Origin of the sequence: Thermoactinospora rubra (genome assembly GCF_002093975.1) — a bacterium.
GTDB classification, from domain to species: Bacteria; Actinomycetota; Actinomycetes; order Streptosporangiales; family Streptosporangiaceae; genus Nonomuraea; species Nonomuraea rubra_A.
This window is the reverse complement of sequence record NZ_KZ084324.1, coordinates 1-440,624: the sequence shown is the minus strand read 5'-3', so window position 1 is coordinate 440,624 and position 440,624 is coordinate 1. Positions and strand designations below refer to the sequence as shown.

Sequence of the window (440,624 nt, the reverse complement as noted above, 5' to 3'; positions counted from 1 at the left end):
CCGGCGCTGCCGCACCAGCGTGGGCGGCGGCTCGTGCTCCAGCTCGCGGCCGAGGTCGCGCAGCATCGTCATCTCGTCCATGTCACGCCTCCTCGCGCATCGGATCGGCGCCGCCCAGCTCGGCGCGCAGCTTCCGGCGGGCGCGGTTGAGCCGGGACCGCACGGTGCCCAGCGGGATGTCCAGGGCCCGGGCGACCTCCTCGTAGGTCAGGCCGCTCCAGGCGTACAGCAGCAGAGCGTCACGGTCGCGCTTGGACAGCGCGGCCAGCGCCTCGGCCAGCGCCTTCCTGGCCGCCTGCGCCGTCACCCCCGCCGCCACGGCGTCCGCGGGGAACTCGACGTGCTCTTCCACGGGACTGCGTTGCAGGGCCCGGTACCGCGCCGCCTCGCTCCTGTGGTGGCGCGACAGCAGCTTGGTCGCGATGCCGAACAGCCAGGGACGGGCGTCGGGATAGTTCAGGTCGTAGTGGCGACGCCGGGAGAAGGCCACCATGAACGTCTCGCCCACCAGGTCCTCGGCGTGCTCGGGCCCCACCCGCCGGGAGACGTAGCGGTAGATCATCCCGGAGTAGCGGTCGAACAGCGTGGCGAACGCCTCGGGCTCGGTCAACGATCGGCGCACGATGTCGCTGTCTTCGACCCGGGTTATCGGGGGTGCGGTCATACGCGGGTGTCTTCCGTCGGGGGAACCGGTCAAGCATGTCTCGCCACTCGGGGGTCATGCGGTTCACGGCGAGTCCAACGGCGTGGGCCTTCGCGGATCTCGGCAGACGCGCGCCTAAGCCCCGGCCAGGACGTAGAGCAGGGCGGCCATGCTGGTGCCGTTGACGATCTCCCGCTTCTCGATCAGGCGGCGGACGCCGGCGAGCGGCACCCACTCGACGCGGTCGGCCTCCCAGGCGTCGACGGCCGGGCCGATGTGCGTGGCCTCGCCCATCCCCTGCTCGTCGTGGCGGCAGCTAGCAGTATCAGAAGGCTGTCAGAAGAAGGGCGGGAAGGCGTGTCCCCGGCGCAGGCGCAGCTCGTTGAGCATCTGCTGGATCGTCTCCCGCACCTGGTCGGTGAGGTTGAACACCACGATGGGGTCGTCGGCGTCGGCCGGGTCGTGGTCGTCGGTCCTGATGGGCTCGCCGAACTCGATCATCCACTTCGACGGCAGCGGGATCAGCCCCAATGGCCCCAGCCAGGGGAAGAACGGCGTTATCGGGATGTACGGCACGCCGAGCAGCCGGGCCAGCGTCTTCAGGTCGCCGATCTTCGGGTAGATCTCCTCGGCCCCCACGATGGCCGTCGGGACGATGGGCACCCCCGCCCTGATCGCCGAGGCGACGAAGCCGCCCCTGCCGAAGCGCTGCAGCTTGTACCGCTCCGAGAACGGCTTGCCGACCCCCTTGAACCCCTCGGGGAAGACCCCCACGAGCTCGCCCTTCCGCAGCAGGCGGTCCGCGTCCTCGCGGCACGCGAGCGTGTGCCCCGACTTCCGCGAAAGGTGCGACAGGAACGGCAGCTGGTAGACCAGGTCCGCGCCGAGCATGCGGCAGGGCCGTCCGGCCTCGTCGTGCAGCGCCACGTGCAGCATCAGCGCGTCGACGGGGAGCGTCCCCGAGTGGTTGGCGACGACGAGCGCTCCCCCCTCGCCGGGCACGTTGTCCAGGCCCAGGGCGTCGACGCGGAACCAGTGCCGGTACAGCGGCCGGACCAGCTCCAGCAGCACGGTGTCGGTCAGCTCGGGGTCGAAGCCGAACTCGTCGACCTCGTAGTCGCCCGTGATCCGCCTGCGCAGGAACGCCAGCAGCCCGGCCAGGCGCTCCTCGCAGGAGGCGGCGGCCCCCCGGTGGGACGGGGCGTCGGTGATGGGGATCACCCTAGCCGGTTCTGCCGTCACCGTCTGCACCTCAGGAAGTCGTCGAAGGCGGCCGCGGTGGTGAACTTGGGCCGCCAGCCGAGCTCGGCCGCCAGCTTGGCGGTGTCGACCACGCGGCCGTGGCTCATCAGCTTGAGCTGCTCGGGGGAGAAGTCGACCAGGCCCATGCGGCGCGCGGCGTCGCCCAGCAGGCCGAAGGCGGGCGACGGGAGCGGCAGGGGGATGCGTCCGGCCCGCCGTACGCACTGGGACAGCAGCAGCACGCCGGCCCCGGCCACGTTGAACGTGCCGGGGTGGTCCTCCAGGGCCATCCGGCACAGCACCTCGACCGCGTCGTCCTCGTGGACGAACTGCAGCCGCGGGTCGAAGCCGAGCACGGTCGGCACCAGAGGCTGGGAGAAGTAGCGGGTGAGCGGCGAGTCGACGCCGGGCCCCATGAAGTTGGCGAAGCGCAGCATGGAGACGGTCACGTCGGGCCGGCGGCGGGAGAAGCCGCGCACGTAGCCCTCGACCTCCGCCGCGTCCTTCGCGTAGCCGTGCGAAGGGCCGTCGTGCGGCTCCAGGTCCTCGGTGAAGACCGCCGGGTCCCTGGGAGAGGAGCCGTAGACGGCCGTGGTGGAGCGGACCACCACGCGACGCACCGTCTCGGAACGCTGGCACGCGCCGAGCAACTGCATGGTGCCGATGACGTTGTGCTCTTTCATCACCGCCCGGCCCGCGCCGCGCGTGGGAGCGCTGACCAGGCTCATGTGGACGACCGTGTCGATGTCGGCGGTCGCGATCACCTTGGCGATGTCGGGGCTGCGCAGATCCACCCGGACGAACTCCATCCGCCCGAGGCTCATGCCGCCGTCCCGCGCGAGCGAGGGTGGCGGCACGGTGTCCACGCCGATGACACGGGAGATCCCCGGATCGGCCGCGAGCACGCTCGCCACCCGAGCGCCGATGTGGCGCGAGACCCCGGTGACGAGCACGGTGTGGGTCATCGGCGCCTCACAGCCGCTAGCCGCTACTTCTTGTTGCGCCGCTGGATGCGAGTCTTCTTGAGCAGCTTGCGGTGCTTCTTCTTCGCCATCCGCTTGCGGCGCTTCTTGATGACAGAGCCCATGAGACCCCCAGGAGTCGAGCGAGGTGATCCGGTGCGCGAGCGCACACCGCGTCACAGACTACCGGCGATCCGTGGTAGATCGCCCCCTGGGGGTGGCGCCCGGCCTCGCCCGCCGGCTCTCGCCCTCGCCTGTTGGCGCGTGCCAAAGCTCGGCCGGGCCGCCATCCTCGTCTGCATTCACACCGGGTCGCCCGGTGCTACCTCATCCCGCCTCGATGTAGGCCTCCCGAAGATAGTCGTGTACCGCCTGCTCCGGGACCCTGAACGACCGGCCCACTCGGATGGCCGGCAGCTCGCCCGAGTGCACGAGTCGGTACACCGTCATCTTGGACACCCGCATGACCGTGGCCACCTCGGCCACCGTCAGGAACTTCACCTCGCTGAGAGGTCTTTCGCCTGCACCCATCGAACGCCTCTTCCGCACGTGTTTCCGGGTTATCCCCACTGGTGCCATTGCTCACGCACGTCTACTGCCGTCAGCGTAAGTCGGGACTCCGGGTGCGCAAACCCCCTATTTTCTCAGTCTCCGGAGCCCCCTGTCAGCCAAACGCGCAAACACGCTGGCCAGCAGCCGGGCCGAGCCCCTCGCCTCAAGGTCGAGTCTGGACAACTTCGTACACATAAGAGTCGCCCCACCCCTCCCAAGAGTTGGCAAAGGGACGACAAGCCTCCCCAAATGCAGGCGCGAAAAGACGGTATAGGGAGGGCCGAATCGGACTCAGCTGGCTCGTGAGACTCCTGTGACGAGCCACTCTGTCAACGGAGAGTAATATCTTGGCAGCACATTGTCATCGAGCGGGACGACCACGTCGATCTTGCCCTCGGCCTCGCCGAGGAACAGGGCGGGGTCGTTGCTGTCCGCGAAGCCCACGGTCGGGATGCCCGCCTCCGCCGCGGCGCCCGCCCAGCCGTGGTCGGCGACCACCAGGTCGGGCCGCTCGCCGCCCATCGCGGCGATCATCGCCTCCATCGGCGCGGCGTCGTGGGTGTGCACGAATCCGCCGCGGTCGTCGAGCATCGCCACGTCGCCGAGGTAGCGGATCACCCGGCGGCGGCCGAACCCCGAGCCGTAGTAGGCCCAGCCCTCGGCCGGGGACAGCAGCGTGGCGCCGCGTTCCCTGGCGAGGCGGGCCAGCTCCAGGTGGATGGCCAGCAGGCCGGTGGGATGGCCGGTCGCGAACAGTAGCTTCGGGCTGTCCTTCCGCAGCGCCGCGGCGATGCGGTCGGCCATGGCGTCCAGGGCGTCGATGGTGCGGTCGGGGTCGATGGTGTCCTGGCCGGCGTGGTGGGCGGGGTCGGGGCTGACGCCCACGGACTTGGCCATGAGGGCGAGGATGTCGCGGAAGGACCACTCCTGCTCGAAGCTCAGGCCGAAGGTGTAGCTCGGGTCGCGGTTGGCCAGGGAGGCGTAGTGGTCGAGGTTGTTCTCGCGAGAGGTCGCGACGTCGCCCGCGATGCGGGTCCTGATCAGGTGCTCGCGGAGTTCGTCGCGGCTGAGCACTGAGGCCTCCCTTTCTCGTGGCACCCTTCGGGAGCTTACGCGCCCCGCCGTCCGCGGCCCCGTCAGGGCATGGGATCCAGCCCGTGGAGCGGGAAGACCGCGTTGCGCGTCGCCATGATGGCCCGGTCGATGGGGTCTGACGGGTCATAACCGCCGGAAATATCGTGGAATTCCGCCGTCCGCCCGTCCGTCATCGTCAGCGGCGGCGTCTCCCGGGTGCGCTCGCGCACCAGCGCCCGCCAGGCCTCGCCCGTGGGCGTCGACGGGTCCAGAGGGTGCCCGGAGGCCTCCGCGATCAGGTGCGTCCACACCCGCGGCACGACCTGGACCAGCTCGTACCCCCCGCCCCCGGTGGCGATCCACCGCCCGCCGGCCGTCTCGTGCGCCAGCCGGTGCAGCGCCTGGTAGGCCGCCCGCTGCCCGTCCACGCTGAGCATGAGGTGCGCCAGCGGGTCCAGCGCGTGGCTGTCGCACCCGTGCTGGGTGACCAGCACCTCCGGCGCGAACTCGCGCAGCAGCGGGGGCACGACCGCGTGGAAGGCCCGCAGCCATCCCGCGTCGCCGCACCCGGCCGGGAGGGCGACGTTGACCGCCGTGCCCTCGGCGCCGGTCTCCTCCGGCCACCCCGTCCCCGGGAACAGCGTGCGGGGGCTCTCGTGCAGGCTGATGGTCAGCACCCGCGGATCGTCGTAGAACAACGCCTGCACGCCGTCCCCGTGGTGGACGTCCACGTCCACGTAGGCGATCCTTGACACGCCCCGCGACAGCAGCCACGCGATCGCCACCGCCGGATCGTTGTAGACGCAGAACCCGCTGGCCAGTCCGGCCATCGCGTGGTGCAGCCCGCCCGCCACGTTGACCGCGTGCTCCGCCGTACCCTCGTAGACCGCCCGGGCGGCGGCCAGCGACGCGCCCGCGATCAGCGCGGAGGCCTCGTGCACGCCCGCGAAGGCCGGGTTGTCCGGCGTCCCCAGCCCCACGGTGAGGTCCGGCCTGCCGTCCGCCGAGACCCGCTTGACCGCCTCGATGTAGTCGCGTTTGTGGACCAGCGCCAGCTCGTCGTCGCTCGCCGGGGCGCAGCCCGCCAGGTCGGCCTTGTCCAGCACGCCGAGCTCGCGCGACAGCGCCATGGTCAGCTCGACCCTGATGGGCGCGAGGGGATGCCCGGGACCGAAGTTGTAGGAGGTGAGGGCGTCGTCCCAGATCACCCGCGCCCGTCCAGCCATCACAGTCCTCCTCGTTCTCGTGGCGACGTTACCGCAGCCGTCACGGCCGGTGGTCACCCGCCTGCGAGCATGGTGCGCCGAGCTTCACCGGGATGAAAGATCCTCGTTTGTTCCGCTTGCGGGCGCGTTAGGGTGCGGTGCGTGCGGCTGATCGCCTTCCTCCGCAGCCCCAGGGTGCAGGACACCGCGCTGGTCGCCGTGTTCGCCCTGGTCTCGGGGCTGGGCGCGGTCTCCGGCTTCCTGCGGGGAGCCGGCCACGACGCCTGGGGCGCCGTGGTGTTCGGCGTCGCGACCCTGCCCTTGCTGGTACGGCGCAGCCGTCCCGTCGCGGCCACGGCGGCGGTCGCCCTGGTCAATCTGGCCGCACAGACCGGCGGCCTGACGGAGTCCGGCAACGTGCCGCTGGTGATCGCCCTCTACAGCCTGGGCCGCTACACCGCGGGCCGTACCACGGCGATCACCGCGGGCGCGGTCACGCTGGCCTACATGGGCATGGCGGTGTACGGGTTCTACGAGCCCGGCAGACCGCAGTCCGCGGTCGGCCCGATGCTCTCCGTCGTGATCGGCATCGCGTTGCCGACCATCGTGGGCCAGCTGGTACGGCTGCGCGCGGAGCTGGTCGAACGCGGGCAGCAGGAGCGTGCCGAGGCGGCGGTGCGCGCCGAGCGGCGGCGCATCGCCCGCGAGCTGCACGACGTGGTCGCCCACCATCTGAGCGTGATCAACGCGCTGGTCGGCGGGGCCCGCGCCGTCCTGCCGCCGGAGCCGGCCGCCGCCCGCGAGGCGCTCGCGTCGGCCGAGCAGACCGCCCGCCAGGCCCTCGCCGAGATGCGCCAGTTACTCCACGTGCTCAGGGCCGACGACGGCGACGGACCGGACGCGGCCACGGGCGTCGGCGTCGAGCGCCTGCCCGCCCTCGTCGAGCAGTCCAGGAACGCCTCCCTCCAGGTCACCGGGACCCCGCGCCCGCTCCCCGCGTCGGTCGACCACGCGGTCTACCGGGTCGTCCAGGAGGCCCTCACCAACAGCAGGAAGCACGCCCCCGGAGCGCGGGCCGGCGTCCGCCTCGCCTACCTCGCCGACGCGGTCGAGGTGGAGGTGCTCGACGACGGCCCGGGCGCGAAGGGCGGCTCCTCCGGGTACGGCCTGAGCGGCATGGCCGAGCGGGTGGCGCTGTGCGGCGGCCGCCTGGAGACCGGATCCCGCCGGCATGGCGGCTTCCGCGTGTACGCCTACCTTCCGCTGGAGCAGCAGTGATCACGGTTCTGCTGGCCGACGACGAGGCGCTGGCCCGCACCGGCTTCCGCCTCATGCTCGACGCCCAGCCCGGCATCCGCGTGGTCGGCGAGGCCGCCGAGGGCGAGCAGGCGGTACGGCTCAGCCGCGACCTGCGGCCGGACGTGGTGCTGATGGACCTGCACATGCCCGGCATGGACGGCATCGCCGCCACCGAGCTGATCACCGCCGAGCTGCCGTCGACCAGGGTCCTCGTGCTGAGCACCTTCGACCTGGACGAGAACGTCGTGGCGGCGCTCAGGGCGGGCGCACACGGCTTCCTGCCCAAGGACGTGTCTCCCGAGGAGCTGGTGGAAGGGGTCCGCGTGGTGCACCGGGGCGAGGCGGCGGTCGCTCCCCGGCTGCTGATCCGCCTGATCGGGACGTTCGTCCGCGCCGGCCGGGCGCCCCGGCGATCCCGCACGCCCCTGCCCGAACTCACCGATCGCGAGCGCGACGTGCTGACCCTGATCGCCAGGGGCCGGTCGAACACCGAGATCTCCGGCGATCTGGGCGTCTCGCCGTCCACCGTGAAGAACCACGTGACGAGCCTGTTCGCCAAGCTCGGCGTCAAGGACCGGGCGCAGGCCGTCATCGCCGCCTACGAGGCGGGACTGGTCACCCCCGGGGAGTAGGACCCGGCTCCCAGAGGCCGCCGCGCCGAACGGTTCCGCGGCAGGAGGTTTTCGCCGCGCGCGCCGCGGACCCTGGAGGCATGACCCCGATCAAGGCGACGAACCTGACCAAACGCTACGGCAGGACCACGGCCGTGAGCGACCTGTCGTTCGAGGTGGCGGCCGGACGGGTGACGGGCTTCCTCGGCCCGAACGGCGCGGGCAAGTCCACGACGATGCGCATGATCCTCGGACTCGACCGGCCCACCTCCGGCTCGGTCCTCGTCGGCGGCGTGCCGTACGGGAAGCTGAGGCATCCCCTGCGCAAGGTGGGCGCGGTGCTCGACGCGCGTGCGGTGCACGGCGGGCGCAGCGCGCACAACCACCTGCTGGCCATCGCCCAGAGCAACGGCCTGCCGCGCGAGCGCGTGGGCCAGGTGCTGGAGCTCGTGGGCCTGGAGAAGGTCGCCGGGCGCCGGATCGGCGGGTTCTCGCTCGGCATGGCGCAGCGGCTCGGCATCGCGGCCGCGCTGCTGGGCGACCCGGAGATCCTGCTGTTCGACGAGCCGGTCAACGGCCTGGATCCCGACGGGATCCTCTGGATACGCACGCTGATGCGCAAGCTGGCGGCCGAGGGCAGGGCCGTCTTCGTCTCCAGCCACCTGATGAGCGAGATGGCGCAGACGGCCGACCACCTCGTCGTCATCGGCAAGGGCCGCCTGATCGCCGACACGAGCGTGGCGGAGTTCATCGCCCGCAGCTCGCAGGGATACGTGCGGGTGCGCTCGCCGCACCTGGCCGAGGTGTACGCGCTGCTGGGCGCCGGCGACCTCCACCACGACCACCTGCGGGTCACGGGGATGACGCCGCTGGAGATCGGCACGCTCACCGCACGCGCCGGCCTGGAGCTGGAGGAGCTCACGTCCGTGCAACCCACGCTCGAGGCGGCCTACATGGAGCTCACCAAGGACAGTCTGGAGTACTCCGCATGATCGACATCTTCCGGTCCGAATGGACCAAGCTCCGCTCGGTGCGGTCCACGGTCTGGACGCTCGCCGTGACCGGCGTGATCCTGGTCGGCATCGCGGTGCTCAGGAGCATCACGGTCGTCAACCAGGGCGCCCCCGGCGGGCTGAACGGTCTCGACGTGGCTCTCGCCGGGATGCCGTTCGCCCTGCTCGTGCTCGCGTCGACCGGCGTGCTGGTGATCTCGGGCGAGTACCGGACCGGCATGATCCACACCTCGCTGCAGGCCGTGCCGCAACGGCTCAGGCTCCTGTCCGGCAAGGCGGTGGTGTTCACCGCCGTGTCCCTGGCGTACACGCTGCTGATCGCCTTCGCGGCGTTCTTCCTGACCCAGGTGCTGCTGCGCGACACCCCTGTGGCCGTCTCCCTGGGCGATCCCGGTGTGCTGCGTGCCCTGGTCGGCGCGGCGCTGCTCCTCACCGCCAGCGGGCTGTTCGGGCTCGCCCTGGGCGCGCTGATCAGGCACACGGCCGGGGCCGTCGTGGCGGTCATCGCCATGACCATGGTGGCGCCGCAGCTGTCCACGCTGCTGCCCGGCCGTGCCTCCGATTTCGTCACGCTCAACGCCGGGCGGCGGGTGATGGACCTGGTGCACACGCCGGGGACGCTGGGCCCGTGGCAGGGCTACGCGGTCTACCTGGGCTGGATCGCGGTCACCATGGCCGTCGCCGCCGTCCTGCTCCAGCGCAGGGACGCCTGACTCACTCCGCCCGCAGCGCGACGACGGGGTCGAGCCGTCCGGCCCTGCGGGCGGGGGCCACACCGAAGAACACGCCCACGGCCGCCGACACGCAGAACGCCAGCGCGATCGACCACCACGTGATCGAGGTCGGCACCGGCGTGAACGCCCCGATCGCGAGCGAGCCGCCGACGCCCAGCAGGATGCCGATGATCCCGCCGATGGTCGTCAGCAGCACGGCCTCGATGAGGAACTGGGTGAGGACGTCCCGCTGGCGGGCGCCCAGCGCCTTGCGCAGGCCGATCTCGCGGGTCCGCTCGCGCACGCTGACGAGCATGATGTTGGACACCCCGACGCCGCCGACGAGCAGCGCGATGCCCGCGATGGCGGCCAGCACGCCGGTGAGCATGTCGATGACCGTGCCGATGGTGCCGAGCAGCTGCGTCTGGGTGACGGCCGAGAACGGCTCGCCGGGGTGGCGCTGCTCCAGCGCGCTCACGATGCGCCGCTGGAGCGGCTCGACCTCGTCGGGCCCCGAGGCGCCCACGGCGATGCCGTTCAGCCGCGGCAGCCCGAACAGCCGCTGCGCGGTCGTGACCGGGACGTGCACCTCCTGGTCCCTGGCCACGCCGAAGGTCGCGCCGACGGTGGCGTAGACGCCCACGACGCGGAAGCGCGCCCCGGCGATGGAGACCTGGCGGCCGATCGGGTCCACGTCGCCGAAGAGCCGGTCGGCCACCTCCGCGCCGAGGATCGCCACCCGGCGGCGGGTGTCGACGTCGGTCTCGCTGAGGTGGCGGCCCTTGTCCAGCGGCCGGTCGAAGACGTTGGGCAGGTTGTGGTCGGTGCCGACGACGGTGGCGAACTGCTCGGCCTGCCCCACGCGGACCGTCTCGCCCGACTGCAGGGAGACCGTCACCCGGGACGGGTCGCCGACGACGCGGCCCACGTAGGCGGCGTCCTCCAGGGTCAGCCGGCCCTGGGTGGGGGCCGCGGCGACGTTCAGCCGCCCGGCAACGACCAGGATGATGTTGCTGCCCAGGCCGGAGATCTCCCGCTCGATGGTGTCCTTGGCCCCGGTGCCGACCGACACGAGGATCACCACCGACAGCACGCCGATGATGACCCCCAGCATGGTCAGGCCGCTGCGCATGCGGTTGACCCGCAACGCCTCCAGCGCGATCAGGAACGCCTCGCGCCGCCTCATGACCGGGTGTCCGCTTCGATCAGGCCGTCGCGCACGTGGATCTGCCTGCGGGCGTGCGCGGCGATCTCCGGCTCGTGGGTGACCAGCACGACGGCCACGCCCCGCTCCTCGTTGAGTGAGGTGAGGATCCTCATCACCTCCGACCCGTTGCGGGTGTCCAGGTTGCCGGTGGGCTCGTCGGCCAGCAGCACCTCCGGCTCGCCGACCAGCGCCCTGGCGATGGCCACCCGCTGCTGCTCGCCGCCCGACATCTGCGAGGGGCGGTGGTCCAGCCGGTGGCCGAGCCCCACCGACTCCAGGGCGGCGCGGGCGCGGGCGAGCCGCTCGGCGCGCGGCACGCCCCGGTAGACGAGCGGCAGGGCCACGTTCTCCAGCGCCGAGGTGCGCGCCAGCAGGTGGAAGGACTGGAAGACGAACCCGATCGTGCGGTTGCGCAGCTCGGCCAGCTCGGCGTCGGACAGCCCGGCGACCTCCACGCCGCCCACGCGCAACACGCCCGACGTGGGCCGGTCCAGGCAGCCCAGCAGGTGCATGAGCGTGGACTTGCCCGAGCCGGACGGGCCCAGGATGGCCGCGAACTCCCCCGGCTCGACGGTCAGCGTGACGCCGCGCAGCGCGTCCACCGAGACCCCGTCGAGCCGGTAGGTCCTGACCAGGTCGACGGCCTCCAGCGCGCTCATGTCAGCTGCTGGCCTTGCCGTACCGAGTCGGCGCCCCTGACGACGATGCGCTCGCCGACGGACAGGCCGCTGACGACCTCCACCAGCGTCTCGCCCTGGGCGCCGAGCTTGACGACGCGGCGTTCGGCCCTGCCGTCGCGCACCACCCAGACCACGCTGTCCCGGCCGCTCGTCACGATCGCGGAGGTGGGGGCGGACACGGCGTCGGGGGCCTCGCGGACGGTCAGCCGGGCCACCGCGCTCATCCCGGGCTTGGGGGTGGGCGCCTTGCTGCCGTCGTCGAAGACGCCCTTGCCGAGGCTGAGCCGTACCGGGTAACTGACCCCGCCGGTGGAGGCCTCCATCGGGGTGACGCCCACGCCGGTGACCTCGGCGGTGTAGCTCGCGCCGGGGACGGCGTCGAGCTCGACGGTCGCCTCCGTGCCCTCCTTGACGAGCAGCACGTCGGTCTCGTCGATGTCCGCCGACAGCGTCAGCTCCGACACGTCGGTCACGGTGACGATCGCGTCGCCCGCGGCCACCGGCACGCCCGCCGCGACCGGGGTCCCGCCCGGCGCGCCCGCGGTGGAGGGAAGCTGCTGCGCGGCTCCGGGGACCTGGCTGAGCAGGCCGCTCAGCGAGCTCGGCGCGCCGCTCCCGCCCGAGGCCCGGCCCAGCGTGACGATCCCCGAGAAGGGCGCCTTGATCGTCAGCCCCTTGACGGTGTCCTCGGCGAGCCTCACCGCGGCCTTGGACTGGGCGGCCGTGGCGGCGCGCAGCGAGTTCATGGACGCCGCGAAGCCGCTGGTGGCCTGCGACAGCATGCCGCCGATGGACCGGCTGAGGTCCGCCATGACCTTGTCGAGGGTACGGCTCTGCGCCCGGTGCTGCGCCTCGGCCAGCTTGATGGCCGACAGGAGCTGCTGCCGGACTCTCGGGTCCTCGACCTTGGCCGCGTGGGCGCGCGCCTTGGCGAAGTGCTGGGCCGCCTGGCGCTTGAGCGCGTCGAAGGAGGCCAGCCGCACCGCGGGCACGCCGAACGACGGCGCGGCGGGTGTCCTCGCGGCCTTGCGCGCCTGTTTGAGCTGGTCCTCGGCCTGCGGAGAGCGGATCTTGGCGAGGATCTGGCCCTTCTCGACCCGATCCCCGTCACGCACGTAGAGCTTGGCGATGGTCCCCTGCGCGGGTGAACGCAGCGTGGCCGTGGCCCGTGCCCCGATGGTGGCGGGGGCCTCGACCACCTCGGTCACCGAGGCGCGCTTGACCTCGCCGAACTGGACCTGGGGCGCCTCATCGGAGGAGCATCCGGCCAGGGCGAGCAAGACGACGAGCGAGGGGATTCCGCGACGAACCGTCACCTCACCCATCGTAGGAGGAGCATTCGGCGGTCTTGCGGCCGAGCCTCCTGATCTGGGGTACGGCCAGCAGCGCGAGACTCCCGGCGAGTGACACGGCGGCGGAGACGGCCAGCACGTCGGTCTCGCTCGTGACGCTCGCGACCGGCCCGGCCAGCGCCTGCCCGACGGGGATCGCCATCACCGAGCCGCCGATCTCGTAGGCGCTGACGCGGTTGAGCGCGTGCTGCGGCACATGGGTCTGCACGCTGGTGGCCCACATCACCGACCAGAAGGCCCACCCGGCGCCGCCCAGCACGTGCCCGGCCATGATGACGCCCAGCGGGGCCTGGGCCGAGAGGGTCAGCGGCTCCAGCGCGAACAGGAACATGGCCAGCCCGCCCGCCGCGAGGGGACGCACCGGGCGGATCCGCAGGGCGACGAGCCCGCCGATGATCGTGCCGGCCCCGGACGCCGACATCACCAGCCCGTAGGCGGCCTGGCCGTACGCGCTCGTGACGAGCACGGAGCCGAGCGGGATCAGCGGGCCGAACAGGGTGACACCGAAGATCACCCAGATGAGGATGACGCTCCACATCCAGGTCCGCGAGCTGAACTCGCGCCAGCCCGCGCGCAGCCGCACCAGCATCGGCTCCTCGGCGGCGGCGGGCACCCGGGTGCGCATGAGCAGCAGGCTCGCCGCGCTGACGGCGAACCCGGCCGCGTCGGCGAAGAAGACCACCCACACGCCCGCCGGCGCGACCAGGAGGCCGGCCAGGCCGGGGCCCACGAGCTGCATGATCGCCTCGGAGACGCGCAGGGCGGCGTTGGCGCGCTGCACGTCGGACGTGATCCTGGGGATCGTGCCCGCGACGCCCGGGTGATACATGGCCGCCGCCGCGCCGGAGACCGCCGTCAGGACCAGGACCTGCCACAGCTCGGGGCGGCCCGCCAGGAACAGGCCGCCGATCGCCGCCTGCGTGAGCGTGCGCGCCACATCGGCGCCGACCATCATCCTGCGCGGCGTGAAACGGTCCATGAAGACCCCGCCGAACAGGATCAGCCCCGCCATCGGCGCCATCCAGGCGGCCAGCGCCAGGCCGACCCCGGTCGCGCCGTAGCCGGCGCCGTGCATGCCGAGCGCGGTGGCCACGGGCGTCATGGCCGCGCCCAGCATGGAGACGGTCCGTGCGGTGAAGAAGAGGCGGAAGTCCCTGGTCCACATGGACCGAGACAGTAAGGCTTGTTAAGTATGAGGTGTCCACCGGTTTTCGGCCCGTGGACGCCTCGCGGATGTCGGGGGCCGTCAGCCGCCGGAGGCGAGCTCGCGGCCGCGGTCGCGGGCCGCCTCGATGGCCGCCAGGAACGCCGCGCGCACGCTGTGGCGCTCCAGCTCGGCGATGGCCGCGATCGTCGTGCCGCCCGGCGAGGTGACCGCCTCGCGCAGGATCACCGGATGCTCGCCCGAGTCGCGCAGCATGACGGCCGCGCCGACGATGGACTGGATGACCATGTCGAGCGCCGCGGCCCGCGGCATGCCCAGCAGGATGCCGGCGTCGACCATGGCCTCGACGAGGTAGAAGAAGTACGCGGGGCCGCTGCCCGACAGCGCCGTGGCCGCGTCCTGCTGCGACTCGGGGATGCGCAGCACCTTGCCGACCGGCCTGAGCAGGTCCTCGGTCCGCCTCAGGTGCTCCTCGCCCGCGTGGGCGCCCGCCGAGATGACGCTCATGGCCTCGTCGAACCGGATCGGCGTGTTCGACATCACCCTGACCACCGGCACGTCCACGCCCAGCCGCTGCTCCACGAACGCCGTCGTGATGCCCGCGGCGGCGGTGATGACCAGCCGGTCCGCCGGGACGTAGGGCGCGATCTCGGCCAGCAGGCCCGCCATGTCCTGCGGCTTGACCGCCAGGATCAGCGTGTCGGCGCTCTTGGCCGCCTCGGTGTTGGAGACCACCTGCACGCCGTAGGTCTCGCGCAGCGCCGCCGCGCGGTCCGGCCGCCGCACGGTGGCCATGATCTGCCCGGGCTTGAACCCGGCGCGCAGCAGGCCGGACAACAGGGCCTCACCCATCTTGCCGGTGCCCAGAATCGCAATCATGCAGGCAGCTTACTAACGCCGGGCTCGCTATCGCCTGGACAGCAGCGACCTGAGGAGGAAGCGCAGGTTCGCCGGGCGCTCGGCCAGGCGGCGCATGAGATAGGCGTACCAATCGGAGCCGTAGGGCACGTACACGCGCACCCGCTGTCCCAGGCGGGCCAGGCGTTCCTGCTCGTCGGGGCGCACGCCGTACAGCATCTGGTACTCGAAGCCCGAGGCGTCGCGGCCGTGCAGGACGGCGAGCGTCGAGGCGATCTCGATGAGCCGCGGGTCGTGGGTGGCGATCATGGGGTAGGCGTCGCCGGCCATCAGGATGCGCATGCACCGCACGAAGGACCGGTCGATCTGCCGGGGGCCGGCAAGGCCGGTGGGCGCTTCGTAGGCGCCCTTGCAGAGCCGTACCCTCGCGCCGTCCAGCCGCCGGCAGCGCTCGGCGGCCTCCGGCAGGTAGGCCTGCACGACAACGCCCACGTCGGGGTGCTCCTTGCGCAGGGTCGAGTGGATCGACATCAGGGCGTCGATCGTGTCGTGCTCCTCGGCGTCGAGCGTGACCGTGACGCCATGCCGCGCCGCGGCCTCGCAGACGGTGGCCGCGTTGTCGAGGGCCAGCCGTTCCGACAGGCGCAGGCCCAGCGCGGTGAGCTTGATCGACACGTCGGCGCCGGGGAAGAGCCGGCCGAGAAGCGCGAGGTAGGCCCGCACGGTGCCCTCGGCCTGGGCGGGGTCGGCGACCTCCTCGCCCAGGTGGTCGACCGTGACGAGCAGCCCCTTGCGGGTGAGCTCGTCGACGACCGCGCCCACGTCGTCGGCCACGTACCGCCGGACCACGCCCCTGGTCAGCGGCGAGGAGGTGACCAGCCGCTCGGCGCGCTCGCTGCGCGAGACCGCCAGCAGGACCTGGCGGAGCGGGTGCGCGGCCGGACGCGGGAACAGCGGGAACACAGGATCACCATAACCGTCGGCTCTGACTCTTGAACCCGGCCCCTTCGTGATCCGTCATGGGGGTATGCGCACAGCAACGCTCATAACCGGATGCCTGATGCTGACGGTGGCCTGTGGAGCCACGCAGTCCGCCGCTCCCGCCCCCGACAAGCCGGTGAGCGTCTCACCGGCGGCCAGCGCCCAGACCCCCGCCCCGACCCCCAAGCCGGTCAAGCCCGTCGGCGACGCCGTCGACACGCGCAAGGTCCCCTTCACCAGCGCCAAGCCGGTCTCCCGCGGCAAGGCGGTCAAGCTCGTGTGGTGGTCGGGCGTCGAGCCGTGCACGGTGCTCGACCGCGTGAAGGTCAAGGAGACCGCCAAGCGCGTGACGATCACCCTCTACGAGGGCACCGCGCCGAAGGCGCGCGACATGTCCTGCATCATGCTGGCCATCGAGAAGACCTACACCGTCAAGCTGAAGAAGCCGCTGGGCAAGCGGAAGATCGTGGACGGCGCCAAGTCCTGACCCCACGCCTGCGCCGCGCCAAGGGGCCCCGCTCGGGGCCCCTTTTCTGTGCGCTCGTCCGTTTTGGTGAACGGGAATCCACGCGCACTCACAGAGGTTGAGTGAAGTAGGCTCAAGTCGTTTGACAACGACCGCAACCATCCATAGGTTGAGTCTAACCAACTCAACTTTGACTACAAGGACGAACTCATGGCACGTGCGGTAGGTATCGACCTGGGGACGACGAACTCCGTCGTCGCGATTCTCGAGGGCGGCGAGCCCACTGTCATCGCCAACGCGCAGGGCTCGCGGACCACGCCGTCCGTCGTCGCCTTCGCCAAGAACGGCGAGGTCCTGGTCGGCGAGGTCGCCAAGCGGCAGGCCGTCACCAACGTGGACCGCACCATCCGGTCGGTCAAGCGCGAGATGGGCACCAACTGGTCGAAGGAGATCGACGGCAAGAAGTTCACGCCGCAGCAGATCAGCGCCTTCGTCCTCCAGAAGCTCAAGCAGGACGCCGAGGCCTACCTGGGCGAGAAGATCACCGACGCGGTCATCACCGTCCCGGCGTACTTCAACGACGCCCAGCGCCAGGCCACCAAGGAGGCCGGCCAGATCGCGGGCCTGAACGTCCTGCGCATCATCAACGAGCCGACCGCGGCCGCGCTGGCCTACGGCCTGGACAAGGAGAAGGACCACACCATCCTGGTCTTCGACCTGGGCGGCGGCACCTTCGACGTCTCGCTGCTCGACGTCGGCTCCGAGGACGGCCACGGCTTCGTCGAGGTCAGGGCCACCTCGGGCGACAACCACCTGGGCGGCGACGACTGGGACCAGCGCATCGTCGACGAGCTGGTCAAGCGGTTCCAGAACGCGCACGGCGTCGACCTGTCCAAGGACAGGATGGCCCTCCAGCGGCTGCGCGAGGCGGCCGAGAAGGCCAAGATCGAGCTGTCGGCGCAGTCGGAGACCTCGATCAACCTGCCCTACATCACCGCCTCCTCCGAGGGCCCGCTGCACCTGGACGAGAAGCTGACCCGCGCCGAGTTCCAGCGGCTCACCGCCGACCTGCTCGAGCGCTGCAAGGGCCCCTTCCACCAGGTGATCAAGGACGCCGGCATCAAGGTGTCCGACATCGACCACGTCGTGCTCGTGGGCGGCTCGACCCGCATGCCCGCCGTCACCGACCTGGTGCGCGAGCTGACCGGCGGCAAGGAGCCGAACAAGGGCGTCAACCCCGACGAGGTCGTCGCCATCGGCGCCGCGCTGCAGGCGGGCGTGCTCAGGGGCGAGGTGAAGGACGTCCTGCTGCTCGACGTGACCCCGCTGTCGCTGGGCATCGAGACCAAGGGCGGCATCTTCACCAAGATCATCGAGCGCAACACCACGATCCCGACCAAGCGCTCGGAGGTCTTCACCACGGCCGAGGACAACCAGCCGTCGGTGCAGATCCAGGTGTACCAGGGCGAGCGTGAGATCGCGGCCTACAACAAGAAGCTGGCCACGTTCGAGCTGACCGGCATCGCCCCGGCGCCGCGCGGCATCCCGCAGATCGAGGTCACCTTCGACATCGACGCCAACGGCATCGTCAACGTCTCCGCCAAGGACCTCGGCACAGGCAAGGAGCAGACGATGACCATCACCGGCGGCTCCGCCCTGCCGAAGGACGAGATCGACCGGATGCAGCGCGAGGCCGAGCAGTACGCCGAGGAGGACCGCCGGCGCCGCGAGGAGGCCGAGACCCGCAACAACGCCGACGGCCTGGTCTACCAGACGGAGAAGTTCGTCAGGGAGAACGACGACAAGATCCCGGCCGACGTCAAGACCGAGGTCAACGACGCGATCGCCGAGGTGAAGAAGGCCCTGGAGGGCACCGACGTCGACGCGATCCGCAACGCGGCGGAGAAGCTCGCCACCGTCAGCCAGAAGATGGGGTCGGCGATCTACGCCCAGTCGCAGGCCGCCTCCTCCGGCGCCCAGGACACCGGCGCCACCGCCGGCCAGGCCAAGGCCGAGGAGGACGTGGTCGAGGCCGAGATCGTCGACGACGAGCCCAAGAAGGACCAGTGACGTGAGTGGGAACGGAGCTGAGGAAGCGCCGGTGATCCGCGACAACAGGAAGATCGACCCGGAGACGGGGCAGGCCAGGCACAGGGAGGAGCCGGCCGCCGAGGCGGCCGGCGAGCCCGAGGCCGGGACCGCTCAGGCGGAGGCCCAGGCCGGAGCCCAGCCTGAGGCCCAGGCCGACGCGCAGGCCAAGCAGGCCGGGGAGGCCGAGCAGGCCAAGGGCGAGGCGTCCGGCAAGGGCAGCCAGATCCTGGCCGGCGCGGAGGCGGACCTGCTCGCCGAGCGGACCGCGGACCTGCAGCGCCTGCAGGCGGAGTACATCAACTACCGCAAGCGGGTGGAGCGGGACCGGGCCGTGGTGCGCGAGCAGGCCGTGGCCGGGGCGCTGACCGAGCTGCTGCCGGTCCTGGACGACATCGGCAGGGCCCGCGACCACGGCGAGCTGACCGGCGGCTTCGCGAAGGTGGCCGAGTCGCTGGAGTCCGCGCTGACCAAGCTGGGGCTGGTCGCGTTCGGGCAGAAGGGCGAGCCCTTCGACCCGACCGTCCACGAGGCGCTGATGCACAGCTACTCGCCGGACGTCACGGAGCCCACCTGCATCGAGGTGCTCCAGCCCGGCTACCGGATCGGCGACAGGATCCTGCGCCCGGCCAGGGTCGCCGTGGCGGAGCCGGGAGAGGAACCCGGATCCGCGGCTGAGGAATAGGACTTGTCATCTAACAAGCGGCTTGGAGACCGTCGATGAGCACCAAGGACTACTTGGAGAAGGACTACTACGCGGTCCTTGGTGTGCCCAAGACCGCCTCGGCCGAGGAGATCAAGAAGGCCTACCGGAAGCTGGCCAGGCAGTACCACCCCGACGCCAACCACGGCAATCCGGAGAAGGAGACCAAGTTCAAGGAGGTCTCCGAGGCCTACGACGTGCTGTCCGACCCCAAGCGGCGCAAGGAGTACGACGAGGCCCGCACGCTGTTCGGCTCCGGCGTGGGCGGCGTCAGGGTCGGCGGCGGCGGGGGCGGCTTCCCGTTCGACTTCGGTGACCTGTTCGGCGGCTCGCAGCAGGGCGGCAGCCCGACCGACCGGCTCGGCGACCTGTTCGGCGGGCTGTTCAACCGCGGCGGCGCGGGCCGTACGACCACCGGCACCAGGCCGCGCCGGGGGCAGGACATCGAGTCGGAGGTGACGCTGTCCTTCACCGAGGCGGTGCTGGGCACCACCGTCTCGCTCCGCCTGACCAGCTCCGCGGCGTGCGCCGCGTGCTCGGGCACGGGAGCCAGGGCGGGCACCACCCCGAGGGTGTGCCCGACCTGCGAGGGCACCGGTGCGGCCAGCCGCAACCTGGGGTCCTTCGCCTTCTCCGAGCCCTGCCGCGACTGCAAGGGCCGCGGGCTGATCGTGGACAACCCCTGCCCGGTGTGCGAGGGCAGCGGGCGCGCCAAGAGCACCCGCACCATCCAGGCCCGCATCCCCGCGGGCGTCGACGACGGCAAGCGGGTCAAGCTCAAGGGGAAGGGCGCGCCGGGCGAGAACGGCGGGCCGCCCGGGGACCTGTACATCCTCACCCACGTCAAGCCGCACGCGGTGTTCGGCCGGTCGGGCGACAACCTGACGATCACCGTGCCGGTCACGTTCGCGGAGGCGGCGCTGGGCGCGGAGATCAAGGTCCCCACGCTGAAGGGCATGCCGGTGACCGTGCGCATCCCGCCGGGGACGCGCAACGGCCAGGTCCAGCGGGTGCGTGGACGAGGGGTGGCGCGCAAGGACGGCACCAAGGGGGACCTGCTGGTCACCTTCGAGGTGGTCGTGCCCAAGCACCTCGACGACAAGGCTCGCGAGCTCCTGACCGAGTTCCGCGACGCCACGGCGGGCGAGGACCCGCGCGCAGGACTCCTGGAGAAGGCCAGAAGCGAGTGAGCTCATGGACGCCAACTACTTCGACCTTTCCGACGACACACCCGTCTACGTGATCTCGGTGGCGGCCCAGCTCTCCGGTCTGCACCCGCAGACCCTGCGGCAGTACGACCGCCTGGGGCTGGTCTGCCCCGGGCGGACCGCCGGGCGGGGCCGGCTCTACTCCATGCGCGACATCCTGCAGTTGCGCGAGGTGCAGCGCCTGTCCCAGGAGGAGGGGATCAACCTCGCGGGCATCAAGCGGATCCTCGAGCTGGAGAACGAGGCGCTGCGCCTGCGCGAGGAGGTGCACCGCCTGCGTGCCGAGATCAGCATGATCAGGGCACTGATCAGATACGAACTCCCACCGGGGGCATGAGATAAGCGCCGGGCGCCCTCAAGGCGTCCGGCGCAGCCGAGCAGAGCGAGGCAAAGGAACATGGATTACAAGCTGACCGCGAAGAGCCAGGAGGCGCTGGCGGGGGCCATGCGCCGGGCGGCGGCTGAGGGGAATCCCGAGATCTCCCCCGCCCACCTGCTCAGCACCCTGCTGACCCAGACGGGCGGTACGGCGGTGCCACTGCTCGAGGCCGTCGGCGCCGACTGGAAGGCCATCCGCGCGAAGAACGAGCAGCTGCTGGCCGCCCTCCCCAAGGCGCAGGGAGCCACGGTCAGCGCGCCCTCCAGCTCGCGCCAGCTGCTGACGGTGCTCAACACCGCGGCGCACCAGGCCAAGCGGCTGGAGGACGAGTACGTCTCCACCGAGCACCTGCTGGTCGGCCTGGCGACCGACGGGGGGCAGGCGGCCGACCTGCTCAAGCAGTACGGCGCGACCCCGCAGGCCCTTCTCGAGGCGTTCGAGAAGGTCCGCGGCCACGCGCGGGTCACCAGCGAGACTCCCGAGGACACCTACAAGGCGCTGGAGAAGTACGGCGTCGACCTGACCGAGCGGGCCCGCGAGGGCAAGCTCGACCCGGTCATCGGCCGCGACGCCGAGATCCGCCGCGTGGTGCAGGTGCTCTCCAGGCGCACCAAGAACAACCCCGTGCTCATCGGCGAACCGGGCGTCGGCAAGACCGCCGTGGTCGAGGGCCTGGCCCAGCGCATCGTGGCGGGCGACGTGCCGGAGTCGCTGAAGAACAAGCGCCTGGTCGCGCTCGACCTGGGCGCGATGGTCGCGGGCGCCAAGTACCGCGGCGAGTTCGAGGAGCGCCTCAAGGCCGTGCTGAACGAGATCAAGGAAAGCGACGGCCAGATCGTCACGTTCATCGACGAGCTGCACACCGTCGTGGGCGCGGGCGCGGCCGAGGGCGCCATGGACGCGGGCAACATGCTCAAGCCGATGCTGGCCCGCGGCGAGCTGCGCATGATCGGCGCGACCACGCTGGACGAGTACCGCGAGCGGATCGAGAAGGACCCCGCCCTGGAGCGCCGCTTCCAGCAGGTGTACGTGGGCGAGCCGAGCGTCGAGGACACCATCGCGATCCTGCGCGGGCTCAAGGGCCGTTACGAGGCGCACCACCAGGTGCAGATCGCCGACAGCGCCCTGGTGGCCGCGGCGGCGCTGTCCGACCGCTACATCACCAGCCGCTTCCTCCCCGACAAGGCCATCGACCTGGTCGACGAGGCCGCCTCGCGGCTGCGCATGGAGATCGACTCCCGTCCCGTGGAGATCGACCAGCTCCAGCGCGACGTCGACCGGATGAAGATGGAGGAGCTGGCGCTGGCCAAGGAGACCGACGAGGCCTCCAAGCAGCGGCTGGAGCGGCTGCGCCAGGAGCTGGCCGACCGGCGGGAGGAGCTCAACGCCCTCGTGGCCCGCTGGGAGCGGGAGAAGGCCGGGCTCAACCGCGTCGGCGACCTGAAGAAGCAGCTGGACGCGGCGCGCAGCGAGGCCGAGCGCTACCAGCGCGAGGGCAACTACGCCGAGGCCTCGCGGGTGCTGTACGACGTGATCCCGCGGCTGGAGAAGGACCTGGAGGCGGCCACGGCCGCGGCCCAGGAGGCCGAGTCCGCGCCCATGGTCAAGGAGGAGGTCGGCGCCGACGACATCGCCGAGGTCGTCTCCTCCTGGACCGGCATCCCCACCGGGCGGCTGATGGAGGCGGAGACCGCCAAGCTGCTGCGGATGGAGGAGGAGCTGGGCAGGCGGCTGGTGGGCCAGCAGCGGGCGGTCCGCGCGGTCTCCGACGCCGTACGGCGCAGCCGCGCCGGCATCGCCGACCCCGACCGGCCCACCGGGTCGTTCCTGTTCCTGGGCCCCACCGGCGTGGGCAAGACCGAGCTGGCCAAGGCGCTGGCGGAGTTCCTGTTCGACGACGAGCGGGCGATGACCCGCATCGACATGAGCGAGTACTCCGAGAAGCACAGCGTGGCCCGGCTCGTGGGCGCCCCGCCCGGCTACGTCGGCTACGAGGAGGGCGGCCAGCTCACCGAGGCCGTGCGGCGCCGGCCGTACACCGTGGTGCTGCTGGACGAGGTCGAGAAGGCCCACCCGGAGGTCTTCGACATCCTCCTGCAGGTGCTCGACGACGGCCGCCTGACCGACGGCCAGGGCCGTACCGTCGACTTCAGGAACACGATCCTGATCCTGACCTCCAACCTGGGCTCGCAGTACCTCGTCGACCCCTCGCTGGAGGCCGAGGCCAAGCGCGAGGCGGTCATGGCGGCCGTGCGCAAGGCGTTCAAGCCCGAGTTCCTCAACCGGCTCGACGACGTCATCCTGTTCGACGCGCTCGGCACCGAGGAGCTGGGCAAGATCGTCGACCTGCAGGTCGAGCGGCTGGCCAGGCGGCTGGCCGACCGCAGGCTGTCGCTGGAGGTCACGCCCGCCGCCCGCGACTGGCTGGTGCTCACCGGCTACGACCCGCTGTACGGCGCGCGCCCGCTGCGCCGGCTGGTGCAGTCGGCCATCGGCGACCAGCTGGCCAGGGCGGTGCTGGCCGGCGAGATCGTCGACGGCGACAAGGTCCTGGTCGACCTGGGCGACGACGAGCTGATCGTCAAGCGGGCCTGACGCCGGAGCGGGTGGGGCGGTGGTTCAACACTTCCCCACTCTTCCGGCAAGGGCCCGCTACGGCCCCCCGATCGTCACTAGCTTCAGCGTTCGTCGGATCGCAACACGATCAGGGGGACGTGAAGTGTCATCACGGAAAATCCGTAGCATCCTCGCCGTTGCCACGCTCACGGCGGGGGTGACCTGGATGGCCGCCGGGACCGCCCTGGCGGCGACCCAGTGCCAGTCCGATTCGCCCGTCGAACTGCTCGAAGCCCCGTCCACCGTGGCCACGGTGTGCGACGAAAACGCCGACACCAGGGCGTCGGCCAACTACTGGGGCAAGACTCCCGCCCCCGCCGACAGCCACGCGCTGCGGTCGGCCGAGACGCTCGCCAAGCGGGTGGGGCTGCCGGGCATGGCCAAGACGTCGGCCGTGCTGAGCGTCGCCGACATGGGCGGGGTGGCCGCCGGCGCGGGCGCGCCCGCTGTACCCGGGAAGGTGACGGCGCCGGCGCGGCCGGTGGCGCGGATGGCCGACTACCCGGACGTGCCCGGCCTGCCGAACGCGCCGACCCAGGCCGTGCCGAACAGCGTCAGGCAGCTGCCGCAGCTGCCTCGCATGGGCAGCACCGTGGAGCGGGTGCAGGTGTCCAAGCCGAGGATCAAGGGCGGGCCCAAGGCCAAGAGGATCAAGAGGCAGGTGACGGGCGAGCTGCCGTCTCTGCGCAACCTCACCGGCCCGGTCGGGCTGCCGTCGCTCGCCGGGGTCAGCATCGGGTGAGCCCGGGGTAACGCCCGCTCAAGGCCCGAGGGGGGCCGCCGTCACGGCGGCCCCTTCGCCGTGTCACGACACCAGGGCGTCGAGCTCGTCCTCCGGCAGGCCCAGGTCGACCCGGATGCGGTAGCGGGTGCGCAGCATGGCCAGGTGCTCGGGATCGTCGGGGGCGCAGGCCAGCACGGCCTGCGTCGCCCACTCGTGCGCGCCGGCCAGGTCGCCGTAGGCGGCCAGGGTCTCGGCGATGCTGTGGGCGGTCAGCGCCCGCACCCCGCCCTCGCTCCTGATGTCCTCGATGACCTCCCTGGCCTCCTCGGGCCGCTCCAGCTCGAACAGCGTGTCGGCGATGCCCGCGCGGGGGTCGACGCTGGACTCGCCGCCGTCGTCCAGCGCGCGCTGGTAGCAGTCGAGCGCGCGGCCCGGTTGTCCCGCGGCCCGCCACTCCTCGGCGGCCAGGACGAGGATCGCCGCCCTGGAGACGTCGCCGGTGGTATAGGTCATCGCGAGATCGTCGAGCCGCCCCGCCAGCGAGGCGTGGTCGTCGACCAGAAGGGCCAGCTCAAGCAGGCGATCAAGGTGCTCACGGGTCACATGCGCCACACCGCGAGACTACCGATCGGTCTTCGGTTTCGCCTCGGCATTGCGCACAGCGGATGCCGGAGGCTGAGCGGTTGAGCGGAGTTGGCACAGGTTCGGCAACGTTTCGTGCAACGGTGCCTACTTTCCGCGTGTCGCTTCCGGACAAAGGGCATATAACTCGTGCGACGCGAGGGAGGGAGGGTGCGATGGGGAGGCAGCTGACCTTCACTCTCGCTTGTATCGCCGTCCTGTCCGCCGTCATCCCGGGCGCGGCGGGTTACTTCACGGGGCGGATGGAGGCCATCGCCGCGGCCGAGCAGCGCCTGCACGCGCTGGAGCTGCGGCTGCAGCGCGGCCAGAGCCTGCTGACCAGGACGGCCGGCTACGCCCAGGCCTGCGAGCTGGCCCCGCCCCTGCCCACCGTGCCGCCGGTGGCCGCGGCCCTGGTGCCCGCGCCGGAGCCGAAGCCGCACAAGAAGCGGGCACCTTAGGACGCCTCCGCCTCCGCCTCCCTAACCGCTCCCCGGCGCCAGGTTGAGCTGGCGGGGCAGGAACTCCCTGATCAGCAGCTTGGCGGCGGAGATGATCTCGGGGTCGCCGTCGGGATGACGGCGGAAGGCCAGTTTGAGCACGGCGTCTCCGGCCTCCACCGCCACCAGCATGGCCACGTCGAGCTCGTGGCTGTCGGCCAGCCCGAACTCCTTGAGCAGCAGCCCGCGCAGGCGTCCGGCGATGACGGTGTTGTTCTCGGAGTCGCTGTCGAGGAGGTTCAGGTCGACCACGTCGCCGAAGTGCAGGCTCTTGAAGCCCGGCACCGTGCGGTGCATGTCGACGTACTCCTCGATGATGGCGTCCACGGCCTCCCACCAGTCGCGGTAGTCCTCCTCCAGGAACCTGGCGCCCACGCGCGAGACGAACTGCTCGACGTTGCGCCTGGTCACCTCCTGGGTGATGGCCCGCTTGTCGGGGAAGAACTGGTAGACCGAGCCGATCGCCACCTTGGCGCGTTCGGCGATGCGCGTGGTCGAGAGCGCCTCGTAACCGATCTCGTCCAGGAGGTCGGCGCAGGCGTCGAGCATGCGCTCGACGCGGCGGGCGCTACGGCGCTGAGTTGGCCGGCGACGCAGCGGAGTCGGCTCCCGGCAGTCGTCACCGTCGATCCGGGGGGTTGGCACGAGTTCCATCTTCCTCCCAACATGGTCGTCCCTACCGCCCAATCGACGGTTTTCCCGGGAAGCTCGGAGCCTTGGAGCGCCGGAGCTCGGGACTGGGCGGGCCGCCGTCGACATGGGTGACGAACTCGGCGACCATCCGCGCCACCACGCCGGGGTGGCTGCGCTGCACCCAGTGCCCGGCGGCCACCTCGCGGCGCCAGCAGGCCGGCGCCCACCGCGCGAGCGTGGCGAGCAGCCGCGGGGAGACGAAGGGATCGCGGGTGGTCTCGATGAGCTGGACCGGCACCGGCACGCGCGGGTCCCCGGCCCGGCGCAGCCGGCCCCGCATGGCGGTCCGGTAGAGGCCCAGCCCGTTCGCGGCGTCCCTGGCGAGGGTCTGAGCCGGATGTCCCGGCCGTGGTCGCACCCCTTCCTTTCTGAGCGTACGGCCGAGCAGCCGCGGGCCCAGCGTGCGCCAGACCAGCTCCGGCAGCAGGGGCGCCTGGAAGCAGCCGATGTACCACGACCTGGCCAGCTGGCCCAGCACCGCGCGGCGCTCGCCGTACCGGAAGAAGTGGGCCGCCTGGTCCAGCCCGGGCCCGCCGATGGAGGTGAAGGAGGCGGCCGTCTGGGAGATGGCGGGGCGCGAGAGGGCCTCCCACAGCTGGATGGAGCCCCAGTCGTGGCCCACCAGGTGCACCCTGGGGGCGCCGACGGCCTCCAGCACGGCGGCCAGGTCGGCGGCCAGGTGGTCGAAGGTGTAGTGACGCCGGTCGCGCGGCGCCGACGACCGGCCGGCTCCGCGCACGTCGTAGCGGACGACGCGGAAGCGGTCACGCAGCAGCGCGGCGACCTCGTCCCACACCCGGCTGGTGTCGGGATAGCCGTGAAGGAGCAGGATCGCCGGCCGGGCGGCGTCGCCCTCCTCGTGGAGCGCCAGCCGTACGTCGCCCGAGCTTATTAGACGCACAGTCCAAAACTAGCCGGTTCACGGCTTGGCGGCCAGCCCCGCACAGCCGCGCAGCGCCTTCCAGTCGGCGACGGCCTGGCGGGCGGCCTGCCCCTGGAGCGGGATCGGCAGGCCGGGGCTCTGGATCACGGCGGGCGTCCAGACGTCCTTGAGCACCTTGCGCCCCTTGATCGTCAGCGTCAGCACGCCGGTGCGGCCGGTGACGGGGCCGAAGTTGTAGAAGACGAAGTTGCCCAGGCCGTAGTTGACGTAGGCGCCCTTCAGGTAGCCGCTGCCGAGTAACTGGTGGGCGTGGCCGCCGACCACGACGTCCGCGCCCGCCTTGATCAGCTTGGGGGCGAGCGAGAGCTGGGCGGGGTTGGGGCAGCCCTGCCGTTCCGTGCCCCAGTGGAGGTAGACGATCACCGTGTCTGAGGTCTTGCGCGCCTGCCGTACCGCCTGCAGGAGGCGGGGCTCGTCCTTGGCCGAGGCGAGGCCGGGCTTGTCCGGGCCCGCGCTCCAGGACTGGATGAACTCGGCGTCCAGCACCTGGGTGGCGCCGATGATCGCGACCTTGTTGCCGTTGACGGTCTTGCGGAAGGGCTTGTAGGCCTCGTCGTCGTCCTTGCCGACGCCGATCACCGGGAACCGGCTCTTCCTGATGGCCGCCAGGGAGTCGGCCAGGCCGGTCTCCATGTAGTCCATGCCGTGGTTGTTGGCCATGGAGGCGACGTCGACGCCGGCGGCCTTGAGCGCGGTCAGCGCCGAGGCGGGGGCGCGGAAGGTGAACTGCTTGCCGGGCGCGGGCGTGCCGCCCGTGGTGATCGCCGTCTCCAGGTTGACGACCGCCAGGTCGGCCCGGCCGAGCACCTTGGCGATCGGCCCGAGCGCCGTCCGCGGCTCGCTCAGCCGGGCCCGCAACGCGCCCTCGAAGTGCACGTCCCCGCCGAAGGCGATGGTGTACGGCCTGGCCTCCTGCTCCGCCTTGTCCTGCTCGATCGGGGGGATCGAGCTCTGGCCGAGCGCCTTGGCCTGCGGCTGCGACTCGGCGGGCGAGCAGGCGGACAGGACGGCGAGGGCTACGACCGCGAGGGGACGGCGAAGTCTCATAGGCAATGAGCATGCCATGCCCGGGTCAAACAGGGGACAAAGGATACGATCGCGGCGGTTTCGGAAGCCGCCGCGATCGGCTGGACACTACGCGGCCGCAGGCCCGTCCACCGGGCTCGGGCCGAAGGCGGATGGCCGCTTACCCGGCCGAAGGCTGCAGCACGGGGAGATCGAACTCGCCGTCACGGACACCTGCCGTGAACGCCTCCCACTCCTCCGGAGTGAAGACCAGGACCGGTCCGTCCTGCTGCTTGCTGTCCCTGATCGCGACGTTGCCGTCGGCGAGCTGCGCGAATTCCACGCACGCGGAGCTGCCGTTGCAACGACGGCTCTTCCGCCAGTCGATTCCGTTTTCCATCTGACTGTTTTCCTTATAGTGAAAAGCGGGCCGACAGCCCCATTGGTGCCGGTCACCGCTTCGTGGCAGCTAGCGCCACTGCATGAGGCGACGCTGGATGAGGATGCGAGACTCGTCCTCCGACAGCGCCGCCGAGCGGAGTTGCTCGAACGCGAGCTCGTAGTCCGCCACCAGCTCGAGATCTTCGACGATGCGCCCGCCATAGAGGGACTCCAGGTAGAGCGCGTCGTCGAGGTCTGCGAAGCTCAGGTGGATGAAACCCCCGGTGTTGATCGGATGCTCTCCGTCCAGGGGGAGGACCTGGATGCTCACGTGGGGCAGCACGGACACCTCGAGCAGATGTCCAAGCTGCTCGCGCATCACGGCAGGGTCCCCGATCCGCCGCAATAAGACCGACTCGTCCATCACCACGATCATCTCCGGTGGCTCCGGACGGTGCAGCACATACTGCTGGCGATCAAGACGGGCTTCCACCCTCTTGCGGACACCCGTCTGGGTGATGCGCGAGATCGCCCGGGAGGCCTCGATGACCCCGCGGGCGTAATCGTCTGTCTGGAGAAGTCCCGACACCACCTGGGGTTCCCAGCTCCGGTGCGCGATCGCCTCCGCCTCCAGGCCGAAGAGCGTTATGGTCTCCTCCGGCAAGGAGCCTTCATAGTCCTCCCACCACCCCCGCTGGTCCGCGTCGCGGAGCAACGACAGCAGCTCCTCGAGCTTGTCGTCGTCGGCGGAGAACACGCGGGCCAGCGCCTCGATGTCCGCGGCGCTGGGCATGGTCTTGGAGGACTCGATCCTGCTGACCTTGCTGGGCGACCAGCCCAGCCGTCTGGCCACCATCGTCCCCGTGAGGTTGTTACGCTCCCGGAGCAGGCGCAACTCCTGTCCCAGCTTGAGCCGACGGACAGTCGGACTGGCCGGTTTACGTGCCACCCGCTCCCCTCCTCACAGGGAATGAAGGTGTAGCCGCAGAGGATCGTTTGGGCCCGCCGATTCGGGCCACGCGGCTCATATTACACTGCAACTTGCATGAGCATAGTTGCCGGACCCTCATGCAATCGTCGCGTTACAGCAGCGTAACCCCAGGAAACGCCCATGTCGTGCAAGTTGCACGACAATCGGCATCGCAACGTGCGAAGAAATTCAAATTTTCTCTTGCTCTGAGACTTGCAGCAAGAAGAACTCCGGGGGACCATCAGGCCAGGAGGCCAAGGTCACCTGCGAACCGGTCCCGAGTTCCCCGGCCTCCCGCCCTCCCGGCAACGGCGCCGTCGAACCCATACGCACCGCCCCGCAGGGAGGAGGTTTCGCCGCACAGACCCGCGAAAAAGCCGAGCCGCCGACTGGTCGCCCGGCGTCGTCCAAGGGCTGCCACCCACGACGTCCGAGCCATCAGCCAGCGACCCGGCTTGAGAAGCCCACCTTAAGTAATGCCGCGAAAGGGGTCTTCTATGTACCCACAAGGTACCAAGGGGCTCAGCCGATTCAAGTCCTGGATCCGGGAACTCATCGCGTGGGCCGATCGGGAGATCTGCATGGAACCCGACGAGTTCGCCCACCGGCGCGGCTGGACCGTAACGAAAACCGGATTTGGGTCACGCCGTTACCGGGACCCGCGCTTCGACCAGCGCAAGGCCCGCGTGCCGGAGGAGGTGATCTGAGATGGCGTCGCCACGCAACCCGCGCAACCAGATCTACCCGCCCTACGAGCCGCCGCGGGGCGGCTCCGGGCCGCTGACGCGCCTGTGGCGGATGCGGACCGAGCTGCTGCTGCTCGCCGCCCTCGCCCTGGTCACGGTCGCGGTGCTGACCGTCGTCGACCAGCGCTCGTGGGGCTCCCTGCTCGCGCTGGCCGGGATGGTGGCGGTGCCCGCCGCCACGCGGTTCGGGCGCAACTGGTTCACGGCCCGAGCCTGGTGCGTGATCTCCCGGCACCGCATCCAGCGCACCTGCCTGGAGACGACGATGCACACCAGCACCGGCCGGATCCCGCTGGTCCTGTGGATCACGCCGAGCCGGGCCGGGGAGAAGGCGCTCATCCTCACCAGGGCCGGGATCTCGGCCGAGGAGTTCGAGGCCTACGCGCCGGAGCTCGCGGCGGCCTGCTTCGCCAGGGCCGCGCGGGTCTACCGGCACCGCAAGTGGTCCAACGTGCTGCTGCTGGAGATCGTGCGCCGCGACGAGACGCCGGGCGTGTTCGCCCCCGGCCTCGAGCGGCTGTACGGCGGGAGCTGGGTGCCCGTGACCGCCGCGTCCGCCGAGGAGCCGCCTGATCGCACGAGGATCCTCAGCTCTCTGTGATCCCTGTGAGAGCGAGCCCCGGAGGCCGCAGAGGCCCCGGGGCTTCCCCCAGCCCGCCATCCACGCCAAGATGAGTTCATCTTGCGAACCCAGGAGGGGCGATGACGACGACCGTGCACCGGACCTGCCCGCTCTGTGAGGCCGTCTGCGGCCTGACGCTGACGCTGGACGACGACGGCCGGGTCACCTCGGTCAGGGGCGACAAGGACGATCCGTTCAGCAGGGGATTCATCTGCCCCAAGGGCGCGAGCCTCGGCAGGCTGGACGAGGACCCCGACCGGCTGACCACGCCGCTCATCCGAGAGGGCGACACCTGGCGGGAGGCCGGCTGGGAGGAGGCCTTCCAGGTCGTCGAGCGGGCCTTCGCCCAGGTGACCGACCGGCAGCAGATCGCCGTCTACCTCGGCAACCCCAACGCCCACACCATGGCCGGAGCCCTGTACGCCGGACCGCTCATCAAGGCGATCGGCACCCGCAACGTCTACTCCGCCAGCACGGCCGACCAGATGCCCAAGCACGTGGCCAGCGGCCTGATGTTCGGCGACCCCCTCACGATCGCCGTGCCCGACCTGGACCGCACCGACTACCTGCTCATGCTCGGCGCGAACCCCATGGAGTCCAACGGCTCGCTGTGCACCGCACCGGACTTCCCCGGCCGCATCAAGGCGCTCAGGAGCCGCGGCGGCAGGCTCGTGGTCGTCGACCCGCGCCGCACCCGCACCGCCGAACGGGCCGACGAGCATCACTTCATCCGCCCCGGCACCGACGCCTACCTGCTGTTCGGCCTGGTCCACGTGGTGTTCGCCGAGGGCCTGACCAAGGTGGACCTCGACGTCAACGGCCTGGAGGAGGTCCGCGAGAAGGCCAAGCACTTCCCGCCCGACCTGGTGGCCCGCCGCACGGGCGTGCCCGCCGAGGTGATCGTACGGCTCGCCCGCGAGCTGGCCGCCGCGGAGCGGGCCGCCGTCTACGCCAGGATCGGCACCTGCACCCAGGAGTACGGCACGCTCGCCCAATGGCTGGTGGACGTGCTCAACGTGCTGACCGGCAACCTCGACCGGCCCGGCGGGGCGATGTTCCCGATGGCGGCCACCGAGTTCCGGCCGCGGCGCAAGCCGTACCGGACGGGCCGGTGGGCCAGCCGCGTCCGGGGCCTGCCGGAGGCCAACGGCGAGCTGCCCGTGGCGACCCTGGCCGACGAGATCGAGACGCCCGGCGAGGGCCAGGTCAGGATGCTCATCACGATCGCCGGCAACCCGGTGCTGTCGGCGCCGAACGGGACGCGGCTGGACCGGGCACTGCGGCGGCTGGACTTCATGGTGTCCGTCGACCCCTACCTCAACGAGACGACCAGGCACGCCCACGTCATCCTGCCGCCGCCGCGCGTGCTGCAGAGCGGCCACTTCGACTTCGCGCTGCTCGGCTTCGCCGTGCGGAACTACGCGCGCTACTCGCGGCCCGCGCTGCCGCTGGGCGACCGGCCGTCGGAGGCGGACATCCTGGTACGGCTGGCCAAGATCGCCTCGGGGCTCGACGGCGACCTGGACGAGTTCATCATCAGCCAGACGCCCGGGGCGGCCGGCCTGGAGCTGGAGGGCGAGACGGGCGCCGAGCGCCGGCTGGACATGATGCTCAAGCTCGGCCCGTACGGCCTGTCGCTGCGCGAGTTGCTGGACCACCCGCACGGCGTCGACCTGGGGCCGCTCCAGCCGCGGCTGCCCGGCATCCTCAAGACCGAGTCGGGCAAGGTGGAGCTGGCGCCGCCGCAGCTGCTCGCGGACGTCGATCGGCTGCTGGCCGGGCTGGAAGAGGAGCCGCCGGACATGGTCCTCATCGGGCGGCGGCACCTGCGCTCCAACAACAGCTGGATGCACAACGTGCCCACGCTGGTCGGCGGCAGCAACACCTGCACGCTGCAGATCAACCCGGCGGACGTGGCCAGGCTCGGGCTCGACGGCAGGGCCACGGTCACCTCGGCGACCGGGGAGCTGACCGTGGAGCTGGAGCCGACCGACGCGATCATGCCCGGCGTCGTCAGCCTGCCGCACGGCTGGGGCCACGCGGGCGGCCAGCGGGTGGCCGCCGCCCACGCGGGCGTCAACGCCAACGCGCTGACCGACGAGTCCATGATCGACGTATTGTCCGGCAACGCCGTGTTCAACGGGGTTCCCGTGAGGGTGCGCGCCACGTCCTGATCATCCTGCGGCTAAGGTGGCGCGCGTGAGAATCGCGCCGGAACAGGACCGCCTGCACGCCCAGATCGCCTTCGCCGTCGAGATCGACAAGCTGAAGCGGGTCATCCGCCGCAACAACCTCATGGACGACTCGCGGCGCGAGAACGACGCGGAGCATTCCTGGCACGTCGCGCTCCTGGCCATGGCGCTGGCCGAGCACGCCCCGCCCGGCACCGACATCCCGCGCGTCGTCGCCATGCTGCTGGTCCACGACCTGGTCGAGATCGACGCCGGGGACACCTTCATCTACGACCCGCTCGCGGTGGCGGCGCAGGCGGACGCCGAGCGCGCCGCCGCCGACCGGATCTTCGCCCTGCTCCCCGAGCCGCAGGGCTCGCAGCTGCGCGGGCTGTGGGAGGAGTTCGAGGACCGCGTCACGCCGGAGGCCCGCTTCGCCAAGGCTCTCGACCGGCTCGCCCCGATCCTGGCCAATCACCTCAACGACGGCGGGACCTGGCGGCTCCACTCGGTGAAGGCCCACCAGGTGCTGGAAAAGGTTGAGATCATTGAGCAGGGTTCGCCGTCACTTGGGGCCTATGCCAGGGAGTTGGTGCGGTTGTCCGTTATGCGGGGGCATCTTGCCGAGTGACGATGGGTAGGGTCATGGCGTGGAGGAGACAGTAAAGGCACCGCGACGGCACTTGCGGCGGCTCGTCGGACCGGTCGACCTCGCCGATCGGATCGAGCGGACCAAGGCGTTCGACGGGCCCGTCCGGGTGCTGGCGAAAGCCGTACGAGACAGGATCCGGCCGGGCCGGCTGCGCAACCTGCTGCACGGCGTGCCCACGGGCCACCCCTTGCATCCGGCGATGGCCTTCGTCCCCCTCGGCTGCTGGGCGTCGGCCACGCTGCTGGACTTCACCGACGTCGACCCGCGCGCCGCGCGTATCCTGCTGGCCGCGGGCGTGGGCAGCGCCGTCCCGACCGCGGCGGCCGGCCTCACCGACTGGTCCTCGCTCCACCGCGAGCAGCAGCGCGTCGGCTTCGTCCACATGCTGACGAACGTGACGGCGCTGGGGCTGTTCACGGCCTCGCTCCTGACCCGGGTGCGCGGCGGCAACGGCCGGCTGACCGCCCTGGCGGGGCTGGGCCTGGCGTCGATCGGCGGGTACCTCGGCGGGCACATGGCCTACCGGCAGGCGGCCGGGGCCAACCACGCCGAGCAGGTCGCGCACCTGGTGCCCCTCGGCTGGCACGACCTGTGCCCGCTGCGCGACCTGCCGGAGGGACGGCCGGTCGCCAGGCGGCTGGGCTACATCCAGCTGTTCGTGCTGCGCCAGGGCGACAGCGTGAGCGTGCTGGCCGACCGGTGCTCGCACCTGGCCGGGCCGCTGCACCAGGGCCGTGTGTCGGTCGTCGACGGCGAGGCGTGCGTCACCTGCCCGTGGCACGGCAGCACGTTCCGCCTGAGGGACGGCAAGGTCAAGCACGGGCCGGCGACCGCGCCCCAGCCGTGCTTCCAGACGCGGGTCCGCGGCGACGGCGTCATCCAGGTGCGCCCGGGAGTTGACCTCAACAAAGCTTGAGGTTCTAGCGTCGGTCGCATGATTCTCATCACCGGAGCGACCGGCAACGTCGGCAGGCACACCGTGACCTCGCTCGCCGAGGCGGGCATCCCCGTACGCGCCCTGGTGCGCGACCCGGCCAGGGCGGACTTCCCCGCCGGCGTCGAGGTGGTCACCGGGGACCTGACCGATCCCCCGAGCCTGGCACCGGCCCTCGACGGGGTCGAGGAGGTGTTCCTCATCTGGCCCGGGTTCGCGGCCTCGACGGCGGCGCAGGTCGTGGACCTGATCGCCCGGCACGCGCGCCGGATCGTCTACCTGTCGGCCAACCTGCGGCCCGGCTCGACGATGTTCCACGTGGAGGTGGAGCGGCTGATCCGGGGCGCGGGGCCGGCGTGGACGTTCCTGCGGCCCGGAGGGTTCGCGACCAACACGCTGGGATGGGCCCGGGAGATCCTGGACACCGGGACCGTGCGCTGGGTGTACGGCCAGGCGGCGCGGTCGCTGATCCACGAGGCGGACATCGCGGCCGTGGCGGCGCACGTGCTCACCTCGGCGGGGCACAACCATCAGGTGTACGTGCTGAGCGGGCCGGAGGCGCTGACCCAGGTGGAGCAGGTGCGCATCCTCGGTGAGGTGCTGGGGCGGCCGGCCCGCTGGGAGGAGATCGCGCCGGATGCGGTCGTCGAGCGGCTCACCGCCGCCTGGGGCGACGCCGAGCTGGCCAAGTCGTCGCTGGAGACGTGGGAGTCGTTCATCCACACGCCGGAGGAGGTCACCGACACGGTCGAGCGGCTGATCGGGCGGCGGGCCAGGACCTACCGGCAGTGGGCGATCGACCGCTTCGGCGGCTTCGGCGGCTTCGGCGGCTTCGGCGGCTTCGGCGGCCTCGGCGGCCTCGGCGGCTGAGATCCCGTCAGTCCCCCGTGCCGTCGGCGGGGTGCTCGACCAGGGCCAGGATGCGGTTGGACATGAACCGGGCCGTGCGGACCGGGCTGCCGTTGCGCGTGACCTCACTGACCTCGATGAGGTTGCGCCGGGTGGTCACCTCGACGCGACGGCCCGCCTTGGTCGCGCTGACCTCGTACGTGCGGGGGCTGCCCTCTCCCGCGTCAATGACGATCTCGACCCGGTCGCCCTTCATACCAAGATTTCTACCCGTACATCAGTTTGATAATCGCCACAATTCCGACACAAACGATGATCCCTCGCAGCAGCGGGGCCGGGATGCGCCGCCCCACCCTGGCCCCAAAGTACCCGCCGATCGTCGAGCCGACCGCCACGGCCGCCACCGCCCACCAGTTCACGCTCGCGATCACGAGGAACAGCACCGCGGCCGTGAAGTTCACCACCAGCGACAGCACGTTCTTGGCCGCGTTGATCCGCTGGATCCCCTCGTCCAGGAAGCTGCCGAGGATGCCGATGAGCAGCACCCCCTGCGCGGCCCCGAAGTATCCCCCGTAGACCCCCGCACCGAAGACGCCCAGCCACAGCCACGGCCCGCCATGCGGGTGCGCGTGCTCCCGCCGGGCCGCCATCCACCGGCTCAGCCACGGCTGGATGACCACCAGCACGCACGCCAGCCCGATGAGCACCGGCACGACGACGCGGAACACCCCCGGGTCGAGGACGATCAGCAGCCAGCCGCCCAGCAGCGATCCCAGCGCCGATCCCGCGGCCAGCCTGACCAGGCGCTCGCGCTGTCCCTCCAGCTCGCGGCGGTAGCCGTACGCGCCGCTGAAGGACCCCGGCACCAGCCCGATGTTGTTGGACACGTTCGCGACCACGGGCGGCAGCCCGATCGCCACCAGCGTCGGGAACGTGATGAGCGAGCCGGAGCCGACCACCGCGTTGATCGCGCCCGCGGCCACTCCCGCCGCGACCGCCAGCAGCGCGTCCCACACCTCGAGCATGGGCCCGAGCCTAGAGGGGACGTCTCCCCGGACCGGTGACGGGGTCGGCCGATGAGTTTCCGGGCCGCGCCGAGTCCGTATCCGTGACGGCCCGCACAGAAGGAGACCGATCATGCAGAAGATCAAGACTCATCTCTGGTTCGACAACCAGGCCGAGGAGGCCGCGCGGTTCTACACCTCCGTCTTCAAGAACTCCCGCATCGTCGAGGTCCAGCGCTTCGAGACCCCGGAAGGGCCCGTCCCCTCGTTCAAGATCGTCACCTTCGAGCTGGACGGGCAGGAGTTCATCGCGCTGGACGGCGGCCCGGAGTTCAAGTTCAACGAGGCGATCTCGCTGTACGTCGACTGCGAGGACCAGGCGGAGGTCGACGAGCTGTGGGCGAAGCTGACCGAGGGCGGCGGCGAGCCCGGGCCGTGCGGCTGGCTCAAGGACCGCTACGGCCTGTCCTGGCAGATCGTCCCGCGCCGGCTCGAGGAGCTGATCAGGGACCCCGACCCGGGCAGGGCCCAGCGCGCCATGAAGGCCATGCTGGCCATGAAGAAGATCGAGGTCGCGGAGCTCGAAGCCGCCGCCAACGGCTGACGGCCCGGCCGCCGGGCGGTGCGGGGGGCACGCCCGGCGGTCACTCCCGCTCGGTGAACAGGCCGAGGTTCTCCAGCGCCTTGCCCATCTCCGAGGGCACGATCCACACCTTGTTGGCCTCGCCCTTGGCGATCTCCGGCAGCGTCCGCAGGTACTGGTAGGCCAGCAGCCGCTGGTCGGGGTTGGCCTCCTGGACGGCGCGGAACACCAGCCCGATCGCGTCGGCCTGGCCCTTGGCGCGCATGGCCTCCGCCCGCGCCTCGGCCTGGGCGCGCACCACGACCGCCTCGGCCTCGCCCTCCGCCCGCAGGACCGCCGCCTTCTTCTCCCCCTCCGCGGCCAGGATCGCGGCCTGCCGCTCGCCCTGCGCGGCGGCGATGGCGGCCTGCTTGTCGCGCTCGGCCCGCATCTGCTTCTCCATCGCCTCCTGGATGGCCGCGGGCGGATCGACAGCCTTCAGCTCCACCCGCCTGATCCTGATGCCCCATCGCTGGGTGGTGTCGGCCAGCGCGGTGCGCAGCCGGGCGGCGATGTCCTCCCGGGAGCGCAGCGCGGTGTCGAGGTCCATCTCGCCGATCACGTTGCGCAGCGTCGTGGCGATGAGCTGCTCCATCGCCGCGACGTAGTTGGCGACCTCGTAGGTGGCCGCCCTGGCGTCGGTCACCTGGTAGAAGACGAGCGTGTCGACCGACACCAGCAGGTTGTCCGCCGTGGTGACCGGCTGGGGCGGGAACGGCTGGAGCATCTCCCGCATGTCCACGACGTCCCTGACCCGGTCGATGAACGGCACGACCAGGTTCATGCCGGGGGTCAGCGTGCGGTGGTAGGCGCCGAGCCGCTCCACCACGGCGGCGCTGCCGTGCCTGATGACGCGCAGGGAGCGGACCACGACGACGCCGATGGCGCCTGCCACGACCACGACTACGGCCAGCAGTTCGACGCCCATGGCCACGCTCCGGGGGGACAGAGGAGTCCGACCCCGGAAATGATATTCGGTCTTACCGCGAAGCGGCTGCCAACCGGGCGAACACGAGCTACTGCGCCGCCCTCTACTGGGCCCTGGCGTACCACCGGCCGTCGAGGCTGCGCTCCAGCCTGAGCGGCAGGCCGAAGGTGCGGGAGAGGTTGTCGGCGTTCATCACGTGCTCCAGCGGCCCCTGGGCGACGACCGAGCCGTGGCGCAGCAGCAGGCCGTGGGTGAAGCCGGCGGGGATCTCCTCCACGTGGTGGGTGACCAGCACCAGGGTGGGCGAGCGGTGGTCGGTGGCCAGCAGCGACAGCCGGCGCACCAGGTCCTCGCGCCCGCCGAGGTCCAGCCCGGCCGCGGGCTCGTCGAGGAGGAGCAGCTCGGGGTCGGGCATCAGCGCGCGGGCGATCTGCACGCGCTTGCGCTCGCCCTCCGACAGGGTGCCGAACCGGCGCCTGATCAGGTGCGCGGCGCCCATCATGTCGATCAGCTCGACGGCCCGGGTGACGTCGTCGGAGTCGTACTCCTCCGAATACCGGCCGAGGATCGCGTAGGAGGCGGTCAGCACCAGGTCGATGACCTTCTCCTCCGGCGGGATCCGCTCGGCCAGCGCGGCGCTCGACAGGCCGATGCGGGGCCGCAGGTCGAACACGTCCGCCTGGCCCAGCCGTTCGCCGAGCACCTCCACCACGCCCTCGCTGGGATACAGCAACGTGGCCGCCACCTGCAGCAGCGTGGTCTTGCCCGCGCCGTTGGGCCCGATCACCACCCAGCGCTCGTCCTCGTTGACCGTCCAGTCGACGCCGCGCAGCAGGGCCGCTCCGTCGCGCCTCACGGCCACGTCCTCGAGGCGCAGCACCTGACCACCCATCCCCGATTCCTCCCTGGCTCAAGCGTCTGGGACAAACCTATCGCCGCATATCGTGGATGCGTGCACCCCGAAACGCCCGTATCAGCCGTGCTCGTCGCCTGGGGGAACGCCTGGCTGGCCGGACACGTCGGCCTGGACGAGGCGGCCGACCGGATCGAGCAGGTCGCGGGGCCCGTCGTGGTCGACGGCGTGCCGTTGCGGTCGAGCCTGGCCGACATGCGCCTGAAGGGGCTGGGCGAGCTACGGCTGGCGCTGCCCGCGCCGGGGGATCCGCTAGGGCTGTCGGGGCCGCCGCCGTTCAACGCGGCCGCCATCGACGCCGGGGAGGCGGCGATAGCCGTCCTGCCGCAGGGGAACCTGGGGCTGGTGCCGTTCCCGGACGTGCGGGGGTCGTCCTACAGCGGGGTGGGGTTCGCGGTCCACCAGGCCGGGCCCGCGCGGGCGGACCTGCCCAGCGTCCGCGAGGCCGAGCGGGAGCTGGCGGCCGTCATGCGGGCGGCGACCGAGGCGCTCGACGGGGTGGGCGGGCCGGGCGGGGCCTGGCCGTCGCGGCTGCCGGACGGGGAGCTGGCGCCCGGGTACCCGGCCAGGGCGCACCGGCTGCAGGCGCTGGCGGCGCGGCTCGCGGCGGCCCTGCGGCTGGCCGGCCGGCGCGGGCTCACGGCGGGCGAGCTCGCCGCCCGCGACGTGGCCCTGCGTGAGCTCGACCGGGCCGTACGGCGTGCCCAGGTGGCCTGCCATCACGGGATCCTGGAGGAACGCTAGGAGCCGGCTTCGTCCTGGCGGAACGCTAGGAACCGGCTGCCGATCGCGGGCGCAGGTCCCAGAACTTGATCTGCTTGTCCCCGCCCGCCGACACCACGACGGGCTCGCCCTCCACGCTCGCCACCGTCACCGCGTAGACCGCCGACTTGGGCGCGCGCAGGGGCGGGCCCATCGGCTCGCGGTCGCGGACGTCCCACAGCCGGACGGTGCCGTCGGTCCCGCCCGACACCAGCATCGGCACGTCGTCCACGGTGGTGAAGGCGAGCGAGTAGACGATCTTCTTGTGGCCCTTGAGCGGCTCGCCGATCGCCTTGCCGGTCTTGGCGTCCCACAGCCGGACCGTGCTGTCCTTGCCGCCCGAGGCGATCACCGCCCGGCCGTCGACCTCGCCGACCGCGACCGCGTAGACGCCCTTCTTGTGGCCCTTGAACGTCTTGCCGTACGGCCGGCGCTTGGCCAGATCCCACGCCCGCAGGGTCTTGTCCTCGCCGGCCGACACCACGATCGTCTTGTCGCCCACCTCGCCGACGGCGAGCCAGTTCAGCTCGCCGCGGTGCACCCGGATGCCGGAGCCGAGCTGCTTGCGCTTCTTCAGGTCCCAGAACCGCAGGTAGCCGTTGGCGTCGCCGCTGACCCCGATCCACTTGCCGCCCGCCTTGCCGGCGGCGACGGCGAACACCGAGTCGCCGTGGTAGCCCAGCACCTTGCCCTTGCGGCTCTTGAGGTCCCATAGCCGGACGGTGCCGTCCCGGCCGCCCGACAGCGCCGCCGGCGAGTCGCCCATGGTGAAGGCCGCCACCGCGTACACCTCGCGCCGGTGGCCCGTGAGCTTGGCCACCTGGGAGCGCTTGGCCATGTCCCAGACGCGCAGCGTGCCGTCCTGGCTGCCGGAGACCAGCAGCGGCTTGCCGCCGGCCGTCGCGCCGGAGATCGACTGGACCGCCTTGCCGTGTCCCTTGAGCGGCTTGCCGTCCTGGTCGCCTAGTTCCAGGTCCATGGCGGGCTCCTGGACCGGCGCGATCTGCGGCGTCACGGTCACCGTGGACGACGGTGTGGGCGTGGGGCTCGGCGTGGAGGTGGCCGAGCTGGTGGCGCTCGCCGCGGACACCTCGCCGCCGCGGGCGAACATCCTCGGCGCCAGCACCAGCACCGTGGCGGCCAGCAGCAGGGCCACGGTCAGCGCGCCGCCGACCAGCAGGGCCCGGCGCCTGCGCGCCGCCGCGTCCTCGCCCTTCGTCTCGTGGGAGGACGCCTCGCGGAAGAAGGCGTCGTTGTCGCTCCCGCCGGGCTGCCCCGCCGGAGCGGGGGGCGTGCCGTACGGCGCGGCGGGCGAGGGCGAGGCGGGCGGCGGCGCGTACGGCCCGGCGGGCGGTCGCGGCACGGCCGGGTACTCACCGGAGGGGCTGGCCCAGCCGGTCGGCGCGGGCTGGGCGGGAGGCATGGGCTGGACGGCGGGCACGGGCTGGGCGGGGGACGCCTCCTCGGCGGCGAGCCGGCGGCCGGTGGTCATCGCCACGTCTGAGTCCACCGAGTCCACCGGCGCCGCGCCCTGGTTCTCCAGCAGCGCGAACAGCGTGTCGGCGGCCGAGGGCCGCTCTTCGGCCCGCTTGCTGAGGCAGGCTCCCACGATGGGCCGCAGGTTGTCGGGGAGCGCCGACAGGTCGGGCTCCTCGTTCATCACCCGGTAGATGACCGCCGGGATGCTGTCCTGGCCGAAGGCGGGCCGGCCGGTGGCCGCGAAGATCATGGTCAGCGCCCAGGCGAACATGTCGCTGGCCGGGCCGACCCGCTCGCCGGAGATCTGCTCGGGCGACATGTAGGCGGGCGTGCCGACCACGCCGCTGCTGATGGTCCTGGCGGAGTCCAGCGCCCTGGCGATGCCGAAGTCGATGACCCGGGGGCCGTCCGAGCCGAGCAGGACGTTGCTGGGCTTGAAGTCGCGGTGGACGATGCCGGCCCGGTGGATGGCGGCCAGCGCGGTGACGGTGCCGACCGCCAGGCGGTACAGCGCGCCGCCCTGGCGCGGGCCCTCGGTCTGCACGACCCGCTGGAGCGAGACGCCCTCGACCAGCTCGCTCACGATGTAGGGCAGGTCGCCTTCCATGTTGGCGTCGAGCACCTGCGCGGTGCAGAACTGCGCGACCCGCCGCGCCGCGGCCACCTCGCGCATGAACCGTTCCACGTCGATGCCGGGCCCGTCGAGCCTCGCGGTGAGCAGCTTGATCGCTACAAGCTCGCCGTCGGGCCCCTCCGCCTTGAAGACGATGCCCTGCGCTCCCTTGCCGAGCCTGCCCAGCAGCCGGTACGGGCCGAGGGCGGCTGGATCTCCCGGTTGCAAGGGATGCGTCTCCGGCACCTAAGTTCCCCCTCCCCGGTGAACGCCCCTCGAAAAGCGTGGCGGCTGCGCGCATCGGTGTGCAAGCGACACCGCATCACGATCATTTATCGCTTTTTGCGAAACCTTTGCTCAAGGGGATCGGCGCCCCCAGAATCGGGGATCGCCAGCACGCTCCACGGGGAGTTTGATCACTTATGCGCAAGACCATCGGCGCGCTCGTCGGCGCGGCTCTCGCCGCCGCCCCGGTCGCCCTCGCCGCCCCGGCGGCGGCGACCCCCCAGACCACGCAGACGGCGGCGGTCGTGGCCAAGCCGTTCTCGAACTTCAAGATCTCGGTCAAGGCCACCAAGGCCACCAAGCGCGGCGGCAAGATCACCTACCGCATCCGCGCCACGAACAAGGGTCCCTACGAGGCCGACTACTACTGGATCGGCGGCATCCTGCCGACCGGCGTCAAGAACCGCCTCTACTGGTGGGGGCCGAAGGGCACGAAGTGCGAGTGGGAGCGCCGGCAGTTCTGGTGCTGGGGCCCCTACGCCCTGGAGGTCGGCAAGACCGACTGGCTCGACATCCAGGTGACGCTGGAGAAGGGCACCAAGGGCACGGCCACGGCGAAGCTCGGCGTGATCGCCTACGACATGCCCACCGGCGCCGACCAGCTCAGCATGGACGAGCTGGAGCGCATCGGCATCGACGGCTGGCAGTGGCTCAAGACCGCCAAGACCAAGATCGTCTGGCCGAAGCCCAACCGCCCGTACGTGCCGCCGCCCGTCGACACCTACGTGCCGCCGAAGCAGCCGCCCAAGCAGCAGACCAACAGCAAGAAGGACACCTGACGGATCACGCCAGGCCGTTGCGCACCGCGTACAGCGCGGCCTGGGTGCGGTCCTGCACGCCCAGCTTCATCAGCACGTTCGACACGTGCGTCTTGACGGTCTTCTCCGCCACGGCCAGCGAGCGGGCGATCTCGCGGTTGGACCGCCCGGCGGCGATCAGCCTGAGCACCTCGCGCTCCCTCTCGGTGAGGGGCGCGGGGCTCGGCGGCGCCGCCGGGCCGTTGCCCAGCATCGCCTCGGCCGCCTCCGGCGCGAGCAGCACCTGCCCCCCGTGGACGGCCCGTACGGCCTGCACCAGCGCCGCCGGGTCGATGTCCTTGTAGAGGAAGCCGGCCGCGCCCGCCCGCATGGCGGGCCCCACGTCGGCCGGATCGCTCACCGAGGTCAGCACGACGACCCGCACCGGCGAGCCGGCGAGCCTGGCCAGCGCGCCCAGCCCGTCGAGCCTCGGCATCTTCAGGTCCAGCAGCAGCACGTCGGGCCGCAGCCGTCCGGCCAGCTCGACGGCCTCCTCGCCGTCGCCCGCCTCGCCGACGACGGCGATGTCGTCCTGGAGGTCGAGGAAGGTCCGCAGGCCCTGGCGGACGACGGGATGGTCGTCGGCGATCAGCACCTTGATCATGCCGCTGTGGCCATCGGTCCGCCCGGTAAGCTCGTTCATGGCACCTCCATGCGAACCGTCGTCCCGCCGCCGGACGTCACGGTCAGCGTCCCGCCCACCGATTCCGCCCGCTCCCGCATCGACACCAGGCCGAGCCCCCGCGTCTGCGTCTCGTTCAGGCCGCTTCCGTCGTCTCGCACCACGAGGACCAGCCTGCCGTCCTCGCGCGCCAGCCGTACCCGGACCAGGCTCGCGCCCGAGTGGCGCAGGGCGTTGTGCAGCGCCTCCTGGGCCACCCGCAGCACCGCCACCTCCACCGCGGAGTCCAGCTCGGGCAGCTCGTCGCCCTCGAACTCCACGCGGGCGGGATGCAGCCGGTCCAGCAGCTTGACGTGCTTGCGCAGCGTCTCGCCGAGCCCGTGGCGGTCCAGCTCGGCCGGGCGCAGCTCCACGATGACCGCGCGCAGCTCGGCCAGCGCCTCGCCGGCCAGCCGTTGCACGCGCTCCAGCTCGGCGGCGGCCTTCTCCGGGGCGCTGGGCAGCAGCGTGGCCGCCGCCTGCGCGGTGAGCCGCAGCGAGAACAGCTTCTGGGTGACCGCGTCGTGCAGCTCGCGCGCCACCCGGTTGCGCTCCTCCAGCATCGCCAGCTCGCGTCCCCGCTCGTAGAGGCGGGCATTGGTGATCGCGATGGCCGCGTGGGCGGCGAACAGCGTCAGCAGGTCCTGGTCGGCCTCGGTGAAGCCGCCGGGGGTGCGCTTGTTGGACAGGAAGATGATGCCGATCACGTGGTCGGCGTCCTTGATGGGGACGCCGAGGAAGTCCTTGATGACCGGGTGGGCCTTGGGCCACCACTCGAAGCGGGGGTCCTTGCGCAGGTCCGGCAGGCGCACCGGGACCCCCTCGCGCAGCATCACGCCGAGCATGCCGTGCTGGCGCGGCAGCGGCCCGATCGCCTCCCACTGCTTGTCGGTGAGCCCCTCGGCGACGAACTCGGCGAAGGACCCGTCGTCGTCGGGCACGCCCAGCGCGGCGTAGCGGGCGTCGAGCAGGCGTTGCGCGGAGCGGACGATGACCTGCAGCACCTCGCGCACCGACAGGTGGCGGGTGACGGCCAGCACGGCCGAGCTGACGGCGTGCAGGATCGCCTCGCGGTCTTCCACGACCACACCCTAAAAGACCGCGCCCTGGAAGACCGCACCCCAAGACCTAGGTCCAAGGGCTGGACGCGGGCGGGACCCGGGCCCGATGTGCGGCGGGCGCGGCGTTCCTAGCGTCGAAGGCATGACGAATCCCGCACAGAACGCCCCACAGAACACCGTACAGAACACCGCACTGATCACCGGAGCCTCCCGCGGACTCGGCCTGGCCCTGGCCAGATCGCTGGCGGGCGCGGGATGGCGGCTGGTCCTCAACGCGCGCGGGCCCGACGACCTGCGCAGGGCGGCCGACGAGCTCGGCGCGGAGGCGATCGCCGGGGACGTCGCCGACCCGGCCGTCCGCGACCGGCTGGCGCGTGCCGTACCCGAGCTGGACCTGCTGGTCAACAACGCCGGCGGGCTCGGCGCGACGCCGTTGCCGCGCCTGGCCGATTACCCGCTGGAGACCTTCCGCGCGCTGCTGGAGACCAACGTGACCGCGCCGCTGGCGCTCATCCAGGCCACCCTGCCCGCGTTGCGGGCGCGGCGGGGGGCGATCGTCAACGTCACCTCCGACGCGGCGACCGGCGCCTACGAGGGCTGGGGCGGCTACGGCGCCACCAAGGCCGCGCTGGAGCAGCTGTCCAACGTGCTGGCCGCCGAGGAGCCCGACGTGGCCGTCTGGTGGGTGGATCCCGGCGAGATGAACACCCGCATGCTGGCCGAGGCGGTGGGCGCCGAGGAGGCCGCGGGCGCGGCCGACCCGGCGAAGGTCGCCGCCACGCTGCACGACCTGGTGACGAGCCGCCCCGCGAGCGGGCGGGTGAGCCTGCAATGACCGCCCCCGCGATGACCGCCCTCGCCGACTTCGCGCTGCCGGACGCGCTGTCGGCGCACGAGCCGCCCGAGGCCAGGGGGCTGCGGCGGGACGGGGTCCGCCTGCTCGTCTCGCGCGGCACCTCGGTCGCCCACCACCGTTTCTCCGACCTGCCGCGCCTGCTGGAGCCGGGCGACCTGCTCGTGGTGAACAACTCGGCGACCCTGCCCGCGGCGATCCGGCTCGACCGGATGGCCGTCCACTTCTCCACCGCGCAGGACGACGGCTCGTGGCTGGTGGAGCTGCGCCGCCGTACCCCCAGGGGCAGCGAGCCGTACGGCGGGGCCGCGCCGGGCGAGTGGCTGCCGCTGCCGGGCCGGGCCACGCTGCGCCTGGTCGAGCGGGTCACGCCCCGGCTGTGGCGCGCGGTGCTGGACCGGGAGGTGGAGCCCTACCTGCGGCGGTACGGCGTGCCGATCCGCTACTCCTACGTGGAGCGCGACTGGCCGCTGGAGGCCTACCAGACGGTCTTCGCCACCGTGCCGGGCAGCGCCGAGATGCCCAGCGCGGGCCGGCCGTTCACTCCCGAGCTGGTCGCCGCGCTCGTCTCAGCCGGGGTGGCCATCGCCCCCATCACCCTGCACACGGGGGTGGCCTCGCCCGAGAAGGACGAGCCGCCCTACGCCGAGCGGTTCTCCGTCCCGGAGACGACGGCGAGGCTGGTGCGCCTCACCCGCGAGGCGGGCGGCCGGGTCGTCGCGGTGGGGACGACGGTGGTGCGGGCGCTGGAGACCGGAAAGCCGTCGGGATGGACCACGCACGTCGTCACGCCGGAGACGGGAGTGCGGTTCGTGGACGGACTGATCACCGGTCTGCACGAGCCGCGGTCCAGCCACCTGCAGATGCTCGCGGCGATAGCGGGCGAGGAAGCGCTTGTCCGGGCGTATGGGGAGGCGCTGCGCGAGGGCTACCTGTGGCACGAGTTCGGCGACTCCCATCTGATCCTCCGAAAGTAGGTTTACTTCCTTTTGACCTTCGTGATAGGAAAAGCCGACATTTACGGGGGCTCATCAGGATGTCCTCGCTCTCCCCTTCCTCACGGAGACGTTGTATGCGCAACACACTCACCAAGATCGGGGCGCTGGTGCTCGGCGGCGTCCTGCTCTTCTCCGCGGCTCCCGCGCAGGCGACCACGGCCGACGACCCGTACTCCGTCATGGACGTCGTCATCAAGGCGCCCAAGAAGGTCAAGGCCGGCGGCAAGATCCACTACGAGATCTCCGCCGTGAACACCGGCCCGCACGTGGCCGACTACTACTTCCTGGGCGGCAAGCTGCCCAAGGGCATCGTGGACCGGCTCTACTGGGACGGGCCCAAGGGCACGAAGTGCGAGTGGGACGACAGCGGCTTCTGGTGCTGGGGCGACTGGGTGCTGAAGAAGGGCCACGAGGACTGGCTGGAGATCGACGTCCGGCTGAAGAAGTCCACCAAGGGCACGGCCGTCGCGCAGCTCGGCGCGCTCGTCTACGACATCCCCACCGGGATGGAGAACCTCAGCAAGGAGGAGGTCGACCGGCTCGGCGGCTTCGACGTGTGGTTCTACGGCAAGAAGGTGAAGACCAAGATCGTCCGCTAGGCGGTCAGGCGGCCGGGGCGCCCGCCGTACGGCGGGGCAGCGGGGGTTCCGGCCGGCCGCCGATGGACAGGACCCCGGTGATGGACAAGATGGCGGCCTCGGCCACCCGGGTCAGCCGCCTCCTGTCCCCCGCGGTGACCGGCGGCAGCACGGTCACCTCCACCACCAGCCCGCGCACCGCGACGATGCGCAGCACCGAGGCGGCCAGCGAGTCGTCGCCCACGTAGGCCGGTGCCGTCGAGCCGGCCTTGCCGTTCTCGCGGTAGCACAGCGCCACCGGACGCACCGGCGTCTCGGCGTCCAGCGCCGCCTGGAAGACCGCCGGGCGGAAGCGGCCCGCTCCCCTGCCGCACCACGTGGTCCCCTCCGGGAAGGCCGCGACGCTCCGCCCCGACCGCAGCGCGTCCGCGATCTCGGCCACCGCGCCCGGCAGCGCGCGCAGCGAACCCCGGTCGATGAGGATCGCCCCGGCCGCCCTGACCAGCGTCCCCACCAGCGGCCAGCGCGCGACCTCGCGCTTGGCGAGCGGCGTGGCCGGCAGCGCCGCGGCGACCACGAGCGGATCGAGCCAGGACACGTGGTTGGCGACGACCAGCGCCGCCCCGGCCGCGGGGACCGCGCGTGGCGAGCCCGCCCCGCCGTACACCGCGAAGCCCCGCCGTACCTCCATCCGCACGCCCAGGGCGCGCAGCAGCGCCCGGCACCACCACCGCGCGACCCCGGCCCTCCCTCGCGCGAAGGGGACGGCCGCCAGGCCGGCCAGCACCACGGCGGCCAGGGCCAGCAGCCGCAGCGCCCGCAGCCACCACGGCGCCGCCGCGGCCGGCGGCGCCACGCACGCCGACGGCGTGCAGGGGGAGACGGGAAACCACGGGCTCACCGGTCCCCCAGGAAGTGGCGCAGGTAGCGGTGGTTCACCCGCGACATCGACAGCAGCACGAGGAAGTCGGCGGTGTCGAAGGCCGGGTCGTAGGCGGGCGGCCCGCACACCCACGCGCCCAGCCGCAGGTAGCCGCGCAGCAGCGGGGGCAGCACGAAGTCGCGGCGGCGCGGCAGGCCGAGGTCCGGCCAGGGCAACAGCGGCTTGACGCGGTACTGCTCCGGCCCCAGCGGCACCCGGTCGACCACGTCGCCCGCGTCGGCGACCGGCACCGAGCAGCAGCCCACCAGCCAGGCGTGGCCGCCCTCCACCATGTACCGGGCGATCTCCGCCCACATCAGCCCGATCACCGTGCCGTTGCGGTGCTCCGGATGGACGCAGGACCGGCCCGCCTCCACCAGCCGGCCCCTGATCCCGGCCAGAGGGGCGAGGTCGAACTCGGTCTCGGAGTACAGCCGGTCGCAGCGGCCGGGCGGTAGCAGCCGGTAGGTGCCCACCACCTGGTCGCCGTCGCGGACGAGCAGGTGGTCGCAGTAGGCGTCGAAGCGGTCGGCGTCGAGCCCGCTCACGGCCGAGTCCAGCCGGGCGCCGAGCTCGCCGGCGAAGACCTGGTAGCGGAGACGTCGGGCGGCCTGGAGATCGGCTGCGCCGGTGGCCAGGCCGACGGTGTAGCGCGACATGCTCCCATGAACGCAGGCGCCGGTATCCGCAACCCTGCGCTCATGCGTCCGAATGATGAACCTCGTGCGCGACCACGCCGCCCAGCCCAGTAGCGTGACACGATGTGGACCAGCGAACGCTCCTGATCACGCTCACCGGCCCCGACCGGCCGGGTGTCACCTCGCGGCTCTTCGCCGTCCTGTCCGCCTTCCCCGTGACCGTCGCCGACATCGAGCAGGTCGTCATCCGCGGCCGGCTCACGCTCGGCGTGCTGGTGGCCTACGCCGGCGGCCCGCCGACCGGCACGGGCAGCACGCTCGGAGCCCTGTGGACCGCCGTCGAGCAGGTGGCCGAGGACCTGGGCCTGGAGGTGGAGCTGTCCACGAGCTCGCAGACCAAGGAGAAGCGCCGCCGCGGCCGCCTGTCGGTGAGCGTGCTGGGCCAGACCCTGCACCCGGCCGCCATCGCCGGGATCGCCGGGCGCATCGCCGCCGCGGGCGCCAACATCGACCGCATCGAGCGCCTCGCGCAGTGGCCGGTGACCTGCATCGAGCTGTCGGTCTCCGGCGCCGACCCCGACGCGCTGCGGGTGGAACTGGCCGAGGAGGCCGCCGCGCTGCAGGTCGACGTGGCCGTCCAGCGCACCGGCCTGTCACGCCGGGCCAAGCGCCTCATCGTCATGGACGTCGACTCCACGCTCATCCAGGGCGAGGTCATCGAGCTGCTCGCGGCCCACGCCGGCTGCCTGGACGAGGTCGCCCGGGTCACCGAGGCGGCCATGCGCGGCGAGCTCGACTTCGCCGAGTCGCTGCGCCGCCGGGTCGCGCTGCTGGAGGGCCTGTCGGCCGAGGTGTTCGACAAGGTGCGCCGCGAGGTCGCGCTCACCCCGGGCGCCCGCACGCTGGTGCGGACGCTCAAGCGGCTGGACTACAAGTTCGCGATCGTCAGCGGCGGCTTCACCCAGATCACCGACGGCCTGGTCGAGGAGCTGGGCATCGACTACTCCGCGGCCAACGTGCTGGAGGTCGTCGACGGCCGGCTGACGGGCAGGGTCGTCGGCGAGATCGTCGACCGGCCCGGCAAGGCCAGGGCCCTGGAGCGCTTCGCCCGCGAAGCCGGCATCCCCATCAGCCAGACGGTGGCCATCGGCGACGGCGCCAACGACCTCGACATGATCGCCGCCGCCGGGCTGGGCATCGCCTTCAACGCCAAGCCCGTGGTGCGGCAGGCCGCCGACACCGCGGTCAACACGCCCTATCTCGACTCGATCCTCTACCTGCTGGGCATCTCCCGCGACGAGATCGAGGCGGCCGACGCCGAGGACGACCTGGCCACCTGACCGGTCAGCCCCAGCCGGGCGCGTCCTCCTTGGGATCCCACCGGGCCACCAGCCTGGCGTCCTCCGGCCACAGCTGCGCCCACGTCGAGCCGACCTCGAACACCGCGAACGCCCCCGGCCGCATGTGGTCGCCGCCCGCCAGCTGCTCGATCGCGGGGTTGTGCCCGCACAGCACGAGCGTCGACACCTCCTCGCCGGTCCGGCGCACGACGTCGAGCAGGTCCTCGGGGTCGGCCTCGTAGATCTCGCGCTCGAAGCCGATCTCGGCGCCGGGGAAGGCCAGCTCCGCCGTACGGCGGGTGCGGACGCTCGGCGAGCTGAGTACCAGGTCGGGATTCAGCCCCCGCGCGCGCAACTCCTCGCCCGCCCGCCGCGCGTCGCGCTCGCCCCGGCCGGTCAGCGGGCGTTCGCGGTCGGCCAGCCCCAGCACGTGCGCGGCCTTGGCGTGCCGCAGCAGGATCAGCCTGCGCACCTCACCCTCCATTGGACGCCCAGATGGCCAACGCCGCGATCACGGCCAGGATCGCCAGCATCGTCAGGAGGATGAGGGCCAGCGTCTTCCCGCCGGACGGCCGCTGCTCGTTCATCNCGGGGGCGGGGGGCCGTACGGGTCAGCCTGCCGTGAGTCGTCAGGAGGCGACGGGCGCCTTCTCCCTGTCGTCGCTCGGCAGGATCGAGACGTGCCGCCGCTTGGAGGCGATGATCGCGGCCACGACCACGGCCACCGCCACGACCGGGACGCCGACGCGGAGCAGCATGTTGTCGGCGGCCAGCACCACCGCGGGGGCGACCAGCAGGGCGACCAGGTTCATCACCTTGATCAGCGGGTTGATGGCCGGACCGGCGGTGTCCTTGAACGGGTCGCCGACGGTGTCGCCGATGACGGTCGCGGCGTGGGCCTCGGAACCCTTGCCGCCGTGGTGGCCGTCCTCGACCAGCTTCTTGGCGTTGTCCCAGGCGCCGCCGGAGTTGGCCAGGAAGACCGCCATCAGCGTGCCCGCGGCGATCGCGCCGCCCAGGAAGGCGCCCAGCGGCGCGTACCCCAGGGCGAAGCCGACCGCGATCGGCGTCATGACCGCCAGCAGGCCGGGCGTGGCCAGCTCGCGCAGCGAGTCGCGGGTGCAGATGTCCACGACCCTGCCGTACTCGGGCTTGTCGGTGCCCTCCATGATGCCGGGCTTGCTGCGGAACTGGTCGCGCACCTCGAAGACCACGCGCATGGCGGCGCGGCCCACGGCCATGATCGCCAGGCCGGAGAACAGGAACACCACCGCGGCGCCGATGACGAGGCCGACGAGCACGTTCGGCTGGTCGATGCCGAGCGTGAAGGTGCTGAACGCGCCCAGAGCCTCCTTGACCGACGCGCTGGCCGCCGCGAGCTCCAGCTCCACGGCGGTGCGGAACGCGCCGAACAGCGCCGTGGCCGCGAGCACCGCGGTCGCGATCGCGATGCCCTTGGTGATCGCCTTGGTGGTGTTGCCGACCGCGTCCAGGCTGGTGAGCACCTGGGCGCCCTCGCCCTCGACGTCGCCGGACATCTCGGCGATGCCCTGGGCGTTGTCGGAGACCGGGCCGAAGGTGTCCATGGACACGATGACGCCGACCGTGGTCAGCAGGCCGGTGCCGGCGAGCGCCACGGCGAACAGCGCGATCGTCACGTTGCCGAAGCCCAGCAGGAACGCGCCGTAGACGGCGGCGCCGATGACCAGCGCCGAGTACACCGCCGACTCCAGGCCGACGCTGATGCCGGACAGGATCACGGTCGCCGGACCGGTCAGCGAGCTCTCGCCGATCTCCTTCACGGGACGGCGGGTGGTCTCGGTGAAGTAGCCGGTGAGCAGCTGGATCGCGCTGGCCAGCACCAGGCCGATCAGCACCGCGCCGATCGCGATGATCCGCGGGTCGGCGGTGGACTGCACGGCCGAGCCGGTCAGGCCGGAGAAGCTGCTCGGCAGGTAGGCGAACGCGGCGATCGTGACGAGCACCGCGGAGATCGCGGCCGAGATGAAGAAGCTCCGGTTGATGGCGGCCATGCCGTTGCGGTCGCGGTCGCGCATGCCGGTGATGAAGATGCCGATGATGGCGGTCAGCACGCCGATCATCGGGACGATCAGCGGGAAGATCAGGCCCTGCTCGCCGAAGGCGACCTTGCCCAGGATCAGGCTGGCGACCAGCATGACCGCGTAGGACTCGAACAGGTCGGCCGCCATACCGGCGCAGTCGCCGACGTTGTCGCCCACGTTGTCGGCAATCGTCGCCGGGTTGCGCGGGTCGTCCTCGGGGATGCCCTGCTCGACCTTGCCGACCAGGTCGGCGCCGACGTCGGCGGCCTTGGTGAAGATGCCGCCGCCGACACGCATGAACATGGCCAGCAGCGCCGCGCCGAAGCCGAAGCCCTCCAGCACGCCCGGCGCGTCACCCCGGTACAGCAGCACGACGACCGCGGCGCCCAGCAGGCCCAGGCCCACGGTGAACATGCCCGCCACGCCGCCGGTGCGGAAGGCGATGCGCATGGCCCGCTTCTCGCCGCTGGTCCGGGCCGCCGCCGCCACGCGCAGGTTCCCGCGTACGGCCAGCCACATGCCCATGAAGCCGGTCAGGGCGGAGAACAGCGCGCCGACCACGAAGAAGATCGACCGGCCGATGCGCACGTCCCACTCGCCCGGCAGCAGGAGCAGCAGGAACGGGATGACGACGACGAAGATCGCGAGTGTCTTGAACTGCCGGCTGAGGTACGCCGCCGCGCCCTCCTGCACAGCGCGTGCGATGTTCTGCATCCGCTCGGTGCCCTGGTCCGCCTTCAGCACCTCGCGCACCAGACCGCCCGCGACGGCGAGTGCGATGAGCGCCACGGCGGCGACCACGACCACGATCGTGAGATTGCTACCGCTCAGATTGAGCGTTGAAACTGGCTCGGCGGCCAGATACTGCCTAGACATCGTCCTCCTCGGCAAGACGGGTACGTCCTGCCCGGATGGCGACGCGATAATCGGCGGGCTCTGCGGCAGCCATCCGGGTTATGGGCAGCCGCTTCCGGTTGAGTCCGCAGCATGGCGTCGGATCACCTTGGCCGGTGCCGGGAGTCTACGCAGCAGTTCAACGGATATGAAGGCTCTTTCGACGGCCAATTGTGCGCGTGTCCAGTAACCCCCAGGGAGTGGGCTGGTTTGGGTTGATTACTCTCTGATTAAGGTCATGACTCAAAGCTGTAAGGTCCCGACCGAAACTCCGGAGCAATGACCGCCAGAACTGAGGGCGACAAACCCCAGAACCTCAGACAACGATCCCCGGAGCCCGGGGCAATGACCCCCGGGACTCCGGGTGACGCCCGCCGGGGCACGCCGCCGTGATCGCTTGGGCCGCGCCTCGGAGCGGCAATCGGGGAGCGCCCTTGGCGCCTCGCCGACGTACTGACGGGAGCCCATGGGCGTCTCTGACGTACTGCCCAGGAAGGCCCTTGGCCCGTGGTCTGGGGCAGAGCCCGGTAGCGCCCCTGGGAGAGCGCCTCGGGGCGGCGCCCCGAGCGCGCCACCGGGAGGCCGGACGGCTCAGCCTGGGCAGCGTAGGCCGACGGCTGAGCCTGGACAGCTTGGAGCGGACGGCGGAGGGCGCGGAGGGCTCAGGCCGGCGCCTGCCCGTTCGCGGACGCGGGCCAGCTCATCCGGATCCGCATCCCCTTCGGGCTCGGCACCACCTCGACGTCGTCGGCCAGGCCCGCGATGACCGCGATGCCGAAGCCCTGCGTGAAGGAGTCCGACAGCGTCCCGAGGTCGACGGGATGGTCCTGCTCGTGCTCGTCACTGGGGGCGAGGTCGCTGACGGTGACCTCGAAACGACCTGAGTCGTCGCGCAGCTCGATGCGGATGGGCTCTCCCGGGCAGTGGACGCGGTGCGCCTCGACGGCCCGGGAGCAGGCCTCTCCGACGGCGAGCCTGACCTCGTCCAGCAGCGACTCCTCGACACCGGTGCGGCGGGCGATGGCCGTCGCGACCAGACGTGCGGTCCGCACGTGCGCCGGAAGCGCGCTGAACGTGAGCTCGACGGTTGCCATGACTACTTGTCTCGGCCGTGAGCTTCCTTGGCCTCGTCGACGGAAGCGTAGATCCCGAAGACCTTCGTCAGACCGGTGATCCGGAAGATCTTGAGGATGCGCTCCTGCGTGCAGACAAGCTCGAGGGAGCCGTCGTGAGCGCGGACTCGCTTGAGCCCGCCGACCAGGACGCCGAGGCCGGTGGAGTCGAGGAAGTCGACCTTCTCCATGTTGACCAGGAGGTGGAAGTTGCCCTTGTTGACCAGGTCGATCAGCAGCTCACGCAACCTCGGCGCGGTGTAGACATCGATCTCACCCTCGACTTCCACGATGGTGAGTCGATCGTCCTGGTGGTGATCCAACTTCAGATCCACAGATCCTCCAGCGCCTCGCCTGCGAAGTACTCTCTTGAGGCCGGGCAGTCCTGCCTGCCCGACCCCGACGCGCGGCATTCAACCACGGGTCTTGCTTACGTCTATACGAAATCACGATTCCCGGCGACTTTGCCCATGGATGCCAGACTGGAAACCAGTGACTTCCTCGACTTCCTCCCCACGGCGAGCCGGTCCACTCCTCGAGCACCTGCTCGCGGTCCCCGCACGTCATGAGCGCGTCACCCATGTGGAGCATGTTCCCGCACGTCGAGCCGGTCAAGTGGGGTGGCCGGACTGGACCCCGGAACTGCTGGTTACGCGCTTGGCGAACCACGGCGTCACCGGTTTGTGGCCACACCAGTATGAGGCGGCGGACCTCGCACACCGTGGCCGAAACGTGATCATCTCCACAGGGACCGCCTCCGGCAAGTCCCTGGCGTATCTCACACCGGCGGTCGCCGCGATCATGGGCGGCGGGACGATCCTTTACCTCACGCCCACCAAAGCCTTGGCCGCCGACCAGCTGCGCGCCGTACGGGAGCTGCGGATCGCGCAGGTACGGCCGGCGACCTTCGACGGCGACACACCGTTCGAGGAGCGCGCGTGGGTGCGGCAGCACGCCAACTACGTCCTGACGAATCCGGACATGCTGCATCGCGGCATCCTTCCGCGCCACTCGCAATGGTCGTCCTTCTTCCGCCGCCTCCGCATGGTGATCGTCGACGAGTGCCACGGGTACCGCGGCGTCTTCGGCTCCCACGTCGCCCAGATCCTGCGCCGCCTGCGGCGCGTCTGCGCCCGCTACGGCGCCTCCCCGGTCTTCTTCCTCGCCTCGGCCACCGCGAGCGACCCAGGCGTCGCTGGAGCGCGTCTGACGGGGCTCGAGATGGACGAGGTGACCTCCGACGCTTCGCCCAGGGGCGCGACCACCTTCGCGCTCTGGGAGCCGCCGCTGACGGACCTGCGGGGCGAGGGCGGGGCCCCGGTCCGCCGCACCGCCACCGCCGAGGCCGCCGACCTCCTGGCCGACCTGGTGCTGGCGAACGTCCGCACGCTGGCGTTCGTCCGCTCCCGGCGGGGCGCCGAGATCGTCGCCCTGTCCGCCCGCTCCAAGCTCGCCGACGTCGCCCTCTCCCTGGCGGGTACGGCCGAGCCGCACCGCGATCCGGACACGGCTTCGCCGTACGCCGTCTTCGGTACGGCCCAGCCGTACCCTCGCGAAGGCGACGAGGAGGCGGCGGACGGGGAGCACTACGCGGACCTGCCGAACAGGGACGGAGAGGACTACGCGGACCTGCCCAACAGGGACGGAGAGCACTACGCGGACCTGCCGAACAAGGTCGCCGCCTACCGCGCGGGATACCTCGCCGAGGACCGCCGCCTGCTGGAGAAGGCCCTGCGCGAGGGATCGATCATGGGCTTGGCCACCACCAACGCCCTGGAGCTGGGCGTGGACGTCTCCGGCCTGGACGCCGTGCTCATCGCGGGCTGGCCGGGCACCCGCGCGTCCCTGTGGCAGCAGGCGGGACGGGCGGGACGGGAAGGGCAGGACGCGCTCGCCGTCCTCATCGCCAGGGACGACCCGCTGGACACCTACCTCGTGCACCATCCCGAAGCGCTCTTCGGCCGGCCGGTCGAGGCGATCGTGCTGGACCCGGACAACCCCTACGTCCTGGGACCGCACCTGTGCGCCGCCGCGGCGGAGATCCCGCTCACCGAGGCCGACCTGCCGATCTTCGGGGAGACCACCGCAGACGTCCTGGACGAGCTCGTCGCGCGTGGGCTGCTGCGCAGGCGGCCCGCGGGCTGGTACTGGACGCAGCGGGAGCGCGCGACCGACCTCGCCGACATCCGGGGCTCGGGAAGCGCGCCGGTGCAGGTCGTGGAGGCCGGGACCGGCCGCCTGCTCGGCACGGTCGACGAGCCGTCGGCGCACACGACCGTGCACGAGGGAGCCGTCTACCTGCACCAGGGCGAGACGTTCCTGGTGGAGGAGCTGGACCTGGACGCCGGGGTGGCGCTGGTGAGCGCCGCCACGCCGGACTACTCCACGTTCGCCCGCGACATCACCGACATCTGCATCATCTCCACCCTGCGATCCCACGACCTCGGCGCCGCGCGCCTGCACTTCGGGGAGGTCGAGGTGACGCGGCAGGTCGTCTCCTACCTCAAGCGCCGCACGCAGACCGGCGAGATGCTGGGCGACGAGCCGCTGGACCTGCCGCCGCGCACATTGCGGACGCGGGCCGTGTGGTGGACGGTTCCGGCGCCGGAGGTGGCCGCGCTGGCCGAGGCGGGCTTCGACCTCGGCGGATCCGCGCACGCCGCCGAACACGCCTCGATCGGCCTGCTGCCGCTGTTCGCGACGTGCGACAGGTGGGACATCGGCGGCGTGTCCACCGAGCTCCACCCGGACACGGGGCTGCTCACCGTGTTCGTCTACGACGGGCACGAGGGCGGCGCGGGGTTCGCCGAGCGCGGGTACGCCAGGGCGAGGGACTGGCTCACGGCCACCCGGGAGGCGATCGCGTCGTGCGAGTGCGAACGGGGATGCCCGTCGTGCATCCAGTCGCCCAAGTGCGGCAACGGCAACGAGCCGCTGGACAAGGCGGGCGCGATCCGGCTGCTGGACACGGTGCTGTCAGGGACGTAGACCGGCTTCGCACTGCCCGGCCCTCCCACCCGTCACACCCTCACCCGAACACCCTCCTCGAGACATCCCGCCAGCAGAACCTCCCCGCCTGGGACGCCCACCAGCAGAACCTCCCGTCTGGGACACCCCACAGGGCCGCCCCATCAGGACACCCCAGGCACCCCCACGAGGACACCTCAACGGAACCCGGCACAACCCAACCGGCACAATCCAACAGGGACATCCCAACAGGGACATCCCAACCGGGACCCCAGGGGACATATCAACGGGGCACTCCCACGGGGACACACCCAACCTGGATGGCCTCGCCGAGACGCTTCGTGAGGTGCTATCCGGGCACCTGAGCGCAGCGTGTCAACTGTCGGCCGCGTCCGCCCGGTGTCGGCTGTGGAGGGCGGGCTCGTCGTCGGGGTCATCGGCCCAGAAGTCGGCGGCACCTGGCTGCGGGCGTTCCCAGAAGCCGCTGTCCTCCATCGACCGCGGGCTGGGCGGCAGGTAGTCGTCCCACCTGGCCTCGATGTCGAGCGCCGCGCGAACCGGTTCGGCGCGATCGCTCCTGGACTTGTGGGGGACGACCGTCACAGCCGAACTCGGCAGCGCAAGCCGTACCGGCTCCTGCCTGGCCTGCTCGGCGGCGCGCAGGGCATCCGCCTCGCGCTGCCTGGCACGCAGGTCGTCGGCGTTGAGGTACAGCGGCAGAGAGGGCGAAGAGGACGATGCGGGCGGCACCTCCTGGCGCACCTGTCCCGGCACGGCCGACTGAGGCGCTGAGGCCGGCTGGCCTGTGGATGGCTCACTCGGCGCGTTGTGGCTTCGGGCATCGTGAGCCGACCCGTTGTGAGGCGACCCATTGTGGGGCGACCCATTGTGGGGCGACCCATTGTGGGACGACCCATTGTGGGGCGACCCATTGTGATCCACCCCGTTGCGACTCGGCGCGTCATAAGCCGACCCGTTGCGACTCGGCGCGTCGTGAGCCAGCCCGTCGCGGCTTGGTCCGTTGTGAGCCAATGCGCTGCGACTGGAGTCGCTAGGACTCGGTCCAGTGAGACCCGAGACGCCATGGCTGCCTGAGACGCCGTGACTTGAGCCGAGGGGGCTTGCGACGTCATGGCCTTGGGCGCCGGGATTCTGGGCGGCCTGGCGGGTCTTGGCGACCGCGAGGACGACGGCGGGGCGGCGCGGAGTGCTGGACGGTGTGCCGGAGGATGACACGCCTACGGGGGATGTGCCGGAGGACGGTGTGCCGGAGGTGGGCGGGACGCCGTCCCCCCGCAGCGGGCCCTCACTCCCCGCGCGCGGTACCGCAGCGGCTCCCGCTCCACCAGCCGCGGCGACCAGGGCACGGCGGCGGGCCCAGGCACCGAAGTGCGCGGCGAGCACCAGAAGGATGACCCCGCCCGCGATGTAGATGCCGTACTGCCCCATGGCGGCGATCGGCGACTCCGACGACTGCGCCTTCACCCCGGTTTCCACCGTGGAGTCGCCGTCATCCTGCTTCGCGTCGGCGTCGTCCCCCGCCTCCGTACCCGTGGAGTCGGGAAGCAGCGCGTCGTCCTTGGCCTTCGTCGCATCCGCGGTCGGGAGAGGGAAGTTGCCGTTCTCGTCCGTGTCGGGCACTTCGGGCAGCTTGGTCTTGGGGTTCGTCACCGACTGCTGCGGCCTGTTCGTGGTGACCGGCTTGCCCTGATCCTTGGCGGGCAGCGTGGGCAGCGCCTCGACCTGCTTCTTGCCGGACGACGTGTTCGTCCCGTTCTTGGGCTGCGCCGAGGGCTTGGGGTTCTGCTTCTGCTGCGCGGCGGGCGGCGCAGGAATGTTGACGATCGCCGGGGCGGAGAAGCCCGAGCCGATGCTGCCGCCTTCGCCGTCGCCGCGGAACGCCTTGACCGTGAACCCCACGGCCTGGCCCACCGCCTTCGCCGGAACGCCGAGGACCGCCTTGCACGACGACCCGCCGCACGCCTGACCGACGGGCAGCTTGCCGACGACGCCCGACTGGGTGGTCGCCACCTCGTACGCCTGCAGGTCCGGCTCCGCGCCCTTGCTCCACGTCACGACGATCTTGTCCACGCCCTGCATGCCGGCCGTCACCCCCTGGGGCGTGGCCGGAGGGATCGCCTGCTTGATCGTGGAAGACGTCTCGTCCCACCTGGCGCCCAGCAGCTTGCCCTTCTGGACCAGCTTGATCGAGTAGCTGCCGTTCTGCCGCTCGGAGGGGTTCCAGGTGTAGCTGACGCGCTGCTCTCCTCTGGCCACCTCCGTGCCGTCGATGTAGAGGATCGCGTCGAACAGGGGATCGACCGTTCCGGTGATGGTCACCGGGGAGTCGCCGGTGATCTGCGCGGGAGCGTCGAGTACGGCTCTCGCCTGCGCGGGCACCGCCATGCTCAGGACCATCCCGGAAGCCACCAACGGCGTCATCACCGCCACAGTCGCCACTCTGCGAACCACCGTCACGATGCTTCCCTCCAACGAAAGCCTCGCGCCGCTGCCCGCCCGCCCCCGACGAGCGCTCACCGGCATCCGGAAGTGCCTCGTACGCCCGGCCGATGCGTCCACCGGCCCCACCCCTGGGGTAAGCGAGACCTTATGTGAGCCACCCCACTTTTGGACATCACGTCCAAGAAGTCGTGATTCTTTTGCGACCTTTCCGCACGTCTGTGTTCCGTGTTTCGTCGCGATGGATGGTGTTTCGACCTGACGGACCTGATGGACGCGATGGACGCGGCAGGTATATGGCTTCATTCGCCTCCCTAAGGAGTGACGTCGTCCGCCTCCATGTGGAGACGCTTGCCTGACTGACAGTGATGAGGCAGGTTAAGCGCCCCACCGGGCCTGATCCACTGGCTGACCTTGAGTCCTCAACGCAATCTGTCAGCCTGGCCGGGAGACGCTCATGTGCACTCACCGGACGTGGCAGGGCGACCTCATAGGAGCATCGGGTTCGGCTGCATATGAGCTCGGGTTCGGCTGTCCGGCTGCCCGGCTGACGGGTGCTGCGTCGCGTCCAGCCAGCGGCTATGGCAGCCATGGTGGCCATCCTGTCCAATCCAACTCTGCTCACCGTGGACCAACCCCATGCTCAACGAGGGCCGATCTGGGCCGGTCCTGCCCGGGCGTGGCCGAGAACGGCACGCGACCCGATGACGGGAAGCGTCACTTGCACCGACACATCCACGTCGACGACGTACTGGTCGACCGCGCAGCGGGCCAAACGTCCGCCGTTCGCGACAGCGATCCGTGAGGCGGCCTGGCAGGCATCGTCTGGCTGTGCGATGGCGAGCCGTGCTGCCGCCAAGGCACTGAGGTCGGCCCCGGCTTGAGCGCGGTGCCGTGCCACGCGAGCAGCACCTACCGTCGCAAAGGCGGTCGCCACCGCGATCAGGAGGCTCATGACGGCTGCCGTCCACACGGTTCCGGATCCACGGTCTCGGCTGCGGTGACCACAAGCAGAGCGGTGACCACGAGCGCAGCCGTGACCGTGAACGGAACGGCGACCATGAGCGCAGCCGTGACCGTGAACGGAACGGCGACCATGAGCGCAGCCGTGACCGTGAACGGAACGGCGACCATGAGCGCAGCCGTGACCGTGAACGGAACGGCGACCATGAGCGCAGCCGTGACCATGAGCGGAATCGAGGCTGACGAGATCGAGCAGCTCAATCCGCGTGAGTGGAGTGATCGGCAGCCCTTTGTCGAGGGCCAACGGCACACGCCGGGCCGGCACCGCCCAGTGGACCGTCCTGAAGCCACGGGCCCGCCTGAGGCCGGGAACCAGCCCGACGCCACAGGCCAGCCTGAAGCCACAAACCCACGTGAAGCCGCGGACCAGCCTGACGCCATGAGCCCACTTGAGGCCACGAGCCAACCCAAGGCCAGGAGCGAACCCGACACCACGAGCCAGCTTGAAGGCACGGGCCGCGCCCGCACGGCTGCGGGTGACCGGCCGATCAGTGCCTGTCTCTGGCTCGAGAGCGACCGCTTCGTCGGCTCGCGTCAGCCCCCCGGATGGAATCACGCGGCCTCCTCATGGTCTTCACTTCTGTGATCAAGGTTCGGTGGCCGTCACAGCGGACGAGTCCACGGTGACCGGCGGGAGCGGTACGCCCCAGGCGGGCCGTACCTGGAAGGAGATGCGCACGCGGGTGGACCCCGAGACACGCTCCACGTCGACGCGGGCGTCGGGGCGCGTGGCCGAGAGCGCGATCCGGCGGACTTCCTCCAGCGATTCGCCGCGTGCGGCGGCCCGCGCGGCGGCGCGCGTGGCGTCGACGCACTCCAGCTGCGCGCTCACCACTTGGATCATCCAGAGTGCGGCGGCGAGGACGATCATCAGGGCGGGGAGCGCGGCGGCTGTCTCGGCGGTTGTGGAGCCGCGCGAAAGGCCACCGGGAACGAAGCCACAGGGTGCAAGGCACCGGTTGGCCGACCAGGGACGAGCGGGAGCCGGTTGGCCATGTGACAGTGGTGATGTGGGCGGGGTGGAGCGCGCCTCGCCGCCGATGCGGAGGCGCGGCTCCACCGCGAGGGATCTCATCCGGCTGTGTTCAGCGCGCGATCGACGAGGCTGGAGAGCATCTCCTGGACTTCGGGGCTGCTCACCACCTTGAAGAGCAGGGCGGCGAAGGCGCAGGCCGCGATGGTGCCCACGGCGTACTCCGCGGTGGACATGCCACGGTCGCGCCTCGTGGCGACGCGCCCGGACAGCAGCCCGGAACGCAGTCTGGCGATCCAGCCGTTCGGGTCCGGCCGGGTGGGCGCGTGGGCGGCGGCGCCTTCCGTGCGGGTGAACGAGTCGGACATCGTGCCTCCTCATCGTGGGCCGGATCTTGCCTCCGGCGCGGGGTTTCAGCGTGCTGCAAAGTGGGGTCGGCCGATTGTGGCGAGCGGCGTTCTGTGGACAACTCGGCGAGGCGCGGACGTGCTGTGGATGACTGGACGTGCCGTGAGTGATCGACGTGCCGTGGGTGACCGATGTGCTGTGGTGACTCGGTAAGCCCCTTGCTGATCCGGGTGCTCGCCGCAGGGCAGCGTCAGCATGGTCATGGTCAGTGCGGAGCTCCTGTATGGCCGTGTGGGACCCCGCCGATGGCATGGTTGCCGCAGACGATCACGGCGGCCCTGCATGGCCGTATGGGGCTCAAGGGATGACGACGCTCTCCGCCAGACCGGCGATCACGGGGATGATGCCCAGCAGGACGAACGCGGGCAGGAAGCACAGTCCGAGCGGGGCGACGGCCATCACGCCGACGCGGCGCGCCTTGGCCGTGGAGGCGGCGCGAGCGGAGGCGCGGGCGTCGTCGGCGACCCGGATCAGGGCGTCGGCGACCGGAGCGCCGCTGCGCGCGGCGCGGATCATGGCGGCAGACAGCTGCCTGACGGCGGGATCGCGGCCGAGATGGCTCCAGGTGGGTTCCGTGTCGGCTCCGAGTCGGAGTTGCGTGCTGACCCACGTCAGACGCCGCCCCAGCGGGCCGCCTATGGCGGAGGCCGTGATCGCCGTCGCGGCCGTGACCGGCTGGCCGGCCTGGAGGCAGGCGACCATGAGGTCGACCGCGAAGGGCAGGTCGGCCACGATGGCGGCGCGCTCGCGTTCGGCCTCAGGCGGTTGTCTTCGCCGGAGCATGGTCCAGGCGACCGCGGCAGTGATCACACCTGCGACGATTCCGGCGAGTCCGCCGATGGCCAGACCTGCGAGGACGCCTGCCGCAAGCGGCCATGCCACGGTACGGCGGCCCGCCTTCCGCAGGGCATGGCGGTCCAGCTCCAGCCCGGGGCGGCCATCCGGCTTCCGGGCGCCTTGGCAGTCCGGCTCCCCCGTGGAGCGGCCGCGACGCTTCTGGACTCCTCGACGGCCCGACTCCTCCGCAGGACGGCCGTCCAGCCCCCGGACGCCTTGGTGGTCAAGCTGCCCGATGGTATGACGGTCCGGGCTTCCCAGGTCCGAGCCTGGCGAGTCCGAAGCGGAGTGAACCGCTGGAGAACCGCCACTCGGGCCCGGCTGGTTCGTGGCCGGGCGCGAGATGGCGGCCCGTAGGCGCGCCTCGGGCGTACGAGGGTCGATCCACAGCCACACGGCCAGGCAGACGGCCCCGATCGCGACGATCTCCAACACCGCGGATCACCCCGACTCGGCTCGTACGGCCATGCGATGCGTCCACCACAACCCGCACACGTCCAGCGCGACACCGACGGCGAGACACCCGATCCCGGGCACGCTGCCGAAGAGGAAGCCCAGCGGGTTCATGCCGAGCGCCGCCGCCATGCCGATGCCGAGCAGGGGCAGGACGGCCAGCATGCGCGCGGTCGCCCGAGGGCCGGCCAGCTGGGCGGCGAGGTCCTGGCGATGCGCCCGGGCCGCCCGGAGGGCAGCGACGACGCGCTCGACCAGAGGCGACAGCCCGGCGCCCACCGACGTGCTGACATCCCAGCACGCCGCCAGCTGCCGGAAACCCTCGCCGCCCTGGGCGGGAGCCGCTTCCACGAGTGTCCTGGCGACGTCTCCGCCGTCCCGCGCGGCGGCCGTCAGCAGGCGCGGCAGGTCGTCGTCCGGGAAGTCGACGGCCTCGACCGCCCGGGCCAGCGCCTCGCCGGGAGGCAGGCCGGCGGCGAGTTCGGCGCACAGCCCCTGGCAAAGGTCCAGGGACGCGGTGCGCCACGCCTCGGCGCGTTTGGAGGGGCGCGGGCGGATGACGTTCCCGAGACGCCGGCGGACGCCTGGCGTGGAACCGGGCGCGGCGGCGAGCCGTGCCAGGCGCGTGGTCGCGAGATCAGGCCCCGTCCACAGCCACACGGCCAAAGCGGCGGCCACCGCTGTACTCACGATCAACATGGATCTCCAGCCGTCGTCCACGTCGCGGCGCCGGCCCTCTCCTTCAGCGCCTGGAAGCCGGGACCGACACGGCACCCTCCGTCGGGCTCGAAGAACAGCGCGGGCCGGGCCTCGACAAATCCGGAGCCGCCACGCTCCAGGAGGCACACCTCCGACACCCGGCGGCGGCCGTCGATCCGGGCGCGCGTCAGGTGGATCACCACGTCGAGCGCCGCGGCCAGCTGGCTGTGGACGGCCTCCCGGCTCAGCCCGGCCGCGCAGGCCAGCGCCTCGAGCCGGGCCGGGACGTCGGCTGCGGCGTTCGCGTGGAGGGTGCCGCAGCCGCCCTCGTGACCCGTGTTGAGGGCGCTCAGGAGATCCACGACCTCGTTTCCCCGCACCTCCCCGACGACCAGCCGGTCAGGTCGCATGCGCAACGCCTGCCGTACCAGATCTCGCAGGCCGACGCCGCCCACGCCCTCGAGGTTCGGCGGGCGGGTCTCGAGGCGGACCACGTGGGGGTGGAGGGGACGCAGCTCGGCCGAGTCTTCGACGAGGAGGACGCGCTCGCCGTGGTCGGCCAGCGAGAGCAGGGCGCTGAGGAGCGTGGTCTTGCCCGTGCCGGTGCCTCCCGTCACCAGGAAGGCGAGGCGGGACCGGACGATCGCGGTCAGCACGCCTACGGCGTCGCGGGGGATCGTGCCCGCGGAGACGAGGTCGGGGAGGGTGAAGGTACGGCGGGGCGGGAGGCGCAGGGACAGGCACGTGCCCTCGGAGGCGACGGGCGGGAGGACGGCGTGGAGGCGGACGCCGCCGGCGAGTCTCGCGTCGACGTACGGCGAGGCGTCGTCGAGCCGCCGGCCCGCGGAGGCGGCGAGGCGCTGGGCCAGGCGGCGGACGGCGGCCTCGTCGGAGAACGTCACGGTCGTGCGGCGCAGACCGCGTCCGTCGTCGACCCACACGTCGCCGGGGCCGTTGACCAGCACGTCGGTGACCTCCGGGGTGGCCAGGAGCGGTTCGAGGGGGCCCGCGCCGATGAGGTCGGCGCACAGCGCGCGGGCCACCTCGAGGATCTCGGCGTCGCCGAAGACGGCCTTCTCGGCGCGCAGCGCGACCGCGACCTGGGCGGCGCTCGGCTCGACGCCGGATCTCGCCAGCCGTACCCGCACGGCCTCCACCAGGTCGCGGGGAACGCCCGCGGGGTCGCGAGCCAGGCTCGCCCGGTCGCGGGGCGAGCCGGATCGGTCCCGCTGGAGGCCGGTCGTGCCGCTCATGGCGACACCAGCGAGCGCAGCAGTTCGTCGCAGACCCGGCCGAGTGTGGTGCGCGGGCCGAGGGTGGGCAGTTCGCCGCGGTTGAGGGTGGTGTCCAGGCGCGGGTGGTCGGGCAGGTGGGCGGCGAGGGGGACGCCGAGCGAGGAGACGACCATCTCGTCGTCGACGATTCCCGGCCGCACGACCAGGCTGGTGTGGGCGGTGTGGCGCCTGACCTCGGCGAGGACCTGCGCGGCCGCCAGGACGCCGCGGACGTCGGCGGAGACGACCAGCAGCGTCTCGGTGGCGCGCGTCAGGGCCTCGACGGCGGCGGCGTCGAGGTGTCGCGGCAGATCGACGACCACGAGGTCGAAGCCGCGCCTGCCCGCCTCCAGGACCGAACGCATGGCCTCCGGCGGGATGGGCCCGGCTTCGCCGCGGTGGAACGCGAGCAGGGTGAGCTCGCCGAAGGCAGGCAGGGCCTCGCGGAGGGCGGTGGGGCTGATCCGGCCCTCGCGGGAGACCAGGTCGGTCCAGCGGGCGCCGCCGGACTCCTCCTGGCCGAGGAGCGCGTCGATGCCGCCGCCGAGCGGGTCGGCGTCGAGGAGGAGGGTGCGCAGCCGCTCGCCGGAGGCGTGGAGGGCCAGGCAGGCGGACAGGACGCTCGCGCCGACGCCGCCACGGCCGCCGACGACGCAGACGATCACGCCGGCCCGGGTCGAGGGCTCGATCACGTCGGCGAACTCCTCGACGAGCACGCGCTCGGAGGCGGGGAGGTCGATGACGCCGCGGGCGCCCACCGCGACGCACTTGCGCCAGGTGTCGGGCTCCTCGGCGGTGCGGGTCACGAGGAGCACGCGGTCGCGGGGTGGCGGTGCCGTGGTCGCCACGGCGTCGGCGACGTCGCTGCCGACCACGACGAGAGGGGCGTGGTTCCAGTACGGCCTGGCGTGGGCGGGGGTGTGGGCGACGTCGAGTTGGGCTCCGGCCGCGGCGGCTATGCGGACGAGGTCGTCGAGCAGCTCGCGGTCCTCGGTGATGACCAGTGGGCGAATCATGCGGACGACTGTGCGGGACGGGCGCGTGATCGCGGACGGCCGAGCGGGGTTCTGTGGATGAAGCCCGGCGGTGGAGGAAGGGCTGTGGATAAGGCCAGACGGCCGATGCAGGGCTGTGGACGAGCCGGACGGTGGGGGCAAGGCTGCGGATCAGCCGGACGGCGCAGGCGGGACTGTGGACGAGGTCCTGCGGGCCAGGAGGACGCCCCGTGAAGGAACCGGTGGCGCCGGGACAGCCCGGAAGCGGCGAAAAGGGGCGACCCCCGCCGGGGGGGATAGCGGGGGTCGCCTGACCGGTCCGGCTCCGGGGGGGTAGAGCCGGTCCCGTTTCAGAAGAAAGCTTTCAACACTTAACCAGAGTGTGGCAAGGGAGTTGCAAAACTGGCCCGTGCACAGTCACTCCAGTTTCTGGAGATACCACCGTATGCTGCCCGATCGAGTCGAGTTTCGTCGAGGAGCAAACTCGTATTTCCGCTAAGTTTTTTCGAGCGAGTCATCGAGTGATCACCCACCGTGACCGGCGTTGCGGGCCGAGCCTCGTTAAAGGTCTTGCCGCCAGGGCTTCCCATCTGGGCGGATCCGTCGTACAAAGGTGGCACGGACCAAGTGTCCGGGTGCGTTAGCCAGGCACCCACGCGCGACCAGCCGCGGGAGGCGCGTCGAGACGGGCTTGACCCGCTCCGACGAATACAGGTGCACGCTTGGTAACCTGGCGCGACGCACCAGCAGACGGCGTCTCAACCTTGAGACGCCGTCCGCTGCGTTCCGGGGACGTTCTCAGGGGACGCCGAGGACCACGACGGGACACTTCCCGGATCGGCCCTGGTCAGCCCCGCTGAAGCGCCTCACAGATGGCCGTGGTCTCCCGCACTCCCACGATCACCGCCCCGGCGCACCGCCGTACCCAGGAAGCCACCCCGTCCCGCGTCCCGGTCAGATACGCGCGCAGCCCCGCCGCGTACCCCTCCTCCAGATGCCCCAGCTCGACGGGCACGAGCGACTTCGGATCGAGCCCGAACTCCACCAGCGTGAGCCGCTCCGCCGCCCGCGCGACGACGCCGTCCGCGGTGCCGAACACGCGCAGCACGGCCAGCTCGGCGTGCACGATGGCGCCCAGCACCAGGGCCGGGGCCTTGGACGGCGCCGAGACGAGCGCGACCAGCGCCTCGAGGCGGGCCGCCGTCTCCTTCGCGCCGGGAGCCGGTCCGAGTCCCAGCGGGTCGGGCGCCGAGTCGGCGACGCGCGGACGGCCCAGCGACTCCTCCTCCGCCAGGTCACGGGCCGCGAGCGTGTGCAGCCGGGCGAGCACCTGGCGGGGCGCGCTCCGCCAGGTGGGTCCCAGCCGGCCCAGCTCGGCCGAGGCGCGCAGCGCTCCCTGGACCACCGGATCGGTCACCTCGCCGCGGCGCAGCTGCTCCAGCGGCACGTCGACGCCTTCGATCGCGGCGGAAGCGCGGGCCCCGCGCAGGGAGGACTCGATCGAGACCTCGGGGCTGCGGCGACGCAGCACGCGGTGGCGATACAGCCGGTCGACGGCCTGCCGCGCCTCGTCCACGGCCTCCGGCACGCCGGGCAGCTCCGCGATGACAGCCAAGGGGTCACTCACGGTCCCCGACCCTACCGGCCGCCTCACCTGCGCGCCTTCGCGACCCGTCCCGCCGAGAGGTACGGCCCGGCGCCCGGCCACCCTGCCCCCGAGGTGACACCTCCCTTCCCCAATCCCCTGATTCGAGCCGCCTCGCCGTACCCGCAATAACCTCGGGCCCGCTCCCCCGAATACCTCCGTCTATATTTCTCTGATGTCAATATGACAACGGATTAATTACAACCATTACCGCCATTGTCCATCCCTCCCGCTCGGCCGCCGGACACGGTACGTACCTGTCTAGACCTCTTGTCTTCACACCTCACGAGCTGGTGAAGTGGGACACGACCCATGCCATAGAAGGAGTGCGAAGTGGCCGAGACACCCCGAGAGCCCCAGGAGACGCTGTCGAACCTTCTGCAGGAGAACCGCCGGTTCGCACCACCGGACGACCTGGCGGCGGCCGCGAACGTCACCGCGGCCGCCTACGAGGAGGCCGCCGCGGACCGTCTGGGCTTCTGGGAGCGGGCCGCCGACAGGTTGGCCTGGGCCAAGAAGTGGGACACCACGCTGGAGTGGAACCCGCCGTTCGCCAAGTGGTTCGTGGGCGGGCAGCTGAACGTGGCCTACAACTGCGTCGACCGCCATGTCGAGGCGGGGCGCGGCGACAAGGTCGCCTACTACTGGGAGGGCGAGCCGGAGGACGACACCCGCGTCCTGACCTACCGCGACCTGCAGGTGCAGGTCAACAAGGCCGCCAACGCCCTGGCCGAGCTGGGCGTGGGTAAGGGCGACCGGGTCGCGATCTACATGCCGATGATCCCTGAGCTGCCGATCGCGATGCTGGCCTGCGCCCGCGTCGGCGCCGTCCACTCGGTGGTCTTCGGCGGCTTCTCGGCGAGCGCGCTGCAGAGCCGCATCGAGGACGCCGACGCCAAGCTCGTGATCACCGCCGACGGCGGCTTCCGCCGCGGCAAGCCGTCGGCGCTGAAGCCCACGGTGGACGAGGCCGTCGCCAACACGCCGGGCGTCGAGAAGGTCCTCGTCGTCCGCCGGACAAATCAGGAAATTTCCTGGAACGGCGACCGCGACGTCTGGTGGCACGACCTCGTCGACCGCCAGAGCGACCAGCACGAGGCCCAGCCGCACGACGCCGAGCACCCGTTGTACATCCTCTACACCAGCGGCACGACCGGGAAGCCCAAGGGCATCCTCCACACCACCGGCGGCTACCTCACCCAGACGGCCTGGACCCACCACGCCGTCTTCGACCTCAAGCCCGACACCGACATCTACTGGTGCACCGCCGACATCGGCTGGGTGACCGGGCACTCCTACATCGTGTACGGCCCGCTCGCCAACGGCGCCACCAGCGTCATCTACGAGGGCACCCCCGACACCCCGCACCGCGGCCGGTTCTGGGAGATCGTGCAGAAGTACAAGGTCACGATCCTCTACACCGCGCCCACCGCGATCCGGACGTTCATGAAGTGGGGCGACGACATCCCCGCGAAGTTCGACATGTCCAGCCTGCGCGTCCTGGGAAGCGTCGGCGAGCCGATCAACCCCGAGGCGTACGTCTGGTACCGCGAGCACATCGGCGGCGGACGCTGCCCGGTCGTCGACACCTGGTGGCAGACCGAGACCGGCGCCATCATGATCAGCCCGCTCCCGGGCGTGACCCACGCCAAGCCGGGCGCGGCCATGCGCCCCCTGCCCGGCATCGTCGCCGACGTGGTCGACGACCAGGGCAACAGCGTCCCGAACGGCGGGGGCGGCTTCCTGGTGGTCAAGGAGCCGTGGCCGTCGATGCTCCGCACGATCTGGGGCGACGACAAGCGCTACGTCGACACCTACTGGTCGCGGTTCGAGGGGGTGTACTTCCCCGGCGACGGCGCGAAGAAGGACGAGGACGGCGACATCTGGCTGCTGGGCCGCGTGGACGACGTCATGCTCGTCTCCGGCCACAATATCTCCACCACCGAGGTCGAGAGCGCCCTGGTCTCCCACCCGAAGGTCGCCGAGGCGGCCGTGGTGGGCGCGACCGACCCGGTCACCGGCCAGGCGATCGTGTCGTTCGTGATCCTGCGCGGCGGCGCCGAGGAGAGCGAGGACATCGCCAAGGAGCTGCGCGACCACGTGGCCAAGACGCTCGGCCCGATCGCCAAGCCGCGGCAAATCCTGGTCGTCCCCGAGCTGCCGAAGACCCGCTCCGGCAAGATCATGCGGCGGCTCCTGCGCGACGTGGCCGAGAACCGCTCCCTGGGCGACGTCACCACGCTGACCGACAGCTCGGTGATGAACCTGATCGCCGAGAAGCTGCCGTCGGCCAAGTCCGAGGACTGAAGCCGCGCGGGCGGGGTACGGCGCCCGCCGTACCCCGTCCGGCACGCCGATCGCCGGGCTCGTCGCGACACTCGTGCACCTCCGCATGCGTAAGGGCCGCCTCGCCCTGGAAGATGTTTGACACGACCACTGCGGCCCGATAGGAGACGTTCATGTCCCACAGCGCGACGCCCCCCACCGGAGTCCCGAGCGAGCAACCCTCGCTCGGCGAGCTGGTCGCCGAGGCGAGCAACCAGATCTCCACGCTCGTCCGGTCGGAGATCGAGCTGGCCAAGGCCGAGCTCCGGTTCGACGCCAAGCGGGTGGGCATGGCCACCGGGCTGTTCGCCGCCGCCGCCTTCATGGCGCACCTGTGCCTGATCCTGCTGTCCTTCACCCTCGCCCACGTGCTGGACCAGTGGCTGTGGACGTGGGCTTCGTTCGCCGTCGTCACCGCCTTCTATCTCGTCACGGCCGGGATCCTGGTCCTCGTGGGCGTCCGCAGGCTCAAGGGGCTGGCGGGCATGAAGCGCACGACGCGCTCCCTCAAGGGACTGAAAGAGCTGGCATCCGATGAGTGACGAGTCGGTCGTCTTCATCGACGGGCCCTGGACGCACCGGTCGGTCCACGCCGGCGGGACCCGCTTCCACGTCGTGGAGGCCGGCGAGGGCCCGCTCGTGCTGCTGCTGCACGGCTTCCCCCAGTTCTGGTGGACCTGGCGCCACCAGCTGCGCAGCCTCGCCGCCCACGGTTACCGGGCCGTCGCGATCGACCTGCGCGGCTACGGCGGCAGCGACAAGCCGCCACGCGGCTACGACCTGCCCACGCTGGCGGGCGACGCCACCGGCCTGATCCGCGCGCTGGGCGAGACGGGCGCGATCGTGGTCGGCCACGGCTGGGGCGGGCTGATGGCCTGGACGATGGCCGCGCTGGAGCCGAAGGCCGTGCACCGGCTCGTGGCGGTCGGCTCGCCGCACCCGCTGCGGCTGCGCGGCGCCCTGCTGGCCGACCCGTTCGGCCAGCTGCGCGCCAGCGGCCGCACCCTCGGCTTCCAGGTGCCCTTCCTGCCCGAACTGCGGCTGACCGCCCGCGGGGCTTCCCTGGTGGGCAGACTGCTGGAGCAGTGGTCCGGCCCCGGCTGGCCCGACCCGGAGACCGCCCGCACCTACCGGGAGGCCTTCCGGATCCCGGCCGTCGCCCACTCGGCGCTGGAGTACCACCGCTGGTTCGCCCGCTCGCAGCTGCGCCCCGACGGCCTGCGGTACGCCCGCGCGATGCGCGCCGAGGTGGAGGCGCCGACCCTGCAGCTGCACGGCGCGCTCGACACGTGCGTCCTGCCGCGCACCGCGCAGGGGTCCGGCCGCTACGTGGCCGCGCCGTACCGCTGGCGGCTCGTCGAGGGCGCCGGGCACTTCCCCCACGAGGAGAGGCCGGAGGTGTTCGACACCGAGCTCCTCGGCTGGCTGTCCGATCCCGAACCCGACCGATGACCATGACCACCAGAGACCGTGACGAGCAGGGCAGGCCGCGCAACGCCAGGCCTCGCGACGAGTACGGCAGGCCGCTGCCGTACGGCTCGGCAGGAGTGCCGCGCGTCCCCGACGACTACGCCCCCAGCACCGAGCAGGCGCTCGCGGACGCCAGGGAGCAGCTGGCCGCCGGCCGCCCGTTCCACGCGCACGAGGTCCTCGAGGGCCGCTGGAAGTGCGCGCCGGAGCACGAACGGGACCTGTGGCAGGGCCTGGCGCAGATCTGCGTGGGCCTGACGCACCTGCAGCGCGGCAACGCGCGCGGCGCCGTGACGCTGCTGGCGCGCGGGGCCGCGAAGGTCCAGGCGTACGGCATGCCGTACGAGCCGGTCGGCCGGGTGGCCACGGAGCTGCGGCAGGACAGCGACCCCGAGGAGGCGATCGCCTCGGTGCTGGCCGCCCTGGAGAAGATCTGGCCCGGGGACATCTAGTCGCAGGTCTGGGTGCCGGCCGGGGTGGTGTCGCGCGCGCCCTGCACGGCGTCGGGCCGCACCTCGTCGCTCGTGAGCGCGTAGGCGGTGTCGGGCTGGGTGGTCACCGCGGCGAAGATGACGCCGTAGACCTTGCCGTCGACGCTCAGCAGCGGCCCGCCGGAGTTGCCCGGCAGCACCTTGCCGCGGATCTGGTAGACCTCGCGCTTGACGTTCTGGCTGCGGTAGATGTCGGGGCTGTCGGCCACCTGCTTGACGCGGATGCGGGCGGGCTCGGGGGTGAAGCCCCTGCCCTTGGGGTACCCGGCGATGATCGCGTTGTCGCCCTTCTCCGCCCCGTTGTCGAACTCCAGGACCGGCAGCCGCAGGCCGGGGACGTGCAGGACCGCGATGTCGCGCTTGGGGTTGTAGCGGACCACGGTCGCGGGCAGCACGTTGTTGTCGTAGTCGGTGATGCGCAGGTCGCGGTTGACGCCCGCGACGACGTGCGCGTTGGTCATCACGTGCTCGCGGGCGAAGACGAACCCGGTGCCCTCGATCCGCTTGCCGCAGCTCTCCGCGGTGCCCTGCACCTTGACGACGGCGTTGCGGGCCCGCCGCAGCTTCTCGCCCTGAAGCACGCCCGCGTCGGGCGGCGGCACGTCCACCCACTGCCCGCCGCCGATCGCGTCGAAGACGGGCGGGAACTCCGAGCGGTCGATGAACTCCTTGAACGGCCTCTGCCAGTCGCGGGCCGCCTCCGGGACCGCGTCGTCCACGGTCTCCAGCAGCAGCGAGTTGCGTATCTGCTCGACGATCGGCGCGAAGGAGCTGGAGACCAGCAGGCTGCCGATCATCCACGCGATCACCAGGACCGACAGCGCGCTGGCGAAGGTGCCGCCGAGGGCGTCGACGACCTTGGCCGGCTCCCAGGTGACGTGGCTGCGCACCACCGCGCCGATCGTGGAGGAGGCGAACTGCCCGATGGTGGCGGTGAGGAACACGATCACGATCGCGAGCAGCGCCTGCTCCACGTCGCCGTCGACGACCGCCCTGGCGATGGGCGGGGCGATGTACACCCCGAGGAAGACGCCCCCGACGAAGCCCACGAAGCTCATCGCTCCGATGATGAACCCCTGGCGGTAGCCCGAGATGCCGAAGGCGATCACGAGGCCGATCAAAATAAGGTCAAGCAGATCGCCACGCACGCTTCAAAGGTATCCAGACAGCGGGTGAATTGTGCGTGACTCTCGGCACGTCGGCCTGACCAGGGGAAATACCGTAACGGTATGGAGGCCTTCATCCGTGCCCGCCGGATGTGCGCGGGCGAGACGCCGGCCGAGCGGCTGCGCGGCGTGGAGCTGATGCGGACGGTGCCCGAGGACTGCCGCGGGCGCGCGGTCCTGGTGCTGAGGTACCTGGCGGCCAGCGAGACCGACCCGGCGCTGCTGCGGGCGATCGATCGGGCGCTAGCCGCGTGCGGCGAGGTTGAGCACGTCGGGCGGTAGGTCCTCGACCCGCTCGTGGTCCCACGGCCGCTCGAAGCCGGACCAGCGCAGCACGTTGTCGAGGATGCCGGCGGTGAACCCCCACACCAGCAGCCCCCGCACGCGGAAGGCCGGGCCGCAGTAGCCGCTCGGGTGGCGCAGCTTGAGCCGGTTGGCCGGGTCGGCCAGCTCGGCGATCGGCACGCGCTCGACCGCCTCGACCTCGTCGGGGGCGGCCGCGTGGACGGCGCAGGGGGTGTGCCACCAGGCGATCACGGGGGTGACCCGGTTGTCGCTGCGCCAGACGTACAGCTCGGGCATGGTGCCGACGACCTCGACGCCGGACGGGTCGAGGCCGGTCTCCTCCTGTGCCTCCCGCAGCGCGGCCGCGACGGGCCCGCCGTCCTCGGGGTCGACGCCGCCGCCGGGGAAGGCGGGCTGGCCCGCGTGCCGCCTGCCGCGCGAGCTGCGCTGGATCAGCAGGACGTCGGGGCCGTCCGGGCCGTCGCCGAACAGCAGCAGCACCGCCGCGGGCCGGCCGGCGCCGCTCGCGGGCGGGCGCATGACCGGCGGCACGGGGGTCTGGGCGGCGTGCGTGACGAGGGTGCTCAGCCAGTCGGGGACCATGCGATCTCCAACGCCGTCACGGCCGTTTTTCCTTCCCGGAACTCACGAGAACGGTCCGGGGCGGACGAGCTTGGTGGCCGTCTTCTCGTCGGTGGGGCCGGTGCCGTACGACGGGCACAGGGTGGCCAGCGGGCAGACGCCGCAGGCGGGGCGGCGGGCGTGGCAGATGCGGCGGCCGTGCCAGATGACGCGGTGGGAGAAGATCGTCCACTCGCGTTTGGGGATCAGCTCGCCGACCACCTGCTCGATCTTGACCGGGTCGGTCTCCTCGGTCCACCCGAAGCGCCGGACCAGCCGCTGGAAGTGCGTGTCGACCGTGAGCCCCGGCACGCCGAAGGCGTTGCCCAGCACGACGTTGGCCGTCTTGCGGCCGACGCCCGGCAGGGTGACCAGGTCCTTGAGCTTCTTGGGGACCTCGCCGCCATAGCGCTCGCAGACGGCCTGGGCCATGCCGATGATGCTGCCCGCCTTGGCGCGGTAGAAGCCGGTCGACTTGATGATCTCCTCGAGTTCGGTCCGGTCGGCAGCGGCGTAGTCCTCCACTGTCGGATATTTCGCGAACAGGGTGGGGGTAACCATGTTGACCCGCTTGTCCGTACACTGCGCCGAGAGGATGGTGGCCACGAGCAGCTCTAACGGGTTGGTGAAGTCCAGCTCGCAGTGGGCGTCCGGATAGGTCTCGGCGAGGATCCGGTTCATGCGCCGGGCGCGCCGGACGAGGGCCAGTCGGGTCTCGGTGGGCACCCTCTCAGGGTAAGGGTGTCGTGCGTCACAATGGGAACAGAGGAGGCAGAGTGAACACCGACGACGTGCTGGGCAAGGCCCCCCTGTTCGCCGCTCTCGACCGCGAGAGCGCCGCGGCGTTGCGCACGAGCATCACCGAAGTGCAGCTGCCCAAGGGACAGACGCTCTTCAACGAGGGCGAGACCGGCGACCGGCTCTATGTCGTGCTCGAAGGCAAGATCAAGCTTTCCCGCACGTCGTCCGACGGCCGGGAGAACCTGCTGAGCGTGCTCGGGCCGGGCGAGATGTTCGGGGAGCTGTCGCTGTTCGACCCGCGCCCGCGTACGGCCACCGCCACGGCGCTGACCGAGGCGCGGCTGGCCGGGCTGGGCCACGACGACCTGCGGCCCTGGCTCACCGGCCGTCCGGAGGTGGCTCTGCACCTGCTGCGCGCGCTGGCCCAGCGGCTGCGCCGGACCAACGACGTGCTGGCCGACCTGGTCTTCACCGACGTCCCCGGGCGCGTGGCCAAGCAGTTGCTCGACCTGGCCGAGCGGTTCGGCACCAAGACCGACGACGGCATCCGCGTCCACCACGACCTCACCCAGGAGGAGCTGGCCCAGCTGGTCGGCGCCTCCCGCGAGACCGTCAACAAGGCCCTGGCCGACTTCGCCCAGCGCGGCTGGCTGCGCATCGAGGCCAAGGCGGTCACGATCCTCGACTGGGACCGCCTCTACAACCGCTCCAGGTAGTCCAGCTGGGCGCGCACCGACATCTCGGCCGCCGGCCACAGCGACCGGTCGACGTCGGCGTAGACGATCTCCACGATCTCGCGCGGCGTCCTGGCGCCCCGCGCCTGGGCCGCCTTGATCTGGTCGAGGCGCTCGCGCCGGTGGGCGATGTAGCCGTCGAGCACCCGCAGCGGGTCGGGCAACACCGGCCCGTGGCCGGGCAGGAGCGCCTCCGCCTCCAGGCTCTCCGCCGTCGCCCTGAGGCGGTCCAGGCTGCGCAGGTAGTCGGCCAGGTTCCCGTCGGGGGCGATCACCGTCGTGCCGCGCCCCAGGACCGTGTCGCCGGTGAGCATGGCCCGGTCGGCCTCGATCCAGAAGCACAGCGAGTCGAACGAGTGGCCCGGCGTGCCGTACACCCTGACCTCCAGGCCGCCGGCGCTGACCACGTCGCCGTCGGTCAGGCCCTCCTCGCCCAGCCGGTGGCGGGGGTCCAGGGCTCTGACCGGGGCGCCGATCAGCTCGGCGAGGCGGCGCGCTCCCCCGCTGTGGTCGTGGTGGCCGTGGGTGAGCAGGATTTGGGCGACTCTTCGGCCTTCCAGGTGATTTTTCAGCCTTTGTAGGTGTTTTTCATCATCCGGCCCGGGATCCACCACGACGACCTCGTCACCGCCGATCACCCAGGTGTTCGTGCCGTCGAGCGTCATCGGGCCCGGGTTGGGGGCCAGGATGTTCTCGGCGTGGGCCGTACGCGAGCCGTCGGGGGTCTCGACCGGGATGTGCAGGCCACTCACAGGACCAGCCTCGCCTCGCCGTCGACCTCGACCACCCGGGGCTGGATGGTGGTGATGCGGCGTTCGGCCTGGAGGATGTCCGCCGTCGACGGATATTTCGCCATCTCCGTGAGGGTGGCATAGGTCGGCGGCATCAGGAAGATCTCCCCCTTGTGCGCGAGCCCGATCGCCTCCTCCGGCCGCTTCCATGCCACCTCGTCCGCCTCCCCGCCGACGTCGCGGGTCCTTTGCCCGTACGGCAGTGCCGCCACGAAGAAGCGGGTGTCGAAGCGCCTGACCTCGACGTCGGGCGTAATCCAGTGCGCCCAGGGCTTGAGCAGGTCGGAGCGCAGCACGAGGCGGCGCCGGTCCAGGAAGTCGGCGAAGGCCAGCGTCCTGTCGATCAGCGCCAGGCGGTCGGCCTCCCAGTCCTCGCCCGTGGTGTCCTCGACCACCCCGCCGGGATCCGGTCCCGCGAGGAGCACGCCGGACTCCTCGAACGTCTCGCGCACGGCCGCGCACACCAGGCCCCTGGCGGTCTTCTCGTCCGCCTTGAGGATCTCGGCCCACTCGGCGGGAGCGGGCCCGGCCCAGGCGACGGCGTGGTCGGCGTCCCGGGGATCGACGGAGCCGCCGGGGAAGACGTAGGCGCCGGCGGCGAAGGCCATGGTGGACTTGCGCCGCAGCAGGTAGACCTCCGGGCCCCGGGCGCCGTCGCGCAGGAGGACCACGGTGGCGGCATCCTTGGCGGGAACCGGCTCGACGCGCCCGGCCGCGATGTCCCTGGCTCGCTGCACCAGATCCGCCGGAACCGACATATCCGTCACTCGACCTCCACTAGAACATCACTCGGTCATAGTGACACATAGTGGGTGGTGCCCGCCGTACCACCACCCTCTCCCCTGGTCCTGCACCGAGGTCGGCGGGAAGGCGGGGACGGCGGGCCACCCGTCGCCTGGCGGAGCCTCCCTGCGGACAGTCAGGTCAGCGGACCTCGGCGATCAGCTCGACCTCCACCGGCGCGTCCAGCGGCAGCACCGCGACACCCACGGCGCTGCGCGCGTGGACCCCGGCGTCGCCGAAGACCTCGCGCAGCAGCTCGCTCGCCCCGTTGCCCACCTGGGGCTGGCCCGTGAAGTCCGGCGCGCTGGCCACGAAGACGACGACCTTGACGATCCGCACCACGTCGGACAGCGACTCCACCTGCGTGCGCAGCGCGGCGATCGCGTTCAGCGCGCACGTGCGGGCCAGCGCCGCGCCCTGCTCGGGCGTGATCTCGGCGCCGACCTTGCCCGCCGCCTGGAGCCTGCCCTCCACCATGGGCACCTGCCCCGACGTGTAGACGTACGACCCGGTGCGCACCGCCGGCACGTACGCCGCCAGCGGCGGCACGACCTCGGGAAGGGTCAGCCCGAGCTTCTCCAGCCGCTCCTCGGGCGTGCTCACTGCTTCTCCCGCTTGAAGTAGGCCACCAGGTTCTCGGGCGTCGGCCCCGGGACGACCTGGACGAGCTCCCACCCGTCGGCGCCGAAGTTGTCCAGGATCATCTTGGTGTTGTGGACCAAGAGCGGTGCCGTGAGGTACTCCCATTTCTTCATAGGCAGCAGCGTAGTGTGAGCTAGTTCAAAGACCTGGGCTTGGTTTCAGCAAATGACCGTTCGGTAGCCTTCCAATCGTGGACCGGGACACGGATTGGGACGGCGTACGGCTGCACGTGGTGACAGGCAAGGGCGGCACGGGCAAGACGACCGTGGCCGCCGCCCTGGCGCTGGCGCTGGCCTCCGGCGGGCGCAAGGTGCTGCTGGTGGAGGTCGAGGGACGGCAGGGCATCGCCCAGGTCTTCGACCTGCCGCCGCTGCCGTACGAGGAGCGCAGGATCGCCGTGGCCCCGGGCGGCGGCGACGTCTACGCCCTCGCCGTCGATCCCGAAGAGGCGATGCTCGAGTACATGGAGATGTTCTACGGCATGCGCCGCGCCGGGCGCGCGCTGACCCGGATGGGCATCGTCGACTTCGCCACCACGGTCGCGCCAGGCTTCCGCGACGTGCTGGTCACCGGCAAGACCACCGAGGCGGTGCGCAGGAAGGACCGCTCGGGCAGGCGCGTCTACGACGCGGTGGTGCTGGACGCCCCGCCCACCGGGCGGATCACCCGCTTCCTCAACGTCACCCAGGAGGTCGCCGGGCTCGCCAAGGTGGGGCCGATCAAGAACCACTCCGAGCTGGTCGCCGGAGTCCTGAAAAGTCCGGAAACGGCCGTGCACTTCGTGACGCTGCTGGAGGAAATGCCCGTCCAGGAGACGCTGGACGGGATCACCGAATTGCGCTCGGCCGGGCTGCCGTCCGGCGGCGTTTTCATCAACATGGTGCGCGAATCGCTGCTTCCGCAGGCCGCTCTTGACTCGGCTGTCAAGGGCACCTTCGACGTGGCCGAGCTCGCTCTCGGCCTCAAGGCCGCCGGGCTGGCCGACGGCCCGGACGACGCCACGGAGATCGCCGAGGCGCTGCTCGAAGAGGTCGTCGAGCACGCCCGCCGTACCGAACTCGAACACCGGGAACGAGCCACGCTGGCCGAGGCCGGAGCGCCGCGCTACGAGCTGCCCCTGCTGGCGGACGGGGTGGACCTGGCCGGACTGTACGAACTCGCCGAGACCATGCGCATCCAGGGGGCAGCGTGACCAAGGCAGCGCCCGTGCTCGACATCGACGCCATCCTCGACGACCGGGCCACCCGCATCATCGTGTGCTGCGGCTCCGGCGGCGTCGGCAAGACCACCACCGCGGCGGCGCTGGGGCTGCGCGCCGCCGAGCGCGGCAGGTGCGCCGTGGTGCTCACCGTCGACCCCGCGCGGCGGCTGGCCCAGTCGATGGGCCTCACCGAGCTGGACAACACCCCGCGCCTGGTGGCCAGGACCGAGGCGGGCGGCCAGCTCTACGCGATGATGCTCGACATGAAGCGGACCTTCGACGAGATCATCGAAGCGCACGCGGATCCCGAGCGGGCCAGGCAGATCCTGTCCAACCCCTTCTACCAGTCGCTGTCGTCCAGCTTCTCCGGCACGCAGGAGTACATGGCGATGGAGAAGCTCGGCCAGCTCAGGCGCTCGGACGAGTGGGACCTGATCGTCGTCGACACCCCGCCCTCGCGCTCGGCGCTGGACTTCCTGGACGCCCCGGAACGGCTGGGCCGCTTCCTCGACGGCCGCTTCATCCGCCTGCTGACCGCCCCCGCCAAGGCCGGGGGGCGCAGCGCGTTCCGGCTGCTCAACGCCGGGTTGGGGCTGGTCGCCGGGGCCATGACCAAGCTGCTGGGCGCCCAGGTGATCAAGGATCTGCAGACGTTCGTCTCGGCGCTGGACGCCGTCTTCGGCGGCTTCCGCCAGCGCGCCGAGATGACCTACCGGCTGCTCCAGGCCCACGGCACGGCCTTCCTCGTGGTCGCCGCGCCGGAACGCGACGCCATGCGGGAGGCGGCCTACTTCGTCGAGCGGCTGGCCGAGGAGCGCATGCCGCTGGCCGGGCTGGTGGTCAACCGCGTGCACGTCTCGCCGCTCACCCGGCTGTCGGCCGCGCGCAGTACGGCCGCCGCCGAAGACCTGGAGGCCAAGGGCGAGCACGAGCTGACGGCGGCGGTGCTGCGCCTGCACGCCGCACGGATGCAGCTGGCCGCCCGCGAGGGCCGCGAGCGCGACCACTTCGTCTCGGCCCACCCCACCGTGCCGGTGGTGCAGGTGCCGGCCATGTGGCACGACGTGCACGACCTGGACGGCCTGCGGGAGATCGGAACGCTGCTCGCGAAGACCGCGTGACGGCCTCGGCGGTCATGGGCGCGTCGACGGTCATGGGGGCGTGACGGTACGGCAGGCGGGGAGACCGCCTGCCGTACCGCGTGCAGGCTTCACCCCGCGATCAGCTCGTTGGTCCGCTCGTACTCTTCCTTCGCGGCCTCGAGCAGCTCTCGCCACGAGACCACGTCGGGACGCCGCCGGAGCAGCGCGCGACGTTCGCGTTCAGTCATACCGCCCCACACCCCGAACTCGATGCGGTTGTCCAGCGCATCGGCGAGGCATTCGGTACGGACCGGGCATCCTCTGCAGATTAGCTTCGCCCTGTTCTGGGCAGCTCCCTGGACGAACAGAGCGTCCGGGTCCGCACCCCGACAGGCGGCTCGGGAGGTCCAATCCGTGATCCACATTTGTTCGACCCCACTCCCCTTAGGTGGTCAGTCGTCAGTTGGGGCCGACGGGCGCGGGCGCCGAGCCTCCGTATTCAGTTGCCGCAGGGAGAACGTACGCAAGGAGACGTTGGGGCCGACAGACCCCAGAGGACCAATTTCTCGACGGAGTGTTGACCGGGAATGACTAGTCACCCCCCGCAGTCAAGGCGAAATGGGGTTCAGTTACCGATAAGGACACGCTTTCGACGTAACCTAGGGAGCGTGCAAGCTCAGGGCAAAGATCGTGCGAACCCCATCGTCAGCGTGGCACGGCTGGTCGGAGCCGGCGCCGTCGCCGGCGTGCTGGCCGCGGCCATCGCGCTCCCGGCCGTGGGCGGTGCGGGCCTGACGGTCAAGTCCAGCACCGAGGCCCTCAACCTCAAGCCGGAGGACCTCGAAGAGCCGCCGTTGAAGATGCTCACCATCCTCAACGACGTCAACGGCAAGCAGATCGGGCAGTTCTACAACCAGTACCGCATCCCGGTCAGGCTCGACCAGGTCGCGCCCGTGATGAGGGACGCGATCATCGCGATCGAGGACTACCGGTTCTACGAGCACGGCCCGATCGACATCGAGGGAACCATCCGGGCCCTGCTCAAGAACGTCAGCGGCGGCGGCGTCGTGCAGGGCGGCTCCTCCATCACCCAGCAGTACGTCAAGCAGGTCCTGGTCAACAAGGCCAAGACCGAGGAGGAGCGGCGGGCCGCCATCGCGCCCACGCTCTCGCGCAAGCTCAACGAGCTGCGCTACGCGATGGCGATCGAGCAGAAGTACACCAAGGACCAGATCCTGGAGAAGTACCTCAACATCTCCTACTTCGGCGCGAGCGCCCACGGCATCGAGGCGGCCGCCTGGCGCTTCTTCAAGAAGCGCGCCAGCGAGCTGAACCTGGTGGAGTCGGCCACGCTCGCGGCGGCCGTCCAGAAGCCCGTGGCCACCGACCCCACGCTCGGCTCCGACGCCAGGGGCCGCCTGCTGGAGCGGCGCAACCTCGTGCTCGACACGATGGTCCTGCGCGGGAAGATCAACAAGCAGCAGGCCGACGAGGCCAAGAAGCAGCCGCTCGGCTTCAAGAACGGCAGGATCCCCGGCGGCTGCGAGGAGAGCAAGTACCCGTACTTCTGCTTCTACGTCAAGAACGAGATCCTCGACAACGACGACTTCGGCAAGACCGAGAAGGAGCGGCTGGACTTCCTCAACGCCGGCGGCATCACGATCACCAGCACGCTCGACCCGAAGATGCAGAAGGCCGCCGAGAAGGCGATCAAGAACTGGGTGTCGAGCAAGGACAAGCCGGTCGCCTCCCAGGCCATGATCGTCCCCGGCACGGGCGAGATCCGCGCCATGGCCGCCAGCCGCAAGTACGGCAGGAGCAGCAAGCGCAACGAGATCAGCTACAACGTCGTCGCCGACAAGGCGCACGGCGGCGGACGCGGCTTCCAGCAGGGCTCCACAGCCAAGGTGTACACGCTGGCGGCGGCGCTGGAGTCGGGCATGAAGTTCGGCGACGGCAACTCCACGGGCAGCGCCTACTACGTCCAGCCGTACCCCAACCACGACTTCGAGACGTGCGAGGGCAAGCCGACCGGCGGCTCGGCGCCGCACCCGGTGCGCAACTCCAGCGAGGGCGGCGGCGGCTTCAAGAGCCTCCAGACCGGCACGTGGGGCTCGGTGAACACGTTCTTCATGAAGCTGGAGGAGCAGGTCGGGCTCTGCAAGGTCGTCGAGATGGCCAAGAAGCTCGGCGTCAAGCGGTCCGACGGCGGCAAGCTGGAGCAGGTGCCGACCTTCACGCTGGGCGTCAACGAGATGGACCCGGTGACGGTGGCCAACTCCTACGCCGTCTTCGCCGCGCGCGGCGAGTACTGCCGGCCGATGGCGATCCTCGAGATCAAGGACCGCGACGGCAAGGTCACCAAGTTCAAGCCCAAGTGCAAGCAGGTCCTGGACGAGGAGGTCGCCGACGCGGTCAACCACATCCTGTCCGGGGTGTTCACCAAGGGCACGATGAGGGGGGTCGGCGGCATCGGGCGCGACGCGGCGGGCAAGACCGGCACGACCGACAACTACACGGCCGCCTGGTTCGCGGGATACACGCCGGACCTGGCCTCGGCGGTGAGCATCGGCGACCCGCGCGGCGCCTTCGAGCACGACCTGACCGGCGTGACGATCGGCGGCAGGTACTACAGCTACGTCTACGGCGCGTCCATCTCGGGCCCCATCTGGAAGGAGTCCATGATGGACGCTCTGGAGGACATCGAGCCGAGCTCGTTCGTCGCGCCGAACATGGAGCGCTTCGGCGGCTGCAGCACGCAGTGCGCGCCCAAGCCGCCCAAGAAGGACAAGGGCGACGGCGACCGGGACGGCGGCGACCGGGGCCGCAACCCGTTCGACAACATCTTCGAGCCGCCGGGCGACGAGGAGACCACGCCGGGCGACTGACGTCCCGGCCCTGACGCCGGAGGCCTCCGTGGATCGCGCGGAGGCCTCTGGTTTTCGTACGGCTGGGCGGAAGGGCCGGGCCGGCAGGGATCGGCTCGCTGAGATGGGCGGGTGGTTGTGACGGCCGGGTGGTTGTGACGGCCGGGTGGTTGTGACGGCCGGGTCGGCTCAGCTGGAGGAGGCCGCGAGCCGGGAGCGCACCGCCTGCGCGACCCTGCCGCCCTCGGCGCGACCCGCGACCCTGGGGTTGACCACCTTCATGACCTGGCCCATCGCCTGCGGCCCCGCGGCGCCCGTCTCGGCGATCGCCTCGTCGACCAGCCGGTACAGCTCCTCGTCCGACAGCTGGGCCGGCAGGTACTCCTCCAGCACCGCGTGCTCGTCGAGCTCCGCCTGCGCCCGGTCCTGCCGGCCCGCGTTGGAGAACGCCTCGGCGGCCTCCCTGCGCTTCTTGGCCTCCTTGGTCAGGACCTTGACGACTTCCTCGTCCGACAGCTCCCTGGCGGCCTTCCCGGCGACCTCCTCGACGTTGATCGCGGCCAGCGCCATCCGGATGGTCCTGGTCCGCACCTCGTCACGGCTCTTCATCGCAGCCGACAGGTCCGCCTGCAGCTTGTCTTTCAATGCGCTCATGCGCACCATCTTGCCGTCTCGTCATCGGGCATGATGAATGGGTGAGGAAAGCCGTAGCGGTACCCCTGTCCCTGCTCGGTCTCGGCGTGGCCGGACTGGGCTACGCCTCGGTCGTCGAACGCAACTGGTTCCGGCTGCGGCGGTTCGACGTGCCCGTGCTGGAGCGCGGGCAGCGCCCTGTGCGCATCCTCCACCTGTCCGACCTTCACCTGACGCCCCGCCGTACGATGCTGATCAACTGGGTCCGCTCGCTCGGCGACCTGGAGCCGGACCTCGTCGTCAACACCGGCGACTCGATCGCCCATCCCGACGCGGTCCCGTCCCTGCTCCACGCCCTGGAGCCGCTGCTGCGCCGTCCCGGGCTGTTCGTGTACGGCTCCAACGACCTCTACGCGCCGCGCTTCAAGAACCCGGCGCGCTACCTGTGGCGCACCTCGCGCGGCGACCACCGCCAGACGGTCCCCACGCTGCCGTGGACCGAGCTCGGCGCCGGCCTGACCGCCGAGGGCTGGCTCGACATGAACAACACCACGGCCCGCATCAAGGCCGGCGACCTCGACGTCGCGGTGGCCGGCATCCACGACTCGCACATCGACCGCGACCGCTACGACCTGGTCGCCGGCCCGGCGCCCGCCGACGCCGACCTGCGCCTCGGCGTCATGCACTCGCCGGAGCCGCGCAACCTGTCCCGCTTCGCCGCCGACGGCTACCAGCTGCTGCTCGCCGGCCACACCCACGGCGGCCAGCTCTGCATCCCCTTCTACGGGGCGCTGGTGACGAACTGCGGCATCGACCGCGCGCGGGTGAAGGGCCTCAGCCGCCACGACGGCGCCTGGCTCCACGTCTCCGCCGGCCTGGGCACCTCCCCTTGCGCCCCGGCGCGCTTCGCGTGCTTCCCCGAGGCCTCGCTCCTCACCCTGGTACCCCGCCGCTGAGCGGTCACAAGCACTCGGGAAGTCCGCTAGACTTTCCGGAGCACGGGCGATGAGCCCGGGCGGCGGGGTGTAGCGCAGCTTGGCAGCGCGCTTCGTTCGGGACGAAGAGGCCGGAGGTTCAAATCCTCTCACCCCGACCAGAAAACACCTGATGGAGGGCCGGATTCTCAAGATTGAGAATCCGGCCCTCGATCGTTTGCCCGCCCGCCAGCCGGTCTGGCAGGCCGACTACCGCCGCCGGCTACCAGGCGTACGCCTCCGGAGCAGGACCGCCGGGACCCGGGAAGATCTCGTCCAGCAGAGCCAGCTGGTCGGCGTCCAGCTCGACCTCGAGCGCACGCTGAGCCAGGGACAGCTGGTCGAGTGTGCGAGCGCCCACGATGGGGGCGGTGACGCCGGGCTGGTGCAGCAGCCAGGCCAGGGCGACGACCGCGGGGTGCTCGCCGAAAGCGTCGCAGGCCTGCTCGTAGCGCTCGACCCGGTCGCGGCCGGCGGCCAGGCCCGCGGCGGCCCGGCCCGTCTTGCCGCGTTCCGCCTGCTCCTTACGCAGAATGCCGCCGAGCAGGCCGCCGTGCAGCGGGCTGTACGGCAGGAAGCCGAGCCCGAGATCCTGGCAGGCGGGCAGCACCTCCAGTTCCACCGAGCGCTGCATGAGGTTGTAGATGCTCTGCTCGGCCACGAAGCCGAAGGCGCCCAGGCGCTCGGCGACGCACTGCCCACGCACGATGTGCCAGGCGGCGTGGTTGCTGGTGCCGAAGTACAGCACCTTGCCCTGCTGCCGCAACAGTGACAGGGCCTCCCAGATCTCCTCCCACGGCGTGGTGCGGTCCACGTGGTGCAGCAGGTAGAGGTCGAGGTGGTCGGTGCGCAGCCGGCGCAGCGACTCCTCGCAGGCGCGGCGGATGCGGCGGGCGGACAGCCGGATGTCGTTGACGCCGGGACCCATGGCGCCGTACGCCTTGGTGGCCAGGACGATCTGGTCCCGCCGGGCGGGGGTCTTGGCCAGCCAGGTGCCGATGATCTCCTCGGTCCTGCCCTTGTCTGGCTCCAGCCCGTAGACCTGCCTGTTGGCGTCGGCGCCGTACACGTCGGCGGTGTCGACGAGGTTGATGCCGCCGTCCACGGCCGCGTCGAGGATGCGGTGGGAGGTGGCCTCGTCGGTGAGCGGGCCGAAGTTCATCGTGCCGAGCGCGAGCCTGCTGACCTGGAGCCCGGAACGCCCGAGCCGGATGTAGCGCATGGTCACCTTTCACCGGAGAAGCCGGAGGAGCTGGAGGAGCCGGAGGAGTTGGAGAAGCGGTCGGGGGAGAAGGCCGTGATGTCGAACTCGGTCTGCCCGTCCAGCGCCAGCTGGGCGCAGATGAGCCCGACCGCCGGGGAGTGTTTGAAGCCGTGGCCGGAGAAGCCGCCGGCGAAGACCACGCGGTCGCTCCCGCCGACGGGCCCGATGATGAAGTCGCCGTCGGGGGTCTTGGAGTTCATGCAGGCCCGGGCGTGGGCCGCGCGCGGGGTCAGGCCGGGGAACGCCCGGCGGCAGAAGTCCTCGATGGGCGCGAGGTCCTCGGCGGTGGGGTCGTGCCAGTTGTCCTCCGGCCGGTCCAGCCAGCGCTTGCTGGCCGTGCCGCCGACGCCGACCTTGACGCCCTGGCCGTCGACGTCGGGGATGCCCCATCCGTCCAGCGGGCCGCTCTCCCTGATGAACGTGGGAACCGTGCCGGGCCGTACTCGGCGGGGTCCGTGGCGGCGCGGAACCAGGACAGGCAGGAGCGCTGGGTACGCAGGGGCAGTGAGAAGCCGGGAAGCAGGTCCAGCCCCCAAGCGCCGGTGGCGAGCACCGCCCTGGCGGCCCTGATGGTCTCCCCGCCGGTGACGACCTCGACGTGCCCGTCGGCGACGCGCAGCTCCTCGACCGGGGAGCCGGTGCGGATCTCGGCGCCGGCCCGCTCGGCGGCGGCCACCGCCGCGGCGATGCAGGCTTCGGGCCGCAGCACGCCCGCGCCCGGCTCGTAGACGGCCACGTCGTCGTCGAAGGCCGCGTGTTGCGGGTAGCGCCGCCGCAGCTCGCCGGGCTCCAGCCATTCGTACTCCACCTCGCCGGCCGCGGCGCTGGCCAGCGTGTCGCGGATGAGCGGCCCGTCGGCGGTGCCGATGACCAGGCCGCCCGAGCGGGTGAACAGCGGCCGGCCGCTGCGCCGTTCCAGATCCATGACCAGGTCCAGTGAGCGGCGGGCGAGCGGCACGTACTCCTTGCCCTCGAACAGGATCTGCCGGTAGATGCGGGACCCGCCGTGCGAGGAGCCCCGAGAGTGGCCGACGGTGAACTGCTCGACGCCGGCGACCGAGGCGCCGGCCGCGGCCGCCTGCCACGCGGTCATCGACCCCATGGCGCCGAGCCCGATCACGATGACGTCTTTCATGTGGGTGAGCTCCCGTGAGTCATAGCACTTTGGACAGGAAAGCCTGGGTCCGCTGGTGTCGCGGCCGGGCCAGGACCTCCCGCGGGTCGCCCGACTCGACGATCACGCCGTCGTCCATGAAGACCAGGGTGTCGCCGACCTCGCGGGCGAAGCCCATCTCGTGCGTGACGACGATCATGGTCATTCCGTCGCGGGCGAGCTGCCGCATGACGTCGAGGACCTCGCCGACCAGCTCGGGGTCCAGCGCGGAGGTCGGCTCGTCGAACAGCATCAGCTTCGGCCGCATGGCCAGCGCCCGCGCGATGGCCACCCTCTGCTGCTGGCCGCCCGACAGCCGGGTGGGGTAGCTGTGCAGCTTGTCGCCCAGGCCGACCCGGCGCAGCAGCTCCTCGGCGTGCGCGACGGCCTGGGCGCGCGGCTCCTTGTTGACCAGGCAGGGGCCGAGGACGACGTTCTCCAGGGCCGTGTAGTGCGGGAAGAGGTTGAAGCTCTGGAACACCATGCCGATGCGGGCCCGCTGCCGGCACACCTCCTTGTCGGGCAGCTCGTAGAGCAGGTCGCCGCTCTGCCGGTAGCCGATCAGCTCGCCGTCGACCCACAGCCGGCCCCTGTTGATGGTCTCCAGGTGGTTGACGCAGCGCAGCAGCGTGCTCTTGCCCGATCCGGAGGGGCCCACCAGGCACAGCACCTGCCCCTCCTCCACGGTCAGGTCGATGCCCTTGAGCACCTCGTGCCTGCCGTAGCTCTTGTGCACGCCTTCCGCGCGGACCAGCGCCATCAGCGGGCCTCCTTGTGGCGTCGGGACAGCAGGTTGCGGCGCAGGCGCGCGCCGAAGGACAGGCCGGGGTCCCGGTCGGGCGAGAAGTACCGCTCGATCCTGGTCTGCACGGCCGTCAGGATGGAGGTGGCCAGCAGGTACCAGATGCTGGCGACGAGGAGCAGCGGGATGGTCTGGAAGTTGCGCCCGTAGATGATCTGCACGCTGTAGAGCAGCTCGGGGATCGCCAGCACGCTGACCAGCGAGCTGGTCTTCAGCATCGCGATGGCGTTGTTGCCGGTCGGCGGGATGATCACGCGCATGGCCTGGGGCAGGATGATCTTGCGCATGGTCATCGCCTTGGACATGCCCAGGGAGCTGGCGGCTTCGAGCTGGCCACGCGGGATGGACATGATGCCGGCCCTGACGATCTCCGCCATGTAGGCGCCCTCGTTCAGCGCCAGCCCCAGGATTCCCGCGATGAACGGCGTGATCAGTGTGTTGGCGTCGAGGCTGAGGAAGGTCGGCCCGAACGGCACGCCGATGTCGATCCTGGGGTACAGCGCGCTGAGGTTGAACCAGAAGATGAGCTGCACCAGCAGCGGCGTGCCGCGGAAGAACCAGATGTAGCCCGCGGCCGTCCACGACAGCACCGGGTTGGCCGAGCCGCGCATGACGGCGAAGACCACGCCCAGGACGATGCCGATCGCCATGGCGATGGCGGTGAACTCCAGGGTCAGCAGCAGCCCGTGCAGGACGGTGCCGTCGAACAGGTACCGGGCGACGATCTCCCACCGGTAGCGCGGGTTGGTGACCATCGACAGCAGGAGCAGGCCCAGCAGCACCAGCACGATCCCCGTGGCGACCCACCGCCACGGCCGCCGGACGGGGATCGCCTTGATGTCGGCCGTCACCACGGCGCCTCTGGTGTCGGTCGCCATCCCGTCAGGCACACCCTTCCTTGATCGGCTGCGGGAAGATCTCGTCGCCGTCCTGGACCTGGCCGGGCTCGGTGAAGATCTCCGACTTCTCGATCGCGCCGTCGACCACGCCCCACTTGTCGGCCAGCCGCTTGTAGTGGCCCTCCTGGATCAGCTTGGTCATCGCCGCCTGGATGACGGTGTTGAGCGCGGCGTTGCGCTTGGGGATGGCGATGCCCGACAGGCTGTGCGGGGTGCGGTAGGTGCCGGTGACGCACAGCGCGCCCTCCGACTGCTTGGCGGCCCACTCCACGGCCGGCTTGTCGGCCGTCACCACGTCGGCCCGGCCGCTGGAGAGGGTCAGCACGGCCTGGTTCTGGTCGGGGATGCGGATGATCTGGACGGGCTCCTTGCCGGCCCCGCGGCAGTAGGCGTCGGCCTTCTCCAGCCGCTCGACCTGGGTGGTGCCGCTCTGCACGGCCACGCGCAGGCCGCAGACGGTGTCCTTGAAGTCGTTGACCTTGACGCCGCTGCCCTTCTTGACCAGGAAGCCGCCGCCGCTGAGGTAGTTGGAGACGAAGCTGACGACCTCCAGCCGGTCCTTCTCGATGCCGAACCCGGCGATGCCGATGTCGTACCGGCCCGCCTCCAGCCCCGGGATGATGTTGTCGAAGGAGGTGTTCTGCCACTCGACCTTCAGGCCGAGGATCTGCCCAAGCGCGTCGCCGGTGTCGATCTCGAAGCCCACGAGGGTCTTGTTGTCCTCGGCGAAGAACTCCAGCGGCGCGTAGGGGGCGTTGGTGCCGATGACGAGCTTGCCGCGCGTGCGGATCTCGGCGGGCACCTGCGCGGCCAGCTTGTCGTCCCTGGCGAGCGCGGCGGACGCGGCGGGCGAGGCCGCTCCGGCGACGGGCGGGGCGGCGTCCTGGGCGGTGCCGCAGGCGGTCAGGGTCAGCAGGGCGGCGACGGGGACGAGGTGCTTGCGGTTGTTCATGTGTCCACCAGCTTGCTGTGCGAGGTTCCGGGTGGCCGCCGGATGGCCGCCACGCCGTCGGGAAGGGCCGGTGCGCTCGCCGTACGACAGTGAAGGTCGCCCCCGACCAGGGTCAGCTCCGCGGCGCGGATGACCGACGCCTGGCTGGAGGTCGGCACCTCCTCGCCGAAGCTGTCCCGTCCGGTTTGCGCGTAATAGACGATGTATGCACTTGTATGAGATATGGGGTGAATATACGGCTGACGGGCCTTTTCTCCGGGGACGGCAAGGCCGCCCCGGGGCTCCCACCGCCGCAGGTCATCGGATCGGTACAGGGCCAGGCCGGTCCTGCTCTCGGCCAGGAGCCAGCCGTACCCGCCCAGGACGAAGACGGCCGGTCCCTCGTGCCAGTCGGCCAGCGCGAGGTCGGCGGCCTTCCACTCATGAAGGTCGGAGCTGACGGCCCGCCGGATGCCGCCGCCGCGCGCCTCGTCCTTGAACCACAGGCCCCAGCCGCCCTCGGGCAGCGGGTGCACGTACGGGTCGACCGCGTGGTCCGTGCCGAGGTCCAGGCGCGAGACGTGGGTCCAGGTCCACAGGTCCCGGCTGGTCAGGTGGTGGATCCGCCGGTGCCAGGGGCTCGGCCTGCCGTGCGTGTCCCACGCCGGGTCGTCGGGGACGCCGCGGATGAACGTGACGAACATGTGGTAGACGCCCTCATGATGGACGACGTCCGGGCCCCAGAACGTGTTGAGCCCCGGCTCCACGGGCAGGTCGAGCGTCCCCCGGTACAGCCAGCTGCGGCCGCCGTCGGCGGAACTCGCCACCCCGACCTGGGTGCCGTGACAGCGGCCGATCCGGGCCGGGCCGCTGATCTTCGTGTTCGCCCTGCGGTGGACGAACAGGCACCACCAGGCGGCCTCCGCGTGGTTCCACACCAGCACCGGGTCGGTGGCGCCGTCGTGGACGGGATCGACGACGAGTGCGGTGCTCACGGACGGGCCTCCAGCCGGGTGACGGCGTAGGTGTGGCCGTTGGCGACGGCGGCCTCGACGGCCTGCTGCAACGAGCCGCGGAGGTTGGCGCGGACCGCCTCCTCGTTCCAGGTCAGCCCGTCGACGCACCGCGTGGCGAACAGGTCGGACACCCGGTCCAGGCGTTCCAGGCCGCGCAGCAGCTCCGCCGTCACCACCGGCGCCATCGGCGTGACCTCCAGTTCCCCGGCCGCGCAGGCCAGGTGGACGATGTGCGCGCCGCCTTCGAGCTGGAAGGAGACCTGCATCACCAGCTCGGGCATGACCGGGTTGACCTTGCCCGGCATGATCGACGAGCCCGCCTGGACCGGCGGCAGCCGTACCTCGCCGAAGCCGCCGACGGGGCCGGAGGCCAGCAGCCTGAGGTCGGCGGCCACGCGGGCGATGGTCCGCCCGGCCCGCGCCATGGCGTCGCCCACCCATGCCAGGCTCTCCAGCGAGGCGACGCCCTCCGAGAGGTTGCCCGCCTGCCGCAGCTCCAGCCCGGTCTCCTCGGCCAGGAACCGGATGGCCAGCTCGGCGTAGCCGTCCGGGGCGCCCAGGCCGGTGCCGATCGCGGTCGCGCCGAGCGGCACCGCGAGCAGCGCGTCCGCCGCGTCCTCCAGCGCCCGCGCCGCCGCCCGCACCGAGCTGGCCTGGCCCTCGTGCACGAGTCCGGCCGGCACCGGCACCGCGTCCTGCAGGCAGGTACGGCCCAGCCGCTCCAGCGAGGCGTACTGGCCGGCCTTCGCGCTCAGCGAGTGGGCCAGCAGCCGCAGGGACCGTACGGCGGAGCGCGCGGTCACCAGCACCGCGATGTTCACCGCGGTCGGCATCACGTCGTTGGTCGACTGGGAGCGGTTCACGTGGTCGTGCGGGTCCACCCGGCCGCCGAGCAGCATCGACGCGCGGTTGGCCAGCACCTCGTTCATGTTCATGTTGGTGGAGGTGCCGCCGCCGCCCTGCACCACGTCGAGCGGGAAGTGCTCGTGCAGGCCGCCCGCGACGACCTCGGCCGCCGCGGCCCTGATCGCCCGGCCGACCTCCTCGGGGAGGACGCCCAGCTTCACGTTGGCCCTGGCCGCGGCGCTCTTCACCTGGGCGAGGGCGGCCAGCAGCGCGGGGAACCGGTTCAGGGACTCCCCGCCGAGGCGGAAGTTCTCGCTGGCCCGAGCGGTGTGGATGCCGTACAGCAGGCTCGTGGGCAGCGTGATCTCGCCCAGGAGGTCGTGCTCCACGCGGGTCGGGGACGGCTCCCGCTCGTCCATAGCATCACCCTCACTTGAAAGGTTGCCTGGTAGGTTGCCAGCCAGACTTCATCGCCAGCCAAGCCCTGTCAAGAGGGAAATTTCACGAAATAGCTGCCCTTGACGACGCGAGCACGGTGATGCATCCTGCCAGGCAACCTTACCTTTTGCCTGAGGAGCGTCCGTGCCCTTCCAGACGTTCGAGCTCGAGAACTGGCAGTCCGACTACGAGCGGACCGTCCGCTTCAACCTGGCCGACTCGACCGTGGACCCGGTCACCGTCGCGGACCTCCTCGGCGAAGCCGACGGCCTGGAGCGGATCCTGTCCATCCCGCTCTACTACCCCGAGGTCAACGGCGAGCGGTCCCTGCGCCGCCGCATCGCCGGCCTCTACGACGGCGTAGGGCCGGACGACGTGCTGGTCACCGTCGGCGCCTCCGAGGCCAACGCGGCCATCGTGGACGCGCTGTGCGAGCCGGGCGACCGGGTGGTGGTCATGGAGCCCGGCTACCGCCAGGTATGGGGCCTGGCCAGGACCAAGGGCTGCGACGTCAGGGGCTTCCGGCTGGACCCCGGACGCGGCTGGGCACCCGACCTGGACCAGCTCCGCGAGGCCGCCGCCGGCGGCGCCAAACTGATCTACGTCTGCAACCCGAGCAACCCCACCGGCTCCATCCTCACCCCCGGCGAGATGGACGAGATCGTGCGCGCCGCCGAGGACAGCGGCGCCTGGCTGATCGCCGACGAGGTCTACCGCGGCAGCGAACGGCTCGCGCCCGAGGAGACCCCCTCCTTCGTCGGCAGGAGCGAGCGGGTGATCGGCGTCGGCAGCCTGTCGAAGTCCTACGGCCTGTCCGGGCTGCGCATCGGCTGGGCGGTCTCCGCCACGCCGCGCATCGCCGACCTGTGGCGGCGGCACGAGTACTTCACCATCGCCACAGGCCGCCTGGACAACCACCTGGCCGAGCTGGCGCTCAGCGGACCCGTGCGCGACCGGCTGCTGCACCGCAACCGCGAGTGCGTACGACGGGGCTACGAGCTGTTCTCCGCCTGGGTCGAGCAGCAGGACGGCAGGCTGTTCTTCCACGCGCCCATGGCCTCGGCGCTGGCGTTCGTGCGCTATGACAGCCCGCTGTCCTCCGTCGAGGTGGGGCGGCTGTTCATGGAGCGGGCCGGCGTGCTCGTCGCGCCAGGCGCCTTCTTCGGGTGCGAGGGGTGGTTCCGCATCAACATCGGGATGGACGCGGCGTACGTGGCCGAGGCTCTGGAGGCGCTGACCCCGGTCGTGCGCGACCTGCCCAGGAGCGCATGATGGTCAAGGTGGAGCTGGAGCCGCTGACCGGCTCGTTCTCGGTGTGCCGCCTGCCCGCGGGCGCCGAGCCGCCTGCCGTACCCCTGGAGGCGTCTCTTTTCGCACTGGTTGTGACGAGTGACGAGGTGTCGGTCGTGTGCCCGAGCGGGAGCGAGCCCGCCGCGGCCAAGGTGGAAGGCGGCTGGAGCGCGTTCCGGGTGGCGGGCACGCTAGATTTCGGGCTGGTCGGCATCCTGTCCGCCCTCACCGCCCCGCTTGCCCAGGCTGGGATCTCGGTCTTCGCCGTCTCGACATACGACACCGACTACCTGCTGGTGAAGACGTCGCAGGTGGCCGCCGCCCGCGACGCGCTCGTGGCGGCGGGACACCGTATCGGCGTGGCCTCCTGGTGACCGCTCCTTGTCGTTGGACCGTGCAGGCCACTCGCGGGAGCGACGTGCCAGGTTGCCTAGCCGCTTGTTACCATGGTCGCGAGTCGGCACGAGGAGTCCAGGCACATGGCAGGTGGTCCCAGGTTCGCGATGACGCCGGTGGTCAAGAAGAGCGCCGCCGTCCAGGTCGCGGACCAGATCGTGGCGGCGATCCGCGACGAGCAACTCAAACCGGGCGACAAGCTGCCCTCCGAGCGGGAGCTGGCGCAGAACTTCGACGTGAGCCGGCCCACCATCAGGGAGGCGCTGGCGGCGCTGGAGCTGGCGGGGCTGGCCAAGTCCTACAAGGGCAGGGGCACGGTCGTGACCGGGTCGGCGGCGGCGGTGGCGACCTGGGGCGTCGAGGTGCTCCCCCCGCAGGTCTTCGAGGCGCGGCTGGCCATCGAGCCCAGCCTGGCGGCCCTGGCCGCCGAGAAGCGCTACCCCGAAGACCTCCGGATGCTGGAGAGCACGCTCGCCAAGCTGGAGGCGGAGTTCGCCGAGACGGGCGCGTACTCCAGCGACCTGCCGCTCCACCGGGCCATCGCGAAGGCCGCCCGCAATCCCATCCTGGAGCAGGCACTTGAGGAGGCGCTGCGGCACGTGGACGGCCCGCTCTGGACCGAGCTGCGGCGGCGGGCGCTCGCCGAGCCGAGCGTCAGGAGCGGCCACATCGAGGAGGCCCGCATGGTGATCAAGCACATCAAGGCGGGGAAGACGGCGGAGGCGGCCGAGGTCTGGCGGCAGCACCTGCTCACCTACCGCAGCGAGATCCTGGGCGGCGCCTCGCAGCAGTGACGGCGGCCGCACAGAGCTCGTCGAGGTCAGCCACCCGGACAGTCACTGTCGCCACCGCTGCGCTCCTGGCAGCCGATGTGCTGATGAGACGGGACGGGTGACGTCGTTTCGACGGGTTTAAGCGTTTCCGGGGAAATCGTGCCGGTCGCGAGTGCCGCGACCACAGTGACACCCAACGTCACGACGAACAGCACGGCCATGACGTGACGACGGAGAGCAAGACAGGCCGCCAGACCGACGAGGGGAATCCCGAAGCCACAGATCAAGGCGGCGCGCATCAGACGGGATGCCGTCGCGCTTTCCTCGGCGGTGGGCTGGTCGCCGTAGAACGGCGTCGCCGTGATCACGGCGCCCCACCACAGGTGCGGCGTCGCGAGCAGCCACACGAGCCAGAGCAGCACCAGAGCGAGGACCTCGAAGTGGCCGCCCGGCTTGGTCGACTCCGAGGGCATGACACGAGCATCGTCCACAGGGACCAGGACGGAAAGACACCTTGCGCTCAGTCCGAGGGACCGATGTCTGAGGGCCGAGGGGGAACCACTCCACAGGTGCCGTGATCCTCCAGTACGGTGCCGGCCATGAGCGATCTTGCCCCGGGGCTCTACGAGCGACTCGTCACCGAGGGGCTGGCGCGTGAGCTGATCGCCCACGGCGATCTGGCCCAGCGACGCCCGCTCGACCAGGTCGAGGCCGCGGACGTGCTGACCGCCCACCTGGCCGCGCTCACGCGCAGGGCGCTGCGCTCGCTGCGAGGCACCGACGCCGAACGGCTGGCCCGCCAGGTCGAGCTGGCCAACCGGCTCGTCGCGGTCCTGGGCGAGGTGGCGCAGGACGATCTGGTGGCGAGCTCGCGCGAGCTGCTGTTGGCCGTGACGCGCCGCCGTACCCCCGCCGGCGAGCCGGTCTTCCCCCAGCGCCCGCAGACGCCGCTCGCGGCCAGCGCGTTGCTGGTCAACGGGCACGGGCAGCCGAGCGTGGGCCACGAGCTGAAGCGGGAGCTGGCCTCGGCGGACCGGGTCGACCTGCTGTGCGCGTTCGTCCGCTGGTACGGCGTGCGGATCCTCGAGGACGAGCTGTCCGAGTTCGTACGGCGAGGCGGGCGGCTGAGGGTCATCACGACCACCTACCGGGGCGCGACGGAGCGCCGCGCGCTGGACCGGCTGGCCGAGCTGGGCGCCCACATCAAGGTTTCGTATGAGACCAAGACCACCCGGCTGCACGCCAAGGCGTGGCTGTTCCACAGGGAGACCGGCTTCTCCACCGCCTACGTCGGCTCCTCGAACCTGTCCAAGTCCGCCCTGATCGACGGGCTGGAGTGGAACGTCCGCCTGTCGGGCGTGGAGCAGCCGCATCTACTCGACACCTTTGCTGCCACCTTCGAGGAGTACTGGGGCGATCCGGCCTTCGAGGACTACGACCCCGCTTCGGCGCAGGCCCGCGCCCGCCTGGACGAGGCGCTGGAGCTGGAGGGCGCCGGGCCGCGCGAGCTGCCGCTCGCGATCGCGTCGCTGGACGTGCGCCCCTACGGCTACCAGAGCGAGGTGCTGGCCGAGCTCGCCGCCGAGCGGCAGATCCACAACCGCCGGCGCAACCTGGTGGTGATGGCCACCGGGACCGGCAAGACGGTGGTGTCCGCGCTGGACTACCGAGGGCTGCGCGAGGCGGGCGAGGTCGACTCGCTGCTCTTCGTGGCCCACCGGGAGGAGATCCTCATCCAGAGCCTGGCCACCTTCCGCCAGGTGTTGCGCGACGGCGCCTTCGGCGAGCTGTACGTCGGCGGGCGGAGACCCGAGCAGTGGCGGCACGTGTTCGCCTCCATCCAGTCGTTGCACCGCATCGCCATCGAGGATCCGGCCGCGTTCGACATGGTGATCGTGGACGAGTTCCACCACGCGGAGGCGGCCACCTACACCCGCCTGCTCAACCATCTCAAGCCGCGCGTCCTGCTCGGCCTCACCGCTACTCCGGAACGGGCCGACGGCCAGGACGTCAAGCACTGGTTCGGCGGCCGGATCGCGGTCGAGCTGCGCCTGTGGGAGGCCATCGAACGGCAGCTGCTGGCGCCGTTCCAGTACTTCGGCGTGCACGACGGCGTGGATCTCTCCGAGGTGCCATGGAAGCGCGGGCAGGGCTACGACCTGGCACGGCTCAGCGACGTCTTCACCGGCAACGACGCCCGCGTCCGCCTGGTGCTGCAGACGTTGCGCCGCAAGGTCGGCGATGTCGGGCGGATGCGGGCGCTGGGCTTCTGCGTCAGCGTCGAGCACGCCGAGTACATGGCCCGGCGCTTCACCGAGGCGGGCATCCCTGCCCTGGCCATCACCTCGCGCACCCCGCGCGCCGACCGGGAGGCGGGGCTTCGGAAGCTCCGGTCGCGTGAGATCAACGCCGTCTTCGCCGTCGACCTGTTCAACGAGGGCGTCGACATCCCGAGCATCGACACTGTGCTGTTCCTGCGCCCGACCGACAGCGCCACCGTCTTCCTGCAGCAGCTCGGGCGCGGGCTGCGCCTGGACGACGGCAAGGCCTGCCTGACCGTGCTGGACTTCATCGGCAACCAGCACCGCCGGTTCCGCTTCGACCGCCGCTATCGCGCGCTGACCGGCGCCAGCCGTACCGGAGTCGCCCGCGAGGTCGAGGCGGGCTTTCCCACCCTGCCGCCCGGCTGCCACATCGACCTGGACCGCGAGGTCTCGCGGCTGGTGCTGGACAACATCCGCCAGACGTTGAACCTGCGCTGGCCCGACCTGGCCGCCGAGCTCGCCTCGCTGCCCGAGCGGACCACCCTGGCCGCCTTCCTCGAAGAGACGGGGCTGGAGCTGGAGGACCTGTACCGCCGTCGCCCCGGCTGGGCGGCGTTGCGGCGAGCCGCCGGCAGGGGAGCTACGGCAGGGCCGCAGGACGAGAGGATCGGCAGGGCGCTCGGCCGCATGCTCCACATCGACGACCCGGATCGGCTGGCCTTCCTGCGCCGCCCGCGTGGCGGGGAGTCGCTTCGCGAGCAGCGGCTGCTCGCGATGCTCGACGCGGCGCTCTGGGGTGGCGCCGAGCCCGCCTCCACGGCCGAGACGCGGCTGGCCGAGTTGCTGGCCCACCCGGACCGGGTGAGCGAGCTGCGGGAGCTGGCCGGCGTGCTCGCCGAGCGCCGCCACCGCGTGACGCACCCGCTGCCCGGGGACATCCCCCTGCACGTCCACGCCACCTACAGCAAGAACGAGGCCCTTGCCGCCTTCGGCGTGGACAGGCCCGCCCACATGCGTGAAGGCGTCAAGTGGGTGCCCGAGGCGAACGCCGACCTGTTCTTCGTCACCATCGACCAGTACGAAGAAGCGCTCCGCCATGCCGCATGGTCATCCGGCAGCGCGGAAGCGTTCGTACCGTTCTTCGATCAGCTCTGGCTTGGGCCGGTCTGCCCTGCGGCGCGGCACCACCAGTCGCAGGCCGTGCATCTCCTGCAAGCCGTGCTTGAGCATCGGCCCGTCGATCTCTTCGAGGATATCGGACCGTACCTCGATCACCAGGTCGGGACGAATCCCGAGGATGTGCTGGTCATAGGCGGCATGGTGGATCTTGCACAGCGCCAGCCCGTTGGACACCGCGGGGACGCCGCGTTCCTCCCGGTCAGGGATGATGTGGGCGGCATCAAGCAGCGACAGATGCCTGAGGTGGCACATCGCGCAGCTCGTCTCGTACGCCTGGATCACCCGCTGCCGGAAGACCGGCTGGTGGAGCCGCCGCCTGGTCATGCTGACGGAGTAGCGGCGCTCGATCTCGCTCACCGGCCCATCCACCCGGACGTGCCGCTGCGCCTCCTCCAGCGCCACGGCTACCTGCAGTCGGTCGAGCTCCACGGCGACGATCCACACCGGGAAGAACGGCAGATACAGGCCCTGCTTCACGCCGAAGAACCAGATGAGGGGCAGTCCAAGCTCATAGGCGCGGCGGAGCCCGAGATTTGTGTAGAGGTCCGGGTTGTCGCCCTGGAATTTGTAGCGCAGCAGGCCATCCGTTCCCACTTCGTCCTCATAGGGCGCACGCTCGCCGTCGGAAGTGTAGGTGGTCAGGATGGAGAGGGCGGCGCTCAGTTCCTTCGGCTTGCGGATGCCCAGCTGGCGATCGATGAGACCGAATGTCCGGCCTTCAAACTGGAAGTTGAGCAGCTCGTCGCGTGTGACTACCGGATTGTCCGGAGTACATCGCCGTTGCAACCAGGCCATCGCTGCAATCCGGACTCGGCTGTCCAGGTCGTCACCCAAGGACATGATCACAAACTGTGTTCTATACCTCTAACCCACCCATCCGCTAGTGACAACTCAGGACAGGTCGATATGTCCCACGTCGCTGCGCTACCAGTCGGGGCGGTCCAGCGTCCGCCTGTTCATCAGGATTGCCGTACCTGTATGCCGGGCCTATGGTCTACGAGCACTGCGAGGGCGATCGGCCGTGCGGTTCCGCTGACACCAAGGTCACGGCGGGCTGACACGGGATGGCTTGCCGGAAAAATCCGGTGAAGGCTAGGCGCGTCCCGACCCCGTCTCGGCGCTCACCCACGCCAGGTACTCCGCGCTGCCGCCGACGATCGGAGTCGCCACGATCTCGGGCACGTCGTAGCTGTGGTTGGCCTTGATGTGCGATTCGAGCGCGGGGAGAGCGTCGGCGGTCGTCTTCATCACGAGCTGCCACTCCTGCTCGTCCTGGACCTCGCCGTCCCACCAGTAGACGGACCGGATGGGCCCGAGGATCTGCACGCAGGCGGCGAGCCGCGCCTCCGTGACGGCGCGAGCGAGCCGAGCGGCCTCGTCCGAACTGCTCGCCGTGGTCGTCACCTGCAAGTAGTCGCCCATGCCGGCGTCACCTCAACCCGCTGAAGGTTCAACAGCCGTATGCATCATATGAAGGCATATGAAGGGGCCGAAGGGCGGAACGCCCGCCGGCTTCGACCCCCGGGCGCCCGCCTAGGCCGGGAGCGGATCGCCGGTCTCGAGCAGGGTCTTGAGGCTGGAGAGGACCTGCGGCCAGCCGCCGCTGACCAGCTTCGCCACCGTGCTGCCGGGGTCGAACCCGTCGTGGATGACGGTCAGCTTGACCATGTCGCCGGCCGGTTCGATGTCGAAGGTCACCTTCGAGCGCCGCTCGCCGGCCACCTGGCCGAGGAACTCCTCGTCCCAGCCGAACAGCTTGCCGAGCTCCGGCGTGAAGGTGTGCCAGGTGTAGGACAGGCGGCGGTACGGCTCGGCTTCGAGGACGACCTGTTCGGGGTCGCCGATCAGCACGCCGCGGTGCTCCCAGGTCATCGTGGACCCCGGCGTCCAGTCCGTCGTGAACGTCGTCTCCCAGTAGCGCCGGGTGAACGCGGGGTCGGTGAGCGCCTGCCACAGCCGTTCGGGCGTGGTGCCGATGTAGGTCGTGTAGACGAACTCTGGCTTGTCCATCGGAGTGTCCTCCAGTGCCTTCTTCAGGTCGGCCAAGGCGTTGACCCGGGCCTGGTCGTAGCGGCTGATCCAGCGCTCGGCGATGTCGCTGATGGGCGCGGCGTTGAGGTAGTGCAGCTTCTCGCGGCCCCGCCGTACCGTGGTGACCAGGTTGGCCGCCTCCAGCACCGCCAGGTGCTTGCTCACCGACTGCCTGGCCATGTCCAGCCCGGCGCACAGCTCCCGCAGGGTCTGCCCGTTGCGGGCGTGCAGGCTGTCCAGCAGCCGGCGGCGGCTGGCGTCGGCCAGCGCCTTGAACACCTCGTCCATCCCGTCGTCCCGCCATTCCTGAAATGCAGCCATCCGGCTGCATTTCAGGTTAGGCAGCCAGACGGCTGCATGTCAACGGCCAGCGACGGCCTCACGGACCGCCGGGACGATCTCCTGCGCCCAGCGGCCGAGCGTCACGTCCGCGGGCGTGCCGTCGGCGCCGAAGTGGACGAACCCGGAGGCGCCGTGCTCCAGCACCGCGCCCGTGAGCTCCTCCACCCACTGCTCCACCGAGCCCCCGATCCAGCGCCCGTCGCCGTCGCGCGTCCTGCTCAAGGGCGCGGAGGTGATGATCCCCGGCAGGTTGTAGACCGTGGCGACGTCGCGGGGATCACGGCCGGCCGCGACGGCGGCCTCGTCGATGACCGGCCGCGACGTGCGGTACCGCTCGCTGAGCCAGTCCGCGGCGTGCCCCGGGATCCAGCCGTCGGCCACCCGCCCGGTCGCGGCGAGCGAGCGGGGGCCGACCGAGCCGGTCCAGACGGGCGGCGCCGCCACCGGTGCCGGCTCCAGCTCGGTGACCTGGTAGAACTCCCCGTCGAAGGTCACCGGGCGCCCACCACCCGACAGGGCGCGCACCAAGGTGATGGCCTCCTCCATCGCCCGCACCGCGTTTCCCGGCGCGAGGCGCGGGACGCCCAGCCTGGTGATGTGGTCCCAGGAGCCGCCCGCGCCCATGCCCAGCACGACGCGGCCGCCGGACAGGGCCGACAGCGAGGTGACGGTGCGCGCCAGCATCGGGGCGGGGCGGGAGGGCAGGTTGGTCACGTTGACCAGCCCGGCGACGGAGGACGTGCGGCCGAGGGCGGCGCCCACGATGGCGTAGGCGTCCAAGCGCCCGCCGAAGTAGGGATGGTCGGACACCGTGAACAGGTCGAGGCCCCGCTCGTCGGCCTGGGCGGCGAGCCGCAGGGTCCGTGCCGCGTCGCGGACCGCGGTGCTGAGCCCGATGCCGAAAAGCGGCCGTGTCCCACCCGGCCTTTCTCGTTCCGCCATGACCACTCATCTCTCTTCCGTCATAAAATAGTTCGGGTTCCGAATCACAAGGAGGTCGGCGCATGGCCAAGGCACCCGGCGAGCCGATGAGCGTCGTCACCGCGCTCGTCCGCGCCTCCTTCCTGGTCAACGCGGCCTACGCCGAGTCCGCCAAGGAGTACGGCCTGACGCCCCAGCAAGGGCAGCTGCTCTGCGTGCTCATGGCCCAGCCGTACGGCATGAGCGAACTGGGCGCGGTGCTGCGGCTGGCCAAGTCGAGCCTCACCGAGCTGGTGGACCGCACCGCCCAGCGCGGTCTCGTACGGCGCGAGCCCGACCCGTGCGACAGGCGGGCGGTCCGCGTCACGCTCACCGAGCAGGGCGGCGAGCTGGCCGAGGCCTTCTACGCGGAGACGTGCCGGCGGATCGACCTGCTCCCCGCCGGCCTGTCCGCCGAGGAGCGGGCCACGCTGGCCGCCCTGCTCGGGCGCGTAGTGCTCGACAACAACGTCCCCGTGGTGTTCAAGGACACCGAGGAGAACGGCGAGGCCGTCCCGGCACGCTGAGCCACCCAGCCCAGGAACGTCACGCGGCCGACGCCCGCTCGCCGACGCCGAACAGCTCGGCGAACCGGCCGGTGAACAGGTCGGCGCCCTTGTACTCCGACACCGCCCGCGCCTCCAGGACGACCGGGCCGTCCGGGGAGGGCAGCTGGCCGACGCCGCCGTGAGGGCCGAGCGGGAGGAGCACGAACGGCACGGCGGAGGGCCGGTAGACCTCGGCGGGCGGCCCGCCCCCGATCTGGGCGGCGATGTTCCCGGCCACGACCTCGGCGTGCCGCATCGCGTTGCCGGCCATCTTGGCCTCCGCCAGGTCGGTGATGTCGCCGACGGCGTAGACGTGGGCGTGCCCCTCGACGTTGAGGTGCTCGGTCACCCGCACGGTCCCCTGCGGGGTGCGTGCCGCGGCGAGGGCGCCGTCGAGGTAGTCGGCGGCGACGCGCACGCCGTAGGCGCGGAACCAGATGTCGGCGGAGACGGCGCCCGCGGTCGACTCGACGGTGAACGGCTCGCGGCGGCCCTGTTCGGCGGGCGGGGGCGCGGCCAGGCGGGTGCCGAGCCGTACCTCCACGCCCAGGGCGTCGAGCTGGCGGCGCAGGTCGCGGCGCAGGTCGGGGTGGAAGCCCGGCAGCAGGTCCGGCACCGGGTCGACGACGGTCACGTGCTTGTGCGGCCAGACCGCCTTGATCTCTCCGGCCAGTTCCAGGCCGACGGGTCCGGCCCCGGCCACCAGCACGCGGCCGGACCGGGCGAGGTCCCGGTGGACGGCGAGCAGCCGCTCGCGGGCGTCGGCGGTGCTGTCGGTGCCGGTCTTGAAGGGGAAGGGATAGGCGGATCCCGTGGCCAGGACCAGGTAGTCGGCCTCGACACGCGCGCCGGAGGCCAGGGTGACGCCTCCAGGGTCGACCGCCACCGCACGGTCCCGGACCACGCGGCCGCGGCGGAGCAAACGGTCATACGGGAAGAACATGTTCTCGGCCCATTCCGGCCTCGCCAGGGCACGGAGGGCGACGGCGTTCTGGACGAAGGCGTCCCTGGGCTCAACCAGGACGACGTCGGCGTCCTCGTCCAGAGCCTTGGCGACGGACGCGCCGCCGTAACCCCCTCCGACGACCACCACGGTACGGCTCACGGCTTCCTCCTCAGGAAAAGGTTCGTGGCACGAACCATATTAGTTCGTGCCACGAACTGCAAGCCGCGTTACGATCGTCGACCGTGACGCTCACCCCCACGCCCCGCCTGGACGTCCACCGGCACCTGCGGGAGCTGCCCGTCCCCCTCGCCTACGACGGCCCGTGCCCCGGCGGTCAGGTGGGCGCCGCGTACGTCCGCTGGCCGGACGGACGGCGGTCGGTGCTCACCCGCGGCCCGGACGTGAGCGAGCTGCTGGAGATCGCGCGGACGGCCGGCATCCCGGCGCCGCGGTACGAGCTGGTGCATCCGCCGGTCGTGGTCCAGGAACTGCTGCCCGGCGTCACGCCGCGCGAGCCCGCCGCGGCGACCGTCCGGTCGATGCTGGAGGTCAACCGGCGGTGCCGCGGCCTGCTGGCCGGCCGCCGCGACCTGCCGCCGCTGCGGCTCCACCTGCGCGCCGACGGCCCGGGCTTCTGCCTGCACGGCTCGTTGCGCGCCTACGACAGCCGCACCCGGCGGCTGCTGGACCAGGTGGAGGAGGTCGGCCGGGCCTTTCCCGACGAGCTGGAGGGCGACGACCTCGTCCACACCGACTTCCACCTGGGGAACGTGCTGGTCGACGCCTCGGGAGCGGTCCGCGGCGTGATCGACTGGGACGGCGCCGGGCGCGGCGACGCCGGCTTCGACCTGGTCACGCTCCGCTTCGACCTGGCCCGCCGGGGCCAGGAGCTCCATGCGGAGGTGGAGGGCGACGTCGCCCTGGTCTGCTGGGCGCACATGAGCCTGCGCCAGGTGGACTGGAGCATCCGCCACCTGGGTGCCCGCGAGGTCACCGCCTGGCTGGAGGTCGCCGAGCGGCTCAGGCCCGATGCGTGGTGATCAGCCAGGTCGCCGAGGGGTAGAGCACCCCGTCGGGCGTCGCGTGGGCCTCCAGGGTGCCGCGCAGGTCGTCCAGCGCGCGGTCCCTGGCCGCCGTGTCCAGCCCGTCGAGCATCCACCCGAGCAGGCCCGTCACGAACCGGAACGCCCCCGGAGCGTCGGCCCCGAAGTGCATCGGCGCGCGCAGGTCCTCGAACCGTGGCTCCGCGAACCCCGCCGCGGCCAGCACCTCGCGCACCCTGCCCCGCTCCGCCAGGCCGAACGGCCCCGGCCCGCCGACCGGCGGCATGGGCAGGTCCCGGCCCGCGGCGAGCGCGGCGCGCAGCTCCAGCAGCCACGGGTTCTCCGACGGCGCCTGCCAGACGAGCTGCACCAGCCGGCCGCCGGGCCGCAGCGCCCGGCGGATGTTGCGGAAGGCGGCCACGGGGTCGGCGAAGAACATCGTCCCGGTACGGCTGACCGCGACATCGAAGGACCCCTCGGGGAACGGGTGCACCTGCGCGTCGGCCTGCTCGAAGCGCACGTTGCCCAGCCCCTCCCGCTCGGCGGCCCGCCGGGCGACGCGGAGCATCTCCGCCGACAGGTCGACGCCGAGCACCGCCCCCTCGCCCGCCCGGCGTGCGGCGTCGCGGGTCGTCTGGCCCGTGCCGCAGCCGATGTCCAGCACGTGGTCGGCCGGGCCGATGGCCGCCGCCTCCAGGAGGCGGCCGTGGTATCCGCTCATGGCCAGGTCGAACTGCTCGGCGTACTCGGCCCAGAAGGCCCCCTCCTCCCCGTCCCAGGCCCGCGCCTGGTCGGCGTTGGCGGGGTCGATCCTCAGCGTCTTCTCGTCCATGGGGCACCCCCTGCTCTATACTCCCAAAGGGAGTATTCGATTCCTGCCTACGCCCGGGGGCGATCCATGTCAAGGGTTCCGGCGCTGACCACGACCTCCTACGCGGTCCTCGGGCTGCTGGCCGTACGCCCGTGGAGCACCTACGAGCTGGCCCGGCAGATGGACCGCAGCCTGGGCCGCATCTGGCCGCGCGCCCAGAGCAAGATCTACGAGGAACCCAAGAAGCTCGTGCGCCACGGCCTGGCCACGGCCGCCGAGGAGTCCGTCGGGAGGCGGAGGCGGACCGTCTACACGATCACGCCGGAGGGCAGGCGGGCGCTCGCGGCCTGGCTGCGCGAGCCGGGCGAGGGGCCGGCCCTGGAGTGGGAGCAGCTGCTGAAGGTGTTCTTCGCCGACTCCGGGACCACGGCGGACACGCTGGCGGCGCTCCAGGCGGCGCGGGCCTGGGCCGTCGAGCGCAACACCGAGAACCTGGCCGCCGCACGCGCCTACCTCGCCGGCCAGGGGCCGTTTCCCGAACGGGCCGCCCAGAACATGCTGGCCGGCCGCTTCCTCACCGACTTCTACGCGCTCGTCGCCACCTGGGCGGAATGGGCGATCGGGATCGTCGAGCAGTGGCCGGAGGACCCCCGGGAGGCGGTGGCGGACCGCGAGGAGATGGCGGAAATCGTCCGTCGCGCCGAGCGGACCGGGACAAAGGTTTCCGATTCCGGGTGATTGCTACGCACTGACGCCTTTCAACTACTCTATGTATGGAAACGGTGCAGAAAGCGACACCCCTCACACTCTTGATCATTTACGGTGAAGGTGCTCCGAACTGCGACATCACGTTCCTGGCCGACGGGGCGCGGCTGCGCGGCCACACCCCGCTCGTCGTGCCCTGGACCGAGCTCGGCGTCGCTCTCGACGACACCGGCCCATACCTGTGCGTGGGCGGCGAACCGCTGCACGTGGACGCGATCGTCCACCAGATGTCCACCGACGCCGTCGGCGGCCTGGCCCTCCTGTCCGCGGTGGAGGACCGCGTCCCGCACCTGAACTCCACCGGCCCGGTGCTGCGCTCGGCCGACAAGTTCGCCACCCACGTACGGCTGGCCGCCCACGGCGTGCCCACGCCCGTCACCGCCCTGTGCCCGAACGACCGCGAGCTGCGGGCCTTCGCCGACGCCTACGGCTACCCGGTGGTGCTCAAGCAGCCCGACGGGGCGCGGGGCTCGGAGGTCACCCTGGCCCGCCATCCGGCCGAGTTGCTGGAGCGGGCCGAGTCCATCCGGCGGCGCGGCCGTACCCTGCTGGTGCAGCAGTTCTTCGCCGAGGCGGCCGGGTGCAACCACCGCGTGGTCGCCGTCGGCGGCAAAGTCGTCGCCGCGGTCGAGCAGCGCGGCCGCCCGGGCGACTTCCGCTCCAACGGCCCCGGCGACGTGTGCCGCCCGGTGGAGCTGACCGCCGAGGAGATCGAGGTGGTCGAGCGTACGGCTCGCGCCGCCGAGCTGGACCTGATGAGCGCCGACATGCTGCGCACGATCGACGGCCCGGTGATCCTGGAGACGAACTCCTTCCCGAACTTCGGCGGTTTCGACGGCGTCGACCTGCGCCGGCCGATCCTCGACCTGATCGAAGCCAAATACGCCGAACACGCCAAACACATCGAGGCCGCCCGCGCCCGTCCGGCGGAAAGGATCCTCACCGGGCAGCCGTGATCTCGCTTCTAGCGTCACCGCCACGAACCTGGAACACCAAGCGCCGAATCTTTGCCGATATCTGAGGCAACCCTGATATTCGTCGCCTAAGAGTCGGCAAAAGCGAGGGCTAACGTCGCAGGCATGATGTCGCCGAAGGTCCTGGCTGTCGTACTAGCAGGTGGAGAGGGTAAGCGGCTGATGCCCCTCACGGCCGAGAGAGCCAAGCCTGCGGTGCCGTTCGGCGGAATATACCGCCTGATCGACTTCGTGCTGTCCAACCTGGTCAACGGCGGCTATCGCAAGGTGCTGGTGCTGACGCAGTACAAAAGCCACAGCCTGGACCGGCACATCCTGCGGACCTGGCGGCTGCCGGCGATGCTCGACGACTACGTGCTGCCGGTCCCGGCACAGCAAAGGCTCGGCGCCCGGTGGTTCTCCGGCACGGCCGACGCCCTCTTCCAGAACCTCCACGTGATCTGCGGGGAGATGCCCGACCACGTCATGGTCTTCGGCGCCGACCACGTCTACCGCATGGACCCCCGGGAGATGGTGGCCCAGCACATCGAGTCGGGCGCCGACGTGACGGTGGCGGCGGTGCGGCAGCCGCTCGCGCTGGCCCACCAGTTCGGCGTCATCCAGACCGACCCCGGAGGGCGGCGGATCGCCGCGTTCACCGAGAAGCCGAACAACCCCGTCGGCCTGCCCGACAGCCCCGAGGAGGTCTACGCCTCGATGGGCAACTACGTCTTCAGGACGCAGGCCATGGTCGACGCCGTCCGCCAGGACGCCCTGGACCCGGCCAGCGGGCACGACATCGGCGCGAACATCATCCCGATGCTGGTACGGCTGGGCCGGGCGGAGGTCTACGACTTCGCTCGCAACGCCGTCCCCGGCATGGCCGACTCCGAGCGCGGCTACTGGCGCGACGTCGGCACCCTCGACGCCTACCACCAGGCCCACATGGACCTGCTGTCGACGCCTCCGGCGTTCAGCCTCCACAACAGCCGCTGGCCGCTGTTCACCGACTGCGACCGGCTGCCGCCCGCGACGTTCCTGCGCTGCCTGGGTGGCCGGTACGGGCTGGTCACCGAGTCGCTGGTGTCCCCCGGTGCGGTGGTCTCCGGCGGTACGGCCCAGCGGTCGGTGCTGGCGCCCAACGTCGTGCTGCACTCCTCGGCCCGGGTCGTGGAGTCGGTCCTGCTCGACAACGTGCGGGTGGGCCGGGGTGCGATCGTCCGCCGCGCGATCGTCGACAAGGACGTCGTCATCCCCGACGGCGCCCGCATCGGCGTCGACCTCGACCACGACCGTTCCCGCTTCACGGTGACCGCCGGCGGCGTCGTGGTCATCGGGCGCGAGCAGGTCATCGAGGACGACGGCGACGCGGTGGTCTCCGATCTCGTCGCGGCCGGGATCGAAGGCCGCCATGAATGGCACGGCGCCAATTCGACCCGTTGAGCCGGCCGCGAAACAATGCCGCGTCCCATCGTTTCTCCTTCCAACATCAGTGTTCTCTCAAAACCGTCGCCAATTTCCCGGAGATCCAACCGCCGCCACCGCGGGGCTGGGTATGGATGCCGATGGCAACAAGCCGGATGGAAAACCACGCGAGAGGACACAATGATCACTCTAGGAAAACCAGACAAGGACGGCCGGGTTGAGCTCGTGTTCACGCTCAACGGCGAGGTCACCGGTCCGGTCTCGGTCGTCGGGGATTTCAACGGCTGGGACCCTTACGCCCACCCCATGAAGCGTCAGGAGGACGGCAGGTACAGCGTGTCCGTCTCGGTCCCCGAGGGCGAGACCTTCGCCTTCCGGTACCTCGGCGAGGGCGGCCGCTGGTTCGACGACCCGCACGCCGCCGAGTTCGACGAGCGTGGCGCGATCGTGCGTGTTCCCCTCAGCAAGCGCCGCAAGCCCGTCGCCGCTACCACCACCCGGCGCACCGCCGTCCGGGAGTCTCAGCCCGCGTGACACCGCGAGGGGGGCCGTCGCCAGCTCGGTCATGGACCCATCAGATGACCCATCGTGACTGTCTCAGCCCGCGTGACACCGCGAGGGGGGCCGTCGCCCTCCGCCCCGCCGACAGGGGCCCCGGCGACGGCCCGGACCGGCGCCCCTTCCCGCCCCCATCCCCGCTGACCTCCGCCCTTCCGACGCTCCAGACGACGCTCCGGCGACGGTGAGAAAAGGAAAGGAAGGGCAAGCTTTCCGAAGAAATACGGCATGGCGACCATACCATTGTCATGTCATGAGTTTGCCATGGCCGTAAGCGACACATATCCCCTCTGTATGGCAATCATCGCGAAATGCCGGAATCAGAGCGGGAAGACACCATGAGCGCGGACGCCATTGCATATCTGAGCGAACTGGGCAGCGAACTGGAACGACGCGGTTTCATCGTCGGCCTGAACACCTCCCAGGGGCATCCGCCCCTGCTGGAGGTGGTCAACGCCGTCGCCCCCGTCATGCGTGACGCGATCCTGACCGGCGCCGACGACGAGGGGCGGCTGTGCTTCTGGTTCCCGTGGCGGGCGCCCATCGGCCCGGTCACCGACATCGGCGCGGCGGCCGACCGGGTGGAGCGGGTGCTCGCCGAGGCGGGGCGGCGCACCGGCTCGCCCACCGCGAGCGTCGCCCGAGGCGGGGCGGCCTTCCGGCCGATCCCGTAGGCCGGTCCTTAGGCCGGTCCTTAGGCGACAAGGCGGCATGCCGTGCCCACGCCCACGCCCACGCCCGCCGCATGGCGGCCCCGGCCGCCGGTCACGGCGAAACGCCGCCGCAATGGCGGAAAACGCCGGGCGCACGGCGGCAATTTTTATGCCACCATGACCCGATCCATGCGATGGCCCTCGATTTCCGCCTCGAAGTGGGCATATATCAATCGACCAGATCGTCCAGCCAACCGGGGTTTTCTCCCCATGGAGCCGTAACCCGCCGAAGCACCCCGAAGGAGGACGGATGATGACTCAGCCCCTAGTCGTCCGCTACGACGAGTGCCCGGTCATCTTCTTGATCAGGGATGCCGAGGGCGTGACCCTCATGCCGCCGGACGGCTTCCGCGACTGGGTCCGCGCGCAGTTCAGCCACACGGGGGCATGCGCCAGGAATTCCCACATCTGGGTTTACGACTCCAAGTCCACGTACGCCGCCGGGCAGCCTGTCGTCTTCTACATCACGATGAAAAACGACGGCAAAATGATCGTCCACGTGCGCACCCATCATGGCCCCGTCCTGGTGGAGAAGGACCCCTTCCAGGTGGACATCCGCATCTGACCACCGGTCCGGCGACCGCCCGCAAAGGGGCGAATCATCCGCGAACCCGCGGCCTCCGCAACGAAAGGAAGCCGCGGGTTTGAATTTCCCTGAACTCTCCCTAGGCACGCCCGCGATATTCTCCCGAGGCGTCCACGATATTGCCAAGTCCGCGACAATTCACCGCCACGTCCGGCTGGGAAATCTTTGCCACCAGATCACCCGCGACGCCCGGTTTTCCACCGCTGATCGCCCGCATTCTCCAAGTACTATTCGGAGGGATCATGGGTGGCGCCCGCGTCTGCGTATTCCGCTTCCTCGCGGAACCGGCGCCGCCCTGACACCGGCCGCGCCGGAAACACGCGGCGCCCGGAAACCAAGCGATGCCGGAAACAGGCGGTGCCGGAAGAGGCAGTGCCACCCCCACATCGCTCGTCTCAGCCCGCCGTGAGCATCCCAGCTGAATGGACCGCAGTGACCTTGGAGGCACGAACCAATGGCCACAACCGCTAGCGAGAGCGAACTCACCGGCGGCACACCGATACGGAACACGGGTTCGCCGCCGGGCGGCCGCCCCCCGTGGGGGGCACTGGCCGCCCGACCGGCGCAGGAGGCGGCCTGCCTGCTCGGCGCCGCCGCGGTCATGGGCTGGTCGTGGCCCGACGTCCTCCTCGCGACGGCGCTGGCCCTCCTGGTGAACGCCACGCTCGGGCTCTACGACCGGGCCGGGACCTGGTCGCACGCGCCGCGGTACCTGTGCTCCGGCCTGATCGTCGTCGCCATGGTCTCCGCTCCGGTCCTCCCCGGACTCACCGCCTGGCTCGCGGCGGCCGCCGCGTACGCGGCGCTGACGACCGCCTGTCACCTGGCCCGCCACCTTCCCCCAGCGCGACGCCGTGCCCGGCGCGCGGTGGTCGTCGGCGCCGGCCACGGCGGGCGGATCGTGGCCGAACTGCTCGCCCACCCGGAGGGCGGCATCGTGCCGATCGGCCTGATCGACGACGAGCCGGTCCGCGAGCACGTGCCGTGGTTCGGGACGCGGGCCGACTGCGTCGAGCTCGTGCGTGCCGTACGCCCGGACATCGTGATCATCACCGGCCCGCCGCTGGCGCGGGCGGCGCTTCACGAGATCGCCGGCCTCGGCTGCCGTGTCCTCCTCGCGCCGCCCCCGGACAGCCCGCTGCTGGACTTCATCTCTCCGGGCGACCACATCCGCGGCTTCCCGCTGCTGCCGATGGTCCCGCCCGCGCAGCGCCGGCCCGGCTGGGCGGTGAAGCGGGCGCTCGACGTGGTGATCGCGGCGCTCGGCCTGCTGGCCGTCTCCCCGCTGCTGGCGCTGTGCGCGCTCGCCGTGCGGCTGGAGGGCGGTCCCGGTGTGCTGTTCCGCCAGCAGCGGGTGGGCGCCGGCGGCCGGTGCTTCGAGCTGCTGAAGTTCCGCACGCTCGCGCCGGCCGACCCCCTGGAGTCGGCCACGCGCTGGACCATCGCCGACGACCGGCGCATCGGGCCGGTGGGCCGGTTCCTGCGCAAGAGCTCCCTCGACGAGCTGCCCCAGCTGTGGAACGTCCTGCGCGGCGACATGAGCCTGGTCGGGCCGCGGCCGGAACGGCCCTTCTTCGTCGACCGGTTCTCCAGCTCGCTGGCGCACTACGGCAGCCGCCACCGCGTGCCCGTGGGGATCACCGGCTGGGCGCAGGTCCACGGCCTGCGCGGCGACACCTCGATCGACGCCCGCGCCCGCTACGACAACCACTACATCGACAGCTGGACTCTGGGCCTGGACGTGCAGATCATGCTGCGGACCTTCGTCTGCGTGCTGCGCCTGGGCGGATAGGGCGGCGCATGACAGTCACGGCAAGCCGGGTCATCGGCACCGAGGTCGCGCCGCCCGGTCACCTCCTCCGCCCGGGCGTCTTCGCCGCCCTGACGGTGGCTCTGGCGTGCGTGCCCCAGGGCCACAAGGACGGCGCGTTCAGCGTGGCGGTCGCGGACGTCGCCGCCGTCGGGCTGGTCGCCGCCGCGGCGGTCACCGCCCGCGCGTCGCTTCGCCCGCTCTCCAGGCGCGTGTGGATCCTCGCCCCTCCCGTGCTCGCCGTCACCGCCGCCACGCTGGCCTCCCCCGACGCCGTCACCAGCCTGACGGGGTTCGTGCGGTTCCTGGAGGTCTTCGCGATCATCCCGCTCGCCGTCGTCCTCGTGATCCGCGACCGCGCCGGCCGCCGCCTCCTCATGGGGACCGTGCTCGCGGTGGCGCTGGTCCAGGCACTGGTGGGCCTGTGGCAGACCGCGACGGGCTCCGGCGCCTCCTACGCGGGCGAGCCGATCAGAGCGGTCGGCACCTTCGGAGCCGTCGACGTCATGGGGATGGCCACCCTCGTCAGCTACGGCCTGGTCGTCGCCCTCGCCGTGGCGCTGACCTGCCGCGGCCGGCGGCGCGGCCTGGCGATCCTCGCCCTGTGCGTGCTGGTCCCCGCGCTGACCGCCTCGCTGAGCCGGGGCGCCTGGGTGGCGTGCCTGGTGGCCGCGGCGGCCATGACCGTGCTGTCCGGGTGGCGTACGGCGGTGCGGGTCGCCCTCGTCGGCGCGGCGGCGGGCGTCCTGGCGACCGTGATCGGGATGGGCTCCCCCACCCTGGCCGAGCGCATGACATCCCTGATGTCCTCGACGTCCCAGCCCGACCAGTCCGTCACCGACCGCTACGGGCTGTGGGAGGCGGCCGTCGGGATGTGGCGGCACCACTCGCTGCTCGGCGTGGGCCCGCGCGGATTCGCCGAGCAGCGTGACGGCTACGCGCCCGTCCACGTGTCGGCGGGCAGCGACACCGCCGACCCGGTCAACGGCTTCCAGCGGCAGCCGCTGCTGTCGCCCCACAACATGTACCTGCTCGTCCTGAGCGAGCAGGGGCTGGTCGGGCTCACCGCCTTCTGCGCGCTGGGCGGCGGGCTGGCGGTGTGGGCCTGCCTGGCGGTACGGCGCCGCCGTACCGCCGCGAGCCTGACGGCCGCCGGGTTCGTCGCCTGGCAGCTCACCGACTTCGTCTACGCCGACCCGGGCGGACCGCCCACGGTGGTGACGGCGGTGATGATCGGCCTGGCGCTGTCGACGATCTGCGACGAGGTCCGCCCATGACCATGCTCGAAGACGAGGAGCGCGTCACCCGCTCGCGGCTGGTCCGCGCCACGGGCCTGACCGCCGTGCTGACGGCCCTGGGGTCGGCCCTCGGGTTCGTCCGCGACCTGCTCATCGCCGGCGTCTTCGGCGCCACCGCGCAGACCGACGCCTTCCTGGTGGCCTGGACGGTTCCGGAGACCGCCGCGTCGCTCCTGCTGGAGGGGGCGATGATGTGCCTGCTGGTGCCCATGTTCAGCCGCGCGCTGGTGGAAGGCAGGGACATCAGGGAGGTCGTGGGCGCCACGCTGCCCGTCGCCGCGGCCGGGTTCCTGGCCGTGACGGTCGCCGTCATGCTCGGCGCGCCCTGGATCGTCCCCGGCCTGGCGCCGGGGATGGACGAGCAGGAGCTGGCCACCGCCTGCACCCGCGTCACCTCGATCACCGTCGTCGCCTTCGCGCTGGCCGGTTACGCGAGCGCCGCGCTGCGCTCCAAGCACGTCTTCGGCCCCCCGGCCGCGATCTACGTCGCCTACAACGTGGGGATCATCGCCCTCATCGTCGCCGCGGAGCACGACCTGGGCGTGCTGGCCGCCGCCTGGGGCGTGGCCGCCGGCAGCCTGCTCATGGTGGCCGTCCAGCTGCCCGCCTTCCTGAGGAAGGTGGGGCTGCCGCGGCGCATCGTGACCCGCGCGGCCTTCTCGCTCGGCGGCTTCGTGCCCATCGCCACCTTCACGCTCGTCCGCCAGGGCCAGGTGTTCGTGGAGCGGCTGGTCGGCTCCACCCTGCCGGCGGGCTCGATCTCCCACCTCAACTTCGCGCAGAAGATCGCCCAGGTGCCGATGATCATCTCGCTGATCGTCGCCACTGTGACGTTCCCCGCCCTGGCCCGCAGCATCTCGGCCGGGGACGAGGCGGGCGCGCGGCGCCGGGTGACCGACGACCTGCTGGTGGCCGGGGCCATCGTGCTGTGCTCGACCTCGTTCCTCGTGGTGTTCGCCCCGGAGATCGTCCGGCTCCTGCTGGAGCGCGGCGCCTTCACCGCCGCCGACACCGCCCACACGGCCTGGAGCATGCGGCTGTACTCCCTCGGACTGCTCGGCCAGACGGTCGTGGGCGTGGTCTACCGCGTGTACTTCTCCGCCGAGCGGCCCTCCTGGGTGCCGGCCGCCACCATGGGCGCCGGCCTGGCCTGCACGGCCGTGGGCGCTTTGGTGCTCGCGGGCCCCCTCGGCGCCGGCGGCATCGCGCTCTCCAACGCCGCGGGCATCACCCTGACCGCCGTCCTGCTGCTGGCCGGCTGGCGCACGCCCGTGCGGCTGCCCAGGGCGGCCGTCGCCCTGACGACGGCCCGGCTCGTGGCCGCCGCCGTGGCCGCGGGCCTGGCCGGCCACCTGCTGCGCCCCCTGCTCCAGCCCCTCCCCCTGCCACTGGCCCTGGGCGCGGGGGGCGTCACCGTGACGGCCGTCTTCGCGCTCGCCGCCGTCCTCACCGGACTCAAGGAGGAGTTCGCGACCATGCGCACCGCAGAGAAAGACCGACCACGATGAGAGCAAGCGCCGCGGCGCCGTACGTGCTGATGTACCACTCCGTCGACCACTACGAGGCGGACCCGTACCACATCACCGTCACCCCGGAGCGGTTCGCCGCCCAGATGGCGTGGCTGGCGGGCCGCGGGCTGCGCGGGGTGTCCGTGCGGGAGCTGCTGCTGGCCCAGTACACCAGGCGGGCGCGCCGCCTCGTCGGCCTCACCTTCGACGACGGGTACGCCGACTTCGTCACCCAGGCCGTGCCGATCATGCGGCGGCACGGGTTCACCGCCACGGTCTTCGTCGTGGCCGGGAAGATCGGCGGCGTCAACGACTGGGATCCCGACGGGCCGCGCAAGCCGCTGATGACGGCCGAGGACCTGCGGTGGGCGGTCGCCGAGGGCATGGAGGTCGGCTCCCACACCGTCACGCACGCGGTCCTGGCCTCGGCGGACCCCTACGACGTCGAGCGGGAACTGAAGACCAGCCGGGTGCTGCTGGAGGAGATCGTCCAACGCCAGGTCGAGGGCCTGGCCTACCCGTACGGCGCGATCGACGAGAACGCGGTCGACGCCGCCCGGGCCGCCGGGTACTCCTACGCCTGCGCCATCAAGCCGCCGGCCGCCGACCAGCACACGCTGCCGCGCACCTACATCGGCCAGCGCGACGGCCTGCTCCGGCTGTACGCCAAGCGCGCCCGGCACCGCTGGAAGTGGAGGCGCGGGCGATGAAGGTACTGCACGTCATCACCGGCCTGGCGGCGGGCGGGGCGGAGCGGCAACTGCTCGACCTGGTCTCCCACCACACCCTCCGATCGGAGGTGGCGGTGCTGACCAACCCGGGCGTGATGGCCGGCGCCATCCGCGACAGCGGCGTCCCGGTGCACCACCTGGGCATGACCGGCAACCGCGACCTGCGCGTGCTGCCGCGGCTGGCCAGGCTCATGCGGGCCGGGCGCTACGACGTGGTCCACACCCACCTCTACCGCGCCGGGCTGTACGGCCGGCTCGCCGCCCGGATGGCGGGCGTGACCGCGATCGTGGCGACCGAGCACTCCATCGGCGAGGAACGCATCGAGGGCCGGCGGATCACCTGGCCGGTCCGCATGCTCGCCAGGGGCGGCGAGCGGCTCGGGCACGCGACGATCGCCGTGTCCATGGCCACGGCCCGGCGGCTGCTGGCGTGGGGCGTGCCGCGATCACGCATCGAGGTGATACCCAACGGCATCGACAGCCGGGTCTACGCCTTCGATCCCACCCTGCGCAAGGTGACCAGGAGCCGGCTGGAGATCCGCCCGGGCACGGTCGTCGTCGGCGGTGTGGGACGCCTGGACCACGGCAAGCGGTTCGACGTGGCGATCAGGGCGGTCGCCGACGTTCCCGACGTCGTCCTGCTGCTGGTGGGCGACGGGCCGGCGCGCCTGGACCTGCTGGCCCTCGCCCGCCGCCTGAACGTGGCCCACCGCGTGCTGTTCGCCGGCGAGTCGGCGCAGGTGCCCGCCCTGCTGTCGGCCATGGACCTCTTCGTCGCGCCCTCGCCCGAGGAGACCTTCGGGCTGGCGGTCGTCGAGGCGCTCGCCGCCGGCCTGCCCGTGCTCTACAACGCCTGTCCGGCGCTGGAGGAGCTGCCGCCCGGCGCCGCTCCCGGCGCGCGCCGGGTGGCCTGCGACCCGGACGCGATCGGTGACGCGATCCGGGCCCTCATCGCCGGCGGGCTCACCCGCCATCCCTGCCCGGCCGCCGTCGCGCACTACGACATACGGCATCACGTGGCCCGCGTGGAGGGCCTCTACCAGCGGATCCTCGAGCAGGCGGCCAAGGCCGGGACCGCTGGACCGACCCTGGAGGAATATCAATGATGAGTTCGAAAGCGGTGGCCTTGCTCCGGTGGTGGCCGCAGGCCGCCGCCGTGCTCGCGGGGCTGGCGGCGGGGCTGGGGTTCTCCCTGCTGAGGGAGCCCGTCTACACCTCGGAGGCCTACGTCGTCGTGGTCGCCAAGGACCGGGGCGACGTCGAGCAGGCCACCCGCTTCGCGCAGGCCTTCGCCAAGATCGTCACCCAGCCGGCCGTGCTGGGCTCGGTGATGCTGCTCAACGTGCCCAGACAGTCCGTCGACGACCTGCAGCGGGTGGTGCGCGTGTCGGCCTCCCCCGACGCGCCGGTGATCAGCCTGAACGCCTCCGCCACCACCTCCGAGCGGGCCGCCCACCAGGCCAACGCGGTCGCCCAGGCGCTCATCGCCTACGCCAACAGCCACTCGGCCGACACGGGCGTGCGCATGGCCAGCCTGTCGGCGGCCCACCCGCCCACGCGGCCCTCCTCGCCCAACCTGGCGGTCAACCTGGCCGTGGGGGGCGCGGCGGGGGCGCTGCTGGGCTCGCTGGCGTATCTGGTGCGCCCCGCGCCGGGGTCGCGGCTGCGCCGTACCGGAACCGGGCCCCAGGAGGTGGCGTTGCCGCAGGTCGTCGGCAAGCCCGGCAAGGAGCGGGTGAAAGAGCGGGTGCCCGGCAAGGAGAAAGAGAAGGTGGAGGCATGACGGCGCGCACCGGGCTGCGGGAGTGGGCGCTCCACCCCGTGACCGATCCCGGCGAGTGGGGAAGCCTGAAGGAGGAGTGGGACGACCTTTACGACCGCTGCTCGACGGCCACGCCGTTCCAGACGCATGCGTGGCTCGACTCCTGGTGGCGCGAGTACGGCAGGCCGGAGCACCTGCGGATCTTCCTGCTGCGCCGCCACGAGCGGCTGGTCGGGGCCCTCCCCCTCATGGCCGGGCGCCGCCTGGGCTGCCGCGTCCTGAGTCCCGTCGGCGCAGGGCAGTCCGACTTCACCGACATCCTGCTCGACGACGAGCACCGGGAGGAGGCGGCCAGGGCCATGGCCGAGGCCGTCCTGGGCCAGCCGGGCTGGGACGTGGTCGACTTCCCGGAGATCCGCCCGGGCTCGGCGCTCGACCGGGTGCGTGCCGGCTGGCCGGGGTCCCACTGGCGGCTCCCGGCCTCGCCGTGCCTGCAGATCCCGGCCGCGACCATGGACGCCCACCTCGCCGGCATGGACACGCGCACGGCCGGCAAGCTACGCCGTACCCTGCGCAGGATCGACAACCTGAACGTGTCGGTGACCGCGGTCCCCGCCGAGCAGGCGGCGCGGGGCATCGCGGACCTGCTGCGGCTGCACGCCCTGCAGTGGGCCGGGCGGGGGATCAACCCGGAGCACCTCAGCCCGCGGTTCTCGGGCCACCTGACGCGCGCCGTCCGGTCGCTCATCGCCCAGCGGCGGGCGGCGCTGACGGAGTTCCGGGTGGACGGGCGGCTGGTGGTCTCCGACCTGTGCCTCATCGGCAAGGACTTCACCGGCGGCTACCTGTACGGCGCGCACCCGGACCTGCGCACGAAGATCGACATCTTCGCGCTGCTGCTGCGCCACAACCTCCAGGCCACGTACGCGCGTGGCATCCCGACGCTGAGCCTGCTGCGCGGCACCGAACCCCACAAGATCAAGTGGGGCGCCCAGCCGGTCGACAACCACCGGCTGATCCTTGGCCGCGGCGGGCAGGCGGCCTGGTACGCGGCCCACGCCCGGACCGAGCGGGCCGCCAGGACCTTCGCCAAGCAGCGGTGGCCCTGGCTGGCGCGCTTCGCGCCCGCACCGCAGGAGGGCGAGCGCTGATGCCCTCCGTCCTCCATGTCAGCCAGCCCGCGGACGGCGGCGTGGCCCGCTATGTCGCCGCCGCCGCGTCCGACCAGGTGACCCGGGGCTGGCCGGTCACCGTGGCCGCGCCCGCCGCCTTCGACGCGCCGGGGATCGAGCATGTGCCGTGGGAGGCCGGACGCTCGCCCGGGCCCGGCTGCCTGCCGGAGCTGCGCCGCCTGCGCGAGATCGTCGACCGCGTCGACCCCGACGTCGTCCACCTCCACTCCGCCAAGGCGGGCCTGGTGGGACGCCTGGCCGTCCGCGGCCGGCGGCCGACGATCTTCCAGCCGCACGGCTGGTCCTGGCTGGCGTGCCGGGGGCCGATGGTGCGGGCCGCGGCGGCGTGGGAACGCGCGGCGGCCCGGTGGTGCGACGCCGTGGTGTGCGTGGGCGAGGGCGAGGCCGAGCTCGGCCGGGAGAAAGGCATTACCGGCGAGCTGGTCGTCGTGCGCAACGGCGTGGACCTCGACTGGTTCCATCCGGCGGACGAGGAGGCCAGGGAGCGCGCCCGCCGCGGGTTCGGCCTGCCCGGCAACGCGCCCCTGGCGGTGTGCGTCGGCCGCGTGACCCGGCAGAAAGGCCAGGACGTGCTGCTCCGGGCCTGGCAGCAGGTCAGGCGGGAGTGTCCCGCCGCCCTCCTCGCGATCGTGGGCGACGGGGACATGCGACACGACCTCGAACGGCTCGCGGTCCCGGGAGCCGGCTTCTACCCGCCGGTCGGCGACGTGCGGCCCTGGTACGCCGCGGCCGACGTGGTCGTCCTGCCCTCCCGCTGGGAGGGGCTGCCGCTGACCGTCCTGGAGGCGCTGGCGAGCGGGCGCCCGGTGGTGGCCACCGCCGTGCCCGGGCTGGCCGAGGTGGTCACGCCCGACGTGGGCGCGCTGGTCCCCGCCGAGGCGGTCGAGGCGCTGGCCGCCGAGCTCGCCGTACGGCTGGCCCAGCCCCAGATCGCCTGGGCGGAGGGGCAGGCGGCGGCCATCCGGGCGAAGGAGTTCCACGCCGGGACGGCCTTCGACCGCCTGGCGGCTCTGACGGCCCGAGTGGCGGAACTTTCTCCCCGAATCACCCATCGGGGATATTGACCTCCAATTCCGCGGAGCCGCCAAAAGAGCCTGAGACTATTTTATCCCGTAATTCTGGATGCCGAATCGGTGTTTGCGGCTTCTTTGCGCACAATTCAAAATAGCGCACGTTCGACGGTAATCACCCTCGGGTAGACCGTAGCTGCCTGACCGGCAGAGAAATTACCCTGTAAAAGAAACGGGAGAATCATGGCCTTCAAGGCAATCAGACACGGCGTTCGCATTCTCGCCATTTCCACCGTTGGGGCAGGCGCTTTCCTGCTGCCTTCGGTGGGCGTGAGCGCTCAGGCGACCGCCGTCCCCGTCTCGGGCGTCAAGGCCAGCCGGCCTCTTGATCCGAAGCCCACCACCCGCGACCAGGACCGCTGGTCTCGTGATCTGAAGCCCACCATCCGCGACATCCGCAACCAGGGCGGCTGGCCTCGTGACCTGAAGCCCACCGTCCGCGACGACCGCGACCAGGGCGGCTGGCCTCGTACCCTGAAGCCCACCGTCCGCGGCAACAACGACCAGGGCGGCTACTCCTGGTCGCGCAAGTCCAACGGGCACCAGCGGGACCACGTGCACAACCACAAGCGTGGCCCGCGCGGCCCGCAGGGTCCGCGTGGTCTCCAGGGCCCGCCCGGACCGGCGGGCTCCTCCGTCGGCATCGACACGGCCCCCCACGGCGGCAACAAGTTCATCGGCGTCGTCCGGAGCGGCGGCCAGACCTGGATCCGCGACCCTCGCGGAAGCGGGCCGTACTGGTACAACCTCTCCGGCCTGTCCGGCTACCCGCGCAGCGTCGTGGACGTGACGCTCGCCACCCTGGGCGACTCGATCGCCGTCACGGTGCTGACCTCGACCGGCGGGGTCTACCAGACGCGGTGCGCGGTCACCCACTCAGACAAGCCGGACTCCTGGCCGAAGAACTGCACGGCCTTCATCAACCACACACCGCCCAACATGTAGGACGGCCGAGGTCCTTGATGCCGTGCTCCACGAGGGGCACGGCATCTTCTCGTGCTCGCCCGGACGCTAGGACCGAGAGGTGCCGGAGGGCCGCGGCGTGACGATCGGCATCGTGGTGGGGCTGGGCACCGGCTTGCCCGGCGCGGGCATGACCTGGGGCGCCGGCGCCGGCACAGGCGAGAGCGCGGTCGCCGGCACGGGCGGGAACGCGGTCGCCGGCGCCGTGACCGCCGGGAGCGGCCGCGACGGCGCGGCCGCGGTGGGCCAGGGCGCCGGGGACCACAAGCCGGAGGAGACGGCGGACGGCCACGGGCTCGCCGGCTGGGCCGCGGTCGGCTGTGAGGCCGGCTGCGTGGCCGGCAGGGTGGGTGGCAGGATGGGTGGCGGTGTGCCTGGCGGTGTGCCAGGCTGCGTGGGCGGCTGGGAGGTCGCCTGAGTCGGCTGAGTCGTCGACGTCGGCGTGGGACTCGGGTTCGGCTGAGCTCTCAGCAGCCTGCGGTAGACGTCGGCGGACCGCGAGTTGGCCGGGCACTGCCAGACCCCGTGCGGGCAGTAATCCGAGATGGAGTGGTAGGCGACGTTATGGGTGGCGATCCAGTCCAGCATCTCGCGGACGTACTCGGGGCGGTCGCCGTACCGGAACAGCCCCCATTCGGGGAACGACATCGGCTTGCCGTGGGCAGCGGCGAACTCGGCGTGGTGCCGCAGGCCGTACGGCTGGTTGACGTAGTCGGAGAAGCTGCGTCCCGGCGCCTGGTCGTAGACGTCCATGCCGATGATGTCCACCACGTCGTCGCCCGGGTAGCAGGCGGTCCACGCGATGGCGTCACTCCCCCGGTTGGGCGTGAAGTCGAAGCGGAAGCTCTGCCCGGGGACCGACCGCATGCTCGTGACGATGCGCCGCCAGTACTCCTTCCACGCCGGGGGATTGGGGGCGCAGCGGCTGGAGTAGGTCGTGCCGTTCATCTCCCAGCCGATGACGATGACGGAGTCCCCGGCCCCGGCGGCCACCAGCTTGGTGGCGAGGTCCTGGAAGATCAGGTCGAAGGCCCCCGCCGCACCCGCCCTCAGCAGCACCGAGACCTCGAAGTCGGACATGCCGCTCTCGTTGGGCGCGATCATGGGCACGTTGATGGCGAGGACACGGCCCGGCTTGGCGGACTTCCACCGCGTCCAGGGGTCGAGGATGAAGCCCGGGCCCCGCAGCGACTCCCACGTCTCGCCCGGCAGGTAGGTGCGGCCGACCGTCACCTCCCTGCCCAGCCACGCCTCGAAGCCCGGCACGCGGGCCACGCCTCGGAAGTCGGACCCCAGGAACACGCCGAGCGCGGCCTTGCCCGCCCCGTTGGGAAGCTCGGAGCGCATCGCCTGCTGGGCACCGGCGACGGCGACGGACAGGACCGCGACCCCGAGCACACCGAGCGCCAGCGTTGGTGGAACGCGGCCCCATCTCACGTTTCGTCGCCTCTCGATGCGTCGACGACCGGCTGACATCATGTGAAACTTCTATTCCCTCTCGCGGCAACCCGAGAACATTTGACGCGATCGGCGGTTCGTGGCGAATAACGCGATTCGCCGATCGAAACGAGCCAATGTCAGAAAAGCGTCAAACGCCGCTAAAGAAAAACCGCTCGAACATGGCGCAAGCGCGCGTCGCGGCGCATCCGTGATAGGACTACCGCCATGGTCATGGATTCGCCGGAACACGGCGCGAGGGCCGTGGGCGTCCCCTTGTCGGTTGACGTGGGGACTCCGGCGGTCGTCATACGGATGAACCGAAATCCCTTTCACCACGGCACGCTGGCGGCCATTCGCACGCTCGGCCGGCTGGGGATCGAGGTTCACGCGGTCCTGGAGGCCGCGCACGGGCCGGTGGCGCACTCGAGATACCTGACCGCCCTCCACACCTGGCAGGGCGGCGACCGCTTCGAGGCGACCCTGCTCGCGCTCGCGGCGCGCATCGGCAGGCGCGCCGTGCTGTTCGCGATGGACGACCTGACGGCCATCAAAACGGTCGAGCACGCCGCCGACCTGGCGGAGGGCTTCCTGCTGCCGCGGCAGGAGGCCTCGCCGGTACGGCTGGCCGACAAGGCGAGCCTGGCCGACGTCTGCCGCGACCTGGGCGTGCCGCACCCGGAGACGCTGGTGGTCGACGACCCCGGCCAGCTGGCCACCGCCGTGGCGAAGCTCGGCTACCCGCTGGTGGCCAAGTGGGCCAGGCCGTGGCTGCCGCGGACGGGCGGCGGCCCCGGCACGACCGTGGTCATCCGCGGCAGCCGCCAGGCGGCGATGCTGCCGGGCCTGGACATCGGGCCGGACAACGCGCTGCTGCTCCAGCGGTACATCCCGCACCGCCCGGGAAGCGACTGGTTCTTCCACGGCTACTTCTCGGGCGACTCGACGTGCCTGTTCGGCGGCGCCGGGCGCAAGGACCACGCCTATCCCCCGGCGGCCGGCCTCACCACGCTGGGCCGCTGGCTCCCGAACCCCCGGCTGGAGGAGACCGCCCGCGGCCTCGCGGCCGCCCTGCGCTACACCGGCATCCTCGACCTGGACTTCCGCTACGACGCCGAGCACGACCGCTACTGCCTGGTCGACTTCAACCCCCGCGTCGGCGCGCAGTTCCGGCTCTTCAGCGACACCAACGGCATGGACGTCGTCAGGGCCGCCTTCGTGGACCTCACCGGCGGCGCGCTGCCCGCGGTCCGTCCGGTGTACGGCAGGACGTACCTGGTCGAGAACTACGACCTGGTCCAGCGGATGATCCCGCGGCGCGGCGCCCCCGGCAGGCGGACGGTGAGCTGGCTGCGCTGCCTGGTGGAGGCCGACGAGCTGGCCTGGTACGCCGCCGACGACAGGAAACCGTTCGCCGGGATGGTCGGGTACACGCTCCGCCGTACGCTCACCCGCTGGCTCCCCGCCCGCTGAACCGCCACACACCGCCACTCATCACCATCAAGCTCAGAGCAGGGGTAAAACACATGATCGACGTCGCCATTGTGGGCGCCGGCCCCTACGGCCTGTCCGTCGCCGCTCACGCGCTGGCGCATGGCCTGGAGGTCCAGGTCTTCGGCCGGCCGATGGAATCGTGGGACCGGAACATGCCGGTGGGCATGTTGCTGAAATCCGAGCCGGCGGCGTCCAACCTCGCCGATCCCGGCCGTCACTTCACCTTCGAGGACTACTGCGCGCGCAACAGCCTGCCGTGCGGGTACGGCCAGCCCATCCCGGTGGATCGGTTCGTCGACTACGGGCGCTGGTTCCAGAAGAACGCGGTGCATGACTGCGTCGTCCCCGTCGACGTGACGCGGGTGGCCAAGGACGAGGACGAGTTCGTGGTCACGCTGTCGACCGAGGAGGTCGTGCGGGCCAGGACCGTGGTGCTGGCGCTGGGCTTCCTGCCCTTCGCGCACCGCCCCGCCGTACTGGAAGGGCTGCCGGGGGAGCTGTCCCTGCACAGCTGCCAGGTGCACGACCCGGCACGCTTCGCGGGCAAGGACGTCGCGCTCATCGGGGCGGGGCAGTCGGCGCTCGAGACGGCCTGCCTGCTGCGCGAGGCCGGCGCCCGGCCGCTCGTCGTGGTGCGCACGGCGGCCCTGGAGTGGAACACCGTGCCCGTGGTCAACCGCAGCCCGCTGGCCCGCGCGCTGGCGCCCATGTCGGGCCTGGGCACCGGGTGGAAGTCCTGGGTGTGGTCGGAGCTGCCCGGCGTGGTGCCCTCCCTTCCGGCCTCGGTACGGCGGCGCATCGTCCGCAACACGCTCGGCCCGGCCGGATCGTGGTGGCTGAGGGAGCGCTTCGCCGGCATCCCGGTGCTGCTGTCGACGCAGCTCAGGGAGGCGCGTGCGGGCGACGACGTCACCCTCACCCTCCAGGGCGCCGACGGGGAGGTCACGACCGTCCGCACCGACCACGTCATCGCGGCCACCGGCTACGTGGTGGACGTCGCCCGCATCACCGTGCTCGACCGCCAGGTCCGGCGCGCGGTGCGGCACCTGAGGTCGGCGCCCCGGCTGTCGAGGCACTTCGAGACGAGCGTGCCCGGCCTCTTCATCGTCGGCCTCGCCGCCGCCCCGACCTTCGGGCCGGTGATGCGATTCGTCCACGGGACGCGGTTCGCGGCCCGCACGGTGACGTCCGGCCTGGTGCGATCCGTGCGGAAGTGAGGCTCTTCTGGCGAGGGTGCCGGGCGGTCGGCGCTGGGCTGATGTGGTCCTCGTGCCGGTCACCGGCACGAGGCCAGCGGCGTGCTCGTCCGGCGCGCGTCCCTTTTCGCACGGGTCAACCTATCTGGACCAATCTCGGCCTACGGCTCCGCAAGGCTCCTGAAAACAGGTGAATTAAGTCTGGAATACGGATTCGCCGCCAGAAAAACGGGATGATCAGAGATTAAGCCTTCTTTGCTGCTATTCGCTTGCTCACACCGTTAAACAGGGGTCTACTGGATCATGGCGGCCTCCACGCGGTAAGGCCGAGCATCAGATCGAGATCAACGAGGAGTAAAATGCTTAAGCAGTTTCTCGTCGGCGGCGCCGTGATCGCGGGGCTCGCCGGCTTCGCCTCTCCGGCCCTGGCCGACGGCGATCCACGGCCACACCAGGGCATCAAGCACAACACCGGCACGGCATCCGACAACATCATCATCTGCGGCAACCAGGGAATCGGCGACGTCGCTCTCATCCTTCTCAACCTCGTGCCGGTCAACCTCGCGCACAACCAGCCGGTGGACTGCAGCATCACGGTCAAGCAGGAGTAGGACGAAGACGGACAACGTCACCAACGGTCCGTCCTGCACGTGTTCGGCAGGTTTGGCCGCACAACCTCCGAACCCGTGCCGGGGCTCCCGAAATCTCCTTTCTTGAGGATTTAGCCCCCTCTGGGCATATAGCCGAAATCGCGGGCGTCGTGGTCTTAGCCACGACGCCCGCTTTTTGCCGTTGATGACCCGGCTGAAAGCGGGTTGGGGGATCTGCCGCGATTCACCACCATGCGCTTTCCCCCTGAGGCGCCGTCCCGGCAAGGCTTGAAGATTCTTTACGGCGGCGGCTGCGTTCGTGGCTTGCGCCTCGTCGGACGGGCCGGTCTACTCTCTAGCGGCTCATTCGCCGTGGCGTGAGCTGACGCCAGGCCGAGAGCGATTCCTCAGGCCGAGACCGATCGGGAGTCCCCATGCTCAAGAGGCTCGCATCGGGCGGTGCCGCCCTCGCGACATTCGCCGGCATGCTGCTCGTCACCCCGGCCCACGCCGAGACGCCTCGTCCGGACGACTTCGACACGCCCATGCCGTACGGAAACGTGATCGTGTGCGGCAATTCCGGAATTGAGTCACTTCTCATCATCCTTGCCCCCATCGCCCCGACGGCCCTCGCCGAGCAGCGGCACGTCGACTGCGGCATTCATGTCCACTCGACCCGCCCGGACCACGGCGAGGGCTGAGAAGGGCACACCCGCGGGGACGGCGCCGAAGAGGCCCGCCGCCACGGCGGCGGACCACCGGTCCGCAGTCCGGCGCGACGGCTGGCGCGGCGGTGGCCCGGTGGTGGTGGCCCGGTGGTGGTGGCCCGGTGGTGGCGCGGTGGTGGCGCGACGGCGATCGGCCTTCCGCCGGACGTGACCGGCCCCGGCCGGGCCCGCCCGGTGCACAGGGCGACGCGCGTCATATTTGTTTCGCTGATTTCAACGGCCGCCGGTCCGGCGGCCATTCTCTTTGCAGACCTTTCGGCTCGACGTGAATGCGTCACGCCATCGCCTTCCGGCTAAAGAAAGTCCTGGCATGTTTGGCGATTCTTTACGGCGGAGGCGGCACTCTTAGCTTGCTTCTCATCCGGCAGGCCGGTCTACTTGCTTACCGGCTCATCCCATTGGGAAACGAGCTGAATCCTCACACCGAGATTGATCGGGAGATCAGATGCTCAAGAAGCTCGCGTTCAGCGGTGCCGTGATCGCTGCGTTCGCCGGTGCGGCCCTCGCCACTCCGGCCCTGGCCGACACGTGGCCGAACGAGCTCGAAAAGAACGTCTCCGAGGCGTCCGGCAACATCGCCGTGTGCGGCAACCGTGGCCTCGGCGACATCCTCATCCCTCTCGTTCCGCTCACTCCGGTTACCATCGCCGACGACGAGTCGGTGGAGTGCAGCGTCAAGGTCGTCCAGGACTAGGACGAGGCGCAGAATATCCAGATCAGCGAAGTCTGATCGACCATAGGGGGCCGGCCATGAAATTGGCCGGCCCCCTGTTTTTTCGTCCTGAGAAGCTTTTTTCATCCCGAGAAGCGAAAGCGCCGCATCTTTCGTGAACCGTCCGGTCCGGTGGCCAATTGTCATTTCCGCCGGATCTTGCCGGAATTCGGCGACATCGAGGCTGTCCGGCGGGGCATCGCGTGCGCGGGATGCCCGTTCAGGCCATCGGCTCACCGCGCGGCCCTGTGAGCGCCTGAGGCGCCGCCGGCCGTCGACCGGGTGTGGCGGCACTGGACCTCCTTCGGCCGCGCCGTGACGATCCGAGCGGCCTCGGCGAAGCCGAGGCTAGGGGAGAAGCAGGTGGTGGGCCGCCCGGTCGTGGCCGGGGGCACTGGGAGGTTGGGTGCTGGTGCGCCGCCCCCAACCGGCGGCGCGCCAGGCCGGAAGGCAGCGCACCAGGCCGGAAGGCAGCGCACCAGGCCGGAAGGCGATTGCCGCGGCCATGACGACCCGCCTGACCCCGCCTCCATTCCCTCAGCGATTTGGCCGACCCTTTGACCGGCCATCGCCCACGGAGCCGGCCAGATCGTCGGCCCGCCTCCGATCCCGCGGCATTTTGACCGGCCGCCCGGCTCATCCTGTCCTGGCGCGGGCCGTACCGGCGCCTGAACCGACCAGCCGTGCCGCGCGGCAGGCGTGTCCGCACCGTCAGTGTCCACGCCCTCGATGTCCACGCCCTCGATGTCCACGCCCTCGATGTCCACGCCCTCGATGTCCACGCCCTCGATGGGCGTCGCCGAGGTGGAAGAGCCTGCCGGTCAGCCTTGCGGCTTTGGTCAGGCTCGCCAGACATGCCGGACATTGCATATTCAACCTGCATAACGGCCGCTTGCCCTTCGCAGGGCCGTTCACGCCGAGCTTCAATCCTGCCCGTTTCATAGCAAGATGCCTATCTTGCACCACCCTTTCCTGACAGCTACGGACTTCCATCGGCAAACGGCGGCGGGCTTATGTCCATCAACCACCACATCACCGCTTCGCCTCCCGTTCCGCCGGGCACACAAAAAAGACCCTTATGTCCCGGACACCGGATTTGCCGCCAGAAAAACGTGTTGAGGAGAGATTAAGAGTTCTTTGCCGCTATTCGCTTGCTCACGGCTTTAAATGCCGGTCTACTAGCTCATGGTCAGCCTTGAAGCGGCAAGGCTGAGCTATCAGGTCGAAATCAACCAAGGAGTAACATGCTCAAGCAGCTTCTCGTCGGCAGCGCAGCGATCGCGGCCCTGGGCCTCGCCACTCCTGCGTTCGCGGGCGACGACCCCTGGAAGAAGGACGTCAAGATCAACACCGCCACCGCGGACGACAATGTTGCCGTCTGCGGCAACCAGGGAATCGGCGACGTCTTCATTGGCGTCCTTCCGATCGCATCGCCGATTAACACCGTCTCCAAGGACCCGGTGAGCTGCTCCGTCGGCATCAGCCAGAAGTAGCGGGCGCGGAGTACCCCATGAAGGGCGTCGGGTCCTGTCCGCACATGGACTTGAACAGCCAGGCGCCTATCCAGAGGTTCCAGGGCCGAAGCGTTCTCACGTCATGAGACCGAGGAGCTGAAGACCCCAGGGCCTGAGCGTTCTCGGCTGGTGAGACAGAGTGAGTCGGACGAGGGCGGGATAGGGATCCAACGCCCGGACAGCAAACGCGGCCCCGGTGATCGTCGGTTGTCGAAGCCAGCCGATCGAGAACAGGGGTCGCGTTCGCACATCGTCTCCCCCTGCCGGTGCTCATCGCCTGTGGAGCGCACGTCACCTCCACCGACCTCCTCACCGGCCCGGACCACCTCCCTGGCGCCGATCACCCGGTTCGTCCGCGGATACGGCCCCGGCGTGCTCGCCTGTGCCGCCCGCCCGGCACCGCCGACCATGGGGCGGCTACGGCAGCGCCGTCCGCCCGCTCGCCGACACCCGCCACGCCACCCGGACCATCCTGGCCCAGCGGCGGACCGGGCCACAGGCAACGCGATCCCGCCTCACGGCGCTGCCGGCCGGCCTCGACCTGACCAACGTGGCGGCTTCCTCCGGCATCTTGCACGCCAGTACGGCCATGCCCGCCGGCTGCCGCCGGCTGCTGCTCGTCAAGGGCGGCCCACGCCGCACTGCCGCCTCAAGGCGTTGCCCTGACGCCAGGGTGTCCTCAACAACGGCGGCGACGAGCAGGCCCACGGCCGCCCGCGAGGTCCGCCGTCTGAAGGCCGCCCTGGTCCGGCACGGTCCGCCTTCCCATACCGCTCAAGCCCGCAGGTCGAGCGCCGCCGCACCGACCGCGGACCGGCGAGGCCACGATCGTCATCGTCTACGCCACCGCCCCGGGATCCGGCATCCGGGTCGGCGTGCATGATCGGCTGGACCGGCATCGCCGCTGCCGACAACCGCTGCCGCAGCCATCCCTCAGGCGGTCTTCGGCGCCCCGGCCTCACAATGTGAGGACCTTCGACCCGTATCGGACATTGCACACTCAACCTGCGTAACGACGGCTCGCCCTTCACGAGGCGTTCGCGCCGGGCTTCAACCCTGCCCATTTCATAGCTAAATGCCCATCTTGCACCATCTTTTCCCGGCAGCTACGGACTTCTATCGACAAACGGCGGCAGGCTGATGGACATCAACCGCCAGATCACCGCTTCGCCTCCCGTTCCACCGGACGCGCAAAAAGGCATCCTATGTCCTGGATATCGGATTTGCCGCCAGAAAAACGTGTTGGGGAGAGCTTAAGAGTTCTTTGCTGCTATTCGCTTGCTCGCGCCGTTAAACGGGGGTCTACTAGCTCATGCCAGCCTTGAAGCGGCAAGGCTGAGCTATCAGGTCGAAATCAACCAAGGAGTAACATGCTTAAGCAGATTCTCGTCGGCGGCGCGGCGATCGCGAGCCTGGCTGTCGCCGCTCCTGCATTCGCGGACGGCGACCCCGGGAAGGACATCAAGATCAACACCGCCAGCGCGAGCGGCAATGCCGCTGTCTGCGGCAACCGCGGCGCCGGCAACGTCACCGTGCCCATCATTACGCTCCTGGCGCCGATTGGGACCATCTCCCAGGACTCGGTGACCTGCTCCGTCGGCATCAGCCAGGAGTAGCGGGCGCGGAGTACCTCATGAAGGGCATCGGCCCTGTCCGCACATGGACTTGAGCAGCTAGCGACACCGGCGGTCCGGCACGCATCCAAGGTGCCGTGGGGCAGGTAGGACGAGCAGGCAGCCGGGCCCATGAGCAGGACTTCCGCCGATCTCCTTCATGAGGGAGCATTCTCGACGTACACCCGAATTCGCGGGCGTCGTGGCAAGTGCCGCGACGCCCGCTTTTTGCCGCCGATACTCCACCTCAACCGCTCATTTGTGTATACCATCAGATTCGCACCGCCCCCGATCCGGCGCGCATTTTTGCTTGCAGGGCCGTTCGTTAAGGCTTGAATATTCTTTACGGCGAGAGCGGTGTTATCCGCTTGCTTCTCATCTGGCAGGCCGGTCTACTACTGGCCTACCGGCTCATCCCTCCGGGAAACGAGCTGAATCCTCAGACCGAGACCGATCGGGAGATCAGATGCTCAAGAAGCTCGCGTTCAGCGGTGCCGTGATCGCTGCGTTCGCCGGTGCGGCCCTCGCCACTCCGGCTCAGGCCGACACGTGGCCGAACGCGCTCGAAAAGAACGTCTCCGAGGCGTCCGGCAACATCGCCGTGTGCGGCAACCGCAGCATCGGCGACATCATCATCGTCCTCGTTCCTGTCTCGCCGGTCACCGTCGCCGACAAGGAGCCGGTGGACTGCAGCGTCAAGGTCGTCCAGGACTAAGGCGAAGCACAAAAGATTCGGGACAGTGAAAGCCTGATCGACCGTAGGGGGTCGGCCAATTTCTTGGCCGGCCCCCTGGGTATTTCGCCGTATGACCCGCTCGGGTCCCGGCGTCTCGAGAAGGCTAGGTCCTCGGCTCGTCCTCGGCGTACAGCAGGAGATTGGGGGAGCCGGCGCCGACGTCGCTGAGCGCCCCGCCCGTGGCCTGGCCGATGAGCATCTGGGCGACCTGCGCCGGGGTGGCGGATGGGTGGATGGCCAGCAGCAGCGCCGCGGCGCCCGCGACGTGCGGGGCGGCCATCGAGGTGCCGCTCAGCGTGGAGGAGGCCCCGTCGCCGGTGTTCCAGGCGGAGGTGATGAGGGCGCCGGGGGCGAACAGGTCGACGCAGCGGCCCCAGTTGGAGAAGGGGGCCCGGGTGTCGGAGGCCGTGGTGGCCCCGACCGTGAGGGCCGCTCCCACGCGGGCGGGGGAGCTGCCGCAGGCGTCCTCGTCGCTGTTGCCCGCGGCGACGACGTAGGTGATGCCCTCGGCGATGGAGTTGGCGACGGCCGTGTCCAGGATGTCGCCGGGGCTGCCCAGGATGCTCACGTTGGCGACCGCGGGGAGCCGGGCGTTCCGCGTCACCCAGTCGATGCCGGCGACGACGTCGGCCGTGGTGCCTCTCCCCTCGCAGTCGAGCACTCGCACGGCCACCACGGCGGCGTCCCTGGCCACGCCGTACCTGCGGCCGGCCAGCGTGCCGGCGACGTGCGTGCCGTGGCCCGAGCAGTCGTCGGCGACCGGGTCGCGGTCCACGGCGTCGTAGCCGTGCCTCGCCCGGCCTCCGAAGTCTCTGTGGGTCACGCGCACGCCCGAGTCGATGACGTAGGCGGTCACCCCCGACGCGCTGGGGCCGTGGACCCGGCGGCCGTCGAGCGGCAGGCTCCGCTGGTTGACGCGGTCCAGCCCCCAGGAGGGGGCCGCCCCGGCACGCAGTGGGCGGTTCGGTTCGATCACGGCCACACGGCTGTCCATGGCCAAGGCCATCGCGTCCGCGCTCCGCATCCGCAGCGAGAAGCCCTGGATCGCGGAGGTGTAGACGTGTTGGAGCACCCCGTTGTGGCGGACGGCCAGGTCGGCGGCGACCGCGCGCGTCTGCGCCTCGGCTCCCGTGCCGGAAACGGGCCTCAGTGCCACCACATAGCCTTCGGCGACGTCGTCTCGCTCAGCCGCGCGGGCGCCGGTCCCGGTGCCGGCAAGAATGAGCAGAAGGACACTTGTCCCCGTTATGAGCCGTTTGACGGCAATGAGGGACATATACCTTTTGTTGGCAGCAACAGGGCCCGTCATGGCGAGTTCCGTACCCCTGGTGACCAGGGGATACGGCGCGTGAGCGGTAAGGGCGCGGCAAATTGTCGTAGCGCGCCATTTTTCGCGAAACTGCACAAAAGCGCGTCGCCGCGACCGGTGTGGAAACCGGTCGCGGCGACGGAGAGCGCCCGCTGTTCCGCGGTGGCTATTTCTTGTCGGTGACCTCGGCGACCGCCCGGCAGGCCGCCGGGCTGCAGATGGACTCCCGGTGCGGGATCACGCGCGAGGCCAGCTGCTTGTCCCCCAGGTCCTGCTGCTTGACCTTGGCGTCGATCCTGATGACCTTCTGGCCGCCGGGCGGGATCGTGCCGCTCCAGACGAGCGTCGAGGAGTCCAGCGGCCGCACGTCCTTGGGGGTGTCCTGCAGGACGGCGTCGTCCACGACGTCGCGCATGTCGAGGGCGATGGTGGCCCGCTGCGGCTCGTCGGTGGTGTTCCTGACGACGGTCACGAACGTCGCCTTCTCGCCCTTGCCCACGGCGGTCCGCTGCGCCTGGTGCTCGATCGTGATCTTCTCCGCCGCCTCGATCGTGAACGGGTGGTCCTCCACCTCGCCGCTCGCGGCCCAGCCGGTGGGCGCGGCGACCTGGGTGGCGCTGTCGGCCAGCCGCAGGCGCAGCCAGGTGGACCCGGAGCGGACGTCGGCCGGCACGGTCCAGGTCAGGGTGGCGTCGTTCACGCCGGTGGCGGTCGTGGTCCTGGCGACCTCCCCGGACTCGAACGTGCCGTCGCGGTCGAAGTCGAGCCAGCCGCTCAGAGCCGCCCTGGACGGCGTCGTGGCCGGAACCGTCAGCGACACCTGCCGGCCCGGGCGCAGGTCGGTCATGCGGGCGGAGCCGAGCGAGCCCAGGGTGTCGTCGTCGTCCTGCGCGCTCAGCCTCCGGGGCTCGAAGCTGAGCGTCCCGAGCTGGTCGGCGGTCACGTTCTTGCCCAGGTAGGTCCTGGTGACCACGTGGGAGGCGGCGCCGTAGGAGGCGGGCGCGTCGGAGTCGTCCTCCTCCAGCGAGATCCGGAAGACGCCCCACAGGAAGGGCTCGCCCGCCGCGGCCTTCTCGCGCACGTTCCGCGCCAGCAGCTCGACGGTGAACTCCGTCATCGTGCCGTTGACCTGCGCGGAACCGCACATGTACACGATGCCGCAGGTCAGCTCGCCCGGGGCCGAGACGTTCCTGGGCATGATGGCGGTGTCGTCCACCACGAAGCCGGGGAAGCCGGCCGCCCGGCTGAAGAACTGCTCGCCGGCTCCGACGAGCCGCAGTGCCGGCCAGTACCGCTCGTCGTTGCCCTTGCCGTCGGCGGTCGCCCCGCCGGTGCCGGCGACGTGCAGCCGCGGGTTGCGCACGGGCTCGGAGAACTTGAACGTCAGGCGCGCGACCCCGGTCCACCCGTTGGGCCGCACCCTGAACTCCTCGTACAGGTCGCTGATGCCGGGCGCCGCCTTGGCGTTGACGGGTTCGAGGAACTCGTCGGCCGGGGCCGTGCGGTCGGCAGGGAGCGCCTCGGCCTTCCTGACGACGGCGCCGTCCAGCATCGTCTTGGTGACGGTGACCGTGACGCCGGACGGCGTGACGGTCTGCGCCTCGCGGGGCGAGTTGACGATGGTCCAGGTGTTCTCGCTGCTGTCGCCCCGCCTGCCTTCTGCGGTCGCCGGGGCGGGGGACCAGGGTCCGAGGACCGGTCCCAGAACCGCCAGGGCGACCGTCACGACGCCGACGCCGACGCGGCGGGATCCGTGTGACGCTCTCACCTTGTATGGAAACCTTTCGGATTATGGAGGCCGTGCGCCTTGGAAGAGTTCTCGCGTTTTTCGGAACGCATTCACGCCGGCGCCGGATAGTCATGCGTCGCCGAATGAGCGTGTGCGAGGAAAGCCTGTATGCCGCCCGCCGTCCTGACAAGGAGATCTTGGCATGGGGTAATGCAAAGTATTGCCAAGCCCTGCACGGTGTCCGCGCACAAAGCACGCCGGATCTTTTGCCGGATCGCGCGCAGGGACGCAAACCTGTTGTGCGTGGGCGCGGCAGGCCAGTTCAATGTCCAGATATGTCGGTAAGGGAGATCGCCTGCGACGAGTCGGGCGCCGAGGGCGAGCGGCTCATCGGCGGCAACACCGACGTGTTCGCCCACGCGAGCGTGTCGCTGAGCCCGGCCGCCGCGGCGGAGTGCATGCGGGAGATCCGCCGGCGCGCGCCCTCTCCCACGGTCGAGTACAAGGCCGGCATCCTGCTGCGCGACAAGCACCGGGCGGCTCTGGCCTGGCTGCTCGGCCCCGGCAGTCCTCTGCCGGGCAACGCCCACGTCGTGCTCGTCGACAAGACCTTCTTCGCCGTCGGCAAGGTGGTCCAGCTGCTTCTGGGAGAGGTACGGCAGGCGGAGGCGATCGCCCTCCACCGCGAGGGGCCGGCCAGGTTCGGCGGCGCGCGATGGGCGGCCTTCCTCGACGCCTTCAACACGCTCATGCGCGCCAGGACCGACGCCGAGGCGAGCGCCGAGTCCTACGCGAGCGCCGTCCGGGCCCTCCCACGTGAAGATTTGGACGGCGAGGCCGGCGAGGTCGTGGCGCTGCTGCGCCGTACCGGCGCCGACGCCGCCGGGCTGCGCGCGCGGCTGCTCGGCGGCCAGGCGGTCGCCGTTCCGCCCCTCGACCCGCTGATCCCGGCCCTGGTGCGGACGATCGAGCACTGGAGCCGGGACGGCGAGCCCGTCACCGTCGTCCACGACCGGCAGACGACCCTCACCGAGGAGCGCGTCGCGCTGCTCGCCGAGATGCTGCCCCGGCCGCAGCGGCTGGCCGGCCTGCGCCTGGTCCACTCGCTGTCGGACGCCCGCGTCCAGGTCGCCGACGTGCTCGCCGGCGCGGCCAGGAAGATCGCCTCCGACGACCTCAACGGGCGCGGCGACCGCGAGCTCGTCGCGCTGCTGCGCCCCTACGTGGATCCGGCGTCCGTGTGGGGCGACGAGCGGTGGCTCAGGCGCCCTTGAGCGCTTCCAGGATCTCCAGGTAGTGCGGGTTGTACATGATCCCCAGGATGTTCCCGAAGGGGTCCACCACCGAGGCCGTGGCGAAGCCCGCGTCGCCCCACCTGGTCGGGGGCTGGTACTCCCTGGCGCCCATGGCGAGCAGCCGCTCGAAGGTCCCGGTCAGGTCGTCGACGTGCCAGTGGACGATCGCGCCGCCCGTCGGGCCCGGGCCGGTTGAAGTACGGCTCGACGTCCAGCAGCTCGGTTGACACCGAAGACGCTACGGGACATCGAGGAAAGGGTCTTTCCTCAACGATGGCCGGAGAGCACGGCGTGGTGGTCGGTCCCGTCCGGTCCCAGCGGGTCGGCGTGGACGGTCGCGGCGCGCAGCCGGGGCAGCTCGTGGATGAGCCGGTGCTCGGCCCGCACCGCGACGGCGTGCGCGTCCACGAGCGGCATGTCGTGCTTGACGAGGATCTCCACCTCGGCGCGGAGCGAGTGGCCGATCCAGCGCAGCCGTACCGACCCGACCCGTTCGACCCCTTCGGTGCCCTCCAGGACCTGCTCCGCCCGGTCCACCAGCTCGGGGTCGACCGCGTCCATGAGCCGGTGGTAGATCTCGCGCGTCGCGTCCCGCAGCACGAAGAGGATGGCCACGGTGATCAGCAGGCCGACGACCGGGTCGGCCCAGGGCAGGCCCAGCGCGACCCCGCCGGCGCCGAGCAGCACGGCCAGGGAGGTGAAGCCGTCGGTCCTGGCGTGCAGCCCGTCCGCGACCAGCGCCGCCGAGCCGATCTCCCGGCCGACCGCGATCCGGTAGCGCGCCACCCACTCGTTGCCGAGGAAACCGACCAGGCCCGCCGCGGCTACCCACCACAGCCCGCGCAGGTCCTGCGGGTCGATCAGGCGCTTGACGGCCTCGTAGCCCGCCAGGGCCGCCGAGGCGGCGATGAGCAGCACGATCACGATCCCGGCCAGGTCCTCGGCCCTGCCGTACCCGTAGGTGTAACGCCGGGTGGCCGCGCGGCGGCCGACCGCGAAGGCGATGGCCAGCGGCACGGCCGTCAGCGCGTCGGCGAAGTTGTGCAGCGTGTCGCCGAGCAGCGCCACCGAGCCGGAGAACGCCACGATCACCGCCTGGATCAGGGCGGTGCCCGTCAGCACGGCGAAGGAGACGGCCAGGACACGCATGCCCTTGCTGCTGGCCTCCAGCGCGGTGTCGGTCTTGCCGGCGCTGTCGTGGCTGTGGGGGGTCAGCGCGTGCCAGACCCTCGCGGCCCAGTGGCCGTGTCCGTGACCAGACATGTCCCTCTCGTTCCCCTCGAACCCGCGGGGATTCCCGGGCCCGCCGCGGGGTAGCCGTTGGTGCGTGCGAAAGATCGCGGTCATTTCCCATCGGAAGAAGACCCTCGGCGGAGGGCTGGACGAGCTGCGCGTGCGCATCACCGACCGGAAGGTCGGCGAGCTGCTGTGGTACGAGGTGCCCAAGAGCAGGAAGGCGCCGAAGAAGGCCAGGAAGGCGCTGAAGGAGGGCGCCGACCTCATCTTCGTGTGGGGCGGCGACGGCATGGTGCAGCGCTGCGTCGACGCGCTGGCCGGGTCGCAGGCGGTGGTCGCCGTGGTGCCCGCGGGAACGGCCAACCTGCTGGCGCGCAACCTGGGCGTCCCCGAGGACCTGGAGGAGGCCGTGCGCATCGGCTTCGAGGGCCGGCGCAGGAAGCTGGACCTGGGCCGGCTGAACGGCGAGCACTTCGCGGTCATGGCGGGCGTCGGCTTCGACGCCGAGATGATCGCCGACGCCGACCGGGGCCTGAAGGAACGGCTGGGCCGGCTGGCCTACGTCTGGACCGGCTTACGGCACGCCGGAGGCACGACCACGCCGACCAGGATCAAGATCGACGGAACCGACTGGTTCGAGGGCGACGCGAGCTGCGTGCTGCTGGGCAACGTCGGCACGATCACCGGCGGCATCGAGGCCTTCGACGACGCCAGGCCCGACGACGGCTGGCTGGAGGTGGGCGTGGCCACGGCCGGCAGCAGGCTGGAGTGGGGACGGCTGCTGGGCCGGATGGCCGCCGGGCGGTCGGAGGAGTCGCCGTTCATCCGCATCACGCGGGCCAGGAAGGTGTCCGTCAAGCTGGCCGTGCCCCGGACGTACGAGCTCGACGGCGGCGCACGCGGAACGGCCAAGACCCTCAAAGCCGGCATCCTGCCCGGCGGCATCACGATCTGCGTCCCTTAACGACCCTTCTGGCCGGCTAGCAAGAGGCTGTCAAGCGGACTGCAGGCGCGCGGGCGCACTGTTGCGGCATGAGCACCACCGTCCACAACCCGACCGTCAGCGTCGTGGTCCCGGCCATGAACGAGGCCGCCAACCTTCCTCACGTCTTCGCCACGCTGCCCACCTGGATCGACGAGGTCATCCTGGTGGACGGCCGGTCCGTCGACGACACCGTGGCCGTCGCCCGGCGGCTGCGCCCCGACCTGCGCGTGGTCGTCCAGTCCGGCAAGGGCAAGGGCAACGCGCTGATCGAGGGCTTCGCCGCGGCCCGCGGCGACATCATCGTGATGATCGACGCCGACGGCTCCACCGACGGCAAGGAGATCGCCGCCTTCGTCCGGGCCCTGGTCGAGGGCGCGGACTTCGCCAAGGGCTCGCGCTACCTGCCCGGCGGCGGCTCCGACGACATCAGCCCCGTGCGCTCGATGGGCAACCGGGTGCTGACCGGCCTGACCAACCTGCTGTACGGCACGCGCTACAGCGACCTGTGCTACGGCTACAACGCCTTCTGGGCCCGTCACCTGGGCGTGCTGCAGCTCGACTGCGACGGCTTCGAGATCGAGACGCTGATGAACATCCGCGCCGCCCAGGCCGGGCTGCTCATCCAGGAGGTCGCCAGCCACGAGCACAGCCGCCTGCACGGCGAGAGCAACCTGCACGCCGTCCGCGACGGCTGGCGGGTGCTCAAGACGATCATGCGGGAGCGGTTCAGGCCCGTGGCTGCCCCCGCCGCCGCCCCCGAGGTCGTGCTGGCCAAGTAGCCGCCGGAGGAGGGCGTGGCGATGCCCGTTAGATTCGGCGCATGCGTTATGTCATCATCGGCGCCGGCGCGGTCGGCGGCACCATCGGCGGCGAGCTGTTCCGGTCCGGGCAGGAGGTCCTGCTGGTGGCACGCGGCGCCCACCACGCCGCGCTGCGCGAGGGCGGCCTGCGCCTGCTTACCCCGGAGTCCGTCGAGGTCCTCCAGGTGCCCTGCGCGGACAGCCCGGTGGAGACGAGGGACGACGACGTGCTCATCGTCGCCACCAAGTCGCAGGACACCATCGCCGCGCTGGAACCGTGGCCGCGGCACCTGCCGGTGGTGTGCGCGCAGAACGGCGTCGCCAACGAGGCGATGGCGCTGCGCAGGTTCGAGCGGGTGTACGGCGTGTGCGTCTGGCTTCCCGCCGCGCATCTGGAGCCCGGCGTGGTCGCCGCGTACGGCTGGCCGTACGCGGGCATGCTGCAGGTCGGGCGCTATCCCCAGGGTGTGGACGACCTGGCGGAGCGCCTGGCGGCTGACCTTGCCAAGAGCCGGTTCGCGGCGGAGGCCGTGCCGGACGTCATGAGGTGGAAGTACGGCAAGCTGCTGGGCAACCTCGGCAACGCGGTGGAGGCCCTGTGCGGCCACGCGGACGGGACGGCGGAGCTGGCGGAGCGGGCCAGGGCCGAGGGGCGGACGGTGCTCTCGGCGGCCGGCCTCGCCCACACCTCTCCGCAGGAGGAACGCGACAAGCGGGGCGACCAGGTGGACCTGCGGCCGATCGGCGGCGCCCCGCGCGGGGGCGGCTCCTCGTGGCAGAGCCTGGCCAGGGGGACCGGCTCGATCGAGGCGGACTACCTCAACGGCGAGATCGTGCTGCTGGGCCGCCTCCACGGGGTGCCCGCCCCGGTGAACGAGGTGCTGCAGCGGGAGGCCGTGCGCGCCGCGCGGGAGAAGCTGCCGCCCGGCTCCCTGCCGGTGGACCGGCTGCGCGAGCTCATCGACGAGCGTTGCGCAGCCGTATCCCGCTGAACCAGTGCGGCACTTGTCCAGGCGCTGGTTTCACGAACCATCCGGAGGGCAGAGGGGAACTCGCTCTGACAACAGGGAGTGAGTTCACCATGGTAGTGCTGGGTCTGTTACTGGTTCTAGCCGCCGCGGGCGCCATCGCGTTCGTCTCGGTCAACGCGAGCACCACGTCGGACGCGACTTTCAGCGCCTTCGGATACAGCGTGGCGGCCAACCACCTGGAGATGTTCCTCGCCGGCGCCGCCGTGGCGGCCGTCCTGCTGGTGGGCATCGCGATGCTCAACTCGGGCACCCGCCGGGCCGCCGAACGCCGCCGCAGGCTGCGTGCGGTCCGGCACGAGGCCAGGGACAAGGTCGCCCAGCTCGAGGCGGAGAAGCGCGAGCTGGAGCGCAAGCTGGAGGAGGAACACACCGCCCATGCCGACACCCGGGCCGACGTGCCGGCGCAGCGGACGGCCGTCCAGCCGACGGACCGTCTCGTCCACCGCGACACCCGGGAAGACAGCAGAACGTGACAGTAGAGCGTGACAGCGTGGGCCGCCTGCTCGGCTCCCGGGAGCAGGCGGCCCCTACCGCTCTCCCGGGAGCAGGCGGCCCTCCCGCCACAGCGCCAGGCCCGTCAGCAGCGCGCCGGCCCCCTCCCACAGGCCCACGCCGAGGAACTCGCGCGGGGCCGCGCCCGAGACCACCAGGCCGATGAACACCGCGCACGTCAGCAGGCGGAAGGGCACCGTCCAGCGGAAGAAGGGCGTCCAGTCGGAGGCCGCCGCGAGCATGTAGTACACGCCCATGTTGACCGCGGCCATCGAGGAAGCGGCCATGTAGACCAGCGTGTAGTCGCCGGGCTGCCGTACCGGTAACACCTCGAAACCCAGCAGGGCCAGCAGGGACTCCGGCCGGATGAGGCCGAACAGGCCCAGGGCGAAGGCCAGCAGGCCGAAGACGGCGATGGTCCATCCGGACAACGAACGTGGAAGACGCACGGAAATCCCCTCAAAGCTGGGTGTAATCTGCGAGGCGATCTCATCATGCACCCGGAGGTCGCATGCCCCCCAAGCGTGGTCGCCCGATCGGGCTCAAGCTCCTCGTCCTGCTGCTCGTGCCGCTGCTGTCGCTGGCCGCGCTCTGGGGCTTCGCCGCCGTGCTGACCGGCGGCGACGGGCTGCGCCTGCTGGAGATCAACACCATGGTCGGCAAGCTGGCCGACCCCTCCGAGAAGGTCAACATCCGTCTCCAGCAGGAACGGCTGGCGACGATGGAGTTCATGACCGGCCGGCGCGCCGCTCATGACCTGGCCGCGCAGCGCACCGCCACCGACCGCGCGGTGGCGACGTTCCTTCGCTCCACCGGCGAGCTGGAGGGCGTGCCCGACGACCTGGGGATCCAGCTGACCGTGGTGAAGATCGAGCTGGGCCGGCTCAAGGAGGTCCGTGGCCAGGTGGACCGGCGCACCGCCGCGCCGCTGACCGTGCTGGGCGTCTACAACCGCATGGTCGACGCCGCGTTCCGCATGTACGACAAGATGATCCTGGTCCCCGACATGGCACTGTACCGCCAGGCCAGGGCGGTCACGGCGCTCGGCGAGGCCAAGGAGCTGCTGTCCAGGGAACGCGCGCTGATCGTCGTCGTGCTGGCCGCCGGGAAGATGAGCCTGGAGGAGCAGACGGCCGTCCGCGAGACGATCGCCACCCGGCGGCTGGTGTTCGGCCAGGCGCTGTCCCACCTCGACGCCGGGCTGCGCGGCCCCCACGAGCGGCTCGCCGCCTCGCCGGTCTACCGCCGGTTCCTGGAGATCGAGGAGACCCTGCGCGGGCAGGCCGCCGGCGCGCCGCTGCCGCCGTCGTCCGCCTCCTGGGCCGCCGACGGCGAGCGGCTGTGGGCCGCGGTCGAGCGCAACCAGGCGCAGGCCGTCCAGGGCCTGGTCCGGCGGGTCACGCCCACCGCCGTCGCCATCCTCGTCAAGATCGGCGTGGCGGCCGGCGTCGGCCTGCTGGCCGTGGTGGCCTCCCTGCTGGTGTCGCTGCGCTTCCGCCGCCGGCTCGTGCGCGAGCTGGCCGAGCTGCGCGACGCGGCGACCGAGCTGGCCCAGCGCCGGCTGGGCGGCCTGGTGCGGCGGCTGCGCGAGGACCCGCGAGCCCCCGCCGAGACCACGCCCCTGCGGATCCAGGCCCGCACGGCGGAGGTCGCCGACATCGCCGCGGCCTTCAACTCGGTGCAGTCCACCGCCGTCGACGCCGCCGTGGGCCAGGCCAGGCTGCGGCACGGCATCAGCCGGGTGTTCGTCAACCTGGCCAGGCGCAACCAGTCGCTGCTGCACCGCCAGCTCCTCCAGCTGGACGTGATGGAGAAGCAGACCAGCGACCCCGAGACGCTGGAGGAGCTGTTCAAGCTCGACCACCTCACCACCCGCATGCGCCGCCACGCCGAGAGCCTCATCATCCTGTCCGGCGAGGCGCCCGGCCGCAGCTGGCGGCGCTCGGTGCCGCTGGTGGACGTGCTGCGGGCGGCGGCGGCCGAGGTGGAGGAGTACGCCAGGGTGGAGGTGGCGCTGCCGCCCAAGCTGGAGCTCAAGGGGGCCGCGGTCACCGACGTCGTCCACCTGCTGGCCGAGCTGATCGAGAACGCCACGCTGTTCTCCCCGCCGACCACGCGCGTGGACGTGCGCGCCATGCACACGCCCGACGGGCTGGTCGTCGAGATCGAGGACCGGGGGCTGGGCCTGCAGCAGTCCGACCTCGACGAGCTCAACGCCCGGCTGGCCACCAGCCCCGAGTTCGACCTCGCGCAGAGCGACCGCCTCGGGCTGTTCGTGGTCGCGCGGCTGGCGGCCCGGCGCGGCGTCAAGGTCTCCCTCGGGCCCTCGCCGTACGGCGGGCTGACCGCGACGGTGCTGCTGCCCGAAGAGCTGTTCGCGGAGCAGCCGGCGCTCAGCTCGTGAGCGGGAGCCGCGGGCAGGCGGTCCTCAGAGCTGGACGAACGGCTCGGGGAAGTGCGCGGTCGCGAGCAGGCGGCGCTCGGCCCGCAGGCGCGCGACCAGGTCCAGGCGGGTCTTGGCCGCCAGGTCGGAGTCGTCGTCGTAGACGTACCGGATCGTGGGGTCGGCCAGCTGCACCGGGTGGTGCAGGACGTCGCCGGCCATCGTGAAGCCGCCGGTCTCGACGATCTGGTGGCCGGGGGTGTGCCCGGGCGTGTGCCGTACCCAGACGCCCGGCGCGACCTCGGCGTCGCCCTCGACGAGGTGCAGCAGGTCGCGGAGCTGCTCGGCGAGCGGGTTGGGCTCGGCCCGCTGGATGACGTGGCGGGCGTTGGCGAACACCGGCTCGCCGTCCACGACCGTGCCGCTGTAGTGGTCGCTGTGCATGTGGGTGAAGATCACCGTGTCGACGTCCGCCGGCCGTACCCCGAGGGCGGCGAGTTCCTCCCGCAGCCGGCCCGGCACGGGCGCCCAGCTCGACGCGGGCGAGCCGACGGGCCCCACCCCGGTGTCGACGAGCGTCACGTGGTCGCGGGAGTCACGCAGCAGGTAGCAGTGGAAGTGAAGCACCCACTCGCCCTCGTCGGACGGGGCACCGAGGAACGTCTCCAGGAACGGCCGGCGCAGCGAGGGGCCCATCGGTCCCACCGCATCGCACAGCGGCGTTATCTCGACATTTCCGACAATTCGCGATTTGTACGGCACGCCGCCATTGTCGCAGGAGCCCTTGCGTGGGCTCGGGCAGCAGGGGCTCAGACAGCAGGGTTTCAGACAGCCACGGCGACCCGGTGGGGAACGTACTCGTTCTCCAGGTCGGCGGCGTACACCGCCCTGTGGCACCGCGCGCAGCGGTACAGGATGGGCCCCTCGTCCAGCTCGGTCCGGCACCTCGGACACAGGGTCTTGGCCTTCATCGCGATCCCCCTAAGAGTGCTACTTCCTCAGCAAAACGCCGCCGGGTTGCGAGCGCCCTGCAGCGCACTTGACACGACGCATCCACACTGCCCCCGCGCCGCTGAGCGCTCCATGGCCAAGTGCACACCGCATCGCGGTACTTTGACGGGCACTTTCCCGACAACCACCCGGGAATAGCCCGAACGGGCCAGGCGTTCACCGGTCAGCACGTGTGATACGTTGCGATCGGCGTCGAGCTCCGCTCCGCCTTCCCAGGCCCCATCTTCGCCGAGGGCCCGGCCTTTGTTCCATCACCGCCGCTCCGGCGTGCCCTTCCCGCCCTCAAGGAGGGTGATCCATGTCTGTCCAGACCATCCCTCGCCAGGCCGCTCCCGTCAGGGAGGTCTCCGGCCTGCTCGACGTCCGCGACCGCGCCGCCTTCCTGCGCGCCTCCTACCTCCCCGGCCCCCACGACGTACGGCTGAGCGCCGACCGCGTCAAACAGCTGGGCCTGCGCCCCGGCGACCACGTCGCCGGCCTCGCCTCCGGCGCCAGGCTCGTCGAGGTGACCTCGGTCAACGGCACGGCCGGCCGGCCCGACCGGCCGCACTTCGCCGACCTCACCCCGATCCACCCCGCCGAACGGCTCGCCATCGAGACCGAGTCGCTGACCACCCGCGTCGTCGACCTGTTCGCCCCCATCGGCAAGGGGCAGCGCGGCCTCATCGTGGCCCCGCCCAAGGCCGGCAAGACCATGGTCCTGCAGGCGCTGGCCGCCGCCGTCGCCCGCAACCATCCCGAGGCCCACCTCATGGTGGTGCTCATCGGCGAGCGCCCCGAGGAGGTGACGGAGATGCGCGAGACCGTCGCCGGCGAGGTCGCCTCCTCCACCTTCGACCGCCCCGACCGCGACCACGCCGTCGTCGCCGAGCTCGCCGTCGAGCGCGCCAAGCGCCTCGTCGAGGCCGGGCGGGACGTCGTCGTCCTGCTCGACTCGCTCACCCGGCTGGGACGGGCCTACAACAACCTCGCCCCCGGCGGGGACCGCGTGCTGACCGGCGGCATCGCCGCGGGCGCCGTCCAGCCGCCCAAGCGCCTCCTCGGCGCCGCACGCAACCTGCGCGAGGGCGGCTCCCTCACCATCCTGGCCACCGCGCTCGTGGAGACCGGCTCCCGCATGGACGACAACCTCTTCGAGGAGTTCAAGGGCACCGGCAACATGGAGCTGCGGCTCAGCCGCGCCCTCGCCGACAAGCGGCTGTTCCCGGCCGTCGACCTGGACGCCTCCGGCACCCGCCGCGAGGAGATCCTGCTGGCCCCCGGCGAGCGGGACCTGGTGTGGCGGCTGCGCCGCATGCTCGGCGCGCTGGACCGGCAGCAGGCCATGCAGCTGCTGATCGACAAGCTGCGCGAGACGCCCTCCAACGCCGCCTTCCTGGCCGAGGCCGCGGCCCGCTGAGCCGGGCGGGAGGCCGGGCGGGACAATGAACGCATGCTCGCCGACATCGCCGGACACCTGCGCTGCCCCGTCTGCCGCGGTCCGGTACGGCTCGGCGAAGGCGCCCTGCGGTGCGAGCGGGGCCACTCCTTCGACGTGGCCAGGCAGGGATACGTGAGCCTGCTGGCCGGCTCCCGGCCGCCGGGCACGGCCGACACGCCCGCCATGGTCGCCGCGCGCGCCGCCTTCCTGGCCGCCGGGCACTACGCGCCCCTGGCCCGGGCGCTCGCCGGCGCCGTCGCCGGCCTGCTGCGTGACGCCCCGCCGTACCCGCTGGTCGTGGACGCGGGGACGGGCACCGGGTACTACCTCGGCGCGGTGCTCGACGCCGCCCCCCAGGCGATCGGCATGGCGTTCGACATCTCCAAGCACGCGGTCAGGCGTGCGGCCAGGGCGCACGAGCGGGCCGGAGCGTTCGTGGCGGACGTCTGGCGGCCGCTGCCGGTCGCCGACGCGGTGGCCGACGTGATCCTCAACGTGTTCGCGCCGCGCAACGGGCCCGAGTTCCGTCGCATCCTGCGGCCGGGCGGCGCGCTGATGGTGGTGACGCCCGCCCCCGGGCACCTCAGCCCGCTGGTGGAGGAGCTGGGGCTGCTGTCGGTCGACCCCGACAAGGACCGGCGGCTGGCGGCCGGGCTGGAGGGGTTCACGCTGGAGTCGAGGCGGGAAGTGGGCTTCGACCTGCTGCTCACGCGCGAGGATGCCCTCCTGGTGACAGGGATGGGACCTAGCGCATGGCATGCTGATATGTCACAACTTAAGGAGCGCCTGGCCCAATATCCGGATCAGCTCAAGACAAGGGCAAATTTCTATCTTTCTAGCTTCAAGGCAGGGTCATGATCAAGGGCGTTCCTTGACGGGCTGGTGTGGTAGATGTTACTGATGAGTGATTTGTGCTGAAATTAGCTCATATTCCAGCACAATCTGCTCATCTTCTCCCGCCTCAGGCGTAATACTGGACCGCAACCGACGCCCGGGGCCGAAGGAGGGAACGCGGCGGATGAAGGCCGAGGAACGCTGGCAAGCCAGGTTCCGGGCGCCACGCATGACGTTGCCCGTCTGGGCGCGCCAGGCCCCGAACCGCGCCATCTACCGGAGCAACGCCACCGGCACATGGCAGGTGCATGCCTGGGACCGCGGCACCGGCACCACCCGGCAGGTCACCGACCAGCCCGTCGGCACGGCCAAGGCCGCCATCGACCCCACCGGCCAGTGGATCTACTGGTTCCGCTGCACCGAAGGCGACGACTTCGGCGTGTGGATGCGCCAGCCGTTCCGCGGCGGCCCCGACGAGGTCGTGGCCCCCGGGGTCGAGCCGGGGCAGCCGGGCTGCACCATCTTCCTGTCCGCGACGGGCGCGGCGGTCTTCAGCATGGCCTACCCGGGCGCCTTCACCACCTACCTCGTACGGCCCGGCGAGGAGCCCCGCGTCCTCTCCCAGAGCGCCGGTCCCTCCTGGGTGACCGGCATCTCCATGGACGGCTCGTTCATCGCCGTCAACCACACCGAGTCCGGCGACATGCACCACCCCGCCCTGAAGGTGGTACGGCAGTGCGGCGAGGTGGTCGGCGAGCTGTTCGACGGCCCCGGCAAGGGCACGACCGGCCTGGGCTTCGCCCCCGTGCCCGGCGACCGCCGCCTGCTGGTCCTGCACGAGCGCCGCAACCGCCGCGAGCCCCTCGTCTGGGACCCCGTCACCGACGAGCAGCGCGAGATCTGGCTCAAGGACACCGGCGAGCTGGAGGCCGAGTGGTACCCCGACGGCCGCGCCCTGCTCCTCGTCCGGCACGACCGCGGCCGCACCCACCTGCACCGCTACGACCTGGCGGGCGGCGGGCTGACCTCCATCGACACCCCGCACGGCGTCATCGAGGCGGCCTGCCCCCGGCCCGGCGGCCACGTCGAGTACTCCTGGTCCTCCTCCTCCCGCCCGCCCGTGATCCGCTCCACCAGCGGCCAGGCCGTCATGCAGAGCGGGCCGTCGGCCCCGGCCAGCGTCCCCGTCGAGGACATCGACGTCGAGGGCGAGGGCGGCAGGATCCACGCCATGGTCTCCCTCCCCGAGAATGGCGCCCCGCCGTACCCCGCGATCTTCCTGCTGAACAGGACCCTCTGGTCGCATGACTCCGACTCCTTCTCCCCCGAGACGGCGGCCTGGATCGACAACGGCTACGCGGTCGTGCGGGTCAACTACCGCGGCTCCACGGGGTACGGCTCGGCCTGGCGGGACGCGGTCCACGAGAGCATCGGCCACACCCAGCTGGCCGACCTGGCCGCCGTGCGGGCCCATCTGGTCGCCAGGGACATGATCGACCCGCGCAGGACGGCGCTCGTCGGGCAGGCGTGGGGCGGCTACCTGACCCTGCTCGGCATGGGCGTGCAGCCCGAGCTGTGGGCGGCGGGGATCGCCACGATGCCCCTCGCCTGCCTCCTGACCGCCTACGAGGACATGCCGGAGGGCCGCAGGGCCCACTACCGCGCGTTGTTCGGCGGCCCGCCCAGCGAGCACCCGGAACGCTACGAGGCCAGCTCGCCCCTCACCTACGTCGAGCAGGTGCAGCACCCGGTGATGATCCTGGCCGCCCGGGCGGAGGCCGGCCTGTCCAGCAGGCAGCTGGAGAAGTACCTGGCCAAGCTCGACGAGCACGGCCGCGAGTACCGCCTGCACACCTACGAGGCCGGACGGGCGTCGCTGGTCGTCGGCGAGCGGATCGCCCAGATGGCCGCCCGGCTGGAGTTCGCCAGGAAGCACGTCTGACAGGTCGTCACCAGCCGGTTCTCCCGGCGGCATGCTGTACTGGACGGATCACGTCACGGAGAGTGATCAGCCGGCACGGCGGGGGGACCATGTCAGTCGAGGAAGCCGTCCGGAGCGTGTGGACGCCCGGCGACCAGGTGGTGGAGAGCGAATCCGGCCTGGGGCGGGAGCCGAGGACCTCGACCTACACCGCTCCCGCCAAGGACCTCCTGCGGCACCGCCTGCTCCTGGCCGCCCTCACCCTGGCCAGCCTGGCCGTCGGGCCGCTCGCGCACGCCTTCGGCACCGGATGGGTGCCGCCCGTCCTGCTCACGCCGATCGTCCTCACCAGCGGCCTGCTGCTGCGCGTGCCCGCCGTCGTCGTGGTGCTCATCACCTGCTCGATCTCCGCGGTGGCGACGCTGAGCGTCCGCCCGGAGCCGGCCCAGCTGGCGATCGTGGCCGTCACGGCGGCGCTGGCGCTGCGGCTGGCCCGCAACCGCGACAGCGTCGGGCTGCACGGGATGCGGGGCGACCAGACGCTGCTCGACCTGAAGGCCCGGCTCAAGGCCACCAACCAGCTCCCGGCGCTGCCGCTGGGGTGGGGGCGCAAGGTCGGCGTCCAGGCCGCGGCGGGCGCGTTGTTCGGCGGGGACTTCCTCGTGGCCCATCACGAGGCGGAGCGGCTGCGGGTCGCGCTGGTCGACGTGTCGGGCAAGGGCGACGACGCGGCCGCGCACGCGCTCATGCTGTCGGGCGGCTTCGGCGGGCTGCTCGCCTCGCTGCCCGCCGACGAGTTCCTGCCCGCCTGCAACGCCTACCTGACGCGCGGCCGCGAAGGACGGCTGGTCACGGCGATCCACCTCGACCTCGACCTGTTCACCGGGCGGTATGAGATCACGTGCGCCGGCCATCCGCCCGCCGTCCACTACTGCAGCGGAAGCGGCAGCTGGCAGCCGTCCCCCGCCCGCGGGATCGCGCTGGGCGTCGTCGAGGACGCCTCGTGGGCCAAGGCACGGGGAACCCTGCAGAAGGGGGACGCCCTCATGCTGTTCACCAACGGGGCGTTCGGGCCGCGCACGGATCCGGAGACCGGCGTCGACCGGCTCCTGGGCGAGGCCGACACGCTCGTCCAGCGCGGCTTCGCCGAGCTGGCCACCATCGTCAAGCACAAGAGGAACACCGAGGACGACTCCGCGCTCGTGCTGATCTGGCGGACGTAGGGACCTGCGGGCTGACCTGCGCGTTCGCCGACACGCGGGAGCGTGATGCCGGGGTCGCCCGGTCACTGACAGTTACCCTGATGTCGGCACAGATCCGACTGAGGGGGACTCGTGAGCGAGCAGCCGGTCGAGCCGCATCCCGCCGAGCACGACATAAGGGACGCCCACGACCCGGGCGGCATCCTCGCCCGCCTGCCCGAGCGGTACCGCGACCGCTTCCTGGGCGACTACCGGGCGGCCATGCGGACCGCCGCGCGGGAGCCGTGGCGCTGGGGGGAGCTGACCGACACGCTCGACATGTGGCACCGCCGTTCGGTCGCCTACAGCCGGCCCGGATACGAGCAGGCCCGCGCCGAGGCCGCCGCCGGCGTCGACGGTGTCCCGGCGGAGGACGTCATCCCCGGCTGGTTCGAGCTGGTCGCCGGGCGCGAGAGCCGCCGGCCGTGAACTACCGGATCAACTTCCACGTCTCCGCCAGCGCCGAGATCCCCGGCCTGCCCGCCGAGGCGTGGGAGGCGCTCATCGAGGAGCTGCTCGTCATCGGCTCCGACCCGCACCACCGCGGCGTGCCCGACCCGGACGACCCCAACTTCCAGGAGGACGCCTTCGACCCGGCCGGGCTGGTGTCCTACGTGATCGACGACGCCTCGAAGGTCGTCCACGTGTACTCCATCATCTGGGCGGGCTGATCTTCAGTCCTCGGGCAGGATCGTGCCGAGCGGGCCGAGGTCGAGGTTGAGGTCGCTCGGCGACAGGTCGAAGCGCTCGCACAGCTCCGTCATGGCCTCCTCCAGGCGCATCAGCGTCAGCCCCACGGTCTCGACCTGCTCGTCGGTGAGGTCGCCGCGTTCCATGCGGCGCACGCACTGCCGCTCCACCAGCTGGCGGACCAGTTCGACCAGCGTGAGGACGAGGCGGGACAGGTCGCGCTCCACCGCCTCCGCGTCGGTCTCGATGCGGAGCCGGGCCTGCCGTACGGGATGGGTGTCTTCCATGGTCAGTCACGCACCGACATGATCAGGGCTCGGATGGAGATGCGGACGAGGTCGACGTCCGCGATCGACAGCACCAGGTCGCCGCTGACCACGACGCCCCCGGCGAGCAACCGGTCGAGCAGGTCGACCAGCGCCACGCGCTCGGCCGGGAGCCGTCCCTCCTCGGCCAGGACGGCGGCGCGGGACGGTTCAGGCGACGCCATGGCGGCCCTCCTCCAGCACGGCGAACGAGTAGGGCGCCCACGGCCCGGTGAGCTCGACCTGTAGCCCGCGGCCGCGCAGCCGGTCGACGGCGCGCCGGAACTCCCCGGCTCGGTCGCGGTCGACGAGGTAGGCGCCGTTGAGCACCATCCAGTCGCGCCGTCCGGACAGCTGCGGGTCCTGGGCGCGGTGCAGGCGGCCGGCGACCGCGATGCCGCTCAGGGCGCGATGGATCTCCATGGCGCGGGCTCCGGCCTCGCGCCAGACCCGCTCCCGCTCATGCAGGCCCGCCTGCCGCCGCTTGAGGTAGGCGGTGCCCGGGCTCGACGCGCCCGAATTCGCGGCCTTCGGCTCGGGTGTCTCGGCGACCGGTTCCGCGTATGCCTTGACGCCCCATTCCTCCCGGCCCGCGACACGGGCCAGGACGTCCAGAAACTCCGCGCGCCGCTCCTCCAGCAGGTCGCGCACCTGCTCGTCGCCGCTGTAGACGGTGACCAGCCGCACGGGGGCGGTGGGCGCCGACGCCGCCACCGCGGCCACCACGCGGTCGTGCGCCCGGGCGGTCGCGCCCAGCCAGTCCAGGTCCTCCATGGACCGCCGCAGGGGTTCCTCGCCGAACCGGTCCAGGGGGACGGTGCCCACGTAGGCGACCAGCCCGGAGCCGGCGACCGTGCGGACGGGCTCCCCCGCGACGCCGGTCAGGCCCTCCGGACAGGGCGGGACCGGCTCCCGCGCGATCGCGTAGAGGTACGTCCCGAGGTCAGCGGCCATCGTCGCCCCTCTCCAGCTCGGCCTCCTCCGGCTCGGCCCTGGCCGGTTCGACCTGCTCCGGCTCGGTCCCCTCCAGCTCGGCCAGGCGGCGGCGCAGCAGGCGGTTCTCCTCGGCCAGCCCGCGGTCCCTGCCGCTGAGCCACGGGTCGTGCTCCCACCAGTTGATCCCCAGCTCCCGCGCGGTGTCCACGGAGGCGATGATCAGGCGCAGCTTGATGGTGAGCAGCTCGATGTCGAGCAGGTTGACCCGGATGTCGCCCGCGATGATCACGCCGCGGTCGAGGACCCGCTCCAGGATGTCGCCGAGGTTCGCCGGCTCGCGTCCCGACCCGTACGGCTGCGACCCGAGGAAACCCGGCCGGGCCGGCTCGCTGGTCACCGCTGCTCCCCCACGTCACTGCCCCGCCGGTAGCGCCGCACCCTGCGGTAGGCCATCAGGTTCCCCTCGGAGTCCAGCTCGGCCTCGTAGATCGCCAGCACGTCGCCGGAGGACGGGATCCGCCGGTCCTCGACCACCTCCACGCCCACCAGCCAGCCCTCCTCCTGCGGCTCGACGAGCGTGACGCCCTCGGTCTGGCGGGAGGTCAGCTCGGCGATCTGGCGCAGCGCCTCGGCGCCGGCCGTGGCCGCCGTCAGCGCCGGCCGGGCCCGCCGTGGGGGCGGCGCCTCCTCCTCGCGGGCCGCTCGCCTGGGCGGCGCCTCAGCTTCCCCTTCGCGGATCCTGCGTCTTGCAGGCATGCCTCAACCCCTCACCGGCCCGGTCATGCCGCCCAGGGCCTCCTCCACGGCCGCCGCCCGCTCCTCCTTGCTCAGCTCTCCCGCCGCCGCGGCCCGCTCGATCTCCTCGATCCGCCGCCGCACCGCCGCCGGATCGTAGAGCTCCCGCTCCACCTGCTCCTGGATCACCTCGGCCAGCCGTACCAGACCGCGGAACGGCGCGAACGGCAGGCCCAGGATCATGCCGACCAGTCCCATGGCTCCTCACCCCTGCCGGGAGGTGGTCGCGAAGTCGTACGGCGCGAGCGGGCCCAGCACGCGCAGCGTGACGCGCTCCGCCCAGCTTTCCGCGACCTCCTGCACGGCTTCCTCCAGTTCCGGTCCCCGATCCGTCTCGACGAGCAGGGCGAGCTGGACGGCGTCCTGCTCGTGGGTGGGCGGGCGCACGGCGGCCTGGAGGCAGTACGGCTGGAGCCGCTCGGCCAGCGCCCGCGTGTCCGCCTCGCGCTTGGCGGCGATGGCCTGGTTGATGATCTCGCCGAGCTGGATGCGCAGGTCCCGCGTGGCCTCCGCCGACTGTCCCACGATCTGCTCCCGCAGCCGCGCCGCCTCGGGATTCTCCTCGAGCACCTCGCGGAGCACGACCTGCTCCACGTAGCGGCCCTTGACGAGGTACTCCACGCGGCCGTCCAGCTCCTTCAGCGCGGCCGCGAACTCGTCGTGGTGGGGTCCCAGCAGTTCCTCCACCACGGCCTCCGCCTGGCTCAGGACCGCGCCGAAGCGGATGGGCAGCACCGGCACCTCGGCGGCGGTGGCGTCCAGCAGTTGCTCGTGGGCCACCAGGTCGTCGGGGCGGCCCAGCGGGCGGTCCAGCGGGACCTTGCTGACCAGCGCGCCGATCTCGCGGTGCCGTACCAGATCCACCGGCGACGGCGGATCCCCCACGCCGCGGGCGTCGGGGGACACCTCGACGTCCGCGGGCACGACCCCGTAGACGTAAAAGCCGTGGTCGGCCCCAGCGGGCTGGGTCATGTCAGTCCCTCTCGTGGAAGCGCCGGGGAGTCCCCTCCTCGGAGTCGGCTTCGGACTTCTCGCGAGCCGGTTCCGGCTCTTCGTGAAACGTCTGGTCGCCGGAGTCGAGGGCGGCCTGGCCGCCGGAGCCGCCGAGGGCCCCCTGGACCATCTCGGGCACCCCCTGGCCCCGGGCGTCGCCGAGGCTCAGGCGTTCGGTGGCCTCGGCGAAGCGCAGGTAAGTGTCGACGCTGGCCACCACGACCCGGGCGTCCACGGTCAGGATCTGGATGCCGACGAGCGAGACGTTGACGTAGGCGTCGATCACCAGGCCCTTGTCCAGGATGGTGTCGATGACGTCGGCGAGGCTGGTGGAGCCGGGCCGTTCGACGGCCCCGCCCCCGGCGGGCTGCACGGTCATGTGTGTTCCTCGATCAACCGCTCGGGGTGCCCGTCCTGCGGCGAACGGGCCGTTCCTGCGAGGACCCCTGGTCGGCTTGCCGGCGCCGGCGTACCGGAGGGGCTTCCTGCTCCTCTTCGCGGCGGCGGCGCACCGGAGGCTCCTCTTCGCGGCGGCGGCGCACCGGAGGCTCCTCTTCACGGCGGCGGGCCGCCGGTCGTCTGGCGGCGGGGCGCGGCGGAGGCTGCTCTTCCTCCTCTTCCTCGGGTTCCTCTTCCGGCTCCTCCTCCGGCTGTTCTTCCTCTTCCGCTTCCGCTTCCTCTTCCGCTCCCTTTTCCTCTTCCTCTTCCGCTCCCTCTTCCTCTTCCTCGGCCTCTTCCACCACCCGGCCGTCGTGGATGACGCCGCGCCAGCCGTCCTCCTCCATCTCCTCCGGGTGGAGCATGGTCTGCGTCATCACATGCCGGGCGAAGTTCTTGAGCTCCAGGCGCGCCCGCCTGCCCTGGGCCCGCCAGAGGTTGCCGACGCGCTCGAACAGGCCCTTCGGGTGGTACTCCAGGACCATGCAGACACGGGTGAGGTTGGGGGCCAGCTCGTGGAAGGTCACGGCGCCGTCCACGTGGCCCTTGTCGCCCTCCGACCGCCAGATGATGCGCTCGTCGGGGACCTGCTCCAGGATGGTGGAGGTCCAGCCGCGATGGGACCAGAAGATCTGGGCCCTCCACCTGACCTTCTCGTCCGACTCCTGGTCGACGTGCTCGACCTTCTTGGTGAAGTCCGGGAAGTCCTCGAACTGCGTCCACTGGTTGTAGACGACGCGGACCGGCGCGCCGATGTCGACCGCCTCCACGATGTTGGTCAGGCGCAGCTTGCCCTTGCGGCCCGCCGCGTCCTTGACCTTCGCGAGCGGCCCCAGCACCTTCGCCAGCGGCCCGGCCGCCTTGGCCACGGGTTCGACCACGTCGGCCAGAGGTTTCGCCGCCTTGGCCAGCGGCTCGGCGAGCTTCGACAGCGGTCCCCCGCCCGAGTCCCCGCCTCCTCCGGTGAGGGCGTCGGCCAGGCCGGTCCCGCGTCCCTCCGCCACGTCGGTGAGCCGTCCGGCCAGGTTCTCGACCCGGCCGGTCGCGGCGGACAGCGCCCGCTCGACCAGTGCCAGGGCCAGGCCCTGCAGTTCGGCGGTGAGCCGGTCCATCGGCCGCTGCGGGGCGGCTGCTTTGTCGGTGAGTTCGTCGGTGAGCTTGCCGGTCGCCTGGGTCATCGCCATCACCTACGCGGTCCGCCGGGCGTGGCGGCGGGACGCCGCCGTGAAGCGGGAGTCCGCCGGGGAGGCTCTTCTTCCTCCTCGGGCTCCTCCTCCACGTACTCGTCCTCTTCGTACTCCTCTTCCTCCTCGGCCTGGGGCTCCTCCTGGGCCTGCGGCCCGGGCTGGCGCAGGGATTCGGCGCGCTCGTGGAGCCTGTCGGCCAGGGAGTTGATCTGCCTGGTGGTGGCGGCCATGGCCGCGGCCTTGCCGGCCTCCATCAGCTCGCCGCGCAGGCGGTTGGCCATCTCCTCCACCTGAGGGGAGGAGCCGAGGGCCTTCATCCCCTGCTGGAGCAGGCCGCCCGCGGCGCCCCGCCTGAGCCCTCCGGCGGCTCCGGCCAGCGCCAGGGCCACGGCCGCGCGCAGCTTGCGCCTGCGGCCCAGGTAGTAGCCCGCCGCGAGCGCGAGTGCCACCTGTACCTTGTGCTTCATGGCGAGCGCTCCTCAACTGTGAGGGTGACTGTCCGGAGTGTCCGGCTCCACACCCGCCCCAGCCTGCCCGTCAAACGGACACATAAACGCATCTCCCCATAAAGAGGGGCAAATGCGGCACGCCTTAGCCGGCCGCCCGCAGGACGAGGATCGCCAGGTCGTCGGCGCTCGGCTCGGGGGCGAACTCGGCGGCGCCGCGCCGGATCCGCTCGGCCACCGCCTTGGCCGACAGGCCCGCGCACTCGGCCAGCATCTTGCTCAGCCCGCCGTCGTCGTCGAGCAGGCGGTTGCCGCTGCGGCGCTCGGTCACCCCGTCGGTGACCGCCAGCAGGACGTCGTCGCGCTCCAGGTGGACGGTGTCGGCCTCGAAGACCACCTCGGGGAAGACGCCCAGCAGGGACTGCGGCGTCGTGACGGCCTCCACCACGCCGCTGGGCCGCAGCCGCAGGGCCTCGGGATGGCCGGCCGAAACCATCCGCAGCTCCAGGCCCGAGCCGGTCGGCGTGATCTCGCCGTGGAGCAGCGTCAGGAACCGGGCCCGCTCCCCTTCCTCCAGGATCGCCTGGTTGAGCCGGCCCAGCACCGCGGCCACGCCGTACCCCTCCCTGGCCAGCAGCCGCAGCGTGTGGCGGGCCAGGCCGGTGACGGCGGCGGCCTCGGGGCCGGTGCCGCAGACGTCGCCGATGGCGAAGCGCCAGGAGCCGTCGCCCGCCTTGAACAGGTCGTAGAAGTCGCCGCCGACCTCGTTCGCCTCGCCGGCGGGCTCGTAGACGACGCCGTAGTCGAGCCCGGGCACCTCCGGCTCGCTGGGCGGCAGCAGACTGCGCTGCAGGGCGCGGTTGGCGGCGGCCTGCTGGGCGTACAGGCGGGCGTTGTCGAGCGCCAGTGCGGCGCGGCGCGCGATGTCCTCGGCAAACTGCACCGCCTCGTTGGGGAAGCGGTCGGGCCGGCCCAGGCACATGACGCCGAGGGCCCGCCCGCGGGCGGTCAGCGGCACCGCGAAGACGTGCGAGTCGGCGTGGTGCTGCATGGCAACGGTACGTGGGACCGTCAGGCCGGCCAGCTCCTCGCGCAGCCGGTCGATGCGGGACTCGTCGGAGTGCCACAGGTAGGCCAGGCGGTCCGGCGCGGACGCGGCCTCGGTGGTGTAGACGGCGCACCACGTCGCCAGCCGTGGCACCACGATCTGCGCGATGATCGCCGGCACCATGTCGGGGTCGAGCGTGCCGGCGAGCAGGTCGCTGGCGTCGGCCAGGAAGCCCAGCCGGTTGGGCCCCCGCGAGGTCTCCTCCGACCACTCGTCGAGCACCGTCTCCCCCGAGCCCGGCACCGCCAGCCTGGCCCACAGGACCCGGGAGCCGCCCGCGTAGGTGATGCCCCATTCCTCCACCTCGACGGAGGGCGCCTTGGGCTGCTCGTCGCGGTCGACGTGATGCCTGAGCTCGACCTGTACGGCGTCGCCGAGGTGCTTCCAGACGGCCTCGAACGACACGTCGGCCATCTGCCCGGCCAGCTCGCCGACGACCTGCTCGGCGCTGTCGAGCACGGCCGACGCGGCCCAGGCCGTCATGACCTCCCGCGTGAAGCGTTTGGCGGAGGGTACTGCGGTCTCACCGGGTGCGAAAGTGGCTGCCAGAAGAGCACGAGCGGAACCAGTCATCGCTCCGTGCCTACCACACTTCCCGCTGACTTGGGGTAAATCGTAGGGGGGACTACGGCAGCCCCTCGTGACAGACTTGCAGCACTCGCGGCGCCACCCCGGGAGTGAAGGAGGTCCCATGACCACGGCCAGAACCGCGTCGGCCCCCGAGGAGAGGACGTACACCGAGTCGGATCTCATACCGATTCTGGAGACGCTCTACTCCTGGCGCGACGGCGACTTCGGACGCCGGGTCCCCCATGCGCCTCCCGGGATCCTCAGCGAGGTCCGCCTCCTGCTCAACGAGGTGGCGGACCGGCGCGAGCACCTGGCCACCGAGCTGAACCGGGTGCGCAAGGAGATCGTGAAGGAGGGCCGCTTCGGCGAACGGCTGTCGCCGGGACCGGGCGTGGGGCAGTGGGCCGAGAGCGTCGAGTCGGTCAACATGCTCATCGACGCGCTGGTGACGCCGGTGAGCGGCGCGGCCGACGTCGTCGAGGCGGTGGCCAAGGGCGACCTGTCGCGCCGGATCGACCTGGACCGCACGGCCAGGGGCGAGGTGCGCAGGCTCGGCAAGGCCATCAACGGCATGGTGGACCAGCTGTCGCTGTTCACCTCCGAGGTGACCCGCGTGGCCCGCGAGGTCGGCACCGAGGGACGGCTGGGCGGCAGCGCGAACCTGCGCGGCATGTCCGGCACCTGGCGCGACCTCATGGAGGCCGTCAACACCATGAGCTCGCGCGTCTCGGCGCAGGTGCGCGACATCGCCGTGGTCACCACCGCCGTGGCGAAGGGCGATTTGTCCAGGAAAGTGACCGTGGACGCGGTCGGCGAGATGTTCGAGCTGAAGAACACGGTCAACACCATGGTCGACCAGCTCTCCGCCTTCGCCGAGGAGGTCACCCGCGTGGCCCGCGAGGTCGGCACCGAGGGCAAGCTCGGCGGCCAGGCCCAGGTCAGCGGCGTGTCGGGGGTCTGGAAGGACCTCACCGACAACGTCAACTTCATGGCCAACAACCTCACCAGCCAGGTCCGCAGCATCGCCACCGTCGCCACCGCGGTCGCCCAGGGCAACCTCACCAAGAAGATCACCGTCGACGCGCAGGGCGAGATCCTGGAGCTGAAGGAGACCCTCAACACGATGGTCGACCAGCTCTCCAGCTTCGCCGACGAGGTGAGCCGGGTGGCCCGCGAGGTCGGCACCGAGGGCAAGCTCGGCGGACGCGCCGAGGTCAAGGGCGTGTCGGGGGTCTGGAAGGAGCTCACCGACAACGTCAACTCGATGGCCAACAACCTGACCTACCAGGTGCGCAACATCGCCCAGGTCACCACCGCCGTGGCCAACGGCGACCTGACCCGCAAGATCGACGTCGACGCGCAGGGCGAGATCCTGGAGCTGAAGTCGACCATGAACACGATGGTCGACCAGCTGTCGTCCTTCGCCTCCGAGGTCACCCGCGTCGCCCGCGAGGTCGGCACCGAAGGCCAGCTGGGCGGCCAGGCCCAGGTCAGCGGCGTGTCGGGGGTCTGGAAAGACCTCACCGACAACGTCAACTTCATGGCCAACAACCTCACCAGCCAGGTCCGCAGCATCGCCACCGTCGCCACCGCCGTGGCGCAGGGCAACCTCACCAAGAAGATCACCGTCGACGCGCAGGGCGAGATCCTCCAGCTGAAGGAGACCCTCAACACGATGGTCGACCAGCTCTCCAGCTTCGCCTCCGAGGTCACCCGCGTCGCCCGCGAGGTCGGCACCGAGGGCAAGCTGGGCGGCCAGGCCCGGGTCCAGGGCGTGTCGGGGGTCTGGAAGGACCTCACCGACAACGTCAACTTCATGGCCAACAACCTCACCAGCCAGGTGCGCAACATCGCCGAGGTCACCACCGCCGTGGCCAGCGGCGACCTGACCCGCAAGATCGACGTGGACGCCCAGGGCGAGATCCTGGCCCTCAAGACGACCATGAACCGGATGGTCGACCAGCTCTCCTCCTTCGCCTCCGAGGTCACCCGCGTGGCCCGCGAGGTCGGCTCGGAAGGCCAGCTGGGCGGCCAGGCCCGCGTCGAGGGCGTGGAGGGCACCTGGAAGCGGCTGACCGAGAGCGTGAACGAGCTGGCCGCCAACCTGACCACGCAGGTGCGCGCCATCGCCGAGGTGACCAGCGCCGTCGCCCAGGGCGACCTGACCAGGTCCATCGCCATCGAGGCCAAGGGCGAGCTGGCCGAGCTCAAGGACAACATCAACTCGATGGTGGCCAACCTGCGGGCGACCACCCGCGCCAACCAGGAGCAAGACTGGCTGAAGTCCAACCTGGCGCGCATCTCCCGCCTCATGCAGGGCCACCGTGACCTGGTCGAGGTCGCCAAGCTCATCATGAGCGAGCTCACCCCGCTGGTGTCGGCCCGCTACGGCGCCTTCTACGCCAACGACCCGCAGAGCGAGGAGGACCTGGTCCTCATCGGCGGGTACGGCGTGCGCCCCGGCAAGACCGCGAGGAGCAGCTTCGCCGTGGGCGAGGGCATCGTGGGCCAGGCCGCGCTGGAGGGCAAGGCGATCGTCCTGGACGACGTGCCCGCCGGATACATCACCATCGACACCGGGCTCAGCAGCTCGACGCCCGCGCAGATCGCGGTGCTGCCCATCCTGTTCGAGAACCGCGTGCTGGGCGTGCTGGAGCTGGCCTCCTTCAGCCAGTTCAGCCAGGTCCACCTCGACTTCCTCACGCAGCTGGTGGAGTCGATCGGCGTGACGATGAACACGATCATCGCCAACTCGCGCACCGAGGCCCTGCTGAAGGAGTCGCAGCGGCTGGCCACCGAGCTGCAGGAGCGCTCCGACGAGCTGCAGCGCCAGCAGGAGGAGCTGCGCCGGTCCAACGCCGAGCTGGAGGACAAGGCGGCGCTGCTGGCCAAGCAGAACCGCGCGATCGAGATCCAGAACTTCCAGATCGAGCAGGCGCGCCGGACCCTGGAGGAGCGGGCCGAGCAGCTGGCGGTCTCCAACCGCTACAAGTCGGAGTTCTTCGCCAACATGTCGCACGAGCTGCGCACGCCGCTCAACAGCCTGCTCGTGCTGGCCAAGCTGCTGACCGAGAACTCCGACGGCAACCTGACCGAGCAGCAGGTGGAGTACGCCAAGCACATCCACGGCTCGGGGTCGCAGCTGCTGCAGCTGATCAACGACATCCTCGACCTGTCCAAGGTCGAGGCGGGCCGGATGGACATCCATCCCTCGCAGATCTCCCTGGCCAAGCTGGTCGACTACGTCGAGGCCGCGTTCGCGCCGCTGGCCCAGGACAAGGGGCTCAGCTTCCGCGTCGAGGTCGACGAGGGCGTGCCGCAGGAGCTCCACACCGACGAGCAGCGCCTCCAGCAGGTGCTGCGCAACCTGCTGTCCAACGCGGTGAAGTTCACCCCCAAGGGCGAGGTACGGCTGCGCGTCGCCATGGCGCCCCAGGACGTGCGGTACGACCACCCCGTCCTGCGCGACGCCGACGACGTCGTCGCCTTCCAGGTGATCGACACCGGCATCGGCATCGCGCCCGACAAACGGGAGGTCATCTTCGAGGCCTTCCGCCAGGCCGACGGCACCACCAGCCGCAAGTACGGCGGCACGGGCCTGGGCTTGTCGATCTGCCGCGACATCGCCAGGCTGCTGGGCGGCGAGGTGCGCGTCGACAGCGAGCTGGGCAAGGGCAGCACGTTCACGCTCTTCCTGCCCAGGACGTATGAGGGGCCGCTGCCGGAGGCGCCGCGGGCGCCCCGGGCGCCGGTGGAGGAGCCGCCGGTGGCGATGCCGGAACCGCCGCTCCCGAGCGACCTGGCGACGCCGGAGCCGCTGGACTTCGCCGACAGCCAGCCGTGGCAGGGGCCGGACCCGCTGAACGGCGCCAAGATCCTCATCGTGGACGACGACATCCGCAACGTCTTCGCCCTCACCAGCGTGCTGGAGCAGCACGGCGCGACCGTCATCTACGCGGAGAACGGCCGCGAGGGCATCGAGCAGCTGGAGCGCAACGAGGACGTGGCGCTGGTGCTGATGGACATCATGATGCCGGAGATGGACGGCTGGGCCACCACCTCGGCCATCCGGCGCATGCCGCAGTTCGCCGACCTGCCGATCATCGCGCTCACCGCGAAGGTCATGCGCGGCGACCGCGAGAAGAGCATCGCCTCCGGCGCCTCCGACTACGTGCCCAAGCCGGTCGACGTGGACCGGCTGCTGGAGCGGCTGCGCGGCTGGCTGAGCCGCGGCCGGTCGACGAACCCGACAGAAGGACCCTGATGCCATGGCTGATCGCGCCAAGATCCTCCTGGTCGACGACAGGGAGGAGAACCTCATCGCGCTGGAGGCGATCCTCAGCTCGCTCGACCTGGTGCCGGTCCGCGCCCGATCGGGAGAGGAGGCGCTCAAGGCGCTGCTGAGCCAGGATTTCGCGCTGATCCTCCTCGACGTGCGCATGCCCGGCATGGACGGGTTCGAGACGGCCGCCCACATCAAGCGCCGGGAACGCACCCGCAACATCCCGATCATCTTCCTGACCGTGGTCGACAGCGCGCCCGACTACGCCTTCCGCGGCTACGCGGCGGGCGCCGTGGACTACCTGACCAAGCCCTTCGACCCGTGGGTGCTGCGGGCCAAGGTGTCGGTCTTCGTCGAGCTGTACAACATGAACAAGCGCCTGGCCGAGCAGGCCGCGCTGCTGCGGGAACGGCTGGCCGGCGAGCTGCCGCCCGGGGATGCCGTGGACCGGGCGGCGGTGCTGCCCGAGCTGGCGCGGCGGCTCGGCGCGGTGGAGGAGGAGCTGACGCGGGTGCGGGAGCAGGCGCGCAAGGTGGGCGACACCTCGCTGTCGGGACCGATCGCGGACCTGAGCGAGCGGGTCGCGCACCTGCGGGCGGGCTTCGACGCGCTGATGTGAACGCGGGATCCCGACGTGCCGCCGTGAGCACGGCTATCGCCGGGCCCGCTCCAGCGCGTCCCAGAAGCCGCGGCGCAGCGCGTGCCGTACCTCGTCGTGCAGCAGGAAGTCGATCGGCAGCGAGGAGCCCTGGAGCAGCCGGGCCTCCAGGTCGGAGGGCATGCGCGGCTTGCGGGCGAGGACGGCCTCCAGCCACAGCGCCGGGGCGTCGCGGGCGACCGACTCGCCGAAGTCGTGGCCCTCGCGGTGGGCCGCCTTGACGGCGTCGGCGAGCGTGGTCGCCGTCCCGCCCGTGGACGGCGAGCCGGTGGCGGGGGCGTTGTTCACGGGGGCGTTGTTCACCGGGGCGGCCTGGGGGCCGGTGTATCCGCCGGCGTGCGCGCCGGGCTGGTAGGTGCCGGCCGAGGACGGCGTGGCGAACTGGCCGGTGGAGACGCCGGGCGTGGGCTGCGGCGCGGAGGGCTGCTCGGGCTGGTAGCTCGGGTAGGACGGCAGGGCCGGCGGCGCGGCGTGGGAGCGCGGCGGCGATGCCGGGGCCGCGGGCTGGACCGGCGGCTGCGCCGGGGACGCGGGCTGTGCTCCCGATGGGGCCCCGGACTGGGCCGAGGGCTGGACCGGGTTCGGCGAGGGCGCGGGCGACGGCGCGGCGGTGATCGGCGGGGTGTGCGTGGCCGCGCTCGGAAGAGACGGGCTCGGGAGGGACGGGCTCGCGGTGGACTGGCTGGTGATGGCGGGCGTGGGCGGATGGGCGGCCTGGCCGTTGCCGATCGGCTGGTGGCCGTTGGCCGATTCGGCCGAGCCCGTGGCGAGCGACACGTAGGGGCGCAGGTGGCCGCCGCCGATCTCGATCAGGTCGTCGCTCTCCTGGCGCAGCGAGCGCGACACCGACCAGCTGTTGTCGGCCGCGATGTGCACGACCGTGACGCGGATGCCGAGGTCCTGCGCGTCGCAGACGACCTGCGTGAGGTCCTCGTCGCCGCTGACCACGACGGCGTCGCAGATGGCGCTGTTGCGCGCCAGCGTCATCAGGTCGCGGTGCACCTGCGCGTCGACGCCCTCGCGGCGGCCCGGCCGGATGCGCGACAGGCGCAGCTTGAGCCCGGGGATGTCGGCCAGCACGTCGTGCTCGGGGGTGCGGCGGCCCTCGACCGTGGCCTCGTACCAGTAGCAGCGCAGCAGCGGCAGCCCCGTGCGCTCGCGCGCCAGGTTCGACAGCAGCTGCAGCAGGCCCGGGTAGTCCCACGAGACGGCCTCGCGATGGCGGGTCCCATGCACGGCCATCGCGCCGTCGGCCAGCAGATAGCCAGCGTCTACGAACAGCGCGCAGCGATCCACGCGACACCGCCCCTTCCTCGTGGCCGACATTTCTGGCTCTGCACCGTCAGAGCCGGACGCGGCGGCCCTTTCTCAGGGTAATCAAGCAGGTGATCGCGCGAGGGTTAATCCCGGCGATTCACCCCTCCAGAGCATTCACGCAGACCGTACCAGCAAGGGGTACCGGTTTTGTCCGGTCTGTCATGACCTGGCGCGAACGCTCACCGCCGCCACCCCGAAGAGCACGACGTCCTTCGCGGTGGCCAGCTCCAGCCGTGGATCGGCACCCAGCTCGGCCTGGAAGGAGTCCACGTCCACGCCGAACGCCAGCCCCTCCGCCCCCTCGGCCGAGCCGTCGAAGACGTTGCCCTCGTCCCCGTCACCTCCCGCCGGCCTCAGCGCGGCGGACCCGGCAGAGACCCGGTCCCCCTTCAGGTCCGCGTCGCCCTCCCAGGCGACCAGCCGCACGTCGGCCGGGACGGCGGCGGGATACAGCCCGCCCAGCGGGACGACCTCCTCGTCCCGGCCGCCGCCCACGACCGTGGCGGCGTCCACGACGACCGCCTGGCTGTACGGCCGGGCCGGATCCGTCGAGACGACCACGAGGCTCCACCCGGCGTGCTGCGAGACGCCCTCGCCCAGGGGGACGTCGGCCGCCCACCACGTGGCCCGCCGGCCGGACGCCGCGGCCACCAGGCCCGTGACGTCGGCGAAAGCCTGGTAGGCCGGTCCCGAGGGCAGCTCCCGCACGGCCACCTCGTCCGGCTCGACGGTCACGTAACCCTTGCGCCCCGGCGGCCTGACCTTGATGGGCCCGCCCGCGGCCAGCCCGGCGGACCAGTACAGCCCCGCCCACACCACGCGCCCGCCGCGCGGCAGCTCCAGGACGGCGGAGCTGGAGGCCCCGGTGCCGGCCACATCGTCCTCGTCGAGCCGCCGCATGGGCCACAGGTCGTTGTCCCGGCGGTCGCCCTCGCGCCGCCTGCCGCGCTCGCAGCCGTCCTCCTCCGGCGGGCAGGTCAGCAGCGTGTTCCCGGCGGCCGTGACCGCGACCCCACCGTCGGCGGCGAAGCGGGCCGGGGCTCCCGAGCCCCGCACTCCGGCGGTGGCCCGCACGCGCACCCTCTGGTCGCCCGACCTGACGCGGGCGGCGGGCCCCACGCCCTCGGGAGCTGTCGGCGCCACGGTGACGCGCAGGAACACCGTCGTGAGCCGTCCTGGCCCCAGCGGCTCGCGGGCGCACCGCGCCCCGGCGGCGCGGGGGCGGCAGGCCCAGCCGTCCAGCGTGCCGGCGGACCCGGTCCTGGCCCTGCCCCAGCGGGAGGGCGCGAGCGTGACGCCGGGCGGCAGGTCGACGGCGGCGACGACGTCACGGCTGGGCGCCCCGCCCTCGTTGCGCACCCGGAGCGCCACGATGCCCGGCCGGCCGCGCACGAGCGAGCCCAGCGGGTCGATCCGGGCCGACAGGCGGGCCGCGCCGGGCTTGGCGGTGGCCGGTGGCGGGGTGGGACGCCTGTGCGCCGGGACCGGCTGGGGTCGTTCGGGTTCGGGCCGCTCGGCCCGTTCCTCGGCGGGAGGGGGCAGCCGCGGCGCGGCGGAGGGCAGCGCCCTGGCCCGCTCGGGCGGCGGCCGGTCGGGCTCCTCCCCCGACACCAGTAGCAGAACGAGCGCCGCCGCGAGCGCCACCGCGGTCCCGCCCGCTGCCGCCGCCTGCCGGTGGCGCGGGGCGCGCCCGATCCAGCCCATCGCCTTCGTCGCGCCGACGCCGCCGGCCGAGCCGGCCTTGGCCAGCGCCGCCGAGTAGGCCGCGAAGGCGGGGCCGACGACGAGGGGCCCGACGATGACGCGCAGGCCGCGGTCGACGTCGGACAGCTCCAGGAACACCGACCGGCACTGGGTGCAGGCGCTCATGTGCTCCTCGACCATGCGGGAGTCCCGCCTGCCCAGCCCGCCGCGGACGTGCGCGCCCATCTTGCCGAGCACCGGCCGGCAGGACTGCTGGGGCGTGCCCGACAGGTGCATCTGCAAGTACGCCTGGCGCAGCCCCTCCCTGGCCCGGTAGGCCAGCGCGGCCACCCCGTTGGCCGACAGGCCCAGCAGCGGCGCCACCTCGGCGGGCCCGGCCCCCTCCACCTCCGTGTGCCACAGCACCGCCTTCCAGCGGTCGGGGAGCGACAGGAACGCCTTGGCGATGAGGGACTTCTCCAGCCCGGACAGCGCCGGGTCGACGAAGGGCGTCCCCGGGTCGAACTCCTCGATGTCGCCGGTGGTCACCTGGCGGCCCGCCACCCTGCCGCGGTCGTAGACGGTCCGGCGCACGACGGTCAGCAGGTAGGGGCGGAAGGCGGCCTCCGGCCCGCCTCCCCGGCCGACCAGGTCGAGGATTCTGGTGAAGGACTCGGCGACGACGTCCTCGGCCTCGGCCTCCGCTCTGACGAGGTGGCGGGCGAGGGCGCGGGCGGCGGCGACGTGACGCTCGTAGAGCTCGCCGAAGGCGGCGGCGTTCCCGCTCCGCACGGCGTCGAGCAGCGCGGCGTCGCTCTGCGGCGTTTCCGGACTCATGGTGACCTCTTGATTACTCAGGGTTGCCATGCGCATCATTCCGCAGTCCGCGCCATGACTAAACCGGCGCCACGCCTTTGCCTGCTTCTTTGCCATGACCGGCCCGAGCCGGCTCTCCGCCCGGGTCACTACGCTGAGGGGCATGAGCGACCGTGAGAACCTGCTGGCGGAGATCCAGAAGAAGGCCGTGGTCCACGGCAAGGTGGTGCTGTCCTCGGGCAGGGAGGCCGACTGGTACCTCGACCTGCGGCGCATCACCCTGGACGGCACGGCCGCGCCCCTGGTCGGCAGGGTGCTCCTGGACCTGACCGCCGACCTGGACTACGACGCGGTCGGCGGGCTGACGCTGGGGGCCGACCCGGTCGCCACGGCGATGCTGCACGCGGCCTCCGCCCGGGGCCGCGCGCTCGACGCCTTCGTGGTGCGCAAGGCGGCCAAGACGCACGGCCTGCAGCGCCGGATCGAGGGCCCGGACGTGGCGGGCCGGCGGGTGCTGGCGGTGGAGGACACCTCCACGACGGGGGGTTCGGTGCTCACGGCCGTGGAGGCGCTGCGCGAGGCCGGCGCGCGGGTGGTGGCGGTGGCGACGATCGTGGAGCGCGGCGCGGCGCCGCGGATCGCGCAGGCCGGCCTGGAGTACCGCTACGCCTACTCGGTCGCCGACCTGGGGCTATGAGCGCTTGACGGTGAAGGACTCGCGCTCGCCGGGTTCGCCGGGCGAGCGCGGGACACCGTTCTCGACGACCTCGACCGTGCCGGCGTCGTTGAGCACGACGTCGATCTCGTCCTCGAACCACTCGTACTCCTCGCCCAGCGTCATGTCGCCCACGTGCAGGACGTCGCCTCCCGGCACCCGCACGGTGACCGACGGGCAGGTGTCGGCGACGCACTGGATCCGCAGGGTCGGCGTGCGCTCCGCGGCGGGCGTGCCGGTCGTGCCGGCCCGCATCGGCGCCGACTCGGGGACCTGCTGGGAGGCGAGGAGCGCGCGCACGCCGATGACGGCCAGCACCACCACGAGGAGGACCGCCAGCCCCGTCAGGGCCACCTGCGCGATCCCCCTCGGCTCAGTCCTATGGCGTCCCATGTGTCGATTGTGGAGGTCGGCTGCGGGGGGTGTGCGCCGAAAGGGTCAGCCCACGCGGTGGTGCTTGCCCATCGGCTCGGGGAGGCGGCGGCGGGCCCTCCTGGCCTTGACCGCCTCGACCACGATGGGGATCAGCGAGATCCCCACGATCAGGAACACGCCGGGCAGGATGTACCTGTCGATCTGCTTGGGGTCGACCTTGTTGCCCAGGTAGTGGCCCAGCAGGATCAGGCTCTCCGTCCAGAAGACGCCGCCGATGACGTTCCACACGAAAAAGCGCTTGGCGCTCATCTCCAGGACGCCGGCCACCGGATTCATGAAAGTCCGGACAATGGGCACGAATCGGGCGAGCACCACGGCCTTGGCCGGGCCGAACTTCTCGAAGAACTCCTCGGCCCGGATCACGTGCTCCTTCCTGAAGAACCTGGAGTCCGGCTTGTCGAACATCCTGCGCCCGAAGCGCGCCCCCAGGAAATGGCCCAGCTGGGCGCCGGCGACCGCGCAGATCGGTGTGCCGATCAGCAGGGCGGGGAAGGACAGCGGCACGATGTTCATGCCGGCCGCCACCGAGGCGGAGCTGAAGATGCCCGCCGCGACGAGCAGAGAGTCACCCGGCAGGAAGAAGCCGAGGAGCAGACCGGTCTCGGCGAAGATGATCGCCAGCACGCCGATCGTCGCGAAGGCCCCGAGAATGGTCAGCCACCAGGTCGGGTCCAGGAGATTGAAGAGCCAGTCCACGGGCAGAGCCTACCCGGCCCGTTCACTACCACGCTGGGCGACGAGTCGAGATACTGGGCTCCGCGAAGCCGTACTTCCGAGGAGATGACCATGCCTATCGCCACCCCAGAGATCTACGCCGAGATGCTCGACCGGGCCAAAGCCGGCGGATTCGCCTACCCGGCGATCAATGTGACCTCCTCGCAGACGTTGAACGCCGCCCTGCGCGGTTTCGCCGAGGCGGAAAGCGACGGGATCATCCAGGTCTCCACCGGCGGCGCCGAGTTCCTGTCGGGCGCGTCGGTGAAGGACATGGTCTCCGGTGCCCTGGCGCTGGCGGAGTACGCCAGGGTGGTCGCCAGGAACTACCCGGTGAACGTGGCCCTGCACACCGACCACTGTCCCAAGGACAAGCTCGACGGCTTCATGCGGCCGCTCATCGAGCTGTCCCTGGAGCGCGGCGGCGACCCCATCTTCCAGTCGCACATGTGGGACGGCTCGGCCGTACCGCTGGAGGAGAACCTGGAGATCGCCAAGGAGCTCCTGGAGAAGTGCCACCGCGCGCGGATCGTCATGGAGATGGAGATCGGCGTCGTCGGCGGCGAGGAGGACGGCATCGTCGGCGAGATCAACGAGAAGCTCTACACCACGCCCGGCGACGCGCTGGCCACCGCCGAGGCGGTCGGCCTGGGCGAGAAGGGCCGCTACATGCTCGCGGCGACCTTCGGCAACGTGCACGGCGTCTACAAGCCGGGCCACGTCAAGCTGCGTCCCAGCGTGCTGAAGGAGATCCAGGACGCGGTCGGCGCCAAGTACGGCAAGGACCGCCCCTTCGACCTGGTCTTCCACGGCGGCTCCGGCTCGCTGCTGGAGGAGATCCACGAGGCGATCTCCTACGGCGTGGTGAAGATGAACATCGACACCGACACGCAGTACGCCTTCACCCGCCCCATCGCGGACCACATGTTCAAAAACTACGACGGCGTCCTGAAGGTCGACGGCGAGGTCGGCAACAAGAAGACCTACGACCCGCGCTCGTACGGCAAGGCCGCCGAGGCGTCCATGGCCGCCCGGGTGGTCCAGGCGTGCCAGGACCTCAAGTCCGCTGGGACTAAGATCACCTAGTCATGGCACGGCCCGGCGGGTATGACTTGTTTTATGGACAACCTTCTCGCCGGGCCGCCCCCGACCTACCTGCCGGACCTGCCCGAGGCCAAGGAGGCGCTCGAATCGGGCGCCAAGGCCGCCGACGTCGCCGCCCGCTTCCCCTCCTATTCCGCTGCCTGGGCGACGCTGGCTGAGGAGTACTTCGCGCAGGGTCACGCCGTGACCTCCTACGCCTTCGCCCGCACCGGTTACCACCGGGGCCTGGACCAGTTGCGCCGCGCCGGCTGGAAGGGCCACGGGCCGATCCCGTGGGAGCACGAGCCGAACCGCGGGTTCCTGCGCTCGCTCTACGCGCTGGCGCGTGCCGCCCAGGCCATAGGGGAGAAGGACGAGGCCGAGCGGTGCCTGCAGTTCCTCAAGGACAGCAGCGCCGAGGCGTACGACGTGCTGACCAAGGGCTCCTGACGGCCGCCGGACCGGACAGCCGCAAAACGGGAAATGAGGTAGTCTCTCATCGCAAGAGCCCCTGTCGCTGTTGCGCCAGGGGTTTTCGTTTCGCATGGGAGATCAGGCAATGCCGGCGGTCGTCATCGTGGGTGCCCAGTGGGGCGACGAGGGCAAGGGAAAGGTCACCGACCTGCTCGGTGACAGCGTCGACTACGTGGTCCGCTACCAAGGCGGCAACAACGCGGGACACACCATCGTCATCGGCGACCAGAAGTACGCGCTCCACCTCGTGCCCACCGGAGTGCTGTCGCCGCACGTCGTCCCGGTGATCGGCAACGGCGTGGTCATCGACCCGGGCGTGCTGCTGGGCGAGATCGACGGGCTGGCCGAGCGCGGCGTCTCGGCCGACAAGCTGCTGATCTCGGCGAACGCGCACCTGATCATGCCGCACCACAAGGCCATCGACAAGGTCACCGAGCGCTACCTGGGCAAGAACAAGATCGGCACGACCGGCCGGGGCATCGGCCCCGCCTACGGCGACAAGGTCTACCGCATGGGCATCCGCGTCCAGGACCTGCTGGACCCGGGCATCCTGCGGCAGAAGATCGAGGTCGTGCTGGCCGAGCGCAACCAGGTCCTCACCAAGATCTACAACCGGCGCGGCATCGAGCTGGATCGGGTGCTGGAGGAGTACCTCGGCTACGCCGAGCGGCTCAAGCCGTACATCGCCGACACCTCGCTGGCGCTGAAGAAGGCGCTGGACGCGGGGAAGGTCGTGGCGCTGGAGGGCGGCCAGGGCACGCTGCTGGACCTCGACCACGGCACCTACCCGTTCGTCACCTCCTCCTCGCCCACGGCCGGAGGCGCCTGCGCGGGCGCCGGGATCCCGCCGAACCGGCTGACGCGCATCATCGGCATCCTCAAGGCGTACACCACGCGCGTCGGCTCGGGCCCGTTCCCGACCGAGCTCACCGACGAGATGGGCGACTGGCTGCGCACGACGGGCCACGAGTACGGCGTGACCACCGGGCGCAACCGGCGCTGCGGCTGGTTCGACGCGGTCATCGCGCGCTACGCCACCCGCATCAACGGGATCACCGACTTCTTCCTCACCAAGCTCGACGTGCTGTCCGGGCTGGAGCGCATCCCGGTGTGCGTGGCCTACGACGTGGACGGCGTACGGCACGACGAGATCCCCATGACGCAGACCGAGTTCCACCACGCCAAGCCGATCTACGAGGAGTTCCCCGGCTGGCAGGAGGACATCTCGGGCGCCAAGAGCTTCGAGGACCTGCCGCCGAACGCCCAGGCGTACGTCAGGGCGATCGAGGAGCTCAGCGAGGCGCCGATCTCCGCCATCGGCGTGGGCCCCGGCCGCGACCAGACGGTGCAGATCCGGTCACTGGTCTAGCCGCATGTCGCGGACCTTACACCGGATTCCCGGAACGGCGGCGAGCTTCGCGTCGACCGTGATCAGCTCTGCGTCCAGCAGCTCGGCCAGGGCGACGTAGGCGGCATCGTATGGCCACATGTTGTGACGCAACTCCCAGATGCGCGGGAGCAGCGGCACGTGCTCATAGCGCCTGATCCGCATGCGTCCGAGCAGCTCCAGCGCTCGCGTGGCCTCGTCGGCAGGCAGTTTGCCGCCGTTGACGAGGCCACGCAGTGTAGATGCGCACTCCAGATCGACGGCGTGCGGCGCGGCCAGACGTGCTCCGCTGACGGCTCGCCGGATCCGCTCGGCGATCGCCGTGGTGCCGACGAGGAAATCGACGAGCGCGGAGGTGGCAAGAACAATCACGCGACCCGGCCTTCACGCGCCCGCGCGATCGTCTCCAGGATGTCGTCCTCGGTGACCCTGCTTCGCGCGGCTATCCGACGAGCCTCCTCGGCGACCTCCTCGGGGTTCAGCGTCTGCGCCTCTCCGATCAGCAATTGCCGCAGGTATGCCTGAAGAGACTGACCGGCTCGCGCCGCTCTGACCTTGAGCGTCCTCAGAACCTCTTCTGGGACGTCCCGCACGTGCACGTTTGCCATGCATGCATTTCACCCCCAAAGTAGCCACCTTGCTATCGGCGAGCTGTCGCCCACTTTCCTCCCCGAGCGAATAGGGTTCCGGTGTGCGTGTCGAGATCCATGGCCATCGAGGAGCACGCGGCCTCTGGCCCGAGAACACCCTGCCCGGGCTGAGCCGGACCCTCGAACTCGGCGTCGACGCGCTGGAGTTCGACGTCGCGCTGACCGCCGACCGCCGCCCGGTGCTCACGCACGACCTGCACGTCTCCGCCGTGACCAGCGCCGACACGCGCCCGCTGGCGGACGGCGACCCCGGCTTCCCCTACGTCGGCAAGCCGGTCAACTCGCTGACGCTGGCCCAGCTGCGCACCCTCGATGTGGGTGTACGGCTCCCGCGGCACCCCGACGACCCCTTCGCGCTCACCCAGGTCGCGATGCCCGACACGCGGATGCCGACGCTGGGCGCGGTGCTCGGGCTGGTGAACGCCTACGCGGCCGACGACGTCCGCATGCACGTCGAGCTGAAGTCCGACCCCACGCGGCCGGAGCTGTGCTTCGACCCGGTGATGTTCACCGAGCTGGTCGTGGAGGAGCTGGACCGCCACGGCAGGCTGGGCGGCGCGGCGATCCTGAGCTTCGACTGGCGGGTCATTTCCGCCGCCGCGTCGCTGGCGCCGCGGACCCCGCGGTATGCGTTGATCGAGCCCGACACGCTGCACTGGCACGGCTGCCTGGGCGACGACATCCCGGCCGCCGCCGCGGCGGCCGGAGCCACCGCGCTCTCGCCCGAGCACGTCATGGTCGGCGAGGAGCTCATGGCCCAGGCCGCGGCCGCGGGGCTGCCCGTGGTGGTGTGGACGGTCAACACCGCCGACCTGGCCGGGCGGATGATCGACCTCGGCGTCGCCGGGATCGTCACGGACTACCCCGACCGGATGCGGGAGCTGTGGCGCGAGCGCGGGCTCCCGCTGCCGCAGCCGGTCAGCCCGCTGCGTCCCGTGGGCGTCTGAGCCTCTCAGCTGGTCCTTCAGGGTCCTTCAGAGGCGGAAACGGGCGACGAAGCGGCGCTGCCAGGGCGTCTCGACGGCGCGCCGGGAGTAGTGCTCGCGCACGTAGGCGACGGCCCGGTCGTTCGGCACGCCGTCCAGGACGGCCAGGCAGGCCAGCGCGGTGCCGGTCCTGCCCTGGCCGCCGCCGCAGGCGATCTCCACCCGCTCACTCCCGGCCCGCTCCCACGCCTCGCGCAGCGCCCGCGCAGCGGCCTTCCGGTCGGAGGGCAGCCAGAAGTCGGGCCAGCGCACCCACCGCGCCTCCCAGGAGACGGCGGGCGGCTCGTGGCCCAGCAGGTAGAGGGCGAAGGTCGGCTCCTGCCCGCCGGGGAGCGGGCGCCGCAGGCCGCGACCGCGCACGAGCCGCCCGGAGGGCAGGCGGAGCACTCCGGGCGTCGCGGGCTCCCAGGGAGTGATCAGCAATGCGACGCTTCCACGACGTCGTCATCCATCCGGCCGAGCTTTCTGGTGGTGTTCCCGGCGCGGCAGCGGGCGCCCCGGCCGCTTCCAAGGCCCAACATGCTCTCTCCTACCTCTCCGGGCGGCGAACCGGGCGTCGTCCGCGGCACCGCACGTCAGCGATGCCCGTCAGCGATGCCCCACGCCGACCAGCGTCGTCGCGTCCACCGTACCGATTCCCCGTTCGCGCAGGGTGGCGAGCAGATTCTCCCGGATCCGGGACAGTGCGGGCGCGTCCAGCCCGTCGAGCATGCCGCGGAAGCCGCTGCCGACGACCAGCAGCCAGGCCAGGTCGTCGGTCAGGGTCAGCGCCAGGGGCACCCGGCTGACCCTGACCTCGCGCAGCCCCAGGCCGGTCAGCCAGTCGCTCAGCTTCTGCTCGGTGGCTATCTTGGTGACGGAGTCGCGGCTGGCCGGTGAGCCCGGCTCGCTGCCACGGACCTGCTGCACCACGTCCGAGAGCGCGATGCCGAAGTTCTCCAGTGCACCGCTGGCCCAGGTGGTGACGGCGAAGGTGCCGCCTGGCCGTACCAGCCGGGTCAGCCGGGACGCGGTGGCGTCCATGTCCGGCAGCATGAAGACGCCGAGCACGCACATCGCCACGTCGTAAGGGGAGTCTTCCCAGGTGGTGGCGTCGGCGCGGATAAAGCGCAGGTGTGTCAGACCACCGGCCGAGGCGCGTTCGCGGCCCTGCGCCAGCAGGGAGTCGGCGAGGTCGATCGCGTCCACGCTGCCGTCGGGGCCGGTCGCGACGGCGGCGGGTACGGCGGAGCCGCCCGCGCCGCAGCACACGTCGAGCACCCGGTCACCGGGTTTGACGGCGGCCGCGTCGACCGTCGCCTGGCCGATCGGGTCCCACAGGTGCGGGGCCAGCCGCGAGAAGTCGGCGCCGGTCCGGTCGAACACCGCTCCGATGGCGGAAGGGTCCATGTCTGCTCCTTAGCGCAGGGCGGCGAGGATCACGTCGGCGCCAATCCGGGCGAAACCGGCTGCGCGCGGGCGGATACGTGGTCGGCGACCGGCAGCCGGTGGTCCCCGCCGTGTTCATGCCACCTGGCTTCGGATCCAGGGCGGTCGTCGTTCCCCCGGGGCGTCACGTGCGTGCTGTCCGCCTATGTCATGATAACGAGAACGGTTTTCATTTTGACAGATTTGGGAGAGTCCATGAATCCCCCCTTGGCCGCCCGATGAGCACCTCTTCGGTCCTGGCCCCGGCTCGCGCCACCCTGATCGGCTGCGCCATCCTGACGGGTGTCAGCGCGCTTGCCGGTATGGCGCCGCTGATCGCCGTGGTGGAGATCAGCCGCCGCTTGCTCGCCGGTGACGCCGGCGTGTGGCCGGTCATCTGGATCGCGCTGGCAGCGCTGGCCGTCAAGCAGCTCGGCACGTTCGGCGCCGGAGTGCTGACGCACCTGGCCGACATCCGGGTGTCGTTCGGCATCCGCCGTGAGCTGCTGCACAAGCTGCGCAGGCTGCCCCTCGGCTGGTTCACCGACCGCAACTCCGGCACGGTCAAGAAGACCGTCGAGGACGACGTCGCGGCGCTGCACCAGCTCATCGCCCACTCGGTGGTGGAGGTCACGGCCGCCGCGGTGCCGCCGGTCGTCGCGGTCGGCTACCTCTGCACCGTCGACTGGCGGATGGCGCTGATCAGCCTGCTCCCGACAGTCGTCGGCCTGATCCTCTACCGCCGGGCGATGGCCGGAGCCGGGACCAAGTACCCGGAGTTCATGCAGTGGCTCACCCGGCTCAGCGGCGCCGCGGTGGAGTTCGTCAACGGCATCGCCGTGGTCAAGGCGTTCGGCGCCCCCGGTGTCGCCAGCCGCCGCTTCCGGGACGTCTCACAGAACTTCGCCCGCTTCTTCCTCGACTGGGCCAGGTCGACGACCAGGGCCTCCGTCCTCGCCGAGATCCTCTTCTCGCCGCCGAGCGTGATGGTCGTGGTGGCGGGCGCGGGCGGCGTGCTGACCGCCGCAGGTGAACTGCCGCTGGTGAGCTTCATCGCGTTCCTCGTGTTCGGGACGGTTGCCACGACCGGGCTGATGACGGTGCTGATGTCGGTGCATCCGCTGGTCACGGCACTGGCCGTGGCGCGCGGCATCCGAGAGGTGCTGGACACGGCAGAACTGCCCGTGCCCGAGCATCCGGTCGTGCCGGACCCGGACACACCAGGCCCGGTGGTACGGCTGCGCGGGGTTCGTTTCGCATACGGCGAGACGGTGGCGCTGGACGGCATCGACCTGGACCTCGAACGGGGGACGGTCACCGCGCTGGTCGGCCCGTCCGGATCGGGCAAATCCACCCTGGCCAAGCTCCTGCCCCGCTTCGACGACCCGCAGCAGGGCTCGGTCGAGCTTTACGGCGTCGACCTGCGAGCCATCGACCAGGCGGAGTTGTACCGGCACGTGGCCTTCGTCTTCCAGGACCCGGCCCTGCTGCGCATGAGCATCCGCGACAACATCCGCCTCGCGCGGCCGGACGCCGACGACGCGGCCGTGCGTGCGGCGGCGGACAAGGCGCAGATCCTCGCCCGGCTCGACGAGCTGCCGCGCGGCCTGGACTCGGTAGTCGGCGAGGACGCGGAGCTGTCGGGCGGCGAGCGGCAACGGGTGAGCATCGCCCGGGCGATCCTGGCCAACCGGCCGGTGCTCGTGTTGGACGAGGCCACCGCCAGCGCCGACCCCGAGAACGAGGCACGCATCCAGGACGCGCTCAGCGAGGTCGCCCGCGATCGCACCGTGCTGGTCATCGCGCACCGGCTGAGCACGATCCGGGGAGCCGACCAGATCGTCGTGCTCGACGCGGGCCGCATCGTCGAGCGGGGACGCCACGAGGATCTTCTGGCCCGCGAGGGACTGTACGCGCGGCTGTGGGAGCACGACCGGGTGGGAGTCCAGTCATGATCAAGTACCTTTTCGAGCTGCTCGACGAGCGTGGCCGCCGTCACCTGCGCATCATGCTGGCCGCCCAGGCCGGGCAGGGCGTGCTGCAGGGGGTGGCGTTCCTGTTCGTGGTGCCGCTGGTGGCCGCGCTCATGGAGCAGTCGGGCACCTTCTGGTGGTGGCTGGCGGCGGTCGTCTCCGCGGTAGCCGTCCACCATGTGCTGCTGGCGTGGAGCACCTCGCTCGGCTACATCATCGGCACGGACGTGCTCACCAGCTTCCACGAGCGGATCGGCAACCACCTGGCGACGCTGCCCATCGGCTGGTTCCGCGCCGACCGGACCGGCCCCATCGGGCGCCTGCTCGGCAAGGGCACGATGGATGTCGCCAACATCCCGGCGCACCTGCTGCGCCACGTCGTCGTCGGCGTGACCACGCCCGTCACGATCATCGCCGGGAGTTACCTGCTGGACTGGCGGATCGGCCTGGCCTTCACCGCCGGAGCTGTGCCGTGCGCGCTGGCCCTGCGCCTGCTCATGGTCGTGGTGCGGCGCAACGACGACGACTACGAGCACGACATCGGGGCCAGCGCCTCACGCATCGTCGAATACGCCCGCCAGCAGCCCACGCTGCGCGCCTACGGCGTGCTCGACCGGCCCGAGCTGGGCACCCTGGAGGAATCGCTGGCCCGCCAGGAAGGATCCCAGTCACGGCTGACCATTCGCGGCGCCTGGGCGCTCATCGCCTTCTTCGGCACCCTGCAGCTCGTCGTCACCGCGGTCATCGCGCTGACGGTCGCGCTGACCCTGGACGGCACCGTCGCGCTCGCCGTCATGGCCGGGGTGCTCATCGTCACCCTGCGCATGCTGGAGCCGATCTCGCAGCTCGGTGAGCTGGCCGGGCACGTGCAGATCAACGCCGACGCGATCGGGCGGGTACGCGAGCTGCTCGCCGTACCTTCTCTGCCCGAGCCCGCGCACCCCGCCGAACCCTCCGGGACCGGGATCGAGCTGTCAGGCGTGCGCTTCGGCTACGACGAGGGCCGGACCGTCATCGACGGGCTCACCGTGACCATCCCGGCGGGCAGCTTCACCGCCATCGTGGGCCCGTCCGGCTCGGGCAAGAGCACGCTGCTCAAGCTCATCGGCCGCTTCTTCGACGTCGACGAGGGCGCCATCCGCATCGGCGGACGCGATGTGCGCGAGCTCGGCACCGCGGGAGTCTCGCGGCTGACCGCGCAGGTCTTCCAGGACGTCTACCTGTTCGAGGGCACCATCGCCGACAACCTGCGGATGGCCGCCCCCGGCGCGACCGACGACGACCTCGCTCGCGTGGCCCGTATCGCCCGGCTCGACGAGGTCGTCGAACGGCTGCCGGACGGCTGGGAGACCCGGGTCGGCGAGGCCGGATCCACACTCTCCGGCGGGGAGAAGCAGCGCGTCTCCATCGCCCGCGCCCTGCTCAAGGATGCCCCCATCGTGCTGCTCGACGAGGCCACCGCCGCGCTCGATCCCGCCAACGAGGCCGCGGTCGCCGACGCCCTGCACGAACTGTCCCGCGACCGCACCGTCATCGTCGTCGCCCATCGCCTGTCCACCGTCGTCGCCGCCGACCGCATCCTCGTCCTCGACGCCGGACGCATCACCGAAGACGGCGACCACGACACCCTGCTCGCCGCCGGCGGCACCTACGCCCGCTTCTGGCACGAACGCCGCCGCGCCCGCGGCTGGCAGCTCATCCCCTCCCGGTAAGGAACCGCGATGACCACGCTCACCCACGACCAGCCCCGCTTCACTCTCCGCATGAGCCCCAGGGATCTGATCACCATCGGGATCTTCGGCGCCCTGTACATCGTCACCCTCTACGCCATCAGCATGCTCGCTTCATCAACCCCGTGGTCATGCTCGTCTCCCTCGCCGCGAGCATCGTCGCCTGCGGGATCCCGTTCATGCTCTTCCTCACGCGGGTCCGCCACGCCGGGATGGTCACGATCTTCGCGATCATCACCGCCGACATCCTCATGCTCACCGGCCACCCGCCGATCAGCTTCCCGCTCACCGTCGTCCTCGCGCTCATCGCCGAAGCGATCCTCTGAGCGGGCCGCTACCGGTCCCGTCGCCTGAGTGTCATCGCCTACGCCGTCTACTCGGCCTGGTACGCCGGTCCGCTGTCGCCCCTCTTCTACGCCCGCGACGACTACTTCTCCAGCCCGTCCATACAGATGATGGGCGCCGACCACGCCAGCGCCATGGACGCCCTCCTCTCACCGGCAGTGCTCATCGCCTTCGACCTGTCCACGATTCTCTTCGGCTTCCTCGGTGGGTTGCTGGGCCTGAAGCTGAGGCGCGGACGGCGCCGACGACGTCCAGGTGGCCGTGGCGCTGGGCGCTTTCACCGCCCTGGCAGCCCTGACCGCTCACCTGACCCGCCGCCGCCTCCACCGTCCCTGACCCCGCTCCTCAGGGAACGGCGGCATCCTGTCACCGTGGGCCGGCGGGTGGGAAGCCGGGGACCGGCACACAACGACCATCACGCCTGATCGGCGTGTTCGACGAGCTCGGCGATCAGCTCGTTCTGCTCGGTGATGAGCGAGTCCGCCAGTGCGGCGGTCGGCTCGTGCCGCCCACCGGCCCGGGCCAGCTGCCCGGCAGCCGTCCGGTCCCGGTCAGGGCTTGCAGGTTGCCGGACGCGATCAGCCCGCAGCCGGCCAAGTGCGCAGTCGTCGCTCTCTCGATGACTCCTGTAAGGCCAGTCCTGGGCAGGGCACCGCTCCGGGCCGCACGCGCCCGTGTCAAGGGGTGATCAGCCCTCTCTGGTAAGCGCGGACCAGGCGGCGCGGGACCAGCAGCTCCCGGCCCGCCACGACGATCGGCACCAGGTCTGGGACACTCGCCTTCCACTGCGCGCGCCGGTGCCGGGTGTTGCTGCGTGACATCTTGCGCTTGGGAACGGCCATCGCTACCAGCTCGCCTTGGTGATCCCGGGCAACTCTCCCCGGTGGGCCATCTCACGGAAACGCACCCTCGACAGGCCGAACTTGGTCAGGTGCCCGCGAGGCCTCCCGTCGACGACGTCGCGGTTGCGGACGCGGGTGGCGCTGGCGTCGCGGGGCTGCCGGTTGAGTTCCCGTACGGCTGCCGCCCGCTCGTCCGGGGTACCGGTGCGGATGATCTCTTTCAGTTCGGCCCGCCGTACGGCATAGCGAGCCACGACGATCTTCCGCCGCTCGTTGGCGGCGATCTTGCTCTTCTTGGCCATCAGACCTTCTCTCCCCGGGCGCGGATGCGGGCCACGGCCGCCTCGATGCCGATCTTGTCCACTGTCTTGATCGCTCGGGTGCTGAGCGTCAGCCGTACGTGCCGGTTCTCGCTGGGCAGCCAGTAGCGGCGGTGCTGGAGGTTGGGGTTCCACCGGCGACGGGTGCGCCGGTGGGAGTGGGAGACGTTGTTGCCGAAGACCGGCTTGACTCCGGTGAGCTGGCAGTGGGTCATCGTTCCTCCCGGAACATCACGTGCCGGCGGATGATCGGGTCGTATTTGCGCAGCGTGAGCCGATCCGGGGTGTTGCGCCGGTTCTTGCGGGTCACGTAGGTGTAGCCGGTGCCTGCCGTGGACTTCAGCTTGATCACCGGACGCAGTTCGTTTCTGGACATTCCGCTCCTCTCGCTGTGCCATGATAATGACAACGGTTTTCATTTTGGCAACTGGAGGCCCCGTGTCCACCCCTGTCGTCCTGGTCGCCGGGCTACATGCGCCGGCCCGCATCGCCGTCGTGGATCAACTGCTGGGCGAGCACCCCGGCGCCCTCTCCGTCCACCACGACCTGAAAGCGATCACGCAAGGGCGGATCGAGCGGGTGGTACGCGACGGCGACCGGGTCCTCGACCGCACCGAGGTACGGCTGGCGCACGGCTGCATCACCTGCACCGTCCGCGAGGACCTGCTGCCCTGGCTGGTCCGCCACGCCGGGCAGGCCACGCTGCTCGTCGTCGACCTGTGGGACTCGGTCGAGCCCCGGTCCGTCGCCGAGGCGATCGACTGCGAGGAGGCCCACGACCTGCTGCGGCTGACCGGGGTGCTGACCGCGCTGGACGCCGAGCACCTGCCCGTCGACATCGTGCGCGGCGACAACCTGGCCGACAGTGGCCACCAGGCGGCCGCCGGAGACCGTCGCTACCTGGCCGAGGTGCTGGCCAGGCAGCTCGAATACGCCACCGCCCTGGTCCTGCGCGGCGGCGACACCGAAGACCGCGACCTGAGTCGCGCCATCCTCACCCATCTGGCCCCCTGCACGCCCGTCTTCGTCGAGGCACTGCCCGAGGTGACCGGCGCCTCGCTGTGCACCAGGGAACTGGCCGAGCGGGTCGATCCACCGACCGCCCAGCTGCCCTGCGACGCGCAGACCGGCGAGATCACCACCGTGGTTTGGCGCCGCCTGCGACCGCTGCATCCCGGCCGCTTCTTCGCCGCCGTTGACGAGCTGGCCACCGGATCCGTGCGCTCGCGTGGCAGGTTCTGGCTGGCCACCCAGCCCGACCGCATCCTCGCCTGGGACGCCGTCGCCGGGGTCGTCTCGGTGGAGGACTGCGGGCCGTGGCTGATCTCGCTGCCCGAGGCCGCCTGGGAGCTGATGTCGCCGGCCCGCCGCCTGATCGCCTCGCTCGACTGGAACCCGATCATCGGCGACCGGGTCCAGCACCTGGTCTTCATGGGCCCCGACCTCGATCGCGAGCGCCTGCTCGCCCTGCTCGACTCCTGCCTGCTCACCCCTGACGAGGCGGAAACCCCGCTGGAAGATCCGTTCGTCCCCCTCATCACCCTCAAGGAGAGCGCATGAAGCCCCGCCGTGCCCCTCGCAAGAAGGCCAATCCACTCGCCGGCGTCACCGTCGTCGACTACAAGGACACCGCCCTGCTGCGTAAGTTCATCTCCGACCGTGGCAAGATCCGCAGCAGGCGGGTCACAGGCGTCACCGTCCAGCAGCAACGGCAGGTGGCGCGGGCCATCAAGAACGCTCGGGAGATGGCTCTGCTTCCTTACTCCTCCCGCTGACGACCCCGCCCGCCTGACTGGCCATGAATCCGGACGCGCACGTTACAGGCCCGCGGCCGGCCACAGTAGCCGATGTGCAGCTGAGCAGGCAGGCCTGGACCGGCTTCCGGGACGCAACATGGCGGGATTCTAGTTTTCCGCGGGGGTTGTGCTTCTCCCCGTGGCGACTCGGCGAGCGGCGAGCCGGGCTTCGAGGCCGTCGAGGAGCGCCTGGAGGCCGTGCTCGAAGGTGCCCTCGGGCGCCTCGCCGTACTCGCCGGGGGCGATGAGGCGGCTGCGCAGGCGCGGGAACGGCATCGCGATCTCGGTCGCCTTCGCCATGACGTCCCGCAGCAGCTCCCCGGGGTTCCCGCCGCCGCGGCCGAGCCGCCGGGTGAGGGAGGCCATGGCGGCGGTGCCCATGGCGTTGCCCAGGACGAACGTGAAGACCGCGCCCGCCGCCCGGTCCGCCTCGGCGCCGGCGAAGCCGCCCGCCTCGTAGACGGCGAGGCTGTGATCGTCGTAGCGCGACTTGCCGGGGCCGTAGAACACGTAGGACCCGAAGGCCTGCACCAGCCACGGATGCCGGGCGAGCATCGCGTGCAGGCCCGTGGCCATCCGCGTGGCCGCCGTCCGCCAGTCCACCGCGGCCAGGTCGGGCAGCTCGATCTCCTGCCACACCCGGTCGCCGGCGAGCAGGACCAGGTCGTCCTTGTTCTTGACGTGCCAGTAGACCGCCGTGGCGACCGTGCCGAGCCGCTTGCCGAGGCTGCGCATGTTGAGGCCTTCCAGTCCCTCGTCGTCGAGCAGGTCGACGGCGGTCCGGATGATCTGGTCCTTGGTCAGGGTCTCGCGCGGCATGGCGTCACGATAGGGGCCCGGACCGGTCCTGCACAAAGTTCAGGAGAGGGCTTGCACTTAGTTCAACAACGGCCCTACGGTGCTCTTGCACTTAGTTCAACTCATGCGAGGTCCCGCCATGCCCCTTCCCGTCGCCGTCGCCGTCGCCCTGCAGACGCTGCTCGCCGCCACCTTCTTCGTCATCCCGATCACCGCATGGATCACCGGCGGCAGGGCCCAGCGCGCGGCGGAGGCCGAGGTCGCCAGGCAGGGTCATCCGGCCGAGGTCCTGGCCCGGCACGGCATCAGGTTCGAGGAGGAGCCCTGGGAACTCGCCCTGGCGCTCGCCATCGGCGCGTGCCTGCTCGTCCTGGCCTCGCTCAACCTCGCCGGAAGCGGGACCGGCCGGATCCTGTCGTGGATCGCCGAACCGCTCGTCCTGGTCGTCGTCGGCTTCGTCACCGCGGGCCAGGTGTTCGCCACGCGGTACACCGAGGCCGCCTTCAGGAAGTCCGGCGACCTCGCCGTGCGGGACATCGACGCGCGGGCGGTGATCGCCGCGGCAAGCACCGGGTTCCCCGCCTGGCTGCGCCCGCTGGTCCTGGTGCGCTTCGCACTCGCGACCCTGGGCTCGCTCCTCGTCATCGTGCTGCTGGCCACCCCGGCGGCGGGCGGCTACTTCGGTTAGAACCCGGCCGGAGGGAAGGGGACGGGGGAGCCGCGCTCCCCCGGCAGTCCCTTCAGAGCCAGCCGTTACGGCGGAAGCCGCGGTAGAGCAACGTGCACGCGGTCACCATCACCGCCAGCACCGCCGGGTACCCCCACACCTGCTTCAGCTCGGGCATGAAGTCGAAGTTCATGCCGTAGATCCCCGCGATCATGGTGGGCACGCTGATGATCGCCACCCAGGACGAGATCTTGCGCATGTCCTCGTTGGCCAAGGTGTTCGAGCGCGCCAGAGCGGCCTGCAGGATCGAGTTCGACAGCTCGTTGCAGGACTCCACCTGCTCGCAGACCCGGGACAGGTGGTCGCTGACGTCGCGGAAGTACTCGCGCATCTCGCTCGGGATGACGCGGCGCTGCGGGAGGGCGGCCATGGGCGCCTGCAGGGGCGTTATGGCGCGCTTCATCTCCAGCATCTCGCGCTTGAGCTGGTAGATCCGGTTGATGTCGCGGGAGCTGACGTCGGCGAAGACGGTGGCCTCGACCTCCTCCAGCTCCAGCTGCATGAGGTCGGCCACCTGGAGGTAGCGGTCCACGACGTGGTCGGAGATGGCGTGCAGCACGCCCGAGGGACCGCGGTTCATCAGCTCGGGGCTGTCCTCCAGCCGCTCGCGCACCTCGGTCAGCGGGCAGTGCGCGCCGTGCCGTACGGTCACCACGAAGTCCGACCCCAGGAACACCATGATCTCGCCGGTGGCGATGATCTCGCTCGTGGCGGTCAGCTGGTCGTGGTCCAGGAAAGCTATGGTCTTCAACACCATGAACAGCGAGTCGCCGTACCGCTCGACCTTGGGTCGCTGGTGCGCCTTGACCGCGTCCTCGACGGCCAGCGGGTGCAGGCCGAACACCTCGGCCAGCCACTCCACCTCGTGCGCGGCGGGCTCGTGCAGGCCCACCCAGACGAACGCCTTGGGGCCGTCGGCGGCCAGGTTGTGGCGGCGCACCAGGTCCAGGGAGGCGACGATGCCGTCGGCGTAGACCCGCTCGCCGTCGATGTAGGCGCCGTACTCCACGACGGAGTCGACGGGCGGAACGCACGGGACACGCTCGGTCATGACCACCGAGGGCGTGATGTGCGGCTTGATCGAGTGACGGTTGCTACGACGGAAAAGCGTGGACGAGCGCATAGCAGTCCCTTTCCGCCCGACCTTTGCACGCTCCACGCGCGTGACGCAGGACGTCATCACCTCACAGTTCAACGAAAGGCGTGGAGCAACGATCAGGCTGCCGGATTGGAGTGGTCGGGGGCATGCGTGATGTACGCGAGCGAGCGCGTACTGCTGGGATCACCAGGGTTCATCCCGGACCACCTCCAATCACAAGAGACGCCGCAAGCTGCACTAATTTACCACAGGTGAGCAGAACCAAACCGACGATACTCCTCGCCGGCTCTGCGATCAGGCAGAAGTCGCCCAAGATTGTGGCCGCATCCGGACAGGGCTCGCCATCCACAGGCGTCGCTCGCATGGGCGCGTCGTCCACAGGCGAGGGAGGCGGCGAGCGGGCGCCGGGCGGGAGCTGAAACAATGGGCCACGTGCGCGTTCTTGTGATTGGTTCCGGCGGGCGCGAGCACGCGCTGTGCCGCTCGCTCCGGCTCGACCCCGAGGTGACCGAGCTCCACTGCGCCCCCGGCAACGCCGGGATCGCGGACCTGGCGGTGGTCCACCACATCGATCCGCTCAGCCCCGAGCAGGTGACGCACCTGGCGATGGGCCTCGACGCCGACCTGGTCGTCATCGGCCCGGAGGCGCCCCTGGTGGCCGGGGTGAGCGACGCGGTGCGGGCGGCGGGCATCCCGGTCTTCGGCCCGTCCAAGGACGCCGCCATGATCGAGGGCTCCAAGGCCTTCGCCAAGGAGGTCATGACCGCCGCCGGGGTGCCCACGGCCAGGGCCCGCGTCTGCGCCACCCGGGAGGAGGCCGAGCGGGCGCTGGCGGAGTTCGGCGCGCCGTATGTGGTCAAGGACGACGGGCTGGCGGCGGGCAAGGGCGTCGTGGTCACCGACGACCGCGAGGAGGCGCTCCGCCACGCGGAGCGGTGCGAGCGCGTCGTGATCGAGGAGTTTCTCGACGGCCCCGAGGTCAGCCTGTTCGCGCTGTGCGACGGCAACACCGCGGTCCCGTTGCAGCCCGCGCAGGACTTCAAGCGCGCCTACGACGGCGACAAGGGGCCCAACACCGGCGGCATGGGCGCCTACACCCCGCTGCCCTGGGCGCCGGAGGGCCTGACCGACCAGGTGATGCGCGAGGTCGTCCGCCCGACCGTCGAGGAGCTGGCCCGGCGCGGCACGCCGTACACCGGGGTGCTGTATGTGGGCCTGGCGCTCACGAGCCAGGGGCCGAAGGTCGTGGAGTTCAACGCCCGGTTCGGCGACCCCGAGACGCAGGTGCTGCTCGACCGGCTCCAGACGCCGCTGGCGGGCCTGCTCATGAGCTGCGCGACCGGCACGCTGAAGGAGGAGCCGAGGTTCAGGGACGGCTCGGCCGTGTGCGTGGTGATCGCGGCGGAGGGCTACCCGGGCGACCCCGTGAAGGGCGACGTGATCAAGGGTCTGACGAGCACGGAGCACGCCTACGTGCTCCACGCAGGGACGATGCGGCAGGGCGACGACATCGTCTCCAACGGCGGGCGGGTGCTGACGGTCGTCGGCCACGGCCCCGACCAGGACAGCGCCCGGCGCAGCGCCTACGAGCTGGTAAGCAAGATCGAGCTGCGCGGCTCGCACCACCGAACGGACATCGCACTGTGAAGCACATCCACTCCGGCAAGGTCCGCGAGCTCTACCAGACCGACGAGGGTTACCTGCTGATTGTGGCCTCCGACCGGATCTCGGCGTTCGACCACATCCTCGAGACCGAGATCCCCGACAAGGGGGCCATCCTCACCCAGCTGTCCCTGTGGTGGTTCGAGCAGCTGGCCGACATCGTGCCCAACCACGTCCTGCGCAGGGGACCCGACGTCCGCAGCCTGGTGTGCATGCCGCTCAAGATGGTGCCCGTCGAGTGCGTGGCGCGCGGCTACCTCGCCGGCGCCGGCCTTGCCGAGTACCAGCGCGAGCAGGCCGTCTCGGGCCTACGGCTCCCGCCGGGCCTCGTCGACGGCTCCAAGCTGCCCGAGCCGGTCTTCACGCCCACGACCAAGGCGCCCGTCGGCGAGCACGACGAGCCGATCACCTACGAGCAGGTCCGCGAGCAGGTCGGCGAGGCGGCGGAGCAGCTGCGCCGGATCACGCTGGCCGTCTACAACAGGGGCGCCGAGATCGCCCGCGAGCGCGGCATCATCGTGGCCGACACCAAGATCGAGCTGGGCTGGGACGCGCACGGCGTGCTGACGCTGGCCGACGAGGTGCTGACGCCCGACTCCTCCCGCTTCTGGCCCGCCGACGAATGGCAGCCTGGCCGGCCGCAGCCGTCCTTCGACAAGCAGTTCGTGCGCGACTGGCTGACGGCGAACTGGGACAGGTCCTCGGGCAATCCGCCACCGCCGTTGCCGGACTCCATCGTCGAACAAACCAGGCAGCGCTATCTGGAAGTGTACGAACGGCTCACCGGTCACGCTTTTCGCGCATAGGACATCCCCAGACGTCACATGTTTCCCGCCAAGTTCGGCTTTCGCAGCGGATGACAGCGACTACTGTGGGCCCCTGACCGATACCTACCCACGGGAGCCGCACGAAAATGGTCCGTTACCGCGTGCGCGGTGGCAACGCGCTGCGAGGAACCGCCTTCATCCAGGGCGCGAAGAACGCCGTGCTCCCGATGATCGGCGCGGCTCTGCTCGCCGCCAAGGGCCGGACCGTGCTACGCAACGTGCCGATCATCGAGGACGTCCGCCGCGCGGTGGAGCTCGCCCAGGCTGTGGGCGCCAACGTGGAGCTGCACGAGGCCGAGCGCACGCTCGTCATCGACGCCTCCCGGCTGACCAGCGCCGTGCTGCCGGCCGAGATCGCCCGGCGCTTCCGCGGCTCGGTGCTGTTCACGCCGGCGCTCATGCACCGGCTGGGCGAGGCGATCGTCGAGGGGGTCGGCGGCTGCAACCTGGGCAGCCGCAACCTCGACTTCCACTACCTCGGCTACAAGCGGCTGGGCGCGGTGGTCGACGAGGGCGAGACGGTCATCCACGTCAAGGCCTCCGGCCTGACCGGGGCCACGCTCTACCTCGACACACCCTCCCACACCGGCACCGAGAACCTCATCATGGCCGCGTCGCTGGCCAAGGGCACCACGGTGATCGAGAACGCCGCGCTGGAGCCCGAGGTGCTCGACGTCATCGACATGCTCACCAAGATGGGCGCGCGGATCGGCGGCGGCGGCACCGGCTTCATCACGGTCGAGGGCGTCGAGGAATTGCACGCCGTCGAGCACACCGTGATGCCCGACCGGCTCGACGCGGGCGTGTTCGCGATGGCGGCGGCGATCACCGGCGGCGAGCTGAGCCTCGTCGGCACCGGCCTCGACCTGGGCGTCGTGCGCTACAAGCTGGAGCAGATGGGCGTCGACTTCGCCCGCCAGGGCGCGGTGCTCCACGTCACCTGCACGCGGGCCCCGCTGCGGCCGATCAACATCATCACCGACACCTACCCCGGCTTCGCGACCGACCTGCAGTCGCCGATGATGACCGTGGCCGCCCTCGCCGACGGCGTCAGCTACATCCACGAGCGCATCTTCGACGGGCGTTTCGCGCTGGCCGGCGAGCTCAACAAGATGGGCGCCAACGTCGAGGTCACCGGCAGCCGGGCCGTCGTGCGCGGGCCGACGCCGCTGAAGGGCGCCACGGTGACCGCCCACGACCTGCGCTCGGGCATCGCGCTGGTGCTGGCGGGGCTGGCCGCCGAGGGCGAGACGGTCATCGAGTCCGGATATCTCATCGACCGCGGCCACGCCTATCTCGCCGGCCGAATGCGGGCTCTCGGGGCGGACATTACTCGAGAGTTTTCCGACGCCTGAGAAACCATGTTGACCTGCTGAAACCACCCTTCAGCCACCGGCTTTGACCGGCTTTCCGGAAAAGTCGGGCGTGACATTACGGCCCCCGCGAGCGATCGTTCCAAAAGAGAGTGTGGACGGGACCGCCGTGCCCGGCGGGCGCGGCGGTCTCGGCCGACAGGACTGCAACGGATGGCAGGATGGGACGAACATTGGTCGAGCGGACCGAAGAGCCTCCCCGAGTGTCACGCCCGGGCGCCATGACACCGGACCTCACCATCGGCGTGGTCGGACCACACGACCTGGTCGAACGGGTCATGCTCATGGGCCACGCAGCCGCCCCCCTGCCCTGCCGCCTGGTAGCCGCCGCCTACCGGGACGAGCAGGAGGCGGCCGACAAGGTGACCAGGCTCGGCCCCGGGGTGGACGCATGCCTGTTCGCCAGCCCGGTCCCCTACGAGCTGGCACGGCGTTCCGGTGTGCTCACCATGCCGGCGACCTTCGTCCAGCTGGGCGGCGCGGCGCTGATAGCGGCGCTGGCCAAGGCGGCGCTAGACCCGCGGATGGACCCGCGGCGCGTCAGCATCGACGTGATCAGCCGGGCGGAAGTGGAGGAGGCGTATACAGATCTGGGAATTCCGACAACAGAAGTGCACAGCCGCGACGAGCCCGGAGCGACCGGGACGATCGCGGCCTTCCATGAACGGCTGGCCCGCCAAGGGACCACCACCGGGGCGCTGACGTGCCTGCCCGCCGTGGCGGACCGGCTGCAGGGCGCCGGGGTGCCGGTCATCAGGGTACGGCCGACCTCGGCCGCCGTGCGGACGGCGCTGCACACCGCCGCACTGCTCGGCGCCCATCACCGGCTGGAGGAGTCGCAGCTCACCGTGGTGCTGGTCGAGGTGCCGACCCTCCGGGAGCCGGTACGGCGGGCCTCGCCGCGCTACTGGCGCGACGAGCTGCGGCTGTCGCTGCACCGGCTGCTGGTGCAGGAGGCCAACCGGCTCAACGCCACGGTGTGGCCCATCGACGACCACAGCTACCTGGTGACGGCCACGCGGGGATCCATCACCGCGGCCACCGACGGGTTCCGTGTCCTGCCGTTCGCGGCGCGGATCCGGGACGAGCTGGGGCTGGCGGTGGAGGTGGGCGTCGGCATGGGGCGCACCACGCACGACGCCGAATCGCACGCCAGGGCGGCGCTGGCGCGCACGCAGGCGGGCAAGCAGGCCCAGGGCTTCGCGGTGGACAGGGAAGGCAGGGCGCTCATCCCGGCGCCCAGGATGCCGCCGGCGGGGGCGACGACGCTCAAGCCGAAGGGCATCGAGGTGCTGGCCCGGCTCGCGGCGAAGCTCGAGGGCGGGGACACCGTGGTCGACGCGGAGAGCGCGGGCAGGATGCTCGGGGTCACGCCGCGTACGGCTCGGCGGTTGCTGCGCACGCTGGTTGACGAGGGACTCGCGTGGCCGCTTCCGCCGAACCGCACGCCGCAACCGGGACGTCCCCGGCAGCTGTACCGGCTCATCGTGGAGAAGCTCGGGCCGCGGTAGCCCTTCCGACAGGCCCGCCGTCCCCCTTCCCCTTTCCAGGGGCGGCGGGCCGCTTGGGGTGCCCTTTGGGCTGTGCCGGCACTCGCCGTACCCCCTTGCCCACCGCCGCAGAACCACGGCCCGCACGGGCTGGGGACCCAAGGGAGGCGAAAAAGGGGACGGCGGGGCGCTTGGGGGTGGCTCGGGAATGTGTCGGTCGCCATCGGTATTGTCATGAGCTATGGGACAAAACACCACTGACAACCGCAAGGCGATCCTCATCTGGGTGGCGCTGGGGCTGGTGTACGTGGTGTGGGGCTCGACCTATCTCGGCATCAAGGTGGCCATCGAGACGATGCCGCCGCTGCTCCACGGCGCGATACGGTTCACGGCGTCCGCCGTGATCCTCGGCGGCTTCCTCCTGGCCCGCAAGGGCACGGCGATCTTCCGCATGACCGGCAGGGAGTTCCTCGGCGCCGCGGTCGTGGGCCTGTTGCTGCTCACGGCCGGCAACGGCATGGTCGCCGTGGCCGAGCAGCACATCTCCACCGGCTTGGCCGCGCTCCTGGTCGCGTCCGTCCCGCTGTGGCTGGTGGTCTTCCGCCTCCTGGCCCGCGACCGGCCCCAGGTTCTCACGCTCGCCGGCGTCCTCGTGGGGTTCGGCGGCGTCGCGGCGCTGTCGCTGAGCGGAGGCGGCACCAGCGGCTCCGCCACCGGCATCGTGGTGATCCTGCTGGCGTCGCTGTCGTGGGCGATCGGCTCGTTCCTGTCCGGCAAGATCCCGATGCCGAAGGACCCGTTCGCGGCCAGCTCGGTCGAGATGCTGGTCGGCGGCGTGGGCCTGGCGGTCATCGGCGCCACGCTGGGCGAGCGCCTGGATCCGGCGCAGGTGTCGGCCGGCTCGTGGCTGGGCCTGGCGTACCTGATCCTCGTGGGCTCGATGCTGGGCTTCACGTCCTACATCTGGCTGCTGAACAACGCGCCGATCTCGCTCGTGTCCACGTACGCCTACGTCAACCCGGTGGTGGCCGTCGTCCTGGGCGCCCTGGTCCTGGGCGAGCGGGTCACGGTGCCCGTGATGCTCGGCGGCCTGGTGATCGTCGTGGGCGTCGCCCTCGTCATCTCGACGGAACGACGCCCGCGAGCCGTGCCTCAGCCGGAGGCCGAGCCGGCCATGAACCGCTGAGCGGCCTCCAGGAAGGCGTCGTTCTCCTCCGGCGCGCCGATGGAGACCCGCGCGCCCTCCCCGGCGAACGGCCGCACCGCGACGCCGGAGGCGGCGCACGCGGCGGCGAAGTCCATGGTCCGCTCGCCCAGCCGGAGCCAGACGAAGTTGGCCTCGGTGGGCGGCACCTCCCAGCCCTGCGCGATGAGCGCCTCGCGCACGCGGCTGCGCTCCTTCACCACGGTCTCGACGCGCTCCATCAGCTCGGCCTCCGCCTCGAGCGAGGCGATCGCCGCCACCTGCGCGAGGTGGTTGACCGCGAACGGCACGATCACCTTGCGGACGGCCGCGGCGACCGGCTCGTGCCCGATGAGGTAGCCGACGCGCAGCCCGGCCAGGCCGTACGCCTTGGAGAAGGTGCGCAGCACGCAGACGTTCGGCCGGTCGCGGTAGAGCGTGAGCCCGTCGGGCACGTCGGCGTCGCGGACGTACTCCCGGTAGGCCTCGTCCAGCACGACCAGCACGTCCTCGGGCACGCGGTCGAGGAAGGCGACGAGCTGCCGGGTGCGGATGGCGGTGCTCGTGGGGTTGTTGGGGTTGCACACGAAGACCATGCGCGTGCGGCCGGTGATCGCCTCGGCCATCGCGTCCAGGTCGTGGTCCTCGCCCTTGAGCGGGACGCGGACCGACCTCACGCCCGCGAGGTCGGCCAGCAGCGGGTAGGCCTCGAAGGACCGCCAGGCGTAGACGACCTCGGCGCCGGGCTCCCCGACGGTCGCGAAGAGCTCCTGCGCGACGGTGACCGAGCCCGGGCCGAGCGCCACGTGGCCGAACGGCACGCCGTGCCGTTCGGCGATGGCCTCGGTCAGCTTCACCGCGGCCGGGTCGGGATAGCGGTTCACCTGCCCCGCCCCTTCGGCGATCGCCTCGACGACGGAGGGCAGCGGGTCGTACGGCGACTCGTTGGAGGACAGCTTGTAGGACCGGCCGTCGGGTGAGGTGACGGCCTTGCCCGGCTTGTAAGCCGGCATGGTGTCCAGGATCGCGCGGAATCGAGGCATGGCCACACTTTACGACCCGCTTGTGACCAGGTGCGATAGGCGGTCGGCGAGCTCGGCGTAGGAGCCCTCGGCCACGACCCGGCCGTCCTCCAGCAGCACGATGTGGTCGGCCCGGCGGATGGTGGACAGGCGGTGCGCGACGACCAGCGTGGCGCGGCCCTCGGCGGCCTCCTCCAGCGCCTCGGCCAGGCGCGTCTCGTTGCCGGTGTCGAGGTTGGCCACCGCTTCGTCGAGCACGAGCACGGGCGCGCCGGTGGCCAGTGCCCGGGCGACGGCCACCCGGGCCCGCTGGCCGCCGGAGAGCGTCACTCCCCGCTCGCCGACCGAGATCTCCGGATCCATCGCGAGCTGCGCGGTCCGCAGGGCGCTCGCCACGTCGGCGTCCGGCGCGCCCAGCCGTACGTTCTCCGCGACGGTCCCCGCGAACAGGTGCACGTCCTGCGGCACGACCGTCACATGGCGGTGCAGGTCCTCCACCTGCGGCAACGGCACCCCGCCGACCAGGATCCGCCCCGCGTCCGGGTCCCAGTACCGCAGCAGCAGCGACACGCACGTCGACTTGCCCGCCCCCGACGCGCCGACCAGAGCCACGGTCTTCCCGTACGGCACGCGGAACGAGACCCCCCGCAGCACCTCGGGCCCGTCGGGCGTGTAGCGGAACCGCACGTCCTCGAAGACGACGTCCGGTCTGTCCCCGACCGGTCGCGGCGAGGACACCGGCGCGACGTTGGCCGGGGCGGTCACCAGCGTGTGCACGCGCTCGGCCGCCGCGCGCAGCGTGCCGTACTCCTTGAGCAGCAGCGCCACCTGCGCGGCCGGCCCGAGCGAGCTGGCCGCGAGCACCATGGCGACCGGCGCGTCGGCCGGCGACCTGATGACCGTGGCCACCAGCAGCAGGGTTCCGGCGGCGGCGACCGCGATGAGCAGGTCGGTGACCGCCGCCTCCAGGCCGCCGCGCGCCGCGTTGGCCGCCTGGGCGCGGGCGAGCCTGCGGGTCTTGGCGGCCAGCAGCTCCCTGCGGCGGCCGACGGCCCGGAAGGCGGCCAGCTCCCGCATGCCCTGCACGGTGTCCACCACGTCGGACGTCAGCTCGGCGGTGGCCGCGCGCAACTCGTCGCCGTGCTTGCGTGACGCCTTGCGCAGCCACAGCGGCACGGTCAGCACGCACGCCGCCAGCGGCAGCGAGACGGCCAGGAGCAGCGGGTCGATCAGCGCGGCGGCCGCGCTTCCGGCGACCAGCACGGTGGCCGCGGTGACGAGCTGGGCGAGCGTGTGGGCGAAGAGCCATTCGAGGGTCTCGATGTCCGACAGCACCGCCGCCGACAGGTCGCCGCTGCGGCGGCCCAGCAGCCGGGCGGGGGCGATGCGGGCGATCGCGTCGTAGACCTGGCCGCGCAGCCGGGCCAGCACCAGATAGGCCAGGTCGTGCGCGACGTACGTCTCCCACCAGGCGGCCAGCGTGGCCACGACGACGAGGCCGCCGAGCAGCGCGCCCACGAGGTCGAACGGCGCCGTCTGCCCGCTGATCACCCGGCCGACCAGCCAGGCGCCCGTCACCGCGGCGCCCAGGACGGCCAGCTGGCCCAGCAGGTTGGCGGCGAGCGTGGACAGGAAGGCCCGGCGGTGCGAGCCGACCGCCCCGGCCAGCCAGCGGATGGACGGGTTCATGCGACTGCCTCCAGGACGGTTCCGTTCTCCAGCACCACGACGTGGTCCGCCTGGCGGATGGTGTCGGGCCGGTGGGCGATCATCAGGCAGGTACGGCCCCGCCGTACCTCGGCCAGGGCCTGCTCGGTGCGCGCGTCCACGTGCGAGGTCGCCTCGTCGAGCACCAGCACGGGCGCGTCGGCCAGCAGGGCGCGGGCGATGGCCAGGCGCTGGCGCTGCCCGCCGGACAGGGTCGCGCCGCGCTCGCCGAGGCGCGTGCCGTACCCCTCGGGGAGCGCGGCGACGAAGTCGTGGGCGGCGGCCAGCCGGGCGGCGGCGACCAGCTCCTCGTCGGTGGCGTCCGGGCGGGCCAGGCGGAGGTTCTCGGCGACGGTGCCGTGGAAGAGGTAGGTGTCCTGGGCGACGACCGCGATCCCGCGGCGCAGGGTGTCGAGCGTCAGGTCGCGGATGTCCACGCCGCCGATGGCGATGCGGCCCTGGTCGGGGTCGTAGTGGCGCTGGAGGAGGGCGGCGAGGGTGGTCTTGCCCGCGCCGGAGGGGCCGACGAGGGCGACGGTCCGCCCGGCCGGGACGGTGAAGGTCACCCGGTGGACGGCGGGGCGGCCGGATCCCGGGTAGGCGAAGGTGACGTCGTCGAACGTGATGTCCGGAGGGGCGGGGAAGCGCCGCCGGGTGCCGGTGTCGGCCACGGCGGGCGTGGCGGAGAGGAGTTCCTCGATGCCGTCGACCGCCGTGATCCCGAGATATCCGGCATGCCAGTACTCGGAGAGGTTCTTCACGGGGCGGAAGCACTCCACCGTGATGACGAGCACCGCGAACACGCCCCATGGGGTGCTCGCGGTGGCGGCGGCCAGGATCGCGCCCGCGGTGCCCGCCTGGATGAGGAACGCGCTCACCCCTGTCTCCACCAGCGACACCTTGAGCTGGCGCATCGTGGTCACGTAGAGGTCGTGCGCCCGGGTCGCGAGCTTCGTCCCCAGCCTGTGGACGGCGCCGAACGCCCGCAGCGTCGCCATGCCCTGCATCGCCTCCAGGTAGTCCGCCGCCAGCTCGGCGAACGCGGTCCAGCGCGTGCGCCCCCTCCTGAGCAGCGTCGCGTCCCAGAAGCGCGGGATGATCAGCACCCCCGCGACGGCGACGGCCAGGACGGCGGCGGCCGCGGAGTCGACCGTGAACAGCCAGGCGACCAGGCCCACCGGCACGCAGAAGGTGACCACGACCTGGGGAAGGTAGCGGCTGAAATACGGGTCGAGGCCCTCCACGCCGTCCACGAGCGTGGTCTGGACGTGGCCGGTGCGGGCGCCGGTGAGGTGCGCCGGGCCGAGGCGGTCCAGGTGGGCGACGAGCCGGTCGCGCAGCCTGGCCCTGATCAGCGCGCCCGCCCACACCGTGACCGTCTCCCTCGCCCACAGCAGGGCCGCCCGCAGGGCGATGACCGCGAACGTCCAGGCCAGCAGGCGGACCACCGCGGCGGTGTCGCCGCGCACGAGGGCGGCCAGGGCGGCGGCGAGGAGTACGGCCTGCGCCACGTAGGCGGCGCTCACCAGCAGGCCCAGCCCCACGCAGGCGGCGATCGGGCCCTTGACGCTGCCGGCCAGGTGCAGCAGGCGGCGATGGATGATCACTTGGTGTCCTTCCCGCCGCCGATGGCGGCTCCGTGGACGATCACGTGGGTGCCGGGCGGCCGGCCGAGGGCGGCGCCGAGGTCGGCCGGGCCCCAGCTGCCGACGGGCCGGGCGGGCAGGCCGCGGGCGTGGGCGGCGAGCAGGGCGCGGTGCACGAGCAGGCCGGCCCTGGTGTAGGCGGCCCGGTAGCCGGTCAGGTCGGCGGTGACCAGGAGGACGGCGGCCGCGTCGGCCAGGAAGGCTTGACCGGTGGCCCAGGCGGCCAGGGCCGGGCGGGCGTCGCCGCGTCCGACGGGGCCGTCGGCGGTGGTCAGGCCGTCGCGGGTGGCGGCGATCAGCGGGGTGCCGTCGAGCAGGGCGTGGAGGTCGGTGCGGTCCAGCTCGCCGGTGAAGGGCGGCGGGGCGCTGCGGCGCGACTCGATGACGTGCCTCGGGAAGGGCGGCATGCCGGGGGCTTCCCAGGTGGTGCCGCCCTCGGCGAGGTCGTCGAGGGCTTGGCGGATGAGCGTGTGGCCGGGCTCCGCCGTACCCCTCCAGGCCGTACCGGCGCAGAGAAGCACGTCTGTGGCGGCGGGAGGGGCGAGCCAGACGGCGGCGAAGGTGTACGGCACGGCCATCCGGCGGGCGTCCACGTCCAGCGAGACGCGGCACTCCACGCCCAGGCACGCGGCGGCCGCGGCCAGGGAGCCCGCCGCGTGCCCGAGGTCGAGGAGCAGGCTGGGCAGGCTGCGGGAGCCGTACTTCCACACCGTGCGCGACGGCTCCAGCGACAGCAGCACGACGGCCCCCGGCACGGCTGAGCACGAGAGCCCCCGATCCCGCAGGACGTGGCGGAACGGATCGAAGGCCAGCAGGCGCCCGCCGGCCATGACGTGGGCGTCCACCGGATAGAGGGCGCCCGCGGAGGGCACCCGGCGCAGGCGGCCTCGGGAGACGCCCAGGGCCAGGTCCACGACCTCCAGCACCCGGGGAGCCACCTCGGCGGGGCGGCCGGGGTAGCGGGGACGCGGCTGCGTGCCCGGCGTGGGCGGGGCGCCGTCGAAGGGGGCGCGGGCGGCGGCCTCGGCCTGCCGTACTGCCGGCGTGCTCATAGGTGCGGCGGCGGGGTCGGGTCGACGGCGCCGGAGACGCCGTGGAGATCGGCGACGTGTTTCCAGCGGGGGGAGCCGAGATAGGGGAACGCGGCGGGGCTGTTCGGCAGCAGCCCGGCGACCACGACCCGGGCCACGCGCAGCGGCGTCTCGGCGATGTCGGAGGTGGTCAGGTCGACGGTGACGACGCGGCGGCCGCCGAGCCGGGGCGGGCCGGAGGCCATCTCGGTCACGTCGGCCGGCGGCAGGGCGGTGAAGCGCGAGAGCAGGCCGTGGAGCCGCTCGTCGAGCCACACCTGGGCCTGGGCGGCCAGGTCGCGGACGGCAGAGAAGCCCTCGCCCGCCGAGTCGAGGTAGCGGCGGTCGGCGCGCCACGGCAGGTAGGAGTGCCGGGCCAGGACCCCGCGCCGCATGGCGTCGAAGGCCGGCCCGTCCTCCTCCAGCAGGCCACGCGCGGCGATCCACACCTGCACCGCCTCCTGCGCGGCCTTCAGGCAGGCCGCCACCGGATCGGTACGGCAGGCGAACCCGGCCGCCGGGATCCGCAGCACCGGGTCGTAGGCCAGCGCGGCGACCACGGGCACCCCGAACTCGCACGGCACCTCCACCAGGTGCAGTTCCAGCCGCGCGCCCGCCCACGCCTCGGCCAGCCCGGGAACCGAGGAGACGCGGATGCCGCGGGTCGGGAGGCCGAGGTGCCACCAGAGCGTCACGGCGTCGCGCTCGATCACCTCCAGGAGGGCGCGCCGAGCGGCGTCCTCGAGGCCGACGCCGCACGCGATCCCGGCGTAGTTGAGGTGATGGTGGCGTGGCTCGGCGCGGCGGGGCCCCTGGTGCCAGTTGAGGTAGGTCCACGAGCCCGGCACCAGCACGCCGTCCACGCCGCGCGCCCACAGGATCGGCTCGTCCTCCTCCCAGGGTCGGTACGGGAAGCCGGGCCTGCCGTACTGGTCGGCGCTGAAGGAGGGCAGGTCGGCGGGGCCGAGGTGCGGCCGGTCGCCGAGGTCGGCGACGCTCGCGCGCAGGAGGCCGCGGGGGATGTTGTTGCCGCAGTACCGCTCGACGGCCTCGCCGATGGCGCCGTGCCTGGCCTGCTCCTCGTCGCCGAAGGAGGTCCCGGCGGCGATCCGGTCGGCCAGCCAGAGGCCGATGCGGCGCGTGTCGGCGACCTCGGCGATGAGGCAGCGGTAGCTGTCCGGCATGCCGTCCAGCTGCGGATATTTCGTGATGCGTTTGATCACGCCGCACACCGGGCTAATGATCACAGAGTCCACGATCACGGGGTCTCCAGGGTCAGGCGGACGCCGGCGACCTCCCGGACGGAAGGGCGCAGCGTCGTCGCGGTCAGCGGGTCGTCGTCGGTGTGCGGGTGCCGCACGTGCAGGGGGAAGTGGTGCGCCGCGATCTCGACGCGCAGGCGGGAGCCGGGCGCGAAGCGGTGCACGATCGTGGGGAGCGTCAGGTCGGTCGTCTCGCCCACGGCGTGGCCGAGCTGGACGGCCCTGCCGTCGGGGAGGGCCTCCGACAGGCGCGCCACCCAGTGCCCCTGAATGCGCCCCTGAATGTGCCCCGGAAAGTGCCCCTGGAAGGTCACGCGGGGCCGCCCGGCGGCGACGCCTTCGTACGGCTCGCTCACGGCGACGACGGCGTCGGCGCGCGGGCGCGACACGTCGACGGGGCCCATCGCCGAGGGGAACGGGTCGGCGGGGTCGGCCTCGAAGCGGCCCTCGCCCTTCAAGGGCACCTCCAGCGCGTCCCCGCCCAGGGAGCCGATCCAGTCGCGTGTCGACTCGACGGCGAGCGTGGCGCCGGACGGCTCCTCTCCGGCCAGCACGCGGTCCACCCAGCGCGTGACGAACCGGGTCACCTTCTCGGCGTGCAGCAGCGGGCGGTCGCCGTTGCGCTCGCGGTGGATCAGGCCCAGATCGTGCTGCCAGGGTCCGGCCACCAGCTCGGCCGGGCCGCTCCAGCCCCGCCACAGGCCGACGGCCGCGTCCAGGAAGGGGTCGTACAGCCCCGCGAGGCTCAGCAGCGGCACCCGGCCGCAGATCGCCGGTTCGCGCGGCGCTCGCCACGCCTCCTCCAGGCCCGGCAGGTCCAGCCCGAGGCGGGCCGGGATGCGCGCGGGCGGCTCGTGGAGGGCGAGCGGGTCGTGGGCGAGGCGCGTGTCCAGCAGGCCGGGCCGTTCGGTACGGCAGGCGCCGTACGTGCTCCACCACCACACGGGCGAGTACAGCCTCGGCACGCCCGTCGCCTCCCGCGCGGTCTCGGCCGGCCCCAGCGCCGGCACGGCGGCCACGATCGCGTCGGCGTCCATGTGGAGAGCGCAGTGGGCGGCGTAGGAGGAGCCGTAGGCGATCACCCGGCCGTCGCACCAAGGCTGGTCGCGCAGCCATGCGGCGAACAGGGGGCCGTCGTGGTGCTCGTGGGCGTAGGGGCGCCACTCGCCCGGCGACTCGTGACGGCCTCGCACGTCCTGGACCACGGCGGCCATGCCCCTGCGGGCCCAGCCGTGGGCCTCGGCGAGGTGGCGGCTCCTGCCGTACGGCGTGCGGATCGCGAGCACGGGCCAGCGGCCGGTCGCGGCGGGCAGGACGGCGTCGCAGACCAGGCCGCCGGGCGTGCGCAACCCCTCGCGGAGCACCGTCATCACCGGACCTCCCGGCGGGGGTCGTGGGGCGGGACGGGCAGGATCGGGTGGTCGGCGACGCGCTGGGTCCGCAGGTCGGCCAGGCGCAGGGTGCGGGTGCGCGGGTGGCCGTGCGCCCAGGCCAGGAGGTCGGCGGCGAGCAGGGAGGCGACGAACGCGGCGGTAACCGGGGTCACCGCCGGGGCTGCGTGCAGCGGCGTGGTGGCCCAGTAGGCGGCCAGGTGGCCGGGGCTGTCGGAGGCGGCCAGGCGGCGCAGGCGGACGTGCTCGTGCGTGACGTCCCCCGGGGCGACGGCGATGGGCTCGATGACGGCGGTCGCGCCCTCGACCGAGCAGCGTTGCCAGGCGATGCGGCCCACTTCGGCGTCGAGGGCGGCCCATTCCCGCTGCGGCGGCAGCCCGTCGCAGGCCCAGCTCACCACGTCGGCCTCCTCGATCGACGGCACGAGACTCAACGGCGTGCGGTCCACCAGGCCGGCCAGCGACTGCGCGATCAGCCCGTCCCCGGCCACCGCCACGGCCGCCGGCGCGCACTCGCTGTCCGGAGCCAGGAATCCGGCGCGGGAGAAGGCCTCGGCCACGGCGGGCGCGAGACCGCCGAGATCCGGGCCGACCTCGGCGTTGACGGCGAGGAACTCCCCGTCGGGCGTGCGCAGCACGGCCGTGCCGTCCAGGTCGAAGATCGAGACACCGGGCGCGAGGGTCATGCGCGGTCCTTTCCGGTCCGGGGTGGTGCCGCGCGCCCGCGGACGGCGCGGCACCACGAGCGGGTCAGGCCTGGTCGTCGTCGAACAGGTCGGCCACCAGGGCGTGGTTGCACGTCGGGTGCGCCGGGGCCAGCTGGGTGGCCGTGACGACCGGCGAGAACACCGGGACCTCGTCGAACTGCTCCATCAGCTCTCCTTTCGTGATTTGAGGGACAAGTCCGGTCCTGCCCCTTGCTGCCACGAGAGCGTAAATGATAATGATTTTCATTGTCCAGAGCTCAACCCTAGGAGGATCCATGCGCCGCAGCGCCCTCTCGGCCGGCGCGGTAGCCGTACTGGCCCTTGCCGCCCTGCACGCCCAGCCCGCCTCGGCGGACGCCGGCGGGCGGTTCCCGCCGGCGGCCCGGTTGGTGGTGGCCGACGCCGCCGCGGGAAGCGTGCACGTGTACGCGGTCCCGTCGAACAAGAAGCTGGCCACGATCACCGGGCGGACCTTCGCCGACCACGCGGGGATGCTCCCGCTGCGCGACGGCCGGGTGCTGTTCGTGGACGAGGCGGCCGGCGAGCTGGTCGCCCTGCAGGTGGGCGGCACGCCCAAGGTCGTGGGAACGGCCAGGCTCCCCGAAGGCGAGCCCACCCACATCGCCGCCGACGAGACCGGCCGCTACGCCGTCGTGGCGGCGGCCGGGGCGCACGACCACGAGGAGCCGGCGGAGGAGGAGCCGCACGGCACCCTGACCGTCGTCGACCTCACGACGTACCGGCCCGCCACGATCGAGGTGGACAGCGAGCACCCGGGTGTCGTCGTCAGCGGCGGCACGGTCGTGCACCGGGGCGACGGCGAGCTGGAGACCTTCCCCATCGCCGGCATCCTGGCCAACCCGGGCGCGCACCTGGAGCCCACGAGCACGCTGGCGACCGGCGAGCACGGGCACGGCGAGGCGGCGCACGCGGGCGGCCTGGTGCTCGGCGCCACCGACGCGGGCCTGGACACGGCGCGGGTCGTGGACGGCAGGCTCCAGCCCGTCAGGACCGTGCCGTGGCCGGACAGCGGGCGCGCCTACTACGTCCGCGTGACCGGCGAGAAGCTCGTCACCTACACCTCCGACGAGTCGGGCGACGACTGGCAGAACTGGAAGCACGACGCCTTCACGGTCGTCCCCGACAGCGGCCGGACGACCACGGCGGAGCTGGGCACCGGGTTCCTGTTCCGGCACGGGCTCTCGGACCGGTACGCCGGGTACGTCCTCCACCGGCCCGGCGGCGACCAGGTCGCCTTCGTGAGCGTGAAGACCGGCCAGGTCACCACCCGCGTGCAGCTGCCGCCGCTGCCGGGCGGGCCGGTTCCCGGGCAGTCGCCGTGGGCCGCCCAGAAGCGCCGCATCGCCCTGGACCCCTCCGGCGTGCTGGCCTACGTGACCGGCGGCGGCACCGGCAAGATCTCGGTCATCTCCCCCGACCTCGGCAAGGTGGTGGGCACCATCGCCACGCCGACCTCGCTGGAGGGCGGCGGCGCGGTCACGGTCGTCGTCCCCGGCCACGACACCGTGGACAAGGTCGGGCGATGAGCCGGGTAATGAGCAAGCACCTGATCGCACTCGTGGCGCTCGCGCTGGTGTCGGCCTGCGGCGGCCAGAGCAAGCCGCAGACCGACACCAGCCCGCAGGCCGCCACCACCCCGCAGGCGGACCCGGCGGCACAGGTGACCCCCGTCAGCGCGGCGCTGACGGTCACCGACCCCCACGGCAGGACCATCACCCTCCCAAGGAAACCCGAGCGGATCGTCTGCCTGACGGGCCTGTGCGACGACGCCCTCGTCGAGCTCGGGCTCAAGCCCGTCGCCACGACCACGCCCAAGCTCCTGTCCCGGCCCGACTACCTGGGCGCGGAGGGGGCCAAGGTGCCGGTCATCCCCGGCAGCTTCGGCGGCGAGGACGTCTCCAAGATCGCCGAGGCCCGGCCGGACCTGGTGATCGGCCTGGCCGGGGTGCACGACCAGCTCAGGACCGCGGTGGAGAAGTTCGCGCCGCTGTGGGTGGTGGAGGTGAAGTCCTACGAGCACTCCATCGGCTACCTGCGGGCGCTCGCCCGGCTGACCGACCGCGGGCGGCAGCAGGCGGCGGCCGAGAGCCGGTTCCGGGCGAAGCTGGCCGACGGCATGGCCCGCGCCAAGGCGGCGGGGCTGGACAGGAAGCCGGTGCTGGCGATGTACGGCGGCACCTCGGTGGGCGTGAACACCACCGACGACGTGCTCGGCCACTTCATGTCCCGGTTCTTCGCCTACCCGTGGCCGAGCAAGGGCGGCGGCTTCGAGACCGCCCAGGCCTACAGCCTGGAGGAGATCCTCGCCAAGGCCCCCGAGGTGATCTTCGTCCAGTCCTTCGGCACCTCGGTGAGCGAGCATCTCAAGGACAACCCGGTGTGGAGGCGCGTCCCGGCCGTGGCGTCCGGCAAGGTCTTCGAGGTGCAGCCGGAGCTGTGGGCGTCGGGCCGGGGCACCCGGGCGTTCGGCGTCATCCTCGACGAGGCGCTCGCCAAGGCCGCGGGGTGAGCATCCCGGTCGCGCCGTGGGCGGCGGGGATCGGGCTGGGCGCGCTGGGGCTGGCCGGGCTGTGCCTGGGCACGCCGTTCGTCGCGCCGCAGGACCTCCTGACCGGCGACGCCGTCGCCGGGGTCGTGGTCTGGGAGCTGCGGGTCCCCCGCGTGCTGGTCGGCCTGGCGGGCGGGGCGGCGATCGGCGCCGCGGGGCTCCTGCTGCAGGAATCGCTGCGGAACCCGCTGGCCGTCCCCGAGATGATCGGCGTCTCCACGGGCGCCGCGCTCGCCGTGGGCGTGTGCGTGGTGTGGGCGCTGCCGGTGCCCTTCCCGTTGTACCCCGTCATGGGGCTGCTGGGCGCCGTCGCCGGCGGGCTGCTCACCCTCGCCGCCGCCCGGGCGGCCAGGACGGCGGGCGGGGTGCTGCTCGTGGGCGCGGCCGTCTCCAGCGCGATCCAGGCGCTGCTGCTGGCCGTCATGGCGACCGCCGACCGGCTCCAGTACGACATGCTGTTCCGCTACCTCGTGGGCAGCCTGTCCGGGCTGATGTGGGAGCAGGCGGGCCGGACGCTGCCGTGGCTGGCCGCCGCGCTGCCGCTCGTGGTGCTGTGCGTGCCCGCACTGGGCCTGCTCCGGCTCGGCGACGACGCGGCGGCCTCGCTCGGCAGCCGGGTGCACCGCGCCAGGCTCGGCGTGCTCACCGTCGCGGCCCTGCTGGTCGGCTGCGTGACCGGTCCCTGCGGGCCCGTCGCCTGGGTGGGCCTTCTGGCTCCGCTCCTGGCCAGGCGGCTGCGGCCACGGGCCGACGCCCGGACGTGGCTGCCGTGGTCGGCCGCGTTCGGGGCGCTCGTCACGCTGGCGGCGGACCTGGCCGCCCGGCTGGCGTTCGCGCCCGTCGAGACGCCGCTCGGGGCGTGGACCGCGCTCGCCGGGGTGGTGGCGGCGGCCGTCCTCGTGAGGAGAGCATGACCGCCGGGCGTGCGGTCGCGGCGGCTGTTCTGCTCGCGGCCGTCGCGACCGCGCACCTCCTCGCCGCCGGGCGGCCCGTCACCGCGCTCACCGGCCTGCTGGACGGTACGGCGGGCGGCCTGGAGGAGCGGATCGTCTGGGAGCTCGGCCTGCCCAGGCTGCTGACCGCGGTGCTCACCGGCGCCGCCCTGGGCGTGGCCGGATACGTCCTGCAGACGGCGCTGCGCAACCCGATGGCCGCGCCCGAGTTCTCCGGCGTCAACCCGGGCGCGGTGCTCGGCATCCTGGCCGGTCTCACGCTGGGCGTCGTGCCCGCGGACTCGGCGGCCGGGGCGTTGGCGGCCGCGCTGCTGGGCGGCGCGCTCGGTGGCGGGATCACCTGGCTGTTCGCGGCCCGCCGCGATCCGGTCCAACTGGTCGTGTACGGCCTGCTCGGCAGCGCGCTGCTGGCCGGGATCGCCACCATGCTGCTGGCCTACCAGCCCAGCCGGTTCGGCAACGCCCTGCGCTGGCTCGTCGGCTCGGTGGAGGGCCGGGTGTGGGAACACCTGGGCTTCACGTCGTGGTGGATCGCGGGATGGATCGCGGTGGCCTGGGCCTGTTCGGCGATGCTCGCCGTCCTCGCGCCCGGCGACGAGCACGCCGCCGCGCTGGGGCTGCGCCCGGGCGTGGGCCGGGGCGTCGCGCTCGCCGTGGCGATCTCCCTCACCGCGGGAGCGGCCGGCCTGTCCGGCGCCATCGCCTTCGTCGGGCTGGTCACCCCGCACGCCGCGCGCCGGCTCGGCGGCGGCGTGCCCACCGCCGCGGTGGCCGGCGCCGTGGCGCTGGCGGGCGCCGACACCCTGGCCCAGCTCGCCGTGCACCTGCTCGACGACACGCATCGGCTCGGCGTCCCCACCGGGGTGGTCACCGCCCTGGCCGGAGCCGCCGTCCTCGCCAGACTGGGAAGATCGCAATGAGCATCGAGGTCAGGGACCTGCACTTCTCGTACGGCCCGCGCCCCATCCTCGCGGGGGTCGACCTGACGGTCGCGCCCGGGGAGTTCGTGGCGCTGGCAGGGGTCAACGGGTGCGGCAAGAGCACGCTCCTGCGGCTGATGGCCGGCCTGCTCCAGCCCACGTCGGGGCGGATCCTCCTCGGCGGCACGCCGCTGGCGTCGCTGTCGCGCCGCGAGGTGGCCCGTCGCGTCGCCGTCCTCCACCAGAGCCTGCCGCCGGTGCCCGGGCTCACCGTGCGGCAGCTCGTGCGCCAGGGCCGCTACCCGCATCGGGGGCCGTTCGGCATGCTCGGGGAGCCGGACGCGGTGGATGAGGCCCTGGAGCTGACCGGGGTCGCGCACCTCGCCGACCGGGTGCTGGACACGCTGTCCGGCGGGGAGCGCCAGCGGGTACGGCTGGCCCTCGCGGTCGCCCAGGACACGGGCGTCCTGCTGCTCGACGAGCCGACCGCGCACCTGGACATCCGCCACCAGCTGGAGGTGCTGGAGCTCGTGCGGTCGTTGCGCGCGGCGCGTGGCCTGACGGTGGTGACAGTGCTGCACGAGCTGGACCACGCCGCGCGCTTCGCCGAACGCATCGTCGCGTTGCACCAAGGCCGGGTGTGGGCCGACGGCAAGCCGAAGGATGTGATCACGACGGGCCTGCTCGCCGAGGTCTTCGGGGTGGCGGGGCGTGTCGTGCTCGACGATCTGCACGGCACGCCCCGCTGCCTGCCGGACGCCCCTGTCTAGGAGGCGGCGGGAACCGCGGGCTCGTCGTCGGTCCAGCCGACCTTGGTGTAGGTCTCCACGCGCGACTTGGCCTTGACGGCGGCGTCGAAGCTCGACGACAGCAGCGTCATCGTGCCGGTGTCCACGAGGACCGTCCGGGTGATGCCGGAGTCCTTCCACGTCAGGCGCTGCCCGGCCCGCCCCAGCAGGTCCTTGGCCCGGCCCGGCGCCTGCACGCCCTTGGTGCTCTTGAGCGCCTCGAACGCCGCGGCGCGGACCGGCTTGGGCACCGGATTGGCGTACATCAACCTCGCCAGCCCCTCCGCCACGTAGAAGTCCAGGCGGGAGGTCCAGTCCTCCGGCTTGGCCTTCGGGTCCGTCGTCTTGGCCTCCTCGGCGGCCTTGGCCATCCATTCCCTGATGTCGGCGACGAGGCGCGCGCGCAGGGCGGCGGGTTGCGCCGGCAACGCCTGGAGCTCCTGGTAGGAGACGAACTTCGCCTCTCCCGTGAGGTCGAAGCCACGCGGGCGGTTCTCGTCCTGCTTGACGTAGCCCTTGCCGGGCTCGGCCGACAGCGTGATCTTCATGCCTTCGGTGCGGTAGCTCCACGAGGTGGGCGAACCGTCGGCCTTCCAGGCGGCCTCGTCCTTGGGCGTCAGCGGCCGGGCGCCGAGCGGGCGATAGCCGTGCCAGGCCCTGCCGTCGGGGGTCAGCCACTCGGTGGAGGCTCTGCGCTCGGCCAGCCAGTACCCGCTGCCCACCGGGCGGGGATGCGTCATGCTGTAGACGGCCGCCACCTGCCAGTACTTGCCCTCAGGGGGCGCGGCCTGGGCCGCGGGAGCCGGTGCTGCCAAAAGCGCCAGGGTGGTCACACCGGTGATGGCAGCGAATCTCATGGTTTCTCCTTCAAGGGATTGTCGTCCGCCCAGCGGCCTTGCCGGACGGCGGTGAACTCCACCGGCTGCGGCCCGTCACCGCTGGTCCCCCGCTTCTCGATGGCCAGGGGGGCACCGGTGCCGGGGTCGATCACCAGCCGGACTCTGCCGCCGTACTCCGCCGAGGAGTACTCCACGGCCTGTCCGGTACGGCCCAGCGGATCGGTCACCTCGCCCACCGGGGTGACGCCCGGCATCCGGGCCAGCAACCGGTAGGCCTCGGCCCGCGTCTCGCTCGCGACGGGCGCGAAGACCAGCAGGCGCGCCAGGCTGTCGACGGCTGCCCGGTCGCCGCCGCGCACGGCGTCCAGGGAGACCTCGCTCATCCGGGTCAGCGGCTTGCCGGCTATGACGACGCGGAGGTCCCAGTCCTCGCTCGACCAGGTGGCCGGCCCGCGGGGGGCCGCCTGGACCGCGTCGGGGAAACGCCACATGCTCCGGGGAAGGGCGCCGGCCGGGAAGGTCCAGCTCGCGGGCGAGCCGTCCGCCCGCCACGCGGCCTCGTCCTCGGGCGTGGCGGGCGCCGTGCCCAGGTATGTCAGGCGGTACCAGGTGGGCGCCTCCGGGTCGGCGGGGATCCAGACCTCCTCCGACTCGGTCTGCCGCAGGACGTAGCGGCGAGCGGGGTCGTGGAACTGCCGGCCGTGGATCACCGTGGTGCCCCACCAGGCGCCCTGGTCCGGGGTCCGGGCCACCTCGGTCGCGGCGGCCAGGAGGATCCGCTGGGCGTCGGGGGGCGCGTGCACGCTGGAGAACGCCAGGGCGACCGCCGCCGCGGCTCCCGCCAGGCCGATCGCCAGCGTGCTCCACCGGGCGGCGCGGCGGCTGCGCCGTACCGGGTGCCGGTCCGGCGGGTCCGCCAGCGCCGCGGCGGCCAGCCGGGCGCGCCCGGCCCGCTTGACCTCCGGCGCGGGCGGCGGGGCCTTCAGCGCGGCCCGCACTGCCTCCAGGTCATTCATCGCCACCTCCGTAAAGTCCGTTCAGGGCGGCACGCAGCTTCCTGCGCGCCCGGTTGAGCCGGGAGCCGACCGTGCCGTAGGGGATGCCGAGGGCCTGCGCGACCTCCTCGTAGCTGAGCTCGCCCAGCGCCACCAGCAGCAGGACGTCCCTGTCGCCGTCGGCCAGCCCGGCCAGCTCGGCCGCGAGCCGCCCCTGTGCGCCCGCGACCGCGAGCCGGTCGACCACCTGCTCCTCGGGGCCCTCCTGCGCCTGCTCGGGCGCCGCCCGGCGCAGCGCCGCCAGCCTGCGTGCCTCGCTGCGGCGGTGCTGGGCGACGAGGTTGGTGGCGATGCCGTACAGCCATGGACGGACGGCGCCGCGCCCGGGATCGAAGCTCGCCCGCTTCCTGAAGGCCACCACGAAGGTCTCCGCGGCCAGGTCGTCGGCCGCCTCCGCGCCGAGCCGCCCGGCGAGGTAGCCGTGGATCTCCTCGAAGTGGCGGTCGTAGACCTCCTCGAAGTCGGCGAGCGTCGAAGGGGGACGGGTCACTTCGGAAGGCACCTTCACACGGCGCTCCGGCTGGGTTTCACAACTGTCACACTCCTCCTCCGCCGCTGCCGCCGATTCCTTCACGGGTTCGTGAAAGTTTCACCGGGGCGGCTCCGGCGGGCCGTACCTGAGCTGGAGCGATGCGCGGAGCGCGGGAGCGGGTGGCTTCCCGATGCTGGGCAGTCCCGGGGACCGGTTGTTAGCTTCCCGCCCTGATGCTCCCGGAATGCGAAAGGTCAACCATCGTGCGCCATCAACACCGTGGCCGCCTCACCGCCGGCGCCGTCATCGCCTTAGTCCTCGGTGCGTTGATGCTCGTGCCCGCCATGAGGGCGACGGCCGCCGCCTCCGGCTGCGCGGTCACCTACACCGCCAACACCTGGCAGGGCGGGTTCACCGCCAACATCGTCATCAAGAACCTCGGCGACCCGGTCAACGGCTGGACCCTCGCCTGGACGTTCCCCGACTCCGGCCAGAAGGTCGGCCACGGCTGGTCGGCGACCTACAGCCAGCAGGGCAGCGCGGTCACCGCCCGCAGCCTGGACTACAACGGCTCGCTGGCCACCGGGGCGAGCACGACCATCGGCTTCAACGGCACCTGGACCACGGCCAACCCCACGCCGCAGACCTTCACGCTCAACGGCGTCACCTGCACGGGCAGCGTCACGACGCCCACGCCGACCGTGACCCCAACCGTGACCCCAACCGTGACCCCGACGTCGAACCCGAACGGCACCCCGGTGGAGATCAACGGCCAGCTGCGCGTCTGCGGCGTCAACCTGTGCAACCAGTACGGCAAGCCGATCCAGCTGCGCGGCATGAGCACCCACGGCATCCAGTGGTTCGCGAAGTGCTACAACAACGCCTCGCTCGACGCGCTCGCAGGCGACTGGAAGGCCGACCTGTTCAGGATCGCCATGTACGTCCAGGAGCAAGGCTACGAGACCAACCCGGCGGAGTTCACCAACCGGGTCAACACGCTGGTCGACATGGCCGAGGCGCGCGGGATGTACGCGCTGATCGACTTCCACATCCTCACCCCCGGCGACCCGATGTACAACCTCGAGCGCGCCAAGACCTTCTTCGCCGCCGTCTCGGCGCGCAACGCGGCCAAGAAGAACGTCATCTACGAGATCGCCAACGAGCCCAACGGCGTGAGCTGGGCGACGATCAAGAGCTACGCCGAGCAGGTCATCCCGGTCATCCGGGCCAACGACCCCGACGCCGTGGTCGTCGTCGGCACCCGCGCCTGGTCCTCGCTGGGCGTCTCCGAGGGCTCCAACGAGAGCGAGATCGTCAACAACCCGGTCAACGCGCCGAACGTCATGTACGCCTTCCACTTCTACGCCGCCTCCCACGGCGACAACTACCGCAGCACGGTCGCCCGCGCGGCCACCAGGCTCCCGCTGTTCGTCACCGAGTTCGGCACCGTCACCTACACCGGCGGCGGCACGGTCGACCTGGCCAGCACCACCGCGTGGCTGAACCTGCTGGACCAGCACAAGATCAGCTACGCCAACTGGACCTTCTCCGACCACGAGGAGAGCAGCGCCGCCTTCAAGGCGGGCACCTGCAACGGCAGCACCTACGCCGGCACGGGCGTGCTGAAGGAGTCGGGCGTCTACATGCGTGACCGCATCCGCACGCCGGACAACTTCCCGACGAGCTGACACGACCGGCTGACACGACCGGCTGACATCCGAGGGCGGGCCGTACGCCGCGCGGCCCGCCTACTCCTTCAGGGAGCGCAGCATCGGCGGATGCAGCAGCTCCGCCGGGCCGCGGCGGTACAGCTTGGCCGGGCGGCCGCCGTCGCGCGTGGTGGTCTCGCCGGTCTCGACGAGGAAGCCGTGGGCCTTGGTGACCTTGCGGTGGAAGTTGCGCGGGTCCAGCGGCCGCCCCCAGACGATCTCGTAGACCCGCCGCAGGTCGGCGACGGTGAACTCGGGCGGGCAGAAGGCGGCGCCGAGCGAGGTGTACTCCAGCTTGGCGCGGGCGCGCTCGATGCCGTCGAGCATGATGCGGCGGTGGTCGAAGGCCATGACGGTCAGGTCCTCGACCGGGACCCAGGCCATGTGCGCCTGCTCCGAGGCGGGCAGGTCGGGGGCCAGGCCGAGGTAGGCGACGCTGAGCACGCGCTGGCGCGGGTCACGGTCGGGGTAGCCGTAGGTGCGCAGCTGCTCCAGGTGGACCGGGGCGCCGGGCAGGCCGGCGCGCTCGGCCAGGATGCGCCGGGCGGCGTCGGGCAGGTCCTCGTCCAGCTGGATGAAGCCGCCCGACAGCGACCAGCGGCGCAGGTAGGGCGGGTTGTCGCGCCGCCAGACCAGGGCGCACAGGGAGCTGTGCCGCACCGTCAGCACGACGAGGTCCACGCTCACCGGAATCCTGGGGACCATGGAGGAACGTTACACGCTGTCAGGGCTGAAGGCGGATGTGCAGCGGCTCGGTGGTCTCCTTGCCCGCCGGGGACCGTACGGCCAGGCGGACCCACTCGCCCGGGGGGACCTGGTTCCAGTCGAAGGGGACCCAGGCGGACTGCATCCGCAGCGGCAGGTCCATCAGCGCCTCCGTCGCCATCGCGATGGGCAGCTCGGCCGACCCGCCGGACCAGGTGAGCGTGACGGTGCCGCCGTCGAGCCGGTAGCCGCGGACCTCGATGCCGTCGCCGCTCTCCACCTGCCGGATGGCGTCCACGACGATGGGCCGGTCCTGGTCGGCGACCAGCTCCGCCGACAGCGACGGATCACCACATGTCATGAAATCGCTCCACATGTAGGAGACGATTTTCTGGACATACCGCCCCGCCATGGTGACCGCCTGGTCCAGGCGCTTCTTGTCGGTCTTGCCGCGCGTGCCCTGCGGCGCGCACGGCCGGTCGCCGGAGGGCTCGAAGGCCTCGATGTTGGCCCACAGCGCGACCTCGTAGCCCTCCTCCATCATCTCCTCGCGCGCCAGCGACATCTCGCGGTAGTAGTCGCGCGTGGAGCCGTGGTAGGCGTCGCCGTACGTCGTCTCGCCGACCACGGGCCGCAGCCGCTCGTCGACTTCGGCGTCGCGCTGGTCGGGCCAGAACAGGCCCACCTTGCCGGTGCCGCGGCTGTCCTGCGGCGCGATGATCCCCACCCCGGTCCTGGCCAGCGCCTTGAACCCCTCGGCGACCTGCTTGGGGGTCTGGCCGAAGCCGACCCGCTTGCGCGCGTCGAGGTAGGGGCTGATCAGGATCTCCTTGTCGGGCAGCTCCTGCTCGACGATGTCGTGCTGGGAGGCGTAGACCTCCAGCGTGGGGTTGCCGGCCAGGGTGGCCGACATCTGCACCTCGAAGGGCTGGTAGACGCCGCCCAGGTACTCGTTGTCGCGGAAGCGCCGCCCGTAGTCCTGCAGGATCCGGCGGGTGAGCGTGGTGAGCGTGCCGATGTGGGTCCGGTTGGCCCTGGTGGGCGTCTTGGGGTCGCGGGGCGCCAGCGGCAGCGACGGGAAGACCCGCACGCCGAACCGCTCGCCCAGCTCCAGCAGCTCGGTCAGGCTGTCCTTGTCCGGGGGCGCGGCGGCGATGAGGATGAGGTCGTAGTTCTGCGGCCGGCTGAAGTCGCAGCTGTCGGGGTCGGAGCCGTCGGTGGGCGCCACGACGCGGTAGTAGACGCGCTTGCCCGCCGGGATCGTGTGCTCCAGCTGGGGGCAGCGGAACAGGCCGGGGCCGTACCCCTCGTCGCTCCGGTAGACGTACACGCGGGCGATGCGGTTGCCGGGCCCGAGCCGCGCCAGGTCCGCCTTGGCCGCCTCGACGCAGGTCACGCCGTTCTCCACGCACGGCTCGTAGAGCGGGTCCACCTCGTTGTTCTTGAGGATCCTGCCCTGCTCGTCGACGTAGCGGTACTGCAGGCCGTGCCCGATCCTGATGACCGTGTCGCCGCCGACCTGGTGGATCTGCTCCAGCTGGTGCCGCCACGTGCACGGGTTGCTGGACGGCATGATCCAGTAGCCGGTGATCGCGTAGTCGGCCTTGCGGTCGGAGGAGAACGAGCCGCAGGGGTCGGTGAACTCGCTCACCTTGGGCGTGGGCGCCTCCGAGGGGGCGGCCGTCGGGGTGGGGGCGCTCACCTTGGCGGGCGGCGGCTCCTCGCTCGGGCCGCGCAGCACCGTGACGACGGTCGCGACGGCGACGAGGATCACCGCTCCGAGGAGCACGGTCAGCCAGCGCACGGCGTTACTTCTTGACCCCGGCCCAGGCCTCCAGCTGCGCCACGAACCTGCGCGCCGAGTTCGGCCAGTGGTGGTTGGCGCGGGCGGCGGCGTACCCGCGCGCTCCCTGCGCCCGCCGTTCCTGCTCGTCGTCGCGGAGGGTCAGGACGGCCTGCGCCACGGCCTTGGGGTCCTTCCACGGCACCACGACACCGCTGTCATAGCGTTCGACCAGCTCGACCGCGCGGGGCGAGGGCGTGGTGATGACGGGGATGCCGTGCGCCATGTATTCGACGATCTTGGTGGGCATCGAGTGCCGGTAGTTGGGCTCGTCGTGCAGCAGCGACAGCCCGGCCAGCGCGCCGTCGAGCCGCTTGAGCGCCTCGTCGTTGGGCATGAAGTCGCGCCATTCCAGCACGCCCTCGGCCACCGCCTGGTTGAGCATCGGCCGGGACTGCGGGTCGGCGTAGCCGATCAGCTCCACCGCGATCCGGTACGGCTGGAGCAGCCGGGCCACCTCGACGGCCTCCTGGACGCCGCGCGCCCACGACAGCCAGCCCAGGTAGACCACGCGGTCGTCGCCGGGCGGGACCACCGTGTCCGGCACCCACGTCTCGTTGGGCACGATCAGGTGGGCGTGCTTGAACCGGCCCGCGTAGGCGGTCTCGGCCAGCAGTAGGTGCAGGTGCCGCTCCGCCGTACCCTCCAGCAGGCGGGCCAGGAAGCGGACGGGCGGGCGCAGGAACGACGGCAGCCACGGCTTGAGCGAGAGCGTCGCCGGGGTGTCCTCGTGCACGTCCCACACCACCGGCGGCCGGTTGCGCACCCCCCAGACCGCGAACAGCAGCTCCGGGTCGTGGATCAGCACGAGGTCGACCTTGTCGCGCATCTTCTTGAACAGCCTGCGCGCGGCCCACACCGCCGCGATGCGCTTGCGTTCCGCGGCGCGCGGCAGGTCGACGCCGGTCACCCAGGGGCGGGGCACGACTCCGCGGGCGGTGTACGGCGCGGCGTACGTGACCTCATGACCGGCATCGACGAGCGCGCGGATCTCGCGGTGCAGGATCCGCGCGTCCTCGGGGTGATGCACCACCGTCATGACGAGCACGTGCACTGCGCGCAGCCCTCCCGTCGCTAGAGCCGCTCGATGCGTTCACCCTCGGTGAGCACACCGCGGGTGTCGAGCACGAGCCTGGCCCGCTCCTCGATCATGTCGAGGTCGAAGGCCGCGTGCTGCTGCAGCAGCAGCGTCATGTCCGCGCGGGCCACCGCCTCGGCCAGGTCCTCCTCACGCGGCACCGGGGTGCCGTCGACCTTCCACTCCTTGACGTGCGGGTCCACGAAGGACAGTTCGGCGCCCAGCTCCAGCAGCTGCCGCGCCACGGGCAGGGCCGGGGTCTCACGCTCGTCGGAGATGTCCGGCTTGTAGGTGACGCCGAGCAGGACGACCCGGGCGCCGTTGACCGCCTTGCGGTGCCGGTTGAGCAGCCGCTGCACGCGGTTGACCACGTACGACGGCATGCGCTCGTTGATCTCCTGGGCCAGCTCGACGAACCGGAACGGGTAGCCGAGCTTGCGGACCGTGTAGGACAGGTAGGAGGGGTCGACGGGGATGCAGTGGCCGCCCACGCCCGGACCGGGCAGGAACTTCTGGAAGCCGAACGGCTTGGTGGCCGCCGCCTCGATCGCCTCCCACAGGTTGATGTCCAGCTCGTCGCAGAAGATCGCCATCTCGTTGACGAGGGCGATGTTGACGTGCCTGTAGGTGTTCTCCAGCAGCTTGGCCATCTCGGCCTCGCGGGTGCCGCTGACCGGCACGACCTGCTCGATGAACCGGGCGTAGAACTCCGCCGCCCGGTCGCGGCAGGCGGCGGTGTAGCCGCCGACGACCTTGGGGGTGTTGCGCAGGCCGAACTTGGGGTTGCCCGGGTCGATGCGCTCCGGCGAGAAGGCGAGGTGGAAGTCGGCTCCGGCCGTCAGCCCCGAGGACTCCAGCAGCGGCCTGACCACCTCGTCGGTGGTGCCGGGCCACGTGGTGGACTCCAGCACCACGAGCGTGCCGGGGGTGAGGTTGCGCGCCACCGCCTTGGTGGCGCCCTCCACGGCCGACAGGTCGGGACGGTGGTCCTCGTCCAGCGGGGTGGGCACGCAGATGACGATCGTGTTGCTCTTCGCCAGCACGGACTCGTCGAGCGTGGCGCCGAACCCGTTGGCCAGCATGTGCTCGAGGTCGGCGTCGGTCAGGTCGTCGATGTAGGAGCGCCCCGCGTTGAGCGAGTCGACCTTGCGCGCGTCCACGTCCAGGCCGACGACGCGCAGCCCTGCCGCCACGGCCTCCTTGGCCAGCGGCATGCCGACGTATCCCAGCCCGATGACAGCCAAGTCGAAATCTGTCACAGCTGTACCTTGGGGAGCCGGAAACAACACCTCATGGTCGCAAAGGTTATCTCAAGTCCACCTAGCTCACGCCTAATGCGACGGAAACCGTCAGAACAGACAGCAAACATGAGGTGATCAAACGCCAAGGGAACCATACAGATCCCGGTAGGTCTCGGCAACGCGGCCCCAGGTCCGCTTCGCCGCCACTTCGGCCCGCCCGGCCTCGCCCATCTCGGCCCGCTTCGCGGGGTCCTCGCGGAGGGCGGCCAGGGCCTTGGCGAGCTCGCCGGGATCCCCGGGCGGCACCAGCACGCCGGCCCCCTCGGTGCCGATGAGCTCCGCGAGCGCGGGCAGGTCGCTGAGCACGACCGGCTTGCCGAGCGCCATCGCCTCGACCGGCTTGAGCGGCGTCACCAGCCGGCAGACCTGGAGGTCCTCGCGCGGGCAGGCGAAGATGTCGATGGCCGCCTGGGCCTGCAGGGCCTCCTCCGGGCCGACCCGGCCGGGCAGGACCGCGTCGGCCAGCCGCAGCTCGGCCGCCAGCTCCAGCAGGTTGTCCCGCTCGGCGCCGTCGCCCACGATCAGCACGCGCACCGGCGTGCCCTGGTCGCGCAGGATCGCCGCGGCGCGCAGCAGGGTGGCGAAGCCCTCGTAGGCCACGATGCTCGACACCGAGCCCACCACGACCTCGCCGTCGGCTATGCCGTACGCCCGGCGGAAGGCCTCGCCGTCGTAGTCGGCGGTCAGCAGGGAGTCGTCCACCGCGTTGGGCGCAAGGTAGATCTTTTCGCGGGGCACCCCGCGCTCGACGATCTCCGCGGCCATCGTCTCGGCGAGCGTGACGACGGCGTCGGCCTCGCGCATGAGGAACGCCTCGCGCTCGCGCTGCAGCACGTGCCGCTCGCTGCCGATCCGCTCGGGGTCGCGCGAGGCCCAGGTCTCCTCCAGGAAGCCGCGCACCTCGTAGACGAACGGCGTGCCGGTCCGCTCGCGCACGGCGTGCGCCACCGAGCCGTTGCGGTGGTCGGTCGCGGCGTGCAGCACTTGCGGGCGCAGCCTCCTGACCAGCTCGGTCACGTCCTCGGCGCCGCGGACCATGCGCCCGCGCATCTCGAACGGCACCTCGCCGCGGCCGTCGGGCAGCAGCCGGTGGTAGGGGATACCGTCGATCTCCTCGTACGGCTCGGCCGTCGCGTGGCCCTGCAGCAGCGGCCAGCCCCAGCTGGTGACGACGTGCGGGTCGAGCCCCTTGGCCCGCTGCGCGGTGACGATGCGGTGCGTGCGCACCGTGTAGCCGGCCTGGGTGTACGGCAGGGCGTTGGTGACGAGGTGGAGCACCCGGCCCGGCACGCGGCCCTCGATGTGGACCTTCGGCCCTGGCGGGATGGGATCGGGGCTGATCGCGGCCAGCTCGCCCTGGTAGTACTGCATGCGGCGCTTGACGAAGGGATACTTCGCGTGCTGGCGCAGCGTCTCGGCGGCCAGCGTGACGCGGCCCTTGTCCCAGTGCTCCTTCGCCTCGTTCCACGGCGCCTGGATCAGCCGCATGCCGACCTTGCGCACCACGTGGCGGACCTTGCGCGCCGCCGGCCAGGCGAACCGGCCCACGATGGGGCGCAGCCGCGGGGGAAGCGCGTCGGCGGCGGCCTGCGCCACCCGCACCGGGTCGGACTTGACCTTGGAGAAGACGACGCGGGAGACGATGACGGGGTGCTGGACGAACCCCTTGACGAGACCACCGACACCGGCCCTGGCCGACTTCGCGCTTACCTGTGAGGACTTCGGTCGACTGGCATCGGATACCACGACGAGGACCGTACCATAGGCAACGTTTGTCCCCCTCCGCTCAGAAAGGCGAGGTCAATGAGGGAGAACCCCCTGGTCCTGCACGTCCTGGGCGCCCGGCCGAACTTCGTCAAGGCCGCCCCGGTCGTGCGCGCGCTGGAAGGGCTCGGCGTCCGGCAGGGGATCATCCACACCGGCCAGCACTACGACGCGCTCATGTCGGACGTGTTCTTCGCCGACCTCGGCCTGCCCGAGCCGCTGGCGAACCTCGGCGTCGGGTCCGGGACGCACGCCAGGCAGACCGCCGCCCTGCTCGTGGGGCTGGAGGAAGTCGTGGTCCAGCACTCGCCCGACCTGGTCGTGGTCTACGGCGACGTCAACTCCACGCTGGCCGCGATCCTCGTGTGCGCCAAGCTCGGCGTGCCCACCGCGCACGTGGAGGCCGGGCTGCGCTCCTTCGACCGGACCATGCCGGAGGAGGTCAACCGCATCGTCACCGACTCGCTGGCGGACCTGCTGTTCGCGACCTCGCCGGACGCGCTGTCCTATCTCGCGGCCGAGGGCGTGGACCCGCGGAAGGTCCACCTGGTCGGCAACTCGATGATCGACAGCCTGTTCGCGGCGCTGCCCCAGCTCGATCCCGCCCCGGTCGTGGAGCGGCTCGGCCTGCCCGAGCGGTACGCGGTCGGCACCCTGCACCGCCCGGCCAACGTCGACACCCCCGAGGCGGCACGCGAGCTGGTCTCGGCCGTGCTGGAGGTCACCGAGCTGATCCCGGTCGTGGTGCCGATCCACCCGCGCGGGCGCACGCGGCTGGCGGAGGCGGGCCTGGTGAACGGCGAGCGGCTGCGGATCGTGGACCCGCTGGGGTACGTCGACTTCCTCTCGCTGGTGCGCGGTGCCGCCCTGGTCGTCACCGACTCGGGCGGCGTGCAGGAGGAGACCACCGTGCTGGGCGTGCCCTGCCTCACGGTCCGGCCCAACACCGAGCGGCCGATCACCGTCAGCCACGGGACCAACCGGCTCGTCACCCCCGCAATGCTGGCCGCCGCCGCCTCCAAAATGCTCGCCGACGGCGCGGCGATCCCGGCCGAGGAGCTGCCGGCGCTCTGGGACGGCAAGGCAGGTGTGCGGATCGCCAGGGTGATCGCCGCCTGGTTGCGCGGGGACAGCCTGGCCCCGGCGGCCTTCAATCGCGTTCAGTCCTGACCGGGTTTGAAGGGATTGCACGCGCGGACGGAGTCGTAGACGGCGCCGTCCGCGAGGTCCTCCGTCAGCAAGGTCTCGCAGCCGCCGCGCTGAGCCGCCGCCACCATGAGGGCGTCCCAGTGGGAGAGCCGGTGCCGACGGCCGAGGCCGACCGCCGCTCGCACGAGATCGGCGTCGATCGGGACGCAGCGCAGCAGCGCCATCGCCTCGATCATCTCCTCGGCCTCCTCCGGAGGCAGCGGCGTGGCCAGCTTCCTGGTCGTGACCACGAAGAACTCGCTCATCACCTGCGGAGAGACCGTCGGGCCCGTCGCGCGGGCCAGCGCGTCCTGGGCGCGCTTTTGTTTGCCTGGATCCGCCACGTCCACGGCGTAGACGAAGACGCTCGTGTCGATGAACGTGCTAGCGCTCATAGAGATCCTCGCGGCTCCAGGTGCGGCCGCCGGGGCCGGAGCTGGCCTGGCTGCGCCGGGCGACGGACAGGATCGTCTCGATGGCGCGAGACTCCTCATCGTCGACGAACCGCTCCAGATAGCGGCGCACCAGGGCGTTGACCGTGGTGCCCTGCTCCAGCGCCTTGATGCGCGCCCGGCGCAGCAGGCCGTCGTCGATGCTCAGCGTGACGTTCGCCATGACACCCCCAGCACATAACCAGTGTAGCACTGGTTATGTGTTCAGCTTGAAGGTGTGCCATCCCGGCGGCCTTCAACCGCGTCGCCTCCTAGCGTACGTACAGCAATGAACTGCACACGGAAAGTCACATGCTTAATCTTTACGTGTGCGAGCTACGGTAAAGGTTATGGATGACGAGCGGCGCACCCGGCGGCGTTCCGGCCCGGCGCGCATCTCCAGTAAGAACCAGGTCACGCTGCCTGCTGCCGTGCTGCGCAAGCTTGGCATGGGTCCCGGTGACCCGGTCGACATCTCCGACGAGGGCGACCACATCGTGATCCGCCGCCACCGCAGCCGCTTCTCCGGCTTGGCGGGAAGCCTGCCTGGGTTCTCGGCCGACGTCGACGTCGAAACCTCCCGTGACGAGTGGACCGGCTGACGATGCCTCTGGTGGTCCTCGACACCAACATCGTCAGCGCGATCATCGATCCCGATGACGCCCTCCACGCAGTGGCCATGCAGGCCGTGCTCCGGTGGGAAGGCATGGGCGGATCCTTCGCCGTCTCATCCGTCACCTGGGCGGAACTCCGGGTAGGCGCGCTGCGAAGGGGGCAGGCGGGCGAGGAGGTCTTGGCCGCCTTCCGAACGGCCGCTCTCGATGAGGTGCTCGCGGTCACAGAACCGGTGGCGGCGGCGGCCGCCCGGCTGCGGGCGAATGACCTGGGGTTGAGGCTGCCCGATGCCTTGATCGCCGCCACTGCGCAGGTGGCCGGAGCCGGGGTCCTGCTGTCAGCGGACCAGAAGCTGGCGAAAGCGCTCCCTGGGGTTGTGGAGCTCGTCGCCCCGTAGTGGGCGGTTTCCGGTCAAGGGTGCGCCATCATGGCGGCGGTCGCCGTACCATGACAAACCGACCCCGCACTGCGATAAGGCGAGCACCCATGGCCGAAACCCCCGAAGAGCCCCGGTTCCAGCGGCTCGGGCCGATCAACTGGCTGCCCGAGGAGCGCAAGCTGGTCGAGAGGTACGAGGCCGAGGTCGCCGAGCTGCGAAGGCGGCTGGAGATCGCCGAGGCCAAGGCCGCCTACGCCACCTGGAAGCTGGAGGCGACCCAGGCCAAGCGGTCCTTCAAGCTGGGCGAGGCGATCGCCGCCAAGAACCCGGGCGCGTTCCTCAAGGCGATGAGGTCGAACGGCAGGGCGCCCGAGGCGCCGAGGCCGGTGGCCGAGGTGGTCGAGGAGATCGACAGGAGGGGCCCGCGCGTCGAGGTGCCGCCGGTGAAGTGGCCCGACGGGCCGGTCAACCGCCCGGACCTCAAGGTCGCGGTGATCCTGGACGACTTCTCCCGGATGGCCTTCCGCTACGAGTGGGACCAGATCGAGTTCGGGCAGCAGAACTGGCGCGAGATCTTCGCCGAGAAGCGGCCCGATCTGCTGTTCTGCGAGTCGGCCTGGCACGGCAACCAGGGCCGGTGGCGCTACCAGATGACCGGCACGAACGCGCCCAAGGAGCCGCTGCGCGAGCTGGTCGCCTGGTGCAGGGCCGAGGGCATCCCGACGGTCTTCTGGAACAAGGAGGACCCGCCCAACTTCGACCACTTCATCGACACGGCCAAGCTGTTCGACTACGTGTTCACGTGCGACGGCGACATGATCCCGAAATATCGGGAAATCCTGGGCCATGACCGCGTCGACGTGCTGCAGTTCGCCGCCCAGCCGCGCGTGCACAACCCGGTCCAGCAGAAGGAGGGCCGCCTGCACGACGTGGTCTTCGCGGGCATGTACTTCCGCGACAAGCACCCCGAGCGCCGCGAGCAGATGGAGACCGTGCTCGACCCGGTCCGCGAGCTGGGCCTGCACATCTTCGCCCGCAACGACACGGTCGACGACAAGTACGCCTGGCCGGACAAGTACCGCCCGCACATCGTCGGCGAGCTGCCCTACGACCAGATGCTCGCCGCCTACCGGATGTACAAGGTCTTCCTCAACGTCAACTCGGTGCTCGACTCCCCCACGATGTGCGCGCGGCGCGTCTTCGAGCTGTCGGCCTGCGCCACGCCGGTGGTCAGCGGCTGGTCGCGGGCGATCGAGGAGACCTTCGGCGAGCTCATCCCGATCGCCAGGGAGCCGGTGGAGTCCTACAACCAGGTGCTGCACCTGCTCAACAGCCCGGAGCTGCGCGCCCGGCTGGGCCACCTGGCGATGCGCGAGGTGTTCGACAAGCACCTGTTCTCCCACCGGGTCGACCAGGTCCTGCGGGCGCTGGGCCGTACGGTCGAGAGCCGGTCCAGGAGCATCTCGGTCGTCCTGCCGACGAACCGCGCCTCCCAGATCGAGCACGCGATCTCGTCGGTGGCCAGGCAGCGGCACCGGCCGCTCCAGCTCGTCATGGTGCTGCACGGCCTCGACATCGACCCGGTGGTCGTGGCCGACAAGGCGCGGGCGGCCGGGGTGACCGACGTGGTCGTGCTCCCGGCGCCGGCCGACTGGTCGCTGGGCGCCTGCCTCAACCACGGCATCGCCGCCGCCGACGGCGAGCTGATCGCCAAGATGGACGACGACAACCTGTACGGCGAGCACTACCTGTCCGACCTGGTGCGGGCGTTCGACTACACCGAGGCGGAGCTGGTCGGCAAGGGCGCCCACTACGCCTACTTCGAGGGGATCAACACCACGATGCTCCGCCTGCCGGGGCTGGAGCACCGCTACTCCTGGCTCGTGCAGGGCGGCACGTTCCTCGGCAAGGCCGGGCTGTTCCGCGCCTACCCCTTCGAGGACGTCACGCGCGGGGAGGACACCAGGCTGGTGCGCCGGCTCAAGGAGGAGGGCGTCAAGATCTACTCGGCGGACCGCTTCAACTTCGTCTACTGGCGCAGCGCCGACACGGCCATGCACACCTGGCAGGCCGACCACATCAAGCTGACGCGCAACGCGCAGTTCTCCTTCGTGGGGCACCCGGCCGAGCACGTGCTCATCTGAGCCCCTCAGAGGAGCTTGCGGAAGAGGCCGGGCCGCTCAACTGTGCCCTGAGGAACCGCAGGGCCTCCTCGCTCGGCGAGCCCGGCTCGGGCAGGTAGGTGACCAGGACCTGGTCGGGGTCGTCGGCGGGGCGCAGGCTGTCGTAGTCCAGGACCAGCTCGCCCACCAGCGGGTGGCGGAACCGGGTGCGCCCGGCCGAGCGCTCCTTGACGTCGTGCCGCGCCCACAGCCGCCGGAAGTTGGCGCTCTTGACCGACAGCTCGCCGACGAGCGCGGCCAGGCGCCGGTCCTCGGGGTGGCGCCCGGCGTCCAGGCGCAGGAAGGCGACGGTCTCCCTGGCCTTGTCCGCCCAATCCGGGTAGAGCGAGCGGAAGTGCTCGTCGAGGAAGACCAGGCGGGCGCAGTTGGTGTCGGCCAGGGGCCGCCAGAACAGCAGGGCCGTCATGCGGTTGTAGGCCAGCAGCTCGGTCCGGCGGCCGAGCACGAACGCCGGCGTGTCGCCCATGGCGTCCAGGAGCCTCCGGAGCGTGGGCCGGACCCGCTGCGCGGGCGCGCCTGCCCGGCGGGCGCGGACCGGCCTGGCCAGGGCGTGCAGGTGTGCCCGCTCGGTCTCGTCCAGCCCGAGCGCCCTGGCGACGGCGTCGACGACCTCCTCCGAGACGTTGCCCGCGCGGCCCTGCTCCAGCCGGACGTAGTACGGCACGCTCACCCCGGCCAGCAGGGCGACCTCCTCCCGGCGCAGGCCCTCGACGCGGCGGCGCTCGCCGTACGTGGGCAGGCCCGCGGCCTCCGGCCGCACCCGGGCCCGCCGCGACCGCAGGAAGTCTCCGAGCTCGTTCCCCATGTCGCCATTCTCGGCGACGCGGACGGGGCCTGCCTGACCCTGCCGGTACCACCCTCGGCGCGGTCCTGGTTGCCCGGGCCGGCGCGCCGCAGCATCGAGCCATGACTACCGCAACCGCACTTGATGACCGCACCGCCGTCGTCACCGGCGCCTCCTCGGGCATCGGCGCCGCCGTCGCCAGGGAGCTGGCCGCGCGGGGCGCCCGGGTGGCGCTCCTCGCCCGGCGCAGGGACCGGCTGGAGGCCCTCCGGGAGGAGCTGGGAGGGACGGCCGTGGCCGCCGACGTGACCGACGAGGCCGCGGTGGCGGCGGCCGCGGACGAGATCGGCCCCGTGGACATCGTGGTGAACGCCGCCGGCGTGCTCGTGCCCGGCTTCCTGGAGGGCGGCGACACGGCCGCGTGGCGGCGCCAGGTCGAGGTCAACCTTCTGGGGCTGCTCCACGTCAGCCGCGCCTTCGTCCCCGGCCTGGTCGCCGCCGCCGGGCGGGGCCGCCCGGCCGACCTGGTCAACGTCTCCTCTGTGGCCGCCTCGCAGGTGGAGCCGGGAGCCGCCGTCTACGCCGCGACCAAGGCCGCGGTGAGCCACCTGTCCAGGAACCTCCGGGCGGAGCTGGCGCCCAGGAACGTCCGGGTGACCAGCGTCGAGCCGGGCATGGTGCTGTCGGAGCTGCGCGCCGGCTCCGAACTGGCGCTCGCCTGGGAGGAGCAGATGAAGGCGGCGATCGACCCGCTGGCCGCCGCGGACGTGGCGGAGGTGGTCGCCTTCGTCGTGGGCCGTCCCCGCCACGTCAGCCTGCCGTCGCTCACCGTGTCGCCGACGCGGCAGGTCTAGCCGCCTGCTCGATGGGCCGCTCCCGGCCGGTCGCCTGTCCGTGCATCCGCAGTGCGTGCACATGGGCTGAATCTCAGCCGGGAGGCGAGTGGCGATGGCGACGACCGACGACGACATGTGGATCGACGTGGTGCGCCTGCACGCGCGGGCCGAGCACGCAGCGGGTCTCCTGAGCCTGACCGCGGGCGGCGAATACGCGACCGCGACTACTTCACGACTTTCGCCAGCCTTTCATAGGCGTCTGCGATATTCCTCCGCAAATCGGCGGGCTTAATCGTCGATCCGACCAGCAGGATGGTCATCACCACGTTCCGGTGGCGCACCATGCCCGCGCCGATCTGCAGCCTGCGCCCGCCGCCGGAGGTGGTGGTGACAAAGGCGCGCGACTCCGCGCCCAGGCGCGGCGCGCGCACCTGCTCGGTGGTGTAGCGGACCTGGGCGTCGCCGATCGTGGCGTGGTAGGAGCGGCACTCCTTGGCCACGGGCGGCGGGAGGGCCGCCTTGCCGGGCGGGAGCGCGACGAGGGCCTGGGTGATCGACAGCTTGTCGGAGACGAAGGCGACGACCGCGGCCGGCGCCTTGCCGATCTCCGGCACCGTCGCGTCGAGCTGGCCGGACATGGCGCACTGCGGCCGGTCCAGCTTGGCCTGCCGCAGCGCCGCCAGGCCCCGCTGAGTCGCCTGGAGCGAGCCGTACGCGCCGTACTCCGGGCCGTAGGCCAGGCGCATGCCGGGCGGCGCGGGGATGAGGGCGGCGGCCAGGCCGGAGGTCGGCGTCGCGGACGGCGAGGGCCTGCCGCCCGCCGCGGGCGGCGGATCGTGTGCGGCGCACCCGGCAAGCACCAAAATTCCCGCAAATATCGCGCTAATTGATTTCTTCATCGAATTTCCAGCCGAGGGAACCAGTCGACAGCACGGTAGACGATTTCCCGGCGCGGCGGGCGGGTTTCCCGCTTGCGCAAATCTCTGCCAACCGCTGCGTGCCGTCCTGAGGTATTTGGCGGATTTCCGGATGATCGCGCCATGGGAACCGGTTCACGCGACCTCGGCATGGATCGCCGCATATCCCGGCGCGACTTCCTCGACGGTGTCGCGCGGGCGGCCGGGACGGCGGCGCTGGCCGCCGGGTCCGAGGCTCTCCCGGACGCTGCCCCGGAGTTCATGGGCGGCGGCTCCCCGGCGCCGCCCTCCGGCCTGCGGGGCGACACGCCCGACGCCCTCGCCGTCCCCCACGCCCTGCGCGACGGCCGCTTCTGGCGGCTCGCCGGCGACCCCGAGCCCACCGGCGAGCACTACGACCTGGTGGTCGTGGGCGGCGGCATCAGCGGCGTCGCCGCGGCCTTCCACTGGCTGGAGCACGACCCCGGCGCGCGGATCCTCATCCTGGACAATCACGACGAGATCGGCGGGCACGCCAGGCGGAACGAGTTCCACCCGCGCGGCCGCCCGGCGCCGCTCGTCGCCTGCGGCGGCTCCCGGTGGATGAGGGCCGTCTCGGCGTGGACGCCGGAGGGCAGGGACCTGCTCGGCCGCCTGGGCGTCGAGCCCGCCGCGCTGGGCCGGTCCCTGGACCGCGGCCTGTACGCCGGGCACGGGATGGCCGAGGGCGTCATGTGCGACAGGGAGAGCTTCGCCGCCGACAGGCTGGTGCGCCTCACGCCCGGCCTGGAGTGGCTCGCCGAGCTGCCGGTCGCCGAGCCAGCCAGGAAGGACCTGGCGATGCTGTACGGCCGGCCGCCGGACTGGTTCCCCGGCCTGTCGCCGAAGGAGAAGGAGGCCCGGCTGGCCGGGCTCACGTACTCGCAGTTCCTGCTGCGGGTCTGCCGCGTCCACCCGGACGCGGAGCGGTTCCTGCGTACCAGTTCCAGTGCCGAGTGGGGCTACGACACCACGGTCTTCGGCGCGATCGACGCCTGGGGCAGGGGCCTGCCCGGCTTCCAGGGGCTCGGCCTCGACGCGGGCAGGCCGTCGCGGTACAACTCGCCCACGGTCCGCAAGGAGTGGGGCGCCCATGGCGCCGAGGACGTCCTGTTCCCTGAGGGCAACCAGGCGCTCGTGCGGATGATGCTGGGCCGGATGATCCCGGGGTTCGCCGGCGACGCGAGCATGGCCGGCGTCACGACCGCCGCCTACGACCACGATCGGCTCGACGTGCTCGGCAACCGCGTGCGGTACCGCCTGTCCAGCCCCGTGGTCTCGGTGGCCAACGACGGCGACCCCGGCACGGCGGCCACGGCCACGGTCGGCTACTTCGACGGCCACGCGGTCAGGACCGTCCGCGCCGGGTCGGTGATCATGGCCTGCTGGAACATGGTCGTCCCCCATCTCGTCGCGGACCTGCCCGCCGGGCAGAAGGACGCGCTGCGCCGGGCCGTCAAGATCCCCCTGCTGTCGGCCACGGTCCAGCTGCGCACCTGGGAGGCGTGGCGGCGCCTGGGCGTCCACCGCGTCCGGTGGACCGGGGCCTACTGGTGCGTGTCCGAGCTGGACCGCCCGGTCCGCATGCCGGGGTACGCCTGCCCCGAGGACCCCGCCGAGCCGATCGTCGTCCACATGGTCGCCGCGCCGTGCGCGCCGGGCATGCCGCCCGCCGAGGGCGCGGCGGCGGGGCGGCGGGCGCTGCTGAGTACCCCCTACAGCCACCTGGAGCACACGATCAGGGACCAGCTGGCCCGCCTGCTGGGCCCCGGCGGCTTCGACCCGGCGCGCGACATCGAGGCCGTCGCCGTCAACCGGTGGGGCCACGGCTACGCGCCGGAGTACTGCCGTCCGTGGAACACGTTCTACCCCGACGGCCCCCTCCCGGCGGACCTCGCGCGCAGGCGTTTCGGCCGGATCGCGATCGCCAACTCCGACTCCGTCCCCGCGGCCTCCGCGGACGCCGCCATCACCGCTGCTTACCGGGCGGTCGGCGAGCTGCTGGCCGGAGAAGCAGCCTCACAAAGCAGCAATTTTCCCGGTAAGCATCCTCTTCCCCCCAATGCGTAACTAGGCGCATCGGTGCTAGTCTCCTGTGCGATCTTCCGAGGTTGGGATATGAGCTCGAGAAACCGAACGATCCGGCGAAAGATCTTCTTATTGCTGCTTTTGCCGCTCGTGTCACTCAGCGCGCTCTGGGGCTTCGTGCTCAATCTGACGGTGGCCGACGGGCAGGCGCTCCACCGGGCCGAGACCCTGTACGACACCATCGGGGTGAGCTCGACCGAGCTGGGCGTGCAGCTCCAGGCCGAACGCGCCCGCTCCGCCACCGCCATGGCCACGCGCAAGCTCACCGAAGACCTCGGCGCGCAGCGCACCCGCACCGACCAGGCCGTCGCCGACCTGCGCGAGGCCGTGCGAGAGGCGGGCGACACGGTCGGGCCCCAGCTGCGTGCCGCGCTCGACGCCCTGTCCGCCGAGCTCAACCGCCTGGGCGCGATCCGCGCCGCCATCGACGACGGCAGCAGCACCCGCCTGGCCGGGCTGACGGACTACAACCGCGTGATGGACGCGCTGTTCCCCGTCTACGACCACCTCATCGCCGTTCCCGACCTCACCCTCTACCAGCAGGCCTCCGGCGTGCAGACCATGGCCAAGGCCCGCGAGGTGATCGCCCGCGAGCAGGCGCTCGTCGGCGCGGCGCTGGCCGGCGGCGCCCTGACCCCCGCCGAGGTCGCCGCCCTCACCGAGTACGCCGCCACCCGCAAGTTCCTCCAGAACCGCGCCCTGGCCGTGCTCGACCTGGAGCTGCGCCAGCCGTACGAGCTGGCCTTCGGCAGCCAGCCGTTCATGACCTTCACGCTGATCGAGGCCAAGATCCGGCACACCGGGGTGCCCACGCCCGACTGGACGGCCGCGGTCAGCGAGGTGCTGGCCCAACTCGACAGGCTCGGCGTGCAGTCCTCCCGCGTCCTGGAGGAGCGCACGGCCCAGGCCGCCAACGGGGTCGCCATGCGCATCGCCGTCGCGGGCGGCGCCGGGCTGCTGGCCGTCGTGCTGTCGATCGTCGTCTCGGTGCGCTTCGGCCGCCGCCTGTCGGGCGAGCTGGCCGCGCTGCGCGACGCCGCGCTGGAGCTGGCCCAGGTACGGCTGCCGCGGCTGGTCGAGCGGCTGCGCCGGGGCGAGGAGGTCGACGCGGGCGAGGAGGCGCGCGGGCTCAAGGTCAGCGGCTCGGCCGAGATCATCGACGTGGCCAGGGCGTTCTCCACCGTGCAGCGCACCGCCGTCGAGGCCGCGGTGGGCCAGGCCGCGCTGCGCCGGGGCGTCGGCCAGGTGTTCCTCAACCTCGCCCGGCGCAAGCAGGGGCTGCTGCACCGCCAGCTGCGGCTGCTGGACGGCATGCAGCGCCGCACGCACGACCCCGACCGCCTGGAAGAGCTGTTCCGCCTGGACCATCTGACCACCCGCATGCGCCGCCACGCCGAGGGCCTGATCACGCTGTCGGGCGCCGCCCCGAGCCGCGCGTGGCGCAAGCCCGTGGCGGTGCTGGACATCGTCCGCGCCGCCGTGGCCGAGGTGGAGGACTACACCCGCGTCGAGGTGGGCGCGATGCCGGTCGCCGCCGTCGACGGCTCGGCCGCCGCCGACCTCACCCACCTGCTCGCCGAACTGGTGGAGAACGCCGCGATCTACTCCCCTCCGACCACCACCGTCCAGGTGCGCGGCGACCGGGTCGCCAACGGCTACGCCGTCGAGGTGGAGGACCGCGGCCCCGGCCTGCCGCCCGAGGACTACGCCAGGATCAACACGCTCCTGTCCGCCCCGCCCGACTTCGACGCCCTCACCGAGGAAGGCGCCGACAGCGACCGGCTCGGCCTGATCGTGGTCGCCACCCTCGCCGCCCGGCACGGCGTCCAGGTCGTGCTGCGCGCCTCACCGTACGGCGGGACCACCGCCATCGTGCTCGTCCCCCGCGCGCTGGTCACCGACGAGCCCGAACTCGAGCGGCGCGACCAGCCGCCGGCCCTGGAGCAGCGGCCCAGGAAGAAGCCGCTGGCCGTGGTCGGCGGCACGGCGGGCGGGCCGGCCGGCACCCACGCCGGACTGCCCAGGCGCGTACGGCAGAGCAAGCCTGCCCCCCAGCTCCAGCCGGCACCCCAGCTCCAGGCGGCGCCCGTCGAGGAGCCCGGCCCCGAGGAGCGCTCGCCCGAGCAGGTGCGTGATCTGTTCTCGGCGTTCCAGCGCGGGACCCAACGCGGAAGACAGGAAGAAGGGGATTGATGACCTCGACGAACACGGGCGAGCTGAACTGGCTCCTCGACGATCTGACCGCGAGGGTGGGCTCCGTGCGCCAGGCCGTGATCCTGTCCACCGACGGCCTGGCCGTGGGCCACTCCAAGGGTCTGATCCGGGAGGACGCCGAGCACCTGGCCGCGCTGGCCGCGGGCTTCCAGAGCCTGGCCAGAGGCGCGGGACGGCACTTCGGCGGCGGTGACGTCCGGCAGACCATCGTCGAGCTGGAATCGGCCTTCCTGTTCGTCACGGCCGCGGGCCAGGGCACGTGCCTGGCCGTGCTCGCCGACGGCGACGCCGACGTGGGCCACATCGCCTACGAGATGGCGATGCTGGTCAAGCGGGTGGGCCAGCACCTGAAGACCAATCCGCGCTCGGCGGTGCGGCCATGAGCACGTGGATGGACGACGAGGCCGGGCCCATCGTCCGCCCTTACGCGCTGACCAAGGGACGCACCCGGCCCTCCGGCGCTATGCTCGACCTCCTCGCCCTGGTGACCGCCACGGGCGAGGCCGCGGGCAGCCCCGAGCAGGAGGCTATCCTGCGGCTGGCGCGCTCCCCCATCTCCGTGGCGGACGTCGCCGCCGACCTCGACTTGCCGGTGGGAGTCGTCCGCGTGCTCCTCGCCGACATGCGTGACCAAGGGCTCATCTCGGTGACGTCCCAGGCGGGACCGCGCCCGAGCGAGCGCGTTCTCAAGGAAGTGATCAATGGACTCCGCGCTCTCTGAAGACCCCGTAGCGCTCAAGATCCTCATCGCCGGGGGTTTCGGGGTCGGCAAGACCACCCTCGTGGGCTCCATCAGCGAGATCAAGCCGCTGAAGACCGAGGAGATCCTGTCCGACCGCGGCATCGGCGTGGACGACCTCGACGGCGTGGAGGGCAAGACGACCACGACGGTCGCCATGGACTTCGGGCGCATCACCATCCGCGAGGGCCTGGTGGTCTACCTGTTCGGCACGCCGGGGCAGGAGCGGTTCTGGTTCATGTGGGACGAGCTGTCCTACGGCGCGCTCGGCGCGGTGGTCATCGCCGACACCCGGAGGCTGACCGACTGCTTCCCGTCCATCGACTACTTCGAGCAGCGCGGCACGCCGTTCGTGGTGGCGGTCAACTGCTTCGACGGCGAGGCCAGCCACAGCGTGGAGGACGTGAAGATCGCGCTCGACCTGGAGGACCACGTGCCCGTCCTGCTGTGCGACGTGCGCAAGCGCTCCTCGGCCAAGGAGGTCATGATCGCGCTGGTCGAGCACTCCCTGCGGACGCTGGCTACAGCGCCCTGAGCCCGTCGATCACTTCGCGCAGCAGACTCTCCATCGTCGAGGAGGGCGCCGTCTGCCGTACCGTGATCAGCTTGTGCTCCAGCAGGTCGCCCAGCAGCACGCGCACGACGCCCACGGGCAGTCCCATGTCGGAGGCGACCTCCACCACGCGGCGCGGCTCGGCCAGGCGCTCCAGCAGCCGCCGGTGGTGCACGCCCAGCTCCGCCGAATCCGGCGCGGGGGCGGCCGTCCTGACGACCGTGGCCAGCAGGTCGAGCGCGGCGCGGGGAGAGGGCGCGGTGCGGCCCCTGGTCAGCGCGTAGGGCCGCACGACCGGCTCGTCCACCCACTCTTCGCTCACGGGGTTCCCTCCCCGTCCGACTGGAGCAGCGCCCTGACCTCCTCGGGGCTGCGGTTCACCTTCCGTACGCGGCGCGGCAGCCCGGGCCCGCGCGCCTGGCCCTGCCGCGGCTGGGGCACCCGGCCGGGCGCCGCCGCCGGGGCCGGCTCCGGCTGCTCCAGCAGGTCCGCCGGCAGCAGCACCACCGCGGTCGTCCCCCCGTACGGCGAGGCCTTGAGGGTGACCTGGACGCCGTGCCGGGAGGCGAGCAGGGCCACCACCGCGAAGCCCAGCCGTTCGGTGTCGGCCGGGTTGAAGTCGGGCGGCGCCGCCAGCCTGGCGTTGACCGCGCGCAGCTGCTCGGCGTCCATGCCGAAGCCGCGGTCCTCGATCTCGACCGCGAAGCCCTTGCCGACCACCTCGCCGCGCACCGACACCTCGTTGGTGGGGGCCGAGAAGGCGGCCGCATTCTCGATCAGCTCGGCGAACAGGTGCATCAGGTCGGCGACCGCCAGGCCGGACACGCCGCACTCCGGCATCGGGTACACCCGCACCCGCGTGTAGTCCTCCACCTGCGCGGCGGCGCCGGTGACGACCTCCTCCACGGGGATGGCGCCGCGCCAGGCGCGTCCGGTCTTGCCGCCCGTGAGCAGCACCAGGCCCTCGGCGTGGCGGCGCATGCGGGTGGTGAGGTGGTCGAGCTTGAACAGCTTGCCGAGCGCCTCGGGGTCCTCGGTCTGGCCCTGCATCTCCTGCAGCAGCGACAGCTGGCGCTGGACCAGCGATTGGCTGCGCCTGGCCAGGTTGCGCAGCGCCTCGGCGACGCCCTCGCGCAGCACGGCCTGGCCGACGGCGGCCTCGACGGCGGTGTCGCGCACGCTGCCGAAGGCCGTGGCCACGTCGGCGATCTCCGTGGTGGTCCCCGACGGGATCGCCTCCCGGGGGATGTCGGGACGTTCGCCGCGCTTGAGCCGCTCGACCAGGTGCGGGAGCCGTACCTCGGCCAGGTCCTGCGCGGCCGCGCGCAGGCCGGCCAGCTCGCGCGCCAGGCCGCGGCCCATGCGCACCGCGACGACCACGGACAGGATCACGGCGACGAGGCCGACCAGGCCGGCCACGGCCGCGCGGGCGACGATGCCGGTCCCGGCCGGTTCGGCCCTGGCCAGCAGCGCCTCGCCGGACACGCTCATGGCCTCGGTGTAGACCGCCAGCGCCGGGTCCATCGCGGCCCGCCACTGCGCGACCGTCAGCTCGCCGCCCGAGGTCAGCGTCGCCACCGCGCGGTCCACCGGCGCCAGGGGCACCTTCTCGTACGGCGCGCGCAGCTCCTCGTCCAGGTCGGTCATCGCCCGGCGGAACTGCCAGGTCCTCGCGCCGTCGATCCTCGACAGCAGCTGGAGGTCCGGCTTGCCGGCCGCGGCCACCACCAGGGCGTGCTCGCGGCTGAGCAGCTCGCGGACCTGGTCGGCGGCGATCAGGCCGTTGGCGCGGCGGTACAGCTCCAGGTCGGTGGCCAGCGCGAACTCGGCGTAGAGGCGCCAGACCGCGTCGGAGACGGTCGCGTACTCCTCGACCAGCCGGGAGGGGGTGAGAGCGCCCCTGTCGACCTGGCGGCGGATCTCCGGCAGCCGGGCCGCGGCGGCGAACACCGCCTGCAGCTGCCGCTTCATCTCCGCGTTGAGGGCCGACTGGGTGTCGTCGCTCGTCGCGCTGTCGGTCAGCGCCTTGCTCGCCTCGTCGACCGCGGCGCGGGTGCGCCCCACCTTGACCGGGTCGTCCGCTCCGGCCAGCCGCTCGGCGGCGGCGAGCCGTTCCTGCTGCACCCTCGCGACGAGGAGGTCGGCGTGGTCGACGACGCCACGCCAGATGGTGTCGACCCTGAGCAGGTTGGCCGCGTCGTGGGTGGTGTGGCTCGCGGCGTAGCCCCACAGGACGACCAGGGAGGCCAGGGGGAGGGCGAGCAGGACTATGATCTTGGATCGGATAGATCTGCCCGCTGCCATGCGCTCGCTCCCGGATAGAAGATCGCGGGAGAGAATAGCACCCTAAGTCCAGGTTTCTCGGATATGGACACGAAATGTCAGGAGATGGATAGGAACCTGGTCATCTGGGGCCATGCCACCTGAGCCAGCCCGGCCGCGAGCACGGCCAGCAGACCCGCCTCCGCCACCAGCAGCAGCCTCTCCACCAGCCCGAGCATCACCCGGTCGCCCGGCAGCGCCACGTAGGTCATGGCGAGCAGCCCGAAGCCCGCGACCAGCGTCATCCACTCCACCGGCCGCGCCACGGCCTGCCACCGCTCCTGCCCCGCCAGCCTCGGCACGAGCAGCGCCGCCGCGGCGGGCAGGCCCACGAGCGCCGCCACCTCGGCGTGCGGCACCAGCCCGGCGGCCACCAGCGCGGCCCCCGAGCCGAGCAGCAGCCGCTGCGGCAGGCCCCTGACCGGGGCGTCGGCGGCGCGCATCCCCGCCGTCAAGGCGAGCGCCGCCACCCCCATGACGACCAGCGTGCCGGGGGCGATCGCCCGGTCCGTCCAGTCCTCGGTGAGAGCCAGGTCGATGACCACGTAAGCCAGGCACGCGACGACGACGAGCGGGGAGAACCTCTGGACCATGCCCTCAGACTGCCCCTGCGGGACGATCCAGGGCATCCGGTCCCGTCCCTGAGCCGACCCCGAGAAGTCCCTGAGCCAGTAGGCTGCCTGCGTGCGCGTGAGTGTGGTGGTCCGGTATCGCAAGGCCGTGACGTACGGCGTGCACACGCTGATGGCGGCCCTGGGCCCCGCCGACGTGCGCCTCGGCCGCACCCCCGAGGAGACCGCCGCGGCGATCGACGGCAGCGACGCCGACCGGGTGCTGGTGCTCTGGTCGTTCTACTCCCCCGACGCCTTCGCCATGGCCGAGGAGCTGGCCCGGGTCAAGGCGCTCACCTCCCGCGAGGGCGTGCTGCACATCGCCGGAGGCGTCCACGCCACGGCCGAGCCGCAGCACGTCGTCGACTGCGGCTGGGACCTGGCCGCCATCGGCGAGGGCGAGTCGACGATCGTCTCCCTGGTCGAGACGCTCGCCGCGGACCGCCCCCTGCGGGAGGTGCCCGGGCTGGCGCTGCGCGACCCCGACGGCGTCGCCGTCCGCACTCCCCCGGCGCGCCAGCTGCCCCTCGACGCCTTCCCGTCCTTCCCGGCCGAGCGCCGCCACGTCGGGCCCATCGAGATCACACGCGGATGTCGGTATACATGCCGCTTCTGCCAGACGCCGTTCATGTTCGGCGGCCAGTTCCGCCACCGGTCCGTGGCCAGCGTGCGCGAGCACGTCCGCGTGATCGCCGGGTTCGGGCTGCGCGACGTCCGCTTCATCACGCCCACGTCCCTGTCGTACGGCTCGCCCGGCCCCGACCCCGACCTGGACAAGGTCGAGGAGCTGCTGGCCGGGGTGAAGGAGGAGCTGCCCGCGAACGGCAGGGTGTTCTTCGGCAGCTTCCCCTCCGAGGTGCGCCCCGAGCACGTCACCCCGGAGGCGATGCGGCTGCTCAAGCGCTACGTCGCCAACGACAACATCATCATCGGCGCCCAGTCGGGGTCCGACCGGGTCCTGCGTGCGGCGGGGCGCGGGCACGGCACCTCGCCGGTGCGCGACGCGGTCCGCATCGCCGTGGAGCACGGCTTCCGCCCCAACGTCGACTTCATCTTCGGCATGCCCGGCGAGGACGCCGCCGACCAGGAGGCGTCGCTGCGGCTGGCGAGCGACCTGGCGGACCTGGGGGCGCGCATCCACACGCACACGTTCATGCCGCTGCCCGGCACCCCGTGGCGGGACGCGGAGCCCGCGTTCATCCCGCTGGAGACCATGCGGCAGCTCGACCGGCTGGCCCAGCGGGGCGACGCCTACGGGCACTGGCGCAAGCAGGCCGAGCACTCGGTACGGCTGGCCGAGAACGCCAAGGCCTATCCGCGCCGGGCCAGGCGCCGCCGCACGTTCTAACCCTGCCGGTGCCGCTGCGCCTCCATGCAGGCGGCGCACATCTGCACCCCCGCGAACACGCCGTCGACCCGCCCCGTGCACACGCCGGGGCTGTCGGCGTGGCGGAAGCACAGGCACCGGCAGGTCGGCTCCTCGTCGTCCACGTCGAGGGTGGGCTCGGACGGGAGCGGCACGTCCTCGACGAACTCGAACAGGCGGCGCACCGGCGGGGCCTCCAGCACCGCCTCGCCGAGCGAGCGCAGGGCCGCCGTCAGCGGCGCGAACAGGTCGGTGACCTCCTTGAAGACGTCACCGGAGGGGGACGGTTTCCGCTCGGGAGGCGCCCAGCGCATCGCGTCGGCGCTCACGGCCTCCCAATCCTCGACGGCACCGTCGATGGCGTCGAGCACGTGGTCGGGATCGCTTGGCATCGCCGTCTCCAGACGCCGTAGTCGGACTCCCTTCACGGTAACTCGGGTCCGGGGTGGCGCAGGAGGGTGAATTTTCCTGATTCTCCTGGTTCTCCTGGTTTAGACGGAGACGCCCACGCCGCCGCGGGTCCGCGCGCCGTACCGCTCCTTGTCGGCGGCGAGGTCGAGCGGGCGGATGCGGCTGCGCCCGGCGAGCACCTCCTCGGTGATCAGCGCCGCGGGCACCAGCCAGGAGACCTCGAACTCCAGGCCGTCGGGGTCCTTGGCGTACAGTGCCTTGGTGGTGGAGTGGTCGGAGGCGCCCACGAGGGCGCCGGACTCGCGCAGTCTGGCGGCGATGCGCTCCAGCTCCTCCAACGTGTCGACCTCCCAGGCCAGGTGGTACAGGCCGACCGTGGACCGGCCCGCCGCCGAGGGACCGGCCTGGGAGCCGATCTCGAACAGGCCGAGGTCGTGATCGTTGGTGGAGCCCTCGGCCTGGAGGAAGGCCGCTCCCGGCATCGACATGACGACGCGGAAGCCGAGCATCTGCTGGTAGAAGGCCACGCTGCGCTCGACGTCCCTGACGTAGAGGACCGCGTGGTTGAGGCGTTGTACTGGCATGCTTCCAGAGTACATGAGAGTTCAAGTAAAATCGTGATCATGACGAGATGGCTCTCCGCCGACGAGCAGCGCACGTGGCGCAACTTCCTGGCCGCCACCCAGCTCATCGACGAGGCGCTCGACCGCCAGCTCCAGCGCGACGCCGGGATGCCGCACACCTACTACATGATCTTGGTGGCGCTCTCGGAGGCGCCGGGACGCTCCATGCGGATGAGCGAGCTGGCCTCCCGGGCGCAGAGCTCGCAGAGCCGCCTGTCGCACGCGGTGGCGCGGCTGGAGGAGCGGGGGTGGGTCCGGCGCGAGCGGTGCCCGTCCGACCGGCGCGGCAACGTGGCCGTGCTGACCGGCGAGGGCTTCCGCGCGCTGGCCGAGGCCGCCCCCGGCCACGTCGAGCAGGTACGGCGGAGCCTGTTCGACGCGCTGACGCCCGAGCAGGTGCGCGCCCTCGACGAGATCTGCGTGGCGGTGCGCCGGGCCCACGGAAACGGAGAGTCGTAGCCGCGATTGTCGGGGGCAGGCCGTACCGTACCTGCGTCAGCAGAGTCGACCGACGGGGTGGGGGAAGATGCACGACAGCGATCAGGCGCTGTTCCTGGCGGTTCACGGGGTCGCGGCACGCTATGCGGGGCAGCCGGTTCCCACGGTCATGCGCGCCTTGATCGACCAGCTGCCCGCGGCGCCGGGGATCACCGTGGAGGAGATCCGGCGGATCGCCGAGGAGATCAGCGTGGGGCGGGATCCCTCGGGGCTGTGATCATGGCAGGGCAGCGCTCGTGATCGGGGCCGTGCTCGTGATCGGGGCCGTGCTCGTGATCGGGGCAGCGCATGTGATCGGGGCGGTGCTTGCGGCAGGGCGGCGTCCGTGACCGGGTCGTGGGCGTGGGATCTAGTCATCGGCGTCGCGGTCGCGCTGGCTGTGGCGTGGCTGGTGCTCATTGCGGCGCTGGCATTCCTCCGGCCGCGTGGCGGGTTGCCGCGTGAGGCGCTGCGGCTGCTGCCCGACGTGCTGCGGCTCGTCCGGCGCCTGGCGGCCGACCGCGACCTGCCCGGGGGCGTCCGGGTCCGGCTGGCGTTGCTGCTGGCCTACCTGGCGGTCCCGATCGACCTGGTGCCCGACTTCATCCCGGTGCTCGGCTATGCCGACGACGTCATCGTGGTCACGGTGGTGCTGAGGTCCGTGGTGCGGCGGTCCGGGCTGGAGGCGGTGCGCCGCCACTGGCCCGGCACCGACGACGGCTTCGCCGCGCTGTGCCGGCTGACCGGCCTCGGGTGACGGCACCGCCAGTCATGGGTAGCGGCGCGACGGGGAGCGGCGCGACCCACCGGCCTTGTGATGGTGCCGGATCCGTCCGGTGCCCGCCGCTGACGGCCCTGGCGGCGCCGTCAGCGGCGTTCCTACGATCGACGTCGTGCGAGCGGGAAGGCGAGTCGTGGTGCTGGTCCTGCCGGACGTCAACCTGCTTGATCTGTCCGGTCCGGTCCAGGTGTTCGACGCGGCGACCCATCTGGGAGCGGACTACCGCCTGCGGTACGTGGCAGAGTCCGGCGAACTGGCGTCGGCGCAGGGCTTGCGGCTCGCGGGGCTCCAGCCGCTGCCGGAGGTCGAGCGCGGCGACCTGGTGCTGATCCCGGGACCGCGGCTGCGGCCGCCCGGCCCCGGCGAGCCCCTGGCGTCGGACGAGGTGATCGCGTGGCTGCGTGCCGCGCACCGCGCGGGCGCCAGGCTGGCGGCGGTGTGCAGCGGCGCGGCGGCGCTGGGCGAGGCGGGGCTGCTCGACGGGCGGCGATGCACCACGCACTGGTCGCTGGTCGAGGCGATGCGGCAGCGCTACCCGGCCGCCCGGGTGCAGGACGCCGTGCTCTACGTCCACGACGGCCCGGTCAGCACCAGCGCGGGCATCTCGGCGGGCATCGACCTGGCCCTGTCGCTGGTGGAACGCGACCACGGGCCCGAGCCGGCCGCCGCCATCGCCCGCGAGCTGGTCGTCTACCTGCGGCGCAGCGGGTCGGGCAGGCAGATCAGCCCCTTCCTGGAGCACCGGTCGCACCTCAACGCCGCCGTCCACCGGGTGCAGGACCACCTCGCCCAGCACCTCGACGCCCGCCACACGCTCGCGTCGCTGGCCGCGCAGGTCAACCTGTCGCCGCGCGGGCTGAGCCGGGCGTTCACCGAGACGATCGGCATCACGCCGCTGGAGTACCGGCAACGCCTGCGCCTGGAGCGGGCCGCCACGCTGCTGGCCGAGACCGATCTGCCCGTCGAGGCGGTGGCCGCCCGGTGCGGCTTCCACGACGGCCGCCACTTCCGCCGGCTGTTCAAGGCCCGGTACGGCATGCCGCCTTCGGCCACGCGCCGCCGCTCGAACTAAACCCCGTCCCCTGCCCTCCTCGGGAGTCGTCCCATGCCGCCTGCCGTCAAACGCCTCGTCCTGATCGGCTGTGGAGCCGGGCTGTCGCTGCTGGCCGCGGCAGGCGCCGGAGCCGCGGGCGTCGCCGTGTCGATGGGGCACAGCTACGCCGCCGTGGCGCCTGCCGTACCGGCTGGGCAATGGCCGGAGCCGCGGCCCACGCGGCCGGGCCGGACGGTGGTCGCGGTCGTCGTCGGGAGCACCGGGTCGGTCGTCACCGACGTGCTCGCGCCGTATGAGGTCTTCGCCCGGTCCGACCGGTTCTCCGTGCACACCGTGTCGGCGCGGCGGCAGCCGGTGCCGCTGTCGGGCGGGCCGCACCTGCTGCCGGACTACGCGCTGGACGAGGCGCCGCCGCCCGACGTGGTGGTCGTCCCGGCGGTCGTGGACCCCACCGGGGAGCGCGAGGCGTCGCTGCGCGCGTGGATCGCCCGCCAGGCCGCCAGGGGCGCCCGCGTCCTCGGCGTGTGCGCGGGCTCGGAGCTGGTGGCGGCCACCGGCGTGCTCGACGGCCGCCGGGCGACCTCGTTCTGGGCGAACATCGACGGGCTGCGGAGCGGCTATCCACAGGTCCGGTGGGTGGCGGGCGAACGGTACGTCGAGGACGGCCCGGTCACCACGACGGCCGGGGTGACCTCCGGGCTGGTCGGCGCGCTGCGCCTGGTGGAACGGCTGGCCGGGGCGGCGGAGGCGGAGCGGATGGGGCGGGACCTGGCCTACCCCGGCTGGTCGGTGAGCGGTTCCACCGCGATCGCCGAGCGGCGGCTCGCCCCCGGCGACCTGGCCTACGGGTTGAACGCCGCGTTCCCCTGGTTCGGCCCCACCGTCGGCGTCGGGCTCCAGCAGGGCGTGGGCGAGGTCGACGTGGCAGCGGCGTTCGAGGTGTACGCGGGCGCCTCCTTCGCCGCCCGGGCGGTGCCGCTGGCGTCCGGCCCGGTGGTGACGACCCGGCACGGGGTGACGCTGCTCGCGCGACCGGCGGAGGGCGTCGACCGGGTGGACCGGTTCGTCGTCCCGGGAGCCCGGGCGGCGGCCCAGGTCGACCCGGCGCTGACCCGGTGGGCCGCCGGCCGGGGGATCCCCGTCGAGCTGCCCCACCGCGACCAGGCCGGCGGGGAGTTCAGCTTCGACCCGGTCCTGCGCGATCTCGCCGCGCACGCCGACGTGGCGACGGCGCGGGCGACCGCGAAGTTCACCGAGTACCCCTCCTCCCACCTGCGGCTGTCCGGGGCGGCGTGGCCGTGGCGGCCCACCGCGCTGCTCGTCGCGGCGCTCGCCCTGGGCGGCCTGGCGCCGCCGCTGATCGTCCGGCTGGCGGCTGTACGGCGCCGGCCGACGCCACCCGGTTCGTGATCCGGCTCCGAAACCCGGTCTCTAGCCCCAGACCTCTCGCGCGGTCTCGACGATCAATGCCAGCTTGGCGAACTGCTCGTCGTGGGTCAGCAGGTTGCCCTCCACCGTGGAGGAGAAGCCGCACTGCGGCGACAGGCACAGCTGGTCGCCGTCGACGAACTTGGCCGCCTCCTCGATCCGGCGCTTGAGCGTGTCCTTCGACTCCAGCCGCCCGCGCTTGGTGGTCACCAGGCCCAGCACCACCGTCTTGCCCGGCGGCACGAACCGCAGCGGCTCGAAGCCGCCGGAGCGCTCGTCGTCGTACTCCAGGAAGAACCCGTCCACGGCCAGCTCGTTGAACAGCGCCTCGGCCACGAAGTCGTAGCCGCCCGAGGCCGCCCACGAGGACCGGAAGTTGCCGCGGCACATGTGCGTGGTGACCGTCAGGCCCTCCGGCTTGCCGGCGAGGGCGGCGTTGATCTGCTTGATGTACCGCAGGTGCAGGTGCTCGGCGTCCTCCCCGCGGGCGGCGATCTCCGCGCGCTGCGCCGGGTCGTTCAGGTAGGCCAGGCTCGTGTCGTCGAACTGCAGGTAGGTGCAGCCCAGCTCGGCGATCCGGCGGACCTGCTCGGCGTAGGCGGCGCTCAGGTCGGCCCAGAACTCCTCCACGTCCGGGTACACCGCCGGGTCGATGGAGGCGGGGCCGCCGCGGTAGTGGACCATGCTGGGCGACGGGATGGTGAGCTTCGGCGTCGCGGTGGTGACCGTGTCGCGGAGGAAGGCGAAGTGGTCGGCGAAGATCGGCTGCTCCAGCCGGATCCGGTCGTGCACGCGCAGCGCGGCGGGCGCGAACTCGATCTCGCCCTTCTCGTTGACGAACCGCACCTTGATGCGCTCGTCGCGGGCGGGGTCGATGCCGCCCAGCCGGTAGATGAAGTCCATGTGCCAGGCCGCGCGGCGGAACTCGCCGTCGGTGGCCGACTGCAGGCCCAGCTCCTCCTGACGGCGCACGACCTCGCGGATCGCCTCGTCCTCGACCTCGCGGAGCCGGTCGGAGGTGATCTTCCCGGCCGCGTGGTCCTCGCGTGCCTGGAGGAGGCGCTGGGGACGGAGCAGGCTGCCTACGTGGTCGGCTCGGAACGGGGGTGAAGTGCGCATCTCGGCCATCTCCCGGGAGGCTCGTCCTTGATCCACAGTCCTTTCTGCACCCTACGCCGGACTTCTACCCGTCTCCAGCGAGCCCGCGGGCATCGAGCGCCGCAGGTACGGCGGGGCGGGCAGGACGCCCCGCCGTACCTGCGGGAGTCACCTGGCGACGCAGGTGACCTTCGGGACGCCGGGGGCGCCGGTCGAGGAGCCGATGAAGCCGAACGCGGCCGACTGTCCGGGCTTCAGCGCGCCGTTCCAGCCGAGGTCCCTGGCCGCCACCGTGTCGCCCTGGACGACGTGGTCGGCGTTCCAGAGCTGCGTCACGCGCTCGCCCTTGCCGAAGGTCCACTTCACGGCCCACCCGCTGATGGCGGACGAGCCGGTGCCGGTGATCGTGACGTCGGCGCGGAAGCCGCCGGGCCAGGTGTCCATCACCCGGTACAGGGCGGTGCAGGCGGAGGTCGGCGTACCGGTCGGCGTGCTGGTGGGCTTGGCGGTGGGGGACGGCTTCGGCGTGCCGGTCGGCCGCGGGGTGGAGCTGCTCGTGGGCGTCGGGCTGGGGGTGGGCTGAGGCGTGTCCCCCGCGGCGACGGCCAGCTCGTAGGCCCGCTGCGGCACGAACTGCCCCGCGCCCGCGATGCAGCCGTCCGCCTCGCCCGGCAGCTTGATCCACAGGAAGGCGTCGACGGCCGGGTCGCCGGTCTGGTCGGTGCTCGGCGTGCCGATGGCCCGGCCCGGCGGGTCGCACCACTCGCTGCCCAGCGGCCCCTTGCCGTTGCGGCTGGTGTCGATGACCGCCTTCAGCCCCGGCACCCCGGTCGCCGCGATCACCTTCTTGGCGTAGGCGACCTCGTCGGCGGTGAAGCGGTAGTTGGAGACGTTGGTGGAGATGCCGTCCACCGAGGAGATCCCGGCGGCCTTGAGCCGGGCGGCCATCTCGGCGGGCGGGTGCCAGTTGGAGTGCGCGGCGTCGAAGTACACCTTGGCTTTGGACGAGGCCGCCTTCAGCGCCTTGCCCGCATACGCCATCGACGCCTTGACCTCGGCCTGCTGGGCCGTACTCATGCAGTTGGACATCAGCGCCAGCACGTCGGGCTCCAGGACGATCGTGGCCGGCCGGCCCTTCAGCCCGGCCGCCGCCTCGTCGATCCACTGGCGGTAGGCGGCGTGGCTCGGCGCGCCGCCGCCGCTGGCGCCGCCGCAGTCGCGGTTCGGGATGTTGTACAGCACCAGGATCGGGATCTTCCCGGCGGCCGCCGCGGCGCCCACGAACGAGTCGATCTGGCCGCGGATGGCGGAGGGGTTGTGCTGGGTGTACCAGCGCGCCTGCGGCACCGACGCGATGCGGCTCTTGATCGTCGCCGCGCGGCGGTCGCCCGGGTTGGCGGCGACCCACCTGGCCGCCTGGGTGTCGGGGTCGACGTAGTACGGCGAGGCCGCCGCGGCCGAGCCGGTGGCCGGGACCAGCGAGAGCGCCGCCACGGCGAGGACGCCGAGTAAGTGGGGGAGTCTGACAGCCAAGGCTGTTGTCCTCTCGATCGCCTGATCGGTTCGAGGAGTAGTGGTCCGGGGCGGCGGAAAGGTTGCCGTGCCGTATCGGAATCCGGAGAAATCTAGAAATGTCCGGCGAGCCGCCGGCCGGCCACCTCGACGACGTAGGAGTCGTCACGCCCGCCGGGGTCGCCGGGGCGTCGGTTGTACTGCACGGCGAAGGTGTGCGAGCCGGGCCAGACCGTGCGTCCCGGCTTGAGCACCCAGCGGTAGACGAGCGTTCCGCGCTGTTCCTCGACGCCGGTCTCGAAGTCCTCGGCGGGCAGCGCGACCCACTGCCCGGCCGGCGTGACGCCCGGCGTCCTGGCCACGCGGACCGTCACCTTCAGCTCGCGCACGGGCTCGGCGAAGGTCAGCACGAGGTTGTTCTGCGCCCAGTACGGGTTGCTGTGCGGGTCGACCAGCGCCTTGGCCCTGACCCCCGGCTTGGGCGTGGGCTCGGGGCGGCGGCTGACCTCCACGTCGGCGCGCTCGGTGGTGGGCCGGGGGCCGGTCGGCGTGGGTGTCGGCTCCGGCGACGGCGGGCGCGTGGACGGCGTGCTGTGCCGTACGGCTGCCGCCGGATCCGGCGCCGGGGACCGGGCGGGCGTGACCAGCCACCAGGCCAGCGCGATGACGGCGGCCACGGCCAGAGCGGGCAGGACGGCGAGCCGCCGCCTGGGCCTGGGCCTGCGATCCCCGGACGACGCGGCCATGCCGTTCTCGATCCTGGCCAGCATGCGCTCACGGCGCGGCTCGTGCCGGGCGGCCTCCTCCTGGAGGAGCTCCCTGAGCCATTCGCCGTCCGGCCGTTGGGAGCCGTTCATCGGCGCCTCCCTTCGGCCACCGGTTCCCTCCGCAGGGACCGGAGCATAGCCGCCAGCTCGGCCGACGCCTTGGAGGTCTGGCTCTTCACGGTGCCGACCGAGATGCCCAGGGCCGCCGCGGTCTCCTCCTCCGACAGGTCGAAGGCGTACCGCAGGACCACGCAGGCGCGCTTGCGCACCGGGAGGCGGCGCAGCGCGCTGCGAACGTCGACGACCGCCGGGACGTCGGGGTCGTGGGCGCGGTCGGCGACCTCCAGCTTGAGCAGCTTGGCCCGCTCACGGATGACTTTCCGCAACCGGTTGCTGACCAGGTTGACGACGATGCCGCGCACGTACGCCTGGGCGCTCGGGCAGGCCCGCACCCGGTCCCACCGGCTCCATGCGGCCGTGAAGGCGTCTGCGGCGAGGTCGTCGGCCAGGTCGTGGTCGCCGGTGAGCAGGTAGGCCAGGCGCGACATCTCGCGGTGGTGCCGCTCGAAGAAGAGCCGGAACTCCTCCTGGGCGGCTCGGTCATGAGCCATCGAGCGCCAGAGCGTAGCAACCGGTGGGGCTGGAGGGACACGAATCGAGATTTTTCGGTATTCGCGGCAGCACAACCGGTTGCTCCGACCACACCACCCGGATCGTCGTCCGATCGAAGACATCGACCGCGACAAGAGTCCGCCTCCTCGCCGGGCCGGCCGCCGCGTTCGCGGTGACCGCCCTCCCGGCCCCGGCCGCACGTCGCTACAGCCTCGGGCGGGGCCGGCGGCTCACTCCACGCCTCTCATGGGAGGGTCAGGCTCCCTCTCGACTCTCCAAGGCCGCGATGTCGGCGAGATCCTGCGGCCGTCCAGACGCGCGCTTGTTCGCGATGATGTCATCGACGGAGATGAAGGGGACAGGCTGACCACTGATACTGACTTCTACTCGGCGCGGCCAGCACGACTCGAATTCCACCCCATCCACAGAGGTCAAGATGTCGATTCGCTTCGGCGGGTATCCGAGCTGGACCACCACACCTTGCTGAAGGAAGTCAGCGGGCTGGAGGCCGAGTGAGGCAAACCCGAACTCCTCCAGAGCGGCCACGAGCCGATCTGCGTTGCCCGGATCGACCCAAACCCAGATATCGAGATCTTTGGTAAAGCGCGGATGCCCATGTGCGGCCAGGGCATAGCCACCCACGATCAAAAAACGCACATCACGTGCGACGCACAATGCGATAAACTCGCTGAAGTCGGGGTCCAGCTCCATCGCTCCACCCATAGTATTCAGCCCTGAGTTCTTGGACGTGGGCAATCCGAGCTGCCGGTGGCTGACTCAGCCACCATGCGCGAGTGGAATCCCGATCATGCAGGCCCCGGCGGGTGACGACTCGCTCGATCGCCATACAGAGATCTTACCCTCCTGTCCCTCCAGGACACGATGGAACGGCAGGCGCCCGGCGACGATCTCGCAGAACGTGCGATCACCGGCCAGAGGCTTGCCGTACGGCCCAGCACGTCGAGAGACGAAGCCTCATGCGATACGTCGACCGCGGCCCTGGCGAAGGTGACCTGGGCGTGACGCACTCCCGGCGCATTCGGGTGCTCCTCCGACGCTCGCCGACGTCAACACGGCTGCGCGTTCAGCCCTGCGGCTCCGCTACGAGGGGCGAAGGCGGAGCCGGTTGGCGGTGCGGGTCGGCGAGGTCGTGGGCGGAGCGGGCGAGCCAGATCATCATCAGGGCGTTGTTGGCCGCAACGGCGTGTCCGTAGACGTCTCCCATGCTTGCGAGCAGCGGCGTCACCAGAGCGAGAGGCAACGGCACTACCACGGAGGCGATGCCGTACCCAACGGTGGCCCGCTGCCAGCGGTCGTCCCGCCACTGGGCCCGCAGGACGAGCGCCGTCCAGATCAGGGCGGCCAGTCCGCAGATCAGGCCCAGTTCGTCGGGCAGGGGCACGTCCAGGACGTCGAGCACCTCGAGGATGGCGGCACCGCCGTACCCCAGCCCCCATCTGATCGTCCAGTTTCCTGTCGCGCGTCAGCACCGGCTGGAACAGCAGCACGACCGCCCACATCAGCACGGCGTCGAGCACCCACACCCACCAGGGCCAGGACGGGAGGAAGGCGTAGAACAGCCAGGACGCCGCCGCGGCGTACAGCCCGACCCGCAGCCGCCGTACCCTCCGGCCCAGGTCGGGCGGCGGCCCCGTCAGCGGCCCGCGCAGGCACTGCCACAGCGCCCAGGCCCACGGCAGCCCGGCCAGGACCGGGACGAGCGCGTTCGGCCACGTCACCGCGATGCCTTCGGTCACCTCCGTGAACAGCGCCAAGCGCCACAACACGGTGAGTTCACCAGTGATCGGCGCGATCACGGCGGCGACGACCAGCGAGACGAGGTACACGCTCGTGATGAGCAGGGCGGGAACGCCCAAACGATGGCGACCGAGCACGACACTTCCCGGGGGCGAAGGGGATCGAACGCCTCACCTTAGCGAGCCGTCGCCGCGAAGACGATCAAGCGTCCCGCCTTGCCGTACGGCACAGCACTCCGACAGACGAAGACGCCATGCGATAGTTCACGGGTGACCGTGCTGCGCTCCGTCGTGTTGTTCGCCGTGGCCGCCCTCGCCGAGATCGGCGGCGCCTGGCTGGTCTGGCAGGGGTGGCGGGAGGGGCGGGGAGCGCTGTGGACCGCCGGCGGCGTCCTGGCCCTGGGCGCCTACGGTTTCGTGGCCACCTTCCAGCCCGACCCCCACTTCGGCCGCATCCTGGCCGCCTACGGCGGGGTCTTCGTGGCCGGTTCCCTGCTGTGGGGCGTCGTCGTGGACGGCTTCCGCCCCGATCGCTGGGACGTGATCGGCGCGCTCCTCTGCCTGCTCGGCGTGGCGGTCATCATGTACAGCCCGCGCACCTGAAACGCGCCAGAAAAGGAGCGTGCCCGGCACCACGGGGGCGAATGCCGGGCACGCTGGTCCGAGTCGGGCCTCATCCACCGGACCGCGGCACGAGCCCGATTTATGCACTACAGCCCATAGTAGATGACGGACACGCTCCGTGAAAAGTCAGGAACACGTGAGTCGCGGCTCCGGGTCGTAAACGGTATGGAACTTCTCCCTCTTCACGACCTTGCCGTCCTTCTTGAAGATCCGCCAGACGTCGATGGCGAAGCCCTCCGCGCCCTCCATCGGGATGCAGTCCGGCCCCGAGTCCGACAGCGTCGGGAAGTCGCGCACGTTGTAGCGCTCCGAGCTCCTGGCCTCGATGTCGAACCGCTTGGTGCTCCAGAACTCCACGGTGATCGAGGTGTCCGTGTAGGAGGTGGTGACCAGCACGCCGTACGGCGAGTCGTTGCGCCAGCGGAAGTCCGGCTGCGGATAGGAGACCGTCGACTCCCGCCCGGCCGGGTAGCGCGAGATGTAGAACTGGTGCGGCTTGTGCTGCACGTCCTCGAACCCGCCGAAGAACACCGCGTTGAACATCGTGGTCGCGAACTGCGAGACCCCGCCGCCGACGTCCTCGACGAACCGGCCGTTGAGGATCATCGGCGCCTCGACGAAGCCCCGGGCCCTGTCGCGCCTGCCGACCACGCCGTTCAGGGAGAAGGTCTCGCCCGGCATGACCAGGTGCCCGTCCAGGATGTCGGCGATGCGGTGGATGTTCCGCACGCGGGGCGCGCAGCAGGGATGCCGGGTCGTGAACGAGCTGACCTTCTCCCTGATGCCCAGCTTCCTGGCCTCCTCGGTGGTCAGCTCGGGCTGCCGCCGGGTGATCGGCGCCGCCACGATACGGTCGCCGCCGCGGGTGAGCGTCTCGGCGATCGCCCGCCCGAGCGCCGCCGGGTCGACGCCCTGGCCGGGCCGCGACGGGACGATGCGCGGCCGCCCTCCGACGATCTCGAAGCGGGCGTCCTTCGGGGCGAGCCGCCTGTCCACGAGAGCGGCCTGGACCCTGCCCGCGATCCCCTTGGCGTCGAAGGCCGGCACGAGCCTGCCGCCGTCGGGGGTGAAGCGCAGGTGGGCGGCCAGGTCCTGCCTGCTCAGCGTGACGCGCCTGGTCCCGTTCGTGACGGTCAGGGGCGCGGCGACAGCCGTACGCGCCAGCGCCGCGGCCCGCTCGACCTCCTCCGGGGGTACGGCGGGCGCCACGGCCGCCACCGGCAGCCGGACCGCCTCAGACCGGAGGTAGCCCGCGCGCAGGGCGGCGCCCGCGGCCGCCCGGTCGAGCTTCCTGCCCGGCCGGGACGCCGCGGTCCGCACCTCCAGGCCGTCGAAGCGCACCGAGCCCTCGCGGGCGGGCCGGTCCACCCTCTTGGCCAGCTTCGCCACCGCCGCGTCGAGCCGCGCCCGGTCGACGCGCACGACCGGCTGGATGTCACGCCCGCCGAACAGTGATCGGGCGACGAGCGCCGGGGAGGGCCAGCCGTCGTGGGCGGCGGCCACGGTCCCGGGAACGTCGAGCGACAGGCCGAGCTCCTGCGGCGCCAGCCGTACCCGCTCGCCGCCGGCCTCCACGGCGAGCGGCCGGACCGCCCTGGCGCCCAGCTCCCGGCGCAGCCTCGCCGCGGCCCCGCCCGGGGACAGGCCGCCGACGTCGACGCCCGCCACCCGGGTGCCGGGAGGCACCTCGCCCAGGAAGACCACGGCGGGGATCGCGTACGCGAGCAGCAGCGCGCCCAGGAGCAGGGCGACCAGACGGAGGGGACGCATCGTTCAGCTCAGCCCGTGGGGGTTACGCACACCTCGCACGCTAATGGAACAGGCCCGTATCAACGCAGTCGTGCACCTCCAGGCAGTGCTGGGCCAGGAAGGCGCTCACGCCCGGCCAGGCGGCCACGGCGGCCGGCCCGGCCAGCAGGGCGGCGACCACGGCCATCCCGGCCCAGCGCTCGTGGCGGCTCAGCGGCGACTCCGGGGCGAGCAGCCGGCGCAGGCGCGTGATGGCCGTGCCGCCGCCCGCCCCGAGGGCGAACGCCGGGGGCCGGCCGGTGGCCAGCCGCACGAGCGCGGCGGCGAGGTGGAGGCGCGGATGGCGGCGGGCCGCCACGTCGTCGGCCAGCAGCTCGACCAGCCTCGCCACCTCGGACCTGGCCCGGTCGAACAGCGGTACTCGGGGGAAGGCCCGTGCCATGGCGTCGGTGGCGGCCAGCGGCAGGTGATGGCGTCCCCGCAGGTGCGCCCGCTCGTGGGCGAGGACGGCCGCCGCCTCCGGGCGGCTCAGCGCCCGCAGCGCGCCGGTGGTGATCACGGTGGTGCCGCGGCGGCCGGGCAGGCAGTACGCCACGGGCTCGTCGTAGGTGAGCACCACCGCGCCGAGATCGCCGTCGTGGCGGCCGAGCAGGGCGAGCATGTCGGCGTGCTGCCGCCGTTCGCGCCGGGCGCGCAGCAGCACGACCGCCGCGCAGTACGCGAGCCGGACGGTGAGCGCGGCGGAGACGAGCAGCGCCAGCCGCGCGTCCATGGAGGACATGGCCGTGACGTCGGCGAGCATCGCGGCGCACACCTCGAACAGGTGGGCCAGCCCGTGCCCGACCATCGAGGCGGGCACGGCGACCGCGAGACCCGCCAGGACAACGGCCGCCACGCACGACACGCAGCTCGCGAGCCACACCGTGATCGCCAGCCGGGGCGCGCGGTCGGCCCACGTGCCGCGGGCGAGGAGCCGCGGAAGGAGGACGGCCGCCGCCACGCCGTACAGCGTCAAGATCAACGGAACGACCACCGATACCACCCCCGTTGGCCGGCTGCCCCACCCCAGGTCATGGGCGATCCCGCACCGGGAAGACCCGCAGCGCGGCCTCCAGGGCCCTGGCCTCCTCGGGCGTCAGCCGCTCCAGGAAGTGCACCAGCGTGGCCGCCTGGTTGCCGCTGCTGGCGAGCGTCTCGCGCATGAGCTGGGCGGTGTAGGCCTCCTTGCTGCCGACCGTCTCGTACACGTAAGCCTTCCCCATCGGCTGACGTTTGAGCAAACCCTTCTTGAAGAGCTTGTCCATCACGGTCATGACGGTCGTGTAGGCGATCTCGCGGTCGCGCCGGAGGTCTTCGAGCACGTCGCGAACCGTGGCGGGCCGGCGGTACGCCCACATCCGCTCCATGATCGCGGACTCCAGCTCTCCCAGCCCACGCATGCGCGAGACTCCCTCCCGTCACCGGCATCCCCATGCTACCGACGGTCGTAGGTCCGCGTCAGTGCGTTATTCGACGGTGAGCGTGGTCTCCATGCCCTCCTGGCGGTGGTCGCCGACCGGGCACCAGACCTGGTAGCGGCCGGGCCGCAGGGTGACGGTGAACTCGGTCCGCTCCCCGCCGTCGACCCTGTCGGAGGTCTCCGCCTCCTCCATGCCGGGCCCCCTGATGGCCATGGCGTGCGGCGCGTCGCCCCTGTTGTCGAGCATGAAGGTGTAGGTGCCGGGCTTGAGCGTCCGGTCGGGGAAGTCGAAGGAGTACTCGGTCATGGTCACCTCGACCCGGGTGCCCATCTCGTGGGTGGTGGCGGGCGCCGCGGCCATCGGCAGCGCGGCGGGCGGCCCGGCGGCGCCGACCCCGCAGGCGGAGGCGAGGATGGCGGCCGCACCGAGGACGGCGGCGATTTCCCGGCGGTGGATGGTTCCGTCCATGACGCACCTCTCGGTGTCTCGTGAGGGTCTGTTGTGTCAGCACGGACGCCAGAGGGGAAAGAAACCATCGTAGCCGCTTGCCGCCTTGCTGGCGATATGACCTTTATGCCGGATAGGCGTGTGTTTCTGTAGCTTTGACCGAAGCCCAGACCTGCTGGCCCGGCGACAGGTCCAGGTCGGCGACGGCCGCGGGGGTGACGTCCGCCGCCGCGGCGAGCGGGCCTTCGAGGCGGACGCGCACGCTGTCGCCGTGCCGTTCGATGCCCTCGATGCGGGCCCGCCAGAGGTTGCGCGGGGTGCCGTCCGGGCGGTCGCGGTAGAGGGCCACGGCCGAGGGCGGGAAGGCGACCAGCACGGGGCCGTGGAGGTCCTCGCTGACGTGGAAGAGCATGTCGTCGATCCTGACCTGGTGGCCGCCGGCCGTACCCCGGTAGAGGTTGAGGCCCACCAGGCGGGCGACGTAGTCGGTGCGGGGGCGCCGCGCCACCTCGCCCGGCTCCCCCTCCTGGACGACGGCGCCGTCCTCGACCACCACGAGCCGGTCGGCCAGCACCATCGCGTCCAGCGGATCGTGGGTGACCAGCACGGTGACGCCGCCGAAGGCGGCCAGGTGGCGGCGCAGCTGCGAGCGGATCTCCAGCCGCGTGTGGGCGTCGAGGGCGGCCAGCGGCTCGTCGAGGAGCAGCAGGCGGGGCTCGACGGCCAGCGCCCGGGCCAGCGCGACCCGCTGGGCCTGGCCTCCGGACAGCCGCCGCGGCCTGGCGCCCGCGTGCTCGGCCAGCCCCACGCGCTCCAGCCAGGCGGCGGCCGTACGGCGGGCCTCGGCACGCGGCACGCCGCGGCACCGCGGGCCGAACGCGACGTTCTCCAGCGCCGACAGGTGCGGGAAGAGCAGGTAGTCCTGGAAGACCACGCCGATGGGACGCCGCTCCACCGGCAGCGCGTGCAGCGGGCGGCCGTCCAGCGTGACGTGCCCGCCGGACAGCGGCGTCAGCCCCGCCAGGGCGCGCAGCGCGGTGGTCTTGCCCGCGCCGTTGGGCCCCAGCAGGGCCAGGACCTGCCCGGACGCCGCCTCGATCGAGACGTCGAGCCGGAAGCGCGGACGCTGGACGACCAGCCGGGCGTGCAGGCTCATGCGCCCCCCACCCAGCGGTCGCGCAGGCTGGCCAGGATGGCCACCGACACGGCCAGCAGCACCAGGCTCAGCACGATGGCGGCCTCGGGCTCGGTCTCCAGGGCCAGGTAGACGGCCAGCGGCATGGTCTGCGTGCGGCCGGGGAAGTTCCCGGCGAACGTGATCGTCGCCCCGAACTCCCCCAGCGCCCTGGCCCAGCACAGCACCGCCCCCGCCACGATGCCGGGCGCGACCAGCGGCAGCGTGACCCGGCGGAAGATGGTCCAGCGGGAGGCGCCCAGCGTGGCGGCGGCCTCCTCATACCGCGGGTCGGCGGCCCGCAGCGCCCCCTCGACGCTGATGACCAGGAACGGCATGGCCACGAACGCCTCGGCGACCACCACGCCCGCCGTGGTGAACGGCAGCGTCACGCCGAAGGCCGCCTCCAGCCACTGCCCGATCAGGCCGCGCCGCCCCAGGACCAGCAGCAGCGCGACGCCGCCGACCACGGGCGGGAGCACGAGCGGGATCGTGACGAGCGCCCGCACCAGCCGCCGCCCGGGGAACGACACGCGGGCCAGCACCCACGCCAGCGGCACGCCCAGCACCAGGCAGACCAGCGTGGCCGCGCTCGCGGTGACCAGCGACAGCCGCAACGCCTCCAGCACCTGCGGCTCGGCCAGCCGCCGCGGCAGCGTGGACCACGGCGCGCGGACCAGCAGCCCGGCCAGGGGCAGCACCAGGAAGGCCAGGCCGCACGCCGCCGGGACGACCAGCACCCAGGGGGTACGGCCCAGCCGCCCCTGCTCGCGCGCCCCGCGCCGCTCAGCCGTCGCCGTCACGGTGTCCCCGACCCGTCATGGCCCCAGGATCTCAGGGCAGCTCGAAGCCCGCCTCGGCCAGCACGTCCCTGCCCCGCTGGGACAGCACCAGGTCGACGAAGCGCCGGGCCAGGTCGCCGGCCGGGGCCTTGGCGAGGGCCGCGATCGGGTAGTCGTTGACCGCCTGCCGGGCCTCGGGGAAGTCGATGCCGCTCACCTCGCCGCCGGAGGCCAGCACGTCGGTCCGGTAGACCAGCGCGGCGTCCACCTCGCCCAGCACGACCTTCGTGAGCGTGGCCTTGACGTCCTGTTCGAGGGTGACCGGGGTGACCTTCAGCCCCGCCGCCGCGAGCGCCTTGGCCGCCGCCGCGCCGCACGGCACCTGGGCCGCGCACAGGGCGACCTTGACCTTCGGGTCGGCCAGGTCTTTCAGCTCGTCGACCTTGGCCGGGTTGCCGGCGGGGACGGCGATCTGCAGTTTGTTGCGCACGAAGGTGATCGGGGCGGAGGCCAGGGAGGCGTCCGTGACCGTCTTCATGGTGGCCGGGCTGGCGGCGGCGAACACGTCGGCGGGCGCGCCCTGGGTGATCTGCTGGGCCAGGGTCGCGCTGGAGCCGAAGTTGAACCGCACGGTCACGCCCGGGTTGGCGGCTTCGAACGCTTTGCCCAGCTCGGTGAAGGCGCCGGTCAGCGAGGCCGCGGCGAAGACGGTCACCGTCCCGGCCGCCGGGGTGGCCTGACCCGCCTGGCCGGGCCGGCCGGATCCGCCGCCCGTGCCGCAGGCCGCCGCGCCGGCCATCACGCCGGTCGTCACCGCGAGGACGGCCAGCCACCGACGGCTCTTCCGGAAAGGAGTCACCGAGCCACCATACTCTCGCAGATGCGATGACGAAATCCTCATCGCCATCGCATCTGCGAGGATCAGGCCAGCCCGGGACCTGTCAGCCGCACGTCGCCCTTGGTGGACAGCACGAACACCTGCCAGGTGTAGTAGGCGTAGAAGCTGCGCTCGTCGCGCTTGATCTGGCGGGCGTGCGCGAGGACGGCGTCCACGTACCGCGTGTCGTGGTTGTAGGCGAACACCGCGCGGCGGTAGTCCTTGGGCGCTCCCGTGGCCTTCAGGTAGTTCGCCGCCGCGAGGATGGCGTCGCGGGCGTCGTGGACGTTTCCGCCCATGCCGTACGCCCGCCACGTGCCGGGCATGAACTGCATGGGCCCCTGCGCGCCGGTGGAGCTGGCCGACCGCACGCGGCCGAACTTGGTCTCCACCAGCATGATGGCCGCGAGCACCTCCCACTCGACGCCGAACCGCTTCTCGGCGCGCTCCATATAGCCGCGCAGCCGCTCGGCGGGCAGGGGGTCGGCCAGGCGCATGCGCTTGCGCCGCTCCGCGCTGATGGGGCGGGCCATCGACAGCAGCTTCGACACCGCGGTGACGTTGTCGCGCGCCTCGGCCGCCAGCGCCTTGGGCAGGCGCCGGATCGTCGCGTCGGCCAGCTCGGCGTCGCGCGCCATCGCCCGGTAGATGCGCTGGTGGTGCAGGCCGTACAGGATCACGTCCTCCGGGGCCTGCTCCTGGGAGCTCTCGGTCCAGCGGTCGATCGCCGCATACAGCGCGGCGGTCGTCGCCTTGAGCGTGCGAGCCAGCTCGGCGGGGCGGGCCGGGATGGGCGCGTCGGGCGCGGGCGGCCGGGGCGAGGGCGTCGCGGTGACGCTAGGCGGGGCGCTGAGCGCGGAGCGTCCGGCGGACTCCGATCCGCTCTGGGCTGCCGATCCGTTCGCGGCGTCGCACCCGGCGAGGGCGACGGCCAGGGCTCCGGCGGTCAGGGCGTGGGCCAGTCTCATGACGCCTTACCGTATCGCCCGACTTTCTCGACAAGACGGAGTTCTCTCATCAGGGTGGACGAGCCCGGCGCGCGGCGGATACTCGAAACGGCGAAGCGGCTCCCCACCCCCTGGAGGCCCTCATGCACCGCCGCACGTTCCTCGTCTCCCTGTCCGCCGTGGCCTTATCAGGCACGTTGTGGCAGAAGGCCGTCGCCGCCGTGGCCCGCGGCGCCGGCCCGTACGGCCCGCTCGGCCCGCCCGACGGCAACGGCGTGTCGCTGCCGGCCGGGTTCCGCAGCCGCGTGGTCGCCCGGTCGGGCCGTCCGGTCGGCGGCGTCCTGTGGCACCCCGCCCCGGACGGCGGCGTCTGCTTCCCCGACGGCGACGGCTGGATCTACGTCTCCAACTCCGAGGTCCCCCTCGTCGGCGGCGTCACCGCGATCAGGTTCCGCGCCGACGGCTCGATCGACCGGGCCTACCGGATCCTGTCCGGCACCACCCTCAACTGCGCGGGCGGGCGCACTCCCTGGAACACCTGGCTGTCGTGCGAGGAGACCTTCCGCGGCCGCGTCTACGAGACCGACCCGTACGGCAGGCGTACGGCCCAGCCGCGCCCGGCGATGGGCCGCTTCAAGCACGAGGCCGCGGCCTGCGACCCCGACCGCAAGGTCGTCTACCTGACCGAGGACGAGCAGGACGGCTGCTTCTACCGCTTCGTCCCGGACGTGTGGGGAGACCTGTCCAGCGGCCGCCTGGACGTGCTGTGCTCGACCGGCGGGGGCGGCGTCGAGTGGCGGCGCGTGCCCGATCCCACGCCGGGCGTGCTGGAGCGCCAGACCAGGCACCAGCTGGCCGCCGCGCGCCACTTCGACGGCGGCGAGGGCTGCCACTACGCGGACGGCGTCTGCTACTTCACCGCCAAGGGCGACCGCAAGGTGTGGGCCTACGACGCCCGGCAGCAGACCATCAGGTCGATCTACGACGGCGGCGGCACACTCGACGGCGTCGACAACATCACCGGCACGGCCGGGGGCGATCTCTACGTGGCCGAGGACGGCGGCAACATGGAGATCAACATCATCACGCCGGACGGGGTGGTGGCGCCGGTCCTGCGCCTGGAGGGTCACGGCAGGTCGGAGATCACCGGGCCCGCCTTCTCGCCCGACGGCACCCGCCTGTACTTCTCCTCCCAGCGCGGGACCAGCGGCGAGCGGGCGGGGACGGGCGGCGTCACCTACGAGGTGACCGGGCCCTTCCGGAGGTTCTGACCGGTCCGGCCGCGGGCGGCTCCGGCGCGGGTGACTCCTGCGCGGGCGGTTTCGGTACGTTGGACGACGTGTCAATGACCCGGACCGCGGCCCAGGGCGTCCAGACCCCGGCGCCCAGGCTGGCGTGGCTGGACGCCCTGCGGGGCGTCGGCGCGCTGGCCGTCGTGGCCGAGCACCTGCTCACCTGGACCATGCCGTGGCTGCGCCCCACGTGGTGCAACATCGGCATGGTCGGCGTGCTGGTGTTCTTCCTGGTCAGCGGCTACATCATCCCCACGTCGCTGGAGCTGCGCGGCGACGTGCGGGCGTTCTGGATCAACCGGGCCTTCCGCCTCTACCCGCTCTACCTGCTGGTCATCGGCGTGGTGCTGGCCCTGTCGTGGTGGCTCCCGGTGCGCCCGGAGGTGCCGCGGGACCCCTCGTCGGCCGCCGCCCACGCCACGATGCTGCTCGACGTCGTGGGCGTCGGCGGCGTCGTCAACACCATGTGGACGCTGTCCTACGAGATGGTCTTCTACCTCCTCGTCTCCGCGCTGTTCGTCACGGGCGTGCGGGGCGGGCGCGGCCTGCTGGCCGTCCTGTTCGGCCTCGCCGCCGTCGTCAGCGGCCTGCTGCTGGCCGATCCGCCGCTCACCGGCACGTGGGTGGCCTGGGCGTCGGCGGCCGGGTTCGGCCTCGGCCTGGCGTGCGTGGTGACGGGCCGGCTCAGGACGGTCGCGGCGGGCGGCCTGGGCCTCATGGCGCTGGCCCTGCTGCTCCTGGGCAGCCGCGTGCCGTGGTTCGGCGCGGCCGTCGTGGCGGTGATGTTCGCGGGCACGGCGATCCAGCGCTGGGAACGCGGCCGCGGCACGCTGTGGCCGGTGGCGGTGACCGCCGTGGCGGTGGCGCTGGCCCCGGTGTGGGCGCGCGGCGCCGACTGGTGGTGGGTGCGGCCCGACGTGTGGATCGCGACGATCGTCCTGGCCGGGGCGACGTTCGCGGGCGGCATGGCGATGCGGGGGTGGCGCGTGCCGTACCTGCTGACCTGGCTCGGTGTGATCAGCTACTCGCTCTACCTGCTGCACCTGCCGGTCCTGGGCGCGATCCTGCGGGTCACCGGGGACCTGCGGCAGGCCAGGCCGGCGCTGCAGATCGCGGTCGCGGCGGGCTTCCTGCTGGCGCTCCTCCCGGCGTGCTGGCTGACCTACCGCTTCGTCGAGCGGCCCATGCAGCGGCTCGGCCACCGCCTGGCGCGGCGGGAAGTGACGCGCTCCTAGCTCAGCGAGTCGATCCAGCGCTCCAGGCGCCGTCCCTCGGCGGCCATGAGATCGGGGTCGCGGAAGGTGTTGGTGAGCAGCGAGATGCCCTGGTAGGCGGCGACCAGGGCGACCGCGAGCTCGCGGGCGTCGCCGCGGCCCATCTCCCGGAACTGCCGCTCCGCCCAGTCGATGAGCCTGCCGATGACCTTGGCGACCTTCCGGTCGAGGCCGTCGGCGCGCTTGTCGAGCTCGGAGGCGAGGGTGCCGGTGGGGCAGCCGTACTGCGCGGCGACCTCTCGCTGGGCGACCCAGCCTCGGACGAGCGCCTTGAGCCTCTCGGCGGGCGAGGGGAGCCGGTCGAGGTCGTCGATCGTCTCCCGCAGGTGCCGGGCCTGGGCGTCGATGGCGGCCTCGACGAGCTGGTCCTTGGTCTTGAAGTAGTAGTAGACGTTGCCGAGGGGGACGTCGGCCGCGTGGGCGATGTCGGCGAGGGTCGTCCTTTCGACGCCCCGCTCGTGCAGCACCCGCGCGGCGGCGCTCGCCAGGCGCTGGCGCTTGACGGCTCCTCTTGAGTCAGCCACCTGACTGACTATAGGACTCTCCCCGCCACCCTGCCACCCGATGCCCACGCCGCCGCGCCCGCCGACGCCACGAGCACCACCCCGGCGGCGACGAGCGACGCGGTCACCCCGGCCAGGGACGCGCCCACCCCGCCGGCGAAGACCCCCACCAGCGTGACGTTGACGATCACCGTGTTGAGCAGCCCCACGCCCCGGCCGCGCAGGTCCTCGGGCAGGTCGCGTAGCAGCGTGTTGGCGATCGGCACCTGGAACAGCCCCGTGGCCAGCCCGGCGAGCAGGCACCACGCCATGATCGCGAACATCCCCGCCACCGGCGGGAGCGCGACCAGCACGACGCCGAACGACGCGACCGAGGCCAGGAGCAGCCCGGTGGGACGGCGGCGCAGCAGGACCGGGCCGAGCAGCGCGCCGCCGATCGACCCGGCCGCCAGCACCGCCTGTGCCAGGCCGTACTCGAAGGCGGGCAGGCCGAAGACGGTCAGCAGCTGCGCGTGCACGTTGGTGCTGAACAGCCCGAACACCAGCATGACCGGCACCAGGAACGCGAGCAGGAACCGCAGCGACGGCACCTTCAGGATCTCCCGGACGCCGGTCCGCAAAGCCGTCCAGTACGGCTCCGCCGCCCCACCCGCCGGCGGCTGTTCCCGCAGGACCGCCAGGCTCCCCAGGAGCAGCGCGGACACCGCGAACGTGGCCGTGTTGACCACCAGCACGACCGGAACGCTCCCGGCCGCGACGAGCACGCCGGCCAGCACGGGCCCGGCCATGGCGAGCGCCTGGTTGGTGCTCTGGAACAGCGCGACGGCCGAGGCTAGGTTGTGGCGGCCCACGATGGCGGGGACCGCCGCGATGCGCGCCGTCTCGAAGAACGCCTTGCCCAAGCCCTCCAGCAGGGTCAGCGCCAGCAGCATCGGCACCGAGTCCAGGAACGGGATCATCGCCAGCACGATCGGCACCCGCGCCAGGTCGGCCCACACCAGCAGCGCCCGCTTGGGCAGCCGGTCGGCCAGCGGCCCGACGAAGGCACCGAGCACCCCGGAGGGCAGCAGCTGCAGCAGCACGACCAGCGAGATGACCAGCGGGCTTCCGGACGCCCTGGCCACCAGGTAGACGAGCGTGACCTTGGCCATCGCGTCGCCCAGGAAGGACGCGACGACCGCCAGCCAGTACCTGATGTAGACGCGGTCCCTCAGCAGTTCGAGCATGGGCCGACCATAGGGGGATCTTCGCCGCCGCCCGGCGGGGTTCCCCTGTCGGCGGATCCGCCCTCGGCGTACAGCCCCATCCGGCCCTGAAAGGCCCTGAAAGGCCCTGAAAGGCCCTAGGAGAACAGCCTCACCCGGACGGTCACCGACGCGCCCTCCTGGCCGGCCAGCCGCCCGAAGCGGAGCGTGAGCCGCCTCCCGGTCGAGGCCCCGGCCAGGAGCGGGTGCCCGCGCACCACCGAGGCGACCGGGCGGTCCCAGACGACGGTCAGCTCCTCCAGCTCGCAGCGGGGGTCGGCGACGGTCAGCGTGGCGGTGCCGTCCCCGGTCTCGCGGACGAGCACCGCGCACGGCGCGGAGGCGCTCACCCGGCCCGCCGTGCCGGCGTTCCAGAAGTTGACGGCGGTCAGCCCCAGCGAGGGGACGTGGACGCCCTGCTGCCTGCCGGTGTTGGCGATCACCCAGCTGGGGGCGGCGGCCCGCGCCCGGGTCTCGGCCAGGGACGCCCCCGGCAGCAGCAGGTAGGCGTATCCCGCCGAGACGGGGTCGACGCCGTGGTCCAGCCACAGGGTCACCCGCTCGCCGTGCTGGTGCCGCAGCCCTTCCGGCACGACATATCCGGCGTGTCCCTCGAGGTGCGCCCAGCCCGGGCCGACCGCCAGGGGGCCGGGCGCCTTGCGGTTGTCCACAATGGTCTCGACCGGCACGCCGTCCCGGCTGGTGATCCCCGCGCCCAGGCACACCACCGCTTCGTCGAGGAAGACCCACGACTTGAAGGCCTCCATCGTGCTGTCCAGCCCGCTGAGGTGCTGGCCGACCGTGGCGTAGACGCCGTCGGTCGCGCCGCCCACCCAGCGCCACGGCGTGCGCGTGTCGCCCCACTCGCCTCCGGCGCCCTCGGGCAGCCGCTTGGTGGAGACGGTGGTGCCCGGCAGCCGGTAGGGGTCGAGGGCGTCCCAGAAGGAGTACTGGTCGCCGTGGCCCTCGCCCCACCACAGCAGCATGCCGGAGCCGGTGTGCCAGCCGCGGCGGTTCTCGCCGTTGCCGTGCTCGTAGTGGCCGATCCGGTGGGAGGCCATGCTGAGCGCCGCGCACCAGCCCGGCCTGCGGTGCACGGCCCGCGCGCTCATGGGGAAGAGCCGGTGGCCGACCGGCTCCGGCGCGGCCGGCACGCCGTCGAGCAGCTCGTCGAGGTCGTCGTACAGGCCGGTGCGGTTGCGCGCCGCCCACCCCTTGACCATGGCGCGCCAGCGCTCCCGGGTCGCCGCCGGTGCGGACTCGCCGAGCAGCAGGATCGCCGAGGCGATCGCGTGCCCGCGCCTGTGGTCCCCGTACGGCTGCCGCCCGACCGCCCGCCCGCTGACCACGTTCATGCACAGCCCGTCGTGGACGAACGGCGCGAAGGACCGGTCGACCTGCTTGAAGACGAAGGGGTCTGCCGTCTCCCACGGCGTGCCGCGCAGCACGGCGAACAGCGTGGCCACGCCCCGCAGCAGCGTCGCGCCGTACGTGCCCTGGTAGGGCACCCACAGGTGCTGGATGAACGAGCCGTCCCGGTAGAAGCCGTCGCCCTCGCTGACGTGGCGGAAGACCGGGGCGAGCGCCCAGACGGCCAGCGCGGCCTTGCGCGCGTCGCCGGTGAGCATGGCCCGCAGCAGCATGACCAGGCAGTGGTCCACCCGGTTGGCGGCGGTGCTCCTGCCGTCGTAGCGGTGGAGGATCCGCTCGGGCAGGAAGTGGTCCACCGCCTCGGCGAGCGCGACGGCCTCCGGCTCGCCCAGCCGGTCCGGCCCGACCAGCACGGCCGCGTCGAGCAGCCGCCTGGGGACGCCGATCTGCCAGTGCCACCAGTTGCCCACCGGATCCGCGCCCGCGCGGTAGACGTGCCGGCGGTAGTGGCCGATCCCCAAGGCGACGGCCTCGGCCAGGTCCTCCTCGCCCGTATGGGCGTAGGCGCGGGCCATGGCCAGCAGGCGTGCGGGGGTGCCGGCGAACGAGGGGAACGGCAGGCCGGGCCAGAGCGAGGTGCTCGTGGGCGCCATGGTGTCGCGATGGCGGGCGGCGGCGCGCAGAGCGGCCCCGTCGAGCCGTCCGGCGGTCACCTCGCGCCACCGCTCGCGCAGCGCCCGGACGTCTCCCCGCGGCACCGGGACGACGGCGGCGCCCGGGCCGTCCGCGCCGAGGAGCAGCCCCGCGGCGGCGACGCCGCCCGCGCGCAGCACCGACCGCCGGGAAGGACCAGCCACGGCTACGATCACCCCAGTCCCGCCTGGCGGCACGCCTCGGCCAGCTTGTGCGCCACCGACAGCAGCGGCTCGACCAGGCGCTGGAGCTCGCGGGCCCGGCGGGAGGACACCACGATGCCGATGGCGGCGATGGCGCGCCCGTCGACCAGGATGGGCGCCGCGGCCGAGCACGATCCGAGCGTCATCTCCTCGAAGGTCAGCGCGTACCCCTGGGCGCGCACGGCGGCGAGCTCGCGCGCCAGCCGTCCGGGCTCGGTGATGGCGTGCGGCGTGGGCCGCTCCAGCTTCCGCGCCAGGTACGCCTCCACGAACCAGGCCGGCTCGTGGGCCAGCAGCGCCTTGCCGACCCCCGTGGGGTGCATGGGCAGCCGGCCGCCGGTGCGCGAGACGATCGGCACGGCACGCCTGCCGTACACCTTGTCCACGTAGAGCACCTCGAGCCCGTCGCGGACGGCCAGGTGCACGTTCTCGCCGGTGGCGGCGAACAGCTCCTGCAGCCACGGGTGCGCCAGGTCGCGCAGGCGGCTGGGCGCGAGCTGCCCCAGCTCCCACAGCCGCAGCCCGATGCGCAGCCGCCCGTCGGAGGTGCGGCCCAGCACCTGTCCCGCCTCCAGCTCGGCCACCAGCCGGTGCGCGGTCGACAACGGCACGCCGCTGCGCCGCGCCAGGTCGGTCAGGCTGAGCTGCGGATGGTCGGCGTCGAAGGCGCCCAGCAGCGCCAGCACCTTCGAGGTGACGCTGCGCCCGCGCGATCCGCCTGCCATGCGCCTCATTCTTCCACTGAGCGGAAGCGCACTCTCGGCACGGAGGGTGTCCGGCGGGGATGCTCCTGGCATGCGAACTCAGGTCGGTATCGTCGGCGCGGGCCCCGCGGGCCTGCTGCTTTCCCATCTGCTGCACCTGCGCGGCATCTCCTCCGTGGTGCTGGAGGCGCGCAGCAGGGAGTACGTCGAGCGGCGCGTGCGGGCCGGCGTCCTGGAGCAGGGCACGGTCGACACGCTGGTGGAGGCGGGCGTCGGCGAGCGGATGCTGCGCGAGGGCCTGCCGCACCACGGCATCGAGCTGCGGTACGGCGGCGCCAGGCACCGCATCCCCTTCGAGGAGCTCGTCCCCGGCCGGGCGATCACGGTGTACGGCCAGCAGGAAGTGGTCAAGGACCTCATCGCGGCCCGGCTGGAGGCGGGCGGCGACATCCGCTTCGAGGTGCTCGACGTGGCGCTGCACGACATCGACACGGACAAGCCGTACCTCACCTTCCAGGGCGAGCGGCTGGACTGCGACGTCATCGCCGGCTGCGACGGCTTCCACGGCGTGTCCAGGCCGTCGATCCCGCGGGACGCGCTGACGGTCTACGAGCGCGAGTACCCCTTCGCCTGGCTGGGCATCCTGGCCAGGGTGCGGCCGTCCACCGAGGAGCTGATCTACGCGCGCAACGACCGCGGCTTCGCCCTGCACAGCATGCGCTCGCCCACGATCAGCCGCTTCTACCTCCAGGTCCCGCCGGACACCCGCGAGGAGGACTGGCCGGACGAGCGGATCTGGGCCGAGCTGAAGGCGCGGCTGGAGACCGTGCCCGGCTTCACGCTGGAGACGGGCGAGATCGTCGAGAAGGGCGTCACCCCCATGCGCAGCTTCGTGGCCGAGCCGATGCAGTACGGCAGGCTGTTCCTCGCGGGCGACGCCGCGCACATCGTCCCGCCGACCGGCGCCAAGGGGCTGAACCTGGCCGTGGCCGACGTGCGCGTGCTCACCGAGGCGCTGGCGCGCTTCTTCGCCGACGGCAGCGCCGACCTGCTGGACCGCTACTCGGAACACTGCCTCAAGCGGGTCTGGCGGGCCCAGCACTTCTCCTGGTGGATGACCACGCTGCTGCACACCTTCGACTCCGACGACGCCTACGGCCGGCGCCTCCAGCTGTCCTACCTGGACTACGTGACCTCCTCGAAGGCGGCGGCGACCACGCTGGCCGAGAACTACGTGGGGATGCCCTTCTGATGGACGGCATGACGGACAGCGGGCTCCTCAGCCCCGTGTGGGCGGGCAGCCGGGTCGCGGCGGTCACCTCGGACGAGGCTTGGCTGCGCGCCATGCTCGACGTCGAGGCCGCGCTCGCGCGGGCCCAGGCCGAGCTCGGCGAGATCCCCGCGGGCGCGGCCGAGCGCATCGGCGAGGTCGCGGCCACGCTGACCGTCGACCTCACGGAGCTGGCCCGCGAGGCGCGCCAGTCGGCCAACCCGGTGGTGCCGCTCGTCGCCAGGCTCCGGGCCGCGGTCGGCGAGGAGCACGCCGGGCACGTGCACCGCGGCGCCACCAGCCAGGACATCCTCGACACCGCCACGGCGCTGGTCACCCGGCGCGCGGTCGAGATCGTCCGCGCCGACCTGCGGACGGTCATGGCCGGGCTCGCCGAGCTGGCGCACGAGCACCGCCACACGCCGATGGCCGCGCGCACGCTGGGCCGGCGCGCCCTGCCGACGACGTTCGGGCTGCGGGCGGCCACCTGGCTGGCCGGGGTGCTCGACACCGACGGCCGCCTGGCCCGGCCGCGCCTGCCCGTCCAGCTCGGCGGGGCCGCCGGCACCCTCGCCGGGTACGGCCCGCGCGCCCTGGAGCTGGCCGAGCTGGTGGCCGCCGGGCTGGGCCTGCCCGCCGCGCCCGTGCCCTGGCAGAGCGAGCGCTCGATGGTCGCGGAGCTCGGGTCGGCGCTGGCCGGGGTGACCGGTGCGCTCGGCAAGATCGCCACAGACGTGGTGCTGCTCGCCCAGGACGAGGTCGGGGAGCTGGCCGAGTCGTCCCTGGGCAGCTCCTCGGCCATGCCGCACAAGCGCAACCCGGCCCTGTCGGTGCTGATCCGCTCGGCCGCCCTCCAGGTCGCCTCCTACGCGCAGGTGCTGGCCGCGGCCCAGCTGGGCGAGCTGGACCGCGCCGCCGGAGCCTGGCAGGCCGAGTGGCAGCCGCTGCGCGAGTGCCTGCGGCTGGCCGGGGGCGCGGCGCACACGGCCGCCGAGCTGGTGTCGGGCCTGAAGGTCTTCCCCAAGCGGATGCGGGCCAACGCCGAGGGGCTGCCGGGCGACGTGGGCGCCGCCGCCGAGCTGGTCGACCGGATCCTGGCCGGCTACCGGAACCGTTCGCGGACCGGCGCCGAATTCACGAGCTCGTAAGATCCCTCGGGGCCGTTCCGGCCTACGCTCCGGCCATGAGACAGCTGCGAGCCGTTCCGGCCGCCGTCCTGGCCGCTGCGCTGGCCGCCGGCGCGTGCGGCACGAGCCGCTGGGACGACGCCGCCCAGCCCCTCCGCTCCGACGCCCCCTTGTCGGCCACCGTGCCGCCCGCTGTGCCGACCGCTGTGCCGACATCGGCCACTCAGACCGCCGCGAGCACGCCCGTCCCGGACAAGCTGCGGTTCAGGGCCAAGACGCTCGACGGGCAGGCGTTCGACGGGACCAGCCTGGCGGGCAGGCCCGTGGTGTTCTGGTTCTGGGCGCCGTGGTGCCCCAAGTGCCGCTCCGAGGCGCCCGCGGTCAAGGCGGCCGCCGATCGGTTCCGCGACGTGGCCTTCGTGGGCGTCGCCGGCCTGGACGGCGAGGCGGCGATGAAGGAGTTCGTGCGGCGCACCGGCACGGGCGGCATCATCCAGCTGTCGGACGAGAAGGGCGCCGTGTGGACGAAGCTGGGCGTCGCCGAGCAGTCCACGTTCCTGTTCATGACGCCCGACGGCAGGACCGACAGGGCCTCCGGCCCGCTCGGGACCGACGAGCTGGCCTCGCGCGTGGCCAGGCTGCTGGGCCGGTGACCGCCGACCTGCCCCTGGCGCTGGCGCTGTCCGCCGGCTCCGTGGCGGCCTTCAACCCGTGCGGCTTCGCGATGCTGCCCGCCTACCTGACGATGCTCGTCGTCGGCGACCAGGATTCCAGGCTCGGCCCGATCGGGCGCGCGGTGCTGCTGTCGGCGGCCATGACGGCCGGGTTCGTGACCGTCTTCGGGCTGTTCGGGCTGGTCGTCACCCCGCTGGCGCTGTCGCTGGGGCGCTACCTGCCGTGGGCGACGGTCGCCATCGGCATCGCGCTGACCGCGCTGGGCGGGTGGCTGCTGAGCGGGCGGGAGCTGCTGGTGCGCACGCCGAAGCTCGCCACCGGCCGTCCCGCCGTCTCCTTCGCCTCGCTGTACGGCTACGGCCTGTCCTACGCCGTGGCCTCGCTGTCGTGCACCGTCGGCCCGTTCCTGGCGGTGACGTCCGCGTCCCTGGTCAGCGGCGGCGTGCTGGGCGGCGTGGCGGTGTTCGTCGCGTACGCCGCGGGCATGGGGCTGGTGGTCGCGCTGCTGTCGCTGGCCGTGGCGCTGGCTCGCGGGGCGGTCGTCACGCGGATGCGGCGGGCTCTGCCGTACGTCTCGAGGGTCAGCGGAGGGCTGCTCGTACTGGCGGGGCTCTATGTCGTCTACTACGGCTGGTACGAGCTGCGTGTCTTCGCCGGGGCGCAGGCCGAGGACCCGGTCGTGGGCGCCGCCACGGCGGTGCAGGGCCGGGTGGCCGGGTGGATCGCGGCTGCCGGGCCGGGCTGGATCGCGCTCGGGCTGCTGGCGGTCGCGGCGGTCAGCTGGATCCGTCTGCGGCGGCCGTCTCCCAGGTGGCGCACTCCGCCAGCGCCTGGTGGTGGAAGATCAGGCCGTGCTGGGGGAACACGCTCTGGCCGATGGGGCCGCACACGCACTCCGCCGAGTCCTCATGCGTGATCGCGTCGTCGATCGGCTTGACGTGGATGACCTGGCGCACAGTGTCCCCTTTCAGCAAATATCGGGAAGTTTATGACTTTCTGACCGTTTCAAGGGTCTACGGTGGCGTTAGATTTCCCTTCCTCTGACAGGGGGAGGTCATGAGCGAGCACGACGACGAGTTCTACGCCCCCGTGCTGCGCGACCACGAAGGCGGTCGGGCCGGCGACACGGGAGTGCCGGGCGTCCCCGGCGGCGGCACAGGCGAGCGCCGCACTCCTCCGCCGCCGCCCGCCGGGCTCGGCTTCCGCCTCCTCGCGGTCGCGATCGTGCTGCCGGCGGGCGTCATCCTCACCGTGGTGGCGATCGTGAGCGGCAGCTACGCGCTGGCCGTGATCCCGGGCGCGGTCGCGGTGGCGTGCGCGGGGTACCTGGTGTGGTTCGGCCGCCGCCGGCGCAGGGGACCGCCCGTCTTCGGGTGACCCGGCCCCGGCACGGGTACGACGGCAGCATGCCGGATCCGACCGCCGCCCTCGACGAGGTGCTCGCCGGCCTGCGCTCGGGCCAGGGCGGCGCCCTCGTCGTGCGCGGCGCCGGGACGTCGCGGGCCCTGGAGCTGGCGGCCTCTCGCGCGGAGGGCGTGCGGGTGCTGCGGGTGGCCGGGACCGGGTCGTGGGTGGCCTTCGACGCGCTGGGACGGCTGCTGGTGCCGGTCGCGGACCTCGTCGGGCAGGTGTCGCGGCCCCGGCGTGACGCGCTGCTGGCGGCCCTCGGCCGCGGCACCTCGCCGACCGGGGACCCGTTCCTGGTGTTCGAGGGCGTCCGCGAGGTCCTGGCCCTGGCCGCGGAGCCGTTGCTGTGCCTGGTGGACGGCTACCAGGCCCTCGACCGGTCCTCGGCCGACGCGCTGGCGTACTGCGCCCGGCGGCTGTCGGGCGTGCCGGTGGGGATGCTGCTGGCCGTGGAAGACCCGCCGGGTACGGCGAAGCCACCCGAGGAGCAGCCGGAGCCGCCCGAGGAGCAGCCGGAGCCGCCCGAGGAGCAGCCGGAGCCGCGCGAAGAGCAGCCGGAAGCGCGCCTGTGGGGCGTGCCCGAGCTGCGCCTCCCTCCACCGGAACAGGCGCCCTCTCTCACCGGCCTGATCGGCGGCCTGTCCGACTCCGCGCGGCTGGCCGGGCTGATCGCGGCGGTCGAGGCCCGCGGCGACCTGTCGCTGATCGTCCAGGTGGCGCAGGCGCTCGACACGGACCCCCTCGCGCTGGAGGAGGTCAGGACCGCCGGCCTGGTGACCTTCCGCGACGGCGCCCTGGCCTTCGCCCACCCCCTGGCCAGGACCGCCCTGATCGAGACCGCGACCCCGGTGCGGCTACGAGGCGTCCACGCCGCGCTCGCCGGCCTGCTGCCGGCCGGAGAGGAGCGCGCCTGGCACCTGGCCGAGGCGGCGGAGGGCCCCGACGAGCTGGTCGCCCGCGAGCTGACGGCCGCGGCGCGGCGGATGCGCGAGCGCGCCGGGCACGCCGACGCCGCCCTGGCCCTGCGCCGTGCCGCGGACCTGACGCCCGACCCGCGCGCCGGGGAACGCCGCCTGGCGGACGCGGCCATGGCCGCCTGGCACGGCGGCCGCCCCGCCGAGGCGGTGCGCCACCTGGCCGGCCTCTCCCCGCCCGACGCCGACGGGCGACTGCGCGAGGACGTCCTGCGTATACGCGGGCTCTTCGAGCTGAACTGCGGCGACGCGGCGAAGGCCGTACAAATCCTGACGGCCGGCCGGTCCCTCGACACGCTGGCCGACGCCGCGGACGCCGCCGCGCAGGCCGGGCAGCGCGACGCGCTCGTGGAGATCGGTCGGCGGGCGCAGGAGTTCAAGGACTCCTTCGAGCGCGACGTGCTCGTGGGGATCGGCGCGCTGGAGGAGGGCGACGCGCGCCGCGGCTCGATGGCGCTGCGGTCGGCACTGCGCCGTTCCGACGAGCTGACCAGGGCCGACCAGGTGCTCCGGGCCTGGGCCGCCTCGGTCCTGGTGGAGGAGGAGCACAGGGACCTGCTCCACAGGGCGGTCCGGATGGCCACGGTGACCGCGTTCGCCTGGCACCTGCCCGCGGTCCTGGAGCACCTCGCCGCCGCGCAGCTGCGCGACGGCGACCTCACGGCCGCCGAGGCGACCTCCTCGCGCGGCCTGGAGCTGGCCCGCGAGGCCGGCTATTCCAACGTCGCCGCCGGGCACCTGGCGAACCTGGCGGCGGCGGCCGCGCTGCGCGGCGACGCGGCGGCCTGCCGGGAGCTCGCCCGCGAGGCGCTGGACATCGCGGTCCCGCACCGCCTGGCCGCGACCGAACGGCTCGCGCGGGAGGCGCTGGAGAAGGCGGGCTAGGCGGCGATCAGCGGCGCCAGGGCGGCCAGGGCGTCGACGACCTGGCGCGAGTCCGGCGTGGCCGCCGGGTCGAGCAGCCACTGGAGCAGCAGCCCGTCGGAGATCGCGATGAGCACCGACACGAGGACGACCGGGTCGAAGGGCGGCTCGATGCCCAGCTCGGCGCACGCGCGCTCGATCATGCCGACGCCCGCCCGGCGGGCCCGGGCGTAGGAGGCGGCCATCTTCTCCCGCAGGACCGTCTCACGCATCGCCGGGGCGAAGCCCTCCACGCAGACCACCAGCAGCGGGCGCATCTCCTCGAAGACGTCGACCAGCGCCGCCATCGCGCGCTCGACCATCTCGCGGGGCGTGGCCAGCCCGGTGCCGAAGACCGCCTGCTCCACCCGCTCGGTCCACGACTCGAAGCACTGCGCGATGGCCTCGGCCAGCAGCGCGTCCTTGCCGCCGAAGTGGTAGCCGATGGAGGCCAGGTTCGTGCCCGACGCGGCCACCAGGTCGCGGGCGGTCGTGCGGGCGTATCCCTTCTCCCGCAGGCACGTGAGGGCTCCGGCGAGGAGCCTGTCGCGGTAGGTGGGCTCTGGTCGTGGCACGCGATCCATGGTACAGAGGTAAACGTAAGTCTATGACATACGTATGTATACGAAGGAGCGACGGATGCTTCCTCCCGGCCCCAAGATGCCCCCGCTGCTGCAGACCGTGTGGTTCATGGCCAACCCCACGCGCGCCTTCGCCAGATGCCGCGAGCGCTACGGGCCCGTCTTCACCCTGCGCCTGGCCGGCTTCCCGCCCGACGTGCTGGTCGCCAAGGCCGACCTGGCCGAGCTGGTCTACCGGACCGACCAGGGCGGCGGCCACGCCGGCGCCGCCCGGCGCGACTTCCTGGAGCACGCCGTGGGCAGGCACTCCCTGCTCACGCTCGACGACGATCCCTGGTGGGCGCACAGGCGCCTCATCACCCCGCCGCTGAGGGGCCGGGCCATCGCCGGATACGCCGACCAGATCGCCGCCATCGCGGCGGAGCGGATCGCGACCTGGCCGCTCGGCGAGCCGTTCGCGCTGCGGGAGAAGACGCAGGAGATCACGCTGGAGGTGATCCTGCGGCTGGTCTTCGGCATCCCCGACGACCGCCTGCGCGCGCTGCTGCCTGAGCTGCTGGAGCTGGGCGGCGCCACGTCGGTGCTGATGGCGCCGCCGCGGCTGCGGCCCCTGCTGCCGAAGTGGCGGCGCTTCCTGAAGGTGCGCGCCGCCGTGGACCGGATCCTCTACGAGCACATCGCCGAGCGGCGCGCCGAGCCCGACTCCGTGCTGCACCGGCTCTTCGAGACCGGCATGAGCGACCAGGAGCTCCGCGACGAGCTCATCACCCTGCTGGAGGCCGGCCACGAGACCACGGCGACGGCCCTGGCCTGGGCCTTCGAGCGCCTGCTGCGCACGCCCGGCCTGCTCGCCAAGGTGACGGCGAACCTGGACGACGACGACTATCTGGACGCCGTGGCCAAGGAGGCGCTGCGGATCCGCCCCGTGGTCTACTCGGCGGAGCGCCTGCTGACCGCCCCGCTGCGGCTGGGCGACTACGAGGTGCCCGCCGGATGGTACGCCGGCCCGCTGATCTCACTCATCCACCACGACCCCGAGGAGTTTCCCGCGCCGGAGGAGTTTCGCCCCGAACGCTTCCTCGAGGGCCGCACCCCCAAGGGCTGGATGCCCTTCGGCGGGGGACGGCGCTTCTGCGTGGGCGCTCAGCTCGCCCTGATGGAGATGCGCGTCATCATCAGGGAAGTGCTGCGGCGCCTGGAGCTGACCGCCCCAGACCCCGCACCCGAGGCCCAGCGCATGAAGCACGTGACGCTCGTGCCGTCGAAGCTCGCCCGCGTCAGTGCGCGGGCTCGGACTCCGGCTCGTGCGACGTAGCGGGCGGAACGTCGTCCCGGGACGAGGAGCTGCCCAGCTCTCGGCGCAGGCGCTCGATGTCCAGTTCGTGACTGCTGTACTTCAGCTGGCGAGCGACCTTCGTCTGCTTCGCCTTGGCTCGTCCTCGGCCCATGGCTACTCCCTCGTCCCGTCTGTCATCTTAGCCAACGCCGTTACGACTTGAAGAATTCTGCAAGTGTCTACATTACACTGATTGCATGCCCGTTCCGCTGTACCAGGCCAAGGCAGATTTCTTCCGAACTCTCGGGCATCCGGCCCGCGTCCAGGTGCTGGAGCTGTTGCAGAAGGGGCCACTGCCGGTCCGGGATCTCCTGGCGCAGATCGACATCGAGGCGTCGAGCCTGTCTCAGCAACTGGCGGTGCTGCGGCGCGCGGGGATCGTGAGCGCGACGCGCGAGGGCGGCAGCGTCGTGTACTCACTGTCCAGCCCCGACGTCGCGCACCTGCTGACAGACGCGCGCCGCATCCTCACCGACATGCTCGTGGACCAGGAGGAGCTGCTCGCGGAGCTGCGAGCCGAGGCGCGAAGCTAGGGCGGCTTCCCAGCCTGCCCAGTCCGCTCAGCCCGCTCAGTCCGCGATCCACGAACCGTGGAAGCCGGCCGGGACCCGGCGCGGCAGCCGTACGGCGGCCACCAGGTCCAGGCCGGCGGCCTCGTGGACCAGCAGCCGGTCGTCCACGATCGACATCAGCCAGCCGTCGTCCTCCGCGCGGGCGCCGGCGGCGGGCACGAACACCGCCTCCCCGGCGTTCCCGTCCACGGGCCTGGCCTGGGATGCGCCGGTCTCGACGTCGTACTTGACCACCTCGCCCTCCGACACCGCGTACAGGTAGCGGTTGGCGCGGCCGGTCCGGTCGTCGTTGATGGTGGGGAACTCCACCGGCCGGTCGTCCAGCTGCCGCTCGGTCGCCCGGCCCGTGGCCGGGTCGAGGATCCAGCGGTGCAGCACCGCCCCCTTCAGGTGCCGGGAGGGGTCGGGCGTGCCGCCGATGTGCCGCCAGATGCCCTGGAAGGCCTCCCGGCTGTAGCGCATCGCGTCGAGCACGACGCGCCCCTGGGCGTCCTCCCGGGCGTTGCCCACGTGGAAGACGTAGCCGGGCTCGACGTCGAACCACGTCACCCGCCCGTCGCGGGCCATCACGCCGATGCGGGCGCCGTAGGAGTCGCTCCAGTCGAACGGCATCCCGCCGGTGCCGGCCCGCTCCAGGTCGAAGACCACGGGCAGGTCGAGCCAGACCACGTGGTTCTCGGTGACGGCGAAGTCGTGCATCATGGTCGGCCCCGGGACCTCCACCTCACGGCTCTCGACGAGCTCGCCCTTGGCGTCGAGCCGGTGGTAGGTCAGGTACGGCGGGGCCAAGCCGTAACCGAAGAAGTGCAGCTCCCCGTCCAGCTCCTTGGGGTGGGCGGTCATGCCCGTGGTCAGCCGCCCGCCGAAGTCGCACGGCCCGACGGTGTCCAGCTCGGGGGTCATCTCGTACGGCAGGCCGACCTCGACGAGGGCGAGGATCTTGTCCGCGTGGTGGATGACGTGCGTGTTGGCCTGGACGGCGGCCAGGTCGAAGCCCTTGTCGGTGACGAAGGGCGCGTTGTGGAGGAACCGCTTGGTCTTGACCCAGCGGTTGCGGTACCACTCGGCGCGGCCGTCGCGCAGCCGTACGCCATGGATCATGCCGTGCCCGGTGAACCAGTGGCCGGGGTCCTGGCCGGGTAGCGGGTTGGGGCCGTTGCGGAAATAGCGGCCGGTCAGCTCCTCGGGGAGCGTGCCTTCCACGGGCAGGCCGACCGCGTCGATCTCGTCGGGGACGGGAGCCAGGTAGCCCTCGAGGTAGGTTTTCATGTCACGACCTTTCTATGCCGACATGTCAAAACTAGAAGGTCCATCGTCGATATGTCAACATAGGAATATGAGTCTCCGGCACGCCGTTCTCGGACTCCTCGCCGAGTCCCCTTCGAGCGGATACGACCTGTTGAAGATGTTCGACATGTCCCTGGCCAACGTCTGGCCCGCCACCCAGAGCCAGGTCTACGGCGAGCTGGCCAAGCTCGCCGCCGACGGCCTCATCCAGGTCACCGAGGAGGGGCCACGCGGCCGCAAGGAGTACGCCATCACCGAGGAGGGCCGCGCGGAGCTGCGCCGCTGGATCGTCGAGGTCGAGCCGAACCACGTGCGCCGCAGCGACATGCTGCTGCGGGTGTTCTTCCTCGGCCAGGTCGACCCCGGCCAGGCCCGCGCCTACCTGCGCAGGCAGGCCGAGCTCGCCGCCGCCGAGGTGGCACGGCTGGAGGAGCTGGCGCGGACCCTGGAGGGGAACGAGGACGACGACCTCGCGGTGTACGGCAGGCTGGCGCTGGAGTGGGGACTGCGGAGCTCGCGCATGCAGCGGGAGTGGGCCGCCTGGGCCGAGGAGCAGATCCGTTAGGCTCGGCGTCATGGTCTCCGAGCTGTTCGACCCCAAGGCCTGGAAGGAAGTCGAGGGCTTCGACTTCACCGACATCACCTACCACCGGGCCGTCGACCAGGGGACGGTCCGCGTCGCGTTCAACCGGCCCGAGGTGCGCAACGCCTTCCGGCCGCAGACCGTGGACGAGCTCTACCGCGCGCTCGACCACGCCAGGCAGCAGACCGACGTCGGGTGCGTGCTGCTGACCGGCAACGGCCCCTCGCCCAAGGACGGCGGATGGGCCTTCTGCTCGGGGGGCGACCAGCGGATCCGCGGCAAGGACGGCTACCAGTACGCCGACGGCACGGCGGCCACCGGACGGCTGCACATCCTGGAGGTGCAGCGGCTCATCCGCTTCATGCCCAAGGTCGTCATCTGCGTCGTCCCCGGCTGGGCCGCGGGCGGCGGGCACAGCCTGCACGTGGTGTGCGACCTGACCCTGGCCTCGCGCGAGCACGCCCGCTTCAAGCAGACCGACGCCGACGTGGCCTCCTTCGACGGCGGCTTCGGCTCGGCCTACCTGGCCCGCCAGGTCGGGCAGAAGTTCGCCCGCGAGATCTTCTTCCTCGGCGAGACCTACACCGCCGAGGAGGCCCACCGCATGGGCATGGTCAACGCGGTGGTGCCGCACGCCGAGCTGGAGGCCACCGCGCTGGAGTGGGCGCGCAAGGTGAACGGCAAGTCGCCCACGGCCCAGCGGATGCTGAAGTTCGCCTTCAACCTCGTCGACGACGGGCTCGTGGGGCAGCAGGTGTTCGCCGGCGAGGCCACCCGGCTCGCCTACATGACCGACGAGGCCGCCGAGGGCCGCGACTCGTTCCTGGACAAGCGCGAGCCCGACTGGTCCCGCTTCCCCTGGCACTTCTGATGATCGAGATCCCGCCCAAGCTGGCGGAGTACCACCGCCGCCACGCCGACGACTCCGGCCCCGAGTGGACCGCCGTGCTCCCCGGCCTGGTGGAGCGGTTCGTCGACGATTGGGACCTGCGCCTGGACGGGCCGCCCATGCACGGCGTGGTCTCCCTGGTCCTTCCGGTACGGCGCGGCGACGGCAGCCCGGCCGTCCTGAAGCTCCAGCCCCTGACCGAGGAGCACGCCACCGAGGCGCCCGGCCTGCGCGCCTGGGACGGCGACGGCATCGTGCGGCTGCTGGACGAGGCCACCGTGCCGGGCTCCAGCCGCCACGAGGCCAACGCCCTGCTGCTCGAACGCCTCGACGGCGGCCGCTCGCTGGAGACCCACCCCGACATCGGCGAGGCGCTGGAGATCCTGGGCGGGCTGCTGGCCCGCCTGGTCGCCCACCCGGCGCCGGAGGGCATGCGCCGGCTGGGCGACATCGCCCGCGACATGCTGGAGCGGGTGCCCGGCGCGATGCGGCAGGTCGGGCCGGAGGAGGCCAGGTGGCTGGACCGCTGCGCGGGAGCCGTACGGGAGCTCGCCGGCGAGCCCGGCGACCGGCTGCTGCACTGGGACCTGCACTTCGACAACGTGCTGGCCGCCGAGCGGGAGCCGTGGCTGGCCATCGACCCCAAGCCGCTGGCCGGCGATCCGGGCTTCGAGCTGCTGCCCGCGCTGCGCAACCGCTGGGTGTCGGTCGCGGACGGGCTCAGGCGGTTCGACCGGCTCACCGAGATGCTGGCCCTGGACCGGCGCCGCGCGCTGGGCTGGACCCTCGGCCGGGTCCTGCAGAACATGCTGTGGGACATCGAGGACGAGCAGGACCTCAACGAGGTCGAGCTCGCCCTGGCGGAGGCGCTGCTTCAGCGCCAGTAGGCCGGATAGGGGTGCGTCTTGAGCACCCTGCCCAGCACCAGCCCGCCGAGGACGACGACCGCGCTGGCCGCGAACGGCAGTGCGAAGATCCGCAGGTCGATCGTGGAGGTGACCACGGCCAGCAGGAGCAGGCCCGCCGACGCCGCCGCCGTGGTGAGCAGGGCGGACCGTATCCCCGGCCGCTCGGGTGCACGCGAGACCATGGTCACCTCGGCAGGCCGCGCAGGAAGTCGCGGATCAGGGCGGCGCTTTCCTCCAGCCGGGTGGTGAGCGGGAAGTGCCCGGCCTCCAGCAGGTGGACGCGGGCGTCCCTGACGTCCTTGGCGAAGGCGCGGGCGCCGTCGGGGCCGAAGATCTCATCGCCCTTCCCCCACGCCGCCAGCACCGGCGGCTGGTGGGTGCGCAGGTACTCCTGCCAGCGCGGGTACTGGGGCGGGTTGGTGCCGTAGTCGAGGAACAGGGCCAGCTGGACCTCCTGGTTGCCCGGCCGGTCGAGCAGCGCCTGGTCGTGCAGCTCCGGCGCCGGGTCGACCAGCTCGGGGTCGGGCACCCCGTGGGTGTACTGCCAGTGGGTGGCCTCCCTGGTCAGCAGGCCGCGCAGGGCGTCGCCGTTCTCCTTGGACGGGTCGGCCCAGTACTTCCTGATCGGCTCCCAGAACGGGGTCAGGCCCTCCTCGTAGGCGTTGCCGTTCTGCGTGACGATGCCGGTGATGCGCTCGGGGTGCCGCAGCGCGAGCCGGAAGCCGACCGGCGCGCCGTAGTCGTGCACGTAGATCGCGTACCGGGTGAGCCCGAGGCGGCCCAGCAGCTGGTCGACGACGTCGGCGAGGTGGTCGAACGTGTAGTCCCACTCGTCGGCCGGAGGCGCGTCGCTGAGCCCGAAGCCGGGGTAGTCGGGCGCGATCAGGTGGAACTCGTCGGCCAGCTCCTCCATCAGGGTCCGGTAGACGATGGAGGAGGTCGGGAAGCCGTGCAGGAGGACCAGCGTGGGCCTGGAGGGGTCGCCGGCCTCCCGGTAGAAGACCTTGATTCCGTCGATGTGGGCGGTGCGGTGCAACATCTATTAACCACCTAAATGTTGATTACTGGTTAAGCGGCACCATAACGCGACGATGCTAACCGGTCAAGCCGGTTTGAGGGGTTAGACTGAAGGCGTGAAGAGACCGCTGGTGGGCGAGCCGCTCCCCCTGGACCTCGTCAACACCCTGTGGATCGACCACGGCGCATGGGTCGACTACTTCGACGCGCCCGGCGCGCTGGAGGAGTGGCTGGCCGCCGCCGGGCTGCCCGGCGGGGAGGGCGTGGGCGAGCGCCTCGCCACCGCCCGTGCCGCTCTCCGGCGCGCGTTGCAGGGGGACACCGCGGAGCTCGACGCCGTCCTCGACCATGGTGCGACGCGTCCGCGGTTGCGTGACGGCGCGCCGTACGAGGAGGTGATCGTCGACGACCCGGACTGGCACGCGGCCTGGGTCGTGGCCGCCGATTTCGTACGGCTGGTCGCCGAGCGGGGCGAGCGGGTGCGCAAGTGCGCCAACCCCGGGTGCGTGCTGTGGTTCCTCGACGTCAGCAAGAACGGCAGCCGCCGGTGGTGCTCGATGGAGCTCTGCGGGAACCGCGCCAAAGTGGGGCGATTCAACCAGCGGCACCGCGAGGTCGCGAACGCGGATTGATCGAAGTCGGACGGGGGTAGGAAAAGATCGCCCCCGACCGGTGGGTCCAGTCGGGGGCGCCAGACGCGCGGACCGTCAGCAGGCGCAGGCGATGCCGGAGACGGGCGCGGTCAGCGGGTCGATCGCCCGGCGGGAGACGCCGCCCGCGGTCTCGATCGGGAAGCCCTCGCGGGCCCAGTACTCGAAGCCGCCGATCATCTCCTTCACGCGGTAGCCCAGCCTGGCGAACTCCAGCGCGGCGCGCGTCGCGCCGTTGCAGCCCGGGCCCCAGCAGTAGGTCACCACCGTGACGTCCTTGGGGATCAGGCCCTCCGCGCGCTCGGCGATCTCGCGCGTCGGCAGGTGGACCGCGCCCTGGATGTGGCCCTGGTCCCAGCTCTCCTTGCTGCGCGAGTCGATCACCACGATGCCCGGCACGCCTGCGGCCAGGTCGGCGGCGACGTCGGACACGTCGGTCTCGTACGCCAGGCGGCCGGCGAAGTGCGCGACGGCGGCGGCGTTGTCGGCTGCGGGGACGGCGGTCACGGCGGAGGTCACGGCGGAGGTCACGGCGGAGGTCACGGCGGAGGTCACGGCGGAGGTCTGCGTCATGCGGCCATCGTGCCGATCCCCGCCGCGCCCCTGCCAGTGGCGTGAACGCCCATGACCGACAACATCACGCCACGACGATGACGATCTTCCCTCGCCCGTGCCGGGCCTCGATCTCGCGGTGCGCGTCGGCCGCCCGCTCCAGCGGGTAGCTCCGCCGTACCGGGAAGACCATCTCTCCCCCGGCGACCAGGGCCGCGTAGCGGGCCAGCCGCTCGGCGCTCCGCTCGCCCCTGGTCACCCTGACGCCCAGCGCCTCGGCCTGGCCGTGCTCCACGAGCGTGAGGATGCGCGAGCGGTCCTCGACCAGGTCCAGCGAGACCTTCAGCGCCTCGCCCCCGGCCCCGTCGAGCACGGCCGTCACCGGGCCCAGCCGCCGGACCCGCTCCAGCAGGCCGTCGCCGTACTCCACCGGGATCGCGCCCAGCGAGCGCAGATAGTCGTGGTTCTCCGGGCGGGCGGTGCCGATCACCCTGGCCCCGCGCATGCGGGCGATCTGGACGGCGGCCGTGCCCACGGATCCGGCCGCGGCGTGGACCAGCAGCGTGTCGCCCTCGCCCACGCCGAGGTTGTCCAGCGCGATCTCGGCCGTCTGCACGCCCGCGGTCAGCCCGCCCGCCACCTCCCACGGCAGGCCCGGCGGCTTGGGGGTCACCTGGCCCGTGTCCACCACCACATACTCGGCATACGCGCCCAACTGTGTGAAGCCCAGCACCTCGGTGCCCACCGGGAGGGTGTCGGACTGGTCGACCACGCCGGCGAACTCGTTGCCGGGGATGCGGGGCAGCCCGCCCGTCACGCCGGGCGGTATCCAGCCGGCCCGCACGGCGGCGTCGTACGGCTGCACGCCGGCCGCCTTCACCCGGACGCGGACCTGGCCGGGACCCGCCTCGGGAGCGGGCAACGTGTGGATCTTCAGCACTTCGGGCGGGCCGTACTCGGCGAACGCCGCGGCCTTCATCTCGGTCATGGGGTCGAGCCTGCATCCTCAAGCGGACTTGAGGTCAAGTGAGAGGCGGACGGAGCGCTATGAGATCGCCGCGGTGGCCGCCACCTGGATCGCGGTCGCCCGGCGCAGGAAGTCGAGGATGACCTCCAGCTCCTCGTCTGTGTACCGCTCGTAGAGCTCCGCCAGGCCGTTCACCAGCGGCGCGAAGATCTCCTCCCCGCCCGCCAGCATCTCCTGGTTGATCTCCACGATGACCCTGCGCCGGTCCTTGGGGTCGCGCGTGCGGCGCACGAACCACTTGGCCTCCAGCCGGTCGATCAGCCCCGTCACCGACGCCGGGGCGAGCCCCGTGTGCTGCACGATCTCACCCGCGGTGAGCGGGCCCCGGCGCTGCAGGAGGTCCAGGGTCTTCTCCTCGCTGGGCCCGAGCCCCATGCGCGCGGCCACGGCGCTGTGGAACATCACCGCCGCCTGGCTGTTCTCCCGCCCCGCCACGGTGAGCGCCTCGAGAAGATTCTTTCGGCGTTCCGAAATTTCTCTGGACACGCCTGCGTCCTCCTGCCTAATATTTCGTTCGAACGAACGAAAGGATATCAGATGAAAGCCTTGATCATCGGCTGTGGCGTGGGAGGCCCCGCCACCGCGATGGCCCTGCACAGAGTAGGCATCGAAGCGGAGATCTTCGAGGCGTACGGCTCGGCGGCCGACGGCGTGGGCTGGTTCCTCAACATCGCCACCAACGGCCTGAACGCCCTGCGCGTGCTCGACGCGCACCGCAAGGTCATGGCCGCCGGCGTGCCGACGCCCCGCATGGTCATGTGGAGCGGCACCGGCAAGCGGCTCGGCGAGGTGCCCAACGGCCTGCCTCTCGACGACGGCATGGTGAGCCACACGATCCTGCGCTCCGACCTGCACGCCATCCTCCGCGACGAGGCGACGGCGCGCGGCATCCCCATCGCGTACGGCAAGCGCCTGGTCGCCTTCGAGGACACCGGGAGCGAGGTCGTCGCGCGCTTCGAGGACGGCACCGAGGCGACGGGCGACATCCTCGTCGCCGCCGACGGCGTGCACTCCCGGACCCGCGCGCTCCTGGACCCCCAGGCCCCCGCTCCGCACTACGTGGGCCTGTACAACTTCGGCGGCATGGTCAAGGACCCCGACTTCGAGAGCGAGCCGGGCGTCTACCACATGGTGTTCGGGAAGAAGGCGTTCTTCGGCCACGTCGGCTCGCTGACGGGCGAGACGTGGTGGTTCGCCAACCTGCCGCGAGCCCTGGGCGACGTGCCGCCGGACTGGCGGCCGGTGCTCGTCGACGCCTTCGAGGGCGACGCCAACTTCTCCGCCGAGCTGCTGCGCCGTAACCCGCCCGGCATGGCGCTGCCCATCTACGACCTGCCGCCGCTGCGCACCTGGCACGGGGGCCGGGTGGTGCTCACCGGCGACGCCGCGCACGCGACCTCGCCCAGCTCCGGCCAGGGCGCCTCGCTGGCGATCGAGGACGCGGTCGTGCTGGCCAGGTGCCTGCGTGACGCGCCGGGCCACGAGGCGGCGTTCGCGCGGTTCGAGAAGGAGCGCCGCCCGAGGGTGGAGCGCGTGGTGGCCTACTCGCGCCGGATCAGCAACACCAAGGCCGCGGGCCCCCTCACCCGGGTCGTCCGCGACCTGGTGATGCCGATGTTCCTGAAGAAGGCGGCCGGTGACGAGTCACACGCCTGGATGTACCGCCATCGCGTGAGCCTGTGATCGCGGGCGGCCCTGGCCTGTCAGCGGGCCATCGCCGGCAGGATCGTCCCGAAGATCAGCTCCGAGGACGCCTGCTGGTCGGCGATCGGCAGGTTGTACAGCCCGCCCGTGGTGACGACGACCAGGTCGCTGTCGGGGAAGACCAGCAGCCGCTGGCCGCCGTTGCCGAAGCCGCCCAGCCAGCGCTGCGGGGAGGGCCCGAGGAACCACTGGTAGCCGTACCAGAAGTCGGCGTCGATCGTCACGTGGCGCTCGAACAGCGTGCCGGGCCAGGGCAGCTCCTTGCCGAGCACCGCCTGGCCGATCCTGGCCAGGTCGCGGGGCCGCAGCCGCAGGCCGGAGGCCGCGTAGACGCCCCCGTCGGGACCGCCCGTCCACTCGAAGCGCTCGATGCCCAGCGGCTCGAAGAGCCTGCTCCGCGCGAAGTCCCGCAGCGGCTGCCCCGTGCCCTTCTCGACGATCCGGGCGACGAGCGCGGTGGCGCCGCCGCAGTAGTGCCACCTGGTCCCCGGTCGCTCGGCGACGGGCCGCTCCAGCACGTAGCGGTAGCGGTCGGGGGCCAGTTCCATGGCCACCTCGCTGTTGGCCTCGCTGGTGTAGGGGACGTCCTCGTTCCACTCCAGGCCCAGCGTCATGGTCAGCGCGTGCTCCACCGTCAGCTCGTCCTTGCCGGTCACGTCGGAGTACTCGGGGAACTGCGCCATCAGGGGCTCGTGCGGCGCGGGGACGCCGCCCTCCGCGAGCGCGATGCCGTACAGCAGGCCCACCACGCTCTTGGTGATCGAGCGGATGTCGTGAAGCGTGTCCGCGCTGAAGGTCACCCTGCCGAGCTTGTGGTGGATCGTCTCGTCCTCGCCCTCGCCGTACCGCTCGAAGACCGTCTCGCCGTCCCGGACGACCACGAGCCCGTGAAGCGTGGGATGCCACCAATTGTCCGTCATGGTCCTGTCCTACGGTCTCACCCCGTGTCAGGGTCAAGCCCGACGCCGACCTGCGTTGACGTGGTCGAGTTGAAATTGTTGGAACAATTAGCAAGAAAGCCCTGGCATTCCGCTGGATCGTGCGCATACTGAAAGAACCCCCGGTCCAGGAGCCACGATCATGCGGAAGACGCCCCCTCGCATGACTGCGGAAGAGCAGCTCGAGACGAGCCACTTGCTGCAACTCGTCGCGGTGGACTTCAGCGGCATCTACGCCGTCCACCTCGCCGCCAAGGAGGAGCGGCTGAAGATGACCAGGCTGGCGATGAGCCTGCTGTCGGTCCCCTTCGCCGCGGCGATCGCGTTAACCAGCGCGAAGGTGGTGGACCCGGCCAGCCTGACGGCCTGGCACACGGTCCCGTGGTACCTGTTCGCCCTGGTCGCCGCGTTCGGGCTGCTCGGGGTGCTGCCGTTCCTGCGCATGATCGAGGCGGTCAACGCGCACGCCAGGACGGCGCGGGCGCTGAACAACTTCCGCCTGCTGTACGCCGAGCGGCTGAAGGGGGAACTGGCCTGGACGCCCAACCTCCCGGTCGACCCGCGCTTCCCGGAGACCTACGCGCCGCTGACGTGGCCGGGGATCAACGTCATGATGCTGGCGACCGTCAACGCCTGCTACCTGACCGTCGGCGTCACCGGGCTCAGCGGCCAGAGCCCCAACCTGCTCCTGTTGCTGACCAGCATCCTGCTCGTCGCGCTGCTGCACTACTCGATCTACTACGTGCGCTGCAACGTCACCCGGCGGCGCCGGCTTCCCCACAACCCCTACCAGTTCCCCAACGTGGAGACCTAAGCGGAGGTCCGAATGGACGGCCCTGTCGAGTGGGCGTCTTGTGGGGAGGCGTGGTTCTGGCTCATGCGGCACGTGCTGGCCTGCGGCGTGCCCGCGGACGACGACCGCGGTCCCATCCTCGAGGCGCCCGCGGTGCTGTTCGCCATCAGGCGGGTCAAGGGCGAGGACCCCATCGTCGAGCGGTACGGCGACGCCGCCAAGGCCGCCCTCTACGCGCGCAAGTTCACCGAGGACCAGGTCGTGGCGCCCTTCAAGTACAGCTACGGCGAGCGCATCCACGGACAGCTCGACTGGGCGACCGCGGTGCTGCGGGCCAAGCCGTACAGCAAGAGCGCCTGGATCTCGCTCACCCGGCAGAACGAGCCGCCGGACCGGGTGCCCTGCCTGGCCGGGGTGGCCTTCAGGATCAGGCAGTCGCGCCTGGTCATGACGGCCGCCTTCCGCTCGCAGAACGCCTACACCAGCTACCTGAACTACCTGCCGCTCGCAGACGTCCAGGCCGAGATGGCGCGGAATCTCGGCCTGGACACCGGCCCCATGCGGGTGTTCGTGGACGTGCCGCACCTGTACCAGGCGGATCTCACGCGCGTGTGGGACCTGATGGGGAGCCGCGCCGCGTAGCCTCGGCCTCTTGCGGCTCCTCGCGCCGCGGCGGCTTGGTCCCCTCCAGGAGCCAGGTGGCGAACCACGGCCCGCCGTACCAGAAGCGCCAGCCGAGGTCGCGCCTGCGCACGTCGGTGACGCCGTGCTCGCGCAGGACGTCCTCGTAGTCCGCGGTGTGCCGGAAGTCGGCGATCATCAGGCGCCCGCCGGGGCGCAGCACGCGCAGCGCCTCGGTGAGGGCCCGCGAGCGGCCCTCACGGCCGGGGATGTTGTGGACGGCCAGGCTGGAGACCACCACGTCGAACGCCTCGTCGCCGAAGGGCAGCGCGCGCAGGTCGCCGGTGACCAGCTCCACGCGGTCGGCGACGCCCTCCCGCCCGGCGTTGGCGACCGTCGCCCTCGCCGCGTTGCCCGGCTGGTCCCGCGAGCGCCACAGGTCCACGCCGACCGCCCGGCCCTCCGGCAGCCGCGTGGCCGCGGTCATCAGCACCGCGCCGCGCCCGCAGCCCAGGTCGAGCAGCCGTTCGTCGCCGCGCAGCCGCAGCAGCCCGCGCCAGACGGCGAACTTGCCGCGCCGGGTCGTGTAGGCGTGGCTCGCCGCGCTCAGCGCGGTGTAGACCGCGCCGAGCAGGAAGGCGATGCCCGCGAACCACACGTCCTCCGCGAAGGACAGCGCCGCGAGGGCCGCCAGGACGAGCGCGCCGGCGACCAGGCCGAGGAACGCCGCGGGCGCGTCGAATCCGTAGCTTCCGCGCATAGTCGAGTTATATCGCGTCTTCCCCTTGCCGGGAATTGGCACGCCCCGATCAAAGGTTTGCCGGGACCTTTCCGGCGCCGTCACTAGCCTGACATGGATCAGCTTGTGACGGGGGTTCGGCAGGCATGACTGGCAACGAGCGTGACCTCGGCCTGAGGCGCAGCCTGGCTCTGACGGCGGGATCAGCCATCCTGTGGGGCGTCGCCCACCTGGCGACGGGGCGCAAGCGGACCGGCACCGCGCTCGCGACCGTCCACCTGGCGCTGGTCACGACGACCGTCACGGTCGTCGCCGGCTTCGGCCGCGGCCTGCTGACCCTGGCCGTCCAGCCGGGATGGCTGGTCGCCTTCACCGTGGCCATCGCCGTCGTCACCCTCGCCTGGTCGGCCGTGATCATCTGGTCCTTCGTCCTGCTACGGCCCGCCATCTCGACACCGGCCGGCCACGTGCTGGCCACCGGGCTGGCCGGAGCGCTGTGCGTGCTCGTCATCGCGCCCGGCGCCTACGCCGCCCGGCTGGCCTACCTCTCGCGCGAGGTGGTCACGGCCCTGTTCGTCCAGAACACCGCCCCGGTGCTGGCCGAGGACCCCTGGAACGGTGCCCGGCGGATCAACGTCCTGCTCGTCGGCGCCGACTCCGCGCCGAGCCGGCCCGGCGTGCGGACCGACAGCATGACCGTGGCCAGCGTCGACACGGCCACCGGCGCCACCGTGCTGTTCAGCCTGCCGCGCAACCTGCAGCACGTCCCGATGCCGCCCGGCCCGGCCCGCGACCGCTTCCCCTACGGCTTCACGGGCGAGACGCCCTACTCCCCCGGCCTGCTGAACGAGGTCTACCAGTACGCCGAGGACCACCCGGAGATCGTGCCGGGCGTGGGCCGGGGCCGGCGGGGGCCCACGCTGCTGAAGCAGACGATCAGCGGCATCCTCGGCATCCCGGTGAAGTACTACGCCATGATCGACATGGCGGGCTTCGCGGAGATCATCGACGCGATGGGCGGGGTGCGGCTCACCGTCAAGGAGCCGATCACCTACGGCAAGTACGACGAGGGCCTGGTGCCCGCGGGCACCCGCAGGCTGTCGGGCGAGGAGGCCCTGTGGTACGGCCGCTCCCGCACCGACGGCGACGACTACGTGCGCATGGGCCGGCAGAAGTGCCTGCTCAACGCGGTGGCCAAGCAGGCCGATCCGCTGACCGTGCTCAACAGCTTCGAGAAGCTGGCCTCGGCCACCAAGCGGTTCGTCGACACCGACATCCCGCAGAGCCTGCTGCCGCACCTGATCGAGCTGTCGGACAAGGTGAAGGGCGCGCCGATCAGGAGCCTGCAGTTCGTGCCGCCGCTGATCGACACGGTCTACCCGGACTGGGACCTGATCCGGCGCAAGGTGGACCGCGCGCTGGGGAACCGCCCGCGGCACCGGGCCGTGACCGCCGTCGCCCCCTCGGCCGCCCCCTCTGCCGCTCCCTCGGGCCGGCCCGCCTCCGGCCGGCCGGCGTCGGGCCAGACGAGCGCCTACCGGGCCGTCTCGCTGGACGAGGCCTGCTCCCGGTAATTCCTACTTGACGAATCTGGAATTTGGCTCTTTGATGTCCCTATAGCCGACTTATTAAGTAGGAATTAGGGAGTAGCCATGAAGATCCGCGCCGTGGTCGCCGCGCTGGCCTTGACCGTCACGGCGGCCGCCTGCGGCGGCGGGGGCGGGGGCACCTCCGCCGAGGGCGGCGCGAAGGAGGTGCGCCTGGGCTACTTCCCCAACATCACGCACGCCACGGCGCTCGTCGGCGTCGAGAAGGGCCTGTTCGCCAAGCACCTCGGCAACGGCGTCTCACTCAAGACCAGCACCTTCAACGCCGGGCCGGCGGCCATCGAGGCCGTCTTCTCCGGCGCGATCGACGCCACCTACATCGGGCCCAACCCGGCCATCAACGCCTGGGCCAAGTCCAAGGGCAAGGCCATCAAGATCGTCGCGGGCGCGGCCTCCGGCGGCGTCTACCTCGTCACCAAGCCCGAGATCGCCTCGGTCCAGGATCTCAAGGGCAAGAAGATCGCCACGCCGCAGCTCGGCAACACCCAGGACGTCGCCCTGCGGTACTGGCTCAAGCAGAACGGCCTGCACACCGACACCAAGGGCGGCGGCGACGTCCACATCGTGCCGCAGGAGAACTCCCAGACCCTCCAGACCTTCGCCACCGGCGACATCGACGGCGCCTGGGTGCCCGAGCCGTTCGCCAGCCGCCTGGTCGTGGAGAGCAAGGGCAGGGTCCTGGTCGACGAGCGCGACCTGTGGCCGGGCAGGCAGTTCGTGATCACCCACCTGATCGTGCGGCAGGAGTGGGCCAGCCGGAACCCCGGCCTGCTGAGGAAGCTCATCGAGGGACACGTCGAGGCCACCCGGTACCTCAACGACGATCCCAAGGCCGCCGCCGGGACCGTCAACGCGGCCATCCAGAAGCTCACCCAGAAGCCGCTCAAGCCCGAGGTGCTGGACAGCGCCTTCAAGAACATCACCTTCACCGACGACCCAATCGCCTCGTCGCTGACCGCCAGCGCCCAGCACGCGGTCGAGGTGGGCCTGCTGGAGCCCGTGAACCTCGACGGCATCTACGACCTGAAGATCCTCAACGAGGTGCTGGCCGCCCAGGGCCGGCAGTCCATCAAGGACCGCTGATGACTGATCTGCTCACCACACAGCCGGCCGTACGGCTGGCCGACGTCTCCAAGGTGTACGGCCACGGGCCCAGGGGCCTGCTCGCCCTGGACCGCGTGTCGCTGTCGGTCGCGCCCGGCGAGTTCGTCTGCCTGCTGGGCGCCTCGGGATGCGGCAAGAGCACGCTGCTGTCCCTGGTGGCCGGGCTCGACCGGCCGACCGGCGGCCAGATCACCGCGCCGGGCGCGCGGATCGCGATGATGTTCCAGGAGCCGGCCCTGTTCCCGTGGCTGACCGTCTCGGCCAACGTCGAGATGGCCATGCGCGTCAAGGGCGTGGGCAGGCAGGAACGCCGCGCCAGGGCCGCCGAGCTGCTGGAGACCGTGCGCCTGGGCGGCTTCGGCAGGAAGCGCCCGCACGAGCTGTCGGGCGGCATGCGCCAGCGCGTCGCCCTGGCCCGGGCGCTCGCCCAGGACGCCGACGTGCTGCTCATGGACGAGCCGTTCGGCGCGCTCGACGCCATGACCCGCGACCTGCTCCACGACGAGCTGGAGCGCATCTGGCGGGAGCGCGGCCTGGCCGTGCTGTTCGTCACCCACAACGTCCGCGAGGCCGTACGGCTCGGCGACCGGGTCGTGCTGCTGAGCAGCCGTCCCGGGCGGGTGGTCGAGGAGTTCCCCGTCGAGCTGGCCCGGCCCCGCCGTACCGACTCCGCCGAGGTGGCGACCCTCGCCGCGAGGATCACCGACCGGCTGCGCGAGGAGGTGGCGCGTCATGGCCGCTGAGACGGCGGTCCGCGGGTCCGGCGCCGACCAGCTGGCCGGGCTGGACGCGCTGGAGCTGGCGGGGACCGGCGGGCCGGGCCTGCTCAGCCGCGTGTGGGGCCGGGTCTGGCCCATGCTCACCGCGGTCGGGCTGGTGCTGGTGGCCTGGCAGCTGGTCGTGCTCAGCGGGCGGTGGCCCGAGTACGTCCTCGCCGGACCAATCACGACATTTCAGGAACTGTGGGCGCGGCTGGGCACGGCGGAGTTCTACCAGGCCCTGGCTACGACGATGCGCCGCGCGGTCACCGGGTTCGCCCTCGCCGTGCTCATCGGGCTGATCGTCGGGGCGGCCGTCTCGCGGGTGCGCATCCTGCGCGCCGCCTTCGGCTCGCTGATCACCGGCCTGCAGACGATGCCGTCGATCGCCTGGTTCCCCTTCGCGATCCTGCTGTTCGGGCTGACCGAGAGCGCCATCCAGTTCGTGGTGATCCTCGGCGCCGCCCCCTCGGTGGCCAACGGGCTCATCGCCGGCGTCGACTACACCCCGCCCCTGCTGCTGCGCGCCGGGAAGGTGCTGGGGCTGGGGCGGCTGCAGATGTACCGGCACGTCATCCTGCCCGCCTCGCTCCCGTCCTTCCTGGCCGGGCTCAAGCAGGGCTGGGCGTTCGCCTGGCGCTCCCTCATGGCCGGCGAGCTGATGGTGATCATCGCCTACCAGGCGTCGCTGGGCGAGCAGCTGCACATCGCCCGCGAGCTGTCCGACTCCCCCGGGCTGATCGGGACGATGATCGTGATCCTCGTGATCGGCGTCGTCATCGACCTGCTCTTCGAGTCGGCGGACACCGCGCTGCGCCGCCGCTGGGGCCTGCGGCAGCCGCAATGAGGATCTCGGCGCGCACCCAGTACGCCCTGCGGGCGGTCAGCGAGCTGGCGGCCGCCCCGCCGGGTCCCGTCCACGCCGAGCAGATCGCGGCCACGCAGGGCATCCCCCGGCGCTTCCTGGACAACATCCTGCTGCAGCTGCGGCGGGCCGGCATCGTGCGCAGCGCACGCGGCCCCGAAGGCGGCTACTGGCTGGCCCGCGAGCCGGAGAAGATCACCCTGGCCGAGGTGATCGAGATCGTCGAGGGCCGTCCCGACGGCCACGCGGAGTTCCCCGGGGTGGCCCAGCCGCTGGCGGACGTCTGGAGCGCGCTGCACGAGCACGAGCAGCGGCTCCTGACGGAGATCACCTTCGCTCAGATCGTCTCGTCGAGGTTCTCCGCGTAGTAGGCCACGGCCCGCTCGTAGCCGCCCAGCCGTTCGGCCTCCACCAGCAGCCTCAGCAGGTCCGCCACCGCCTCCCGTGACCTGCCGGTGTTGTACAGCGCCATCGCGCGGAACGCCCTGAGCGCCGGATCGCCGGGGAACTCGGCCAGCCCCTGGTCGAAGACGCGCAGCGCGTCCTCGTAGCGGCCGATGATCCGCAGCGTGCTGCCGTAGCCGGTGAAGGTGCCCAGCCGGTCGCTCGCGCCGAGCGCCAGCGCCTTCTCGTAGTACGGCACCGCCTGATGCTCCAGGCCCAGCCGGTCGTGCGCGTAGGCGACCTCGCGGTTCAGCTCCGGATCGTCCGGATTGTCCGCCAGCCGCGCCAGCAGTTCCTCAAGCTTCGCCGTCAATTCGTCGTCGGTCACGGGCCGAGTATGCCATCATCGAGATCAACGGAAACGGTTTTCATACTCACCTGGAGCATGACGTGAGGGTGGCCTTCGTCGGCAAGGGCGGCAGCGGCAAGACGACCATCTCCGCGCTGTTCGCCAGACACGTGGCGAGCCAGGGCGCGCCGGTCGTCGCCCTGGACGCGGACATCAACCAGCACCTGGCCCTCGTCCTGGGGCTGGAGGAGCAGCCCGAGCCGCTGGGCGCGCACCTCACCGAGATCAAAGACCTGCTGCGCGGCGACAACCCGCGCATCCCCTCGGCCGAGGTCATGCTCAAGACCACCCCGCCCGGGCGCGGCTCGCGGCTGCTGCGCCTGGCCGACCTGCCGTACACGGTCACGACCCCCGAGGGCGTACGGCTGGCCGCCACCGGGCCGTTCACCGAGGACGACCTGGGCGTGGCGTGCTACCACTCCAAGGTCGGCGCCGTCGAGCTGCTGCTCAACCACCTGGTCGACGGCCACGACGAGTACGTCGTCGTCGACATGACCGCCGGCGCCGACTCCTTCGCCTCGGGGCTGTTCACCCGCTTCGACCTCACCGTGCTGGTCGCCGAGCCCACGCGGCAGGCGGTGAGCGTCTACCGGCAGTACAGCGACTACGCCGCCGCCTTCGACGTCTCGCTCGCGGTCGTCGGCAACAAGGTCCACACGCCGCAGGACGTGGAGTTCCTCCGCTCGCACGTCGGCGAGGACCTGCTCACCTGGTTCGAGCACTCGCCGGCCGTGCGCGCCCTGGAGCAGGGGCGGCCCTTCGCGCTGGAGGACCTGGAGCCGGACAACAGGGAGGCGCTGGCCCGGGTGCTCAAGCACCTGGACGCGCAGGAGAAGGACTGGGAGCGCTTCGGCCGTCAGGCGGCGGACTTCCACATCCGCAACGCCCGCGCCTGGGGCAACGCCCGCACCGGCGTCGACCTCACCGCGCAGATCGACCCCGGCTTCGTCTATGGACGCCTCGACTAGCGGACTTTAGCGTCGAAGAGATCCCCTTCGAGAGGAGACAGCATGTCGCTGACCGTTCCCAACGATCTACTCGATCAGGCCCGTGCCGGGGAGGTGGACGAGGCGGCCTTCGTCGCGTGCGTCCGCGACTCGCTGCCGTACGCCTGGTCGGTGATCAGCGGCCTGGTCCAGCAGCGGGAGCAGACCGGCGCCGAGTTCGCCGACAACCAGGTGCCGCCGCCGGACGAGGAGGCTCGCGGCCAGCTCCTGCGCTGCCTGGCGAGCGACTCCATGCGCGCCGCGCTCGAACGCCACTTCGGAGTGCGGCTGGCGTTCCAGAACTGCCACCGGGTGGCGGTCTTCGCCCCGTCCGCCACGGAGGCGCTGCGCGAGTTCGTCACCCCGCGGGCGCAGATCCTCAACCAGAAGCCGGAGCTGGTGGACTGCTGATCCGACAGCACGGTGCGTGAAACGGGCCGGGTCGGCTGGCGGCACCCGGCCCGCTTCATGGTCCCCGGCGCCCCGCTCTGCCGTACAGAGAAAGTCTCAGGACGTCGTCTGCGAGGCCTCGGCGACCCGCAGCAGCAGCTTGGCCTGGTCCCATAGATCGCCGAGCACGTCGGGGTCGTTGGCGATCTTGGCGAACATGACCTGCCCCTCCAGCTGGGCGACCAGAGCCCTGGCGAGGGACGGCCCGGGAACGGGGATGACGCCCTCGGCGACGGCGTCGTCCAGCACCTCCTGGATCAGCGCCACCTGCTCCCCGAAGATCTCCTCCAGCCGGGCGCGCACCACCGAATCCTGGTTGCTCAGCTCGAGCGCCAGGTTGCCGAGCAGGCACCCGTGGACGGCCCCGTCGGTGACCAGGGCGGCGCGCTGGGCCTCGAGCTGGTGGCGGAACAGCTTCTCCAGCCGCTCGAGCGCGGGCTCCGGAGCGCGGAGGACCGAGATCCACGCGGCCCGCTCGCGCGCCCAGTGACCATCGATCACCTCGAGCGTCAGCGCCTGCTTGGACTCGAAGAAGTGGTAGAAGCTGCCCTTTCGCACGTCGGCCCGCGCGCAGATCTCGGCCACGCCGATGCTCGCATATCCCCTGCTCAGCATGAGCCGGCAGGCCGCCTCGACGAGGCGCTCGCGAGCGTTGCTGACCCTTCCCATGCCGGGAGTATACGCCCGGTCAACTATCTTGCGAATAGTTGACCGGTCGTCTAGATTTGCCGCAACGAGAGAGGAAGGTTCGATGCACGACTCGATCATCGTGGCGATCGCCTATCACAGCGGTTACGGCCACACGGCCCGGCAGGCCCGCGCGGTGGCCCAAGGAGCCGGGTCCGTCCCCGGCACACGGGCGGAGCTGCACGACATCACCCGGCTCGACGACGAGCTCTGGTCGGCCCTCCAGGCCGCCGACGCCATCGTCTTCGGCTCACCGACCTACATGGGCAGCCAGTCGGCCGCCTTCCAGGCCTTCGCCGAGGCCAGCGCCAAGGTCTGGGCCGAGATGGGCTGGAAGGACAAGCTCGCCTCCGGATTCACGAACTCGGCGGGCGTCAACGGCGACAAGCTCAACACGCTCACGTCCTTGGCGCTGTTCGCCGCCCAGCACGGGATGACGTGGGTGACGCTCGGCCTGCCGCCCGGCTGGCTCTACACCTCGACCGGCGGCGGCCAGGACCTCAACCGCCTGGGCGGCTTCCTCGGCGCGATGGCCCAGTCCCCCTCCGACCTGGGCCCGGACGCCGCGCCGTCCGACTCCGACCTCCGTACGGCCGAGCACCTGGGACGCCGGGTCGCCCAGCTGGCCTCCCAGGTCGCCGCCGGACGCCGGGCGCTCACCACGGCGGTGAACCTGTGACCAGCCCTGTGACCGCCAGGAACTCCTGGTCCAGCGGGCGGCTGGAGGATCTGCTCGACCTCGACCATCCCATCGTCCAGGGCCCGTTCGGCGGCGGCCTGTCGACCGTCGCCCTGGCCGCGGCCGTCTCCGAAGGCGGAGGTCTCGGCTCGTACGGGGCCCACATCCTCCAGCCCGGCGAGATCACCCAGCTGGTGCGCGAGCTCAAGGCGGCGACGAGCCGGTCCTTCGCCGTCAACCTCTGGGTCCCGCAGCCGGAAGAGGCCGGCCTTCGCGCGGAGGCCGCCGACATCGAGCGGCTCCGGCCGTACTTCGAGGAGCTCGGCCTACCCCTCCCCGAGCCCGGGCCGCCGGCCATCCCCTCCTTCGACGACCAGGTCGACGCCCTCCTCACCGCCGGGCCTCCGGCGATCAGCTTCGTCATGGGCGTGCCGCCCCGGCGGGTCGTCCAGGAGGCGCGCAGGCGAGGCATCGTCCTCATCGGCACCGCGACCACCGTCGAGGAGGCGGTGGCGCTGGAGGAGGCGGGGATGCAGGCGATCGTGGCGTCGGGCAGCGACGCCGGCGGGCACAGGGGAGCCTTCCTCAAGCCGGTCACCGAGTCGCTGGTCGGCACGTTCTCCCTCGTCACGCAGGTCGCGGACGCCGTCTCGGCGCCCGTCGTCGCGGCGGGCGGCATCGCCGACGGGCGGGGCGTCGCCGCCGCGCTCACGCTCGGAGCCGACGCCGTCCAGATCGGCACCGGCTTCCTCGCCACGGCCGAGTCGGGCGCGAGCGCGCTCCACAAGGCGGCGCTCCACGGCCCAGAGGCCAGGACCACGGTGTTGACCAGGCTGTTCTCGGGACGGCCGGCCCGCGGGATCCCCAACCGCCTCGTCCGCGAGCTGGCCGGCGCCGAGGGCGACGTGCCGCCCTACCCGGTGCAGAACGCCCTCATGCTGCCGCTCCGGCGGGCCGCCGCCGAGCGGGGGCTCGCCGACTTCGTCAACCTGTGGGCGGGACAGGCGGCGCCGCTGGCCCCGCGGTCCAGTGTGGCGGACTACCTGCGCACGCTGGTCGCCCAGACGACGGAGATCTTCGACGCGCGGCGCCACCGGTAAGGGAGCGATTCGGATACGGATGAGGCGCCCGGCGACGGCCGAACCCTAGGCTTGGCGCCGTGTCCCCCGAGGCGATGGTGATCGACGGCCGTTTCGAGCTGCGCGAGCGGCTCGGCAGCGGCGGCATGGGTACGGTCTGGCGAGCCTACGACCTCGCCCTGCACCGCGAGGTCGCGCTCAAGGAAGTACGGCTGGCCGACCCCGACGGCGACGCGAGCACGGCGCGGATGCGCCGCGAGCGGGTGCTGCGCGAGGCCAGGGCGCTGGCGCGGATCCACCATCCCAACGTGGTGACCGTCCACCACATCGTCGACTCCCCCGGCGTGACGCATCCGTGGATCGTCATGGAGCTGGTGCGCGGGCGGTCGCTGCAGCAGATCCTCGCCCACGGCCCGCTGCCGGCCCAGCAGGCGGCGCGCCTGGGCCGCGGCATCCTGGCCGCCCTCCAGGCGGCCCACCAGGCCGGGATCCTGCACCGCGACGTCAAGCCCGCCAACGTGCTGGTGCGCGAGGACGGCACGCCGGTGCTCACGGACTTCGGCATCGCGGCCCTGCGGGAGTCGCCGGGCCTGACGGGCACCGGGGAGCTGGTCGGCTCCCCGGAGTACATCGCCCCGGAACGGCTGCGCGGCGACGAGGGCGATCCGGCCTCGGACCTGTGGTCCCTCGGCCTGCTGCTGTACGTCGCGGTCGAGGGCCACAACCCGCTGCGCCGCGAGACGGCCATGGCGACGCTCGCGGCCGTGCTGAACGCCCAGGTGCCGCCCGCCCGGCGGGCCGGCCCCCTGGCGCCCGTCCTGCACGCCCTGCTGACGCCGAACCCCGCCGCCCGCCCCCGGGCCGCGCAGCTCGACTGGATGCTGGCCCAGGCAGAAAGCGGCCACGGCCAGCCCGTGAGCCCGCACCCCGGCCCACATCCCGGCGCGCATCCCGGTCCCGTCATGGGACGCCCGACCGGCCCCACGATGGCCGCCGGCTTCCCCGGCAAGCCCCGGCCGGCCGGGCCGCGCCGCCGTGGCCTGGCGGCCGGGATCGCGGCCGCCGCGGTGGCGATCGCCGCGGGGACCGTGGTGCTCATCACCACGCTCCCCGGCTCCGGAAGCCGGGGAACAGCCCTCACGCCCATGTCCACCCCCACCGGGAGCGTCAGGACCAAGGACGTCCAGACCTCCGAGCCCGTGGACGACGCCGAGACCGCCCCGGCGGCCGACCTGCTCACCCCCGGCGGCATGCGGCAGATGATCGCCGCCTTCGAGAAGGCCTCGGGGCAGCGGCGCTTCGTCCGCCTGGTCGTCTACCCCACCTACGCCGCGGCCGAGATCCCCGTGCCCGAGAAGGGCAAGGTCTACGACAACTACAGCTACCGCGACGGCGTCGCGACCCGCGTCTCTCCCGGCAGCACGCTCCGCGACACCGCCCTGGTCGACGTGGGCTCCGTCGACTGGGACCTCCTCCCCAAGATGCTGAGCACGGCCGAGAGCAGGGCCGGGGTCGGCAAGCCCACCACCCGCTACCTGATCATCGAGCCCGACTGGGCCTTCGACGCCGCCAAGGCGCCGGTCGTGCTGGTCTACATCGGCGACGACTACGGCAGCGGCTACGTCGCCTTCACCACCCGCGGCAAGGTGCTACACGTCGTCAAGAAGGGCGGCTGACCGGACCCTCGGCAGCACCTCGGCGCCCAGCCGCCGGATCGTGCCGACCGCGTCCCCGCCGCCCTCGACCATGAGGATCAGGTGGCGCAGCCCGGTGCGGCGGACCGTCCGCAGGATGACCTCCACGCACCGGTCGGCCGAGCCCACCGGGTGCACGCCGGTGAGGAAGTCCACGTAGGAGGCGACGTCGCGCCGCGCCCGCGGCCGGCCGTCGACGGGCACGTAGCCCGCCAGGCCGGGCTCCAGCCACCGCGGCATGCGTTCCTTCACCTCCCGTACGGCTTGCGCCGTCGAGTCGGCCACGTGCGCCACGGCCGCGGCCAGATGCCCTCCGCCCGGGCCGTACCAGCCCAGCATCTCGGCCTTCCCGGCGTCGTCGATGTGCATGCCGAGCAGCATGGGCAGGCCGCGCTCGGCCGCCAGCCGTACCGTGGGCTCGGACGTGCACGCCACGACCGGCCGGAGGCGGGCGTGCGGCACCATCTCCACCTCGCGGAAGGAGAAGAACCGGCCGTCGGCGGCCACCCGTGGCCGGTCCAGCGCCGCGCACAGCAGGTCCAGCGACTCGGCGAAGCCGTGCTCGAACCGGTCCAGTCCGGTGCCGAACACCTCCAGGTCCACCCACGGGCCGCCGCGCCCGACGCCGAGCGTGAACCGCCCGCCGGACAGGTGGTGCAGCATGGCCGCCTGCTCGGCCAGCGCGACGGGATGCTGCGTGGACAGCACGCTGACGGCCGTGCCGACGCCGATGCGCCGGGTGCGCCCGATCACCACCGCCGCGAGCGTGGCCGCCGACGGGCAGACGCCGTAGGACATGAAGTGGTGCTCGGCCACCCACACGTCGTCGAATCCGGCCTCCTCGGCGGCCACGGCCGCCTCCACGGTGTCCCTGAGCACCTCGCCCGCCTCCCGGCCCGGGAACTGTGCGGCGATGAGGAAGACGCCGATCCGCATGGCTCAGCCGAACAGCGACAGCTGGCCCTCGCCGGCGAGCGGGTCCCGGTGGACCTTCAGGTGCCGCCACTCCGGCAGGTCGTCCAGGTAGGACCAGGACAGCCGGTGGTGCGGCGTGGGGCCCAGGGAGCGCAGCGCGGCCTGGTGGGCCGGGGAGGGGTAGCCCGCGTTGTCGGCGAAGCCGTACTCGTCGTGGCCGATGGAGGCCATGTAGGCGTCGCGCCGGACCTTGGCCAGCACGGACGCGGCGGCCACCGAGACGCTGGCGGCGTCGCCCCCGACCTCCAGGCGCACCGGCCAGGGCGGGCCGATGTAGTCGTGCGAGCCGTCGAGGATGACCACGTCGGGGCGGACGGGCAGCGCCTCCAGCGCCCGCCGTGCGGCGCGGCGCAGCGCCTCGGTCATCCCCAGCGTGTCGATCTCGGTGGGGGAGGCCTCGCCGTAGCCGACCCCGGCGGCCCACTCCTCGATCAGCGGGGCGAGGGCGGCGCGGCGGGCGGGGGACAGCCGCTTGGAGTCGGTCAGCCCGGCGGGCGGCTCGGACAGGTCGGTGACGACCGCGCAGACCGTGACGGGACCGGCCCAGGCGCCCCTGCCGACCTCGTCCACTCCGGCGGCGAGGGTTCCCGGGCGGGCGGTCAGCAGCCGCTCGATGGCGAAGGAAGGCCCGGAGTCGAAAGGCCCTGCAACTGAAGGCACCGCATCAGGCTAGCCGTACCGGCTCCAGATCCGCGGCCAGATAGCGGGCGGCCACGTGGATCGCGCGCAGCGTCACGGCGACCGAGGGGCGGTTGACGGAGGACGCGCGGGCGACGGCGTGGACCTCGCGGCCGACCGGGTTGCCGGGGAACTGGCGTACGGCGATGCCGCGCACCCCGGCGGCCAGCGCCAGGGCGGGCACGGCGGCGATGCCGATGCCCTTGGCGACCAGCGACAGGATGGTCCCCAGCCCCTCGAACTCCCAGGGCGTCGGCCGGGTGCCGCCCACGTCGGACAGCAGGCGGTCGACGGCCAGGCGGGACGGTTCGCCGTCCGGCGTGGCCATCCACGGCTCGTCGCGCAGCTCGTGCAGGTCCAGCGGCACCTCGGGGTCCGCCAGCCGGTGCCTGCGCGGCACGACGAGCACCAGCGGGTCGCTCAGCAGCGGGAAGACGCGCAACCCCTCGCTGCCGGCCGCCCGGCCGTACCAGTCGTCGATCAGCGCGATGTCCACCTCGCCCGACTGCACCTCGCGCATGCCGCGGCCGGAGCGGGACTGGCGCAGGCGCAGGGTGAGCTGGCTGTAGCGGCGCAGGGAACGTGCCAAAGCCGGGGCGAAGGCCACCGCGGCGGTGGGGAAGGCCGTCACGGTCACCCGGCCCGAGGGGGTGGCCGCGTGCGCCGACAGGTCGGACTCGGCCTCCTCGACCATCGCCAGGATGCGTTCGGCGTGCTCGACCAGGCGGCGGCCGGCGTCGGTCAGCTCCGCGCTGCGCGCGGTCCTGTCCAGAAGGACGGCCCCGGCCTCGCGTTCCAGCGCGGCGAGCTGCTGGGAGACGGCGGAGGGGCTGTAACCGAGCGAGGCCGCGGTCGCGGCGATGCTGCCGCGCCGGGCGAATTCCCTTATCACCGCAAGACGTCGCAAATCGAGCATCAGACTTCCTTACGCCTACCCACAACAAGCCTCGCTTGTGCTGATGCCTGTATCCCATCATGGTGGGAACGTGACAAGTATGAGCGTGACGCTGTCGGCCACCCTGGCGGCCAACGAAGACATCGAACGACGACGCCGCGCCGGGGAACGCGTGCTGAACCTCGCCTTCGGCGAGGCGGGCCTGCCCGTTCACCCGGCGCTGCGCGACCGGCTCGTCGCGGCCTCGGGGCGCAACAGCTACGGACCGGTCGCGGGGGCGGCCGAGTTGCGCGCGGCGGCGGCGGGCTACTGGACCCGACGGGGGCTGCTCACCGATCCCGACCAGGTGGTCTGCGGGCCCGGCAGCAAGGCGCTGCTGTACGGCCTGCTGCTGGTCATCGGCGGCGACATCGTGCTGACCAAGCCGAGCTGGGTCAGCTACGCCGCCCAGGCAGACCTCGTGGGCTCCCGGGCGATCATGGTGCCGCCGCCTCCTGGCGAGGGCGGCGTGCCCGACCCCGACCGCGTGGCGCAAGCCGTACGGCAGGCGCGATCCCAGGGCCGTGACGTGCGGTCGGTCCTGGTGACCCTGCCCGACAACCCCACCGGCCTGCTGGCCCCGCCGGGCACGATCGAGCGCCTGGTGCGCGTGGCCCGCGAGCTGGACCTGGTCATCATCTCCGACGAGATCTACCGCGACCTCGTCCACGACCCGGCCGAGCCGTACCTCTCGCCGGCCGAGCCGGCGCCCGAGCGCACCGTCGTGACCACCGGGCTGAGCAAGAGCCTGGCGCTGGGCGGCTGGCGCATCGGCGTGGCGCGCATGCCCCTGGAGGCGATGCGCAGGAACATGCTGGCGGTGGCCAGCGAGATCTGGTCCGCTCCCGCCGCGCCGGTCCAGGAGGCGGCGGCCTACGCCTTCGCAGAGCCGCCCGAGCTCGTCGAGCGGGTGGCGCGCAGCCGGCGGCTCCACGGCATCGTCGCGCGGAACGTCCACCAGAGGTTCATCCGCGCCGGCATCCCCGTGGCCAGGCCGCACGGCGGCTTCTACATGTACCCCGACTTCGGCTACCTGGGCAGGGGCGGCTCCGCCGAGATCGCCAAGATCCTCCTCGACGAGCACGGCATCGGCGTCCTGCCCGGCCACGCCTTCGGCGACGACCCGCAGGCGGCCCGGGTGCGGGTGGCCACGAGCCTGCTGTACGGCGAGACCGCCGAGCAGCGCCTGGAGGCCCTGGAGGCCGGCGACCCGCTGCAGCTGCCCTGGATCCGCGACAACCTGGACTTCCTGTCGGCCGGTCTGATGGCTTTGACCTGCGATAACCGGGTGTTTGCCTAATCTCGCGAAATCTGTGGTCCGGTAGCTGGTACCGAGCGCGCCGCGCAACCCCCATCATGTGCTCATGCCCGCAGTTGTCACCTTGTCCGGGCGCTTCGTGCGCCTGGAACCTCTCAGCCTCGCGGCGGTCGATGACCTCGTCGCCGCGTCGAGTGAAGACCGCAGCACGTATGGCTTCACTCGCGTCCCGAACGGCCGGGACGAGATGGTCTCCTACGTGGAGGCCGCGCTGGCTGAGCAGGCGGAGGGCCTCACGGTGCCCTTCGCCATCCGGTGGCTGAACACCGACCGCATCGTCGGTGCCACCCGTCTGATGAACCTGGAGTACTGGCAGGGCCCCATGCCCTGGCCTCCCGGTTCCCGTGGCGCGGTGGGCGAGGTCCCGTCCGTGGCGGACATCGGCTACACCTGGCTGGCCGCATCGGCCCAGGGCACGGGTGTGAACCGGGAGAGCAAGTTCCTGCTGCTCTCGCTCGCCTTCGACACGTGGAACGTCCACCGCATCACGCTCAAGGCAGACGTGCGAAACGTCCGGTCCAGGGCCGCCATCGAAGGGATCGGCGCCCACTTCGACGGGGTGCGGCGCGCCGAAAGCCGCGGCGCCGACGACACGGTCCGAGATACCGCGTTCTACTCGATTCTGCGCGAGGAATGGCCGGCGATCCGAGATCGCCTGGCCCAGCGGCTGGGCCTCGTCGAGGCCGCCTGAGACCCCGTTTCCACCCAGAAGGCCCCGCCCGTCCGGGCGGGGCCTTCCGTCGTATTCCCCGTGGAGGGCTATGTGAAGGGCATGGCCGCCCCCGTGGGACCATGCCCGCCTGCCATAGAGCATCGCCCCGGGCGCTTGACGGCAAATCAAAGACCAATCAACGCTTCGATGAAGCGGCAGACGCCTGCCTAGGTGTCAGGCATGCCACGGCCTATCATTTGGTCACAAAAATTCCCATTAACGCATGGAGACGGCGGCATGGCTGCAGGGTTGAGGTTCGCCGTACTCGGTCCCATCCGGGCATGGCGTGACGACGTCGAACTGGACCTCGGCACGCCGCTGCAGCGTTCCATCCTCGGGGTGCTGCTGCTCCGCGAGGGCCGCGCGGTCACCCCCACGGAGCTCATCGACGCCGTGTGGGGCGAGGACGCGCCCCCGCGCGCCCTGGGGGCCCTGCGCACCTACGTCTCCAGGCTCAGGACCGTCCTGGAGCCCGAGCGGCCCGCGCGGTCCCGTCCCGAGCTGCTGACCTCCGTCGGCCGCGGGTACGCCCTGCGGCTCCCGGAGGGCTCCCTGGACCTGACGCGCTTCGAGCGCCTGCTGGCCGACGCCGAGGCCGCGCGCAGGGCCGGACGGCTCGGCGCGGCGGCGAAGGCACTGCGCGAGGCGGTGGCGCTGTTCGAGGGCGAGCCGCTGGCCGGGGCCGTCGGCCCCTACGCCGAGCACCAGCGTGACCGGCTCGCCGAGCGCAGGCTCGCCGCCGTCGAGACCCTCATGGACGTCGACCTGGAGCTGGGCAACCACGCCAAGGTCGTCTCCGAGCTGATCGCCCTGACCGCCGACCACCCGCTGCGGGAACGGCTGCGCGCCCAGCTCATGCTCGCCTACTACCGGTGCGGACGGCAGGGCGACGCCCTGGCGGTGTTCACCGAGACCCGGCAGGCGCTCATCGACGAGCTCGGCGTCGAGCCCGGGCCCGAGCTGACCGCGCTGCACCAGCGCATCCTCAACGCCGACCCGGCCCTGGCCGCCGCCGCGCCGCCCGCCGAGGAGGCCCAGGAGGAGGCCGCGCCGCCCGAGGAGGCCGTCCCGGTCGTCCCCGAGCTGCCCCGGCCCGCCCAGCTCCCCGCCGCCGTGCAGGACTTCACCGGCCGCCGCGAGATGGCCCAGCGGCTGCGGTCGCTGCTGTGCGGGCAACCGGGTGACGGCGTCCCGGTCGCGGCCATCTGCGGCATCGGCGGCGTCGGCAAGACCACCCTGGCCGTCCACGTGGCCCACGCCTGCGGCGACGCCTTCCCCGACGGGCAGCTGTACGCCGACCTGCGCGGCTACACCGACGACCCGACCGCGCCGGAGTCGGCGCTCGGCGCGTTCCTCCGCGCCCTCGGCATCCCGCCCGACGTCATCCCGGAGGGGCTGGCCGAACGCTCGGCGCTGTTCCGCTCGCTGGTGGCCGACCGCCGCGTCCTGGTGCTGCTCGACAACGCCCGGGACGCCTCGCAGGTGGTGCCGCTCCTGCCCGGCTCCCCCGGCTGCGCGGCGCTCGTCACCAGCCGCACCAAGCTGGCCGACCTGCCCGCCGCCCGGCTGTTCGACCTCGACGTCATGGAGCCGGACGAGGCGCTCCAGCTCTTCGCGTCCGTCGCGGGGCCCGAGCGCGTGGCCGCCGAGCGGGCCGCCGCCATGGACGTGGTCGCCGCCTGCGGCTTCCTCCCCCTGGCCGTCCGCATCGTGGCCGCCCGGCTCGCGGCCCGGCCCTCGTGGACGGTCGCCTCGATCGTGCCCAGGCTCGCCGACGAGCAGCACCGGCTCGACGAGCTGCGCGTGGGCAACCTGGCCGTGGAGGCCACCTTCGCGCTCGGCTACGGGCAGCTGGCCCCGGCCCAGGCCCGCGCCTTCCGCCTGCTGTCCCTGCCCGCCGGCGTCGACATCGGCATCGAGGCCGCCGCCGCGCTCCTGTCGCTCAGCCTCGCGGAGGCCGAGCAGGTCCTGGAGTCGCTGGTCGACGCCAGCCTGCTGGAGGCGCCCGCGCCCGGCCGCTACCGCTTCCACGACCTGCTCAGGCTCTTCGCCCGCCGCGTGGCCGACAAGGAGGAGCGGCCCCAGGCCAGGACCCTCGCGCTGCGCCGGCTGCTGGGCTTCTACCTGGCCTCGGCGCAGTCCGCCCACCGGCTCGCCTACGAGGGCAGCATGATCGCCGACAACCTCGTGGTGGTCGGCAGCGGGCGCGCCTTCTCCTCCGTCGACGACGCCGTCGCGTGGCTGATCGCCGAGGGCGACGCGCTGTTCGGCGCCATCAACCAGGCCGCCGAGTCGGCCCGTACGGCGGAGCAGCTGCTGCCCGCCGGCGACATGCTCGTGGCGATGGAGCCGCTGCTGGAGTCGGGCACCCACACGCGCGAGTTCGACCTGACCAGCCGCGCCGTGCTGGCCGCCGCCCGGCGCATCGGCGACCAGGCCGGCGAGCTGCGCGCCCGCTACGTGCTCGGCCGGGTGCTGTTCGGCGCGAACCGGCTGACCGAGGCCGAGGAGCAGTTCCGCATCGTCCACGAGCTGTCGGCGGCCCGCGGCGAGAAGGTGGTGACCGGCGAGGTCCTCAACGCCCTGGCCGTCGTGGTCGGCCGCCAGCGCCGCCACACCGAGGCGCTGGCGTACTTCGACGCGGCGATGAAGTACTACCGCGAGAACGGCGTGCCGGCGGGCGAGGCGCTGGTGCTCAGCTACTCCGCGCGCGACCACCTCGGCCTGGGCCGCGCCGAGGACGCCATCGCCGCCGCCGAGAAGGGCCTGGCCATCTTCACCGAGATCGGCAGCGGCGCGGGCATGGCGCGGGCCCGCTACCACCTCGGCATGGTCCTGTCCCGCGTCGGCCGCCTCACCGAGGCCGTCCACCACCACGCCGAGTGCCTGGCCTTCTTCCGCGCCGGCAGGCAGCGGGTCTGGGAGCAGCGGGTGTGCTCGCGGCTGGCCGAGACGTTCATCGCCGCCGGCCGCTACCCCGAGGCGGTACGGCACGCGGAGCAGGCCCTCGTGGTGAGCAGGGAGATCGGGCACCCCTACGGGGAAGCGCTGTCCCTGACCGTGCTGGGAAAGGCGCTCAGGGGCATGGGCGAGGCCGGGCGGAGCGCCGACTGCCTACGGCAGGCCCTCGACATCTTCACCCGGCTCGGTGCCCCCGAAGCCGCCGACCTCAGGGACCTCCTCGCCGGCGCGCAGGTCGTCGAGTCCTGAGTACAGCTCCTCGTCCAGCCGGGTCATCCACACGTGGTTGATCAAGGCTTTCCCTTTGCGACGTGGCGGGCGCGCCCGGCCGGCCGCCCCTTCCGTCACGCCTCGCCAGGGGGCCCGGTTCATCCGGATGCTCGGCGTGACGGCTAGCCGCCTCACGTAGGCGACCGGCCAGGCATTGACACGAACCCCGAACCCCCCGGGTTCGTGCCTGCCACCACAGCGTGCTCCGCGAGGCTCAACAGGCAATCAACGGCCGATTGACGCGGCCGTGCCGGGCACGGGAGCCGCCCGTCACACCGTGAAGTAGCCCTCGGCGATGAGCGGGCGCAGGCTGTCGGCGTTCACCCGGTCGCCGCCGACCAGTTCCGCGATCACGTTCAGCAGCGGCCCCAGAGCCAGCTCGCCGTCGCACACCCCCGCGAGGGCCGCCTCCACGGTCCCCACGTCGGTGCTGCGGCGCAGCCGCCGGGTCTGCCGCAGCACGATGCGGGACGGGTCCTCGGCCCCCGGCAGCCCGATGCGCTCGTCCAGCAGCCCGGGAGCCGTGCGGAGGCGCACCTGGTCCATGCCGGTCAGCCGGTGCGCCAGCGCGATGGCGTCCAGCACCTCGTCGACGTAGTCGCCGACCGGCAGCTCCACCTGGTGCGTCAGCCGTTCCACCCGCACCACCGGGTCGTCGCTGCGCCGCATCGTGATCCATCCGAAGCCGACCGCCTCGGCCTTCAGCTCCTCGAACCACCCCAGCCACCGGTCGTACAGCTCCGTGTAGGCCGGCGTCCCCTGCTCGGCCGCGTCCCTGAGCCACAGCTCGACGTACTCGGCCGGGTCCTGCACGTCCCGCTCGACCACCCATCCGTCGCAGCCCGTGTCGGCCAGCCAGCCGCCCACGCGGTCGCGCCAGTCCTCCCCCTTGACGTGCAGCCAGTTGGCCAGGAAGTGCGCCTGCCCGCCCTCGCTGAGGTGGCGCGGCGTCCGCCGTACCAGGTCCCGGCAGAACCCGTCGCCCCCGCTCTCCCGGTAGGCGAACCGCCGGTCCGGCGAGATGACGAACGGCGGGTTGGCCACGACGAGGTCGAAGAGCTCGTCCTCGACCGGCTCGAACATCGGCCCGACCCGCGCGTCCACCCCCTCGACGCCCGACAGCGCCCAGCTCAGCCGGGCCAGCTCGACGGCACGCGGGTTGACGTCGGTGGCCACGATCTGCTGGGCGCGGCCCGCCAGGTGAAGCACCTGCACCCCGCAGCCGGTCCCCAGGTCGAGGGCCCGCCCGACGGGCCGCCTGGTCACCAGCTGCGCCAGGTTCGCGGAGGCGCCCCCGGCGCCCACCACGTGGTCGGGCCGCAGCGCCGGGTCGCCGGGGCGGACCTTGCGGTCGGAGACGACGTACCCGCCGCCCTCCCACGGCTGCAGGTGCACCCTGGCCCGCACGCCGTCGGCGACGGTCTCGACCAGGCCGGACTCCAGCACCTCGGGCGGGACCGAGGGGACTGTCACGCCGAGCCACCACAGCCTGATCATGGTGGCCAGCGGGTCCAGGTCGCGGGTGGCGCGCAGGGCCGGGACCAGCTCCTCGCGGGACAGGGCGGCCGCCGCGACGTCGCCCAGCCGTTCGCGGACGCCGTCCACGGTGTATCCGACGTCCAGGAGCAGGTCATGCAGTCGATCCATCAGCCATCCCTCACGCACGGCAACCATATCGTTACACTTTTCTCAAAGTGTTCTGCAAGCGGCCCCTAAGTGGTCCGCGCTATTACAGTGCCATGCCGTTGATCCCGTGCTTGGCGTGCGATGCCCGGTTCAGGCCCGACGAGTACTTCGCGGCCTGCGCCGAGTATCACCGTGGCCGCGATCTGGTGTCGTGGGTCTGCCCGCGCTGCGGCAACCATGACGAGCTGCGCGTGCTACCGGGTGAGCTGGGGTTCGGCTATCCGCAGGAGGGCCGCTTCGCCGTACGGGACCGGGTGCCGGTGCCCGGGCTCCGGCGCAAGCGGCACGATCTGCGGCTCGACATCTCCCTCGACGCGACGTCGTGGCGGGTGCCGACGAAGCTTCGGCAACCGGCCTGACGCCGCGCTTTCAGCGCTGCTCTCAGCGTTGGCGGAGGCTCTGCCAGGCCGCCTCGCCCAGCCCCTTGATCTCCTCCTCGGTGGGGGTGTGGGCGCCGGCGAACCACAGGCGGCACATCTCCTGGGCGGGGCCCAGCCACAGCACGTAGCACATCGTGGGGTGGACCGGCTGGAGCAGGCCGTTCTTCATGTGCGGCCGCCACCAGTCCGACACCTGGCGGAAGAAGGCGCGGCGGGCCTCGGCCACCTCGGCGCCGCCGGGCTCGTGCTTGCGCGGCGGGCGCTCGCTGATCAGCAGGCGGGCCTTCTCGGGGTGCTCGCCGGCCCAGCGCATGTGGAAGACGGGGATGGCCTCGATGCCGGAGCGGGCGTCGTCGTGGCTGGTGAGCTCGGCCAGGAACGCCTCCTGGTAGGAGGCGAGGATCTCGGCGTACAGCACGCCGAAGACGTGTTCCTTGCTGGCGAAGTGGTGGTAGAAACTGCCGACGCTGACCCCGCTCTCCTCGCGCAGGCTGGCCAGCGTGGTGGCCGAGACCCCGTCCTGGCTGAAGCGGCGGAGGGCGCCCTCGATGATGCGGGTGCGGCCGTCGCGTCCGTTCTTAGCAGTCTTCACAACATCAATGGTGAGACACCAGAACCTTGTTCCGCAAATAGCGGCGCCGGGTCGATCATAGCGACGACGGCGACCGATCCGGAAGAGACTGTGAGCTTCGCCTCAGGCCACGCCCGGCGGATCATGCGCAGGACCCTCCGGTTCTCGCCGAGCACGTCCATGCCGACGGTCACGGCGCCGCGCAGCCAGGCTCTGGCCAGCAGCGCGTCGACCAGCCTCGGGCCGATGCCGCAGCCCTGCCACTGGTCGGCCACCACCACCGCGACCTCCACGTCGGCCGCGCCGCCCCGGTAACTCATGGCATGGCCGACGATCTCGCCCTCGAGGGTGGCGACCAGCGCGTCCCTCCGCTCGTCCAGCGCCATGAGCGCGCGGACCAGGCTCGGCTTGGGCGTGTGGAAGCCGCTGAAGAAGCGCAGCGTCTGGGTCTGGAGCGACAGCCCCGCCAGGAACCGCGTGATGGCCGTCTCGTCGTCGGGCCGGACCGAGCGGATCTGGGTTCGAATCATAGACTCAGACTCTCGCGCGACATCTGAGTCTGTCAAGTGAACTCAGGTATGATGTGGAGATGAACGTGCCTTTCCGGGTGGACAACTGCTCGATCGAGCGCACCCTCGCCATCGTCGGCGAGAAGTGGACCTTCCTGGTATTGCGCGAAGCGTTCAGCGGCGTGCGGCGGTTCGCCGACATGCAGGCCATGACCGGCGCCCCCCGCCAGGTGCTCAGCGCGCGCCTGGCCCGGCTGGTCGAGGAGGGCCTGCTGCGCAAGGTCCCCTACCGCGAGCCCGGCCAGCGGCAACGCGACGAGTACAGGCTCACCGACAAGGGCCGCGACCTGTACCCCCTGCTGGTCGCGCTCATGCACTGGGGCGACCGCTACCTGGCCGACCCCGAGGGGCCGCCCGTCGTGCTCACCCACCGCGACTGCGGCGCGCCCATCCACCAGTACATGCGCTGCGAGGAGGGCCACGAGGTGGCCGGGCCGCGCGAGGTCACGCCCGTCCCCGGCGCCGGCGCCAAACGCAGGAGCGCATAGCGAGTGAGCGACCGCTCCCCCCGGTGCCTACCCTGAAGGGGTGTACCGGTTCCTGCTGACCCCTCGATGGGTGGCGCTGCACGTCGTCGTGCTGCTCGTCATCCCGGCGTTCGTCCTGCTCGGCAGATGGCAGTTCGGGCGGTTCGAGGAGAAGTCGGCCAGCAGCGACCTGGTCACCGCCAACCTGTCGGCCGACCCGGTGCCGCTCGACTTCGCCAGGCCCGTCACCGACCGGGACCGTTACCGAGCGGTCACCGTGTCCGGCTCCTACGACGCCGCCCACGAGCTGCTGGTGCGACGGCGCCCGCAGAACGGGCAGACCGGCTTCTACGTGCTCACCCCCCTCGTCGTGGGCGACGGCCGGGCCGTGCTGGTCAACCGCGGCTGGGTCAAGGCGGGGGCCACGGCCGACACGCCCCCCGAGGTCCCTCCCGCGCCCACCGGCCCGGTGCAGGTCACCGGCCGCCTGCGGCTGAGCGAGACCGAGGAGTCCACCGGCATCCGGGACAGGCAGGGCCTGCCGCAGGGCCAGATCCTGCTCATCGACGTCCCATCCCTCCAAAAGCGCCTGCCGTACCGGCTCTTCGGCGGCTACGTGGAGCTGACCGCGCAGCAACCGCCGTCCTCACCCGCCCCCGAGCCGGTCCCACCGCCGGACGTGAGCTCCGGAGGCGGGCTCAACTTCGCGTACGGCGTGCAGTGGTGGCTGTTCATCGCCGTGGCGATCGGCGGCTGGCTGATGCTGATCCGCCGCGAGGTCGCCGACCGCAGGGCCGCTGCGGCCTCCCAGGATCCCTCCCCTGTCGGGTCGGGCGACTGAAGCCGTGTCCACGGGGTAGCGTGCGCCCCGGGCTCGCGCCCTCGCAGCACCCTCCCTTTTGCGGCGCGAGCCCACACGGGTGACCTACGGCGCCCAGCCCTCACGCGAGGGGCGCGGCCCGGCCTGGACTGAGGAGCGGTGAGGGCGCCCAAGCGCCCTCACCGCGACGAGGGAAGGCCGGGCCGCGCCCCTCGCACGGAGCGCCGAAGGCGCGACCAGTCAACACAGCTTGTTCCATGAGTCACGGGCGTCGTACGGTTACCTGCGTGACTACGGCGCTGCTCCCCGACCCCGGACGAAGGCGGCGCGACTATGTGATCATTTCCGCTGACGATCACCTGATCGAGCCGCCCGACCTGTTCCAAGGCCGGCTGCCGGAGAAGTTCGCCGAGGCCGCGCCCAAAGTCGTCGAGACCGACGCGGGTCACCAGGTCTGGCGGTACGGCGGAGCCACCTACCCGTGCGCCGCGATCGACGTGGGCGCCGGCCTGCCGCGCGAGCAACGCACGCTGGAGCCCGTCCGGTTCGAGCAGATGCGCCCCGGCTGCTACGACATCGAGGCCAGGATCGCCGACATGGACCTGGCCGGCATCTGGGCCGCGCTCTGCTTCCCCGGCATGCTGGCCGGCCAGGCCGGCATGCCGTTCGCCAGGACCCGCGACCAGGAGCTGGGCCTGGCCCTGGTCAGGGCGTGGAACGACTGGCACATCGACGTGTGGGCCGGCACCTACCCCGAGCGCATCATCGCCCTGCAGCTGCCCTGGCTGCCCGACCCCGAGATCGCGGCCAAGGAGGTCAGGGCCAACGCGGCCAGGGGGTTCAAGGCCGTGGTGTTCCCCGAGTTCCCCACGCGGCTGCGGCTGCCGTCGATCCACACCCGCCACTGGGACCCGTTCTTCGCCGCGTGCGAGGAGACCGGCACCGTGGTGTGCCTCCACACCGGCGCGTCCTCCTGGTCGCCCGTCCCCTCGCCGGACACGCCCATCGAGGCGATCACCACGATGATCCCGGCCGGCGCCATGTACGCCTGCGCCGACTGGCTGTGGTCGGGGATCCCGCTGCGCTTCCCCGCGCTGCGGATCCTCATCGTCGAGGGCGGCGTCGGCTGGGTGCCGATGCTGGCCGAGCGGGCCGACTACGCGCTGGACCACCCGGTGGCGGGCGAGTCGTCCTGGGAGGGCGGGCTCAAGCCGAGCGAGGTGCTGCGGCGCAACTTCTTCTTCGGCACGCTGGACGACCACGCGCTGGCAGGAGTACGGCTGGCGGTCGGCCTGGACCACGTCCTGCAGGAGGCCGGCTACCCCCACTCCGACTCCACCTGGCCCGACACGCAGCAGGCCGTGCAGCGCAACCTCGGTCACCTGCCGCCGGTCGACCTGGCCAGGGTGGCCTACGGCAACGCCGCCCGCCTGTTCGGCCACCCGTTGCCCTCGCGCGCCTGGCTCAGGATGGAGGAGCTTTGAGACGCCTGCGCTCCCGCTCGACGTAGTCGCCGCTCTGCCCGAGCAGCGAGCCCATCAGCCACAGGAACACGCCGAAGTCGTCGACCACGCCTAACCCGAGCAGGAACTCGGGGACGGCGTCGACCGGTGAGATCAGGTAGAGCACGCCGGCGGCCATCATCGCCAGCCTGCCCTTGCCGAGCTCGGGATACCGGCCGCTCAGGGCGGCGCCTATCATGCGGGGGATCGCCCGTAACCGGGTCATGAGGCCTGGCGTGCCCGGCCTGGTCACGTCCCGGTACGTGCGCCACGCCGCCGTGGCCCGCGTCGCCTTGCGCATGGGAGCACCTCCTCACCCGACAACGCAGTGCCCCGCGGGCCGGTTCCCTAACGCAGGAAGGCTCCGGCGGCCTCGATCTGGGCGGCGATCCTGATCAGCAGGTCCTCCCGGCCCGCCGCGGCCACCAGTTGCACGCCCACGGGCAGCCCGTCGGCCGTGCGGTGCAGCGGCAGCGAGATCGCCGGCTGCCCGGTGGCGTTGAACGGCGAGGTGAAGCTCACGGCGTGGGCCGTGCGGCCGAACGCCACGCTCAGGTCGTCGGGCGGGATCCAGCCGAGCGGGAAGGGCGCGACGCCGAGGGAGGGGCACAGCAGCAGGTCGAACCCCGACGCCCACCAGGCCGCGAGCCGCCGGCGGAAGCGGTCGATCCACTGGGCGGCCAGCAAGTGCTCGACCGCGCCGCGTGCGCGTCCCGCCTTGGCCATGGCCTGGTTGCGCGGCTCGAGCTCCTCCAGCTCCACGGGCTTGCCGCGCAGCGCGCCGACGTTCTCCACCTCGGTGGCGACGTTGTCGGCCACGATCGCCCCGAAGTGCCGCGGGAAGTCGGGGTCGGCCAGGGCGTCGGGGTGGGCGGGCGCCACGTCGTGCCCCAGGCCCTCCAGCAGCGCCGCCGCCCGCGTGACGGCCGTGACGAGTTCGGGCTCCTCCGGCACGTCCTCGCGCGGGTGCGCGGCCACGAAGCCGACGCGCAGCCTTCCGGGGTCCGCGCCGACCTCGTGCAGGAGCGGCCCGGGCAGCGCGGGCGCGTCGTAGGGGTCGCCCGGCTCGAAGCCGGCGATCAGGTCGAGCGCCGCGGCGGTGTCGCGGACCGTGCGGGTCACGAACCCCGGGCAGGACAAGCCGTTCCATCCCTCTCCCGCGGCCGGGCCGAAGCTGGAGCGCCCTCGGGTGGGCTTGAGCCCCACCAGCCCGCACAGGCTCGCCGGAATGCGGATCGAACCGCCGCCGTCGCTGGCCGTGGCGACCGCGGCCATCCCGGCCGCCACGGCGGCGGCCGAGCCGCCGCTGGAGCCGCCCGCCGAGTAGCGGTGGTCGTAGGGGTTGCGGGTGGGTCCGTACGCCACCGGCTCTGTGGTGATCGTCGTGCCGAACTCGGGGGTGTTGGTACGGCCCAGCACCACGAACCCGGCCTCCCGGAGCCTGGCCACGCCGTACCCGTCCGCGCCGATCCGCACCCCGTCCATCGTGCGCGAGCCGGCGTTGTACGGCTCGCCGGCCTGGGGCCAGCCGAGGTCCTTCAGCAGGATCGGCACGCCGCGGAAGGGCGCCTCCGCGGGGATCCCGTCCACCTCGTCCAGCGCGCGCTCGAACCGGCGGTGGATCACGGCGTTGATCGCGACGTCGGCTCGCTCGATCCTGGCGATGGCCGCCTCGACCAGCTCGCGTGCGGAGACGTGGCCCTGCCGTACGGCGAGCGCCTGGGCGACGGCGTCCTGCTCGAGCAGTTCCTCCATGCGGTCCTCCTCGTCAGGGGGCCAGGTCGCGCACGGCCTGGTCGATGGGGGTCTCCTCGCTCGGGATGAGCGCGATGACCGGCGTGTCGAGCCCGTTGTCCACATATTTCCGGATGCGTGCCTTGCAGGCGGCGGCGTCGCCGTACACGATCAGCTCGTCCACCACCTCGTCCGGCAGCGCCTTGAGCGCGGCCTGCCGGTCGCCCGCCGCCCACGCCTCGTGCATGGGGCGCAGCAGCTCGCCGCGGCCCAGCCAGGCGTGGAAGGCCGCGTACACCGGCACGTTGAGGTAGGTGGCCAGCATCCAGCGGGCCATCTCGCGGACCTTGTCGACGTCCTGGCTGACGCAGACGAACAGGCGGGCGATCAGCTCGGTGTCCTGGCCGATCTCCGCGCGGACCTTCCGCACGTCCTCGGGCGAGAGCCAGTTCGTGATCGCGCCGTCGGCCTCCTCGGCGGCCAGGTGCAGCATGCGCGGGCGCAGCGCGGCCAGCACGATCTTCGGCGGCGTCTTCGGCGCCCGCTCCAGCTTGAAGCCCTTGACCTCGAAGGTCTCGTAACGCTCGGTGACCTTCTCGCCCGCCAGGGCCTTTCTCAGGAAGCGCAGGGTGTCGCGGGTGCGGGCGAAGGGCCGGTCGAAGCGGCCGGCGTTCCAGTTCTCGACGATGGCGGGGGAGGAGGAGCCGATGCCCAGCACGAACCGGCCGGGGGCGAGATCGGCCAGCGTGGCGGCGGACATGGCCAGCAGGCCGGGACCGCGCGTGGAGACCGGCACGATGGCGGTGCCCAGCCGCAGCCCAGGTGCCCAGTCGGCGGCCAGGGCCAGCGGGGTGAAGCCGTCGACGCCGTTGACCTCGGCGGACCAGGCGTCGGTGTAGCCGAGCGCGGACAGCTCGGCTATCAGCGGTTTCGCGTCGGCCAGCGAGCGGTCGTAGAACGGGATGGTCATGCCCCAGGCCATGTGCCAACCTCCAGAGTCGGGGTCCGTGGGTGCACCATACCAAGCGGTATGTCGGCCTGCTCGCTCAGGCACGCAGTTCCTGCACCGCCGCGATGAAGTCCTTGGTGATGCCACGCAGGCCGGGCAGGTGCGACAGGCCCACGAGCCGGTCGACCATGGCGACGGACACCTCGATGAGCCGGTAGGTCTTCACGCACCCCGGCGAGGTGTCGTGCACCCAGAACAGCACGATGCCCATCGACAGCAGCCACAGCAGCTCGGGCAGCTCCCGGCGCAGCTCGGGGTCCATCCGGTCGCGCGAGCCCGCCACCACCTCCCGGTAGATCGAGATGGCCGCCTCCCGCTGCGGCGAGGACTCCCGGCTGAACGGGCTGAGCGGGTTGTCCGGCTCGGCCGCGTGCTTGAAGAACTTCACCGCGAAGGCGTGGTACGGCTCCGACACCTTCACCCACGCCTTCAGCACGCCCTCCAGCCTGGCCGCGAACTTCGTCTCGGTGGCCAGCAGGTCGCGACAGGCCTCCTCGTGCTCCTTCTGGGCACGGTCGTAGTACGCCTGGATGAGCGCTTCCTTGGACGCGAAGTAGTAGTAGGCGTTGCCCACCGACACGCCGGCCTCCGCGGCGATGGCCCGCATCGTGGTCGCCTCGTATCCGCGCTCCCGGAACAGGCGCAGGGCCGTTTCGACGATCACCTCACGGGTGTTCCCTCGAGGTTGAGGCACGTTCGTCACTTTACGTGACACGTGGCCGCAAAGTCATGGAAGGCAACGGTGATCGGCACCACACGGCAAAGATGCTCGTGTGGCAGGGATGAATTGCCGTGAACGGTGGGATTGATGCTTCTGGCGGAAGGGCTGTCCGCGAGAAGGCAACGACATGTGGATACGGCTCTTTGGAGTCGCGCTCCTAGGCGTGGTTATCTCCATAAACGCAATGGATACGGCAGCCTTGGCCGCACCCGCATCCCACCTGGATCCGGTACGGCAGGCGTCACCTCCGGTCGCCCGGACCTACGACTTCGGCGGCGTCTTCGAGGTGCCGACGTGGTACGGGGCCAGGGCGGACATCGCTCAGCGGCCGCCGAGACAGGCGCGGAAGCGGCGGGCGCCGGACCTGCCGGCGCGGGTCTCCCACCGGCACGCGATGCGCACCCTGGCCTCGGCGGGGCTGCGGTGGCACTCCTCCGGCCGCTGCGCCGACCGGCGGGTGAGCTCGTGCACGTCGCTGGAGAACGTGCGGTCGAGGACGCTCGAAGAGATCGTCAAGCTGAAGCAGGACAGCGGGTGCCCGATCACGGTGACGGGCGGGACCGAGGCGGGACACGCGCCGGGGTTCTTCAGCCACGCACGGGGCTACAAGCTGGACATCGCACACAACCCGTGCATCGACGCCTACATCATGGACAGGCATCGGCAGGTCGGGGCCCGCACGGACGGGGCGCGGCTGTACCGGGCGCCCGGGGGAACGGTGTTCGCGAACGAGTCCGACCATTGGGACATCCTGTTCCGCTGACCGTTCCTCGCGAGGCTGACCGCTCCCCGCCGGACGGATGCCGGAGGGATGCCGGACGGAAGCCGGACGGAATGGGCCGGCGGCGAGCCGGCCCATTCCGCCACAGAGTCCTACGCGACTCCTACGCGAGTCCTACACGGGGCCTACGCGAACCTCAGAGCTCGGCGGCCACCAGCTCGGCGATCTCCGCCGCGTTCAGCGCCGCGCCCTTGCGCAGGTTGTCCCCGCACACGAACATGTCGAGCGTGTTCGGGAAGTCCATCGCCTGCCGGATGCGCCCGATGTAGGTCGGGTCGGTGCCGACGACGTCCGCCGGGGTCGGCCAGACGCCGTTGGCCGGGTCGTCCATGAGCACGACGGTCGGCGCCGCCTCGAGGACGCGGTGCGCGTCGGCCACGGTGATCTCCCGCTCGAAACGCGCGTGGACCGCCAGCGAGTGCGTGGTCACCACGGGCACCCGCACGCAGGTGGCCGAGACCTTGAGGTCGGGAATGCCGAGGATCTTGCGCGACTCGTTGCGCAGCTTCATCTCCTCCGACGCCCAGCCGCCGTCCTTGTACGACCCCGCCCAGGGGATGACGTTGAACGCGATGGGCGCCGGGAACGGCGACTCGCCGTCGAGCTTGTTGGCCAGCGCCTTGCGCACGTCGCCCGCGGCCTGCCCGATCGTCCGGTCTCCGGCGAGCGCCGCCACCTCGTCGTACAGCCGCGCCGGCCCGGCGACGCCCGCCCCGGACACCGCCTGGTAGGAGGCGACCACGAGCTCGCGCAGGCCGTACTCGCGGTGCAGCGCGCCGATGCCGGCCATCATCGACAGGGTGGTGCAGTTGGGCGTGGAGATGATGTTGCGCGGCCGGTTGCGCGCGTCGTGCGGGTTGACCTCCGGCACGACCAGCGGGACGTCGGGGTCCATGCGGAAGGTGCCGGACTTGTCGATGACGATCGCGCCACGCTCGGCGGCCAGCGGCACCCACTGCGCGGACACCTCGTCGGGCACGTCGAAGATCGCGATGTCGACGCCGTCGAAGACCTCGGGGGCCAGCGCCTGCACCACGACGTCCTCGCCGCGCACCCGGAGCACCTTGCCGGCGCTGCGCGGGGAGGCCACGAGGCGGATCTCGCCCCAGATGTCCTCGCGGGAGGAGATGATCTCGCGCATCACGGTGCCCACCGCACCGGTCGCGCCTACAAGAGCGAGAGTGGGACGGCTCATCGTCCGGTGCCTCCGTACACGACTGCTTCGACCTGGTCGGCATCGAGGTCGAAGGCCTTGTGAGCGGCGGCCACCGCCGCGTCCACGTCGCCCTGAGCCACGATGACCGAGATGCGGATCTCCGAGGTGGAGATCATCTCGATGTTGACGCCCGCGTTGGCGAGCGCGGAGAAGAACGTCGCGGTGACTCCGGGGTGCGAGCGCATGCCGGCGCCGATCAGCGAGACCTTGCCGATCTGGTCGTCGTACTGCAGCGACTCGAACCCGACCGCCTCCTGGATCTTCTTCAGCGCCGCCAGCGCGGTGTGGCTGTCGGCCGTGGGCAGCGTGAAGGAGATGTCGGTGCGACCCGTCGCGGCGGCCGAGACGTTCTGCACGATCATGTCGATGTTGATCTCGGCGTCGGCCAGCGTTTTGAAGATCGCGGCAGCCTCTCCGACCTTGTCGGGCACCCCGACAACGGTGATCTTGGCCTCGCTCCGGTCGTGTGCGACACCGGAGATGATCGGCTGCTCCATCTCGCTTCCTTCGTTGTAAGGGTCGGCCACGACCCACGTGCCTTCTTTGGTGCTGAACGAGCTGCGCACGTGGATCGGCAGGTTGAACCTGCGCGCGTACTCCACGCAGCGCAGGTGCAGGATTTTCGCGCCGCACGCGGCCATCTCGAGCGTCTCCTCGTAGGAGATCTTCGGGATGCGCCGGGCGGTCGGCACGATGCGGGGGTCGGCGGTGAAGATGCCGTCGACGTCGGTGTAGATCTCGCAGACGTCGGCGCCCAGGGCGGCGGCCAGCGCGACGGCCGTGGTGTCGGAGCCGCCGCGGCCGAGCGTGGTGATGTCCTTGGTGTCCTGCGACACGCCCTGGAACCCGGCCACGATCGCGATCTGCCCGTTGTCGAGCGCCTCGCGGATGCGGCTCGGCGTCACGTCGATGATGCGCGCCTTGCCGTGCGTGGAGTCGGTGATCACGCCGGCCTGCGAGCCGGTGAACGAGCGCGCCTCGCTGCCCAGGTTCGCGATCGCCATCGCGAGCAACGCCATGGAGATCCGCTCGCCCGCGGTCAGGAGCATGTCGAGCTCGCGGCCCGGAGGCAGCGGCGAGACCTGCTCGGCCAGCTCGAGCAGCTCGTCGGTCGTGTCGCCCATCGCGGAGACGATCACGACCACGTCGTTGCCGGCCTTTTTCGTCGCGACGATCCGCTGCGCGACCCGCTTGATGCAGGCCGCGTCGGCGACGGACGAACCACCGTACTTTTGCACAACGAGCGCCACGAGAATCTCCCGGTTCGGACTGTGAAGAGCCAGTCTACCGACGGCGTCTCATGCACCCGCTGGTGTAGACCACTATGTGGACACCGGTGGAGACCTACGTGGACAGCGCCTCCTCGGCGACGTCCAGCCGGGAGTGCGCGGCCAGGGCCTGCAGCGCGCGCATCGCGGCGCCCGCGTGGTTGCCCCAGGTGTTGAAGTAGCTGTACTGCCACCACCACAGCGCCTCCAGCGGGCGCCCGGCGCGGAAGTGCCGCAGCCCGTGGATCAGGTCCGCCGCGACGGCGGTGAGGTCGTCGGACAGGCGGTACGGCGTGACCGTCGTGTCCTTGTAGGGGTCGAACACCTCGGCGTAGTCGTCGACCGGTCCCAGCCGCGCCGCCAGGGCGGTGCGCACCTCGTCGAGATCGGGATCCGGCCCTATCGGCGGCTCCAGGTTCTCCGACAGGATGACGTCCTTGCTCGCGCCGAGCTTGGCGCCCGCCAGGCTGACCTGCGCCACCTCCACCAGCAGCAACGACCAGATCGCGTCGCCGCCCTCGCCGCAGGCGACCCGGGTCAGGCCGTCGACGAAGTCCTGCGCGTGCGCGGCCGTCTCCTCCGCGAGAGCACTCCACTGGTCAGACATCCAGCAGCCTCCGTCCTTCGAACGCGCGGCCAAGTGTGACCTCGTCAGCGTATTCGAGGTCGCCCCCGACCGGCAGCCCGCTGGCCAGTCGGGTGACTTTGACGCCCATGGGCTTGATGAGCCGGGCGAGATACGTCGCCGTCGCCTCGCCCTCGAGGTTGGGGTCGGTGGCCAGGATGAGCTCGGTCACGCGCCCGTCGGCCAGCCGGGTCATGAGCTCCCTGATGCGCAGGTCGTCGGGGCCCACCCCGTCGATCGGGCTGATCGCGCCGCCCAGCACGTGGTAGGTGCCGCGGAACTCGCGCGTCTTCTCGATCGCGACGACGTCCTTGGGCTCCTCGACCACGCAGATGACGTGGGTGTCGCGCCGCGGGTCGCGGCAGATGCGGCACTCCTCGTCGGAGGCCACGTTCCCGCAGGTACGGCAGAAGCGGACCTTCTCCTTGACCTCCAGCAGCGCGTGCGCGAGCCGTTTGACGTCGGCCGGGTCGGCGGCCAGCAGGTGGAAGGCGATCCGCTGCGCGCTCTTGGGACCGACGCCGGGCAGCTGGCCGAGCTCGTCGATCAGGTTCTGGACGACCCCCTCGTACATGGCTCAGAACCCCGGCAGCTGGCCGCCCAGGCCGCCGCCCAGTCCCTGCGCGAGCGGGCCGAGCTTCTCCTGCTGCAGCTCGCCCGCGGCGCGGACGGCGTCGCGCACCGCCGCGATCACGAGGTCGGCTATGGTCTCCGCGGTCTCCTGCGGATCGCTCGCGTCGATCACGCTCGGGTCGATCTTCAGCTCGAGCAGCTCCCCGGAGCCGTTGACGACGGCCGTGACGAGTCCGCCCCCCGAGGAGCCCTCGACCTGCGCGTCGTTCAGTTCCTGCTGGGCGTTCACGAGCTGCTGCTGCATGAGCTGCGCCTGCTCCAGCAGCTGCTGCAGGTTGACATCCCCTGGGTTCACCGGTGTGCGCTCCTCGTGGCTGACGCATTGTCCAACTGCCACGAGCCTACGGTGTTTGGGCGCCGTGGTGCACTGCCACGCCCTGTTGTCTGGCCGACGCCGGAGAGCCGTGCGGGGAAACGGGCCGTGCCGGTGGGCCGGGTCCCGGCCCCCCTCCAGCGTCCGGAACCCGGCCGACGCGCGCCGGCCGGAGCGACCGCACCGTCCCGGCGCGACGACACGACGCTAGCCGTACCCACGTTGCACACACGTTGCACGCGAACAATCACATTCAGCAATCCCCGAATCGGTTGCACGGGCGGCGGCGGGGGCGGATGCTCGGTACCGGACAGTGACAAGGAGTGCCCGATGAGTGACGCCGGCCTTGATGCGTACTCTCGCCGCCTTCGCCAGGCACACGACACCGGCGTGCTGCAACCCGGGCCTCGCGCGGAGATCACCGAGTCGTGGCGGCGCTCCGTCCAGGCGGGCGTCGACGTGGAGAGCAGGGCGGCGCCGCTGGTGTTCGAGCTGGACGTCATCGCGGACGTGCGCCGCTCCCATCCGCTGGACCCGGTGCTGCCCATGCTCACCCAGGCGCTCAGGCGGGTGGCCGACGAGAGCGCGCACATCATGATCGTGGCGGACGAGGCGGGACGGATCCTGTGGCGCGACGGCCACCGCGCCACCCTCCGCGCCGCCGACCGCGTCGGGCTGGCCGACGGGCACATGTGGAGCGAGTCCTGCGTCGGCACCAACGGCCTGGGCAGCGCGCTGGCCACGCGCAAGCCGTTCCACGTGTACTCGGAGGAGCACCTCATGCGCGTGCTGCACATCTGGTCGTGCAGCGGCGCGCCCATCGTCGACCCCGACACCGACGCCGTGATCGGCTGCATCGACCTCAGCGCCACCTCGCGCACGCTGCCGCCGTCCAGCGTGGCGCTGGTCGGGATGGCGGCCAGGCTGGCCGAGGCCGAGCTGGCCCTGCGCATGCACAGGCGGGACGAACGGCTGCGCGCCCACTACGACGCGCTGCCAGGCAGGCCGGGCGTGCTCGTCAGCGCGTCCGGCCGGATCGTCGCGGGCGACTCCCCGGGGCTGCTCGGCCGCCGCCTCTCCCCTCCCGGACCCGCCGGGTACGCCACGCTGCCCGACGGCCGGATGGGGTTACTGGAACCCTTCCACGGCGGATACCTGCTGCACGTCCCGCGCGTCGCCGAGCGCCAGGTGCTGCGGCTGGCGTTCCTGGGGGACGGACCGCCTTCCGCGTACCTCGGCGACCGGGCGATCCCGCTGACCCTGCGCCACGCCGAGATCCTGGCCCTGCTCGCCCTCCACCCGCACGGCCTGACCGCCGAGCAGTTGTCCTTCCTGCTGTACGGCGACGCCGGCAACCCGGCCACCATCCGGGCCGAGATCCACAGGCTCCGAGCGCAGCTCGGGGGCATGGTCGGGGCCAAGCCGTACCGCCTGGCCGCGCCGGTGGACGCCGACTTCCTCACCGTCAAGCGGCTCGTCGCGGCGGGCGACGCGGCAGCCGCGGCACGGGCCTACGGCGGGCCGTTGCTGCCCCGGTCGGAGTCGCCCGAGATCCGGCGCGAGCGTGAGGAGCTGGAGGCTCAGGTGCGGACGTGCCTTCTGCGTCACGGGTCCGCGGATGATTTGTGGGGCTATGCGCAGACGGTGAACGGGCGGGAGGACTTCCAGGTTCTGGAGCGGCTGTCGAGAAGCCTGCCGCCGACCGACCACCGTGCGGTCACCGCCCGCGCCCGCCTCACGTCGGCTTGACCCCAACGGGGCGCGCTCGCCCACCCCGACGCGAAGCGGCGGCGGGATGGCCGGCCGGGTCGCCGAGGCGGCCGAGGCGTCAGGTGTGGTCGATCTCGCCGATCACCTGGGCGCCGAGCTCGCGGCGCAGCAATTCCATGCCGCTCACCTCGTCGACGTCCGCGTCCGCGTCGTTCAACGGGTCGACGTCGTCCTCGACCCCCTTGCCCGGGACGGCGTCGGGCCAGGCCGGGGAGCCGCCCTGGCGTGGGGACGGGGTGCGCGGGCCGGTCTGGGCCGCGGCCTGGGCGGCCGAGCGGGCGGCGGCGATCCCCGGGCCGGCGGCCGAGGAGCGGGGAGCGGGCGGGGGGCCGGGAGCGGGGTCGTCGGGCTCGTCCGGCCACGACTCGTCGGTCGTCGGTACGGCCCGGCCCGGGGAAGGCTCCGAGGGAGCGGCGGTGGCGGGCTGGCTCTGGGGCGGCTCGGCCGGGCGCTGCGGCGGGGCCGGGCGGGGCGGCGGCGGGGGCTGGGGGGCACGCTGCGGAGCCGGTGAGCCGCCGACCACCGCCTCGACCCGCCAGGTGCCGCCGAGCACCTCGCCCAGGACCGAGGCGACCAGCGCGTCCTTGCCGCCGCCGGTGAAGTTCTTCATCGCCCCGACCTGGCTGAACCCGAGCGTGACGATGTTGCCCTCGACCCCGACGACCTGGGCGTTGGTGTTGACGTTCGCCCAGACGACGATGCTGCGCGCCTTGAGCGCCGCCAGGATCGCGGGCCATTGCTGCTGGACGGCCGCGAGGCTGCCGCCACCGCCGCCCGACGGAGGGGTGGACGGGGCTGCCGGGGCGGGCGCGGAGGCGGGGGCCGGTGAGGACGACGCCGGCCGTACCGGCTGGGGCCAGTCGTCGGCCTGTCCGCCGCGAGTGGCCTCGGACGGGCCCGGCTCGGCGGCGGGGGACGAGGCGGGGGCCGTAGGAGCAGACCCGGCGGGCGTGGGTCCAGCGGGTGTGGCCGCGGAGGACACCGCGCCGCCCGCCGCAGGGGCGGTGTCGCCTGCCGTACCGGCACCGGCACCGGCGACCGCAGGAGAACCGCCGGCCGTACCGGCGCCAGGCGCCGGAAGGGAGCCGCCGGGTGCGGGTGCCGTGGCGCGGGCGGCGACCTGGGCCACCACGCCGCCGCGCTCCAGTCGCTCCAGGCGCGCCAGCAGCGCCTCCTCCCCCTGCGAGGCGCCCGGCAGCAGCACCCGCGCGCACATCAGCTCCAGCAACAGCCGCGGCGAGGTCGCGCCACGCATCTCGGTCAGCCCGGCGTTGAAGATCTCCGCCGCTCGGGTGAGCTCGGCGGGACCCATCGACGAGGCCTGGGCCACCAGCCGCTCCAGCTCGTCGGCGGGCCGGTCGAGCAGGCCGCTGGCGGCGGCGTCGGGGACGTTGGCGAGGATGACCAGGTCGCGGAGGCGTTCGAGGAGGTCGGTGGCGAAGCGGCGCGGGTCGTGGCCGCCGTCGATGACCCGGTTGACGGTCTGGAAGACCGCCGCGCCGTCGCGGGCGGCGAAGGCGTTGACGATCTCGTCGAGCAGGCCGCCGTCGGTGTAGCCGAGCAGGGAGACGGCCCGGGCGTAGGTGATCCCGGCCTCGTCGGCCCCGGCGAGGAGCTGGTCGAGGATGGACAGCGAGTCGCGGGCGGAACCGGCGCCGGCCCGCACGACCAGGGGCAGGGCGGCGGGCTCGAAGGGGACGTTCTCGGCGGTCAGGATCTCTTCCAGCAGCGCGCGCAGCGTGGCGGGCGGCATCAGCCGGAACGGGTAGTGGTGGGTGCGCGACTTGATGGTGCCGATGACCTTTTCCGGCTCGGTCGTCGCGAAGATGAACTTCAGGTGCGGCGGCGGCTCCTCGACGAGCTTGAGCAGCGCGTTGAAACCCTCGCGGGTCACCATGTGCGCCTCGTCGATGATGTAGATCTTGTAGCGCGCCGACACCGGGGCGAAGAACGCCCGTTCGCGTAGGTCACGCGCGTCGTCGACGCCACCGTGGGAGGCGGCGTCGATCTCGATCACGTCGAGGTGGCCGGGCCCCGTGGGGGCGAGCGCCACGCACGACTCGCACTCGCCGCAGGGATCGGGCGTGGGGCCCTTCTCGCAGTTCAGGGAGCGGGCGAGGATGCGCGCGCTGGAGGTCTTGCCGCAGCCGCGGGGTCCGCTGAAGAGATAGGCGTGGTTGATGCGGCCCGTGCGCAACGCCTGCCGGAGCGGCTCGGTGACGTGCTCCTGACCCTTGACCTCGGCGAAGGTCCCGGGTCGGTACTTGCGGTAAAGCGCAAGGCTCATGCGACCATCCCGCCTGCGAGGGGGTTGAGCGAAGAGACCCCCCGCGCACCCGCCAGAGCCCGCTTATCCTTGCTGCCTTCCGGCCCTGGGGAGGTTCACAGGATGACGCCGCGCGAGGGGTCCTTGAGACAGTCTAGCCGCGTGCGGGTGGTGCTCGCTCCCGCCTCGCTCCCCGAAGCTCCCCGAAATGATGGTCTGCGCACCTTGGCGGGTCGGGTAAGCTCTACGGCGGAGGATTCGCCTAGTGGCCGAGGGCGCACGCTTGGAAAGCGTGTATAGGGCAACCTATCGGGGGTTCAAATCCCCCATCCTCCGCCGGTTCCAGAGGGGCCGTGCCGATCGCGATCGGCACGGCCCCTCTGGCGTGTCCGCCCGTGTTCTCGCACGTCAGGTTCTTGACCCGAAATGTCGGCAAAAGTCAAGATCTTGATCGTCTGGGAAAGCGCTGTCTAGGCTCCACAACGTCCTCAATCACCGCACAGAGAGGAACCCGCCATGGAGCCTTGCCTGGACCCGCCGGAAGACGTCTGACGTCCGCTCATCGCGACGCGCCGGCGCCGGTTCGCGGCGTCTGGCGCGTCGCCTCTCCCATGTGACGGTTCACGGCGAAGGGGGCGCGGTGTCCGCGAGGGTGACGGTCGACCTCGGCCGCACGAGGGCGAACATCCGGCGCTTCCACGCGGCCGCCGCCGAGGCCGGCGTCGCCGTACGCGCCCACACCAAGGCGCACCGCACCATCGAGCTCTCCCGCCTGCAGCTGGAGGCCGGCGCCGTCGGCGTGTCGGTCCAGACCGTCAACGCCGGGCTCGCCCTGGGCGACGCGGCGGACGTGGTCCTGTCGTGGCCGTGGCGCGAGGAGTGGCGCCGGCCGCTGTACGCCAGGGCCGCCGCCGAGCTGCGGAGCTTCGCCGTCCACGTCGACGACGCCGAGACGGTCGCCGGCGTCGCGAGCACCGCCGCCCGGCACGGCGTCGAGATCGGCCTGCGCATCGACCTGCGCCACACGCCGGCCGACGCGGTCCTCCCCCTGGCCAGGCTCATCGAGAAGACCCCCGGCGTACGGCTCGACGGCGTCTCCGGCTACAGCGCCCCCGCGACGTGGGAGGACATCGAAGACCGCGTCGAGTACGGCAGGCGCCACGCGGTCCGCCTCGTCGAGGTCGCCGAGGCCATCCGCGCGGAGGGCATCCCGTGCCCCACGGTGTGCGCGGGCGGCACCCCCACGGCCGCCGGAGCGCTGGCCGTACCGGGCATCACCGAGATCACCGCAGGCGCGTACGCGACGCTCGACGGCGGCCTGGCCGCGGCCGGGTACTGCGGGCCGGCCGACGTGGCGATCAGCGTGGCCGACGCCGCCCTGCTCGACGGGTGCGCCCAGCCCTGGGATCCGGAGACGGTCGCGGTGCGCGACGGGGAACGGCTGCTGCCCGCCCACGTGTGCCCGCTGGCCAAGCGCCTGGCCGTGCAGGACGTCGAGATCACGGTGGTGGACGGCGGCGAGGTCGTGGACGTGTGGCGCCCGCTGGCCAGACCGGACCGCGGGTGACCGCGCCCGCCACGAGGCCTGCCGCGACCGTGACCGGGCTGCCGCCCAGGTTCTGGCTGCTGTTCGCCGGGCGGACCGTCTCGGTGCTGGGCAACGCCTTCGGTCCCATCGCCATCGCCTTCGGCGTGCTCGCCCTGCCCGGCGCGACCCCCGCCACGCTGTCGGCCGTCCTGGCCGCCCAGACGGTCCCGCAGCTGGCGCTTCTGCTCTTCGGCGGCGTCGTCGGCGACCGCTTCCCCCGCTACCGCGTGCTCGTCGCCGCCGAGCTGCTGTCCGGGCTGGCCTACGCGGGCCTGGCCGCGATGCTCCTGTCCGGCTGGGCGCCGCTGCCCGCGCTGGCCGCATGCGCCTTCGTCTCCGGTACGGCGAGCGCCCTGCTGCTGCCCTCGCTGAGCGGGGCGGTCGCCGAGGCGGCGGGACGCGACCGGCTCCAGCAGGCCAACGGCTGCCTGCGCCTGGGCGCGAACGCCGCGCGCGTCGCCGGCCTGGCCGGGGCCGGGGCCACGGTGGCGCTCCTCGGCCCGGGGGTCGCCCTGGCGCTCGACGCCGCCACGTACTTCCTCGCCGCCGCGCTGCTCGGGCTCGTGCGCCTGCCCCCGGCGGCCCGTACGCGGAGCCGTTCGGTGATCGGCGACCTCGGCCGCGGCTGGCGGGAGTTCACGAGCCGCCCGTGGCTGTGGTCGACCGTGGCGGCCGCCGCGTTCATCAACGTCGCGTCGACGGCGGGGTTCGGCATGCTCGGCCCGGTGGTGGCGCGCGAGCGGCTGGGCGGGCCGGTGGCCTGGTCGGCGGTCATGACCGGTTACGCGCTCGGCATGATGGCCGGGGTGGCGGTCGCCCTGCGGCTGCGGCCCCGCCGACCGGTCGCCGCCGCGTTGCTGGCCACGCCGTTCCTCGCCCTGCCGTTGCTGACGCTGGGCCTGGGCGCGCCGCTCGCGGTGACGGCCGTCGCGGCGTTCGCCTCCGGGGTGGCGCTCGACGTCTTCGGCGTGCTGTGGGAGACCACGGTCCAGCGCGAGGTGCCGCAGGAGTCGCTGTCGCGCGTCAACTCCTACGAGCACCTGGTCGCCCACTCGCTCCAGCCCGTGGGCGTGATGGCCGCCGGATGGGCGGCCCACGGCCTGGGGCCGCAGCCGACCCTGCTCGTGCTCGGCTCGATGATGATCGTCGCCGGCCTCGCCGTGCTGGCGCTGCCGGCCGTACGGGATCTGACCGCGGACGACGAAGGAGCCCAACCGTGAAAGAGTCGTACGTCGAGGGGTTCGCGCAGGCCTACGACACGTTCTGGCACCCTTACCCGGCGCGGGCGGCGACGGCCCTGCTGCGGCTGCACGAGGCCGTGCGCCCGCCGGGTCCGCGGCGGCTGCTGGACATCGGCTGCGGCACCGGCATCGTGGCCGAGCGCTTCCTCGGCGCGGGCTTCCGCGTCACCGGGCTGGACCGGTCGGCGGCGATGCTGGCCCGCGCCCGGGTACGGCTGGGTGACGGCGTGGAGCTGCGCCAGGGCGACGCCACCGACTTCGAGCTCGACGACGCCTTCCCTTTCGCGATCTCGACCTACGACATCCCGAACCACCTACGCGACGCCGGCCAGATCGCCGCCTACCTGCGCTGCGCCTTCCGCGCGGTCTCCCCCGGCGGGCTGTTCGCCTTCGACCTGGCCACGCGCAAGGGCCTGCGCGGCATGAACCAGCTGACCGTCCGCGACACCGAGGAGGCGATGCTGATCTTCCGTGGCGCGCTCAACGAGGACGAGGGAGTGGGGTTCTACCGCATCTCCGGCGTGGTGCGCGCGGAGGACGGACGCTACGACCGGTTCGAGACCACGATGCGGAACATCGTCGTCGACCTCGACCGGACGCTGAAGGACATGGCGGAGATCGGCTGGAGCGACGTCTACGTCGCGGCTCCGGACGACCTCCTCACGCCGCTGGCCGAGGTTCCGGACTCGCTGCCGCGCGTCTACGTGGTCGCCCGGAAGCCCGCACGCTGACTGATCAGGTTGCAGCGAGGGCCTTGGACCGGTCGGTCGCCATGTGGACGGCCATGCCGCCCAGGACGGTGCCGGTCACGTACCGCTGGACGCGCAGCCACGCCGGGCGGGCGGCCAGGAAGGCGGCCAGCGTGCCCGCCGAGACCGCGATCAGCCCGTTGACGGTGGTGCCGACGAGGATCTGCACCGATCCCAGGGCCAGGCTCTGCAGCAGGACGCTGCCCGCGTGCGGGTCCACGAACTGCGGCAGCAGCGACATGTAGAGAATCGCGATCTTGGGGTTGAGCAGGCAGGTCAGCAACCCCATGGAGAACAGCCGGCGCGAGGAGACGGGCTCCAGCTGCCTGGGCTCGAACGCCGAGGCGCCGCCCGGCCTGATCGTCTTCCACGCCAGCCACATCAGGTAGGCGGCGCCCGCCAGCTTGAGCGCCGTGTACGCCGCCGGCACGAGCGCGAAGATCGCCGTCAGGCCGAGACAGGTGGCGAGCAGATAGATGGAAAAGCCCATGAACACGCCCGACAACGAGATCAGCCCGGCGCGCCGGCCCTGCGTGATCGACCGGGAGACCAGGTAGATCATGTTGGGCCCCGGGGTCAGCACCATGCCCAGCGAGACCAGGGCAATACCGATCAATCCGCCGATCATCGCTCAAGCGTATCCGACCACTTTCCGTAGCATTTGGTGGCCCATGGTGCTCTCCTGACAGGTGGAAGGCGCCGGCGGCATCTCGGCGGCCTTTTCGGGAAGCAGGGGAGGCATCCCGAGAAAGGACGTCGGCCATGGACTTCAGGGATCAGGCTGAACTCGATACATCACAGGTGGAGGACGTCGGCGGGCGCAGGGGCTTCCCGGGCGGCGGCATCGCCATCGGCGGCGGCATCACGGGCATCATCGCGCTCATCATCGCCCTGGTCCTGGGCAACATCGGCGGAGGCGGCGGAGAGCAGCCGGCCGGGCTCCAGCCGACCTCCGACCTCAGGCAGCAATGCAAGACCGGACGCGACGCCGACCAGTCGGAGAAGTGCCGCGTCGTCGGCGTGGTCAACAGCATCCAGGCGTACTGGGGACAGACCGTCGACGGCTACCAGCCCGCCAAGACCACGCTGTTCACCGGCGGCGTCCAGACCGGCTGCGGCTCGGCCAGCTCGGCGGTAGGCCCGTTCTACTGCCCGGCCGACCGGCACGTCTACCTCGACCTCGGCTTCTTCGACCAGCTCCAGTCGCAGTTCGGCGCCAGGGGCGGGCCGTTCGCCCAAGCCTACGTGATCGCCCACGAGTACGGTCACCACGTCCAGAACCTCACCGGCGCGCTGCGGTCGGGCAACTCCGTACAGACCGAGCTCCAGGCCGACTGCTACGCGGGCGTGTGGGCGAACAACGCCGTCGAGACGAACTTCTACGAAAAGCCCTTCACCCAGGACGAAATCGCCCAGGCCATCGACGCCGCGGCGGCCGTCGGCGACGACCGGATCCAGCAGCGCACCCAGGGCAGGGTGGACCCCGAGTCCTTCACGCACGGCTCCTCCGAGCAGCGCGTCAAGGCCTTCCGCACCGGCTACGAGACCGGCGACCCCAACGCCTGCTGAAAGATCCCCCGAGGGCCCTCCTGAGAGGAGTGAGAGCGGAGTAACGGATTGTCTCCTAAACTCGATGAGGTGATTTTTAAGTTGGTCGGCGATGGACGTCCGTATCCCGAGCACGGGCTGACGAACCGGGAGTGGGCCCAGATACCGCCGAGGCAGGTCAGGCTGGACTCGTTGATCACGACGAAGGCCATGCTCGACCTGCACTCGCTGCTCGCCGCCGATTCCACCTTCTACGGCGACCTGTTCCCCCACGTCGTGCAGTGGCGCGGCGAGCTCTACCTGGAGGACGGCCTCCACCGGGCCCTGCGTGCGGCGCTGCACCAGCGGTCCATCCTCCACGCCCGGGTGCTCGAACTGCCCAACTGACGCCTCATCGGGAGAGGGGCCGGCCGCCCGGGGGGCGGGGCCCCTCTTGCGCGTTCCAGGCGTCCGCCCTCAGCCGCTGCTCCTGCGTCTTCGACGGCGAGCGCCAGCATTCGCATGCCGCCCAGTGTCACCGCCGAAGGTCACGAGCCGGTCACCAGCGGTGGTGCACCTGCGGCCGGATCAGCTCGTCGTAGACCTCCTGTACGGCACGCAGCGCCCCGGGCGGCAGCGGCCGGTCTCCGAGCTCGGTGTTCGCCCTGGCCTGTCCCGGGTTGCGCGCGCCCGGGATCACCACGCTCACCCCCGGCTGGTCGATCACCCAGCGCAGCGCGAACTGCGCCATCGTCAGCCCCTCGGGCACGTGGGGACGCAGCCGCCGTACCGCCTCCAGGCCGGTGCGGAAGTCGACGCCCGAGAACGTCTCCCCGACGTCGAAGGCCTGGCCTTCCCGGTTGTAGGTCCGGTGGTCGTCGTCCGGGAACGTCGTGTGCTCGTCGTACTTGCCCGACAGCAGGCCGCTGGCCAGCGGCACCCTGGCGATGATCCCGACCCCGGCCTGCCTGGCCGCGGGCAGGACCCGCTCCAGCGGCTTGAGTCGGAAGGCGTTGAGGATGATCTGCACGGTGGCGACGTTGGGCCGGGCGATCGCGGTGAGCGCCTCGTCGCACGTCTCCACGCTCACGCCGTACGCCGCGATGACGCCCTCCGCGACCAGCGTGTCGAGTGCGTCGTAGACGGCGTCGTCGGAGTACACCGCCGTGGGCGGGCAGTGCAGCTGGACCAGGTCGATCGTGTCGACGCCGAGGTTGGCGCGCGAGCGGCCGGTCCAGGCGCGGAAGTTCTCCAGCGTGTACAGCGCGGGGTCCAGCGGCGCGCGCCGGCCCATCTTGGTCGCCACGGTCAGCCCGGAACGCCTCGCGAGCAGCTTGCCGATGATCTGCTCGCTGCGGCCGTCGCCGTACACGTCGGCGGTGTCCAGGAACGTCACACCGGCGTCGACCGCGGCCTCCAGGGTGGCGAGGGCCTCGCGCTCGCTCACCTCGCCCCAGTCGGCCCCCAGCTGCCAGGTGCCGAGCCCCACCACGCCGACGGTCCTGCCTGTCCTGCCCAGTACGCGCTGCTCCACGATCGGCCCCCTCCGTCAGCGCTCACAGTACCGCGTGCCCGCCTCGTGAGATCATTCCCCGGACCCGAACCCCGAAAGGCGATCACCGAGAAATGACCGTGAAGGCGGTGTTGGGCGCGGCCACCTCCGGCGCATGCTCCGGCGCCTCGACGTCGCTGGTCAACGACGTGTCCTCCCCCTACGGGACGCTCGGCGAGCCCGTCGCCCGGTCGGGCTGGGCGTGGGTGGGGGAGATCGCGCAGTGGGCCAGCCTGCTGGTGGACCTCGGCTGGTCCTGGGCGGCGCTGGCGGTGATCGTCGGTTGGGCGGTCGACCTGCGCAGCTCGCGCAACGGCAGGGCGTGGGCGAGAGCCGCCGCCGGTGGCGTGGCGGCCCTCGTCGCGGCGCTCATGGCGCACTACGGCATGGACTCCCTGCTCGAGAACGCCCCCTTCGACATGTACTGGCCGGAGATCCGCCAGTGGGCGGCGGTGAGCCTGCTGTTCGGGCCGCTCCTCGGCGTCGCGGGCGCATGCGCCAACCGCCCTGGCATTCCGAAGACTCTCCCGTGGTCGTAAGCAAACGAGTCCGAGTAGGTCTCGCCTTGGCGAATCAGCGAAGATTGTCGGCGCCTCTGGCTACCGTGACGGCGTGCTGAGCGCCTATCCCGAGATCCGCGACCGGATCTTCCAGCTTGCACGCGACAAGGGGCTGCGGGTTGAGCTGGCCGAGTCCAGCCCCAGGTCCTCGGCGCTGCTGCTACTGATCTGGGACCAGGCTCACATCAACATCGGGCGCGCCATCCTCCCCACACGCCATCTCAATCCCGATGTCATCGCCGACCTCGAACGTAAGCTGGAGCACATCTTCGGAAAGGACTGGCTGCAATGACCACACTGCTCGCCAAGATCACTCGTGGCCAGGCGCTCGACTCCGGCCACGCGGTCTGGGGCGCCACGTTCCCGGATGCTCCTGCCGGTGGTGGCGTGACCGCTGAGACGCTGGCCGAACTCCGTGAGGAAATCGAGGGGGTCAAGCATTTCGTGCTCGACCTTCCTACCGATCACCCGATCACCGTCAAGTACGTCTACGACCTGCCCGGGGTCTCAGCCGACGCGCTGGCCGACGCCGGAGCCGTCGTCCGGCAGCTGCGCGCGGCGGGTCTGTCGGAGGAGGACAGCGTCCATCTGTTGCAGTCCGCCTGAGTGAGTAGTCCATCGGGCGTGCGTAGGAACATGGCTTCTCGCTCCAGCTGAGTCGCCCCTGTTGCGCGGGACTTTGCCGTCCGGTCCCGTCTGCCTCGCGGCCTCCAGCGCGGCGTGGTCATCCTCCTCGAAGGCTGGCGCCCCTGCCGGGCTCCTCGCTACCGGGAGTGTCGACGGCGCTCTCGAACCGCTTGGCGGTCTCGTAGTCGTCGCAGGGGGCGGTGTCCCGACTCGGGGCCATCCGCGGCCGGTCGTCGAAAGCCGCGGACGGGGCGCTCGCCGCCGTGCCGGTCTATGGGGCAGGAAGACGCAGCCGAGCTCCTGCCGCCTTCCTGCAGGCGGGATGGATCGGATCGCCGAGATGGGCCACCACCAGCTCTCCACCCAGCGAGTACACAACCGCCTCCTCGGTGCACAGGGCGGTCGCTCGCTGGCCGGGGCGCAGGTCCTCGGTCCAGGCCACCAGACAGTACGGACCCATGCCCGTGATGGCCAGCACCAGACGGCCTCGGATCATGCATCCTCCTGACCCGTCTGCGCCTGTAGCGCTCGCAGCCGCATCAGACCATCCCCGGCAGGTGGTCGAAGGCGCTGGCCCTGGCGCCTTCGCGGAAGGCATCCACCGAGGCCTGCGTCGTCAGGATGCGGTGGGTGCGCGGGCCACGGGGAGACACCCACTCATCCCTGATGATCACCACGACGACCCTGCCCTCGTGGTACCTCTCAACGGGGATCGAGCCGTTCTTCGCCTTGTCCAGGAATTCTGCCCACGCCCGTGGATCCAGCAACGCGGCGTTGGTGGGGTTGGTCTTCTCCCGCACCCGGATGCGCCCGCGCAGATGATCCCGCGTGACCTCCAGGCAGTTGCCCTGCGAGGAGCTGTACCGCAACCAGCCGCGACGAAGGATGGGGTCCATCATCGGTCTCTCCTCGCGCAGCCGCGCAGCTGCACGCCAAGCCCTTCAAGGTCGGGCGCATGGAGCGTGCGCGTGCATCCGCAGGCGAGCAGCGGGCACGGCCCTGTGGCGCACCAGATGCCGGTCTCAGTCCGGATCTTCCACTCGGGATACTCCGCGCGTAGCTTGGCGAGCACCTGCGGCTCTGGGTCCTTAGAGCCCGCCTGCTCGATCGTGAGCATGACGTGGTCTTCGACGGCCATCACGCCACCCCCACGGGGTCACGAAGACGAGGAGTGCTGCCGTCCGGTGGTCGTCCTGCCCCGCACGGTGGCCGTTCTCGCCGAGTCGCCGGCCTTGAGGCCGTCCAGCCCATATCGGCGGTCGAGCGCGAGGAAAGCGGGCGGCGGCATACCGCTCTTCGCGAGACGGCACGCGCCTGCCGCCTCGGCGGCCGATGCGGGCGCAGTTCGGTCCGCAGGTTGAGCCAGGCCGACGCGGTACGGCAGGCGGCCGCCAACGGCGACGTCGATCGCGCCCTCGCCGTCACCGGTTCCCGTGCCGTCGGCCGGGCTGCGATCAGATCCGGCAACCGGGGGATGGCGAGCGACTCCGCCACCTCGTCATCGTCATCGTCGAGATCGGGCTCGAAGCCCGCATCCCACCCATCCGGGTAGAGCTGCCAGCGCGGCTCCTCCCCGCCGGGAGCCATCGGCAGCTCGACGACGTCGCCGGAGACGGGCTCCTCGACGGGCTGTTCGTCGGCGGCGTTCTCGAAGGCCGGGGCGCACATCACGGGCGGAAACCAGTCGACGGCGGGCATGCGCCTGCCCCAGATTCCGGCGGCGCTCAGCAGGTCCCACCGCGCCGCGACCTGCTCGGCGTCCGGAGTGCGGTACTTGTGAGGCGCCACCGCGCCGCAGCCGGTCTCGCCGTGCTCGTACGGCGCGTGGCCGCACACCGCGCAGCCGAGGGGCAACGGCGGGCGCTCGGTGGAGAAGCATTGCCCGTAGGACGGCTCGAGGTCGACGTCGGCCAGCAGCGTGGCGGTCATGCCTGACCCCCTGCACTATCGGTGGCGGCCAGCACGGAAGCCAGGTCTTGGACCGCGCGGTGCGGCATAGGATCCGCCGCGCGGGCGGCGCGCGTAAGGAACTCTCGATGCCATGACAACGGCTCAGAGCTGGCCTCGACGAGCGCGAGCAGCAGGACCGCGCTGCGAGTGGGGCACGAGTCGGCCGCGTGGATCCAGCCCGCGGCCAGGTAGTCGAGGCAACTCCGGCTACTTCCCGGAGCAGGTATCTCGCATCGGCGCGCGGCTGTAACCGACCGGCTGCCTTCGCGTCTAGGGTTGTCCACGGGTCGCACCTCCGACGTGCGATCAAGGGCTCGGTACGGCGTCGCTAGCGCCTACCGGGCCCGTTTCGGTTGTAGGCCGAGTCTCAGGGCTCGTGCAGGTGGAGCATCTGATGGACAGACGAGGAAACCTTACTGCCATTCGCGAAAGGTAACAATACCTGTATCAGATCTGTGGACTGAATCCGGGCCGATCCGGGATGGAGATGAGCAGGTACGGTGACTGCTGAACGGTCTCTCGGTCCGGGAGGGAACGCATGACAGAGGCAGGCTGGGTAAGCGTTTCCGAACCATACGTGCGGCCTCGACGCCCAGGAGAGCCGGAGGCGTGGGCCCACGAAGCCGCCCGGCACGGCCACGTAGGCACGCATCGCCTGCTGGCAGTCGAGGAGGTCCAGCCGCCCAGGCGTGTCGCTGTAGCGCTCGGTCTGAGCGAAGGCGAGACAGCCGTGGTCCGCCGACGTCTTGTTCTGGTCGACGAGCAACCTACAGAGCTGGCTGACTCGTACTACCCGGCCACGATCGCCCGGGGCACCGGTTTGGCCGAGACGCGGAAGATCCGTGGAGGCGCGATCACGCTGCTCAAGGAGCTCGGCTATGCTGCGCACAGCGTGGAAGAGGGCGTATCCGCCCGACCCGCGAGTCAGGAAGAGCGAGAGCTCTTCGGGCTTGAGCCCGGCGACTGGGTACTCGTTCTCAACCGCGTGCTTCGCACTAGCGATGGAACGCCGGTCCAAGCCGATGTCATGACGATGATCGCCCAAGATCGCGAAGTGCGATACAAGACGATCATCCAATAAGGAGACAACGCCACCGTGGCCAAGCGGCTGGACTCCCGCCCCCGACACCAGCAGATCGCGGCCGAACTGCGCGCGCAGATCATGGCTGGCGAGTTGAAGGCCGGCGAGCAGCTCCCGTCCACCGCCCAGCTGGTCGACCGGTTCAACGCAGCGAACGCGACCATCCAGCGCGCCCTCAAGGCGCTCAAGGACGAGGGATTCGTACGTGGCCACCCAGGCAAAGGCGTCTATGTCCGCGAAAGGCAACCCTTCGTCGTCGAAGTACGCGCCTACAAGTTGCCCGGGCCACACGGCTATGAGTACGAGTTGCTGGACGTCCGCGAGGGCGTGCCGCCAAGCGACGTAGCGGCGATATTTGTGCCTCACGGCGATGAGCGAGCCGTCGTACGCCACCGTCTCTTGCTACACGACGGTGAACCTGTCGAGCTGTCATGGTCGTACTATCCGGCGAGCATCGCCGCGGGCAGTGCTCTAGCCGGCAGCCGGAAGATCCGGGGTGGTGCGCCGAAGGTGCTCGCCGATCTTGGGTTCCCGCAGCGACGGTTCACGGATCGCATCTCTGTCCGTCAGCCCACCGAGGTGGAGGTTAGAGAGCTCGATCTCCCACCCGATGTGCCGGTGTTTCGTCAGTTCCGCGTGATCTACAGCGATGCCGACCGGCCCGTCGAAGTGTCCATCCTGATCAAGGGCGGGCATCTGTACGAGCTCTCGTACGAGCAGCCAGTCGAGTGACCGGGCGCAGCCGTACAGCCTCCGGTCTTGGCGCCGGGTCACCGTTGAGACACGACGGCCACACATGACCTCGCACACGCCTGGACCGCCAAGGAGTTTCCCCAGCACAAGCTGGAGGACGGCTGCCTCTCTCCCGCCGCCGGAGTGGGCCGAAGCCGATCACGACGGGACCGTATGCCCCCATGATCTTGGGAGCAGTAGGGCCTCTGACCTGTGGATCCACAGGTCAGAGGCCCTACCGACGTGGCGGTGGTGGAGGGATTTGAACCCTCGAAGGAGTTGCCCCCTTACGCGCTTTCGAGGCGCGCGCCATCGGCCACTAGGCGACACCACCGTCGAGCAGCTTACCGGATGCGGCGAGATGCGAAGAACTCTTTAAGCACCGCACCGCATTCCTCCGCCAGCACACCCGCCACCACCTCGGGCCGATGGTTGAGCCGCCGGTCGCGCACCACGTCCCACAGCGATCCGACCGCGCCGCCCTTGTCGTCCGCCGCGCCGTACACGATCCTGTCGACCCTGGCCAGTACGGCGGCGCCCGCGCACATCGTGCACGGCTCCAGCGTGACGACCAGCGTGCAGCCGCCGAGCCGCCAGGCGCCGCGGGCACGCGCGGCCGCGCGGAGGGCCAGCACCTCGGCGTGGGCGGTGGGGTCGGCGGTGGCCTCCCGGTCGTTGCCAGCCGCGGCGAGGACCTCGCCGCCCTCCCCGAGGACGACCGCGCCCACCGGCACCTCGCCGCGTTCGGCGGCCAGCCGCGCCTGCGCCAGCGCCAGCCGCATCGCCTCGCCGTACGCGGAACTCATGCCCGGGAGGTCACCGCAGGCGGTCGAGCTCGTCGGCGAAGCCGAGCTTCTCGGCGATCACCGACAGGATGTCGGCGGGCAGCACGCCCTCCTCCATGCTGAGCTCCAGCAGCTCGTCGGCGGTCATCCCGAGGTCGGCGAGCAGGTCGAGGTCGCCCGCCGGCCGTACGCCCAGGTCGCCCGCCTCCTTGTCGGGGACCACGCCGGCGAACTCGGCGAACAGCTCGCCGAGCGAGTCGGGACTGACGGCGTGCGCGTCGGACAGGAAGACCCTGGGCTCCTCGTCGCCGGAGTAGCGGACGATGGCGAACCACTCGTCCTCCACCTCCACGCACAGCAGGGCCAGCTCGTCCCCGGTCAGCCCGAGGGCCTCGGTCACGGCGTCACCGAGGTCGTCGACGATCTCCGCGGCGCTCAAGTCGACCTCGGCGCCGGACCAGCCGTCGGGCGTCCTGACGAAAGCGGCGGCGAAGGTAGCGCTGGAGGGCATGGCCGAAGCTCCCGGATCAGCCGAAAACGGAGTCGATTGCACGTTCGAACGGCTCGGAGAAGCCGAGCCGCGCGGCGATGCTGGACAGCACGTCCTCGGGGTGAAGGTCGATGTCACCGGAGAGGATGCCCAGCTCCATCTCATCCAACCCGAGGTCGACGAAGATCGACAGATCCCCGGCGGGCAGCACCGTGTCCTCGTCGAGGATCTCGTCGAGCTCCTCCTCGTCGGGGATCGGCACGTCGAGGTACTCCAGCACCTGTTGCGCGAGCGGGTAGTCGAGCGCCGCGGCGATGTCGGACAAAAAGACGCTCACCTTGTCGCCCACGACCCGCAGCGCCACGAAGAACTCGTCACCCACGGCCACCAGGCCGATGGTGCCGCTCTCGCTGGGTTGCTGCTTGAGGGCGTGGATGAGCCCTTGCAGGTCGGAGGTCAGGGCGACCGGCAGCACCTCGGCGTCCCAGCACGCATCCTCGCGGTAGACCACGATGGCGAAGTCCAAGGCGTCCTCGTCAGTCATCAGCCCACCCCCACTGCGCATCGTTTCAGACTCGGCCACGCGGTGTCGGCCGGTCCCGCCAAATTGTGATCAAAAGCGAGCCGCCCCGGTGCCGGTGGCCTGCCCACAAGATAGCGTTGTCCCTTATGGAGACCCTTGTCGTCGATCATCCCCTTGTGGCGCACAAGCTGACGACTCTACGTGACGTCGGCACCGACTCTCCGACGTTCCGCCGGCTGGCGGACGAACTGGTGACGCTGCTGGCGTACGAGGCCACGCGCGACGTCCGGATCACACCGGTGACCGTGCGGACCCCGGTCGCCCCCGCCCACGGGGTACGGCTGGCCGCACCCAAGCCGCTGGTCGTGCCGATCCTGCGGGCCGGTCTGGGGATGCTCGACGGCATGACGAGGCTTCTGCCCACGGCGGAGGTCGGCTTTCTCGGCATGATCCGCAACGAGGAGACGCTGCAGGCCGAGACGTACGCCACGCGCCTGCCGGACGACCTGTCCGGCCGCCAGTGCTACGTGCTGGACCCCATGCTCGCCACCGGCGGCACGCTCGCCGCCGCGATCCGCTTCCTCTTCGACCGCGGCGCGGACGACGTGACGGCCATCTGCCTGCTGGCCGCGCCGGAGGGCCTGGCCTACCTGGACAAGCAGTTCGCCGACTCCGGGCGGCCGATCCGGGTGGTGACGGCCGCGCTGGACGAGCGGCTGAACGAGCAGGGCTACATCGTCCCCGGGCTGGGCGACGCCGGAGACCGGCTCTATGGTGTCGTCTGAGTAATCCTTTTCCATCGCCAAAGCTCGCGCCTTCGTTACATACTGTGTGTGTCCGGGTACGAAGGGTAAGGAAGTCATCTCCTAGGGGAACCGGTATGAGCGAGCGGATGGAAGCGGAGCCGAGCCCGTACGCCGAAGTTGAGTCCGCGCTGCGCGAGGAGTTCGCGGGCGTGCACTCGGCGTCCACGGTCACCCGCTGTGTCGAGGCGGCGCATTACGGCGCGCTCGAGGTCACCGGCTACGCGCACCCGGGACTCGTGGAGCGGATCGCACGTAAGCACCTTCACGTCCTCGCGCTCGTCGCGAGCGAGCGCGGCTGACTCGGCAAAGAAGATCGGAACCGTCCGGCGCAGTTACGCTTTACCCGGCCTGCCGGGTGGGTAATGTATTCGTCGGGTGGAGTGGGTATGTGGCACGGAGGCGACAGTGCAGGTCAAGAAGTGGCTGAGGTGGGGAGGCATCGCCTTCGTGGCGTACTTCCTCTTCGCGCGACCAACGGAGGCGGCCGACGCCGTCCGTGGCGCGGTCGACACAGTGTTCAACGCCGCTGACTCACTAGCTCAATTTGTGACCAGCCTCGCATGAGACTTGTGACCCACGGGGACGCTGCTCCGTCGTCGGTCAACCGCTACCTCCTCCCCCACGAAACGCAACACATCATGGTCCGGCGGCATCCGGCCGTACTGCTGCGCCCGGTCGCCGAGGTCCTCGGCGGCCTGATCATCGCCGGGCTGCTGAGCAGGCTGCTGAGCGGCAGCGAGAACAGCAACACCGCGCTCGTGGTGGTGTGGTGGCTGTGGCTGCTGGTGCTCATCCGCTTCGTCTGGAAGGTGGCGGAGTGGTCGGTCGACTACTTCGTCGTGACCTCCAAGCGCATCCTGCTCACCACCGGGCTCATCACGCGCAAGGTGGCGATGATGCCGCTGACCAAGGTCACCGACATGAGCTTCCAGCGCTCCCTCATGGGACGCATGCTCGGCTACGGAGAGTTCATCCTGGAGTCGGCCGGCCAGGATCAGGCCCTGTCAACCGTGCGGTACATCCCCTACCCCGAAACGCTGTATCTCGAGGTGTGCGCGATGCTATTCCCGGGCGAAGACAAGGGTGATGATTAATCCACTCAGGTAAGGATTTCTTCACGCAGGGATACCCGAGTGGGCTACTTCATGCAATCATTGCGTGTTGTTGACCCTTCCCCGCCTTGAGAGATGAGATGCCGAGTCAGGGAACAATCGGTGACCGCGTCCGCGGACTGCGGCTGAGCAGGCGGATGTCCCAGGCCCAGCTGGCCGGACCTGACCTGTCTGACAGTTATGTCTCCCTCATCGAGTCGGGCAAGCGCACACCGACGCCGGTCGTTGCCCGTCTGCTGGCCGAGCGGCTGGGCTGCACGACCGAGTTCCTGCTGCACGGCATCGAGCCGCGCCAGCGCATCGACACCGAGCTCGGGCTGCGGCACGCCGAGCTGGAGCTGCGCCACGGCGACCCGGTGGTGGCCGCCGAGCGGTTCGACGAGATCGTCAAGGCGGTCGGCGAGGAGAACGCGATGCTCGCCGCGCAGGCCAGGCTCGGACGGGCCCGCGCCCTGGAGGAGCAGGGCCGGCTCGGCCAGGCCGTCGAGGCCATGGAGCGGCTGCGCGCCGAAGCGGAGGCCCACCCCGAGCGGCTGGCCGACCTGCCGCTCACGATCGCGCTGAGCCGCTGCTACCAGCGCGCCGGCGACCGGCTGCGCGCCCGCGACCTCGGCCTGAGCGCGCTGCGCCAGATGACCCGGCTCTCGGTCGACCAGGGCGAGCTGGCCGCCGACCTGGCCGCCACGCTCATCGAGATGGGCGGCGAGGCCGAGGAGATCGAGTTCGCCCGCCGGGTCCTGGCCGCCTCAGGAACGCCGGAGGTTGTGGACCGTTCCGCGGAGATCCGCACGCTGTGGGAGGCCAGCAAGACCGCCGCCGCGGGCGAGGACTCGGCGCTGGCCGTACGCCTGGCCGACGACGCCATCGCCGCGGGCCGCCCCGTCCGGATCGCGCTGCAGCTGGCCAGGACCGCGATGCACTGGGCGCAGCTGGACGCCTGCCCGGTCGAGGAGGCCGAGCGTCACGTCACCGCGGCCGAGAAGGCCTTCTCCGTGCTGTCCGGCACCGTCCACGAGCTGGGCGAGAGCCGCGTCATCCACGGCCGCGTGCGGCTCAGGGCCGGCGACCCGGCCTCCGCCGGCGAGCTGGCCGCCTCCGCGCTGGAGCTGCTGGAGGGCGCTCCCGGCACCGTGCCCGCCCAGGCACACCTCGTGCTCGCGCGGGTGGCCATCGAGCAGCGGGCCGACGCCTCCGAGCACCTGCGGACGGCGCGCGAGCTGCTCACCGCGCTGAACGGCCCCATCTTCGGTTCCGACCGGCAGGCGGCGCGCTCCTGGCGCGAACTCGGCGACCTGTACGGCCGTGTCGGTGCCCGAGCAGACCAGACCGCCGCGTATCGTAAGGCGCTCGAGGCCGCCGGAGTCCGGTCCGTGCTGGCGGGGGTGACGGCCAACGCCGCCGTTTCCCGCTGACTCCGGAGTTGTGCTGAGGGCCCTGGAATAATTAGGGTCTACCAGTCATTGACTCATAGGATGACTGGGTTCCCCGGAGGAGGCGGACTGTGAGTCTGCGTACGGCGCAGCGGGCTTCGCTCGTCGACCAGGTGATCGACCAACTCAAGGAGCAGATCACCTCTGGCTCGTGGCCGATGAATCGCAAGATCCCGACCGAGACGGTGCTGGCCGAGCAGTTGGGAGTCGGCCGCAACACGGTCCGCGAAGCCGTCCGCGCCCTCACGCACGCGGGGCTGCTGGAGTGCCGCCAGGGCGACGGCACCTACGTCAGGGCCACGAGCGAGCTGTCCGGGGCCATGCTGCGCCGCCTGCGCCAGGCCGAGCAGCTGGAGATCCTCGAGGTCCGGCGGGCGCTGGAGGTCGAGGCCGCGCGCCTGGCCGCCACTCGCCGCACCGAGGACGACATCAAGCGCATCGACGCCGCGCTGGAGGCGCGGGAGCGGGCCTGGAAGTCGGGGACGCCGGAGGAGTTCGTCGAGGCGGACCTGGCGTTCCATATGGCGGTCGTGCACGCGACGCACAACCTTGTGCTGATCGACCTGTATGAGGACTTCTCGGCGGCGTTGCGTGCGAGCATCACGGCGGCTGGGACGTCGCTGAACAAGAGCTACATCCCCCACGACGCGATCGCGCGCGCCATCGCGGCCGGCGACGCCTCGGCGGCCGAGCGCGCGGGACACGCATGCATGGAGCACATCCTCATCGCGCTGACCGAGCAGGTGTAATTCTCTTCTTTTTGTACGGCGGGGCTTTTCTTTCTTCCTGTACGGCGGGGCCGGGTTTCGCCCACCCGCCGACCGGGGCCGGGCCCTGTCTAGGGTGACGCTCACCGGGTGTGCGTGGCCGGCCGCCGTCACGGCGTCTTCTTGGGCGATCGCCGTGGTTCCCACCCTGGGCGCCGTCCTCGTTGCGCCGGGCTCCGCCGTACCCCTTCCCGCCGACCCGGCGCCCGAAGGAGCGCAGTGCCTTGGGGCGGCGAGGCAGCAGCTCCTACGGCCCGTCACTCCTACGGCCCGTCACTCCTACGGCCCGTCAGAGCCCTACGCCGTACCAGCCACATCAGCAATGCTGTTCCTCCAGCACGCCAGCCCGCTGCCACGGCAGTGCGCCGCAGGCGCGACCACCGTGCCTCCGCCGGGGGAACGCCGCCAGGGAGCATGACCGGCGAAAGCATGGGCTCATGGGGCGGTTGGGTGGCTGTCAGGGGCGGAGCTGGGCGGCGTGGGTGAGGGCGAAGTCGTGGAAGGAGCGGGCCGGGCGGCCGAGCACGTCGCGGAAGTCCGTCGTGGTGAAGTCGCCCCAGCCGCGGGCGTAGGCCCTGCCGTACTCCACCGTCACCGCCGAGATCCACTCGCCGAAGCCCGCGTCGAGCAGCGCCCGGTGGACCGCGTCCTCCGGGAGGGGCCGGTAGGTGATGGGCGTGCCGTACACCTCGGTGAGTGTGGCGGCCGCGTCGTGGAGGGAGAGGCTGGCCGGACCCGTCAACGTGTAGGTCCTGCCCGAGTGGGCGGCCGGGTCGGTGAGGACGTGGGCGGCGAAGTCGGCGATGTCGCGGGTGTCGATCATGCCCACCCGGCCGTCGCCGAGCCCGCCGTACAACGTGTCGCCGTTGACCGAGCCGAAGAGGTTCTGCATGAAGAACGCCGGCCGGAGGATGGTCCAGCCCAGGCCGGAGGCCTGAAGCTCCAGGTCGGACAGGGCGTGGAGGCGGCCGTTGCGCGTGGGCGCGTCATGGGCGGCGCCGATGGCCGACATGCGCACGACGTGCCGCACCCCCGCCTGTCTGGCGGCCCACACGGCGTTCATGCTGGCGTGAGGGGCCTGCGGGCCCATCGCGGTCAGCAGCCATACGGTGTCCACGCCGGTGAAAGCCTTTTCAAGCGTCGAGGGATCGTCGAGGTCGCCCACCGCGACCTCCACCCCGGCGGGCGCCTTGGCGGGGTCGCGCACCAGGACCCGTACATTCTCGGTAGAAGGCAGGGCGCGCAGCAGGGCCGAGGACACGGTCCCGGTGGCGCCGGTGATCAGAATGGTCATGCGGAAATCCCCTCCTCAGAGGACAGCAGGTCGTCAATGGCTTCGAAGAAGGCACGGATGCCCGGCAGGTTGGCTCCCTTGGCGCGGGAGGCCGCGAAGTCCGCAGGCGAGCGCCACTCGACGATGTCGAGCCACTCGTCGCCGGGCAGGCGCACCAGTGTGGCGCCGAGGAATCCGGCGCGGTCGGCGCGGAAGTCCGCCAGCATCGCGGGCCGGGCCGCGAGCAGGGCGTCCGCTCGGGTCGCGCGGAACCTCGTCAGTTCGATCGTGCTCATGCCAAGACAATATAGTCAAATTTAGTGACAGTCAAGATTGGTGACTAAATATGCGGCGCAGTGAGCGGAAGCAGGCCGATCCGGATCTCGGCATCCTCATCGCCAGGGTGCTGTTCGGGCTCCAGCGGGAGATGTCCCGGGAGCTCAGGACGGACAAGAGCGGGCCTGGGCCCCGGCACGGGGCCGTGTTGGCGTACCTGGACGAGGAGGGCAGCCGCGCCACCGACCTGGCGGCGCAGTCCGGCCAGCACAAGCAGGTCATCGGGACGCTCGTCGACGACCTGGTGGCCATGGGGTACGTCGAGCGCCGGCCGGACCCCAGCGACCGGCGCGCCAAGCTGGTCGTGCCCACCGAGCGGGGGCTGGACATGATGCGCCGCTCGGACGAGGTCGTGGCGGCCATCGAGCGGCGCTACGCGCAGGCGGTCGGCGAGGAGGAGTTCGCCGTGTTCAAGGCGACGCTGAGGAAGCTCGCCGAGCTGCAGGTCACCTCAGACGCAACGACATGACCAGGTAGCGGAACTCCGGCTCCGCGTCGCCCGGCACGTCGGTGATCAGCGCGGGGCGGGTGGGCGAGTCCATGTTGATCCGCGCGTACTCCGACTCCACCCCGGTCAGGCCGTCGAGGAGGAACTGCGACTGGAAGCCGATCTCGATCTCGCCGCCGCGCAGGTCGCAGTCGAGCACCTCGACGCCGCGCCCCAGCTCGCCGCCGCCCGCCTGGACCGTCACCTGGCCCTTGGTGAAGGTCAGGCGGATGGCCGTGTTGCGCTCGGCGACCAGGGCGACGCGCTTGATGGCCTCCACGAAGGGCGTCACCCTGACGTCGGCCCTGATCGGCCAGTCGCCGGTGAGGCGGGAGCGGTAGTCGATGAACTGCTCGTCGAGCAGCCGCACGGTGGTGCTGCGGCCCACGCTCTCGAACCCGGCCACGCCGCCGCCCATGGCGATCGCGACCTCGCCGCCGCGCAACGCCTTGGCGACGTCGACCAGCACCCGGGCCGGGATCATGGCCGAGACGGAGACGTCGGCCCGCTCGGGCCGCCAGGTGAACTCGCGGGCCGCGATCCGGTAGCGGTCGGTGGCCGCCATCGTCACCGCGGTGCCGTCGATGTCGACCCGGACCCCGGTGAGCATGGGCAGGGTGTCGTCACGGCTGGCGGCGGGCGCGACCTGGCCGACGGCCGTGGCGAAGACGCCGCCTCCGATGGCGCCGATCTTGGGGGGCATCTTCGGCATGGTCGGGAAGTCCTCGACGGGCATCGTGACCAGGCCGAACTCGGCCGAGCCACAGGTGAGGACGGCCTCGGCGCCCTCGGTCACGACGTCGACGTGGTCGCCGGGGAGGCTGCGGGAGATCTCGGCGAGCAGGCGGCCGGGGACCAGCACGCTGCCCGGCTCGGACACCTCGGCGTCGACCGTGGCCTGGGCGGAGACGTCGTAGTCGAAGGCCGACAGGGTCAGCTCTTCGCCTGCTTCGAGGAGCAGGCCGGAGAGCACGGGCGCGGCGGGACGGGTGGGGAGCACCCGAGCGGCCCACGCCACGGCCTCGGCCAGCACATCGCGGTTCACCCGAAATTTCACCTGATCCACCCCTTCGCTCGGCGGGCCACGACAGCAAAGTATCGGCCGGGACCGACAATGCCGGTGCCATCGCTTGCTTGATCTTGCGAGTGGCGTGTGGTGCGTGGAGGCTCGCCGTAGGTGGTGCCCGCCGTACCCCGGCTTCTCACCGTCGTGGGTATGGGGAAGGGTCATGGGTGCGGGGAAGGGTCGTGGGCGCGGGGAAGGAAGAGGGCGGGGCGTACGGCGGGCCGTTACTTGACGGCGTTCAGGTATGCCAGGACGGCCAGGACGCGGCGGTTGTCGTCGTCCGAAGGCGCCAGGTCCAGCTTCGCGAAGATGCTGGCCGTGTGCTTGGCCACCGCGCTCTCGCTCAGGTACAGCCGCTGCGAGATCGCCGCGTTCGACCGGCCTTCCGCCATCGCCGCCAGGACCTCCCGCTCCCGCGGCGTGAGGCGGCCCAGGGGCTCGTGCCGCGAGTTGCTGGCCAGCAGCTTGGCGATGACCTCCGGGTCCATGGCCGTGCCTCCGTCGGCGACCCTGTGAACGGCCTCCATGAACTGCGAAGCGTTGAACACCCGGTCCTTCAGCAGGTATCCGACGCCGCCCGACCCGTCCGCCAGCAGCTCCCGGGCGTACAGCTGCTCGACGTGCTGCGAGAGCACGAGGATCGGCAGGCCCGGAACCCGCTTGCGCGCCTCCAGCGCCGCCTGCAGCCCCTCGTCGGTGAACGTCGGCGGCAGCCGTACGTCCACGATCGACACGTCGGGACGCAGCTCGACCAGCCCGCGCAGCAGCTCGGGGCCGCTCTCCACGGCCGCGACCACCGTGCAGCCGTGCGCCTGGAGCAGGTGCACGAGCCCGTCCCTGAGCAGGTAGAGGTCCTCGGCGATCAGGACGCGAACCGGCACCGTTCCACCTCGTCCGTGTGCGCCGCGGGCAGCAGCAACGCGAAGGCGTACATGATCACGCCCAGCGTGATCATAAAGGCGATAGTCGGCCACTGCCAGGCCGGGGGCAGGTAGAGCGCGAGGAACCACGAGCGGATGTGCTCGGCGTTGAAGATCTTGAAGCAGGCCGCGACCAGGCCCTGCGGGAACAGCGGGCACCACGCCGTGGCCCACAGGCCCAGGACCAGGGCCGTCTTCCAGCGCGGCATCTTCTTCATCCCGTGCCAGGGCGTGGGCAGCACCCCGGGGATCTCCATCGTCACGGTGGTCGGGCCGCCGGGCGGGCTGTGGAGGGCGAGGACCCCGTCGAAGGCGGCCAGCCGGCGTTCGATGCCGTACAGACCGCTGCCCTGGGCCGGGTCGGCGCCGCCGGCGCCGTCGTCGGTGACGGTCACGCGGAGGGCGGAGCCGTTGTGGCTGATGTCCACGAGCGCCTGCGTGGCGCCGCCGTGGCGGGCGGCGTTGGACAGCAGCTCGCTGACGGCGAAGTACACCGCGGCCTCGACGGGCGGCTCCGTGCGGTGGGGCAGGTCCACCTCCACGCTCACCCGCAGCGGGCTGTCCATGGCCAGGGCCCGCACGGCGTCGGCCAGCCCCCGTTCGGCCAGCACCGGCGGATGGATGCCGCGCACCACCCGGCGCAGCTCGGTGAGCGCCTCGGCGGACGCCTCGCGCGCCTTGGCCAGCAGGGCCTTCGCCGCCGCCGGGTCACGGTCGACGAGCTGCTCGACGGCGCCGAGCGTCATGCCGAGCGCCACCAGCCTGGCCTGCGCGCCGTCGTGGAGGTCGCGTTCGATCCTGCGCATCTCGGCGGCCTGGGAGTCGACGGCGATGCTGCGCACCTGCGTGAGGTGCTGGACCCGCCCGGCCAGCCGGCTGGCCGTGGTGTGGCCGAGCAGCAGCCGCACCCACAGCGCGTAGGCCCGCGCGGCGGGGCCGGGAAGCACCAGCAGGAACGGCACGGCCAGCAGCTTGGCCAGCGGGTCGAGCATGAGCCACAGCAGGTCCCGCCACGTGGCCGGATCCCGCAGCAGCCACCTGAACCGGCTGTGCCAGGCCGGATAGCGCGGCGTCCGGTACAGCGTGCGGTCCACCCGATACCACCCGTCGGGCCCCGGCCGCGGCGGCGGGGGCTCCGGCAGGTACGGCGGGGCGACCTCGATGCCGGACCACGCCCGCGCCTGCCGCCTGGCCCTGTCCGCCAGCGGCCTGACCATGCCGACCATGGGCGGGAACAGGAACACCATGCCCAGGCCGATCGCCAGGATCCCCAGGCAGAACGCGACCAGGAACGTCGCCGCCTCCACCGCGGCGAAGAAGACCACCACCGGTATCCGGGCGAGCGTTCGCAGCATGCCTCCAGTGTGCCCGGCGGACGGGACGGCGTCCTTGCACCTAGGTACACCCCTTCCGGGCAGCTGCCTGGATACCCGGCGGCAACGGCCGTCCCTAGCGTCGTGACCATGAAAGCCATCGAGGTCAACGGCCTCCGCAAGGCCTACCGCGATCACGTCGCGGTGGCCGACGTCAGCTTCTCCGTGGCCGAAGGGGAGATCTTCGGCATCCTGGGCCCCAACGGGGCTGGCAAGACGACCACCGTCGAATGCGTCGCCGGGCTGCGCGTCCCGGACGGCGGCACGATCAAGGTCTGCGGGCTCGACCCGCGCCGCGACCGGGACCGGCTGCGCCGTACCCTCGGCGTTCAGCTCCAGAGCGCGGAGCTGCCGGAGAAGATCAAGGTGTGGGAGGCGCTGGAGCTGTTCGCGTCCTTCTACGACTCCCCGGCCGACACGGCTGAACTCATCGAACGCATGGGCCTGGCCGCCAAACGGGACACCGCCTACGCCAAGCTCTCCGGCGGGCAGCGGCAGCGCCTGTCGATCGCGCTCGCGCTCGTGGGCCGCCCCCGCGTGGCGATCCTGGACGAGCTCACCACCGGGCTGGACCCGCAGGCCCGGCGGGACGCCTGGGAGCTGATCGAGCAGGTCCGGGCGTCCGGCGTGACGATCGTGCTGGTCACGCACTTCATGGAGGAGGCGGAACGGCTGTGCGACCGGCTCGCCCTCATCGACGCGGGCCGGGTGGTGGCCATGGACACGCCGTCCGGGCTCGTCGGCATGGTGAGCGACGAGCAGCGGCTGCGCTTCCGCCCCTCGGCCCCGTTCGACGACGCGCTGCTGCTCGCCCTGCCCGAGGTGTCCGACGTCCGGCGCAGCGGCGAGCAGGTCGTGGTGAGCGGCACCGGCAACCTGCCCTCCGCCGTCACCCTCGCCCTGGCCTCGGCCGGGGTCGTGCCCACCGACCTGCGGATCGAGCAGGCCACCCTCGACGACGCGTTCCTCGCGCTCACCGGAAGGAAGCTCACGTGACCAAGATCCTGGCCATCGAGACGAAGCTGCACCTGCGCGACGGCTGGTCGCTGCTGTTCAGCCTCGGCCTGCCGCTCATGCTGCTGCTGGTCATCGGCAACATCCCCGACCTGTCCAAGCCGGACCCCAACCTGGGCGGCCAGCGGTTCGTCGACACGCAGCTGCCGGCCACCATGCTCCTGCTCGGCCTGGCCACGCTGGCGTTCAACGTCCTGCCCGGCGTGCTGGCCACCTACCGCAAGCAGGGCGTGCTGCGCCGCATGTCGACCACGCCGGTGAGCCCGGCGTCGATGCTGGCGGTCCAGCTGATCATCAACCTCGTCGTGGGGATCGTGCTGGCCGCCGTGCTGATCGCCGCCGCCCGCCTGGCGCTGGGGTCCTCGGTTCCCGCGCACCTCGCCTTCGTGCCGGTCTTCGTCCTGGGTACGGCGGCGCTCATGGCCATCGGCCTGGTGATCGCGGCGGTGGCGCCCAGCGGCAAGGCGGCGCCGCTCATCGGCACGGTCGTGATGTTCCCGATGCTGTTCGTGGCGGGGATGTGGATACCGCGGGAGGTCATGCCCCCGGTGCTGCGGACCATCAGCGACTACTCGGTCGCCGGGCCGTTCGTGCAGGCGCTGCGCGACACCTGGGCCGGCCATGCGCCCCAGCTGCCGCACCTGGCCGTGGTGACCGCCGGGCTGGTGGTGTTCGGCGCGCTCGCCGTACGCCTCTTCCGGTGGGAATGACCCGTTAGAGTGCAATGATGGCGATCATCGCGCACATCAGCGACATCCACATCGGCGGGTCGGAGCAGAGCGTCGAGCGGGCGCGGCGGGTCATGGAGCGCCTGCGCCCGCTGCCAGGTCCCCTCGACGCGATCATCGTCACCGGCGACATCGCCGACCACTCCGAGCCGGAGGAGTACGAGATCGCCCGCGACCTGCTGCGGGCGGACGTCCCGGTGGCCGTGTGCCCGGGCAACCACGACTACCACCCCGAGATCTTCCAGAAGGTCCTCGGACCCCTGAACCAGGCCCTCCACCTGGACGGCGTGACGATCGCCCTGGCCGACTCCTCCATCCCGGGGCGCAACGAGGGCTTCCTGGCCGACGCGACCGTCGCGTGGCTGGACGAGGTGCTCTCGCGGCGGCCGGACGTCCCCGCCCTCGTCGGCATGCACCACCCGCCCATCAAGCTCGGCTTCCCGCTGGTCGACTCGATCATGCTCCAGGAGACCGGCCGCCTGGCCGCCGTGCTCGAACGGCATCGCAACGTCGCCGGTGTCCTGGTCGGGCACGCGCACACCCCGGCCACGGGCACGTTCGCCGGACGCCCCGTCGTCGTCGCCCCCGGCGTCGTCTCCACCGGGCTCACCGCCGCCGAGACCGCCTCCGGCATGCCCCTCGACTACGGCCTGCCGCCCGCCTACGCGCTGCACTACTTCGACGAGGGACGGCTGGTCACACACTTCCGTCCGGTTCTGTGACACTGAACCCATGGCCCAGGTTCCGTGGAACACCAAAGAGCTCACCGTCGGCCAGCTCGCCCAGCGCAGCGGCGTGGCGGTCTCCACCCTCCACTTCTACGAGTCCAAGGGGCTGATCAGCAGCAGGCGTACGGCGGGCAACCAGCGCCGCTACTCGCGCGACACCCTCCGCCGCGTCGCCTTCGTACGGCTGGCGCAACGCCTCGGCATCCCGCTCAAGACCATCAAGGAGGCCCTAAGCACTCTGCCGGACGGGCGCACCCCCACGCGCGAGGACTGGGCCAAGCTGTCGGCCAGGTGGCGCGCCGAGCTGGACGACCGCATCGAGCAACTGCAGCGGTTGCGGGACGACCTGACCGACTGCATCGGCTGCGGCTGCCTGTCGCTGGACCGCTGCGCCCTGGCCAACGCCTACGACCGGCTCGGCGAGCAGGGGCCGGGAGCGCGCCGCATCGACACCCGCTACGCGCCGCCCCGCTGCTGCTGACCGGACACGGGCCCGCCGCTGCCCTCCGCAGCGCCACAAACGAGCACGTCAGACCGGACGTTCACCCAGGAGCGGGGTCCGTTCACGCCGGCGCCGGCCCATCCACGTTGAACGTGGACTCGCCGACACCCGCTCGAAAGACGATGACATCGGCCGGCTTCGCGGAAGGGTTGCTCTCCCGATGCACGGCGCCCTTCGGCACATAGACGAAATCCCCCGGCCCCGCCTCCACGGTGTTCGAGCCGTCCGGACCGAAGTCCATCTTGAGTGCGCCGGTGAGGACGTAGATCACCGTCTCGTAATCGCCGTGATGATGCCAGCCAGACATCATGCCGGCCTCGGTACGCACGAACCCTGACCACATTCGGTCGGTGGCGAAAGCCTGCTGCCGATCCATCCCCGGTGTCACAGGCCCGGGCGTCCGCTCGGCCGGAGTCACCAGGAGGACCGGGTCTTGTGGCCGTCCCATGGCCACCTCCTTGACGGCTGGACCATACCTCACAGAATGACACCGGCCAGGTGGACGGCTCCAGGGAAGGGATGTCTGACCCGTCAGTGCTGCGCCATGTCCACGAAACGGGAGTAGTGCCCCTGGAAGGCGACCGTGACGGTCGCGGTCGGCCCGTTACGATGCTTGGCCACGATCAGATCGGCCTCGCCCGCCCTGGGCGACTCCCGCTCGTAGGCGTCCTCCCGGTGCAGCAGGATGACGACGTCGGCGTCCTGCTCAATGCTGTTGTGGACGGCGATGCCGTTGGCCACGAAGTTGTGGGTGCCCAGCACGGTCGCGTCGAACACCGGCTGCTCCCCCAGCAACTCGATCGAGGCCAGTTCGTCCCAGAAGACGTCGTTGGTCGCCAGCAGATCGAGGTCCGAGGCCTCCAGCACCTGAGCCACCCGGCCGACCCGTTCGCGGCTGGGCGCCCTCTTCCACAGCGCGGATCCGCAGTATTGCGTCTGCATCGCCGCGGCGAACTCACGCTGGCTCATCCCACGCTCGGCGAGCACCTCTCGCACGCGATCCCACACCTGCTTGGGCACCGTGTCGAGATTCGTGTTGCCCGTGATCCCGCGCAGGTGAGCAGCGCATGCTTCGGCCGCCTTGCCGCGCTCGCCGTACACGCCGATCTCGTCGAGGAACCGCAACTGGTTCTCGGCACCGTAGATGTACAGGTGGTAGCACGGACGGTGATTTCCTTTGCGGATCTCCCTGATCCTCGTCATCACGTTGAACCGGAGGAGCAGCCGGGCCACGTCGTCCACCAGCCGTCGGCTGGTGGATGAGTAGTAGATCCGGGCCTGCCCGACCTTGTCGTCCCACCACACGCATCCGTCGGTGGCCCACAGGTGGCGCAGGAACAGCGCCGCCTGGGTCTTGGGCAACGAGAACACCCCGGCCGGGACGAACTTCTCGTGGCTTCGCCGCCCGAACAGGCCGAGACCGTCGAGCCATTCGGCGATCGGATTCCGCCGGCCGTGCGTGAGGCGGAAGGGCGCCGGCAGCCTGAGCGAGGTGCAACGAGCGGCTTCATGGTCGTCACGGACGGCGGTGATGCCGAACCGTCTGGCCGCTGCCTGGCCGACGGCCTGGAGGTTGGCCTCGTCCGTGCTCGCGTAGCGGATGGGCTGGCGCCGCACCATGGACCCGTCACCGATCATGTGCGCGAGGAGCAGCACCTCGTCGTCGTCCCACGGCACGATGGTCAGCGGAGGCGGGACATGGCGCGGCACGGCCACGCGCGTGCCCGGCGTGAGGTCCGCGACCGCCCGCCAGCCGTCGTAGGTCAGGAACGGGTGGTTGCCCGTGGCTTCCACCTCGCGGCCGGAGCGCAGGCGGACGCGGTAGACGGGCTTGACTCCACTGGGGAAGACGTGGGTCATGGTCCTCGGCACGAGCTTCAGCCTGTCGTCAAGGGACCACACCGGAACGTCCCTGGCGCCCGACTCCAGAAGCTCGCCCAGGGTGACCTCAGCTCCCGTGTCGGCACGGAGGATCCGCGTCCCGGCGGTCAGGCAACCCGATTCACGTAGGTCGCTCACTTGTGGGCGTTTGTCCGTGCGTTGTTCCGGACCGCGGTTGAGCTGCGAGATCGCCACGACCGGCACCTCCAGCTCCTTGGCCAGCAGCTTGATCGCACGCGAGATCTCCGACACCTCGTTCTGCCGGCTCTCGACCTTCTTCGGCGAGCTCATCAGCTGGAGGTAGTCGATGATGACGAAGCGCAGGTCGTGGCGCTGCTTCAGGCGGCGGCACTTGGCGCGGATCTCCATCATCGACATGTTGGGCGAGTCGTCGATGAACAGCGGTGCCTCGGCCACCTCGCTCATCCGGCGCGCCAGGCGGGTCCAGTCGTCGTCGCTCATCATGCCCGAGCGCATGGCGTGGAGGGCGACGCGGGCCTCGGCGGACAGCAGGCGCATGGTGATCTCGTTGCGCGACATCTCCAGCGAGAAGATGACGGTGGTCATCCCGTGCTTGATGGCGGCCGAGCGGGCGAAGTCGAGGCCGAGCGTGCTGTTGTGGGTGGGGATGCGGGTGGGCCCGGCCAGGTAGAGGTGGTCGGGGTTGTCGACCTCCACGCACCGGACGGGGACCGTCGCGACCGGGCGGACGGCCAGGATCTCCCGCTCCTCCAGGCCGAGGGCGGGGACCGCGGGCACCGCCGGCCGGACCCGGGTGAGTACGGCGGACAGGGTGCGCGCGATCTCCTCCGTCGTCAGCACGCCGGCGTCGGTTTGCCACTGGTGCGACCCGTCGGCCACGATCACGGCGCCGTCGTCGAACTCGACCTCGTAGCACGGCCTGCCGGTCATCACCTCGGTGGCCGCGACCACGCGCGTCGGCTTGCCGTCGCCGTCGAGCAGCTCGTCGCCGACTCGCACCTCACCCATGGTGGTCCAGCCGTCCGGGGTGGGCAGCGGCGTGTCGAGGGCCAGGGCCTTGCCGATGGCCGGACGCGCGGCGACGACGATCATCTGGCCGGGGTGCAGCCCGTTGGTGAGCTGGTCGAGGTCCTGGAAGCCGGTCGGGACGCCGACCATCTGGCCGCCGCGGTTGCCGATGGCCTCCAGCTCGTCGAGGGCGTGGGGCATGATCTCCGACAGCGGCGCGTAGTCCTCCGACGTGCGCCGCTCGGTGACCTTGTAGATCTCCGCCTGGGCGCGGTCGACCAGGTCGTCGACCTCTTCGCCGTTGCCGCCGTAGCCGTAGGAGACGATGCGGGTGCCGGCCTCGATGAGGCGGCGCAGCACGGCCTGCTCGCGGACGATCTTGGCGTAGTAGCCGGCGTTGGCGGCGGTGGGGACGACCGCGGTGAGCGTGTGGAGGTAGGCCGCGCCGCCCACCCTGGCCATCTCGCCGCGTTTTTGCAGCTCGTCAAATACGGTGACGGCGTCGGCGGGCTCGCCTCTGCCGTACAGGTCGGTGATGACCTCGTAGATGATCTGGTGGGCCGGCCGGTAGAAGTCGTCGGCTCGGATGAGCTCGACCACGTCGGCGATGGCGTCTTTGGACAGCAGCATGCCGCCGAGGACCGACTGCTCAGCCTCGATGTTGTGCGGAGGGGTGCGCTCGAAAGCGGGACCCGTCGGTTCGTCGTCGACCAGGCCGAGACTCATTTCGAACCCCCTTTCGAATCGAAGACTAGCCCACCGGTCTGACAGTTTTGCGAAGGGGCAGCTCGACGGCAACGTGAGCTGTGGACAACGCTGTGCAGGAGTTGGGGACGGGCTGTGGAACACTCCGGGCTTCCCTGTGGATACCGCCTGGGGATAAGTCATCTCGTCACTTCGAAAACGGCCGCTGGCCTGTGCAATCGCTGTCCACCGCCTGTGGAGGGAAGAAAGTTGGAGCGACACGCCTAGTAAGCTGCATACTAAGCCCATGCCCATTACAGCCCAGGACCGGGAAATCCTCCGGCTCGCCCTGCCGGCCTTCGGCGCCCTGGTCGCCGAGCCGCTGTTCCTGGTGGCCGACTACGCCATCGTCGGCCACGGCCTGGGCACCACGGCCGTCGGGGCGCTCGGCGTCGCGGGCGCCGTCCTGGCCACCATGGTCAACCTGTGCGTCTTCCTGGCGTACGGCACGACCGCGGCAGTGGCCCGGCAGACCGGCGCCGGCAACCACGCCCAGGCCATCCGCAGCGGCGTGGACGGGCTGTGGCTGGCCCTGGGCATCGGCCTGGCGCTCATCGCCGCTGGCTGGCCGCTCGCGCCCCAGATCGTGGAGCTGTTCGGCGCGGCCCCCGACCAGGCCGAGATGGCCGTCACCTACCTGCGCGTCAGCCTGCTGGGCACCCCCGGCATGCTGGTCGTGCTGGCGGGCACCGGCGTGCTGCGCGGCCTGCAGGACACCGTGACGCCGCTGGTCGTGGCGATCGGGTCCTTCGCGCTCAACGCCGCCCTGAACGCCTGGTTCGTCCTCGGCCTGCACTGGGGCATCGCGGGCTCCGCCTGGGGTACCGTCATCGCGCAGACCCTGGGCGCGGCCGTCTACCTCGTCGTGGTCCTGCGCCGGGCCCCGAGCCTGCTGCCCGATCTGGACGGGCTCAAGGCGGCCGGCACGGCGGGCTTCGCGCTGTTCATCCGCACCGTGTGCCTGCGCGTCGTGCTGGTGGTGGCCACGGTGGTCGCGACCAGGATGGGCCGCCCGGAGCTGGCCGCCTTCGCGATCGCCTCGCAGCTTTGGACGCTGCTCGCCTTCGCCCTGGACGCCATCGCCATCGCCGGGCAGGCCATCACCGGCCGCGCGCTGGGCGCCGGCGACGTGGCGGCCGCCAAGGCGGCGACCAGGCGCATGGTGGAGTGGGGCGTCTGGTCAGGCGTCGTCCTGGCCCTCGCCGTCATCGCCGCCCGGCCGCTGCTTCCCGGCCTGTTCGGCGCCGACCCCGAGGTCACCCGCGAGCTGCTGGCCGTCCTGTGGCCGGTGGCGCTCTTCCAGCCGATCTGCGGCGTCGTGTTCGTGCTCGACGGGGTGCTGATCGGCGCGGGCGACCAGCGGTACCTGGCCTGGGCGGGGGTGTGGAACACGCTGGCGTACCTGCCCGCCGCCCTGCTGGCCGCCACCCTGGGCACCCTCGTGGCCCTGTGGTGCGCGCTGGGCGTGTGGATGCTCGCGCGCCTGGTCGCCCTGGGCACCAGGGCGTACGGCGGTGCCTGGCTCGTCACGGGGGCATAGAACGGGGGTGTGACCTCTCACGGAGAACGCCTGGTTACAGGGGCGTGACCGTCCCGTGCTTGCCGGGTCCGGGAGTGGTGAGGCACTGTCCTTGAGCGAGGTGTGCCGTGACCACGATTCTGCGACGTCTGCCTCCCAGCGAGGCAACGGGCCTGCGCACCGGTGCCCGGCACCGGCTCGCGGAAGTGTACCGTCCTGCCGATCTCGTGGTGCTCGGACTCGGCGTGATGATCGGCGCGGGCATCTTCAGCATCGCGGGCCGCCAGGCGGCCACCACGGCCGGGCCCGGCGTGATCCTCTCGTTCATGATCGCCGGGATCGCTTGCCTGCTGGCCTGCCTGTGCTACGCCGAGCTGTCGTCCACGATCCCGGCCTCCGGCAGCGCCTACACCTTCACCTACGTCATCTTCGGCGAGGTCTGGGCGTGGATCATCGGCTGGGCGCTGCTGCTGGAGATGCTGCTGGCCGCCGCCGTCGTCGCCAGGGCCTGGGCCATCTACGCCGTGCAGACGCTCACCGACCTCGGCGTGGCCGTGCCGTACCCGGAGACCTCCCAGACCGTCCTGGCCGTCCTGATCCTGGCCGTGCTGACCGGGGTCGTCGCGCTGGGCGCGCGCATCGGCATCCGCACCCTGTGGGTCATGGTGGTCGGCAAGCTCCTGGCCATCGGGGCGGTCATCGTCGTCGGGTTCCTCCACTTCGACCCGGCCAACCTCGGCGACTTCGTCGTCGACCCGCGCCCGTCCACCACGCCGCCGGACACGGTGATCGACGTGGTGCTCGGCCAGAGCGCCGACTTCGGCTGGATCGGCGTGTTCGCCGCGGCGCCCGCCATCGCCTTCGCCTACCTCGGCTTCGACATCGTGGCCACGGCGGCGGAGGAGACCGCCAACGCCCCCACGGCCGTGCCGAAGGGGATGATCCGCAGCCTGGTCCTCGCCACGGTCATCTACATCGCCGTCGCCCTCGTCATGGTCGGCATGGTGCCGTATACCGCCATCGAGGCCCAGGCGCCACTGGCCAGCGGCTTCGCGAAGGTGGGCGTGAGCTGGATGGTCCACGTGATCAACCTGGGGGCGGTGCTCGGCCTGACCACCGTGATCCTCGTGCTCGTGGTGGGGCAGACCCGGGTGATCTTCTCCATGGGCCGCGACGGCCTGCTCCCCCGCGGCCTGGCCAGGATCAGCCGCCGCTACCACACCCCCACGCGGACCACGCTCATCCTCGGCCTGGTCACCATCCTGCTGGCGGTGTTCGCCCCGGTCCTGTCGCTGGAGGAGCTGGTGGTCATGGGGACGCTGTACGCGTTCATGTTCGTCGCGGCCGGCGTCATCGTCATGCGCCGCACGATGCCGGACCTGCCGCGCGGCTTCACCGTGCCGCTCTCGCCGTGGCTGCCCGCCTGCTCGCTGCTGGCCACCCTGTGGCTGATGGTCAACCTCAAGGTGATCACGTGGGCCTCCTTCGGCCTGTGGATGGCCTTCGGCCTGCTCGTCTACCTCGTGTACGGCAGGCGCCACAGCCTCCTCGCGCCCGGGCGGGCGGCCAGGGCGCCCGGCCGGGGCCGCCACCGGCGCTAGGAGAAGCGGCCGGACTCCAGCACGCTGCGCAGGAACTCCCGCGTGCGGGGATGCTCGGGCGAGGTGAAGATCTGCTCGGGCGGCCCCTTCTCCACCAGCACACCGCCGTCCAGGAAGCACACGGTGTCGGCGATCTCCCGGCAGAAGCCCATCTCGTGGGTGGCCATCACCATCGTCATCCCCGCGGCCTTCAGCTCCTTGACGACGGCCAGCACCTCGACCACCAGCTCGGGGTCGAGCGCCGAGGTGATCTCGTCCAGCAGGAGCAGCGTGGGCTGCGTGGCCATGGCCCGGATGATCGCCACCCGCTGCTGCTGGCCGCCCGACAACTGGTCGGGGTAGGCGTCGGCCTTGGCCGCCAGGCCGAACCTGGCCAGCAGCTCGCGCGCCCGCGCCTCCGCCTGCGCCCGGGGCACGCGGTGCACCCGGCGGGGGGCGAGCGTGATGTTGTCCAGCACCGTCATGTGGGGGAACAGGTTGAACGCCTGGAAGACGATGCCCAGCCGTTTGCGGACGTCGTCCGCGTTGATCCGGGGGTCGGTGATCTCCCGGCCCTCCAGGAAGATCGCGCCGTCGTCGATCTCCTCCAGCAGGTTGACGCAGCGCAGCAGCGTGGACTTGCCGGACCCCGAGGCGCCGATCAGGCACACCACCTCGTGCGGGCGCACCTCCAGGTCGATGCCGCGCAGTACCTCGTGCCCGCGGAAGCTCTTGCGCAGGCCCTCGATGGTCAGGACGGTCATGCTCCCCGCCGCCTCTGCGATCGTGCGGCCAGGTAGTCGGTGAGCCTGGCCATCGGGATGGTGAGCAGGATGAACAGCAGCGCGGCCACCAGGTACGGCGTGTAGTTGAACGTGTTGGAGGCGTGGATCTCCGCCTGGCGCAACGCCTCGACCGCGCCGACGGTGGCCACCAGGGCGGTGTCCTTCTGCAGCGAGACGAAGTCGTTGAGCAGCGGCGGGACGACCCTGCGCACGGCCTGCGGCAGCACCACGAAACGCATGGTCTTGCCGTGCGTCAGCCCCAGGCTCCTGGCCGCGGCCACCTGGCTGGGATGGATCGACTCGATGCCCGAGCGGAACACCTCGGCCACATAGGCGCCGTACGACAGCGTCAGCGCGATGACGCCCAGCGTGGCCTCGTCCTGCGGGATCCCCTGCAGCCGCAGCGCGGGCAGGCCGAAGCCGACGAGGTAGACGAGCAGGATCGTCGGGATGCCGCGGAAGACGTCGGTGTAGGCGATCGCGAGGCAGCGCAGCGGGAAGAACACCGGCGACCGCAGGCCGCGCACCAGCGCGACCAGCAGGCCGAGCAGCAGGATCAGCGGCTCGGCCACGAGGAAGATCTTGATGTTGAGCAGGAAGCCGTCGAGCACGTCGGGCAGGGCGTCGACGAAGTGGCTCGGGCTGAAGAACGTCTCGCGAACCCGCGGCCAGCCGGGCGCGTTGGCCGCGACCGTGACCACCAGCACCAGGAAGACGATCGTGGACGCGGTGGCGACCGACACCGAAAGGCGGGCGCGCCCGCGGCGCACCCGCTCCCGCTCGAGCTGCCGCTCGCTCTTGACCCAGGTCACTTCAGCTCAGGAGCGCCCGCCGCGGCGCTCAGCCACTGCTGCTCGATCTTGGCCAGCTCACCCTTCGCCTTCAGCGTGTCGATCGCCTTGTCGACGCAGGGCTTGAGCGGGCTGCCCTTCTCCATCACCAGGCCGAACTCCTCCGGCGCGCCGCCCGTCGCGCTGAACTGGCCGACGATCGCCGAGTCCTCGACCTGGGCCGCGGTGACGTAGAACGCCGTCGGCAGGTCGACGACGATGGCGTCCACCTGCGTGTTCTTCAGGGCGTTCACCGCGTCGATCTGCTTGCTGTAGACGTTGACCTTGGTGGTGGGCTTGATGACGTCGTTGACGGCGTCGTACGACGTGGTGCCGACCTGGACGCCGATCTTGGCGTCCTTCAGCTCGGCCAGCGACTTGGCCTGGGCGAACTTGGTGTCCTTCAGCGCGACGACGGCCTGCTTGACCGTGTAGTAGCCCTTGCTGAAGTCCACCGCCTGGGCGCGCTGGGGGGTGATGGAGACCTGGTTGATGTCGAAGTCGAACTTCTTGGGGCCGGGCGCGAAGGCGGTGTCGAACTTCACGGTCGTCCACTGCACCTCCGAACGGTCGAAGCCGAGCTCGCCCGCCACGGCGAACGCGACCGCGCTCTCGAAGCCCTGGCCGTTGGAGGGGTCGTCGTCCTTGAACCACGGCTCGTAGGCGGGCTTGTCGGTGCCGATCGTCAACTTGCCGGGGGTGATGAGCTTGAGCTGGTCCTTGGTGCAGGCCGTCGCCTGGGCGGGGGAGGCCGTGGAGGTGCCCGTCGCCGTGGTGGCGTTGTCCACGGGGGCGCAGGCTGCGGCCGCGAACGCCAGGACACCGGTTGCGAGCAGCAGCAGGGAACGGGGCATGGGTGGCCTCCAGAGGTGCAGATGTGGAACCTGGGGAATTCTACGCCGGGTTTGTCGGGATTCCGCCGTCGGGCCTGCTCACCGCAAAGGGTGACTCACCATCGGCCACCTCCCCGTCGTAGACGGTGGAGGGGCGGTCGGCGGCCAAGGCCCCGGCCGAGGTCCCGCCCGGGAAGAGGCGCTTGCCGTACGGCGGGCAGGAAACGCAACGGCCCTCGCCCCGCAAGGGGAGAGGGCCGTGACGAGGAGGAGAAGAGAAGAGAAAGGCGGGGCGTCAGCCGGCGGCGACGACCTCGACGTCGAGGGCCGCCGAGACCTCCGGGTGCAGCTTGACGCTGACCCGGTGGGAGCCGACGCTCTTGATCGGGTTGACGATCTCGATGCGGCGGCGGTCGAGCTCGGGCCCGCCCGCCTTCTTGACCGCCTCGGCGATGTCGGCCGTGGTGACGGAGCCGAAGAGGCGGCCGGACTCGCCGGCGCGGGTGGCCAGCCTGACCTTGAGCGCGCCGAGCTGGCCGGCGACCTCCTTGGCGGTGCCGAGGTCGCGGATGGCCCGCGCGTCGCGCGCCTTCTTGATGCTCTCGATCTGCTTCTCGCCGCCGCGGGTCCAGCGGATCGCGAAGCCGCGCGGAAGGAGGTAGTTGCGGCCGTAGCCGTCCTTGACCTCGACGATGTCACCGGGGGCGCCGAGGCCGGTGACCTCGGTGGTGAGGATGAGCTTCATATCGCAAAGACCTCCTTAGCGCGCGGTGCTCGTGTAGGGCAGCAGGGCCACCTCACGGGCGTTCTTGATCGCGGTGGCCACGTCGCGCTGGTGCTGGGTGCAGTTGCCCGTCACCCGGCGCGCACGGATCTTGCCGCGGTCGGAGATGAACTTCCGCAGCAGGGCCGTGTCCTTGTAATCGACGTAGGAGATCTTCTCGTGGCAGAACAGGCAAACCTTCTTCTTGGGCTTGCGCAGTGCCGGCTTGGCCATCGTGGTGCTCCTTTGAGAGCCCCGCCAACAGGCGGGAATGGACTCGGACTGGTGATGGGTCAGAAGGGAGGCTCGTCGCTGAAGTCGCCCCCGCCGAAGCCGCCGCCACCCTGCGGAGCGCCGCCGCCGCTGAAGCCGCCGCCCTGGGGCGGGGTCGGCGTGGCGGTGGCCCACGGGTCGTCGGCGGGACCGCCGCCGAAGCCGCCGCCGCCACCCTGCCGGGAGCTGCGGTTGACCTTGGCGGTCGCGTTGCGCAGGGAGGGGCCGACCTCGTCGACCTCGACCTCGTAGACGGTGCGCTTCTCGCCTTCCTTGGTCTCGTAGGACCGCTGCTTGAGCCGCCCCTGAACGATGACCCGCATGCCGCGCTGCAGCGACTCGGCGACGTTTTCGGCCGCCTGCCGCCACACGTTGCAGGTCAGGAAGAGGCTCTCGCCGTCCTTCCACTCGTTGGTCTGGCGGTCCAGGAACCGCGGAGTGGACGCGATGCGGAACCGGGCCACGGCTTGACCCGTGGGGGTGAAGCGAAGCTCCGGGTCGTCGACCAGGTTGCCGACGATGGTGATTACGGTGTCGCCTGCTGCCATGGCTAGCCTTCCTGCACTCTAGGTCTAAGGCTCAGGGTACGGCTGTCGCCCGACAAAAAGCCGGGTATCGCGACTAGTGCAGCTCCGGCCGCAGGACCTTCGTGCGCATGATCGCCTCGTTGAGGTTGAGCTGCCGGTCGAGCTCCTTGACCGTGGCAGGCTCCGCGGTCAGGTCGATGACGGCGTAGATGCCCTCGGACTTCTTGTTGATGTCGTAGGCAAGACGGCGACGACCCCACACGTCGACCTTCTCCACGGTGCCGCCGTCGTTGCGGACGACGCTGAGGAACTGGTCGAGGGACGGCGCCACGGTGCGCTCATCGAGCGACGGGTCCAGGATGACCATCACTTCGTAACGACGCATACGGGACTCCAACCTCCTCTGGACTCTTGCGGTCACGACCCTGTGCCGTGACAGGAGGAACGCTGACGCCGGTCTGCGGAGGCCCCCTTCGGCGCTCCGGCTCTCACAACGCAGCCCTGTCAGGTTACCAGCAGCTTCCCGATGGGAACGCCTAAGTAGATGGGACCAGATCCGCCTGCAGGGGGTGATCCGCGGTGCCGCATGTGCTCCAGCCCTCGGAGAACTCGGAGAACCAGAGGTTCAGGCTGACGCTCAACAGCGACGGCCGGTCGCATCCGCTCGAGAACACGCTCGCGATCTGCACCTTCGTCCTCGGCCTGGTGGCCTTCGCCGCCACCTTCTTCCCCGGCGGCCACGTCGTCGCCTCGTGGGCCGGCACCCTGGGCTTCGGCGTGGGCCTGTACTCGCAGTACATCTCGGCGACGACGGCCCAGCGCTCGCTCAACGTCGTCGGTCTCGTGGCGTCGTTCGTCGGGGTCGCGCTGGGCATCGCACGCGGCGGCTTCCTTCCCTAGCCCAGGTGCAGGTCACCGCCCAGCAGCGGGACGAACCACAGGAATATCGCTAACAGCGCCTCCGCCACGTCCTTGAGAAGCGCCGGGGTGATGTAGTCGTACACCCACGCCACGTAGATGCCGACGATGATGTAGATCAGGAATACCAGGCTTATCGTTCTTCTGCGATAGACAGCCATCGCGTCTCCTTGGTCATCAGGGGGCGCTTGGCGACTGCCCTTTTGCCTGCCGTTCAAACAGATTCGCCTGCCGTTCGAACGGATAGGCTCGGCGCATGGTGCGCATCGGAGCTCACGTCCACGGCGACGACCCCGTCGCCCACGCCGAGGCCGTCGGGGCGGAGGTGGTGCAGTTCTTCCTGAGCGACCCCCAGGACTACAAGCCGCCGGTCCTGCCCGCCAGGCCGATCGAAGGCGTCGACGTCTACGTCCACGCGCCCTACCGGATCAACGTGGCCACCACCAACAACCGCATCAGGATCCCCAGCAGGAAGCTGCTGCAGCAGCACCTGGAGGCGGCGGCGAGCATCGGCGCCAAGGGCCTGGTCGTCCACGGCGGCCACCTGAACAAGGACGAGGACCCGCAAGCCGGGTTCGACAACTGGCGCAAGGTGTTCGAGCGGATGGAGTGCCCCGTCCCGGTGCTGATCGAGAACACCGCCGGCGGCGACAACGCCATGGCGCGCAGGCTCGACCGCATCGCCCGGCTGTGGGACGCGCTCGACGGCTTCGACGTGGGGTTCTGCCTCGACACCTGTCACGCGCACGCGGGCGGCGAGGAGCTGCTGAACCTGGTGGACCGGGTCATGGCCATCACGGGGCGCATCGACCTGGTCCACTGCAACGACTCGCGCGACGCCTTCGACTCCGGCGCCGACCGCCACGCCAACCTCGGCGCCGGCACGATCGACACCGAGCTGATCCTGGCGGTGTGCCGGGCGGCGGGCGCGCCTATCGTGGTGGAGACCCCGGCGGAGGGGCAGGCCGACGACATCGCCCTGCTGCGCAAGCACCTGTCCACGACCTGAGCACTTGTCCACAACCTGTGGACAAAATTCTGGATGATCTCAGGTTTGCTCAGCGGGCGAGCGGGAACCGGTCGGCGGCCCCGTCGAACACGCCTCCGGCCTGGTCGTCGACGCCGCCCAGCCGTACCACGTCCTTGTCCGGCCGGAAGATGTCGCGCACGACGAACCCCATCATGATCGCCACGGTGACGAACCTGCCCCACACGGCCGTGAAGTAGGTGCCGTCGTCGATGCCCAGGTGCCGGGTGGACTCGTCCTGCGCGAGCAGGTAGAGCCAGATCGCGAAGAAGTACCACATCTCCGCGGCCTGCCACAGCGCCAGCGGCTTCCAGTTGGGCCGGGCGAGCACCGCCAGCGGCACCAGCCACAGCACGAACTGCGGCGACCACACCTTGTTGGTCATCATGAAGGCGGCCAGCGCCAGGAAGCAGATCTGGGCCAGGCGCGGGCGCCGCGGCGCCAGCAGCGTGACGGCGGCGATCCCCAGGCACAGCAGGCCCAGCGACGCCATCCCCAGCACGCTGACGTCGGCGGTGCCCAGGACCGGCCAGGGGCCCTCGTCCCGCCACGGCGGCGTCGTGGTCTGGAAGAACAGCCAGACCGAGCCCCAGTCGACGCCGCGTTCCTGCGAGAAGACGTAGAAGCGGCGCCAGCCGTCCCAGGCCAGCACCATGAACGGCACGTTGACCACGAGCCAGGCCGCCACGGCCGAGCCGAGCGTCACCAGGAACGGCCGCCACAGCATGGTCCGCAGCGCGAGCAGGAACAGCGCCCCCAGGAACATCAGGGGGTAGAACTTGGTGGCGACCGCCAGCCCGAGCAGCACGCCGGCGAGCACGTGCCGCCGCTGCGCCCACGCCAGCAGCGCGCCCATGGACAGGGCGCCGGCGACCAGGTCCCAGTTGATGTAGGCGGCGAAGACGACGCCGGGCGCGAGCGCGTACCACAGGGCGTCCCACCGGCGCGTGGGCCCGGCCACCGCGGCCATCAGCAGCACGCCCACGACCAGGCACAGCGCCAGCAGCAGCACGGTGAGGTCGTAGAACCACACCGCCTGCCCCACCACGTCGCCGGGCGCCAGCCACCGGGCGATCCACGCCATGACCTGCATGACCTCGCCCAGCACCACGGGGTACTCCACGTGCTCCTCGAACGGCACGTTCGCGAAGTACGGGTTCTGCTCGGCCAGGTGGCGGGCGAAGTAGAGCGGGTAGATGTCGGTGTAGCAGAAGTTCGAGTACGTCTGCACACCGTCGTTCCACCCGCCCGTACGGCAGGGCAGCTTGACCACGTAGGCCAGGACCGCCCCCAGGACCGCGAACAGTCCCAGGGGCAGGTACGGCACGGCCCTCAGGTACGGCGGAACGCGCACCCGGACGTCAGTCCTCACTCATCCTCACGTGTGGGTGTGGTCGCGCCCAATGGGTCGGACACCGATGGACCGCCGCCGGGCGGCCCGTTCCCGTTGCCGTTGTCCTGCCCCCAGCCGTTCCCGTCGCCGTTGCCCTGGGAGCCGTCGCCGAACGGGTCGCCCTGGTCGTCCGGGATGCCGGTGTCGATGGTGGCGTCGCCGTCGTCGTCCCCGCAGATGCCCAGGATGCAGTCCCCTTGGTTGTCCGGGTTGTCGCCGAACGGGTCCTCCTCGACGGGGTCCGGCTTGGGCTGCGGCTTGGGCACGATGTTCTCGGCCACGCCGACGTTGGCCCGCGGCGGGAACTGCTCGACCGGCTTGCCCTGGTGGGCGGCCATCATGAACGCGCGCCAGATCTCGGTGGGCGGGCCGGCGCCCTCGAAGCCGAGCGAGACCTCGTAGGCCTCGGAGTAGGGCTTCTGCGGGGTGTACTTGGTCTCCTTGGAGGTGTCCTTGTAGCGCGACCACGGGCAGTGCGCGTAGCGCGGCTGGACGACCTTGCCCTTGGCCGTACGGCACTGCTCGCGGTACATGCCGACGGCGGCGACGTACTGCGGGGTGTAGCCGACGAACCAGGCTTCCTTCTCGTCGTTGTTGGTCCCGGTCTTGCCGGCCGCCGGGCGCCCGATGCCCTTGCCCGCGGCCGTGCCGCTCTTGAGCACCTCCGACAGCGCCACGGTGGCGTCGGCCGCCGCCTGCTCGGAGATCACGCGCTTGGGCGTCTTGTCCTCGACGAGGACCTTCATGGGCTTGCCGGTCTCGGGGTGCTTCCCGATCACCTCCTTGACCACGTGGGCCGGGTGGTACAGGCCCTTGTTGGCGAAGATGGCGTACCCGGCCGCCTGCTCCACCGGGCTCACCAGGGCGCTGCCGATGGCGAACTGGTAGTGGTGCTCGTGGATGTCCTTCTCCAGCCGCTCCTTGTCCAGGCCTGCGGCCTCGGCGAGCTCCTTGACGACCTGGAGCTGCTTGCCGGGGTGGTTCTCCGGCTTGTCGCCGATCGCCTCCTGGTCGAGCCGGTAGGCCATGGAGACGAAGGCCGTGTTGACCGACTCGGCGGTCGCCGTGATGAGGTTGACGGCCGGGCCGACGTTGTGGCTGTTGCGGATGCCGCCCTTCTGCTGGCCGGGCAGCACCGCCGGCACGGTCTTGTTGCCGGGGACGTAGCTGTCGAGGCTGTAGCCGGCGTTGAGCCAGGCGGCCAGCACGTAGGACTTGAACGCCGAGGCGGCCTGCTTCTTGGAGTCGAAGGGCTCGTTCCACGGGTCGGTCAGGTAGTCCTCGCCGCCGTAGAAGGCGACGACCCGCCCGTTCTTGGGATCGACCACGGCCAGGCCGGCGTGGAACTCCGCCGACATGCTCCGCATGCGGTTGACGACCGCGTCCCTGGCGAGCTTCATGAGCCGCCGGTCGAACGTCGAGACGATCTTGTAGCCGCTGGTCTCGACCTCCTCCCGCGTGATGCCCTTCGCCTTCAGCTCGCGCAGGACCTCGGAGACCATGTAGCCGTCGCGGCCCTTGAGGGAGTAGTCCTTGTCGTTGGCCTTGCGGACCTTGGGGAACGTCGCGGTGGCGGCGATGTTGCCGTACTTGTCGGGGAAGACGGTGGCCATGCGCCTGAGCACGTCGCCGAAGCGGTGCTTGAGCGCCGGGTCCTCCTCCGACCAGGCGGGCTGCTGGATCCTCGCGGCCAGGTAGGCGGCCTCGGCCGGGGTGACCTTGGCCGCGGACTTGCCGAAGTACGCCTGGGCGGCCTCCTCCACGCCCCAGGCCGCGCCGAAGTTGACCGTGTTGAGGTAGGTCTCGAGGATCTTGTCCTTGGTCAGCTCGTTGTCGACCTTCATCGCGACGAAGATCTCTTTGATCTTCCGCTGGATCGACACCTCCTGGCTGAGCCCGTCGTAGTAGTTGCGCACCATCTGCTGGGTGATGGTGGAGGCGCCCTGCAGCTGCTGACCGGTCACGGTCATCCACACCGAGCGGACCATGCCCGGGACGGAGATGCCCTCGTCCTCGTAGAAGGTGTCGTTCTCGATGGCGATGACGGCGTCCCTGAGCACCGGGTTCATCTTGTCCAGGGGGACGATCGTGCGCCGCTTGCCGATCTTGGCGATCTCGGTCTTGCCGTCGGCGTAGTAGATGGTGCTCGCCTGGGCCTGGGCGTCGGCCTGCGTGGCGGTGGGCACGTCGATGTTGGCGTAGGCCACGGCCATCATGCCGAACAGCCCGGCGGCCAGGATGACCATGCCGGCCATGACGATCTTCCAGCTCGGCAGGTACCGCCGCCAGCCGGTGCGGCGGGGCTTGTCCTTGCCGGGCGGTCCCGGAGGAGGACCGGCGGGGCCGGAGGGACCCGACGGCCCGGAGGGGCCCGCGGCGCCGGCCGCCCGCCGCCCGCGCTGCGCCGTACGGGACTGGGCGCGCCGGGACCGCGGCGGGGCCGGAGGCTGGGGCTGGGGCTGGGTCAGGGGTTGGGTCCCCGGCTGAGTCTGGGGGCGGGGTCCGGGCTCATGGGGCCAAGGCTCACGCAGTCCGGGCTCACGCGGTCCGGGCTCGGGCGGGTAGGCCGCCATGGCGCCGGTCTCCTCGAAGGCGGCCTCCGGCCGGCGGGGCGGCTGCGCCGTACCCCAGGGTTGCGACGCGGGCTCAGGGGAGGCGGAACGGGGTGAGCTCGAGCGGCGACGCCTCCCTGGTCGAGCCGTCCCTTCGGGGTGCTCGGGGTTGTAGCTACTGTTACTCACACGTCCTCGCATCGTCGATTAGCACGGCGACCGTCAGGTGGTTCGAAGAACAACCTTGGCAGACCTCGACCACGCAGACGCGGAACTCGTCGTAATCATGGACCATCTCGACGCGCTCCGAGGCCGCCTTTGCCTGGCCGGCATGACCTCCTGACGAGTCTTCTCGGGCACGAGCCGCTTCCGTGACGTTCTCCCTGCGCGATCTCGGGCAGAGGCGTTCGGTCGGCGACTGGAAGCGTCCGGCCACATGTGGGAGGTACGGCTGTGCGTCACAGCCCGGCGAGCGGAGGACGGCACGCTCCGGTGCGTAGTCCACCACGCTCCCCTGTGACCACATGGGCGCCACATTACGGCTTTTTTCCGATAGCTCCCAACCGCCGAGGGCACGGGCCGATTGCACCATATAGCGAGTCGACGTATCTTCATGATGTATCGGCTCGATACATCGGCGCGAGAGGAGGCGGATTCAGATGGCCGGCGACCAGCGCAGGGTCCTCGAACTCGCCGTGCTCGGGTCGCTGCACGAAACCCCCCTGCATGGCTACGAGCTGCGCAAACGGCTCAACGCCCTGCTCGGCATGTTCCGCGCCTTCTCCTACGGCTCGCTCTACCCCTGCCTGAAGAGCCTGCTGGAGCGCGGGCTCATCGCCGAGGAGCACCCCGCCGCCGTCACCGGACGGTCCAAGATCGTCTACAAGCTCACGGCGGAGGGCAAGGAGCGGCTGCAGGAAATGCTGACGCAGGCGGGCCCGGCCACCTGGGAGGACGAGAGCTTCGGCGTCCACTTCGCCTTCTTCCGGCACACCGAGGCAGAGGTACGGCTGCGCATCCTCGAAGGCCGGCGCAGCCGCCTGGAGGAGCGGCTCGAGAACGTCCGCGCCGCGCTCGCCCGCACCAGGGAACGCCTCGACAGCTACACACTGGAGCTTCAGCGTCACGGCCTGGAATCGGTCGAACGCGAGGTGCGGTGGCTCAACGAGCTGATCGCGACAGAGAGACGAGCCTCCTCCGATCCTCCGGAAGAGGCGCCACGAGATATGGATGAGTAAGGAGCGAGTGCGATGGGTTCGGTCCGCGTAGCCATTGTCGGTGTCGGCAACTGCGCGTCGTCGCTGGTCCAAGGCGTCCACTACTACAAGGACGCCGACCCGGCCACGCGCGTGCCGGGCCTCATGCACGTCAGGTTCGGCGACTACCACGTCGGCGACATCGAGTTCGTTGCCGCTTTCGACGTGGACGCCAAGAAGGTCGGCCGCGACCTGTCCGAGGCCATCGTCGCCAGCGAGAACAACACGATCAAGATTTGCGACGTGCCGCCCTCGGGGGTGGTCGTCCAGCGGGGCCACACCTTCGACGGCCTCGGCGAGTACTACCGCGAGATCATCGAGGAGTCCGACGAGGAGCCGGTCGACGTGGTGAAGGTGCTGCGCGAGACCCGGGCCGACGTCCTGGTCTCCTACCTGCCCGTGGGCTCGGAGGAGGCCGACCGCTTCTACGCGCAGTGCGCGATCGACGCGAAGGTGGCGTTCGTCAACGCGCTGCCGGTGTTCATCGCCTCCGACCCCGAGTGGGCGGAGAAGTTCACCGAGGCCGGCGTGCCGATCGTCGGCGACGACATCAAGTCGCAGGTGGGCGCCACCATCACGCACCGCGTGCTGGCCAAGCTGTTCGAGGACCGCGGGGTCGAGCTGCTGCGCACCTACCAGCTCAACTTCGGCGGCAACATGGACTTCATGAACATGCTGGAGCGCTCGCGCCTCCAGTCCAAGAAGATCTCCAAGACCCAGTCGGTCACCTCGCAGATCCCGCACGAGATGGCCAAGGCCGACGTGCACATCGGCCCGTCGGACCACGTGCCTTGGCTGGACGACCGCAAGTGGGCCTACGTCCGCCTCGAGGGGCGCTCCTTCGGCGACACGCCGCTGAACCTGGAGTACAAGCTGGAGGTGTGGGACTCGCCGAACTCCGCGGGCATCATCATCGACGCCGTGCGGGCCGCGAAGATCGCACTCGACCGGGGCATCGGCGGGCCGATCCTGTCGGCGTCGTCCTACTTCATGAAGTCGCCGCCCGTGCAGTACTCCGACGACGAGGCGCGCGACCTCGTGGAGAAGTTCATCAGGGGCGAGGTCGAGCGCTAGGACCTCACAGGCGCGCGGCGGGAGGCAGCTCCGCTTCCGGGGCCGCCTCCCAGCCCAGCGGGTCGGCGCCCAGCGCGTCGAGCAGCGGCACCTGCTCGCGGCACCAGGGCGAGATGGCCAGCAGCCCGCTGAGCACCCCGTCGGTGAACTCCTTCCACGGCATCCACCGCGCCTCGTCGACCTCCTCGGGGTTGAGCGACGGCGACCCCGCGGCGACCACCCGGTAGACGGGGCACAGCTCGTGCTCCACCACCCCGTTGCCCATCACCGCGCGGTAGGAGAAGCGCGGCAGCACCAGGTCGACACGATCGACACGGTCGGCGGCCAGGCCGAGCTCGTGGGCAAGGCGGCGCACGACGGCGTGCTCGAGCCGCTCGCCGGGCAGCGGGTGGCCGCAGCAGCTGTTGGTCCACACCCCCGGCCACGTCACCTTCTGCGAGGCGCGGCGGGTCAGCAGGACCCTGCCGTGCTCGTCGAAGACGTAGCTGGAGAACGCCAGGTGGAGCGGGGTGTCCTGGCCGTGGACGGACGACTTGGGGGCGGTGCCGGTCGCGTTGCCCGCCTCGTCGACCAGCACGACGTGTTCATCTGTGGTCACGCCACGAAGCGTACGTGATCATGATGGGTGACGGCGCCCCTTCCGCGACATGCGGTGGATAGGCTGACCTCGTGTCGTTTGTCGCCGATCTCCGCGTGGTCGCCCGTGGCCGGGACTTCCGGCGGCTGTTCGGCACCCGGCTGGTCTCCCAGTTCTCCGACGGCGTCTTCCAGTTCAGCGTGCTGGGCTTCGCCTTCTTCAGCCCCGAGAAGCACACGACGGCCCTGCAGGTGGCCGCCGGGTTCGCGGTGCTGTTCCTGCCCTACAGCATCCTGGGGCCGTTCGTCGGCGTCTTCATCGACCGCTGGTCGCGCCGGCAGATCCTCGTCGTCGCCCCGCTGGTGCGGGGCGGCCTGCTGCTGGCCACCGCGGGTCTGCTGGCGGCGAAGGCGCCCGACGCGCTGTTCTACACCGCGGCACTGTGCGTGCTGGGCGTCAACCGGTTCTTCCTGGCCGCGCTGAGCGCCTCCCTGCCGCACGTCGTGCCGTCCGACAAGCTGATGGCGGCCAACGCCGTCACCCCCACCGCGGGCACCGTCGTCACCTTCATCGGCGCCGGCATGGGCTTCCTCATGCGCGACCTGCTCGACGCGAGCACGGCCGCCATGATGGTCGTCTCCGGCCTGGTGTTCGGGCTCAGCGCGCTGGTCGCCGGGACCATGGGCCGCGACCTGCTCGGCCCGGAGTACGACCCGGACCGGCCGCAGACCCGCGAGGCCGTGCGCAACGTGGTCAAGGGCCTGGTCGAGGGCGGCAGGCACCTGCTGGGCCACCGCAGGGCCGCCGCCGGCATGGGCGCGATGGCCCTCCACCGGTTCATGTACGGCATGGCCACCGCGCTCGGCATCATCCTGTACCGCTACTACTTCACCGGCGGCGACGCCGACGTGGCCCTGCGCGGCATGAGCCTGGTCGTGGTCACCTCGGGCGTGGGGTTCTTCCTGGCGGTCCTGCTCACCCCGTGGGCCACCGAGCGGTTCACGATCGAGCGCTGGGTGCCCGCGATGCTCGTCACGGCCGGCGTGCTGACCGCGGTCCTCGTCGCCCCGTTCCAGGAGTGGGGGCTGCCCGTGGCCGGGTTCGTGCTGGGCGTCGCCGGCCAGAGCGTGAAGATCTGCGCCGACACCGCGGTCCAGCGCGACGTGGACGACGCCTACCTCGGCCGCGCCTTCTCCATCTACGACATGCTCTTCAACGGCATGTTCGTGCTGGCCGCGGCCCTGTCGGCGGCGATCCTGCCGCCCAACGGCAAGTCCTACCTGGCCGTGGCCGTCATCGCGGGCGGCTACCTGGCGGGGGCGCTGGTCTACCGGCTGGTCATTCCGCGGCCCGTGCCATCGCCTCGGTGATCCGCTCCAGTTCGGCCCCGGTGACCGCGTAGGGCGGCATCGTGTAGATCAACCGGCCGAACGGCCGCAGCCACACGCCCAGGTCCATGGCGGTCTTCTGCACCCTCGGCACGTCGACCGGCTCGTGCTTCTCGATCACCCCGATCGCGCCCAGCACGCGGACGTCCTTCGCGTGCCGTACGGCGGGCGCCAGGCCCTCCCGCAGGGCGGCCTCGATGCGGGCCACCTCCTCCCGCCACGGGCGCTCCTCCAGCAGGTCGAGGGAGGCGTTCGCGACCGCGGCGGCCAGCGGGTTGCCCATGTAGGTGGGGCCGTGCATGAGCACGCCGATCCCCTCGGCCACGCGGTCGGCGCACAGCGTCGCGGCGAGCGTCAGGTAGCCGCCGGTGAGCGCCTTGCCGACGCACATGATGTCGGGCCTGATCCCCGCGTGGTCGCAGCCGAACAGCTCGCCCGTGCGGCCGAAGCCGGTGGCGATCTCGTCGGCGATCAGCAGCACGCCGTGCTCCTCGGTGAGCTCGCGCAGCCACCTGAGGTAGGCCGGGTGGTAGAAGCGCATGCCGCCGGCGCCCTGGACGACCGGCTCGACGATCACGGCGGCCAGCTCGTCGCGATGCCGGAGAAAGGTGTCCTCCAGCTCGCGCAGGTATGCCTCGTCCAGGTCGCGCGGCGGCAAGCCGGCGAAGACGTGGCCGGGCAGGGCGCCGTTGAACAGGTGGTGCATGCCGTTGACGGGGTCGCACACGGCCATGGCGCCGAACGTGTCGCCGTGGTAGCCACCCCTGACCGTCATCAGGCGGGACCTGCCCGTGTACTGCATGGCCATCTTGATCGCGACCTCGACCGAGACCGACCCGGAGTCGGCGAGGAACACCCTGTCCAGGCCGGTCATCGCGGCCAGCCGGCGGGCCAGCCGTACGGCGGGCTCGTGGGTCAGGCCGCCGAACATGACGTGGGCCATGTCGCGCAGCTGGTCGTGGACGGCCTGGTTGAGGCGCGGGTGGTTGTAGCCGTGGATCGCGGCCCACCACGAGGACATCCCGTCGATCAGCTCACGCCCGTCGGCGAGCGTGAGCCGTACGCCCTCGGCCCTGACGACCTGGTGCACGGGGGCGCCGACGGCGGCGTACGGGTGCCACACGTGGCGGCCGTCGAGGGTGAGGATGTCGTCCACGGAGGCCCACTCTAGGGCGTGCGCCGAAGGCGGCTCAGCCGGAGGAGACCCCGTTGGCCCGCGCCCACTCCAGCAGCGCCTCCGTGGCCGCCTCCTTGCCGATGACGCCCTTGTCCAGCCGCAGGTCCAGCAGGAACTTGTACGCCTTGCCCACCAGCGGCCCCGGCGCGATGCCCAGCACGCGCTGGATCTCGTTCCCGTCGAGCTCCGGCCGGATCTTGGCCAGCTCCTCCTCCTCGGCCAGCCGCGCGATGCGCTCCTCCAGCTGGTCGTAGGTGCGCGACAGCGCCGCCGCCTTGCGCTTGTTGCGCGTCGTGCAGTCGGCCCGCGTGAGCTTGTGCAGCCGGTCGAGCAGGTGCCCGGCGTCGCGCACGTAGCGGCGCACCGCGCTGTCGGTCCACTCGCCGGTGCCGTACCCGTGGAAGCGCAGGTGCAGCTCCACCAGCCGCGCGACGTCGGCGACCACGTCCTTGGGGAAGCGCAGCTCCGTCAGCCGCTTCCTGGTCATCTGCGCCCCGACCACCTCGTGGTGGTGGAACGACACGCGCCCGCCGGGCTCCAGGCGCCGGGTCTTGGGCTTGCCCACGTCGTGCATGAGCGCCGCCCAGCGCAGCACCCGGTCGGGGCCGTCGTCCTCCAGGGCGATGGCCTGCTCCAGCACGATCAGGGTGTGCTCGTAGACGTCCTTGTGGCGGTGGTGCTCGTCGATCTCCAGGCGCAGCCTGGGCAGCTCGGGCAGGACGTGGTGGGCCAGCCCGGTGTCGACGAGCAGCCGCAGCCCCGAGCGGGGGTCGGCGCCGCAGACGAGCTTGTCGAGCTCGTCGCGGATCCGCTCGGCGGAGACGATCTCGATGCGCTCGGCCATGGCCTTCATGGCGTCGACCGCCGCCCCGTCGACCGTGAACCCGAGCTGGGAGGCGAAGCGGGCGGCGCGCAGCATGCGCAGGGGGTCGTCGTCGAAGGACTGCTCGGGCGTGCCCGGCGTGCGCAGCAGCCTGGCCTTCAGGTCGGCCATGCCGCCGAAGGGGTCGACGAACTCGTGCGCGGGCACCCGCACGGCCATCGCGTTGACCGCGAAGTCGCGGCGCTCCAGGTCGGCCTCGAGCGTCTCGCCGTACAGCACCTCGGGCTTGCGCGACTTGGGGTCGTAGGACTCGCTGCGGTAGGTGGTGATCTCCAGGAGCCAGCCGCCCTTGCGCACGCCGACGGTGCCGAAGTCGATGCCGATGGTCCAGACGGAGTCGGCCCAGTCTCTGACGATCTCAAGGACCCGCTCGGGGCGGGCGTCGGTGGTCAGGTCGAGGTCGTTGCCGATGCGGCCGAGCAGGATGTCGCGGACGGACCCGCCGACGAGGGCGAGCTCGTGCCCGTGCCGGGCGAACAGGTCGCCGAGTTCGTCGGCCACGGGCGCGATCTTGCGGAAGAGGTCGCTCATGGCGCGCTGCTGCGTCTGGGTCAGATTCGAATCGGACAAGCTGGGTAGGTCCTTCAGTTCCGGAACATATCTCCCGAGCCACATCGGGTCGGGGTTACCGTCGGTGGAGAAAGGAGCGCATATGAAGGACGCCCTGGCGATCCACCGCTGGCTCCTCGCACATCTGGTCCACCATGAGATCGTACGCCTTCCGCGGCCCATGACTTGCGTGGACGAGTTGCCCGAGTCGGTCTTCGCGGCTCCCGACAGATGCGTCGCCGTCACGGTGTTCGAGCTGTCGACCCGCGTGGGACCGGAAGCCGTCGCGGTGGTCTCGACGGTCGCGGCCCCGCCGCAGCCGGGAATCGTGGGCGGCCTTCTCGGCGCACGCAAGGTGCGCCACGCTCCGGCGTTCATGGTAAACGCGCTCACCGACTACGCCGCCGGGCTCGTCTGCCCGCTGCTGCTCCCCGAGAACCTGTCGATCCTGCTCGACGACCGCCTGCCGGGCGACGAGGAGCCCGTCTACACGCCCACCGGAGAGCGGTACACGGCTCTCGCGATCCGGGCCTTCGACCTGGTGTCCCTGCTCCCTGGAAAGTCGGTGGATCTTCGGATCCCGCATCCCAGGGGCCCGCGTGAGGCGATCCCTGTGCGGCACTGAGCCCGTACCATTGCGGGCGTGCGTCCTCGTAACCGAGCCCGGGCACAAGCGTGATCCGTAGGCTCACGCTCCTCGCCGTCCTGTTCGCCGCGTTGCTGTCCTGTCTTGCCGCGACGCCGGCCGGTACGGCTGCCGCCGCGCGGCAGGAGACCAGGCTGGCGATCAGGTCGATGACGCCGGACGTGCCGAGGAAGCTGACCGACCCCATCCGGATCTCCGGCACGCTCACCAACCGGGGCACCGCGCCCCTGCAGGGCGTCACGGTGCGCCTGCGGTTCTCCCCGCAGCGCTTCACCTCGCGCCAGGAGCTGGAGGCCTACCAGAGCGGCCAGCTCGGGACGGCGCGCGACCAGGGCTGGGGGGCGGGCGCCGTGGTGCTGCCCTCGGTCCTCCAGCCGGGCGGCTCGGTCTCCTGGCAGATCCAGGTCACCCCGGCCAACCTCCAGGTCTTCCAGTTCGGCGTCTACCCGCTGTCGGTGGAGGCGCTGGTGGGCGGGGTGCAGATCGACATCTGGCGGTCGTTCCTGACCTACGCGCCCGCCGAGCAGACCCCGCGCGTCAAGACCAGGCTGGCCTTCGCCCTGCCCGTGGTCGACGAGCCGCACCGCGCCGACGACGCCACCTTCCTCGACGAGGACCTGCGCAAGTCGCTGGCCGCCAAGGGGCGGCTGGCCGACCTGCTGGAGGTCGCGCGCTCGGCGCCCGAGTCCGTCACCTGGTTCGTCGATCCCGGGCTGCTCGACGACGTGCGCGCCATGACCCAGCCGTACGAGGTGCGGCTCAAGGGCGGCCGGGAGGAGCGGCGCGACCGGGATCCGCAGGCCGCCGCCTGGCTCGCGGCGCTGGCCGAGGCGCTGGCAGGGTCGCAGGTGGTGGCCCTGCCGTACGCCGACCCCGACGTGGTGGCGCTGGCCCACAACGGGCTCGACGAGCAGCCCGGTGAGGCCTTGGCCACGGGGACCGCGACCGCCAAGGCGGTGCTGAACCGCTCGACCGTCGGCTCGGCCGTGTACTGGCCCGTGGGCGGGCTGCTCGACATGGACGCGCTCGACCTGCTGGCGGTCTCGGGCGTCCGCACGGTGCTGCTGGCCCCGCAGAACGTGCCGCCCGTGCAGCCCGTGGCCACGCCCGACGCCGCGACGACCCTCGACACCGTCAACGGGCCGGTCACCGCGCTGGTGGCCGACGAGACGCTCAGCCGCATGCTCGACCCCGGCGTCTCCTCGGTGGCCACCCGGCAGCGGTTCATCGCCGAGACCGCGATCATCTCCGCCGGCCAGGTCACGCCCAAGTCGGTGGTCGTGGCCCCGCAGCGGCGCTGGAACCCCAACCCGCAGCACGTCGTGTCGCTGCTGAAGACCGCGGGCGCCCTGCCGTGGGTGTCGATGACGCAGCTGGGCTCGGTCAAGCCGGCCAAGAACGCCACCCCGCGCGGCACACTGACCTACACCGACGCCAATTGGCAGGCCGAGCTCGGCAAGGACTACCTCGGCAAGGTCAAGAAGGTGGCCGCCGACGCGCGGCTCACCCGGCTCATCGCCCCCTCGCTCACGCAGTCGGGCTTCGAGAAGGCCGTGCTGCGGCTCACCTCGGCCGGCTGGCGCAGGCGGCCCGCGGCGGCCGAGTCCGCGCGCAAGCTCGTCGACGGGCGGGTCCAGGATGTCCTGGAGGAGGTCGGCATCACCGGCACCGACCGGGTGCGCACGCTGGCGGGCACCGACGGGCTGGTGCCGATCAGCGTCCACAACGCCCGCGACGTCGACGTGTCCCTCCAGCTCATCGTGCGGCCGGACGGCGAGAACCTCGTCATCGAGGACTATCCGCGGACGCTCACCATCGGGGCCAGGCAGAGCGGCACCGTGCAGGTGCCGATGAAGATGCGCACCAGCGGCGACGCCGGCGTGACGGTGCAGCTGAAGACCGCCGGCGGCGAGCCGTACGGTAAACCGATCAAACTGCGCATCCGCACCACCGGTTACACCGGCATCGCGCTGTTCATCGTCGGCGGCGCGCTGTCGGTGATGATGGCCGCCGTCGTGATGCGGGTGCTGCGGCGCAGATCGCAGAAGCGGGTGGCGCGCACGGAGAAGGCCAGGGAGACTCAGCGCGTATGAGCAGGCTGATGAGGGCGAGCGCGATCATGGCCGCCGGTACCATGGTCTCCCGCGTCACCGGCTTCGTGCGCACGATGGTGCTCGCGGCGGCGATCGGAACGGCCGCGCTCGGCGACGCCTACAACGCCGCCTACGCCATCCCCTACGCCATCCTCGACCTGCTGCTGCTCGGCGTGCTCAGCAGCGTGATCGTCCCGATGATCGTCAAGGCCCAGCAGCACGACCCCGACGGCGGCCGCGCCTACGAGCAGCGGCTGCTGACGCTGGCGACGGTCGTCCTCATCGCGGTGGCGGCGCTTTCGGTGCTGGCCGCGCCGCTGCTCATCGACCTCTACACCGACTGGGCGCACGGCTCGCCGGAGTTCGAGACCGCGGTCGTGCTGGCCCGGTTCATCCTGCCGCAGCTGGCCTTCTTCGGCGTAGGCGCGGTCGCGGGGGCGATCCTCAACACCCGCGACAGGTTCGCCGCCCCGATGTGGGCGCCGGTGCTCAACAACGTGGTGGTCATCGGCGTCTTCCTGTACCTGGTCGTCACCGGGCCGAAGGACATCCGCGACATCAGCAACATCAGCGACTCGGAGCTGGCCCTGCTCGGCCTCGGCACCACCGCGGGCATCGTGGCGCAGGCGTGCGTGCTGATCGTCGCGCTGAAGCGGGCCGGCTTCTCCTTCCGGCCCCGCTTCGACGTGCGCAACGCCAGGCTCGGCGAGATGACCAGGGCGGGCGCGTGGACCATCGGCTACGTGGTGATCACCCAGCTGGGCTTCGTGCTCATCACCAACCTGGCCAGCAGCGCGGGCGACGTCGTGGCGGGCCACGGCATCACCCCCTACACGTTCGCCTTCCAGCTCTTCCAGCTGCCCTACGGCATCGTCGGGGTCTCGGTGATCACGGCGATGCTGCCGAGGATGAGCCGGGCGGTCGCCGAGGGCAGGCTGGAGGAGGTGCGCACGGAGTTCGGCTCGGGCGTCAGGCTGGTCTCCTGCGTGATGGTGCCGGCCTCGCTGCTGCTCATGGTGCTCGGCCCGGCGATCACCGTGCCGATCTACGCCCACGGCGCCACCCCGGTCGAGCACGCGATCTACATCGGCAACGTGCTGCAGGTGTACGGCCTGGCGCTCATGCCGTTCTCGATCTTCCAGCTGCTCCTGCGGGTCTTCTACAGCTTCGGCGACACCCGCACCCCGGTCTTCGTCGGCGCGGGCACCACGGCGGCGAGCGCGGCGTTGATGATCCTGTTCTACGCACTGCTCCCGGCCGAGTACGTTGTGATGGGTCTCGCCTTCGCCTACGCCGTGGCCTACACGCTCGGCGCCGTCGTCGCCTGGATGCTGGCCTCCCGCCGCGTCCACGGCCTCGGCGGCTGGTCGGTGGGCGGCTCCGTTACGAGGATGTACATTGCCGCGCTGCCCATGGCGGGGCTGGCCCTGGCGACGGTCTGGGGCGTCGGGCGGCTGTTCGGCGCGCTCGACTTCGTCACCTCGCTCATCATCCTGGCGGTGGGTGGCGGGCTGGGCATGCTCCTGTATCTCGCCGTCGCCCACAAAATGCGCATCCCCGAGGTGACCTCGATCGTTGGAATGGTGGCTGGACGGGTAGGCCGGTGAAGGATCTCATGCGGCACTACCATGGTGCCGGCACGCGCGAACGTAAGCAGGAACGAAAGCAGGAGGGGTGTGGCCGGAATCGTCCGGCCCGTCCCTCCTGCACGCAGGTGGTGACGTCATGAGCGGAACAGCGGTCCAGCCGGGCACCAGGCTGGCCGAGCGCTTCCGCCTGGAAGACCGCGTCACCGAGTCCGAGGGCGCGACCCTGTGGAAGGCCATCGACGAGGTCCTCGCGCGCCCGGTCGCCGTCCTCACCTTCACGCCCGGCTTCGAGCGCGCCGAGGAGGTCGTGAGGGCCGCACGGGCCGCCGCCCGGCTCACCGACCCGCGCCTGACCCAGGTGTTCGACGCCGCCGAGGAGGACCGGCTGTCCTACGTCGTCAGCGAGTGGGTCTCCGGCGAGTCGCTGGCCGACCTGCTGGCCGGCGGGCCGCTCGACCCCGAGCGCGCGGCCGGACTGGTGGCCGAGGCCGCCGAGGCGCTGGCCCACGCCCACGAGCGGGGCCTGCACCACCTGTGCCTGCGGCCGAGCCACCTGATCTGGACGACCGGCAACACGGTCAAGGTGCTGGGCGTGGCGGTCGACGCCGCGCTGGCCGGGCTGACCACCGACGACCCGGCGCGCGACGACGCCGAGGGGCTGGGCCGCCTGCTGTACGCCGGGCTGACCGGGCACTGGCCGGGCGACGAGGAGGAGGGCGGGCTGCCCGCCGCCCCCATGACGGACGGGCACTTCTGCACCCCGCGCCAGGTCACCGCGGGCGTGCCCGGCTACCTCGACACGATCACCTGCCGCGCCGCCCTGCCGGAGTCCCGCAGGGGGCAGGCCGCGCTGACCAGCCCGGCCGAGGTGGCCGAGGCGCTCAGCCGGGTGCCCAGGCCCATGCCGATCCCGTCCTCCTACGCCGAGCCGCCGCCCGCCGTGTCCCGCTCCGAGGGGCTCAAGGAGGACACTCCCGTACGGCTGACGCCGCCCCCGGCGCCGCGCCCCCGGCCGAGCATGGCCAGCCGCGCGCTGATGACGGTCGTCGTGCTGCTGGTGATCGCTGCGGTCGGCTTCGGCGCGTGGACGATCGGCCGCAGCCTGGGCAACCCCGCCGGATCCTCCGCGCAGCAGCCCACGCCGTCGGAGAGCTCCGCCCGGCCGGCGCAGCCCGCGCAGGTGCTCAAGCCGGTCAAGGCCGACGGGTTCGACCCCCTCGGCGACGACCACTCCGAGCACCCCGAGATGGCGCCGCTGGCCATCGACGGCAAGCCGGGCACGTTCTGGAAGACCACCTACTACAACAGCGCCGAGCTGGGCCGCCTGAAGGAGGGCGTCGGGCTGCTGCTGGACATGGGCAAGCAGGTCCAGGTCGGCCAGGTGAGCGCCACGCTGAGCGACAGCCCCGGCTCGACCGTCGAGCTGAAGGTCGGCGACTCCCCCGACCTGAAGGCGCTCAAGACGGTGGCGACCGGGGAGAACGTGTCGGGGAAGGTGACGCTGAAGCCCGGTGAACCCGCAAGCGGTCAGTACGTTTTGATCTGGTTTACGAGACTTCCAGCGGAAGAGGGCAGGTTTCGTGGCACCATCTATGACGTAGTGGTGCACTCTCCAGGAACGGCATAATCAGGAAACCCCTTGTGAATTCCCCACCCGAGACACCCTCGCAGCCGGTGAGCGACGCCGAGCTGCTCATGGCGCACATCAACGGGGATGCACACGCCTTCAGTGAGATCGTCAGGCGGCACCGGGACCGCATGTGGGCCGTCGCGCTGCGGACGCTGGGGGACCCTGACGAGGCGGCGGACGCCGTCCAGGACGCCTTCGTGTCGGCCTACCGCAAGGCGGGCAGCTTCCGCGGCGAGGCGGCCGTCACCACCTGGCTCCACAGGATCGTGGTCAACGCCTGCCTCGACCGCATGCGCCGCAAGTCGGTGCGGCCGGTGGCCGACGACGAGCTGATCGAGGCGGCGGAGCGCGACACCCCGCTGCCCGACCAGACCGGCGAACGCGAGGTCTCCCTGGAGGTTTCGGCCGCCCTCAAACTCCTTCCCCCTGACCAGCGGGCCGCGCTCGTCCTCGTCGACATGATGGGCTACTCCGTCGAAGACGCAGCTCAGGTGCTTGACGTCCCCAGCGGGACGGTGAAGAGCCGCTGCGCCAGGGGGCGCGCGAAACTCGCCCCAATTCTTGCGCATCTGCGGAACCGATCCGACCTGAGTCGCGTCTCATCCGCGAAGGGAGCAGAACTTCGTGACGGGTGATACGCACTACGATCTGGAGGTCCTCGCCGAGCTGGCGGAAGGCCTCCTGGACGCTGACACGGCTCGCCAGGTGCGAGAGCATCTCGCGGTCTGCGACCCATGCGGGGAGCGCCTGGCCGATCTGGCAGCGGTTCGTGAGGTGCTCGCGGCGATTCCCACTCCGGCCATGCCGATGGGTGTCGCGCTGCGCATCGACAAGGCCCTCGAAGCCGAGCGCGCCGGGGTGGCGGTGATGTCGTCGCCGGAACCGCCCGCGCGGCTCGGAGTGGTCGCTGACGACGGGACCGTCGTTCCCGCGCGGACGCGGCGCCGCCGTACGGCACGCAGGTGGGCGATGCCCGCCGCTGCCGCAGCGGCAGCGGCGGCGGTGATGGGCGGCGTCACGCTGTCCACGCTCAACAACAGCGCCACCGTCGTGGCCGCCTCGCCGAGCGCCTCGGCGTCGGCCCAGTCGCAGGCCGCCCGCGCCTACGACCTGACCGAGAGCGACCACAACTTCAGCGACGGCGACCTGAAGGAGCCGCTGAACGAGTACCTCGGACCCGCGAAGATCACCCAGCCGGTCGCCGAGACCGAGAACCAGGTCTCCAAGTGCGTGGACGCGGTCGAGAACAGGAGCAAGCTCAAGCCGTTCGCGGTGCACCAGGCGCTCTACAACGGCAGTGAGGCGCTCATCATGGCGTCGTGGCGGAACGAGGCCGCCAAGCAGATCAGGATCGACATCGTCGAGCCGTTCCACTGCAAGCCGCTGCGGAAGGCGGCCGTCGGCCGCTGGTGAGCCGCGCCGCTCGTCGGAGCCCGGTCCCGGTCTTCCGGGGCCGGGCCTTTTTCGCTCAGGGCCCGTTTTCAGGCAGGGCTCGACCTGGACATTCACGCCTCCGGTCGGGGCAGGGAATGGGCGACGCCTAGGATCTGTTGATGCCACTGGCTAAGAGGGGATTGACATGAGCGACGTCCGCAACGTGATCATCATCGGATCGGGCCCGGCCGGCTACACCGCGGCGATCTACTCGGCACGCGCCGAGCTCAAGCCGCTGGTCTTCGAGGGATCGGTGACCGCGGGCGGCGCGCTGATGAACACCACGGACGTGGAGAACTTCCCCGGCTTCCCCGACGGCATCATGGGCCCCGACCTCATGGACAACCTGCGCAAGCAGGCCGAGCGGTTCGGCGCCGAGCTCGTCGCGGACGACGTCGTCGAGGTCGACCTGCACGCCGATCCCAAGGTCGTCAAGACGGCCTCCGAGACCTACCACGCCAAGGCGGTCATCCTCGCCATGGGCTCCGGCTACCGCGAGCTGGGCGTGCCCAACGAGAAGCGGCTGTCCGGGCACGGCGTCTCCTGGTGCGCCACCTGCGACGGCTTCTTCTTCCGCAACAAGGACATCGTGGTCGTCGGCGGCGGCGACACCGCGATGGAGGAGGCGCTTTTCCTGACCCGCTTCGGGCGCATGGTGACCGTCGTCCACCGCCGCGACCAGCTGCGCGCCAGCAAGATCATGCAGGAGCGTGCCTTCGCCAACGAGAAGATCCGCTTCGTCTGGGACACCGAGGTCGTCGAGGTCCTGGGCGAGGACAAGGTCAGCGGCGTACGGCTGCGCAACCGCAAGACCGGCGAGGAGAGCGAGCTGGCCGCCGACGGGCTGTTCATCGCCATCGGCCACGACCCGCGCACCGAGCTCGTCAAGGGCCAGGTCGAGCTCGACGACGAGGGATACATCAAGGTCGCCTCGCCGACCACGAGGACCAACATCGAGGGCGTCTTCGCCGCGGGAGACGTCGTCGACCACATCTACCGCCAGGCCGTCACCGCGGCCGGCACCGGATGCTCGGCCGCGCTGGACGCCGAACGCTGGCTCGCCGAGAACGACAGATGACTCTCCGGAAACGACGGATGAGAGAGATGAGGAGCGCACCGTGAAGGCAGTAACCGACGCCACCTTCGAAGCCGAAGTCCTCAAGAGCGACAAGCCCGTGCTCGTCGACTTCTGGGCCGAGTGGTGCGGCCCGTGCCGCCAGGTCGCGCCCATCCTCGAGGAGATCGCCAGGGAGCACGGCGACAAGCTGGAGATCGTCAAGCTCAACGTCGACGAGAACCCCGAGGTCCCGCGCAACTACGGTGTGCTGCAGATCCCGACGATGAACGTGTACAAGGACGGCGAGGTGGTCAAGCAGATCATCGGCGCCAAGCCCAAGGCCATGCTGCTGCGTGAGCTGGAGGGGATCATCTAGGCGCCTTGCGGCGCGTCGCCGGCGGCCCTTCGCCCTTTCGGGGTGGAGGGCCGTTTCGGTGTGGGCCGGGCTTGGGGCGCGGGCTTGGGGCGCGGGCTTCGTGTGCGGGCTTTGTGTGCCGGGCGACGTCACATCGCCACCAACCGGCCCACCGGACCCAGGAGCCCGCCAGGAGCCGCCAGAAAGCCCTCAGACGGGCCGGAGGGCGCGCTCCGGCGTCATGGACCCCAGCAGCCTCTCCAGCGCCACCTCGACGTCCTCACGCCACGAGACGGCCGACTTCAGCTCCAGCCGCAACCGCGGGTACCGCAGGTGCGGCCGGATCGTCTTGAACCCCACCGACAGCAGGTACTCCGCCGGCACCACGCAGCTCGGCGACTCCCACTTCAGATCGCCGAAGGCCTCGATCGCCTTGACCCCGCGCCGGGTCAGATCCTTGGCCACCCCCTGCACCAGCATCCGGCCGAGCCCGCCCCCGGCGAACTCCGGGACGATGTGCGCCGTCATCAGCAGCACCGCGTCCGCGCTGACGGGCGAGGTCGGGAAGGCGACCGACCTGGGGCTGTAGAGGGGCGGGGCATACAGCACGAAACCGGCCGGAACCCCGTCCACATACGCGATTTTCCCGCAGCTCCCCCACTCCAGCAGCGTCGCAGAGATCCACGCCTCCTTCTCCAGCGCCGGATCGCCGTCCTTCACGGCGCGCTCGCCGCTGACGGGGTCGAGCTCCCAGAAGACGCACTGCCTGCACCGACGTGGCAGGTCGCCGAGATTGTCCAATGTGACGTTGGCCAGCCGACGCGACAACTACTGCCCCAATCGTTGACGTGGCGGAAAATCGCGCGAATACCGCCTCCCCAGCTGGCATCGTAGCCCAGCAATGGCGGAGGCAGCGGGATGGCGGGTCGGACGCCTGCCGTACCCTGGACTCTCGGATGTGTTTTCCACACCCAAGGAGGTGGACCGTGACAGAGGAAACGGATCACGGTCGGACGCCCGTGACCCATGGGTCGCGTATCGACGCCTTCGTGGATCGCTACGCGGCACGAGCTACCGGGATGGTCGCCTCCGAGATCCGAGCTCTCTTCGCCGTCGCGTCGAGGCCCGAGGTGGTCTCGCTCGCCGGCGGCATGCCGTACGTCACGGCCCTCCCCCTCGACATGGTCGGTGAGCTGGTCGCGGACCTGGTCACCAAACGCGGCCCGGTCGCGCTGCAGTACGGCTCGGGCCAGGGCGACCCGCATCTGCGCGAGCAGATCTGCGAGGTCATGGCACTCGAGGGGATCGAGGCGGGGCCGGACGACGTCGTCGTCACCGTCGGCTCGCAGCAGGCGCTCGACCTGATCACGCGGATCTTCATCGATCCCGGCGACGTGATCCTCGCCGAAGGGCCCTCCTACGTCGGGGCTCTCGGGACGTTCGCCGCGTATCAGGCGCGAGTGGTGCATATCGCCATGGACGATCAGGGGATCATCCCGGAGTCCCTGGCGCAGACCGTCTACGCCCTGCAGACCGCGGGGAGCCGGATCAAGTTCCTCTACACCATTCCGACCTTCCAGAACCCTGCCGGCGTCACGCTCAACACCGCGCGGCGTCAGCAGGTTCTCGACATCTGCCACCGTGCGGGGATCCTCATCGTCGAGGACAATCCGTACGGCCTGCTCGGCTTCGACGGGGAGCCCATGCGCGCGCTGCGCGCGGACAACCCGGACGGGGTCGTGTATCTCGGGTCGTTCTCCAAGACGCTGGCTCCGGGCTTCCGCGTCGGCTGGGCCCTCGCGCCGCACGCCGTGCGCGACAAGCTCGTCCTGGCCATGGAGTCGGCCGTGCTGTCCCACTCGTCGTTCACGCAGCTGGCGGTGGGCCAGTATCTGGCCACGCAGCCGTGGAAAGAGCAGATCAAGGCATTCCGGGAGCTTTACCGTGAGCGCCGCGACGCCCTGCTGGGGTCGCTCGAGGCGCTCATGCCGCCGGGCGTCACGTGGACGCGGCCCGGCGGCGGCTTCTTCGTCTGGGCGACGCTCCCCGAAGGGCTCGACTCCAAGGCGATCCTGCCGCGCGCCGTCGCCGAACGGGTCGCCTTCGTCCCCGGGACGGGCTTCTACGCCGACGGGGGCGGGGCGCGGCACATGCGGCTGTCGTACTGCTACCCGGAGCCGGAGCGCATCCGGGAGGGCGTGCGGCGGCTGGCCGGGGTGATCGAGCAGGAGATGCAGTTGCGCGACACCTTCGGCACGGGCTCCGCACCCGGCCATCCCGGGGTCGACACGCCGGGGCCGGNCGGGGGGGGGGAGCCGGTCGCGCGGGCTTCTCGTGGCTGGTTGGTGTTGTTTTCGGTCCGATGGATCGGCACGACGGCGGCCCCCTTCTGGGCTGGTTGGTCTGGGGCGGCCTTGATCTGGCACGGTTGTCTCGCGCTAGGCACGGCGCAATTCGGTGGCAGTCATGGCCGGCCACCGTTTGCCGATCCCGACGTATCGACTCCACATGTCGACCACGCCCACCGGCCACACTCGCCGGCCACACTCGCCGACCACACTCGCCGACCACGGCCCACTGATCACGCTCGCCGATCCGCCGAGGTCAGCCCACGCCCGCCGGTTCCGTGCCCGGCCGCGGCCTCACTCGGTCGCTCGTCCACAAAGCCTTGAGCGCTGATACCCCGGCGGACCCGCGCGCCGGTACGGTTGGACAGCGCGTGAGAGTGTGGAGGGCGTTGTGATGAGCGATCTTGGCCATGTGCTCGTGCTGGCCGGAGGGCTGTCGTACGAGCGTGAGGTGTCGCTGCGCTCGGGACGGCGGGTGAGCGAGGTGCTGCGGGCGGCGGGGATCGACGTGGAGACCCGCGACACCGACGCCTCGCTCGTGCCCACGGTGCTCGCCGACCCGCCGGACGCCGTCTTCGTCACCCTGCATGGCGGCGCCGGCGAGGACGGCGCGATCCGGTCCATCCTGGAGCTGCTCAACGTCCCCTACGTCGGCGCGGGACCGGACGCCTGCCGCGTGGCCTTCGACAAGCCCACCGCCAAGGCCGTCGTCCGCTCGGTGGGGCTGCGCACGCCCGACTCGGTGACGCTCCCCAAGGAGACCTTCCACGACCTCGGCGCGTCCGCTGTCCTCGCGCGCATCGTGGAGAACCTGGGGCTTCCCCTCTTCGTCAAGCCGGCTCGGGGCGGGTCGGCGCTCGGAGCCTCGGCCGTGCGGACGGCGGAGGACCTGCCGGCGGCGATGGTCGGCTGCTTCGCGTACGGCGACACGGCGCTGATCGAACGGTATGTCGAGGGTGTCGAGGTGGCCGTGTCCGTCGTGGACCGCGGCGACGGGCCGGTCGCGCTGCCGCCCGTCGAGATCGTGCCGGACGAGGGCGTCTACGACTACGCGGCCCGCTACACGGCGGGCCACACGGAGTTCTTCGCTCCGGCGCGCCTGTCGGCGGAGGCGGCGGAGGCGTGCGCCGCGATGGCGGTCACCGCGCACACCGCCCTGGGCCTGCGCGACCTCTCGCGCACGGACCTCATCGTCGACTCGTCAGGCCAGCCGCACTTCCTCGAGGTCAACGTGGCTCCGGGCATGACGGAGACGTCGCTGCTGCCGATGGCCGTGGAGGCCGCGGGCGAGGACCTGGGAACGCTGTGCCGTGACCTTCTGATGATCGCCGCCCGCCGCAAGCCTCAGACGTAGCGCCCCTCCCCGCTTCGCCTGCCTACCGCTCCCCCTCCCGGCTTCACATCGCCGCCTTCACACCGTGCCTGTCAAGCGATGCCGAGGGAGCGCCTTCCACACGAGCGCGAACACTCAAAGACCTCTCGCAAAGACCCCTTCATCGCTGGATCGACAACTTCGCCGACGCCCACTGGCTTCCGTCCGTCACGGCGCCGAAGGAAGTCCCACAGAACCCGCAGGCGTAGCCTGACCGTGTGCTGATCAATTCGACGTTTCCCAAGAGCTTTGCCAGCGACAACCACGCGGGCGTCCACCCCGCCATCCTTGAAGCCATCGCAGCCGCCAACACCGGCGATGCTCCGGCTTATGGCGGAGACGACTGGACCGCCGTCTTCGAAGACCGCATAAGAGCGGAGTTCGGCCCCTCGGCCGAGGGGTTCGCGGTCTTCAACGGCGCGGGCGCCAACATGGTCGGCCTGGCCTTGATGCTCGGCCGGTACGACGCCGTCATCTGCCCCTCCTCCGCGCACATCGCCACGCATGAAGCCGGAGCGGCCGAGCGCCTTCTCGGCGTGAAGCTCATCACCGTGCCGACGCCCGACGGCAAACTCCGGCCGGACGACATCACCAGCCGTCTCGGCGGCATCGGCAATCCGCACGAGGTCCAGCCGCGGGTGGTGTCCATCTCCCAGGTGACGGAGCTCGGAACGGTCTACACGCCTGACGAGATCTCCGTCTTGGCCCGGACAGCGCACGAGGAAGGACTCTTCCTCCACGTCGACGGTGCTCGCCTGGCCAACGCGGCAGCGTTCCTCGATTGCGAGTTGCGAGACATCACCACTGACGCCGGCGTGGACGTGTTCAGCTTCGGAGGAACGAAGAACGGCGCCCTCGCAGCCGAGGCCGTCGTCGTTCTCACGCCGTCGCTGACGGCAGGCGTGCCCTTCCTCCGCCGCCAGTCACTCCAGCTGGCCTCCAAGATGCGCTTCATCTCCGCACAGCTCTCCACGTTGCTCATGGACGGGCTCTGGCGGGAGAACGCACGCCACGCGAACGCCATGGCGCGCCGCCTCGCCGACGGCCTGACCGGCCTCCCCGGCATCACGATCGAGTACCCGGTGGAGTCGAACGCCGTCTTCGCCCGAGTCCCCACCGACGCGGCGACCGAGCTCCTGAAGCGTTACCGCTTCCACTACTGGGACGAGAAGGCCGGACTGGTCCGGTGGATGACGGCTTTCGACACGACCGAGGAGCATGTGGACGAGTTCCTCGACGACATCCGGAAGGCCGTGGGGTCATGAACGGGCTCTGTTTCACGTGAAACAGCGAAGACGGGGCTGATGGCGAGTGGCGAGGCTGCGTTCGTACCGCTGGGCCGCCCTACCTCGGCGGGAAGATTCCTCACGAGCCTTCCATGAGGCCTTCGAGGGAAGGTTCCGCGCATCACCGCCGTGCCGTCTCGAGCGAGTCAGAGGACGCAAGCCTGTCTTGGCTTGGTGCCATGCTTCTCCTGATGGAGTGCGGCCTGCGTGGGGAGCCGCATGGAAGGGTGGACGCGGACATGACTCCTGCCGAGTGTGCCGATGTGACGCTTGCAACGCGGATGCATGTGGCGTGCGGTACGGCTCGGCGGTCCCGCATCAGTGATGCGATTCCGGCCTAGGTGTGCTGTCTGGCCGAGGTGTGCTGTCCGGCCGGGGTGGGCTGGAAACGCACGAGAAGCCCGCGTTGCCGTACCGCATTGACCGAGGCCAGGGTCTGTCCGGGTGGCGTGCCGAGAGCGGAGTGTTTCACGTGAAACATGAAGCAGCGCCAGATGGCTGGGCAGGCACATCAGCTGTCACTGGCGAACGGCACTGCCCGGCTCGGCCGCCGCGGCCCAAGCCGGAGTACGGCTCGCGAAGACAAACGAAGACGAGAGGGGACACGCCAGCCGGTGCCCCATCAGAAGCGTGAGCCCACGCCAAACGAGAACCTTGCCTCCCGTCCCGGGCGCCTATGGCCGCGTCGCGAACACACGGAGCTCACGGACGGAACAACGGGAACGAGAAGCTGTGATCGTGGACGCGGACTGCACGGCGTTTCACGTGAAACAGTGCGCCGACCCGACTTGCCCGCTACAGCTCGGACTCGCGCATCGCCCGCACCGCGTCGGGAGCCATCGTCCCGATGATGCGCTCCAGGTCGTCGATAGTCGCGAACTCCACGACGATGCGGCCCTTACGAGTCCCCAGGTCGACCTTCACCTTGGTCTCGAAGTAGTCCGAGAGGCGGTCGGCCAGGCTGGCGAGGCCAGGAGCTGTGGGCCGGTTGTTCGCGCGCTTCCGTGTGGAGGACTTCTTGGCCGCCTTGGAACTGCCCATGGCGACGATCTCCTCCACGGCCCGCACCGACAGCAGTTCGGCGACGATTCGCTTGGCCAGCAGTACCTGCTGCTCCGGATCATCGAGGCCCAGGAGCGCACGGGCGTGGCCCGCGCTGATCGTCCCCGCGGCCAGGCGGAGCTGGACCTCCGGCGGGAGGTTGAGCAGGCGCAGCGTGTTGGTGATGTGGGAGCGGGAACGGCCCACCTTCTGGGCGAGCTGCTCGTGGGTCGCATTGAAGTCGTCGAGCAACTGCTGGTAGGCCGCCGCCTCTTCGAGCGGGTTGAGCTGCTCGCGCTGCAGGTTCTCGATGAGCGCGTCGCGCAGCAGGTCGGTGTCCTGCGTGTTCCTGACGATGGCGGGGATCTGCTCCAGTCCCGCGAGCTTGCTCGCGCGCCAGCGGCGCTCCCCCATGATGAGCTCGTACTGTCCGCCGCCCACCGACCGGACGACGACCGGCTGCAGGAGGCCGACCTCGCGGATGGAGGCGGCGAGCTCCTGGAGACGTTCCTCGTCGAACACCTCGCGGGGCTGGCGTGGGTTCGGGCTGATGGCTGTGAGGGGGATCTCCTTGAAGTACGCCCCCGCGATCGGCTTCGGCCCCAGCGCCCCGGCGGTTTCGCCCGATGCGGCCAACGCTCCGGCGCCGTCGACGACCGGCCCGGTCGGGATGAGCGCCCCGAGTCCCTTGCCCAACCCCCGCCGTTGCTGACTCATGCGTCTCCTCATCACCCGGCCGACTCCGGTTAGGGAGTGGTGTCTTTCCGCGTGATCCGCCTCGCTTGGCCTGACCACACCAGGAGAGGTTACCGTCGCGCACGCAACGGAGTGCCCGCTAGCCACACACGGTTCTCCTGATTTCGCCGACTGTGCCGTGCTGAGCGCTTCTGTGCGAGGTTGGACACGCCGTGATCCCCGCTCAGCTCCCGTCTTCGGCTGTTTCACGTGAAACAAGGCCTGGTTATGACCCCACGGCCTACCGGAGGCTGTCATGGATCATCCCTGGCGTTGTGTCTGCTGTGCTGACACAGTGGCCCCGACTCCCCGCGATCTCCCGCGACTTTCCACCTCGCCCTATGGCTTACTGCGTCCACCTGCGGCTTCCCATGCACTCGCCACCTCTCCCCCAGCACTGGTCTTTTCATGGGCGAGTGCCACGTGCTGCGACCGTGAGAGAAGGGGCGGGAGAAGGAAGGTGTGGATGGCCGTCGTAGGCGAAGCGCCCCTCATGGAGACGGCGACGCCACTGGGTCGGGCGTGGCACCCGTCGGCTACAGCGGCCATGCGATCACATGCCGTGCCAGGGTGTCGCCGTCCCGGGTGGCGTCGTCCTCAGTGTCGGCGTGCCGAGGTCTCGATGTGCCGAGGTCTCGATGTGCGTGGAATGGTGATGCGCGCAGCGGCCAGCGCGTCGAGGTGCCGGGCTGACAGTGGCCACGACAGACAGCGGGCCAGCACACCACAGTACGAGTGTGGCGTCAGTGCGCCGACATACGTGCAGGGGCCACGCGCTCAAGAGCCGACACATCAGCACGCCCAGCGAGCTGGTGAGTTCGAGCCAGCGAACCTGCACACCAGTGAGCTGCGGTGAAAGCGTGTGATCGGATGACCAGAGGTTGTGCGCAGTCGAAAGCGTTGGAGGAGGTTACAGGGATGTGAGCACGGCACGACAGGGCTGCTGGAGCGGGCTTGCTACAGCCTGAGCGTGCTGCGGAATCCCGCGAAGAACGAGCCGACCCAAGCGCCTCCACACGAGGCAATGCCGCCGGCGCCCTCAGGCGCCCGCGCTCTCGTCAACCGGCGACGAACCCGTGCCCGCCACCCGAGCTACCACAGGCGGACCCAGCCAGGGCACACCACGACAGGCGCCCACGACAAACATCCACGTCAGTGCGCCCAAGCCCACGGCAGCGCACCTCCATCAGCCGGCAATCTCGCGGCACCGACACACCCCATGGCCGACACACCCCGCAGCGCCGACACCCTGACAAGGTACGGCGAGTGCCGAAACGTCAGACGGCTGCGCCCCGGTAGGCGATCTCGCGTGCGGCCTCCATGTACGCCGTCGCCCCGCTCGAACCCGGATCGTACGTCATCACCGACTGTCCATAGCTCGGCGCCTCGGACACGCGCACGCTCCGCGGGATGACAGTGTCCAGCACCGTGTTCCCGAAGTGAGTCCGCACCTCCTCGGCCACCTGCGACGCCAGCCGAGTACGCCCGTCGTACATCGTCAGCAGGATCGTCGACACCCGCAACGACGAGTTGAGGTGCGCCTTGATGAGGTCGATGTTGTGCAGCAGCTGCGTCAGACCCTCCAGCGCGTAGTACTCGCACTGGATGGGGATGAGCACCTCTTCGGCGGCGACCAGCGAGTTGACGGTCAGCAGCCCCAGCGACGGCGGGCAGTCGATGAAGATGTAGTCGAACTCCGCGTCGAAGGCCGAGAGCGCACGGCGCAGGCGGGCCTCTCGCGCCACCATCGAGACCAGCTCGATCTCGGCGCCGGCCAGGTTGAGCGTCGCCGGGGCGCAGTACAACCCCGGCATGTCCGGCACCTCGCGGACGATCTCGGCAAGCGGCAAGTCGTCAATGAGGACCTGGTAGACGTCCGGGATGTCCCCGCGGTGCTCCGTGGCCAAGGCGGTGGAGGCGTTGCCCTGAGGATCGAGGTCGATCACCAAAACCCGCTCGCCATGCATGGACAGAGCAGCGGCAAGGTTCACCGATGTGGTGGTCTTTCCCACTCCACCCTTCTGGTTCGCCACCGCGATCACCCGGCGTTTGGGCGGACGTGGCCACATCTCGTCGCTGCCGGAAGGCGTGCTCCCTGCCAACGGTGCCGTCTGCGTCGCGGATGTTTCACGTGAAACCACTGAGCTGAGCGCCTCTCGTACCAACGGCGAATCACCGGGATTAAGGGGGGACTGGGTCACGATTGCCATCCTTTCAACAGGAGGCGGGGTCGTGCCGGGAAATCCGTTCCGCGACACGCCCAATTCCGGCCAACCTAGACCGGTCCGGCTTGGGGGCGCGGGACGGTCCGGCCAGCCGAGGCCTCGGGACGCCTCCGGCACAACCGTCACCTCCTTCGCCGGCGTCGGCCGCCGCCACGCTCCGGCCGACGGCCCGCCACCACCCGCACCAACGTGGCGGGCGGCTCGACCTTACCGTGCCCAACCGAGACCAGCTCGGCCGATCCGGCACCGGTGGCCTTCAAATCGGCCTCAGCCTCGGCGAGCTCCTCCGCCGCCCGCTCCCCCTTCATGGCGACGAGCTCCCCGCCTTCGTGAAGAAGGGGCATCGACCACCTCAGCAGCCGCCCAAGGGGAGCCACCGCCCGCGCGGTGGCGACGTCGAAGTCACGCTTCCCGGCGATCTCCTCGGCCCGGCCGCGGAGCACCTCGACGTTCGACAGGCCCAGCGCCGCGACACACTCTTCGAGGAAGACGGTACGGCGCAGCAGCGGCTCGAGCAGCGTGACGGTGATGTCGGGCCGTACGATCGCCAGGACCAGCCCCGGCAGTCCCGCACCCGAGCCGATGTCCACCACATGCGCCTTGTCGGGGATGACCTCCCCCACGACGGCGCAGTTGAGCAGGTGCCGATCCCAGATCCGGGACACCTCCCGCGGTCCCAGGAGGCCGCGGACCACGCCAGGACCGGCGAGCAGCTGCGCGTACGCCTCGGCTCGCTCCCAGGCCTCGCCGGTGAAGACCTCTCTCGCGATCGCCGGCGGCGCGGGCAGTTCGTCGCTCACTGATGGTCGGCCCTTCTGATGCGGATCGTCGTCCCAAGACTAGGGGGTCACGGAGGGTGCGCCTTCTCGGGAGCGCCCCGTTGTGGATAACCGGGTGACGGCCGGCTCGGCTTTCCATAGTGGCGGCGTGACCGTAGTGGCGGCGACCGTAGTAGCGGCGTGACCGCTGCTGATTGATCTCGTCCCGGGCGGCGCGCCACCCGAATGGCCGACCGCGGGGTCCGCCGCCGACCCGGCATGCCAGCGGGGCCAGGCCGCGCCCTCTCAGCCGCATTGTCTCGGCCGCACCGCCTTCAGCCACGCCGTCTCGGCAGCACCCTCTGGTGGCTGGACCATCCCATGAATGCCGACATTCCAGCGTGGCGCCCGGTCCAGAACCCGCGCACGCCACCCATGCACTCGCCCGCTGCCGGTGTGGGTTGCCCGCCGCACCAAATGCCCGCCGCACCAAATGCCCACCGCACCAAATGCCCGCCGTACCAAATGCCCGCCGAGGTGTCAGGCGCGCCGCCGAGCGAGCGCCCATGCATGCCGTACCGCACCCATCAACCGAAGGGAGTCGCGCAAGGGAACCGCAAGCCGTACCGCGTGCACGCGGGACCGGCCCGCCTGCCGTACAAAACGGAGTAAAACACACAAAAGGGAACCGCTGCCCTCTCCGTGCAGAGGACAGCGGTTCGCAGGGTGAGCGGGAGAAGCGTCAGGCCGGGAGGACGACGACGTAGCGGTTCGGCTCCTCGCCCTCCGACTCGCTGCGCAGGCCCGCGGCCGCGACGGCGTCGTGGACGATCTTGCGCTCGAACGGCGTCATCGGGTGCAGCGACTTGGGCTGGCCGTTCTTCTTCACCTGGGCGGCGATGTCGGTGCCGAGCTTGCTCAGCTCGGCGCGGCGGCGCTCGCGGTACCCGGCGATGTCGAGCATGAGGCGCGAGCGCTCGCCGGTCTGGCGGTGGACGGCGAGGCGGGTGAGCTCCTGCAGCGCCTCCAGCACCTCTCCCCCGGGTCCGACGAGCTCGTTGCCCTTGACACCCACGATGGAGACCAGCGCGCGGTCGCCTTCGACGTCCATGTCGATGTCGCCGTCGATGTCGGCGATGTCGAGCAGGCCCTCGACGTAGTCGGCGGCGATCTCTCCCTCCTGCTCGAGGGCTGCGACGTCGGGCACGGGCTTGGCCGCGCCCTGCTCGGCCTCGGTCATTCAGGCCTCCCCTTCGTGATGTACGGCGAGTCTAGGACTTCTTGCTGCCCGTGCGCTTGCTGCGGGGCTGCCGGGTGGGCTGGTTCCTGACGACCTTGGGCTCGGGCTTGGCCGGGGGCGGCTCCTCGGCCGGCGCGGGCTCGGACTTGCGCAGCTTGGCCAGCAGGCCGGGCTTCGGCTCGACGGGGATGAGGCGGCCGCGCTCGTCGAACTTGGGCATCGGGTGGCGGCTGTAGTACCAGTGCTGCTGGCCGAGCGTCCACAGGTTGGTGGTCACCCAGTACAGGATCAGGCCCAGCGGGAAGTTCAGGCTGAAGAAGGCGAACAGCGGCGAGATGTACATCAGGATCTTCTGCTGCTGCGCCATGGGGTTGTCGGGCATCTGCTCGATCGAGCGCGTGACGCTCTGCCTGACCGTGAGGAACGTGGTCAGGGAGCTCGTGGCCACGAAGAAGCCGATAATGATCTTGCTGGTGACGCTCTGCGTGGAGAAGAAGTGGTCGGAGATGCCCGCCGAGAAGATGTGGGCCTCTCGCGCGCTGGCGACGACGTCGGCCGGCATGCCGAAGACGCTCACGCGCTTGGGGTCCGCGATCGCGTTCAGCACGGTGAACATCGAGATGAAGATCGGGAACTGGGCCAGGATCGGCAGGCAGCCACCCAGCGGGTTGGCGCCCGCGCCCTGGTACAGCGCCATGACCTCCTGGTTCAGGCGCTGCTTGTCGTCCTTGTACCGCTTGCGCAGCTCCTGGACCTTGGGAGCCAGCTCCTGCATCTTCTTCGACGAGCGCATCTGCTTGAGGAAGAGCGGGAAGATGAGGATGCGCATCAGCACGGTGAGCGTGACGATGGTCAACACCCAGTTGAGACCGCTTGAGGGGGTGATGAAGGTGCTGTAAGCCTGGTGAATCCAGGTGATGACTTGGGCGATGGCTGTGTACAGCCAGTTCAGCCAGCTGAACTCCACCGAGCTAGCTCCCTTGCGCTTCGTGGGATCGTGGGGGCACGGGGTCGACCCCACCGGGATGGAACGGGTGACAACGCCCGATGCGTCGGACGGTCAGCCAGATGCCGCGGAGGGCACCGTGGACTGCGATCGCCTCCAGGCCGTAGGCGCTACAAGAAGGATAGAAACGGCAGCGCGGACCCAGCATCGGGCTGATGAAAGCCCGGTAGAACCGGATCGGGGCCATGAGGATCCGGGCGGCCAGGCTCGGTTCCGCAAGCTGCTCCATCATCTCTGTCCATCCGTCGAGCGCCGTTTGAGCACTCGGTCCAGCGCGAGGTCGAGTTCGGCGGCCAGGAGCTCGTGTCGCGCGGACGCGGCCGGCGGGTTGGCGCGTATGACAAGCAGGCTACCTCGTGGCAGCCGGTCCAGACGCTCCCGCATCAGGTGTCGGAGGCGGCGCTTGACCTTGTTGCGGGCGACGGCGCCGCCGACGGCGCGGCTGACGACGAACCCGACTTTCGGTGCCTCGTCCGTTGTCCCGGAGGCCGTGCTCGCGGCGGCTCCCCCGGCGCTCTGGGTTCCCCCGGCGCTCTGGGTGACGTCCGCCAGGTGCACGACCAGGGTCGGGCGGCCGGCGCGGACACCGCGCCTCACCGCGGCGGTGAAGTCCGCTCCGCGGCGCATCCGGAACTCTCGCGGCAGCACGGCAGACACCTATCGCCCGCCGGCACGGAGCGCCGGCGGGCGATCACGTCGAGCCTCGTGGGTCAGGCCGACAGCTTCTCGCGACCCTTGCGGCGGCGAGCGGCGATGATGGCTCGACCGGCCCGGGTGCGCATACGCAGCCGGAAGCCGTGGGTCTTCGCGCGGCGACGGTTGTTCGGCTGGAAAGTACGCTTGCTCACGGGTGGGCTCCAGGCTAAAAAATGCGGCCTCGCCTCTGGCGGGGACGCTTGACACACACGGTCCGCCGGCTGCCAGGGCGAGGGCATGCGAAAGTGCCGCCGCACGACAAGCCGACCGTCGTACGTTACGGGGCCACCGCCTCCCAGGTCAAACCGGGAGCGGTTATCCACTGATCCACAGGCCGGTTATCCACCGGTGCTGCGAGGTCCCGGATTTGTGCACTCAGGTACCACTAGGCTGTGGACAACGTCTTGAACACAGCTGTGCACAGGGTTACTGTCGGCCATTCCCAGCCTCAGGAGTGCTGTGCATAACTTGTGGATCTCCTGTGGAGCAGGTGTGGACGTCCTCCTGTGGAAACACGGGGCGGAGGCCCAGCCGTACGGCGAAGCAGGTGTGGATAAGTATCGCGGGGTCCGCGAGCGAGAGGAGGGGGACGACTCATGACCGGGGGAGAACTCGCGGCCATCTGGTCGCGCGCGATGCAGAACTTCCTCCCCGACAGCCTGCCTGTCCAGCAGCGGACCTGGTTGTCCATGGTCCGTCCGATCGCGCTGGCAGACGACACCATCGTGCTGGGCGTCCCGAGCGACTTCCTCAAGGACCTCATCGAGCGCAAGCTGCGCACGCTCGTCGCGCACGCGCTGTCGCAGGAACTCGGGCGGCAGATGCGGCTCGCGGTGATGATCGACACCACGATCGCCGACCAGCCGGCCGCTCATCCACAGCCTGAGCAGGCAAGTTATCCCCAGGCTGTGGACTCGCCCCGTGATTACGCACAGGCGCCGCAACCCCAGCATTTCCAGGCCGCCGAGCCCCCGCAGTACTACTCCCCCCAGCCTGAGCCGCGGCCGGTATCCACCGAATATCCACAGGTCCAGCCACAGAACCGGTGGGAGGCCAAGAGCACGAAGCCGGGCGAGCCCGCGCGGCTCAACCAGAAGTACACCTTCGAGACCTTCGTCATCGGCGCCAGCAACCGCTTCGCCCACGCGGCGGCCGTGGCGGTGGCGGAGGCGCCGGCCAAGGCGTACAACCCGCTGTTCATCTATGGGGACTCGGGGCTGGGCAAGACGCACCTGCTCCACGCGATCGGGCACTACGCCCAGTCGCTGTACGACGGCGCCCGCGTGCGGTACGTGAGCTCGGAGGAGTTCACCAACGACTTCATCAACAGCATCCGCGACCACAAGGCCGACGGGTTCCGCAGCCGCTACCGGGCGATCGACATCCTGCTTGTGGACGACATCCAGTTCCTGGAGGGCAAGGAGCAGACGCAGGAGGAGTTCTTCCACACCTTCAACACCCTCCACAACGCCAACAAGCAGATCGTCATCTCCAGCGACCGCGCGCCCAAGCAGCTGATCACCCTGGAGGACCGGCTGCGCAACCGCTTCGAGTGGGGGCTGATCACCGACGTCCAGCCGCCGGAGCTGGAGACGCGCATCGCGATCCTGAGGAAGAAGGCCATCCAGGAGGGCCTGGCGGCGCCGCCCGAGGTGCTGGAGTACATCGCCAGCCGCATCTCCACCAACATCAGGGAGCTGGAGGGCGCGCTGATCCGGGTGACGGCTTTCGCCAGCCTCAACCGGCAGTCTGTGGACCTCCAGCTGGCCGAGGTGGTGCTGAAGGATCTGATCACCTCGGAGTCCGGCCCGGAGATCACCATCGGCACGATCATGGCCAAGACGGCCGAGTACTTCGGCATCGGCATCGACGACCTGTGCGGCAGCAGCCGCAGCCGGGCGCTGGTGAACGCCAGGCAGATCGCGATGTACCTGGCCCGCGAGCTCACCGACCTGTCGCTGCCGAAGATCGGCCAGCAGTTCGGCGGCCGCGACCACACGACCGTCATGCACGCCGAACGCAAGATCCGGTCGCTGATCGCCGAGCGGCGCTCGATGTACAACCAGGTCAACGAGCTGACGATGCGCATCAAGCAGACCTCGAACGGGTCGTGATACACACCCTGTGGATAACCCTGTGGATCTGCGAAACGCCGATGAGAACTGGGGTCTCGTGCCGGGGACGCCGGAAAATCGCTGCACAGGCCTTGGGGATAACCCTGGGGAAAGGCTGGGGAGAACCTGTGGGCCACTCGTGGACAACTTGTGGACGCCCTGTGAACACGCTCCGAGAGCCCGCTAAACGATCTTCTTACCCCGTGGATAACCGGTGGAAACCTCGTGGATAACCAGTGGATGAAGACCCCAAGATCTGGGGACGGCCTGTGGGCAACGCCGCTCCATCCCCAGCCGCGAGGGTTTCCCCCAGCGGCCACCCACAGCCGCAGTGGATGAAGACAGGGGCCTGACCTGCGGAAACGGGTGCTGTCCACAGTTTCCACCGCCCCTAATGTGATGACGAGATATCTCTCCTACAAGAAACTCAAGACCCATAGAAGGGTTCCGCCCGATCCACAGTGCGGGAGGGTGAACACTTGAGTCAGCGACGAGACCAGGAGGTTGATCACCGTGATGTTCCGAATCGAGCGGGACGTCCTCGCTGAGGCGGTGGCGTGGACGGCGCGCAGCCTCCCTGCCCGCCCGTCCGTCCCCGTCCTGGCCGGCATGCGCCTGGAGGTCACCGAGGAGCAGCAGCTGAAGCTGTCGGGCTTCGACTACGAGGTCTCCGCCGAGGTGACGCTCGACCTCCACACCGGCGAACCCGGCGTCGTCCTGGTCTCCGGCAAGCTGCTGGCCGAGATCACCCGCGCCCTCCCCGCACAGCCTGTGGACTTCGTCGTCGACGGTCCCAAGGCCGTGGTCACCTGTGGAAGCGCGCGCTTCACGCTGCTGACCATGCCTGTGGAGGACTACCCCTCGCTGCCCGCGATGCCGCCGGCCGCGGGCCGCGTGGGCGCCGACGTCTTCGCCGCCGCGGTCTCGCAGGTGGCCGTCGCCGCGGGCCGCGACGACACGCTGCCCATGCTCACCGGCGTCCGCATGGAGATCGAGGGCGACACGGTCACCATGGCCGCCACCGACCGCTACCGCCTCGCCGTACGCGAGCTGAAGTGGCAGCCGGGCCAGCCCGACTTCTCCGCGGTCGCGATGATCCCCGGGAAGACCCTCGCCGACACGGCCAAGGCCCTCGGATCCACGGGCGCCGAGGTCGAGATCGCGCTCAGCGCGGCGGGCGGCGGAGGCGAGGGCATGATCGGCTTCTCGAGCGCCGGCCGCAGGACCACCACGCGCCTGCTGGACCCCGAGTTCCCCAAGTACCGCTCGCTGCTGCCGACGGAGTTCTCGGCGCGGGCCGAACTGTCCACAGGGCCGTTCGTCGAGGCGGTCAAGCGTGTGGCGCTGGTGGCCGAGAGGAACACGCCCGTACGGCTGGCGTTCCGCGGCGGGGAGGTCGTGCTGGAGGCGGGCAGCGGCGACGAGGCGCAGGCGGTCGAGGTGCTGCCTGTGGACTACGAGGGCGAGGAGATGAACATCGCGTTCAACCACCAGTTCCTGCTGGAGGGGCTGGGCGCGCTGGACTCGGACGTCGCCCGGCTGCAGATGACGACCGCGACCAAGCCGGCGATCCTCACCGGAGGGAAGCCGGACGAGGAGGCGCCGGACTACCGGTATCTGATCATGCCGATCCGGCTGTCGAGCTGAGCGGGGGGCGGGCGCGCGGGGTCGCACCGGCGGGTCCGGACCGGCCGCGTCGGGCTGTGGACAACGCACAGCGGTGTGGACAGCCGCGTGACCCGTCACCGTGGCGCTCCGCCGTACCTGCTGACGCATGTGGACAACCCGCTCGGCGGATCACGTGCCGTGGGGGTGCCCGGCGATCGTCCGGGTAGCGGGTAGGGGATGATTGAATCCCGAGGGGGAGGTCGAGATGCAGATCGGCATGATCGGGCTGGGCCGTATGGGCGGCAACATGGCCGAACGGCTGCGCCGCGGCGGCCACGACGTGGTCGGGTACGACAGGAATCCCGAGGTCAGCGACGTCGGGAGCCTGAAGGAGCTGGTCGAGCGGCTCCAGGCGCCCAGGGCCGTCTGGGTGATGGTCCCGGCCGGCGCGCCCACGCAGCAGACGATCAACGAGCTGGCCGAGCTGCTCGACGCCGGCGACGTGGTCGTCGACGGCGGAAACTCCCACTATGTGGACGACCAGCGGCACGCCGAGGAGCTCGCGGCCCGCGGCATCGGCTTCGTCGACTGCGGCGTGAGCGGCGGCGTCTGGGGGCTGGAGAACGGCTACGCGCTGATGTGCGGCGGCACGGAGGAGCACGTCCGGCGGCTCATGCCGATCTTCGAGACGCTCAAGCCCGAGGGCGAGGACGGCTTCGTCCACGCCGGAGACGTCGGGGCCGGACACTTCGCGAAGATGGTCCACAACGGCATCGAGTACGGCATGATGCAGGCCTTCGCCGAGGGCTGGGAGCTGCTGGAGGCCTCGGATGTCGTCAAGGACGTGCGGGGGTCGTTCAAGAGCTGGCGCACGGGGACGGTCATCCGCTCGTGGCTGCTGGACCTGCTGGTGCGGGCGTTGGAGGACGACGAGCACCTGGAGCAGCTGCGCGGTTATGCACAGGACTCCGGCGAGGGCCGGTGGACGGTCCAGGCGGCTGTGGACCACGCGGTGCCGCTACCGGTGATCACGGCTGCGCTGTACGCCCGGTTCGCGTCGCGGCAGGAGGACTCGCCGGCGATGAAGGTGGTCGCCGCGCTGCGGAATCAGTTCGGCGGGCACGCCGTGACGTCCAGGGCGGGGTCTGTGGAGAAGGGCGCCGACTCGCCGGGCGCCGACGTGACGCCGCCCGTGTGACCGGTGCGAGTGTCACCGATGTGGGGGTGACCGGTGCGGGAGTGAGCCGCGCTGGTGCGTGCTGTGTCCACGCCGCTCGTGGCGCTTGCCGCGTCCGTGTCGTGGTCCACGTCGTCCACAGGACCGGCGATATCCACAGAATCTGCAGCACCTACGCTTCTGCGTAGCCTAAGCCTGCTGGGTGTGGCGTGTGATCGGCGACAAGAGGTGGTCGTCACGGCGGAGACACCACGCTGGCCTTACGAAGCCAGATGCGGTGACTCCCCCAGTGCTCCGCCCTTTGAATGGCTCCGGTCGCACACGTCGCTGAGATCCCCACAACCGGCACTGTGCTTGTGTACGGCGCTTGTGTACGGCGGAGCGGCACGCTGGCCACAGTGCGGGGAGTTAGGCGCAATCGGCGGGAAGACAGAGGTGCGGGCGAGGGTCTGGCGGCGGGGCCTGCCATCCACAGGAGACGACCGCGGAACACGACCGATAGGACATGACGCCGGGTGGGACGCGACGCCAGGTCAGGCATGGCGATGGGACGGCGGGACGCTAGGACGGCACGGCGCGTGGCGGTGTGGCGGTGTGGCGGTGTGGCGGGGACGGCGTGGGGCCGATGGGCGCCGCTTCGTCCACAACCTTGGCGATCGCCGCGGCGTTTTCCACAGGACAGCACGTCGTAGGCGAAGTCGTCGGTGCGGGCTACTACCCTTCGTGGGGTGCATGTCGCCCACCTCTCGCTGACCGACTTCCGGTCCTACGAGTCCGTGGAGCTCGGCCTGGAGCCGGGCATCACGGCCTTCGTGGGACCCAACGGCCAGGGCAAGACCAACCTGGTCGAGGCGCTCGGCTATGTGGCGACGCAGTCCAGCCATCGGGTGGCGACCGACGCTCCCCTGGTACGGCGGGGCGCGTCGAGGGCGATCGTGCGCTGCCTCATCCACAGGGACGACCGGCGGGCGCTCGTCGAGCTGGAGATCAATCCGGGCCGCGCCAACCGGGCCAGGCTCAACCGCTCCCCCGTGTCCCGCCCACGAGACGTGATCGGCCTGCTGCGCACGGTCCTCTTCGCCCCCGAGGACCTCACGCTCGTCAAGGGCGACCCCTCGGAGCGGCGGCGGTTCCTCGACGAGCTGCTCGTCTCCCGCGCGCCGAGGTTCGCCGGCGTGCGCGCAGACTACGACCGGGTGCTGAAGCAGCGCAGCGCCCTTCTGCGTACGGCGGCGCAGGCCAAGAGGGGGCGGCGCAGGCCCGAGCGCGATTCGGCGTTCGAGGCGGCGGGCGCCGGAGACGTGCTGGCCACGCTGGACGTCTGGGATCAGCACCTCGCCAGGCACGGAGCCGAGCTGCTGCGCGGCCGCCTGGAGCTCGTGGAGGCGTTGCGCCCGTTCGTGGCCAGCGCCTATGCCGCGCTGGCGCCCGGGAGCGAAGCCGTCGATCTGGCGTACCGGAGCACGTTGTCCACAGGTGGGGATACAGACGAAGACGAAGGAATCAGCGTTGTCGCAGGTCATGATGCACAGACGTTATCCACAGACCTGGGGAAAACTCTGGAGGAACGGCTGCGCGAGCGGCTGCTCGAAGTGCGCGCGTCGGAGCTCGAACGGGGGGTGACTCTCGTCGGGCCGCATCGCGACGATCTGTTCCTGGGACTCGGCGACATGCCCGCGCGGGGTTACGCCAGCCATGGGGAGTCGTGGTCGTTCGCGCTGGCGTTGCGCCTCGCCGCGTACGACCTGCTGCGAGCCGACGGCGGGGATCCCGTGCTGATCCTCGACGACGTCTTCGCCGAGCTCGACACGCAGCGGCGTCGCCGCCTGGCCGAGATCGTCGCGCCCGCCGAGCAGGTGCTCATCACCGCGGCGGTGCCCGACGACGTGCCTCACGAACTGTCCGGCGCCCGTTTCGACGTCGCGGAGGGGAGAGTGACCCGTGTCAGGTGACAAATCCACAGGCCGTGGACGGCGGGCCGCGGATCGGCTCAACTCGGCGCCTCGTGAAGGCGTCGGCCGGGCCTCCGGGGACAACGTCGCGCCGTTCCCGGGGCGCGGCGTCGACGGTGTCCAGGGGCCTGGCGTCGGCGATGCTCCTCGCGAGGGTGGCGACACCGACGCTCGACGAGGGGCTGCGGCTTCGTCGAAGCCCGGCGGCGTGGTCCCGCTGCGTCGTGGTGACGCGGCGCAGCCTGGCGCCGGTGGGCCGAGCCGCATCCCGCAGGGAGGATCGGCCGAGGGGCCGAGCCGTACGCCGCAGGAGGGGGCCTCCGGGAGGTCCAACCGTACCCCGCAGGAAGGACCTACCGAGAAGCCCGGCCGTACCCCGCGTAAACCGGCACCCGCCAACCCCGGTGGCCCGCCGGCGCCGGATCCCTTCGCCGCCGCGACCGCGAAAGGCGTCGCCATGGCGCGCGAGAAGCTCGCCCAGGCCAAGGCCGACGCCGCCAAACGCGGCCAGCTCCCCCGCCGCGAGCCCAGGCGCAAGGCGCCCGGGGCCAGGCGGGACGGCGGCGATCCGCAGCTGTTCGGTCGCGCGATCATGGAGCTGCTCGCCGCCCGGGGCTGGGAGCAGCAGGCCCGCGTGGGTGGCGTGTTCGGGCGGTGGAGCGAGATCGTGGGGCCCGAGCTGGCCGCCCACACCAAGCCCGAGTCCTTCGCCGACGGCGAGGTGCTGATCGTGGCCGACTCCACGGCGTGGGCGACGCAGGTGCGCCTGCTGGCCCGTACCCTCGTGCGCCGTCTCAACGAGGAACTCGGCGACGGTACGGTGACCAGAGTAAGGGTCAAAGGGCCACAAAACGCCCCTCGACCAGCCGGAGGTCTGCGGGTGACCGGCAGCAGGGGGCCACGCGACACTTACGGCTGAAGAAGCCTCAGACGGGACGACCCCCGTTCCGGTAGGGGGATGCCCGACCGAGGGGCAAACGAGCGACAGAGGCATTCAGGCGCGTTCCTGCACACCATGGCCTCTGAGAGCCGGTAGAATGAAAGCGGATTCCGGACACGTCCGCTTGCGTGTCACCCCCGGCATGCGAGCCGATTCCCCTGGGTGATCAACGCATCGGGGCACTCACGACGGTGACGGGCACGGCAGGGGCAGTCGGCTGACTCAGGTCGCCTCCCCGGCCGCGTGTCCGCGGCAGGAGGATTTCGCACTTGTCCTACGACGCTAGCTCAATCACCGTACTCGAAGGGCTCGAGGCGGTTCGCAAGCGCCCGGGTATGTATATCGGCTCCACGGGTGAGCGCGGCCTGCACCATCTCGTCTACGAGATCGTGGACAACGCGGTGGACGAGGCCCTGGCCGGGTACGCCGACCGGATCGACGTCACCCTGCTCGCCGACAACGGCGTGCGCGTGGTCGACAACGGGCGCGGCATCCCCACCGGCATCCACCCCGTGGAGCAGCGCTCCGCGGTCGAGGTGGTGCTGACCACGCTCCACGCGGGCGGCAAGTTCGACAGCAAGTCCTACGCGGTCTCCGGCGGTCTGCACGGCGTGGGCTCCGCGGTCGTCAACGCGCTGTCCACGGCCCTGGAGGTGGAGGTCAAGCAGAACGGCTACGTGTGGCGGCAGCGCTACGAGCACGCCAAACCGGTGGCGCCGCTGGCCAAGGGCGAGCCGACCGACGAGACCGGCACGACCGTCACGTTCTGGGCCGACCCGGAGATCTTCGAGACCACGACGTGGAACTTCGAGACGCTCTCGCGCCGCTTCCAGGAGATGGCCTTCCTCAACAAGGGCCTGACGATCACGCTCACGGACGAGCGGCCCGACCACATCAACGGCGAGCCCGTCCGGGTGGAGTATTACTACGAGGGCGGCCTGGCCGACTTCGTCGCGCACCTCAACTCCAAGAAGGAGCCCTCGCACGCCTCGATCATCGACTTCGAGGAGCACGGCGACGGCATCTCGGTCGAGATCGCCATGCAGTGGAACAACTCCTACTCCGAGTCGATCTACACCTTCGCCAACACGATCAACACGGCCGAGGGCGGCACCCACGAGGAGGGCTTCCGCGCGGCGCTCACCTCGATCGTGAACCGCTACGCGCGCGAGCAGAAGTTCCTCAAGGAGGGCAAGGACGACAACCTGTCCGGTGAGGACGTCCGCGAGGGCCTGACCGCGATCGTGTCGGTCAAGCTGGCCGACCCCCAGTTCGAGGGCCAGACCAAGACGAAGCTGGGCAACACCGAGGCCAAGTCGTTCGTGCAGAAGGCCTGCAACGACCACCTGCGCGACTGGTTCGAGCGCAACCCGGGCGAGGCCAAGGACATCGTCAACAAGGCGCTGCAGGCGTCCAGGGCCCGCATCGCGGCCCGCCAGGCGCGCGACCTGACCAGGCGCAAGTCGCTGCTGGAGTCCGGCAGCGGGCTGCCCGGCAAGCTGGCCGACTGCACGTGGAACGAGCCGGAGAAGTGTGAGCTGTTCATCGTCGAGGGCAACTCGGCCGGCGGCTCGGCCAAGGGCGGCCGCGACTCGCGCTTCCAGGCGATCCTGCCCATCCGCGGCAAGATCCTCAACGTCGAGAAGGCGCGCATCGACAAGGTGCTGCAGAACGTCGAGGTCCAGTCGCTGATCACGGCGATGGGCACCGGCGTGCACGACGAGTTCGACATCAGCAAGCTGCGCTACCACAAGCTGATCCTCATGGCCGACGCCGACGTCGACGGCCAGCACATCACGACGCTGCTGCTGACGCTGCTGTTCCGGTTCATGCGCCCGCTGATCGAGAACGGCCACGTCTTCATGGCCCAGCCGCCGCTGTACAAGATCAAGTGGGACCGGCGGGGCGACGAGGCGTCCTACGCCTACTCCGACCGCGAGCGCGACGCGATCATTGCGGAGGGCATCGCCAACGGCCGCCGCGACCCGCGCCTGCACGACGGCATCCAGCGGTTCAAGGGTTTGGGCGAGATGAACGCCCAGCAGCTGTGGGAGACCACGATGAACCCCGCGACCCGGCTGCTGCGCCAGGCCACGCTCGACGACGCCGCGCAGGCCGACGAGATGTTCAGCGTGCTCATGGGCGAGGACGTCGAGGCGCGCAGGGCCTTCATCATTCGCAACGCACGAGATGTCCGCTTCCTGGACGTGTAGCGGTAGCCGTACAGAAAAGGATCTTTGACACGTGACGGAAGTGAACACCCCGCCGCCGCCTGGCGACCGCATCGAAGCGGTCGACATCCAGACGGAGATGCAGCGCAGCTACATGGAGTACGCGATGTCCGTCATCGTGTCGCGTGCTCTGCCGGACGTGCGTGACGGGCTCAAGCCCGTGCACCGCCGGGTGCTGTACGCGATGTACGACGGCGGCTACCGGCCCGACCGCGGCTACTTCAAGTGCTCGCGCGTCGTGGGTGACGTCATGGGCTCCTACCACCCCCACGGCGACACCTCGATCTACGACACGCTGGTGCGCATGGCTCAGCACTGGTCGCTGCGCCACCCGCTGGTCGACGGACAGGGCAACTTCGGCTCCCCCGGCAACGACCTGCCGGCGGCGATGCGCTACACCGAGTGCAAGCTCGCGCCCATCGCCATGGAGATGCTGCGCGACATCGACAAGGACACCGTCGACTTCCAGCCCAACTACGACGGGCGCTCCCAGGAGCCGGTGGTCCTGCCGTCGCGCTTCCCCAACCTGCTGGTCAACGGCTCCAACGGCATCGCGGTCGGCATGGCCACCAACATCCCGCCGCACAACCTGCGCGAGGTCGCGGCGGCCGTGAAGTGGGCGCTGGAGCACCCCGAGGCCAGCGACGAGGAGCTGCTCGAGGCGGCCATCGAGCGGATCAAGGGCCCCGACTTCCCCACCCGCGCGCTGATCGTGGGCCGCCGGGGCATCGAGGACGCCTACCGCACCGGGCGCGGCTCGATCACCATGCGCGCGGTCGTCGAGGTGGAGGAGGACAACAAGGGCCGTCACGCCCTCGTCGTCACCGAACTCCCCTACCAGGTCAACCCCGACAACCTCGCGCTGAAGATCGCCGACCTGGTGAAGCAGGGCAAGATCACCGGCATCGCCGACGTGCGCGACGAGTCCTCCTCCCGCGTCGGCCAGCGGCTGGTCATCGTGCTCAAGCGCGACGCGGTCGCCAAGGTGGTGCTGAACAACCTCTACAAGCACACCCAGCTGCAGGACACCTTCGGCGCCAACATGCTGGCCCTGGTCGACGGCGTGCCGCGCACGCTGCGCCTGGACCAGTTCATCAGCCACTACGTGACCCACCAGATCGAGGTCATCGTCCGCCGCACGCGCTACCTGCTGCGCAAGGCGGAGGAGCGGGCCCACATCCTGCGTGCGCTGCTCAAGGCGCTCGACCGGCTGGACGAGGTCATCGCGCTGATCCGCTCCTCGGAGTCGGCCTCGGCCGCCCAGCAGGGCCTGATGGCGCTGCTGGAGATCGACGAGGTGCAGGCGCAGGCCATCCTCGACATGCAGCTGCGCAAGCTGGCCGCCCTGGAGCGCCAGGCCATCCAGGACGAGTACGACCAGCTGATGGCCCAGATCGCCGACTACCAGGACATCCTGGCCTCTGAGGCACGGCAGCGCCAGATCATCGGCCAGGAGCTCGACGAGGTCGTCGCCAGGTACGGCGAGGACCGGCGGACCGAGATCATCGCCTACGACGGCGACATGTCGGTCGAGGACCTCATCGCCGAGGAGGACGTCGTCGTCACGATCACCCGTGGCGGCTACGCCAAGCGCACCAAGACCGACCTGTACCGCGCGCAGAGGCGGGGCGGCAAGGGCGTGCGGGGCGCGCAGCTGCGGCAGGACGACATCGTCGACCATTTCTTCGTCACCACCACGCACCACTGGTTGCTGTTCTTCACCAACAAGGGCCGCGTGTACCGGGTCAAGGCCTACGAGCTGCCCGACGCCGCCCGCGACGCCCGTGGCATGCACCTGGCCAACCTGCTGGCCATGCAGCCGGACGAGGTCGTCATGGAGGTCCTCGACCTGCGTGACTACAACGCGGCGCCGTACCTCGTGCTGGCCACCCGCACCGGGCTGGTGAAGAAGACGCGGTTGGCCGAGTACGACTCCCCCAGGTCGGGCGGCCTCATCGCGATCAACCTGCGCGACGACGACGAGGTGATCGCGGCGCGGCTGGTGTCGGAGGACGACGAGCTGCTGCTGGTGTCCAAGGACGCCCAGGCGATCCGCTTCAGGGCCACCGACGAGGTGCTCCGGCCGATGGGACGTGCCACGAGCGGCGTCATCGGCATGCGCTTCCTCGAAGGTGACGAACTTCTCGCCATGAATCGGGTGTCGGACGGCCAAGACGTGCTTATCGCGACCGAAGGCGGGTACGCGAAACGGACACCCGTCGAGCAGTACCCTCTGCAAGGTCGTGGCGGCAAGGGCGTGCTGACGGCGAAAATCGTCAGTGCTCGTGGCAAGCTGGTCGGAGCTGTCATGGTCAATCCAGAAGACGAGATCTTCGCGATCACGTCGAACGGCGGAGTGATCCGGACGAGCGCCGGAGAGATCAAGCAATCCGGCCGTCAGACCATGGGAGTGCGCCTGATGAATCTCGCCGAAGGCGACAGCGTGGTAGCCCTCGCTCGCAACGCTGAGTCGATGGAGACTGCGGTGGAGGCCGAGGAGAACGGGGGAGGAGAATAATCCATGAGCGCCCAGGGCAGCTCCGCCAAGACCAAGCCGACGACTCGCGAGAACGGCAAGCAGCCGAAGCCGGTCGAGGAAGAAGAGCCCACGGCCGTCGTCGAGGATGACGCCAAGACCGACGCCGACGCCGACGCCAACGACACGGTGCGGGTCCGGCCGTCCCTGACGTCCGAGGCGCCCCCCGCGCCCGCCACCGCCGAGACGCCCAAGAAGGCCAAGCCGACCACGCAACCGCGCATGCCGCGCAAGGCCCACCTCGTGCTGCGGCGTGTCGAGCCGTGGTCGGCGATGAAGTTCAGCTTCGTGCTGTCCCTCGTCTGCTTCGTGGTCCTGTTCGTGGCGGTGGCCGTCCTGTACGGCGTGCTGTCCGCGCTCGGCGTGTTCGACTCGATCATCCAGATGTTCAACCAGCTGAACACCTCCGACGGGGAGAACACGCTCGGCTTCGACATCGGGCAGTGGTTCGAGCCGGTGCGCATCCTGGGGTACACCGCGTTGATCGGCGCGGTGAACGTCGTGCTGATCACGGCTCTGTCCACGCTGGGGGCGGTCATCTACAACGTGGCCGCCGACCTGGTGGGCGGGGTCGAGGTGACCTTCAGCGAGGCTGAGTAGCGTTCTCCGGTACTGCTCGCGCCGCCCAGGCCGGTCGGCGCGAGCAGTACTGCGGAGGCGGTAAGCTTTACCTCGTCGCCGGAACGGGTTCGCTTCCCGAGGTCAGATGCGATACCGTTCGGTGTGCGCGGGGCTATAGCTCAGTCGGTTAGAGCGCTTCCCTGATAAGGAAGAGGTCTCTGGTTCAAGTCCAGATAGCCCCACCAGCGAAAACGCCCCGTAGCGATCAAGCTTCGGGGCGTTTTACTGCAACTGGTACTGCAACGGCTCACTCAAACAGGCCGTTGACCCTGCGGATGGCCTCGGTACGGCTCTCGCCGTCGCCGTGAGTGTAGATCTCCATCGTGATCGAGATCCGGCTGTGGCCGAGGATCTCCATGGCGTCGCGGGGCGCTAGGCCGAGCTTCTTGGGCAGCGCCGCGGCGGTGTGGCGCAGATCGTAACTCGGATGGGCCGCAGGCCCTCGTCGGCCCCGATCCGGGTGAAGGACCGAGCGACGTCACGCGGCTCAATTGGACGGCTCGGCTTGGTGGTGAAGACCAGGCTGGTGCCCGTCCAGCCCTCCCCAGCCCGGACCCTACCGCAAGCTGTCGGTCGACTCCCTGGTCCAGCCCGCTCACGTCGTCCTCGCATTCCACAACCTGAGCCCCCGTTTCCGCCGGGAGCGGCCGGTGGGCGCGCCGTCGGATCTGCGATCCTGGGGGTGGGGGAGCAGGTCAAGCTGATCCTCAGAAGCCACCTCCGCCGGGCAGCCCCATGACAGTTCCAGGAGGGCAGCATGACAACCTTCACTCGCGGATTCCGCGGCAGGCGCAGGGGCGGGGACGACCGGCTCCCGCCCGGCCAGTACCTCACCGAGGACTTCCCGGTGCTGTCGGCTGGGCCCACGCCTGACGTGCCGCCCGACCGGTGGGAGTTCGCCATCCACACCGAGACCGGGCAGGCGCACCGGTGGACCTGGCAGGAGCTGATGGCTCTGCCGTACGAGACGCCGACCGTCGACATCCACTGCGTGACCACCTGGTCCAAGCTCGACACCACCTGGCAGGGCGTCTCCCTCGACGTGCTGTTCGAGGACGTGGAGACGGCGGCGGAGTACGCGCTGGTCCACTCCTACGGCGGCTACACCACCAACCTGCCGCTGGAGGACCTGCTGGACGGCAAAGCGTGGATCGCCTACCGCTACGAGGGCGAGGAGCTGGCGCCCGTGCACGGCGGCCCGGCCCGGTTGCTGGTGCCGCACCTGTACTTCTGGAAGTCGGCCAAGTGGGTGCGCGGGATCCGGCTGCTGACCGAGGACTGGCCGGGTTTCTGGGAGACCGCGGGCTACCACAACTACGGTGACCCGTGGCGCGAGCAGCGCTATGCCGATGACTAAGTGGCGGGTCGCGCGCCTGGTCAAGGTGCGCGACGAGAACCCCACCGCGCGCACGCTGGTCTTCGACGTGCCCGGCTGGCCCGGCCACGTCGCCGGCCAGCACGTCGATGTCAGGCTGACCGCCGAGGACGGCTACACCGCCCGCCGCAGCTACTCCCTGGCCGCGCCCGAGGGGGTGGAGCTGACCGTGCAGCGGGTGGAGGACGGGGAGGTCTCGCCGTACCTCACCCAGGACATGGAGCCCGGCGACGAGCTTGAGCTGCGCGGCCCGGTGGGCGGTTGGTTCGTCTGGCGCCCGGACGGCACCACGCCGGTGCTGCTGGTCGCCGGCGGCGCTGGGATCGTGCCGCTGATGGCCATGATCAGAGCTCGCCGCGCCGCCGGGTCGGGCGCCCCGTTCCGGCTGGTCTACGCCCTGCGCTCGCCCGGGCAGCTCTACTACGCCGACGAACTGCTGAGCCCCGACCCCGGCGTGGCGGTCACGCTCGCCTACACGCGCAGCGCCCCGGAGGGCCACGCGCGACCGCCCGGCCGCCTCACCGCCGCGGATCTCGGCCCGTACGGCGAAGCCGACTGCTACGTGTGCGGCCCGACCGGCTTCGTCGAAGCCGCCGCGACGCTCCTGGTCGAGCTCGGCCACGACCCCGCCCGCATCAAGACCGAACGTTTCGGCCCCACCGGAGAGTGACATGAGCGCCGACTACCTCGACGGGAACGCCCTGGCCGGGCCCCTGGCCGAGATCTTCGCCACCGACGTCTCGGCCGCCGTGGGCCGCTGCGCCTCCTGCGGCCTGACCGGCCCGGTGGCCTCCCTGCGCGTCTACAGCCGGGCTCCCGGCCTGGTGGCCCGCTGCCCGGGGTGCGAGGAGGTCGTGCTGCGCCTGGTCCGGAGCCCGGACGCGGCCTGGCTCGACCTGCGCGGAGCGGTCTGCCTGCGCATCCCGCTCGGCGGTCCGTAGAACGGCGGCGCCGCCGTCGCCAAGGTGCATCCCCAGGCCGAGGCGGCCCGGGTGGACGTGGACGCGCCGTCCATCGCGGTCTTCGCCCTCGAGCGCGTCCACGACATGTCCTCGGCCCGTGGAGGCCCCGCCGGGATCAGGGCACCCAGTGGTTGTGCGTCACCGTGATCATGACCTGCAGCTGGATGCTCGCCGAGTAGTAGCTGCTCGTGTCGATCGGCGTGTCGAGCATCTTGTTCCACAGCGCGTCCAGCCACGCCTGGCTGCCCGGGTCGGTCATCGCCGCCACCGCGAAGGGCGCGAAGAACGCCGCCTCGCTGCCGCTCGAGATCTGCGCGCCGTCCAGCTTGTAGCCGATGGCGATCCTGTCGGGGTCGCCGCCCGTCTTGGCCTTGATCCAGCTGTTCAGCTTGCGCGCCGCGGCGAGCGACTTGCTGTCCCCGCTGGTCACCGCGTCGTCGCCGATCCGCCACGGGGTACGGCAGGCGTTCCACCAGTAGTGCCCGTCGTGCGGGTCCTCGAGCACCTCGCCGGGCGCCGGCTTGGGCGTCGAGTTCGTGTCGACGACGAAGTCGGGCAGCAGCCCGGTGTTCGGGGCGTAGGTGGACTGGAGCCTGCCGATCAGGTTCTGGTGGGCGGTCCTGATGGTGTCCCAGGCGCTGTCGCCGGTGGCCTTCCTGAAGGCGCGGAAGTGGTCGGCCATCCAGTCGGAGCTGCGCGAGATGTAGTACCACCGGTCGCCCGAGCTGCTCCAGTCGCCCAGCTTGAGCAGGTGGGTCGAGGGGTTGACCTCGTCCTTCTTGATGGCGTTGATGTGCCTGATCGCCAGCTGCCGGTAGTCGTAGGTCCCCGAGCTGCCCCACTGCCGGTCGGCCAGGAGCAGGCCGTAGGCGACGTCCATGTCGCCGTCGGTGGCGGCGTCGCCGCCGTTCACGCTGCGGCAGTTGACGTCCTGCTCGGCGGCCAGCAGGTCGGGATTGATGGAGGAGGGGTGGTCGAGCATCCACTTGACCAGGCCGTCGAAGATCTTCTTGGCGTCGGGGTCGGCCCCGGCCATGGTGGCGACGATGACCATGCCGTAGCCCTGCGCCTCGGCCACGTAGGGGTGGTCGGCGTCGGGGGAGATGACCTGGTACCAGCCGTTGCCGCAGTTCTGCCGGAGGAAGGCGGCCTTCCAGCGCCGGTAGTAGTCGACCACCTGGCTGTCGAGGGTCGCCTGGTTGCCGGACGGGCGCAGCATGCCGGGCGCGTAGGGGATGGTGTGGCTGCCGAACGGCACGGCGACCCCGCCTCCGCCGCCGCTCGCCATGCCGTACACCTCGAACTCCCACAGGGAGTAGCCGTAGGGGGTGCCGCGCTGCGTGCCGTACATGCGCACGTACCGGCCGTTCGCGGACACCGTCAGGTCGTCGGTCCCGCCGTCGCCGCTGCTCGTGGTGTGGACGTCGGTCCAGGTCGATCCGTCTGCGGAGGTCTGGATGCGGTACGCCTTGGCGTAGGCGACCTCCCAGATCAGCCGGACCCGGCTGATCCGGTGCGTGGCGCCCAGGTCGATCCTGAGCCACTCCGGATCGTGGCCCTCGGCGCTCGCCCACCGCGTGGAGGTGCTGCCGTCGACCGCCTTGGCCGCCTCGAGCCCGCTCGCCTCGACGGACGAGGCGGTCGCGGGCTTGCCGCGCGAAACCAGCGGGTCCGCCGCCGCTGTCGCCGCGGAGGGGATCAGCAGGGGTACGGCTAACGCGACGATCGCGGCGAAGGCCTTCACAGCTCTGCTTCGCATGGACGACTCCGATCGACTCGACCGATAGTTAAGAAGGGTTCCTAACTTGCAGCGGAGCGTAGGCGGGGGAGTTAGGGGACGCAAGGCCCAAATTCCGGGCTCTCATCAGAAAACACCCCTTGACCGCGTCCACGCGAAGGCGCATGCTGAGCCGTATGAGTTAGGAAAGATTACTAACTGAGCCATGGAGGTCCTCGTGAAGAGTCCCGCCCTCGGGACGCCGAGCCTGCTGCGCGCGATCAACGACCGCGCGGCCCTGCGGGTCCTCCTGGAGCGCGGCCCGCTGACCCGGCCGGAGATCGGCGAGCTCACCGGCCTGTCCAAGCCGACGGCGTTCCAGCTGCTGGCCCGGCTGCAGGAGGCGGGGCTGGTGGTGAGCGACGGGATCAGGGCCGGGCAGCCCGGCCGCACGGCGGAGGTCTACCGGATCAACCCCGCAGCCGCCTACGTGGCCGCCATGGACGTCACGCCCGACCGGATCGCCGTCCAGGTGGCCGACATCACCGGCACGATCGTCGGAGAGTCCGTGCTGCCCACGCCCCGCAGGCCCGCGAGCACGCTGGTCGAACGGCTGCGCGCGGCGCTGGACGGCGCGGGGTCGCCCGGACCGCTGCGCCGCGTCGTGATCGGCGTGCAGGGCGCGATCAACCCGGCCAGCGGCCGGCTGGAGTACGCGACCGCCGAGGACATGCCCGGCTGGCACATCCCCGACCTGCTGCCGACCCTGTCCGACGCGCTCGGCGCGGCGGTGGACGTGGAGAACGACGTCAACCTCGTCGCCCTGGCCGAGCAGGCGTACGGCGCGGCGGCCGGCTGCTGCGACTTCGTGCTGCTGTGGGCCGACGAGGGCGTGGGGGCCGCCCTCATGATCGGTGGGCGGCTGCACCGGGGCGCCACGGGCGGCGCGGGCGAGGTCGGCTACATGCCCGCCCCTCGCCCGCGACGCCGGCCGCTTCGGCAACCACGGCTACCAGGCGCTGGCCGGCGGCATCATGGCGGCCGGCGGCGAGCAGCTGCGCGATCTCGTCGAACGCGAGCTGCACGCGCTCACCATCCCGCGCCCCCGGGTGCGGCTGTCCGCCGTCGAGGGCAACCCGGTCCTCGCCGGCGCTCTGGACCAGGCACTCGGCACCGTCCGTGACGAGGTCTTCGGCTCCACCGTCCCCGTCAGTTGACAGACCCGAAAGACCCGAAAGTCCCCTTCCACCAGCTCACCCCCTAGGAGTAACCCGTGCGCTGTGTCCGTCTCGCGGTCGCCGGGCTCGCCTCGCTCACCCTGGTCGCATGCACGGCCGGCAAGCAGGCGCCGCCCTCTCTCGGCGCCCAGCCCAAGCCGTCGGGATCCGCATCCCTGCCGCCCGCCACGCTGGAGCTGTGGCACGGCTTCTCCACCGACGCCGAGGTCAAGGCGTTCCAGGACGCCATCGCCGGCTTCACCAGGAAGTTCCCGCAGATCAAGGTCGTCGCCAAGAAGGGCGTCCAGGACGACCAGATCACCCAGGCCATCCGCAGCGGCAAGGCGCCGGACGTCGCGGCCTCCTTCACCACCGACAACGTCGCCCAGTGGTGCAGGAGCGGCGCCTTCCAGGACCTCACCCCGGTCATCGAGCAGGACGGCATCGACCTGTCGGTCCTGCCGGCGGTCTCCCGCTCCTACACCGAGTTCGAGGGCAAGCGCTGCACGATGCCGCTGCTGGCCGACGCCTACGGCCTGTACTACAACAAGGACCTGATGCAGGGCCACGAGCCGCCCAAGACGCTCTCAGAGCTGACCGAGCTGACCAAGAAGCTCACGGTCCGCGACGCCGACGGCGACATCAAGGTGGCCGGCTTCATCCCGAGCTTCCAGTACTACGAGAACTCCCCCTCCCACCTGGGCCCGATGGTCGGAGCCAAGTGGTACAACGAGGACGGCACCTCGGCCATCGGCTCCGACCCCGCCTGGAAGCAGCTGCTGACCTGGCAGAAGGAGCTCGTCGACTGGTACGGCTACGCCAAGCTGGAGAAGTTCCGCAAGGGACTGGGCGACGAGTGGGGCGCCGAGCACCCCTTCCACAAGGGCAAGGTCGCCATGATCCTCGACGGCGAGTGGCGCAACGCCATGATCGCCAACATGGCCAAGGGCCTGAACTACGGCACCGCGCCGCTGCCGGTCGCCGACGACAAGCCCGAGCTGTACGGCAGCGGCTTCACCGCCGGGACCGTGATCGGCGTGCCCAGGGGCGCCAAGCACCCGCAGCACGCCTGGGAGCTGGTCAAGCACCTGACCACCGACACCGACTCGCTGGTGACGCTGTCCAACGCGCTGCGCAACGTGCCGACCACCAAGGCCGCGATGGAGCACCCGAAGCTCGCCAAGGACGCCAACTTCCAGACGTTCCTCGACATCTTCTCCCACCCCAAGACCAGCACCCTGCCCGCCAGCGTCAACAGCGTCTTCAACCAGGAGGCCTTCTCCACCTTCCTCGTGGAGTGGGAGAAGGGCGCGGTCGCCGACCTCGACGCCGGGCTGAAGGCCGTCGACAAGCGGATCGACGACAAGCTGAAGCTGTCCGGGGGCTGATCCCGCATGGCCTCCCACGTCCACGCCGCGCCGTCACGCCGGCGGCGCAGCGAGGGCCTGCGCGCCCTCGCCTGGCTCTCGCCGTGGCTGGCGGGCTTCGCGATCTTCTTCGCCTACCCGCTGGCCTCCACGGTCTACTTCTCCTTCCACCGCTACGACCTGTTCACGCTGGAGTTCGCCGGCCTGGACAACTACCGCTACCTGCTGCGCGACGAGCGGGTGTGGCTGTCGGCGCGCAACACGCTGTGGCTGGTCGTCTTCATGGTGCCCGCCCAGGTGGTCTTCGCGCTGGCGCTGGCCCAGCTCGTCACCCGGCTCAAGGCGGGCGTCGGCCTGTTCCGGACGGTCTTCTACCTGCCCTCCCTCGTGCCGATGGTGGCGGGCACCGTGGCCTTCGTGTTCCTGATGAACCCCGCCACCGGGCCGTGGAACCAGCTGCTCGCGCTGGCGGGCGTCAGCGGGCCCGACTGGTTCGGCGACCCGGCCTGGGCCAAGCCCAGCCTGACGCTGCTGGCCATGTGGGGCGTCGGCAACCTCATGGTGATCTTCCTGGCGGCGTTGCTGGACGTGCCCAAGCAGCTGTACGAGGCCGCCGCGCTCGACGGCGCCGGGCCGTGGCGGCAGTTCCGCAGCGTCACGCTGCCGATGATCTCGCCCGTGCTGATGTTCTCGGCGATCACCGGAGTGATCTACGCCCTGCAGTACTTCACCCAGGCGATGATCGCCTCCCGGGTGGCGTCGGGCGCCACCGACTCGCCCGGCTCCAGCTTCGTGCCCGGCTACCCCGACGGCGCGCTGCTCACGCTGCCGCAGCACCTATTCCACGCGGGCTTCCGCGACTGGTCCATGGGCTACGCCTCGGTGCTGGCGCTGCTGCTGTTCGCCACGTCGATGGTCTTCACGCTCATCCTGTTGCGTCAGTTCCGCCGGGCGGAGGAGCTCGCATGACGCTGACCGTGACGCGCGGCGCGCGTGGCACCCACGCGGTCCGCCCGCCTGCCTCCACCAACGCCCGCGCGAGGCGTCGCCTGGCCTTCGTCGCCACGCACGCCGTCGCCATCGCCCTGGCGCTGATGTTCCTCGCCCCGCTGGTCTTCGTCGCCCTGACCGCGCTGATGACCGACGAGCAGGCGCTGACCAGCCGGCTGTGGCCGGACAGCTGGAACTGGTCGAACTTCGCCGAGGTCTTCGCCAAGAGCGACATGCTCGGCTGGACGCTCAACACGTTCCTGTACGCGGGCCTGGGCACGCTGTTCACCCTGGTGTCGTCGGTGCCCGTGGCCTACGCGCTGGCCAGGTTCCGCTTCCGCGGCAGGAGGCCGGCCTTCCTGCTGGTCATCACCATGATGATGCTGCCGCCGCAGGTGGTCGCCGTGCCGGTCTACATCCTGTGGGCCAGGTTCGACCTGACCGGCACGCTGTGGCCGCTGATCCTGCCCATGCTGCTGGGCGACGCCTTCTCGATCTTCCTGCTGCGGCAGTTCCTGATCACCATCCCGCGCGAGTACACCGAGGCGGCGCGCGTGGACGGCTGCGGCGACTTCAAGACGCTGGTCCGCGTCATCCTGCCCATGGCCCGGCCCGGCATCGCCGCGGTGGCGCTGTTCCAGTTCTTCTACTGCTGGAACGACTACTACGGGCCCCTGCTGTACGCGCAGACCAACGAGCACGCCTGGACGCTCTCGCTCGGCCTGGCCAGCTTCAAGGCCTTCCACAGCGTGCAGTGGAACCTCACCATGGCCGCCACCCTCCTGGTGACGGCGCCTGTGATCATCGTGTTCTTCCTCGCCCAGCGAGTGTTCATCGAGGGCGTGACCTTGACGGGAGTGAAAGGGTGAAGCTGGCCGTTGTCGGGGGCGGCTCGACGTACACGCCGGAGCTGATCGACGGGTTCGCCCGCCTGCGCGAGGACCTGCCCGTGTCGGAGATCGCGCTCGTCGACCCGGACGCCGGGCGGTTGGAGCGGGTCGCGGGGATCTCCCGCCGCATGCTGGCCCGCGCCGGGCATCCCGCCCGCGTCGTCGCGACCGGCTCCCTGGAGGAGGGGGTCGCGGGCGCGCAGGCCGTTCTGCTGCAACTGCGGGTGGGCGGGCAGGCCGCACGCGAGGTCGACGAGACGCTGCCGCTGCGGTGCGGCTGCGTCGGGCAGGAGACCACCGGCGCGGGCGGCCTGGCCAAGGCGCTGCGCACGGTTCCGGTCGTGCTGGAGCTGGCCGCGAAGATCCCGCCCGATGCGTGGATCGTCGACTTCACCAACCCTGTGGGCATCGTCACCCGGGCGCTGCTGGACGCCGGGCACCGGGCCGTCGGGCTGTGCAACGTGGCCATCGGGTTCCAGCGGCGCTTCGCGGCCAGGCTCGGCGTGGCGCCCGGGCGTATCTCCCTCGGCCACGTCGGGCTCAACCACCTGACCTGGGAGCGCGCCGTCCACCTCGACGGCCGCGACGTGCTGCCGGAGCTGATCGCCTCGCACGGCCGGGAGATCGCCGACGAGGTGGGGCTGCCGCTGGAGCTGATCACCCGGCTGGGCGCGGTGCCGTCGTACTACCTGCGGTACTTCTACGCCCACGACGAGGTCGTGCGGGAGCAGCGGACCAGGCCCTCGCGGGCGGCCGAGGTCGCGGCGATGGAGGCGCGGCTGCTGGAGCTGTACGGCGACCCGGCCGTGGACACCAAGCCCGAGCTGCTGGACAGGCGCGGGGGAGCGTTCTACTCCGAGGCCGCCGTGGCGCTGGTCGCCTCGCTGCTCGGCGACCGCGGCGACGTGCAGGTGGTGAACCTGCGCAACGCCGGCACGCTGCCCTTCCTGCCCGGCGAGGCGGTCGTCGAGGTCCCGGCCAGGATCACCGCCGCCGGTCCCGTGCCGCTGCCGGTCGAGCCGGTGGAGCCGCTGTACGCCGGGCTGATCGCCCACGTGTCGGCCTACGAGACGCTCGCCCTGGAGGCCGCCCTGTACGGCGGAGCCGACCGGGTCGCCGACGCCCTGCTCGCGCACCCGCTCATCGGCCAGGAGGCGATCGCGCGGGAGCTGACCGGGCTGCTGCTGGAGGCCAACCGCGCCTACCTGCCCTGGACGGCGCTGTGAGGACGGTGCTGGCGGTGGACGGGGGCAACAGCAAGACCGACCTCGCGCTGGTGGCGGAGGACGGCACGGTGCTGGGGGAGCGGCGGACCGGGCCGTTCGTGCCGCACAGCGTCGGCGCCCGCGCCGCCGCGGACGTGGTGGAGGAGGCGGCGCGGGCGTTGCTCGGCGGGGCGACCGCGCCGTACGCGGAGGTGATGGCGGCGTTCCTGGCCGGGGCCGACTTCCCCGAGGAGGAGGACGCGCTGCGGGCGGAGCTGCTGGCGCGCGGCTGTGCCAAGGAGGTGGCGGTCGCCAACGACGCCTTCGCCGTGCTGCGGGCCGGGGCCTCGCGGCCGTGGGGCGTGGCGGTGGTGTGCGGGGCGGGCATGAACGCCGTCGGCGTGTCCCCCGCCGGGCGGACCGCCCGCTTTCCCGCGCTCGGCAGGATCAGCGGCGACTGGGGCGGGGGCGAGGACCTGGCCGAGGAGGTCCTCTGGCACGCCGTACGGGCCGAGGAGGGGCGGGGCCCGGCGACCGGGCTGCTGCCGCTGGTCGTCTCGCACTTCGGCGTGGGCAGCGTGACGGACCTCGTGGTGGGGCTGCACTTCGGCGAGGTGGCCAGGGCGCGGCTGCACGAGCTGGTGCCGGGGCTGTTCGCCGTGGCGGCGGAGGGGGACCCGGTCGCGCGGTCGCTGGTCGAACGGCAGGCGCGGGAGGTCGTGGCCATGGCGGAGGTGTGCCTGCGGCGGCTGGACCTGCTGGACTCCGACGCCGAGGTGGTGCTCGGCGGGAGCGTGCTCACGGCCCGGGACCCGCTGCTGCACGGCATGGTCGAGAGCGCGATCGGGGCCGTCGCGCCGCGCGCCACCCTGGTCGTCACGGCGCTGCCGCCCATCGCTGGAGCCGTCCTGCACGGCCTGGACCTGCTCGGCGCCCCACCGGCGGCCCTGGCCCGGGCCCGCGCCCACTGGCGGCGCTGACGCGAAGCTATGGCAGCCGCGCGCTCAGCGGGTCCCCGGCACGGCCGGCGATCATGACGATCTTCCCGGCCCTGGCCGCCTGGGCGAGGTCGGCCTCGGCCACTGCCAGCAGGCCGAGACCGGCCGGGTCGCCGCGCAGCTCGACGACGTCGACCTCGGCCCTCAGCGACAGCCGGCGCGTGGACTTCGCGCCGCGGACGGCCGACAGCGCGGCGCCGGCCACGGCGAGCAGCGCGGCGTCACCCTCCCCGGGCAGCTCGTCCGGGGCGGGCCAGGACGCCCGGTGGATCGAACCGGCGCGCCACCACGACCAGACCTCTTCGGTGACGTACGGCATGACCGGCGCGAACAACCGCAGCTGGACCGACAGCGCCAGGCGGAGCGCGGCGATCGCGGAGGCCGAGCCGCCGTAGGCGCGTTCCTTGACCAGCTCCAGGTAGTCGTCGCAGAAGGTCCAGAAGAACCGCTCCGCGACCTCCAATGCGCCGGTGTAGTCGTAGGACTCGAACGCCTCCGTGGCCCGGCGGACCACCTCCGCCAGGGCCGCGAGCATGGTCAGGTCGAGGGGTTCGGTGACCGGCCCGCCCGGCTCGCCGAAGCCGAGGATGAACCTCCCGGCGTTGAGGATCTTGACGGCGAGCCGCCGTCCCACCTTCATCTGCGTCTCGTCGAAGGGCGTGTCCATGCCCGGCCGGGCCAGGGCGGCGCGCCAGCGCACGGCGTCGGACCCGTAGCGCTCCAGCACGTCGACGGGCGTCGTCGCGTTGCCCGCGGACTTGCTCATCTTCTTGCGGTCGGGATCGACCACCCAGCCGGAGATCATCGAGCGGCGCCAGGGGAGCGTGCCGTGCTCGTAGTGCGCGCGCAGCACCCGGGCGAACAGCCACGTCCGGATGATCTCGTGGGCGTGGGTGTTGAGGTCCATGGGGAAGGTGCGGGCGAACAGGTCAGGGTCGCGCTCCCAGCCGCAGACGATCTGGGGGGTGAGCGCCGAGGTGGCCCAGGTGTCCATGACGTCCGGATCTTCGATGAAGCCGCCCGGCCTGCCGCGGTCCTCCTCGCGGTAGCCGTCCGGGACCTGGGCCGACGGGTCGACGGGCAGCTGGTCCTCGCGCGGCAGCAGGGGGTGCGAGTAGTCCGGGTCGCCGGCGGCGTCGAGGCGGTACCACACCGGGAAGGGGACGCCGAAGTACCGCTGGCGGCTGATGAGCCAGTCGCCGGACAGGCCCTCGACCCAGTGCTCGTAGCGGTGGCGCATGAAGTCGGGCACCCAGGCCGGCTCGCGGCCGAGCCGGAGGAGGACGGCGCGCAGCTCGGGGTCCCGGCCGCCGTTGCGGATGTACCACTGGCGGCTGGTGACGATCTCCAGGGGCTGGTCGCCCTTCTCGTAGAACTTCACCGCGTGGGTGATCCGGCGGGGTTCTCCAACGAGGTCGCCGGACCCGGCCAGCAGCTCGACGATGCGCTTCCTGGCCTGCTTGACGGTCAGGCCGGCCAGCGCGGGGCCCGCGGCCTCCAGCATGCGCCCGTCCCTGCCGACGACCGGGCGGATGGGCAGGTCCAGCTCGCGCCACCAGGTGACGTCGGTGACGTCGCCGAACGTGCAGACCATCGCCAGCCCGGTGCCCTTGCCGGGGTCCGCCAGACGATGCGCCAGGATCGGCACCTCGACGCCGAACAGAGGGGTCCGCGCGGCCGAGCCGTACAGGTGGCGGTAGCGGGTGTCGGACGGGTGCCCGACCAGCGCGACGCAGGCGGGCAGGAGCTCCGGCCGGGTGGTCTCGATCTCCAGGCCTGGATGGAACCGCAGGCGGTGGTAGGCGCCGGGCAGCTCGCGGTCCTCCAGCTCGGCCTGGGCGACCGCGGTCTGGAAGGTGACGTCCCACAGCGTGGGAGCCTCGGCCTGGTAGGCCTCGCCCCGCGCGAGGTTGCGCAGGAACGCGAGCTGGGAGACGCGCCGGGCCTCCGCCCCGACCGTGGTGTAGAGCAGAGACCAGTCGACCGACAGCCCGAGCCTGCGCCACAGCCGCTCGAAGGCGGCCTCGTCCTCGGCGATCAGGCGGTGGCACAGCTCGACGAACTCGCGCCTGGAGATCTGGCCGACGCCGACGCCGAAATGGTTCTGGACTCGGCGTTCGGTGGGCAGGCCGTTGTCGTCCCAGCCCATCGGATAGAAGACCGAGAACCCGCGCATGCGCTTGTAGCGGGCGATGAGGTCGGTGTGGGTGTAGGAGAAGACCTGGCCGGCGTGGAGAGCGCCGGACGCCGTCGGCGGCGGGGTGTCGATGGAGTAGACCTGCTCGCGGGGCTTGGTCCGGTCGAACCGGTAGACGCCGGTCTCCTCCCAGACCTGGTTCCACTTGGCTTCGAGGCCGTCGAGGGACGGCTTTTCGGGCAGCGTGTTTTCGGGCAGGGCGTTTTCAGGCAGGCTGTTTTCAGGCATGGGCATGGCTCGGATTCGGAAAAGGGTTGGCGTGGGAAGTGCGCGAAGGCGGCGCCTAGCGGCGCACGCCTACTCGCGCCCGGGCGTTGCCGAGGCGCTCGCGACGCCGACGTCCTGCATGAGCCATTGCGATTACGTTAGCCGCCCGGCCGGGCGCTGTCAGGCACATAATCGCTCCGGCCACGGTCAGGGGCCGGGGACGTGCCTGCCGACCAAGGGGACGAAGTTCGCGGGAGTGAGCGTCCTGCGGCGGACCAGGCGGCCGCCGAGCTTGCCGTACAGGGTGACCACGTCGGCCATGGTGGTGCGGATGGGGATGACCAGGCGGCCGCCCTCGGCGAGCTGGTCGGCCAGCGGGCCAGGCACGTCGCGGGCGGCCGCCGACACGACGACGGCGTCGTAGGGCGCGTGCTCGGGCAGGCCCGCGGTGCCGTCGCCGACCACCACCTCCACGCCGGCGACCCCGGCGGAGGCGAGGTTGGCGCGGGCGTGCTCGGCCAGGTCGGCGTGGCGCTCGATGGAGTACACGCGGCGGGCCAGCCGTGCCAGCAGGGCGGTCTGGTACCCGTACCCGGTGCCGATCTCCAGGACGGTCTCCTCGCCGGTCAGCTCCAGGGCGGCGAGCATCTGGGCGACCAGCGACGGTTGCGTCGTGGGGAGGTCGTGGCCGATCGGGACGGGCTCGTCGAGCTGGGCGCGCCCGGCCAGGCCCGGCGGCACGAACAGGTCGCGCCGCGTGACGCGGATGGCCTCCAGCAGGCGGGGATCGCTCACCCCCGCCCGTTGTGCGGCCTCCACCAGGTCCATGGTCACCGGCCGTAGGTGCCGACCAGCGTGCCGGAGGCGATCACCTTGCCCTCGACCGCGCGCCGGAACCGCTCGGCCGTGAAGCCGTCGGCCAGGCCGCTGGGGGAGGACAGGGCGTAGAGGCGGAAGAAGTACCGGTGCGGGTCGTCGCCCACGGGCGGGTGCGGCCCGCCGTACCCCTCCTGGCCGAAGTCGCTGCGTCCCACGACGTACTCCTTCAGCTCGGCCCCGGCCGCGAGCCCGTCGGTCTCGGGCGGGATGCCCGCGACCAGCCAGTGGGTGAACGTGCCGCGCGGGGCGTCTGGGTCCTCGCAGACCAGCGCGAGCTCGGCGGCCTCCGGCGGCACGCCGGACCATTCCAGCGGCGGTGAGACGTCGCCCTCCTCGTGCGAGTACTCGCGCGGGATGAGCGTGTGGTCGTCGAACGCGGAGCTCCGCAGTGTTATCCCAGCCATGCCGGTCCGCTTCCCCGGCCGGGCGGTTCGACACCGGTCGTTAGCCGTGGGGGCGCATCGCCCGCTCGGCCTTGCGCAGGGCGTGGGTCATCGTCTCCAGCTCCTCGCGGGTGAGGTTGTCGATGAGGAAGCGGCGGACCACCTCCAGGTGGCCGGGGGCGATGCGTTCCAGGCAGCGCATCCCCTCGTCGGTGAGCACCGCGACCACGCCGCGCTCGTCGGAGGGGCAGGCGGTGCGCTCGACCAGGCCGCTTCTCTCCAGCTGGGTGATCTGGTAGGTCAGCGCGCTCTTGGAGGCGATGACGCCGCGGGCCAGCTCGGTCATGCGCATGCTGCGGCCGGGCGTCTCGGACAGGCGCACGAGGATCTCGTACTGCGCGTGCGTCAGGCCCGCGGCGGCCTTCAGGTGCTCCTCGATGTGCCGGTCCAGCAGGTGGGAGACCGTGAGGAAGGTTCGCCAGGCGGCCATCTCGTCGTCGTCCAGCCACCGCGTCTGCGTCACGCGACAAGTGTACTTCTTGTTCAAATTTGTACTGCCTGCCTATAGTTGTTCAAAACTGAACGACTATCCCGAGGAGGCGTCATGCTCGACCAGGCGCGATCCATCGCCCTGCTGCTCGCCCGCGTGGCCCTGGGCGTGATCTTCTTCGTCCACGGCTGGATGAAGTTCACGACCATGGGTATCGCGGGCACGACCGCGTTCTTCGAGCAGGCCGGGGTACCGCTGGCCGGCCTCGCGGCCCCGGCCGTCGCCGTCCTGGAGGTCGCCGGCGGCATCGCGCTCATCCTGGGCGCCGCGCTGCCGGTCGTCGGCGTGCTCCTCGCGCTCGACATGGCCGGCGCGATCGTCTTCGTCCACCTCGGCAACGGCTTCCTGGCCGACAAGGGCGGCTACGAGTTCGTCCTCGCGCTGGCCGCCGGTTCGCTCGCGGTGGCCTTCAGCGGCGGCGGCGCGCTCGCCGCCGACAGCCTGTGGCGGCGCCGCTCCAGGGCCACCGCCGCCGTTTGAGCCGCGGGCGTTCGGGGAGGGGAAGCCTCTGACCAGGGAGGTTGTCCCATGACCGAGCCACAGCAGCCAGAGGTCCGGCGGTCCGGGACCGGCGACCAGGAGCCGCCGTATCCGGCGCCGGACGCCGCGCCGCCCCAGGGCAGCGGCGAGCCCACTCCCGGCACCATGCCACCCCAGGGCGGCGGGGAGCCGTCCCCGGGCACCCCGCCCCTGGGCAGTACGGCCCCGCCGGGACCCACCGGATCCCAGGGCCGGACCGGCGAGGAGATCGACGTCCACGAACTTCTGAGGCTCAAGGAGCTCAACCCCGACGACTTCGAGTAGCCGCTTCGCGAATTACTCGCTCGCCTGGCGCTGATGGAGTTGCCTGAGGCCGGAGAGGATGTTAAACAATCATTAGCACTCTCCTGATTTGAGTGCTAATGACCGGGGAATCCACGGCCTGACTTCTCGCAACGATCCGCAACGACCCAGAGGGCTGAGTCCGTCATGCGCTCATTTCTTGGTCTGCTCGGCCGTGACATGGCTGTCGACCTCGGCACGGCCAACACGCTGGTCTACGTGCGGGACCGCGGCATCGTCCTGGACGAGCCGTCGGTGGTGGCGGTCAACACCAGAACCGGCAAGATCGTGGCGGTCGGCAGCGAGGCCAAACAGATGATCGGCCGGACGCCCGGTCACATCGTCGCGATACGCCCCCTCGCCGACGGCGTCATCGCCGACCTCGACGTCGCCGAGCAAATGCTGCGCTATTTCATCCGCAAGGCCCACCACCGCCGCTACATGACCCAGCCGCGCCTGGTCGTGGCCGTGCCGCGCGGCATCACCGCCGTCGAGCAGCGCGCGGTCAAGGAGGCGGGCTACCAGGCGGGCGCCAGGCGCGTCTACATCATCGAGGAACCGATGGCGGCGGCCATCGGCGTCGGGCTGCCGGTGAACGAGGCCAGCGGCAGCATGGTCGTCGACATCGGCGGCGGCACCACCGAGGTGGCGGTGATCTCGCTGGGCGGCATCGTCACCGCGCGCTCGCTGCGCGTCGGCGGCGACGAGCTGGACCAGGCGATCATCGCCCACGTCAAGAAGGAGCACTCGCTGCTGCTCGGCGCCCGCACGGCCGAGGAGGTCAAGATCGCGATCGGTACGGCGTGCCCTCCCCACGAGGAGCAGGCCTTCCCCATCAGCGGCCGCGACCTGGTCACCGGCCTGCCCAAGACGGTCGACATCTCCAGCAGCGAGATCCACGAGGCCATCGAGGAGCCGGTCGGCATGATCGTCGACTCGGTCCAGGCGACGCTCGACGAGTGCCCGCCCGAGCTGGCCGGCGACCTGGTCAAGAACGGCATCACGCTGACCGGCGGCGGCGCGCTGCTCGACGGGCTGGACCGCCGCCTGGCCGAGGCGACGCGCATGCCGATCAAGGTCGCCGAGAACCCGCTCGCCTCCGTGGCGCTGGGCTCCGGCCGGGTGGTCGAGGACTTCGACCGCCTCCAGGGCGTGCTGGTGCCCGAACCGCGGCACTGAGGAGGGCGCCATGCGACCCGCCCGCCGGCATCGCGCCGTCCTCCTCGCGCTGGTCGCCCTGTCGGCGGCCCTCGTCACCGTCGACGTCCGCGGCGGCGCGTCGGCGCTGCGCGAATGGGGCGCGGCCGTGGTGGGGCCGGTGCAACGGCTGATCGCCGCCGGCCGCGCCGACGAGGGCCAGGAGCAGGCCGTACGGCTGGCCGCCGCCCAGTGGGCCGGCCAGGCGGGCAGCCGGCACGAGGCCCAGCGGCAGGCGATCCGCGCCGCGTGGCCGGACCTGCCCCTCGCTCTGGGCCAGGTCATCGCGGTCGGCGCCCGCGGCGACACCGTGGCCGTCGACGTCGGCACCAAGGACGGCGTGCGCGCCGACCAGATGGTGCTCACCGGCGACGGGCTCGTGGGCCGGGTGGTGGAGGCCGGGCACTCGGTCTCGACCGTCCGCCTGGCCGCCGATCCCGCCTCCAGCCTCGGCGTCCGCCTCGCCGGCTCGCGCGAGATCGGCATCGTGACCGGGCAGGGCCTGCGGCAGGGCCTGCTGCGCCTGCGCCTGCTCGCGGCCGACGCGCGGATCGAGGCCGGGCAGCGCGTGGAGACTCTGGGATCGGCCAGGAACGGGCCGTACCTGCCGGGCGTGCCGGTCGGCACGGTCGTGCGGGTGGAGCCCATGAAGGATCCGCTGGTGCGCACGGCGCTGGTGCGCCCGGCCGTCCGCTTCTCCGCCCTGGACGTGGTGGGCGTGGTGACGGGACCGGCGGGAGGCCGGGATGAGGGCTAGCGTGGTGACGGGACCGGCGGGAGGCCGGGATGAGGGGTAGCGTCGTCGTGGCGGCGGTCGCGGCGCCGGTGCTGCAGGTGAGCGTCGTGGAGCGGCTGCCGCTGCCCGGAGGCGCGGGGCCCGACGCGGTGCTGGCCGTGACCGTGGCGGTCGCCGCCGTCTGCGGCCCCCTCACGGGCGCGCCGGCCGGGTTCGCCGCCGGGCTGGTCGCGGGGCTGGTCCCGCCCGCCGACGGGCCGCTGGGCCGGGCCGCCCTGGTGCTGTGCCTGACCGGCTACGTGTGCGGGCTCGCGCGGCGGGTGCCGGCGGCCGTCAGGCTGCCCGCCGGCGTGGCCGCGGGCACGCTCGGCTACGCCCTGGTCGACATGGTGTTGCGCGATCCCCGCGCCTGGCCGCCGGCGGCCGAGCTGTCGCTGTCCGTGATCTACACCGTGCTGTTGAGCTTCCTGGCCTGGCTCGGCGCCGCGCTGTGGCGCCGCCGGGCCGCGGCTCGGAGGACCACCGATGCGCTCCCGGCTCTTGTTGGTGCATCTGCTCGTGACCTCGCTGTTTATCGTGCTTCTCGGCCGCTTGTGGCAGGTGCAGGTCGTGGACTTCGACCGATACGCCCGCGCGGCCACCGAAGACCACGTGCGCCACGTCGTCATCCCAGCCGTCCGTGGACGTATCGTCGATGACCGGGGCCGGCCGCTGGTCCGCAACCGCACGGCGATGACCGTCTCGGTGGACCTGAGCACGCTCTCGCGGCAGCCCGACGAGGGGCGCGAGGTGCTCAGGCGGCTCTCCGGGCTGCTGCGCGTGCCGCAGGAGGAGATCGCCCGGCGGGCCCGGCTGTGCGGGCCGAAGGTCGGCAGGCCGTGCTGGCCCGGCTCGCCGTACCAGCCCATCCCGGTGGCGGAGGGGGTGGACGAGCGGACCGCGATGCAGATCGTGGAGCGGCCGGAGGACTTCCCCGGCGTGGTGGCCGAGCTGCAGCCGGTGCGCGAGTACCCGAACGGGCGGCTGGCCGCCCACGTGCTGGGCTACCTGGCCCCCGAGGACCGCGCCGTGGTGGGCAGGGACGGGCTGGAGGCCGCCTACGAGGCCGACCTGCGCGGCACGCCGGGCAGCCGGGACCTCGTCGTGGACAGCGCCGGGCACGTGCTGCGCACGCTCGCCGAGCAGCCGCCCACGCCCGGCGCGACGCTGGTCACCAGCCTCGACGTCAAGGTGCAGAAGGCCGCCGAGCGGGCGCTGCGCCGCGCGGTGGAGGCGGCCAGGAAGCGCGGCAGGGTGGCCGACCAGGCCGCCGCCGTGGTCATGGAGGCGCGCACCGGCCGCATCGTGGCCATGGCGAACCTGCCCTCCTACGACCCGTCGGTGTGGGTGGGCGGTATCGACCCGGCCGACTACGCGCGGCTGACCAGCCAGAAGCGGGGCAGCCCGCTGCTGTCGCGCGCCGTCCAGGGCCAGTGGCCGCCCGGCTCCACGTGGAAGGTCACCTCCACCGCCGCCGCCGTCCGGTACGGCTACCGCCTCCGCGGCACCTACGACTGCCCCGGCACCTACCGGGTCGGCGACCGCGACTTCCGCAACTACCGCGCGGTCGACCACGGCCGCATCGACCTGCACCGCGCGCTCGTCGTCTCCTGCGACACCGTCTTCTACAAGTTCGCCTACGACATGTGGCTGCGCCGGCCGGGCAAGAAGCACCCGATGCTGAGCATGGCCAAGGCGTTCGGCTTCGGCCGCAAGACCGGCGTGGACCTGCCGGGGGAGGCGCCCGGGCACCTGCCGGACCGCGCCTGGGACTGGCCGGGCGAGGCGGCCAACTTCTCCATCGGGCAGGGCGAGATCCTCGTCACGCCGCTCCAGCTGGCCACGGCGTACGCGGCGCTGGCCAACGGCGGCACGCTGTTCAGCCCCAGGGTCGGCAAGGCGCTCGTCGGCGCCGACGGCCGCGTGCTCCGCAAGATCACCCCGCCGGTCGCCGGCCGCCTCCCCGTGGGCGCCAAGACCCTGGCCTACACGCGCAAGGCCCTCGCCGACGTGCCGAAGTCGGGCACGGCCGCCGGCGCCTTCGCCGGCTTCCCGCTGGACCGGCATCCCGTCGCGGGCAAGACCGGCACCGCCGAGGTGTTCGGACAGCAGGACACCTCGTGGTTCGCGTCGTTCGACAAGCGTTACGTCGTCGTGGTGATGGTCGCGCAGGGCGGCAACGGCGGGGAGACCGCGGCTCCCGCCGCCCGCGAGATCTGGTCGCACCTGTACGGGGTGAGCAAGCGGTGAGACGGCTGCGCGCGCTGGACTGGCGGCTCGGCGTTCCGGCCGTCGCGCTGTGCGTGACGGGCGTGCTGCTGGTGTGGTCCTCGACGCGGGCGCGGGTGCCCGAGGACCCCCAGGCTTTCCTGCGCCGCCAGGCCCTCAACGTCGCCGTCGGCCTGGTCGTCATGGTCGTCGTGGCCTCGCGCGACCACTGGACGCTGCGGGCGTGGACCGTCCCGGTGTACGCGGCCGGCTGCCTGGGCCTGCTCGCCGTCCTCACCCCGCTGGGCAAGACCGTCAACGGCTCGCAGTCGTGGCTCGGCCTGGGCCCCCTCCAGGTCCAGCCCTCGGAGATCGCCAAGCTGGCGCTGGTCTTCGGCCTGGCCGCGGTGCTCGGCGACGGCGAGGCGGAACGCCGGCCCGAGGCCGTGCGCGTGCCGGCCGCCCTCGGCGTCGCGGCCGTCCCGCTCGGGCTGGTGATGCTCCAGCCGGACCTGGGCACCGCGCTGATCATGGCGGCGACCGCGCTCGGCGTGCTGGTGGTGGCCGAGGTGCGGTGGCGGTGGATCGGCCTGCTCGTGGCCGCCGGCGTGGCCGCGGCGGCCCTGGCCTGGTGGCTGGACCTGCTCAAACCCCACCAGGTGCAGCGGCTGCTGGTCTTCGCCGACCCTGCCGCCGACCCGCAGGGCGCCGGGTACAACGCCGTGCAGGCCCTGGTGACCATCGGGTCCGGCGGGCTGTTCGGCCGGGGGCTGTTCCACGGCGACCAGACCGGCGGGCGCTTCGTGCCCGAGCAGCACACCGATTTCATCCTCACCGTCGCGGGGGAGGAGCTGGGCTTCGTCGGCGCGGCGGGCATCCTCGTGCTGCTGTGGTGCGTGCTGTGGCGGGCGCTGCACGTGGCCGGGCGGGCGGCTTCGCCGTACGGGAGGCTGGTGGCGGCGGGGATCGCCGGCTGGCTGACCGTCCAGGCGGCCGTCAACGTCGGCATGGTCGTCGGCCTGGCGCCCATCGTGGGCGTGCCGCTGCCCTTCGTCTCCTACGGCGGGTCGTCCGTCGTCACGTGCCTGGCCGCCGTGGGGGTGCTCATGTCGATCGGGGCCTCATCCGAGATTTTCCCGTCCGGGAGGTTTAGCGGGACGGCTCGCGGTGGTACGAACGATCTACCGACTTTCGGTGGTGCTTAAGACGCAGGCACTCCTGATCACCCTTTCTCCCTCCAAAAGGCGTGTCATGAAGATTGCCATCGTCGCCGCCGAGTCCCACGCCCAGCGCACGCACCTGCTGTCGGTCGCCAGGCAACTGGGCCGGGAGCACGACGTGACCGTTTACTGCCGCCGCACCAGCGACGACGCCAAGCCGATCCTGCGGCTGAGCAAGGGCGTCACCGTCGAGCACGTGGACGCCGGGCCCGCCCGCGACCTGCCCGCCGGCGAGGTGGCGCCCTACCTGCGCGAGTTCGGCATGCGGCTGCACCGCCGCTGGGAGGACGACCGGCCTGACGTGGTCCACGCCCACTCCTGGACCTGCGGCCTCGCGGCCGTGGCCGGCATCCAGGACCTGCGGCTGCCGTTCGCGCAGACGTTCGTGCCGCGGCACGGGACCGACGGCGAGAAGCAGCTGAGCGTGCAGCGCGCGCTCGGCCGGCGGGCCGACGCCGTGGTCGCCCGATCCGGCGAGGAGAAGGCCACGCTGATCAGGCTCGGCGTGCCCCGCAACCACATCTCGGTGGTGCCCTACGGGGTGGACGTCGAGAGGTTCCGCCGCCGCACGGCGGAGGAGGCGCAGCACAGCCGCAAGAGGCTGCTGCACGTCGGCTCCCTGGCCCCCGACCGCGGCGCGCACACCGCCCTCGTCGCGCTGTCGGCCGTGCCGGACGTGGAGCTGGTCCTGGCCGGCGGCCCCGCGCCGGAGGAGCTCGGCTCCGACCCGCAGGCCCGGGCGCTGCTCCGGCTGGCCGAGCGGTACGGCGTGGCCGACCGCGTCCGCCTCCTCGGCCGCGTCCCCCACGGCTCGGTGGCCAAGCTGATGCGCGGCAGCGACATCGTGCTCACGCTGCCGCGCCAGGCGCCCAAGGGCACGGTCGCCCTGGAGGCCATGGCCTGCGGAGTGCCGGTCATCGCCTCCGCGGTGGGCACCCACCTCGACTCGGTCGTCGACGAGGTGACGGGACTGCTGGTGCCGCCGGACCGCCCCGCGCAGACCGCGCGGCTGATCCGCCGGCTGCTGGCCGACCCGACCAGGCGGATCGCGATGGGCTTCGCGGGCGCCGACCGCGCCAGGTCGCGCTACGCCTGGGAGCGCGTGAGCCAGGAGATGCTGCGGGTCTACGAGTCCGCGGCCGCCTGAGCCGCCCCGATCGCACCTCGCGCATCCCCCGCCGGGACCGTCAGTGGTGGTCCTGGCGGGGGATCGTCACCTCGTGCAGGATCAGCTGGACGGCCGCCGCCACCGGGATGGCCAGCAGCGCGCCCACCACGCCCAGCAGCGTGCCGCCGATGAGCGCGGCGACGATCGTGGCCGCCGCCGGCACCTCGACCGAGCTCAGCATGACCCGCGGGGCGATCAGGTAGTTCTCCACCTGCTGGTAGACGATGAAGAACACCAGGCACGCCACGCCGACGGGCAGCGAGACGAACAGGCCGACGAGGGTCACGATGGCCGCCCCGATCGTGGCGCCGACCAGCGGGATGAGGTCGGTGATGGCCACGATGATGGCCAGCGGCAGCGCGTACGGCACGCGCAGGATCGACAGGAACAGGAACGTGGTGACCCCGGCGATCAGCGAGATGAACAGGTTGCCGGCCACGTAGCCGCCGATGCGCTTGATGATCTCGTCGCCCAGGAGCCGGATGCGGGTGCGCCTGCTGGCCGGCACCAGCCGGTAGCCGAACTGGGTGATCGAGCGCAGGGAGGCCAGGAAGTACAGGGTGAGGATCAGCACGGTCAGGGCGGAGAACACGGCGCTGAAGACCTTGCCCGCCGCGCCGAGCAGGCCGCCGAAGACCTGGCGGCCCATGTCGCCGCTGACCAGGTACTGCTGGAGCCGTTCCAGGAGCTGGTACTGCCGGTCCAGCTCGCGCACCCTCGGGTGGTTCTGCAACTCGGCGATGTAGCCGGGGAACTGGTCGACGAACTCGGCGGTCTGGGTGGTCAGCGGCGGCACGATGGCGACGCCGAAGCCCACGAAGAACGCGATGACGCCCGCGAACACCATCGAGATCGCCAGCGGCCGGGGCAGGCCGCGCCGTTCGAGCCACTCCACGGCCGGGTTCAGCCCGATGGCCAGGAACAGCGAGACCACGATCAGCACCAGCACGGAGCCGATGGCCGCGAGCGCCTGCACCAGCAGCCAGGCGGTCAGCACGCCGAGCGCGGCGGTGAAGCCGAACACGAACGGGTTGCCGGCCAGCGAGCGGCCGGGCCGGCCGAACGGCAGCGGGCTGTCCGGCTGTCCGGCGTGCCGGATGCCCTGCGGGGCGGCCGGCTGGGGATTCTCGGGCGCCCTCGGTGCGGCGGCTGGCCCAGGGGCCGGCTGGTGCGATTGAGTACTGTCGGGCGATTCGCCGGTGCGGTCTATGTGGTCGCGTTTCACCACGTGACACCTCGTTGAGGGGAGAGGTCCGTCGCACCGGCCTCTGCCCCGTTTTCAGGGGGATATGGCGGGGGAGCCGTTGTCAAGGGGGGNTCCGTCGCACCGGCCTCTGCCCCGTTTTCAGGGGGATATGGCGGGGTAGCCGTTGTCAAGGGGGTGGCCGTGATGGGCAGGGCTGAGCCGCATGAGCCATATGACGAACACGATCTTCTGGGGCAGTACCTCCAGCAGATAGGCAGGACGCCGCTGCTCACCGCCGAGCAGGAGGTGGACCTCGCCAAGCGGATCGAGGCCGGGCTGTACGCCCGCCACCTGCTCGACCAGGGCAGGGTCCAGGGCAGGGCGGCCGAGGAGCTGGAGCGGGTCGCCGCGGACGGCGAGCGGGCCAAGGACCACATGCTGCGGGCCAACCTGCGGCTGGTCGTGGCGGCGGCCAAGAGGTACTACCACCGCGGCTGGCCCCTGCTGGACCTCATCCAGGAGGGCAACCTCGGGCTGATCCACGCGGTGGAGAAGTTCGACTACGCCAGGGGCTACAAGTTCTCCACCTACGCGATGTGGTGGATCCGGCAGTCCATCGAGCGCGGGCTGGCCGACAAGAGCCGGGCCGTGCGCCTGCCGATCCACGTCGTCGAGCAGATCGCCAAGGTCAAGCGGGTCGCGCGGGACCTGGAGACGCGGCTGGGCCACGAGCCCGACGACCCCGAGGTGGCCACGGCGGCCGGGATGACCGTGGATACGCTGGCCCGCCTGCGCAGGATCGACCGCGACGTGGTCAGCCTCGACACCCCGGTGGGCGACCGGGACGACACCCGCGTCGGCGACCTGATCGCCGACGCGGAGATGGCGCCCGTCTCTGAGGTCATGGAGCACCGCGCGCTGGCCGAGGAGCTGCGGTCGCTGGTCGACCGGCTGCCCGAGCGGGAGGCCCTGATCATCACCCTCCGCTACGGGCTGAGCGACGGCATGACCCACACCTACCAGGAGATCGGCGAGCAGATCGGGCTCACCCGCGAGCGCATCCGCCAGCTGGAACGGCAGGCGCTCGGCACGCTGCGCCGCCCGGAACGGGTCCAGCCCCTGCTGGCGTGGGCCGGCTGAGGGAGGCAGCGTGACCGTCACCCGTCCGCGCCCGCTGGGCGCGTCCGAAGCCGTCGCCTCGCGGCCCAACCTAGCGCTCGTCCTGGTCAGCCTCCTGTACGGCGCGGCGCAGATGATCCTGATCTCGCCCCGGATGGGCATCGGCTGGGACGAGTCGGTGTACGCCAGCCAGCTCGCCGCGCACGCCCCGCCCGCCGTGTTCAGCGCTCCGCGCGCCCAGGGCGTGCCGCTGCTGGTCGCGCCCGTCGTGGCGGTGACCGACTCCGTCTTCGTCCTGCGCCTGTATCTGACCGCGATGTCGACGCTCTGCCTGTATGGAGCGTTCCATGTGTGGGTCAGGATCCGCGGCGACTACGTGCCGGCCGTGGCTGCGCTGCTGTTCGGCGGCTGCTGGCTGTCGCTGTTCTACGGCAACGAGGCCATGCCGAACCTGTACGTGGCGCTCGCCGCGGTCGCGGCCACCGGGCTGGTCGTCCTGGCCGCGCGCTCGCGCTGGGCACTGGCCGGGCTGGCGGGCGCGTTCGCGGTCATGTCGCTCATGCGGCCCTCCGACTCGCTGGTCGCGGCGGTGCCGCTGGCCGTCGCCGTGCCGTTCGTGTCCGGCCGGCGCCGGCTCGGGGCGTGGGCGGCGATCGTCGCGGGCCTGGCCGTGGGCTGGGGCCAGTGGGCGATCGAGGCAGAGCAGCGCTTCGGCGGCTTCCTGACCCGCCTGCGCGACGCGGGCGAGCACAACGCCACCGGGTGGACCTTCACGGTCGTGGAGCACGCCCGCGCGCTGGACGGCCCCTCGCTGTGCCGCTTCGGCGCCGACTGCGGGCCAGTCTCGCCCGTGGCGCTGATCTGGTGGCTGGCGATCCCGCTCATGGCCGCGCTGGGCCTGTGGGCGGCCTCGCGGGAGGGCCACGGCCTGCCCGTCACGCTGGCCGCGGTCACCGGCCTGACGATGGCCCTGCCGTACTTCTTCTACGTCGACTACGCGGCGCCGCGTTTCCTCATGCCCGCCTACGCGCTGCTGGCGCTGCCGATCGGGCAGGCCGCGGTGACGGGGCTGCGGATGCGCGGGGCGTTCGCGGTCGCGGTGGTCGTCGGCCTGGTGGCGCACCTGGCGATGCAGGGCGCCTACGCCGGACGGCTGGCCGCCATCAACCGCCAGGGGCGGGCGGTCATGACCAAGGCCGCCGCCGACCTGCGCGAGCTCGGCGTGCGGGCGCCCTGCATGGTGTACGGCGAGTCGGGCGTGCAGATCGGTTACCTGCTCGGCTGCGAGTCGCACGGCGTGATGCAGCGGTTCGGCGAGCGGATGCCGGTCCGCATCCGCCAGGCCATGGAACGCGGCGACCGCCTGGTGGTGGTCGTGAAGAAGCTGCCGCCTCCGCCGTACGCGAGGAGCTGGCCGGTACACGACCTGGCCGGACGCTGGAAGGCGTATATGCCCCCAGGCTCATGAGTGAGGACCGAGCGGCCCCTGCGAGGTCAGTGAGGATCGAGCGGCCCCTGCGAGGTCAGTGAGGACCGAGCAGAGAACCAGTCCCGAGCCAGCTTGGCGACGGTCTCCAGGGTGCCCGGCTCCTCGAACAGGTGCCCGGCGCCCGGCACGATCTCCAGGCGGTTCTCGCAGCGCAGCATGGCCTGGGCGGCCCGGTTGAGCTCCAGCACGTGCTCGTCCCGGCCGCCCACGATGAGCAGGGTCGGCGCGCTCACCTGGGCCAGCCGTTCCCCGGCCAGGTCGGGACGGCCGCCGCGGGAGACCACGGCGGCGATCTCGGCGCCGGGCTCGGCCGCCGCCCACAGGGCGGCGGCGGCTCCCGTGCTGGCCCCGAAGTAGCCGATGCGCTGGTTGGGCACGTACTTGCGCAGCCACTCGGTCACCTGGACCAGGCGCTCGGCCAGCAGCCCGATGTCGAACACCTTGGCCCTGTCGGTCTCCTCGGCCGGGATGAGCAGGTCGAACAGCAGCGTGCCGAGCCCGGCCTGGCGCAGGCTGGTGGCCACGAAGCGGTTGCGCGGGCTGTGGCGGCTGCTGCCGCTGCCGTGGACGAACACGACCAGCAGGTGCGCCGAGGGCGGGACGACGAGCGTGCCGGGCAGCTCGGTGTCGCCCGCCTCGATCCACACCTCCTCGGCCAGGCCGGATCCGGCCCTGGCCAGCAGGGCGACCACGTCGTCCTCGTCGACCTGGGTGAAGTCCTGGTACCACTGCCCGATGGCGATCAGGTTGCGCGGGGTGAGCACGCTGACCACCTCGTCGGCGTCCTGCCGCAGCACCTGCACGGTCTCCGGCGGGCACACCGGCGTGGCGACCACCACGCGCGCCGCCCCCTGGGCCCTGGCCACCTGGCAGGCCGCCCGCATGGTGGCCCCGGTCGCGATGCCGTCGTCCACCACCACGGCCGTCTTGTTCGCCAGCGATACCTTGTTCCGGCCGCCGCGGAAGCGGGCGGCGCGGCGCTCCAGCTCGGCCCGCTCGCGCGCCTCCACCCGGGCGACGTCCTCGGGCTCCAGGCCCGCGCGCCGCACGATGTCGTCGTTGAGGATGCGCACGCCGTCCTCGCCGATCGCGCCGAAACCCAGCTCCGGGTGGATGGGCACGCCCAGCTTGCGGACGAGGATCACATCCAGCGGGGCGTCCAGCGCCCTGGCCACCTCGTGGGCGACCGGCACGCCGCCACGCGGCAATCCGAGGACGACCACGTCCTGCCCAGTCAGGTGCCGCAGGTGCTCGGCCAGGCGCCGTCCGGCCTGGACGCGGTCGGTGAACATCACGTCCCTCCCCTCTCGGGAGACACGGCCAGGGTTACCCCAGGTCGGCCGGGCCAAACGTAGGGTGGAGGGCATGGCACGGCTGCCGGCCGAGGAGGCGCGCAGGCGGTTCGCCGCCGCGCGGGTGGCGAGGCTCGCCACGGTGAGCGCGGCGGGACTGCCGCACCTCGTCCCGGTCGTCTTCGCGGTCAGGGACGACCTGGTGGTCTTCGCCGTCGACCAGAAGCCCAAGCGGTCCGCCGACGTCAGGCGGGTGCGCAACATCGCGGACAACCCCCACGTGTGCCTGCTCGCCGACGAGTACGCCGACGACTGGTCGCGGCTGTGGTGGGCCAGGGCGGACGGCACGGCGACCGTCGTCCAGGCGGGGCCCTCGCGGGAGGGCGCGCTGGAGCTGCTGCTCGACCGGTACGAGCAGTACCGGGCCGATCCGCCGCGCGGCCCCGTGGTGGTGGTCACGGTGACCCGCTGGAGCGGCTGGGCGCACGCTAGCGGAGGCTGACGGTCAGCTCCTCCGACACCTGGGTGCCGAACTCGGCGCACGCGCCGGCGAACCGGCGCCGGATCCACTCGGCCTCCCGGCCGGTGGCCAGGCGCGTGTAGCAGAAGTCCAGGGCGATCGGTACGGCGCGCAGCCGTACCGGGCCCTGCTCGTCCAGGGTCACCAGGAAGATCAGCCCGAGGTCGTTGCGCAGGTCGGGATCGACGATGTAGTCGTCGACGAAGTCGCCCATGTCGTAGAGCACCGGTCCCTCGACCCCGTGGAAGACGTGCGCGGAATGGCCCGCCACCAGCGACGCGCCGCATTCGAGGAGGGCCTTGGCCGCCTGCCGCACGTGCGGCACCGGGCGGGCCGTCATGTTGGGCCCCCAGTGCGGGGTCACGATCGCCACGTCGGCGACGTCGCGCAGCTCGGCGACGGACTTGGCCAGCCACTCCGGCACGCCGAGCTCCAGCGGCACGTAGTTCACGCCGGGGCGGTCGTCGGTGGCCGCGAACTCGTCCGGGTGGTCGGTCACGCCCAGCACGCCGACGCGCAGCCCGGAGGCCTCCAGGACGGCCGCGCGGCGCGCCTGGGCCAGGTCGACGCCCGCGCCCACCGACAGCACGCCCGCCGCGGCCAGGTGGTCGCGCGTGTCGAGCAGCGCCTCGTAGCCGTAGTCGAGGGCGTGGTTGTTGGCCAGCGTCACGCAGTCCACGCCCAACCTGGCCAGCATGCCCGCCGCGTGCGGCGGCGCGCGGAAGTGGAACGGCTTGCCCACCGGGTCCCACCTGCTGCCGCGCGTGGAGATGCAGCACTCCAGGTTGAGCAGGACCAGGTCGGCTCCGGCCAGCACGTCCCGCACGCCCTCGTCGAACAGCTCGGCCGGGTCGCTGGTGTCCTCCAGGCGCTGGGCGACCCCGCGCCCCAGCATCGTGTCACCGGCCAGAGCGATCGTGACCGTCATCGGCCGACCTCACCTCGTCCAGGGCTGTCGAGCATGCCCATGCCGGACCCCTACCCGGGTCACAGGCCGTATTCCTCCAGCAGGCGCAGCCAGATCTCGCTGACCGAGGGGAAGGCGGGCACGGCGTGCCACAGGGTGTCCAGCGACGTCTCGGCGGTGACGGCGACGGTCGCGGCGTGCAGCAGCTCCGCCACGCCCGGTCCGGCGAACGTGACGCCGAGCAGCACCCTGCGGCGCTCGTCCACCACGGCCTTGGCCCTGCCCGCATACCCCTCGCCCAGCAGGTAGGCGCCCGAGACGCGGCCCAGGTCGTACTCCACCGCGCGCACCGTGAACCCCTTGGCGCGGGCGGCCTCCTCGGTCAGGCCCACGGCGCAGACCTGCGGGTCGGTGAAGACCACCTGGGGCGCGCCGCGCCCGTCGGCCGTGGCGAGCGCCTTCGGCGACTCGCCGCGCGCCCGCGCCACGATCGCGTCCCCGCAGATCCTGGCCTGGTACTTGCCCATGTGCGTGAGCAGGTTGCGGCCGTTGACGTCGCCCACCGCGTACAGCCAGTCCGAGCCGCGCACGAGCAGGCTGTCGTCGACCTCCAGCCGGTTCTCCTCCAGGCCGAGATCGTCGGTGGCGGGGCGGCGGCCGGTGGCCACCAGCAGCTCGTCGGCCTCAAGGGTGGAGCCGTCGTCCAGGCGCAGGGTGACCGCGCCGTCGCGCCGGACCTCGGCGACCTGGGTGCCCAGCCGTACGTCGATGCCCCTCTCCCGCATGGAGCCGGCCAGCATCTCGCCCGCGAACGGCTCCATGCGGGGCAGCAGGCCCGAGCCGCGCACGAGCATGGTGGTCTCGCGGGCGCCCAGGAAGTGCAGGGCCTGGGCCATCTCGCAGGCCACCACGCCGCCGCCCAGCACCGCCAGCCGTTCCGGCACCCGCCGTACCTCGGTGGCGTCGCGGCTGCCCCACGGCCGGGCCTCGGCCAGGCCCGGGATGGGCGGGACGACCGGCACGCTGCCCGTGGCCAGCACCACGGCGTGCCGGGCGCGCAGGCGGGTGCGGCCGCCGCCGGGTCCGGTCACCTCGACCAGGCGCGGCCCGGCGAGCCGTCCCCGGCCGCGCACGAACCGGGCGGGCAGGTCCTCGATCCAGCCCACCTGGCCGTGGTCGTCGTAGTCGGACACGGCCTCGTCCCGCCGCTTCAGCACGGCCTCGACGTCCGCCGGCCCGGCCGGCCGCAGCCCCGGCACCCGCCCCACCTCGGCGGCCAGCTCCATCGGCCGCAGCAGCGCCTTGCTGGGGATGCAGGCGTAGTAGGAGCACTCGCCCCCGGCCAGGTGCGTCTCCACGACGGCGCAGGTCAGGCCGCCGCGCACCACGCGGCCCGCCACGTTCTCGCCGGCCGGGCCGGCGCCGATGACGATCACATCGGCGACATCTGTCTGCTCATCTGGTTGTTCGTCCACCTCTACGACGGTACGACGTTCACGCCCGGCGGTCGCCCTCCGGCTCGATGGACCGGGCCAGGCGGCGCAGCGCCCCGGCGATCCGCTCCGGGCTCAGGCCCCGGTCCTGGCGCTGGTAGGTGTACACCTCGGGGGCCAGCGGCGCGAGCAGGACGTCGACGAGCGCGTCCGGGTCGGGCACGCGCGCGGCGACCAGGAGCGAGCGGACGTGGACGCGCCAGAAGCCGTACGCGCCGGTCTCGAAGCGCGAGCGGCCGGTCTCCGCGCCCAGGACCAGGTGGGCGTGGGCCTCCAGCAGCTCCACCATGGCCGCGTAGAAGGCGGCCAGCCGCTCGGCTGGAGGCGCGCCCGGCCCGAGCGGCGGCTCCCCGCGCAGCAGCCGCTCCTGCAGCTCCCGCTCGTGCGTGTCGAGCAGCGCGGTGGCGATGGCGGCGCGGTCGGGGAAGCGGCGGTAGAGCGTCCCGCGCCCCACCCCCGCCGCCCTGGCGATGTCCTCCATGGTGACGTTCGGCGCGCCCTTGGCGGCGAACAGCTCGGCGGCGGCCCGCAGGATGCGCTGCCGGTTCCGTGCGGCGTCGGCTCTCTCCACGCCTCCCAGAATAAATGGACGCTCCGTCCGGTTATCTCCTACAGTGCTAAGCGGACACGGTGTCCGCTTGACTGGAAGGAACCCGCGATGAGCAATCTGCTGCACCTGGACGCCAGCGCGCGGCGCGCGTCGATCTCGCGCGAGCTGTCCGCCGCCTACGCGCGCAACTGGCGGGCCGCGCACCCCGGCGGCGGCTACCTCTACCGCGACCTGGCCGCCGATCCCGTCCCGCACATCGGCGAGGCCTGGACCGAGCTGTGCGACTACGTGATGGCCCACGAGATCACCGACATCTCCCGCTACCGGGAGGCGGCCCGCACGCCCGCCCAGCAGGAGGCGTGGAAGATCGTGGAACCGCTGCTCGACGAGCTCGTGTGGGCCGACGTCGTGCTGATCGGCACCCCGATGTACAACTACTCGATCCCCTCGGCGCTCAAGGCGTGGCTGGACCAGGTGACCTTCCCGCGCATGCGGCTGACCGGGCGCAGGTTCGTGGTCACCAGCGCCCGGGGCGGCAGCTACGCCGAGGGCTCGCCCAAGGCGGCCTTCGACCACCAGGAGAGCTATCTGCGCGACTTCTTCGCCGGGCACTTCGCGGTCGAGGACGTCACGTTCGTCCACGCGGAGCTGTCCAACGCCCGGATCGATCCGCTGCTGGCGCACCTGCGCGAGCGGCACGAGGCGTCCCTGGCCGCGGCCAGGAAGGAGGTGAACCGGTGAACTGGCTGATCCTCCTGCTCGCCGGGCTGGTGGAGGTGGCCTGGTCGCAGAGCATCAAGCCGACCGCGAACTTCACGCGGCCCATCCCCACGATCATCTCGCTCGTGCTGATGGTCGCGGCGGTGTTCCTGCTGTCCCAGGCGATGAACACCATCCCGGTCGGCACGGCCTACGCCGTCTTCACCGGCATCGGCGCGGTCGGGGCGATCGGGCTGGGCATCTGGCTCAACGACGACCCGGTGTCGGTCGGCCGCATGGTCGCGCTGGCGATGATCGTCGGCGGGATCGTGCTGGCCAAGCTCACCTCGTGAGCGCGTCTTCAGCGGGGGCGTCATCGGGGCGGCGCCGGTGTCACAAACGGCGTCATAATCGGCAGGGATGCCTGAACTCGCCGACTACGCCGCGGCCGTCGCCCCCGTCGTCGACGCCGTCCACGTCGAGGTCCACGCCGCCGCCCGCCCGCTCGGCGCCGACTTCCTCCAGGCGTCCGGGCTGACCCCCGGCCTGCTCGTGGACCAGCGCACCACGCTCCCGCTGCGCCCGCTCACCGCCGCCGGGCTGGCCGTCGTCCACCGGTACGGCACGGCGGAGGAGCGCGAGCCGATCATCCGGGCCCACCTGGAGGAGGGCACGCTGCGGCAGGACGCCGACGGCCGCCTCCACGCCACCCGCAAGGGCCTGGAGTTCATCGACGCGCTCTACTCCTTCCACGCCCGCGCCGCCCACCGGCTCTGGCCGGACGCGGATCTTTCCGTACTCGCCGAGCTGGCGGGCCGGGTCCTGGAGGAGGCGATGCGGGATCCGGGCCCGGCGCTGGGCGTGATGGCTCCGCCGTACGAGCCGGAGGGGGCCACGCCCGGCGTCCTGCTGTTCAACCGGCTCGCCACGCTCCGCTACCACCGGGCCGACTCCCACGCCGCCGCCTGGCAGGCCGAGGGGCTCACCGCCGCCCAGATGGTGGCGTTGCGGCCCGGACCGCTGCGCGAGCGCATCGAGCGCGACACCAACGTCCGGGCGGCCGGGCCGTACCGGATCCTGTCGGAGCAGGAGCGCGCCGCGCTGCTGGACGGGCTGCTCGCGCTGGTCACTCGCCGAGCAGGCGGCTGAGCTCGGCGCGGCTGTTGACGCCGAGCTTGTCGTAGATCGCCTGCAGGTGGTTGCCGACCGTGCGGATCGACAGCCCCAGCTGCGCGGCGATCTGCCGGTTGGTCAGCTCCCGCACGACCAGATGGACGATCTCGCGCTGGCGCGGCGTCAGGTCGGGCGCCACCAGACCGACCAGCGCGGGCGTGCGCGCACCGGGGCAGCGCCGGGCCAGCGCCCACGCCCGGGTCTGCGCGCCGCGCGCCGCCATGCCGCGTCCCGCGCGGTGCAGCGCGTCCGCCTCGTGGGCCGCGGCCTCCGCGGCGAACAGCAGCATGCCCAGCCGCTCGAACTCCTCCGCCACGGCCCGCAGGCCCGCGGCGTCGCGCGAGACCAGCGCCCTGGCGTGGCGGGCGCACAGCCCCGCCAGCGGGCCGTCCACCTGCTGGGCGAGCTCCTCCAGCCGGTCCACGACCAGGGGAGCGCCGCCGAAGCGGGCGGCGTCGTAGCGCGCCAGCATCTCGTAGCCCGCCATGCCCCGCTTCCCGGCCACGTCCGCGGCTGCCAGCGCCTCGTCCACGGCCGTGTCGAGATCGCCGTCGGCGGCCGACACCCACGACCGCGCCAGCCGTACCGGCTGATCGGTGAAGGACCAGCGCACCGGGATGACCTCGGCCCCGGCGAGCGCCTGGCGGGCGGTCTGCGGGTCGCCGAGCAGCGCAGCGGCCTTCGCCAATTCGGCCAGGGTGCGGGCCAGGTACGGCGAGCGGGGGTGCAGCAGGTCCGCGTCCTCCCGGCAGGCCCGCAAGGCTTCGGCGGCCTGGCCACGCAGCCTGCTCACCATCCCGCCGTGGGCGCCGAAGCCTGACACCGACATCTGCGCCACGTTCGCCGAGCCCACCAGCGTCTCCACGCTCGCGACCGCGCGTGCGGCGCCGTCGAGGTCACCGGCGAACAGGTGCGCCGCGCAGGCGACGTCCAAGGCCACGGGGAGGGCGTGCACCGCCAGGTCGCGCCACTCCTCGACGCTGCTCAGCAGCTCCTCGGCGAGCGCGACGGCCCGCGTCGTGCGGCCCGTGTGCGCCGCCAGCCAGCCTTCCAGGGCCATGGCGTGCGCCCGCCCCTGCCTGGTCAGCGGGCCGGTGGCGACGGCCTGGGCGTGGGTACGGCGGGCCTCGTCCAACCGGCCGAGGCAGAACTCCGTCACCCCGCGGTAGACGAGCACCTCCTGCCGCCACTCCGGTTCGGTGAGCACGCCAAGGACGTCGTCCAGTGCCTGGCGCGCCTCCTCCTCTTCGCCCGACATGCACAGCGCGAAACAGAGCGCCTGCGCCTGCTGGGCGCGCTCGGCCTCGGTGAGGGGCGCCGACTGCAGGAGGCGCAGCAGCTTCTTGGCCTCGGCGGTGTCGCCGACGACGGCCAGGGCGTGCCCGAGCAGCGCCACGGCCTCCGCGCCCGCGCCCATGTCGACCGCGGCCCTGGCCAGCCGGGTCGCCAGCCGGGTGTCCTGCACGCCCCAGGCCCGGTACGCGGCCTCCAGCAGCATCCGCCCGTCGGCCGCGCTGCCGCTGTCGAGCCGCCAGACCGCCGCGCGGAGCAGATCCTCCCGCCTGCGCAGCCCCGTGGCCTCGGCCGCTTCGGCCAGCAGCCGCCGCAGCCGCCGTGTGCGCAGCGCGCCGCAGCCGCTCCTGACGATCTCCCCGTACAGCGGATGGCCCAGGCGCAGCAGCAGGCGGCGGCCGTCGACGAGCCCGGTGACGAGCCCCCTGTCCTCCAGCCGTTCGACGGCCTCCGGGGCGGTGAGGGCGGCCACCACCTGCGTGCCGACCGGCTCGCCGAACGCCACCAGCTCCAGCGCCTCACGCTCCAGCGGATCCAGGTGCCCGATGCGGTCGCTGACCAGCTCGCGCAGCCGCGTGGTCACCGACAGCTCGCCGTACCAGCCCCACACGCCGCCGACCCGGCGCAGCCTGCCCTGCGCGCGGCCGGCCTGCACGAGCTCACGCAGGTAGAGCAGGTTGCCGCCGCTCACCGCGGCCAGCTTGGCCACCGTCGGCGAGGACACCTGGCCGCCGAGCACGCCCGCCAGCACCTCGCCGACCTCCCGCGGCGTCAGCGGCTCCACCTCCACGCGCGTGAGCAGCTCGTGCTGCCACAGCGCCGCGACCGGCCCGGGCAACGGCTCGGTGCGGCGGACCGTCACCAGCAACCGGGCGCTGCCCTGCGTCGCGAGGTGGTGTAAGAGCGCCGCCGACGCCGGGTCGAGCCAGTGCGCGTCGTCCACGCTGATGAGCAGCTCGCCGCGCGAGCCGTGCGCGGCCAGCTGGCCCTCCGCCCAGCGCAGCAGGTTCTCGCCCGCGGGCACCGCGCCGACCATGAGATGCGCGAAGGCGCCGAACGGGATGATCGACGCGGTCTGCGTCGCCACCGCGCGTACGGCGGGGCGCCCCGCGACGGCCTCCGCCGCCAGCCGGCTCTTGCCCACCCCGGCCGCCCCTGCGATCATGACGCCGGGCCCGTCCCGCAGTTCGCCGCGCACCCGCGCGAGCAGCTGGGCGCGTCCCACGAACGGCCACCCGCTGTGCTCGGTCATGCCGTCCCCCTCCCCTCCTGTATCGCATCATCGCGGAGGGGTGTTAACGGCAGGTTCACATCGGGCTCCGCAGGGCAGGCAAACCGCTCCAGCGGGCTTCTCGCCGTCGCGCTCAGAAAGGGGGACTATGGTTCCGTGGAACCGGAGCTGCCCAGCCCTCCCCGGGTGATCGTCGGCGTCGACGAGTCGCCCGCCTCGCGCTGGGCCCTGGCCTGGGCCATCGGCGCCGCACGGCTGCGGCGGATGCCGCTCGTCGCCGTGCACGTCAGCCGTGCGCCGGTGCACCCCTTCCCCGAGGCGCTCCCGGTGCACCACGCCATCCGCCTGGACGAGGACGACAGAAGCGCCGAGGTGGTCGAGCGGGCCTTCGACGAGGTGGCCGGCGGCATGCCGCCCGACGTGGAGACCGTGGTGGTCACCCGGCTCGGCCCGCCGGGGCACCACCTGGTCGAGCTGGCCGAGGAGGGCGACCTGCTCGTGCTGGGCCGCGGCCGGCGCACCCTCCTGGCCCGCATCCTGCTGCCCTCGACCAGCATCTACTGCGCCAGGTACGCCAAGGCCACGGTGGTCATCGTCCGCCAGCCCTCGCCGCCCGACGAGCCCGAGAAGTCGTGGAGCGAGCGCCAGCGCCGCTTCTGGAAGCTGTGAGGCCTAACCCCGGTGCCGTCCGCGCCGGGACGACCTGGTCAGAGCCGTCAGCGCCGTGGTGATCGGCACGGCCGCGATGAGGCCGAGCGTGCCGACGACGCTCCTGACGATCTCCTGGGCGATCGCCGGGTTGGCCAGCACCTCCCCGAGGGGCTGCGCGGCCACGCTGATGAGGATCAGCAGCGGCAGCGACGCGCCCGCGTACGCCAGCACGATCGTGTTGATCACCGAGGCGATGTGGGCCCGCCCGACCCGGGCCGCGGCCCGGTACAGCGCAGCGAAGCCGTACTCCGGATTGGCCCTGGCCAGCTCCGCCACGGTCGCCGCCTGGGTGACGGTGACGTCGTCGAGCACGCCGAGCGAGCCGATGATGATGCCGGCCAGCAGCAGGCCCTCGGTGTTGATCTGGTAGCTCATGCCCAGGTACAGGGCGCTCTCGTCGGTGATGCCACTGAGGTGGGCGAAGCCGATCGAGCCGTAGGACAGCAGCGCGGTGAGCGTCAGGCTGACCAGGGTGCCGAGCACCGCCATGGAGGTGGTGAGGGTGAAGCCGTGGGTCAGGTACAGGACCGTCAGCATGATCGTCGACGCGCCGACGACGGCCACGAGCAGCGGCGACTGACCCTGCAGGATGCCGGGGACGATGAACGTCAGCAGGATCACGAACGTCACGGCCAGCCCGGCCAGCGAGGCCAGCCCGCGCAGCCGCCCGAAGGCCACCACGGCCAGCGCGAAGGCCACGCCGAACCACCACAGCGAGGTGGTCCTGTCGTGGTCGGAGACCTGGTAGAACTCGCCGGTGTCGACCACGATCACCTCGTCGCCGGCCTGGAACCGCTGCGACCCGGGCCCGCTGGGCAGCAACGCGGTGAGCAGGCCTTCGGTCCTGGTCCGCACCGTCGCCTCGCCGCAGGTCTCCGGGTCCGGCTCCGGCTCCCCGGCCAGCGGTTCGGGGCAGTCCTTGAGCGCGATCGCCGAGATCGTGCCCTCGATCCGCTTCGGGCCCGGCTGCGCGCCGGAGCCGGTGTCCGAGGGCCACATCACGACCAGGGCGACGAGCGTGGCCAGCGCCAGCGGGACCAGGACGGCGAGCGTGGCGAGCCGGGCGCGCCCGGAGGCGGGCAGATCCGGCACGTGGTCGTGGTGGTGGGCGCCCATTCGCTTCCTACTCGACGTCCTCTTCGACGGCTATTCGACGGTGAGAAGCCGCAGGCCCTCCTCGACACGTGCGGCCGGGATGGAACCGTATCCGAGAACCACACCACTCTGTGCCGGTTCCTCCCCGCAGTAGCTCTCCAGCCACTCCACCGCCAGCCCGGCAGCCGCGTGCGCCCGCGCCCGGGGAGCCAGCCGGGCGCACAGGTGCAGCCCGGCCGCCGAGGGCACGATCGCCAGACGGTCGCGGAAGTCGCGTTCCAGCACCTCGGCGATGCGGTCGCGGCGCTCGGCGTACTGCCTGGTCGCCTTGCGGATGTGCCGGGACAGCAGCCCCTCGTCGATGAACCGGGCCAGCGCCGCCTGCGTCGCGGGCTCGCCGTGCCAGTCGGTGAGCTGCTTGGCCACGCGCAGGGCGTGCCGCAGGGACGCGGGCGCGATCAGGAAGCCCAGGCGCAGCGTCGGCAGCAGCGTCTTGGAGAACGACCCCACGTAGACCACGCGCCCGGCCCGGTCGAGGCTCTGCAGCGGCTCCAGCGGCCGCTCGCCGAAGCGGAACTCGCTGTCGTAGTCGTCCTCGATCACCACGGCGCGCCGCCGTTCCGCCCAGGCCAGCAGTGCCGTACGGCGGGGCAGCGACATCGGCGTGCCGAGCGGGAACTGGTGCGACGGCGTGACGTACACCAGCCGGGCGGCCTTCGGGATGGCCTCGACCACCAGGCCCTCCTCGTCCACCGGCACGCCGGCCACGCGGGCGCCGAGCGAGTGGAACAGGCGCCTGGCCGGGGGATAGCCGGGCTCCTCGACCGCCACGCAGGCCCCCGGCTCGATCAGCACCCGGCCGACCAGGTCGAGCGCCTGCTGCGCCCCCTGGGTGACGAGCACGTCGTCGGCCGAGGCCCGCACCGAGCGGCTGACGCCGATGTGCCGGGCGATCGCCTCGCGCAGGCCCGCATGGCCTTCGGGCTCGCCGTGCCCCGCGGATCTGGCGCGCAGCTCCCGGGTGACCAGCCGGCGCCAGGTCTCCAGCGGGAACAGGCGCGGATCCGGCACACCCACCCGGAAGTCGAAGGCGGCCGGGCGGCCCGGCTCGACCAGCGGGATGTCGCGCCAGACGCGGCGCGGCTCGACGGCTCCCCTGGGAGCCTGCCGGGACCTCTCCGGCTGCGCGGTCACGAACGTCCCCGCGCCCCGCCGTCCCTCCAGGAAGCCGTCGGCCACCAGGCGGTCGTACGCCACCGCCACGGTGTTGCGTGAGACGTCGAGCCGCCTGGCCAGCTCGCGGGTCGGCGGCAGCCGCTCGCCGTGGCGCAGCCGCCCGTCGAGGATCGCCTCCAGCAGCTGCCGGTAGATGCGCGCGGCCAGGTCACCGCGGCCTTCGAGGCTGACGTGGATCTCCATCTTGGCCCAATCATTTCGTCCAGAATTGGAACTTTCAACCAGCCAATCCCGGTCCTACGTTGGGCCCATGAGCGAACGCATGAACCTCGGGGCCCTGGCGCCCGACGCCTACAGGGCCATGGCCAAGCTGGACGCCTTCGTCGCGGCCGGCCCGCTGCCCAGGCAACTGCTGGAGCTGGTACGGCTGCGCGCCAGCCAGCTCAACGGCTGCGCCTACTGCGTGGACATGCACAGCGGCGACGCGCACAGGGCCGGCGTGGACTTCGCGAAGCTGAACGCGGTGGTGGTGTGGCGGGACGTGCCCGCCTTCGACGAGCAGGAGAGGGCGGCGCTCGCGCTGACCGAGGCGGCGACGCGCCTCGACGGCGGGGTGCCGGACGCGGTCTGGGACGAGGCCGCGCGCGTCTTCACGCCCGAGCAGCTGGCCGCGCTGGTGGTCGCCATCGCGACCATCAACGCCTGGAACCGCATGGGCGTGACGGTGCAGATGACGCCGGAGTCGTTCGCGTCATGACGGCCCGGCGGGCCCTGTCGAGGGCGCAGCTCGCCGCCTCCATCGGCGACGGCGCCTACCTGGTCACCTCCGCCCTCTACTTCGCCCGCGTCATCGGCCTGTCGCCGTCCCAGATCGGCCTGGGCCTCACCATGGGCTGGGCCGTGGGCGCGGTCGCCGGGATCCCCCTCGGCCACCTCGCCGACCGCCGCGGGCCGCGCGGCGCCGCCGTACTGCTGGCCCTGGTGACCGCGGGAGCGGTCGCGTCGTTCCTCCTCATCCGCTCCTTCCCGCTGTTCGTGGCGGCCATCTGCGTCTACGCCGCCGCCCAGACCGGCCTGACCGCCGCCCGCCAGGCTCTGCTCGCCGGGCTGGTGGAGCCCGACCGGCGTACCGAGGTCCGCGCCCGCCTCCAGTCCGTGCTGAACGCCGGGCTGGCGCTCGGCGCGGGCCTCGGCGGGCTGGCGTTGTACGCCGGCACGCCGCAGGTCTACCTCGCTGTCCTCGCTCTCGACGCGCTCTGCTTCGTGGCCTGCGCCCTCATGCTGCTCCGGCTGCCCGCCGTCGCTCCCGTGGGCGGACCGCCGCTGGGTGACCCGCCGCTGGGTGGCCCGCCACGCCTCGTCGTGCTCCGCGACCGGCCCTACGCTCTCGTCACGCTGATCAACGCGGTCATGCTGCTCTACATGCCGCTGTTCAGCCTCGTCATCCCGTTGTGGATCGCGCAGCGCACCGTGGCTCCCCCGTGGATCGTGGCCGTCCTGCTCGTCGGCAACACGCTCGCAGTGGTGCTGTTCCAGGTGCGGGTGGCCCGCCGGGTCCGCGACCTGCCGTCGGCGGTCCGGTCGGTACGGCAGGCGGGGCTCGTCATGCTGGCGGCGTGCGCGGTCTTCGCCCTGTCGGCCTTCGGCGGCCCCGTCGCGGTCTCGGTGGCGCTCCTGGCGGTGGCCACGGCCCTGCAGGTGCTCGCGGAGATGATGACCGCCTCGGGCGCCTGGGAGCTCAGCTTCCGGCTGGCCCCCGACGGGCGGCAGGGACAGTACCAAGGCTTTTTCGCCGCCGGCGTACCGCTGGCCAGGATGATCGGCCCCGCCCTGCTCACCACCCTCGTGCTGGGCGGCGGCGTCCCCGGCTGGCTGCTGCTCGGCTGCCTGTTCGCGCTGGCCGGAGCGTCGACAGGCCCCGCCGTACGGCTGGCGCGTCCCCGCCTCGCCGCCGCCGGTCATGCGACTCCTACCGGAAAAACCGGTTAGCGTGCAACAAGGGGATCACCTCGATCCCTTGCTAGTCTGCTAACGAACCGTCGTCCCACTCCCGGCACGGGATGGGACCGTGGAAGAGGGGTCACACCGTGAAGAAGCTGCTCGTCCTGGCGCTGCTGGCTCTCGGGGGCTTGCTGATCTGGCGCAAGGTGCAGGCCGATCGCGCCGAGCTGGACCTTTGGACCGAGGCCACCGGCAGCGAGAACTGATCGCCCTTGAGCGAGGCCGTCCCGATCAAGCTGGCCTGCCTGGACCTCGCCGGCGCGGCGATCGGTGACATCGCCACGGTCGAACGAGCGTTCTCCGAGGCGATCGCCACTCAGGGCATCGTGCCCGGGACCGGGGCGTACGCGCGTGCCATGGTGCACGTGCACCGGTCCCGGGGATGCCCCAAGATCGACGTCTTCCGCGGCATCTTCCCGGACAACGAGGCCCAGGCGCAGGCCGCCAACCTGACGTTCGAACGCTCCTACGAGGGGACCATCGAGCGCACAGGTCTCGTTCCCATGCCCGGAGTCACGGAGGTCATCGACAAGCTCCGCGGCTCGGGGGTCCAGGTGGCCATCATCACCGGCTTCAGCCGTTCCACCCTGGGGCGTGCGCTCAGCGTGCTCGGCTGGGACGACAAGATCGACCTGGCCATCTCGCCCGAGGACGCCGGCCGCGGCCGTCCCTGGCCGGACATGATCCTGCACGCGGTGCTGCGGCTCGGCATCGAGGACGTCCGGCAGGTCGCGGTGGCCGGCGACTCGGAGAACGACATGCTGGCCGGCCGCCGCGCCGGCGCCTCCGTCGTCGCGGGCGTCATGACCGGGGCACACAGCAGGGAACGCCTGCTGAAGGGCGGCGCCACCCACATCCTCGACTCGATGAGCGACTTCTCGGCGCTGGTGCTGAGCGAGGACCTGGGAGCGCACCAGGCGACCGCCTCGGCCCGGTAAGCTGTCTACGTCTTCGGGGCCTTAGCTCAGTTGGCAGAGCACCTGCCTTGCATGCAGGGGGTCAGGAGTTCGAATCTCCTAGGCTCCACTCGAGGTGAAAGCCCACTTCCGGTTGTTTCTCGGGAGTGGGCTTTTCGATCTCTGTACAGCGACGCCGTACAGCAACCGGTGCGGGTCAAGCTCGGCCGGCCGCGTCCTCCCATCGGGGCATGTCAAGATCGTTGTCGGCGTCCTCGTACCATCCCAGTCCTCTGGTCCAGGTGTCGAGCCACTCTGCCAGGCTGGGAGAGTCGACGAACCATGCGTCGGCCCAGCGCCCGTCATCGACGGGGTTCGGCTCGAACAGCAGCACGGTTCCGGCTTCACTGCGGCAATCCACGCATGCGTACATGGCGCAGCCCCAGGTGAGAATGGGGAGAACGCCTTCAGGCCAGAACCAGCCCGGTTCTGAAGGGTCTGCCGCTCGTCGTTGTCGGTACTCCTCCACCGCCGTGAGGCCGGCGTCGGAGGTGTGCCCGCCTTCGGTCAGGCCGAGGATGCCGTACTCCGGGCCGAAGCCGCCGTTGCCGATCTTCTTGTAGAGCTGCGCGAGAAGAGGGTGCAAGGGGAATCCCAGCGTGGACTCCGCTCGGGCGATGTCCTCGGATGAGAGGACCGGAGGAAGCGTTGTGGTTTCGGCGGCAGCCCGCGTTGCGACTCTGGTCAGTGGATCGTCGAAGTCGATCATTGATACATCATCGAGCATGCGAGCACCGCCGCATCGACCGCAGGTTGAGCGACGTACGGCGGGCGGTGGCAGGAACGGCACGCCGTGGGCGGTACGGCGAGCAGTCGACGTGCCGGTCGCAGGTGGTGAGCATCAGAACGGCCTCCGGCGAGGGCCTCCAGCCCCCAGGTGATCCTCTCGCGCCGGCCGAGCGGTTCGAGGCCGGGCGGGGCACGAAGGAGATCGCCCGGGAGTTACGGGGCACGAGCGGGCCGAGGGAAGTGGCGGCGGGCCTGGAAGCAGGGCGGGCGCGGAGCGTCGCGGTCCAAGCGGCCGGTGGCGCGGGAGAAACCGTCGCCTGGGCAGTGGGCGCGACTGAAGGGCGAGGTGTGGCCGCAGGTAAGACAACCGCCGCGGACCTGGGCGCCTTTATCTGCATCAAGGACGAGGCGGGTCAAGGGCTGAGGTCGCCGCAGGGACGCACCTGGGCGCCGCGCGAAGGCCGACCTGTCGTTGGTGTCCGCGGCCGGGGCAACGTCGCGGGCGTTTTGTGCTTCCGGCTGGAGGATCGGCCGGATGACCGCGTTCCCGGAGACCAAGACCGCGTGGCATCCGGCGGGGATCTGACCCGGGCGGCCCGGAACGGGAGCTCCGCTCCGGGCCGTCATCGGCTCGTCCGCCGCCGGTCAGGACCCGATGACAGCCTGTCGTTCCCGCGCGATGATCGGCTGGATGTCCAGGTCGTAGTTGCAGAGGATGACTCCGACCCAGTCGCTGTCCAGGTAGATCGACCAGTTGGTGTTCCCGCCGCCGATGCCGCCGCCGTGCCCGATCAGCCGCTGGCCGCCGACGACGGGCGCGGTCACGCCGTACGCCTGGAACGCCTCCTGCACCGCGGGGTCGGAGGTACCGGCCCCCCGCCGCGGGGGCACGGGGACCTTTCCGCTCTGGAACAGCTCGGTGTAGGCGTGGCCGAGCAGCTTGCCGCCCCGCAACGCGAGCGCGAAGCGGACCAGGTCCGGCGCCGTGGAGAACCCGCCGCCGCCGCCGTACCCGACCCACTGGCGCGCCGCGTTGCTCCCCGGCGCACCGCCCAGCACCGCACCCTTGTCCAGGTTGCGCACGGCGTCGACCCGGCTGCCGTCCGACTGGTACATGTACGGATGAGCGATGCGCTCGTCACTCAGCCACTGCGGCCTGGTGAAGTAGCCGGATCGGGTCATCCTGGCCGGGACGAAGACGTTCTCGTGGACGTAGTCCCAGAAGGTCTGACCTGACACCTTTGCCACGACCTCGCCGAGAACCTCCATGCCCATGCTGCTGTAGGCATGCCTGGCGCCGGGGGTGAACTCCAGCCGCTGCTCGCGTATCCGCTTCCTGAGGTCGGCCAGCTGCTCCTCGGCGCTCATGAAGACCTTCTGCGATGGTGCCTGGTCACCGGGGCGAGTGGGATCGCCCATGCCTCCGGTGTGGGTGAGCAGGTGGTGCACGGTGACGGTCTCGGCGATGTCGGCGGGGAGGCCATCCAGATACGTGCCCAGCTTCTCGTGGAATCCGAGCTTGCGTTGTTGCGCGAGCTGGACGATCGCCAGCGCTGTGAACGGCTTGGCGGCGGAGGCGAGGTTGTAGATGGTGTCGATCGTGTTGGGGATCTTCTTCTCCTTGTCGGCCATCCCGTAGGCCCGGGCCAGGACGGTACGGCCACGGTGGGCCAGCAGGACGGTGCCGGAGAACCCGTCCTCGGCGGCCAGCTTCGCGAGGAACCGGTCGTATGCCCCGCCGGGACGCGCGTCCTTCGGTATCCGGTTGGCATGCGCCGTACCGGACGCCGTCGGCAGGCCACCGGCGGCGAGGGGAGCGATGCCAAGCAGTCTGAGCGCGGAACGGCGAGACGGCCGAGAACCGTTCATCTGGAACGACCTCCTTCGGTTCGTGGCCGGGCGGGCCCCGGCCATCCGCGAAGAGAGGCTGCTGGATCAGGTGTTAAAGGGGGGTAATCGACCGGGATCCGGGGTCTCGTCGGGGCCGGGGAGGCCGGTGCGATCTGGGATGTCATCGAGAGCTAGAGACAATGCCGTATAGATAGGCGTTGGGTGCTTGTGTCAAGTCGCCTG

The 440,624-nt window shown here is 71.5% G+C and carries 449 protein-coding genes, 5 tRNA genes, 1 other RNA gene and 6 pseudogenes (1 of these 461 running past the window's edge); 234 read left to right on the top strand and 227 right to left on the bottom strand.

Annotation, left to right across the window (positions count from 1 at the left end; all coding sequences use genetic code 11):
• The 9 genes from BSB02_RS02265 to BSB02_RS02230 all read right to left on the bottom strand — a co-directional run.
• Positions 1–81, bottom strand: the beginning of a protein-coding gene (locus tag BSB02_RS02265; RefSeq protein ID WP_084956008.1) for an LCP family protein. Its footprint begins 900 nt before the window's first position; the window shows 81 of its 981 coding nt (coding positions 1–81); its start codon is at positions 79–81; the stop codon falls past the left edge of the window.
• A 1-nt stretch (position 82) separates the two neighbouring features.
• Positions 83–622, bottom strand: coding sequence for an RNA polymerase sigma factor (locus BSB02_RS02260; protein WP_338064315.1), 540 nt, complete (start codon positions 620–622; stop codon positions 83–85).
• Between the two features lie 156 nt (positions 623–778).
• Positions 779–937 (bottom strand): NUDIX hydrolase, encoded by a 159-nt coding sequence (locus BSB02_RS40435; protein WP_158088536.1) that lies wholly within the window; start codon positions 935–937, stop codon positions 779–781.
• Positions 938–979: 42 nt separating this feature from the next.
• A complete protein-coding gene (locus BSB02_RS02255) occupies positions 980–1,885 on the bottom strand; it encodes a lysophospholipid acyltransferase family protein (protein WP_240506110.1) in 906 nt (301 codons plus the stop codon).
• Positions 1,882–2,850 (bottom strand): NAD-dependent epimerase/dehydratase family protein, encoded by a 969-nt coding sequence (locus tag BSB02_RS02250; protein ID WP_084956002.1) that lies wholly within the window; start codon positions 2,848–2,850, stop codon positions 1,882–1,884. Before BSB02_RS02250 ends, BSB02_RS02255 begins: the two co-directional genes overlap by 4 nt.
• 23 nt (positions 2,851–2,873) lie before the next feature.
• Positions 2,874–2,972, bottom strand: coding sequence for a 30S ribosomal protein bS22 (locus BSB02_RS02245; RefSeq protein ID WP_018654693.1), 99 nt, complete (start codon positions 2,970–2,972; stop codon positions 2,874–2,876).
• Positions 2,973–3,174: 202 nt separating this feature from the next.
• On the bottom strand, positions 3,175–3,378 hold the full coding sequence (locus BSB02_RS02240; RefSeq protein WP_026214222.1) for a helix-turn-helix domain-containing protein: 204 nt from the start codon (positions 3,376–3,378) through the stop codon (positions 3,175–3,177).
• Positions 3,379–3,690: 312 nt separating this feature from the next.
• Positions 3,691–4,473 carry a phosphatase gene (locus BSB02_RS02235; protein ID WP_084956000.1) on the bottom strand — a complete coding sequence of 261 codons (783 nt, stop codon included), beginning with the start codon at positions 4,471–4,473 and terminating at the stop codon, positions 3,691–3,693.
• Between the two features lie 62 nt (positions 4,474–4,535).
• Positions 4,536–5,699 carry an acetoin utilization protein AcuC gene (locus BSB02_RS02230; RefSeq protein WP_084955997.1) on the bottom strand — a complete coding sequence of 388 codons (1,164 nt, stop codon included), beginning with the start codon at positions 5,697–5,699 and terminating at the stop codon, positions 4,536–4,538.
• A gap of 141 nt (positions 5,700–5,840) precedes the next feature.
• Here BSB02_RS02230 and BSB02_RS02225 point away from each other — a divergent pair, with 141 nt between their 5' ends.
• The 4 genes from BSB02_RS02225 to BSB02_RS02210 all read left to right on the top strand — a co-directional run bounded on the left by BSB02_RS02225 (position 5,841) and on the right by BSB02_RS02210 (position 9,314).
• A complete protein-coding gene (locus BSB02_RS02225; protein ID WP_143590145.1) occupies positions 5,841–6,956 on the top strand; it encodes a sensor histidine kinase in 1,116 nt (371 codons plus the stop codon).
• A complete protein-coding gene (locus BSB02_RS02220; RefSeq protein WP_084955993.1) occupies positions 6,953–7,609 on the top strand; it encodes a response regulator in 657 nt (218 codons plus the stop codon). The genes BSB02_RS02225 and BSB02_RS02220 overlap by 4 nt, the downstream gene beginning before the upstream one ends.
• Positions 7,610–7,689: 80 nt before the next feature.
• Positions 7,690–8,580 carry an ABC transporter ATP-binding protein gene (locus BSB02_RS02215; protein WP_084955991.1) on the top strand — a complete coding sequence of 297 codons (891 nt, stop codon included), beginning with the start codon at positions 7,690–7,692 and terminating at the stop codon, positions 8,578–8,580.
• Positions 8,577–9,314 (top strand): ABC transporter permease subunit, encoded by a 738-nt coding sequence (locus BSB02_RS02210; RefSeq protein WP_084955989.1) that lies wholly within the window; start codon positions 8,577–8,579, stop codon positions 9,312–9,314. The genes BSB02_RS02215 and BSB02_RS02210 overlap by 4 nt, the downstream gene beginning before the upstream one ends.
• Before the next feature lies 1 nt (position 9,315).
• On the opposite strand, the gene BSB02_RS02205 is transcribed toward BSB02_RS02210, so the two are convergent.
• From BSB02_RS02205 to BSB02_RS02180, 6 genes are all read right to left on the bottom strand, one after another.
• Complete coding sequence (locus BSB02_RS02205) at positions 9,316–10,500, bottom strand: ABC transporter permease (RefSeq protein WP_084955987.1); 1,185 nt, start codon at positions 10,498–10,500, stop codon at positions 9,316–9,318.
• Positions 10,497–11,180, bottom strand: coding sequence for an ABC transporter ATP-binding protein (locus tag BSB02_RS02200; RefSeq protein ID WP_084955985.1), 684 nt, complete (start codon positions 11,178–11,180; stop codon positions 10,497–10,499). The genes BSB02_RS02205 and BSB02_RS02200 overlap by 4 nt, the downstream gene beginning before the upstream one ends.
• Positions 11,177–12,517, bottom strand: coding sequence for an efflux RND transporter periplasmic adaptor subunit (locus tag BSB02_RS02195; RefSeq protein ID WP_158088535.1), 1,341 nt, complete (start codon positions 12,515–12,517; stop codon positions 11,177–11,179). The genes BSB02_RS02200 and BSB02_RS02195 overlap by 4 nt, the downstream gene beginning before the upstream one ends.
• A gap of 1 nt (position 12,518) precedes the next feature.
• The gene (locus BSB02_RS02190; protein ID WP_084955981.1) at positions 12,519–13,718 is read right to left on the bottom strand and encodes an MFS transporter; all 1,200 of its coding nucleotides are present in this window, start codon (positions 13,716–13,718) and stop codon (positions 12,519–12,521) included.
• An 81-nt stretch (positions 13,719–13,799) separates the two neighbouring features.
• Complete coding sequence (gene proC / locus BSB02_RS02185) at positions 13,800–14,597, bottom strand: pyrroline-5-carboxylate reductase (RefSeq protein ID WP_084955979.1); 798 nt, start codon at positions 14,595–14,597, stop codon at positions 13,800–13,802.
• Between the two features lie 27 nt (positions 14,598–14,624).
• Positions 14,625–15,539: a proline dehydrogenase family protein gene (locus BSB02_RS02180; protein WP_240506109.1), complete on the bottom strand. Its 915-nt coding sequence runs from the start codon at positions 15,537–15,539 to the stop codon at positions 14,625–14,627.
• A gap of 97 nt (positions 15,540–15,636) precedes the next feature.
• On the opposite strand from BSB02_RS02180, the gene BSB02_RS02175 reads away from it, so the two are divergent.
• The 7 genes and pseudogenes from BSB02_RS02175 to BSB02_RS02145 all read left to right on the top strand — a co-directional run bounded on the left by BSB02_RS02175 (position 15,637) and on the right by BSB02_RS02145 (position 23,759).
• Complete coding sequence (locus BSB02_RS02175; protein ID WP_084955977.1) at positions 15,637–16,044, top strand: hypothetical protein; 408 nt, start codon at positions 15,637–15,639, stop codon at positions 16,042–16,044.
• Between the two features lie 189 nt (positions 16,045–16,233).
• A complete protein-coding gene (gene dnaK, locus BSB02_RS02170) occupies positions 16,234–18,093 on the top strand; it encodes a molecular chaperone DnaK (protein ID WP_084955975.1) in 1,860 nt (619 codons plus the stop codon).
• Between the two features lie 31 nt (positions 18,094–18,124).
• Positions 18,125–18,796, top strand: coding sequence for a nucleotide exchange factor GrpE (grpE, locus tag BSB02_RS02165; protein ID WP_240506108.1), 672 nt, complete (start codon positions 18,125–18,127; stop codon positions 18,794–18,796).
• A gap of 35 nt (positions 18,797–18,831) precedes the next feature.
• Positions 18,832–20,004 (top strand): molecular chaperone DnaJ, encoded by a 1,173-nt coding sequence (dnaJ, locus tag BSB02_RS02160; protein ID WP_084955973.1) that lies wholly within the window; start codon positions 18,832–18,834, stop codon positions 20,002–20,004.
• A gap of 4 nt (positions 20,005–20,008) precedes the next feature.
• Positions 20,009–20,332, top strand: a pseudogene (locus BSB02_RS02155) (heat shock protein transcriptional repressor HspR); the annotation flags it as partial.
• An 87-nt stretch (positions 20,333–20,419) separates the two neighbouring features.
• Complete coding sequence (clpB, locus tag BSB02_RS02150; RefSeq protein WP_084955969.1) at positions 20,420–22,996, top strand: ATP-dependent chaperone ClpB; 2,577 nt, start codon at positions 20,420–20,422, stop codon at positions 22,994–22,996.
• Between the two features lie 187 nt (positions 22,997–23,183).
• On the top strand, positions 23,184–23,759 hold the full coding sequence (locus tag BSB02_RS02145) for a hypothetical protein (RefSeq protein ID WP_084955967.1): 576 nt from the start codon (positions 23,184–23,186) through the stop codon (positions 23,757–23,759).
• A gap of 63 nt (positions 23,760–23,822) precedes the next feature.
• On the opposite strand, the gene BSB02_RS02140 is transcribed toward BSB02_RS02145, so the two are convergent.
• Positions 23,823–24,353, bottom strand: a complete 531-nt coding sequence (locus tag BSB02_RS02140; protein ID WP_240506107.1) for a tetratricopeptide repeat protein — start codon at positions 24,351–24,353, stop codon at positions 23,823–23,825.
• Between the two features lie 185 nt (positions 24,354–24,538).
• On the opposite strand from BSB02_RS02140, the gene BSB02_RS02135 reads away from it, so the two are divergent.
• Positions 24,539–24,823 carry a hypothetical protein gene (locus BSB02_RS02135; protein ID WP_084955963.1) on the top strand — a complete coding sequence of 95 codons (285 nt, stop codon included), beginning with the start codon at positions 24,539–24,541 and terminating at the stop codon, positions 24,821–24,823.
• 21 nt (positions 24,824–24,844) lie between these two features.
• Here the strand turns inward: BSB02_RS02135 and BSB02_RS02130 are convergent, their stop codons facing one another.
• From BSB02_RS02130 to BSB02_RS02110, 5 genes are all read right to left on the bottom strand, one after another.
• Complete coding sequence (locus BSB02_RS02130) at positions 24,845–25,411, bottom strand: TetR family transcriptional regulator (protein ID WP_084955961.1); 567 nt, start codon at positions 25,409–25,411, stop codon at positions 24,845–24,847.
• A 127-nt stretch (positions 25,412–25,538) separates the two neighbouring features.
• Positions 25,539–26,456 (bottom strand): alpha/beta fold hydrolase, encoded by a 918-nt coding sequence (locus tag BSB02_RS02125; RefSeq protein ID WP_084955959.1) that lies wholly within the window; start codon positions 26,454–26,456, stop codon positions 25,539–25,541.
• A gap of 18 nt (positions 26,457–26,474) precedes the next feature.
• On the bottom strand, positions 26,475–27,545 hold the full coding sequence (locus BSB02_RS02120) for a CapA family protein (protein WP_206184466.1): 1,071 nt from the start codon (positions 27,543–27,545) through the stop codon (positions 26,475–26,477).
• Positions 27,546–27,684: 139 nt separating this feature from the next.
• Entirely contained in the window at positions 27,685–27,903 is a 219-nt protein-coding gene (locus BSB02_RS02115; protein WP_084955955.1) for a DUF397 domain-containing protein, read from the bottom strand.
• A gap of 69 nt (positions 27,904–27,972) precedes the next feature.
• Positions 27,973–28,833 carry a helix-turn-helix domain-containing protein gene (locus tag BSB02_RS02110; RefSeq protein WP_084955953.1) on the bottom strand — a complete coding sequence of 287 codons (861 nt, stop codon included), beginning with the start codon at positions 28,831–28,833 and terminating at the stop codon, positions 27,973–27,975.
• A 602-nt stretch (positions 28,834–29,435) separates the two neighbouring features.
• On the opposite strand from BSB02_RS02110, the gene BSB02_RS42865 reads away from it, so the two are divergent.
• The 6 genes from BSB02_RS42865 to BSB02_RS02080 all read left to right on the top strand — a co-directional run bounded on the left by BSB02_RS42865 (position 29,436) and on the right by BSB02_RS02080 (position 34,849).
• Positions 29,436–29,561 (top strand): hypothetical protein, encoded by a 126-nt coding sequence (locus tag BSB02_RS42865; protein ID WP_276206304.1) that lies wholly within the window; start codon positions 29,436–29,438, stop codon positions 29,559–29,561.
• A 1-nt stretch (position 29,562) separates the two neighbouring features.
• Positions 29,563–30,201, top strand: coding sequence for a hypothetical protein (locus BSB02_RS02100; RefSeq protein WP_084955949.1), 639 nt, complete (start codon positions 29,563–29,565; stop codon positions 30,199–30,201).
• A gap of 101 nt (positions 30,202–30,302) precedes the next feature.
• Positions 30,303–32,396 carry a molybdopterin oxidoreductase family protein gene (locus BSB02_RS02095; RefSeq protein ID WP_084955947.1) on the top strand — a complete coding sequence of 698 codons (2,094 nt, stop codon included), beginning with the start codon at positions 30,303–30,305 and terminating at the stop codon, positions 32,394–32,396.
• A 25-nt stretch (positions 32,397–32,421) separates the two neighbouring features.
• Complete coding sequence (locus tag BSB02_RS02090) at positions 32,422–33,024, top strand: HD domain-containing protein (RefSeq protein WP_240506105.1); 603 nt, start codon at positions 32,422–32,424, stop codon at positions 33,022–33,024.
• A gap of 19 nt (positions 33,025–33,043) precedes the next feature.
• The gene (locus BSB02_RS02085) at positions 33,044–33,961 is read left to right on the top strand and encodes a Rieske (2Fe-2S) protein (protein ID WP_084955944.1); all 918 of its coding nucleotides are present in this window, start codon (positions 33,044–33,046) and stop codon (positions 33,959–33,961) included.
• A gap of 18 nt (positions 33,962–33,979) precedes the next feature.
• Positions 33,980–34,849 carry an NAD(P)H-binding protein gene (locus BSB02_RS02080; RefSeq protein ID WP_084955942.1) on the top strand — a complete coding sequence of 290 codons (870 nt, stop codon included), beginning with the start codon at positions 33,980–33,982 and terminating at the stop codon, positions 34,847–34,849.
• Between the two features lie 7 nt (positions 34,850–34,856).
• On the opposite strand, the gene BSB02_RS02075 is transcribed toward BSB02_RS02080, so the two are convergent.
• Positions 34,857–35,084 (bottom strand): hypothetical protein, encoded by a 228-nt coding sequence (locus BSB02_RS02075; protein WP_084955940.1) that lies wholly within the window; start codon positions 35,082–35,084, stop codon positions 34,857–34,859.
• A 10-nt stretch (positions 35,085–35,094) separates the two neighbouring features.
• The gene (locus tag BSB02_RS02070) at positions 35,095–35,853 is read right to left on the bottom strand and encodes a sulfite exporter TauE/SafE family protein (RefSeq protein WP_084955938.1); all 759 of its coding nucleotides are present in this window, start codon (positions 35,851–35,853) and stop codon (positions 35,095–35,097) included.
• A 112-nt stretch (positions 35,854–35,965) separates the two neighbouring features.
• Here BSB02_RS02070 and BSB02_RS02065 point away from each other — a divergent pair, with 112 nt between their 5' ends.
• Positions 35,966–36,436, top strand: coding sequence for a VOC family protein (locus BSB02_RS02065; protein WP_084955936.1), 471 nt, complete (start codon positions 35,966–35,968; stop codon positions 36,434–36,436).
• Between the two features lie 40 nt (positions 36,437–36,476).
• On the opposite strand, the gene BSB02_RS02060 is transcribed toward BSB02_RS02065, so the two are convergent.
• Positions 36,477–37,382, bottom strand: coding sequence for an SPFH domain-containing protein (locus BSB02_RS02060; RefSeq protein ID WP_084955934.1), 906 nt, complete (start codon positions 37,380–37,382; stop codon positions 36,477–36,479).
• 103 nt (positions 37,383–37,485) lie between these two features.
• Complete coding sequence (locus tag BSB02_RS02055; RefSeq protein ID WP_084955932.1) at positions 37,486–38,274, bottom strand: ABC transporter ATP-binding protein; 789 nt, start codon at positions 38,272–38,274, stop codon at positions 37,486–37,488.
• A 60-nt stretch (positions 38,275–38,334) separates the two neighbouring features.
• On the opposite strand from BSB02_RS02055, the gene BSB02_RS02050 reads away from it, so the two are divergent.
• Positions 38,335–39,039, top strand: coding sequence for a hypothetical protein (locus BSB02_RS02050; RefSeq protein WP_084955930.1), 705 nt, complete (start codon positions 38,335–38,337; stop codon positions 39,037–39,039).
• A gap of 25 nt (positions 39,040–39,064) precedes the next feature.
• Here BSB02_RS02050 and BSB02_RS42860 read toward each other — a convergent pair whose 3' ends face one another.
• Positions 39,065–41,395 (bottom strand): serine/threonine-protein kinase, encoded by a 2,331-nt coding sequence (locus BSB02_RS42860; RefSeq protein WP_084955928.1) that lies wholly within the window; start codon positions 41,393–41,395, stop codon positions 39,065–39,067.
• Positions 41,396–41,571: 176 nt separating this feature from the next.
• Between BSB02_RS42860 and BSB02_RS02040 the strand changes: the two genes are divergently transcribed.
• The gene (locus BSB02_RS02040; RefSeq protein WP_084955926.1) at positions 41,572–42,213 is read left to right on the top strand and encodes a DUF11 domain-containing protein; all 642 of its coding nucleotides are present in this window, start codon (positions 41,572–41,574) and stop codon (positions 42,211–42,213) included.
• Positions 42,214–42,217: 4 nt separating this feature from the next.
• Here the strand turns inward: BSB02_RS02040 and BSB02_RS02035 are convergent, their stop codons facing one another.
• Positions 42,218–42,835 carry a response regulator gene (locus BSB02_RS02035; RefSeq protein ID WP_206184477.1) on the bottom strand — a complete coding sequence of 206 codons (618 nt, stop codon included), beginning with the start codon at positions 42,833–42,835 and terminating at the stop codon, positions 42,218–42,220.
• A gap of 35 nt (positions 42,836–42,870) precedes the next feature.
• A complete protein-coding gene (locus tag BSB02_RS02030) occupies positions 42,871–43,974 on the bottom strand; it encodes a GAF domain-containing sensor histidine kinase (protein ID WP_084956299.1) in 1,104 nt (367 codons plus the stop codon).
• A gap of 121 nt (positions 43,975–44,095) precedes the next feature.
• Between BSB02_RS02030 and BSB02_RS02025 the strand changes: the two genes are divergently transcribed.
• From BSB02_RS02025 to BSB02_RS02015, 3 genes are all read left to right on the top strand, one after another.
• Complete coding sequence (locus BSB02_RS02025) at positions 44,096–44,788, top strand: SDR family NAD(P)-dependent oxidoreductase (RefSeq protein WP_084955922.1); 693 nt, start codon at positions 44,096–44,098, stop codon at positions 44,786–44,788.
• Positions 44,785–45,783, top strand: a complete 999-nt coding sequence (locus BSB02_RS02020) for an S-adenosylmethionine:tRNA ribosyltransferase-isomerase (RefSeq protein ID WP_240506104.1) — start codon at positions 44,785–44,787, stop codon at positions 45,781–45,783. The genes BSB02_RS02025 and BSB02_RS02020 overlap by 4 nt, the downstream gene beginning before the upstream one ends.
• Before the next feature lie 95 nt (positions 45,784–45,878).
• Complete coding sequence (locus BSB02_RS02015) at positions 45,879–46,403, top strand: hypothetical protein (RefSeq protein ID WP_084955920.1); 525 nt, start codon at positions 45,879–45,881, stop codon at positions 46,401–46,403.
• Between the two features lie 4 nt (positions 46,404–46,407).
• Here the strand turns inward: BSB02_RS02015 and BSB02_RS02010 are convergent, their stop codons facing one another.
• Entirely contained in the window at positions 46,408–47,283 is an 876-nt protein-coding gene (locus BSB02_RS02010; protein ID WP_084955918.1) for a lysophospholipid acyltransferase family protein, read from the bottom strand.
• Entirely contained in the window at positions 47,280–47,963 is a 684-nt protein-coding gene (locus BSB02_RS02005; protein ID WP_084955916.1) for a GNAT family N-acetyltransferase, read from the bottom strand. The genes BSB02_RS02010 and BSB02_RS02005 overlap by 4 nt, the downstream gene beginning before the upstream one ends.
• A 104-nt stretch (positions 47,964–48,067) precedes the next feature.
• Here BSB02_RS02005 and serB point away from each other — a divergent pair, with 104 nt between their 5' ends.
• Positions 48,068–49,282: a phosphoserine phosphatase SerB gene (serB, locus tag BSB02_RS02000; protein ID WP_084955914.1), complete on the top strand. Its 1,215-nt coding sequence runs from the start codon at positions 48,068–48,070 to the stop codon at positions 49,280–49,282.
• 4 nt (positions 49,283–49,286) lie between these two features.
• Here the strand turns inward: serB and BSB02_RS01995 are convergent, their stop codons facing one another.
• From BSB02_RS01995 to BSB02_RS01980, 4 genes are all read right to left on the bottom strand, one after another.
• Positions 49,287–49,754: a SixA phosphatase family protein gene (locus BSB02_RS01995; RefSeq protein ID WP_240506103.1), complete on the bottom strand. Its 468-nt coding sequence runs from the start codon at positions 49,752–49,754 to the stop codon at positions 49,287–49,289.
• Positions 49,755–49,911: 157 nt separating this feature from the next.
• Positions 49,912–52,221: a sodium-translocating pyrophosphatase gene (locus BSB02_RS01990; RefSeq protein ID WP_084955911.1), complete on the bottom strand. Its 2,310-nt coding sequence runs from the start codon at positions 52,219–52,221 to the stop codon at positions 49,912–49,914.
• 680 nt (positions 52,222–52,901) lie between these two features.
• Complete coding sequence (locus tag BSB02_RS01985) at positions 52,902–53,333, bottom strand: ATP-binding protein (RefSeq protein WP_084955909.1); 432 nt, start codon at positions 53,331–53,333, stop codon at positions 52,902–52,904.
• A gap of 2 nt (positions 53,334–53,335) precedes the next feature.
• Positions 53,336–53,686, bottom strand: a complete 351-nt coding sequence (locus BSB02_RS01980) for an STAS domain-containing protein (protein ID WP_084955907.1) — start codon at positions 53,684–53,686, stop codon at positions 53,336–53,338.
• Between the two features lie 139 nt (positions 53,687–53,825).
• On the opposite strand from BSB02_RS01980, the gene BSB02_RS01975 reads away from it, so the two are divergent.
• Complete coding sequence (locus BSB02_RS01975) at positions 53,826–56,339, top strand: DEAD/DEAH box helicase (protein WP_143590143.1); 2,514 nt, start codon at positions 53,826–53,828, stop codon at positions 56,337–56,339.
• Between the two features lie 354 nt (positions 56,340–56,693).
• Here BSB02_RS01975 and BSB02_RS01970 read toward each other — a convergent pair whose 3' ends face one another.
• Positions 56,694–58,769 (bottom strand): hypothetical protein, encoded by a 2,076-nt coding sequence (locus BSB02_RS01970; protein ID WP_143590141.1) that lies wholly within the window; start codon positions 58,767–58,769, stop codon positions 56,694–56,696.
• Positions 58,770–59,421: 652 nt separating this feature from the next.
• A pseudogene (locus tag BSB02_RS01965) lies at positions 59,422–59,757 on the bottom strand (Rv3654c family TadE-like protein); the annotation flags it as partial.
• A 39-nt stretch (positions 59,758–59,796) separates the two neighbouring features.
• Here BSB02_RS01965 and BSB02_RS39305 point away from each other — a divergent pair.
• Complete coding sequence (locus tag BSB02_RS39305; RefSeq protein ID WP_158088534.1) at positions 59,797–60,387, top strand: hypothetical protein; 591 nt, start codon at positions 59,797–59,799, stop codon at positions 60,385–60,387.
• On the opposite strand, the gene BSB02_RS42855 is transcribed toward BSB02_RS39305, so the two are convergent.
• The 7 genes from BSB02_RS42855 to BSB02_RS01925 all read right to left on the bottom strand — a co-directional run bounded on the left by BSB02_RS42855 (position 60,388) and on the right by BSB02_RS01925 (position 67,067).
• Complete coding sequence (locus BSB02_RS42855; protein ID WP_276206303.1) at positions 60,388–60,876, bottom strand: TadE family type IV pilus minor pilin; 489 nt, start codon at positions 60,874–60,876, stop codon at positions 60,388–60,390.
• Positions 60,873–61,142, bottom strand: a complete 270-nt coding sequence (locus tag BSB02_RS41865; protein ID WP_084955897.1) for a DUF4244 domain-containing protein — start codon at positions 61,140–61,142, stop codon at positions 60,873–60,875. Before BSB02_RS41865 ends, BSB02_RS42855 begins: the two co-directional genes overlap by 4 nt.
• A 337-nt stretch (positions 61,143–61,479) precedes the next feature.
• The gene (locus BSB02_RS01945; protein ID WP_240506102.1) at positions 61,480–61,992 is read right to left on the bottom strand and encodes a type II secretion system F family protein; all 513 of its coding nucleotides are present in this window, start codon (positions 61,990–61,992) and stop codon (positions 61,480–61,482) included.
• 468 nt (positions 61,993–62,460) lie between these two features.
• Entirely contained in the window at positions 62,461–63,171 is a 711-nt protein-coding gene (locus BSB02_RS01940; RefSeq protein WP_084955895.1) for a type II secretion system F family protein, read from the bottom strand.
• Positions 63,165–64,424, bottom strand: a complete 1,260-nt coding sequence (locus BSB02_RS01935) for a TadA family conjugal transfer-associated ATPase (RefSeq protein ID WP_084955894.1) — start codon at positions 64,422–64,424, stop codon at positions 63,165–63,167. Before BSB02_RS01935 ends, BSB02_RS01940 begins: the two co-directional genes overlap by 7 nt.
• Positions 64,421–65,461 carry a septum site-determining protein Ssd gene (gene ssd / locus BSB02_RS01930; protein WP_084955892.1) on the bottom strand — a complete coding sequence of 347 codons (1,041 nt, stop codon included), beginning with the start codon at positions 65,459–65,461 and terminating at the stop codon, positions 64,421–64,423. Before ssd ends, BSB02_RS01935 begins: the two co-directional genes overlap by 4 nt.
• 826 nt (positions 65,462–66,287) lie before the next feature.
• On the bottom strand, positions 66,288–67,067 hold the full coding sequence (locus BSB02_RS01925) for a Fic family protein (RefSeq protein WP_084955890.1): 780 nt from the start codon (positions 67,065–67,067) through the stop codon (positions 66,288–66,290).
• 351 nt (positions 67,068–67,418) lie between these two features.
• On the opposite strand from BSB02_RS01925, the gene acs reads away from it, so the two are divergent.
• The 4 genes from acs (at position 67,419) to BSB02_RS01905 (ending at position 71,332) form a co-directional block, all read left to right on the top strand.
• Positions 67,419–69,392: an acetate--CoA ligase gene (gene acs, locus BSB02_RS01920; protein WP_084955888.1), complete on the top strand. Its 1,974-nt coding sequence runs from the start codon at positions 67,419–67,421 to the stop codon at positions 69,390–69,392.
• Positions 69,393–69,544: 152 nt separating this feature from the next.
• Entirely contained in the window at positions 69,545–69,952 is a 408-nt protein-coding gene (locus tag BSB02_RS01915; RefSeq protein WP_084955886.1) for a phage holin family protein, read from the top strand.
• Entirely contained in the window at positions 69,945–70,862 is a 918-nt protein-coding gene (locus BSB02_RS01910; protein ID WP_084955884.1) for an alpha/beta fold hydrolase, read from the top strand. The genes BSB02_RS01915 and BSB02_RS01910 overlap by 8 nt, the downstream gene beginning before the upstream one ends.
• Positions 70,863–70,864: 2 nt before the next feature.
• A complete protein-coding gene (locus BSB02_RS01905) occupies positions 70,865–71,332 on the top strand; it encodes a DUF309 domain-containing protein (RefSeq protein ID WP_084955882.1) in 468 nt (155 codons plus the stop codon).
• On the opposite strand, the gene BSB02_RS01900 is transcribed toward BSB02_RS01905, so the two are convergent.
• Positions 71,329–72,519, bottom strand: a complete 1,191-nt coding sequence (locus BSB02_RS01900; RefSeq protein WP_084955880.1) for a MarP family serine protease — start codon at positions 72,517–72,519, stop codon at positions 71,329–71,331. The two genes, BSB02_RS01905 and BSB02_RS01900, sit on opposite strands and share 4 nt — an antisense overlap.
• Positions 72,520–72,600: 81 nt before the next feature.
• On the opposite strand from BSB02_RS01900, the gene BSB02_RS01895 reads away from it, so the two are divergent.
• Entirely contained in the window at positions 72,601–72,819 is a 219-nt protein-coding gene (locus BSB02_RS01895) for a hypothetical protein (protein ID WP_084955878.1), read from the top strand.
• Here the strand turns inward: BSB02_RS01895 and BSB02_RS01890 are convergent.
• Both BSB02_RS01890 and nth read right to left on the bottom strand, forming a co-directional pair.
• Complete coding sequence (locus BSB02_RS01890; protein ID WP_084955876.1) at positions 72,781–73,425, bottom strand: NUDIX hydrolase; 645 nt, start codon at positions 73,423–73,425, stop codon at positions 72,781–72,783. The two genes, BSB02_RS01895 and BSB02_RS01890, sit on opposite strands and share 39 nt — an antisense overlap.
• A 42-nt stretch (positions 73,426–73,467) precedes the next feature.
• Positions 73,468–74,124 carry an endonuclease III gene (nth, locus tag BSB02_RS01885; RefSeq protein WP_084956288.1) on the bottom strand — a complete coding sequence of 219 codons (657 nt, stop codon included), beginning with the start codon at positions 74,122–74,124 and terminating at the stop codon, positions 73,468–73,470.
• A 95-nt stretch (positions 74,125–74,219) separates the two neighbouring features.
• On the opposite strand from nth, the gene BSB02_RS01880 reads away from it, so the two are divergent.
• Positions 74,220–74,900, top strand: a complete 681-nt coding sequence (locus BSB02_RS01880; RefSeq protein ID WP_084955874.1) for a Crp/Fnr family transcriptional regulator — start codon at positions 74,220–74,222, stop codon at positions 74,898–74,900.
• Here the strand turns inward: BSB02_RS01880 and BSB02_RS01875 are convergent.
• The 4 genes from BSB02_RS01875 to BSB02_RS41005 all read right to left on the bottom strand — a co-directional run bounded on the left by BSB02_RS01875 (position 74,882) and on the right by BSB02_RS41005 (position 77,247).
• Positions 74,882–75,670, bottom strand: coding sequence for an MBL fold metallo-hydrolase (locus BSB02_RS01875; RefSeq protein ID WP_240506101.1), 789 nt, complete (start codon positions 75,668–75,670; stop codon positions 74,882–74,884). The genes BSB02_RS01880 and BSB02_RS01875 overlap by 19 nt on opposite strands.
• Positions 75,667–76,467, bottom strand: a complete 801-nt coding sequence (locus BSB02_RS01870) for an NUDIX hydrolase (protein ID WP_084955872.1) — start codon at positions 76,465–76,467, stop codon at positions 75,667–75,669. Before BSB02_RS01870 ends, BSB02_RS01875 begins: the two co-directional genes overlap by 4 nt.
• Before the next feature lie 166 nt (positions 76,468–76,633).
• Positions 76,634–77,095, bottom strand: coding sequence for a RidA family protein (locus tag BSB02_RS01865; RefSeq protein WP_084955870.1), 462 nt, complete (start codon positions 77,093–77,095; stop codon positions 76,634–76,636).
• Positions 77,092–77,247 (bottom strand): Sp36 family protein, encoded by a 156-nt coding sequence (locus tag BSB02_RS41005; RefSeq protein WP_169729336.1) that lies wholly within the window; start codon positions 77,245–77,247, stop codon positions 77,092–77,094. Before BSB02_RS41005 ends, BSB02_RS01865 begins: the two co-directional genes overlap by 4 nt.
• A 74-nt stretch (positions 77,248–77,321) precedes the next feature.
• Here BSB02_RS41005 and bagA point away from each other — a divergent pair, with 74 nt between their 5' ends.
• Positions 77,322–78,326 (top strand): ATPase BagA, encoded by a 1,005-nt coding sequence (bagA, locus tag BSB02_RS01860; RefSeq protein ID WP_084955868.1) that lies wholly within the window; start codon positions 77,322–77,324, stop codon positions 78,324–78,326.
• On the top strand, positions 78,323–79,456 hold the full coding sequence (gene bagB, locus BSB02_RS01855) for an ATPase BagB (protein ID WP_084955866.1): 1,134 nt from the start codon (positions 78,323–78,325) through the stop codon (positions 79,454–79,456). Before bagA ends, bagB begins: the two co-directional genes overlap by 4 nt.
• An 89-nt stretch (positions 79,457–79,545) precedes the next feature.
• On the opposite strand, the gene BSB02_RS01850 is transcribed toward bagB, so the two are convergent.
• Complete coding sequence (locus BSB02_RS01850; RefSeq protein ID WP_084955864.1) at positions 79,546–79,842, bottom strand: WhiB family transcriptional regulator; 297 nt, start codon at positions 79,840–79,842, stop codon at positions 79,546–79,548.
• A gap of 285 nt (positions 79,843–80,127) precedes the next feature.
• On the opposite strand from BSB02_RS01850, the gene BSB02_RS01845 reads away from it, so the two are divergent.
• Entirely contained in the window at positions 80,128–82,305 is a 2,178-nt protein-coding gene (locus tag BSB02_RS01845; RefSeq protein WP_240506100.1) for a transglycosylase domain-containing protein, read from the top strand.
• Positions 82,306–82,473: 168 nt separating this feature from the next.
• On the opposite strand, the gene BSB02_RS01840 is transcribed toward BSB02_RS01845, so the two are convergent.
• Positions 82,474–82,938 (bottom strand): GatB/YqeY domain-containing protein, encoded by a 465-nt coding sequence (locus BSB02_RS01840; RefSeq protein WP_084956282.1) that lies wholly within the window; start codon positions 82,936–82,938, stop codon positions 82,474–82,476.
• A gap of 41 nt (positions 82,939–82,979) precedes the next feature.
• On the opposite strand from BSB02_RS01840, the gene BSB02_RS01835 reads away from it, so the two are divergent.
• Together BSB02_RS01835 and BSB02_RS01830 are read left to right on the top strand one after the other, a co-directional pair.
• The gene (locus BSB02_RS01835) at positions 82,980–83,873 is read left to right on the top strand and encodes a metallophosphoesterase (RefSeq protein WP_084955860.1); all 894 of its coding nucleotides are present in this window, start codon (positions 82,980–82,982) and stop codon (positions 83,871–83,873) included.
• A gap of 63 nt (positions 83,874–83,936) precedes the next feature.
• Positions 83,937–84,013 (top strand) — tRNA-Pro (locus BSB02_RS01830).
• A 101-nt stretch (positions 84,014–84,114) separates the two neighbouring features.
• Here the strand turns inward: BSB02_RS01830 and BSB02_RS01825 are convergent.
• The 8 genes and pseudogenes from BSB02_RS01825 to BSB02_RS01795 all read right to left on the bottom strand — a co-directional run bounded on the left by BSB02_RS01825 (position 84,115) and on the right by BSB02_RS01795 (position 91,221).
• Positions 84,115–85,113 (bottom strand): aldo/keto reductase, encoded by a 999-nt coding sequence (locus BSB02_RS01825; RefSeq protein ID WP_084955858.1) that lies wholly within the window; start codon positions 85,111–85,113, stop codon positions 84,115–84,117.
• A gap of 2 nt (positions 85,114–85,115) precedes the next feature.
• The gene (locus BSB02_RS42850; RefSeq protein WP_276206302.1) at positions 85,116–85,691 is read right to left on the bottom strand and encodes an FAD-dependent oxidoreductase; all 576 of its coding nucleotides are present in this window, start codon (positions 85,689–85,691) and stop codon (positions 85,116–85,118) included.
• A pseudogene (locus tag BSB02_RS42845) lies at positions 85,664–86,290 on the bottom strand (FAD-dependent oxidoreductase); the annotation flags it as partial. The pseudogene BSB02_RS42845 and the gene BSB02_RS42850, both read right to left, overlap by 28 nt.
• Positions 86,291–86,309: 19 nt before the next feature.
• Positions 86,310–87,068, bottom strand: a complete 759-nt coding sequence (locus tag BSB02_RS01815; protein WP_084955856.1) for an amino acid ABC transporter ATP-binding protein — start codon at positions 87,066–87,068, stop codon at positions 86,310–86,312.
• Positions 87,068–87,988, bottom strand: a complete 921-nt coding sequence (locus tag BSB02_RS01810) for an amino acid ABC transporter permease (RefSeq protein WP_084955854.1) — start codon at positions 87,986–87,988, stop codon at positions 87,068–87,070. Before BSB02_RS01810 ends, BSB02_RS01815 begins: the two co-directional genes overlap by 1 nt.
• Before the next feature lie 4 nt (positions 87,989–87,992).
• Positions 87,993–88,961, bottom strand: a complete 969-nt coding sequence (locus BSB02_RS01805; protein WP_206184463.1) for an ABC transporter substrate-binding protein — start codon at positions 88,959–88,961, stop codon at positions 87,993–87,995.
• Positions 88,958–89,935, bottom strand: coding sequence for a glycoside hydrolase family protein (locus BSB02_RS01800; RefSeq protein ID WP_084955852.1), 978 nt, complete (start codon positions 89,933–89,935; stop codon positions 88,958–88,960). Before BSB02_RS01800 ends, BSB02_RS01805 begins: the two co-directional genes overlap by 4 nt.
• On the bottom strand, positions 89,932–91,221 hold the full coding sequence (locus BSB02_RS01795) for a lyase family protein (RefSeq protein WP_084955850.1): 1,290 nt from the start codon (positions 91,219–91,221) through the stop codon (positions 89,932–89,934). The genes BSB02_RS01800 and BSB02_RS01795 overlap by 4 nt, the downstream gene beginning before the upstream one ends.
• A 163-nt stretch (positions 91,222–91,384) precedes the next feature.
• On the opposite strand from BSB02_RS01795, the gene BSB02_RS01790 reads away from it, so the two are divergent.
• The 3 genes from BSB02_RS01790 (at position 91,385) to BSB02_RS01780 (ending at position 93,720) form a co-directional block, all read left to right on the top strand.
• Positions 91,385–92,512, top strand: a complete 1,128-nt coding sequence (locus tag BSB02_RS01790) for an aminotransferase class I/II-fold pyridoxal phosphate-dependent enzyme (RefSeq protein WP_084955848.1) — start codon at positions 91,385–91,387, stop codon at positions 92,510–92,512.
• The gene (locus tag BSB02_RS01785; RefSeq protein WP_084955846.1) at positions 92,509–92,904 is read left to right on the top strand and encodes an ACT domain-containing protein; all 396 of its coding nucleotides are present in this window, start codon (positions 92,509–92,511) and stop codon (positions 92,902–92,904) included. Before BSB02_RS01790 ends, BSB02_RS01785 begins: the two co-directional genes overlap by 4 nt.
• A gap of 105 nt (positions 92,905–93,009) precedes the next feature.
• Positions 93,010–93,720 (top strand): FadR/GntR family transcriptional regulator, encoded by a 711-nt coding sequence (locus BSB02_RS01780; RefSeq protein WP_084955844.1) that lies wholly within the window; start codon positions 93,010–93,012, stop codon positions 93,718–93,720.
• Positions 93,721–93,746: 26 nt separating this feature from the next.
• Here BSB02_RS01780 and BSB02_RS01775 read toward each other — a convergent pair whose 3' ends face one another.
• Positions 93,747–94,172 carry a hypothetical protein gene (locus BSB02_RS01775; RefSeq protein ID WP_084955842.1) on the bottom strand — a complete coding sequence of 142 codons (426 nt, stop codon included), beginning with the start codon at positions 94,170–94,172 and terminating at the stop codon, positions 93,747–93,749.
• Positions 94,173–94,298: 126 nt separating this feature from the next.
• Here BSB02_RS01775 and BSB02_RS43375 point away from each other — a divergent pair.
• Positions 94,299–96,221 (top strand): annotated as a pseudogene (locus tag BSB02_RS43375) (DEAD/DEAH box helicase); the annotation flags it as partial.
• A gap of 849 nt (positions 96,222–97,070) precedes the next feature.
• On the opposite strand, the gene BSB02_RS43370 reads toward BSB02_RS43375, so the two are convergent.
• The 4 genes from BSB02_RS43370 to BSB02_RS01755 all read right to left on the bottom strand — a co-directional run bounded on the left by BSB02_RS43370 (position 97,071) and on the right by BSB02_RS01755 (position 100,457).
• Positions 97,071–97,394, bottom strand: coding sequence for an HNH endonuclease (locus tag BSB02_RS43370; RefSeq protein WP_420855822.1), 324 nt, complete (start codon positions 97,392–97,394; stop codon positions 97,071–97,073).
• 840 nt (positions 97,395–98,234) lie between these two features.
• The gene (gene cutA / locus BSB02_RS01765; RefSeq protein ID WP_084955840.1) at positions 98,235–98,564 is read right to left on the bottom strand and encodes a divalent-cation tolerance protein CutA; all 330 of its coding nucleotides are present in this window, start codon (positions 98,562–98,564) and stop codon (positions 98,235–98,237) included.
• A gap of 111 nt (positions 98,565–98,675) precedes the next feature.
• Entirely contained in the window at positions 98,676–99,494 is an 819-nt protein-coding gene (locus BSB02_RS01760; protein ID WP_240506099.1) for an ArsR/SmtB family transcription factor, read from the bottom strand.
• 39 nt (positions 99,495–99,533) lie between these two features.
• A complete protein-coding gene (locus BSB02_RS01755) occupies positions 99,534–100,457 on the bottom strand; it encodes an LLM class flavin-dependent oxidoreductase (protein ID WP_084955836.1) in 924 nt (307 codons plus the stop codon).
• 62 nt (positions 100,458–100,519) lie between these two features.
• Here BSB02_RS01755 and BSB02_RS01750 point away from each other — a divergent pair, with 62 nt between their 5' ends.
• On the top strand, positions 100,520–101,002 hold the full coding sequence (locus BSB02_RS01750) for a MarR family winged helix-turn-helix transcriptional regulator (RefSeq protein ID WP_084955833.1): 483 nt from the start codon (positions 100,520–100,522) through the stop codon (positions 101,000–101,002).
• A gap of 19 nt (positions 101,003–101,021) precedes the next feature.
• Here BSB02_RS01750 and BSB02_RS01745 read toward each other — a convergent pair whose 3' ends face one another.
• Entirely contained in the window at positions 101,022–102,128 is a 1,107-nt protein-coding gene (locus BSB02_RS01745) for an NAD(P)/FAD-dependent oxidoreductase (RefSeq protein WP_084955831.1), read from the bottom strand.
• Positions 102,129–102,211: 83 nt separating this feature from the next.
• On the opposite strand from BSB02_RS01745, the gene BSB02_RS01740 reads away from it, so the two are divergent.
• Positions 102,212–103,009 carry a phosphotransferase gene (locus BSB02_RS01740; RefSeq protein ID WP_240506098.1) on the top strand — a complete coding sequence of 266 codons (798 nt, stop codon included), beginning with the start codon at positions 102,212–102,214 and terminating at the stop codon, positions 103,007–103,009.
• Here the strand turns inward: BSB02_RS01740 and BSB02_RS01735 are convergent.
• On the bottom strand, positions 102,990–103,844 hold the full coding sequence (locus BSB02_RS01735; protein WP_084955829.1) for a class I SAM-dependent methyltransferase: 855 nt from the start codon (positions 103,842–103,844) through the stop codon (positions 102,990–102,992). The two genes, BSB02_RS01740 and BSB02_RS01735, sit on opposite strands and share 20 nt — an antisense overlap.
• Positions 103,845–103,910: 66 nt before the next feature.
• On the opposite strand from BSB02_RS01735, the gene BSB02_RS01730 reads away from it, so the two are divergent.
• The 15 genes from BSB02_RS01730 to BSB02_RS01660 all read left to right on the top strand — a co-directional run bounded on the left by BSB02_RS01730 (position 103,911) and on the right by BSB02_RS01660 (position 119,140).
• Positions 103,911–104,561 (top strand): PadR family transcriptional regulator, encoded by a 651-nt coding sequence (locus BSB02_RS01730; RefSeq protein WP_084955827.1) that lies wholly within the window; start codon positions 103,911–103,913, stop codon positions 104,559–104,561.
• A 71-nt stretch (positions 104,562–104,632) separates the two neighbouring features.
• Complete coding sequence (locus BSB02_RS01725) at positions 104,633–105,544, top strand: ATP-grasp domain-containing protein (protein WP_158088533.1); 912 nt, start codon at positions 104,633–104,635, stop codon at positions 105,542–105,544.
• Positions 105,545–105,667: 123 nt separating this feature from the next.
• Positions 105,668–106,984 (top strand): glucose-1-phosphate adenylyltransferase, encoded by a 1,317-nt coding sequence (locus tag BSB02_RS01720; RefSeq protein WP_206184462.1) that lies wholly within the window; start codon positions 105,668–105,670, stop codon positions 106,982–106,984.
• Between the two features lie 207 nt (positions 106,985–107,191).
• The gene (locus tag BSB02_RS01715) at positions 107,192–107,500 is read left to right on the top strand and encodes an isoamylase early set domain-containing protein (RefSeq protein ID WP_206184461.1); all 309 of its coding nucleotides are present in this window, start codon (positions 107,192–107,194) and stop codon (positions 107,498–107,500) included.
• A 362-nt stretch (positions 107,501–107,862) separates the two neighbouring features.
• Positions 107,863–108,198, top strand: a complete 336-nt coding sequence (locus tag BSB02_RS01710; protein ID WP_084955821.1) for a hypothetical protein — start codon at positions 107,863–107,865, stop codon at positions 108,196–108,198.
• A gap of 289 nt (positions 108,199–108,487) precedes the next feature.
• Positions 108,488–108,802 (top strand): hypothetical protein, encoded by a 315-nt coding sequence (locus BSB02_RS01705; protein ID WP_084955820.1) that lies wholly within the window; start codon positions 108,488–108,490, stop codon positions 108,800–108,802.
• 475 nt (positions 108,803–109,277) lie between these two features.
• Complete coding sequence (locus BSB02_RS01700) at positions 109,278–110,615, top strand: sugar transferase (RefSeq protein WP_084955818.1); 1,338 nt, start codon at positions 109,278–109,280, stop codon at positions 110,613–110,615.
• 8 nt (positions 110,616–110,623) lie between these two features.
• Entirely contained in the window at positions 110,624–111,910 is a 1,287-nt protein-coding gene (locus tag BSB02_RS01695) for an O-antigen ligase family protein (protein WP_084955816.1), read from the top strand.
• Positions 111,907–113,439, top strand: a complete 1,533-nt coding sequence (locus BSB02_RS01690) for a lipid II flippase MurJ (protein WP_084955814.1) — start codon at positions 111,907–111,909, stop codon at positions 113,437–113,439. The genes BSB02_RS01695 and BSB02_RS01690 overlap by 4 nt, the downstream gene beginning before the upstream one ends.
• Positions 113,436–114,149, top strand: coding sequence for a polysaccharide deacetylase family protein (locus BSB02_RS01685; RefSeq protein ID WP_084955812.1), 714 nt, complete (start codon positions 113,436–113,438; stop codon positions 114,147–114,149). The genes BSB02_RS01690 and BSB02_RS01685 overlap by 4 nt, the downstream gene beginning before the upstream one ends.
• A complete protein-coding gene (locus BSB02_RS01680) occupies positions 114,146–115,276 on the top strand; it encodes a glycosyltransferase (protein WP_084955810.1) in 1,131 nt (376 codons plus the stop codon). Before BSB02_RS01685 ends, BSB02_RS01680 begins: the two co-directional genes overlap by 4 nt.
• Positions 115,273–115,953 (top strand): Wzz/FepE/Etk N-terminal domain-containing protein, encoded by a 681-nt coding sequence (locus tag BSB02_RS01675; protein WP_084955808.1) that lies wholly within the window; start codon positions 115,273–115,275, stop codon positions 115,951–115,953. The genes BSB02_RS01680 and BSB02_RS01675 overlap by 4 nt, the downstream gene beginning before the upstream one ends.
• Positions 115,950–117,083 (top strand): GNAT family N-acetyltransferase, encoded by a 1,134-nt coding sequence (locus tag BSB02_RS01670; protein ID WP_084955806.1) that lies wholly within the window; start codon positions 115,950–115,952, stop codon positions 117,081–117,083. Before BSB02_RS01675 ends, BSB02_RS01670 begins: the two co-directional genes overlap by 4 nt.
• Positions 117,083–118,189 carry a glycosyltransferase gene (locus BSB02_RS01665; RefSeq protein ID WP_084955804.1) on the top strand — a complete coding sequence of 369 codons (1,107 nt, stop codon included), beginning with the start codon at positions 117,083–117,085 and terminating at the stop codon, positions 118,187–118,189. The genes BSB02_RS01670 and BSB02_RS01665 overlap by 1 nt, the downstream gene beginning before the upstream one ends.
• Before the next feature lie 276 nt (positions 118,190–118,465).
• Positions 118,466–119,140, top strand: coding sequence for a hypothetical protein (locus tag BSB02_RS01660; protein ID WP_143590133.1), 675 nt, complete (start codon positions 118,466–118,468; stop codon positions 119,138–119,140).
• A gap of 66 nt (positions 119,141–119,206) precedes the next feature.
• Here BSB02_RS01660 and BSB02_RS01655 read toward each other — a convergent pair whose 3' ends face one another.
• Positions 119,207–120,556: a glycoside hydrolase family 26 protein gene (locus BSB02_RS01655; RefSeq protein WP_206184460.1), complete on the bottom strand. Its 1,350-nt coding sequence runs from the start codon at positions 120,554–120,556 to the stop codon at positions 119,207–119,209.
• A gap of 354 nt (positions 120,557–120,910) precedes the next feature.
• Between BSB02_RS01655 and BSB02_RS01650 the strand changes: the two genes are divergently transcribed.
• From BSB02_RS01650 to BSB02_RS01610, 8 genes are all read left to right on the top strand, one after another.
• Positions 120,911–122,068 (top strand): carboxylate--amine ligase, encoded by a 1,158-nt coding sequence (locus BSB02_RS01650; protein WP_084955801.1) that lies wholly within the window; start codon positions 120,911–120,913, stop codon positions 122,066–122,068.
• 53 nt (positions 122,069–122,121) lie between these two features.
• Complete coding sequence (locus BSB02_RS01645) at positions 122,122–123,306, top strand: NAD(P)-binding domain-containing protein (RefSeq protein WP_084955799.1); 1,185 nt, start codon at positions 122,122–122,124, stop codon at positions 123,304–123,306.
• Positions 123,307–123,644: 338 nt separating this feature from the next.
• Positions 123,645–123,896 (top strand): hypothetical protein, encoded by a 252-nt coding sequence (locus BSB02_RS01640; RefSeq protein ID WP_084955797.1) that lies wholly within the window; start codon positions 123,645–123,647, stop codon positions 123,894–123,896.
• 413 nt (positions 123,897–124,309) lie between these two features.
• Complete coding sequence (locus BSB02_RS01635; RefSeq protein ID WP_084955795.1) at positions 124,310–124,576, top strand: hypothetical protein; 267 nt, start codon at positions 124,310–124,312, stop codon at positions 124,574–124,576.
• A 472-nt stretch (positions 124,577–125,048) separates the two neighbouring features.
• Entirely contained in the window at positions 125,049–125,297 is a 249-nt protein-coding gene (locus BSB02_RS01630) for a hypothetical protein (protein WP_084955794.1), read from the top strand.
• A 1,262-nt stretch (positions 125,298–126,559) separates the two neighbouring features.
• Positions 126,560–126,808: a hypothetical protein gene (locus BSB02_RS01625; RefSeq protein ID WP_084955793.1), complete on the top strand. Its 249-nt coding sequence runs from the start codon at positions 126,560–126,562 to the stop codon at positions 126,806–126,808.
• Between the two features lie 1,391 nt (positions 126,809–128,199).
• Positions 128,200–128,445, top strand: coding sequence for a hypothetical protein (locus BSB02_RS01615; protein ID WP_084955789.1), 246 nt, complete (start codon positions 128,200–128,202; stop codon positions 128,443–128,445).
• Between the two features lie 463 nt (positions 128,446–128,908).
• Positions 128,909–129,157, top strand: coding sequence for a hypothetical protein (locus tag BSB02_RS01610; protein WP_084955787.1), 249 nt, complete (start codon positions 128,909–128,911; stop codon positions 129,155–129,157).
• A 124-nt stretch (positions 129,158–129,281) separates the two neighbouring features.
• Here the strand turns inward: BSB02_RS01610 and BSB02_RS01605 are convergent, their stop codons facing one another.
• Together BSB02_RS01605 and BSB02_RS01600 are read right to left on the bottom strand one after the other, a co-directional pair.
• Positions 129,282–130,334, bottom strand: a complete 1,053-nt coding sequence (locus BSB02_RS01605; protein WP_206184459.1) for a S8 family peptidase — start codon at positions 130,332–130,334, stop codon at positions 129,282–129,284.
• Between the two features lie 319 nt (positions 130,335–130,653).
• Entirely contained in the window at positions 130,654–132,255 is a 1,602-nt protein-coding gene (locus BSB02_RS01600; RefSeq protein WP_143590129.1) for a GEVED domain-containing protein, read from the bottom strand.
• Positions 132,256–132,551: 296 nt separating this feature from the next.
• Here BSB02_RS01600 and BSB02_RS01595 point away from each other — a divergent pair, with 296 nt between their 5' ends.
• A complete protein-coding gene (locus BSB02_RS01595; RefSeq protein WP_084955781.1) occupies positions 132,552–133,490 on the top strand; it encodes a hypothetical protein in 939 nt (312 codons plus the stop codon).
• Here the strand turns inward: BSB02_RS01595 and BSB02_RS01590 are convergent.
• Both BSB02_RS01590 and BSB02_RS01585 read right to left on the bottom strand, forming a co-directional pair.
• Positions 133,477–133,623, bottom strand: a complete 147-nt coding sequence (locus tag BSB02_RS01590) for a hypothetical protein (RefSeq protein WP_206184458.1) — start codon at positions 133,621–133,623, stop codon at positions 133,477–133,479. The genes BSB02_RS01595 and BSB02_RS01590 overlap by 14 nt on opposite strands.
• Before the next feature lie 155 nt (positions 133,624–133,778).
• Positions 133,779–134,774, bottom strand: a complete 996-nt coding sequence (locus BSB02_RS01585; protein WP_240506096.1) for a cation diffusion facilitator family transporter — start codon at positions 134,772–134,774, stop codon at positions 133,779–133,781.
• Between the two features lie 64 nt (positions 134,775–134,838).
• On the opposite strand from BSB02_RS01585, the gene BSB02_RS01580 reads away from it, so the two are divergent.
• The 4 genes from BSB02_RS01580 to BSB02_RS01565 all read left to right on the top strand — a co-directional run bounded on the left by BSB02_RS01580 (position 134,839) and on the right by BSB02_RS01565 (position 138,036).
• Entirely contained in the window at positions 134,839–135,711 is an 873-nt protein-coding gene (locus BSB02_RS01580; RefSeq protein WP_240506095.1) for a diacylglycerol/lipid kinase family protein, read from the top strand.
• Between the two features lie 68 nt (positions 135,712–135,779).
• The gene (locus BSB02_RS01575; protein WP_143590128.1) at positions 135,780–136,511 is read left to right on the top strand and encodes a glycosyltransferase family 2 protein; all 732 of its coding nucleotides are present in this window, start codon (positions 135,780–135,782) and stop codon (positions 136,509–136,511) included.
• A 41-nt stretch (positions 136,512–136,552) separates the two neighbouring features.
• Positions 136,553–137,524 carry a ketopantoate reductase family protein gene (locus BSB02_RS01570; RefSeq protein WP_084955779.1) on the top strand — a complete coding sequence of 324 codons (972 nt, stop codon included), beginning with the start codon at positions 136,553–136,555 and terminating at the stop codon, positions 137,522–137,524.
• An 89-nt stretch (positions 137,525–137,613) separates the two neighbouring features.
• The gene (locus BSB02_RS01565; RefSeq protein WP_143590127.1) at positions 137,614–138,036 is read left to right on the top strand and encodes a hypothetical protein; all 423 of its coding nucleotides are present in this window, start codon (positions 137,614–137,616) and stop codon (positions 138,034–138,036) included.
• A 54-nt stretch (positions 138,037–138,090) separates the two neighbouring features.
• On the opposite strand, the gene BSB02_RS01560 is transcribed toward BSB02_RS01565, so the two are convergent.
• Positions 138,091–138,504: a hypothetical protein gene (locus tag BSB02_RS01560; RefSeq protein WP_084955775.1), complete on the bottom strand. Its 414-nt coding sequence runs from the start codon at positions 138,502–138,504 to the stop codon at positions 138,091–138,093.
• A gap of 62 nt (positions 138,505–138,566) precedes the next feature.
• On the opposite strand from BSB02_RS01560, the gene BSB02_RS01555 reads away from it, so the two are divergent.
• Positions 138,567–140,459, top strand: a complete 1,893-nt coding sequence (locus BSB02_RS01555) for a nitrate- and nitrite sensing domain-containing protein (protein ID WP_084955774.1) — start codon at positions 138,567–138,569, stop codon at positions 140,457–140,459.
• A gap of 24 nt (positions 140,460–140,483) precedes the next feature.
• Here BSB02_RS01555 and BSB02_RS01550 read toward each other — a convergent pair whose 3' ends face one another.
• Entirely contained in the window at positions 140,484–141,134 is a 651-nt protein-coding gene (locus tag BSB02_RS01550; protein WP_084955772.1) for an MBL fold metallo-hydrolase, read from the bottom strand.
• 128 nt (positions 141,135–141,262) lie between these two features.
• Positions 141,263–141,409: a hypothetical protein gene (locus tag BSB02_RS41000; RefSeq protein ID WP_169729335.1), complete on the bottom strand. Its 147-nt coding sequence runs from the start codon at positions 141,407–141,409 to the stop codon at positions 141,263–141,265.
• 338 nt (positions 141,410–141,747) lie between these two features.
• Between BSB02_RS41000 and rho the strand changes: the two genes are divergently transcribed.
• From rho to BSB02_RS01520, 6 genes are all read left to right on the top strand, one after another.
• Positions 141,748–142,848: a transcription termination factor Rho gene (rho, locus tag BSB02_RS01545; protein ID WP_084955770.1), complete on the top strand. Its 1,101-nt coding sequence runs from the start codon at positions 141,748–141,750 to the stop codon at positions 142,846–142,848.
• Positions 142,849–142,881: 33 nt separating this feature from the next.
• Positions 142,882–143,727 (top strand): putative RNA methyltransferase, encoded by an 846-nt coding sequence (locus BSB02_RS01540; protein ID WP_084955768.1) that lies wholly within the window; start codon positions 142,882–142,884, stop codon positions 143,725–143,727.
• Positions 143,728–143,932: 205 nt separating this feature from the next.
• Positions 143,933–145,645: a S9 family peptidase gene (locus BSB02_RS01535; RefSeq protein WP_240506094.1), complete on the top strand. Its 1,713-nt coding sequence runs from the start codon at positions 143,933–143,935 to the stop codon at positions 145,643–145,645.
• An 89-nt stretch (positions 145,646–145,734) separates the two neighbouring features.
• Positions 145,735–146,847, top strand: a complete 1,113-nt coding sequence (locus tag BSB02_RS01530; protein ID WP_143590126.1) for a PP2C family protein-serine/threonine phosphatase — start codon at positions 145,735–145,737, stop codon at positions 146,845–146,847.
• 111 nt (positions 146,848–146,958) lie between these two features.
• Complete coding sequence (locus BSB02_RS01525; protein WP_084955763.1) at positions 146,959–147,294, top strand: DUF6247 family protein; 336 nt, start codon at positions 146,959–146,961, stop codon at positions 147,292–147,294.
• Positions 147,291–147,536, top strand: coding sequence for a hypothetical protein (locus tag BSB02_RS01520; protein ID WP_084955761.1), 246 nt, complete (start codon positions 147,291–147,293; stop codon positions 147,534–147,536). The genes BSB02_RS01525 and BSB02_RS01520 overlap by 4 nt, the downstream gene beginning before the upstream one ends.
• A 3-nt stretch (positions 147,537–147,539) precedes the next feature.
• Here the strand turns inward: BSB02_RS01520 and BSB02_RS01515 are convergent, their stop codons facing one another.
• From BSB02_RS01515 to BSB02_RS01465, 11 genes are all read right to left on the bottom strand, one after another.
• A complete protein-coding gene (locus BSB02_RS01515) occupies positions 147,540–147,842 on the bottom strand; it encodes a gas vesicle protein K (RefSeq protein WP_084955759.1) in 303 nt (100 codons plus the stop codon).
• Between the two features lie 2 nt (positions 147,843–147,844).
• Positions 147,845–148,045, bottom strand: coding sequence for a gas vesicle protein (locus BSB02_RS01510; RefSeq protein ID WP_084955757.1), 201 nt, complete (start codon positions 148,043–148,045; stop codon positions 147,845–147,847).
• Positions 148,032–148,814, bottom strand: a complete 783-nt coding sequence (locus BSB02_RS01505; protein WP_084955755.1) for a GvpL/GvpF family gas vesicle protein — start codon at positions 148,812–148,814, stop codon at positions 148,032–148,034. The genes BSB02_RS01510 and BSB02_RS01505 overlap by 14 nt, the downstream gene beginning before the upstream one ends.
• Positions 148,804–149,193 carry a gas vesicle protein GvpJ gene (gene gvpJ, locus BSB02_RS01500; RefSeq protein WP_084955753.1) on the bottom strand — a complete coding sequence of 130 codons (390 nt, stop codon included), beginning with the start codon at positions 149,191–149,193 and terminating at the stop codon, positions 148,804–148,806. Before gvpJ (BSB02_RS01500) ends, BSB02_RS01505 begins: the two co-directional genes overlap by 11 nt.
• Positions 149,190–149,552, bottom strand: coding sequence for a gas vesicle protein GvpO (gvpO, locus tag BSB02_RS01495; protein ID WP_084955751.1), 363 nt, complete (start codon positions 149,550–149,552; stop codon positions 149,190–149,192). Before gvpO ends, gvpJ (BSB02_RS01500) begins: the two co-directional genes overlap by 4 nt.
• A gap of 3 nt (positions 149,553–149,555) precedes the next feature.
• Positions 149,556–149,789: a gas vesicle protein GvpG gene (locus BSB02_RS01490; RefSeq protein WP_084955749.1), complete on the bottom strand. Its 234-nt coding sequence runs from the start codon at positions 149,787–149,789 to the stop codon at positions 149,556–149,558.
• A 6-nt stretch (positions 149,790–149,795) separates the two neighbouring features.
• On the bottom strand, positions 149,796–150,563 hold the full coding sequence (locus BSB02_RS01485) for a GvpL/GvpF family gas vesicle protein (RefSeq protein WP_084955748.1): 768 nt from the start codon (positions 150,561–150,563) through the stop codon (positions 149,796–149,798).
• A 1-nt stretch (position 150,564) separates the two neighbouring features.
• The gene (gene gvpJ / locus BSB02_RS43850) at positions 150,565–150,963 is read right to left on the bottom strand and encodes a gas vesicle protein GvpJ (protein ID WP_084955746.1); all 399 of its coding nucleotides are present in this window, start codon (positions 150,961–150,963) and stop codon (positions 150,565–150,567) included.
• 13 nt (positions 150,964–150,976) lie between these two features.
• The gene (locus BSB02_RS01475; RefSeq protein WP_143590125.1) at positions 150,977–152,200 is read right to left on the bottom strand and encodes an SRPBCC family protein; all 1,224 of its coding nucleotides are present in this window, start codon (positions 152,198–152,200) and stop codon (positions 150,977–150,979) included.
• A 5-nt stretch (positions 152,201–152,205) separates the two neighbouring features.
• Positions 152,206–152,676: a hypothetical protein gene (locus BSB02_RS01470; RefSeq protein WP_084955744.1), complete on the bottom strand. Its 471-nt coding sequence runs from the start codon at positions 152,674–152,676 to the stop codon at positions 152,206–152,208.
• Between the two features lie 124 nt (positions 152,677–152,800).
• The gene (locus BSB02_RS01465; protein ID WP_240506093.1) at positions 152,801–154,246 is read right to left on the bottom strand and encodes a PP2C family protein-serine/threonine phosphatase; all 1,446 of its coding nucleotides are present in this window, start codon (positions 154,244–154,246) and stop codon (positions 152,801–152,803) included.
• A gap of 208 nt (positions 154,247–154,454) precedes the next feature.
• Between BSB02_RS01465 and BSB02_RS01460 the strand changes: the two genes are divergently transcribed.
• Together BSB02_RS01460 and BSB02_RS01455 are read left to right on the top strand one after the other, a co-directional pair.
• The gene (locus BSB02_RS01460) at positions 154,455–158,597 is read left to right on the top strand and encodes a HAMP domain-containing protein (RefSeq protein ID WP_084955742.1); all 4,143 of its coding nucleotides are present in this window, start codon (positions 154,455–154,457) and stop codon (positions 158,595–158,597) included.
• Positions 158,598–158,601: 4 nt separating this feature from the next.
• Positions 158,602–159,234: a response regulator gene (locus BSB02_RS01455; RefSeq protein ID WP_084955740.1), complete on the top strand. Its 633-nt coding sequence runs from the start codon at positions 158,602–158,604 to the stop codon at positions 159,232–159,234.
• A gap of 33 nt (positions 159,235–159,267) precedes the next feature.
• Here BSB02_RS01455 and BSB02_RS01450 read toward each other — a convergent pair whose 3' ends face one another.
• Entirely contained in the window at positions 159,268–160,569 is a 1,302-nt protein-coding gene (locus BSB02_RS01450; protein WP_084955738.1) for an NYN domain-containing protein, read from the bottom strand.
• Between the two features lie 180 nt (positions 160,570–160,749).
• On the bottom strand, positions 160,750–163,110 hold the full coding sequence (locus tag BSB02_RS01445; RefSeq protein WP_084955737.1) for a sigma-70 family RNA polymerase sigma factor: 2,361 nt from the start codon (positions 163,108–163,110) through the stop codon (positions 160,750–160,752).
• 142 nt (positions 163,111–163,252) lie between these two features.
• Between BSB02_RS01445 and pyrE the strand changes: the two genes are divergently transcribed.
• Complete coding sequence (pyrE, locus tag BSB02_RS01440; RefSeq protein ID WP_084955735.1) at positions 163,253–163,786, top strand: orotate phosphoribosyltransferase; 534 nt, start codon at positions 163,253–163,255, stop codon at positions 163,784–163,786.
• Here pyrE and BSB02_RS01435 read toward each other — a convergent pair.
• Both BSB02_RS01435 and BSB02_RS01430 read right to left on the bottom strand, forming a co-directional pair.
• Positions 163,781–164,197 (bottom strand): hypothetical protein, encoded by a 417-nt coding sequence (locus BSB02_RS01435; protein ID WP_143590124.1) that lies wholly within the window; start codon positions 164,195–164,197, stop codon positions 163,781–163,783. The genes pyrE and BSB02_RS01435 overlap by 6 nt on opposite strands.
• A gap of 45 nt (positions 164,198–164,242) precedes the next feature.
• Positions 164,243–164,935 carry a DedA family protein gene (locus BSB02_RS01430; protein ID WP_084955730.1) on the bottom strand — a complete coding sequence of 231 codons (693 nt, stop codon included), beginning with the start codon at positions 164,933–164,935 and terminating at the stop codon, positions 164,243–164,245.
• Between the two features lie 84 nt (positions 164,936–165,019).
• Between BSB02_RS01430 and fbaA the strand changes: the two genes are divergently transcribed.
• The 3 genes from fbaA to BSB02_RS01415 all read left to right on the top strand — a co-directional run bounded on the left by fbaA (position 165,020) and on the right by BSB02_RS01415 (position 167,879).
• A complete protein-coding gene (gene fbaA, locus BSB02_RS01425) occupies positions 165,020–166,039 on the top strand; it encodes a class II fructose-bisphosphate aldolase (RefSeq protein WP_276206301.1) in 1,020 nt (339 codons plus the stop codon).
• 33 nt (positions 166,040–166,072) lie between these two features.
• The gene (locus BSB02_RS01420; protein WP_143590123.1) at positions 166,073–166,486 is read left to right on the top strand and encodes a DUF3151 domain-containing protein; all 414 of its coding nucleotides are present in this window, start codon (positions 166,073–166,075) and stop codon (positions 166,484–166,486) included.
• Between the two features lie 109 nt (positions 166,487–166,595).
• Complete coding sequence (locus BSB02_RS01415) at positions 166,596–167,879, top strand: adenylosuccinate synthase (protein ID WP_084955724.1); 1,284 nt, start codon at positions 166,596–166,598, stop codon at positions 167,877–167,879.
• Here BSB02_RS01415 and BSB02_RS01410 read toward each other — a convergent pair.
• Positions 167,868–168,269 (bottom strand): type II toxin-antitoxin system VapC family toxin, encoded by a 402-nt coding sequence (locus BSB02_RS01410; RefSeq protein ID WP_084955722.1) that lies wholly within the window; start codon positions 168,267–168,269, stop codon positions 167,868–167,870. The two genes, BSB02_RS01415 and BSB02_RS01410, sit on opposite strands and share 12 nt — an antisense overlap.
• The gene (locus tag BSB02_RS01405; RefSeq protein ID WP_084955720.1) at positions 168,266–168,505 is read right to left on the bottom strand and encodes a FitA-like ribbon-helix-helix domain-containing protein; all 240 of its coding nucleotides are present in this window, start codon (positions 168,503–168,505) and stop codon (positions 168,266–168,268) included. Before BSB02_RS01405 ends, BSB02_RS01410 begins: the two co-directional genes overlap by 4 nt.
• A gap of 83 nt (positions 168,506–168,588) precedes the next feature.
• On the opposite strand from BSB02_RS01405, the gene BSB02_RS01400 reads away from it, so the two are divergent.
• Positions 168,589–169,494, top strand: coding sequence for a glycerophosphodiester phosphodiesterase family protein (locus tag BSB02_RS01400; protein ID WP_084955718.1), 906 nt, complete (start codon positions 168,589–168,591; stop codon positions 169,492–169,494).
• 27 nt (positions 169,495–169,521) lie between these two features.
• On the opposite strand, the gene BSB02_RS01395 is transcribed toward BSB02_RS01400, so the two are convergent.
• On the bottom strand, positions 169,522–169,953 hold the full coding sequence (locus BSB02_RS01395; protein WP_084956258.1) for a protein-tyrosine phosphatase family protein: 432 nt from the start codon (positions 169,951–169,953) through the stop codon (positions 169,522–169,524).
• 168 nt (positions 169,954–170,121) lie between these two features.
• The gene (locus tag BSB02_RS01390) at positions 170,122–170,922 is read right to left on the bottom strand and encodes a class I SAM-dependent methyltransferase (RefSeq protein ID WP_084955716.1); all 801 of its coding nucleotides are present in this window, start codon (positions 170,920–170,922) and stop codon (positions 170,122–170,124) included.
• A gap of 257 nt (positions 170,923–171,179) precedes the next feature.
• Between BSB02_RS01390 and BSB02_RS42840 the strand changes: the two genes are divergently transcribed.
• The 3 genes and pseudogenes from BSB02_RS42840 (at position 171,180) to BSB02_RS41210 (ending at position 175,413) form a co-directional block, all read left to right on the top strand.
• A complete protein-coding gene (locus BSB02_RS42840; RefSeq protein WP_206184457.1) occupies positions 171,180–172,895 on the top strand; it encodes an ABC transporter ATP-binding protein in 1,716 nt (571 codons plus the stop codon).
• Positions 172,892–174,625: an ABC transporter ATP-binding protein gene (locus tag BSB02_RS01380; protein WP_206184456.1), complete on the top strand. Its 1,734-nt coding sequence runs from the start codon at positions 172,892–172,894 to the stop codon at positions 174,623–174,625. Before BSB02_RS42840 ends, BSB02_RS01380 begins: the two co-directional genes overlap by 4 nt.
• Before the next feature lie 143 nt (positions 174,626–174,768).
• Positions 174,769–175,413: pseudogene (locus BSB02_RS41210) on the top strand (MptD family putative ECF transporter S component).
• Positions 175,414–175,665: 252 nt separating this feature from the next.
• Here the strand turns inward: BSB02_RS41210 and rpmF are convergent.
• From rpmF to rpmG, 4 genes are read right to left on the bottom strand one after another with little or no spacing between them, the layout of a single operon-like run.
• Positions 175,666–175,830: a 50S ribosomal protein L32 gene (gene rpmF, locus BSB02_RS01370; RefSeq protein ID WP_084955714.1), complete on the bottom strand. Its 165-nt coding sequence runs from the start codon at positions 175,828–175,830 to the stop codon at positions 175,666–175,668.
• Between the two features lie 2 nt (positions 175,831–175,832).
• Positions 175,833–176,132 (bottom strand): 30S ribosomal protein S14, encoded by a 300-nt coding sequence (rpsN, locus tag BSB02_RS01365; protein WP_084955712.1) that lies wholly within the window; start codon positions 176,130–176,132, stop codon positions 175,833–175,835.
• Complete coding sequence (gene rpmB / locus BSB02_RS01360; RefSeq protein WP_084955710.1) at positions 176,132–176,365, bottom strand: 50S ribosomal protein L28; 234 nt, start codon at positions 176,363–176,365, stop codon at positions 176,132–176,134. Before rpmB ends, rpsN begins: the two co-directional genes overlap by 1 nt.
• Positions 176,362–176,526, bottom strand: coding sequence for a 50S ribosomal protein L33 (gene rpmG / locus BSB02_RS01355; protein WP_084955708.1), 165 nt, complete (start codon positions 176,524–176,526; stop codon positions 176,362–176,364). The genes rpmB and rpmG overlap by 4 nt, the downstream gene beginning before the upstream one ends.
• Before the next feature lie 62 nt (positions 176,527–176,588).
• On the opposite strand from rpmG, the gene BSB02_RS01350 reads away from it, so the two are divergent.
• Both BSB02_RS01350 and rpsR (BSB02_RS01345) read left to right on the top strand, forming a co-directional pair.
• Entirely contained in the window at positions 176,589–177,710 is a 1,122-nt protein-coding gene (locus BSB02_RS01350) for a GTP-binding protein (RefSeq protein ID WP_240506092.1), read from the top strand.
• Positions 177,707–177,925 (top strand): 30S ribosomal protein S18, encoded by a 219-nt coding sequence (gene rpsR / locus BSB02_RS01345; RefSeq protein WP_084955704.1) that lies wholly within the window; start codon positions 177,707–177,709, stop codon positions 177,923–177,925. Before BSB02_RS01350 ends, rpsR (BSB02_RS01345) begins: the two co-directional genes overlap by 4 nt.
• A 129-nt stretch (positions 177,926–178,054) precedes the next feature.
• On the opposite strand, the gene BSB02_RS01340 is transcribed toward rpsR (BSB02_RS01345), so the two are convergent.
• Positions 178,055–178,765 carry a TetR/AcrR family transcriptional regulator gene (locus BSB02_RS01340; RefSeq protein ID WP_084955702.1) on the bottom strand — a complete coding sequence of 237 codons (711 nt, stop codon included), beginning with the start codon at positions 178,763–178,765 and terminating at the stop codon, positions 178,055–178,057.
• Positions 178,766–178,883: 118 nt separating this feature from the next.
• Here BSB02_RS01340 and BSB02_RS01335 point away from each other — a divergent pair, with 118 nt between their 5' ends.
• Positions 178,884–179,432 (top strand): hypothetical protein, encoded by a 549-nt coding sequence (locus BSB02_RS01335; RefSeq protein ID WP_084955700.1) that lies wholly within the window; start codon positions 178,884–178,886, stop codon positions 179,430–179,432.
• Between the two features lie 52 nt (positions 179,433–179,484).
• Here BSB02_RS01335 and corA read toward each other — a convergent pair whose 3' ends face one another.
• On the bottom strand, positions 179,485–180,522 hold the full coding sequence (gene corA, locus BSB02_RS01330; RefSeq protein ID WP_240506091.1) for a magnesium/cobalt transporter CorA: 1,038 nt from the start codon (positions 180,520–180,522) through the stop codon (positions 179,485–179,487).
• A gap of 480 nt (positions 180,523–181,002) precedes the next feature.
• On the opposite strand from corA, the gene purD reads away from it, so the two are divergent.
• The 5 genes from purD (at position 181,003) to BSB02_RS01305 (ending at position 187,108) form a co-directional block, all read left to right on the top strand.
• On the top strand, positions 181,003–182,217 hold the full coding sequence (gene purD, locus BSB02_RS01325; protein ID WP_084956249.1) for a phosphoribosylamine--glycine ligase: 1,215 nt from the start codon (positions 181,003–181,005) through the stop codon (positions 182,215–182,217).
• On the top strand, positions 182,214–183,038 hold the full coding sequence (locus BSB02_RS01320; RefSeq protein WP_084955696.1) for a phosphoribosylaminoimidazolesuccinocarboxamide synthase: 825 nt from the start codon (positions 182,214–182,216) through the stop codon (positions 183,036–183,038). The genes purD and BSB02_RS01320 overlap by 4 nt, the downstream gene beginning before the upstream one ends.
• A 107-nt stretch (positions 183,039–183,145) precedes the next feature.
• Positions 183,146–184,414 carry a UDP-N-acetylglucosamine 1-carboxyvinyltransferase gene (gene murA, locus BSB02_RS01315; RefSeq protein ID WP_084955694.1) on the top strand — a complete coding sequence of 423 codons (1,269 nt, stop codon included), beginning with the start codon at positions 183,146–183,148 and terminating at the stop codon, positions 184,412–184,414.
• 239 nt (positions 184,415–184,653) lie between these two features.
• Complete coding sequence (locus tag BSB02_RS01310; protein WP_084955692.1) at positions 184,654–185,943, top strand: GTP cyclohydrolase IIa; 1,290 nt, start codon at positions 184,654–184,656, stop codon at positions 185,941–185,943.
• A 220-nt stretch (positions 185,944–186,163) separates the two neighbouring features.
• Positions 186,164–187,108, top strand: coding sequence for an EamA family transporter (locus BSB02_RS01305; protein WP_084955690.1), 945 nt, complete (start codon positions 186,164–186,166; stop codon positions 187,106–187,108).
• Here BSB02_RS01305 and hisC read toward each other — a convergent pair.
• The 8 genes from hisC to BSB02_RS42835 form a co-directional block, all read right to left on the bottom strand.
• Positions 187,075–188,148: a histidinol-phosphate transaminase gene (gene hisC / locus BSB02_RS01300; protein WP_084955688.1), complete on the bottom strand. Its 1,074-nt coding sequence runs from the start codon at positions 188,146–188,148 to the stop codon at positions 187,075–187,077. The genes BSB02_RS01305 and hisC overlap by 34 nt on opposite strands.
• Before the next feature lie 9 nt (positions 188,149–188,157).
• Positions 188,158–189,816, bottom strand: coding sequence for an ABC transporter ATP-binding protein (locus tag BSB02_RS01295; RefSeq protein ID WP_084955686.1), 1,659 nt, complete (start codon positions 189,814–189,816; stop codon positions 188,158–188,160).
• Positions 189,813–191,441, bottom strand: a complete 1,629-nt coding sequence (locus BSB02_RS01290) for an ABC transporter ATP-binding protein/permease (protein ID WP_158088532.1) — start codon at positions 191,439–191,441, stop codon at positions 189,813–189,815. The genes BSB02_RS01295 and BSB02_RS01290 overlap by 4 nt, the downstream gene beginning before the upstream one ends.
• A complete protein-coding gene (locus tag BSB02_RS39285) occupies positions 191,438–192,532 on the bottom strand; it encodes a nitroreductase family protein (protein ID WP_143590122.1) in 1,095 nt (364 codons plus the stop codon). The genes BSB02_RS01290 and BSB02_RS39285 overlap by 4 nt, the downstream gene beginning before the upstream one ends.
• Positions 192,529–193,812: a YcaO-like family protein gene (locus BSB02_RS01285; RefSeq protein WP_206184454.1), complete on the bottom strand. Its 1,284-nt coding sequence runs from the start codon at positions 193,810–193,812 to the stop codon at positions 192,529–192,531. The genes BSB02_RS39285 and BSB02_RS01285 overlap by 4 nt, the downstream gene beginning before the upstream one ends.
• Positions 193,809–195,182: a CocE/NonD family hydrolase gene (locus BSB02_RS01280; RefSeq protein WP_084955682.1), complete on the bottom strand. Its 1,374-nt coding sequence runs from the start codon at positions 195,180–195,182 to the stop codon at positions 193,809–193,811. The genes BSB02_RS01285 and BSB02_RS01280 overlap by 4 nt, the downstream gene beginning before the upstream one ends.
• A complete protein-coding gene (locus BSB02_RS01275) occupies positions 195,182–195,889 on the bottom strand; it encodes a hypothetical protein (protein ID WP_084955681.1) in 708 nt (235 codons plus the stop codon). Before BSB02_RS01275 ends, BSB02_RS01280 begins: the two co-directional genes overlap by 1 nt.
• A 64-nt stretch (positions 195,890–195,953) precedes the next feature.
• On the bottom strand, positions 195,954–196,076 hold the full coding sequence (locus tag BSB02_RS42835) for a hypothetical protein (protein WP_276206300.1): 123 nt from the start codon (positions 196,074–196,076) through the stop codon (positions 195,954–195,956).
• A 109-nt stretch (positions 196,077–196,185) separates the two neighbouring features.
• On the opposite strand from BSB02_RS42835, the gene BSB02_RS40430 reads away from it, so the two are divergent.
• From BSB02_RS40430 to BSB02_RS01250, 5 genes are read left to right on the top strand one after another with little or no spacing between them, the layout of a single operon-like run.
• Entirely contained in the window at positions 196,186–197,457 is a 1,272-nt protein-coding gene (locus tag BSB02_RS40430) for a YncE family protein (protein WP_084955679.1), read from the top strand.
• Positions 197,458–197,465: 8 nt separating this feature from the next.
• On the top strand, positions 197,466–198,440 hold the full coding sequence (locus BSB02_RS01265) for an ABC transporter substrate-binding protein (protein WP_084955677.1): 975 nt from the start codon (positions 197,466–197,468) through the stop codon (positions 198,438–198,440).
• Positions 198,437–199,393, top strand: a complete 957-nt coding sequence (locus BSB02_RS41205) for a FecCD family ABC transporter permease (RefSeq protein WP_206184453.1) — start codon at positions 198,437–198,439, stop codon at positions 199,391–199,393. Before BSB02_RS01265 ends, BSB02_RS41205 begins: the two co-directional genes overlap by 4 nt.
• Positions 199,390–200,352: a FecCD family ABC transporter permease gene (locus tag BSB02_RS01255; protein ID WP_084955675.1), complete on the top strand. Its 963-nt coding sequence runs from the start codon at positions 199,390–199,392 to the stop codon at positions 200,350–200,352. Before BSB02_RS41205 ends, BSB02_RS01255 begins: the two co-directional genes overlap by 4 nt.
• A complete protein-coding gene (locus BSB02_RS01250) occupies positions 200,349–201,122 on the top strand; it encodes an ABC transporter ATP-binding protein (RefSeq protein WP_084955673.1) in 774 nt (257 codons plus the stop codon). The genes BSB02_RS01255 and BSB02_RS01250 overlap by 4 nt, the downstream gene beginning before the upstream one ends.
• On the opposite strand, the gene BSB02_RS01245 is transcribed toward BSB02_RS01250, so the two are convergent.
• From BSB02_RS01245 to BSB02_RS01235, 3 genes are read right to left on the bottom strand one after another with little or no spacing between them, the layout of a single operon-like run.
• Entirely contained in the window at positions 201,119–201,997 is an 879-nt protein-coding gene (locus BSB02_RS01245; protein ID WP_084955671.1) for a hypothetical protein, read from the bottom strand. The two genes, BSB02_RS01250 and BSB02_RS01245, sit on opposite strands and share 4 nt — an antisense overlap.
• Positions 201,994–202,995 (bottom strand): hypothetical protein, encoded by a 1,002-nt coding sequence (locus BSB02_RS01240; protein ID WP_143590120.1) that lies wholly within the window; start codon positions 202,993–202,995, stop codon positions 201,994–201,996. Before BSB02_RS01240 ends, BSB02_RS01245 begins: the two co-directional genes overlap by 4 nt.
• Positions 202,988–203,524 (bottom strand): RNA polymerase sigma factor, encoded by a 537-nt coding sequence (locus BSB02_RS01235; protein ID WP_084956242.1) that lies wholly within the window; start codon positions 203,522–203,524, stop codon positions 202,988–202,990. Before BSB02_RS01235 ends, BSB02_RS01240 begins: the two co-directional genes overlap by 8 nt.
• A 245-nt stretch (positions 203,525–203,769) precedes the next feature.
• Here BSB02_RS01235 and BSB02_RS01230 point away from each other — a divergent pair, with 245 nt between their 5' ends.
• Complete coding sequence (locus BSB02_RS01230; RefSeq protein ID WP_240506090.1) at positions 203,770–205,194, top strand: cellulase family glycosylhydrolase; 1,425 nt, start codon at positions 203,770–203,772, stop codon at positions 205,192–205,194.
• Between the two features lie 60 nt (positions 205,195–205,254).
• On the opposite strand, the gene BSB02_RS01225 is transcribed toward BSB02_RS01230, so the two are convergent.
• The 5 genes from BSB02_RS01225 to BSB02_RS01205 form a co-directional block, all read right to left on the bottom strand.
• Positions 205,255–205,920 (bottom strand): NUDIX hydrolase, encoded by a 666-nt coding sequence (locus tag BSB02_RS01225; protein ID WP_084955666.1) that lies wholly within the window; start codon positions 205,918–205,920, stop codon positions 205,255–205,257.
• A gap of 19 nt (positions 205,921–205,939) precedes the next feature.
• The gene (locus tag BSB02_RS01220; protein ID WP_084955665.1) at positions 205,940–207,724 is read right to left on the bottom strand and encodes a DUF4434 domain-containing protein; all 1,785 of its coding nucleotides are present in this window, start codon (positions 207,722–207,724) and stop codon (positions 205,940–205,942) included.
• A 4-nt stretch (positions 207,725–207,728) separates the two neighbouring features.
• Entirely contained in the window at positions 207,729–208,817 is a 1,089-nt protein-coding gene (locus BSB02_RS01215; RefSeq protein ID WP_084955663.1) for a glycosyltransferase, read from the bottom strand.
• A 20-nt stretch (positions 208,818–208,837) separates the two neighbouring features.
• A complete protein-coding gene (locus BSB02_RS01210) occupies positions 208,838–210,100 on the bottom strand; it encodes a nucleotide sugar dehydrogenase (RefSeq protein ID WP_084955662.1) in 1,263 nt (420 codons plus the stop codon).
• Between the two features lie 117 nt (positions 210,101–210,217).
• Positions 210,218–211,888 carry a glycosyltransferase family 4 protein gene (locus BSB02_RS01205; protein ID WP_084955660.1) on the bottom strand — a complete coding sequence of 557 codons (1,671 nt, stop codon included), beginning with the start codon at positions 211,886–211,888 and terminating at the stop codon, positions 210,218–210,220.
• 57 nt (positions 211,889–211,945) lie between these two features.
• Here BSB02_RS01205 and wecB point away from each other — a divergent pair, with 57 nt between their 5' ends.
• Positions 211,946–213,076, top strand: a complete 1,131-nt coding sequence (wecB, locus tag BSB02_RS01200) for a non-hydrolyzing UDP-N-acetylglucosamine 2-epimerase (protein WP_084955658.1) — start codon at positions 211,946–211,948, stop codon at positions 213,074–213,076.
• On the opposite strand, the gene BSB02_RS01195 is transcribed toward wecB, so the two are convergent.
• The gene (locus tag BSB02_RS01195) at positions 213,067–213,489 is read right to left on the bottom strand and encodes a PIN domain-containing protein (protein WP_158088531.1); all 423 of its coding nucleotides are present in this window, start codon (positions 213,487–213,489) and stop codon (positions 213,067–213,069) included. The genes wecB and BSB02_RS01195 overlap by 10 nt on opposite strands.
• Positions 213,479–213,709 carry a hypothetical protein gene (locus BSB02_RS01190; protein ID WP_084955653.1) on the bottom strand — a complete coding sequence of 77 codons (231 nt, stop codon included), beginning with the start codon at positions 213,707–213,709 and terminating at the stop codon, positions 213,479–213,481. Before BSB02_RS01190 ends, BSB02_RS01195 begins: the two co-directional genes overlap by 11 nt.
• Before the next feature lie 166 nt (positions 213,710–213,875).
• Between BSB02_RS01190 and BSB02_RS01185 the strand changes: the two genes are divergently transcribed.
• The 3 genes from BSB02_RS01185 (at position 213,876) to BSB02_RS01175 (ending at position 216,663) form a co-directional block, all read left to right on the top strand.
• On the top strand, positions 213,876–214,127 hold the full coding sequence (locus BSB02_RS01185; protein ID WP_084955652.1) for an AbrB/MazE/SpoVT family DNA-binding domain-containing protein: 252 nt from the start codon (positions 213,876–213,878) through the stop codon (positions 214,125–214,127).
• A gap of 11 nt (positions 214,128–214,138) precedes the next feature.
• Positions 214,139–214,537: a type II toxin-antitoxin system VapC family toxin gene (locus BSB02_RS01180; RefSeq protein ID WP_158088530.1), complete on the top strand. Its 399-nt coding sequence runs from the start codon at positions 214,139–214,141 to the stop codon at positions 214,535–214,537.
• An 89-nt stretch (positions 214,538–214,626) separates the two neighbouring features.
• Positions 214,627–216,663, top strand: a complete 2,037-nt coding sequence (locus tag BSB02_RS01175) for a glycosyltransferase family protein (RefSeq protein WP_084955647.1) — start codon at positions 214,627–214,629, stop codon at positions 216,661–216,663.
• Here the strand turns inward: BSB02_RS01175 and BSB02_RS01170 are convergent.
• Positions 216,656–217,507: a helix-turn-helix transcriptional regulator gene (locus BSB02_RS01170; protein WP_084955646.1), complete on the bottom strand. Its 852-nt coding sequence runs from the start codon at positions 217,505–217,507 to the stop codon at positions 216,656–216,658. The two genes, BSB02_RS01175 and BSB02_RS01170, sit on opposite strands and share 8 nt — an antisense overlap.
• Positions 217,508–217,608: 101 nt before the next feature.
• Here BSB02_RS01170 and BSB02_RS01165 point away from each other — a divergent pair, with 101 nt between their 5' ends.
• Positions 217,609–218,340: an SDR family oxidoreductase gene (locus BSB02_RS01165; RefSeq protein WP_084955644.1), complete on the top strand. Its 732-nt coding sequence runs from the start codon at positions 217,609–217,611 to the stop codon at positions 218,338–218,340.
• Positions 218,341–218,546: 206 nt separating this feature from the next.
• Here the strand turns inward: BSB02_RS01165 and BSB02_RS01160 are convergent, their stop codons facing one another.
• The gene (locus tag BSB02_RS01160) at positions 218,547–219,182 is read right to left on the bottom strand and encodes a hypothetical protein (RefSeq protein ID WP_143590118.1); all 636 of its coding nucleotides are present in this window, start codon (positions 219,180–219,182) and stop codon (positions 218,547–218,549) included.
• 180 nt (positions 219,183–219,362) lie between these two features.
• Here BSB02_RS01160 and BSB02_RS01155 point away from each other — a divergent pair, with 180 nt between their 5' ends.
• The 5 genes from BSB02_RS01155 to BSB02_RS01135 all read left to right on the top strand — a co-directional run bounded on the left by BSB02_RS01155 (position 219,363) and on the right by BSB02_RS01135 (position 224,833).
• Positions 219,363–221,327 carry an NAD(P)-binding protein gene (locus tag BSB02_RS01155; RefSeq protein WP_240506089.1) on the top strand — a complete coding sequence of 655 codons (1,965 nt, stop codon included), beginning with the start codon at positions 219,363–219,365 and terminating at the stop codon, positions 221,325–221,327.
• Between the two features lie 135 nt (positions 221,328–221,462).
• Positions 221,463–223,538 (top strand): sensor histidine kinase, encoded by a 2,076-nt coding sequence (locus BSB02_RS01150; RefSeq protein WP_158088529.1) that lies wholly within the window; start codon positions 221,463–221,465, stop codon positions 223,536–223,538.
• Positions 223,538–223,942, top strand: a complete 405-nt coding sequence (locus tag BSB02_RS01145; RefSeq protein ID WP_084955638.1) for a roadblock/LC7 domain-containing protein — start codon at positions 223,538–223,540, stop codon at positions 223,940–223,942. The genes BSB02_RS01150 and BSB02_RS01145 overlap by 1 nt, the downstream gene beginning before the upstream one ends.
• A complete protein-coding gene (locus tag BSB02_RS01140) occupies positions 223,939–224,280 on the top strand; it encodes a DUF742 domain-containing protein (RefSeq protein WP_084955636.1) in 342 nt (113 codons plus the stop codon). Before BSB02_RS01145 ends, BSB02_RS01140 begins: the two co-directional genes overlap by 4 nt.
• Positions 224,261–224,833, top strand: a complete 573-nt coding sequence (locus BSB02_RS01135) for a GTP-binding protein (protein ID WP_084955634.1) — start codon at positions 224,261–224,263, stop codon at positions 224,831–224,833. Before BSB02_RS01140 ends, BSB02_RS01135 begins: the two co-directional genes overlap by 20 nt.
• On the opposite strand, the gene BSB02_RS01130 is transcribed toward BSB02_RS01135, so the two are convergent.
• The 3 genes from BSB02_RS01130 to BSB02_RS01120 form a co-directional block, all read right to left on the bottom strand.
• On the bottom strand, positions 224,820–225,173 hold the full coding sequence (locus BSB02_RS01130; RefSeq protein WP_084955632.1) for a DUF742 domain-containing protein: 354 nt from the start codon (positions 225,171–225,173) through the stop codon (positions 224,820–224,822). The two genes, BSB02_RS01135 and BSB02_RS01130, sit on opposite strands and share 14 nt — an antisense overlap.
• Positions 225,170–227,155, bottom strand: a complete 1,986-nt coding sequence (locus BSB02_RS01125; protein ID WP_084955631.1) for a sensor histidine kinase — start codon at positions 227,153–227,155, stop codon at positions 225,170–225,172. The genes BSB02_RS01130 and BSB02_RS01125 overlap by 4 nt, the downstream gene beginning before the upstream one ends.
• Positions 227,156–227,232: 77 nt before the next feature.
• Entirely contained in the window at positions 227,233–227,766 is a 534-nt protein-coding gene (locus BSB02_RS01120; RefSeq protein WP_240506088.1) for a DUF998 domain-containing protein, read from the bottom strand.
• A gap of 91 nt (positions 227,767–227,857) precedes the next feature.
• Here BSB02_RS01120 and BSB02_RS01115 point away from each other — a divergent pair, with 91 nt between their 5' ends.
• On the top strand, positions 227,858–229,132 hold the full coding sequence (locus BSB02_RS01115) for a TIGR04013 family B12-binding domain/radical SAM domain-containing protein (RefSeq protein ID WP_084955627.1): 1,275 nt from the start codon (positions 227,858–227,860) through the stop codon (positions 229,130–229,132).
• Here BSB02_RS01115 and BSB02_RS01110 read toward each other — a convergent pair.
• Both BSB02_RS01110 and BSB02_RS01105 read right to left on the bottom strand, forming a co-directional pair.
• Positions 229,129–229,542 carry a hypothetical protein gene (locus BSB02_RS01110; protein ID WP_084955625.1) on the bottom strand — a complete coding sequence of 138 codons (414 nt, stop codon included), beginning with the start codon at positions 229,540–229,542 and terminating at the stop codon, positions 229,129–229,131. The genes BSB02_RS01115 and BSB02_RS01110 overlap by 4 nt on opposite strands.
• Before the next feature lie 99 nt (positions 229,543–229,641).
• A complete protein-coding gene (locus BSB02_RS01105) occupies positions 229,642–230,145 on the bottom strand; it encodes a VOC family protein (RefSeq protein ID WP_084955623.1) in 504 nt (167 codons plus the stop codon).
• Positions 230,146–230,184: 39 nt separating this feature from the next.
• Here BSB02_RS01105 and BSB02_RS01100 point away from each other — a divergent pair, with 39 nt between their 5' ends.
• The 5 genes from BSB02_RS01100 (at position 230,185) to BSB02_RS01080 (ending at position 233,906) form a co-directional block, all read left to right on the top strand.
• Complete coding sequence (locus BSB02_RS01100; protein WP_084956236.1) at positions 230,185–230,643, top strand: MarR family winged helix-turn-helix transcriptional regulator; 459 nt, start codon at positions 230,185–230,187, stop codon at positions 230,641–230,643.
• 67 nt (positions 230,644–230,710) lie between these two features.
• Positions 230,711–230,899 carry a hypothetical protein gene (locus tag BSB02_RS01095; protein WP_084955621.1) on the top strand — a complete coding sequence of 63 codons (189 nt, stop codon included), beginning with the start codon at positions 230,711–230,713 and terminating at the stop codon, positions 230,897–230,899.
• Between the two features lie 108 nt (positions 230,900–231,007).
• On the top strand, positions 231,008–231,418 hold the full coding sequence (locus BSB02_RS01090; protein ID WP_084955619.1) for a YkvA family protein: 411 nt from the start codon (positions 231,008–231,010) through the stop codon (positions 231,416–231,418).
• 136 nt (positions 231,419–231,554) lie between these two features.
• The gene (locus BSB02_RS01085) at positions 231,555–232,514 is read left to right on the top strand and encodes a GlxA family transcriptional regulator (protein ID WP_084955617.1); all 960 of its coding nucleotides are present in this window, start codon (positions 231,555–231,557) and stop codon (positions 232,512–232,514) included.
• Positions 232,515–232,547: 33 nt separating this feature from the next.
• A complete protein-coding gene (locus BSB02_RS01080) occupies positions 232,548–233,906 on the top strand; it encodes a DJ-1/PfpI family protein (RefSeq protein ID WP_143590117.1) in 1,359 nt (452 codons plus the stop codon).
• Between the two features lie 21 nt (positions 233,907–233,927).
• Here the strand turns inward: BSB02_RS01080 and BSB02_RS01075 are convergent, their stop codons facing one another.
• The 6 genes from BSB02_RS01075 to BSB02_RS01050 form a co-directional block, all read right to left on the bottom strand.
• Positions 233,928–235,043, bottom strand: a complete 1,116-nt coding sequence (locus tag BSB02_RS01075; protein WP_143590116.1) for a 5-methyltetrahydropteroyltriglutamate--homocysteine S-methyltransferase — start codon at positions 235,041–235,043, stop codon at positions 233,928–233,930.
• 147 nt (positions 235,044–235,190) lie between these two features.
• Positions 235,191–236,555: a glycoside hydrolase family 6 protein gene (locus BSB02_RS01070; protein ID WP_143590115.1), complete on the bottom strand. Its 1,365-nt coding sequence runs from the start codon at positions 236,553–236,555 to the stop codon at positions 235,191–235,193.
• 92 nt (positions 236,556–236,647) lie between these two features.
• Positions 236,648–237,391, bottom strand: coding sequence for a hypothetical protein (locus BSB02_RS01065; RefSeq protein WP_084955611.1), 744 nt, complete (start codon positions 237,389–237,391; stop codon positions 236,648–236,650).
• Positions 237,388–237,912 carry a SigE family RNA polymerase sigma factor gene (locus BSB02_RS01060; RefSeq protein WP_084955609.1) on the bottom strand — a complete coding sequence of 175 codons (525 nt, stop codon included), beginning with the start codon at positions 237,910–237,912 and terminating at the stop codon, positions 237,388–237,390. The genes BSB02_RS01065 and BSB02_RS01060 overlap by 4 nt, the downstream gene beginning before the upstream one ends.
• A 256-nt stretch (positions 237,913–238,168) precedes the next feature.
• Complete coding sequence (locus BSB02_RS01055; protein WP_084955607.1) at positions 238,169–238,624, bottom strand: nucleotidyl transferase AbiEii/AbiGii toxin family protein; 456 nt, start codon at positions 238,622–238,624, stop codon at positions 238,169–238,171.
• A gap of 373 nt (positions 238,625–238,997) precedes the next feature.
• On the bottom strand, positions 238,998–239,333 hold the full coding sequence (locus tag BSB02_RS01050) for a hypothetical protein (protein WP_084955605.1): 336 nt from the start codon (positions 239,331–239,333) through the stop codon (positions 238,998–239,000).
• Positions 239,334–239,940: 607 nt separating this feature from the next.
• Here BSB02_RS01050 and BSB02_RS01045 point away from each other — a divergent pair.
• Positions 239,941–240,273 carry a YnfA family protein gene (locus BSB02_RS01045; RefSeq protein ID WP_084955603.1) on the top strand — a complete coding sequence of 111 codons (333 nt, stop codon included), beginning with the start codon at positions 239,941–239,943 and terminating at the stop codon, positions 240,271–240,273.
• Positions 240,274–240,420: 147 nt separating this feature from the next.
• On the opposite strand, the gene BSB02_RS01040 is transcribed toward BSB02_RS01045, so the two are convergent.
• From BSB02_RS01040 to BSB02_RS01005, 8 genes are all read right to left on the bottom strand, one after another.
• Complete coding sequence (locus BSB02_RS01040) at positions 240,421–242,064, bottom strand: VanW family protein (RefSeq protein ID WP_084955601.1); 1,644 nt, start codon at positions 242,062–242,064, stop codon at positions 240,421–240,423.
• Between the two features lie 40 nt (positions 242,065–242,104).
• The gene (locus BSB02_RS01035) at positions 242,105–243,076 is read right to left on the bottom strand and encodes a M56 family metallopeptidase (protein WP_143590114.1); all 972 of its coding nucleotides are present in this window, start codon (positions 243,074–243,076) and stop codon (positions 242,105–242,107) included.
• 37 nt (positions 243,077–243,113) lie between these two features.
• Positions 243,114–243,482, bottom strand: a complete 369-nt coding sequence (locus BSB02_RS01030; RefSeq protein ID WP_084955596.1) for a BlaI/MecI/CopY family transcriptional regulator — start codon at positions 243,480–243,482, stop codon at positions 243,114–243,116.
• A gap of 66 nt (positions 243,483–243,548) precedes the next feature.
• Complete coding sequence (locus BSB02_RS01025; RefSeq protein ID WP_084955594.1) at positions 243,549–243,971, bottom strand: cupredoxin domain-containing protein; 423 nt, start codon at positions 243,969–243,971, stop codon at positions 243,549–243,551.
• A 103-nt stretch (positions 243,972–244,074) separates the two neighbouring features.
• On the bottom strand, positions 244,075–245,106 hold the full coding sequence (locus BSB02_RS01020; RefSeq protein ID WP_084955591.1) for an ABC transporter ATP-binding protein: 1,032 nt from the start codon (positions 245,104–245,106) through the stop codon (positions 244,075–244,077).
• Positions 245,103–245,927 (bottom strand): ABC transporter permease, encoded by an 825-nt coding sequence (locus BSB02_RS01015; protein WP_084955590.1) that lies wholly within the window; start codon positions 245,925–245,927, stop codon positions 245,103–245,105. Before BSB02_RS01015 ends, BSB02_RS01020 begins: the two co-directional genes overlap by 4 nt.
• Positions 245,928–245,958: 31 nt before the next feature.
• Positions 245,959–246,705 (bottom strand): molybdate ABC transporter substrate-binding protein, encoded by a 747-nt coding sequence (gene modA, locus BSB02_RS01010; protein ID WP_143590158.1) that lies wholly within the window; start codon positions 246,703–246,705, stop codon positions 245,959–245,961.
• 122 nt (positions 246,706–246,827) lie between these two features.
• Entirely contained in the window at positions 246,828–247,751 is a 924-nt protein-coding gene (locus BSB02_RS01005) for a lytic transglycosylase domain-containing protein (protein ID WP_084955588.1), read from the bottom strand.
• A 122-nt stretch (positions 247,752–247,873) separates the two neighbouring features.
• On the opposite strand from BSB02_RS01005, the gene BSB02_RS01000 reads away from it, so the two are divergent.
• Positions 247,874–249,001: an alkaline phosphatase PhoX gene (locus tag BSB02_RS01000; RefSeq protein WP_084955586.1), complete on the top strand. Its 1,128-nt coding sequence runs from the start codon at positions 247,874–247,876 to the stop codon at positions 248,999–249,001.
• A 74-nt stretch (positions 249,002–249,075) separates the two neighbouring features.
• Complete coding sequence (locus BSB02_RS00995; protein WP_084955584.1) at positions 249,076–250,257, top strand: acyltransferase family protein; 1,182 nt, start codon at positions 249,076–249,078, stop codon at positions 250,255–250,257.
• Here BSB02_RS00995 and BSB02_RS00990 read toward each other — a convergent pair.
• From BSB02_RS00990 to BSB02_RS00975, 4 genes are all read right to left on the bottom strand, one after another.
• Positions 250,254–250,820 (bottom strand): TetR/AcrR family transcriptional regulator, encoded by a 567-nt coding sequence (locus BSB02_RS00990; protein WP_240506087.1) that lies wholly within the window; start codon positions 250,818–250,820, stop codon positions 250,254–250,256. The genes BSB02_RS00995 and BSB02_RS00990 overlap by 4 nt on opposite strands.
• Before the next feature lie 8 nt (positions 250,821–250,828).
• Positions 250,829–252,025 carry an MFS transporter gene (locus BSB02_RS00985; RefSeq protein ID WP_084955582.1) on the bottom strand — a complete coding sequence of 399 codons (1,197 nt, stop codon included), beginning with the start codon at positions 252,023–252,025 and terminating at the stop codon, positions 250,829–250,831.
• A gap of 116 nt (positions 252,026–252,141) precedes the next feature.
• Positions 252,142–254,271, bottom strand: coding sequence for a polysaccharide lyase 8 family protein (locus tag BSB02_RS00980; RefSeq protein ID WP_084955580.1), 2,130 nt, complete (start codon positions 254,269–254,271; stop codon positions 252,142–252,144).
• Between the two features lie 8 nt (positions 254,272–254,279).
• Positions 254,280–255,035, bottom strand: coding sequence for an IclR family transcriptional regulator (locus BSB02_RS00975; protein WP_084955578.1), 756 nt, complete (start codon positions 255,033–255,035; stop codon positions 254,280–254,282).
• Positions 255,036–255,105: 70 nt separating this feature from the next.
• Between BSB02_RS00975 and pobA the strand changes: the two genes are divergently transcribed.
• The 6 genes from pobA (at position 255,106) to BSB02_RS00945 (ending at position 261,352) form a co-directional block, all read left to right on the top strand.
• On the top strand, positions 255,106–256,266 hold the full coding sequence (gene pobA / locus BSB02_RS00970; protein WP_084955576.1) for a 4-hydroxybenzoate 3-monooxygenase: 1,161 nt from the start codon (positions 255,106–255,108) through the stop codon (positions 256,264–256,266).
• Between the two features lie 8 nt (positions 256,267–256,274).
• Positions 256,275–257,432: a 3-carboxy-cis,cis-muconate cycloisomerase gene (pcaB, locus tag BSB02_RS00965; RefSeq protein WP_084956222.1), complete on the top strand. Its 1,158-nt coding sequence runs from the start codon at positions 256,275–256,277 to the stop codon at positions 257,430–257,432.
• A gap of 35 nt (positions 257,433–257,467) precedes the next feature.
• A complete protein-coding gene (locus BSB02_RS00960; RefSeq protein WP_084955574.1) occupies positions 257,468–258,064 on the top strand; it encodes a TlpA family protein disulfide reductase in 597 nt (198 codons plus the stop codon).
• Positions 258,061–259,002 carry a cytochrome c biogenesis CcdA family protein gene (locus tag BSB02_RS00955; protein ID WP_240506086.1) on the top strand — a complete coding sequence of 314 codons (942 nt, stop codon included), beginning with the start codon at positions 258,061–258,063 and terminating at the stop codon, positions 259,000–259,002. Before BSB02_RS00960 ends, BSB02_RS00955 begins: the two co-directional genes overlap by 4 nt.
• A gap of 140 nt (positions 259,003–259,142) precedes the next feature.
• Positions 259,143–259,463: a hypothetical protein gene (locus tag BSB02_RS00950; protein ID WP_084955572.1), complete on the top strand. Its 321-nt coding sequence runs from the start codon at positions 259,143–259,145 to the stop codon at positions 259,461–259,463.
• Between the two features lie 29 nt (positions 259,464–259,492).
• Entirely contained in the window at positions 259,493–261,352 is a 1,860-nt protein-coding gene (locus BSB02_RS00945; RefSeq protein WP_143590113.1) for a hypothetical protein, read from the top strand.
• On the opposite strand, the gene BSB02_RS00940 is transcribed toward BSB02_RS00945, so the two are convergent.
• Positions 261,349–261,945: a TetR/AcrR family transcriptional regulator gene (locus tag BSB02_RS00940; RefSeq protein ID WP_158088528.1), complete on the bottom strand. Its 597-nt coding sequence runs from the start codon at positions 261,943–261,945 to the stop codon at positions 261,349–261,351. The two genes, BSB02_RS00945 and BSB02_RS00940, sit on opposite strands and share 4 nt — an antisense overlap.
• Before the next feature lie 64 nt (positions 261,946–262,009).
• On the opposite strand from BSB02_RS00940, the gene BSB02_RS00935 reads away from it, so the two are divergent.
• A complete protein-coding gene (locus BSB02_RS00935) occupies positions 262,010–263,266 on the top strand; it encodes a cytochrome P450 (protein ID WP_158088527.1) in 1,257 nt (418 codons plus the stop codon).
• Here BSB02_RS00935 and BSB02_RS00930 read toward each other — a convergent pair.
• Complete coding sequence (locus BSB02_RS00930; protein WP_084955564.1) at positions 263,229–263,399, bottom strand: DUF3073 domain-containing protein; 171 nt, start codon at positions 263,397–263,399, stop codon at positions 263,229–263,231. The two genes, BSB02_RS00935 and BSB02_RS00930, sit on opposite strands and share 38 nt — an antisense overlap.
• A gap of 85 nt (positions 263,400–263,484) precedes the next feature.
• Here BSB02_RS00930 and BSB02_RS00925 point away from each other — a divergent pair, with 85 nt between their 5' ends.
• Complete coding sequence (locus tag BSB02_RS00925; protein ID WP_084955562.1) at positions 263,485–263,820, top strand: ArsR/SmtB family transcription factor; 336 nt, start codon at positions 263,485–263,487, stop codon at positions 263,818–263,820.
• Positions 263,821–263,856: 36 nt separating this feature from the next.
• Here the strand turns inward: BSB02_RS00925 and BSB02_RS00920 are convergent, their stop codons facing one another.
• Positions 263,857–265,128, bottom strand: a complete 1,272-nt coding sequence (locus BSB02_RS00920) for a carotenoid oxygenase family protein (RefSeq protein ID WP_084955560.1) — start codon at positions 265,126–265,128, stop codon at positions 263,857–263,859.
• 67 nt (positions 265,129–265,195) lie between these two features.
• On the opposite strand from BSB02_RS00920, the gene BSB02_RS00915 reads away from it, so the two are divergent.
• Genes BSB02_RS00915 through BSB02_RS00905 form a run of 3 tightly spaced genes read left to right on the top strand, consistent with a single transcriptional unit; the run spans position 265,196 to position 267,505 of the window.
• Positions 265,196–265,711: a PadR family transcriptional regulator gene (locus BSB02_RS00915; RefSeq protein ID WP_084955557.1), complete on the top strand. Its 516-nt coding sequence runs from the start codon at positions 265,196–265,198 to the stop codon at positions 265,709–265,711.
• Between the two features lie 10 nt (positions 265,712–265,721).
• Positions 265,722–266,600 carry a 1,4-dihydroxy-2-naphthoyl-CoA synthase gene (locus BSB02_RS00910; RefSeq protein ID WP_084955555.1) on the top strand — a complete coding sequence of 293 codons (879 nt, stop codon included), beginning with the start codon at positions 265,722–265,724 and terminating at the stop codon, positions 266,598–266,600.
• A complete protein-coding gene (locus BSB02_RS00905) occupies positions 266,600–267,505 on the top strand; it encodes an aminoglycoside phosphotransferase family protein (RefSeq protein WP_084955553.1) in 906 nt (301 codons plus the stop codon). Before BSB02_RS00910 ends, BSB02_RS00905 begins: the two co-directional genes overlap by 1 nt.
• On the opposite strand, the gene BSB02_RS00900 is transcribed toward BSB02_RS00905, so the two are convergent.
• Entirely contained in the window at positions 267,493–267,708 is a 216-nt protein-coding gene (locus BSB02_RS00900) for a hypothetical protein (protein ID WP_084955551.1), read from the bottom strand. The genes BSB02_RS00905 and BSB02_RS00900 overlap by 13 nt on opposite strands.
• A 2-nt stretch (positions 267,709–267,710) precedes the next feature.
• Positions 267,711–268,565: an alpha/beta fold hydrolase gene (locus BSB02_RS00895; RefSeq protein WP_084955549.1), complete on the bottom strand. Its 855-nt coding sequence runs from the start codon at positions 268,563–268,565 to the stop codon at positions 267,711–267,713.
• A gap of 94 nt (positions 268,566–268,659) precedes the next feature.
• Here BSB02_RS00895 and BSB02_RS00890 point away from each other — a divergent pair, with 94 nt between their 5' ends.
• Positions 268,660–269,175 (top strand): CGNR zinc finger domain-containing protein, encoded by a 516-nt coding sequence (locus BSB02_RS00890; protein ID WP_084955547.1) that lies wholly within the window; start codon positions 268,660–268,662, stop codon positions 269,173–269,175.
• 75 nt (positions 269,176–269,250) lie between these two features.
• Here the strand turns inward: BSB02_RS00890 and BSB02_RS00885 are convergent, their stop codons facing one another.
• From BSB02_RS00885 to BSB02_RS00875, 3 genes are all read right to left on the bottom strand, one after another.
• Positions 269,251–269,766 (bottom strand): rhodanese-like domain-containing protein, encoded by a 516-nt coding sequence (locus BSB02_RS00885; RefSeq protein WP_084955546.1) that lies wholly within the window; start codon positions 269,764–269,766, stop codon positions 269,251–269,253.
• A 64-nt stretch (positions 269,767–269,830) separates the two neighbouring features.
• Entirely contained in the window at positions 269,831–270,733 is a 903-nt protein-coding gene (locus tag BSB02_RS00880; RefSeq protein WP_338064314.1) for an NADP-dependent oxidoreductase, read from the bottom strand.
• A 57-nt stretch (positions 270,734–270,790) separates the two neighbouring features.
• The gene (locus BSB02_RS00875; protein ID WP_240506085.1) at positions 270,791–271,258 is read right to left on the bottom strand and encodes a MarR family winged helix-turn-helix transcriptional regulator; all 468 of its coding nucleotides are present in this window, start codon (positions 271,256–271,258) and stop codon (positions 270,791–270,793) included.
• A gap of 51 nt (positions 271,259–271,309) precedes the next feature.
• Between BSB02_RS00875 and BSB02_RS00870 the strand changes: the two genes are divergently transcribed.
• Positions 271,310–272,455, top strand: coding sequence for an FAD-dependent monooxygenase (locus BSB02_RS00870; RefSeq protein ID WP_084955545.1), 1,146 nt, complete (start codon positions 271,310–271,312; stop codon positions 272,453–272,455).
• A 20-nt stretch (positions 272,456–272,475) separates the two neighbouring features.
• Here the strand turns inward: BSB02_RS00870 and BSB02_RS00865 are convergent, their stop codons facing one another.
• Positions 272,476–273,396: a serine hydrolase domain-containing protein gene (locus BSB02_RS00865; protein ID WP_084955544.1), complete on the bottom strand. Its 921-nt coding sequence runs from the start codon at positions 273,394–273,396 to the stop codon at positions 272,476–272,478.
• 181 nt (positions 273,397–273,577) lie between these two features.
• On the opposite strand from BSB02_RS00865, the gene BSB02_RS00860 reads away from it, so the two are divergent.
• Together BSB02_RS00860 and BSB02_RS00855 are read left to right on the top strand one after the other, a co-directional pair.
• The gene (locus tag BSB02_RS00860) at positions 273,578–274,228 is read left to right on the top strand and encodes a hypothetical protein (protein ID WP_084955542.1); all 651 of its coding nucleotides are present in this window, start codon (positions 273,578–273,580) and stop codon (positions 274,226–274,228) included.
• 12 nt (positions 274,229–274,240) lie between these two features.
• On the top strand, positions 274,241–274,849 hold the full coding sequence (locus BSB02_RS00855; RefSeq protein ID WP_143590112.1) for a thymidylate synthase family protein: 609 nt from the start codon (positions 274,241–274,243) through the stop codon (positions 274,847–274,849).
• Here the strand turns inward: BSB02_RS00855 and BSB02_RS00850 are convergent.
• Positions 274,809–275,588 carry a class I SAM-dependent methyltransferase gene (locus tag BSB02_RS00850; protein WP_084955539.1) on the bottom strand — a complete coding sequence of 260 codons (780 nt, stop codon included), beginning with the start codon at positions 275,586–275,588 and terminating at the stop codon, positions 274,809–274,811. The two genes, BSB02_RS00855 and BSB02_RS00850, sit on opposite strands and share 41 nt — an antisense overlap.
• Before the next feature lie 125 nt (positions 275,589–275,713).
• Between BSB02_RS00850 and BSB02_RS00845 the strand changes: the two genes are divergently transcribed.
• The 5 genes from BSB02_RS00845 (at position 275,714) to BSB02_RS00825 (ending at position 280,269) form a co-directional block, all read left to right on the top strand.
• Positions 275,714–277,141, top strand: coding sequence for an LCP family protein (locus BSB02_RS00845; RefSeq protein WP_240506084.1), 1,428 nt, complete (start codon positions 275,714–275,716; stop codon positions 277,139–277,141).
• Positions 277,142–277,219: 78 nt separating this feature from the next.
• Complete coding sequence (locus BSB02_RS00840; RefSeq protein ID WP_084955537.1) at positions 277,220–278,257, top strand: ABC transporter substrate-binding protein; 1,038 nt, start codon at positions 277,220–277,222, stop codon at positions 278,255–278,257.
• Complete coding sequence (locus tag BSB02_RS00835) at positions 278,257–279,021, top strand: ABC transporter ATP-binding protein (protein WP_084955535.1); 765 nt, start codon at positions 278,257–278,259, stop codon at positions 279,019–279,021. Before BSB02_RS00840 ends, BSB02_RS00835 begins: the two co-directional genes overlap by 1 nt.
• Positions 279,011–279,883, top strand: a complete 873-nt coding sequence (locus BSB02_RS00830) for an ABC transporter permease (RefSeq protein WP_084955533.1) — start codon at positions 279,011–279,013, stop codon at positions 279,881–279,883. The genes BSB02_RS00835 and BSB02_RS00830 overlap by 11 nt, the downstream gene beginning before the upstream one ends.
• Positions 279,880–280,269 (top strand): RrF2 family transcriptional regulator, encoded by a 390-nt coding sequence (locus BSB02_RS00825; protein ID WP_084955531.1) that lies wholly within the window; start codon positions 279,880–279,882, stop codon positions 280,267–280,269. The genes BSB02_RS00830 and BSB02_RS00825 overlap by 4 nt, the downstream gene beginning before the upstream one ends.
• Here the strand turns inward: BSB02_RS00825 and BSB02_RS00820 are convergent.
• Positions 280,239–280,673, bottom strand: a complete 435-nt coding sequence (locus BSB02_RS00820) for a tetratricopeptide repeat protein (RefSeq protein ID WP_084955529.1) — start codon at positions 280,671–280,673, stop codon at positions 280,239–280,241. The two genes, BSB02_RS00825 and BSB02_RS00820, sit on opposite strands and share 31 nt — an antisense overlap.
• A gap of 62 nt (positions 280,674–280,735) precedes the next feature.
• Here BSB02_RS00820 and BSB02_RS00815 point away from each other — a divergent pair, with 62 nt between their 5' ends.
• Together BSB02_RS00815 and BSB02_RS00810 are read left to right on the top strand one after the other, a co-directional pair.
• Complete coding sequence (locus BSB02_RS00815) at positions 280,736–281,662, top strand: ATP-binding protein (protein WP_084955527.1); 927 nt, start codon at positions 280,736–280,738, stop codon at positions 281,660–281,662.
• A gap of 42 nt (positions 281,663–281,704) precedes the next feature.
• Positions 281,705–282,091 carry an SCO5389 family protein gene (locus BSB02_RS00810; RefSeq protein WP_084955525.1) on the top strand — a complete coding sequence of 129 codons (387 nt, stop codon included), beginning with the start codon at positions 281,705–281,707 and terminating at the stop codon, positions 282,089–282,091.
• Positions 282,092–282,187: 96 nt separating this feature from the next.
• Here the strand turns inward: BSB02_RS00810 and BSB02_RS00805 are convergent, their stop codons facing one another.
• On the bottom strand, positions 282,188–282,799 hold the full coding sequence (locus tag BSB02_RS00805; protein WP_084955523.1) for a TetR/AcrR family transcriptional regulator: 612 nt from the start codon (positions 282,797–282,799) through the stop codon (positions 282,188–282,190).
• 82 nt (positions 282,800–282,881) lie between these two features.
• On the opposite strand from BSB02_RS00805, the gene BSB02_RS00800 reads away from it, so the two are divergent.
• From BSB02_RS00800 to BSB02_RS00790, 3 genes are read left to right on the top strand one after another with little or no spacing between them, the layout of a single operon-like run.
• Complete coding sequence (locus BSB02_RS00800; RefSeq protein ID WP_084955521.1) at positions 282,882–283,496, top strand: flavodoxin family protein; 615 nt, start codon at positions 282,882–282,884, stop codon at positions 283,494–283,496.
• Complete coding sequence (locus BSB02_RS00795; RefSeq protein ID WP_240506083.1) at positions 283,493–284,596, top strand: NAD(P)H-dependent flavin oxidoreductase; 1,104 nt, start codon at positions 283,493–283,495, stop codon at positions 284,594–284,596. Before BSB02_RS00800 ends, BSB02_RS00795 begins: the two co-directional genes overlap by 4 nt.
• Before the next feature lie 59 nt (positions 284,597–284,655).
• On the top strand, positions 284,656–286,251 hold the full coding sequence (locus tag BSB02_RS00790) for a serine/threonine-protein kinase (protein WP_240506082.1): 1,596 nt from the start codon (positions 284,656–284,658) through the stop codon (positions 286,249–286,251).
• On the opposite strand, the gene BSB02_RS00785 is transcribed toward BSB02_RS00790, so the two are convergent.
• The 3 genes from BSB02_RS00785 to BSB02_RS00775 are packed head-to-tail and all read right to left on the bottom strand — an operon-like array spanning position 286,225 to position 288,838.
• Complete coding sequence (locus BSB02_RS00785; RefSeq protein ID WP_084955518.1) at positions 286,225–287,205, bottom strand: LLM class flavin-dependent oxidoreductase; 981 nt, start codon at positions 287,203–287,205, stop codon at positions 286,225–286,227. The genes BSB02_RS00790 and BSB02_RS00785 overlap by 27 nt on opposite strands.
• A 3-nt stretch (positions 287,206–287,208) precedes the next feature.
• On the bottom strand, positions 287,209–287,904 hold the full coding sequence (locus BSB02_RS00780) for a ribonuclease HII (RefSeq protein ID WP_084955517.1): 696 nt from the start codon (positions 287,902–287,904) through the stop codon (positions 287,209–287,211).
• A 4-nt stretch (positions 287,905–287,908) separates the two neighbouring features.
• Positions 287,909–288,838: a LysR family transcriptional regulator gene (locus BSB02_RS00775; RefSeq protein WP_084955515.1), complete on the bottom strand. Its 930-nt coding sequence runs from the start codon at positions 288,836–288,838 to the stop codon at positions 287,909–287,911.
• A gap of 79 nt (positions 288,839–288,917) precedes the next feature.
• Here BSB02_RS00775 and BSB02_RS00770 point away from each other — a divergent pair, with 79 nt between their 5' ends.
• The 3 genes from BSB02_RS00770 to BSB02_RS00760 all read left to right on the top strand — a co-directional run bounded on the left by BSB02_RS00770 (position 288,918) and on the right by BSB02_RS00760 (position 294,096).
• Positions 288,918–290,156, top strand: coding sequence for a pyridoxal phosphate-dependent aminotransferase (locus tag BSB02_RS00770; RefSeq protein ID WP_084955513.1), 1,239 nt, complete (start codon positions 288,918–288,920; stop codon positions 290,154–290,156).
• Positions 290,157–290,220: 64 nt separating this feature from the next.
• Entirely contained in the window at positions 290,221–290,865 is a 645-nt protein-coding gene (locus tag BSB02_RS00765; RefSeq protein WP_084956203.1) for a GNAT family N-acetyltransferase, read from the top strand.
• Between the two features lie 258 nt (positions 290,866–291,123).
• Entirely contained in the window at positions 291,124–294,096 is a 2,973-nt protein-coding gene (locus tag BSB02_RS00760) for an AfsR/SARP family transcriptional regulator (RefSeq protein WP_143590111.1), read from the top strand.
• Positions 294,097–294,387: 291 nt separating this feature from the next.
• Here BSB02_RS00760 and BSB02_RS00755 read toward each other — a convergent pair whose 3' ends face one another.
• On the bottom strand, positions 294,388–295,764 hold the full coding sequence (locus tag BSB02_RS00755) for a DUF7059 domain-containing protein (RefSeq protein ID WP_084956200.1): 1,377 nt from the start codon (positions 295,762–295,764) through the stop codon (positions 294,388–294,390).
• Between the two features lie 92 nt (positions 295,765–295,856).
• Between BSB02_RS00755 and BSB02_RS00750 the strand changes: the two genes are divergently transcribed.
• Positions 295,857–296,162: a hypothetical protein gene (locus BSB02_RS00750; RefSeq protein WP_084955509.1), complete on the top strand. Its 306-nt coding sequence runs from the start codon at positions 295,857–295,859 to the stop codon at positions 296,160–296,162.
• A 22-nt stretch (positions 296,163–296,184) separates the two neighbouring features.
• Here BSB02_RS00750 and BSB02_RS00745 read toward each other — a convergent pair whose 3' ends face one another.
• Together BSB02_RS00745 and BSB02_RS00740 are read right to left on the bottom strand one after the other, a co-directional pair.
• Positions 296,185–296,775: a TetR/AcrR family transcriptional regulator gene (locus BSB02_RS00745; RefSeq protein WP_084955507.1), complete on the bottom strand. Its 591-nt coding sequence runs from the start codon at positions 296,773–296,775 to the stop codon at positions 296,185–296,187.
• Positions 296,772–297,284, bottom strand: a complete 513-nt coding sequence (locus BSB02_RS00740) for a GNAT family N-acetyltransferase (RefSeq protein ID WP_084955506.1) — start codon at positions 297,282–297,284, stop codon at positions 296,772–296,774. Before BSB02_RS00740 ends, BSB02_RS00745 begins: the two co-directional genes overlap by 4 nt.
• A 59-nt stretch (positions 297,285–297,343) precedes the next feature.
• On the opposite strand from BSB02_RS00740, the gene BSB02_RS00735 reads away from it, so the two are divergent.
• The 3 genes from BSB02_RS00735 to BSB02_RS00725 all read left to right on the top strand — a co-directional run bounded on the left by BSB02_RS00735 (position 297,344) and on the right by BSB02_RS00725 (position 300,094).
• Positions 297,344–297,811 carry a winged helix-turn-helix transcriptional regulator gene (locus BSB02_RS00735; RefSeq protein ID WP_084955504.1) on the top strand — a complete coding sequence of 156 codons (468 nt, stop codon included), beginning with the start codon at positions 297,344–297,346 and terminating at the stop codon, positions 297,809–297,811.
• A gap of 40 nt (positions 297,812–297,851) precedes the next feature.
• On the top strand, positions 297,852–298,631 hold the full coding sequence (locus BSB02_RS00730) for an SURF1 family cytochrome oxidase biogenesis protein (protein ID WP_084955502.1): 780 nt from the start codon (positions 297,852–297,854) through the stop codon (positions 298,629–298,631).
• A 266-nt stretch (positions 298,632–298,897) separates the two neighbouring features.
• Positions 298,898–300,094, top strand: coding sequence for an amidohydrolase family protein (locus BSB02_RS00725; protein ID WP_240506081.1), 1,197 nt, complete (start codon positions 298,898–298,900; stop codon positions 300,092–300,094).
• Here the strand turns inward: BSB02_RS00725 and BSB02_RS00720 are convergent.
• From BSB02_RS00720 to BSB02_RS00705, 4 genes are all read right to left on the bottom strand, one after another.
• Entirely contained in the window at positions 300,075–300,413 is a 339-nt protein-coding gene (locus tag BSB02_RS00720) for a YkvA family protein (RefSeq protein WP_084955498.1), read from the bottom strand. The genes BSB02_RS00725 and BSB02_RS00720 overlap by 20 nt on opposite strands.
• A 47-nt stretch (positions 300,414–300,460) precedes the next feature.
• On the bottom strand, positions 300,461–301,867 hold the full coding sequence (locus BSB02_RS00715; protein WP_084955496.1) for an amidase: 1,407 nt from the start codon (positions 301,865–301,867) through the stop codon (positions 300,461–300,463).
• 13 nt (positions 301,868–301,880) lie between these two features.
• Entirely contained in the window at positions 301,881–302,828 is a 948-nt protein-coding gene (locus BSB02_RS00710; protein WP_084955494.1) for an LLM class F420-dependent oxidoreductase, read from the bottom strand.
• Between the two features lie 64 nt (positions 302,829–302,892).
• Positions 302,893–303,519, bottom strand: coding sequence for a TetR family transcriptional regulator (locus BSB02_RS00705; RefSeq protein ID WP_240506080.1), 627 nt, complete (start codon positions 303,517–303,519; stop codon positions 302,893–302,895).
• A gap of 256 nt (positions 303,520–303,775) precedes the next feature.
• On the opposite strand from BSB02_RS00705, the gene BSB02_RS00700 reads away from it, so the two are divergent.
• Positions 303,776–304,339, top strand: coding sequence for a hypothetical protein (locus tag BSB02_RS00700; RefSeq protein ID WP_084955491.1), 564 nt, complete (start codon positions 303,776–303,778; stop codon positions 304,337–304,339).
• A gap of 154 nt (positions 304,340–304,493) precedes the next feature.
• On the opposite strand, the gene BSB02_RS00695 is transcribed toward BSB02_RS00700, so the two are convergent.
• The 5 genes from BSB02_RS00695 to BSB02_RS00675 form a co-directional block, all read right to left on the bottom strand.
• Positions 304,494–305,552, bottom strand: a complete 1,059-nt coding sequence (locus tag BSB02_RS00695; protein ID WP_084955489.1) for an aspartate-semialdehyde dehydrogenase — start codon at positions 305,550–305,552, stop codon at positions 304,494–304,496.
• Positions 305,549–306,823 (bottom strand): aspartate kinase, encoded by a 1,275-nt coding sequence (locus BSB02_RS00690; RefSeq protein WP_084955487.1) that lies wholly within the window; start codon positions 306,821–306,823, stop codon positions 305,549–305,551. The genes BSB02_RS00695 and BSB02_RS00690 overlap by 4 nt, the downstream gene beginning before the upstream one ends.
• A gap of 94 nt (positions 306,824–306,917) precedes the next feature.
• Positions 306,918–307,448, bottom strand: coding sequence for a DUF5063 domain-containing protein (locus tag BSB02_RS00685; protein WP_084955485.1), 531 nt, complete (start codon positions 307,446–307,448; stop codon positions 306,918–306,920).
• Positions 307,441–308,040, bottom strand: coding sequence for a recombination mediator RecR (gene recR / locus BSB02_RS00680; RefSeq protein ID WP_084955483.1), 600 nt, complete (start codon positions 308,038–308,040; stop codon positions 307,441–307,443). Before recR ends, BSB02_RS00685 begins: the two co-directional genes overlap by 8 nt.
• Positions 308,041–308,043: 3 nt before the next feature.
• The gene (locus BSB02_RS00675; protein WP_084955480.1) at positions 308,044–308,394 is read right to left on the bottom strand and encodes a YbaB/EbfC family nucleoid-associated protein; all 351 of its coding nucleotides are present in this window, start codon (positions 308,392–308,394) and stop codon (positions 308,044–308,046) included.
• 348 nt (positions 308,395–308,742) lie between these two features.
• Between BSB02_RS00675 and BSB02_RS00670 the strand changes: the two genes are divergently transcribed.
• The gene (locus BSB02_RS00670) at positions 308,743–310,161 is read left to right on the top strand and encodes a helix-turn-helix domain-containing protein (protein ID WP_084955478.1); all 1,419 of its coding nucleotides are present in this window, start codon (positions 308,743–308,745) and stop codon (positions 310,159–310,161) included.
• A gap of 79 nt (positions 310,162–310,240) precedes the next feature.
• Here the strand turns inward: BSB02_RS00670 and BSB02_RS00665 are convergent, their stop codons facing one another.
• Positions 310,241–312,469 (bottom strand): DNA polymerase III subunit gamma and tau, encoded by a 2,229-nt coding sequence (locus BSB02_RS00665; RefSeq protein ID WP_084955476.1) that lies wholly within the window; start codon positions 312,467–312,469, stop codon positions 310,241–310,243.
• A 29-nt stretch (positions 312,470–312,498) separates the two neighbouring features.
• An RNA gene (gene ffs / locus BSB02_RS00660) (signal recognition particle sRNA small type) lies at positions 312,499–312,594 on the bottom strand.
• A gap of 105 nt (positions 312,595–312,699) precedes the next feature.
• On the opposite strand from ffs, the gene BSB02_RS00655 reads away from it, so the two are divergent.
• The 4 genes from BSB02_RS00655 (at position 312,700) to BSB02_RS00640 (ending at position 316,008) form a co-directional block, all read left to right on the top strand.
• Positions 312,700–312,784 (top strand) — tRNA-Ser (locus tag BSB02_RS00655).
• Between the two features lie 304 nt (positions 312,785–313,088).
• Positions 313,089–314,015 (top strand): alanine racemase, encoded by a 927-nt coding sequence (locus BSB02_RS00650; RefSeq protein ID WP_084955474.1) that lies wholly within the window; start codon positions 313,089–313,091, stop codon positions 314,013–314,015.
• Positions 313,982–315,256, top strand: coding sequence for an MFS transporter (locus tag BSB02_RS00645; RefSeq protein WP_240506079.1), 1,275 nt, complete (start codon positions 313,982–313,984; stop codon positions 315,254–315,256). The genes BSB02_RS00650 and BSB02_RS00645 overlap by 34 nt, the downstream gene beginning before the upstream one ends.
• Complete coding sequence (locus BSB02_RS00640; RefSeq protein WP_084955472.1) at positions 315,253–316,008, top strand: class I SAM-dependent DNA methyltransferase; 756 nt, start codon at positions 315,253–315,255, stop codon at positions 316,006–316,008. The genes BSB02_RS00645 and BSB02_RS00640 overlap by 4 nt, the downstream gene beginning before the upstream one ends.
• 4 nt (positions 316,009–316,012) lie before the next feature.
• Here the strand turns inward: BSB02_RS00640 and BSB02_RS00635 are convergent, their stop codons facing one another.
• The gene (locus BSB02_RS00635; protein ID WP_084955470.1) at positions 316,013–316,654 is read right to left on the bottom strand and encodes a LysE family translocator; all 642 of its coding nucleotides are present in this window, start codon (positions 316,652–316,654) and stop codon (positions 316,013–316,015) included.
• Positions 316,655–316,788: 134 nt separating this feature from the next.
• Between BSB02_RS00635 and ypfJ the strand changes: the two genes are divergently transcribed.
• Positions 316,789–317,595 (top strand): KPN_02809 family neutral zinc metallopeptidase, encoded by an 807-nt coding sequence (gene ypfJ, locus BSB02_RS00630; protein ID WP_084955468.1) that lies wholly within the window; start codon positions 316,789–316,791, stop codon positions 317,593–317,595.
• Positions 317,596–317,664: 69 nt separating this feature from the next.
• Positions 317,665–317,961 carry a type II toxin-antitoxin system VapB family antitoxin gene (locus BSB02_RS00625; protein ID WP_084955467.1) on the top strand — a complete coding sequence of 99 codons (297 nt, stop codon included), beginning with the start codon at positions 317,665–317,667 and terminating at the stop codon, positions 317,959–317,961.
• A gap of 151 nt (positions 317,962–318,112) precedes the next feature.
• Here BSB02_RS00625 and BSB02_RS00620 read toward each other — a convergent pair whose 3' ends face one another.
• Positions 318,113–319,087, bottom strand: coding sequence for an aldo/keto reductase (locus BSB02_RS00620; RefSeq protein ID WP_084955465.1), 975 nt, complete (start codon positions 319,085–319,087; stop codon positions 318,113–318,115).
• Between the two features lie 98 nt (positions 319,088–319,185).
• Between BSB02_RS00620 and BSB02_RS40425 the strand changes: the two genes are divergently transcribed.
• The 3 genes from BSB02_RS40425 to BSB02_RS00605 all read left to right on the top strand — a co-directional run bounded on the left by BSB02_RS40425 (position 319,186) and on the right by BSB02_RS00605 (position 320,271).
• Positions 319,186–319,644: a hypothetical protein gene (locus tag BSB02_RS40425; RefSeq protein WP_158088526.1), complete on the top strand. Its 459-nt coding sequence runs from the start codon at positions 319,186–319,188 to the stop codon at positions 319,642–319,644.
• Between the two features lie 73 nt (positions 319,645–319,717).
• Positions 319,718–319,957, top strand: a complete 240-nt coding sequence (locus BSB02_RS00610; RefSeq protein WP_084955461.1) for a hypothetical protein — start codon at positions 319,718–319,720, stop codon at positions 319,955–319,957.
• The gene (locus BSB02_RS00605; RefSeq protein WP_084955459.1) at positions 319,954–320,271 is read left to right on the top strand and encodes a hypothetical protein; all 318 of its coding nucleotides are present in this window, start codon (positions 319,954–319,956) and stop codon (positions 320,269–320,271) included. The genes BSB02_RS00610 and BSB02_RS00605 overlap by 4 nt, the downstream gene beginning before the upstream one ends.
• A gap of 292 nt (positions 320,272–320,563) precedes the next feature.
• Here BSB02_RS00605 and BSB02_RS00600 read toward each other — a convergent pair whose 3' ends face one another.
• The 4 genes from BSB02_RS00600 to BSB02_RS00585 are packed head-to-tail and all read right to left on the bottom strand — an operon-like array spanning position 320,564 to position 322,221.
• Entirely contained in the window at positions 320,564–320,788 is a 225-nt protein-coding gene (locus BSB02_RS00600; RefSeq protein ID WP_084955457.1) for a hypothetical protein, read from the bottom strand.
• A 43-nt stretch (positions 320,789–320,831) separates the two neighbouring features.
• A complete protein-coding gene (locus BSB02_RS00595) occupies positions 320,832–321,191 on the bottom strand; it encodes a DUF397 domain-containing protein (protein WP_084955455.1) in 360 nt (119 codons plus the stop codon).
• Positions 321,188–321,430, bottom strand: a complete 243-nt coding sequence (locus BSB02_RS00590; protein WP_143590109.1) for a hypothetical protein — start codon at positions 321,428–321,430, stop codon at positions 321,188–321,190. Before BSB02_RS00590 ends, BSB02_RS00595 begins: the two co-directional genes overlap by 4 nt.
• Complete coding sequence (locus BSB02_RS00585) at positions 321,430–322,221, bottom strand: hypothetical protein (protein ID WP_084955451.1); 792 nt, start codon at positions 322,219–322,221, stop codon at positions 321,430–321,432. Before BSB02_RS00585 ends, BSB02_RS00590 begins: the two co-directional genes overlap by 1 nt.
• A 559-nt stretch (positions 322,222–322,780) precedes the next feature.
• Between BSB02_RS00585 and BSB02_RS00580 the strand changes: the two genes are divergently transcribed.
• Both BSB02_RS00580 and BSB02_RS00575 read left to right on the top strand, forming a co-directional pair.
• Complete coding sequence (locus BSB02_RS00580) at positions 322,781–323,323, top strand: GntR family transcriptional regulator (RefSeq protein WP_084955449.1); 543 nt, start codon at positions 322,781–322,783, stop codon at positions 323,321–323,323.
• Positions 323,324–323,338: 15 nt separating this feature from the next.
• Positions 323,339–324,055 (top strand): GntR family transcriptional regulator, encoded by a 717-nt coding sequence (locus BSB02_RS00575; protein ID WP_084955448.1) that lies wholly within the window; start codon positions 323,339–323,341, stop codon positions 324,053–324,055.
• A 244-nt stretch (positions 324,056–324,299) separates the two neighbouring features.
• Here the strand turns inward: BSB02_RS00575 and BSB02_RS00570 are convergent.
• From BSB02_RS00570 to BSB02_RS00555, 4 genes are all read right to left on the bottom strand, one after another.
• Positions 324,300–324,389: transfer RNA gene (locus BSB02_RS00570), tRNA-Ser, on the bottom strand.
• 10 nt (positions 324,390–324,399) lie between these two features.
• Positions 324,400–324,861 carry a tRNA adenosine(34) deaminase TadA gene (gene tadA, locus BSB02_RS00565; RefSeq protein WP_206184451.1) on the bottom strand — a complete coding sequence of 154 codons (462 nt, stop codon included), beginning with the start codon at positions 324,859–324,861 and terminating at the stop codon, positions 324,400–324,402.
• Positions 324,862–324,871: 10 nt separating this feature from the next.
• Positions 324,872–325,351, bottom strand: coding sequence for a tRNA adenosine deaminase-associated protein (locus BSB02_RS00560; protein ID WP_084955446.1), 480 nt, complete (start codon positions 325,349–325,351; stop codon positions 324,872–324,874).
• Between the two features lie 16 nt (positions 325,352–325,367).
• Complete coding sequence (locus BSB02_RS00555; protein WP_143590108.1) at positions 325,368–325,874, bottom strand: tRNA adenosine deaminase-associated protein; 507 nt, start codon at positions 325,872–325,874, stop codon at positions 325,368–325,370.
• 125 nt (positions 325,875–325,999) lie between these two features.
• Between BSB02_RS00555 and upp the strand changes: the two genes are divergently transcribed.
• The 6 genes from upp (at position 326,000) to BSB02_RS00530 (ending at position 329,950) form a co-directional block, all read left to right on the top strand.
• A complete protein-coding gene (upp, locus tag BSB02_RS00550; RefSeq protein WP_084955444.1) occupies positions 326,000–326,638 on the top strand; it encodes a uracil phosphoribosyltransferase in 639 nt (212 codons plus the stop codon).
• A 95-nt stretch (positions 326,639–326,733) separates the two neighbouring features.
• On the top strand, positions 326,734–326,958 hold the full coding sequence (locus tag BSB02_RS00545) for a hypothetical protein (RefSeq protein WP_084955442.1): 225 nt from the start codon (positions 326,734–326,736) through the stop codon (positions 326,956–326,958).
• Positions 326,959–327,064: 106 nt separating this feature from the next.
• Positions 327,065–327,223, top strand: a complete 159-nt coding sequence (locus BSB02_RS40995) for a hypothetical protein (RefSeq protein WP_169729332.1) — start codon at positions 327,065–327,067, stop codon at positions 327,221–327,223.
• Positions 327,220–327,753, top strand: coding sequence for a PH domain-containing protein (locus tag BSB02_RS00540; RefSeq protein ID WP_084955440.1), 534 nt, complete (start codon positions 327,220–327,222; stop codon positions 327,751–327,753). The genes BSB02_RS40995 and BSB02_RS00540 overlap by 4 nt, the downstream gene beginning before the upstream one ends.
• A 98-nt stretch (positions 327,754–327,851) precedes the next feature.
• Entirely contained in the window at positions 327,852–329,183 is a 1,332-nt protein-coding gene (locus BSB02_RS00535; RefSeq protein WP_084955439.1) for a helix-turn-helix domain-containing protein, read from the top strand.
• Positions 329,184–329,272: 89 nt separating this feature from the next.
• Complete coding sequence (locus tag BSB02_RS00530; RefSeq protein ID WP_084955437.1) at positions 329,273–329,950, top strand: FadR/GntR family transcriptional regulator; 678 nt, start codon at positions 329,273–329,275, stop codon at positions 329,948–329,950.
• Between the two features lie 475 nt (positions 329,951–330,425).
• Here BSB02_RS00530 and BSB02_RS00525 read toward each other — a convergent pair whose 3' ends face one another.
• Positions 330,426–331,262, bottom strand: a complete 837-nt coding sequence (locus BSB02_RS00525) for an SDR family oxidoreductase (protein ID WP_084955435.1) — start codon at positions 331,260–331,262, stop codon at positions 330,426–330,428.
• A complete protein-coding gene (locus tag BSB02_RS00520; RefSeq protein ID WP_084955433.1) occupies positions 331,259–331,537 on the bottom strand; it encodes an antibiotic biosynthesis monooxygenase in 279 nt (92 codons plus the stop codon). Before BSB02_RS00520 ends, BSB02_RS00525 begins: the two co-directional genes overlap by 4 nt.
• Before the next feature lie 50 nt (positions 331,538–331,587).
• Between BSB02_RS00520 and BSB02_RS00515 the strand changes: the two genes are divergently transcribed.
• Positions 331,588–332,046 carry a MarR family winged helix-turn-helix transcriptional regulator gene (locus BSB02_RS00515; RefSeq protein WP_084955430.1) on the top strand — a complete coding sequence of 153 codons (459 nt, stop codon included), beginning with the start codon at positions 331,588–331,590 and terminating at the stop codon, positions 332,044–332,046.
• On the opposite strand, the gene dnaN (BSB02_RS00510) is transcribed toward BSB02_RS00515, so the two are convergent.
• The 3 genes from dnaN (BSB02_RS00510) to BSB02_RS00500 all read right to left on the bottom strand — a co-directional run bounded on the left by dnaN (BSB02_RS00510) (position 332,024) and on the right by BSB02_RS00500 (position 335,405).
• The gene (gene dnaN / locus BSB02_RS00510; protein ID WP_084955428.1) at positions 332,024–333,121 is read right to left on the bottom strand and encodes a DNA polymerase III subunit beta; all 1,098 of its coding nucleotides are present in this window, start codon (positions 333,119–333,121) and stop codon (positions 332,024–332,026) included. The genes BSB02_RS00515 and dnaN (BSB02_RS00510) overlap by 23 nt on opposite strands.
• Before the next feature lie 233 nt (positions 333,122–333,354).
• Positions 333,355–334,011: a response regulator gene (locus BSB02_RS00505; RefSeq protein ID WP_084955426.1), complete on the bottom strand. Its 657-nt coding sequence runs from the start codon at positions 334,009–334,011 to the stop codon at positions 333,355–333,357.
• Positions 333,993–335,405: a sensor histidine kinase gene (locus BSB02_RS00500; protein ID WP_084955424.1), complete on the bottom strand. Its 1,413-nt coding sequence runs from the start codon at positions 335,403–335,405 to the stop codon at positions 333,993–333,995. The genes BSB02_RS00505 and BSB02_RS00500 overlap by 19 nt, the downstream gene beginning before the upstream one ends.
• 108 nt (positions 335,406–335,513) lie before the next feature.
• Between BSB02_RS00500 and BSB02_RS00495 the strand changes: the two genes are divergently transcribed.
• The 4 genes from BSB02_RS00495 to soxR are packed head-to-tail and all read left to right on the top strand — an operon-like array spanning position 335,514 to position 338,374.
• Positions 335,514–336,419: an ABC transporter ATP-binding protein gene (locus tag BSB02_RS00495; RefSeq protein ID WP_084955422.1), complete on the top strand. Its 906-nt coding sequence runs from the start codon at positions 335,514–335,516 to the stop codon at positions 336,417–336,419.
• Positions 336,416–337,147: an ABC transporter permease gene (locus BSB02_RS00490; RefSeq protein ID WP_084955420.1), complete on the top strand. Its 732-nt coding sequence runs from the start codon at positions 336,416–336,418 to the stop codon at positions 337,145–337,147. The genes BSB02_RS00495 and BSB02_RS00490 overlap by 4 nt, the downstream gene beginning before the upstream one ends.
• 17 nt (positions 337,148–337,164) lie before the next feature.
• On the top strand, positions 337,165–337,887 hold the full coding sequence (locus BSB02_RS00485; RefSeq protein WP_084956188.1) for a metallophosphoesterase: 723 nt from the start codon (positions 337,165–337,167) through the stop codon (positions 337,885–337,887).
• Between the two features lie 10 nt (positions 337,888–337,897).
• Positions 337,898–338,374 carry a redox-sensitive transcriptional activator SoxR gene (gene soxR, locus BSB02_RS00480; RefSeq protein ID WP_084955418.1) on the top strand — a complete coding sequence of 159 codons (477 nt, stop codon included), beginning with the start codon at positions 337,898–337,900 and terminating at the stop codon, positions 338,372–338,374.
• A gap of 82 nt (positions 338,375–338,456) precedes the next feature.
• Here soxR and BSB02_RS00475 read toward each other — a convergent pair whose 3' ends face one another.
• On the bottom strand, positions 338,457–338,843 hold the full coding sequence (locus tag BSB02_RS00475) for a cupin domain-containing protein (RefSeq protein ID WP_084955416.1): 387 nt from the start codon (positions 338,841–338,843) through the stop codon (positions 338,457–338,459).
• An 83-nt stretch (positions 338,844–338,926) separates the two neighbouring features.
• A complete protein-coding gene (locus tag BSB02_RS00470) occupies positions 338,927–341,992 on the bottom strand; it encodes a replicative DNA helicase (protein ID WP_084955414.1) in 3,066 nt (1,021 codons plus the stop codon).
• Between the two features lie 265 nt (positions 341,993–342,257).
• Here BSB02_RS00470 and BSB02_RS00465 point away from each other — a divergent pair, with 265 nt between their 5' ends.
• Both BSB02_RS00465 and BSB02_RS00460 read left to right on the top strand, forming a co-directional pair.
• Entirely contained in the window at positions 342,258–343,550 is a 1,293-nt protein-coding gene (locus tag BSB02_RS00465; protein ID WP_084955412.1) for an MATE family efflux transporter, read from the top strand.
• Between the two features lie 206 nt (positions 343,551–343,756).
• Positions 343,757–345,130, top strand: a complete 1,374-nt coding sequence (locus tag BSB02_RS00460; RefSeq protein WP_240506077.1) for an APC family permease — start codon at positions 343,757–343,759, stop codon at positions 345,128–345,130.
• Here the strand turns inward: BSB02_RS00460 and BSB02_RS00455 are convergent.
• From BSB02_RS00455 to rpsF, 7 genes are all read right to left on the bottom strand, one after another.
• Positions 345,127–345,873, bottom strand: coding sequence for an amino acid ABC transporter ATP-binding protein (locus BSB02_RS00455; protein WP_084955410.1), 747 nt, complete (start codon positions 345,871–345,873; stop codon positions 345,127–345,129). The two genes, BSB02_RS00460 and BSB02_RS00455, sit on opposite strands and share 4 nt — an antisense overlap.
• Positions 345,870–346,706: an amino acid ABC transporter permease gene (locus BSB02_RS00450; RefSeq protein ID WP_084955408.1), complete on the bottom strand. Its 837-nt coding sequence runs from the start codon at positions 346,704–346,706 to the stop codon at positions 345,870–345,872. The genes BSB02_RS00455 and BSB02_RS00450 overlap by 4 nt, the downstream gene beginning before the upstream one ends.
• Entirely contained in the window at positions 346,703–347,578 is an 876-nt protein-coding gene (locus BSB02_RS00445; RefSeq protein ID WP_084955406.1) for an ABC transporter substrate-binding protein, read from the bottom strand. Before BSB02_RS00445 ends, BSB02_RS00450 begins: the two co-directional genes overlap by 4 nt.
• Before the next feature lie 274 nt (positions 347,579–347,852).
• Positions 347,853–348,302, bottom strand: a complete 450-nt coding sequence (gene rplI / locus BSB02_RS00440) for a 50S ribosomal protein L9 (RefSeq protein ID WP_084955404.1) — start codon at positions 348,300–348,302, stop codon at positions 347,853–347,855.
• A 15-nt stretch (positions 348,303–348,317) separates the two neighbouring features.
• Positions 348,318–348,554, bottom strand: coding sequence for a 30S ribosomal protein S18 (gene rpsR / locus BSB02_RS00435; RefSeq protein ID WP_084955402.1), 237 nt, complete (start codon positions 348,552–348,554; stop codon positions 348,318–348,320).
• A 59-nt stretch (positions 348,555–348,613) separates the two neighbouring features.
• Positions 348,614–349,141, bottom strand: coding sequence for a single-stranded DNA-binding protein (locus BSB02_RS00430; RefSeq protein WP_084955399.1), 528 nt, complete (start codon positions 349,139–349,141; stop codon positions 348,614–348,616).
• A 73-nt stretch (positions 349,142–349,214) separates the two neighbouring features.
• Positions 349,215–349,505: a 30S ribosomal protein S6 gene (gene rpsF / locus BSB02_RS00425; protein ID WP_084955397.1), complete on the bottom strand. Its 291-nt coding sequence runs from the start codon at positions 349,503–349,505 to the stop codon at positions 349,215–349,217.
• 194 nt (positions 349,506–349,699) lie between these two features.
• Here rpsF and BSB02_RS00420 point away from each other — a divergent pair, with 194 nt between their 5' ends.
• On the top strand, positions 349,700–350,020 hold the full coding sequence (locus BSB02_RS00420) for a hypothetical protein (protein WP_084955395.1): 321 nt from the start codon (positions 349,700–349,702) through the stop codon (positions 350,018–350,020).
• On the opposite strand, the gene BSB02_RS00415 is transcribed toward BSB02_RS00420, so the two are convergent.
• Positions 350,017–350,199 (bottom strand): hypothetical protein, encoded by a 183-nt coding sequence (locus tag BSB02_RS00415; RefSeq protein WP_084955393.1) that lies wholly within the window; start codon positions 350,197–350,199, stop codon positions 350,017–350,019. The genes BSB02_RS00420 and BSB02_RS00415 overlap by 4 nt on opposite strands.
• A gap of 95 nt (positions 350,200–350,294) precedes the next feature.
• Here BSB02_RS00415 and BSB02_RS00410 point away from each other — a divergent pair, with 95 nt between their 5' ends.
• A complete protein-coding gene (locus tag BSB02_RS00410; RefSeq protein ID WP_206184450.1) occupies positions 350,295–351,047 on the top strand; it encodes a deoxyribonuclease IV in 753 nt (250 codons plus the stop codon).
• 49 nt (positions 351,048–351,096) lie between these two features.
• On the opposite strand, the gene BSB02_RS00405 is transcribed toward BSB02_RS00410, so the two are convergent.
• Together BSB02_RS00405 and BSB02_RS00400 are read right to left on the bottom strand one after the other, a co-directional pair.
• Positions 351,097–352,437: a glycosyltransferase family 87 protein gene (locus BSB02_RS00405; RefSeq protein ID WP_084955391.1), complete on the bottom strand. Its 1,341-nt coding sequence runs from the start codon at positions 352,435–352,437 to the stop codon at positions 351,097–351,099.
• Complete coding sequence (locus BSB02_RS00400; RefSeq protein WP_084955389.1) at positions 352,434–354,713, bottom strand: transglycosylase domain-containing protein; 2,280 nt, start codon at positions 354,711–354,713, stop codon at positions 352,434–352,436. Before BSB02_RS00400 ends, BSB02_RS00405 begins: the two co-directional genes overlap by 4 nt.
• Between BSB02_RS00400 and BSB02_RS39270 the strand changes: the two genes are divergently transcribed.
• Positions 354,712–354,945 carry a hypothetical protein gene (locus BSB02_RS39270; RefSeq protein WP_143590107.1) on the top strand — a complete coding sequence of 78 codons (234 nt, stop codon included), beginning with the start codon at positions 354,712–354,714 and terminating at the stop codon, positions 354,943–354,945. The two genes, BSB02_RS00400 and BSB02_RS39270, sit on opposite strands and share 2 nt — an antisense overlap.
• A gap of 246 nt (positions 354,946–355,191) precedes the next feature.
• Here BSB02_RS39270 and BSB02_RS00395 read toward each other — a convergent pair whose 3' ends face one another.
• Positions 355,192–355,536, bottom strand: coding sequence for a DUF5318 family protein (locus BSB02_RS00395; RefSeq protein ID WP_084955387.1), 345 nt, complete (start codon positions 355,534–355,536; stop codon positions 355,192–355,194).
• A gap of 133 nt (positions 355,537–355,669) precedes the next feature.
• Here BSB02_RS00395 and BSB02_RS00390 point away from each other — a divergent pair, with 133 nt between their 5' ends.
• Together BSB02_RS00390 and BSB02_RS00385 are read left to right on the top strand one after the other, a co-directional pair.
• Positions 355,670–356,248 (top strand): PadR family transcriptional regulator, encoded by a 579-nt coding sequence (locus BSB02_RS00390; protein WP_084955385.1) that lies wholly within the window; start codon positions 355,670–355,672, stop codon positions 356,246–356,248.
• Positions 356,249–356,260: 12 nt separating this feature from the next.
• Positions 356,261–357,340: an inositol-3-phosphate synthase gene (locus BSB02_RS00385; RefSeq protein WP_084955383.1), complete on the top strand. Its 1,080-nt coding sequence runs from the start codon at positions 356,261–356,263 to the stop codon at positions 357,338–357,340.
• A 4-nt stretch (positions 357,341–357,344) separates the two neighbouring features.
• Here BSB02_RS00385 and idi read toward each other — a convergent pair whose 3' ends face one another.
• Positions 357,345–357,938 carry an isopentenyl-diphosphate Delta-isomerase gene (idi, locus tag BSB02_RS00380; protein WP_084955381.1) on the bottom strand — a complete coding sequence of 198 codons (594 nt, stop codon included), beginning with the start codon at positions 357,936–357,938 and terminating at the stop codon, positions 357,345–357,347.
• A 71-nt stretch (positions 357,939–358,009) separates the two neighbouring features.
• Between idi and BSB02_RS00375 the strand changes: the two genes are divergently transcribed.
• Entirely contained in the window at positions 358,010–359,287 is a 1,278-nt protein-coding gene (locus BSB02_RS00375; RefSeq protein ID WP_084955379.1) for an MFS transporter, read from the top strand.
• On the opposite strand, the gene BSB02_RS00370 is transcribed toward BSB02_RS00375, so the two are convergent.
• Together BSB02_RS00370 and BSB02_RS00365 are read right to left on the bottom strand one after the other, a co-directional pair.
• Entirely contained in the window at positions 359,256–360,461 is a 1,206-nt protein-coding gene (locus BSB02_RS00370; RefSeq protein ID WP_084955377.1) for an adenosylmethionine--8-amino-7-oxononanoate transaminase, read from the bottom strand. The two genes, BSB02_RS00375 and BSB02_RS00370, sit on opposite strands and share 32 nt — an antisense overlap.
• 34 nt (positions 360,462–360,495) lie before the next feature.
• Positions 360,496–361,896 (bottom strand): CCA tRNA nucleotidyltransferase, encoded by a 1,401-nt coding sequence (locus BSB02_RS00365; protein ID WP_240506076.1) that lies wholly within the window; start codon positions 361,894–361,896, stop codon positions 360,496–360,498.
• 199 nt (positions 361,897–362,095) lie between these two features.
• On the opposite strand from BSB02_RS00365, the gene BSB02_RS00360 reads away from it, so the two are divergent.
• The 8 genes from BSB02_RS00360 to trxA all read left to right on the top strand — a co-directional run bounded on the left by BSB02_RS00360 (position 362,096) and on the right by trxA (position 370,739).
• Positions 362,096–362,539: a YbaK/EbsC family protein gene (locus BSB02_RS00360; protein ID WP_240506115.1), complete on the top strand. Its 444-nt coding sequence runs from the start codon at positions 362,096–362,098 to the stop codon at positions 362,537–362,539.
• A 50-nt stretch (positions 362,540–362,589) separates the two neighbouring features.
• A complete protein-coding gene (locus tag BSB02_RS00355) occupies positions 362,590–364,653 on the top strand; it encodes a DUF6049 family protein (protein WP_143590106.1) in 2,064 nt (687 codons plus the stop codon).
• On the top strand, positions 364,650–366,260 hold the full coding sequence (gene murJ, locus BSB02_RS00350) for a murein biosynthesis integral membrane protein MurJ (protein WP_169729331.1): 1,611 nt from the start codon (positions 364,650–364,652) through the stop codon (positions 366,258–366,260). Before BSB02_RS00355 ends, murJ begins: the two co-directional genes overlap by 4 nt.
• Positions 366,261–366,378: 118 nt before the next feature.
• Positions 366,379–367,869: a protein kinase family protein gene (locus tag BSB02_RS00345; protein WP_084955368.1), complete on the top strand. Its 1,491-nt coding sequence runs from the start codon at positions 366,379–366,381 to the stop codon at positions 367,867–367,869.
• A gap of 14 nt (positions 367,870–367,883) precedes the next feature.
• Entirely contained in the window at positions 367,884–368,507 is a 624-nt protein-coding gene (gene sigM / locus BSB02_RS00340; protein WP_084955366.1) for an RNA polymerase sigma factor SigM, read from the top strand.
• Positions 368,497–369,285 (top strand): zf-HC2 domain-containing protein, encoded by a 789-nt coding sequence (locus BSB02_RS00335; protein ID WP_084955364.1) that lies wholly within the window; start codon positions 368,497–368,499, stop codon positions 369,283–369,285. The genes sigM and BSB02_RS00335 overlap by 11 nt, the downstream gene beginning before the upstream one ends.
• Before the next feature lie 166 nt (positions 369,286–369,451).
• Positions 369,452–370,384 carry a thioredoxin-disulfide reductase gene (gene trxB / locus BSB02_RS00330; protein ID WP_084955362.1) on the top strand — a complete coding sequence of 311 codons (933 nt, stop codon included), beginning with the start codon at positions 369,452–369,454 and terminating at the stop codon, positions 370,382–370,384.
• Positions 370,385–370,424: 40 nt separating this feature from the next.
• Positions 370,425–370,739, top strand: coding sequence for a thioredoxin (trxA, locus tag BSB02_RS00325; protein WP_084955360.1), 315 nt, complete (start codon positions 370,425–370,427; stop codon positions 370,737–370,739).
• 189 nt (positions 370,740–370,928) lie between these two features.
• Here the strand turns inward: trxA and BSB02_RS00320 are convergent, their stop codons facing one another.
• The gene (locus tag BSB02_RS00320; RefSeq protein WP_084955358.1) at positions 370,929–371,546 is read right to left on the bottom strand and encodes a GNAT family N-acetyltransferase; all 618 of its coding nucleotides are present in this window, start codon (positions 371,544–371,546) and stop codon (positions 370,929–370,931) included.
• 251 nt (positions 371,547–371,797) lie between these two features.
• Here BSB02_RS00320 and BSB02_RS00315 point away from each other — a divergent pair.
• The 3 genes and pseudogenes from BSB02_RS00315 to BSB02_RS00305 form a co-directional block, all read left to right on the top strand.
• Positions 371,798–373,019, top strand: a pseudogene (locus BSB02_RS00315) (aminotransferase-like domain-containing protein); the annotation flags it as partial.
• 441 nt (positions 373,020–373,460) lie between these two features.
• Positions 373,461–374,420, top strand: a complete 960-nt coding sequence (locus BSB02_RS00310) for a D-alanine--D-alanine ligase family protein (protein ID WP_084955356.1) — start codon at positions 373,461–373,463, stop codon at positions 374,418–374,420.
• Between the two features lie 236 nt (positions 374,421–374,656).
• Positions 374,657–375,703 (top strand): threonine aldolase family protein, encoded by a 1,047-nt coding sequence (locus BSB02_RS00305; RefSeq protein WP_084955354.1) that lies wholly within the window; start codon positions 374,657–374,659, stop codon positions 375,701–375,703.
• 816 nt (positions 375,704–376,519) lie between these two features.
• Here the strand turns inward: BSB02_RS00305 and BSB02_RS00300 are convergent.
• The 8 genes from BSB02_RS00300 to rpmH all read right to left on the bottom strand — a co-directional run bounded on the left by BSB02_RS00300 (position 376,520) and on the right by rpmH (position 383,577).
• Entirely contained in the window at positions 376,520–377,482 is a 963-nt protein-coding gene (locus BSB02_RS00300; RefSeq protein ID WP_084955352.1) for a ParB/RepB/Spo0J family partition protein, read from the bottom strand.
• 1,295 nt (positions 377,483–378,777) lie between these two features.
• Complete coding sequence (locus tag BSB02_RS00295) at positions 378,778–379,569, bottom strand: ParA family protein (RefSeq protein ID WP_169729339.1); 792 nt, start codon at positions 379,567–379,569, stop codon at positions 378,778–378,780.
• A 278-nt stretch (positions 379,570–379,847) separates the two neighbouring features.
• The gene (gene rsmG, locus BSB02_RS00290) at positions 379,848–380,525 is read right to left on the bottom strand and encodes a 16S rRNA (guanine(527)-N(7))-methyltransferase RsmG (RefSeq protein WP_084955348.1); all 678 of its coding nucleotides are present in this window, start codon (positions 380,523–380,525) and stop codon (positions 379,848–379,850) included.
• Between the two features lie 700 nt (positions 380,526–381,225).
• Positions 381,226–381,723, bottom strand: coding sequence for a Jag family protein (locus BSB02_RS00285; RefSeq protein ID WP_084955346.1), 498 nt, complete (start codon positions 381,721–381,723; stop codon positions 381,226–381,228).
• 31 nt (positions 381,724–381,754) lie between these two features.
• Positions 381,755–382,690 (bottom strand): membrane protein insertase YidC, encoded by a 936-nt coding sequence (yidC, locus tag BSB02_RS00280; protein WP_084955344.1) that lies wholly within the window; start codon positions 382,688–382,690, stop codon positions 381,755–381,757.
• A gap of 4 nt (positions 382,691–382,694) precedes the next feature.
• The gene (gene yidD / locus BSB02_RS00275; protein ID WP_338064316.1) at positions 382,695–382,958 is read right to left on the bottom strand and encodes a membrane protein insertion efficiency factor YidD; all 264 of its coding nucleotides are present in this window, start codon (positions 382,956–382,958) and stop codon (positions 382,695–382,697) included.
• The gene (rnpA, locus tag BSB02_RS00270) at positions 382,958–383,377 is read right to left on the bottom strand and encodes a ribonuclease P protein component (RefSeq protein ID WP_084955340.1); all 420 of its coding nucleotides are present in this window, start codon (positions 383,375–383,377) and stop codon (positions 382,958–382,960) included. Before rnpA ends, yidD begins: the two co-directional genes overlap by 1 nt.
• Before the next feature lie 62 nt (positions 383,378–383,439).
• Positions 383,440–383,577, bottom strand: coding sequence for a 50S ribosomal protein L34 (rpmH, locus tag BSB02_RS00265; RefSeq protein ID WP_084955338.1), 138 nt, complete (start codon positions 383,575–383,577; stop codon positions 383,440–383,442).
• Between the two features lie 444 nt (positions 383,578–384,021).
• Between rpmH and dnaA the strand changes: the two genes are divergently transcribed.
• From dnaA to BSB02_RS00205, 12 genes are all read left to right on the top strand, one after another.
• Entirely contained in the window at positions 384,022–385,539 is a 1,518-nt protein-coding gene (gene dnaA / locus BSB02_RS00260) for a chromosomal replication initiator protein DnaA (protein ID WP_084955337.1), read from the top strand.
• 513 nt (positions 385,540–386,052) lie between these two features.
• Positions 386,053–387,186, top strand: coding sequence for a DNA polymerase III subunit beta (dnaN, locus tag BSB02_RS00255; RefSeq protein WP_084956176.1), 1,134 nt, complete (start codon positions 386,053–386,055; stop codon positions 387,184–387,186).
• Between the two features lie 226 nt (positions 387,187–387,412).
• Positions 387,413–388,345: a phosphogluconate dehydrogenase (NAD(+)-dependent, decarboxylating) gene (gene gnd, locus BSB02_RS00250; RefSeq protein ID WP_084956174.1), complete on the top strand. Its 933-nt coding sequence runs from the start codon at positions 387,413–387,415 to the stop codon at positions 388,343–388,345.
• A gap of 707 nt (positions 388,346–389,052) precedes the next feature.
• Entirely contained in the window at positions 389,053–390,276 is a 1,224-nt protein-coding gene (gene recF / locus BSB02_RS00245) for a DNA replication/repair protein RecF (RefSeq protein ID WP_084955335.1), read from the top strand.
• A 457-nt stretch (positions 390,277–390,733) separates the two neighbouring features.
• A complete protein-coding gene (locus BSB02_RS00240; protein ID WP_084955333.1) occupies positions 390,734–391,195 on the top strand; it encodes a DciA family protein in 462 nt (153 codons plus the stop codon).
• Between the two features lie 290 nt (positions 391,196–391,485).
• Entirely contained in the window at positions 391,486–393,429 is a 1,944-nt protein-coding gene (gyrB, locus tag BSB02_RS00235) for a DNA topoisomerase (ATP-hydrolyzing) subunit B (protein WP_084955331.1), read from the top strand.
• A 31-nt stretch (positions 393,430–393,460) separates the two neighbouring features.
• Positions 393,461–395,965: a DNA gyrase subunit A gene (gyrA, locus tag BSB02_RS00230; RefSeq protein ID WP_084955329.1), complete on the top strand. Its 2,505-nt coding sequence runs from the start codon at positions 393,461–393,463 to the stop codon at positions 395,963–395,965.
• 3 nt (positions 395,966–395,968) lie between these two features.
• Positions 395,969–396,583, top strand: a complete 615-nt coding sequence (locus BSB02_RS00225; protein WP_084955327.1) for a DUF3566 domain-containing protein — start codon at positions 395,969–395,971, stop codon at positions 396,581–396,583.
• Between the two features lie 129 nt (positions 396,584–396,712).
• A tRNA-Ile gene (locus BSB02_RS00220) sits at positions 396,713–396,789 on the top strand.
• Positions 396,790–397,361: 572 nt separating this feature from the next.
• Complete coding sequence (locus BSB02_RS00215) at positions 397,362–397,961, top strand: sulfite oxidase-like oxidoreductase (protein WP_084955325.1); 600 nt, start codon at positions 397,362–397,364, stop codon at positions 397,959–397,961.
• Complete coding sequence (locus tag BSB02_RS00210; protein WP_206184449.1) at positions 397,954–398,649, top strand: ferredoxin reductase; 696 nt, start codon at positions 397,954–397,956, stop codon at positions 398,647–398,649. Before BSB02_RS00215 ends, BSB02_RS00210 begins: the two co-directional genes overlap by 8 nt.
• A 1-nt stretch (position 398,650) precedes the next feature.
• A complete protein-coding gene (locus tag BSB02_RS00205) occupies positions 398,651–398,920 on the top strand; it encodes a DUF6510 family protein (RefSeq protein WP_084955321.1) in 270 nt (89 codons plus the stop codon).
• 136 nt (positions 398,921–399,056) lie between these two features.
• Here BSB02_RS00205 and BSB02_RS00200 read toward each other — a convergent pair whose 3' ends face one another.
• Positions 399,057–400,700, bottom strand: coding sequence for a glycosyl hydrolase family 8 (locus BSB02_RS00200; RefSeq protein ID WP_084955319.1), 1,644 nt, complete (start codon positions 400,698–400,700; stop codon positions 399,057–399,059).
• Between the two features lie 196 nt (positions 400,701–400,896).
• Here BSB02_RS00200 and BSB02_RS00195 point away from each other — a divergent pair, with 196 nt between their 5' ends.
• From BSB02_RS00195 to BSB02_RS00170, 6 genes are all read left to right on the top strand, one after another.
• Positions 400,897–401,841, top strand: a complete 945-nt coding sequence (locus BSB02_RS00195; protein WP_240506075.1) for an ROK family transcriptional regulator — start codon at positions 400,897–400,899, stop codon at positions 401,839–401,841.
• A gap of 90 nt (positions 401,842–401,931) precedes the next feature.
• On the top strand, positions 401,932–403,263 hold the full coding sequence (locus tag BSB02_RS00190) for an ABC transporter substrate-binding protein (RefSeq protein ID WP_084955317.1): 1,332 nt from the start codon (positions 401,932–401,934) through the stop codon (positions 403,261–403,263).
• A 6-nt stretch (positions 403,264–403,269) separates the two neighbouring features.
• On the top strand, positions 403,270–404,211 hold the full coding sequence (locus tag BSB02_RS00185) for a carbohydrate ABC transporter permease (protein ID WP_084955315.1): 942 nt from the start codon (positions 403,270–403,272) through the stop codon (positions 404,209–404,211).
• On the top strand, positions 404,208–405,101 hold the full coding sequence (locus tag BSB02_RS00180; protein ID WP_084955314.1) for a carbohydrate ABC transporter permease: 894 nt from the start codon (positions 404,208–404,210) through the stop codon (positions 405,099–405,101). Before BSB02_RS00185 ends, BSB02_RS00180 begins: the two co-directional genes overlap by 4 nt.
• A complete protein-coding gene (locus BSB02_RS00175; RefSeq protein ID WP_084955312.1) occupies positions 405,098–406,348 on the top strand; it encodes a 6-phospho-beta-glucosidase in 1,251 nt (416 codons plus the stop codon). The genes BSB02_RS00180 and BSB02_RS00175 overlap by 4 nt, the downstream gene beginning before the upstream one ends.
• Entirely contained in the window at positions 406,345–407,307 is a 963-nt protein-coding gene (locus tag BSB02_RS00170) for an N-acetylglucosamine kinase (RefSeq protein WP_206184448.1), read from the top strand. Before BSB02_RS00175 ends, BSB02_RS00170 begins: the two co-directional genes overlap by 4 nt.
• 7 nt (positions 407,308–407,314) lie before the next feature.
• Here the strand turns inward: BSB02_RS00170 and valS are convergent, their stop codons facing one another.
• From valS to BSB02_RS00150, 4 genes are all read right to left on the bottom strand, one after another.
• Positions 407,315–409,756: a valine--tRNA ligase gene (valS, locus tag BSB02_RS00165; protein WP_084955310.1), complete on the bottom strand. Its 2,442-nt coding sequence runs from the start codon at positions 409,754–409,756 to the stop codon at positions 407,315–407,317.
• A 180-nt stretch (positions 409,757–409,936) separates the two neighbouring features.
• Positions 409,937–410,557, bottom strand: coding sequence for a protein-L-isoaspartate(D-aspartate) O-methyltransferase (locus tag BSB02_RS00160; protein ID WP_084956167.1), 621 nt, complete (start codon positions 410,555–410,557; stop codon positions 409,937–409,939).
• A gap of 2 nt (positions 410,558–410,559) precedes the next feature.
• Positions 410,560–411,012, bottom strand: coding sequence for a YbhB/YbcL family Raf kinase inhibitor-like protein (locus tag BSB02_RS00155; protein WP_084955308.1), 453 nt, complete (start codon positions 411,010–411,012; stop codon positions 410,560–410,562).
• Between the two features lie 40 nt (positions 411,013–411,052).
• Positions 411,053–411,514: a MarR family winged helix-turn-helix transcriptional regulator gene (locus tag BSB02_RS00150; RefSeq protein WP_143590104.1), complete on the bottom strand. Its 462-nt coding sequence runs from the start codon at positions 411,512–411,514 to the stop codon at positions 411,053–411,055.
• A gap of 81 nt (positions 411,515–411,595) precedes the next feature.
• Here BSB02_RS00150 and BSB02_RS00145 point away from each other — a divergent pair, with 81 nt between their 5' ends.
• The 7 genes from BSB02_RS00145 to BSB02_RS00115 all read left to right on the top strand — a co-directional run bounded on the left by BSB02_RS00145 (position 411,596) and on the right by BSB02_RS00115 (position 418,910).
• Positions 411,596–412,021, top strand: coding sequence for a DoxX family protein (locus BSB02_RS00145; RefSeq protein WP_084955306.1), 426 nt, complete (start codon positions 411,596–411,598; stop codon positions 412,019–412,021).
• 48 nt (positions 412,022–412,069) lie between these two features.
• Positions 412,070–412,345, top strand: a complete 276-nt coding sequence (locus tag BSB02_RS00140; RefSeq protein ID WP_084955304.1) for a hypothetical protein — start codon at positions 412,070–412,072, stop codon at positions 412,343–412,345.
• A 165-nt stretch (positions 412,346–412,510) separates the two neighbouring features.
• Positions 412,511–413,542, top strand: coding sequence for a rod shape-determining protein (gene mreB, locus BSB02_RS00135; RefSeq protein ID WP_084955302.1), 1,032 nt, complete (start codon positions 412,511–412,513; stop codon positions 413,540–413,542).
• Positions 413,543–413,552: 10 nt separating this feature from the next.
• Positions 413,553–414,317 (top strand): rod shape-determining protein MreC, encoded by a 765-nt coding sequence (locus BSB02_RS00130; protein ID WP_084955301.1) that lies wholly within the window; start codon positions 413,553–413,555, stop codon positions 414,315–414,317.
• 504 nt (positions 414,318–414,821) lie between these two features.
• Positions 414,822–416,585: a penicillin-binding protein 2 gene (gene mrdA, locus BSB02_RS00125; protein ID WP_084955299.1), complete on the top strand. Its 1,764-nt coding sequence runs from the start codon at positions 414,822–414,824 to the stop codon at positions 416,583–416,585.
• Positions 416,582–417,748, top strand: coding sequence for a rod shape-determining protein RodA (gene rodA, locus BSB02_RS00120; protein ID WP_206184447.1), 1,167 nt, complete (start codon positions 416,582–416,584; stop codon positions 417,746–417,748). The genes mrdA and rodA overlap by 4 nt, the downstream gene beginning before the upstream one ends.
• Before the next feature lie 46 nt (positions 417,749–417,794).
• Complete coding sequence (locus BSB02_RS00115; protein WP_084955297.1) at positions 417,795–418,910, top strand: glycosyltransferase; 1,116 nt, start codon at positions 417,795–417,797, stop codon at positions 418,908–418,910.
• A gap of 40 nt (positions 418,911–418,950) precedes the next feature.
• Here BSB02_RS00115 and BSB02_RS00110 read toward each other — a convergent pair whose 3' ends face one another.
• Entirely contained in the window at positions 418,951–420,156 is a 1,206-nt protein-coding gene (locus BSB02_RS00110; RefSeq protein ID WP_240506074.1) for an AI-2E family transporter, read from the bottom strand.
• A 165-nt stretch (positions 420,157–420,321) separates the two neighbouring features.
• Here BSB02_RS00110 and BSB02_RS00105 point away from each other — a divergent pair, with 165 nt between their 5' ends.
• Positions 420,322–421,257 (top strand): sigma-70 family RNA polymerase sigma factor, encoded by a 936-nt coding sequence (locus BSB02_RS00105; RefSeq protein WP_084956158.1) that lies wholly within the window; start codon positions 420,322–420,324, stop codon positions 421,255–421,257.
• Between the two features lie 10 nt (positions 421,258–421,267).
• Complete coding sequence (locus BSB02_RS00100; protein WP_084955293.1) at positions 421,268–422,704, top strand: hypothetical protein; 1,437 nt, start codon at positions 421,268–421,270, stop codon at positions 422,702–422,704.
• 26 nt (positions 422,705–422,730) lie between these two features.
• On the opposite strand, the gene BSB02_RS00095 is transcribed toward BSB02_RS00100, so the two are convergent.
• Positions 422,731–424,017 (bottom strand): phosphoribosyltransferase family protein, encoded by a 1,287-nt coding sequence (locus BSB02_RS00095; protein ID WP_240506073.1) that lies wholly within the window; start codon positions 424,015–424,017, stop codon positions 422,731–422,733.
• A 73-nt stretch (positions 424,018–424,090) separates the two neighbouring features.
• Between BSB02_RS00095 and BSB02_RS00090 the strand changes: the two genes are divergently transcribed.
• On the top strand, positions 424,091–424,519 hold the full coding sequence (locus BSB02_RS00090) for a TIGR03668 family PPOX class F420-dependent oxidoreductase (protein WP_084955290.1): 429 nt from the start codon (positions 424,091–424,093) through the stop codon (positions 424,517–424,519).
• On the opposite strand, the gene BSB02_RS00085 is transcribed toward BSB02_RS00090, so the two are convergent.
• From BSB02_RS00085 to BSB02_RS00075, 3 genes are read right to left on the bottom strand one after another with little or no spacing between them, the layout of a single operon-like run.
• Positions 424,506–425,465: a CapA family protein gene (locus BSB02_RS00085; protein ID WP_084955287.1), complete on the bottom strand. Its 960-nt coding sequence runs from the start codon at positions 425,463–425,465 to the stop codon at positions 424,506–424,508. The genes BSB02_RS00090 and BSB02_RS00085 overlap by 14 nt on opposite strands.
• Before the next feature lie 59 nt (positions 425,466–425,524).
• On the bottom strand, positions 425,525–426,919 hold the full coding sequence (locus BSB02_RS00080) for a dihydrolipoyl dehydrogenase family protein (RefSeq protein ID WP_206184446.1): 1,395 nt from the start codon (positions 426,917–426,919) through the stop codon (positions 425,525–425,527).
• A 19-nt stretch (positions 426,920–426,938) separates the two neighbouring features.
• A complete protein-coding gene (locus BSB02_RS00075) occupies positions 426,939–427,508 on the bottom strand; it encodes a TetR/AcrR family transcriptional regulator (protein WP_084955283.1) in 570 nt (189 codons plus the stop codon).
• Between the two features lie 87 nt (positions 427,509–427,595).
• Between BSB02_RS00075 and BSB02_RS00070 the strand changes: the two genes are divergently transcribed.
• The 3 genes from BSB02_RS00070 (at position 427,596) to BSB02_RS00060 (ending at position 429,335) form a co-directional block, all read left to right on the top strand.
• Entirely contained in the window at positions 427,596–428,228 is a 633-nt protein-coding gene (locus BSB02_RS00070) for an FMN-dependent NADH-azoreductase (protein ID WP_084955281.1), read from the top strand.
• Positions 428,225–428,539: a DMT family transporter gene (locus tag BSB02_RS00065; protein ID WP_084955279.1), complete on the top strand. Its 315-nt coding sequence runs from the start codon at positions 428,225–428,227 to the stop codon at positions 428,537–428,539. The genes BSB02_RS00070 and BSB02_RS00065 overlap by 4 nt, the downstream gene beginning before the upstream one ends.
• Positions 428,540–428,606: 67 nt before the next feature.
• The gene (locus tag BSB02_RS00060; protein ID WP_084955277.1) at positions 428,607–429,335 is read left to right on the top strand and encodes a hypothetical protein; all 729 of its coding nucleotides are present in this window, start codon (positions 428,607–428,609) and stop codon (positions 429,333–429,335) included.
• Here the strand turns inward: BSB02_RS00060 and BSB02_RS00055 are convergent.
• Positions 429,313–431,904: an ATP-binding protein gene (locus BSB02_RS00055; protein WP_158088525.1), complete on the bottom strand. Its 2,592-nt coding sequence runs from the start codon at positions 431,902–431,904 to the stop codon at positions 429,313–429,315. The genes BSB02_RS00060 and BSB02_RS00055 overlap by 23 nt on opposite strands.
• Positions 431,905–432,039: 135 nt before the next feature.
• Here BSB02_RS00055 and BSB02_RS40420 point away from each other — a divergent pair, with 135 nt between their 5' ends.
• Positions 432,040–432,552 (top strand): universal stress protein, encoded by a 513-nt coding sequence (locus tag BSB02_RS40420; protein WP_158088524.1) that lies wholly within the window; start codon positions 432,040–432,042, stop codon positions 432,550–432,552.
• A 3-nt stretch (positions 432,553–432,555) separates the two neighbouring features.
• Here the strand turns inward: BSB02_RS40420 and BSB02_RS00045 are convergent, their stop codons facing one another.
• Both BSB02_RS00045 and pdxR read right to left on the bottom strand, forming a co-directional pair.
• Positions 432,556–433,710, bottom strand: a complete 1,155-nt coding sequence (locus tag BSB02_RS00045; protein WP_084955272.1) for a YibE/F family protein — start codon at positions 433,708–433,710, stop codon at positions 432,556–432,558.
• Positions 433,711–433,740: 30 nt separating this feature from the next.
• Complete coding sequence (gene pdxR, locus BSB02_RS00040) at positions 433,741–435,108, bottom strand: MocR-like pyridoxine biosynthesis transcription factor PdxR (RefSeq protein WP_084955270.1); 1,368 nt, start codon at positions 435,106–435,108, stop codon at positions 433,741–433,743.
• 67 nt (positions 435,109–435,175) lie between these two features.
• Here pdxR and BSB02_RS00035 point away from each other — a divergent pair, with 67 nt between their 5' ends.
• The 5 genes from BSB02_RS00035 to BSB02_RS00020 all read left to right on the top strand — a co-directional run bounded on the left by BSB02_RS00035 (position 435,176) and on the right by BSB02_RS00020 (position 437,892).
• The gene (locus BSB02_RS00035; protein WP_084955268.1) at positions 435,176–435,622 is read left to right on the top strand and encodes a carboxymuconolactone decarboxylase family protein; all 447 of its coding nucleotides are present in this window, start codon (positions 435,176–435,178) and stop codon (positions 435,620–435,622) included.
• Complete coding sequence (locus BSB02_RS00030) at positions 435,619–436,854, top strand: MFS transporter (protein ID WP_084955266.1); 1,236 nt, start codon at positions 435,619–435,621, stop codon at positions 436,852–436,854. The genes BSB02_RS00035 and BSB02_RS00030 overlap by 4 nt, the downstream gene beginning before the upstream one ends.
• 98 nt (positions 436,855–436,952) lie before the next feature.
• Complete coding sequence (locus BSB02_RS41850; protein ID WP_240506072.1) at positions 436,953–437,072, top strand: DLW-39 family protein; 120 nt, start codon at positions 436,953–436,955, stop codon at positions 437,070–437,072.
• Between the two features lie 6 nt (positions 437,073–437,078).
• Entirely contained in the window at positions 437,079–437,804 is a 726-nt protein-coding gene (locus BSB02_RS00025) for an HAD-IA family hydrolase (RefSeq protein WP_084955264.1), read from the top strand.
• Positions 437,805–437,819: 15 nt separating this feature from the next.
• Positions 437,820–437,892: transfer RNA gene (locus BSB02_RS00020), tRNA-Ala, on the top strand.
• An 87-nt stretch (positions 437,893–437,979) separates the two neighbouring features.
• On the opposite strand, the gene BSB02_RS00015 is transcribed toward BSB02_RS00020, so the two are convergent.
• Together BSB02_RS00015 and BSB02_RS00005 are read right to left on the bottom strand one after the other, a co-directional pair.
• Entirely contained in the window at positions 437,980–438,531 is a 552-nt protein-coding gene (locus BSB02_RS00015) for an SMI1/KNR4 family protein (protein WP_206184445.1), read from the bottom strand.
• A 665-nt stretch (positions 438,532–439,196) separates the two neighbouring features.
• Positions 439,197–440,420 carry a serine hydrolase domain-containing protein gene (locus tag BSB02_RS00005; protein WP_084955260.1) on the bottom strand — a complete coding sequence of 408 codons (1,224 nt, stop codon included), beginning with the start codon at positions 440,418–440,420 and terminating at the stop codon, positions 439,197–439,199.
• Between the last annotated feature and the right edge of the window lie 204 nt (positions 440,421–440,624).

Excerpts from the sequence above, each read along its gene's own strand:
- BSB02_RS01145 (WP_084955638.1), top strand. The coding sequence starts at position 223,538 with ATGACCTCGACGAACACGGGCGAGCTGAACTGGCTCCTCGACGATCTG.
- BSB02_RS00775 (WP_084955515.1), bottom strand. The coding sequence starts at position 288,838 with ATGCTCGATTTGCGACGTCTTGCGGTGATAAGGGAATTCGCCCGGCGC.
- BSB02_RS01905 (WP_084955882.1), top strand. The coding sequence starts at position 70,865 with ATGACCACCAGAGACCGTGACGAGCAGGGCAGGCCGCGCAACGCCAGG.
- BSB02_RS02020 (WP_240506104.1), top strand. The coding sequence starts at position 44,785 with ATGACCGCCCCCGCGATGACCGCCCTCGCCGACTTCGCGCTGCCGGAC.
- BSB02_RS00200 (WP_084955319.1), bottom strand. The coding sequence starts at position 400,700 with ATGCGAAGCAGAGCTGTGAAGGCCTTCGCCGCGATCGTCGCGTTAGCC.
- BSB02_RS02230 (WP_084955997.1), bottom strand. The coding sequence starts at position 5,699 with ATGGCTGGACGGGCGCGGGTGATCTGGGACGACGCCCTCACCTCCTAC.
- BSB02_RS00295 (WP_169729339.1), bottom strand. The coding sequence starts at position 379,569 with ATGTGGCCACGTCCGCCCAAACGCCGGGTGATCGCGGTGGCGAACCAG.
- BSB02_RS01195 (WP_158088531.1), bottom strand. The coding sequence starts at position 213,489 with ATGAGCGCTAGCACGTTCATCGACACGAGCGTCTTCGTCTACGCCGTG.
- dnaK (WP_084955975.1), top strand. The coding sequence starts at position 16,234 with ATGGCACGTGCGGTAGGTATCGACCTGGGGACGACGAACTCCGTCGTC.
- rpsF (WP_084955397.1), bottom strand. The coding sequence starts at position 349,505 with ATGCGTCGTTACGAAGTGATGGTCATCCTGGACCCGTCGCTCGATGAG.
- BSB02_RS01335 (WP_084955700.1), top strand. The coding sequence starts at position 178,884 with ATGCCCCTTCCCGTCGCCGTCGCCGTCGCCCTGCAGACGCTGCTCGCC.
- BSB02_RS01470 (WP_084955744.1), bottom strand. The coding sequence starts at position 152,676 with ATGAAGCACAAGGTACAGGTGGCACTCGCGCTCGCGGCGGGCTACTAC.
- BSB02_RS41005 (WP_169729336.1), bottom strand. The coding sequence starts at position 77,247 with ATGAAGAAATGGGAGTACCTCACGGCACCGCTCTTGGTCCACAACACC.
- BSB02_RS00400 (WP_084955389.1), bottom strand. The coding sequence starts at position 354,713 with ATGGCCGGCATGGTCATCCTGGCCGCCGGGCTGTTCGGCATGATGGCC.
- BSB02_RS00180 (WP_084955314.1), top strand. The coding sequence starts at position 404,208 with ATGACGCTGACCGTGACGCGCGGCGCGCGTGGCACCCACGCGGTCCGC.
- BSB02_RS01675 (WP_084955808.1), top strand. The coding sequence starts at position 115,273 with ATGATGAGTTCGAAAGCGGTGGCCTTGCTCCGGTGGTGGCCGCAGGCC.
- BSB02_RS01485 (WP_084955748.1), bottom strand. The coding sequence starts at position 150,563 with ATGACCCAGCCCGCTGGGGCCGACCACGGCTTTTACGTCTACGGGGTC.
- pyrE (WP_084955735.1), top strand. The coding sequence starts at position 163,253 with ATGAGCGACCGTGAGAACCTGCTGGCGGAGATCCAGAAGAAGGCCGTG.
- BSB02_RS01700 (WP_084955818.1), top strand. The coding sequence starts at position 109,278 with ATGGCCACAACCGCTAGCGAGAGCGAACTCACCGGCGGCACACCGATA.
- BSB02_RS00240 (WP_084955333.1), top strand. The coding sequence starts at position 390,734 with ATGGCGCGCGAGAAGCTCGCCCAGGCCAAGGCCGACGCCGCCAAACGC.
- BSB02_RS00070 (WP_084955281.1), top strand. The coding sequence starts at position 427,596 with ATGAGCAATCTGCTGCACCTGGACGCCAGCGCGCGGCGCGCGTCGATC.
- BSB02_RS02250 (WP_084956002.1), bottom strand. The coding sequence starts at position 2,850 with ATGACCCACACCGTGCTCGTCACCGGGGTCTCGCGCCACATCGGCGCT.
- BSB02_RS01280 (WP_084955682.1), bottom strand. The coding sequence starts at position 195,182 with ATGACGGTGCTCCGCGAGGGGTTGCGCACGCCCGGCGGCCTGGTCTGC.
- BSB02_RS01565 (WP_143590127.1), top strand. The coding sequence starts at position 137,614 with ATGGTAGTGCTGGGTCTGTTACTGGTTCTAGCCGCCGCGGGCGCCATC.
- BSB02_RS00830 (WP_084955533.1), top strand. The coding sequence starts at position 279,011 with ATGGCCGCTGAGACGGCGGTCCGCGGGTCCGGCGCCGACCAGCTGGCC.
- BSB02_RS01170 (WP_084955646.1), bottom strand. The coding sequence starts at position 217,507 with ATGGGGAACGAGCTCGGAGACTTCCTGCGGTCGCGGCGGGCCCGGGTG.
- BSB02_RS01005 (WP_084955588.1), bottom strand. The coding sequence starts at position 247,751 with ATGAGACTGGCCCACGCCCTGACCGCCGGAGCCCTGGCCGTCGCCCTC.
- BSB02_RS00095 (WP_240506073.1), bottom strand. The coding sequence starts at position 424,017 with ATGTTCACCGACCGCGTCCAGGCCGGACGGCGCCTGGCCGAGCACCTG.
- BSB02_RS00520 (WP_084955433.1), bottom strand. The coding sequence starts at position 331,537 with ATGAGCACGATCGAACTGACGAGGTTCCGCGCGACCCGAGCGGACGCC.
- pdxR (WP_084955270.1), bottom strand. The coding sequence starts at position 435,108 with ATGGAGATCCACGTCAGCCTCGAAGGCCGCGGTGACCTGGCCGCGCGC.
- BSB02_RS01915 (WP_084955886.1), top strand. The coding sequence starts at position 69,545 with ATGTCCCACAGCGCGACGCCCCCCACCGGAGTCCCGAGCGAGCAACCC.
- BSB02_RS00210 (WP_206184449.1), top strand. The coding sequence starts at position 397,954 with ATGACTAAGTGGCGGGTCGCGCGCCTGGTCAAGGTGCGCGACGAGAAC.
- BSB02_RS00975 (WP_084955578.1), bottom strand. The coding sequence starts at position 255,035 with ATGGCAGGCGGATCGCGCGGGCGCAGCGTCACCTCGAAGGTGCTGGCG.
- BSB02_RS00635 (WP_084955470.1), bottom strand. The coding sequence starts at position 316,654 with ATGATCGGCGGATTGATCGGTATTGCCCTGGTCTCGCTGGGCATGGTG.
- BSB02_RS01705 (WP_084955820.1), top strand. The coding sequence starts at position 108,488 with ATGATGACTCAGCCCCTAGTCGTCCGCTACGACGAGTGCCCGGTCATC.
- BSB02_RS01190 (WP_084955653.1), bottom strand. The coding sequence starts at position 213,709 with ATGGCGAACGTCACGCTGAGCATCGACGACGGCCTGCTGCGCCGGGCG.
- BSB02_RS00130 (WP_084955301.1), top strand. The coding sequence starts at position 413,553 with ATGCGACCCGCCCGCCGGCATCGCGCCGTCCTCCTCGCGCTGGTCGCC.
- BSB02_RS02135 (WP_084955963.1), top strand. The coding sequence starts at position 24,539 with ATGGGGAGGCAGCTGACCTTCACTCTCGCTTGTATCGCCGTCCTGTCC.
- BSB02_RS01775 (WP_084955842.1), bottom strand. The coding sequence starts at position 94,172 with ATGCCCTCGGAGTCGACCAAGCCGGGCGGCCACTTCGAGGTCCTCGCT.
- BSB02_RS01165 (WP_084955644.1), top strand. The coding sequence starts at position 217,609 with ATGACTACCGCAACCGCACTTGATGACCGCACCGCCGTCGTCACCGGC.
- BSB02_RS00845 (WP_240506084.1), top strand. The coding sequence starts at position 275,714 with ATGACTGGCAACGAGCGTGACCTCGGCCTGAGGCGCAGCCTGGCTCTG.
- BSB02_RS01760 (WP_240506099.1), bottom strand. The coding sequence starts at position 99,494 with ATGGCTGCATTTCAGGAATGGCGGGACGACGGGATGGACGAGGTGTTC.
- BSB02_RS01075 (WP_143590116.1), bottom strand. The coding sequence starts at position 235,043 with ATGCGCACTTCACCCCCGTTCCGAGCCGACCACGTAGGCAGCCTGCTC.
- BSB02_RS00385 (WP_084955383.1), top strand. The coding sequence starts at position 356,261 with ATGGGTTCGGTCCGCGTAGCCATTGTCGGTGTCGGCAACTGCGCGTCG.
- upp (WP_084955444.1), top strand. The coding sequence starts at position 326,000 with ATGGAGACCCTTGTCGTCGATCATCCCCTTGTGGCGCACAAGCTGACG.
- BSB02_RS00500 (WP_084955424.1), bottom strand. The coding sequence starts at position 335,405 with ATGCTGCGAACGCTCGCCCGGATACCGGTGGTGGTCTTCTTCGCCGCG.
- BSB02_RS02060 (WP_084955934.1), bottom strand. The coding sequence starts at position 37,382 with ATGGGCGTCGAACTGCTGGCCGTAGTCGTGGTCGTGGCAGGCGCCATC.
- BSB02_RS02245 (WP_018654693.1), bottom strand. The coding sequence starts at position 2,972 with ATGGGCTCTGTCATCAAGAAGCGCCGCAAGCGGATGGCGAAGAAGAAG.
- BSB02_RS02055 (WP_084955932.1), bottom strand. The coding sequence starts at position 38,274 with ATGGGTGGTCAGGTGCTGCGCCTCGAGGACGTGGCCGTGAGGCGCGAC.
- BSB02_RS01435 (WP_143590124.1), bottom strand. The coding sequence starts at position 164,197 with ATGGGACGCCATAGGACTGAGCCGAGGGGGATCGCGCAGGTGGCCCTG.
- BSB02_RS01135 (WP_084955634.1), top strand. The coding sequence starts at position 224,261 with ATGGACTCCGCGCTCTCTGAAGACCCCGTAGCGCTCAAGATCCTCATC.
- BSB02_RS00800 (WP_084955521.1), top strand. The coding sequence starts at position 282,882 with ATGCACGACTCGATCATCGTGGCGATCGCCTATCACAGCGGTTACGGC.
- BSB02_RS01250 (WP_084955673.1), top strand. The coding sequence starts at position 200,349 with ATGAGCATCGAGGTCAGGGACCTGCACTTCTCGTACGGCCCGCGCCCC.
- BSB02_RS01030 (WP_084955596.1), bottom strand. The coding sequence starts at position 243,482 with ATGCGTGGGCTGGGAGAGCTGGAGTCCGCGATCATGGAGCGGATGTGG.
- BSB02_RS01105 (WP_084955623.1), bottom strand. The coding sequence starts at position 230,145 with ATGCCAGTACAACGCCTCAACCACGCGGTCCTCTACGTCAGGGACGTC.
- BSB02_RS01840 (WP_084956282.1), bottom strand. The coding sequence starts at position 82,938 with ATGAGCGCATTGAAAGACAAGCTGCAGGCGGACCTGTCGGCTGCGATG.
- BSB02_RS00060 (WP_084955277.1), top strand. The coding sequence starts at position 428,607 with ATGCCTGAACTCGCCGACTACGCCGCGGCCGTCGCCCCCGTCGTCGAC.
- BSB02_RS01505 (WP_084955755.1), bottom strand. The coding sequence starts at position 148,814 with ATGGCCGCTGACCTCGGGACGTACCTCTACGCGATCGCGCGGGAGCCG.
- BSB02_RS00720 (WP_084955498.1), bottom strand. The coding sequence starts at position 300,413 with ATGCGCAAGGCGACGCGGGCCACGGCGGCGTGGCGCACGTACCGGGAC.
- BSB02_RS00015 (WP_206184445.1), bottom strand. The coding sequence starts at position 438,531 with ATGATCGACTTCGACGATCCACTGACCAGAGTCGCAACGCGGGCTGCC.
- BSB02_RS01540 (WP_084955768.1), top strand. The coding sequence starts at position 142,882 with ATGCTCGCCGACATCGCCGGACACCTGCGCTGCCCCGTCTGCCGCGGT.
- BSB02_RS01020 (WP_084955591.1), bottom strand. The coding sequence starts at position 245,106 with ATGAGCCTGCACGCCCGGCTGGTCGTCCAGCGTCCGCGCTTCCGGCTC.
- BSB02_RS00395 (WP_084955387.1), bottom strand. The coding sequence starts at position 355,536 with ATGTGGTCACAGGGGAGCGTGGTGGACTACGCACCGGAGCGTGCCGTC.
- BSB02_RS01665 (WP_084955804.1), top strand. The coding sequence starts at position 117,083 with ATGCCCTCCGTCCTCCATGTCAGCCAGCCCGCGGACGGCGGCGTGGCC.
- BSB02_RS00960 (WP_084955574.1), top strand. The coding sequence starts at position 257,468 with ATGAGACAGCTGCGAGCCGTTCCGGCCGCCGTCCTGGCCGCTGCGCTG.
- BSB02_RS00215 (WP_084955325.1), top strand. The coding sequence starts at position 397,362 with ATGACAACCTTCACTCGCGGATTCCGCGGCAGGCGCAGGGGCGGGGAC.
- BSB02_RS00035 (WP_084955268.1), top strand. The coding sequence starts at position 435,176 with ATGAGCGAACGCATGAACCTCGGGGCCCTGGCGCCCGACGCCTACAGG.
- BSB02_RS01530 (WP_143590126.1), top strand. The coding sequence starts at position 145,735 with ATGTCAGTCGAGGAAGCCGTCCGGAGCGTGTGGACGCCCGGCGACCAG.
- BSB02_RS01295 (WP_084955686.1), bottom strand. The coding sequence starts at position 189,816 with ATGAACCCGTCCATCCGCTGGCTGGCCGGGGCGGTCGGCTCGCACCGC.
- BSB02_RS01630 (WP_084955794.1), top strand. The coding sequence starts at position 125,049 with ATGCTCAAGAAGCTCGCGTTCAGCGGTGCCGTGATCGCTGCGTTCGCC.
- BSB02_RS00310 (WP_084955356.1), top strand. The coding sequence starts at position 373,461 with ATGAGCGATCTTGGCCATGTGCTCGTGCTGGCCGGAGGGCTGTCGTAC.
- BSB02_RS00825 (WP_084955531.1), top strand. The coding sequence starts at position 279,880 with ATGAGGATCTCGGCGCGCACCCAGTACGCCCTGCGGGCGGTCAGCGAG.
- BSB02_RS00285 (WP_084955346.1), bottom strand. The coding sequence starts at position 381,723 with ATGACCGAGGCCGAGCAGGGCGCGGCCAAGCCCGTGCCCGACGTCGCA.
- BSB02_RS01595 (WP_084955781.1), top strand. The coding sequence starts at position 132,552 with ATGTCGGTAAGGGAGATCGCCTGCGACGAGTCGGGCGCCGAGGGCGAG.
- dnaJ (WP_084955973.1), top strand. The coding sequence starts at position 18,832 with ATGAGCACCAAGGACTACTTGGAGAAGGACTACTACGCGGTCCTTGGT.
- BSB02_RS02095 (WP_084955947.1), top strand. The coding sequence starts at position 30,303 with ATGACGACGACCGTGCACCGGACCTGCCCGCTCTGTGAGGCCGTCTGC.
- BSB02_RS01065 (WP_084955611.1), bottom strand. The coding sequence starts at position 237,391 with ATGAACGGCTCCCAACGGCCGGACGGCGAATGGCTCAGGGAGCTCCTC.
- BSB02_RS40430 (WP_084955679.1), top strand. The coding sequence starts at position 196,186 with ATGCGCCGCAGCGCCCTCTCGGCCGGCGCGGTAGCCGTACTGGCCCTT.
- BSB02_RS00205 (WP_084955321.1), top strand. The coding sequence starts at position 398,651 with ATGAGCGCCGACTACCTCGACGGGAACGCCCTGGCCGGGCCCCTGGCC.
- BSB02_RS02190 (WP_084955981.1), bottom strand. The coding sequence starts at position 13,718 with ATGTGGACCAGGGACTTCCGCCTCTTCTTCACCGCACGGACCGTCTCC.
- hisC (WP_084955688.1), bottom strand. The coding sequence starts at position 188,148 with ATGCCTCGATTCCGCGCGATCCTGGACACCATGCCGGCTTACAAGCCG.
- BSB02_RS01245 (WP_084955671.1), bottom strand. The coding sequence starts at position 201,997 with ATGAGATTCGCTGCCATCACCGGTGTGACCACCCTGGCGCTTTTGGCA.
- BSB02_RS00485 (WP_084956188.1), top strand. The coding sequence starts at position 337,165 with ATGGCGATCATCGCGCACATCAGCGACATCCACATCGGCGGGTCGGAG.
- BSB02_RS01850 (WP_084955864.1), bottom strand. The coding sequence starts at position 79,842 with ATGTGGATCACGGATTGGACCTCCCGAGCCGCCTGTCGGGGTGCGGAC.
- BSB02_RS42835 (WP_276206300.1), bottom strand. The coding sequence starts at position 196,076 with ATGGAGCAGTTCGACGAGGTCCCGGTGTTCTCGCCGGTCGTCACGGCC.
- BSB02_RS00670 (WP_084955478.1), top strand. The coding sequence starts at position 308,743 with ATGAGTGACGCCGGCCTTGATGCGTACTCTCGCCGCCTTCGCCAGGCA.
- BSB02_RS00595 (WP_084955455.1), bottom strand. The coding sequence starts at position 321,191 with ATGATGGACCCCATCCTTCGTCGCGGCTGGTTGCGGTACAGCTCCTCG.
- BSB02_RS01185 (WP_084955652.1), top strand. The coding sequence starts at position 213,876 with ATGGATGACGAGCGGCGCACCCGGCGGCGTTCCGGCCCGGCGCGCATC.
- valS (WP_084955310.1), bottom strand. The coding sequence starts at position 409,756 with ATGCCCATGCCTGAAAACAGCCTGCCTGAAAACGCCCTGCCCGAAAAC.
- BSB02_RS02080 (WP_084955942.1), top strand. The coding sequence starts at position 33,980 with ATGATTCTCATCACCGGAGCGACCGGCAACGTCGGCAGGCACACCGTG.
- BSB02_RS01095 (WP_084955621.1), top strand. The coding sequence starts at position 230,711 with ATGCACGACAGCGATCAGGCGCTGTTCCTGGCGGTTCACGGGGTCGCG.
- ypfJ (WP_084955468.1), top strand. The coding sequence starts at position 316,789 with ATGGACTTCAGGGATCAGGCTGAACTCGATACATCACAGGTGGAGGAC.
- fbaA (WP_276206301.1), top strand. The coding sequence starts at position 165,020 with ATGACCATGCCTATCGCCACCCCAGAGATCTACGCCGAGATGCTCGAC.
- BSB02_RS01000 (WP_084955586.1), top strand. The coding sequence starts at position 247,874 with ATGCACCGCCGCACGTTCCTCGTCTCCCTGTCCGCCGTGGCCTTATCA.
- corA (WP_240506091.1), bottom strand. The coding sequence starts at position 180,522 with ATGACCGAGCGTGTCCCGTGCGTTCCGCCCGTCGACTCCGTCGTGGAG.
- BSB02_RS00030 (WP_084955266.1), top strand. The coding sequence starts at position 435,619 with ATGACGGCCCGGCGGGCCCTGTCGAGGGCGCAGCTCGCCGCCTCCATC.
- BSB02_RS01750 (WP_084955833.1), top strand. The coding sequence starts at position 100,520 with ATGGCCAAGGCACCCGGCGAGCCGATGAGCGTCGTCACCGCGCTCGTC.
- BSB02_RS02025 (WP_084955922.1), top strand. The coding sequence starts at position 44,096 with ATGACGAATCCCGCACAGAACGCCCCACAGAACACCGTACAGAACACC.
- yidD (WP_338064316.1), bottom strand. The coding sequence starts at position 382,958 with ATGGAGCAGCTTGCGGAACCGAGCCTGGCCGCCCGGATCCTCATGGCC.
- BSB02_RS01755 (WP_084955836.1), bottom strand. The coding sequence starts at position 100,457 with ATGGCGGAACGAGAAAGGCCGGGTGGGACACGGCCGCTTTTCGGCATC.
- BSB02_RS00455 (WP_084955410.1), bottom strand. The coding sequence starts at position 345,873 with ATGACCGTCCTGACCATCGAGGGCCTGCGCAAGAGCTTCCGCGGGCAC.
- BSB02_RS00085 (WP_084955287.1), bottom strand. The coding sequence starts at position 425,465 with ATGACGGTCACGATCGCTCTGGCCGGTGACACGATGCTGGGGCGCGGG.
- BSB02_RS01100 (WP_084956236.1), top strand. The coding sequence starts at position 230,185 with ATGACGAGATGGCTCTCCGCCGACGAGCAGCGCACGTGGCGCAACTTC.
- BSB02_RS00895 (WP_084955549.1), bottom strand. The coding sequence starts at position 268,565 with ATGTTGCACCGCACCGCCCACATCGACGGAATCAAGGTCTTCTACCGG.
- BSB02_RS00365 (WP_240506076.1), bottom strand. The coding sequence starts at position 361,896 with ATGAGCGACCTCTTCCGCAAGATCGCGCCCGTGGCCGACGAACTCGGC.
- BSB02_RS01785 (WP_084955846.1), top strand. The coding sequence starts at position 92,509 with ATGATGGTCAAGGTGGAGCTGGAGCCGCTGACCGGCTCGTTCTCGGTG.
- BSB02_RS02205 (WP_084955987.1), bottom strand. The coding sequence starts at position 10,500 with ATGAGGCGGCGCGAGGCGTTCCTGATCGCGCTGGAGGCGTTGCGGGTC.
- BSB02_RS00760 (WP_143590111.1), top strand. The coding sequence starts at position 291,124 with ATGGCTGCAGGGTTGAGGTTCGCCGTACTCGGTCCCATCCGGGCATGG.
- BSB02_RS00810 (WP_084955525.1), top strand. The coding sequence starts at position 281,705 with ATGTCGCTGACCGTTCCCAACGATCTACTCGATCAGGCCCGTGCCGGG.
- BSB02_RS00140 (WP_084955304.1), top strand. The coding sequence starts at position 412,070 with ATGACCGAGCCACAGCAGCCAGAGGTCCGGCGGTCCGGGACCGGCGAC.
- BSB02_RS41865 (WP_084955897.1), bottom strand. The coding sequence starts at position 61,142 with ATGTCCGACTCGTTCACCCGCACGGAAGGCGCCGCCGCCCACGCGCCC.
- BSB02_RS00555 (WP_143590108.1), bottom strand. The coding sequence starts at position 325,874 with ATGACTGACGAGGACGCCTTGGACTTCGCCATCGTGGTCTACCGCGAG.
- BSB02_RS02200 (WP_084955985.1), bottom strand. The coding sequence starts at position 11,180 with ATGAGCGCGCTGGAGGCCGTCGACCTGGTCAGGACCTACCGGCTCGAC.
- BSB02_RS00870 (WP_084955545.1), top strand. The coding sequence starts at position 271,310 with ATGAAAGCCTTGATCATCGGCTGTGGCGTGGGAGGCCCCGCCACCGCG.
- BSB02_RS00840 (WP_084955537.1), top strand. The coding sequence starts at position 277,220 with ATGAAGATCCGCGCCGTGGTCGCCGCGCTGGCCTTGACCGTCACGGCG.
- BSB02_RS01730 (WP_084955827.1), top strand. The coding sequence starts at position 103,911 with ATGTCAAGGGTTCCGGCGCTGACCACGACCTCCTACGCGGTCCTCGGG.
- BSB02_RS01535 (WP_240506094.1), top strand. The coding sequence starts at position 143,933 with ATGACGTTGCCCGTCTGGGCGCGCCAGGCCCCGAACCGCGCCATCTAC.
- BSB02_RS01910 (WP_084955884.1), top strand. The coding sequence starts at position 69,945 with ATGAGTGACGAGTCGGTCGTCTTCATCGACGGGCCCTGGACGCACCGG.
- BSB02_RS00835 (WP_084955535.1), top strand. The coding sequence starts at position 278,257 with ATGACTGATCTGCTCACCACACAGCCGGCCGTACGGCTGGCCGACGTC.
- BSB02_RS00750 (WP_084955509.1), top strand. The coding sequence starts at position 295,857 with ATGCCGTTGATCCCGTGCTTGGCGTGCGATGCCCGGTTCAGGCCCGAC.
- BSB02_RS01240 (WP_143590120.1), bottom strand. The coding sequence starts at position 202,995 with ATGAATGACCTGGAGGCAGTGCGGGCCGCGCTGAAGGCCCCGCCGCCC.
- BSB02_RS02115 (WP_084955955.1), bottom strand. The coding sequence starts at position 27,903 with ATGGAAAACGGAATCGACTGGCGGAAGAGCCGTCGTTGCAACGGCAGC.
- BSB02_RS00540 (WP_084955440.1), top strand. The coding sequence starts at position 327,220 with ATGAGACTTGTGACCCACGGGGACGCTGCTCCGTCGTCGGTCAACCGC.
- BSB02_RS00930 (WP_084955564.1), bottom strand. The coding sequence starts at position 263,399 with ATGGGCCGAGGACGAGCCAAGGCGAAGCAGACGAAGGTCGCTCGCCAG.
- BSB02_RS01510 (WP_084955757.1), bottom strand. The coding sequence starts at position 148,045 with ATGGCGTCGCCTGAACCGTCCCGCGCCGCCGTCCTGGCCGAGGAGGGA.
- BSB02_RS00005 (WP_084955260.1), bottom strand. The coding sequence starts at position 440,420 with ATGAACGGTTCTCGGCCGTCTCGCCGTTCCGCGCTCAGACTGCTTGGC.
- BSB02_RS00865 (WP_084955544.1), bottom strand. The coding sequence starts at position 273,396 with ATGACGGACAATTGGTGGCATCCCACGCTTCACGGGCTCGTGGTCGTC.
- BSB02_RS00885 (WP_084955546.1), bottom strand. The coding sequence starts at position 269,766 with ATGACGCAGACCTCCGCCGTGACCTCCGCCGTGACCTCCGCCGTGACC.
- BSB02_RS00360 (WP_240506115.1), top strand. The coding sequence starts at position 362,096 with ATGACTTGCGTGGACGAGTTGCCCGAGTCGGTCTTCGCGGCTCCCGAC.
- BSB02_RS00685 (WP_084955485.1), bottom strand. The coding sequence starts at position 307,448 with ATGTCTGACCAGTGGAGTGCTCTCGCGGAGGAGACGGCCGCGCACGCG.
- BSB02_RS43370 (WP_420855822.1), bottom strand. The coding sequence starts at position 97,394 with ATGTGCCACCTCAGGCATCTGTCGCTGCTTGATGCCGCCCACATCATC.
- BSB02_RS01590 (WP_206184458.1), bottom strand. The coding sequence starts at position 133,623 with ATGGGCGCCAGGGAGTACCAGCCCCCGACCAGGTGGGGCGACGCGGGC.
- BSB02_RS01460 (WP_084955742.1), top strand. The coding sequence starts at position 154,455 with ATGACCACGGCCAGAACCGCGTCGGCCCCCGAGGAGAGGACGTACACC.
- BSB02_RS00045 (WP_084955272.1), bottom strand. The coding sequence starts at position 433,710 with ATGGGCGCCCACCACCACGACCACGTGCCGGATCTGCCCGCCTCCGGG.
- clpB (WP_084955969.1), top strand. The coding sequence starts at position 20,420 with ATGGATTACAAGCTGACCGCGAAGAGCCAGGAGGCGCTGGCGGGGGCC.
- BSB02_RS00465 (WP_084955412.1), top strand. The coding sequence starts at position 342,258 with ATGCCCATTACAGCCCAGGACCGGGAAATCCTCCGGCTCGCCCTGCCG.
- BSB02_RS01870 (WP_084955872.1), bottom strand. The coding sequence starts at position 76,467 with ATGTCGGTTCCGGCGGATCTGGTGCAGCGAGCCAGGGACATCGCGGCC.
- wecB (WP_084955658.1), top strand. The coding sequence starts at position 211,946 with ATGAGGGAGAACCCCCTGGTCCTGCACGTCCTGGGCGCCCGGCCGAAC.
- rpmF (WP_084955714.1), bottom strand. The coding sequence starts at position 175,830 with ATGGCCGTTCCCAAGCGCAAGATGTCACGCAGCAACACCCGGCACCGG.
- BSB02_RS00710 (WP_084955494.1), bottom strand. The coding sequence starts at position 302,828 with ATGGCCTGGGGCATGACCATCCCGTTCTACGACCGCTCGCTGGCCGAC.
- BSB02_RS01125 (WP_084955631.1), bottom strand. The coding sequence starts at position 227,155 with ATGGCAGCGGGCAGATCTATCCGATCCAAGATCATAGTCCTGCTCGCC.
- BSB02_RS00160 (WP_084956167.1), bottom strand. The coding sequence starts at position 410,557 with ATGGACCTGGTGGAGGCCGCACAACGGGCGGGGGTGAGCGATCCCCGC.
- BSB02_RS02215 (WP_084955991.1), top strand. The coding sequence starts at position 7,690 with ATGACCCCGATCAAGGCGACGAACCTGACCAAACGCTACGGCAGGACC.
- BSB02_RS01985 (WP_084955909.1), bottom strand. The coding sequence starts at position 53,333 with ATGGCAACCGTCGAGCTCACGTTCAGCGCGCTTCCGGCGCACGTGCGG.
- BSB02_RS00755 (WP_084956200.1), bottom strand. The coding sequence starts at position 295,764 with ATGGATCGACTGCATGACCTGCTCCTGGACGTCGGATACACCGTGGAC.
- BSB02_RS01810 (WP_084955854.1), bottom strand. The coding sequence starts at position 87,988 with ATGGCGACCGACACCAGAGGCGCCGTGGTGACGGCCGACATCAAGGCG.
- BSB02_RS00105 (WP_084956158.1), top strand. The coding sequence starts at position 420,322 with ATGGGCAGGGCTGAGCCGCATGAGCCATATGACGAACACGATCTTCTG.
- BSB02_RS01975 (WP_143590143.1), top strand. The coding sequence starts at position 53,826 with ATGCCAGACTGGAAACCAGTGACTTCCTCGACTTCCTCCCCACGGCGA.
- BSB02_RS02130 (WP_084955961.1), bottom strand. The coding sequence starts at position 25,411 with ATGCTCGACGCCTGCGCCGACCTCCTGGACGAGATCGGTTACGAGGCG.
- nth (WP_084956288.1), bottom strand. The coding sequence starts at position 74,124 with ATGAACCGGATCCTCGCCGAGACCTATCCGGACGCCCACTGCGAGCTG.
- BSB02_RS00445 (WP_084955406.1), bottom strand. The coding sequence starts at position 347,578 with ATGCCCCGTTCCCTGCTGCTGCTCGCAACCGGTGTCCTGGCGTTCGCG.
- BSB02_RS00590 (WP_143590109.1), bottom strand. The coding sequence starts at position 321,430 with ATGGCCGTCGAAGACCACGTCATGCTCACGATCGAGCAGGCGGGCTCT.
- BSB02_RS00185 (WP_084955315.1), top strand. The coding sequence starts at position 403,270 with ATGGCCTCCCACGTCCACGCCGCGCCGTCACGCCGGCGGCGCAGCGAG.
- BSB02_RS01570 (WP_084955779.1), top strand. The coding sequence starts at position 136,553 with ATGCGTTATGTCATCATCGGCGCCGGCGCGGTCGGCGGCACCATCGGC.
- BSB02_RS00390 (WP_084955385.1), top strand. The coding sequence starts at position 355,670 with ATGGCCGGCGACCAGCGCAGGGTCCTCGAACTCGCCGTGCTCGGGTCG.
- proC (WP_084955979.1), bottom strand. The coding sequence starts at position 14,597 with ATGATTGCGATTCTGGGCACCGGCAAGATGGGTGAGGCCCTGTTGTCC.
- BSB02_RS01305 (WP_084955690.1), top strand. The coding sequence starts at position 186,164 with ATGGGACAAAACACCACTGACAACCGCAAGGCGATCCTCATCTGGGTG.
- BSB02_RS01680 (WP_084955810.1), top strand. The coding sequence starts at position 114,146 with ATGAAGGTACTGCACGTCATCACCGGCCTGGCGGCGGGCGGGGCGGAG.
- BSB02_RS00535 (WP_084955439.1), top strand. The coding sequence starts at position 327,852 with ATGCCGAGTCAGGGAACAATCGGTGACCGCGTCCGCGGACTGCGGCTG.
- BSB02_RS00560 (WP_084955446.1), bottom strand. The coding sequence starts at position 325,351 with ATGCCCTCCAGCGCTACCTTCGCCGCCGCTTTCGTCAGGACGCCCGAC.
- BSB02_RS00430 (WP_084955399.1), bottom strand. The coding sequence starts at position 349,141 with ATGGCAGCAGGCGACACCGTAATCACCATCGTCGGCAACCTGGTCGAC.
- BSB02_RS00985 (WP_084955582.1), bottom strand. The coding sequence starts at position 252,025 with ATGCTCGAACTGCTGAGGGACCGCGTCTACATCAGGTACTGGCTGGCG.
- modA (WP_143590158.1), bottom strand. The coding sequence starts at position 246,705 with ATGGCCGGCGCGGCGGCCTGCGGCACGGGCGGCGGATCCGGCCGGCCC.
- gvpO (WP_084955751.1), bottom strand. The coding sequence starts at position 149,552 with ATGCCTGCAAGACGCAGGATCCGCGAAGGGGAAGCTGAGGCGCCGCCC.
- recR (WP_084955483.1), bottom strand. The coding sequence starts at position 308,040 with ATGTACGAGGGGGTCGTCCAGAACCTGATCGACGAGCTCGGCCAGCTG.
- BSB02_RS02065 (WP_084955936.1), top strand. The coding sequence starts at position 35,966 with ATGCAGAAGATCAAGACTCATCTCTGGTTCGACAACCAGGCCGAGGAG.
- rpsR (WP_084955402.1), bottom strand. The coding sequence starts at position 348,554 with ATGGCCAAGCCGGCACTGCGCAAGCCCAAGAAGAAGGTTTGCCTGTTC.
- BSB02_RS00850 (WP_084955539.1), bottom strand. The coding sequence starts at position 275,588 with ATGCGCGGAAGCTACGGATTCGACGCGCCCGCGGCGTTCCTCGGCCTG.
- BSB02_RS00910 (WP_084955555.1), top strand. The coding sequence starts at position 265,722 with ATGGTCTCCGAGCTGTTCGACCCCAAGGCCTGGAAGGAAGTCGAGGGC.
- BSB02_RS00495 (WP_084955422.1), top strand. The coding sequence starts at position 335,514 with ATGAAAGCCATCGAGGTCAACGGCCTCCGCAAGGCCTACCGCGATCAC.
- BSB02_RS01415 (WP_084955724.1), top strand. The coding sequence starts at position 166,596 with ATGCCGGCGGTCGTCATCGTGGGTGCCCAGTGGGGCGACGAGGGCAAG.
- rpmG (WP_084955708.1), bottom strand. The coding sequence starts at position 176,526 with ATGTCCAGAAACGAACTGCGTCCGGTGATCAAGCTGAAGTCCACGGCA.
- BSB02_RS01110 (WP_084955625.1), bottom strand. The coding sequence starts at position 229,542 with ATGCCAAGCGATCCCGACCACGTGCTCGACGCCATCGACGGTGCCGTC.
- rplI (WP_084955404.1), bottom strand. The coding sequence starts at position 348,302 with ATGAAGCTCATCCTCACCACCGAGGTCACCGGCCTCGGCGCCCCCGGT.
- rpsN (WP_084955712.1), bottom strand. The coding sequence starts at position 176,132 with ATGGCCAAGAAGAGCAAGATCGCCGCCAACGAGCGGCGGAAGATCGTC.
- BSB02_RS01390 (WP_084955716.1), bottom strand. The coding sequence starts at position 170,922 with ATGGACCCTTCCGCCATCGGAGCGGTGTTCGACCGGACCGGCGCCGAC.
- BSB02_RS02015 (WP_084955920.1), top strand. The coding sequence starts at position 45,879 with ATGCGCAACACACTCACCAAGATCGGGGCGCTGGTGCTCGGCGGCGTC.
- BSB02_RS01720 (WP_206184462.1), top strand. The coding sequence starts at position 105,668 with ATGATGTCGCCGAAGGTCCTGGCTGTCGTACTAGCAGGTGGAGAGGGT.
- BSB02_RS02175 (WP_084955977.1), top strand. The coding sequence starts at position 15,637 with ATGCTGACGGTGGCCTGTGGAGCCACGCAGTCCGCCGCTCCCGCCCCC.
- BSB02_RS01650 (WP_084955801.1), top strand. The coding sequence starts at position 120,911 with ATGAACCGAAATCCCTTTCACCACGGCACGCTGGCGGCCATTCGCACG.
- BSB02_RS01815 (WP_084955856.1), bottom strand. The coding sequence starts at position 87,068 with ATGGCGCTGGTCCGCGCGGAAGGCGTGCACAAGAGCTACGGCAGGCAC.
- dnaA (WP_084955337.1), top strand. The coding sequence starts at position 384,022 with ATGACCGGGGGAGAACTCGCGGCCATCTGGTCGCGCGCGATGCAGAAC.
- BSB02_RS01225 (WP_084955666.1), bottom strand. The coding sequence starts at position 205,920 with ATGGTCCCCAGGATTCCGGTGAGCGTGGACCTCGTCGTGCTGACGGTG.
- BSB02_RS00925 (WP_084955562.1), top strand. The coding sequence starts at position 263,485 with ATGCCCGTTCCGCTGTACCAGGCCAAGGCAGATTTCTTCCGAACTCTC.
- BSB02_RS01465 (WP_240506093.1), bottom strand. The coding sequence starts at position 154,246 with ATGACGGCCTGGGCCGCGTCGGCCGTGCTCGACAGCGCCGAGCAGGTC.
- BSB02_RS00860 (WP_084955542.1), top strand. The coding sequence starts at position 273,578 with ATGACTGCGGAAGAGCAGCTCGAGACGAGCCACTTGCTGCAACTCGTC.
- BSB02_RS02040 (WP_084955926.1), top strand. The coding sequence starts at position 41,572 with ATGCGCAAGACCATCGGCGCGCTCGTCGGCGCGGCTCTCGCCGCCGCC.
- BSB02_RS01685 (WP_084955812.1), top strand. The coding sequence starts at position 113,436 with ATGAGAGCAAGCGCCGCGGCGCCGTACGTGCTGATGTACCACTCCGTC.
- rho (WP_084955770.1), top strand. The coding sequence starts at position 141,748 with ATGTCTGTCCAGACCATCCCTCGCCAGGCCGCTCCCGTCAGGGAGGTC.
- BSB02_RS00525 (WP_084955435.1), bottom strand. The coding sequence starts at position 331,262 with ATGACCATTCTGATCACCGGCGCCACCGGGACCGTGTCCTCGGCCCTG.
- BSB02_RS01710 (WP_084955821.1), top strand. The coding sequence starts at position 107,863 with ATGAGCGCGGACGCCATTGCATATCTGAGCGAACTGGGCAGCGAACTG.
- BSB02_RS01025 (WP_084955594.1), bottom strand. The coding sequence starts at position 243,971 with ATGGACGGAACCATCCACCGCCGGGAAATCGCCGCCGTCCTCGGTGCG.
- BSB02_RS00995 (WP_084955584.1), top strand. The coding sequence starts at position 249,076 with ATGACCCGGACCGCGGCCCAGGGCGTCCAGACCCCGGCGCCCAGGCTG.
- BSB02_RS00580 (WP_084955449.1), top strand. The coding sequence starts at position 322,781 with ATGACAGAGGCAGGCTGGGTAAGCGTTTCCGAACCATACGTGCGGCCT.
- BSB02_RS42840 (WP_206184457.1), top strand. The coding sequence starts at position 171,180 with ATGAGCACCTCTTCGGTCCTGGCCCCGGCTCGCGCCACCCTGATCGGC.
- BSB02_RS00785 (WP_084955518.1), bottom strand. The coding sequence starts at position 287,205 with ATGCGGATCGGCGTCTTCCTCATCGCCGCACAGTTCCCGGGCCGGGAG.
- BSB02_RS01490 (WP_084955749.1), bottom strand. The coding sequence starts at position 149,789 with ATGGGACTGGTCGGCATGATCCTGGGCCTGCCGTTCGCGCCGTTCCGC.
- BSB02_RS00475 (WP_084955416.1), bottom strand. The coding sequence starts at position 338,843 with ATGGGACGGCCACAAGACCCGGTCCTCCTGGTGACTCCGGCCGAGCGG.
- BSB02_RS01455 (WP_084955740.1), top strand. The coding sequence starts at position 158,602 with ATGGCTGATCGCGCCAAGATCCTCCTGGTCGACGACAGGGAGGAGAAC.
- BSB02_RS01515 (WP_084955759.1), bottom strand. The coding sequence starts at position 147,842 with ATGGAAGACACCCATCCCGTACGGCAGGCCCGGCTCCGCATCGAGACC.
- BSB02_RS00950 (WP_084955572.1), top strand. The coding sequence starts at position 259,143 with ATGAGCGAGCACGACGACGAGTTCTACGCCCCCGTGCTGCGCGACCAC.
- BSB02_RS01935 (WP_084955894.1), bottom strand. The coding sequence starts at position 64,424 with ATGAGCGGCACGACCGGCCTCCAGCGGGACCGATCCGGCTCGCCCCGC.
- BSB02_RS01625 (WP_084955793.1), top strand. The coding sequence starts at position 126,560 with ATGCTCAAGCAGCTTCTCGTCGGCAGCGCAGCGATCGCGGCCCTGGGC.
- BSB02_RS00935 (WP_158088527.1), top strand. The coding sequence starts at position 262,010 with ATGCTTCCTCCCGGCCCCAAGATGCCCCCGCTGCTGCAGACCGTGTGG.
- BSB02_RS01555 (WP_084955774.1), top strand. The coding sequence starts at position 138,567 with ATGCCCCCCAAGCGTGGTCGCCCGATCGGGCTCAAGCTCCTCGTCCTG.
- BSB02_RS00600 (WP_084955457.1), bottom strand. The coding sequence starts at position 320,788 with ATGATCCGAGGCCGTCTGGTGCTGGCCATCACGGGCATGGGTCCGTAC.
- BSB02_RS00225 (WP_084955327.1), top strand. The coding sequence starts at position 395,969 with ATGAGCGCCCAGGGCAGCTCCGCCAAGACCAAGCCGACGACTCGCGAG.
- BSB02_RS00805 (WP_084955523.1), bottom strand. The coding sequence starts at position 282,799 with ATGGGAAGGGTCAGCAACGCTCGCGAGCGCCTCGTCGAGGCGGCCTGC.
- mreB (WP_084955302.1), top strand. The coding sequence starts at position 412,511 with ATGCGCTCATTTCTTGGTCTGCTCGGCCGTGACATGGCTGTCGACCTC.
- BSB02_RS00665 (WP_084955476.1), bottom strand. The coding sequence starts at position 312,469 with ATGAGCCTTGCGCTTTACCGCAAGTACCGACCCGGGACCTTCGCCGAG.
- trxB (WP_084955362.1), top strand. The coding sequence starts at position 369,452 with ATGAGCGACGTCCGCAACGTGATCATCATCGGATCGGGCCCGGCCGGC.
- BSB02_RS01895 (WP_084955878.1), top strand. The coding sequence starts at position 72,601 with ATGGAGGCCTTCATCCGTGCCCGCCGGATGTGCGCGGGCGAGACGCCG.
- gvpJ (WP_084955746.1), bottom strand. The coding sequence starts at position 150,963 with ATGACCGTGCAGCCCGCCGGGGGCGGGGCCGTCGAACGGCCCGGCTCC.
- BSB02_RS00145 (WP_084955306.1), top strand. The coding sequence starts at position 411,596 with ATGCTCGACCAGGCGCGATCCATCGCCCTGCTGCTCGCCCGCGTGGCC.
- BSB02_RS01780 (WP_084955844.1), top strand. The coding sequence starts at position 93,010 with ATGGCAGGTGGTCCCAGGTTCGCGATGACGCCGGTGGTCAAGAAGAGC.
- BSB02_RS00770 (WP_084955513.1), top strand. The coding sequence starts at position 288,918 with ATGAGCGTGACGCTGTCGGCCACCCTGGCGGCCAACGAAGACATCGAA.
- BSB02_RS01040 (WP_084955601.1), bottom strand. The coding sequence starts at position 242,064 with ATGCGTCCCCTCCGTCTGGTCGCCCTGCTCCTGGGCGCGCTGCTGCTC.
- BSB02_RS01420 (WP_143590123.1), top strand. The coding sequence starts at position 166,073 with ATGGACAACCTTCTCGCCGGGCCGCCCCCGACCTACCTGCCGGACCTG.
- pobA (WP_084955576.1), top strand. The coding sequence starts at position 255,106 with ATGCGAACTCAGGTCGGTATCGTCGGCGCGGGCCCCGCGGGCCTGCTG.
- BSB02_RS00695 (WP_084955489.1), bottom strand. The coding sequence starts at position 305,552 with ATGAGCCGTCCCACTCTCGCTCTTGTAGGCGCGACCGGTGCGGTGGGC.
- murA (WP_084955694.1), top strand. The coding sequence starts at position 183,146 with ATGGTCCGTTACCGCGTGCGCGGTGGCAACGCGCTGCGAGGAACCGCC.
- BSB02_RS01640 (WP_084955797.1), top strand. The coding sequence starts at position 123,645 with ATGCTTAAGCAGTTTCTCGTCGGCGGCGCCGTGATCGCGGGGCTCGCC.
- BSB02_RS00855 (WP_143590112.1), top strand. The coding sequence starts at position 274,241 with ATGGACGGCCCTGTCGAGTGGGCGTCTTGTGGGGAGGCGTGGTTCTGG.
- BSB02_RS01155 (WP_240506089.1), top strand. The coding sequence starts at position 219,363 with ATGGGAACCGGTTCACGCGACCTCGGCATGGATCGCCGCATATCCCGG.
- BSB02_RS00090 (WP_084955290.1), top strand. The coding sequence starts at position 424,091 with ATGGCACGGCTGCCGGCCGAGGAGGCGCGCAGGCGGTTCGCCGCCGCG.
- rpmB (WP_084955710.1), bottom strand. The coding sequence starts at position 176,365 with ATGACCCACTGCCAGCTCACCGGAGTCAAGCCGGTCTTCGGCAACAAC.
- BSB02_RS02240 (WP_026214222.1), bottom strand. The coding sequence starts at position 3,378 with ATGGGTGCAGGCGAAAGACCTCTCAGCGAGGTGAAGTTCCTGACGGTG.
- BSB02_RS39270 (WP_143590107.1), top strand. The coding sequence starts at position 354,712 with ATGACGATCTTCCAGCTCGGCAGGTACCGCCGCCAGCCGGTGCGGCGG.
- BSB02_RS00765 (WP_084956203.1), top strand. The coding sequence starts at position 290,221 with ATGCCCGCAGTTGTCACCTTGTCCGGGCGCTTCGTGCGCCTGGAACCT.
- BSB02_RS01575 (WP_143590128.1), top strand. The coding sequence starts at position 135,780 with ATGAGCACCACCGTCCACAACCCGACCGTCAGCGTCGTGGTCCCGGCC.
- pcaB (WP_084956222.1), top strand. The coding sequence starts at position 256,275 with ATGACGGACAGCGGGCTCCTCAGCCCCGTGTGGGCGGGCAGCCGGGTC.
- BSB02_RS02100 (WP_084955949.1), top strand. The coding sequence starts at position 29,563 with ATGGCGTCGCCACGCAACCCGCGCAACCAGATCTACCCGCCCTACGAG.
- BSB02_RS01610 (WP_084955787.1), top strand. The coding sequence starts at position 128,909 with ATGCTCAAGAAGCTCGCGTTCAGCGGTGCCGTGATCGCTGCGTTCGCC.
- BSB02_RS01695 (WP_084955816.1), top strand. The coding sequence starts at position 110,624 with ATGACAGTCACGGCAAGCCGGGTCATCGGCACCGAGGTCGCGCCGCCC.
- BSB02_RS01175 (WP_084955647.1), top strand. The coding sequence starts at position 214,627 with ATGGCCGAAACCCCCGAAGAGCCCCGGTTCCAGCGGCTCGGGCCGATC.
- BSB02_RS00880 (WP_338064314.1), bottom strand. The coding sequence starts at position 270,733 with ATGACCGAGATGAAGGCCGCGGCGTTCGCCGAGTACGGCCCGCCCGAA.
- BSB02_RS01080 (WP_143590117.1), top strand. The coding sequence starts at position 232,548 with ATGCCGCCTGCCGTCAAACGCCTCGTCCTGATCGGCTGTGGAGCCGGG.
- BSB02_RS01055 (WP_084955607.1), bottom strand. The coding sequence starts at position 238,624 with ATGGAGCTGGACCCCGACTTCAGCGAGTTTATCGCATTGTGCGTCGCA.
- BSB02_RS01585 (WP_240506096.1), bottom strand. The coding sequence starts at position 134,774 with ATGTCTGGTCACGGACACGGCCACTGGGCCGCGAGGGTCTGGCACGCG.
- BSB02_RS02210 (WP_084955989.1), top strand. The coding sequence starts at position 8,577 with ATGATCGACATCTTCCGGTCCGAATGGACCAAGCTCCGCTCGGTGCGG.
- BSB02_RS00905 (WP_084955553.1), top strand. The coding sequence starts at position 266,600 with ATGATCGAGATCCCGCCCAAGCTGGCGGAGTACCACCGCCGCCACGCC.
- BSB02_RS01635 (WP_084955795.1), top strand. The coding sequence starts at position 124,310 with ATGCTCAAGAGGCTCGCATCGGGCGGTGCCGCCCTCGCGACATTCGCC.
- BSB02_RS00155 (WP_084955308.1), bottom strand. The coding sequence starts at position 411,012 with ATGGCTGGGATAACACTGCGGAGCTCCGCGTTCGACGACCACACGCTC.
- BSB02_RS01475 (WP_143590125.1), bottom strand. The coding sequence starts at position 152,200 with ATGACCCAGGCGACCGGCAAGCTCACCGACGAACTCACCGACAAAGCA.
- BSB02_RS00300 (WP_084955352.1), bottom strand. The coding sequence starts at position 377,482 with ATGAGTCAGCAACGGCGGGGGTTGGGCAAGGGACTCGGGGCGCTCATC.
- BSB02_RS00585 (WP_084955451.1), bottom strand. The coding sequence starts at position 322,221 with ATGACCGCCACGCTGCTGGCCGACGTCGACCTCGAGCCGTCCTACGGG.
- BSB02_RS02005 (WP_084955916.1), bottom strand. The coding sequence starts at position 47,963 with ATGTCGCGCTACACCGTCGGCCTGGCCACCGGCGCAGCCGATCTCCAG.
- BSB02_RS00735 (WP_084955504.1), top strand. The coding sequence starts at position 297,344 with ATGAACGTGCCTTTCCGGGTGGACAACTGCTCGATCGAGCGCACCCTC.
- BSB02_RS01550 (WP_084955772.1), bottom strand. The coding sequence starts at position 141,134 with ATGGGCCCCTCGCTGCGCCGGCCGTTCCTGGAGACGTTCCTCGGTGCC.
- rpsR (WP_084955704.1), top strand. The coding sequence starts at position 177,707 with ATGAAGCCCCGCCGTGCCCCTCGCAAGAAGGCCAATCCACTCGCCGGC.
- BSB02_RS01990 (WP_084955911.1), bottom strand. The coding sequence starts at position 52,221 with ATGTCTAGGCAGTATCTGGCCGCCGAGCCAGTTTCAACGCTCAATCTG.
- BSB02_RS01735 (WP_084955829.1), bottom strand. The coding sequence starts at position 103,844 with ATGGACGAGAAGACGCTGAGGATCGACCCCGCCAACGCCGACCAGGCG.
- BSB02_RS01265 (WP_084955677.1), top strand. The coding sequence starts at position 197,466 with ATGAGCAAGCACCTGATCGCACTCGTGGCGCTCGCGCTGGTGTCGGCC.
- BSB02_RS01805 (WP_206184463.1), bottom strand. The coding sequence starts at position 88,961 with ATGAACAACCGCAAGCACCTCGTCCCCGTCGCCGCCCTGCTGACCCTG.
- BSB02_RS01255 (WP_084955675.1), top strand. The coding sequence starts at position 199,390 with ATGACCGCCGGGCGTGCGGTCGCGGCGGCTGTTCTGCTCGCGGCCGTC.
- gnd (WP_084956174.1), top strand. The coding sequence starts at position 387,413 with ATGCAGATCGGCATGATCGGGCTGGGCCGTATGGGCGGCAACATGGCC.
- BSB02_RS01310 (WP_084955692.1), top strand. The coding sequence starts at position 184,654 with ATGACACCGGACCTCACCATCGGCGTGGTCGGACCACACGACCTGGTC.
- BSB02_RS01940 (WP_084955895.1), bottom strand. The coding sequence starts at position 63,171 with ATGTTGATCGTGAGTACAGCGGTGGCCGCCGCTTTGGCCGTGTGGCTG.
- BSB02_RS01405 (WP_084955720.1), bottom strand. The coding sequence starts at position 168,505 with ATGGCAAACGTGCACGTGCGGGACGTCCCAGAAGAGGTTCTGAGGACG.
- BSB02_RS01380 (WP_206184456.1), top strand. The coding sequence starts at position 172,892 with ATGATCAAGTACCTTTTCGAGCTGCTCGACGAGCGTGGCCGCCGTCAC.
- BSB02_RS00740 (WP_084955506.1), bottom strand. The coding sequence starts at position 297,284 with ATGATTCGAACCCAGATCCGCTCGGTCCGGCCCGACGACGAGACGGCC.
- BSB02_RS02145 (WP_084955967.1), top strand. The coding sequence starts at position 23,184 with ATGGCCGCCGGGACCGCCCTGGCGGCGACCCAGTGCCAGTCCGATTCG.
- BSB02_RS00410 (WP_206184450.1), top strand. The coding sequence starts at position 350,295 with ATGGTGCGCATCGGAGCTCACGTCCACGGCGACGACCCCGTCGCCCAC.
- BSB02_RS01690 (WP_084955814.1), top strand. The coding sequence starts at position 111,907 with ATGACCATGCTCGAAGACGAGGAGCGCGTCACCCGCTCGCGGCTGGTC.
- BSB02_RS00470 (WP_084955414.1), bottom strand. The coding sequence starts at position 341,992 with ATGAGTCTCGGCCTGGTCGACGACGAACCGACGGGTCCCGCTTTCGAG.
- BSB02_RS02120 (WP_206184466.1), bottom strand. The coding sequence starts at position 27,545 with ATGAGACTTCGCCGTCCCCTCGCGGTCGTAGCCCTCGCCGTCCTGTCC.
- BSB02_RS00900 (WP_084955551.1), bottom strand. The coding sequence starts at position 267,708 with ATGGTCTCGCGTGCACCCGAGCGGCCGGGGATACGGTCCGCCCTGCTC.
- BSB02_RS01340 (WP_084955702.1), bottom strand. The coding sequence starts at position 178,765 with ATGCCGCGCGAGACCCTGACCAAGGACCAGATCATCCGGACCGCCGTC.
- BSB02_RS00545 (WP_084955442.1), top strand. The coding sequence starts at position 326,734 with ATGAGCGAGCGGATGGAAGCGGAGCCGAGCCCGTACGCCGAAGTTGAG.
- BSB02_RS41000 (WP_169729335.1), bottom strand. The coding sequence starts at position 141,409 with ATGAAGGCCAAGACCCTGTGTCCGAGGTGCCGGACCGAGCTGGACGAG.
- BSB02_RS00515 (WP_084955430.1), top strand. The coding sequence starts at position 331,588 with ATGCGGCGCAGTGAGCGGAAGCAGGCCGATCCGGATCTCGGCATCCTC.
- ssd (WP_084955892.1), bottom strand. The coding sequence starts at position 65,461 with ATGATTCGCCCACTGGTCATCACCGAGGACCGCGAGCTGCTCGACGAC.
- BSB02_RS02070 (WP_084955938.1), bottom strand. The coding sequence starts at position 35,853 with ATGCTCGAGGTGTGGGACGCGCTGCTGGCGGTCGCGGCGGGAGTGGCC.
- murJ (WP_169729331.1), top strand. The coding sequence starts at position 364,650 with ATGAGCAGGCTGATGAGGGCGAGCGCGATCATGGCCGCCGGTACCATG.
- soxR (WP_084955418.1), top strand. The coding sequence starts at position 337,898 with ATGGCCCAGGTTCCGTGGAACACCAAAGAGCTCACCGTCGGCCAGCTC.
- BSB02_RS01275 (WP_084955681.1), bottom strand. The coding sequence starts at position 195,889 with ATGACCCTCGCGCCCGGTGTCTCGATCTTCGACCTGGACGGCACGGCC.
- BSB02_RS00605 (WP_084955459.1), top strand. The coding sequence starts at position 319,954 with ATGACCACACTGCTCGCCAAGATCACTCGTGGCCAGGCGCTCGACTCC.
- BSB02_RS00945 (WP_143590113.1), top strand. The coding sequence starts at position 259,493 with ATGCCGGATCCGACCGCCGCCCTCGACGAGGTGCTCGCCGGCCTGCGC.
- BSB02_RS42855 (WP_276206303.1), bottom strand. The coding sequence starts at position 60,876 with ATGAGATCCCTCGCGGTGGAGCCGCGCCTCCGCATCGGCGGCGAGGCG.
- BSB02_RS02075 (WP_084955940.1), bottom strand. The coding sequence starts at position 35,084 with ATGAAGGGCGACCGGGTCGAGATCGTCATTGACGCGGGAGAGGGCAGC.
- BSB02_RS00920 (WP_084955560.1), bottom strand. The coding sequence starts at position 265,128 with ATGAAAACCTACCTCGAGGGCTACCTGGCTCCCGTCCCCGACGAGATC.
- BSB02_RS00115 (WP_084955297.1), top strand. The coding sequence starts at position 417,795 with ATGAAGATTGCCATCGTCGCCGCCGAGTCCCACGCCCAGCGCACGCAC.
- BSB02_RS02035 (WP_206184477.1), bottom strand. The coding sequence starts at position 42,835 with ATGATCAAGGTGCTGATCGCCGACGACCATCCCGTCGTCCGCCAGGGC.
- BSB02_RS01060 (WP_084955609.1), bottom strand. The coding sequence starts at position 237,912 with ATGGCTCATGACCGAGCCGCCCAGGAGGAGTTCCGGCTCTTCTTCGAG.
- BSB02_RS39285 (WP_143590122.1), bottom strand. The coding sequence starts at position 192,532 with ATGAGCACGCCGGCAGTACGGCAGGCCGAGGCCGCCGCCCGCGCCCCC.
- cutA (WP_084955840.1), bottom strand. The coding sequence starts at position 98,564 with ATGGGCGACTACTTGCAGGTGACGACCACGGCGAGCAGTTCGGACGAG.
- BSB02_RS40435 (WP_158088536.1), bottom strand. The coding sequence starts at position 937 with ATGGGCGAGGCCACGCACATCGGCCCGGCCGTCGACGCCTGGGAGGCC.
- BSB02_RS01140 (WP_084955636.1), top strand. The coding sequence starts at position 223,939 with ATGAGCACGTGGATGGACGACGAGGCCGGGCCCATCGTCCGCCCTTAC.
- BSB02_RS01795 (WP_084955850.1), bottom strand. The coding sequence starts at position 91,221 with ATGGACGAGCGGGAGCCGTCCCCGACCCGCGTGGAGCACGACCTCCTG.
- BSB02_RS01445 (WP_084955737.1), bottom strand. The coding sequence starts at position 163,110 with ATGAGTCCGGAAACGCCGCAGAGCGACGCCGCGCTGCTCGACGCCGTG.
- BSB02_RS01120 (WP_240506088.1), bottom strand. The coding sequence starts at position 227,766 with ATGGTCCAGAGGTTCTCCCCGCTCGTCGTCGTCGCGTGCCTGGCTTAC.
- BSB02_RS00055 (WP_158088525.1), bottom strand. The coding sequence starts at position 431,904 with ATGACCGAGCACAGCGGGTGGCCGTTCGTGGGACGCGCCCAGCTGCTC.
- BSB02_RS01615 (WP_084955789.1), top strand. The coding sequence starts at position 128,200 with ATGCTTAAGCAGATTCTCGTCGGCGGCGCGGCGATCGCGAGCCTGGCT.
- BSB02_RS01890 (WP_084955876.1), bottom strand. The coding sequence starts at position 73,425 with ATGGTCCCCGACTGGCTGAGCACCCTCGTCACGCACGCCGCCCAGACC.
- BSB02_RS01825 (WP_084955858.1), bottom strand. The coding sequence starts at position 85,113 with ATGCGCTACATCCGGCTCGGGCGTTCCGGGCTCCAGGTCAGCAGGCTC.
- tadA (WP_206184451.1), bottom strand. The coding sequence starts at position 324,861 with ATGAGTTCCGCGTACGGCGAGGCGATGCGGCTGGCGCTGGCGCAGGCG.
- BSB02_RS01645 (WP_084955799.1), top strand. The coding sequence starts at position 122,122 with ATGATCGACGTCGCCATTGTGGGCGCCGGCCCCTACGGCCTGTCCGTC.
- BSB02_RS00915 (WP_084955557.1), top strand. The coding sequence starts at position 265,196 with ATGAGTCTCCGGCACGCCGTTCTCGGACTCCTCGCCGAGTCCCCTTCG.
- BSB02_RS00345 (WP_084955368.1), top strand. The coding sequence starts at position 366,379 with ATGAGCGGAACAGCGGTCCAGCCGGGCACCAGGCTGGCCGAGCGCTTC.
- mrdA (WP_084955299.1), top strand. The coding sequence starts at position 414,822 with ATGCGCTCCCGGCTCTTGTTGGTGCATCTGCTCGTGACCTCGCTGTTT.
- BSB02_RS01670 (WP_084955806.1), top strand. The coding sequence starts at position 115,950 with ATGACGGCGCGCACCGGGCTGCGGGAGTGGGCGCTCCACCCCGTGACC.
- BSB02_RS00415 (WP_084955393.1), bottom strand. The coding sequence starts at position 350,199 with ATGGCTGTCTATCGCAGAAGAACGATAAGCCTGGTATTCCTGATCTAC.
- BSB02_RS42865 (WP_276206304.1), top strand. The coding sequence starts at position 29,436 with ATGGAACCCGACGAGTTCGCCCACCGGCGCGGCTGGACCGTAACGAAA.
- BSB02_RS00715 (WP_084955496.1), bottom strand. The coding sequence starts at position 301,867 with ATGGAGGAACTGCTCGAGCAGGACGCCGTCGCCCAGGCGCTCGCCGTA.